The following is a 461,373-nucleotide window of genomic DNA, read 5'->3' on the forward strand; positions in this document are numbered from 1 at the left end:
GTAATTTATTTGCGGTAGCTTCATTAAGTAAGTTTTCTTCTTCCCAGTACTTAATTATTTCTTCCAAAAACTCACCTTTTTCTTGGTCTATTTTCTTCATCTTTTACTAAGATAAATTAAATTATTTCAACAAATCTGGAATGCGTTTGTTATTTCCTACAATCCAAACAATATCTCCATTTTCAAATATCAAATTAGAATCTGGATTTAAAATACGGTGACCATCGCGTTCAATGCCCACTACTAGGCCTTGTGTTTGTTCTCTAATGCCAGAATTTCTAATGGTTTGTCCAAAAACAGGAGATTTACTGTTGATGATAACTTTTTGCAATGACATATCCTGCATAGGAATAGAAACTAAAGTTTCGTCTATAATTCCATCAAATAAAGGTTTGATATTCGCTAATTGATCATCCGTTCCAATAACTAATAATTTATCGTATGGATATAAACGTTCATCTCGACTTGGCGTTGAAATATTGATTTTGCCTCTTTCAATCATAGCAATATTTACACCGTATTGCTCTCTAATTTTCAAATCGACTAAAGTTTTTCCTACCAGTTCTGATTCTGGTGCAACCGTAATCTCGGTCAAGTGCGTATCCCAAGGTAAAATATCTGGCGTTCTATTTTCTCTAGCATTTAAGTTTAACATAAACCTTGTTTCCAATTTATTGTAAAACGATTGTAGTTTACGAGAGAAAATAATCATGACCAATATGACAAGTGCTAATGCTATTCCAGCTGCAATCCAGGTATCAAAAAATTCATACATTAAAAATCCTACAAAGAAAATCCCTAATAAAATTCTGAGCACTTCAATAACTATTAATGGTCCTCGTGTATATTTTTTATTGAGCCATAAATGTGAGTAAGCAGTTTTTTGTATTCTTCTGATAGATAATGCCCATAAGAATGGAGTCATTAAGATAAAAGAGATAATTGCACTTATGATTGTTGCGTTTGAGCCTATATCTAACTGATTTGCTATAAATGGATTTAAAAATCGAGCTGCCAATAAGATAATAGAAATAATAATTACAGCGTGGATAATGGTATTAAATATGTACGATCGGAGTAAGATTTTCCAGTCGCTTAAAGTTGTTATACCTTCTGTACTAGAACTGTATCTTTCAATTCCATTTAACCATCTTTGTGGCAATCTGTTAGTTAAAAAGTTGTAAAGAGGCTCTGATAGTTTAATTAAATAGGGTGTTGTAAATGTGGTAAGTGCTGCTGCGGCTACTGCGATAGGATATAGAAATTCGCTTGTTACTTTTAGACTTACGCCTAACGTGGCAATGATAAATGAGAATTCCCCAATTTGTGCTAAACTCATACCAGCTTGTACCGAAGTTTTAAGTGGTTGACCAGCTAACAAAGCACCAAGAACAGTAAATAGAATTTTTCCGAAAATAATTACTAACGTAATTAAAAAGATAGGCATTGCATATTCAATCAATATGCTTGGGTTGATTAACATACCTACGGAAACAAAAAATACAGCGGCAAATAAATCTTTAACAGATTTTGTTAAGTGTTCTATTCGTTCTGCTTGAGTAGTTTCTGCCAATATAGACCCCATGATAAATGCGCCCAATGCAGGAGAAAAACCAGCTTTATCTGCTAATAAAACCATAACTAAACATAAAGCTAATGATACCACCAACATTGTCTCATCATTCATTAGTTTTTTGGTGGCCTTTAAAAATGTAGGCACTAAAAATATTCCACCTAAAAACCACAACACCAGGAAGAAACTTAGTTTTAGGATTGATTTGATCATTTCTGGGCCAGCAGATTGCTGACTCACTGCCATTGTAGAAAACAGGACTAGTAATAAAATGGCTACCAAATCTTCTACGATCAATACACCAAATACCAAACCGGCAAACTTTTTATGTTTAATGCCGAGTTCTTCAAAAGCTTTAATGGTAATCATAGTAGAGGAGATAGAAATAATCCCACCAAGAAAAATACTATCCATGTTATTCCAACCCATAGCTATACCAATGAGGTAACCAGCTAGGATGATGAAAAGTACTTTTACAATAGCAGTAATTGATGCAGAACCGCCAACTTTTACTAATTTTTTGAAACTGAATTCAAGTCCAAGACTAAATAAAAGGAAGATTACACCAATTTCACCCCAAATGGTGATGCTTTTATAATCGCTAACAGTTGGAATAATGTTAATATGTGGACCAACCAATAAACCGGCTAAAATATAGCCCAATACTAATGGTTGTTTAATTTTTTTAAATAGGAGTGTAGTTACTCCAGCTGCAGCAAGGATAAGACCTAAATCGGCAATTAATACAGGTAAGTGAATCATAAAGTATATTTTTTTGATGAATAATTTTAATGCTGGTTTTAGCAAAAAGAATTACCAAAAAGTATGCTTCGGAAATAGGCAATTAAAAATAAATTGATAGCTATAATTGACCTTACCTTTAAACTTTTTTATTGATTTAATAGGTGAAAATGTAAGTGTTAAATAGCTGTAGAGAAAACTAATTGCACCTGCTAAAGTTGGATGTTGTATAGTTTGATGAATCCGATTTAAATGTTCGGAAAATGGTTCTTTACTTAAAGAGCTTTTCGCTCGTTTAGATAATACATTTGCCTTATCCAAAATAAGAATAGATTTCTTACTCGACTTTTGAACAACTGCACAAGTTCTATTATCTAGGGCATGAGTCGTAGATAGATAAAAAAAAGACAATAGTAAAAAAGTAATAAAACCCCTCATTGCTTTAAATATAGCAAAAATAATCGGTTTTTGAATGCTTTAAGGCACTATTATAAATTTGGGTTTTGCTGAAAGAATGCTAAAGTATCTTCTTTATCTTGATGTAATTGTTGAGTTAAAGCTTCCAAACCTGTAAATTTTACATCGTGACGTAAGAATTTTAGGAAATTCATTTTAATGGTTTGACCGTAAATTTCACGATTGAAATCGAAAATATTTACTTCAATATTACGTGTCATGCCGTTAATAGTTGGGCGTTGACCAATGTACGCCATGCCTTTGTACGTTACGCAATTATTACCTTTCTCCTCTAGCATTTCAACGGTTACCGCATAAATCCCATCACTTGGGATAAGTTTATAGGTTTCTTCTACAAAAATGTTTGCCGTAGGAAATCCGATTGTTCTGCCAATTTTATCCCCTTTAATTACAGGGCCGCTAATAGAAAAGTGATAGCCTAAATAGGTTTCAGCTAAAGCCACATCCCCATCTAAAAGAGCTTTACGAATTTTGGTTGAACTTACCGCAACATCATTAATATCCTGCTCAGGTATTTCTTCAATTTTGTAATTATACAATGCAGCACATTCTTCCAACTCTTTCATGCCACCTTTTCTGTCTTTGCCAAAACGATGATCGTAACCTACAATAATTTGTTTTGTGCCAATGGTGTCCACTAAAATGTTTTTAATGTATTCGGCTGCGCTTAGATTAGAAAAATCTCGTGTAAATGGAGTGATAATTAAATGATCAACACCTAAATTTGCTAAAATCTCCGCTTTTTCTTTAATCGTATTGATTAATTTTAAATCTTGGTTTTCAGGATCAATAATCATCCGCGGGTGCGGGAAAAAAGTTAAGATTACACTTTCACCACCAGAAGATTTTGCTAATTCGCACAAGCGTTTTATAATTTTCTGATGTCCGTAATGAACACCATCAAAAGTGCCAATAGTAACAATGGCATTGTCTAATTTTTTAAATTCAGAAAGTTGGTGGTATATTTTCAAAACGTATCTTTTAATGTAAAGCTTGGCGTTTAACAACACCTCCCTTAAGGTCTGCAATTTGTTGTTGTACTACAAAAGCATCTGGATCTATTTGCCTAATTTCAGATTGTAATTTGCTCATTTCTAGCTTAGTTACAACTGTATATATGATATCAATGTCTTTCTTTTCTAAATAGCCACCTTCACCTTTATATACTGTAACACCTCTTTTCATATTATTGATAATGAAATGTTTGATGTCATCATTTTTTTCTGAAATAATGGTTACACCCGTATACGCTTCTAATCCGTTTACAATAAAATCAACTGTGTTTGAAGCAGATAAATACGTCAAGATAGCATATAAAGCTGTTTCGATATTTAAAAAATAGGCAGCAAATGCAAAAATAATAATGTTCAGGATAAGGATAATATTTCCAACCGTTAACATACTATTTCTACTAATATATAAGGCCAATACTTCAGTTCCGTCAATTACGCAACCACCCCTCATGGCCAATCCAATTCCGCCACCTAAAAAGAAGCCACCAAAAAATGCAATTAATAATTTATCGTGAGTAATCGGATTAAAAGGCAAAACAATTAAAGCGATGGAAAGTAGCGCAATGGCAATTGTAGTTTTTATTGCAAAACCTTTTCCTATTTGTTTGTATCCCATTATAATGAACGGAATATTTATGATGATAATCAAATAAGATAAATTCCACCCGGTTAGTGCTCTTACTAATAGAGAAATACCAGTTACACCTCCATCTATAAAATGACTTGGCAATAAAAAACTTTTAAGTCCGAAGCAAGCAGATATTACACCGCAAATAATTAAAGCTCCTTCTTTTAAAAATCGAGTATTCTTATTTTTGATGTTTTCCATAAACGCTTAATTGGATTCTGTTTCCTGTTTATTTTCTTCTCTCTTATTACGAAGATACTGAACCAAATCTGCTACTTCAAATGCATTTTTTAATAAGAAGTTTCCGCTGCGGGTACGAGTAAGTTTGGATAAATACGCTCCATTATTTAGTTGTTTGCCAAAATCTGAAACTAACGAACGAATGTAAGTTCCTTTGCTACATACAATTCTGAAATCGATTTCTGGTAAATCAATTCTAGTAATTTCAAATGCATTTACAGTAACGTGGCGTTTGCGCAGTTCGACTTCTTCTCCTAAACGAGCTTTCACGTATAAGCGTTCGCCATTTACTTTAACAGCAGAATGTGCTGGTGGATATTGTTCAATATCACCTTTAAAGGGTTCTGTAGCAGCGTAAATTTCTTCTTCAGTTAGGTGTTGAATAGCAAAAGTTGCATCAACTTCAGTTTCCATATCGAAAGAAGGTGTGCTCGCTCCCAAAATCATGGTGCCCGTATATTCTTTTTCTTCTGCCTGAAAAGTATCGATTTGCTTGGTTAATTTTCCCGTACAGATAATTAATAAACCTGTAGCTAAAGGATCTAATGTGCCGGCATGTCCAACTTTTAATTTTAAAGGTTTTAGCGAATTTCTAATCTTGCCAACCACATCAAAAGAAGTCCATTTGTAGGGTTTGTTTAATAGAAGAAGCTCGCCTTGGGCAAAGTCAAAATCAGGAAATTGTAGGTTTTTGTTCTCCAAAAGAAATTATTTTGATGCAAAGCTACGGTTTAAATGATAGAGAGTTGGTGTCCAGATAAAATCAAAACGATAATAACTAGTCCAACAATAATTCTATACCATCCAAATAGTTTAAAACCATTTTTGTTCAAATAACCAATAAAGCTTTTAATTGCCAATAGGGCGATGATAAAAGCAACAACATTACCAAAAGCTAAAATTTGTATTTGCTCATGCGAAATAGAATGCCCTTCTTTATAAAAGTCTAGTAATTTTTTGCCTGTAGCAGCAAACATGGTTGGTACAGCTAAAAAGAAAGAAAATTCTGCAGCTACTTTTCTGCTTAATTTCTGGCTCATCCCGCCAACTATGCTTGCTCCAGATCTAGAAACGCCAGGTATCATTGCTAAGCATTGAAAAAAGCCAATTTTTAGAGCAGTTAAATAATTGATTTCTGCTTCTTCATTGATGGTCGGATTACTAAACCATTTATCAACGAATAATAAAATAACCCCACCAACTACTAAAGAAATTCCAACGGTAAGCGGACTTTCTAACATTTGATCGATTTTATCACTCAATAAAACACCAAAAATAGCAGCTGGAATAAATGCGATAACTAATTTAATGTAAAAGTTAATGCTCTTAAAAAACCGTTTGAAATATAACACCACCACAGATAAAATGGCACCTAGTTGAATACAAATCGTAAATAACTTCACAAAAGGATCAGAAGCGATGCCCATTATAGAGGAGCCAATAATCATATGCCCTGTTGATGAAACTGGCAAAAATTCAGTTAATCCTTCAATAATTGCAAGGATTAGGGCTTGTATAAAATTCATTAACCCTTATTTTTTTAAAACAGCATAAATACCAAATGCAAAGCCAAACAATACCACCATTGGTGCTATTAAAGTTCTTCTCACATCATAAATATCACCTGTGGTACCCATCATTAAAATAAAGCCAACTACCACAATAGCAACGCTAATTAATAATAACTGATAGTTCTTTTTTGTAAAAACCAATTCTGTTTTTTATCCTGTTTTACAGGTGCTGATTGTTTTTCTGCCATTATCTATATAGATCGTAAATTTTTAAACGTAAATACCTGCTTACTGCAAATAATGTACTCATTGAGGTAATAAAAATACCAATAGCAATCATACCAATTAATACGAAACCAAATTCGGTATAGTTTCTTAAAATCAATATTTCAGGTATTTCCTTTTGTGCATAATATAAAAGCCCAAGCAAAATAATAATTGCGATAAAAGAAGCAATTAAACCGTGTAATGCTGCAACTAATATGAAAGGCTTTCTAATGAAGTTTTTGGTAGCGCCAACTAACTGCATGCTCTTTATTAAAAAGCGTTGCGAGAAAATTGCCAAACGAATAGTGTTGTTGATCAATGCAACTGCAATTACTAATAAGATAATTGCAAAACCCAACACAATTAAACTAATGGTGCTAATGTTTTTGTTCACCATATCAATTAAAGAACTCTGATAAATTACCTCTTTAACAATTGGGTTTTTTTCTATGTTTTTTTTAAGTGCATCAATGCTTTGGTTATTTGCATAATCTGCTTTTAAATAAACATCAATGGTAGAAAGTAATGGATTGTATCCTAAAAAGTTTACAAAATCTTCGCCTAAGTCTTTGGTCAAGTTATGTTGTGCAACTTCTTTATTTACATATTGAGTTTGCTTAACTGCTGTGTTTGCATTCAACTCTTTTTGAAAAGCTAAAATGTCAGTTTCTTTAGCGCCTTCATCAACAATAATGTTTAAAACAATATTCTCTTTTACATAATTGGATAAGTTTTTAGCATGAACCAAGATTAAACCCAACATACCTAACATTAGTAAAACCAATGCAATGCTAAAAATGGTGGAAATATAAATGGTTTTTGTCTTCTTAGAAGCTTCGCTTACTTCAAATTCTTCCATGTATTTATGTTTTTGTTTTTGCGAAAATAAAGAAAGATAAGCAGAAATGTAAATAAATGCCTTTTTGTTTTTGCATTGATGCTTAATTTAAGGAAAGTAAATTAGTAAATTTTGCATTAATCAATAGAGACTTAACATTATTTAACTTTCTCATCCTCATCAATGCTGATGTTTATCAATCTAACATATGGTTTGCTCCCAGTTTGCTCCTACATTCCTCCTAGAAAACCGCGTTTTAGCAGAACAATACCAGAACAAACCTAGGAGAACTCTAGGAGAATTCTAATTCTTCACAGACAAGTCCAGACATTTTCGGACATTTCAGGACATCCTCCCGTCCTTGATTTGTATGGATTTTTCTCAAAAAGATTTAGAATTAAGTGGCTATAATAACACAGAATCATTTTCAATTTTAGGAACAGTAATAAGCTCAAATCCTAAAATTACAGAAACTAATTACCTAAGCAGATAAGGATTTAACCAACAAATTGCAGTACGAACACCGTCTTTTAAAAAGAGATGGCGTTTTTTATGCGCTACACTTAAAAAAGAGGCTTAATTTGCTTATTTTCGCAAACTATTTAAGAAAGAGGAAATTAATGGATTATCAATTTGCAGCAATAGAGCAGAAGTGGCAAAAATTTTGGGCAGAAAATCAAACATTTAAAGCCGATACCAATTCTAGTAAACCAAAATATTATGTGTTAGATATGTTTCCCTATCCATCTGGAGCGGGTTTACATGTTGGGCATCCACTGGGCTATATTGCATCTGATATTTTTTCGAGATATAAAAGATTAAAAGGATTTAATGTTTTGCATCCAATGGGATATGATTCTTTTGGATTACCAGCAGAACAATATGCTATTCAAACTGGTCAGCACCCAGCAATTACAACCGAAGCAAATATTGCAACATATCGTCGCCAGTTAGATCAAATTGGTTTTTCATTCGATTGGAGTAGAGAAGTTCGTACAAGCGACCCATCTTATTACAAATGGACGCAATGGATTTTCATGCAATTATTTAATTCGTGGTACAACTTAGAGACTGACAAAGCAGAAGATATTACTACCTTAATTGAAAAATTTAATGCAGGTGGCAGTGCCTATGTAAAAGCGGTTTGCGATGAAGATGTAAAAGATTTTATGCCTAGCGATTGGGCGGCATTTACAGATGAAGAAAAACAAGTTGAATTATTAAAATATCGTTTAACATATTTAAAGGAAAGTACGGTGAATTGGTGCCCAGCATTGGGAACTGTTTTGGCTAATGATGAAGTGAAAGATGGTTTTTCTGAACGTGGAGGATTTCCTGTTGAACAGAAAAAAATGATGCAATGGAGCATGCGAATCTCGGCTTACGCAGAGCGATTATTGCAAGGTTTAAATACTATCGATTGGCCTGAACCAGTTAAGGAAATGCAACGCAACTGGATTGGTAAAAGTGTAGGAGCGAGTGTGAAATTCTCAATAAGCCTCACCCCAACCCTCTCCGAAGGAGAGGGAGCTAATAATTACGGTTATGAAACTGCAGATCCATTGTTGTGGGAAGTGTTAAAAACTAATGCAAGAGCAAATAGGGGAAATCAAACTGATGCTGAAGATGCACTTTGGCAAAAATTAAGAAATAATCAAACTGGACATAAAATAAGAAGACAGCATCCGATTGGAGCATATATTGCTGATTTTATTTGTTTAATTAAAAGGTTAATCATTGAGGTAGATGGTGGATATCACTTGGAAGCTCAAGAAAATGATAAAGTTAGAACAGATGCTTTAAATCAATTGGGTTTTGAAGTAATTCGTTTCTCAAATGAGGAGGTTTTAAGTAATGTTAATCTCGTTGCCAATAAAATAAAAACAGAACTTGATAATCGAGAGGATAAAGTTGCTACTAAAAGTAACGATTTAAACTCCCTCTCCTTTGGAGAGGGTCGGGGTGAGGCTTATATAGAAGTATTCACCACCCGTGTTGATACCATCTTTGGTGTCTCATTCATCGTTTTAGCACCAGAACATGAATTAGTGCAAGCCTTAACAACTGAAGCACAAAAAGCAGATATCGATAATTACATTGCTCAAACCAAAAAGAAATCTGAATTAGACCGTATGGCGGATACGAAAACAGTTTCTGGAGCATTTACAGGAAGTTATGTGATTAATCCTGTAAATGGTGAAGAAGTGCCAATTTGGATTGCTGATTACGTTTTGGCGGGTTACGGAACTGGTGCGGTAATGGGTGTGCCAAGTGGCGATCAACGTGATTGGCTATTTGCAAAACATTTCAATTTGCCGATTATCCAAATTTTAGATGCTCAAAAAGATATTGAAGTAGAAGCTGATCCAACTAAGGAAGGAAAATATATCAACTCTGATTTCATAAATAATTTAGGCTATAAGGAAGCGGTTTCATACTTAAATCATTGGATAGAAAGAGAAGGCGTTGGAAAAGCGAAAGTAAATTACCGCATGCGTGATGCAATTTTTGGTCGTCAGCGTTATTGGGGAGAACCAATTCCGGTTTACTTTAAAGATGGATTACCTTATTTAATTAAGGAAGAAGAATTGCCATTGTTATTGCCAGAAATTGATAAATATTTACCAACTGAAAGCGGCGAACCACCATTAGGAAGAGCAACAGACTGGAGTTATGAAGATCGGTATGAATATGAACTTTCTACCATGCCAGGTTGGGCGGGAAGTAGTTGGTATTGGTATCGTTATATGGATGCGCAAAATGGAAATAAATTTGCTTCAAAAGAGGCCATTGCCTATTGGAAAGACGTAGATTTATACATTGGTGGTTCTGAACACGCAACTGGTCACTTATTATATAGCCGTTTCTGGAACAAGTTTTTGAAAGATTTAGGTTATGTAAATGAAGAAGAGCCTTTCAAAAAGTTGATTAACCAAGGGATGATACAAGGTAGATCAAGTATTGTCTATAGACTGAGTATTTTAGGTAATTTAGGAAATATTAAAGATTCCTATTTTATATCACACACACTTTATCAACAATATAAGAAAAGTCAAGATAAGGATCTATTAAAAGGTTGGATGATTGATGTTGAATTGGGAGATGAAGTATCCATCTCAGAAATTCATGTTGACGTTAATATTGTTCATAATGATATATTAAACCAGGACGAATTCAGACAATGGAGACCAGAATTTATTGATGCGAAATTTATATATGAAGATGGAACTAACTCTAAACATACAAAAGGGACATATCTTTGTGGTGTAGAGATAGAAAAGATGTCTAAACGCTATTATAATGTAGTAAACCCAGAAATTTTAGCTCAACAATACGGTGCTGATACATTACGTATGTACGAAATGTTCTTAGGTCCTTTAGAGCAAAGTAAACCTTGGAATACTAACGGAATTGAAGGTGTATTTAAATTCTTACGTAAGTTTTGGCGTTTATTCCACAATGAAGAATGGGTCTTTCATGTAAATGATTCGATCCCTACAAAAGCGGAATTAAAAGCATTGCATAAAATCATTAAAAAAGTACAAGATGATGTAGAGCGTTTTTCGTTCAATACATCAGTTTCTAGCTTCATGATTGCAGTAAATGAATTAACAGACTTGAAATGTAAAAATCGTCAGGTTTTAGAAGATTTAGTGGTTGTACTTTCACCGTATGCTCCACACATTTGCGAAGAATTATGGTCATTGTTAGGCAATACAGATTTATCAAACACACCATATCCAACCTTTAATCCAGCTTATTTAGAGGAAGCAGAATTCGCTTATCCAGTTTCTATTAATGGTAAAATGAGAATGAATTTAAATTTGAGTTTAAGTTTAGAGCAAGATCAAGCTACAGAAATTGTTTTGGCAAATGAGCAGGTGCAAGGATATTTAGAAGGCAAAACGCCTAAGAAAATCATCTTTGTAAAAGGAAAAATTGTGAATATTGTAGTTTAATACACTGCATTAGACATTAGATAGCCACAGATTAGCAGATTTAAATCTGTCCATCTGTGGCTTTTGTTTTAAGCATTAATGTTCAACGAGCCCATGTAAAATCAAAATAATCTGCGAATTTGCGGCTATCTTTTATCTCCCAGAAATTATTTTTCACATTCCTTGTGATATTTCTGACCTTGCTGCGATTAATAGGGAAAGACGATTTAATTAATGCAACACAATCAACAAGAATTCTTAAAAATTATTGAAACCAATAAGCGTCTCATATTTAAAATATGTAACTCTTATTGCCAAAATGCGGATGATCGCGAAGACTTGGCACAAGAAATCATATTTCAGCTATGGAAATCGTGGGGAAATTTCAATAACGAATACAAGTTGTCTACTTGGATGTATCGCATTGCATTAAACGTTGCCATTTCATTTTATAGAAAAGAGCAAAAAACAACAAACACAGTTTTAATGGGTGAAGAGCATTTAATTGAAATTGTTGATGAGAACCTAGAAGAAGGATTGGAAGCAAACTTAAATGCATTGCAAAAGTTCATCAACCAATTAAAGCCTTTAGATAAAGCATTGATGTTATTGTATCTCGAAGAAAAATCTCATAAAGAAATGGCGGAAATTATAGGTATTACTTCCACCAATGTGGCCACAAAAATTGGAAGAATTAAAGAACAACTTAAACAGAAATTTTCTACTAACAATTAATCACATGGAAAATATAGAAATCATCAATCTTTGGAAACAATACGATGAAAAATTAGAAAAATCGCTTTCTCTTAATCAAAAAATTATAGCAGAATTACAACAACAAAAAGCTAAAAATGCCCTTAGGCCAGCTAGAAATTATAAGCTTTTAGTCGTTTTTATAGGAATTATTTATTCAGCTTTGGTGGGTTATTTTCTATATCATTTAATTCCTTTTGCTTCTATTTTTATCAATTTATCGGTAGGTATTCATTTATTAATTATGGTGATTGCTGTCATTATGTACATTAGGCAATTGGTACTAATAAGTGAAATAGATAGAAGTGAAAATATTTTACAAATGCAGCAAAAAATGGCAAAATTGCAGAGTTCAACGTTAAGAGTAATAGGCATTTGTTTTTTGCAATTTCCAGTATTTGCAACTTGGAATATTCGATTAGAATTAATTGAGAAAAATCCCATAGCATTTTGGCTTATTCAAATGCCAGTAGTATTGCTGTTAACTTATATAGGCATTTGGTTTTACAAAAACATCAATATCAAAAATATGGATAAAAGATGGTTTAGAATGATATTTTATGGTGTGGAATGGAGTTCAATTATCAAATCGGGAAAATTTTTAAAAGAAATAGAGAACTTCGAAAAAGTTTAACTGGTTTCAGACAGCATTTCTAGTAAACAGTTCACCGTCAAAAAATCAGCATTCACCGTCAAATCGTTCCTGATGGTCTAAAATCTCTCTATAAACATGTAACAAAAGCTACTTTTGTTAGACTAAGAAACAAACAAATTAATAATACAATGAAAAGAATTCTACTTTTAAGTATAGGTTTAATCTTCATGTTCAATGCTAAAGCTCAATTTCCTGGAATGGGAGGTGGACAAAAAGTAACTGTAACAGGTCGTATTACCGCAATTATTTTAGAACTCAGTAACCAATAAACCAGTAGATTATGCTACAGTTTCCTTACTAAAAGTGAAAGATGGTAAGGCTGTAAATGGTGGTGTAACAGATGAAAAAGGTAAAATCATTTTACAAAACGTTGCACCAGATGAATATAAATTATCTATCGGTTTTATGGGTTATAAAACGAAAAGTGTAACCATAAAAACTACACCAGAGAAACCAGATTATAATGTTGGCTCTATCATTTTAAGTGCTACTGCAAATACCTTAAGCGAAGTAAACATTGTTGGACAAAAAGCAGTAGTAGAGAATAAAATTGATCGTTTGGTGTACAATGCGGAGGCTGATGCTACAAATGCAGGTGGAGATGCAACTGATGTAATGCGCAAAGTGCCGATGCTTTCGGTTGACATTAATGGTAATGTTCAATTACGTGGAAGTTCTGTTCGTGTTTTAATCAATGGAAAACCTTCAGGTACTATGGCAAATAGCGTAGCGGATGCGTTGAAAATGTTGCCAGCAGATCAAATTAAAAGTGTGGAAGTGATTACCAATCCATCTGCTAAATATGATGCAGAAGGTTCTGGAGGTATCATTAACATTATTACCAAAAAAAGTAATGCAGAAGGTGTAAGTGGAAGTGTAAACGCAACGACTGGAACTCGTCAAAATGCTGGTGCTTTCAATTTAACTGCTAAAACAGGACGATTCAGTGTAAATACAGCTTTAGGAACTCAATTGGCTTATCCACAAGAATCGAGAGTGGTGTTTTATAATGAAATTACTAAGAACAATGTAACTACGGGTGTTCTACAAGATGGTACTTCAGATTGGACTAGAGAAGCCTATAATGGAAGTCTTGGTTTAGATTATGATTTTAACGCTTATAATAACATCAGTACAAATGCCAAATACACTCGTTTTTACAATGGTGGCCCTGGTAAATCAGGTATTTTTATCAATAATGTGCAAACTGGGAAAGTTATAAGTAGTACAGACATGAGCAATGGTAACTTAGATTGGAATATGGATTATAAGTTAACAACCAAAAAACAAGGGGAAGAATTTTCTATATCTGGTCAGTTAACTACAGGAAAGAATACAAATGAATTTGTTAACGATCAAAGAACTGTTGCAGATTTACCTGTTAAATATGATGCAAGTAATAATGTTGGCGAAAATAGGGAGTATACCGCACAAACAGATTATGTTTATCCTTTTAGTAAAACAGTAACTTTTGAAGCTGGGGGAAAGGCCATCTTTAGAAATATCCAGAGTAAATATGATGCAGGTTTAAACCAAGATTTTGATTATGATCAAAATGTCGGTGCAGTTTATAGTACAATTGCTTTTAATTTAACTAAGAAAATACAGTTTAAGGGCGGGCTTAGAGCAGAATATACAGCTATCAATTTCTCTAATAATAAAAATGATTACTTTAACCTATTTCCAAGCGCAATTTTATCTCAAACTATTAAAGGTAAAACAACTTTAAAATTAGCCTATAATCGTAGGATGCAACGTCCAAGTTTAGCCTATCTAAATCCTTTTTTAAATAAGAGCAACATTTCGTTTGACTTTCAAGGAAATCCTGATTTAGCGCCAGAGTTAAGTGATAACATGGAGTTTGGTTATTCTACATATATTAAAGGTTCAATTATTAATGCATCTATTTTCTATCGTAATACAAAAAATATTATTGAAGCTATTAATAAAAACGATCCATCATCAGGTAAAATTTTATCTACATTCGAAAACGTAGGGACAACACAAAGCTTTGGTTTTAACTTATTTACTTCTTACAATCCTCTTCCAAAATGGACATTGATGAGTAACATTGCGTTAAATACGTATGAAGTTAAAAGTAGACCAGACATCAAAGGAATGAATGAAGGAACATTTTTGAACTACAATTTCTTTATGCGTTCTGCAAATACATTTAAAGGTGGCTGGAGCTTAGAATTTTTTGGAGTGGTTAACTCACCTCGTTATACCTACCAGAGTAAAACAGAACCTATGTTCTTTTATGGTAGTGCTGTTAAAAAAGACATCTTCAAAAAACAAGGGACAATTGGTTTAAATGTGTTGAATCCATTTAAACGTGATTTACATATCGAAACAGTAACACGAGGTGATGATAATTATCAAACTCAAAATATTTATTATCCATTACGTTCATTTGGTTTGAACTTTAGCTATAAATTTGGTAAGTTGAAATTTACCGAGAAAAAGAAAATCAAAAATGATGATATCAAACAAGACCAAAATCAACAAGGTGGTCAAATGGGTGGTGTGCAACAATAAAACGTAATACTACTGCATAACAAAAAAGCCTCTGCTATTTTAGCAGAGGCTTTTTTGTTTAATCATGTTTATATTTTTTTCTGACTGGTTTTTTGCAAATTTACATTAACAATAAAACAATTCAATTTACTTCTTCTTCACCCTTTTCAAAATCATTAAACTTAATGGATTAATAGGATATCCACTAATATTATTTTGCAGCATAACCACTACCTGATCGTATAAAACAGGAACAACGGAAGAATATTCCATTACCATATTATCCATTTTATAATACAATTCATATCGTTTTTTAGAATCGCTTTCAAAATAACTTTGCTCAAATAACTTGTCAAATTCATCGTTAAAATAACCAGTATAATTTGGGCCAAATGGAACTTTGTTTTTAGAGTAAAATACAGATAGATAGTTTTCGCCATCTGCATAATCGGCAATCCATGAGCCTCTAAAAAAGTTTACCTCATTCTTGGCCATCATATCACGTAAACTAGCATTAGGACTAACATCTACTTTTACCTTAATCCCAATGTTATTCAATTCACCCTGAATAAATTCAATTAAATCTTTATAAGTGGTAGAAGTGCTTAACGTAACTTCAGGCATTCCTTTCCCATTGGGATATCCTGCTTCTTCCAATAATTTTGCAGATAATGCTGGATTGTAATCGTAACCTTTTACTCTGGTGCTGTCAAAACCTGGCATCCCTTTGGGTATAAAACCTGATGTTGCAGGAGTTCCGACACTATTTCTTAAATATTTAATTAATTTCTGTCTATCAATTGCATAGTTAATTGCTTGCCTCACTTTTTGAAAACGTAAAGGAGAATTTTTAACAATTGTTTTAGATGTATCCACTAAAATTCCTACATATTCTGTACATAAATAAGGGCCTTTAAATAATTGAAATTTCCCCTTGTATTTACTGGTCATTTTACCACTTTTAGTCAAAATATCATCTCGGTAACTTCCATCAACACTATTAAAAAAATCAAGGTCTTTTTTAATAAAATTCATAAAAGCACTTTGCTTATCGGTAATAAAAGTGACTTTAACAGCATCTAAATATGGAAGTTGAACATCTCCATCTTTTTCCCAATAGTGCTCGTTTTTAAGTAAAACTAAAATTTCATCTTCTTTCCAATACTTAAATTTAAATGGGCCTGTGCCTACCGGGTGACTTCTAAAATCCTTACCGTAATGCTCTACAACTTCTTTAGGTACAACAGAGCAATATTGAGCAGTTAATAAATTCATAAAAGCAGGGAAGGGTTTCAATAATTGAATTTGAAAAGTGGTATCGTTTAGTGCTTTAAAACTGTTAGCATCTTTCACTTTATCACTAAAAATCCATCCTCCAGATGAGGCAACTTTAGGATCTATTAAACGGTAAAAACTATAGGAAAAATCTGAAGCAACAACTTTTCTTCCCTTTCCATTTTTAAATAAAGGATCATCCTGAAAATAAACATCATTGCGTAGGTTAAACGTATAGGTCAATCCATCTGCCGACATTGTCCAACTTTTAGCAATACAAGGGATGGTATTTAAATCTTTATCTACTTGCACCAATCCATTAAATATTTGATTAATCATCCAAATGGCATTTTGGTTACGAGCAAAAGCTGGATCTAAAGAAGTTACATTTTGATCTAAATTAATATTGAAAACTTTTTTGCCATCGTTGTCGGTTTTTCCCTTACAAGAAACAATCGCCAGTAGGCAAAAAATCCAAAATATATTGTTTATAATTCTACGCATCAGTTTAGGAATACTATTTTTGTACAAATTAATAAATAATTCAGATGTCTTTTTTAAATGAGCTTATAAATAGTGAAAATGATGAAATTTTACGTGAAGAATTGCAAGATCGTATCGATATTGTAACACATAAAATTAAATTCATGGATAAAGTGCCTGTAGTTTGTTTAGATACATTCAACATGCAGAGCTTAGTTTTAGCTGATGAAATTAATGCTGCTGGAGGAATACTTGAAACTGAAATTCTGGGTGCTGTTTATATTATTTATTATCAACAAGGAAAAACTTTAAATGATTTAATGCGTGAAGTGCCTGCATTGTTAGACCCAAATTGGTCAGCAGTAAAAAATGGCAGAATTATTTTATTAAATGACGATCCAAATAAATTACGCACCCCTGCAAATGTTGTAATGTTAATAGAAGACTTCGCAGAAATGCTACATCCAGGATTTTTTATATTTGGTTACGAAGGTGACAAATGGATTAGGTTTGGTGTTTAGCTTATAAAATGATCTTGATGATTTTATTCGGATTTGGATCAACTCATTATAGCCCATTATTCTACGGTGTTGCAATTGGAATTGGAGTTCTTTGACTGATTTATGATTATTATAAGAATCAGAAGAGAAATAACTAATACTTAATAAATTTATCCATTTGCTGATTAGTAAATTTCAGTGTATCTACTTTAAAGAAATTTCCATTTTCATCTAGTTCTGTTTTAATATCGGGGATGTGTAAGCGCAATGGCATTACATTTAAATGCAAATACGCACAAACGCCATTAAAATGTTCAACACCACGAATGTTTCCATATTTGCCCGATGAAATTCCTACTAAACACGCTTTTTTATCGTAAAAACTTTCAGGAAAAGCACACGCATCTATAAAAGTTTTTAACACGCCAGGATAACTTCCATGATATTCTGGAATGATGAATAAAAACTTAGTGGTTTTTGTAATTAATTCGTGAATTTTTTCAAATGCCGCACTTCTTTTGCCGTATAAGTCTTGACCTATAAAATTTTCCGGTAAATCTTTTAAATCCAAGAGTTCTGTTTCTAAGCCCTTTTCTGCTAGTTGTTTCTGATAGTATTTAGCTACTTTTAAGGTATTACTCGCAGGTCTATTTGTGCCAGATATAATGGTAATCATACTAAAATTGTTAATAAGATGTTTAAAACACTTAGGGCTTTAATACTAATATTATGATTTAGTTTGTATCTTAGCTAATTGTTAAAAAGTGCTTTTTTTATACAAAAATAGCATTTTTTCTTAGCTAATTAGTGTAAAATAAAGCCATACTTCATTTTGGTGATTTTTTAAAAAAATAGATGAGTAAAATTATTGCTTTAGCAAACCAAAAAGGCGGTGTAGGTAAAACTACTTCGTCAATAAATTTAGCAGCCAGCTTAGCGGTTTTAGAGTATAAAACGCTTTTAGTTGATGCAGATCCTCAGGCAAACTCTACTTCTGGTATTGGTTTCGACCCAAGGAATATTAAAAATAGTATTTACGAGTGCATTATTAACGATGTTGATCCGCTAGATGCAATTGTAAAAACCGAAACTCCAAATCTAGACTTATTGCCTGCACACATTGATTTAGTAGGTGCAGAAATAGAAATGATTAATTTAACCAGCCGCGAATATAAAATGAAGGCTGTTCTAGAAAAAGTAAAAGATCAGTACGATTTTATCATTATCGATTGTTCTCCATCTTTGGGTTTAATTACCATCAATTCCTTAACAGCAGCAGATTCAGTTATTATTCCCGTTCAATGTGAATATTTCGCATTAGAAGGTTTAGGGAAATTATTAAATACCATAAAAATTGTACAAAATCGTTTAAATCCTGAATTAGAAATAGAAGGGATTTTATTGACAATGTATGACGTGAGATTACGTTTATCTAATCAAGTGGTAGAGGAAGTAAAAACTCATTTCCAAGATTTGGTTTTCGAAACTATTATTCAGCGTAATACACGTTTAAGTGAAGCACCAAGTTATGGCGTTTCGGTAATTATGCATGATGCAAATTGCAAAGGAGCTATCAATTATTTAAACTTAGCTAGAGAGATTGTTCGCAAAAACGGTTTAGTAACCGAAGAACAAGATGTAAATACGGCAACCATATAAATTATATAGATGACATCTTTTCAGCGAAAAACAGGTTTAGGAAAAGGATTAAGTGCGCTTTTAGATGATACTGATTCGGTTCATCCTCCAAAAAATGGCAACGACACATTAGATCAAACTGCACAAATTGGTAGTATTAGTCAGGTTAACATTAATGATGTAGAAACTAATCCATATCAGCCACGTACCGAGTTTGATCAGGTTGCACTAAACGAATTATCAGACTCAATTAAGGTACAAGGTTTAATACAACCAATAACTGTTAGAAAAAACGGAAATAAATATCAATTAATTTCTGGTGAACGAAGATTAAGAGCGTCAAAATTAGCTGGCTTAACTCAAATCCCAGCATATATTCGCAGTGCTGATGATCAACAAATGCTAGAAATGGCATTGATTGAGAATATTCAACGTGAAAACTTAAATGCTATCGAAGTAGCGCTAAGTTTCCAAATGATGATTGATGAATGTAATCTAAAACCTGAGCAATTAGGCGAAAGAGTTGGTAAAAATCGAACTACAGTTAGTAATTATCTTCGTTTATTAAAATTACCACCAGTTATTCAGGCATCAATTCGCGATGGCAAAATTTCTATGGGACATGCTCGTGCTTTAATAAGTGTAGAAGAAGAAGCAAAACAATTGTTCATTCACCAAGAGATTTTAGATAAAGGTTTATCAGTTCGTAAGGTAGAAGAATTGGTTCGTAGCATCCACCATGTGCAAATAAAACCTAAAACTAATCCAGTTGGTGTTTCATTCGAATATCAAAAATTGCAAAATGATTTGGCTTCTAAATTCGCTACAAAGGTGAAATTAAAAGTAAAAGAGAATGGTAAAGGTGCAATAGAAATTCCATTCGTTTCTAATGATGATTTGAGTAGAATTTTAGAACTTTTAGATTGGTAATGCGAGCATTTTTGCTTTCGGTAATGTTGATATTAACTTTTGCTACTGCAAAGGCACAAAATCCTGCTGTAAAAACTCCAGTAGATACTACTAAAAACAGAATTGACACGATTAAACCTGCTCCATACGTAAATCAAGGAAAAATTGCTGGTAGAAAAGCATTTCACAGGTCGTTAATTTTTCCAGGTTTAGGTCAGGTTTATAATTATGGACTTGTGGTAAATGATGTTAAAAGTGGTTTAACAAAAGGAAATAAATTTGGACAAAAGCTGTATATAATTGGTAAAATAGGGGCTATTTATGCTGGTGGTACTTTATTAGTCATGTCGTATATTGACAATAATAAAAATTACAAGTTGTTTTTAGATGAATTACAATATAGAAAACTACATAACAATACTCCAAATCCAGAAAATGGTTTAGCGCAATACACCAATACTGATGCTTTAGTTGTCGCTAAAAATATTTATAAACGTAATCGTGAAGTGGTGTTAATATCCTTGGTTGGTTTATACGGCTTAAATGCATTAGATGCTTACATTACAGCACGTTTAAAATATTTTAATGTAGATGATAATTTATCTTTTAAAATCTCACCATCATTAATCAATTCAACTACAATGTATAGCTATAATCCTACTGTGCCTGGATTAAAACTCACTATTAAATTATGAAACTAATAACGATATGAATAAATTCGTGATAGCTTCATTATCTTTAAAAAAACAAATCATACACTAATGAAAATAGCATTATTAGGCTACGGTAAAATGGGTCAAATTATAGAGCGTTTTGCTTTAGAAAGAGGACATGAAGTTGTGCTTAAAATTAGCATAGATAACCTGAAAGATTTTACAGTTGATAATTTGGAAAAAGCCGATATAGCAATAGATTTTAGTGCTCCAGATGCTGCAGTTGATAATATTTACAAATGTTTTGAAGCCGGAGTGCCCGTAGTTGTAGGTACAACGGGTTGGTATGGTAAACTACAAGAAATTAAAAATGATTGTTTAAGCAGTAACAATACGTTGCTTTATGGCTCTAACTTTAGTGTTGGTGTAAATCTTTTCTTTCATTTAAATAAAGTGCTAGCAAAGCTGATGAATAATTATCCGGCTTACGAAGTACAAGTAGAAGAAATACATCATACACAAAAGCTAGATGCACCAAGTGGTACAGCAATGACGATTGCAGAAGGGATTATTGAAGAGATTGATCGTAAATCGGAATGGTTGAATGAAGTGGTGGGTACGCAAATACCAGATGTGATTAAAAATGAACAATTATTGATCGAGTCGCACAGAATAGAAAATGTACCGGGTACACATACGGTGGTTTATAGTTCTGAAGTTGATGAAATAGAAATTAAGCATACAGCGCACAGTAGAGCAGGTTTTGCTTTAGGCGCAGTAATAGCAGCAGAGTGGTTACAAAATAAACAAGGCTTTTACAACATCGCCGATGTTTTTAATTTTAATTCCTAATATATGAGTTGGAAATTCTGGCAAAGAAATAAAAGTGCCGAACCAAAAAAGAAAAAAAGTAAAAGTAGAGAATGGACTGACGCGATCATCTTTGCGGTAGTTGCAGCAACTATTATTAGAGTATTTTTCATCGAGGCTTATACCATTCCTTCGGGTTCAATGGAAAAATCGTTATTAATTGGCGATTTCTTATTTGTAAGCAAAGTAAATTATGGCGCTCGTATTCCAATGACACCAGTTGCCTTTCCTTTTGCACATCACACCATGCCATTGACAGGTACAAAAGCATATTGGGATGGCGTACAGTGGAAATACAGAAGATTACCTGGCCTTCAAAATATTAAGCGCAATGATGTAGTTGTTTTCAATTTCCCTGAAGGAGATACAGTGGCTTTAGAGGCTCAAGATGATAATTATTATCAAATGATCATGCGAAGCGACAGGCGAACGGTAAATTCAAATTATACTATCGTAAATAGACCAGTAGATAAACGTGAAAACTTTATTAAACGTTGCATTGCTATAGCGGGAGATACCGTTAGTATGGATAACGGATTGGCTAGCGTAAATGGAAAAAAAGTGCCATTAGAACCAACAGGATGGTTTTATTATACGGTAGAATTTAAAACTTCGGATATCAACGTAAGACTGTTTCAAGATATGGGCTTTAAGACTGCAGAAACAAATGTGCCTACTATTTATCAGTTTGAAGGAACGCCAGCTATGGTTACAGAACTTAAAAAATCTGACTATGTAAAATCAATTACAGAGAACGTAGCTATGAAAGGAGAATTTGATAGAGCAATTTTTCCACATGATAAAAACAGGTCTTGGAATTTAGATAATTTTGGGCCAATCATTGTTCCAAAAAAAGGCTGGACAGTAAAAATGGATAGCGTTACCATGCCATTATACGAAAGAAGTATTCGTATTTATGAAGGTAATAAATTGGAAAAAGTTGGAAACGACTGGATATTGAACGGAAAGAAAGCGACAGAATATACGTTTAAAATGGATTATTATTGGATGATGGGAGATAATCGCCATCAATCAGCAAATTCTCGTTATTGGGGTTTTGTTCCTGAAGATCACATAGTTGGTAAAGCATTATTCATTTGGATGAGCTTTGATAGTGAAGGTTCATGGTTTAGTAAAATACGCTGGAACAGAATTTTTAAAGGTATTCACTAGTTTCTGAAATATAAGAAATCTGATAGATTTAGAATCGAAAACCCCATAAGTTTAAAAGCTTATGGGGTTTTAATTTATATAGTTTAATTAATTTATAATCCATCAATTCCAAGTTTAGCAGCCAATTCATTTAAATCATTTACCACTACATCAATAATTGGAATGCCACTTACTTTTCTCTCTAATTCTGCTTCAGCTTCTGGTTCACCTGGAATAATTACTTTTTTATCTGAACGTATAGTTTTTGCAATTTTAAAACGTTCAATCCAATTGTCTAAATGATTTTTAAAATCATCTGCAGGGCGAAAACCATCTACACGCATAGCGCCTAAAAAATGACCAATTCCTTCGCCAACAGGATTTGCATCAGGTTCTAAAAATGCTACAAAAGGAGGTACCCAGGGTCCATAATTTGCGCCAGAAAGCACAGCTGATAAAATATCTACTGTGGCACTTAATCCATAACCTTTGTGGCTGCCATGATCTTTATCACTACCTAAAGGCAACAATGAACCACCATTTTTCAATTCATTTGAATTAATTGAAGAATTTCCATCTTTATCTTGCACCCATCCTTCTGGAATTTCTTTATTCGCTCTTTGAGCGATTTCTAATTTTCCATTTGCTGCCGCTGCGGTTGCCATATCAACAATGACTGGCGGATATTTCCCCGCTGGAAAAGCATAACACATTGGATTTGTACCCAATAAACGTTCATTCGCATAAGTAGGTGCAACCAATGGACTTGCATTAGTCATGCTAATTCCAATCATGTCTTTTTCTACAGCTAATAAAGCATGATATCCTGCAATGCCAAAATGATTAGAATTTTTAACAGCTACCCAGCCGCTTCCGTATTTTTCTGCTTTTTCAATGGCTACCTTCATAGCAAATGGCGCAACAACTAAGCCTAATCCACCATCTCCATCTACAGTTGCAGTAGTCGGTGTTTCATAAACTACTTTAATATTTGGTGTAGCATTAATTCTTTTCTTCTCCCACAAACGAACATAGCCACTTAAACGAGCTACGCCATGAGAATCAATCCCTCTTAAATCCGACCTAATTAAAACATCGGTCGCTAACGCCGCATGCTCATCAGAGCAACCCATCTTCTTAAAAACGGAGTATGTAAAAGTTCTAAGTTTGGTTTCTGTAAAAGTTATAAAGTTCATTCTTTTAAATTTGTCTTAAAGAAATGACAGCTTATGAAGGCAATAGCAATGTAAAATCCCCACCCAAAGGTTGAAAGTTTTCTATTAATGAGGATAAAAAATCATCTCCATAATTTACATACATTGGTGCTATATTCAATATTCTTTCTTGTAAAGTACCTGTTGGAAAAAGCCTATTTTTTACGTTTTCAATCTGTTTTAAAGAAACTTCATGTTTTCTTTTTTCAGCTCTGAAAAGTTTCTTTTCTAAATTTTCTAATAAATGAATAGTCTTGGTTTTTGCAGAGTCTGCTGAACTTTCCAAAGTCTTATCAATTTTAGAAGAATGATGCTTAATCTGATCAAATGCTGTTTGTATTGCTTTCATTTCATCAGCTAAGGTTAAATTAGAAGTGCTGTTATTTTTTACCCATGTTTTTTGCAATTCTTCAACTGAAAGAAAAGCATCTTCTAATTTAAAGCCTAATTTGTGTAAGTTTTCAGCACTACGTTTATCGATTAGCAAAGCCGAATTACGCAACAGTAATACGGGAAAATCTGTCTTATAGAAATCGAAATTAGCTTTTAATTGCATCCAATAAGAAACTTCAGCGCCACCACCAATATAAGCGATGTTTGGCAAAATTACTTCTTGGTATAAGGGGCGCATAATTACATTCGGACTAAACCTTTCTGGATGACTTTCAATTTCTTTTATTAATTCATCCTTTGTAAAATGGATTTCTGTATGATTAACAGTGTACTTATTATCTTTTTCAATAATCCTTTCACGAAGATTATCTATTAAATAAAAGAAGTTAATTTCTCTTCCATTAACTTGTGTTTTATATCCTTTTTTTGCTAAATCTTCACTAGTTTTTTCAGTTAAATGTGCACTATTTTGTTCAGTAATATCTTGCTTAATGATCAAACTGAATTGCTTTTTCAGTTTAGCGTCATCAGCGTTAATTATCACTAAACCATAATCTTGAAATAGACTATTAACTAAAACCCGAGTTGCATCTGCCAGATTATCATTGGTTAAGTATGCATTTTCAACTAATTTAGCCAATTTTTTTCCGTTTTTGCTAATGCCCAAATAGGCCTTGTAAGCTCTTACAGCAGCCGCAACAGTTTTCGTGCTTAATCTTCCGGTTGCACCATTTGTTTGTTGTATCCAACTGATGTTTTTTTCATCAACGCTGACATGATTGATTTCTTCAAAATCATGATCCTCGGTTGCCATCCAATAAATTGGAACAAAATTCTTTTCAGGATAAGCGATTTTTAACTCAAGTGCCAGATTTATTGTCGTTACAATTTTGTAGATGAAGTATAATGGTCCGGTAAATAAATTAAGTTGATGACCGGTGGTAACTGTGAATGTATTTTCATCCGCCAATAAATTAATATTGTGATTTACAGATTTATTCGTTTTTACGTTTAAATATTGCTGATTTAAAACCTCAACTAATTCGGCTCTATTTCCTTTGAAGTTTCTGGCGTCGACAGCTTTTTTTAAACCATCCATTTCTGGACGAAAGCTATAAAAAGGTTTCAAGAATTCATCATCATTTACATAATCTAAAACTAATTTAGAGAATGAATGAGTATCTTGATAAGAGATATATTTTGCCTTCATGTGTTGCGAAATTAAACTAATTTACGAAACATTTTTAGGCTAGCGCTTTATTTTACAATTTGTCCATACAGGTCAAAATCTTCTGCACGATCAATTATTACGTTTACAAAACTTCCGTTAGCTGCATAACCAGAATTTGCATCGATTAAAACCTCATTATCAACCTCTGGGCTATCAAATTCAGTACGTCCAATAAAGAAATCGCCTTCTTTTCTATCGATTAAAACTTTGTATGTTTTGCCAACTTTTTCTTGATTAATATCGAAAGAAATACCTTGTTGCAATTCCATTATCGCATCTACACGAGCTTGTTTTACTTCTTCAGGTACATCATCAACTAATTGGTGAGCATGAGTTTTTTCTTCATGAGAATAAGTGAAGCAACCTAAACGATCGAAACGAGTTTCCTCAACCCAATTATACATTTCTTCGAAATCTTGCTCAGTTTCACCAGGATAACCACAAATTAAAGTAGTTCTCATTGCGATATTTGGAACTTTTGCTCTGATTTCATTTACAATATCGATAGTTTTTTGCTTGGTAATTCCACGGCGCATTGATTTTAGCATATTATCTGTAATGTGCTGTAAAGGCATATCCAAATACTTGCATATATTTTCGCGTTCGTTCATCGCATCTAAAATCTCCATTGGAAAACCAGAAGGGTAGGCATATTGCAATCTAATCCATTCTATGCCTTTTACATCAGATAAACGAAGTAATAACTCATCTAAATTGCGTTTTCCGTAAATGTCTAAACCGTAATATGTTAAATCTTGAGCGATTAAAATAAGTTCTTTTGTTCCATTAGCAGCTAAAATTTTAGCCTCGTTAACTAACTCGTTCATATCTCTAGAAACGTGTTTGCCACGCATCAGCGGGATAGCACAAAAAGAACATGGACGATTACAGCCTTCAGCAATTTTGAAATAAGCGAAGTGAGAAGGCGTAGTTAATAAACGTTCACCAATTAACTCGTGTTTATAGTTTGCACCTAAACTGTGTAGTATATTTTGTAAATCATTGGTGCCAAAATAAGCATCAACGTTCGTAATTTCAGATTCTAATTCTGGTTTATAACGCTCAGATAAACAGCCAGTAACAATTACTTTTCCTACTTTTCCTTCTTCTTTTAATTGACTGTATTGTAAAATAGTATCAATAGATTCTTGTTTAGCATTGTCTATAAATCCGCATGTATTAATTACGATAATATCATCTTTGCTTAAACTATTTGATTCGTGTTCAACAGCTAGGTTATTGCCACGTAATTGTCCCATTAATACTTCTGAATCATAAGTATTTTTTGAACAACCTAAAGTAATCACATTGATTTTAGGTTTGGCAATAGTTTTTACAAGCTTGTTTTTAGTAATCATATTAATTAAATAACGAGTTCACGAAATCTTTTTTATCGAACAATTGTAAATCGTCCATTTTTTCGCCAACACCAATATATTTTACAGGAATTTTAAATTGATCGGAAATTCCAATCACTACGCCACCTTTTGCAGTACCATCTAATTTGGTAATTGCTAATGCATTTACATCGGTAGCTTCAGTAAATTGCTTGCATTGTTCAAATGCATTTTGACCTGTTGAACCGTCTAAAACTAGCAAAATTTCGTGCGGTGCATTTGGAATTACCTTTTGCATCACGCTTTTAATTTTACCTAATTCATTCATTAACCCAACTTTGTTATGTAAACGGCCAGCTGTATCAATTATCACTACATCTTCTTTATTGGCAACAGCCGATTGTAATGTGTCAAAGGCAACAGAAGCAGGATCTGAACCCATTGCTTGCGCTACAACCCTAACACCAACACGTTCACCCCATAATTTAATTTGCTCAACTGCAGCAGCTCTAAATGTGTCGGCAGCACCCAAAACTACTTTCAGATTTTCGTTTTTCAATTTATGAGCAAGTTTGCCAATAGTGGTAGTTTTTCCCACACCATTTACACCAACGACCATGATTACATATGGTTTATGATCACCATATTCGAAATTACGGAAATCATTACTGTTGTTTTCAGCTAATAGAAGTTGAATTTCATCACGTAATAAGTGATTTAATTCAGAAGTAGATAGATATTTATCTTTAGCAACGCGAGCCTGAATGCGATCAATAATTTTTAAGGTAGTGCTTACCCCAACGTCAGAAGTTACTAAAACTTCTTCAAGGTTATCCAATACATCATCATCAACTGTAGATTTACCAGCAACAGCCTTAGTGATTTTACTTAAAAAACCTTCTTTAGTTTTTTCTAGACCTTTTTCTAAAGCTTCTTGTGCTTCAGGAGCAGTTTCTTTTTTTTTGAAAAAATCGAATAAACCCATAGAATGATATTAAAATAAAAAAGCCCTTCCGTTTAATACGGAACGGCCTTTAGTGCTATTCGTGAATAGAATTACTTGCTGATACCAGCAAGAGCATCTTTAACGTGATCGTTATGTACAATGATTTCTTTGAAAGAATAAGCACCAGTTTTAGGTGATTTGTTCATTGTGATAACTTTCGAATATTCTTTTCCTGTACCCGTTTTTAGGGTTGCAACTACTTTCTTAGCCATGTCTTTTAAATTTAATTATTGAGTGAGTGGATGTTTAATTAAAAGAATGTAAAATTCAATTCTTCAAACAAGTATCCTTCAATTATTTTATCTCTTTATGTACGGTTACTTTTTTCAATACTGGATTGAATTTTTTCAATTCTAAACGTTCAGTAGTGTTTTTACGGTTTTTTGTAGAAATGTATCTAGACATACCTGGCATACCGCTAGTTTTATGTTCTGTACATTCTAAAATAACTTGTACTCTGTTACCTTTTTTTGCCATTTTATTATTTATTTATGTCGATAAAATCGACAATGTTTTTTACAAATATCCTTTTTTCATGAAGCGATTAAGTGCCTCAGAAATACCAATTTTATTGATAGTTTTAATAGCTGATGTTGATACTTTTAATGTAATCCAAGTATCTTCTTCAGGAATATAAAATTTCTGAAGTTGTAGGTTAGGATAAAATTTACGTTTCGTTTTAACGTTCGAGTGAGAAACATTAAATCCCGACATCGCCATTTTTCCGGTTAAATCACAAACTCTTGACATGACTTTTTTATTATGTTGATTATTTCGCTACTTAATTTTTTTAAGAGTGTGCAAATATCTGAATTATTTTTGTAACCATCAATAGTCGACTTGAAAATAATTGATTTTGTTTATTCATTTTTTTAAACTTTGCTAATAATACTATATTTGAACACCTAAATGCTAAACCAAATTACCATGCAGATCACCTCTTTTGAGCAATATCAAGAAACCTATAAAGAAAGTATACAAGAACCAGAAAAATTTTGGGCTGGAATAGCCGATAATTTTTTATGGAAAAAAAAATGGGATAATGTACTGTCATGGAACTTTTCAGAACCAAATATTAAATGGTTTGAAGGGGCAAAATTAAACATTACAGATAATTGTTTAGATCGGCATTTAATTGAAAACGGCGATAAACCAGCTATCATCTGGGAACCGAATGATCCGGAAAGAGATAGCATTACGCTTAGTTATAGAGTATTGCACGATAGAGTTTGTCGCTTTGCAAATGTGTTGAAAAGAAACGGGGCAAAAAAAGGAGACAGAATTTGTATCTATATGCCTATGGTACCAGAGTTGGCAATCGCTGTGCTAGCCTGTGCTCGTATTGGTGCAATACACTCGGTAGTTTTTGGCGGTTTTTCTGCTAAATCCATCGCAGATAGGATAAATGATGCTGCTTGTAAGATAGTAATCACAGCAGATGGTGCTTATCGTGGCAGCAAACAAATCCAATTAAAAGAAGTAATAGATGATGCCTTAATTGGTTGTCCGACTATAGAAAAAGTAATTGTGTTAACACATACACGTACCCCAGTTTCTATGTTAAAGGGCAGAGATTGTTGGTGGGAAGATGAAGTGAAATTAGTTGATGCTAATTGTATTGCTGAAGAAATGGATGCCGAAGATGTGCTGTTTATTTTATACACATCGGGTTCAACAGGTAAGCCAAAAGGTGTTGTGCATACGTGCGGTGGTTACATGGTTTATGCAGGATATACATTTTCTAATGTATTTAATTACCAGCCAGATGAAGTATTTTTTTGCACTGCTGACATAGGCTGGATTACTGGTCACTCTTATATTGTCTACGGACCTCTCTCACAAGGTGCAACGACTTTAATGTTTGAAGGAATTCCAACCTATCCAACTCCATCTAGATTTTGGGAAATTGTACAAAAACATAAGGTAAATATTTTATATACCGCACCAACAGCTATTCGATCTTTAATGAGTTTTGGTACAGATCCATTAAAAGGAATTGATTTAAGTAGTTTACGTGTTTTAGGATCTGTAGGAGAACCTATTAATGAAGAAGCTTGGCATTGGTTTGACGAAGAAATTGGATATAAAAAAGCCCCGATTGTAGATACATGGTGGCAAACAGAAACTGGTGGAATCATGATATCGCCAATTGCATTTGTAACTCCTACAAAACCTAGCTTTGCTACATTGCCTTTACCTGGTATACAACCTATTTTAGTAGATGAGAATGGAAAAGAAATCGAGGGTAATGGTGTAAATGGAAACTTGTGTATTAAGTTCCCTTGGCCAGGTATGTTGCGTACTACATATGGTGATCATGAGCGTTGTAAATTAACTTATTTTTCTACATATGAGAACTTATATTTTACTGGAGACGGTTGCTTGCGAGATGAAGATGGCTATTACCGAATTACAGGTAGGGTAGATGATGTAATTAACGTTTCTGGTCATAGAATTGGTACAGCCGAAGTAGAAAATGCGATAAATATGCATGCAGGGGTAATAGAAAGTGCTGTAGTTGGTTATCCTCATGACGTGAAAGGTCAAGGGATATACGCGTTTATTATTTATCCAGGGTTGAGTAAAGATGAGGATTTAACTCGGAAAGATATTTTGCAAACGGTTACTCGTGTAATTGGTGCGATTGCTAAGCCAGATAAAATTTTATTTGTATCAGGTTTGCCGAAAACTAGATCTGGCAAAATTATGCGCCGTATTTTGCGTAAAGTTGCCGAGGGCGATACATCAAATTTGGGCGATATTTCAACTTTGTTAGATCCAACTGTAGTGCAAGAAATTATAGACAACTCGAAAAAACTATAAAACTTAAATCCTAAATTCTTAAAACAATTGCTTCTCTAGTCTGTTATTTTTGCAATCAACCGATTTGTAAACATAGGCATAAAGACATGGACAAGTTAGAATTAAAAGGAAAGTGGAATGAAATCAAAGGTAAAGTTAAACAAGCATATGGCGATTTAACTGAAGATGATTTGACACACGAAGAAGGAAAAGATGACGAGTTATTAGGTAAGCTTCAACAAAAAACAGGAAAAGGTAGAGATGAATTAGTAAAATGGATTAATTCACTTTAATATTTTTTTAAATTCATAAAATAAACGACTAACCTTTATTGGCTAGTCGTTTTTTATTTCCCCTTTACTTCAAAAAAGTTCTCTGAATAAATCACGTCTTTATTTGTTATTCCTTGAACAACAATTTTAAATTTTCCGGTTATGTCACTGGTATAAAAGCTTAGTTCGGTTTCTTTTCCAGCATTTAGGATTGTCGCATAATTCCAATAAATTGTAGAAAAAAAAGCTGGCTCAACTGGGTCTTTATAATCACTTAAATAAAACTCTTTTTGAAGATGAATACCTTTAATGAGGGTAAATATATTTTGATCTACAACTGTACAACCTTGATATAAAGTAGGAAAACCATTTACATTATACATTGCGCCAGTAATAGGTGGATGATTACCAGGAGTTCCATTAGGGTGATTGCGACAATTTAAGTTGTTGTATGAACAAACATAATCTCCACAAGCATTAGCACCAGTGCCATTAAAACTATTATCGGTTTTGTTATTAATAACAACTTCTTTTAAACGAATAGCTTTTTCATCGTTTTTTAATATAAGTTCTGCATTATTTTGTAAAGTTGATGGTAGTATTGGTTGATCAATAGTTGTTGATTTAGCCAGTCTTTGATTCATCATTGCAAATTCATCATGAATTACTATTTTAGTAGCAAACGGTAGTTTATTATTTCCATTAACAAAAAGATGCATTTTCTTTTCAGCTGGAGTAATTAAGTCTGCAAGATTTAGGTTAAATAGACCTTTGTTAGTTGTTTTAATTAAATTTATTTGATTGCTTACCATAGAGCCAATCACCAACGAATCTTTTATTTCTTTTTTTGACTTCGTCACCTGACCGCTCATTTTTAAACTATCTACTAGGTTTGCAGTGTCGGTATAATTGATAGTTTGTAAACCTTGCCAAGTATATCTTCTCCAAGACTTTACTAATAAAATTTGCTCTAGATAATTTAGGTCTTTATAACTGTTTCCTTTACTATTAATTGGAAGTTGACTTAATTCGTTATTTATGTACGTATAACTTTCAATATCACTCATTTTTTTGATTTCCAATCTGTTGCTTTGCACACAAGCAATAGAAACCAATGCATTTTTATCAACGTTAAGATTGAGCTTTAAATTTACTTTTTCTCGTTGTTTATATGTTTTTTGATCTGTTGTTATAGATAATTTTTCTGAATCATTGTAATGTGCAAAGAACATCCGCTCTGCTAAGGGCCTACTTAAACTATCTACTATGGTAATTGTTGCTAAACCTTTTGGAACGTCAGTTAATGGTATTTTTATAATGATATTTTCACGATCCATATCAAATGGAGTAGTTAAAAAACTGGTTCTAAAATTATGAACTAGAATGGTAAATTTTTTAAAGCCCTTACTTTTTAAACTTAATCGTACAGTATCTTTAGCGATAGCGTTTTGCATGCTTAAAGTCAAGCCTTCTTCAACCGATTTTGGTAAATAATACAGTGTGTCAATTAAACTCGAATGAATAAGTTTAACGGTATAATTTGCTCCATTTTCTGGTGTTAAGGAGAACTTTCCTATGCCATAACTACTGGTTTCAATGGTATCGATAATTTTTTGATTTTTATATAGAAATGCTTTTAAGGCTAATGGCATTTGCTGTTGATCTTTAACTTCCCAACCAATATTCGAGGTTAAACCGGCAACTAAATTTCCACCTTCTGGATAAAATTTAACTACGGCTTTATTTTTAATTTGCGGCAATGCTAGATTGATAAAGCTGCTATCTTTTTCAGATTTTAATTTCACATAAATATTAGGATCTGCTAAATTAGCTTGTGGTGATAAGGTAATCAAAGATTGTCCGGATGCATCTGTAAATGTGTTTTTCCTAATATTGCCATATGTATAGCTCACTTTAAGAGGTTTTGTTAAAAAGCGATCGTCTTTTGTAGTGGCAGCAATTAAAACCTTATACGATTTGCTGTCTGCATTGGCTGCTTCAACTAGTTTGATGTTCGCTTTAAAGGCGGGATCGATGCTAGATTTTATAGTAATATTTTGAACGAATATTGCCTCTGGTATTCCATTTATTAGTTTGTCTGTGTATGCTAAAAATCGATAATTTCCAGTTGGGATGGAATCAGGTAATGTTAAACTGCCAAAAGACAATCCATTTTCTATTAAAAATTTATCTTCAAATAACAAGGTGCTGTCGATATCTCTAATTAAAGCAACAGCTAAAACCTTATGTTTAATTGCTGATGTTTTTGCTTCTTTGATTAAATAACCAGTGAAGTAAGAGGTCTCATTATTTGAGTATACATTTTTATCAAAATGTACGAAAAGGTTACTTGTTGGTTTTGCTAAAGCATACCAAGCCATTTTTTGTTCTAATGAATTTTGCGCAAATGTTGTTTGCAAACCTAAGCAAAGAAGGAGGGACAGAATAAGGAAGCGCATTTGCTAAAGTTAACTTTTAACGTTTAAATTTTCAACAGTAAATGAGGGCACAAAAAAATCGATTTCCATTTCTGAAAACCGATTTTTTGAGATTTTGAAGGCTATTAATACCCGAATAATTGTTCTAAAGTTAATGTAGTTACAGCTCCAAATTTCTGCATATCTTCCATTTTTACTTTTTTGTCTGAAGCAACAATTAAATATGTATATGGCTTGTTAGCTACTTTTTGAGTATGGAAATCTTTAATACTTGCAAAAGTAATAGGTTTCAATTCTTTGTATAAATCTATTCTAGAATCGTAATCGTAACCTAATTTTTTATCTGCAAAATAAGAATAGAAGATACCGTCTTTTGTGATGCGAGCAGTTTCTAGACCATTTAACACATTTGCTTTTGCACCATCAAATGATTTATCACTCTGTGGTAAAACATTTAACAACTCGTTCATTCCATTTACCGCATCAGTCATTTTATCTGCTTGACTACCTACATAAGCAATCATGCTATATTGTTTATCTGCTTTATCTGGAGAAACATATTGAGCAAAAGTTGAATACGCTAATGCTTTAGATTCTCTGATGGTTTGGAAAACAATAGAACCCATTCCTCCACCAAAATAACTATTAAATACTTCAATGTTTGCAGCATCAGTTTTATTGTACAAACCAGTATTTCTTAACCAGCGAATTTCAGATTGTACCATGTCATAATTTGCAAAATAAACTTGATTTGCATTTTGAGTAGCATAAGTATAAACTTTAGCTGGCGCTGCAGGAGTGAACTCTTTAGGCATTAAATGAACCTTTTTAACATCTGCTGTAAAAGCGGCTAAATCTTTAGGTCCATAGTAGGTAATTACATGTTCGTAATTAGTTAAGTTATGAATAAGAGAAATTAAATCTTCAGCTTTAATATTATTAACTTCAGCATTTGTCAATACATTATTAAATGGATTTACGTTACCATATTGTGCATATGAAGTCAATGCATTCATAATTTGGCCTTTATTTAACTTATTGTTTTCACGACTTTTCAAAATTGTGCTTTTCAGGTTTGATAACGCTTTTTCATCAGGTTTTACATTTGCTAATATGTGTTCAACCAAGCTTACTGCTTTATCAAAATTTTCTTGCAAACCGCTAATGTTTATTGTTGTAACTTCTGTACCAACACTCACATTGTAAGTACAAGCAATGTTGTAAAATGCTTTGCTCAATTCTTCAGAAGTATACTTATCAGTACCTAAAAAGGTTAAGTAAGTAGAAGCATACGGCAACAATTTATAATTATTAGCACCAATATTAATTCTATAACTCATTCTAAAAATAGCGTTGTCGTTGTTTTTTGTAGTTAAAACTTCTGCTAAACCAACTTTACCAAAAACGATGTCTTTTTTATAATCCAAAAATTTCGGTGCAATTGGTTTTACAGGAGCTTCTAATATGCTTTTTACAAATGGTGATGTTAAATTTCCATTAGCATTAATAGGAGTAATTGCTGGTTTTTCAACTTTAATTACATTTTTGTCTTCACCTTTATGTTTAAATCCAATTACATAATTATCTTTAAAGAAAGTGTTAGCAAAAGCAACTAATTGCGCTTTGGTAATTTTGGCAGTTGCTTCTATTTCACCAAGACTTTTATTCCATTCGGTACCTCTGTTTAAAATAAATTCATTCGATAAATTTTCTGCTCTATTATTGTTGCTATCAAAAGCTTGTAAAAAACCCAATTTTTGGTTTGCAACGATAGATTTTAGTAAATCATCATCAAACTTACCTTGTTTTAAAAGTTCAACTTGCTCTAATAATAATTTAGAAGCTTGTTCTAAAGTTTGTCCTTGTCTTGGCGTTGCTGATAAATTGAATACGCCATAATCTTTCATTTGCTGATAGCTTGCGCTAGATCTCAATGTTTTTTGTTGTTTATTCAAGTTAATGTCAATTAAACCAGCTTTACCATTAAATAAAACACTTTTAGCTAAATTTAAAAGTAAACTTTGTTGAGAATTCTGAGGGAAACCACGATAATAAATCTCTACCGCTTCTGCACTTGGCCCATAAACATCAACTTGTTGTATTTTTGTTAATGGTTTTTCTGGAGCAGGATTATACAATGCAATAGGTTTAGAAACCATATAGCTAAAGGTTTTATCAATCTTTTTTATCATTTCATCTGGATTAAAATCTCCAGTAAAAATGGCTGCCATATTGTTTGGCACGTAATATTTGTTGTAGTAATTTCTTATCTCAATTAACGATGGATTTTTTAAATGCTCAATTGTACCAATTGTAGTTTGTTGACCATAATTATGAGTTGGGAATACTAATTCCATCATAGCCTCATCTAGTTTATTACCATCATTATCTAATCCACGGTTTTTCTCTTCATACACAGCTTCTAATTCAGTATGGAAAATACGGAAGATAGGTTTGCGGAAACGCTCACCTTGTAAAGCCAAAAATTTATCAACAGAATTAGAAGGGAAGTCTTCATTGTAAACAGTTTCTTCATACCAAGTATGCGCATTTGAAGAACTACCACCAATACCAGCTATCATTTTATCATACTCATTAGCAATAGAAAAATTAGAAGCTTCGCCAGAAGTTTTATCTATTTCTTTGTAAATTTCTTTACGTTGAGCTGGATCTGTTGTTTTGTTGTATTTCTCATACAACGCATCAATTTTATCCAAATATGGTTTTTCTTTTGCCCAGTCGGCAGTTCCGAATTTATCAGTTCCCTTAAACAAAAGATGCTCTAAATAGTGGGCAAGACCAGTTGCATTTTTAGGATCGGTATTACTACCTGCTCTAACACTCATTCTAAATTGAATGTTTGGTTCTTTTGTATTAGGAGATAAAATTACCGTTAAACCATTTTTTAACGTATAAAAACGAGTTTTAGATGGGTCGTTAGTTACAAATTTGTAGGTGTAACCTCCCGATGTGGCTGTTTTCCATTGGTAAGTGGATTGTGCCATTAAGTTTTGACCTGTTATAAATAAACAGACAAGTAAGAGTAGTTTTATTTTCATAATGAATAAGTTATAATCAAATATAAGTGGATAAGGCATACTTTCCATAAAAATAAACGAAAATTAATAATATCCATAAGCCGAGATAAGCTTCCAATAATTTCTTGTATTTTTACAGTATGAATAATGACGCCAAAAAACCTACTATTTTAGTTGTTAACGATGATGGAATAACTGCGCCAGGCATTAAAAGCTTAATTGAAGTAATGCAAGAAATCGGACATGTTGTAGTTGTCGCACCTGATGGACCTCAATCCGGAATGGGTCATGCCATCACTATTGGTAAACCTTTACGTTTCGATAAGGTAGATTTATACCCTGGAGTTGAAATGTACAAATGTTCAGGTACACCTGTAGACTGTGTTAAACTAGCTGTAAATAAAGTTTTTAAAGGTAAAAAGCCAGATTTATGTGTTTCTGGAATTAACCACGGATTGAACAACTCGATCAACATAATTTACTCAGGAACGATGTCTGCTGCTGTAGAAGGTGCGATAGAAAAAATACCTTCTATTGGATTTTCATTAGATGATTTTGCTCAAGAAGCGGATTTCAGTCATTGTAAAAAATTCATCAAAACCATTGCCTTAAAGGTGCTAACTAACGGATTGCCAGAAGCTACTTTACTCAATGTAAATTTCCCGAAAGGAGCTGATTTAAAAGGAATTAAAATATGCAGACAAGCAAATGCTAAATGGGCAGAAGATTTTGAAGAGAGAACAGATCCTTATAAACGCCCTTATTATTGGTTGACTGGCGTATTCGAAAACTACGATAGAGGAGAAGATACTGATGTTTGGGCTTTAGATCATGGTTTTGTGTCGGTTGTTCCTGTACAATTTGATTTAACTGCTCATCATGCTATTCCAATTTTAAATGGTTGGGGGTTTTCTGATAGCAACAACTCAACATCTACTGTAAATAAAACCGCTGGTCCAGATGGGAAAAGCTTAGGTTAACATGAACAAAAGAATTAGCGCTATAAAAAATACAGTTTGGAATGGCATTGCAATTGGATTTATTACTCCAATTGTGCCAGGAGTTTTAGTTTGGTATTTAATGCGACACATTACAGCTTTACGCCATGCTGATTTATTGCTAATAGGCTGTGTAGCGATTAATGCTTTTTTAATGAACTATTTTTTTAAATTGAATAAAGAAAACATTGGAAGAGGTATTTTGAGCATTACTTTTTTATGGGCTTTTGCCTTCTTTTTCTATAAAGTTTAACACTAGATATTCAAATGAAATACTACCTCGTAGCTGGAGAAGCATCTGGAGATTTGCATGGTGCTAACTTAATGAAAGCGTTAAAAACTGAAGATCAAAATGCAAATTTTAGATATTTTGGTGGCGATAAAATGCAAGCTCAAGGAGGTAAACTGGTAAAACATTATAGAGAAATGGCTTTTATGGGTTTTACAGAGGTTATTCTTAATTTGAGAATAGTTTTCAAAAACCTAAAAGCATGCAAGCAAGATATATTAACTTATCAACCAGATGCTTTGATTTTAATAGATTTCCCAGGATTTAACCTTAAAATAGCAGAATTTGCTAAGCAACAGGGTATTAAAGTTTGTTTTTACATTTCTCCTAAAGTTTGGGCTTGGAACCAAAAACGAGTATTAAAAATCAAAAAAGTAGTAGATCAACTATTTTGCATTTTACCGTTTGAAGTAGATTTTTACAAACAATGGGGAATGGAAGTTAATTATGTTGGCAATCCCTTATTAGATGAAATAGCTAATTTTTCACCAGACTTAGCGTTTAGAAAAAATCAGAATTTAAGCAACCAAAAAATTATTGCCTTACTGCCTGGAAGTAGAAAGCAAGAAATTGAGCGTTTGCTGCCAGATATGTTAAGTATAACAGCTAGTTTCCCTAATTATCAATTTGTGGTGGCAGCCGCCCCAACATTTACATCAGATTATTATCAGCAATTTATTGGCGATAAAAATGTAAAACTTGTTTTTTCGCAAACCTATAATTTGCTTTATCATGCAGAAGCTGCCTTGGTAGCATCAGGAACTGCTACATTAGAAACAGCACTTTTTAAAGTTCCACAAGTTGTCTTGTATAGGGGAGGTGCTATTTCTGTTGGAATTGCCCGTTTGGTTATAAAAATTAGATTTATTTCATTGGTAAATTTAATTATGGATAGAAAAGTAGTTACAGAACTGATACAGAACGATTGTACAACAGAAAAAATTACTACAGAACTAGGCTCAATTTTAACTGGTGAAGAAAGAGAAGTAATGCTAAATGATTACGAAAAACTTGCAAAAAGAATGGGAACTGCAGGAGCATCTGAACGAACTGCAAAGCTAATTTTTGATTTTTTACGATAAAAATTTTCTTTTTGCGAGAATTAATTTTTGATCAACTAAATATTTAGGATTTTTAAATAAACGCTTGTATAGTTTAATTAGAATGGATATTATTGCGTCCAAAAAATATATACATGAAAAAAATCTTATTAATGCTCACCATTATTAGTTTAAGTGTTGTAGCTAAAGCTCAATTTGAAGGGTCTAAACAAATTTTCGAAAGTCCAAATTTAAAATCAGAAATTTCAGAGCACAAATTAGTTGCAATTTTACCATTTGACACAAAAATATCTTATAAAAAACAACCTAAAAATTTTAGCGTAGAAGGAAACAAAGAACAAGAAAAGACAATGTCTAAATCTATTCAATCTAGCATGTACACTTTCCTGCTAAGAAAAGGGAAGAATTATTCTGTCGAGTTTCAAGATGTAGATAAAACGAATATTTTGTTAAAAAAAGCTGGTATGGCCGATAAGTTAGATGAGTTTACTAAAGATGAAGTTGCAAAAGCTTTAGGAGTTGATGCAGTTTTAGGGGGTCGTTTTGAAACTGAACAAACTAAATCAGAAGCTGGAGCCATTGCATCTGCTGTATTGTTTGGGGGTTTTGGTGGTAAAACAGGAACAGGGACTTTGACACTTACACTAAATAATGGAGTTAGTGGTAATTTGTTATGGCGCTTTTTTAAAACCATGGATGATGGTATTACTACTTCTACAGATGATTTAGTAGAACGTATGATGCGTAAAGTTTCTAGAAATTTCCCTTATACAAAATAAGTTCGCTTAAAACTATATTCTATAAGAGAATTATAATAAGATTGAAAATATTTAATTAGTAGTTTTACTAATTACTTAAGAAGGTAAATCAAATTATGAAAGCACTCTCTATAAAAGATATTGCGTTAAAGGCCAATGTATCCATAACAACGGTTTCTTTTATTATTAATGGAAAGGCTAAAGAGAAATCTATTAGTGATGCTGTTATAAAAAAAGTTCAACAAATTATTATCGATAGTGGCTATAAACCAAATCAAATTGCCCGTAGTTTAAGAACGGGTAATTCTAATATTATAGGTTTAATTATTGAAGATATTTCGAATTCCTTTTTTTCTAGAATTGCCAGATTAATTGAAGATAAAGCCTACAAAAAAGGGTATAAAATTATTTATTCAAGTACAGAAAACAATGTAGAAAAGGCACAGGAGCTAATTAATTTATTCAAATCAAGAAAGGTAGATGCTTATATTATCTCTCCAATTAAAGGTATCGAAGAAGATATTCAGCTATTATTAAATGAGCATAAACCGGTCATCTTATTCGATAGAAATTTGCCAGAATTGAATACCAATTATGTAGGGGCAAATCACTTTGTAGCATCTTACCAAGGAGTAGAAAGTTTTATTAAGCAAGGAAAAAAGAGTATTGCACTCGTTACAATTGATATTGACGTACAGCAAATTATTGAGCGTTATGAAGGCTATAAGAAAGCACTAATTGATTATGCAATCCCCGTTGATGAAGAATTAGTGCTTAAAATCCCTTTCAACCAACCTGAAGTAGATACGATTAAACAGATTAAGCAACTTTTTAAAGCAAAAAAGATTGATGCGGTATTATTTGCAACAAATTATCTGGCTATAAGCGGATTAAAAGTGCTTAAGCAAATCAATAAGAAGATAGATGATCAATTTGCAGTAATTGGTTATGATGATCATGAAGCTTTCGAATTGCATACTCCAAGTGTATCTACTATTCAACAACCGTTGGAGGAAATTGCTGAAACCATTATTAAGTTGATTCTGAATCAACTCTCATCTAAAACTAAACTTCCCGATCAACAAATTATTATTCCAGCAAAATTAATTTTAAGAAAATAATTGCTAAAAATAGTGATGAGACGGCCTCTTTTTTAATGTAACATAAAAGATACAATTAGCATTATTTTTTTACACGACTTATAATTAATATTGATTTACTAAAACGTTTTACTTAAGGTTCGAAAAGTACTAAATTGTGCAACGGCTTTAAGTGAACGGTTTAAAATGTAAGTTGTTCACTTTTTTGACAACTTCTGTTTTGATCAATTAGTAAAACGTTTTAGTTGTTTTCCATTTGCATATTTAAGAGAAACTAACCCAAATATAATATATGACCTAAAAAAAGATGAATGGATTTTAATGTCTAAAAATTAGTGTACTTACACTACCAAAACTAACCAAAGAAAAAACTTATTTAATTTAAATCTTTATGAAAAAACGGCTACTATTATTAGTCATAGCACTAATTAGCTTTATGAACGTAATGGCCCAAACTAGGGTCTTAACCGGTACAGTTGTCGATCAGGACGAAAAAACACCTCTTGTTGGCGCATCAGTTAAAGTACAGGGTACATCAAACGGAACTTCTGTAGATGCAAAAGGAAACTTCTCCTTAACTGTATCTGGTTCGGTAACCTTAGAGGTAAATTACCTGGGCTATCAACCAAAAACAATTCAAGTGAATGCAGATACCAAAACAGTTACCATTACTTTGGTATCGGAATCTGGTAATTTAAATGAGGTAGTAGTTACCGCATTAGGTATTACTAGACAAGCAAAAACATTAACCTATTCAACGCAAACCATTAAAAGCGATGAATTAAACACAGTAAAAACGCCAAACGTAATCAACAGTCTTAATGGTAAAGTGGCTGGTGTTCAGATTAACAGAACCTCTGGTGGTGTTGGTGGTGCTGCTCGTATCACTATTCGTGGGGATAAATCTACACGTAATTCTCAGCCTTTATATGTAATTGATGGTATGCCAATTACCAATCCAACTGAAGGTGCGAAAGTAGATATCTATAGTTCAATGCCTGATAATGGAGATATCTTGAGTACAGTGAATTCAGAAGATATTGAAAGTATCAACTTTTTAAAAGGTGCAGCGGCTACCGCTTTATATGGTAGTGCAGGTAGTAATGGTGTTATTTTGATCACTACTAAAAAAGGAAAACAAGGTGTAGGGAAAATTGATTTCTCTAGTAGTGTTACTTTTGATAATGTTTTTGGAACTCCAGAATTACAAAATAGTTATTTACAAACGTCTGCGCCAACTGCAAGTGATGCAGGGAGTAAAGAAAGTTGGGGTGCAAAAGGTACTTCAAAAAATCATGTTGATGATTTCTTTAATCAAGGTTCTACATGGATCAACAGTTTAAACTTTTCATCGGGTAACGAAAAATCAACTAATTTCTTTTCTTATTCAAACACTACTAATAAAGGAATTATTCCAACTAGTAAGTTTGATCAAAACAACTTGAATTATAGAAATTCAAGCAAGTTTTTTGATGACAGATTAACTTTAGATGCGAGTGTAATGGCCTCTATCCAAAAAGTAGAAAACAGGGTTAATCCTGGGATGTATTTTAGTCCATTGCTTGGTTTGTATTTGTTTCCAAGAGGATTGGATTTTGATAGTTATAAAAATAACTTTGAATATTTTTCTCCTTCACGTTATTTAAATGCACAAAACTGGTGGAACATCAACTTAGATAAAAATTATACCGGTGGTGATGACCAACAAAATCCATATTGGGTATTAAACAGAAACAAGGTTAAAACCAAGAACAAGAACATTTATACATCAGCTTCATTAAATTATAAATTAACAGATTGGTTAAATGTTCAAGCTCGTGGTAACTATAACTACTACAATTCTGAAGCACAAAGAGATGTTTATGCAACTACTCAAGCTACTATTAGCGGTGCAAACGGTAAAATTTATCACAATGGATTTGAATCAAAAACCTATTACGGTGATTTAATCTTTATGGGTAAAAATAATTTAAGCGATGATTTTAAATTAGAATATACCGCAGGTGCATCGGTTACAGATATCAAGAAAATCAATACAACAATTGAGAATGGAAATTTATCATATCCGAATTTATTTACTCTTTCTAATCTGCTCTTTAATGGAACTAATGATAATGGTCGCCATTATAGAATTGATAACCACCATATCCAAACACAGTCTATTTTTGCAAGTGCACAATTAGGTTATAAAGACAAATTGTTCTTAGACTTAACAGACAGAGAGGAATGGTCTTCAACTCTAGCATTTACACCAAAACAATCGTATAACTATTATTCAGTTGGTGCCAATGCTGTACTTTCAGAATTGTTTAAAATGCCAGAAGCTATCAACTTTGCAAAAATTAGAGGTTCTTATGCAACAGTAGGTAATGGTATTGAGGATAATAGAACAAACCCACAACCAAATATCGATGCAGGTTCTTTCGTAAGTCCAGATGGGTCACCAGTTCAGGATCCAAGATATTATTTAAGACCAGAAATGAACAATACCATAGAGTTGGGTACAGAATGGAGATTTTTCAAAAGTCGCTTAACTTTAGATTTCACATGGTATAAATCTAATATCAAAGGACAGTTCTTAAAAGATGTAACCTTGCCTCCAGGGGTGGCTGCAGGTACAAAAGGAGATATTTCTGGCGGTAATATTCAGAACTCCGGTATTGAGGCAATTATTGGGTACAAATTAATGAACGAAGGCGCTTTCAAATGGAATACAACTGTTAATTTTAGTACCAACAAAAATAAAATTATTGAATTATTCCCTGCTGCACTCGGTGTAGATCCGAATAGCTTACTAACGCTTGTGGGTGGTGGAAATAATTACTTAAAACAAGGTGGATCTTTCGGTGATATTTATGGTACAACTTTCCAACGCGATGCACAAGGACGTATTTTAGTTGATGCACAAGGTGTACCAAGCCGTAATGAAACCAAATCATACTTAGGTAATCCAAATCCTAGAGCAATTGTAGGTTGGACTAATAATTTTACTTATAAAAACCTAACATTAAGCGTATTAGTTGATGGTAAATTTGGTGGTAAAGTATTGAGTTTATCTGAACCATTTTACGACTCATATGGTGTAAGTCAACGTAGTGCCGATGCTAGAGATGCAGGTGGTGTAACTATTCCAAATGCAGCAACTGTAGGTGGTGCAGCTTGGACAGGTAAAACTAAAGCTCAAGATTATTATTCTAAAATTGGTGGTAGAAATGAAATTGATGAAGCTTATATGTACAATGCAACTGCAATTCGCTTAAGAGAGTTATCGTTATCATATCGTGTTCCTGTAAAGGTTAAAGGAATAAGCAATCTTACTTTAAGCGCAATTGGAACCAACCTATTCTTTATTAAAAAGGATGCGCCATTTGATCCAGAACAAGTTTCAGGAGTATATGCTGGTGGTGTTGGTGTTGATGTATTTGGATTGCCAACTTATAGAAGCTTTGGCTTTAGTTTAAAATGTGGTTTTTAAAGATTGAATGATCATGAAAAATAAGATAAAAATTTTAAGCCTTACAATGGCGGCAATGGCAGTATTTGCTAGTTGCAAAAAAAACTTTGAAGAATTTAACACAGGTTTATCAGGGCTTACAGATGCACAGTTAAATGCCGATTATACAAAAGTAATAGGACCAATGAAAGAAGTGCAACGTAACTTGATTAATCAGACCAATTGGATTTATCAGTTGCAGCAGAACTTAAATGGTGATGTTTATAGTGGGTATTTTATGAGCCCAACCACATATGGTGGAGATAACAATACCAATTATTTTATGAAAGATGGTTGGAATGATAGAATCATGATCAACCAGTTGGATGATGTAATGCAGAAAGTAAAGAGTTTTGAAGATGGAACAAAAGCATATGCTTCAACAACTTTTAATTACAGTTCAGCCATGTTAAGTATCTTGACAGTGATAGAAGGACAAAAAGTTTCTGATATACACGGACCAGTAATCTATAGTAAGTTTGGAAAGCCAAATGCCGATTTATCAGTAGATTATGATAGTCAGCAAGCAGCGTATAACAACTTCTTTACTACTTTAGATAATGCTATTGCAAAATTGAAGTTAGCCGCAAATGCTGGTGATGTTACCGCAATGAAAGCAGCTGATATGGTATATGGTGGTGATGTGAACAAATGGATAAAATTAGCAAACACGTTAAGATTAAGAATGGCTATTCGAATTAGGTATGCAGATGCGGCTACGGCTAAAACACAAGGAGAAAAAGCATTAAATGCAGCAAATGGCGGCTTAATCGAAACCAATGAAGATAATGCTTTCATTAATTATGGTGCTGGTCATCCTATTAATGATATTATCAATTCTTGGGGTGATTGTAGAGCAGGTGCGCCTCTAGGAGCAATTTTAGGTGGATATAATGATCCTCGCTTACCTAAATACATGACACCAGCAGCTGATGCAGCAGTAAGTGGTCAGTATATTGGTATTCGTAATGGAATTACATTAGTAGATAATGATAGGTATAGAAGTTATTCGAAACCTGCTGCACTTTCTGCTAATGGCGATTATTTTAGTGGCACCAATGGAAAAGCTAGATTGGCTTGTGCTGCTGAAACTTGGTTCTTAAAAGCAGAGGCAGCTTTATTAGGTTGGGCTAATGCAGGAAACATCCAAGTTGATTACGAAAATGGTGTGAAAGTTTCTTTTGATGAATGGGGTGTAAGTGGTTCTGCTGTGGCTTATTTAGCAGATAATACAAGTACTGCTAAACCTTACATAGATCCAAAAGCTATAGTGCCTGGTCAAAATGATGTTTTAGCTGGAAGCCCTTACTTAAGTAATGTTACAATTAAATGGGATGGTGCTGCTTCTGATGAGAAAAAATTAGAGCGCATCATTACTCAAAAATGGATTGCAATCTATCCTGATGGACAAGAAGCTTGGTCTGAATTTAGAAGAACCGGATATCCTAAACTTTTCCCTGTAATTAATAATGCAAGTGGAGGCACAATCTCTACAACTGGATTTATCCGCAGATTGCCATTCTGCACTAAATTTATCAATAGTAATCCAGGTGGTTATCAAAGAGCAATCGCTACCCTTGGAGGCCCTGATAATGGAGGTACCAAACTTTGGTGGGATAAAAAACCATAATATCAATTATATCGACTGGATCATAATCGATCCAGTCGATATTTTAAGAGTTGAAAGCTCTAAACCAACAAATACCTTTCTTTTGTTTGTTTCTAATTTTTAATAAACGTTATCAACGATACAACACTTGATAGGATTACCTATCTACCTATAAGCTCATAAATCCTATGCTATTCAAATCAATTACAATTAGTCAATTGTACCAATACACAAGAACGATATTGACTATTGGATTACTTGCTTCTCAGACCCAATTTTCAAGCGCTCAACAAAATACCAATACTAATTTAACCAAATACGTAGATCCAATTATAGGTTCTGCAAAACACGGGCATGTTTTTGTAGGTGCTAATGTTCCTTATGGTGCAGTTCAATTAGGTCCGAACAATATTTTTGAAGGATGGGATTGGTGCAGTGGTTACAATTATGGAAGCAATACTATTACTGGTTTTGCACATACACACCTTAGTGGAACTGGAATTGGAGATCTTGGTGATATTTCTATTATGCCTACCACAGGAAAATTGATTTTAGATAAAGGACAAAAAGATAATTTGGCTAATGGTTATGTTTCAACCTTTTCTCATGATCGAGAAGTTGCCAAAGCAGGTTATTATAGTGTTTGGCTAAATAAATATGAGATCAAAGCAGAACTTACGGCAACAGAAAGAGTGGGTTTTCATCAATACACCTTTAAAAAGAATGCAGAGAGCCCACATTTAATGCTTGATCTAGTGGAAGGGATTGGTTGGGATGCAGCTGTGGTTTCACAAATAAAGTTAGTAGATCCACAAACAATTGTTGGGTATAGAAATTCGAAAGGATGGTCTACCGACCAAAGGTTATTTTTTGTAATTAAATTATCGCAACCCGTTAAAAATATTGCCATTTACGATGGTTCTTTGCTAAAAAATGAAAACGATGCTACAGGAAAACAATTAAAAGCTGTTATTAATTTTCAGGCCATTCAAAAGGATGTTCTGCAAATTAAGGTAGCCATATCTCCTGTAAGTGTTGAAAATGCCGTACTCAACCTCAAAACAGAATTACCAGGTTGGAATTTTACCGAAACAGTGAGAAAGGCAGATCTAAAATGGGAAAAGGAATTACAAAAAGTTAGAATAGAGGCTTCTGCCAATTCAAAAAAAATATTTTACACCGCACTTTATCACACTATGGTTGCCCCATCATTATTTAATGATGTAAATGGAGATTATCGAGGTACAGATAAAAAAGTATATAAAAAGGCAACTTTTAACAACTTAACCACCTTTTCTCTTTGGGATACCTATCGTGCTGCACAACCTTTATATACTATCCTACATCAAGATAAAGTGAATGACATAGTCAATTCTATGTTGACCATTTATAAACAGCAAGGTAAATTGCCAGTTTGGCACTTAATGGGTAGCGAAACCAATACGATGATCGGTTATCATGCAGTTCCAGTTATTGTTGATGCTTATTTAAAAGGTTATAAAGGTTTTGACGTAAAATTAGCCTATGAAGCCATTAAACAATCGGCTATGCAAAAAACGGAGGGTATCGATTACATTCAACAATTAAAATTTATTCCCGCAGATAAGGTAAACGAATCTGTAGCCAAAGCTTTAGAATATGCTGTAGACGATTATTGTATCGCCCGAATGGCGAAAGCCCTAGGTAAAACTGCCGATTACAAATATTTTACCAAAAGAGCTAAACTTTACGAGCTCTATTTCGATCCGAAAACCCAATTTATGCGTGGAAAATTAGCAGATGGTAATTGGCGTACACCTTTTAGTCCATTTGCATCTAAACATCGTGAGGATGACTATACCGAAGGTAATGCATGGCAATACGTTTGGTTGGTTCCACAAGATGTTGAAGGATTAGTTAAGTTATTTGGTAGTGAAAAATCTTTTGTCACTAAATTGGATTCATTGTTTACTATTCCATTTCAATTTGGGGAGGAAAGTTCGCCTGATATTTCTGGATTAATTGGGAATTATGCACAAGGTAATGAACCAGGTCACCATATTCCATATTTGTATCCTTACGTAGGTCAGCCTTGGAAAACAGCGGATCTTATTAGAAAAATTGATAAAGAATTTTTCACTTCAATGCCAGATGGGTTATGTGGAAACGAAGATGTAGGACAAATGTCCGCATGGTATATTTTTTCTGCTTTAGGTTTTTATCCAGTTAACCCTGCAAATGGTGCTTATGTTTTTGGCTCGCCATTATTAAACGCAGCAACAATTTCATTACCAGCAAATAAAAAGTTTGTCATCAAAGTCATCAACAACAGTGCTGAAAATAAATATATCCAAAAAATAGTGCTTAATGGTAAACCTTACACTAAATCCTATGTATTGCACCAGAGTATTGTAAAAGGCGGTAACCTACAAATTTTTATGGGTAATCGACCTTCGAAAATTTTTGGTGTAGCGGTTAAGGACAGACCAGTTTCTAATATGAATTAATTACCTACAGCATTAGATTATGAAGATGATAAAAAGTGCTTATTTGTTTTTAGCCTATACCTTACTTTCCTTTTTTTTAGCCTTACCTGCATCAGCACAACAAAAATATGAGCTGAATTCTGGTTGGTTTTGTGCTAATATCAATGAGGTTAAAGTAGGAGGTGCACAATTGTCTAAATCGGATTTTCCAGTAGACCAATGGATGAAAGCTACGGTACCTGGTACAGTATTGACAACTTTATTGGATAATAAAAAAGTTCCAGATCCATTTTATGGAATGAATAATAAACTGATCAAAGATATCTACCATACTGGAAATGACTATTACACCTATTGGTTTGTAAAATCATTTACTCAAGTAGCCAAAGGAGACGAACAGGTTTGGTTACAGTTTAGAGGTGTAAACTATAAAACAGAGATTTTTTTAAACGGTAAAAAGGTAAATGCACAAATACATGAAGGCATGCACTTACGCCAGCAATATAACATTACATCTTTATTGGCAGCCAATGGAAACAACCGTTTAGCGGTATTGGTGTATCCGCCAGATTTTCCTGGAGACCCTAACGGTGGGCAAGGTGGTGATGGAACCATTGCCAAAGGCTTAACTACACAATATACTGCAGGTTGGGATTGGATACAACCCATTAGAGATCGCAATACTGGGATATGGGACAAGGTAACCATAGAAAAAACAAAAGTGGTGAACTTGCAAAATCCTCATATTGTAACCTTAGTTCCTGGTAAACGTTCGGTAGAAGGTCAGCAACAACCCGCAATGATTAAAGCGTCTGCTGAGTTGATAAATACAAGTCCCAAATCAGTTGCTGGTACATTGGTATTGACGATGGCTGGTAAAACAAGTCAGGCCAAGGTTGTGCTACCTGCAAATAAAACTACAGAAGTCCTATTGCCACAACTTTCTTTATCGAATCCAAAATTGTGGTGGCCAAATGGGTATGGTGAACAAAATCTATATCCAGTTAAAATACAGTTTATAATTTCTAATACAGTTTCAGATGAGGAAAATTTAAACATAGGAGTAAGGCAAATCGAAACAACTTTCAATGCCCATACGCAAAGTATGGAAACGACCATTAACGGACAGAAAATCTTTATCAAAGGTGGCAATTGGATTATTTCTGATGCTATATTAAGGTTTTCACCGCAGAGGTACGATGCAGAGATCCGTTTCCATAAAGAAATGAACCTGAACCTGATCAGGATATGGGGCGGGGCTATCACTGAACGACCAGAATTTTACGAAGCTTGCGATAAATACGGCCTATTGGTTTTTCAGGATTTTTGGTTTAGTGGCGATGCTAATGGCAGATGGTATGATCCACTTAAAAAAGAAGATCAATGGTCAAGAAGAAAATATCCAGACAATCATCAATTGGTTTTAACAGCCGCTGCTGATCAAATTAAAATGATTAGAAATCATGCTTCACTGGCTTTTTGGTGTGGAGGAAATGAAATTACACCACCTGATGATATCCTTATTCCACTACGTGATGAAGTTTTGCCAAAATTAGATGGCACTCGCACTTTTATCGACTTTTCTAATAGTGATGCGATGTCTGTAAATACATTTGGCGGTAATGGAGATGGACCATACAATATCCAAAACCCACGAACATTTTGGACAAATAGAACTTTTCCCTTCAATTCTGAAATTGGCTCTGTAGGTACGGGTGATTACGAATCCTTAAAAAGATTTATTCCAGAAGCCAACCTCATTGCACCACAATATCCTAATAAAGTAGATTCAGTTTGGGAATATCATAAATATATTGGCTATGACCAATACATCAAACCTTATGGAGAAGCCAAAAACGTACAAGACTTTGCACAAAAGGCACAATTGGTGAATTACAATCAATATAGAGCTTTAATGGAAGGTTTTTCTGCACACATGTGGGATTGGTACACTGGATCGATTATCTGGAAAACTCAAAACCCTTGGACAGCACTACGAGGTCAGATGTATGATTATTATTTGGATGTAAATGCAGCTTTATATGGATTAAGGTTGGGGAGTGAACCTTTACATATCATGTTAAATCCTGCTGATAGTATGATTACTGTTGTCAATAATCATTTCGTGCCAAAACGTAATTTAATGGTAAAAGCCACGGCCTATGATATGACAGGGAAGGCCTATTTTCTAGATCAGATTTTTTATGAAATCAACCCAGCCACAGTTAAAAAATGTTTTTCTATAAAAAGTGCAATAGAGAAATTGAAGCAAAAAGATGGACTGTTTATCCAGTTGTCTTTGCTAAACGAAAAAGAGCAGGTATTAAGTGAGAACTTTTATTGGCTAGAAGATGAGGATGGCACTTATAAAGGTTTACAAAAAATGAATAAAACTTCAGTTTCAATTCAATCTAAAGTAATAGCCAAGAATAAAGTAGAAGTTAAATTGACCGCTCCTTCCAATCAGCCTGTAGCTTTCTTTACTAGAATAGCATTAATAGATAAACAAACAGGTAAAAGAATATTGCCTGCTTTTTATTCGGATAATTACGTAAGTATTCTACCTGGAACCTCTAAAATGGTTAGTGTAGATTGTAACAATGTTGATTTAAAGGATTGTGCAATAGAAGTTTACGGATGGAATGTTGACAAAATAAATAAGGTCATATTTTAATATAAGTGTGATAAAGATTAGAATATTTGCTACATATTGTTGAAAATCAATGTGTTGTTAAATAATAGAGTGAAGAGATTAACCAAGAAAATCCTTGAGTTTAAATATGAGTTAACAAATAGGACTCATTAATTGATTAAAGTAATGAGAAACCTGTTTAGGTTAATAATTAATACTTTTGATAAGGATACTAGAATAGAATAAAAAATAAACATGAGCAAACCTGTTGTATTAGGGGTAGATATTGGTGGTTCGCACATTACGGCCGCATTAGTAAATTTAGAAAATGGCACCTTAATTAAAGGTTCTATTAAACGTAACGCAGTAGATTCAAAAAAAGATAAAGAAGAAATTCTAAACGATTGGTGCAAAGTAATCAATAAAGCATTTGAAGGATCGGCACCTAACGAGCGACAAATAGGCATTGCTATGCCAGGTCCTTTTGATTACAAAAATGGAATTTCCTTAATTAAAGACCAAGATAAGTTTAAGTCATTATATCTCATAAATATCAAAGAAGAATTGGCCAAGCGTTTACACATTGAGCCATCTAATATCAAATTTATAAATGATGCAGCTGCCTTTATGCAAGGCGAAGTTTTTAACGGAGCTGCTAAAGGGTATACAAATGCACTTGGCTTAACTTTAGGAACAGGATTAGGATCTGCAGTTTCTATAAATGGTGTTGCAAAAGATGCAGCACTATGGGATTCGAAGTTTTTGGGTGGCATAGCAGAAGATTATCTTTCTACCAGATGGTTTGTAAATAAATACTTCAGCTTAACAGGTAAAAAATTGGCCGGTGTTAAAGAATTAGCAGCTATTGCCAATAATGATCCATACGCTAAACAAGTATTTAACGAATTTGGTCGAGCACTTGGACATTTTTTAGCTGATATCATCAAAGAGAAAAATACTGAAGTTGTGGTGCTAGGCGGTAATATTTCGCAAGCCTTTAATTTATTCTCACCTCATTTAATCAGTAATTTAAAAGCATTTCACTTAGATACAGAAATTAAACTGACAGGATTAAATGAACATGCGGCTTTAATTGGAGCTGCCAGCTGTTGGGATTTAGTAGCTAAATAACGATGAATTAAAATCAACCTATCTAAAAATCTAATTATGAAAAGAAGAAGATTTATACAAAATACAGGATTATTAGGTGCAGGTGTACTTGCATCTAAATTCTCCTTTGCCGTTGCTCCCGAAGATTTTCCAGTAGTAAGAGTTGCAGCTTCAAAACGTCATTTTACAAGTGTTGCAGTTGATAAAGCCATTAAAACTTTCCAAGCTAATGTAGCCGATAAAGAATTGGGTTGGTTGTTCGAGAACTGTTTTCCAAATACATTGGATACCACAGTTACCCATACTATTAAAAATGGTAGGCCAGATACGTATGTAATTACTGGGGATATTGATGCCATGTGGATGCGAGATAGTTCAGCGCAAGTATGGCCATACCTGCAATTTGTGAATGAAGAACAAAAAATAAAAGATCTTATTGCAGGTGTAATAAATCGCCAAACGCAATACATTTTAAAAGATCCGTACGCTAATGCTTTTTACAATGACGAAAATAAAGTAGGCGAATGGAAAAGCGATAAGACTGCCATGAAACCTGGTATTCATGAACGCAAATGGGAAATTGACTCACTATGTTATCCCATTCGTTTAGCTTATAATTATTGGAAAAAAACGGGTGATAAAGCTCCTTTTGATGCAGACTGGAAAAAAGCAATAGAAACCACGTTAAAGACGTTTATCGAACAGCAACGTAAAGAAAACAAAGGACCATATCGCTTTCAACGTGAAAGTTTATACCCAACCGACACGCTTTCTATGAGTGGCTATGGATTTCCTGTAAAACCAGTGGGTTTAATCTGCTCTTCTTTCCGCCCAAGTGACGATGCAACCGTTTATCCATTTTTAATTCCATCTAACTTTTTTGCGGTAAGTAGTTTAAAACATGCTGCAGAAATGGTTACTGCATTACACAACGATAAAGTTTTGGCAGATAAATTATCAGCTTTAGCAAATGAAGTTGATGCAGCGCTAAAGAAATATGCAGTTAAAGATCATCCCGAGTTCGGTAAAATGTTCGCCTTTGAAGTTGATGGTTTTGGAAGTGCATATTTAATGGACGATAGCAATGTACCAAGTTTATTATCTATGCCATATTTGGGTGCTATAAACGTGGAGGATCCAATTTATAAAAACACTAGAAAATTCATTTTATCTAGCAATAACCCTTACTTTTTTAAAGGTACAGCTGCGGAAGGCGTTGGTGGACCGCATATTGGTCCGGATATGATTTGGCCAATGGCGATAACCATGCGAGGCTTAACTTCTGTTAACGACGCTGAAATTAAAAATTGTATCGCCATGCTGAAACGTACACATGCAGGTAAAGGGTTTATGCATGAAAGTTTCCATAAAGATGATCCTAAGAACTTTACACGCAGTTGGTTTGCTTGGGCAAATACACTTTTCGGTGAGTTTTTATGGAAAGTATACAATGAAAAACCTCATTTATTGAAATAGAAAACCAAAAATACTAAGTCCTATACATAATGAACAAATTCTTTTCGCTAATTGTACTTGTTTGTACCATTAGTTTGGCAAAAGCTCAACAAACCGAAACATTTAAAGAAAAAGGCTACACCCTAATCTTTAAAAACAATTATGCAAATTTTGATCCTGCATTAAAAAAGCGAATGGTAGAAACTTTCTTCGAAGTTTATCCAGAACTCGCTAAAGATTTCAATACTAAAACCGATAAAGAAGTGGTGTTTTATATAGATACTGCTTATAAAGATGTTGCCGCAACTGGCGGAGGTAGAATTGTATACAATCCAGAGTGGTTTGTGAAACATCCAGGTGATATTGATGTAGTTACGCATGAAGTAATGCATATTGTGCAAAATTATGGCGATAATGATGGTCCGGGTTGGTTAACCGAAGGAATTGCAGATTACGTTCGTTTTAAATATGGTGTAGATAATCCAGGTGCAAAGTGGACATTAACACCTTTTAAGCCAGAACATAGTTATAAAAATGCATATAGAATTACTGCCAGATTTTTAAATTGGTTAGAGCTAAATGGAAATAAAGGAATTGTACTGAAACTTGATTCCGCAATGCGAAACAATACCTATAAAGATACGCTGTGGAAAGAGCTAACAGGGAAGACTATAGATGAACTTTGGGCAGCTTATGCGGCAAATCCAGGTGCGTAACTCATTAACGTTTAGCAATACTACAATTAACCATACAATTGAACCCTCCATCTTTAGATAGAAGATAACGATGAAAAAACTATTAACTACTGCCTTAATTTTTACCGCTTTAGGTTTATCTGCACAAACCGTTAGCAAAATAACAGATCCTGTAGAATGGATAAACCCTTTAATGGGAACACAATCTAAACCAGATCTTTCAAATGGTAACACCTATCCTGCTATTGCTGTGCCTTGGGGAATGAATTTTTGGACACCACAAACTGGTAAAATGGGCAATGGCTGGGCATATCAATACGACCAAGATAAAATTCGTGGATTTAAACAAACCCATCAACCATCTCCTTGGATGAACGATTATGGTCAGTTTGCACTAATGCCAGTTACTGGAAATTTAAAATTTACAGAAGACGATAGAGCAAGTTGGTTTACACATAAGGCAGAAATTGCAAAGCCTTATTATTACAGCGTTTATTTGGCCGATGCGAATGTAACCACAGAAATTACACCAACAGAAAGAGCAGCACAGTTCCGTTTTACGTTTCCTAAAACAGACAGCGCTTTTGTTGTAGTAGATGCGTTGAATAAAGGTTCTTATATTAAAATCATCCCACAAGAGCGAAAAATTATTGGTTATACCACTAAATATGCTCGTGGTCCATTGCCAAGTAACTTTAAAAATTACTTCGTTATTTATTTTGATAAAGCATTTACGATTGCCAAAACGTGGTCGGGTAATAAATTAAATAATGAAGATTTAGAATTACAAAGCGATCATACGGGTGCAGTAATTGGTTTTAAAACGGCCAAAGGCGAAAAGGTAAATGCAAGAGTTGCTTCATCTTTTATCAGTTTTGAACAAGCAGAAATTAGTTTAAAAAGAGAATTGGCTAACGATAGTTTCGATATAACAAAAGCAAAAGCAAAGGCAATTTGGAATAAAACCTTAAGCCGAATTTCTGTAGAAGGTGGAACGGTTGATCAAACTCGTACTTTTTATTCGTCATTTTATAGAACACTGTTCTTCCCTAATAAATTATATGAAATTGATGCGAACAACAAAATTGTACACTGGAGTCCGTATAATGGAAAAACACTACCAGGTTATATGTTTGCTGGAACAGGATTTTGGGATACGTTTAGGGCATTATATCCATTCTTAAACTTAGTTTATCCTGCTATCAATAAAGAAATGCAGCAAGGATTAATAAACGATTACAAAGAGGGTGGGTGGTTGCCAGAATGGAGCAGTCCAGGTTATGCTAACATTATGATTGGTAATAACTCTGCTTCTGTAGTAGCAGATGCCTACATTAAAGGCATGCGTGGTTATGATATTCAAACCTTATGGGAAGCGCTAAAACATGGCGCTAATAATGAAGGACCAATGGAAGCAGTTGGTCGTTCGGGTGTTAAATATTACAACGAATTAGGTTATGTACCTTTTGATGTTAAAGTAGATGAAAATGCTGCAAAAACATTAGAATATGCATACGATGATTTTGCCATTTATCAATTAGGTAAAGCATTGGGTAAACCAGCGAGTGAAATAGACATTTACGCAAAACGAAGCATGAATTATAAGAACTTATTTGATCCAGCTTCTGGTTTAATGCGTGGTAAAAATGCTGATGGAACCTTCCAATCGCCATTTAGCCCGTTTAAATGGGGTGGAGCATTTACCGAAGGAAATAGCTGGCATTATACCTGGTCGGTTTTCCAAGATGTGGCAGGTTTAGCAAAGCTGATGGGTGGAAATTCAAAGTTTGTAGAAAAGCTTGATTCTGTTTTCTCTATGCCCCCAGTATTTGACGAAAGTGCTTACGGTGGTGTAATTCATGAAATTCGCGAAATGCAAATTGCGAATATGGGTCAATATGCGCATGGGAACCAACCGATACAACACATGATTTATTTGTACAACTATGGTGGTGCACCTTGGAAAGCTCAATATTGGGTTCGTGAAGCCATGAATAGATTATATAAAGCTACACCAGATGGGTATTGTGGTGATGAAGATAACGGGCAAACTTCTGCTTGGTATGTGTTCTCGGCAATGGGATTTTACCCTGTTACACCTGCAGTAGATCAATATGTTATTGGTGCGCCGTTGTTTAAAAAAGTAACGTTAACCTTAGAAAATGGTAAAAAGGTAATCATCAATGCCCCAGCAAATAGCGATGGCAATAGATATATCCAAACATTAAAAGTAAATGGCGCTAATTACAATCAAAATTGGTTAAGCCATTCAGCTTTGCAAAAAGGAGCAGTATTAGATTTTGGTATGTCAGCAACACCAAATAAAACAAGAGGAACGAGTGAAAGTGCTTTCCCATACTCGTTTTCTACCGCAAAGAAATAGCATAGAAAGAATTTTTAGCCACAGATTAGCAGATTTTGGATGTTTAATCCTATCTTATGTTAATCTGCTAATCTGCGGCTAAGATTTTAAACGTATTATCATCCTGAGCTTTTCGAAGGATCTTTGCAACTGATGCATAAAGAATTTCTGCTAATCTGTGACTAAATAACTAATCTATGAACTAATTAAGTTCGTTTTTAGTGCAAATTCATACAAAGCCACAGTAGAATCTGACAACTCTAATTTGCGCATGATATTTTTTCGATGCGTGTGTACGGTAAATTCTGAAAGGTATAATCGCTCTGCAATATCTTTTGTGCGAAGATTTTGACAAACCAAGCGAATAATTTCTACTTCTCTTTTGGTTAGTTTATATTTCTTTAAAAAATCATCAAAATAAGAAAACTGAGTATCTGGAGTTTCTTTTTCATCAAAACTTGGAAAAACCTCTTTTCCATCCAATACTTTTAACATAATATCAGCTAAGTTTTGCAGGTCATCAGATTTTACCATATAAGCACTTGCGCCTCTATGTTTGCAATCTTTTACCAATTCAAATGAGTGGTAATTGGTAAGGACGATGATTTTAGCTTTATTTTTTTTGTCTTTTAATTCAGTTAAAGCTTTAAGTCCATCAAGGCCAGGCATATTTAAATCTAACAGAATTAGATCAGCATTGGCTAACAAAGAAGAATTTAAAAGTTCTACCCCATTATTTACCATAGCAATAATTTCAAATCGCTCATCGCTGCTCAAATGAGCCTTTATTCCCTGTAAAACTACAGGGTGGTCATCTGCTAATATCAATTGGATTCTCATAAGTTTACAGCTTTTGGTATAGGTAATTCAATTAACGCAAAGGTGCCTGCATTTGGCTCTCCTTTTATTTCTAATTTTCCTGATAAATAAGCAATATTAGTTTGTAATAACTTCATTCCAACACCATTTGCATCCGTATTTTCAGTCGTAATTCCCTTTCCATTATCTTCAATGTAAATCGTTATTGCATGGTCTAGCTCAATGAGCTGCACAAATAAATGAGTGGCTTGCGCATGTTTAATGGCATTGTTTAAGATCTCTTGAATAATACGATAAGCGCTGAGTGTAAAGTTTTGCGGCCAGTGTTTGGTATCGTCTAATCCTTCAATCACATGTTCTACACTTAAACTATTAGCTGCTTTAATGTTGGCAAGGAGGTCTAAAATGGCTGCTTTAAACCCATACTTTTCGAGCGCAATTGGCATTAGCGCATGACTAATATTTCGCACAGTTTCAGAAATATCATCCATCAAGGTTTTAGTAATTGTGAGTTTATGTTCAGCCTCACTCCCAGCTACAAATACATGATCTTGCAACGTATTAATGTTCAGTTTTGCAATAGACAACATGGCGCCAACCTCATCATGTAATCGACCTGCAATTCTTTTCTTTTCTTCTTCTTGCGCATCAGTAAGCGTATTCATGATATCAATTCGATGCTGTTTTTTTAAATCGCTTACTGCTGCATTATGCAAAAGGATAGCTTGCTTTTTACGCTGAGATAAGATATAAGCAATGCCGCCAAACAATAAAACAGCAATGGTAGCACCGATGATAATTAATAAATTCCGCTGTTTTTGTTCTTTAAGCTCAAGTTCTTGTACTTGTTTTTGTTTTTTAGTCAGCTCTAATTCTTTCTCTTTTTCATTTACTTTGTACTTGGTTTCGAGTTCATTTGTAATTTTAGATAAACTCATGTGATACAACGTATCTTTCAACTGCATTTCTTGCTCCAAGTTTTTAATCAATGTGTCTTGACCAAGGCTAGCATATTGAGCGAAATTTTTAAAAGCATTTGCATAAATAAACCGTGTAGCAGGCGGCATGGAATATTTTTTTATCAACCCCTCTGCTTTTTTAAAGTAGAACGATGCAGAATCGCTTTTCCCTTCTCGAGCATATAAACTAGCAAGCCCTGTCAAAATCTCAACATCCATATTCGGATTAGCTTGTTTATCCATTTTTAGGTTAAAAGCTTTGAAGTAATTTGCTTTAGCCAATTTGTGGTTTTCTTTAGCATCAAAATACCGACTTTCTGCCAGCTGGTATTGTTTACGAGAGTGTAAACTATTTTGATCCATACCAAACTTTTTATGGTCGGCATAATAACTATCGAAATTGCTGTAATTCTTTAATAAGAACGATAGGTTAATCATTTTATTAATGCTATTTCCTTTTTGTTGAGTAGTAGCATTGGGTAAATTAAATGTTTTTTCCGCATAGATAAATGCATTCTTGTAATCGCCATTTTTCTCATAGTTTCTTGATAAAATCTCAAAAAACAAAGCGGTACGGTCAGTCATTGCGTTATCTAAATCTGGAATGAGATCTTTTAGAATAGTAAAAGCTTCATCATCTTTGTGCATATTTAAAAGCACATTCGCATAGGAAAAACGGGTGTCTTTTAAGAGCGCTGGATTATTGCTTTCTTTCGCCAATTTTAAAACGATTTCGTAATTAGATTTTACCTTTTCGTTATTTCCTGCTTTTAAATCTAAATTAATTCTGTTTCTTAAATTGAGTACTCGAGGAATAATAAATTGAGGTTTATCTTTTGTAAAGGCCTCCAATTTATCATTGTATACAATTGATTTTTCATTATCACCAATACGCGTATACACTCGTGTTAAATCGGATAATACATTTACCACAGCCCGTTCGGGTAATTGCCCTAAAAAAGCTTCGGCTTGCTTAATGTACTTTATTGCATTTTCTTGATTGCCTAAACCTAACTCTGCAAGTGCTGTAACAGAAAGTAAACTAACGGTAAGCTCATCTCGCTTTGCTTCTTGTGTATAACGTAGTGATTCTTCTAGTAAATTTTTTAAATCATCAGAGTAAATCATTTTGGGATTTCTGCAGTAACGAACCAACTGATTTACTTTGTCAATTGATGCTGGCATCAACTTTATCTCTGAAATATCTTTTAATGGGGGAGGGCTACCAGGGGTTTGTGCAGACAAAATGGTGCTCATGAGAATGAACATCAACAAAATTGAGAATTTGAGAAGTCGTGAATTTTGAGTGCATAATTTAACACCTAAAATAGTAATAAATAACAAAAATGATACATGTTGAAACAAGAATAAAAATAATTCATGTACATAGTTCTAAATCCTGAGATTTCAGTAAATAAATTTGCGAGCACTAAACTTTTAATTACTTTTGCCATCCACACTGTGGGATTAGCTCTCCCGATACCTATCGGGATGGCTAGGTAAACATAAGGGGGATTAGCTCATTTGGCTAGAGCGCTTCGCTGGCAGTGAAGAGGTGATCGGTTCGAATCCGATATTCTCCACCAATACACCTAACGTATCTGATAATCAACGTTTTAGTAAGTTATCAGATACTTACTCAGCCAAAAGTCAGCCACAATTCTTATCTTTGGATTACATGGCAACTCCAGAAATACCTTATACCATTCCCAAACTGGTCAAGGGAAAACGGGTCACAACCGTTCCAAAGGGCAGCACATGGGCAAAGGAAGAGGCCAAGCAGAACTGGTATGTGGAATTCTTTTTCCATAATGCCCAAACAGATAAAATGGAAAGGTTCAGGCCTACCAAAAATCTAAATAGGCTCAAGGACCCAAAGGAGAAACTTAGACAGTTCACCCGATTATGCGAAGCTTATAAAATTGCCTTGGAAGGCGGATGGAGCCCAATCGATGAAAAAGCGAACGATAGATTAAAAAGGAAGGTATCATCACTAACCCTTGAAGCTGCCAAAGGCCTTTTTGAAGAATACCACATCGCTAAGGGCACGAGAAAGAAATCCCGCCAATCCTACCTTTCCAAAATCAATCAGTTCATTGTCTACTACGGCCAGGATAGGAAAGTGAGTGAAATCTCCGATTATGAAATTACGGAGTTTCTAAACTATATGGAAAAGAAATTCCAGTGGACCGGTGTCACATATAACAGTTCCAGGATTATTCTCAATAATTATTTCAGATACCTGAAGGTCAATAAATATATCACTGAAAATCCAGTAACTGATATTGAGACAAGGACAAAAATAGCGACAGAATCCCATCAGATATTTTCCGACAAAGACTTCAAGGTCATCATGAAGTGGCTAAATGAAACTGATAAATATTGTCTATTCTTCGTGAAGATGATCTATTACACCTGTATCAGACCAAAGGAACTCCGCTATCTTCAGCTAAAACATATTAACCTTGAGCATGGCGTCATAACTGTCCCAGCAACTATTGCAAAAAACAAAAAGTCTTTGCCAATTAGCATTGATGCAAGCCTTCGCAAGGAGTTAAAGGAGCTCAAACTTGCCCTGTATCCAGACAGCAGCTATCTGTTGGGATCAACCCGAACCATTATAGGTGATAAAAGGATTGGTGAGAATACGCCATACAATAGGTTCCAGAAGTGCCTGAAAGCTTTAAAGCTGGATAAGAAAAATTACACGCTATATTCCTTCAAGCATTTTTCTAACGTGAAAAAATTCAAGGCGGGATGGACATTAGCAGAAATCTGTTCTGCAAACAGGCACGGAAGCCTGGTAGAAACGGAAACCTATTTGAAGGATCTTTTAAAATTTGTCAAAAATGAAAAGACGATCCCGAAGATATAGGCCAAATCTATTTTTTTCGCTTTCTTGGAATGCCTAACAATATTTCTGCAAGAAATTTTTCAGTTAGGTTTTTTTCTTTCTCAAGGGCATCTTTTGGAAAGTGAAGTGAATGGATCTCGTTGATTTTTTTGCTGATGTATTCCACTCGGTTAAATCCTTCGTCCAGGCGATCCAATTTTTGCGAGAGGGTCGAGACAACTTCTATCAGGCATACAATAGTTTGCTCTAAGCTTTCCTTTTCCCCATGAATAGCCCTGTACGCTCCATCGGACGGCTCTGCTTGGTAAGCATCAGGTAACTGGTCATGGCTTTGGGGTTTCATATAATCCTGTATTTAACAAAGATTGAAATTGGAGACTTATGAATAGGTACATGACCTGGGTTATAACCCTAAATAAAAATCACAGGCCCTTTGCATTGTATTAGAACAGGAAATCCTATAGAGAAGGAATTTTTGAGTGCTATTCCAGACTTTCTTGAGCTATAGGTATGCGTGAAGTTAACAACCGCGTAGAAAGCTTTGCCTCAGTTTTAGGGGTTATAACTTGGGTTATATGCCATAATGGTAATTTTTACTTCCAAATTTTGCTGACATAATTATTGTAGTTATGACAACATTAGATATCAATATCAAAGTGGGATTGAAACTTGACAAATCCAGAAGCGAATTAATGAACCTTTCAGGCACCAAGGTCAAGGACAGCTACCAGAATTTTACAACAGCCCATAGAATTCAAGCTGATAGAATATCAGCCTAGTTACCATTTACAAAAAGCAAGCAGCATCAAGATTAATTAAATAACAAAGGACGTAATCCGGCAAACGCACGTTTGCAGCAAGATGTACAAATGCATGCGCATTTGAAATCTTGCCGTCCTTACAGCCGGGGAATTACTCGGAACTCGTAATTCTAAAAGTATCAGTTATGGCAAAGAAAAGGCTCCATGAGGAATACCTCTTAAAGCACAACCTGATCATCAGGGTGAATGAAAGTACCTACCAGAAACTGGGCAAACTGCTCAGCGAAAGCGAGTGCCAAACCCTTGCCGATGTGGCAAGAAAAATACTAGCGAACCAAAAGATCAACTGCGTCTACAAGGATGCCAGCATGGATGAACCTATGGAACAACTGGCTTTGATAAGAAAAGAGCTAAAGGCGATGGGGGTAAACATCAACCAGCAGACCAGGTACTTCAACGCCTGTAAAACTGACTCTGAAAAACGCTTCCACGCCGAGCGGACAATCAACCAACTCGAAAAGCTCGAGCCATTGGCTAATAAGCTATTTACTCTCATCTCAAAGCTTGCAGAAAAATGGTTGCAAAAATAGCGTTCGGAAAAAGCATCCGGGGGATATTGACCTACAATGAAAACAAGGTCAGCCAGGGACAGGCCAGCCTGATCCTGGCCAGCGGCTTTGCCGCTGACATCAACCGTCTCAGCCTCTATCAAAAAATCAACCGGTTTACCAAACTCACCAGCCTGAACACCAGGGCCAAGACCAATGCGATGCACATCAGCCTAAATTTCGATCCATCGGACAAACTTGACCAGCATAGATTACAGCAGATCGCCCAAAGCTATATGGAGCAGATCGGCTTTTCAGAGCAGCCCTATATCGTCTACCAGCATACCGATGCAGCGCATCCGCATATCCATATCGCAACGACCATCATCAAAAAGGACAGCAAGAGAAAATACACCCAATATTTTGGCAGGGACGTTTCTGAGCCCGCAAGGAAAAACATTGAAAAGCAGTACGCGCTGGTAAAGGCAGAAGGCAGGAAGCAGGACCAGAGCTGGGGCATAACTCCAGCGGTATATGGAAGCAAACCGACCAAGCAGGCGATTAATTCTGTTTTAAAAGCAGTGGTTGATAACTATAGCTTCACTTCCCTTGCAGAGTTCAATGCGATACTTGGACAGTTCAACATCAGAGCGGATCGTGGAGGAGAGGATACCAAGATGTTCCAGAAAAACGGATTACAATATTGTCTACTTGATGAAAACAAGGAACCGATTGGTGTACCGATCAAGGCGAGCAGTTTTTATAGCCAGCCAACACTGGCAAATCTTGAAAAAAAATTTCTAAAGGGAATAGAGGAAAGAAAGCCTTTAAAGGAAAACCTGAAAGATAGGATCGACCAGCAGCTTTCCAAATATAACTCCATTACAAGGGCAACTTTCCAAAGGGAAGTGGCAAGGGCGCAGGTCGCGGTGGTATTCAGGCAGAACCAGACCGGGTTCATTTACGGGGTAACCTATATCGACCATAAGCAGAAAACGGTATTCAATGGCAGCGACCTTGGAAACGATTATAAGGCTAAGGCGATCACTGCCAGGTTCAGCCACGAGGATGAAATCAAGACATATATCAAGCGGACAAAAGATCAGCCTGCGCAAGAGAAAAAGGAAATCAAAAAATCTAAAGAACAAAGACCCAAGCTATGAATACAGGTGAAGATATACAGGGACTGCGTAAAATCATGGATTTTACCAGGCTGATCAGTTTATTTATGCTCTCCATCCATTTTTACCTTTGCTGTTACCAGGCCTTTGCCGCCTGGAACTTTACCGCAGGGATTACCGACCGGATCATAGAAAATATTTCCCGTACAGGACTATTTACTGGGTTATGGCGGGCAAAGCTGGCAAGTTTGCTGATGCTTGTGGTTTCGCTAATCGGGGTAAAAGGTAAAAAGGAAGAGAAGATCGAGGTAAGGAGCATTGTAGCCTACCTGCTCACGGGAATGCTGCTCTATTTCATAGCCGCTTTGGTGTTTTACCTTAATGCCGGTTCACAGTTGATTGCCATTTGTTATATCGGTCTGACCTCTGTCGGTTATCTGCTTATTCTGACGGGGGGAGGTCAATTGAGCAGGCTGATCAGGGATAAGCTAAACAAGGATATCTTCAATGAGGAGAACGAGACATTTCCCCAGGAAGAGCGGCTGCTGGAAAATGAATATTCGATTAACTTGCCAGCGAAGTACAGGCTTCGAAAACAGGTTAGGGAAAGTTTCATCAATGTCATCAATCCCTTTCGCGGGCTCTTGATCGCGGGGACCCCGGGCGCTGGGAAGTCCTATTTTGTGATCCGGCACATCATCAACCAGCACATCAAAAAAGGCTTTTCGATGTTTTTGTATGATTTTAAGTTCGACGATTTGAGCAGGCTGGCCTATAACAAACTGTTGAAATATGCAAAGAATTATGCGATTAGTCCCAAGTTCTATGTGATCAATTTTGATGAACTGGACCGGAGCCACCGCTGTAATCCCCTGCACCCGGAGGCGATGGAAGATATCACTGATGCGACCGAGGCCTCGCGTACGATCATGATGGGACTGAACCGTGACTGGATCAAAAAGCAGGGGGACTTCTTTGTGGAATCCCCGATCAATTTCCTGACCGCCTGCATCTGGTATCTGAGAAGATATGAGAATGGCAGGTACTGCACGCTTCCCCACGTGATCGAGCTGATGCAATCGGATTATGAGCCTTTGTTTGCGGTACTGGAAACCCAGGAAGAGATCAAGGTTTTGATGAACCCATTTATCTCTGCCTACAGGCAGGAAGCGATGGCGCAGCTGGAGGGGCAGATCGCCTCGGCGAAGATTGGTTTGGCGAGGCTTGCCTCGCCCCAGCTGTATTATGTGCTGAGCGGTAATGATTTTACCTTGGATGTGAACAATCCCAACGAGCCCAAGATCATTTGCGTTGGGAACAATCCGCAGAAGCTGCAGGTATATGGTGCTGTGCTTTCGCTTTATATTTCCACGATGATCAAACTGGTGAACAGGAAGGGGCAGCTCAAGAGCAGCCTTGTCTTTGATGAGTTTCCCACGATCTATTTCAATAACATGGATAGCTTGATTGCTACGGCCAGGAGCAACAAGGTGTCTACTGCTTTGGCTGTTCAGGATTTCAGCCAGCTGAAAAAGGATTATGGGGCGGAGCAGGCGGAGGTGATTACTGGCATTGTGGGTAACGTAATTTCTGGACAGGTAACCGGTTCCACGGCAAAGACCTTGTCGGAGAATTTTGGCAAGATTTCCCAGCAGAAGGATTCTATGAGCATCAATTCCTCGGATACCTCTATTACCAAGGCTACCCAGCTAGATTATGCCATTCCTGCCAGTAAGATCGCAACGCTTTCCTCTGGGGAATTCGTTGGTGTGGTTGCCGATAATCCCGAGCAGAAAATTAAGTTAAAGATGTTCCAATGCGAGATACAGAATGACCACAAGGCAATTGCCACGGAGGAAAAAGCTTATAGGGATATCCCGATTGTCAGAAATGTAAGTTCGGAGGATGTGGAAGAAAATTATAAGCGGATCAAGCAAGAGGTTTATGATTTGCTAAAGGCGGAGTGCGCTAAATTAGGATTGGATTCAAACAAGGATGCCTCAAATGCAAAGGCTAAGAAAGATGATGGGAAAGGCGAGCAGATGGCGATTTCTTTTTAGAAACTTATTTCGACTTTTCCTTTTGGACATTGATCTTAGCTACAATCCTGTTTTCTGTTTCCTGCTGGATAACGTTGATGATTAAGTTCGGTTCAACATTTAAAATATACGCTAGCTTCAAAATTTCCGCAACTGTAAACTTTTCGGGGCTTGCCAATTTTACAGCATACCTCTCACCATTGATACCAAGTGATTTCACGATTTTAGTGGGATAAAGCTCTGCGATATCATACATCCTTTTCACTTTGCCAGTTTCAAAGAGTGTACCTATAAAAGAAAGATTTTTATCGGGATCACCATTACGATGCTTCCAAGTTGCCATAAGATATATTTATGGTTAAATGTCGTTAAATGCATATGGTTAATATTTAATAAATAACCTTAGGTAATTGATAAATTACTAATCGTATTGTTTTTTAATTTCTTTTTTATATTTTTGCTTCTGATGTAAATAAGTTCCTTTTATAAGGAGCAAATAGAATCGCTCGTACGAAAACCGCTAATTTGACCACGAGACGATGAGTGTAATGCCCTATCCTAAGAAATTTGATATCTTCGGGATCTTAATTCCTATGGGAAGGGCTTCACTTTAGTCTCTTGTGGTCAGTCAAGCCCTTGGGCTTGAAGGTTCTTAGCGGTACCTCGTGCAGAAGCTGTGGAGTTCCTTCCCGTTGGAACCATGGGCGCTCTCCCTGGCTAGATTAATACTTGATACAGGGATTATGTTTTCTTAGCCAAATAATGTTCATAATTTTTACATTTATTTTGGGATGCGAATCTTGGCTGGAAACGTAATCTGCGTTTTTCACCATTTGGTGAAATAAAAAAATTAAATTTCGCTAATTCACCACTTGGTATAATATTTATACTTTTAGTCAAAATTCTGCGTAATTTTAAGGTGGTGAATTAAATGAAGGCGAACTTGCTCGGAGGGCATAACCGATGCTTAGTTCACACCGTATAGGTAGATAATAGAGAAAATGGCAGGGTATTTTAGTTTTACTGACTCGCAGCTTACAGCGCTCCTTTTACAGGGGGATGAGCGTGCGTATGCCGAAATCTTTGAACGTTATAACAAACTGCTCATCAAGCATGCATACCATTTGTTGCAGTCGGGCGAGGAAGCTGGAGACTTGGTGCAGGATGTGTTTTTGGCGCTTTGGCAGAAACATAGGGAACTGGTTATTACTTCTTCCATTTCATCGTATTTATATCGCGCTGTTCGCAATCGGGTTTTTGACCTGCTTTCCCATCAGAAGGTGGTTTCGCGTTATACCGAGGCGATCGGAAGATTTATGGAAGAGGGCAATAGTATCTCTGATGCAAACCTGAGGGAGAAGGAATTAGCGGAAATTATCGAAAGGGAAATAGCGGCTCTTCCCAAAAAAATGCGTGAGGTTTTCCTGTTGAGCCGAAGAGAGGAACTCAGTTATAAAGAAATCGGTGAAAAGCTGAACATTTCTGACCAGACTGCAAAACTGCAGGTTCATAACGCTATTAAGATCCTAAAAGTTAAAATTAATTCACATCTTCATATGCTTTGGATGCTCTAGTCCCCCTTTTAAAACTATTTTAATTTTTTTTCAAATAAATCTATAACGTTTAGATAGTCATGCCGTCTTGTCTATGTGAAGGGATAAAAAACCTTCGGTTTGCATATGACGCAAGAACAATTATCCGAGTTACTCGAGAAATATAAACAGGGCAAGTTGACTCCAGAGCAGGTCGCTCTTTTGGAAACATGGTATGTCCAGGAATCTGCTACCGAAAAGCCCAAACTGACTGAAAAGGAGGTCGAGGTGATCTCTGAACGCGTTCGTTTGGGTTTACCCATAACCGTCGGCAAGCCTAGGCGCCTGCGAATGTGGCCATATATATCAGCTGCGGCATCTATCGCGGTGATTGTAGTTGGTGCTTATTTTTATCAGCAAAGCAATAAGGAAGTTTCCAATCCCAATGTGGTTGCAGTTGATGTTGCTCCAGGCATCCAGACCGCAACTCTAACGCTAGCTAATGGCAGTAAGATCAGGTTGGCTAATGCGGCCAACGGTGAGCTTGCTAAAGAAGCCGGGGTGTCGATCATCAAAACAGCCAACGGGCAGTTGATCTATGAGATCAAGAATTCTTCAAACCAAACAAACAAAATAAATACGCTATCTACTGCAAATGGGGAAACCTATCGAGTGCGTTTGCCTGACGGAACGGCGGCGTGGTTGAATGCCGCCTCTTCCATTTCCTATCCTGCTAGTTTTGCTTCGCTGAAAACAAGGAACGTGACTACGACCGGCGAGGTCTATTTTGAAGTGGCAAAAGATAGACAGCATCCTTTTATCGTTGAGAGTAAAGGGCAAACGGTAGAGGTCTTGGGAACGCACTTCAATGTCAATAGCTATGCGGAAGAGGGTGCAATCAAGACAACTTTATTGGAAGGTAGCGTAAGGCTTAAGGGAGACAAAGGACAAGTTGGAATGCTTAAACCAGGAGAGCAGGCAACGCTGGCAAGTGATGGTCAGCTTAAGGTGGCAGAGGGAGATGTACAACTGGCAGTAGCATGGAAGAACAACAAGTTTATGTTTGAAAGCCAGCAGATCACGGACATCATGCGGATGATTGAGCGGTGGTATGATGTGAAGGTGGTCTATGAGGGAGCTGTTCCGGACGATCGTTTTAGCGGTAAGGTTTCAAGGTACAGCAATGTATCTCAAGTGTTGAGACTTCTTGAACAATCGGGAGGGGTACATTTCCGGATTGCTGATAGAGGAGTAGAGAAAGTTATCTACGTGACTAAGTAAGAAGAAATAAATATAAATCAAACAAAAGTTAAACCATCTAAAATTCTCTGTATGAAAAAATCTTTACGATCCTAAAGCTTCGGCTTCAAAGTTTGTTCGCTGGTGGCGAGGAGACTTTAAATAACCAACCAGATCCCCGAGGAGGGACCCGATTGGTTGTTTGTACACTTATTCAATGTTAAACCGCAGCTGCCTATGATTTCGAAGGCAAGGGCCGCTGCAAGAACCAAACTAAACAAATGTATAAAAATACTAGGAAACTGGGTATGCCAGAAAGGCTATACCATAAAATTTTGCTGATTATGCGACTAACCACCGTGATATTGATAGCATCCCTTATGCATGTCAGCGCTGCTGGCCTTGCGCAGAAGATCAATCTTTCCAAATCTAATGCATCTTTAAGGACAATCATCAGAGAGCTCAGCGAGCAATCGGGATATGATTTTGTCTATAATGATAAAATGCTGAGTGCTGCTAAACCTATTTCAATCAATGTGAAGAATGTTGAGTTTGAGGAGGTGTTGAAGGAAATTTTTGCGAAGCAGGAACTGACTTACTCTCTTGATAGCAAAACAGTAATTCTTAAAGAAAAAGAGAAGCCAATACCAAACTTGATAGCAACCGGTTTGACTGGCTTCAATAAAAGGGATTCATTGTTGTTCATTGGAAAGGTCCTGAACGAAAAAGGATTGCCCTTGCCTGGAGCGACAATATTCCTTAAGGGTGGGACAAAAGGATCGATCTCGAGGGAAGATGGGTATTTTGAACGATATGGGACTGCGAAAGGCACCCTTGTGATAAGGTATATCGGCTACCTTAATAAAGAGATCAGTCTAGGGGGAGTTGACCCTAAGGAGCTTTTGATTATTAAGATGACTCCCGGACTGGAACAGCTGGGCGAAGTGAACATTGTAAGCACCGGTTACCAGACTATACCAAAGGAACGTTCAACGGGCTCTTTTGAGGTGGTAACCAAGGAGATGTTGCAACACAGCACAAGTCCTGACCTGATCAAAAGATTGGAGGGGATTACGAACAGCTTGGATTTTAGAAATCCACTCCAGCCTACAAATTCTGCGGCTCTTGATCGCCCTTCTCCTTTTCAGAGCCTGACCATCAGAGGAAAAAATACATTGGAAGCGGCAAACAATAACCTCGTGGCTACTGGTCAGGTATTGGTCGTGATCGATGGAATTGCCAGCCCATATGGCATTGATAAGATCAATCCGGATGATGTAGATGATATTACCATATTAAAGGACGCAGCTGCATCATCGATCTGGGGATCCAGGGCCGCTAATGGTGTTATCGTTGTAAGGACAAAGAAAGGGGCTTACAATAAGCCACTGAATATTTCCTATAACAGCAATGTAAGCATCACTGAGAAATTTGATCTGTTCTATAAAAACAAAATGAGCATTTCAGATTTTATTGATGCGCAAATTTTACAGTTCAATACGGCGGGAACCAACCTTCCCGCACCAGCCTTGACCCAGGGAAGAGCGGCAGTATCTCCTGTGGCGGAAATACTTGATCAACAGAAAAAAGGACAAATAACCGCGGACCAGGCTAAATCTCAACTGGATGCGTTGCGCAATAATGATGTTAGGTACGATTACGAAGATTACTTGCTGCGCCCCGCTGTTACCCAAAGCTATTCATTGGGCTTAACAGGAGGGTCTCAAATAGTGAACTATCGTTTATCCGGCGCCTATAATACATCACAGAACAATACGGTCAATTCTGGTTCCGACCGTATTGCTTTGAATTATAATACTTCCATAAGGATACTGAAAAATCTGGAAGCCAGTGCTGGCCTGAGTTATTATTTGCAACGGACGAACGATCAATCTCAAAAAAACAGGATTTCTGGCGGTCCAGGATCTGGTATTTATCCGTATACCAGATTGGCCGATGATGATGGAAATCCATTGGTGATTCCCTTTGGTTACCGTCCAGGATTTATCAACCTGATCTCCTCGACCTACGGGGATAAGATCTTAAATATGCGGTATAAGCCTCTCGAGGACATGAATGAAGGATATAGCAAGACTAGATCTCAGGCTGTGAATTTGGATCTGATGCTAAACTATAAAATTAACAACGTGTTTGCTGCCAAGGTTCAATATAATTATACCAATGGTAATGATGAAGTGAACAATTTATATGGTCAGAACTCCTTCTATATGCGGGATTTGATAAACCAGTTTACAACTCCTGGGAGCTTTGTAAGGAACATTCCCTTAGGTGGAATTTACCTGCCAATAGTGAAAAAATCCGAAAACCAAACATTGCGCGGACTGTTAACGGTCAATAAGACCTGGGATGAAAAACACGAGTTGAATGCAGTTGCGGGAATGGATGTTTCACAAAACTATTACATCAGTAGAAGCGATCAATATTTTGGATATGATGAAAGAACGCTGATGACCAATAACAAAGTGAATCTGGTCGCAACAAATATACCTAAGCTATGGGGAGCAGCTCCTTTCTTTTTTACAAGTGATCGAATACCCGTTTATCTTGCTGGTGGAATATCGGATTTCCGTGTAAGGACTTATAGTTTGCTTTCTAACGCCGCTTATACCTACGATAAACGATATACACTTTCTGGAAGTATACGTAAGGATGTTTCCAGTGAATTTGGTTCAGGAACAAATAAAGGGGGAACGCCCTATTACCACATTGGTTCGGCCTGGAATATTGCAAACGAAACATTCTACAAATTTTCATGGTTGCCGAGGTTGCAACTGCGCGCCACATTCGGTTATAATGGGAACGTGAATGCAAGAGTGAGCGCATTACCCACCATAAACGCTTCTACGAGTACAAACTCAAATAACGGTCTTTTCTATGCTGACATCAACGAAGCTTTGGGGCTTACCAATGCCAAACTCCGACCAGAGAAATCGAGGACTTGGAATTTCGGCTTGGATTTCGGGCTCAGAAATAATAGGTTATCTGGAAGTATCGAATTTTATGATTCGAAGACGACAGATATGTTGACAAATGCGCCCGTAGATCCGACAACAGGATTCGATGCTCCAGTATACAACACAGCCAACATTCGCCGCTGGGGTACTGAGCTGGCATTGAATTCTAAAAACCTACAACTGGGATCATTTAGCTGGACCAGTAATTTTTTGCTGGCTTACAATAGGGTCCGGATCACTAAACTTTATACGGGGAGTTCAAATACGGTGGGATCTCTTGTTAGTCTGAACAGTTTTGCCGAAGGACAGGATTTGTCAAGGCTCTTTGCTTATAGGTGGGCAGGCCTTGATCCCGCAACTGGCGATCCAAGAGGTTTCCTTGATGGAAATCCAGTTGCGATCTCAGGTACGACTTAGGGAAGCGCAAATCTTATAGCAATTAACTCTTCTCTAGGATCTAATGCTCGGTATTTTGGATCATCTGTCCCGGTTTATTTTGGCTCTTTCAGGAATACATTTAGCATTGGCAGGCTTTCGGTTACAGCAAATCTACTTTACAAACTGGGTTATTACTTTAGACGACCATTTTCTGACGTTGTAAGTTATTTTGATCTGTTCAACAACACCTTACAAGGTAGTGAGTATAACCTGCGCTGGCAAAAAAGTGGTGATGAAGTGCGCACAAATGTTCCCTCAGTATTTTATACCACAAGTAATTCAGACCGTGACCAATTCTATGCCAATTCTGAAATCAACGTTTTGAAGGCTGATCATATCCGTTTGCAGGAGGTGAATGTGTCTTATGGGTTTAATACGAAGAAGTGGTTTATTAAAAATCCTAGGATCTATGCGAATGTGTCCAACTTGGGCGTCATCTGGCGTGCAAACAAGCTGGGTCTTGATCCGGATATCAACGATTATCCGAACCCAAGGACCTATTCGTTTGGACTAAGTGCTAACTTTTAAACAAAAATCATGAAACTTAAAGATAATATTTTCAATTGCAGGACACCCAAATCAACTTACTGGGGACTCATCCTGCTACTTGTGCTGGCCACCTCTTCCTGCGAGAAGTTCGTTGACATCAAAAAGAACAGTCGACAGGCTATTATTGAAACGGCAGCAGACTGCCAGTTGTTGCTCGATAATTATTCCTACATGAATATGAACTACCCGAGCGACGGGGAAACGTCTGCCGATGACTATTTTCTGTACAATGCAGGATATGTTTCTGGCTCATTGACACAGGCCGAAAAGGACTTTCATATCTGGGCTTCTTCGGCCATCCGCCCCGGCGCTGCTCAATGGCAGCCATCATATAAGACAGTGTTTTCCGCAAATTTGGTTCTGGAAACCTTGGCAAAGATCAAACTGGGAACTACAGATCAGGTGACGTTGAATACCTTACGGGGATCGGCGTTGTTCTACCGCGCATTTGCGTTCTGGCAAATTGCACAATTGTATGCAAAGCCATACATAGCATCTACGGCAAGCCAGGATCTTGGTATCCCCATTCGCCTTAGTTCTGATATCAACGACGAATCGGAGCGCGGAACAGTGGCCCAGACCTATGCACGCATTACCCAGGATCTACAGGAGGCAATTACATTGTTGCCAAATACTTCCTCTGTGGCGTCGCGCCCTAATAAGGTGGCAGCATACGCCATGCTTGCCCGGACCTATCTATCGATGGAAGATTATCCGAATGCCTTGATCAATGCTAATGCAGCTTTACAGATTAACAATCAGCTGATCGATTTTAATACACTGGATAAGAACGCCGAAACCCCATTCAGTCCACGCTATAATAAGGAGGTGATTTTTCAGGCAGTGATGGCTGCTTCGACTACGCCATCAACGAATATTTTAAACCCAGCCAATGATTTTACCGGTGCGAAGATCAATCAGGCACTTGTGGATTCTTATACTGCCAATGACCTAAGAAAAAAAATCTTCCTAAAACCCAATACGACCGACGTACAGATTCCAAACCAGGCTCCAGCTACGGGAACGACGAATGTAAACGTACCTGACGGCACCTACCGATTTACTGGTAATTATGAACCAGCGGCGAGCGCGTTGCTTTTCGTCGGACTGGCGGTCGATGAGCTGTATCTGATCCGTGCAGAATGTTATGCAAGGGTTAATAACATTGCTGGTGCAATAACCGACCTGAATACCCTGCTCAGAACAAGGTGGATGACGGGTACCTACGTGGATATGATCGCTTCAAGTGCGGATGACGCTCTGGTTAAGGTTCTTACAGAACGTAGAAAGGAATTGCTGATGCGCAACTTGAGGTGGAGTGACCTGAGGAGATTGAACAAGGACCCGAAATTCCAGGTGACCTTGACTAGGCAGATAAAGGAATATGCACCGGTGATCACTGGCTACTATTCCGGTAATCCATCAACTTATACCGTTACTAATGGATATACGGTTAAAGCAAGTTATACATTGCCTCCAAATGACCTAAGGTATACGTTATTGATACCTCAGCAGGTGATCAACAATAGTTCTGTTCCGCAGAACCCTCGTTAATAGGTCATCTGTTACACATGTGTTAAACAAGCGGTTGGCATTGGCCAGCCGCTTTCTGCAATTCTTAAATTTTTTCATTAATGAATATAAAATATTATATCATCGGCATTTTCATGTTGTGTGCGTTCAGCTCCTATGCCCAAACCGACACCGGTTCGATTGCCTACCAAAAGCCTCTTTTTGATTTTGATTATATCAAGCCTGTCTTTAAGCTTTCAGACGAGCAGGCCTTAAATAAAAGCCGTTTTCTCAGGTTTTCAGCATTATCTGGATATCGTCAAGGTGTGCAGCCTGTGCAAGGTTTCGCCAATTTTAGCAACGTCCAGGATAAGAAATCCGGTACGAGCCGGATATATATGCACAACCTATCCATCCAGGACATGCTTACACATGGCCAATACCAATCAAATAGGGTGGTGTTGGAAGTAAAGGACCCTTCGAGGTATGGCTATCTGCCAAAATACGGACCAAAAGAGGAATGGATGCGTAAAAATGCCTATTGTTTCGAGCTGTTATTACCGATTGGAACTATCAATGATGCAAGCCTTTTAGACAAAGAGCTTGCCCGCATTTTTAATGTTGAATTTGGAAGGAAAAGAATATTGGTGAATACGTTGGTCCTGGTCAGGACCTCAGATAAGGATAAGATCAAAAGTACGGGCAAAGGTGAAAGAAGTTATACCGAAGAGGGAAACTTCACCAACATCAATCCCATTAACGGAATAAGTTCACTGTTGTACAGGGCCGGACTTCCACCGATGGTCGATGAAACGAGCTACAAAGGGGAAGTAGACATAGAACTTAACATCTCAGATTGGAAAGACCTTGAATCGGTAAGGAAGGCTCTGCAAAGGTATGACCTGGATTTGAGGGAAGAAAAACGCATGTTTGAAATGTTCGTGATCCGCGAACTTGATTATAAATAAAAAAGAAAATGAACAGATTAATACTTGTGCTAACAGCGGCTATTTGCATAACGGCTGTAAGCTTACATGCACAGACAAATAGGGTTATTTTGGGAAATGGAGTACCTAACGTCAAGAATTTAAATGTAGGCGACCAAGTTCCCGATTTTCAGGTTGGTAGAATCTTCAATAGCCCAGCAAAGACGGCAAGGATTGCTGATTTTAAGAAACAGTTGCTGATCGTGGATTTCTGGTCCACTTGGTGCAAGGGCTGTGTGGAGGCACTTCCCGAAATGGATGCATTGCAGAAAAAATTTGGGAACAGGATTAAGGTGCTACCTGTTACCTATCAATCAGAGGATATCGTAACCAAATTCTGGAGGAGCAACCATTATACAAAATCGCTATCACTTTCTTCGGTAGTGGATGACAAGTTGTTTTCACAATACTTTACACATAGATCCATCCCTCATGAGGTATGGATCTATAAGGGAAAGGTAATTGCCATTACCCAGCCTGAATATGTAGATGCCAATAACATTGAGAAAGTATTAAACGGTGAACCGATCAATTGGCCAGTAAAGGATGATTTCTACGTCTTTGATCCGACCAGGGAACGATTGTTCCATCCCGATGCAGACCAGATAGATACAAGTACCACGTTTTTAAAATATGCAGCGATCAGTGGTTACAAGGAAGGGGTGAATAATGAACTAAATGGGATTGTGCGCGATCCTCTGAAAAAGACCATCAGGGCTTATGGCCTGAATAATTCTATTTACAATACCTATCTGCTGAACTGGAACAAGGTGGCCAATCTTGGTTCATTGGTAAAACCAGACATTGCTATCGGCCCCAACCAGGTTATTTGGGAAGTGACCGAAAGGTCCAGATATGAATTCAGCTCAGGTTTGGGCTACCGCGAAGACTGGCTGAGGAAGAACGGGATCTGTTTTGAATCGGTGAATACGGATACCGGACAGAATGACATAGGGGTTGCAAAGAGCATCATTTCCGATCTGGATGCCCTATTAGGTCTGAAGGTACGCTGGGAAAAACGTAAAGAGAAGGTTTTAATCCTGGTGCTTACTGGTGGCATGGATAGATTGAGGAGCCGGAAGGCCATAGGTTTCAATGATAAAACAAGGGAATGGATGGAAAAAAAGTATATACAGAAAGGCCATTTGCACCAGTTTCGGGATTTTCGGATTCCTATAGCGGAGGCAATGAACAAGGAAGAAATCAATCCATATGTCTTTGACGAAACTGGATATAAAGGCATGGTGGACATGGACCTTAACATCCCATCCTGGACAGATATTGCAGCCGTCCGAAAGGCAATTGCCCCTTATGGGCTAGAACTGAGAGAGGAAGAGCGGGAAGTGGACAAGTTTGTGTTCACCGAGGTAGACGGAGGATTATTGGTCGATGGGGAAGGTCAGGCAGCTGCCAGGGCCAAGAGAACTGTCCAAATAGGTATGAAAAATCCATCGCCGGAAGAGAATGCTGCCTTTCTGAAAGCCAATAAGAAAAAGCCAGGAGTGGTCTCACTGCCTTCCGGGTTGCAGTATAAGATACTAAAAAAGGGTACAGGCGCAAAGCCCGGAATTGATGACCGGGTTAGGGTGCATTTCACCGGAACATTGGTCAATGGAAAGATCTTTGAGAGTTCGCTGGAAATCGGCAGGCCCCTGACCACTGCGATCGGTGCGGTGATCAGAGGCTGGCAGGAGGCACTGCCATTGATGCCCGTTGGCTCCAAATGGATTTTGTACGTTCCTTCCGAACTGGCATACGGAAGCCATACCAATCAGGGCACGATCCCGCCGAACAGTGTATTAATTTTTGAGATCGAACTGCTTCAAATCGTAAAATAGGATGACAAAAAATAAGATAGAAAGGTGGCTTGATAAGATCGGGCTGGCCGTCGCATTTGTATTGCTTAGTTTACCGGTTGCGGCACAGTCGCCCAAGGCGCCGGCCAACTGGCAAAATCTGGACCTAAGGAAGGACAGTGTCTTTGGGATAGGTATGGAGAAGGCCAATGCGGAGCTGCTGAAAGGCAAAATACCAGTTCCGGTTACGGTTGCGGTGATCGATGGAGGAGTGGATACCGGTCATGAGGACCTGAAATCGGTGCTCTGGGTAAATATTGGCGAAAAGCCGGGTAACAAAAAGGATGACGACAAAAATGGATATGTGGATGACGTGAATGGCTGGAACTTTTTGGGATCTTCCAGGGGCAGTTTCATACATGACAACCTGGAGATGGTTCGCCTGCTGCGTGCTGCGATTGTCAAAGACCCAAACTCTGCCGAAACAAAGAAGTGGAAGGGCCAGATCGAGGCAAGGCTAAAACCATTGGACAGGGCGCTAGGGGAGATGGAGATCCAGCGGAATGCATTAAAGGACATTACCCTTACAATTGGCAAGCAATATCCAAGGGCTGAAGATTTTCGAAACTACAGGTACAGAACTGCCGCCGAGGCCCAGGTACTGGTCATGATGGTCAGGGGATTAAAAGATAATCCCAGCTTTATGCAGGAGTTCGAGGACAGGTACCAGCGGTACCGGGTCCAGAGGGATTTCATGTACAATATGGATTACGATCCCAGGGCTGGGAACAAAGAATTTCAGCACCCGTTTTATGGTAACGGGGATGTGAAGGGGCTGGAGCCCAGCCATGGTACCCATATCGCAGGTATCATCGCTGCGGACAGGAACAATGGGACAGGGATGAACGGAATTGCCGACAAGGCAAGGATCATGTCCATTACCGCCGTTCCGGACGGCGATGCGCTGGACAGGGATATGGCTGCTGCCATCCGCTATGCGGTGGATAATGGTGCCAGGGTGATTAACATCAGTTCGGGAAAGGAAGGGGAATCCCCGCAGAAACAATTGGTGGACGATGCTGTGAAATATGCAATGGAAAAGGATGTGCTGATCGTGACCGCTGCGGGCAATAGGGGGGAGGACTTGAAAGTCGAATCGGGGTATCCAAGCCGTAACTACCTGGATGGTGGCAAAGCGGCCAGCTGGATCAATGTTGGGGCATCGGGGCCAAGGGACGATGGGACGCTTCTGCCGTGGTTTTCCAACTATGGGGCAAAGGCGGTTGATGTTTTCGCCCCTGGGGTGGACATCTGGTCTACCTGGCCGGGCAATGCCTACCGCTATGAGAGCGGGACGAGCATGGCGGCTCCGGTGGTCTCGGGCCTTGCAGCGCTGATCTGGTCGTACTATCCGAAGCTTTCCGCTTTGCAGGTAAAAGAAATTATCATGAAATCAGTGGTGAAGCGGGATGTCCTGAAAGACAAATGTATTTCGGGCGGGGTGGTCAATGCCTATGCTGCATTGCAGCTGGCGGCCAGCTATTAAGTGTGCTGTTGAGCCTATTTGTGATAGACAGTATGGGAAGGTATAGGACAGTTGGGCAGCCGAAGAGGCGTATTTTAGTCGGTAATAACTCACACACAATGGACAAGAAGAAACAAATATTAACGGTGCTGCTCCTGCTTTTAGCAGTGCTCAGCGCATCGGCGCAGCTTGCGGTGATGCCCATGGAGACCAACGGCAGACATATCTTTATCGAGCTGACCAGTGGTTCTGGTGCACCGATGCGCTTTGTCTTCGATACGGGAGCGACCAATGCCTCGATCGATTCGGCCGTCGCGGTGAAGGCCGGTCTGGATATGTCCAGTTCGCAGGTGGTCTCCTCGGCTGGACACAACAGTACCCAGAACTACAGGATGCTGATCGGACAGGACTTTAAGGTTGTGGGCCTGGAGCTGAAGGGGATCAATCCGTTAGTTGATAACTTTTCGGCAATGAGTGCTAGCACGGGCATGAAGCTAGACGGGATCATCGGCTACGAGATCCTGGACAGGTACGTGACGGCGCTGGATTTTGGAAAGAAGAAAATGTCGTTCTATGGTTCTATTAAGGACGTTGATACGACAGGCTATACGGGTATTCCCTTTGAATTCAACAAGGGGGTACTGATCCCGCGTTTCCCGGTGACGATCAAATTGCTTTCCGGGGAGCGTTTTACCGGTAGGGTCATGTTCGATAGTGGCGGCTTTTTTAGCCTGCTGGTCAGTACGCCCTTCAATAAATTCCATGGCTTGAGCGAAAAGATCCCTGATAAGACGATCAAGCATAGCCGCGGGGTGAGTGCGGTCACCAATGAGGAGCGTGGGGTGATTGCCGGGATGAGCTTTAATGGGTTTGAGCTGGGGAAAATGGCCATCGATTTGACCATCAACGACAAGGCAGAGGCCAAGGATGGCTATCTGGGGATGATCGGAACGGAGATCATTGACAGGTTTGACCTGATCTTTGATTATGCGAACAAAAAAATATATATGAAGCCGAATGCGGCGTATGCTTCCAGTTTTGATATCGGTACGGTTGTAGGGCAGAAAGACCTGACCTTGGAAAGCAAAACCTTTCTGGAATCAAACAAAATGAAACCGGGCATAAAGGTGACACCATCAGGCCTGCAATACAAGGTGATAAGGACAGGTGAGGGGCCAATGCCCCTGGCTTCGGACAAGGTGAAGATCCATTACAGCATGGCCAGGACAGATGGTACTGCGATCTGGAAGCCTTTTGACATCGACCATCCATGGATCCATCACATCGACAAGGCCTTGCCCGGCATACAGGAGGCGCTGCTGATGATGCCTGTGGGCAGCAAATGGACGATCTATATGCCTGCCGAACTGGCCTTTGGTCCTGATGGCCATGAGGAGATCGCCAAAGGGACCGCTGTGGTCGCCCTGGTGGAGCTGGTAGCTATTGTTAAGGAGTGAGGATATGCCGATTGATATTTAAAGAGATTAAAGATGATTGAAAAGTTAAGGTTAAAATTATTGATTGCTTGGGCTGCACTACTTTTGGTTACACTGCCTGTAACTGCCCAGGAATTGACTACTTATGATAGCAACAGGCACCTTGCGACAAGTGAGGATTGGCTGGTTAGTCCGGTAAGCATAAAGGCACAGGCGCTGAAAAGTAGCAATGGCAAGGATCTGGTTTTGTACAATGGCCTACTCAAACGGACATTTAGGCTCAGGCCAAATATGGCCTGCGTGGATTTTATCAACCTTTCTACGGGAAAACAGCTGCTGCGCGCAGTCAGGGAAGAAGGCAGGATCGTGATCGATGGTAAAAGCTACAATATCGGTGGCCTGTACGGCCAGAAAGAGAAAGCTTATCTGCTTCCGCAGTGGCTGGACGGCCTTACCGCTGGTGCAACCGATTTTAAATATGTGTCCTATTCGGTTTCACCGATCAGGCCATTTATCAACTGGGACAGCAGCAGGTTCTGGTCTTCCCGGAAAACTGGGGGTACTGGCATTATGGTGTCCTTTCTTTATAAGCCAGGGGCTAGTGCCTTGGCGGGCCTTGAGGTTAGCGTAAACTATGAGCTTTTTGACGGGATGCCGCTAATGGTGAAATCGATTACTGTCGTAAATAAAGGCAATAGATCCTTTAAAATCGAGCGCGTGGTAAACGAGGTGCTAGGTATGGTGGAGGAAGAAAATTCCCGTGAGGGCGGACTGGACAAGCTCCGCAAACCTACTGGAATTTACTTTGAAACCAATTATGCCTTCAATAATGCGATGAACTATCCACAGAGCGACCAGACCACGCACTGGAAGGCCGATACGAGCTATTCTTCGCAGGTAAACGGGCGCAGGCAGACCCCGGTGCTGCTGGAGGCCTATCCGGAAAAGGCGCCGGGCATCTTGCTGGAGCCAGGTGAGGTTTTTTCCTCGGTGCGCACGCACGAGATGCTGACCGACAGCGAGGACCGGGAGCGAAGGGGCATGGCCATCCGCAGGCTCTATGGGGCGGTAGCGCCCTGGACGAGCGCCAATCCGATCTTCATGCACCTGGTGAGCCGGAGCGATGAACAGGTCTATACGGCCATCGACCAGTGCGCGGCGACGGGCTATGAGGCGGTAATCCTGAGTTTTGGTAGCCATTTGAACATGGAGAACATGGCCGAGGCAAACCTTTCGCGTTGGAAGGGTATTGCCGATTATGCGCATAAGAAAAATATCAGGATAGGGGGCTATTCGCTTTTCAGTTCGCGCAGCATCGGTCCACAGGACGATGTGATCGATCCGGTCTCTGGAAAGCCCAACGTGCACGCACAGTTTGAACACGCGCCCTGCTTTGGCAGTAACTGGGGGCTTGCGTACCGGGATAAGATCAAGTCGTTCTATGAAAAGACCGGCTTTGATATCTGGGAGAACGATGGCCCGTATCCGGGTGATGTTTGCGCGTCGACCACCCACCCTGGCCACAAGGGATTGGAGGATTCCCAGTGGCGGCAGATCGAGATACAAAAAGAACTTTATCGGTGGCTGAATGAGCGCGGGGTGTACATCAACAGTCCGGACTGGTATTTTCTGGACGGTACGCACAAGATCGCCATGGGATACAATGAATCAAACTTCAAGCTGTCACGCGAGCAGCAGAAAATCATCAACCGGCAGAACATCTATGACTGCTTTTGGGAGATGAACCCCTCGATGAGCTGGGGAATGGTACCGCTGACAGAATATGGCGGCGGGGAGCTGATGCTGTTTTGGAGCCATTGAAGGACCATTTGGTGGATTATGAGCAGCTGATGATGCAGTATTATGGCGCTGGGATACAGGCGTGTTATCGCGGCCCGAGGTTGTATGATACAGAAGAAACCAAAAATCTGGTGATCCGTGTAGTCTCTTGGTACAAGAAATACAGGGGTATACTGAATTCTGATATGGTGCATTTAAGGAGAGCCGATGGCAGGGACTGGGACGGGCTATTACATGTCAATCCTTCCTTAAAGGAGAAAGGGCTGATGATGCTGTATAATCCTACTAGTGAAATTATTACGCGAACGATCAAGGTGCCGCTATATTATACCGGACTTTCGGCTGTTGCTAAAGTTCGGGAAAAAGATGGGAAGGCCAAAAGCTTTAAGCTGAACAGGGATTATACGATTGATTTAACATTTACGATCCCTGCTGAAGGGTATACCTGGTTTGTAATAGAATGAGAAAAGGGATGATCATTGCACTGTTGATGTGCTTGTTGAATACCGTAGCTGCGACGGCTAAGGATTTTGTGCTGCGCTCTCCAGACGGAAAGATTAATGTGGCTATCTCTTGCGGGAAAAATCTAAGCTATGCTGTAAGCTATGGGGGAAAGGCCTATGTGTTGCCCTCCTTTGTGAGCATGACCTTGGCTGACGGCAGGGTTTTGGGGGAGAATTTGAAACTGGTGAAAAGCTCGGTTTCTGGGGTTGATAGGATGATCAATCCGCCGTACGGAATCGCTGCTAACTTGAAGGATAATTATAATGAACTGGTACTTGAATTCTCGGGCAACTACCGGGTAGCCTTTAGGGCCTATAACGAGTGTTTTGCCTACAGATTTATTACTGGTTTTACTGGAGAGATCAAGGTGACTGCTGAGAAGGCGGAGTTCAGGCTCGCTAGTGAGGACGAGGCCTATTTCCATACGGTGATGTCCGAAGCGGAATATAGAGTGCAAAAGGTTTCGCAGGTGCTTGCGCCAAACTATTCGAGTATGCCGCTGCTGGTCAGGTCAGCTGCTGGAATGAATATCTTGATCCATGAATCCGATGTATCGGGTTATCCGTGCATGAGCCTGAAAGTTGCTGGCAGGGACAATCTACTGCTTGGTGAGCATGCTGCTTATCCAAAAAAGGTAGTGCCGGGCGGGCATATGAACTTTAATCTGAAGGTTACTGAGACCGAGAATTATATCGCTAAAACAAGTGGAACCAGGTCATTCCCTTGGCGACTGGTGGTGTTTGCACCAAAGGACGCTGATATCCTTTCCAACCAATCGGTGTATTTGTTAGGGAAGGAATCGGTGATTGGGGATGCTTCTTGGATCCGACCAGGCAAGGTGGCCTGGGACTGGTGGAATGCGCTGAACCTTTCGGGGGTAGATTTCAAGACCGGATTTAATACAGAGACCTATAAGTACTTCATTGATTTTGCGGCTAAGAACAATATAGAATACGTGAACCTGGATGAGGGATGGAGCGATCAGTTCGATCTGATGAAGATCACTGACAAGTTGGATATGCCAGAGGTGATCCGCTATGCAAAGGAAAAAAAAGTGGGATTGATCTTGTGGTGTGTTTGGTATACGCTGGATCGCCAGATGATTGCTGCCATGGACCAGTTTGAAAAATGGGGCATCTCTGGGATCAAGGTGGATTTTATGGACCGCGATGACCAGGTGGTGGTAGAATTTCAGGAGCGCTTGCTTCGTGAGGCGGCTAAGCGAAAGATGCTTGTTAACTACCACGGCGCCTATCATCCCAATGGGATGGAGCGCACCTATCCTAATTACATCAATACCGAAGGGGTCAAGGGACTGGAATGGAACAAGTTTGATACTGCTGGCGTTGGCCCGGATCACGATGTGACCATTCCCTTTATCCGCATGTTTGCAGGTGCCATGGACTATACCCCGGGGGCGATGTCCAACTTCAACAAAACCGATTGGAAACAGATTTTTGATCGACCGATGAGCCAAGGCACACGCTGCCACCAATTGGCAATGTATACGGTGTATTATGCGCCTCTACAGATGCTAGCCGATGCACCGACGGCCTATGAAAAGGAGCCCGAGTTTTTGAAGTATCTCTCCGGTATACCTACTGTGTGGGACAAAACGGTAGCGCTAGATAGCAAGGTAGGTGAATACGTTTGCATTGCAAGGCGAAAGGGAACTGACTGGTTTATGGGGGCGATGACTGGTTGGAAGGAAAAGAGTTTGAAAGTGAAACTGGATTTTCTGAATCCAGCAAAAAGATATAAGGTGGAGATTTTTATGGACGGACCTAATGCCGCGAAAGTCGGAAACGATTATAAGCGTGTGTTGAAGGAGGTGAAATCTACTGATGAGATGGAGATCGTGATGGCTTCTGGCGGGGGATGGTCTGCCAGGTTTACGGTGATTGATTAAGCGTAGAAATTGATAAGAAATTTTAGATGAAAAAAACGGTTTGGTTACTGATGGTCTTCTTTTACACAAGTGCCGGAATGCTAATGGCGCAGCAGGCAGCCATTGCCCCTGCGCTACTTTCCGGACCGTGGAAAGCTTCGTGGATCAGTTGTCCGGGTGCCATGCAGCGGGAGTATGGGGTTTACCATTTTAGAAAATCGTTTTCGCTTTCCTCGATGCCTAGTTCCTTTGTGGTTAATGTGACCGCAGACAACCGTTACCGGCTTTTTGTCAATGGCAAGGCGGTGGTCTCGGGATCTGCCCATGGGGATCTGTTCAGCTGGTTTTTTGAGACCGTTGATATTGCTCCTTTTTTACAGTCTGGTGATAACGTGATTGCGGCAACAGTCTGGAATATGGGGGAACATATGCCTGCGGCGCAGGTTTCCAGCCAGACAGGTTTATTGCTGCAGGGCAATGGAAAGGTTGAAGAGGTGGTGAACACGGATTCAACTTGGAAGGTCACGCAGGATAATTCCTATTCAGCGGTTTCCCTTGACAATAGGGAGCGGCTTAAAGCCTATATGGTCGTTGGCCCGGGTGACAGGATAGATGGAAAGCATTACCCGTGGGGATGGGAACAAACTGGTTTTGATGATTCGCGCTGGAAAAATGCTAGGGAGCTTTCGGTGCCATATCCAATGGGCTATGGCACGGGGAACGCCTGGACACTGGTGCCAAGGAACATTCCATTGTTTTCTGAAAAGCGGGTTGATTTTTCAAGGATGTTTGCCAGTGACGGTTCTGATATCGAAAGCACGACCTTCCTTAGGGACAAATTGGCGATACATATCCAGCCCAATCAAAAAATTAAGGTGCTTTTTGATAACAAGGTGAACTGTGTGGCCTACCCAGAGCTCTTAATGAGTGGCGGCAAGGGAGCTTCGGTCAAAATTTCCTATGCCGAGGCGCTGGTGGATAGTCTGGGTGTGAAGGGAAACAGGAATGAGCTTTCGGGAAAGCACCTGATTGGGAATTACGATATTTTTTTACCTGACGGTGGGAGTAGGCGCCTGTTCCGCCCCTTGTGGCTCAGGGCATACCGCTTTGTGGAATTGGAGATTACAACTGCTGATGAACCTTTGGTATTAGAGGATTTTTACGGAATGGCTACCGGCTATCCGCTGGAACTGAATGCCTCCTTCTCTTGCAGTGATTCTTCATTGTCAGAGATATGGAAAGTGGGCTGGCGGACGGCACAGCTCTGTGCGGGGGACATGTACTATGATACCCCTTACTATGAGCAGCTGCAATATGTGGGAGACAGTCGGATTCAGGCATTGATCTCGCTGTATTGTTCGGGCGATGACAGATTGATGCGCAAGGCGCTGCTTGATTTTTACAGGTCGCGTACCCCGATCGGTCTGACCCAGAGCCGCTATCCGACCAACAGGCTACAGATCATTCCGACATTTTCTCTTTTTTGGGTGTCGATGGTACACGATTACTGGATGCATAGGCGGGATGATGAATTTGTCCGCCAGTTCCTGCCGGCCATCAATGAGGTTTTAATGTGGTACAAGGACCGCATAGATAAGAAGACGGGTATGCTGGGGCCGATGCAATGGTGGAACTTTATCGATTGGGACAATTTCAATGGCTGGGGAATAGCCCCTGGTGCCGAAGATGGCAATTCAGCAATTATCTCCTTGCAGGCTGCCTATACTTTTTCGCAAGGCTCTGAGCTTTTTTCAGCTTTTGGAAAAGCTGGAGAGGCAAAAGAATTTATTGGTATTTCTAATGGTTTGAAGAAGGCGACCTATGGGTTATGCTTTGATTCATCTCGAGGTCTGTTTGCAGATCTGCCAGGCAAAACTTCATATAGCCAACATGCTTCTATTTGGGGAGTGCTGAGCGGGACGGTTTCTGGCAGTGAAGCAAAGTGGGTGATGGAGCGGGTGCTTTCGGACAAATCCATCGGTCAGGCGACATTTTTTTATAGGTTCTACCTGTCCCAGGCTCTGAAAAAGGCGGGGATGGCAGATCTGTATTATGCGCAGCTGCAACCTTGGAGGAACATGCTTGCGCTGGGGCTGACTACGTTTTCGGAAAAACCGGAGCCGACACGTTCGGACTGCCACGCCTGGAGCGCAAGTCCCAACTATGATTTCCTTTCTACCATTTGTGGAATTATGCCAAGTTCTCCAGGTTTCAGGAGCGTTCGGATTGCTCCTGCATTGGGTGAACTGGATTGGGTGAAGGGCAGTATGCCCCATCCGGATGGAAAGGTTTCGATGGAGTTGAAGAAAGGTGTTGATGGTAAGGGTTTATCCGGTTTTGTGGAACTTCCCAAGGAACTTAAAGGTGAATTTTGGTGGAAGGGAAAGTCGATTCGGTTGACTGGAGGGAGACAGGAGATCAGGTTATGAAAATGATAAGATTATATATAGGGCTATCAATGTTTTTGGCAATGGTGAGTTTTAAGGGTTACGGCGTGGGCATTCTGCCCCAGCCTTTGTCGGTTAGTTATGGCAAGGGAAGTTTTTCTTTAGGGCAGCAGGTTGTGCTGTTATCTCCTGGCAGGCTTGCTAATGAGCGCAGGGCGCTGGAAGAAATGCTTTTGGGGGAATTTGGGCTAGTGCTGGGCAAACCTGCTGTCCGAAACGGGATTATCGTGCTGAGCTTTGAGCGCAGGCTACAGGCGGAACTTGGACTGGAGGGTTATCAGATCGTAGTGGCAGGGGATTCGGTAGTGATCAGTAGCGCCGGAAGTGCAGGGATATTCTACGGGATACAGAGCCTTCGCCAGCTGATCAAAAAAAATAGTGATGGAGGTTTGACTGTTCCACAGGTAACCATTAAGGATCGCCCAAGGTTTGCTAAGCGGATTTTTATGCTGGACGAGGGAAGGCATTTTAAGGGAATGCAAGTGGTCAAGTCGGTACTGGATGAGATGGCGGTGCTAAAGATGAACACTTTTCACTGGCATCTCACCGAGGACCAGGGATGGCGGATCCAGATCAAGAAATACCCGCTATTGACCTCGGTCGGTGGCTTTAGGGATTCTACCGAGAGCAGCGGCTGGGGAGCAAAGGTGAAGACTTTTAAACGTGAGCGCCATGGCGGATTTTATAAGCAGGAGGAGATTCGGGAGATAGTTGCCTATGCGGCTGCGCGGCACATCGAGATCATCCCCGAGATTGATATGCCGGGGCATAGCACTGCGGCGATTGCAGCCTATCCTTGGCTTTCTGCCTCGGGGCAGCAAATCCCGGTGGCTGCAAACTGGGGAGTATTGCCCAACGCCTACAACGTGGCAGATCCAAAGGTAATGGGATTTTTAAAGGATGTGCTTTCAGAGGTAATGGATCTTTTTCCCTCGAAGATTATCCATATCGGTGGGGATGAGGTGGACTATAGCTCTTGGAAAAATTCTGCTATGGTAACGGGTTTTATGAGTGATAAAAAACTTTCCTCGCCAGCTGAATTGCAGATGTGGTTTACTGGTGAAATCGCTGGGTTTCTTTCCGCTCGTGGAAGGACACAGATGGGCTGGAATGATATCATGGGAAAAAAGCTGCTGGATCATTTCAATACGGATTCTGCGGATTATAAGGTAGGGTTGAAACTAGCGCCAGAGGCGATTGTACATTTCTGGCTTGGGGATAAGACGATGATGGTTGATGCCATTCGAGGCGGGCATCAGGTGGTCAATGCCTTTCATAAGAATACCTATTTCAATTACGGTTATGACCAGATCAGTCTGGCCCAGGCCTATGGCTTTGAGCCGGTACCTGCTGGACTGTCATCAGCTGAATCGTCCCTTGTTCTGGGTGTAAGCTGCCAGCTGTGGTCGGAATATGTGTCAGATGTGGAGACGATGAATTATCAGCTTTTTCCAAGGCTTGCTGCAAATGCCGAAGTGGGATGGACAGCGGCTGGGAACAAAGATTATAGCTCCTTTACTTCAAGATTGAATTATTTCCTTTCTCGCTGGAAGGACAAGGGGATTATATATAGTCCCGTTGATAACATGAATGAACAGAAGAAATAAAACTAAAACATAAAATCAGAACCATGAAAAAATTAATCTTAATGGCCATCATCTTGATGGTGGGAATGGCGCAAGTGAAGGCGCAGATCGAAAGTCCGGTAAAGTGGAGCTATCTAGCCAAAAAAGGAGCGGGTGGAATGGCTACGCTATACATCAAGGCAACCATTGAATCGCCCTGGCATATCTATTCGGTGAACCAGAAGCCTGGGGGACCGGAAAAGACAGCTTTCACTTTTACAAAGTCTACCGGGTTTGCCTTGGTGGGCAAGGTGAGCGAGCCAAAACCGGTCACCAAGTTCGAGGAGGTGTTCGGGATCAACGTGAGTTATTTTGAGAACTCTGTGATCTTTTCCCAAAAGATAAAATTGAAGGCAAAACAGACGGTGGTCAAGGGCAAAGTGAGTTTTATGGCCTGCAACGAGAAGTCGTGTCTGCCAGGGGATGAGGTGGCTTTTAGTATTCCGGTGAAATAAGAGATTTCGTGAGGGTTTTACCCAAGCGGATAATTTAGGATAAATAGTTAATCGATAAGTAAGTGCCGGGGTGGATGTCCCGGCTTACTTTGGTTTTTCGTGCGGCTATATCTATAAAGTTTTAAAACTATAACATATGATCGTGATGACTTTGAAAAGGTTTCAATTAGTAATGCTATTGTGCGTGACACTGCTGGTCTCGTGCCTGCAAAGAGACAAGAAAGTGGTAGTCACCAAAAAAGATACGACCTACCTCGCTATGGATACAAAGCCATATATGATTCTTGGTCAGATCCCCGATAGTCTTGAAAGCGCTGAACAAGTGGCGCATGTCAAAAAATTGTATGGGGTTTTGGTAAAGTATACCACTGTCGAGCACGAGGAGATACAATTTAAGCTTGATAAAAAGTCCTTCGTAAATATGGGTTTATCCAAGTCCGATTATGATCGAGTGGTCAACGGGCTCAGGGAAAGCAATACCTGGATCGGGGCAAACCAGATTGGTGATGTCGATAAGATGATCGAAAAATGGAAAACTGAAATAAACATTGACCTCCAGCAAATTGAACAGGAAAGTAAAAAAGGTGAACTTAAACGATAATCGATGATGAAAAAATATACACAAAAGAATTTTAGCATGCTAGTGATCGCCTGTATCATTGGTGTGCTGTATGCTACCTATCTGATGTATGACCGTAGCGGCGGTCTGGGTGATACTGAACTGATTACCATTGGTTTTTTGATTGGGTTGGTACTGCTGATACTATGGGTGGTCAGGCGTTTTATGATGGATAGGGCCGGTAGAAGGTAATCTAGGGTTTGCCTTCGGGTTACTGATTAATGGTCTGGGTTATTATGGGCTTTTGGGCTAGAATGGGCGATTTTGTTTTTTTTTGAGAAAACCCCATTTAATTCACCACCATGGAAAGCTGCCTGTAATAATTTAGTGACCTAAATATTTACATCATGAACATCAATTTTGAAACGGCCTCTTTCAAGGATTTTGAAAATCCTGAGGGCCTTGATGCCTACCAAAGGTCGGCATTGTTTAACGAGTACCTGGATTTCCTTGAGCGGAAGGGACATCTGAACTACCGCTTGGAAGGACTGACGGGCTGCGGCCCGATGGTGGATCTGGACATACCCGGTTTTGGCGGAAAGCGGAGCTATGTCGGTCTGGTATCCAACGATTACCTTGGCTTTACCCAGCATCCTCTGGTGAAAAAAGCGGCCATTTATGGAGTTAATTATTATGGCACCGGGGCAGGTGCCTCGCCCGCGATTGGCGGGCACTTCAGTTTCCATCAGGAACTGGAAAACAAGATCACTGCTTTTTTCAGAAGAGATTCGGCGATGATCTATACCACCGGCTATACGGCCAACAGTTCCTCGCTGCTTTCCATGCTCCAGGACAATGATCTTGCGATTCTGGATATGGCGGTCCATGCGAGCGTCTATGAAGGGGTACGCGGCAAGAACTTCAAGACATTCCCGCATAACAATCTGGAACAGCTGGAAAGGATTTTAAAACTTTCCAAGGATCAATATAAGACCAGAATCGTGATCGTTGATGGCGTTTATTCGCAGGACGGCGATTTGGCACCATTGGATGAGTTGGTAGATCTGGTACATAAATATGAAGGCTACGTGATGGTCGATGATGCACACGGTACTGGGGTGATCGGAAAGACCGGCCGCGGGGTGATCGAGCTGTATGACCTGTTTGACAAGGTGGATATCATCACAGGGACTTTCTCTAAGACCTTTGCCCATGTGGGCGGATACATTATTGCCTCGCCCGAGATGATCAGGTTCCTGAAGTTCCAGAGTAGGCAGCATTTGTTTTCTGCGACTAGTTCGCCTGCTGCAATGTCGATCATCAAGGCGATCGAGCTGGTGGATGAGCAGCCCGAGTGGATGGATCTATTGTGGGAGAACGTGAATTATTTTACCTCTGGACTTCGCGGTTTGGGACTTGATATCGGTACGACCAGATCTGCGATCGTTCCGGTGAAGATACGTGATGCGGCAAAAACGGGAGAGGCCAGTACGATGCTGCTGAAGGCGGGCGTTTATGCAAATCCGATCATTTATCCTGCGGTTTCCAAAAAGGATACGCGCATTCGCATGAGCCTGATGGCAACCCACACCAGGGAACAACTGGACGTGGTGCTGAATGCCTTTGAGCACATTAAACAAAAACTGCAGATCGGGTCATTGACCGAGGTGTAGTAAAAGAGCTAATCAACAATCCCTATGAACAGGCAGACAGGCCCCTATAAGTCACGCGATCCGGAGATCACCAAGCAGCTGCTGGTTGATACCGTGGGTGAGATCTTGACCGAGCAGGGATTTCAGGGGCTTGGGGTGAACAAGGTGGGCTACCGTGCAGGGGTGAACAAGAAACTGATCTACTGGTATTTTGACAGCTATAACAATCTGCTGAAGAAATATATCTGGGGACGGGATTTCTGGAAGCCGGTATTTGATAAGTTCCGCTTGAGGAAACAGCCAAAGGCCGAAGAGATGGGCGGCTATATCAGTGATATCTTTCAGGAGCAGTTCAAGTGCTTTTTTGGAAACCAGGAACTGCAGAACATGATCCTCTGGCAGATATCTGAGGCCAATCCCTTGCTTCGGGAGATTTCCGAGGAAAGGGAGAAACAGGCTGAGCCGATTGCTAACTTGACCGACCCACATTTTGAAGGTTCGGATATCAATTTCAGGGCGGTGCTGGCGCTTGTACTCGGCGGGATCTATTATGTGGTCTGCCACGCCAAGAACAACCGGAGCAAGGTCTGCGGAATTGATATCAATAACGAGCGGGATAGGGTTGCCTTTGAAAAGGCTATACGGCAGGTGATCGAGGCGGTCTGGGAAAAGGCTGGGAAACCTAAATCTTAGTTCAGGGGATACAATTAGAAATCTAAACAGAAATACATGAATTATAAGACATCAACAAAAAAATATAGAGCTATATATTTTCGAATAAAAGTAATGATAACCTTAATGGTTGTCATTACTCTAATTTTTCCAGCTTTCCTAGCTAATGCTCAAGGATATATTCCTTTCAGGCTTCAGGGAAAAGTACCCCTAGGCTACGAAGGACATACCATCTACCTCAGGCTAAATGATTATTATTCATCAAACCAGTTTAGCAAGTTAGATTCATTTAAGATTACGAAAAGCAACTTTGAGTTCGCTGGTGTACTTGGTAAGCCAGCTGAATTGGCCGATTTATTTATTACGGGCAAAAAGGGACGGATTAAATTCTTCAAGCAACTGATTGTCGATTCTGGTCTACGAGAATTCAAAATTAAGTCGATCGATACAAATTATCACTTTCGCTCAACATGGTGTATGAAGGACGCGAGTGAAGTAACTTATGAATCTCCAACGACAGCATTATTGGATTCTCAATTCAGATTAACCGCTGAGTTTTATTGTAAGTTTGCCTTTAGACAGCCAGGTGTGACTGAACCAAGTTTGGATTCAAAAAAGCAAGATGAACTTGATTTGTTAAAAATCGCGCTCATTAAAAATAACCCAAATAATTATTTCAGCCTAATCTTTCTTCGCCAACAGCTTAATTCATCAGTTATGGCGGACAATGAGTTGTTACAAATCTTCAGTTCATTTTCGGAGGCATTACAAGCGGGCAAGTTGGGAAAAGAGATTAAAAGTTTGTTGGAGGTTCGAATTAAAGCTGAAAATGCCACTTTAATTGGAAAAACTGTTCCAGAGTTTACTATACATACGCCGTCAGGTAAAACATTTAGAAATTCGTCACTAAAAGGTGAACCATATCTAATGGTATTCTCCGCAACTTGGTGCGGGCCGTGTCAGAAAGAATTACCATTTCTAAAGGAAATATACACGAAATACAACCCTAAGGGCTTAAAAGTTATATATTTTAATCTTGATGACAACCTTAGTTTATGGAAATCTCATATTAAAAAAAATAACCTGACTTGGATAAATGTTTCAGAAGGCACGAAATTCCGAGATAGCAAGATTGCAAACCAATTTCATGTCTATTCTATTCCTACCTGTTTTTTAATAGATAAATCTGGAAAAATCGTCTATAATGCTGATCAAATGGACAGAACTTTAGTTAATTTGGAAAAATACATTATTGCAGTCCTGTAAGGTTACTAAAATCTGTGGATAGTTTTTATTTATTTCGAGACAATTTTTCAAGGATGGTTCATCAACTTTTTTCACCTTCTATTCAATACGGATGTAATAGTTAAAAAATGGAAGAAATTAAAATTGCGACAGCTCAATTTGAGCACAGGAGCGCAGATAAAGCATATAATTTGTCAATCATCAAATCGTTGGCAAAAACAGCGTCAGATCAGGGTGCGAACGTCATTGCATTCCACGAATGCAGTGCAACCGGATATACTTTTGCAAGGAAACTTTCCAAACTGGAAATGCTGGAACTGGCAGAATTCATCCCTGGGGGAGAAACCGTTAAACAGTTGCAGCTGATGGCAAAGGAACTGGATATTGTTCTACTGGTTGGCTTGTTTGAAAAAGACGAAAACGACAATCTTTATAAAGCCTATGTATGTGTCGATCAAAATGGGCTGGTTGCCAAGCACAGAAAACTCCATCCATTTATCAATCCCCACTTGACCCCAGGAAATTCCTATACTGTTTTTGATCTCCTTGGCTGGAAATGTGGGATATTGATCTGCTACGACAACAATATAATTGAAAATGTCAGGGCAACCGCACTTTTGGGGGCTGATATCTTGTTTATGCCACACGTGACCATGTGCACGCCTTCTCCAAGGCCTGGTGCAGGTTTTGTTGATGCAGGGCTTTGGGCTGACAAGAAGACCAATGCCGTTTTACTCCGCGGGGAGTTCGATGGTCTGAAGGGCCGGGAGTGGCTCATGAAATGGCTGCCGGCAAGGGCCTATAACAATGGGATCTTCGTTGTGTTTTCCAATCCAATTGGAATGGATGATGATCAGTTGAAAAATGGGTGTTCAATGATATTGGATCCATTTGGAGAGATCTTGGCCGAATGTAGGAGCCTAGGTGATGAAATCGCAATGGCGGTACTTCAGCCGGAAAAGCTGACCCAGTCGGGAGGATATCGTTACCGGAAGGCAAGGCGTCCAGCTTTTATGGCAAGATCATCGGTGCCATTCATCAAAGCGAGCAGCACGTTGCATGGCTAAGTCCAACGGAAGGCAAATAAAAGCCGGTCCCATTAACTAATTGAATAGATATTAACTGCTTACCGCTATTGAAGTTGGCCTAGGACTTATTCGGCCAGCTATACCTATTTGGTAAGCACTAATTAATCCCTTATGATTGATGCAAAAACTGCGGATAAAGACCTTGTGGTTGATATCCTTTTAAATACATTCGCTGAAAACAAGAGCGTGAATTATATTGCCCCTACTACCTTTGGGGACAGGCGTAAGCGGGCGCTGATGGAGTATGCCTTTGATTTGTGCATGCTCTTTGGCAAGGTGCGGCTTTCTGATGACCGCAGGGGCTGTGCACTTTTGGTTTATCCCGACTGGAAAAGAACTTCCTGGAGAAGCTTTTGGCTGGATCTGAAACTTGCTTTTGGGCTGGGTTTGTTTTATGCCATTCGTGCAATGCGCAGGGAATCCAAGGTTGCTGCCCGTCAGTTTTCAGGTAAGAACGTAGCCTACCTCTGGTTCATTGGCGTGGAGCAAGGGTTCCAGAACCAGGGCGTTGGAAGTAAACTGCTGAGCGAGGTGATCTTGATGTGCGGGCGGGAAAGGCGGATGGTTTGCCTGGAGACTTCCACGCTGGAGAATTTGCCGTGGTACGGGAACTTTGGGTTCAGGTTGTATGCCAAGCTGGATCTGGGCTATGAGCTGTTTTTCCTGAGGCGAGAACTGGACTAGGGTCATGCTTGTCTTTGGTACGCAGATGCACGTGGTAACGTTCGTCTTTTTGGTGCTGGAAGTATTTTTGCTTTTTTACCAGATCGGACACTACTGGGTGTATCGACAGGATAGAACGAGGTTCTATTACCTGATCCTGCTTGCGCTCTTGATTTTTTACAATCTCTGTGGTGGGCTTTTTCCCGACCCGAAGATTGGGGTTTCAATTGCCGTTCAGAATATGCTGGCCTATGGGAGCGGGTTTTTGATGGCTTCTTATTTCCCTTATTTCTTTTACCGCGGGTTCCATTTGTATAAACTGAGGTTTCACGCCCTCTATGGGGTGCCACTATTTCTGCTGATGCCCTATGTGGTATTTTTTGTGGTGTTTTATTGGGTGAGCAGGAATCTGGAACTTGCGATCCGCTACGGGATGATCATCCCTTTTGTGTATTCCATCGTAATTGCCATGGCCATGTTGAATGCGATCCGTGTTGGTTTTGACAGGGATCGAAATGACGGGCGGCAGATATCCCGGATGGAGATGGTCGGGGTCTACTGCGCGGTTCTGCCCTGGGTCTCGATGACCGCTTTTTCCTATTTCCACGTCAGCCAGTGGGTGGAGGTGTTCTGCACCAACCTCGGGTTTGTGCTGATCACGGTCATTTTTATTGTCCGATCGATCCGTAGGACAAGGATACGTTTGCAGCAGTTGCGAGAGCAGGCGCTTGTGCCTTCCCAAGAGGTGTTCGAGGAAAATCTGTTGAAGTATGGATTTACCGCAAGGGAAATGGAGATCATTCGGCTGATCAGGCAGGGAAAAAGCTATCAGGATATGGCCGATATGCTTTTTATTGCCCAGACGACGGTTGCCCGTCATGTGCAGAATATCCACGGTAAGGCGGAGGTGAAAAGCAGGTTGGGATTGATGCGGAAGCTGGAGGTGAGGGATATCTAAAGGGGGCTGAGAGTGCGTCTAGCTGTCTTTCGGGGAAAAGATGGGTTTCCAGAAAGTACGAGCTTAATCTTAATGGATATAAGGCACGCTGGGCTGAATGGCGCATGTTTTTTTCAAGTCCTTTCCAGGTTCACCGCTAAAGTGATTGGCAAAGTTAATTTCACTGCATGGCAAAGTCTGCCGTTAGCTTCAACTTCCTTCCCCTGGTATAAATTGGACGAGCTTACAGATCCGGTATCGTCCTGGGGGGTAGTGAAAGGTCCCCAGGCGAAGGTTGATGGGCAGCTGTTTTGCCTGTCCTGGTGGAATGATATAGCCGATGTCGTTAAACGACATGCTGTCAAGGTTGTTGAGCGGTTTCCATTTTTTTGCGTTGAAGGATTCTATCCAAAAGCGGTCGCCGAGTTTGATCGAATCGGTGCTGCGGTTTGTTAGGGTCAGCATTGCCTTGCCGCTGGAGAAAATCCTGATCGGGTTGGGTTCAATGGTCATGGACACCTTGTCGCCTGAAGTAGCGGAAGGGTGGTCATTTGCCTTTTTATCGGCTTTTTGCGGACCTGGATTTGGGCTGCAGGCGGCAATGGTCAACAGCAAACAGAAGAGCTTTGGTAGGAGGTATTTTCTTGTCATGTTATTTTGAAATCAAGGTTAAGGAAAGGGGAGTGGGGCCTGTTGGTTTTATTGTTTCGTAGTATCAGCGCAGGTGAACCTGAAACCAATGCCCCTGATGCTCTCAATGGAAATGGTGGGGTCGGCTGAAAGGTGCTTGCGCAGCCGGGTGATGAACACGTCCATGCTGCGCCCGCTGAAAAAATCATCCTGTTGCCAAAGGTGGTCCAGGATGGTCTTGCGCCTGATCACCGTGCCCCGGTTCAGGTAAAGGTAGTGGAGCAGGGCCGCCTCCTTTTCAGTGAGCGTATACGCATTTGAGGGAGAGCAGAGCTGCAGGTTGTCCGGGTCAAAGGTAAAAAGGCCGATGGCTAGCTGCTGCTTTGGTATGCTAGTGGCTGGGGCAGGGAAGCTTCGCCTGAGGATGTTGTAGATGCGCTGGATCAGCTCGTCGGCATCAAAGGGCTTGGTCATGTAGTCATCTGCCCCCAGTTTCAGTCCCCTGAGCACGTCCTGTTTTGCCCCACGCGCGGTGAGGAAAAGGAAGGGAAGCTCGGGATGGCTTTGAACGAGCTTTTCGGCCAGTGTAAACCCGTCCTCTTGGGGCATCATCAGGTCGATGACCGCAATTTCATAGCTCGCCTTGGCCAGTTCAACCCTTGCCTCTAGGCCATTGAAGGCCTGCACGGCAACAAACCCGTTCATCTGTAGGTACTGGCCGAGCAGGCCGCCCAGGTCCCTATCATCTTCTACGATCAGCACGCGGATACTCATAGCGGCAGGGTTAGGGTGAAGGTGCAACCATCTGGATCGTTAGTGGCCAGCTCGAGCGAGGCGTTGATCTGCCAGGCGGCTGCCTTGGCCATGAACAGTCCCAGGCCCAGTCCCTTTACGCTGTGGCGGTCATGTTCGGGCACCCTGTAGAACTTCTCAAAGATCAGCTTGTGGTATTTGCGCGCTATCCCCGGGCCTTGGTCGGTGACCTGGATCTGATAGTGCGTGCCGAGGGCAAGTGATCTGATCAGGATCGGGCTGCCCTTTGGGCTGTACTTGGCCGCGTTATCGACCAGGATGTTCATGATGCGCATCAGCGCCAGGGGATTGGACTGCACGGAATTATTGGTCGGACCAATTTCAAGCTGCACGTGGTGATCGGGAACGGCAATGTCGCGGGCATATTCCAGAAGAAACCCGGGCATATCGACGCTTTCCAGTTGCAGCACCGGATCGCTGCTGGTGCTTTCCAGCACATGGTCTACCAGGCGCTGGATCTTGAGGTACTGGCGGTCCATGGAACCGATCAGTTCTTCCATGAGCATGGGCTGGGCATTGATGTCTATCTTTTTCATGCTCTTGAGGATCACGCTGACCGAGCTGAGCGGGGTCTTGAGCTCATGGGTGACGTTGTTGGCGAAATCGGTCTTCATCGCTGCCAGTTTCTTCTGGCTGATCAGCGAATGGAAGATAAGATAGAACAGGATAATGATCGCAGCGATCAGGACAGTTGCAAGGATCAGTATGGCTGCCATTTCCCTGTAGATGCCAAGCTGCCAATCTGAGACCCAGAAGTAGTTGGACTGCCTGACCACGATCCGCAGGTCAATCTCCCGGCCGGGTACCTTCTCATCTGAAATGGTCCTGTTGGTGACCCAGGTATTTCGGTTGAGCAGTAGCTTTTCACTGGACACGGCCGGTGGCCCGATAACGGTAAAGGGAGCCTCGGTTGCCCGAAGCAGGGTGTCGGCGCGCCCCAGGACCTCCACGGTCAGCTCATCATATACCGATTGGTACTGGAGGCCAACGGTGTGGAACCTTTCCTCCGATAGCTGCCTTAACCAGTTGCGGTAGGTCTCCGCCTGTTTTGCGTTGAGCGAGGTCAGTTCTTTAAAGATGCCTTCTTTGGTCAGTTCCCCTTTCATGTAGCTGGTGACTGCGTTTTTGAGGTTTTCCTGCATCTGGTCCTCAAGGGCAGCCATGGCTGGCAATTGGGCAAGTGTATCGATCTTTTGCTTCAGGGTTCGGTTAAATCCGCTTTTGTGCAGCTGATAGGTGTTGCGTATCAGGTAGACCTGGATGAAGATCAATGCGGCAAGGGTGATGATACTTGCAGCAGCCAGCAGCTGGATTCGACGGTTTTGATGCATTACAGGTAAAGGTAAGCATCTGCCGCGGGTTATCGGCAGTATGCGGGGGCGTTAACCGTTCGTTAACCCTTTGTTAGCCGTAATTGCGCTTTGGGGACGGCATCTTTGTGGCAGATATAAGCCATCAATGATATGAGACCACTTTTAAGACCGATTTTAATTTTTATCCTTTTCCTTACTGCCAACGTTGCGCAGGCGCGTGCCTTGCCCAGGTCAGCTTATGCCAAACAGTTAGCGCCGGCGCGGGATATCCGGGTTTCGGGGAAGGTCACCGACAACGGAGGCCATGGGCTGGAGAATGCCAATGTCACCATCTCCAGTGCCCTGGACACCACCGTGCGGAAAAGGACGCTTTCCGGTCCTGGGGGAAACTATGTGTTCGTTGGGGTGCCAGCTGGTAGGTATATCGTCACGGCCACACACCTGGGCCACGTGAAGGGAAGTTCAGACACCCTGGTTTTGGTAGAGGGTGGAACGTTGGTAGTCCCGCCAATTGCACTGAGCTCCCTGGCCAGCCAACTGGCGCAGGTCACTATCATTTCCAAAAAGCCGCTGTTTGAAAGGCGGGCCGACATGACCATCGTGAACGTTGGCAGTAGTGCGCTGGCTGCGGGGGGCTCGGCCAGTGATATTCTGGCCATTGCCCCGGGGGTATCTTTGGATGACAACCAGATTTCGCTCAAGGGCAAACAGGGCGTGGGGGTGATGATAGATGGAAAGCTGCAGAAGCTCTCGGGCGCGCAGCTGGCCAGCCTGCTGCAGGGGATGCCGGCCAGCTCGATCGACAGGATCGAGTTGATAGCTAATCCCTCGGCCCGCTATGACGCCCAGGGCAAGGGAGGGATCATCAATATTAGGACCAAGAAGGGGGCCAACCTTGGCTTCAACGGAACGTTAAGCTCAAGTGTGGTGCTGGGAAGGCGCCTTCGCCCGGGGGCTGGGGCGGTGCTGAACTATAAGTTTGCCAAGCTGAATGTTTTCGGCTCCTACGCCTATCAGCACAACAGGTACACCAGCACATATTTGAGCGATAAGGTCATTTCTGAGCGGACCCCGGTGCTGACCTATCACCAGGACCAGTCTTCCAATGGTCTGTCCGATGGGCATAACGCGAGCCTTGGGGCCGACTATACCATCAGCGATAAGCTCATGATTGGGTTCCTTGCCACCCGGAACCAAAAGAAGGGCAATAGCGGTTCGATGCAGCATATCTTTTTTGGGAGCAAGGCGAGTTCCTTGGGTGATTCTTCGCTCTTCTCCGGGAATATGGCAAGCTCTGATCTGCTGACCAGCGGGTTCAGCGTCAATTCAAGGCATGTACTTTCTGCTGGCGGGCAGCTGCTGCTTTTGGATGCGGACCATACGCGTTACCGCTCAACGGGCCTTGCTTCCTTTGAAAACTCCTATCGTAATGCAAGCGGAGTGGCCTCGGGCAGGGCTGAGCATATCGACAATGATGCCAGCGAAAAGATCGACCTTACGGTGCTCAAGGCGGACTATAGCCCCCCTCTTACAGGAGGCGGGAAACTTGAGGCCGGACTAAAAGCCGCCTTTACGCGCTCCTATGCCTCGGTAGCGTTCCGCTCGGACAGGTCTGGGGCGCTAGTGGTGGATAATGCCAGGAGCAATGCCTTTGCCTATCGTGAGATCATCGGTGCGGGGTATTTGAACTATAGCGCAAAGTTTGGTAAAGGGACCGAGTTCCAGGCGGGGCTTAGGGCCGAACAGACCCATTACACGGGCAGCTCGCCAACCACCGGCCAGGCTGCGGGCCGGAACTACCTTAACCTGTTTCCCAGCCTTTCGGTTCAACAGGCCCTGGGTGAGAACTCGGTTGGCTTTTCCTACAGCAGGCGTATCGGCCGGCCGGACTATGAGGACCTGAACCCGTTCACCGATTACACTTCGCCCTATTTTTATTCCCAGGGCAATCCCCTGCTGAGACCGGAAACCACCCATGGCCTTGAGCTCAGTTATGGATACCACCAGAAGTTGGACCTTTCCCTTGGCTTTAGCCGTACCAATGATTACTACAATTACTTTACCGCCCTTGCGGGGAGCTCCGGGGCTACAAGGCAAACGGTCGACAACTTCGATCATTACGATTCATGGAACCTGTCGGCAAGCTATTCGGGGGATCTTTTGGAATGGTGGACGCTGACCACAAATGGCGACCTTTCCTATGATAGGTACCGCACGCCATACCTTGGCGTGGACATCGATGTCAAGCAGGTCTCCTACAGCTTTCAGGCACTCAGCAGCTTTCGCATCGGCAAGGCACTGACCGCCGAACTGATCGGGCTATACCGCTCTAATCGGGTGCAGCTGGCCAGGACGATCGACGGAAAGTACCGCGTGGATGCAGCACTAAAGTATGCCTTTGCCGGAAACAGGGCAACATTTAAGACCGGGGTGACCGATATTTTCTATACCTTTATCAACAAGGGTACCAATGCGTTCCAGGGGCTATATGGCACCTACTATAACCGCAACGAGAACCGAAGGTTCAACCTGTCGCTTTCCTACCGGTTTGGCGGGGGAGCAACGGCGCTGAAGAAAAGCCGCGTTAACCAGGAAGAGCTCGACCGCATCAAGCAGTAGCCTTAGGTGATATGTTCCCGGGCGGAGGTAGGATTTACAAAATAGTGTTAAAAACCTTAAATATTCAAAGATATGAAATCGATCAAATTACTAACGGCCTGCCTTGTGCTCATCCTTTTGGGGTCTTGCCAGCTGGGGGCAGAAAGAAAACTGCCGAGCAGGAAAAATCATTCCTTCCCATGCAGGTGGGCAATCTGTGGCAAATCAATGCCCAGAACTTTACCCAGATCCAGGACACGCTGAGCATCGGCGGCAACCTTTACTTTAAGTTCCATTCGCTTATCGGCGGGGATGCGGTAGATACCAAGTACCTTCGGATCGATGGGGCCGGCCAGCTGCTGGAGGCCTATCCGAACGATCCAGGTAATACCTATCTGCATGCATGCTTCAACGGTAAGCTGGGTGAGGAGTTCTTTACCCTTAAAGATGGTTCGGAGAACGACTATAAGGTGAGGATCATTGAGAAAACCCCGGAAAAGATGACCTTTGAGTTCGAGATGGTCTACCATCCCAAGCTCAAGGGCGACAAACATACCGTCAGCTATGTCAAGGGAATTGGCCTTCAGGGCAAGTGGAACAAAGTCGTGATCGGTGGAAGAACGGTAAAAGGAGAATAGTTCTTGTGCCCAGCTGCAGACGTTATCCAAAGCCAGTTAAGTGTCAATGGTCATCAGACAACACAAGAAAAATTTAGTAATAGTTAATAATTAGTTAAGACACGCTGAGGCTAGATAGCTCAGCGTGTTTTTTTGTTGGATTAGCAAGCACGATAATTTGCCTTGCATATCAGATTTTTTAAGCTATTTGAAGCATAGGCAACTCCGCTTTTTTTACTTAAAGTGGCCTGAAATATGCCTTTTGCCACAAATTACCATTAAACGTGCAACGAAATACCAGTTTTTGTGTACGATTTTTTTCTCCCTGTAGCCCAAATTTGCATCAGTAACCAAATCTGATGCGTATGGAAAAACCGCTACCAAACCTGCCCGTGATAGTTGTGGCCAGTTAACCGGCCAGGCAGGAGTGACCAAATCATTACCTATGTTAAAAACGTTTACTGGAAAGCTGTCCGAAAAGATTCGGGTACTTTCTAATCTAACGAAAAAGGGCCTGCGTTCGCAGTTGCCCAAGGCTTTGCCATGGCTATCGCAAGCAAGGGGCAAAAGCCATTTGTTTTCCGTTTATCACCAGCCCGCACTGGCGGATCCTGTTCCCATTAACTTATTTTCTTCTCGGCATCTTGGGTGGAGGATTTTAAGCGAAATGAATCTGGGATCAAACTTACATATGGGCGGATATGGAAAAGAAATTTAAGCAGTTGATCGACCAGCTAGGGACAGACCTGCAAGTGGGCGAGGAAAAGAAGCTTCCGATTTTAGAGCAGCTAAAAGCTCAGCTTTTGCTGATCAATGAATGCCTTTCTTGTGTAAGGGAACTTGTCGTTAAAGACGGCTTTGCAAGCCAAGGCGAGGAAATTGAATTTTTTAAGTCCGTCAAGCCCCAGGTCTATGGACTATTGATCTATACCACTGAACGCTACAACTATGAAAGTTCAAGGCCAGTTGTTACCAGCGGAAAGAAAGATTTCCAGAAAGAGCAGCTTAAGTATATTTCCAGGTTCTTTCGCCGCCATGAATTTTTCTATCAGTACTATAGGCTGGGGATGGAGGAAATGGACCCGGTTTATTTTATCCGGGGAAAAAGGCAAGAGGGTTTTGCGGCCAGCGATGTGCCGGAGCTGAACAGCACCTTTGCCACAACTGGGGATTACCTATTTTCCAAGTTCATTGGCCTAGAGATGATGCAGCAGGCCATCCTTTTGGAAATGAATGGTTCCAGTGCTACGGTAGCTGCCGAGGTGGAAAGCCGCAAAGGCAGGAAGCTGAAATGGACTGGCGATAGTACCAACCTGATAGAACTTTTGTATGGGCTTTTTGAGACCAAGCAGTTCAATGATGGCGAAGTTGACATCTCAGATCTGGTGGATGTGTTCGAGCAGGTCTTCAATACCAATCTTTCCAATTACTTCCGAAGGTTTACCACGATCAAAAGGCGTAAATCAGTTTCTAAGACCAGGTTCCTGGATGAGATGCGCGAGGCGGTGAACAAGCGGATCGATGATGCAGATGCCTATGTGCCGGCCTGGGCCAAATCTTAAGGGTTACTTTTTTGGCCAAATGCTGGAAGCATAGTTTTCGTTCTTTGAATTATCTATAGGTTTTCTAGGGGTGTTATCGCCAGGTACAAATATCGCTTCAGGCTGCAATGCCATATTGATCAGATCTTTAGAGATGGCCACGCCGATGGCTAACCTCATTTTGATCAATATCATTGCAACATCTAGAATCTGGTTCAGCCAAATAGTAGCCTCCTCTATGGTGATTACGAATGAAGGCGGGTCAAAGTGCATCAAGTGGTTTCTTAACTCCCTCAGGTTATCAAAACTTGGCATCTCAGCTTCTATGTTCAGTTGCTGACCCGTGATCTGGTATACCCATTTGAATTTATCCTTGGTCCTTCGGGCATGCCGTTCTCCAAGTTTGTCCTTGGAGAACTTCCAGCCAGGTAATGGATCGAATTCGGCTTTGATGTATAATTGCGTGAATGCGATTTCCACCAATGAAATCACGTTGCTAATTAAATCTCTTAAATCAAATACCCAGTCATCATCAAGCGCATTTGAGGAATTTTGGATCAGACGATTCCTGTCCTTGATGATCCTGCGTATCAATTGAGGCTGATAGGAGGTGTACAGTCTCCCTTCTCGTTGCAATGCTGGCTTCAGTGGATAGTCCTTGCCATAATAGTTTTGCAAATCCCCACTTTCTACCGAAAAAATCCCATCATCGCCCGTGATGTGAAAATTCAGCTTTATTTCCATAGATCCATCCATCCAATCGCAGTGCTGTTCCATAAGATTTAATTTTTCCGGTTCAAATCCGCCAAGCTCCCTAGTGGATTTTGAGAAAATATGGTAGTTGAGCGGGGCACTCGATTGACCATTAAGTGGCCCATCATGATAGGTCAATGTCAGTTCCTGTCTTTGAGCCAGCCACTTTTTGATCGAAAGGTTCTTGCGAAGGTATTGGTTGGATAGCAATAGGGAAGCATAAGATATCATGCCCTTCCTTGGTTTTCCCCGCTTGCTATAAAAGCGTGGTTTGGGTCAATATTGCTATGTGTAAGGTGAAAGCCTAGGTTCATGGTTTAAAGGTACTGATAGTATTTGTAAGGTTATAACCTAGGTTATTGTCCATTCTGGAAACCGATTAACTGGAATTTTGGTGATGCCAAGGCAATTCAGCATTTGGTGAAAAAGAAAAGATATGTTACAACAGTTTACTTGGGGACAGTTTCTGCTGGCCTCGTTCGTGCTCAGTTTTTTATGGTATGTCTTTGTGGTACTGGGCTTTTACCGCAGGGAATTCTTTGGCCTGCTTTCTGGAAGTGGTGGTTCCCAAGAACCCTTGCCTCACCGGTGGGAAAAGGGCGTAGCCGTTTTAGATCATGAGGTGGGAAATGATGCTGACCTGGAAGAAGGCCTGATGGGCAAGCCTGCCCTGCCCCAGGGAATGGCGCTGGTCAAAACAAGCGAAGTTGCCTTTGCAAGTTCCGATACCAACACTGATCAAATAGGTATGGTAGCTGATGTGATCCAGGACCTGAAGGAAATCTTCAAGGTCCTGGAACAGCAGGCAGGCGATAAGAAGGATTTTTTCAGGCTACTGGAAAAGGTGAAGCAGGATTATGGGCGCATCGGCGGCCATCCCTCCATTGGGAGCATCAACCGGTTTATTTCCGATCATGTGCCCTTTCACCTTTCGGCGGAGGAGCTGGAAAACCTGTGGTATTAACGTGGAGTAAATTAAGGATTATGAGAAAGTTAGAAAGAATTAGATTAATGTTTTTGGGCGTGCTGACGCTGGTGATGGTGTCTGTTGTTTGCCTTGCCCAAGACGGGAACGCGGGGATACAGGAAGCGACCAACAAGGTGAAGGGCTATTTTGATACGGGCTGCGATCTGATGTATGCCATCGGCGCTGTTGTGGGCATTATCGGTGCGGTGAAGGTCTTCAATAAGTGGAATGCAGGTGAGCCCGATACCAACAAGGTGGCTGCGGCATGGTTTGGTTCCTGCATCTTTTTGGTAGTGGTGGCAACGGTGCTGAAGTCATTTTTTGGGATATAGGAGGAATAGGTATGGCTTCGGTATATAAAATCAATAAAGGGGTTTCCAAGCCCATTGTCTTTAAGGGACTAAAGGCGCAGTACATCGCCTACCTGGCCTTGGGGTTGGTGTTCCTGCTGGTGCTCTTTGCAGCATTATATATTTTGGGACTATCGCTTTTTGTGGTCTTGCCATTGATATTATCGCTTGGATCTGCGGTGTTCTTTACAGTGTTCAGGTTATCCCACCGGTTTGGCGAGCACGGGCTGATGAAATATTTTGCTAGGCGCGGCATCCCGACCTATGTGCGGTTTAATTCTAGACGTGTGTTTACCAGTTTGAAGGGAGGCAGGAATGAAAGAGGCTAGGGATCTGCTTCCAATCTATAAGGTAGAGCATAACTGTATCCTGTCAAGGCAGGGAGATATCACCGTTGGCTTCAAGGTCTCGCTGCCCGAGATATTCACTTTATCGGATCGCGATTATGAAAGCTACCACCAGGGGTGGGTGAAGGCGATCAAGCTATTGCCCCAGCACTGCGTGTTCCACAAGCAGGACTGGTTTTCGGCTGGGAACTATAAGGCGGATTTCGCTTCGGCCGGAGATAGTTTTCTGTCCAGGTCTTCGGAGAGGTTCTTTAACGAACGTGAATGCCTGGATCATAGCTGCTATGTCTTTTTGACCAAAAAGGCTGCAGGCAGGAAACTGTCGTCCTCGATGTACAGTAACATTCGCCGCCAGTCGGTCGTTCCAGCGCAAACCGTTTCACCGGTCTTATATCGTGATTTTATGGACAGCGTAGGTCAGTTTGCTAGGGTGCTTTCAGATAGCGGCTTTGTTGTTCTTTCTAGGTTAACTGATGATGAGCTGGCGGGAACGGCCAATGTGCCAGGGGTTTTGGAGCGTTACTGTTTTCTTTTGGAAGAGGGAAAGCCGTCGGTGATCCGGGACATCCACCTGAAAGAGCAGATTAGGATCGGGGATAAGCACCTGGAACTATATACGCTCTCTGATACCGAAGACCTTCCCTCGCTTGTTGGTAGCCGTATCAACTATGACAGGTATTCTACCGACCGGACCAAGTTCTCGGTTGGGTTTGCCTCGCCCCTTGGCCAGCTATTGCCCTGTAACCACATCTTTAATCAGTATGTGTTCTTGGGGGATTCTTCGGCCACCTTAAAGAGGTTAGAGGCAAAGAAACTCCGCCTGCAATCCCTTTCGGGTTATTCTAGAGAGAATGCGATCTCTAGGGATTCGGTAAACGATTTTCTGAACGAGGCGATTGCCTCGGGCAGGCTTCCGGTCAAGGCGCACTTCAATGTGCTGGCCTGGAGCGATGATGGTTCGGGGCAGGCGGATCTTCGTAACCTGGTTTCTTCAGCGATGGCCCAGCTTGATGCGGTTGCAAAACAGGAGACCGACGGGCAGGCGCAGATCTGGTTTGCGGGGCTTCCGGGCAACGAGGCGGATTTTCCGATGAACGACACCTTTGATACCTTCTTGGAACAGGCGACCTGCTTTTTTAACCTGGAGAGTAATTACCGTTCTTCTGTTTCTCCCTTCGGGATCCGTTTGGGGGACAGGCTGACAGGGCGTCCGGTCCACGTGGATATTTCCGATGAGCCGATCTCTTTGGGTTATGCGACCAATCGAAATAAGTTCATCCTAGGGCCTTCGGGATCTGGCAAGTCGTTTTTCACCAATCACATGGTCAGGAGTTATTATGAACAGGGGGCGCACGTGGTTTTGGTGGATGTCGGGCACAGTTATAAGGGGCTCTGCGATCTGGTAGGTGGCTATTATTTTACCTACTCGGAATCTGATCCCATCCGTTTTAATCCCTTCTTTTTGGGCGAAGGGGACGTGCTGGATACCGAAAAGAAGGAGAGTATCAAAACTCTCTTGCTTGCGCTTTGGAAAAAGGATGATGAGCATTTTAGGCGCTCGGAATATGTGGCCTTAAGTAATGCACTGACGCTATACTTTGAGCACCTTGATGCTAGGGCAGATATCTTTCCCTGCTTTAATACCTTTTATGAGTTCTTGCAGAGTGAATATGTGGAGGTGTTAGCGGCATCGAAGGTAAAGGAAAAGGATTTTGACGTGGATAATTTCCTTTATGTGCTCAATCCCTATTACCGTGGCGGCGAGTTCGATTTTTTGTTGAACGCAACCGAGAACCTGGATTTGTTGCAGACCCCATTTATCGTGATCGAGCTGGATAACATCAAGGACCATCCGATCCTGTTCCCGGTAACCACTTTGATCTTGATGGAAATGTTCATTTCCAAGATGAGAAAGCTCAAGGGCGTTCGCAAGGTGCTGCTGATCGAGGAGTGCTGGAAGGCGATTGCCAAGGACGGGATGGCAGAATATATCAAGTATCTCTTTAAGACCGTGCGCAAGCATTTTGGAGAGGCAATCGTAGTCACGCAGGAAGTCGAGGATATCATCTCCTCGCCCATTGTCAAGCAGGCGATCATCAATAACTCAGACTGTAAAATTCTGCTCGACCAATCCAAGTACCAGAACAAGTTTGATCAGATCCAGGAGCTACTTGGACTGACCGATAAGGAAAGGGCGCAGGTGCTTTCGATGAACAAGGCAAACGATCCAAGGCGAAAATACAAGGAGGTTTTTATCTCCATCGGCGGCCAGCTTTCCAAGGTCTATAGGACCGAGGTTTCGCTGGAAGAATATTTGGCCTATACCACAGAGGAGCGAGAAAAGGTGCAGGTGCAGGAATATTCCCTGCGGTACGGCAGCATGCAAAAAGGGATTGCGGTACTGGCGAATGAATTGCGCCAGCAATCATGAAGACAGCTCAAAACGTAAAAAGAAACTGAGTAAATGCGGACTAGAATATAAAAGTTATGAAAAAATTAATCATTCTAATGGGTTTGGCCCTAGCGATGATGCTGGGCTGCACTAGAGATAAGGTAAAAGAATTTATCCCGGGGGTTTATGTGAACTCCGCTGGCGGGGAGTTTTCAGTGGCGAGTGATACCCTGGTCATCGAAATGGTAGAGGGGAACAATTATGTGATCCACCGAAGGACGGGCTTCAACCTGGTTTCCGATGGAAAGATTGGTAGGCGTGAATATGAGACCGAGCAGTGGAAGGCAATTTATAGTGCAGAGAACCAGAGCCTGACCGAGGTGCGCAAGGGAAAACTGATCTCGTTTTTCCCTGACAAGAATTATCTATCGGTTGGTGCAAGGGTATATCAAAAATTGAATTAACAAAAATATTGACATGAAAATTTTTAAGAAGATGAAGAAGTTTATGGTCATCCTGCCCATGAGCGCCATGACCATATTCGTATCGCTGCCCACTGGGGCAAATGCCCAGGTAGCGGTACTGGAGGTGATCAAGGCCGGGGTAAAAAAGGTCATCAAGGCGATGGACCTCAAGGTGCAGCGGTTGCAGAACGAAACGATCTGGCTGCAGAATGCGCAGAAAGTGCTGGAGAACCAGTTAAGTAAGTTAAAGTTGACGGAGATCTCAGATTGGACGGCAAAGCAAAAAGAGCTTTACAGTAAATATTATGAGGAACTCTGGAAGGTGAAGTCTGCCATTACCTATTACAAAAGGTTAAAGGAATTGACCACTCGCCAGCTGGATATCGTGGAGGAATACCGATGGGCATGGAATTTATTTGGAAAGAGCGGACATTTCTCCGTGGATGAGCTTTCAGCGATGGAAAAGGTGTATTCGGGGATCTTGCAGGAGAGTGTGAAGAATGTCGATCAGATCCTTGTGGTGGTGAATTCCTTTAAGACCCAGATGAGTGATGCGGCTAGGTTGGAACTGATCTCAGAGGCGGCAAAGGAAATGGAGCGCAACTGGGCGGATTTGAAAAGGTTCAACCGCGAGAATAGTCTATTGTCCATTCAGCGTGCTAAGTCCTTGGATGAGGCCGCAAAATTAAAGGCGCTATATGGGATCGAGAATTAAGTTGTTTTTGTGCCTAGTGGTGTGTTTGGTTATGGTTTTCTCGGTTGCCTCGGCGCAGACCTACGGCGAGCTGTTCCGCCAGAAAAAGACGCAGGAAAAATACCTGATCAAGCAATTGGCCTATCTGAAGCTCTACGCGGGCTACGTAAAAAAGGGATATGATATCGTGGGCTCGGGACTGAATACGATCAAGGGAATTACCTCGGGCGAGTTTGGTCTGCATGAGGCGTTTTTTGGTTCGCTGAAACTGGTCAGTCCTATTGTCAAAAAAGACTATCGGGTGCTGGAGATGGTTTCGATGCAGCTTCGGATTTCCAGGGCGTTTGCTGCGATGGCTAAGACTGACATTGGTAGCGAAAACCTGACCTATGTGCATTCGGTGCGAGAAAACTTGATATCTGAATGCAACAAGGACCTGGATGAGCTCGTGCTGGTAGTTACCTCTTCCAAAGTAGAAATGGATGATGAGCAGCGGCTTTCCAGGCTTTCAAAAGTATATGGCTCAATGCTGGAAAAACTGGAATTCGTGATGGGTTTTCTGGCGGAGATCAAACAGCTGGAACAGGCGATGGAAAGTGAAAAGTCTGGGGTTAATGAATTATGGAGGTTGTATGAAAAATATTAAAAAACTGTTTTTCGGCTTTGCGTTTCTGCTGTGTTTTGAGGTGAGCTACGCCCAGTCCCAGGAAGCAAAGCAATTGCTGTTGAACGTAGAAAAGCTTTCTCAGCTGAAAAACATATTGGCGGATATGAAAAAGGGATATACCGTTGTGTCAAATGGCTACCGTTCGGTGAAGAACATTGCCCAGGGAAATTTTTCACTCCACGAGGTGTTTTTGGACGGGCTGATGCTGGTCTCGCCCGAAGTGAAAAAATATGCCCGTGTGGCAGATATCATTTCCTATCAAAAGGATATCCTCTCTGAGTACAAGCGGGCCTTGAAGGGCTTTCGGGCGGCGGATGTGTTCTCGCCGAATGAGCTTTCCTATCTGGGCTCGGTCTATGAGAATTTGTTTTCCCAGAGCCTGCAGAATCTGGAGGACCTCGCGATGGTGGTCACCTCTTCTAAACTTCGCATGAGCGATGATGAAAGGCTGAGGGCAATCGACCGGATATTTCTAGATACTAAGGACAAGCTGATGTTCCTTCGGGAATTCAACTTGCAGGGGCGGATGCTGATGCTTCAAAAGCAGAAGGAAAAGCGGGAGATCGAGCAGCTGAAATCCTATTACAGGCAAAATTAAGATGTGATGAAAAAGACGATTTTTTATGGGGCGCTACTTGCGCTACTGGCTACAGCCTTGCCCTTGTTTTCCTTTGGTCAGGCGGTTTCCGAGCGCCTGCAGGGGATGCAGCCGGTACTGGACAGGGTGTATGCGGAGATGTTGCCGCTTTGCGCTAAGCTGATTGATGTGGGTCGAGGCCTTGCGGGATTTGGGGCGCTCTGGTATATCGCCTCTCGCGTCTGGCAACAGATTGCTAGGGCCGAGGCGATTGATTTTTATCCGCTGCTGCGGCCATTTGCACTGGGGCTTGCAATCGTGCTGTATCCGATGGTGATCGGGATCATGAACGGGGTACTCTCGCCAACGGTCTCGGCGACCAGCGGGATGGTGAAGGACAGTAACAGGGCGATCGAAAGGCTGCTGGCCCAGAAGGAAACCGCGCTGAAAAAGACCAAAAAATGGCAGATGTATGTCGGGGAATCAGGGTCCGGTGACAGGGAGAAATGGTATCGCTATACCCATCCCAAGGATCCCAACGGGGAGGATGAGAGTTTTCTGGAGGGGATTGGCAATGACATGAGCTTTTACATGGAAAAGCAGGGCTATAATTTTCGTAACTCCATTAAGCAGTGGATGAGCGAGGTGCTGGAGGTGCTCTATGCTGCCGCTGCCTTGTGCATCAACGTGATCAGGACCTTTATGCTGATCGTGATGGCCATCCTTGGACCGCTGGTATTTGGTTTTGCGGTGTTCGACGGGTTCCAGCAGACCCTCACGGTCTGGATTGCCAGGTACGTGAACATCTTTCTCTGGCTGCCTATTGCCAACATCTTCGGGAGCATCCTGGGTAAGATCCAGGAAAACATGATCAAGTTGGATATCTCCCAGATCGATTCCCAAGGCGAGACCGTGTTCTCCTCGACGGATGTGGCCTACCTGATTTTTCTGGTGATCGGCATCGTGGGCTATTTCTGCGTGCCCAGCGTAGCCAACTATGTGGTCCATGCCGGAGAGGGAAACGTGATGGTGCAGAAGATCAATTCATATGTGGCCGTTTCTAGGTCAGCCGGAATGAGCGCGGCAGGTGCGGGCGCTGGGATGGCGGCGGACATGTTGGGCAACCAGGCCCGCGAACTTCGCCAGGGCTATGCAGCGGAATCTACGGGCGATTATTTCAAGGATAGCGGCAGCTCCCATCAAAGGGACAGGCTCTCGGGCAATTAACTTACTAAATACTATAAAGATGTTTACACAATTTAAAAACATAGATACCGCCTTTAGGCACATCAAGACCTTTTCGCTGTTTCTGATCGTGGCCTGCATTCTGGTATCGGGGTTTGCGATCTACAAGAGCTTTGAGATGGTACGGTCGGCCAATGCCAAGATCTATATTCTGGCAAACGGTAAGGCAATTGAGGCCTTTTCGGCAGAGCGAAAGGATAACATCGGCGTTGAGATCCGTGACCACGTGAAAATGTTCCACCACTGGTTTTTTACCCTAGACCCTGATGAAAAGGTGATCCAGCGCAATATGGGGCTGGCCTTGAATTTGGCGGACCAGAGCGCAAAGAAATCCTATGATAACCTCAGAGAGCAGGGGTATTTCACTAACCTCATTTCGGCCAATATTTCCCAGGAGATTTCGGTGGATTCGGTGGAGCTTAACCTGGACGTTTATCCCTATTATTTCAAGTGCCACGCGACCCAGCAACTGATTCGCTCAACCTCTACGGTGGTTCGAAGACTGGTCACCCAAGGTTATTTGCGCAACGTGTCGCGCTCGGACAATAACCCGCACGGGTTTTTGATCCAGCGGTGGGAAACCCTGGAAAATGCGGACGTGGTAAAGCCTTAGTTATGGGATGGTTCAAATGGAAAAAAGAGCTCAGCCCGCAGGGGGATGCGGTGGCGAAAAGGGCGGCTGAAAGGATTTTGGCCTTTCAGCAAAAGCTGGCAGACAGGTTAAATGCAGTCTGTGAAAAGTGGAACAGAAAGACCCTGCTGATGGTGCTTTTAGCACTTGGTGTTGCCTTTGGCGCTTACTGCCTCTGGCTGGTGACGGGGCTATTCAGATAATATTAATTATAAAATAATAGAGATGGAAACAAAAAAAAGAACAAGGGACAAAAGGAAGATCCTTTTGGTATTGCCGCTACTGGTATTGCCTTTTATGGCGCTGGGCTTTTATGCAATGGGCGGCGGAAAAGGAGAGACTTCAGGTGGAGTTGCTGTACACAAGGGGATCAATACGGCACTGCCCGATGCGAGTTTTAAGACCGAGGATCCAGTGGACAAAATGGGCTTTTATGCCAAGGCGGGAAAGGATACTTCTGCGCAGTTGGGGAGTTCTGGGATTTCTTCAAGGCTCGGGTTTGCTGTGGAAGAAGACCCAAAGACAGCGGAAATTAATGCGAAGCTTGCGGCGCTGAACAAGGAGATTAATTCACCGGTAGTTGCAGGGGGTGAGGCGAAAGCCAAAGTAGTTTCCTCAGCTAGTGGCGGTTCGATCAAAAGTGATGTGGACCGTTTGGAGCAGATGATGAAAACGATGCAGGAAGGAAAAGGCAAGGATGCCGAAATGGAACAAATGGACCAGGTGCTGGAAAAGATCCTGGATATCCAGAATCCTGTCCGCGCCCAGCAAAAGGTGTTGGGAAAGATCTATTCGGGACAGGATCTGGAAAAATTTTCTGCAATTACTGCGGTAATTGATGGCAACCAAAAGGTGGTACAGGGATCTTCGGTGAAACTCAGGCTGACCGATTCGGTGACCCTATCCGGAGTGGTCATTCCAAAGGGACATTTGCTTTTTGGATTGTGCAAGGTTACTAACCAAAGGCTGCTTTTGGACATCAAGAATATACGTTTTGGGAACCAGATCATTCCGGTTGACCTTTCTGTTTACTCACTGGACGGGATGCCGGGGATTGATGCGCCTGATGCGGTCTATCGCGATGCGGCAGGAATAGGCGTGGCTGACGGTATTTCAGGAGTTTCGGTATACGGCATGGAAGGGGTCGGCGGGGAACTGGCGGGTGCTGGAATTGATGCGGCCAAATCGCTTTTGTCCAAAAGGGCAAGAGTAGTAAAGGTGAAACTCAAGGGCGATCTTCCAGTACTGCTCAGGATAAACAGGCAGCTCTAGGATGGAAAGTCTTCGAGAGCAATTGGCTGGCATTGGGTTTTTAGATGAAAACCTGAGGGAAAAAGTGAATGCTTTTTTTGCCGAGGGAAATCCACTGGTGCTGGAACGATTGGTAGGAGCGGTTAAGGTGAGGTTTGATCTTGATATCAGATTGACCGAAAGTGGGGAGATCCAGCTTTTGGGCTATGAGCTTTGGAAGCCGAGGGTGGTGGAGATTCCCGAGCATTTCAACAATGGAACCCCGACACAGCTGATTGAAGAGCAGCTGAAAGCGATTGATTTTCCGGCGGTATTGCCGCAGGATTTCATGTCGCGAAGGGAGGAGAATGAGGCGTTTGACCAGATTGGTGATGTTTTCCAGGAATTCAACCACCTGGAGTTTTTTCTCCTTGGGCAGGATGATGATCTGGAGTTCAACAAGGTCAACAAGATGCAGAACATGCTGCTGGTAAAATATGGGGCTGGCAATGGTATGGAAGACTACCTGCTGAAGATCGATAAGGGGTATTGGAAGGAAAAATTCTACCAGACGTTTCCCTTTCCACCTTCACTGCACGTGGGTGCGGTAATTAACAGAATTAATGACACGGGCAGGCTTCAGCACTTAAGTGAGCTGACAAAAGTCTATCCCGAAAACAAATTGATTATGAACTTGAATAATTTAGAGAACCTCCGTGAGGAGATGGCAAACTTGGGCTTTAAAAAAGAGCTCATCGAGCAGATGGAAGAAAAGATGAAGGCGAACGTGGCTGATTTTAAGTTGTATGATTCGGTCGAGGCGACCCGCGGCAGGGTGGATATGACCCTGTTCTTTAAGCAGTCCGGCCAGTCTGATTATTATTACCTCAATAAGTTTGAGGTGTGCCACGAAAAGGGCCAGAAAATCCCCGAAGGGCAAAAGATCATGGTCTTGACCCATACTGAGGGAACGGATAAGAAAATGACCAAGGTTTTTGTGCATGTATCTGAGGCGATCGCCTTTTTCAATGGACAAAAGGAACAGCTCAAGGAGCAGAAAGGGATCAGCCATCTGGTGGTTGGTAAGGATGCCAATTCTGCGGTGAAGCTGGCCACGATGGAAGATGGCAAGGTGAACTATGTGCAGAAGGAATTCGGCCAGACCTACCGCACTTCCCCAATCAACCAGACGATCTATGTAGAGAAGGGAAAGGGCTTTTCGGCCGAGCAGGCGGTTAACCTGATCCAGGGACGCGCTGTTTACCGTGATGACATGGTTTCCCAGGCAGGTCAGCAATATAAGGCCTGGATCAAATTGGATTTTGATGTCCCAAAGGACAGGTTTGGGAATTTTTTGATCAACCAGTATACAGATCCGGCCTATGGGTTTGACCTTTCTAAGGTGCTGGACAAGTTTGAGATCAAGGAACTTTCGGATCCGGCCAAACGTGAGCTTTTGGAAGGTAGTATCCGTAATGGCAACAGGGCGGTGGTTATCCTTGAAAAAAATGGTGCGCCTGTGAAACTGGAACTTGAAGCTGTTCCACGTTACAGCCAGATCAATCTTTATACCAAGGAAGGCAGGCCTGAAAAACGCGAGCAGTTCTTAAAGCAGCCTGACATGAAGCAGGAGTATGCGCAGAGCAGGGAAAAGTCACAGGCCAAGAATAAAAAGCAAGGCCAGGGGCAGGGAATAGGAATCTAACTCCCCCTTTTTTTAGGCTTGGTGTTAAGTTTAGGTTTAGTTTGAGGGTCGCCTAATGGGCGGCCCTTTTGTTTAATAGCGACTTTCCATGGTATTTAGTTTTACTGGTAAAGGGGTAAACAGGTTTGAAAGGCGATTGGTTTTGTTTTCTTAAAAGTGGGGGGTGAAAAAAGTTAAGAAAAGCTAATTGTTTGGGCTACTGTGGGGTGATAGATTTAGGGATGAAAGAAACGATATTGACTAGAGCGGCGCAGGAGCTGCTTGGGCGGCAGGCGGATATCGCAGCTGGTAGGACAGGGCTTGGTTGCCTTTTTTTGATCGGGAAACGGATTTGGATTTTGCGAAGGTATGTGAAGATCTGTAGTGAAAAGGGTCTGCTGCCAGAACTTGGGGTGTTTTCGATGCTGGTGGAATATGAACTGCTAAAGATCAGGTTAAGGGAGCCACTGGCGAACGGGAATAAGGATCTGTTCAGGTTGGATAAGAAGTTTAATTGATGCCGAGGGTGATAAACTCATTGGAACCGAATGGGTAAATATAAACATCCAAGTGCTCTTCAAAGTCCACGGCGTCCAAGATGCTATCACGAAGGTGAGATACTGCCGCTTCGAAGTCAATGTCTGGCCGTACATATACGATCAGGTTTTTGCCTTGGTCAATTTCACCAGATAGCAGCATATCATTGTAATATTCCAAGAACTCATTTTTGAAACGTTCTAATCGAGCATCAGTCATATGTCTGTTTTGGCTTTTGGTTCATTATTGTTATATATGAATTGTTTTTAGGTGTCATCCGAATTAATTTTACTGGGTACGTATTCCAAAACACCAATGGTTCCCCAAAGCAGGCTATGTATTTTTTTAAGCGTGATTTCGTGTCTCTTGAAGTCTAAATAAAGTCCGAGCAATTGAGTGGTTGTGATGAGGGCGATTCCCATTTTTTTGCAATAGGTCAACATCTGCGGAGGAAATGCTTTTTCCTTCCGATCAGCTAACGGAATGTCTTTAAATGCGTTTACAATCAAAAAGCCTTTAGGCTGTATACCGTGGTCATGGTGATAGGTCGTTACCCATTTCATTAATTGAGCAGCATTTGTTTCGCCCGAACTAGATTTCAAGCCCTTTATCTCAATAACGCCGATATCTTGCCTGTGTTGTATGATTAGATCATCTCTTCGTTCCTCAGCAAAAAGGATTTCAAATCCAAATTCTGTAAATATGTGTTTAACTCTTTCCTCTAGCCGGGTGCCTGTCTCAAAAAGCAACTCTTTGAGGTCTGTATAACCGCTGAGAAAAGCCTGTTGTTCAGTAATCAAGTGTTGTATTTTATCTCGGTCTTCGAAGAGCTTGTTAAGTTTCTTTAACTGTTCGGATTCATTTGAAAGATAAATCCGCGAGCACCAGTCAGGCACGTGGATATCTGGCGTTGCTTTGTATCGGATTTTTAATTCTTGATCGATCTTTTGAAATGCCTTAAGTGCTTGAAGATTTCTGTTTTGGAATTCGTTGTAGTCCTCCGCATTCAGTCGCAATTTAGGCATGAGAAGTATGTTACCTTTCGATTTTGAAATGATTATAGAAATCGGATGCTTGGTGTTGTTTATTCTCGCCGCGGGAGCACCTTTGTATTTTGCGTAACTGAACTGATAGCTGCAATCGAATGCCTGAAAAAAATCAGTAAAAATTGGATCAGCAAACACGATATTGCTGCCGTTCATGGGTTCCAGCGCGAAGTCCTTACTGTCAAGCCCTATAGTGTCAAAAAGATCTATTTCCATTTCATAGGGCGTTGAGCTGTCACCTTCTGCGAAAAACGTGCATACTGGGCTACTCGGCAGTTGAACATAAATATTCCCGCCGGTGTTAAAATACTCAAGCAACTCTTTTTTACGGGCTGAAATCTTAGTGAGTATATCTTGGTAAGTCGTTTCCTGGATCCAACCAGGATGGTTTATAGTCTCGCCAACGGTTTTTTGTTGGATCTCGGTCGCTATATGATTCAGATCTATAATCAAAATGTCGCAGTCAAGAAGGTAGTCGAATGAGAAATAGCTCATGCGATCAATGTAATCAACGTCAAAATTTTCTCCTATTTCTGCGACCTTTAAATGCATAGATATATTAATTATGATGCAATATATTAATAGTAAATGAATTAGGATTTGTGAGAAAGTTAAAATGGCAAATCGGGTACGCAAACTTCTACTTCATCAGCATCTTTGAACTTGTCTTCAATTGACTGGATGAATTTGATGGAAGCAGCTACATTGGAGAAAATCAGTATGCTTTCCTGGTAGTTTAATATTGGGTTGTCATGTGCAAAGCTCTTGTTATTTCTAATATCGTTGAATGCATCAATAACCGCGAAAGAGTATCGCAGGATTTTTTCAGACATCGCCGAGTCAATCATTTTTTCGGCAATAATAAATTTTACATATTTTCCGAAAATTGCATTCAAACTTTCGTCTTTGCTAACGTTCACCCCGTGATTGGTACAAAGTTCCCTTATGAAACGGGTCACGAAGGTGTGAAGCCTATCTAAGGCGGCTTCCGGTTCGTTTTTTTCAATGCTTTCACGAATATTCTTTGCCAGTAAATGGAAATCTCGATCATCGGTTGTCGCCTTAATTGCGTCAATATTCTCTACAATTCCACCTGCTTTTAATCTTTCACAAAGATTCAAAAAATCTTGGTTTATCGAATGGTCTGTTGTGCCATATTGCTCTTTTTCAAGTGCTACTTTTACATGGAATAACTCATTAAAGACTTTACCAACTATGTAATTGCTTTCCAGCCTAATAAACGTACGCAGACGATTTGCTTTTGATGTACCCCCTTCTCGATATTTTTCTTGATCGATGTCGATTCCAACAGTGTCTCCGAAAAAATCACGGAATGTACGGTCAGAAAAATTGAGGACATAACCTCCCCCCATATCAAGAAATTTTTCTGAAAGCCTTTTTTCTAAATAGTTTAAGTCAGCCATGCAAATTTTTTTAAACAAACTTAGTTAAATGCTTACAATATTTAAAAACTAAAAATGTTAGTAATATGTTAATAATTAACTAAAATTATTAGTATAAATTTGTGACTACTAAAATTATTGGTTTATGAAAGAGATTACGCTGTACAGAAAGGGTGAGGCGCAGACCCTTATTCCACTTTTTACCGAAAAAGTCCATGCTGGCTTTGAAAGTCCAGCCGCTGATTATGAGGAGGCAAAAATTGATCTCAATGATTACGTTTCCAAATATCCTGAAGCAACGTTTTTTGCGAAAGTGGAAGGGGACTGCATGATCGGTTCTGGTATTTTTCCAGATGATATGCTCGTGGTGGATAGGTCCTTGGACGAACAGAACGGGGATGTCGTCGTCGGGGAACTCAACGGTGAATTTGTACTTCGTTCTTACTTTAAGGATGGCAACCGAGTTTTTTTAATGCCGGATAACAAGTATTACAAGCCGATTGAACTGAATGAAACCACTACCTTTTCGATTTGGGGGGTAGTGCCGCATACGATTTATAACCAAAGAAGGAGGAACAGTGCTCGCATTAATCGATTCGAACAATTTTTACGTCAGTGCTGAAAGGGTGTTCCAACCAGAGCTGAAAGGCTGGGCGGGCTGTGTGCTATCAAATAACGACGGTTGCGCGATTTCTAGGTCCAATGAGGCGAAAAAGGAACTCGGCATCCAGATGGGTACGCCCTATTTTTTGATGCGCGAGCAGCATGCTGCAGGAAAATTATGGTGGCGCTCTTCGAACTATACCCTTTATCAGGATATGATGCGCAGGATTACTAAGATCGTTCGCAGGTCCTTTCCCGACCAGGAAATCTATTCAATCGATGAATGTTTCTGCGATCTGACTGGGCATAAATATGTGGACCTGGAGTCTGAAGCGGTGGCGCTTCGGGCAAGGATACTAAAGTGGACTGGTGTTCCGGTCTGCGTTGGAATTGCGCCAACCCGCACTTTAGCTAAAATTGCCAACAAGCTGGCGAAAAAACAGGGGAGGTCCACTGGGGTTTTCCTGATGGACACGCCCGAAAAGATCCAACAGGGTTTGCGTGATACAGAAGTCGATGAGGTGTGGGGAATTGGTCCGCAATATGCGATCAAGCTGATGAAGGCTGGGGTTTATACGGCTTATGACTTCATTAATTTGCCCGAGGATTATGTGCTCAAGCTGATGACTATCCAGGGTAGGCGCACCTATCGAGAGCTCCGCGGGGAGCGCTGTATCCCGATGGAATATGTGCGTGCGGATAAGGAAGGGATTTCTACTGCCCGTTCGTTTGGCGGGTTTGAAACCGAGCTTTTGCCATTGGAGGAAGCGCTTGCAACCTATGTTGCCAATGCTGCGGTTAAGCTCCGCTCGCAAGGTTCGGTCTGCTCAAAACTTTTCGTGTTTGCCCATACCTCTAGGTTTGCGGTGGTGAGCGACCGGTATAGTGCGGGACTTGAGGTAAAACTCGACGTGGCAACCGATGATACGGGGGTTTTGATCTCCAAGGCGCTTTATGCCCTGCGGAAGTTTTTTGTTCGGGGTTACCGCTACCAGAAGGTTGGGGTAGAACTAAAGGGGTTAAAGCCTGCCTCGCAGGTTCAGGCCTCAATGTTCGATCAGGTAGATACTGAGAAAAGTTTGAAGATGAAAAGGGCGCTTGCCGTTATTGACGGGATGAACAGGGAATATGGCAGGGATACGGTGCGCTATGCGGTGATGGGCTATGAAAAAAAGTGGTTCATGCGCCAGGAATTCCTTTCCCGGAAGTTTACAACCAGGCTATCGGACGTGATCGTGGTAAAGGCAAAATAAAAAGGGATGAAACAAGCCCGGAAAATAAATGTTAGATTTAACTATAGACAATTGAGTATGGAACAGACAGATGTATCGCCGATGGACCTTTTGGCCCAAAGGCTACGGGCAAAATTCCCCGAGATTATTAGTGGCTCAGTTGTGGCCGGAAACCAGTATTTTGAGATCAATATCGCTGAGGGTACAGAGACCGCGCCATTTATGAAAGACTTTGACGGATTTGTAAAAGAATATCTTGTCGCTTACGGTGACAAGGAGACAGAATATGATTTCAAGATCAACAGAGGGAGGGAATTGATCAATATCCTTTCCTATAATTCTGATCGGGGTTATCTGGTGGAGGTAACGATGAACGGTAAATCGCAATCGCTTTTTGTGGTGGACGTGCAGGGGGCAACGGGAGACTACACGGTTTTCAATGATGACTTTGAAACGGTGGGCTATATGAATATGCGTGATACGAGCGAGCCGCGAACCGAGCCTGATTATGGTGATGACCGTCCCTTTCCAAACTTTAACGACAGTTCACTTTGGGAAGCTTCCAATATAGAGCTGGGTTATGTGCTGAAGGAAATCGTGGAGCAGATCGCTGAGCAACTTGGTGGAGATGAGACCGTCTAAGAAGGTTTAAACAATTATTAAAGATAAGGTTCTACGAACCCTTTTGAATAAATAGTAACAAATGGATCGTAATTAAATGTGGTTTGAATTCTTTACGCCTACTAATCTTTTAGTGATCCAAATTTAGAAAAAAACGAAATTCTTTCTAAATTGCTGATTATGCGCACTCAAAACAATTTATTGGGTATTCGTATCAGCAATGATTACGGTATCCTTGAAAACATCTTTGTAAGCTTAGATAGTGAATTTGAAATTACCGTTTCACTGTCGGTTATTCGAATCAAAAAAAATTTAGGGTATTTAAAGGACTTTTTTGGAGAAAACGTCACATCTGTCTCAGGGATAGTTGGACCAAATGGCGTTGGCAAAACAACCCTCCTCAATTATATCAAAAGTCTTTTTATTCAGGAAAAATCAGAATTAAGATATCGAGAAAATGATATTGTTTTCTTTAAACAAGGAAATAAAATTCTTATATACTTAAATTCAAACAGAAAGTCTGATTTTACGATTGATAATGAAACAGGTCATGAAATAGAAATTTTAACATATCACGAATACCCGAAGGTATTCAATACGATTAAAAATAAGACCACTGTTTTTTATGCCAATGGCTTAGATTTAGATCAAAGAGATACAGAAACCACAAATTATTATAATATATCAACTTCATACCTGCTGAATCACCCTGGTAAGATTAATTATCGGCAAAAAAGCTCGAACCTAAAACGGATGAGTTCCCAAAAGCGATTTCGCTATACAGAATTAAGAAGGCAAGCTGAATTTCTACAACGGTTAAATGATTTCGATCATGACATTCCATTCAAAAGACAATTATATATTGAGGTAGAAATAAATGAAGTTTTCAAAAAAGATTATGATAAGCTGCTAAAAATCACATTAACCAAACTTGAACAAACAGATGACCTGAATTATGAATTCATTGAAAGATTTTGTCAACCTCGTCCATGATTTAAAGTATGTTTCTAACGACTGGAAAGAAAAATGTGATGATAGAAAACTCCCAGAGGTCAAAATTGGGGAAAATATTTTATTTCAGCTGTCCATTATCGTAATTAATGCTGGATTTGAAAACCTTTCTTCTAATGAACTTATGGTTTCGATAGAAAGATTTAATCATCTGTTTCGAGCCATATTGAATAGTAGCCGTTTGGAATTAAGAAGTTTAGAAGAAATTTTTGACTTTTGGGAAAGCCAACTTACCCAAGTTCAATTTTTAGAAGGTACTTCGCAAAGTATGCCGGATGATGCTATCAGAAAACTAGGACAGTTTAAAAAAGTCTGGAAAATAGCAGTTAAGCTTTTATCAAATCTTGATCAACGAGGTCGTATTTCGGTCATTTCTTTTGAGGGAAACAGGGCAATGTCTCTTATTGACGATTTTTTTTCGTCAGAAATAAGCGAATTTGTCAACTTTAAATGGCCGAAAATGAGTGCAGGTGAAGAGGCAATGCTTTCATTTTACTCTCGTTTAAATAGCGTAATGAACAACGTTAAAACAGATGACTTATTGTTATTAATTGATGAAGGAGACCTATATTTTCATCCTGAATGGCAACGTAAATACTTATTTTACCTCTTAAGTTTCCTCAAAAAAAGTTCCCAGCAAATACAAGTAGTCTACACAACGCACTCGCCTTTTTTAATAAGTGATTTGCCTAAAGAAAACATTGTATTGTTAGGGCAAAAGGCAGATAGTGAAAAGTTCCAAACTTTTGGCGCAAATCTCTATACCCTTTTCTCCAAAGCTTTCTTTTTGGGAGAACATACCACAAGTGAATTTGCGAGGTTAAAAATAAAAACGGAAATTCTTGATAAGCTAAAATCAGATAAACAAAATTCAGAAAATAGAAATCTTAACGTGCTAGTGGATAAAATTGGCGAGCCAGTACTCAAAACATTAATACTTAATAGAATAAAAAGCGGAAGTAATGGTTAGAATTGAATCTGGCATTGATGGATTGCTTTTAACTCAGATTGCAGACAAACACTGGGACATCATTAATCCGAGACACCAACAACACGTATATTTTTTACTGGAAGAATCTTTAATTGGAAGGATTGAAAACAAGCGGAATGACCATTTAGCAAATGGTAATATTCGAGCTGAATTTTACGATATGTTGTTGGCGGATAACTATGCAAACCTAAAAAAACTAATTCTTTGCTCTGCAGCTGAAATCAGGGAAATTATCGCTGAGATAACACTCTTTTTGGCAGACAGAGGTCTACTTGATCAACCGGGCTGGACTACTTTTAGTACGGAGATTTTCACCGTTTTTGGCTACGAAAACTGGCGTTCAAATGGTAAAGGGCAACGGCTTTATGAGTTGTTGAATCTAGAAATCTGCCCTTATTGTAATCTTGAAACAATTCAAGTTGACTATGATAATGACATCGTTGTTGCCTCATTTGATCATTACTATTTGAAGGCAAAGTATCCATATCTATCTATGACTTTTTCAAACTTGATACCTGTTTGTCAAAAATGCAATCAAACCTACAAACTGGATTTAAGTTTCTGCCTAGGCACTCACATACATCCCTATCAAGATGATTATGATTCATATTGCTATATGGAATGTGACATTATAAATGATGTTGGTGACTTTGAAGTTAATCTTTTTTTGTATAACGACGATGACCAGCGTGTTAAGCGGTTTAATCATGAATTAAGTTTCACCGTACGATATAACCACAGTGCGGTGTTAAAAAGCGTAAAAAGCCTAGTAACCTTAATACAAAAGCATTATGGAATTGATAGTCGATTGAGTATGGTGAATGATTATAATCTTTCAATGCAAGAAATTACAAGAAACATTTGTGAGGATATAAACGTTCCGTATACCAAAACAGAAATTTTAAATCACCAATATGGAAAGGTGCGAAGAGATATTGCAATTCAATCAGGCTTGATACAAAGGGATAATATTTAGAATAAATGTGTGCACGCTATACCCTTACCGCTGAAGAAAAGGAACTGATCTCACAGGGCAACTATACCCTGAACGGGCCCTATGTGCCCGATCCAAACATTGCCATAACCGATATTGGCTACGTGGTGACTATGGAGGAACCGGATGTGGTGCAGCGTATGTTCTGGGGGATCGTTCCAGCGAATGCCACCAGCAAGGTGCCTGAGTTTTCTTCCTTTAACATCGTGAGCGAGGAGGTCTGGGAGAAGCCGGTTTATGCGAAGCTTTTGCACGAAAAGAAGTTCTGTATCGTTTTTGCGGACGGGTTCATGGAGGCAGAAGAGGTGACCGAGGAGGATAGGCGTCCCTGGCGCTTTTTGACCGAGCGCAAGATCTTTGCCTTTTTGGGGCTTTGGTCAGAGTGGATTGATCCCGAAACGGGAGAGGCGCACCGGACCTATGGGATATTTACCTGTAAGGCCAATAAGATCGTTGGGGAGATCCATGCCGCTCAGCGGATGCCCGTGATCCTGTCCAAAAAATCAGAGAATATTGTGCTGAGCAAGAAAAGTTCGATCGAGGACGTGCTCGCGCTCTGCGTTCCCTATCCAGATCAACTAATGAACCGTTACCGCCAGGACCGGCAGGCCCTTGCGGTATCGACAAAGAAGAAATGGAACAAATCGATGGAGCTATTGAAGGAGGTGCGGGATGAGCCGCGCACGGGAAACCTGTTCGGGGATGCGATGCCGCCGGTTGACCTGACCAAGCGGACCTTCAGGAACACCAAGAAAAAACAGCCCAGGAAACCTGGTGAAGGGCCACCACCTATCGACCTTTTTAATTCGCTGTAAATTTGTGATTCTTGGGATTTTCCTAATGAAAATCATAATTTAGCTTTCAACTAAAATTTATTGGACTATGGAGGCATTTGATATCCAGGTTACCCTTGAGGACAAACCTGCGAGCTTGCACGTGGAAGCTTTGGAGCAGCTGGCTGATGACAAGCAGCAATATAAGATCTATCAGGATGGAGAGTTCCTTGGAACGGTATGGCCAGACTGCCTGGACCACGGGGTATGCTGGTTTTCGAGCGATCAGATTGCCGAGGACACGCTGCTGAAAATTGGTGATGCGATTGAACGTTTTGAGTGCTAGGATATGGAGTTTGGAAGGGTTGCCACGACAGATGTCAAATTTGTAGACCATAGCTTGCCGCCCGATGGCAGGATTACGGTCAAGACCTTGCCCGGTAGGCCCGCGGAGGGCGGATGCAAGTTCCACCTGGGCTGCGCCAAGTGGGGAAGAAAGGAATGGAAGAGAACCCTTTATCCAAAGGGAACAAGAGAAAGTGACTTCTTGCAGGAATATGCCAGGCACTTTGACCATATCGAGCTCAATGCCTGTTTCTATTCGCTTCCCTCGCCACATGAGATGAAGCGTTGGAAGGAGCAGGTGGATGCCTCGGGCAACACCGATTTTACCTTTGTTCCAAAAATGTCGAGGTCGATCAGCCATATCAAAAGGCTAGTTGACTGCAAGGGAATGGTGGATCGTTTCATGGAGGCAGTCAGGGAATTTGGCCCGTCCCTTGGTCCTGTCTTTTTGGGGGTTAGCGATAATTTCGGGCCAAAACAATATGGGGTGCTGAAAGATTTTCTGGAAAATGACCTTCCAAAAGACCACAGGTTCTTCCTGGAGGTGAGGCATCCAGGATGGTTCGGTGATGAGATTGATCGGGGGCTACTATTTGACCTATTGGCCAAACATCAGGTGGGAACTGTGATGTCCGATGCTAGTGGGCGCAGGGACTGCCTGCATATGGAACTTCCAACGCCAGAACTGTTTGTCCGCTTTGTGGGCAATGGGGGAATGAACAGGGATTCTGATCGCCAGAGGGTTGATGAATGGATCAACCGGATCTCTAGGCTTGTCGAGCAGGGCCTTGAAAAGGTTTACTTTTTTGTGCACCAGCATGATGAGGACAATACCCCACTACTTGCAAAATATACGATCGAGCAGTTCAACCAAAGGCTGGGAGCAGGTCTGCGGGAGGTGCAGCTTAGGTCTGAAGACTAAATTTCTGCAAGCGGGTCCCAAAACAGTTTGTTAAATTCTTTTACCTGGTCGTTTTCGATCATTACCCCTTCGTTTTCCAAAAGCTGCTGCATCTGGGACGGGCTATCATAGTGATGCTTTCCGGTAAGCAGGCCGCTTCGGTTGACTACGCGGTAAATGGGCAGCTCCATACCGGGAGAGTGTGCATGGATCAGCGCCGTGCCGACCATCCTTGATGACCTTGCAGCGCCCAGTGCTTTGGCAATGGCGCCATAGGTGGTGACCCTGCCGCTGGGAATAAGTGCGACGATCTGGTAGACCATCTCGTAGAAGTTTGGTGCTATAGGGTTTGTTTCGGATGCCATGAGCTCACAAAGGTAAGCGGATTGCCCTAGTGAGAAAAATTAAGGTCCTCTTTTATTTTTGCCCAGTAACCTACATAGGATGATACCGGATTCAATTGCGCAGGATGGCTGGCAAGTGAATGGGTATGGGAATGTTTGACACGTTCCGGGCTGAGGTTTTTGATCAGCTGCCTACTTTCTTCTGATCGATATAAGGATCGTTGAACAGGTGGTTTGGCTTGAGATAGATGATGTTCTTCTGGAAGTCGAGCACCACATTGAACCTTTTGAGTACCTCATTGCCCAAGATATGTCGCTGCATGCCTTTGATGGGCTTATTGGCAGTGGTCTGCTGCACAGGTACGTTTTTTAGGTGATACTTTCCGATGCTGAGCGTTTCAAGGTTTGTAGTGCTGACCGGGATCTCATTTCCCTGGGCTCCCCGCATGATCACTGTTTTGATCACCTGCATCTTTTCGGTCGGAAATTTTCCCCGCATCAATAGGTCATGGTCGAGCATAGCGGTACGCTGATAGCCCGTATCAAACAGAAATAGGTCCCTTATTGCTGTCCCGTTTTGTTTGATCTGCCCGGAAACAAATACCAGATCTTCGATAAAGACCATTTTTAATTTTGTAAACCCATTGCGCTTTTTGACCGGATAGGGCAGTGCATCGTGCACAATCATGAGCTGCTGATCGTAATTCAGTTCCACGACCTTGCCGGTGAAAAGGTCCCAGCCAAAGCGGCCATCGGTACCGTGTCCGGTCAGCTGGGCATCGTAGACTTTTGTCTGATAGACAGTTTTTCCTATCCTGAGCGGGTATGGGGTATCATAAAGTTTGGCTGGCGTTTTTAACTTGTTTTTGAGCACAGCATTGATCAGTACCAGCTCGGTTGTGCCCGAATCGAAGTTAAGGGCCAGTGTATCCACGCCATTGAAGATACCCTTCACCGCTATCGTGTTCTGGTTGTTGATACTCATGGGTATGCTATCGCTAGAAGGCTTTGGACGTTGTGCAAAGCTTTGTCCAGCTAAGAGTACTAGGATAGCGAAAAGTGTTATTTTCATAAAAGATGGTTTAATGCTTTATTTTTAAAAGAAAATTATTGGATAGTAATGCCCTATCAATTTTATGATTGGTGGGCTTTCTGCGGTCCAGGAAGTCTTTGTTTATAACGAGCAGCTCAAAGGATTTTTTTCTTCAGTTCGCGGTAATGCGTCCTGCCCACAGGGAGCAGCTCGCCATTTTTAAGCCTTGCCATTGGGCTGGCTCCGCCTTTTAATATCAAGGTGTCGAGTTCGGAGGTGGCCACCAGGAATGATTTATGTATCCTTTCAAAGCAATCGCCCAAAAGATAGGAAAGTCGTTCCAGGGTCTTATCGTAAAGCAGGGTTTCGCCATTTTTAAGATGGATCTCAGCATAGATATCCGAACCCTTGAAATACCTTACCTCAGCTGACTTTACCAGCCTCAGCACCCCCTTTTGCCTTACAGCTAAAACAGTTATCCCGTGCGCCGGGCGGCCATCTGCCCGGTCAAGTGCGAGTGAGAGCCTGTCCCGGTCGAAGGGCTTGGGTACGAAATCCACCACACCATATTCGAATGCCTCCACAGCCTTTTCCGTATGGGCAGAGATGATTATGGTGTGAAAGGCCTGGGCCGTGAAATGCTCGAGCATGGAAAAGCCATTCTGGCCGTTCAAATTGAGATCGAGCAATAGCAGATCGATCTCATTTTTTTCCAGATAGGAACGGGCCTCCTCAATCCCCTCTAAAATTACGATGGATTGGACTTTGGAAGCCCATATCTCTTTTACCATTCTCTGTATCCTTGATGCAATCAGGACCTCATCTTCTATGATCAATATTCTCATTTCAAAATAATTATAGTGGTCAACCATCCTTGGGGAACGGCCTTGGAACTTAGCTCCCAAGCCTCTCCGTAGCTTTCCCTTAGCCTTGCTTCAATATATGCCGTTCCAGTTCCATTTTCCATGTTTTTGCCTTTTTCGCGGTTGATCGCCTGGGTAGTGAGTGTGTATGTTTTTTTAAACTGCGTCTGGCTAAATGATAAATGGAATGATATGCTGCCGTCGGCAGATGGCCTGCTATGGGTAATGCCATTTTCTATGGCAGTATGGAGCACTGCCGGGGGGATGTATTCGTTTTCGTCTATGTTGGTGGTAGATAGCCGGTAATCGGTTTCTTTGCGGAACCCCATCACCTGTAGGTGATAGCGGCAGAGCTCGATCTCTTCTAGGATAGATACCAGTTGGTACTCGGCCATCCGGGAAAATAGCTCAAACTCGCCAGCCAGTGCAACGATCATTCTTAATCCTGCCGGAGGCGATTGTTCGATCAATTCGCTCAGCGCCGTTAGCGTATTGAGCAGAAAGTGTGGCTGTATGCTTTTTTTTAGCAGTTCGGTCTTTAGCCTTTCAGAGAGGAGCAGTGCCTGGTGATAGGCCTGTTCTGTCCTTCGGGACCTCTCGCTCAGTAGGTAAAGCATGGCCAGCAGCAGCAGCCCAAATCCAAGGTACAAACTGTAGTCATAATATAGAAACCATGATGCGGTAGCGCCAAGTAACAGTGCAATCAGTACCAGTAATGCCCCAGAATGTTTACGTTTTACGGCTAGCAAACAGACCACGAAGCTTGCACTTACCATGACCACGCCCATCAGCTGGGATGTCAGATCATATCGGCCATGGTAGGCGATAAAGACAATGGTAAGTAAAAGACCGATCAGTAGATTGAATGAAATGGTAGGGAAGCTATTGAACTGCCGGTTGAGGAAATACGGGATCAGCATGCTGATGCCCAGGCCAAGGATTCCTATCATCTCCAGACGTACAACCTGAAAGGGGTAGGGATAGCCCCAAAGTGTGGGCAGGTATTCCATCACCAGCAGGCATAGGAACAGTATGCACAACAGGGAAAAAACCAGGTACAGCCTTTCGGCATGATGCTGGAAGAACATGAACAGATAGTACATGGCCCCGATCAGGAAAAACCCGGCCAGTACGAACATGAACGTTCCGATCTTTAAAGGGGCAGTGAGCAGCTGCTGATAAGTGCCGGAACGAACATTGAAGAATGCATATTTTCTTTGGTAATGGAAATTAGAAATCCGTAGTGCCAGCAGATGTGTTCCTGCATGGGCAAGGGAATCAGGCAAGGGCAGGACTGTTCTGTGCTGTCCGGGGCTTTCTTTTTCCCTGGTATCTCCAACCTTTCCGCTAGAGCCGATGTAGTTACCGTCCCAATAGGCATCGAAAGAGCCCAGTGCTATGACCTGGACGGCATAGGGCGAAAGGTCTTTTTTTCGGTTGGGCAGGTCAAGATGAAAGCGGATCGTAAAAATACCCTTATGTGTTGTGCCATTCCCAGCTACCCAAGAACGGTCATCCAATGATTTTTTAAGCCAACTTGTTTCATTACCAATTTTAAGCCTTACAGCTGTGGGCCTTACGGTAGCTTGCCCGCATGAGGACAGAAACAATAGCAACAAAAAGTGTATGTAATATTGTTCTTTACTATGCATATTCCAAAGGTAAGGCAAATATTGTTCTTTAGAGTGCCGTTCACAAGTCCCTGGTGCAGTTGACAGGATAAAGGATGAAAATCTATGGGATGAGCTTTATCATTGCCTTATTGATTGAAGCAATCACCTTTTAAAATATATTTAAATGAAAAAACACCTAATCCAAACGGTCCTGTTCATGGCACTGGTGGTGGTCAGTAGCCAGACATTCTGCCAGCAGACCATCAAAAAAAGGATAGATTCTGTGATGGACATCGCATTCAGGCGTGGGATTTTCAACGGGAACGTTTTGGTTGCAAAGGCCGGAAAGGTCATTTACCAAGCTGGTTTTGGCTTCGCAGAGGCTGGCAAGAAGGGTAAACTAAAACCAGAAACCCTATTTGATATCGGGTCGGTCAGCAAGGAGTTCAATGGCGTCAGTATCATGCTGCTCAAGGAAAAGAAGTTGCTGGACCTGGACGATCCGATTGCTAAGTTCCTTCCCGATCTGGGAGATTGGGCAAAAAGGGTGAAGGTTCGACACCTGATCAGCTACACCAGTGGAATTCCCATCTTTGATCCCTTGGCGATGGAACCTGATTCAGTGGTCTGGAGAAACCTGACCGGACTGAAAAGCCTTCAGTTCGAGCCTGGTTCATCTTATCTCTATAACCATTACAACGTATACCTGCAGATGCGCATTATTGAGAAGGCCAGTGGCCTCTCTTATGCTGATTTTATCCGTGACCATATTTTTATCCCACTGGGGATGAAGGATGCGGTTGTCGATTATCCCCCAGATGGCGAGCGGATCGCAAAAGCCTTCGACGGGCAGTTCAGGCCGACACCGTATGGCCAGGGCATGAGCGGTTGGGTAAGGCTCTCGGCAGGGGATCTTTACCGTTTCGCAGATGCCCTTGACCACTTTAGGCTCATCTCCGGAAGAGTCCTACAGGGAACTGGCCTGGAACTTTCCCGCAGGAGAAAGCAGCCTGGGCTCAACTGGATTTGAAGGGCAGTCCCTTTTATGGCACCAGCACCAAGGTTCAAATAGCAATTATGAAGCGCTGCTTTATGACAGTTTAAAAGATAGTATACTAGTGGTATTGTTGACCAATCATCAGCAGATGAAGGTGCATGGCTTAAGGGCCGCAATCTTTGGGGCCATCAAAAACCAAGCTGTTAGCGTACCCAAAAAATCCGTATACTTGGAAGTGAGGGAAAAGATGCTTGCCGATATCAATAAGGGACTGGCCTATTACAACCAACTGAAAGCTATGGCTCAGGATACCTATGATTATTCATTTGAACTTGGCGATCTGCTGAGTTCAGGGAAGTTCCTCCAGCGGAGAAAACATTTTGACGATGCCATCCGCCTGTTCGAGATTGCGGTAAAACTAGAGGGGAGACCGTCAGATATTTCCTATGGGTATGAGCTGATGGCAGACACCTATTTTAAAAAAGGCGATAGGGCCAGTGCGCTGAAGTTTTACGCAAAGGCCTTAGAAACCGATGAAGCCAACAAGAATGCTCGCGGGATGCTGGACACTTTAAAAGGGACATCCGGTTAATGGCAATTTCTCTGCGCTTAATATAACAAGCGCAACATCCAACGAATTTATGTGGCAAATATCACAGTTTTGACATTCTATCAGCTGGAGAGGCGGCCTGGCAAGCATAATCGACCCAACCTTCCATTTAGGAGGCAAAATCCGTTTAAATTAAATTAAATCATACATCACTAAATTTCTCTCCGTAAAACGACATTGCCCACTACTTTAATATTCAATCACAACAACTATTCAGCATAACAGTTTAATGACAATGATAATGAACAAATCAACTATTGGTACAGCAAAGAAAGGTTTTCTGGCGCTACTACTATGTACACTATTTCTTTTTGCCTGTAAGAAAAACAGGTCTGAGCAGAAAATGCTGGAGATCAAGAATGAGACAGGGGTTGCACTGATATTGGTAAATGCCCAGAACGGCGAGCGATCTCCTATCGGTTTGGCTGAAGTCAGGCAGATTGCTACAGACCTGGAAATCGGTATATTCTCTATAGAGGCGCCAGTTGGTGAGCTACGCAGCTTTGAGTTTGAGCGGACCGGAGACAGAAAGTATACGATTATCAGCTACCTAGATGTTCTGGAATACAGGATCTCTGGAAGTGTGACTAGGACGGCCCGGGTCTCTTTTACAGACCAGAAGGGAGCACAGGTTGACCTACCCACTGTGGATTTGCCATATAACATTTCCTATAAAAAATACACGCAAAACAAATGGTCACTTTCAGCAGACAACCTGGAACAGAATGGGGCGATCTTTATCAAGGTGCTGGTGAAGGGACGGATAAGGACCGAGCTTTCCGCTCCACAAGGTGTGGCTGCAAGCGGGACTATCGATGGCACCTCTCCCTATAAATGATAACTCCAAGTTAGCGCAGATAATGAATAGCCGGCTTGAGATCTAATCTTTCTACAGCGGTTAATTCAAGTACTCCATGTGCGAGTAGCTGATGATCCTGGTTGCCTCCCATTTATCATTTAGGTGCCAAAGCGTAACCAATTTTGCCTCGCTGCTGAGAACTTCTTTTTGGCCTTTTTCGGTCGCATAGAAACGGTCGATGCCAGTCTGCAAGAAATGTTGTTTCATGTTCGTAAAATTTATGGCGTTTTTTTTAGCATTCAACCGAGTACTGGCTTAAGATGATAAGTGTTTTTTGATTTTTTGATTTTGCTTTGTTGCGGGCAGTTAAATATATTATTAGATTCATAGACACACAGCAAACCTATAAGTCACCTCTAATATTGAAAAATAGTTATTTCTTTTGCTTATAATGCCTTCATGAACGGCGATATGGAGTTCAATTTTTAGGTATGCTAAAACATTGGTAAAAAGTAAGTAATGGTAATCCGTTGGAAATGGGCTACCTTTGCGGCTAATCTGAAAAGCGTTAACATACATTGGAAATATCCGTAATTTTTAGGAAGAAACGATTAAATGCCATCCTTTTTGGAACAGACACCAATCCTTATGCAAGGCTGTTGCTGCATCTTTTTTTCTGGGCATGTATTTTCCAGTGGTTTGTCATGCAGGCTAACTGGGTGGTGGGCAATACCGATAAAGCGGCCTGTTACCTGGTTGCCTTTCAAAAAAACGTGACCATCATTGCCTGTTTTTATGGGATATCCTATCTGCTTGGCGCTAAACTGACCAATTTACGGACGGGTCTGGGTATCCTGGTGGTGCTGGTGATTACCTTTGTCTTGTACGGGCTTACCTCCTATAGCTTGTACCATTACATCGAGGCGCATTATCAAACACCCAGTTTCTTTCTGCGTTTCGTGAAAAACATCTCCACTGATGGCCTGTGGACCTTTGCCCGTAATCACAACGTGATCTACTATTATATCGAACAGTTGGGTTTTGCGCTGTTCATTCCCTTAAGCATCAAGGTTTTTCGAATTACCTATCAGGCTAATTTCGCTAAGTTAAAAGTCGAAAAAGACAACCTACTATTAGAAGTAGACTTTTTAAGGTCCCAGATCAACCCCCATTTTTTGTTCAATACCCTAAATAGCGTATATGGACTGATTGAGGACAAGGACCGCCTGGCGGCGGACATGGTCCACTCCCTCGCTGATATGATGCGTTATTCGCTCTACCAGGCGAGCGGAAAAGAGGTAGAGGTTTCCCAGGAACTTGATTTTATCACCAGTTACCTGGCTATCCAAAAAATACGCCACAGTAAGAGATTGACCATTACCACTGATTTCAGTAAAGCTATATACGGTGTTAAGGTTCCGCCATTGCTGCTGATTGATTTTGTGGAAAATGCATTCAAACATGGGGCCGACCAGCTTAGCACGGCAGCTTGGATTAATATCACGGCGAGGATGACCGGCCAACAGGAATTTTGTTTCCAGATCAGCAACCTGAAACCTGAAACCCATTCCAAAACAACACAAAAAGGGATTGGGATGGCCAATGCACAGCGAAGGCTGGATATCCTTTATCCCGGTAGACATCAGTTCAGCGTCACAGAAACAGCCGACACCTATAACCTAACCCTAAAAATCTGGTGAAATGAGTAGTATATCCTGTATCATTATAGATGATGAGCCTTTGGGGCAAGAATTGATAGAGAAGTATATCTTACGCATGCCGTCCTTGGAACTATTGGCCAAGTGCGATAATGCCATCGATGCGGTAGAAAAAATATCCACCTTAAAGCCAGCGCTTATTTTTTTGGATGTGAACATGCCGGAAATGAGCGGGCTGGAATTGGTCAGAACATTTGGGGTAAATCCGCCCATGGTGATACTCACCACTGCCCATGCCAACTATGCGGTAGATGGGTATGATCTCAACATTTTAGATTTCCTGCTCAAACCGATTACCTTTGAGAGGTTTGTAAAAGCGGTTAACAAGGCGAAGGAAAAGCTAGGTTCCCAACTCCCCAAACAGCAGGCCGATGTAACAGCGGCTGTCAAGCAGCAAGGGCACATTGTTTTTAAGGTGAACAAAAAGTTTATCAATGTAAGCACTGGGGAGATCGATTATATAGAAGGGATGAAGGACTATCTGAGGATCCATACCCAGACCAGAAGTATTGTGACCCATATGACCCTTAAACGAGTAGAAGAACTTTTGCCCCCGGATGAATTTTTAAGGGTAAACAGGTCTTTTATCGTCAGAAAATCAGCCGTGAGTAGCATTAGTGGCAATATGGTGGTCATGAATGACAATGCAGAAGTTCCAATAGGGACAAATTACAGGGATATCATCAAAAAATTGACAGAAGAGGGTAGGCTATAAGGGCATTGGTCTAAATACGTGCTGTAAACGTCGAATTTAATCTTTGCCTCGACTGGAGTTTGGTTTCTTTGCAGGAATATATTTTACAACCATGTTATTTCGCCCCATGAAAACCCTTTTCAAAACTGCCTTTTTTATCTTCTTCTGTTGCTGGGTGAACCTGGCCATGGCCCAAAAGGTAGACCTCACTTCCCTTGATGCTTTTTGGAAGATTACCGATCGGCTGAAACAGGGCGATAGCGTATCCCGCGGAGAATGGAAGAGCTTCCTAGCGCTGGAGGGCAATAAGGTCTACATCGAAAACCAGGCTTTCAGCGAACAGTTTTTAGAGAGTTACCGCAAAACACTGCAATTCGTATATAATCCCAAAAACACGATCCGGTTGAAGAAAATGATGGACGATAAGCTCAACAACTGGTTAGCTTATAAGATCAACCAATACAAGGACCATGAGCAGGTCTTAAAGACATACGCAGCGCAGCTCCACGATCCTGCGTATCTGGACAGCATCTATAGGCAATGTTGGCAGTGGCTGCCCAAGCCTCTGCAGGTGAAAGTTCCCCAGACTAAGATTTTCATCATCGGCATCGACAATGATGCCCTGGTGGATAGAAATGGAATTGTGTTTACCCTATGGAATGCCTACAATCAGGACAAATTGAAATATGGGATAGTGGGGGCGCATGAACTGCACCATATGCTGCGCAAACAGCGGAGCTTGAGGGCTTCAATACCAGCTGATGAGGGGATTTTGTATGCGCTTCAGGCGGTGCTAAATGAGGGAAGTGCAGATATGATCGACAAAAAGTATTCATTTGACCCATCCAAGGAAATCGTCTATGAATATCGGTTTGAGGAATTTTTGCTCTCCAGGTCCGATAGTATCGTGAAGCAGCTGGATACGGCCATGCAACTGATGGCCCAGAGCAAAGGGAGCACGTTCAGGACGGTAAAACAGTACCGTAGTCTGATGAACTATTCCAGTGGCCACAATCCAGGCTATTATATGGCCGATATCATCGTGCGCAACGGCTACCGTAAACAATTGATCGCCAATATCCAAAATCCCTTTTATTTTATCTATCTGTATAATAGGGCGGCAAAACGGGACAAAAAACATCCAACGCTTTTTTCTAAGGAAGCGATTGGTTTTTGCAAGCAGCTAGAGCGGCGGTACTGGAAAGCAGAAGGGGACAAACCTTCTTCTTAGGGGGCAAAAACCAGGGTGGTAAATTACCCGTCACCCTACATCCATTAAGTTTACCTCGATAAGCGGCCTTGCCCATTACAGGCTAACATTCAATCACAACAACTACTCAGCATAACCGTTAAATGACAATGAACAATTCAACTATAGGCACCGTAATGAAAGCCGTTTTTGCGCTATTACTGGGTTCACTATTTCTTTTTGCCTGCAAGAAAAGCAAGTCCGAGCTGAAAATGGAGATCCACAATACGACAGGGGTGGCACTGGTGCTGGTCAATAACCAGAACGGCCAGCGAACTGCAATCGGTACTGGAGAAACCAGGCAGATTACCACGGCCAGTGAAATCGGAAATCTCTCAATTGAGGCGCCGGCAAGTGATCTGCGCACTTTTGAGTTTGAGCGGACCGGAGACCGCCAGTATACGGCTATCGCCTATCTAGAGGTTTTGGAATACAGGATATCTGGAAACGGCACCAAGACCGCCAAGGTTTCTTTCACCGATGACAAGGGCGCTAAAGTCGACCTGCCTACAGTTGTGCTGCCCCATATTATTTCCTATAAAAAATATGCGTTGAACAAGTGGTCGCTTTCAGCTGACAACCTGGAAGGCCAGGGGTCAATCTCCATACAGGTACTGGTGAAGGGAAAGGTCAAGTCCGAGCTTTCCGGTCCCCAAGCCGTGGCTGCAAGTGGAACCATTGATGGTGCAACCCAATAAATGACAAACCTTTAGTTCACGGCCCCAATGATGTGTGTTTTCAGCCTAGGCCAATTACTCATTCCAGTATTCTTCTGAAATGACCTATTCCTGCGCATTCTGGTTCAAATTCGCTAGAGCCGATAGGTCAGTTCACGTTTAGTTTCTGCCAGGGCGGGGAAACTACGTACGCTGGCTACATAAGGCAGCGAGGCGATCCTTTTTCTCAAAAAATCGGTATAGCAGTGGATATCTTCCATGACCAGCTTGACCATAAAGTCATATTCTCCGCTGATGTGATGGCATTCGGCCACTTCTGGCATCTGCATGATCTGGGTTTGAAAATCGTTCAGCGTCATATCGCTATGGTTGTTGAGCGTCACCATCGAAAAAGCGGTAAAGAGGTTCTTGATCTTAGCGATGTCGATGACTGCAATCGTGCTTTTGATGTAGCCCAGTTCCCGCAGGCGGTTCACACGTTTGACCAGGGGGTTGTGTGTCTTGTGGGTATGTTTTGACAGCTCCCTGTAGCTCATCAGCCCATCGGTCTGCAGCAGGTCTAGGATCTTAAGATCGGTCGGGTCAAGTTTGTAGGAATCCATAAGTACCAAATTAGTTTAGTTGTTTCTGGTGACTTAGGATAAATAGTTGCCCAAATATAGCAATCGATTTTTTTATTGAAAATTTTTAGCTTGGCTTTGAGGATTGATATGGGGTTTTGAATTCTTCTATGGATGTTTCTCTACCGATCAATGTTCAGGATTTTAAAATAATATTCTGTCCAAGTAGTGAATTCAATAGACTTATGGATATAATCATCACTTTGTTAGCTGAAACTGATGGATTTGTCCAAAGTTAGATAATGATTGGTAAACAATTGTCCACTGCTGAAATTTGAGGCTTATTCAGCAATTTGATGTCAGTTCAGCACAAACATAACTTCGGGGCAGGTCCCTGTATCCTGCCGGGGGCGGTGCTGGAAAAGGCGGCCTCGGCGGTACTGGACTGGAATGGGATGGGGCTTTCTATACTGGAAGTCTCCCATCGTTCGGCCGAGTTCGAGGAGGTTACTATTCGGGTGGAAGCCTTGGTGCGCGAACTGCTCGGTGTGCCGGGGGATTATGCGGTTCTGTTTTTGCAGGGAGGTGCCAGTTCGCAGTTCTCGATGGTGCCGCAAAACTTCATGCCTGCCAGCGGTAATAGGACACCTGTATATCTAGATAGCGGTTATTTTGCACTGAAGGCGATGGCTGAGGCGAGTATTTACGGTAAGATTAATATTGCTGCCTCCTCGATGGACAGGAAATACACCTATATCCCAAAGAACTACAAGGTGAATAGCGATGCTGCTTATTTTCATATGACCTCGAACAATACCATTGAGGGGACGCAGGTATTTGATATCCCAAAGACCGGAGTGCCGCTGATCTGTGACATGTCCTCTGATATTTTCTCGCGAAGGATCAATGTCTGCGATTTTGACCTGATCTATGCAGGTGCGCAGAAGAACCTTGGGCCTGCTGGAATGACCCTGGTGATCGCTAAAAAGGCGCTCATCAACTTGGTTGATAAGCTGCTGCCCTCGATGGCTGACTATCGGGTGCACGAGCGGAATGGCAGCTTATATAATACCCCGCCTGTATTTTCAATCTATGTGGCCATGCTGAACTTGCAATGGCTGAAAGAGCAGGGAGGAATCCAGGCGATCGAAAAACTGAGCATCGAAAAGGCAGATATGTTGTATGAGGCCATCGACAAGAGCTCGATCTTTTATGGTCTTGCCGAGAAAGGTGATCGCTCTAGGATGAACGTGACATTCAAGTGTTATGACCCTTTACTTGAAGAAAAGTTTTTGAACTATGCCTCAGAGCGGGGTATCGTGGGGATAAAGGGGTTTTGGAGCGTTGGCGGATTTAGGGCATCGATGTACAACGGTCTTCCACTTTTTAGCGTGGCGCACCTGGTGAAGGTGATGTCCCATTTTGAAAAGCTACAGGAGCTGAAGGCAATCAATGCAAGTCAGAAATCAATGGTATAAACAGCAGCTTCATGGCAAGTATCATATCGTATAATTGGCAAGAGGTGAGCAGGTGGATGCCGGCTCAGCTTAAAGAAATTAAAGATTTTCCATAGGGTGGGATTATGGCAGAGGGGAGGCCGGTGCGTCGGCCTTTCGTTTTGCCAAGGGGATATGGATCAAATAGGCTTTATATAATCATCATATAGTGCGAACCAATAAATTTTAGTTAGTTAAATAATACGGGCCAGGTGGATGCCTGTCCCGTATTTATCTTGGTCTTTTCTAAAGGTTGGATTCGATGAGCAGCTTAAAATCCAGTAACCTGTCCAGTAGCGGTTGGTTGATCTTATTGATGGGTCCCAGTTTAAGCGGATAAAAGTGGCTGTCCAAAAAAAGCTGGACATCGTTGATCTGCGTAGATGGGTTTAACAGCAGGGGAGCTGTGGGCAGTTCCACCGTTTTGAACCACTGTTCTAATTCTTCAATATTCATATCGCAAAGTTAAAATAGGGCGAGGCGATTCAGGCAGGCGTGGATAAATTTATTTATCCAGTTTTTGTTTAGAAGTTGATGTGCCCAGGTTTTTTAAATCCGTTATCTTATATTTTCGAGAGCGTTAATTTAGATAAGCGGGAAGGGCCTTTGGTTTTTCCCGCTTTCTTGTTTTACGGTTATTTCGGCCTGCGTGAGATCGTCCTTGATATATACATAATCACCAATCACCCTAAATCCCTTTTCAAAGCAGTAGCGGTATGGCTCATCGGTGTCATCGATGCTGGTAAAGAACTTGAAGTTAAATCCCTTCTCCATGATTTTTTCCTTATTGACGAAGATTTCAGTATCCCTTTCAATCTCACCATAGGAGCGCAGGATCTCATAGTTGCGTTTGATGATCCTTAAGATCTCGGGCATTGCTTCATTGGCCTGTAAGAGCTCCTGCTGTTTTTTCCTTCTATTGAATTCATTTCGGCAGTTGTCGTTACAAAAACGCTTATCGGTTCGCCCGAAAAGTTCACGGCCGCAATTCTCACATGTTTTGTCTTCCGCTAGGCTACCTGATCTTGTTGCATTTTATTGAATTTTGAATCCATTGATTACCTGTAATATAAACGGAGAGATCGGGTAATTTGTTTTTGCTCCGAGTAAGAGGGTTAGCACCCTGGAATTTTGTGGCGGATCAAAACCACAAGATTATGGAAAGCAATATTCTAGCATCGGAGCAATTCTCCACTGGCAAACGGCACTTCTTCCTGGATTTCAAGCTGGCTGCCAACAACACCAATTTCATCCAGATCACCAGGAGCGATGAACAGGCCGACGGCTCTTTTAGGCGAAACCACGTTAACGTTTTTCAGGAAGATTTTCCAAGGCTCATCAGGGGATTTCCTCGCTGCTCCATCATGCCGCGCATTTGGGAATGGATAAACTGGATTTTAAACAGCAGTGCAGCTTGCCCTTGGATAAATCGGCAAAGGGGATCAAGGCCTGGGAACCGGACATGAGGCCACGGGAGAAGATGCTTGCCCGCGGGCCGGGTGCGCTCGAGGATCGTGAATTACTAGCCCTGCTCATCGGTTCGGGGACAGTAAGGGAAACTGCGGTAGGACTTTCCGCGCGTATCCTTTCCAGCATTGGCAATGACCTGGAGCAGCTGGCAAAGATTGATTACAGGGCTTTGGGCAGGTTTTCGGGGATGGGAATGGCCAAGTGCAGCTCGATCCTGGCGGCAATGGAATTGGCCCGAAGGATCGTTGAGCTACAGCTCAAATCTGCCGCTAGTTTCTTTGGGCTTTTGGATGCGATGGGAAGATGATTTTCTATGTCACCGAAAAACCGTTTGGCCTTTTGGGACGCAAATTTCTGAACCATCCTTTTTCCGTCAAGGCCATGCCCTAGCGGGTTTGCTGAAAAAATCTTCCCTGCTGGCTTCGCCAGCGAGGTTTTTTTTCGCAAAGCCTTGTCTAGCAAAAACGATGGTGTCAAGGTGAGGGGGCTTAACAAAAAAGCCAGGAGGCTGGAGCCGACTGATAAAAACTAAAGCCATGAAAAAAACAACATTTCCATTAAGCAGGGTTGCAGAAATCAAGATTAGCTACTCCCCAAAATTTAAGGCCTGTGAGCGTGCAAAGGTCTGCACCTCGCAGGAAGTTTATCAGATCCTTTTACAGAATTGGGATTTTGGACTTTTGCAGCTACAGGAGCAGTTTAAAATCATATTGCTTAATCGCAATAATGCGGTCTTGGGGATTTGCGAGATTTCTAGGGGCGGTATGTCCGATTGTCTGGTTGATGCCAAGCTGATTTTTTCCGTTGCGCTGAAAGCTGGTGCGAGTGCCATCGTTTTGGCGCACAACCATCCCAGCGGAAACCTAGTCGCCTCGGCTGCGGATTTGCAAATGACCAAAAAAATCTGTGAGGGGGGAATGCTGCTAGATGTTACCGTTTTTGACCATTTGATTATTTCGGGGCATGGCTATCTGTCCTTGGCTGATGAACAGTTAATGTAAAGCTTATGAAAAGGGAAACACTTGTAGTAATCGTGAAACTGGTATTGGATACCAGTTTACCATCGACCGAGGAAACGGCATTGGAGCTGCGAAAAAAACTAAAGATGAAAATGATGGATTCCGAGCAAGTCAAGGTCTTGCAAGCAGAATTGATCGGATGCGTTGCGCCTGATTTGCCTCAAGGTTCAGCAGGTAGCGAACTGGTCAATTAGCTTTAATTGCGAAGGAGAAAGGGTTTAAACACCCTTTTTTGTGCTGGTCAAGTGCCGGTTAAGTGTCTGTTAAGTATGGAGAAATGGCTTTTTTTGGTCCGTCGCACGTGCGGGTTAAGTGCTTGAAAAGCTTTAAAAAAACAAGTACTAGGTTCGATTATTTTTTCCGATCTCAATGTCCGTCGGAAATACACAGTGCAAAAACTAAAAGCCGAATTCCAATAAACCTGATTTAACTGAATCCTAATCCATCCGATCTTTTTGAGTAGCAAATTTCTGAACAATTGATTTTCCGAAAAGACCGAGCCCCAAGGGGTTTGCTGAAAAAATCTTCCCTGCCCAGCTGCGCTGGACGAGGTTTTTTTTCGCAAAGTCTTGTCTTGAAAATCAATTGTATCAAGGTGAGGGGCTTAACAAAAAGCCAGGAGGCGCTAGCCGACTGACCTAAATTTTTAAGCCATGATAATAGTAAAAGACAGAAGCCCACCACAAAAAAAAAGTTCACAAAAATTGAACGCCCGAATTAAAAACCCAACGCCCATAGGGCAATAATCAAATTTCATTACCCCAAATTTTTAAAAACAGAAATCATGAACACAATTAAATTAAATGGAAAAGCAAATGGCAACGAAGCAAATGCAGCAGCGACAGCAGTACAAACGCCACAGGCTAAAAGTGGAGCTTTGCAAAATAGCACGGCTTTTGAAGATAAAAAAGACGATGCAAAAAAAATAGATGTTGCCCCGACTGCTAACGGGCTAAGCTCGGCACAGCCACAGATCGAGGCACCGAAAGCCGATGCGCCAAAGGACGAGCAAAAACCAATAGCAGCAGAAAAACCTGCCTTGAACTTGGAAGGCACTTTGAAACTGGTTGAAGAGTTGCACAAAAGAAAGGTTCACCGCGACAACCTTTTGAATACCATAAAGACACTTGATGATTTTAAGGTAATGGTCCAAGAGGATGATTCAGAGGATATCGAGTCTACACATTTTCAAGGCTGTAAACTCACCATTGAGGATGATGATAGAAATTCGTTCACCACTAAAAACCCATTTATCATCAAGGCGGTTGCCGAGTTCGTCAACAAACTTTGCACTACCAAGTTAGCGGAAATCGAAGCCAATTTGATTATCCCTGCCTAAACTATTTTACCCCTTGCGCACCTGTCGCAAGGGGTAATCTATTCACTAAAATCTATTGTTATGAAAAAGTATCACACCCTTTATTTGATGGTTAGGGTAATGGCAGAGACCGAACTAACCACCGTTTCAGAGGCAGTCCACGAGGTGGAAACCCATTCAAGGTTTATTTTGCCCGACACGCCAAAAGTCAAAATCTTGGAAACCGAAATCTTATTAACCCGAGTTAGGAACATAAACAATATCAATCATGGCACACAATCTTAATTATAACCAAGCCACGCAGAAACACAGTTTTTTTAGTGTGAAGGAAAAAGCTTGGCATAACCTTGGGCAAATTATTTCGGATTACCCGACAAGTGCCGAAGCTATCAAACATGCGCAGCTAGATTACTTGGTAGAGAAACGCCCTTTATTTACCTATGATTCTGAAAACCAAAACAGACAGACCGATTTAATCATTCCAGAGGTTGAGGTAAATGATTTTTACGCTACAGTAAGAACGGATACCGACCAAGTTTTGGGCGTAGTTGGCAAAGATTACCACGTGGTGCAAAATATTGATGCCTTCACGTTTTTTGATTCGATTGTTGGCGGAAAAGATGGGATTCTTTATGAAACCGCTGGCGCACTGGGTAAGGGCGAAAAGATTTTTATTACCGCCAAGTTGCCCGATTATATCCGTGTTGGAAGAAATGATTTGATAGAGCAGTATCTATTTTTGACCACCTCGCACGATGGATACGGAAGTATTACGGCAGCATTTACCCCTGTTCGCATCGTTTGCCAAAATACGCTGAATGCGGCAATGCGCAGTAAATCAAATTGCATCAAGATCCGCCACACCTCGAGCGCAACCGACAGGCTAAAACAGGCGCACGAACTACTGGATATTACCAATCTCTTAGCATTAGAAATGGAAGAATTATTTAACAGCTGGGCAAAAATCCGCATTACAGATTCCGAAGTTAAAAAATTGGTGCAAATGGCTATGGCTCCAAATAAGGAAACCTTGCAAAGCCTACAAAGTAACAGGTATGAGCAGCTGTCCAGCATTTATACTAATTCGATAAGTGCGGTTTTAGACTATGCAGGTTCGCACGAATCCCAGCAGGATTATACCACAAAAGGCACTTTGTATGGGGCATATAATGCGGTTAATGGCTATTTTCAGAACGTGCGGAATTATAAGGATGAGGAAAGCAAATTTAAATCCATTATGTACGGCACGGCCTTACAGCGAAACCAAACGGCATTTGATTTATGTAAAAGCTTCGCCAAAAGTGGGTTAAAGGCTTTTAATTAGAGTTTAACAAGGGATTCAGAAACGTCTATAGTAATATGGGCGTTTTTTTTTTGCGCCTTAAGTGCTGGATAAGTGATTAATTATCAAATCGAAATAATTTATAAATTAGTTATTTGGAAAGTTATTTTAATATTTGGAATATTTTTACATATTATTGGAAATATATTTCATAATATGGAAATTATTACTTATTATTGCGGTATAAACGAAAGGTAAATAAATGGAATATTTCAATATTATACAAGCTCTCTGTAGGTCAGCGTTATCTAATCCCTCTAGTGCATTAATCCATCAGGTTGATAGGTTAAAGGCTGCGCTTGAAAAAGATGGCAAAACCAAGGAAGCTAAATCTTTGTCGTCGCTTTTGGAAACGGCTAATTCTGCCTTTGATATGTCGCCTAGTCGTATTGAAAAGTCTTTTATCAAATGGAAGGGAGATAAGATTACGTCGAAGACTCAAATTCCTGTTGATAAAGAAACATCTACCCCTTTGGCAGAGATTTTCTTTGTGGAGGAGTTACCGGTGGAACTGCCTATTTTTAGTGACAATGTCAGGTCAGCAATTGAATCTGTTGTCGTGGAGTGGAAGGAGTATGATAAGCTTCAAGAGTTGTCGGCACATCCAAGTAATACATGCTTGATATATGGTGCCCCTGGAACGGGGAAAACGCATCTGGCAAAATGGCTAGCAAAGCAAATTGGCTTGCCCGTTGTATTAGTACGGCTTGATGGGTTAATGTCGTCGTTTTTAGGAACAACCTCTAGGAATATCGGAAATTTATTTTCCTTTGCTGAAAAACATCAATGTGTATTGTTGTTGGATGAATTTGATGCCATCGCCAAGCTTAGGAACGACCCACAAGAGGTTGGCGAGATTAAGCGAGTAGTTAATACATTGCTTCAAAACTTGGATAGCCGAAAAACTATTGGATTTACGATTGGCGTAACTAACCATGAGACGTTATTGGATCCCGCAATTTGGAGAAGATTTGAGGTCCAGTTGGAAATACCAAAGCCATCTTTTGAACTGATGCCCGATATAATTAAGACGTTTTTTATTCCCTTGGAACTTGAAGATGTCGAATTTAAGTTTCTTGCTTGGTGTATTGAAAATGCATCTGGAGCTGATGCCCAAATGTTGGCAAAATGGTATAAAAGAGCTTATTTCCTTAATAAGGATGAAAGCTTAGTTTCCTCGATTAGAAAGTTTTCATTGTTGAATTCTGGTAGAATAGATCAAAGAAAAAGGAATTTATTGTTGCATAGTGATGATGAGCTAAAGTCAGCATTGCTAAACGACGAGAGATATAGTTTTAAGCAAAAAGATGTTGCTTCTCTTTTTGGGATAACACAATCTAAACTAAGCAAGCAAATGTCAAAATTAAAATAACCAAATAAAATACCATTATGGCCAATAGTCCTATACAAATTGTTCTCAATAGCACCGACTTCATTGATATTTGGGAGCGTAACCCTGGAGGTTCGCAAAAAGATTTTTTCGCTGAAAATGATACTGCCTTCTCAAAGCATCAAGAAAAACTCAATGAAAAACTCAATGCGATTAAGTCGATGCAAATCGATAATGAATTTACCGACGTTTCTTTTGCTAAGGTAATTTTGAGGCAATCAGGATTGGCAAAGTCCCATAGGCCCTCCTCCGCGCTGTTCAATAAAAAGGTGGCGCCTATTGTTGGTGCTGCCGATTTAGGTGAATTATTCGTGGAATTGACGCCTTCTGGTATTGATAAAATAACAAAAAAAATCCGTGAAGCAGAAGCGGAAACACGTTGGAAAACCAACAAAGATGGCAAAGTTGTCCCTAATCCAACCCAACTTAGAAGTGAGGTTGGGGTGATTGCGGATATTATGCCATATACGGCTTCCGATAAACGAAGTTTTTCTGCCTCGGAAGCAATAGAATGGCTGAGTAACCCGGAAACTGGTGGCGCTTACATCGTCGAGCTGTTTGATAATCCACCGCCTCGTCAGGATTGGGATAGCTTAGATAAGCAAAAACTTGGACTTTTCCAGAGCTTTGTGAACGGGTTGTCAAATTTTGGCAATGGCCTGACGGCTTCAAAAATTGGTGATAATGAAAGACACGGAATACTGTTAGGCGTGAGATTGGAAAATAGTGAGAATCCGCCTATCGTTCAATTGTCAATAATCCAAAGTTCTGCCTCTAAAGGAAACTCAAACAAGGAAACTAATCTAAATTTATCATCACACAACACTCTACTGAAGTTTCTCGACAATCATCCGCTAGTTAGAAAAATCATTCTTCCGCCAATTATTCGAAAAAGTGAAGATGTTTCCACGGCAGCCTATAAAGTCAATGACAAATATGATATCCCAGTTTTAGAGGACAATTACTCCCTGCCAAAGCTTGGTATTGTTGATGGAGGGGTGTCTGATATCTTAGGTGACTGGATTGAAGATAGATGGGGCTTGATTAGTCCAAGTGATAAAGATGAGAACCATGGGACTTTTATTGCTGGTATTGCACTGTTCGGAAAGACCTTGAACGGTTCGCAGATTTGCGGTGAGAGGGATGGTTGTAAAATAATCGACCTGGATCTCTTGCCAAAGGGCGAGTTTTTTGCCAATTATTACACCAAACCTTTAGAATTTTTCAAAGAATTAGAGCAAGCAGTTGCTGAACTCAAAGCAAGGACAGGTGTAAGGATTTTCAATTTTAGTTTAAATATTGAGGAACACGCTACTACTGAAGGTTATAGTCCTGCTGCTAAAATGCTAGATAAAATTGCTGAAGAGAATGATGTGCTTTTCGTTATTTCTGCAGGAAATACCAAACCCCTGCACACAAGGAAGGAATGGCCTGTTGATGCCGCAGACGCGCTTTCTATTCTTGCTTCATCGAGAAATGATACCATCAAAAGACCAGCTGAAAGTTGCAGAAATATAAGCGTGGCGGCCTTGAATCCGCCAAACTTAAAAGATATCATTCCATATGCTCCCAGTAATTATAGCTGCCGTGGGCCAGGATTAAGGGTTGGTCTGAAACCAGATCTGGCTCATGTCGGAGGTTGCGGAACAAAGCCTGCGGGCGGATCCCATGGCTTGCTGTCCTTAAATGAAAATGGAGAAATTGTTGATGGTTGTGGAACAAGTTACTCTTCTCCACAAGTCGCAAAAACTTTGGCCAGTCTGGATCATATTATCGAAGGTACTGTTTCAAGGGAGACTTTGATTGGGTTGGCCATACACCACGCTTCTGTGCCAAAAATTTTGACTGATAAAAAATTAAAGGACGTGGCGAAACATTTGGTAGGTTTTGGAATGCCAGATAATTCAGACGCAATTTTAGGAGGTAATGAAAATGCTATAACACTTGTTTTTGCCAACAGGGTTTATCCTGCGTCAAAAGATGAGTTTTAATTTTCAATGGCCGCCATCTTTAGTAAATGAAGGTAAATGCCGAGGTTATGCAAAATTAACCTTAGTTAGTACGCCACCTTTCGACTATCGTTTTGGTTCTGAATTTGTAAGGATAAATGTTGAAGGTCATTTGCGTCAAGAGCAAGCAGATGGCGGTTTTGTTGGCAGGTTAAACGCAATTTATACTCCGGAAAATAAGGACGGAAATCTCTATGAAAAAGATCAGATAGAGCATGCCTTTAAATGGAGCCCTGTCAAGGTTCACGAAAAACATTTTTCAGGTGTAGGTCCAAGTACAAATTGGAGATTAGATGTCGAACACTTAGCCAGAGACGGGGAAGCTTTACCTGCTTTAGGAGTTCCCTTTACGGCTTTACTAACTATCTCTGATTTAAAGACGGGCGCTCCTGTTTTCAACGAGATGAGGCAAGCGCTCCAAGCTTTCGGCGTACAAGTAGTTGACATTAAAACTGCTGCAAGAGTTATACCGAGAGTTTAGTATGAGCTACAAAAGATGTATCATTAGTGTATAATAGAATGGAAGGTCTCGAAAGACTAAATTATTTCGGTGAACTTGTCAGAATAAAATTAGTTGCAGGATATACCGATCAGCAAGCAAATCTGGCGAATGCGCCATTCACGATAAAGGGTGAATGGGTTGTAGATGAAAGTTTATATAGATTTCTGGAGTTTAACCGAATTGCCGCGCAATTTCTCGCTTCAGAGAACGGAATTTTCCTTGTGGATAAGCTTTTGGTGCAATATATTTTGATAGATAAGCTCGTTTCAGACGGTTTTAATGGATCAACACTTAAGGAAGTAAACGAATCGCTTAAGGAGATCCCAATAATATATAAGCCATTATTAAATTGGAACGATAGTGGAATTGTAATAGCATATCTACATCAGATGGGCTTAGCAAAGTGGGGCGATTTTGTTTCTGGAGCGACTATCCAATGGAACAATTTCAACGCATTGGATAGAGCAATGTCGCAAATCGAGTTAGCATCTGAAGATATATTTATCTTCATTAAAAAATTGCAATCGACAGACGCGTTTGCAGGAGGAGTTCACAAGGTATCGACGACCCTTTCTAAAAAACTGCTAACCGAGCCAAAACTTGCCGCTGAGTTTGAATCTAGTCTTGAAATAATAATAGCGGATAAGGAACTGCGAAAATTTCTTACCGCTGTTATCGTTGGGCTTTCTGGCAAGAATGGAGCGCAGTTCACACAGCTCTTAGATGCTGTAAAAGATAAATTTGAGGGTGAAATCCTCTTTCAGTTATTCTGGGGATTTATTAGGTGCTGTCCTGATGACCTTCGTTCGGAGTTTGAAAAATTGATGAAATCGAAATTCGATTTAGGAAAACTTAGTAAGCCACAATACCTTCAACTCTGCGGCCAGTTTAAGTCAGTCAGTCCAGAGATTGCTCTTTTAGTTGTACAACCGCTCCAGGACGGTGATTTCGTTGGTATTTACGAATATCTTTATGATTTGACGCCAACGGAAAATAAGCAAACTTGGTATAAAGAAGCAGCATTATCATTATACACATCGAACAACCCTGAACATAGGGGGCAGTTGGACTTTTTATTATATAACCTATCGGAGCATAATCTTGAAATAATATATGATTTGTTAACGGTAAGATTTGAAAATTTAGGTGTAAGCCTCTTTTTAGGCGAGCATTTAGATCATATAATTAGTCTAAACCAAGACTTATTTCAGCTTAACCTTACTAAGTGGTTCAATTCGCCGTATGCAAATGTTCATAAAGCAATGCTAAAAGTGTGTTCTGGTAGGCATGCCGATGGGGTCTCCAAACTTTCTAGTAAATATTTTAAAACGTTATCAACTGAGGAAAAGGTATTTATTTGCTATAAAATCGCTGGGTTTGTTTATTCTATGGAGAACTTGCAAAGCCTTTTGTTTTCTGTACTAGATGCTTCCGAGGAAGATGATGAAACTCTTTTGGTAAATCTTGAGCATATTTTCAAAGATTATCTTGTGTACAATTATAGATCTACATTGGATATTATTAAAGTTAAGCTGGATAGCAATGATTGTCTTATGCACCATAAAGAGTTTTTAGCCCCGATTGTGGAAACTTTTGAACAATACTTCACTCAGTTGAACAAAGTTCGCATGTTCAATGAACTTCGTGCAGATTCAAAATTGGAGGAGCTTTTGAGATTTTATAAGCATCAGCTTTTTTCCGAATCAATGAAAGAAAGTAATAAGAAAGGTTTTCTGTCAATGATTAAATCAGTGAACCTGCATGCGAAAAAATGGGCGATCAGACGTGAGGGAGAAAAGATACATAAGGTTGATCAATTAGGCTTAATAGAACATTCTTTTGAATTTCCTTCTGGGGAAAAGCTAGATCCCACTTATCAAGAGTCGCTAAGGCGCAATTACCAAAGAATTCAAAAGCATGAGATTAATTTTAGCTGAATATATTAATTCCTTAAAGGAAGATGGAGAACTCGATAAAGTCCTACAAGATATATTGAGGGCTAATGGTGTCGAAATTTTTTCTAGGCCAGAACGGGGAAGGCAATTTGGGGTGGATATTTATGCAGTTGGTAAAGACTTTACGGACGGAAATAAACGCAAGGTATTTTTGATTACAGTAAAACAAGGAGATCTTGACCGGAGAAATTGGGATGCTGAAGTAAATAGTGTTCGGCAGTCCCTAGATGAAATTAGGGAGGTTTTCGTGAAAAACAACCTTGCACCTCAGCACAAACGGTTGCCAATTAAAATAGTCGTTGCATATAATGGGCTGATTAAGCAGAGTTTACAACAAAATTGGGTAGGCTATACAAATCAGCACCCTGAATTTGATTTTGCATTATGGGAAAGTGACTTTTTTGTGGGACAGTTTCAGGATAAGCTTCTCAATGAAAGTGGTTTCTCCAATAACTTAAGGTCTTCAATCCGAAAAACCATTATCCATTTAGAGAATCGTGATTACAAACTCGGTGATTTTGTTAACGTTCTTGATTTACTATGTAACAACTTTAGAATTGCGACCAGTAAAAAGGCGAAGATAAAAGTGCTTAAGGAAATGCGATTGGTGGTAACAATGGTACTTAAGTACTGTGAAGAATCCGATAATCTTCTCCATTCGGTTAATTGTTCTGAAAAATATATTCTTATGTTGTGGTCATTGTTTGTTGGAGGAACTCCAGAGTCAATTTACGCTAAGGAGGTGGTGGAAGGTTTTCACCTCCATTTAGAAACTTTAGGCAAATACAATAACAAATTTTCATTCTTATGTGAAATAAAAGATGGGCTTGGCAGGTCAGTAAGCGATTCACTCTCCTATAACACTGTAGTTTATGAACAATTGGGTATCTGGTGCGAAACAGGATTGTTCCTTTTGCAGATGTATGAGTTTTTGGTGAATGGAGACAATGAAAAGGCAAAACTTGCTGCTGATATATATTTAGAAAAAGCTAAGATAATTGCATCAGAAGCGATTGGATTGGTCAACTCCAATTCAATTTTCTACACACCAAGATTTGATGATCAATTAATTGAAATACATCTTTTGCTGATGCTACTTTATAAACTAGGATTAAAACAGCAAGCTATTCACATTCTTCAGGGACTTCACAAAAATATCGCTGAGGCATTTGCATTTACTAAGATTTATCCTGCATTCAGAGATTTAAGAACTGTTTCAGAGTTGGAGGCAAATACTGATGTTCGTTTTAAGCACGACTATAATTCCTCATATCTCTATACTTTGCTTATCGAATGGTCAATTGTACTTAATTCATCTCGGTTGTATAAGTCTTTTAAAAGTGTAAAAGATACTTTATTAAAAGACATATCACTATTGCTTTGGTTTCCAGACCTAGAAACAGAGGCTAAAATTTATACTGAAAACGCCAATGATGATTCAGGTTATGCACTTTCGGGAATTGATTTACCTGAATCGATGGAGGAGTATAAATTGCTTTTGGAAGAAGAGTATAAAAATAACTGTTTTGAAAAGGATTTCACGTTTATCAAAGAAAGTTATTGGGCGGTGGGCCTAATTGCTTCCAGACATTTCCGTACACATATATTTCCCCATTATTGGAGAACATTTTTGAAAGATGATATCCAAAATAATTAGCATCCAAAATAACGTGTTTGTAAATAATTGATATAAAGTTTTTTAGTGGTATGGTTCGATCCCCTATGGTATCAATTCTCCCTGTCTTTAAATAAGCTTGAAAAAGCTTACCGCAATACTAAAGACTTCTGTATTATTTCATTCTTGCCTGAATTGGTTCACATCAAGCTAGTTGCGAATATTGCACTAGATAGCTAAAAGGAGGGTTTATTTTGGAAAGAGCTAAGTATATTTAAAGAGTTTGTCAAATTATAGGCATCATAAATCCGGAGTGAAAAAGTCAGCCAAAAAAATGGGTTTAGTTTAAAAAATATCGTCATAACCTCTGAAAAGAGCGTGTAGATTGTGGAATTCTACACTAAAAAAAGTTAACTTATTTAAAATCAGTTTCTTGTATGAAATTCGAACTGACCACTCAGCCAAAAATCAGTCAAGCCAACTTTAAAGGATGGTTGGGGAAATTGGGCATATTTCTTTGTGATAAATTTTTTATTCTCCACAATGAAAACAGCTATTTAAATCTTATAGGAGGTTTTTTAAAGAGGTTTTGTCATTTTATTTCCGCTATTTATTATTCGTAAAAAACACACGAAAAATAGCGCCAAAACTCAGCCATAAATTTTTCCAGAATTATTGAAAAATTTGCAGTGGAGAATAGGAAATTATCTATTCAAAATTTTGAAGTTTTTTTTGAAAATTCTGGATAATTTTGTAAATTAGATAACAGGAAAATTTATAAAAAATCGGTTTAAAAGCCTATTAATGCGGATTTTTAATGATTCGATACATTGAAAACTCTGCCAAAACTCAGCCAAATTACCCAAATGACAGATAAAAAACCCCTTTTAGAGCATCAAAAACAGCGTTTAGAGCTCGCAATTGATGAAATATCCACTCCGATATTCTCCACTTAAACACATAATAGTTTGATCATCAAATTGTTATGTGTTTTTTTTGTTTAATATTGTGGCTGAGTCATGGCTTTTGCTAACTGAAATGGCCTTTTATTCTATCTGTGACTGCTAAAATCATAATGTTGTGGAGAATATTGCATTGAAAACTGTTGAAGATTAAAAGATGTGATCAGTCCTTACCAGGTTTTGGCGAGATAAACTAGGACATTAGGCAGCCATACTTAAAATGCCCGCATCTCCAGGTCATTTAAATTTCTGAACATTATTTATTTCGCGACATTGATGCCAACCACTTCTGATAGATGGGATACCAAACCCTATCTCCGTTAGAACCATTGCACAGCACGACAATCCCGCTTTTGATTTGCATATCCATAAAGACGGCCGCACTCCAACCGACGTTTTCGCCTGTGTGCCCAATGGTGCGAATGCCATCGTAATTCATAAAGCGGTACCCCAGCCCACTTTCCCCCTCGATAGAGGATGGCATTACAGGCTGCTCCATTAGCTGTATGGTTTCTGGTCTCAATACCTTATTAAGTTGACTGGAATTTTTTGTGATGGACAGTTCGGCAAAATGCGCCAGGTCCATTATGGTCGTCTGGAGTCCGGCCGCTGCCTGCTCGGTGAATATCCTGTTCTTTATCGGAGCTCCAACGGTGTCATAGGCGGTTGCGGAATTTGCCATCATATGCTCGGTCCATTCATAATTGGTATGGTTCATGCCTAACGGCTGGAACACATACCTGCGCATGTATGCTGCAAATGTTTTTTCGGTTCTTTCCTCCAGGAGCAGTTGAGCAAGGGTATATCCTCCTCCCGAATATTGCCATTTTGTGCCCGGCTCGTTGACCAACCTAACACTTTCGCCATTTCGCTTTGTCTTGCCCTCCAATGATTCCTGCAGCGAGAGTAGTTTGGTGCCTTGCTCGGCCCCTCCGTATCCGTGCACCGAAAGGCCGGCAGTATGGCTCAAAATCCGCCTCAATGTAACCTTTTCGATATTAAAAGGTGAAGAGGGAATTTTCCACCTGTTCAGGTAGCGGTTCACCGGCGAATCAAGGTCTACCAATTCCTTTTCGCTCAACTGCATAAATCCCCATGCCGACACCATCTTTGATACAGAGCCAACGTTGAAGATAGTTTCTTTTGTTATTGGTCTCTTACTGGCCAGATCTGCATATCCTATACATTGTATGAATGCTATCTTTCCATCACGGATTACTGCCACGGCTACCCCTGGAACACTTTCTTTCCTTGTGAGATCTGCGCCCAGCTTTCCGATTTCGAGATAGAGCGGGTCTCGTGCCCCCGATAACGTTCCAAGGGCCTTGGCCTGTCTTGCATCTTTTGCAGATGAACAGGAGAACAAGAAGGTAGCACAGGCAGCCAATGAGACCGCCACTATAAGCGTATGTTTAAGCATATGTCATTCTGGTAACTGATTTTCCGTCGTTGTGGTTAGGTGGATCTCAACCAGCCTCGAAGATATGTAAAAAATTTTTCACTAAGTCCGTCCATATATTTTTAGCTCAGCCTTTGGTATGTCCATTAACTCGGATTCCAGCCTGGCTTGTTGTGCTCAAAAAACTGATTTTATATTTCCCGACATCTTGTGGTAAAGCGTATCCCGGACCTGGAGCCGACCGGGAATTTGTTACAGGCCGGCATTTTGGTCAATATGGATGATCGATATACTGAGAATATCGATATTGGCCTCCTCGAGTATCCTACATATGGACGGGATCTGCTCGATGTTCTCATACTTGATGTTGACCCAACCATTTTCCATTGAGACAGAGACAGCAAAGAAATCAAGCAGACCTGCTGACCTGTCATTGTTACTTGTATTTATTGTTATTATCACTGTTATTTTATTTTGACCCTAATTGCCACACAAACTAATGGGCTAACCTGGGTTGGTTGTTTTACCATTTACCTGATCAAAGGTATTTGGCACCAATCAAAAAAACTTGTAGAAAAGCGAACGTGGGAAAGGCGATTTGGCATAGGGAATTTTCCCTCCAAACCCTTGTTGCAGTTAATGCTGCCTAAAATGTATATTTACAACAGATAGATTAGAAATGGGAAAGTTTAACTACAGTGAGTATCGGGTACCAAGGAGCATGTCCCTGTTTGTGAAAAAGGTTTGGACGCTTGATAACCTAGACAGTTCCTCGGTGGTCATGGACAGATTTGCGCTACCCAACGGCTGCTTCAACATTGCAGTTATTAGGGGCAACGGCCTTAAGATCACCCACCGGGAAACAATAATCCACTTGAGCCCGGGAACTTATTTCTGCGGTCAGATGACCGAATCACTGGGCATTGAGATCCATCCCAAGAGCAGGGCCACGATGTTGCAGCTCTTTCCTTGGACTCCCGCCTACTTTACCGACCAGGGCATGCATAATTATACCGACCATTTTTACCGTACCGATGATGTTCTGCCAGGTTTGCCTGAAGGTATCGATCTATCCAGCGGTGAACTCTGCAGATCTATGGCAGATAGGTGGGGGTCACTTGCAAAGGATGTAAGGCCTGCAATGGACCTGCAGCGCAGCACATCGTTGATTATGGAGGCCTCTGGAGATATCAGTATCAGGGTTGTGGCGACAATGTTAGGGTGTTCTTCAAGATACATCCAGAAGCTTTTCAAAAAAGGACTGGGGCTTACACCGAAAAAATTTGCCGATATCATTAGATTAAGAAGTATCGTGGACAAAATCGCAGCTGGTGGGAATGGTAAATCCGATTTTACGGGAATTGCGATCTCCAATCGGTTTTACGACCAGGCACATTTTACCAATGCTTTTCAGGCTATGTTCAAGACTACGCCGAAGCGATTTGACAGGAAGGCCTATTTTTTGTCATACATTAAATAATAAATAGGTTGTTTTGCCAGAGAAGAGACCATGTTTACCTGTAATATAGCCCTTATTTAAAACTCAGCCAAAACTAAGACAATAAAAGGCTAGGTAGCGAGTGAAATGTATGGATTTATCTCATCATTTATATCGTGTATAATGCAAAATTATCCACAAATATTTGAGTTTTTTTTGGAATATTCAGCCAAATTTTGTATTTTAGGTAATAAGAAATTTTATAATAATTCAGTTTAAATGCCTTTCAATGTGTATTTTTAATGATTTTGAATGTTGAAAACTCTGCCAAAACTCAGCCAAATTACCCAAAATGACGAATAAAAAACCGCTTTTAGAGTATCAAAAACAGCGTTTGGAGATCGCAATTGATGAGATATCCACTCCGATATTCTCCACCTAATACTATAAAGCCCTTAAATTAATTTTTAAGGGCTTTTTGGTTCTTTGTTGATCATAGTTATAGGAGTCTTTCATATTGCAGCACTCTTCAGGTACCAATTAAGCAATGCGGAAACTTTATCTTATTCTAATTAAATTTAGATCTCCAAAATCAAAACTGAAATCAATGGATGGAGAAATGCCTTTCATAGTGAAGGATTGTGCCTTCCCATTGTCTTTTAAAGAAAAAGTGGCAAATGCATCACAATTCATATCTTGGTACTCCCATTTAATGGCAAAGGTATTTGGACTATATAAGTGCATTGGGCCATTTAACTTTGGCGAACGTAAACTTTTAATCCATAACTGTTTATCCTTCATGAAAATCTCCATCTTTCCAAACCATTTATCTTCATACATTCCTATATAATCTTCATTTTTAACTTTGGTATGCTGCATAGAATCTACTTTTTCCCAAATTTTCTTCGTTACTTCATCAACATTACTCACATTTTTTGCAAGATTTCTTGCTCTGTTATCAATCCATTTGGCATCATCTAATCCAAAATAGCTATCTGTAATTGCTCTGGAAACCGCGAAAGCAAGACTACCGCCGCCACTTTCTGTATTCGTTAACACCACAATACCCAAATTCAAATCTGGAACCAATGTCACTTGAGATAGCATACCTGGCAAACCGCCTGTGTGCATTGCTACCAAATTTCCCTTTACATCATTTAGCAGCCAACCTAAACCATATCCGTTAAAATGGGTATGGTATCTTTCAGATACATAGTTTGGCAAAACCGTTTGTATCGTCCACATCTTAGCACTGTTAGCTGTAGAGAATAAAGAGGACTTTAGATCATTTCCATATTTTCCTTTGTTAAGTTGCATGATCATCCACTTAGACATATCATTCACGTTAGAATATATGCCGCCAGCCGGACTAATCATTCCTATATGAAAACGACGAATTGTTTTTAAGGTACCTGTTGCTGTAGAGTGGGGTGTTGCGAAGTTTTGCATTTCACCAATAAGAGAGTCTCCAATAAACGAATTACTCATTTGTAAGGGTTGGAAGATGCGTTTTTGAATAAAATCTTCAAAGCTCATTTTACTTACCCTTTTAATAACTTCACCGGCTACAATATAGAGTAAGTTGTCGTAATTATAGGTTGTTCTAAATGCTGAAACTGGTTTAAAATTCTGAAAAATAGTAGTAAGGTCTTTTGCTGTGAAATCTGCACCATCTGGGATAAACGTGAGGTCGCCAGCACCAAGTGCAAGGCCACTTCTGTGAGTCAACAAATCGACAATATTAAAATTATCAGTTACATACTCATTGTACATTTTAAATTCCGGAAGGTAATCCTTTACCTTATCGTCCCATTTTATTTTCCCCTCATCAACTAATATGGAAAGCGCAGCTGTTGTAAAGGCCTTACTGTTGGAAGCGATCTGAAAATTTGTAAATGCTGTAGTTAATTGTTTTGTATCAATCGAATTAACTCCATAGCCTTTTAAATGGATTACCTTCCCATCTTTTACCACTGCTATTGCTGCTCCGGCTACTTTTAGTTTGGTGATTGCCTCTTGCATCAGCGAATCAATGTTAGCCGAAGATAGTTGCGCAAAACTTTGCACACAAGTAAAAAGAATAGAGGATGTGATTACTATTTTAACTAGTATTTTTTTCATGATAATTAGCTTTAAATTAAATGTTGTTCGTTTATTACCAGTTTATCTTAAGCAATAAGTAGATACAAAGTAATCGAGAAAAAAATCATCAAAATTGTAAAATTGTTACCAACTATTTAAAAAGCCAAACATTTTTATTCGCCGTATTCACATTTTTAAAGAATAGATTGGGATTGATTTCTGTAAGGGATTTGAAATCTTTAATAAGATGAGATTGATCAAAAAAAAGATTCTCATACGACAGTTCGGTTAGGCTTTTTAAATCTTGATAATTGTTAATTACGTTTCTGAACCGGAATATTTTCCTGTATTCAACCAGAGACTTGCCTAAGTTCTTCTGAACTAAATTGTTTAGATGCTTTCTTGAAATATGATGTTTTTTAGCAATGTCTTCGATCTTGATGTTAGACTCAGTGTCTGACAAAATACTTTTCATAAATGTTAGGTCTTTTACCATCAATTTTGATAACCAATAATTTTCAAGGGCAGCTATTTGCAATGGTCTTTTGTCAATGTGAAAGGTTTTACGCATTTCATCTTTAAAATCTGAAAATTGCGGAATAAATTCAGTCATTTTTTTTTGAGAGAACATTGTTTCCAGATTATCTACAAAATAATTAATACCGAGCGGTTTAAAGTAAATGGTAACCTCTTGGAAGGGCCCTGTATAATGTACTTCTATTGGATTGCTGTAACGATAGGCGAAACTCGCATATATATTGTTATCATAAGAGGGCTCAATAGAAATTTTAGTAAGGTCTAGTTTTACTTTAGAATTAAGATTTACGGTGACAATGCAATAATTGTTCGGGAAGGTTGTGTAAGCTTTAAGAGCTCCAGTTCCCTGATCGGTTAAAAAGTAGTAACCTTCAATATATTGTTTTAAGATGTCGTTTTCGGGCGTGTAAAAATGTAATTCCAAGGTGTTTATTTAAATAAAATCTACTTATAATAATAGACACGCAAAAAATCGTATAGTGACACAATGTATTGATTTTAATTTCCACAGTTTTTATGTAGAAAAAATGTCGAGGCAGAAGTGCAAAGCTACTTGTTTTCACTTATTCCAATTTTTGTTCTATCAGGCATTTTTTCTTGCCAAGAAAAAAGATAGGATTTCGGCAACTCAGCTGGCCTAGTATCTTTCAACCCCAGGTATGGGATGCAGAATGTGTAATGCCTTTTCCACAAGTTCTTCTGCCGTGAATGGCTTTTCCAGAAAATCATCCAATCAGCTTTTCATCCTTAAGGACATTATACTGTGTAGAGAGCAAGATAATGCCAATGTGGCAATGATCTTCCGAATTTTTTAACCTGCGGCAAAGTGCCGACCCATCGCTGTTCTTTAATGGGATGCTCATCACTAATAGGTCAGGAGCAAATCTTCCGATTTCTTTGTCGAGCTCCTCGATCTTGTAGACAACCATGGTAATTACCTCTTCAAAATCCAATAGTTCCTTAATAGCGTCTGCATTACTAGGATCATTGTCCATTATCAGTATTCTTTTCATGGCTTTAGCTTTAGGTCGATTGCTAAGCTAGTCAATTATAAATGAAATGATTGGAATTAGAAATGTAGCTGCATCATTATTCCTTTAAGGGTTTTTTGGGAATGATAAAAAAGAACCCAGTGCCTTTTCCAACTTCGCTTTCTGCCCATATTTGTCCACTATGTCTAACCACAAAGTCATGACAAAGGCTAAGACCTAATCCTGTTCCCTTTTCACCTTGCGTACCATAGGTTGTAAATTTACTTTGTCCAAAAAGTAAGGCGATCTTCTCTGACGGGATGCCAATGCCCGTATCCAGTATAGAAAATTTGGTGCCCTTTTCATTTGCCGTCACAGAAAGTGATACATGGCCAGAGAGTGGGGTAAACTTTACTGCATTAGACATTAGGTTACGAATGATGGTTTCCAGCATAGCAATATCCGCTTCAAGGGATACATCTTTTGGAATGTCAATGCTAATCTCGATGTCTTTTTTGGCGGCCATTGGCATAATGGTTTCCATACTCTTTTTCACTACGCCCTCAAGGTTTTTAATCAGAACTGGATTAAAAGTTACCGCACTAAACTGTGATTTAGCCCATTCCAATAAATCCTCCAATAAATTGGTGGCATTGGCAAGTTCTTGCCTAATGGAAAGAAGATAAGTTTTAATCTCGTCGTGACTTGTAGCATCAAAGTCGTCAATTGTTAAATCGATCAATTGCAAGCTACCTGCTATAGGATTACGCAGGTCATGTCCAATAATGGAAAGCAGTTTATTCTTTTGCTGGTTTGATTCTGTGAGCTCAGAATTCAGTGCCTTAAGTGTGTTCTCTTGAAATTTTCTTGCGGTGACATCCCGCATGCTACCTTCGGTAGACACTACATTTCCATTTTCAATGACTAGTCTAGCATTTACCGAAGCATAGCGCAATTCATGATTATTGGTTTTAAGCCGAACTTCAAAATCAATCACAGATCCGTTAGCACGGAGGCTTTCAACTATCCGATCCCTGTCGTGTGGATAAAAGTAGAATTCTGATACAGGTTTTCCAATTATATTTTCTCGACTATATCCCGAATATTTTTCAATTGAGGGACTAATCTCTATGACCGTCCCATTCTGATCGGTTTGGTAGAATACATCCTGTACATTTTCAAAGATGGTCCGATATTTTTTTTCGCTTAGGATCAGGTCGTTTTCAATTTCCTTGCGTTTGGTAATGTCCTCAATTTGCGAAACGTAATATAAGGGCTGTCCTTCACTGCCATACAGCATTGTAGCGGCAATAACTACCCAAATCGTATTCCCGTTTTTATGCAAGTAACGCTTTTCGAATTTGGTGCGTTCAAGGCTACCAGAGCTCAGGTCGTTCAGCATGGCTAGCGACCGCTCCCTGTCATCTGGATGCGTAAGGTTGTGAATGGATAAATTTTTCATTTCCTTTTCAGAATATCCCAACATCTGGCAAAGGCTCTTGTTCACCCTTTTCAGCTTTCCATCCGGGCTAATCAGTGCCATGCCAATCAGTGAGTGCTCAAAGGCAAGTTTAAACTGCGCCTCACTCTTATCAAGTTCCTCCCTTAGTAGGGTGCTCTTGGTAATGTCAAAAGCGATCGAACCAACCATATTTCCTTCTCCCTTAACATCGGTGAATGGGAATTTGTAGATTTTATAAACCTTTGGATGTCCATGTTGATCTCTCGAGGTTTGTTGAAAATCCATACCTTCCCCTTTTTCCAAAACATGCTGGTCTCGAACATTTGCCACTGCGGCAATATCGTTTCCAAATATCTCTACACTATTCTTGCCTATAACCTCATCAGTGAGGTGTAGCGTATCATAAAAGCATTTGTTGGCATATTTAAGTTTTTGGTCGGCTCCGGAAATCCAGCATAGCCCAGGAAAATGGTCCATAAAAAGCTGGAACCTATTTTCATTCAATATAGTCTCGTTATTTTTAGATACATCCTCACTGGTCATCATCATACCTGCAACCTTGCCATCTTCGCCTCTGAAATGCCTAACTTCCCATTTTAGGTATATAACAGATCCATCCGCACGTTCAAATCTTTCATTAGGGTTGCTTTGGTCCTTGCCCTGCAAACAATCAGCATGGATCGCTTTCCAATTTTGCCCAATCTCAGGGAAAATTTCATAGTGAGATTTTCCAAGCAATTGAATTTTCTCTAAGTGATAAAAACTAATCCAGGTTTTTGAAACAGCGAGGTAACGCATATTCATGTCAACAACTGCCATGGGTATTGGAGAAACGGAAATTATGTTCGCTGTAATTATTGAAAGTTCTTGCATACGGCATCGATATATTTGGCTCCGCAATATACTGAATTCAAAGTCGGGAGATAAAATGCCCCAAATTTCATTTATCCATTAAGTTAACAATACTAGATCGCGTTTTGTTTCCATCGATAATAACAGCATCTGTACGATAAAAAGGCTTCGCGAAGCCCATTGAGCATTTATCAGCCCAGAGCACCCCATCTCTTGTATGTTTTTAACGGTCCGAATAGTCGAAATAATGGTGATAATTGCAATGCGAAAAAAAAGTTCTGAATTTTTATTTTTAACAAAATAAAATTCTAATATATTATTTATGGTGAAATATTATTTTATATTCTCAACTATTTGTGTATCTTTGATCATAATTTAAATAATAGTACAATGCAACAAGGAACAGTAAAATTTTTCAATGAGACAAAAGGTTTTGGATTTATCGTGCCAGCAAATGGAGATAACGAAATTTTTGTTCATTCTTCTGGCTTAATAGATAACATTCGTGAGAATGATTCTGTAAGCTATGACATCGAGCAAGGTAAAAAAGGCTTGAACGCAATTAATGTTAAGATCAGCTAATTAGATTTCCTTCATAAAATTGGATAGGCACCTGCTTTGCGCAGGTGTTTTTTTTTGCTTTTTTTACAAGACTGTACTCAAATATGTAACAAGAAATAAGCGATGTTAAAACAATTTCATACATCCACTGTTTATCAGCTTATGCAAAAAATAAGTTACTTTTTTCAAACCGACTATTGCTCCACTAATGTTTAAGGAGAAAAACCCTTTTAAATGTATTTTCTTCCTTAAAACCTATTTACTAATTTAGCATTTGTAATACGATACGAAGACTAACCTATGAAAGAAACAGCTGAATTGAGCGCCGAACAACTAAACTATATTCTATCGTTATCCAAAACAGCTACTGCAATACATGTGGGCGAAGATGCTACCATCAAGTTTGCAAACAAAACAATGCTCAACATCTGGGGAAAGGATGAACAAGTAATTGGCAAGTCACTAGTACAAGCATTGCCCGAGCTTGAGGGGCAACCCTTTATTGAAATGTTTGCTCGTGTTTGGCGAGAGGGAATCACCATTTCAGGAAGCGATACGGCTGCAGAGCTTAATATCAACGGAGAAACCAAAACATTTTATTTTGATTTTGAATATAGGGCTGTAAAAGATAGCAACAACACTGTGATAGCCATTTTGCATACAGCAACCGATGTAACAGAACGTTACTTGAATAGGCAAGAACTGAAAGACGCCGCACAGAATAGGGAACTGCTAGTTCGAGAACAGTCATTAAATGAAGAATTAGCCGCCTCTAATGAGGAATTGAATGCAATTAATGAGGAGCTTTCTAAAAGTAGGGAAGAGCTCTCAGTTATGAATAGAGAGCTAGAGTTGAGGGTAGAAGAAAGAGTTAAAGCCTTTGCAGAAAGCGAAGAACGCTTCCGCAACATGGCCGAAAATACAGATATATTGATAGCTGTAGGAAATGAATTGGGTAAAAAGTTCTATTTTAACAAAGCGTGGACTAAATTAACAGGACGAAAATTAGAGCAATTAATTAACTCAGGTTGGGAAGATCTGATTGATGTAAGAGACAGGGAGGAGTATAAATTGGTTCAATTAGGAGCCTTTAATAAGCGGATGTCTTATACCGATGAATTTAGGCTCAAAGGCGTAGATGGTAAGGTACACTGGATGTTAAAAAAGGGTACTCCCAGATTTCTGTCCGACGGAACATTTGCAGGTTACATCAGTTCCTGTTTCGATATTACCCAAAGAAAAAGTGATGAGCAGCTATTGCAGGACCTAAATGAGGAACTGGCCACTTCTAACGAAGAACTTGCAGCAGTAAATGAAGAATTGGCTGCAACTAATGAAGAGCTTGAAAAGTCGCTCGAAGAACTTGTGATCAGTGAAGGACGTTTTCGAACCCTGATTAGGCAAGCTCCGGTTGCCATTTGTGTCATCCGTGCAGCGGATCTAATGATCACCGAAGTAAACGATGCGTACCTCGAACTTGTGGGGAAAGAACGAGTAGAACTTGAGAACCATACCATTTGGGATGCGGTTGCAGAAGCTGCGGAAGGTTATACGCCAGTACTGCAAAATGTAATCGATACAGGAATTCCATTCCATGCCAGAGAGCATGAGGTAACGCTGATCCGTAAGGGGGTTCCAGAACGAGTATTTATAGATTTTGTTTACGAGCCAGTGCGGGGCCTATCAAATGAGGTTACGTCTGTAATGGTGGTAGGAAATGACGTGACAGACAAGGTAATAGCCAGACATAGTATCGAAGATTCGGAAGAGAGAAATAGACTTGCTGTAGATGCAGCTGAATTAGGCACATATGATTATAGGTACGACACCGACACACTCACTACAGGGGGGCGCTTTAACCTAATCTTTGGTTTAGAGCATCAAGCAAGTCGAGATGAGATTCTACAAATGTATCACCCAGAGGATGTGCAATTAAGTGCTAACGCCCATGAAGCAGCAAAAAATGATGGCAAACTTTTTTATGAAACGAGGTTTACTAAATCTGATGGCTCCCTACATTGGGCAAGGTTTCATGGAAAGGTTTATTACAATAGCAATAGGCAACCGAAAAGAATATTAGGAACTGTAGTAGATGTTACAGAGTATAAAAGACTTCAACAGCAAAAAGATGATTTTATTTCGATTGCAAGTCATGAGCTAAAAACACCTATCACCAGTTTAAAAGCCTCCTTGCAATTGCTGCAACGGATGAAAGATAAGCCGTCTCCGATTTTGCCAAAACTCATTGAGCAGTCGTCGCGGAGCATGAACAAGATATCGGAATTAGTGGAGGACCTACTGAATGTAAGCCGAATGAAGGAGGGGCTCGTGCAGCTCAATAAAAAGTCCTTTACCATTGCAGAGATGCTCGACGATTGTTGTACACATGTACGACAATTAGGAACCTATGAATTGAGTGTAGAAGGGGATAGAGACCTTCAAATCACTGCAGATGAACATCGGATTGAACAGGTAGTGGTTAACTTCGTGAACAATGCCATCAAGTATGCACCAAACGAAAAGAAAATATTTTTAATTGTGGAGGACCTGGGAGATGCAGCGAAGGTTTCGGTGAGGGATACTGGTCCTGGCATTGCAAAGGATAAAGTACCGCATCTTTTCGAACGCTATTTTAGGGCTGATCCATCGGGTGCGCAAGTATCAGGTTTGGGGCTAGGTTTATATATCAGTGCAGATATAATTGAACGACACAAAGGAGAAATTGGCGTAGATACTGAAGAAGGGAAGGGGAGTACTTTCTGGTTTACAATCCCTAAAGGTTAATGCATACAATTTGTTCTAATGGGAAGCTAAGCATCGTACTTCGCTTCGACGGCATTCCCCACTCAAACGTATAACTTATTTTTAAGGTTATACGTTTTTTTGTTTCTTGACATGATGATATAGCCGTATAACAGCAACTCAGGCTAATATTACAGTTGTTTTTAAATCTTCAACTCACTGAAAACATTTCACCTGTAAATGTGTTCGGTATCTTATATGGAGAAAAATTTACACAAATACCTATTAGATTTTAATAGCGCAAGGCTGCCTGAAATGACGCAGTTGAAATATACAAGAATGGCAGAAAATGCCTTCCGGTTTTTTCGGGGAACCTGCCACCTTTTTTACGAGCGATTGAGTAAGCTGAAAGGATTGCCCTTCTCTCCCTTAGTATGGATTTGTGGCGATCTGCATATCGAGAATTTTGGTAGCTACCGAGGAGAAAATGGACTAATCTATTTTGATTTGAATGATTTTGACGAAGGCGTGCTTGCACCTGCGCTTTTTGAAGTGGTCCGCTTACTAACCAGCATCTTTGTTGCTTTTGAGGTGTATGGGATTGCTGAAGATCAAGCAGCAAATCTTGTTTCCATATTTCTTGCTAGCTACAGCTCGGTCCTTGCAAAAGGTAAAGCCGTTGCCATTGATCCAAGAACCGCGAAGGGTATTGTTTCTAACTTTCTTAAGCATTCAGAGAGCAGGAGCTATAAGCAATTGCTTGGCAAGCGCACTATAGCTAAAGGTAAAAAGATCTTACTATCACTGGAACATGAAAAGCATGCTAAGGTGGAGAAAAAACTAAAGTCTGCCCTAATTGAACATATCTCGCACTGGCTCGAAACCAGTCCAGCAAGCCCATATAATTATAAGGTAAAGGACGTGGTATTCCGCATAGCAGGTACAGGTAGTCTTGGGGTAAAGCGATATCTTTTCTTGTTAAGGAGCAAAAATGTGAAGGGGAAATATCTTTTGCTTGATATGAAGCAATCATTTGATCCTTCCCTTTCTCCCTATGTTGAAACAAAGCCAAGATGGGAAAATCAAGCAGAGCGGATTGTTTCCATACAGCGACGAATGCAATATGTATCTTCGGCATTGCTTGATGTGACCGAATTTAAAGGTGAGAGCTATGTGTTGGGAGAAATGCAACCGATGGAAGATACTTTTGACTTTTCGCTGGTTGCTGGCAATTATCGTTCGCTGATTCAAGTGATCGATGATATGGGTTCACTTACAGCCTCTAGCCAATTACGAAGTGGTGGGATGGAAGGATCTGTAACGATAGATGCGCTAAGGAAATTTGGTGTAGATGTTGCCAGTTGGAAAGAGCAAATCGTGTACATGGCAAAAGAACTTGCCAAACAAAATAATAAAGATTACAACGACTTCATGGCAGGATATGAAGGGGGAGCTTATAAGAAAGAAAGTATTAAACCTAAAGCAGAGCGGAAAAGAGAGAAAGTTCAGCTTTGATAAGATTGCTTATTTCGCATTACTTGCTGAACTGGGATTTACCAAACATTATTTATCGCACTACACAATACTCCTCTTTTCCCGTAATCGGTAAACCACAATTGACCAACCCCTGTTCCCCAAGAACCATCATCAGGATCCAATAGGAGGTCTTGCCAACTCAAGTCCCTTTCAATTTCTGATTTGAAAGTTTTGGTAAAAATTCGGTCGTAATACGTCAAAAATTCCTTATTATTCCTCAACATCATAATTTTATTTTTGATGGTTACGCCAATCGGATAGTGAACCATATTTGATAAGCGTACTTTATCATTTTTAGTTAAAGTAGCAATAAATAATTTCATTGCTTTTAATTCAAAATCTGCTGGACTATCTTGTGCTTTTAACAAAATGGGAGCCCATATAAACAAAATCAGTGGTAATAATTTCTTCATGTTCATAACTTTAAATAGAGTAAGCTTAATACACGTTTCTTAGAAAAAATCATCTTTAACTGCAATCGATATTAATTTGATGGCGGATCTTCTATAGCCCTATCACTTTAAATTTCTTTGACTAATTGTTTGCCAACACCCTATCAATCATATAATTCATTAAGGAAAGAGCCGAATCAATAATTGGAGCAGCCATTTCATCCTGATACATCACCTCTAAACTTCCTTCACCAAAATACAAACCATTATTACATAGAAAAGATAAGCGGATATTTCCCTGTGTGGGAAATTCTTTTCGGGGTTTATACCAAGGACCAATTTTACGAGCAACTGCTTCACCTTTATTCAACAAATCTGTGGTGAACTTTAAGGATTCTTCATTTGGAGAATCATAGAAAATGGTTTTACCGCTATGGTTTAGGTAACGACAAGACCCATCTTGATAGGCTGCCACCACATCTAAGCCTGTTTCCAAACCCACCTCTACCACCACACCCAATACTTCCATCTGCACAGGGTCAACACCGTCGGCAAAGAGTTCTTTCCAAAAAAGTAAACGATACCGAGAGTCAACATTGGGGTCATTGGCCATCTGAAGCATTTCAGCTTCATCAGGTATGCCCTTATTTAACAAGTTTAAGGGATGAATTGACAATTCATCTGTAGAAATAAGACTTAAATCATCTGCAAATAGCAAATGATATATTTTATTCTGACTTTCTTCCAAGTAAGGGCCTTGGCTGCCGTTTATTTGAGACATAACAAGTAGAGCGGTTTTTAATGAGTAGGTTTTACATTTGGTGATTGCAATTTCAAGAACTCTGTTTTCACAGTGCCCAATCCATTAGCAGCATCTTTAATCAGTTGATCAGCCTTTTTGCCATAAAAACGCTTACTAAAACCGAAAAGAGAAATGCCATGCTGTTTCGTTGTTGCTTGACTATAGGTATGATAACGATATACATTCCATTCTGCAATTCTTGCAGCACCTTCGCCCGCACTTAAGGTAAATTCAAGCACAATTTCTCCAGACTTTGGCAAATTGGTTACTTTAAAATTTACAATAGGATCATTTTCTTTTCTAATTTGTAGTTCTTTCACCTTTGCTGCAACGGCATCCTGAATTTTCACATCGCCAAGCATTAATTGCACCATCACCATTTCATTGTATTTTTCTGGCAGTTCGCCCTTTACAATATATTCCTGCTGAAAGTACTGAGCAGTTGGGTGTGCACTGTAAGACAGATTGTATTTTTTTTGCATAAATTCAATAGGTCCAGGAACCATCAAGTAATCTTTTGTTCCAAAAAAAACAGGAGTTAGGCTTGCCGTAGTCGTGCCAAATGCAATTTTTTCGCTCGTAGTTGCTGGAAGGAAATAATTCATCGCAGCAAGCGCACCGATGTAAAGAAATTTTAAATTCATTTTTTTGTTGTTAAAGCCTAAGGCTGTGAAATTATTTTGTGTGATCGTCATTTCGAGCGAAGCCGAAGACTACGTAGTGCTCGGCGAAGCTAAATCTTTGGACTTTGTAATTAATATAAGTAGAGTCAAAGATTTCTCCATTTCGCTATGCTCCAGTCGAAATGACGACTTCATTATTAAAAAAGAACACTTCCAAATTTAAAGACACTAGCAATGCTGGTCAATCATCTTTTAAGATGATTTTGATAAGAGAATGTCGCCAAACCAATTTTAGCTTCAACTCAAAAGATGACTTTTTTTCAACAGCCTTACATTCAAATTAGGGTTCAGTTCTCCTACATTCCTCCTAGTCTGTTCCTGCATTTCTCCTACAAAATGCCCTTTGAGCAGAACAAACCTAGGGTAAACCTCGAACAACACTAGAACAAAACTACTTTTAGACTGACATTCTCGGACATGTACTGACATTTTCGGACATGTTAAATCATCAGTTCATTTCAAGTAAATCCTCACTAATTAGTTTTTGGCCTTATTAGCTATGCGGTGCAAAATGTGGTACTTTCTTCGCTATAACGATGAGTTTTTTAGGTTTGATCACCAAAAAACTAACCTAAAAGACGATTTTATGCCATAAAACCACGGCCTAACTTTGCTCTTTAAGTTGTGATGCGTTCATCTGCTCTCCAAAAAATTTAAACATCTACCTATATGAAAAAACAATTATCCAAAAAATTGCCAGGCTTATTGCTCTGTGTTTTTATGTTGTTGCTTAACCTAAAAGTTAACGCACAAGTGCCAACCATAAGTGATTTTAATCCTAAAAAAGGACCAATTGGAACACAGGTTCATATTGTAGGTACAAATTTTAGTTTAGATCCCACTAAAAATGTGGTGTTTTTTGGTGCAGTACTGGCAAAAAATATTCAGGTAATTTCAAGTACACTATTAGTAGCAGACGTAGCTGTTGGAACTGATAATGGTAATATAACTATCATCAACCTTGAAACTAACTTAACGTGCAGTATCAATAACTCTTTTGATATTACATACACAAGTTCTGGACCTTTGGCGTTCGCAGCTACACCAGTTGTTATATATAATTCTTCTCCAGCTTACGATATCATTTCCAAAGATTTTGACAATGATGGGAAAGTTGACTTTTTGATTTCTACTGGTTCTGAATTGGTTTTGATGAAGAATACCTCAGTCCCAGGGCAACTAAATTTTAATATAAATCCAATTAAACCAGTTGCTTCTGACAATAAGTATATCAATACACCTAAAGTTGCGGATTTTAATGGTGATGAACTCCTTGACATAGTTACAGTTACTGCGGCTCTAAAAAAAATCACTTTATATACAAATACTTCAAATACCAATACTACTGGAATTTCTTTTTCTGCTGCTGATATTCCTATTGGAATTTCAGGGACTGCGCTTGAAGTTGTAGACATTGATAAGGATGGTAAAAGCGATTTAATTGTTGCAGAGTTTGCAACTAAAGATTTTACGGTATTACTGAACACGTCATCTTCCTCAGCAATTACATTCGGTAAGGAGAATAATTACCTAAATTCAAATAATATTTATGCTTTAAATGTTGCAGATACAGAAAATCGAGGTGTTTTTGATATTGCAATAGCAGATAATTACGGAAAAGTAACTATTTATCGTAATACTTCAACCAAAGGGAACATACAATTAACCTCAAAATTATTTCCAATTCCTGAAACTACAAGCGTTTCTCTGGCTTTAGAATTTAAAGACTTGACAGGAGATGGGTTACCAGAAATGATAGTTTTATATAGTGATAATTTCGTTGTAAAAGTCAATCAAGGTGGTGGCTCATTTGCTTCTAGCTTAAACTATCCCATCACTAATAATAACGGTAATACATCTTTATATGTTTCAATGAATGTTGCAGATGTAAATGGCGATGGAAAATCTGATCTAATTTTAAATAACCCGAGTTCTGGAAATGCAGAAATTTACATTAACAATTTTTCTGCCACCAATAATTTTCTACCCCCGGTCTCAATTGCAACTGCAATAGCTCAATCAAAAGTATTTTTGTCCGATGCAGATGGTGATGGCAAACCAGATATTGTATATGGTAGTGGTTCCTATCCAGGCAGGGCTTCCATACTTTTAAATACTCAAGTTATTCCAACAGAGTTAATTACTTTACCTCCAACTAATGTTTCCAGTGCAGCGGTAACACTAAATGGTTCAGTTAAAGCCCTTACTGCAAATGTAAATGTAAATTTTGAGGTTGGGGTATCACCTGATCTATCTTCTTACCTTACATTTGCTGCCACTACGAATGGTTCTGTTACAGCAGGTACAGGTGTTAAAGATGTTAGTTATACGTTAAACAATCCTGGTGCTCCTGGTATTTATTATTACCGTGTGGTAGCTACAAATTCTAATGGAGAAATTTCAAGAGGCGCTATATTAAGTTTTGAGATTAAAACAGATGTGGAATCTATTACTACAATTTCTTCTAATCCGAATAATGGCAGCACAGGTTCGGTAATATATAGAGTCGAGTTTTCTGGTATAGTTAATGGTGTCGATGTTGCTAATTTTAACTTAGCCCAAACTGGGGGAATTACTGGAGCGACCATCAGCAATATCATTCAAAATCCAGTAAATGGTGCCTTATGGCAGGTTACCGTGTCATTGGGAAAGGTTACTGATAATGGAACGGTTCAGCTTTCATTAGCCAATTCTGGTAATTTATCACCTTTAATAAGCAACGCCTTGCCATTTGCAGGAGAGGAGGTTAGCATTACTCCAGATGTAATAGCCACTACCTTACCTGCTACGAATATTACGCCAACAAGTGCCACCTTAAATGGTGCTGTTAAAACCAATACAGGCGATGTTATAGTGAAATATGAATTGAGTACTTTAGCTGATATGAGCAGTAAATTCGCTGCTGATGCGACTGTTAATCCTACAGTATCGGCAGGTTCAGGTTTAACCCAAACCTCATTTGCATTTGATAACGTTACCGTACCAGGTACCTACTATTACAGAGTCGTAGCAATCAATGGCAACAATTCTACCTACGGGGAAATTATGAATGTCCAAGTAGCGTATGCTGTAAACAGCATTAAAGCAGCCTCGCCCAATCCAAACGATGGCAAAACTGGTTTGTTGCTTTATGAAGTAGAATTTAATGGAGTAGTAGATAACCTAAGTGCAGCAAACTTTAGCTTAGCCACTACAGGAACGGTGAATGCTGCAATCTCTACGGTAGTTAAAAGTGGTAATAAAGCAAAACCTAATTCATGGTTCGTTACCCTAACCATTGCACCTGGAGGTAACGGAACCGTTCAACTTTCCTTAGCCAATACCACTAATCTATCAACTCCATTTAGCAGTACCCTGCCTTTTGCTGGTGAAATCTATACCATTGAACCTGCTGTAGTAGCGACTACGCTACCAGCTACCAATGTTGTTGTCAATAGCGCTACATTGAATGGTACGGTTAAAACCACTACAAACGACGTTACCGTGAGCTATGAACTGAGTACTTCAGCTAATTTTAGCACTAAGTCTAGTGTTGTTCCCACACTTAATCCCACTGTTAAAGCTGGAACAGGGCTAACGCCAACCTCGTTTACCTTAACTACGAATGGTCCTGGAACCTATTATTACAGGGTGGTAGCAACTGATAATAGTACAAAAGAAGTTACCTATGGAGAGATTCTGAGTGTAGATATGCCTTTGAGCATTGTGGATATAAAGGTGGTAGGTAACAACCCACTGTCTTCTCCAAATCCGATAGTCTACCGTGTTAAGTTTTCAGCTCCAGTAGATGTTTTCAATAACGCAAACTTTACAGTTTCTACTACAGGAGGGGTGTCTGGGGTTACAGTAATCGGTGGGGTGCCTAATCCAAGTGATCCTACTGTATGGGATGTAACCTTGTATGTTCCTAAAGGAGGAGATGGCTCCTTAACTTTAAATATGGTGGATGACGCGGTATTGGCTTATCCAGTAGCTAATTTACCATTTGCTGGTGAAACTTTAGTGATAGACGGTGATCCAGTAGCGCCACAGGGTTTAACTGCCAATCCGGGCGACGCACTAGTGCAATTAAATTGGGCTGCCAATGCAGAAACTGATGTGGCGAGTTATGAGGTCTATGGAGGTACTGCCGCAAATCCAACTACGTTGTTAAAGAGCGTTCCAAAAGGTACGTTAACTTACACTGATGCAAACCTAAATAATGGTACCACCTATTATTACCGCATTACGGCAAAAGATGCTACTGGTCACGAAAGTGATTATTCTAATGAAGTAAGTGCGACGCCACAATTAGGTCTGGCACTAAAATTAAACCAGACCATTAACTTTGCAGGTTTAGCCGATAAGGTATATGGTGATGCAGATTTTGACCTAACGGCTACTGCAAGTTCAGGATTGCAGGTTACCTATACCAGCAGTGATAACAACATTGCCACTGTAACAGGGAATACGGTACATATCCTACATGCAGGTACTGTGACTATTTACGCAGACCAAGCAGGGGATAATCAATACAATAAAGCAGGGCAGATGGCACATGTATTAACTATTGCGCAAAAACAAATCGATGTTGTTGCTGATGCAAAAACAAAAGTAGCCAACACGCCAGATCCGATGTTGACTTATACCTTTACGCCGGACTTGGTCAATGGAGATACCTTCAACGGAAACCTTTCACGTGTAGCTGGGGAAGCTGTCGGTTCTTATGACATCACCCTTAATACACTAAGCCTAAGTAATGATTATAAGATCAACTTTAAAGATGCGCAGTTAACCATTACAGCCGCACCAGTGAACACCATTGCAGCACCACAGGGCTTAACTGCCAATGCTGGCGATGCCCAGGTGAAACTGGACTGGAACGCAAATACCGAAAGTGACCTTGCGAGTTATGAGATCTATGGTGGTACTGCGATAAACCCGACTACTTTAATTAAAATCGTTTCAGCAAATACGTTAACCTATACAGACGCAAACCTGACCAATGGTACTCCATATTATTACCGCATCACAGCCAAAAATGCCAGTGGCAAGGAGAGCGCATATTCTAATGAGGTTTCAGGTACGCCGATGAAGGTGTTAAGTACACAGAACATCACGTTCAACGCTCTGGTAGCAAAAACCTATGGTGATGCTGATTTTGACCTGACTGCTACAGCAAGTTCAGGTCTGCAGGTTACCTATACCAGCAGCGATAACAACATTGCGACCATACTAAATGGAAAGGTACATATCCTAAATTCGGGTACGGTCACCATCTATGCAGATCAGGCTGGAAATGGTCAATATTTGGCAGCACCACAGGCGAGCCAGGTGCTAACCATTAATAAATTGGCTATAAGTGTGAGCGCTAACCCAATGACCAAGGTTATTGGAGATGCAGATCCGGTACTAACCTATACGCTAACTGCAGGGCAACTGATCGGTACGGATGCTTTCTCGGGAAGTCTCGATCGTGCACCTGGAGAGGGTTTAGGGACCTATGCGATAGGTTTGGGCAGTTTAACGGCCGGCAATAACTATACGCTGAGCTTTGTACCGTCTACCTTTACTATTATGCTAAAATCGGCAGCAAACTTTAAGCTGGATGCCAACAACATCCTGACACCGAATGGAGATGGGATAAACGATAAACTAGTGATCAAGGGACTGGAGCAGTATCCACCTGCCAAGCTGACCATTGTGGACAGGGAGGGACGTGTGGTGTACCAGAGCGAACACTACCAGAATGATTTTGATGGAACGTACAAAGGTGCTCCACTGGCCACCGATACCTATTATTACGTGGTAGACTTCGGGAACGGACTGGGCAAGATCAAGGACTTTATCACTGTCGTGAACTAAATATTGCGAAACAGTTAGAGAAGGGAGGCCAATTGGCTTCCCTTTTTGTTTTAGCACTTATCCGAATTCGCTATATGGATGAGTTTCGCTGATAAGAACAGCATTTATTCGTTTGATTAGCGCTATGCTAAGGAATAAAACTCCCCTAAAAGATGATTTTATGCCAGAAAACCACCCTGTAATTTTGTCCATTAAACTATCCCGCTCAGTTTTGGGATTAGCTTCCACCTACAATTATCAATGATGAAAAAATATCTAGTTAACTATTTGCCCGGGATCATCCTTTGCATCCTTCTTTTATGTGTAAATTTTAAGGCCAATGCACAGGCGCCAACCATCACTAATTTAAATCCATTAAGTGGGGCTGTGGGTACAGATGTTACCATAACAGGCAACAATTTTAGTGCAGACCCTACAAAGAATGTGGTTTATTTTGGCCCTGTAAAAGCCGCGGTAACAAATACTTCGACGACAAGTTTAACTGTTACAGTTCCAGTTGGTGCTAATCATCAATATTTAACGGTAACTAATTTAGAAACTGGTGAAATAGGTACTGCTAAACTCCCTTTCGCAGTAACTTTTCCTGAAGTAGGAAATACTGATTTTAAATTGCTCAATACTTCTCAAATTGGTATTCAATCTTACTCAATTTCTGCTGGTGATTTAAATGGAGACGGCTATTCGGATATGATTGTCTCTGAAGGTGGAAATGCGAATGCACAACTTGCGGTGTTGTTAAATAATGGTACTGGAAACTTTTCAGCCAACAAAGTTTTGCTACCCATAGGTGCAACATCCGGCCTTTCTTACACAACTGTTTCTGATTTTAATGGTGATGGTAAATTGGATATTGCCCTACTTACAAAGAATAAGGTTTTAATATGGTTAAATAAGACAGTCACACAAAACACCTTGTTATTTGATAATTTTATAAAAATAGACGTTGTTGCTGACGATGTTTCTGCCATAAAAGCCACTGATGTTGACAATGATGGTAAACCGGATATCATTTTTATAGGTGGTGAAGAAAGTACTGTACATATTTTAAGAAATATATCAACCCAAAGTGCCCTAGCTTTTCAAGTGAATGCTGACTTACAGATATTGCCAGCCGGAACACTCAGTGCACCTATCTCTATGGTATATGGTGATTTTGATGAGGATGGTCTAGTAGATATAGCCGTTGCTTTAAGCTATAAAAATCAAATAGCCATTATGCATAATAATTCTACACCAGCTAATATCAATTTCGCCCAAGCAGTTTTAGTAGATGTGCTAAATGTGTATAACCTACGTGCAGCAGATATAAATAAAGACGGAAAACTAGATTTAGTTGCAAGTAATGGCAATGGTTTTTTAAGAGTTTTTAAAAATCAAAATTCAGTGGTAGGTACACCATCTTTTGAGGAAGATATAGTAGCAAATCAGAAACTCGCAAATCAACAAATAAATGTAACTGATTTTCAAATTGATGATGTGAACGGTGATGGGTTGTTGGATATTGTAACCACAAATAATACACATACAAATTTCCTTATAAATACGACCTTAAATAACCAGATAGATTTTGCACCTATACAACCAGTAAATGGAAGTACAGGCTTAACATTTGCTTTAGGTGATGTTACTGGTGATGGCAAAGCCGATATCGTTGGAGCAGAACCGGGTTTTAGTTCATTATATGTTTTTAAAAATGTAGTCGGCCCCCCCTAATATTACCGCTGTTAGTCCTTTAGTTGGTGCTTCAGGTGCGCAAGTGAGCATAAAAGGTTTTGGCTTTAATGCAGTAGGCAATCAAAATATTGTATTTTTTGGCTCGGCCATGGCTAAAGTAATACAGGTGGTTTCACCTAGAGAATTGATAGTAGCTGTACCTGTTGGTGCAAATAATGGCGCTATTTCTGTAACTAATTTGGGTACAAACTTAAGCGCCACCTATACCAATGGCTTTGATGTAACTTATACTGGTGGGGCAATTAACTTTGATGCACCAGTTTCTTTTGCTACAGGTACAAATGGGAATAGTTCACCATATGCCATAATTGCAAAAGATTTAAATGGTGATGGATTAATTGATTTTGCAGTGAGCAATGACAATGAATCTTCAATTTCCATCTATCAGAGTACTTCAGTAGTAGGAACGCCAAATTTTGTGAAAACAGAAGTGTTAACTGGCGGAGGTAATGCGGCCAAAATTCGCTTTGCAGATTTCGATGGTGATGGGAAAGACGATTTAATTTCTTGGAGCAGTACGGCTAGTACCGTTCAAGTTTTCCATAATGTTAGCTCTCCAAAATCTCCAACGAAAGCCATTGCTTTTGCTGCTCCTATTAATACTGCAATGCAGATTACAGATTTTGTTGTAGTTGATGTAGATGGAGATGGTAAGCTAGATGTAATGTTTTTGGAATCGGCTAATAACCTTGTTCGAGCATGGAAAAATACCTCACAAGTAGGTAACATCAGTTTCGGTTTGCCAGGCATTACAGCAGTAGATCCCACATCTGGTGCAATGGCTATAGGTGATTTAGATAATGATGGAAAAGTTGATATTGCAGTCACCAGTGGTACGTTTAAAAGAATAACGATATTAAAAAATACATCTGTTCCAGGTACTTTTTCTTTCACTCCAAATAACACAAATGCAACAGATATGGTTAACCCCACTAGTATTGCTATTGCAGACATGAATAAGGATGGATTGGCAGATATTGTATTAACCGATAATACGACTTCAGGTTTAGTATTTAAGCAAAACCTTTATAATTTAAGTTTTGCGACTGATGTAGCGTTTGCTACAGGTTCAGGAGCTCCAACTGCTGTAGAACAGATTTCAATAGGGGATGCAGATGGTGATGGTTTTCCTGACATTCTTTTAGGTTATCCAAATCTAAATCAGTTGGCTTTATTTCGCAATGCTTTTGCAAAGGGTACAGCACCGGTTTTTGAACCAGAGGTAATATTTAATACAGGTGTAGGACCACGTCATACAACATTTGCGGATGTAGATGGGGATGGAAAATTAGATCTAGTCAATACAAATTATTGGGCAAGTAGCTTCTCCATCCAACTGAATAAACAAAACCTTCCAGCAGAGGTGCTAACCTTAGCAGCGTCAAATATTGTTGCAGATGGAGCCGTATTAAATGGTCAACTAAAAGCAAATACAGCTGCATTCACACCAACATTTGTTGTGGGACAGGATCCAAATTTAACAGATGGTATTTCTTTGGGCACAGATGATAATGTGAATGTGCCTGCAGGAAGTGCTTTTGTGACGCAAAAATTAACGCTTACAGGGAAAGCACCTGGTCAATATTATTTTAGATTGTCTGGTGTTAATCCTGCTAACCCTAGCGAAAATGTTTTAGGGGATATTTTACCATTTGAAATTAAAGCGACTGTAGTTTCTTTTAAAGCTACATCTGGCAATCCCGTAAGTGCTGCTAATTTAGTGCTAAATTATGAGATTGAATTTTCAAGTAAGGTTGATGGTTTAACAGTAGCTAATTTTGGTTTAAAAACTACAGGTTCAGTAATATCACCTGCTATCAATCAGGTTGTTAAAAATCCAGACCCAACTAAACCCAATAGTTGGTTGATTGAAGTATATCCAGGTGTAGGAGGTGAAGGAACTTTAGGTTTAGAATTAGTAAACGATGCGGGAATTTCTGCACCTATTGCGGGTTTACCCATTTCCGGAGAAGTATATACGATAGTTGTGCCACCTTCAACGCCTCAAGGTTTAACTGCAGTACCAGGCGATGCAATGGTGACATTAAACTGGTCGGCAAACCCAGAAAGTGATGTAGCCAGCTACGAAATTTATGGTGGTACAACGCCAGCTCCAACAACCTTATTAAAAAGTGTCTCAGTAGGTACGTCAACTTATATCGACGCCAACCTGACTAAAGGCATTACCTATTACTATAGAATCACAGCAAAAAATACCTCTGGAATAGAAAGTACGTATTCAAATGAAAGTTCGGCTACGCCTAAGGAAGATCAAACCATTACCTTCGCTGCTTTAGCTGATAAAGTGTATGGAGCAATTGATTTTCCTTTAACAGCTACCTCAAGTTCTAACCGATCAATTATTTATAGCAGTAGCGATGATAACATTGCTACAATTATTGGTGGAAATACATTACAGATTAAGCGTGCAGGAACGGTTACCATTTATGCCGATGTGCCAAGTGATAATACCTATAATGCAGCACCACAGGTAGCCCGTGTGTTAAATGTGCTTCCTGCACCAATTACCGTAAAAGCAACTGCTGCAACCAAAGTCATCGGTGCAGATGATCCAGTGCTAACTTATGAAATGGTATTGGGCCAAATCTACAATAATGATGTGAATGTATTATCAGGTACGCCAATACGTGAGGTTGGGGAGGCAAAGGGTGTATATAAAATTCATCAAGGTAACGTAACAGCCACTGCTAATTATAGTTTAACCTTTTTAGAAAGTGACTTCACTATTACTGATGTACCAGTAAATAACATCTCAGCACCACAGGGCTTAACTGCTACCGAAGGAGATACTCAGGTCAAATTAGCTTGGAATGCCAATCCAGAAAGTGACCTATCAAGTTATGAGATCTATGGGGGTACATCACCAAACCCAACTACCCTAATACAAAGTATTTCAGGAGGTATCTTAACTTATACGCACCTTAATTTAACTAATGGAATTAAGTATTATTACCGCATCACGACCAAAAACACTAGTGGTACTGAAAGCGCATACTCTGCAGAAGTTTCAGCTACACCTATTCAGGGTCAGGTAGCTAAGATTGACCAAACCATTACTTTTCCAGCTTTAACCACTAAAGTATATGACGATGTTGATTTTGCTCCAGGAGCTACTGCGAGTTCAGGATACAAAGTATCTTACAGTACTAGTGATAACAATGTGGCTACGATTGTAAATGGTAATATCCATATTCTTCACGCGGGGACGGTTACTATTTATGCTGATCAGGCTGGAGATGCGACCTATAATGCAGCAGGTCAAGTCTATCGCGTGTTAACTATTCTTCCAGCACCTATCAGCGTAAAAGCCAAGGCAGCTAGCAAGATAGAAGGTGCAAAAGATCCAGTATTGGATTATTATGTAGCTGTGGGTAAATTACACGATAATAATGATTTGTCAGGCACACCAGAACGTGATTTGGGAGAGGTGCCAGGTATAGTTTATAAAATCCATCAGGGTACGGTAAAAGCCACTGCTGATTATAGCCTAACCTTTTTAGAGAGTGATTTTACTATAACGCCAGCGCCTATAAACAATATTTCAGCTCCACAGAGCTTAACTGCTAATACGGGTGATGCACAGGTTCAACTGAGCTGGTCGGCAAACCCAGAAAGTGACCTTGCGAGCTATGAGATCTATGGAGGTACCTCTGCGAACCCGACAACGCTGATCAAGAGTGTTCAGCCAGGTACAACAACCTATATGGACATGAACCTGACCAATGGTACTACTTATTATTACCGCATCACTGCAACAAATGCTTCTGGTACTGAAAGTGCATTTTCTAATGAAGTTTCAGCAACACCACAGGCAAGTCCGATACTTAAATTAAACCAGACCATTACTTTTGCAGCTTTAGCCGATAAGCTATACGGCGATGCCGACTTTGACCTAACGGCGACAGCAAGTTCAGGACTATCGGTTACCTATTCAAGTAGCGATAACAACATTGCCACTGTAACAGGGAATACGGTTCATATCCTTCATGCAGGTACAGTGACTATTTACGCAGACCAAGCAGGGGATAATATATACAATAAAGCAGGGCAGGTATCCCATGTGTTAAGTATTCTGCCTAGACCAATCACTGTAAAGGTCAATGCAGCTAGCAAGGTAGAGGGTGCACTCGACCCGATTCTAACCTATCAGGTTCTCGACCAGTTGTACAATAACGATGTGAACGTGGTATCTGGTTCACCTCAACGTGAGGGAGGAGAAGGCCCTGGTACATATCCAATCCACCAGGGTCAGGTAACAGCTACTGCCGATTATAGCATAAGCTTTATAGAGGATAATTTCACCATTACAGCGGCACCGGCTGGAGGTACGGAACAAACCATTACTTTTGGAGCCCTGCCAAATAAGATCTATGGCGATGCAGACTTTGATCTAACGGCTACGGCAAGTTCAAACTTAGCAGTAACTTATAGCAGCAGCGATAATAATATTGCAACGATCATCAACGGCAAAGTTCATGTTCTACATGCTGGTACGGTGACCATCTATGCAGATCAGACAGGAGATAATTCATACAATGCAGCACCACAATCTAGTCAGACATTGACTATTGATAAATTAACTATAAATGTGACAGCTAATTCACAAGCCAAAGTTTATGGTGCTGCAGATCCGAATTTAACTTATACCTATACCCCATCCTTAATCGGTACAGATGTATTTACCGGTTCGCTAAGTAGGATAGCTGGAGAAGTACCTGGTAGTTATGGAATAAAACAGGGCACACTTGCTTTAAGCAACGATTATAACATAGTTTATAAAGGGGCAGGATTAATAATTGATTTAATTCCTTTAACCATTACTGTTGATGCAAAAACTAAAGTGTATGGTACTGCAGATCCTGCGCTAACTTATAAACTTAGTTCAGGTGCTCTTTTAGCGGGAGATGCAATGAGTGGATCATTAAGTAGGGTAGCAGGAGAAAATGTAGGAAGCTACTGGATTATTCAGGGAGATTTAAATGCAGGCACAAAGTATAAGATTACTTTAGTAAGTGAAAAACTATACATAAGCCAAGCACCGATTACAGTTGCTGCCAATGCGATGAGTAAAAATATAGGAGATGTAGATCCAGTATTGAGTTACAAAATAATTTCTGGTGCTTTAGTTGGTACAGATATACTTTCTGGGAGTTTAGATCGTGTTGCTGGTGAGAGCATCGGTAGCTATGTCATTGGACAAGGTAGCTTATTAGCTAGTAATAACTATATAATGACCTTTATTCCTTCAACCTTTAGTATTACTCTAAAGTCGGCATTAGATTTTAGTGTACATGCTAATAATATCTTAACCCCAAATGGAGATGGCATAAATGATAAGTTAGTTATAAATGGGATTGAGAAATACCCAACTGTAAAACTTACAATTGTTGATAGGGAAGGGCGTACCATTTATAGGAATGACCATTACCAGAACGATTTTGATGGAACTTACAAAGGTTCACCGCTGGCCACCGATACCTATTATTACGTGGTAGACTTCGGAAAAGAATTTGGTAAAATCAAAGGCTTTTTCACCATCATCAATTAAAGTAAATTAATAGAATAAAAAAGGGAGGTTAGTTAGGCCTCCCTTTTTATTATCTCATTAGTAAAGGATTATAAACTCTAAGAAGATGTAATTAAAAATGTAACGCTATTTTAATTACATCATACATTAGAAGAAAATTAATCTTGATAGGTTAGATGATACAAAAAGCTAAGATTATGGCCTATTAAAGCGATTTAAAAACCTACGGAAAGAAATTCGATTGTAAGGGATAATAAACAGTGCTTGAGTTCCCATACCAGGTGAGCTTTTAATCTCAAAGCTTCCATTCCATTTCTGAGCACGACTTTTAAGATTTGACAAGCCATTTCGTTTTGAAGAAATTTTTGAGTCATCAAAGCCAATGCCGTTATCAGTAATTTTAAGATACAGCAAGCCTTTGGTATAACTTAAGTCAATGTCAACAGTATCTGCATGGGCATGTTTAAGGATGTTGTTTAAAATTTCCTTGAACATTAGAAATAAATCCCGTTGGGTCTCATGATAAATCTGATCATCAGGAAAACCCTTTTTGATGCGAATGTTAACCTTTATAGAATCATCTTCGAAAAGCATGCCCGTGTAACGGCGAATACGAACGGTTAAGCTGTCCATATCTTCAGGAGATGTTTTCATGTTCCAAACGATTTCGTCCAAAGCCTGAGTGGAAGCTAGTATTTCCTGTTGAATGTTTCGAAGGTGTACATTTCTTTGTTTTTCATCCACATCGTCTTGATTGGATATATGTGTTATGAACTGTATATTGGTCAATCTAGAGCCGATATCATCATGTAGATCGCGGCTTAATTCATCTCTGAGCTTCTGCATTTGTAACATATTACGAGCCCGTTGATTAACAATCCAGACATATAAAATAATAAGCAAAAGAAGAGCAATAACAAAAGCAGAAAGTTTAAGATTTTTTTCTTTTTGTAAATTTACTTGATTTATTTCTCTGTCCTTTTTAAGGATTGCAATTTCTTGGATATTTCGCTCTCTGCGAAACTGTTCCTCCATATTTTTTAGCTGCACTAGCAAACTGCTGTTGTGCACTTTGTCACTTGCCTCTAGATAGATATTCTTATAATATAAGGCCTGTTTATATTGTGATCTGTGAGAGTAGTAATCTGAAAGATATCGGTAAATATCAATTTCCATAGATTTGTCTCCATCTCGTAAAGCAGCATGTAGTGCTCTGAGCAATATCCTTTCGTCATTAAGTGAGGGGCTCTTATTGACAGATGCAATTTTAGCCTTTGTACTCCGTATTAGCGAACTATCTGTAGCAAGTTCAGCAAGCTCTAAGCTACGTTCATAAGAAGATTTGGCTTGTATAAAATTATTTTTTCTAGAATAATAATTGCCAATCATCACTTGGAGTTCTGCTTCGTCTTGAGGTAGATTTAATGTATGAAGTATCTTTAATGCTTGTCTATAATATTCAAGTGCTAGCTTATCATTCATTAAACCTTCATAGGCATTACCCATTCCTATAGCAGCACCAGCAATGCCACGTGTGTCTTTTAATTGAGTTTTAAGCTCCATTGCTTTTTTTGCATAAGGCAATGCTTGCGCATACATCTTCATAGCATAAAAATCTGAAGCGATATTTTGATAGCAGAAAGATATACCTCTTTTATTGCCAGCTTTAATGAAAAGACGTAAAGAATTTAGATGAGCATCTAGCGCTTTCTTGAATTCAAGCAATTTTATGTAAGTATTACCAATACTCATGTGCTGAGCCGCTATGGCAGAGAGATCACCTTCTGCTGTAAAATACTTTAATCCCAAATTCATATATGGGATTGCAGCCCGATAATTACCTTGTTGTTTAAGCAATAACCCAGCAGTGTAGTTATAATAGCCTTTTGCATTATTAGCATAGCCATTTTTAGTCCTTTCCGATAAAGTTTTTAAAAGCGCTAAGTACATATTGGCACTATCTACTTTGCCTGTGCTAGACTGTAGTGCCGCCATATGAGAATATGCATAAGCTAATAAATCAGCCCGATCCAACTGCTTATTGAGTAAAATTGATTGATAAAGTAAATCTTTTGAACGCTTGATGTCTGTTCTACTATATTCTGTGCTAAGCTTATTAAGTGCATTTACATGGGCAGCATCTTTTTTGTTGCGAAAAATTACCATTTTCAGGCTATCTATCTGCTCATATTGTGCATAACAGGAAAACAACCCACTAAAGCAAACGAGGATAACGATTAGGTTAAAGCGAAGATTCATCTTGAAATAGTTTCTATCCTTGTATTATCTAAAAATGCAGCACATAAAGATACAGTTACCGTTTAAAATATCAAGATTGATAATAGGTTCTTTATAATCTATCTAGCAATATTCAATATATTATCGATAAGCTTTAGCTTTATTTATTTACATGATGATCTTAAATAAGCTGCTTGTAAGAATATCGATACTAACAGATACAAAAAATAATACGCAATGAAACAATAAGCTGTGCCAAACTTAATAGAGTTGTAGGTGCAAATGATCATTATCAATTGGATAAACAATAAAAAAGGTAGCTTTCCTATTGAAAAAGCTACCTTTTTTATTGATTTAAATTAATGTTTTATTGCTATGGGATAATAGTTAGAGTCCCTTTAAGCTTTTCGTGTCCATCTCCTGGCTCAATCAAAAAGATGTAAGCATCCGTTGCTAATGCCTTCCCCTTGAATTTTCCATCCCAGCTGTTATCGTAGTTTCTTTTTTCAAATACAATTCTACCAGAAGAATCTAATACTAGAACATGGTTATTAGGATATAATTTAATATTTTTTATAATCCAATAATCATTTATCCCATCTGCATTTGGAGAGAGGATGTTAGTTATATCACTTAATGTTATTGGTATACGATTAGCATTTGATATAGTCATCTTACTGTTAACATATGTGATGTCATAATTATCTGCGATTGCCCCACTAACAGTTAAAGGATAAACCCCAGCTGGTGAATTAATCGTGGCGCTTGTTGTAATTGTAGGCTTAGCAGTCAATGCTTTTTCATCTTCTCCATACATAAATCCAAAATAGCTCACTGTAAATATTGGATTTGGTGCGCCAACTACTTTAACTTGAATATCAGCAGTAATAACTAATGGAGCTTTTTTGATGGTTAAAGTTTGCATGCTATTTGGAGCTGGGCTATATTTAGTATCTCCTGGCTGACTTGCAGTAATGGTTGCTGTTCCTGCCCCTTTTATATGAATTTTTCCATTTACAATTGTTGCAACCAAAGGATTACTGCTTTGGTAGGTGATTGGAATGGTACTATTTGAGCTAGTAGCATTTGGTGCAAAATCTGCTTCACCATAATTAGCAGTAGCTGTTGAAGGAAAATTTATGGTTTGCGGTGTGAGCACACTTGGGTTTGCTGTAACTTTTAAAGTACCAGGTGAGTAAGTGATTTGGTAATTATTTGATGTTGCCCCACTAACTGTAATAGGATAATCACCCGGTGTAGAACCAGTAGTGGCAGTTGTTATTAACGTAGCTTGTGTAATCAAAGCGGTTTGGTCTTCACCGTTTACGAAACCTGCATAGCTAGCAGTAAGTGCAGGATTTGCACTGCCTTCTAGTTTTGTTTTTGGATCAGCAGTAATGGTAAGTGGTGCCTTATTAACAGTGAGCACCTGAACCACATCTTGAGCACTGATATAGGTGGCGTCACCAGCTTGGCTGGCTGTAATGTTTGCTGTACCAGCACCTGTAATATGAAGTTTTCCTCCCACTATAGTGGCTACACTTGTATTGCTGCTGAGATAAGTAACTGGGATCTTACTATTTGAACTTGTTGCTGTAAGCGGTATATCGGCAGTGCCATAGGTAACGGCTGCAAGTGGAGTAAAATTAATGGTTTGCGGGGTTGTAGCCTGAGAGGTGATTGTTAAAGTTCCGGATATGTAATTGATAAAATAGTTTCCAGCAGTTGCAGCTGAACCTATAATTTTATACGTTCCTGGAGGCGATGCTGATGTAGCAGTGGTTGTAAAAACCGGTTGTGTTGTAAGCACTGTTTTATCTTGCCCCAATACGAAGCCTGTAATAGTACCTGTAAGTGTAGGAATTGGTGACCCTGCAGTAATAGATTTTGAATCAGCTTTGATATTTAGCGTTGCCTTTTGTACCTCTAATGTGCCTGTAACAGGACTGTTTCCATATCTGTTTACTGGATCTTTGAAAATGGCATTGCCTGGCTGATTTACTGTAATTACTGCGGTTCCAATACCAACAATATGAATTTTGTTGTTTATTATGGTTGCTATTTTCGGGTCAGAACTGGTATATGTTATTGGTATAGTTGGATTATCACTCCATGCATTCGGATCAAAATCCGGATCTCCGTATGTAGCAGCACTTTCTAGGTCAAAACTAATGTGCTGGGCTAACTTTTGATCGTCATACATATTCATCACGCCATTCACATAAACAATTTGATAGTTTGCTGCAGCAGCCCCACTAGCAACAAGTGGATAAGGGTTCCAGTTATTTGTCTGGTTTATTGGGCTTACGATAGGCGAATTTGCCGTAGCCTTAGTGGTTACAATAGGCAACTTGGTAAGTATTGTTTCGTTTTCTCCATTAACAAAGCCTTTGTAAGTTACCTTAAAAGTTGTAGGTACAGGGTCACCAACTTTCTTATAAACAACATCTGGTCTAATGGTAAGCATGGCTTTGTTAACTGTAAGGTTAAGCACGTATTCTTGGCCTGCAACACTTGCTTTAATAACTGTTTTCCCTGCGCCTACAATGTGAATCTTGCCTGCAACTATTGTAGCTACGCTTAAGTCACTGCTGTTATAAGGGATCGGCGGATTTGCAGATGCCGTACCTGCAGGATTAAAATCAGGTGCACCATACGTTGTAGTTAATTCCTTAGGATAACCGTTATTTAATGCTGGTACACTGCTTTCAAAAGCACCAATATCTATTGTGCCAGTTAACGTACGGGTTTTAGCATTTAGGTGTTTTACGTATTCTTCCAATACAGGATAGTTTGTAGCCGCAGTAGAAAGAGTTGTTCCGCCATCTATAGCATTTGAAGTAGATAAAAGCGAAAAGTCTTTATTTGCATAGTCTTTAAAACCAGGATCATTTACCCCCATATTGCCATAAATGTCATTGATATGTGTTACCCTACCAGCATTTGGTTTTTTTCCGCCACCTGATGTATTGTATTCATAGAGGTCAACTACATGAGGACTTAGCCAGTTGTTACGCATATTTACCTCCCCAGATAAGTTTGTAGAAAGGATATTAAGTTGGGAAGGAATAGTGCCTGCAGGAGAGCCAGGAACAGCTTGCCCATAGATGATATTGTTGCGCATATCTACTTTTGTAGTAATGGTAACGGTATCTCCACCGGCAATATCTCCACCATCTGCCATCAAAAACAGGGATACATCATAAGCTGCTTTGGAAGGCTTTGAAGGATCAATATTGTATGTTTTATTGCGTTCTATTACTACTGTATTGTTGTAAAAATGAAGCGTGCCAGGGCGATAGTATTTATATTCACCCTGATCACCGCCATAACGGATAAAGCGGGTTGCACCATCAACATCGCTAAAAATAACATTTCCATACATAAATGTTTCCTTGTAGCTGGGTAGCAGATCAAGTACGCCAATCCCACCTTGCGGCTCAGCAATTTGTACAGCATGACCAGCAGAGGCAACGATATAATTGTATCTGAATATGTTTCCTGATGAACGGTCTTTCAGTGAAGCGCCAAGTGCACCATCAATTAGCTTATCAAAAAAATTGTATTGATAAACTACGTTCTCAGCTTCTACATACAAACCGTGATCGTGAAAATCACCCACAACGCCGATTTTTGTAAATGTATTTTTCTCTATCAGGATATTTTTGGAATGAGCATGATACAAAAACTTGGAATTAATAAAAAGACCTATTCCACAATTATTGATGTTACAATTTCGGATTACTAGATCCTGCACTCTTTCTGCATAGATTCCTGCTGAAAATACGTCATACGGTATCTTGGTTTGAGGCGCACTTGCTGTTGTGAAAGTTTTTGTAGGATGGGCATTTCGAATTTCCAGATTATCGATTATAATATCATGTGGAATAGGACCATAAGAGCCAGCCCCGGTTCCAGGGCCAATAAAAATAAGTCCAAAAACATCAGTATTTGGAAAAGCCAGTTTTTGTGGGTTAGAGATGGCATTTTCTCCATCAATTATCGGTTTTTCTCCATTTGGTCCAGGAATACCTACGATAGTGATTGGATTCCCAGGTTCTCCGCTTGTGGAGATAAGAAATTTTTCTCGGTATGGGTTTGGATCATAATGAATATTCACTATGTCGCCTGCTCCAAGTGTATTCCAAGGAACGTCAGAAAGTTTTTTCATTGCCTGAGTAGGACCAACATGGTAATTTTTTTGAGCGAATGAGGTCAGATTACTAAAGGTAATCAGCAAGAAAAATAGCCGTATATAACCTATTCGGGTGATGAGTATAGATAAATTTTTATGCATATGGTTTGTGAATATTTTGTTGAGTTTATTTTTACAGGGCTTAGTGAAATAAGAATTATTCCAAAAACCAAAGTTAAGCCAGCTTAACAAGCAATAAAATCATCTTTTAAGGGGGTGTACTGAATACTATCTACAACCTTCTTTACAAGTCGTCCCTAAAAAGCAACTTAAAATAGCAAGGCTTTTAGTACAACCCTATTTTTTGGTCATTAACGATGAAAATGACGGACCGTAAATCACTAGTCCTTTAGGACTAGTGATATGATTAATACATTGATTTTGATTTATTTTTGAGGGTAGTATTGTTTGTATTAAACCTAATTTCATGAAAAATCAAACCATCTTATCCCTTCTTATTTGCTGTCTTTTTTTAATGTCTTGTTTTCATAAATCACCAGAAACTGCGGCTGCGGATGATGTTGCCCAAATCTTAATATGTGAAACAGGAACCCAAAGCTATTTAGTTAGTAAAGAGGAGATTTTTCAAGCTAGTTCTAAATCATCGGGACCAAGAGGAACTTACATATCTGGCTATAAACAATATCGTTATTCCGTACGGTCAGCAAATTCAGGCAAACTTCTCACACGTTTGGTTAGTGAACCAGATGCGGACTTTAATTTATTGGGTTTTGATGGAAAGTTGTTGTGGTGCTACAGCGCAGACCCTAAGATAGGTTTGCATGCAAGGAATCCCGTCTCGTTAAAAATCGTCATCAATAACAGCCGTATTATTGCACTCAATCCTGCAATCGTGCAAATGCCTGTAGTCCCATTATATCAAGCTTATCGTTTTTATCAATTTGATTGTGAGCAACAAAGTATTGTTTTATTAAATAATACTGGTTTTGTGTTTCGTTTAAATACCAAAACACTGTCGGCTTTAAAAGAGAAAGCAATGCCTGCAAACTTAAATCCAATTCTTTATTCACTATCATCCGTTGTTTATCTGGATGCTGAAAGACAAGTTTCCTTAACTTCAGATGTAAGAAACTATTTTCGGAAAGGTAATAGCAGTGGGTATTCTTTTTTGATGGGAAAGCTATTGGTAGAGAATGATAGGCAAAAAATTGCAGCTTTCAAACACCGTATACTTAGGGAGATAGGTGCAACTAAATGGGATGCGCTATCCTTGCAGTCAAGTTTGTCTGCAGTTAGCTTGGGGATAAATTCAAATACAGTGTATGTAATGGAAGCCACAGATCTCCAAGATACAGCTAGTATTCATTTGTCCGCACATCACGTAGTAGGAAATAGTTATGAAAAGAAATGGGGAAGTACGATTGGGGGAATTTATTACAACTATGCAGCTGCATTAAGAGCTAACCCCAAAGCGATGGTATTTTCTTCTGGAAATCCAGATTACGATTATGAATGGTTTGGAGTAACAAATGGAGTATTGGTAGGGGTAAGAATGCTGTATATGTTCGGACTAGATACTAACTCAGGAAAATTACTATGGAAAGTTAAAGTATAGGAACTACCCAGAGAGCCATTCCTATTCGTATTTCATCGCTATATAAATTTCGTGTTTGTATTTGGGTGTCACTATTTTTATTTCTTTTCCGCTCCTGTTTTGAAGCGTAATTTTTATGCCCTTTTTATAGATGGTTTCATTTTCTCTTTTGTAAACTATTTGGTCATCATCTTCACAATTTTCATATTCCTTTTTCACAATCATGCTACCAGTTGATAAATTAAAATCAACATGAACAAAATATTCACAGGGTTTTCCATCCATGCTAGAATAGCCGATTAAATAGAATTCTCCATCCTGATAGCGATATTTATCTGTATGCCCCCATTTCCAACTACTTCCTCCGCTTTGGGTGATGTTTAAAATGCCATTCTTAATCTCCAATTTTTCCAAAGGGTCGCCCATCGTTCCGCCATCCTGACTGCCATAAAGAGCCTGCTCAGATTTTTTCCACATCACCCATTTTCCGTTCTGCATCTTGTAAATTCTTAGTTCTCTTGGTATACTTTCATAGGTGTCATCTTCTTTCTTTGTATTGTAAGCTACAACAAGTTCTTTCTTGCCATCATTATCCAGGTCTCCTAAATTAGTTGTAAGAATAAAATAATTTTCAGGTTTAGGAATGCGCTGAGCGAAAATGGTGAGACTATTTAAACAAATGATGGCTAGTAATAGGGTTGTCTTTTTCATAATGTAGTAGTTTAAGCTTATAATTTTTTTGAGTACACTATCTTGCCAGACCCTAAATCGGCAACCATGAGATGCGCCATCTTTATGCCAATAAACTGGTTTCCATAAATTCCATACCATTCAAAATCTCTTGATTGAATACCCGCTCTGTATTTTTTTTGGAAAGGTGTCTTTGTTTTTTTTGCAACTAGATTGAAAAACACATCTGGAAAAGCTAATGTCCATCTCTTGTTATATTGCCCAGAATTAATAGCTATCTGGCTAATCAAAGCAGCACCACTATTACCAAAACTACTACTATACAATAGATAAACCTTGGTAGAATCACCACCAAGATTCTCGCCAGTAATGGTGCGGCGACTCCTATTCATCTTTTCATTGAAACTGGTGTTAAAATCTACTCTGGTTGGTTTTTTATAATTTGCAAGTGGTTTTTGCTCCCAATTTTTTTCGGCAATAGCAAGCTTAGTAGGATCTTGTTCTAGAAGAAATCGGCCAAACAGGTAGGGCACTTTAGCGGTTTTACCATCTTTAGTGATGTATTGTTCACTATTGCCTGTAAGTTTAAGAAGTTGTTTTGGGTTTAAAAAAACTGAATTCCCTGTGGGTTTCAGTTTTTTAGTAAAAGGTTTTGCTTTTTCTGTAGAAAAAGACTTTAGTGTTAGAACGTTTAATTTAAAGGTATTGCCACTTTTATTGATAATAGTTAATTGGGTATCTAGTGGGTTATAATGGTAATATTGGTATGTTTCTGCAACATCGGGTAGCGAAGAGTTAAGGCTTAAAATAGGATTAGTAAGGGCCATATCTTTTTGAGTTTGCAGAAGTGTTAAATCTGGAAGCCTTCTAGTGTGCAATCGATGTAAATTATCATAACACCAAATTTTACTTCCTTGAAAACCAATAATTTGGAAATCATCTGGTCCATTACCCGTTACCATTCTGTTTACTAAAAGGCCATTATCAAGTTGATAAACAGAATACCTAAAAATTGCCGATGCAGTAGAAAGTTTTAATTTATTTGTTCGATGCAATATGGTTTTATAAGTAAGCTCATGAACAATCAGCAATGCATTTTTACCTTCACCAGCTATCAGAACTGATTTGATTTCTGCAGCTTTCTCGATTTCTGGAGCATTTAATGAACAGGAGGAGAAAAGCAAGAATAGATAAAAACAACAGATAGATTTAATAGTTTGGTACATACAAATGGGCTTATTGAAGTTTGTTTTTTCCAGTAAGCAGGTAAATGCAAAAAAGAAGTGCACACGTAACACCTACACATATAGGTGATAAAAATAAAACTGCAGAGCCAGTACGCCCTTTGTGTTTTAGGTACATACTAAAAAAAAGTAAAAAAAGAATAATGAGCATACCTCCAACCCACTTTAAAGTGTCCATCGTCGATAGTTTTTGGCTCTCTTTCAGTCCAAGTACTCCAATCAAAAGATAAAGGTATACCAAAGTAACCAATGCGTTTATCACCCACATTAGTTTATATAAAAATAACATTTTCATTTATTATGTAAGTTTTGCTTTAGATAGTAACTAAAAGAATGTTAAACATGCTGCTAAATTAGTGTAGCGGTGGTAGGTATAAAATGCTCTTTTAAGGGGATATTTAATCTATTTAGGAATTAAAGGGTGATAAAACTGCACATTTGATGTTTTCGATAACCTTTTTAGCGTATTTTTTTAGACGCATTGGGCATATTATACATCATAAATCATCCTAAAAGATGATTTATTGCCGCTCTTAATCCCCTTACCTTTGTAAGCACCAGAATTTACAGTATGAATGCTTTTTCATACTTATGCGCCTTAACTACTTGATTTTAATTGATATAACTTATAATGTTCCCCATCTACAGGTCCCGGTTTAGTGTCTTAGCATTATTTCTCTTTCTAGTCTTGCCGGGTTTTTGTTTTGGTCAAAATCGTACGATTGATAGTTTGAAAAAAATAATACAGTCATCCGGGAACGCAAAAGATCTATGTGCTGCTCATAATTTATTAGCCACAGAACTCACTCGTTATGATATCAATCAAGCAAAAGATCATTTGCATACAGCAATCATCCTAGCAAAATCGATCAACTGGGATTTACATGTTGCCTATAGTTATACGGAGTTTGTAAATATCTTTAAAAATACAGCGGTAACAGATAGTGCTGAATATTACTTAGAAAAACTTAGACAACTCTCACTTCAGCATGGCTCAAACTCTTCAGATGATATAAAAATAAGGTCTAATTATAATGCCGTGAAAGGGCTTATGCTTAAAAACGAAGGTAATTACAAGGCCGCAATACCTTTTCTTCTTCAGGCATTAAAAGAAAGTGAAATAGTGAAAAACCCACTATCTGTAGCAGGCCAATCTCTAAATATTGGTAATACTTACCTTAAATTAGGAGCTTATGAAACAGCGCTTAATTATCATCTAAAAGCATTAGATGGGTTTTTAAAAGTCAACAATAAAAAAGGTCAATCTTTTTCTTATCAAGCTATTGGCGGAGATTTTATTGCATTACAACTGTATGATAAAGCATTGGGTTATATCACAAAATCAAGCAAGATTAAAATGCTTTTAAATGATAAACGTGGTTTATGTTCTTCAAATATAACCTTAGGTCAAATCTATCGCGGATTGAAAGATGCTGAAAAGTCGTTGAAATATTTTCGAATGGCACTTCACATTGCTAGAGAAATGCAACTCTTCTCAGAAGAATACGAAGTGCTTATGGAATTGGGTAATACCTATTTAGAAATGAATCAGTCCCTAATGGCATTGAATCAATTTAAGCTCGTACGTAAATTAGCCATTAAATCTGGTGATGAAATTAAAATTAAAGCGATAGAGACAAAGCTTAAATTTCTTCAGCCTACGTTGGTTTCAGATACAGGTTTGGAGAAAAAACTGTTTGAAAACATCCATCAGTATGCTAAAGATGGCAATAAAGCGCAAGAGCTTGAAAGTTATAAATACTTAGTGAAATTTTACGAGGAGAAGAATGACTTTAAAAAAGCCTTATTTTATAATGAGCAATACCATGATAAAAAAGACAGTTTGGTAAGTTATAAACTTGCCATGCAACTAAAGAAAAAGGAAGAAGATTTCAATTTGGAAAGACGTGAAAAAGAAATCATTTTGCTAAAAAGAGACAAAATTATAAGCTTAGCTGCTTTAGAAAAGCAAAGAGTTATTAAGTATTCGTTGGTTTTTTTTAGTGTCATTATAGGATTTGTGTTACTGCTGATCATTTATCGAAGAAACACCATTCACAAAGCCAATGCCGTTTTAGCATTGGAAACTATGCGGATGTCTATCGCAAGAGACCTCCATGATGATATCGGTTCTCGACTGACCAATATCCAACTCATGACAGAACTTATTCGTAATCCTAACATAGTTAAAAATTCACAGAAAGATTATATCTTAGCTATCCGGGAAGAAGTAATGGCATCGACAGAAGCGTTGGATGAAATTGTTTGGAACATGAACAGTAAATCTGCTATCGATTCTAACTTGATTGTAAGAATGAGAAGATACGCAGGAGAGCTCTTTGATATGGGTACAATAGATTATCAAATGAATATGGCTGATGAGCTCGTTGACAAACAATTCTCTCACGAAAAACAACGAGACATTTTTCTTATGTTCAGAGAAATATTAAATAATATCCGCAAACATGCGGAAGCCCAAAAGGTGCTCGTAGAACTTAAAACTGGTAGCAATAACATTTGCCTTAACATTACAGATGATGGCAAAGGGTTCGATTTATCTAAAACTGAACATAAAAGAAACGGTCTTAAAAATATTAAAAGTAGAACCGAAAAATGGAACGGGAAGCTCATCCTTTCTTCAAGCCCAGGGCTAGGAACACAATTTACAGTAACTATACCTAAAGATCATACTCCTTGTAAAGGAATACTATTATACATCCAAAATTTAATGTCTAAAATAAAATGGAACAGAAATTAGTCATCTTCGAAGATAATGAAGCCCTTAGGAATTCATTGGTTTATCTGCTTAATTCTCATACCGATTATGTGGTTGTTGCAGATTTTAACAATGTAAATGATGTGAAAAGGCAGATAAACCTATACAACCCTGATCTAGTTATTATGGATATTGATATGCCAGGAAAGGATGGCATATCAGGGGTGGAAGACATAAAGGAGACAAGGCCACAAACAACCATTATTATGTACACACAGTTTGAGGATGATGAAAGGCTGTTTAAAAGTATATGTGCAGGGGCAGATGGTTATATCTTGAAGAAGACCTCACCTGAAAAACTCTTTGATGCAATTGCAGAAGTACTTAACGGAGGGGCTCCAATGTCTCCTATGATTGCAAAAAAAGTAATCAGTTCTTTTAAAACCTCACGTCAAAAGGATACCATTCAAATAAAATATGATCTCACAAAAAGGGAAGCGGAAATTTTGCAATTACTCACCAAAGGCTACAGTGTTAAATTGATTGCGCATGAAATGAATATTGCTTATGATACTGCTCGATCTCATTTAAGGAACACGTATAGAAAATTACAAGTAAATTGTGGTAAGGAAGCAATTGCTATTTTACTAGCTTCAAAGATCATTTAAAGCATAGGGTAGCAAGTTAGCTTGTTATACGAGTATAAGCCTATTCATTTAAATTGGATAAGTTTTTTTGCAGGTTTTAAATGGATGAATAGTTAACGCATCGCTATATGATCCTTAAAAATTGTTAATGTATGTTTGTATGGCAGCTTTAAAGGTTTCTGGATCTGGAAAAGCAGCTAAGTCTAAAGTAGTGGATGGTAAATCTCCAAATTTTTCAGCTAAATAGTTGTGCATCCATTTAAACTCTTCTGATCCTTTGATTGTCTTTCGTCCATTGAAAAGTTTTTCAATAGCGGCAATTAAATGTGGAGCACATTTCCAACTATCCCCTTCCTTTTGTATCACCCCAAGGGCTACTAATTTAGCGAGTGAGGGTACCACTTCTTCATATGCTGGAATAGAGTGATCCATATAATCCCAATAAGAAATAATATTTCCAAGAGTAACTCCTTTGGTATCAAACTCCATGTTGCGTACGCATTGAAAAGTCATAATGTCATGATGTGAAAAATTCATTACTCTTATTTTTTAAGCATAGGAAGTGATGATTTCTTCGCTAGCGTCTACGCACTCACTTTTATCATAAAAGCTATTTATAATTCTATTAATTATTAATGCTGTATGCTTTTATGTATTCAAATGTATAGCGTATTTGGTAGTAATCCAAAAGAATAGGGGTTACAAAATCGTATTGATTAGATGTTTACACATATATAACAAGATCAAAAATCTTGTTTGCACCCTGTTATCACCTTGTTTGCACCCTGTGAACTCCTTGCTTAAATCGCATGTGTAAACAAGTAAATAGGGAAAAAGAAGATCAAATTATTTTTAAGAAAATTTGGTTGAGGGTTTTTACGCTCTGCTTAAAAAGGTAGCGAAGGTTAAAAGATTTCTCCGTTCGCTATGCTACGCTCGAAATGACGGTTTGTGGTCCTATCGTCCTTTCGAGCGTAGCCGAGAACTGGGTTTGCTCAGCGAAGCTAAATCTTTTGGCTTAAAAAGTATGGTTCAAAGATTTCTCCGTTTCGCTATGCTACAGTCGAAATGACGGTTTGTGGTCCTATCGTCCTTTCGAGCGTAGCCGAGAAATCTTTGGACTTAAAAAGCATAGTTCAAAGATTTCTCTCCCGAAAATACGGGACTGCGCTTCAGTCGAAATGACGGTTATTATATTGGAATGACGACTTGTTATTCACTCATTGTAGGAGGAATGTGCAGAAACCTGGGGATTATAATCGATAGTGATCTCCTTTTACCCCCTTAAAAGACGATATATAAACCTTCATTGTAACCGTACTTTTGTACTGTCATATAAGCTACAAGAGATATAAATCTATTGATATCAAGGTTTTAAGTAAAATCTTGATAGGGCTTTCATCAATTTTAAAAAAACATATCATGAAAAATTATTTTAAAACATTAGTTTTTGCAACGGCATTGGCATTCACTTTTTCATCTTGCAAAAAAAAGGATGTTCAACCTACCGCTCCATTAAAATCAGAAATTGCGGTAAAAATTAAATCAGGGAACTTGGTCTCACAAATTGTAGGAGCTGCAGGAACAAAAGAAGTTGCAAGTATAAATTGGACGACTTATAACTTTCCTTTAAAAGGAGTTTCTTTTATAGGAGCTAAAGATGACAGTACGATCCCTGCTATTGCACTATTAACGAAAGAATTCCAATTTGAAAGCAATTTAAAAACTAACTTGTTAGCTACGTTTCCAATTGAAGTAGGTAATTATTCAAAAACAGGATATATGCTGGATATTAAAGGAAGAACAGGGAATTACTTAGAAATTTCTGGTGTTTGTAATGTAAATGACTTTGTCTATCCTATCAAATTTATTTGCAAGGAAGAGATTGTTACATTAGCTGCTTGCGAAGATAAAACCTTGAAATCAGGAGAAAAATATTCAGGCGATATTGTAATTGATTTTGATAAATTAGGTACAAACATTACGCCATTAGATTTAATAAATGTTACGTACAGCGCAAATAATTCTATATTAATTGATGAAAACAATAATCCAGCTTTATACGCAAAATTGAAAGCTAATCTTTCTGCTATTGCGCATTTTAGTTACAATTGAGATCATCGTGTACATTATAGCGTTAAGTAAAATTATATTTCAATTAAAGCACACCCACTGGTGTGCTTTTTTTATTTAACTATTCTTTTATCCTATTTCTAATTTATTTGGAGTGTATTTGGAGTTAACAGGCATATTACTCGAATAAGCCTCATTAATGCCTCATTAAATGGTGTGACTATACATCAAATCACATGACCCAACGTACGAAGTTGAGTATAAACTTAGTATAGATCGAGTACAGTATCGAGCCCATAGGTGTATAGATGAGCAAACCCTAGAGTGGATAAACTTGCTGGGCCTTGAGCGTTTCAGGTTTGATTGCTCTATGTGTTTAGCAAAAACACATCCTATAATTAGTAAAAAAACAAGCTTTTTAATGCCAGTATATTTCATCAAATAGCAGTAAAATTTCATTGCATTACTGTATGTTTTAACATCTATTTTTATGCAAAAATGAATGATAAATTACTCGTAATTAATAGCTTATCAATTTTATTTTAGAGCGAATTGGAGTAAAAATAAAATTGACTTTAATCGAGCGAAATTTATCTTGTATAGCTAAAAAGAAGCTTTTCTAACGCTTTCTAATCCTTTTAAACTCAAAATCTTCAGTACTTCCACCCCAAAAGATGATTGTATGCCCCTATAGGAGTTGCTAATTTTATAGCAGTTTAAATTAACAATAATCTTCCTTAGAACTAATCAAATATGTTTAAAATTTATTCAACAAATTCTTATGAATGCTTTCGCCAAAAATCTAATGGGCTAATTCATAAAAGAGCTGTACTAAAAGCTAATACAGTGGCTAAAAATATCTTAAGCCAGTCATTAATACACTAAAATATTTATATCTATGAAAACATATCTTAAGTTAGCGTTATTGTCCTTCGTTTGTGTTGTCTTTACAAAAACAACCTTCGGACAAGGAAATGTAGGTATCGGCACAAAAACACCTCACCCTAGTGCATTATTAGATTTAACGTCTAATACATCTGGCTTACTCATTCCTAGAATGAGCAGTACCGAACGTACTGCAATTACTAATCCAGCAAATGGGTTAATGGTTTACGATACAGACATGAACTGTGTTTATTTCTATGAAGGTGTGAAACAGAAATGGAATTCGGTTTGTCAGATTTCTGGAGGTGGTATATTAGCCGGCACAACACCTCCTTCAGGTACAGTTCCAGCAAATCCTTCAAATGGAAGCTGGTATATTGATACCGTCACAAAAATATTATATGGTCCCTACGTGGAAGGTACTGGATGGCCTATGCCAGGTATACCCTTAGCTTCTGGTGCACAAGGCCCTAAAGGAGATACAGGTGCCACAGGTGCTGTAGGTCCACAAGGTCCAATCGGGTTAACAGGAGCCACAGGTCCACAGGGTCCAATAGGGTTAACAGGTCCTACGGGTCCCGCTGGAACAAATGGAATGAATGGTGCTGTTGGTCCTGCTGGTCCACAAGGTCCAATTGGACTAACAGGAGCAACTGGTCCTGCTGGAGCAAAAGGTGCCGACGGGATACAAGGCCCTGCTGGTCCAGTTGGTGCTACTGGGAAAGGTATTCAAACTACAACTGATAACAACGATGGAACAATCACCTATATTTATTCAGATGGGACAACATTTACTACACCAAACCTAAAAGGTCCAAAGGGTGATGCAGGAGCCGTTGGTCCACAGGGTCCAATCGGGTTGACTGGTGCTGTCGGTCCAACTGGTCCACAAGGTCCAGCTGGTACAAATGGAGCTGATGGGCTAACTGGTGCAGTTGGCCCTGCTGGTCCGATAGGTTTAACAGGTCCTGCTGGTCCAACTGGTGCTACAGGTTTAACTGGTGCAGTTGGTCCGCAAGGTCCAATCGGCTTAACTGGTCCTGCTGGTGCAACAGGCGCAGTAGGTCCCCAAGGCCCGATAGGATTAACTGGTGCAGTAGGTCCGCAAGGTCCAATTGGCTTGACCGGTCCTGCAGGTCCTACAGGTGCAACTGGTGCAGTTGGCCCTGCCGGTCCCGCTGGTCCAATAGGATTAACAGGCGCAACCGGTCCTGCTGGAGCAAATGGTACAAATGGAATTGATGGTGCTGTTGGTCCCGCTGGTCCCCAAGGTCCGATAGGATTAACAGGTCCTGCTGGAGCAACAGGCGCAGTAGGTCCACAAGGTCCAATCGGCTTAACTGGTCCAGCTGGTGCAACAGGCGCAGTAGGTCCCCAAGGTCCGATAGGATTAACAGGTCCTGCTGGAGCAACAGGCGCAGTAGGTCCACAAGGTCCAATCGGCTTAACTGGTCCAGCTGGTGCAACAGGCGCAGTAGGTCCACAAGGCCCGATAGGTTTAACAGGTCCTGCTGGTCCTGCCGGTACAAATGGTACAAATGGAATTGATGGAGCTGTTGGTCCCGCTGGTCCGCAAGGTCCTATAGGATTAACTGGTCCGCAAGGTCCAATTGGCTTGACCGGTCCTGCAGGTCCTACAGGTGCAACTGGTGCAGTTGGCCCTGCCGGTCCCGCTGGTCCAATAGGATTAACAGGCGCAACCGGTCCTGCTGGAGCAAATGGTACAAATGGAATTGATGGTGCTGTTGGTCCCGCTGGTCCCCAAGGTCCGATAGGATTAACAGGAGCTCAAGGCCCGGCAGGTCCAATAGGCCCTCAAGGTCCTGCGGGTGCAGATGGTTCGCTTACGGGTCTAGCTGGAGGAGATTTAACAGGGACTTATCCTAATCCAATAGTAGCTAAAATTCAAGGGGTAGCTGTAAGTACCACAACGCCTACAACAAACCAAGTATTAACTTATAATGGAACAAATTGGGTACCTGCTACTCCTGCAGCAGCTGGTGGTTCAACAAATATATATAATAGTGATGGTACTTTAACAGGTGCGAGAACGGTAGCAATGGGGGGTAATAATTTAAGCTTCTCAGGAACGGGAAATGTAGGTATTGGAACTACTCCAACTAAAAAACTAGATGTTGATGGCGATGTGATGTTTAGGAAAGCGCAATATGTGAATACACGAACAGATAGCTCTCCATCTTTATCCATACTACCAGATGACTATCATATTTTATGTACCAACGTTGGTACAGTAAATATTACAATGCCTGATCCTACCCTTTTTAAGGGAAGAATTTTAATCATAAGTATGGCATTTAACTCTACAGGGCAATATGTATTAGTTGGCGGAGTAAATCCTATCAAAAATAATCCTCAGAGTATTTCAGCTAAAACTTCTGCAATGCTGATATGTGATGGGTTAAACTGGTATAACATTTCTGGCTTTTAAAATTATGAATAAGAATTATAAAATATTTGGATTGACTGTTGCTTGTGTCTTTGGCTTAAATCAAATTACAAAGGCGCAGGTTAGGGCAAATTTTAACCTTGGAAATGACGAAGCGATATCGAGCTCTGCATTTTTTGATGCCTCAAGTTCTGGCTTTTGGAATACGAGTGAAAATGAAGGAAAAGGATTAGTATTTCCTAGAACAGATCTTACGCTACTTAAGTCGCTTGTTATAACAGGCCCTAATATTCCTAGCAATTACCCAACTTTTCTAGATGGTATGCTAGTTTATAATACCGCTACTGGTACTGCTGCTTTGGGGGGTGGGGCTGTAACACCAGGCTTCTATTATTATAGCAATCAATCTCAAGATATTAATGGTGGTATTTGGACTCCGTTAAAAGGAGCAGGAGGTGCTAATGGTGGTAAATTTATTGTTAGTACCCAAGATAATCTTGATGGCACTTTCACTTTCAATTATAGTGATGGAACAACTTTCACAACAGGAAATTTAAAAGGTAATAAAGGAGATAAAGGTGACAAAGGGGATAGCGGGTATACTTATCAGGCTATCCCAGGCACAACAGGTGCACCAGGACTTCCGGGTTCTGGCACACCAGGTGCACCTGGAGCAGGCGTTACGATTGTAACGAATGACAGTGGTACCTGGGTTTTCAATCCCGGTACACAAACATGGACAAACATCAACGGAGCAAAAGGTGCAGACGGAGCGATAGGCCCAAAAGGTGATGCTGGTGATAAAGGTGACAAGGGAGATAAAGGTGATACTGGATTTTCAATTCAAGGTTTACCAGGAACTACTGGTCAGCCAGGTATCCCGGGTTCTGGAACAGCAGGTGCTCCTGGAGCAGGCGTTACGATCGTAACAAATGACAGCGGTACCTGGGTTTTCAATCCCGGTACACAAACATGGACAAACATCAACGGAGCAAAAGGTGCAGACGGAGCGATAGGCCCAAAAGGTGATGCTGGTGATAAAGGTGACAAGGGAGATAAAGGTGATACTGGATTTTCAATTCAAGGTTTACCAGGAACTACTGGTCAGCCAGGTATCCCGGGTTCTGGAACAGCAGGTGCTCCTGGAGCAGGCGTTACGATCGTAACAAATGACAGCGGTACCTGGGTTTTTAATCCTACTACACAAACATGGACAAATATAAACGGTGCAAAAGGTGATCCGGGTGTTCAAGGCCCTGCTGGTGCTGATGGCGCAGCAGGGGCAAAAGGTGACAAAGGTGACAGCGGTTATACCTATCAAGCTATTCCTGGAACTACTGGTCAGCCAGGTATCCCGGGTTCTGGAACAGCAGGCGCTCCGGGCGCAGGCGTTACCATTGTAACGAATGACAGTGGCACCTGGGTATTCAATCCCGGTACACAAACATGGACAAATATAAATGGTGCAAAAGGTGCAGATGGAGCGGCAGGCCCAAAAGGGGATGCTGGTGATAAAGGTGACAAGGGAGATAAAGGTGATACTGGATTTTCAATTCAAGGCTTACCAGGAACTACTGGTCAACCTGGCACTCCGGGTTCTGGCACACCAGGAGCACCAGGAGCAGGCGTTACGATTGTAACAAATGACAGCGGTACCTGGGTTTTCAATCCCGGTACACAGACGTGGACAAATATAAACGGTGCAAAAGGTGATCCTGGAGTTCAGGGTCCAGCAGGTCCAACTGGTCCTGCGGGAGCTGACGGAGCCAAAGGTGCTGATGGTGCAGCTGGACCAGCAGGCCCAGTCGGTGCTCAAGGTCCTGCGGGTCCAGCCGGTGCTGATGGTTTAAAAGGCGATAAGGGGGATAGTGGGTATACGTATCAAGCTATTCCAGGAACTACTGGTCAACCTGGCACTCCGGGTTCTGGCACACCAGGTGCACCTGGAGCAGGCGTTACGATTGTAACGAATGACAGTGGTACCCTGGGTTTTAATCCTGGTACACAAACATGGACAAATATAAACGGTGCAAAAGGTGATCCTGGAGTTCAGGGTCCAGCAGGTCCAACTGGTCCTGCGGGTGCAGCCGGTGCTGATGGTGCAAAAGGCGACAAAGGGGATAGTGGGTATACGTATCAATCTATCCCTGGAACCACGGGTCAACCAGGAGTTCCTGGTTCTGGCACACCAGGAGCACCAGGAGCAGGAGTTACGATTGTAACGAATGACAGCGGTACCTGGGTGTTCAATCCTGGTACACAGACATGGACAAATATAAACGGTGCAAAAGGTGATCCTGGAGTTCAGGGTCCGGCGGGTCCAACTGGTCCTGCAGGAGCTGACGGAGCCAAAGGTGCTGATGGTGCTCAAGGTCCTGCGGGTGCAGCCGGTGCTGATGGTGCAAAAGGCGACAAAGGGGATAGTGGGTATACTTATCAGGCCATTCCTGGAACTACCGGTCAGCCAGGTATCCCAGGTTCAGGAACAGCAGGCGCTCCTGGTGCAGGCGTTACGATCGTAACGAATGACAGTGGTACCTGGGTGTTCAATCCCGGTACACAAACATGGACAAATATAAACGGAGCCAAAGGTGCAGATGGAGCGGCAGGCCCAAAAGGGGATGCTGGTGATAAAGGTGACAAGGGAGATAAAGGTGATACTGGATTTTCAATTCAAGGCTTACCAGGAACTACTGGTCAACCTGGCACTCCGGGTTCTGGCACACCAGGAGCACCAGGAGCAGGCGTTACGATTGTAACAAATGACAGCGGTACCTGGGTGTTCAATCCCGGTACACAGACGTGGACAAATATAAACGGTGCAAAAGGTGATCCTGGAGTTCAGGGTCCAGCAGGTCCAACTGGTCCTGCGGGTGCAGCCGGTGCTGACGGTTTAAAAGGTGACAAAGGGGATAGTGGGTATACGTATCAAGCTATCCCTGGAACCACGGGTCAACCAGGAGTTCCTGGTTCTGGCACACCAGGAGCACCAGGAGCAGGCGTTACGATTGTAACGAATGACAGCGGTACCCTGGATTTTCAATCCCGGTACACAGACGTGGACAAATATAAACGGTGCAAAAGGTGATCCTGGAGTTCAGGGTCCAGCAGGTCCAACTGGTCCTGTGGGAGCTGACGGAGCCAAAGGTGCTGATGGTGCTCAAGGTCCTGCGGGTGCAGCCGGTGCTGACGGTTTAAAAGGTGACAAAGGGGATAGTGGGTATACGTATCAAGCTATCCCTGGAACCACGGGTCAACCAGGAGTTCCTGGTTCTGGCACACCAGGAGCACCAGGAGCAGGCGTTACGATTGTAACGAATGACAGCGGTACCTGGGTGTTCAATCCCGGTACACAGACGTGGACAAATATAAACGGTGCAAAAGGTGATCCTGGAGTTCAGGGTCCAGCAGGTCCAACTGGTCCTGTGGGAGCGGACGGAGCCAAAGGTGCTGATGGTGCTCAAGGCCCAGCCGGTGCTGACGGTTTAAAAGGAGATAAGGGAGATTTCGGGGTATACCTATCAAGCCCTACCCGGCACAACAGGTGCACCAGGACTTCCAGGTTCAGGCACACTAGGCGCTCCTGGAGCAGGCGTTACGATTGTAACGAATGACAGTGGTACCTGGGTATTCAATCCTACTGACAACACTTGGACAAAAATAAATGGTGCAGATGGGAAAGGAATCTCTTCTACAACCGATTTGGGCAATGGTCTGATTAGGTTTACTTATACTGATGGAACCAGTTTCGTAACCTCAGATTTGAGAGGTGCAAAAGGGGATAAGGGAGATACGGGCCCAGCAGGTGCTGATGGTGCAAAAGGTGCAGACGGAACTCCAGGTCCAGTGGGTCCTACAGGTTTAACTGGCCCTGCCGGTCCAGTAGGTGCGACAGGTCCAGCGGGAGTTCAAGGTCCAATAGGCCCAGCAGGTGCTGATGGTGCAAAAGGTGCAGACGGAGCTCCAGGTCCAGTGGGTCCTACAGGTTTAACTGGCCCTGCTGGTCCAGTAGGTGCCACAGGTCCAGCGGGAGTTCAAGGGCCAATAGGCCCAGCAGGTGCTGATGGTGCAAAAGGTGCAGACGGAGCTCCAGGTCCAGTGGGTCCTATAGGTTTAACTGGCCCTGCTGGTCCAGTAGGTGCGACAGGTCCAGCGGGAGTTCAAGGTCCAATAGGCCCAGCAGGTGCTGATGGTGCAAAAGGTGCAGACGGAGCTCCAGGTCCAGTGGGTCCTACAGGTTTAACTGGCCCTGCCGGTCCAGTAGGTGCAACAGGTCCAGCGGGAGTTCAAGGGCCAATAGGCCCAGCAGGTGCTGATGGTGCAAAAGGTGCAGACGGTGCAGCAGGAGCAAAGGGTGCAGATGGAAAAGGAATACAAGCTACTACAAATAGTGGGAATGGAACATTAACCTTTACCTATACTGATGGTACGACCTTTGTCACACCAGATCTAAGAGGAGCAAAAGGCGATAAAGGTGATACTGGATTTTCAATACAGGGTTTACCAGGAACTACCGGTCAACCAGGTATTCCAGGCTCTGGAACACCTGGAGCACCCGGGGCAGGCATTACCATTGTAACCAACGATAGTGGAACTTGGGTTTTTAATCCAACTACGCAAACGTGGACAAACATTAAAGGTGCCGATGGTAAAGATGGCTTAACCAATGGTGTTGCAGGGGGAGATTTATCGGGTAATTATCCTAATCCAACCGTTATTCAAATTCAGAATATACCAGTTGATAACACGAAGCCTTTAATTGATGAAGTTTTAACGTATGATGGTGGAAAATGGGTGCCAAAGGCAGTTACAGCTGCTGCACAGCAAAACATATACACTACCGATGGAGCTTTACAATCAGCTAGAACAGTAGACATGAATAGTAATAATTTATTATTTGCTGGGAAAGGAAACATTGGTATTGGCGTTCAACCTACACAAAAGTTTGATGTAGATGGTAGTGTCCAGTTTCGTAAAGCGCAGTTTGTAAACATCAGAACAGATAATGGTGCTGCCGTTACAGTAGGTCCAGATGATTATTACATTTTATTATCAAATACAAATGCAACAATTAACATCACGCTTCCTGATGCTAAAACAAACAAAGGTAGAATGCTAATTTTTATGGTACCAAATGCAACAACAACAGGGCAGTTCGTATTAGTAGGTGGTGTTTCACCAGTTATTGGTCAACCGGGTTATGTAACCGCTCAAACGGCTACTGGAATTATCAGTGATGGTAACAATTGGTACAATACAACAGGATATTAATTTATAAGCGTATGAAGTATTTAAATCACAAAATCTGTTTACTAACTGCAGTTGCATTGTTAACAGGTACATTGAAATCAAATGCACAGGTTAGAACAAACTTAAATTTGAGTAACGATGGTGCTCCAGCTAGCACGGCATTTTTGGATGCTTCCAGTTCGGTTGTATGGAATAGTACAGCCAATAATCTTGGGAAAGGACTAGTTTTTCCGAGAACAGATCTCACTAAGTTATCCAATTTAGCGATGACTGGGTTCTCCTTACCTTCCAACTTCCCCAATTATATGGATGGAATGATGGTGTATAATGTGGGAAGCGGGGTAACTCCGATTGGCAATGTACTCGTTTCACCTGGGTTTTATTATTACAAAAATTCAAGTAATACACTTTTAGGTGGAACTTGGATGCCTGTTTCGGGAGGTAGTTCAAGTATTAGTGCCAATTGGTCGCTTTCAGGAAATACCGGGATCAATCCTTCCTTAAATTTTTTGGGGACAACTGACCTCAATCCATTGACTTTTAAGGTGAATAATATTATAGCAGCGAGTTTTGCTCCCAATGGATCATTGCCTTCTAGTTTAAATATTGAAGCACCTCTTTTTATGAATGGTGAAAGTATATTATGGAATGGGGGCATTGCTGGGCAATTTAACTTAATGGTAGGTAATACGAAAGCTAAAACACCTTCTGGTCAAAATAATACGCTGATTGGAGGAAATACTGGACTAAATTTAGGTGCCGCAAGTTTCAACACTTTTGTTGGGGCAGCTGCTGGTAGTGAAAATACAACAGGAAATGGAAATACGTTTATTGGAGATGGTGCTGGATTACTTAACCAAACGGGAAGCTCAAATATTGCCATTGGTAAAAATGCGGGGCCGATTGGCGTTATAAATAATACAGTTGCTTTAGGTTATGGCGCTACGGTTAAGGCAAGTAATTCTATGGCATTGGGGGGTATAAATGCCTACCGTTTAAATGTGGGTATTAACACAGAAATTCCACGATCATCACTAGATGTAGCTACAGATGATGCCATCGTTCTTCCAGTTGGTCCTACTACTAAGCAACCTGGTAGTGTTGGTTCGCCATTAAATGCAGTTCCAGGCATGATTCGTTTCAATTCGGAAAGTAATTTTTTAGAATACCGTAACAACAGTAAATGGGTAAGTGTGGGTTTTGGTCCGGGTTGGAATTTAACCGGCAATTCAGGTACAAATCCATCAGCGAATTACATTGGCACTGCAGATAACCAACCCACATCTTTTAGAGCAAATGCAATAGAAGCTTTCAGAATAGAACCTAACGGTGCTAATCCAGGGAATGTCAATTTGAAAGCGCCTTTGTTTGTAAATGGACAACGCATGTTATGGGACGGAGGAGCGCCAAGCAAAAATAATATTGTTGTAGGGAATACGATACCTTCTGGATTGGTAGGAGCTGATAACATTTTTATGGGCAAGAATGCAGGGGCTAATACAACCGATGGACAGGCTAACATTTTTATTGGTGAAGGCGCAGGGATTGCAAATACAATAGGAGCTAGGAATACGGCAATTGGGAATCAGGCGGGTCCCTCTGTTGGTAATTTAGCAAATACAGTGGCTTTGGGCTACAAGGCCAAAGTTGATATCAATAATGCTGTAGTGATTGGTAGTGTTACAGACCCAGTAAGGGTAGGTATTAATATCTCAAGTCCTAGAGCAGTATTAGATATTTCTGATAATGGCGCCATGATTGTGCCAAGAGGCACTAAAAATCAACGTCCTCAAGCACCTATAGCTGGTATGGTGAGATTCAATAGTGAGTTGGCCATGATGGAGTATTACAACGGAACGGTTTGGATAAGTTTGAATAACGAAAGAAGTATTCTTAAGACAACTTATACTTCACCCCCAATTGTAATTGTTCCCGGCACACGTCAGGATGTGGTTATAAAGGTGCCTGGAGCTAAAGTCGGTGGGGTGGTAAATGTTAGTTGTTCTAAAGGCTTTTCACCCAATGTTTTCTGCCATGGAAGTTCGATTTTAGCTGATGATAATGTAACGGTTTCTTTCTGGTATTTCGCAAATTCTGGCCCGGTACAAAATGTGGTCCTTGGTGCTGGAGATTTCGATATATATGTTTCTGTTATTCAATAATTAAGATATGAAGCGCATAAAATATATCCTATCCGTATTAAGCTGCATCGCAGTGTGCCTGCTCAGCGCTCCTGTTTCAGCACAGGTAAGGAGTAACCTATATTATTTTAATAATGGTGCACCCAATAGCACCGCCTTTTTAGATGCGTCTAGCTCTCCGGCATGGAACAACTCCAGCAACTATGGAAAAGGATTAATTTTTCCACGAGTAGATTTAACTTCGCTCAGCTCCTTAGCCATAACTGGATTGGTTCAAATGGATAATTTTCCTTCCTTGATGGATGGAATGATTGTCTATAATACCACATTTGGCAATTCGCTGATTGGAAATACGGCCGTATCACCTGGATTTTATTACTATAAAAATAGCAGTAACAATTTGCAAAGCGGGACATGGACTCCATTATCTGTCGGTCCAGGTAAACCAAGTATTACAGATTGGGATTTAAAAGGAAATACAAGTATAGGTAAAGGTAGATTTATTGGTACACAGGATTTAATACCTTTAATTTTTAAAGTAAAGGGAATAGAAGCCGCCCGAATTATGGTGAATGGCAATCAACCTGGAATTTTGAATTTAAATGCACCACTACAGCTTAGGGCAGAGCCTATCCTCTCTTTTGGTCGCGATGTACTCTGGAATAATTTGTTGGTTGGTAATATCGTATCCTCATTGACCGGTACAAATAATACATTGCTCGGAGCAAGCTCAGGCAAAAATTTAAATGCAGGGAGTGGTAATACCTTAATCGGTGCATTAGCGGGTTCAGAACTTACTGATGGTTATGAGAACACCTTTATAGGCGACAATGCAGGTACGTATACCACAAAGGGCTCTTTTAATACATCCATTGGCCGTTATGCTGGCCCTGTGGGTGATTTAAAATATGCAACTGCCTTAGGTAATAATGCACTCGCAAAACAAAATAATGCTTTAATATTGGGTGGTACCAATGCAAATAAATTAGCGATAGGGATCAATACGGAGAACTCCTAGAGCTACGCTAGACGTAGCCACTGATGATGCCATTGTATTGCCAATTGGGGATACAAAAACACGACCTGCATCACCAGTAGAAGGTATGCTTCGCTTTAATAAGGAACTTGACTTTGCAGAATATTTTAATAATTATAAGTCTTGGGTAAATCTTTCTAAAAATACAGGATGGACATTAGATGGGAATTATGGAACGGTGCCCACTTTTAATTATGTAGGTACCACAGATAATCAGCCCATGCGCTTCGGTGCAAATAACCAAGAAGCTTTTAGAATTACGCCAATTAATCAAACAAATCCAGCTTTTGTCAATATTAAAGCTCCTTTATGGATCAATGGACAACGGATGCTATGGCAGGAAGATGCTGGCAAAGGACCTAATATCATGTTTGGTGCTTGGGATAAAATTCCAACCCCATATTTAATTACAGGTGCGAATAACACTCTTTTTGGCGTAAGTGCTGGTAGTAATATCACGAGTGGTAATAATAACATTTTTTTAGGATATAGTGCTGGTTCAGCAGCATCTACTGGCAATGATAATATAGGTATCGGAGGTCTCTCAGGTCCAGACTATTCAGGAATTTCAAAAAGCATGGCGTTTTACGTTAAAAATAGACCAAGAAAAAGTAATTCATTGATATTTGGTGATGAGATCACCGGGTATTTATTTGATGCTGTGGGAGTTAATACAAGTTCGCCATCTGCTATTTTTGACGTAAACAGTACAGATGCCATGATTGTTCCCTCTGGAACAACTACTCAACGTCCTGCTGTTGCCGAATCGAGCATGCTCAGGTTTAATGAAACTACAAAATTATTAGAATATTTTGATGGTTTAAAATGGGTAGATTTAAATCCACCGACTTTTTCTGTCACACAGTTGCAGTATACTGCTGATAATGGAATTATTGAGGAAAATGGATATAAAATTTATAACATCCCTTTTCCAACAGCTAAAGTTGGGGGAGTCGTGCCGGCAGATGCCCCACCTATAATGGTACCGGGGGGATCTAACCCCGCAAGTGCTTTCAATATATACCTTATTATTACCGAAGCTCGTGTATTGATTGATGGCATGGTAAGGGTAGTGGTTTGGAACCCTGCGTTTCCCCTTCCAGGACCAAAACATATATACGTTACCACGTTGGGGAACGCACAGTATGAGTTTCCACCAACGTATAAAATTAACATAACCCTTATTCAATAGTATAAATTAAACGCGTATCATGATACATTATAAAAAAACTTTTATTTACCTATCGGGATTGGTTATATACCTGATGGATATGCCATGTCATGCACAAATGGTTAATAATGGTAGTATAGTTAGTTTAAGTACTAACTCTATCACCGTACTCAATAACACCGATTTCATCCACCAAAAAGGAGAACTGTACTTAAACGGTTGGCTTGGGCTTTCGGGGAATTGGAGTAATCAAGATGAGGCATCAAAAGTGCTTAATCCATCAAGTAAAGGAACGGTTGAGTTTTTAGGTAATCATCAGAAAATAGCAGGTGCAAATACCACTGCCTTTTACAATTTGTCATTAACAGGAACGGGCATAAAAACTTTAGGTGTAAACCAAGAGGTAAATGGAGAACTAGATCTTACGGATAGAGAATTGGCTTTGGAAAGCTACGACTTAGCCGTTAATAATGGGAGTGTAGATGCGGTAAAGCGATCATCGGGTTTTGTTAGTTCTGGAAACACGCCCGGGGCATTGGTTCGAAAAATGAATGGAAATGCCGATTACTTGTTTCCTACAGGATCTTCTAAAAATGGCCTGTTATATCGACCGGTTATACTCAAAGGACAAGGGCCAAATCAAACCCTAAGTGTAGCCATGTTGGCTAAAGACCCTGAAATCGATGGGCTTTCTGCAGCATCCATGAGTAAGAAAAATGGTCTTTTTGATGTTAATCATAAGTTTTACCATAAAATTGAGCAGTTAAATGGGCTTGATGCCATGAATATCGACCTGCTTTTCGATCCTCTTACTGATGGTAATTTTAAAGAAATGGCATTTTGGAATGGCACGACTTGGCTTCCTTCTCGAGCCAATGTTTTAACTGGGTTATATGGGGATAAGCTGAGTAAAAAAACCTCAAAAAAGTTAATGGACATGAAAGGACTTAAGTATTTCGCCTTAGCTAACCAAAATTCTGATGATTTATTCATACCGAATACTTTTTCACCTAATGGCGATGGTAAAAATGACACCTGGGAAATTCCAGGTTTGGAAATGTACGCAGATAACGAAGTGCGAATTACCAATCGTTGGGGTGATGAAGTTTATTCAAGAAAACCATATACAAATGCCAATGCCTGGAATGGTGGAGGCCTGAACGAAGGAACGTATTATTATTTCATCAGTGTAAATGTAGCTGGCAGTGTAAAAACCTACTCCGGGTACCTCACTTTATTACATTAAAAATATTATGAAAAAACTCATTTTTATACTCGGTTTAGTGCTGAGTACTGGGGCTCTTTTTGCCCAACAAGATGCACTCTATAGCCAATATATGTTTAATGGATTGGTTTTAAATCCTGCTTATGCTGGTAATAAGGGCATACTGAATGTAAACTTGGTAAATAGAAACCAGTGGGCAAGACAAAAAATTGCTGGTGCGCCTAGAACCCAAGCTTTCACCGCAGATGGTATTTTTAACGATGGCAAAGTTGGACTTGGACTTCATGTCATTAACGATGAATTGGGTGCTCAGAAACAATTTTCAACCATGTTATCGTATGCGTATAAAATATCACTATCTGAGGAGACTAAACTTTCCTTTGGTGTAAGTGCAGGCGTTTCTAATTTTTCGCTAGATGGAACCATGTTAACGTATAATCAAGAAAATGATCAGGCTATTCCCGCTACTCTTATCTCTAACCTAACTCCTGATTTTAGCGGTGGCATTTATTTGAGTAATGATAAGTATTATTTAGGCCTCTCTACCACACACTTATTAACGTTAAAGCACGAAGATCATTTCGCCGATTACATGAATGGCAACAGGCATTTCTTTGCTACTGCTGGATACATTTGGCAAATGAGTTCAACGCTCAAAGTTTATCCTTCAACCTTATTAAGGACGGATTTAAAGGGCCCAATGGATCTTGATTTTAATGCTTCACTTATTATTAATGATAAAATTGGATTAGGCGGTAGTTATCGAACTTCAGCAGGGCGTGAATATAAGTCGAATTCTGCAGTCGCCATGATGCAGCTCTACTTGTTCGACAGTAAAATGAGGCTAGGCTATTCTTATGATTTTGATCTCGCTGATTACGGTGTGCCAAGAAATTCACATGAAATTTCAATAGGATATTTAATTCCTGGAAAAACCATATGGAAATCTCATGCCTCACCAAGATATTATTAACCTAGCAGTTTAATTAGGAAACTAGCAGGATTTTTAAGCCCATACGAGGATGAAAAATGATCGCTTCATTATAAATGAAAAACAAAATTATACGAATGAAAAAATATGTATTATATGTTTTGCCAGTACTGATGTTGGCAAATTTGTCGCAGTCTAATGCGCAATCAAAAAATCCAGATACCCTATTTAAGTATGAGCAATATGCAAAGGCATTACCCTTATATAAAAAAATTGTACAAAAGGATTCAACAAAAAAAGACGCAGTGCTTAAAATAGGCAGGATATACAATTATGCGAAAGAATTTGCCATAGCAGAAAATTGGTATGCGAAGGCAGGTGAGCAAAAATTATTGGAAGACCCTATTAGGATGCTTGAGTATGCGGAACTGTTGCGTATTAGTGGGAAGTATACCCAAGCTGCAGCGGCTTACCGCAGTTATTACCAAAAGACCCCTGGTGATTTGAAAGCTTTAACGCTTGCCACACATGCTGAAACTACAGCACAACTTAGAAAAGCAGCATTGATTAACAATAAATCATGGGTAAATCTACTAGATAAACCAAATACTAGCTATGCTGAGTTTTCTCCATGGTTGCTAAAAGATCAGCTTTTGTTTTTAACCGATAGGTTTAAAACCGATAGCCTTAGTAAAGGGAAAGTTGTAAAGAACACAATTTACCATAGAACAGGGAAGGGGTTTTCTTTCGCTTCTGCCGAAACAATTAGCAATAGCCAAACTAAACTAATTGATTCTGTTTTTAAACGCACTCCTCAAAAAATAAGCAGTGCAGATAGCTCATTTCTATCTATTTTAAAACAGGAATTAAATGTTGGCCCATTATGTTTTAATAAAACAGGTGACACTGTATTCTTTAGCAGAGTACATGACTTAACAAAAGAAAAATCGAAGAGCAAAGCAAAAATTCAATGGCAATATTCGTATAACGAACTTTGTTTTATGGTGAAAAAAGGTACAGCGTGGTCTGAGATAAAGGTGTTTCCATACAATGATTACCATAAATATTCGACCATGCACCCAGCGCTTTCAGCAGATGGGAAGCGACTTTATTTTTCTTCTGATCGCCCAGGTAGTTTAGGTGGTTTTGATATCTTCTACTCAGAAAGGCTAAAAGACAATACCTGGTCTTTTCCAGTTAATGCAGGATGCACGGTGAACACCGAAGGCAATGAGTTGTTTAGTTCTATTGATGATTACAATACGTTATTCTTTTCTTCGGATGGACATTTGGGATTAGGAGGACTAGATTTATTTTCAACCTCTTTAAAGGTGGGGAATTGCGCAATTACCAAACCCTTCCATTTACCTGAACCGATCAACTCTTCTGCAGATGATTTCGGCGTGTTTGTTATTCAACCTTCTGAAAAAGATCAGAAATATGGTTATTTGAGCAGCAATAGAATTGGAGGTAAAGGTTTAGATGATTTGTATAGTTTTTACCTGAACCTGGTAACTTCTTGCCCGGTAGATATTTTGGTTTTAGATAGAGCAACTAAAAAACCATTGGCAAATGTAAAGGTTTCGTTAGGAGCAACTGTTAAAGATTCAGTGCAAACGAAATATACAGATGCATCAGGAAAATTAGCCGTCAGCTTAAAAGACTGCTTAGCAGAAGCCATAACTTTCAGCAAAGCTTTATATGTTCCTTTAGCTGATAGCATAGGGTTAAATAAAGGAAAAACCAGTTATACCTTTTTGATGGATCTGGCAAAAGGCTATGCAGTAGAAGGTAAGGTAACCGATGCCCTAACAGGTACGCCATTAGATTCGGTAAGTATACAGATAAAAGACAATAAAACGTTAGTTAAAAACCCTCAAACAACAGCAGATGGGAAGTATGCTTCTGCTTTGGAGAAAAATAAACGCTATTTAATCTTAGCGAAGAAAAAAGGTTATTTTACCAAAAGAAGTGTAGTGGTGAGCACCCTAGATAAACCAGAGGGTACTATTTTCAATGTTGATTTTGAGCTTGAAAAAGTGGTCATCAATAAGGAAATTAAAATTGAGAACATTTATTACGATTTTGCGAAAGCAACGCTAAGAAAGGAATCGTTACCAGAGCTTGATAAGATTCGTGATATGTTATTGGATAACCCAGAATTAATGGTAGAGCTGAGTGCGCATACCGATTCTCGTGGAAAAGATGCTGCAAATATGTTATTGTCTCAAAGACGTGCTGAAAGTGTAGTGAAATACTTAGTGAGCAAAGGAATTCCAGCTAGACAGCTAATTTCTAGGGGATACGGTGAAACGAAATTAATCAATCAATGTGCAAATGGCGTAAACTGTACGGAGGCAGAACACCAGCTTAACCGTAGAACAGAATTTAAAATTATTGGTTATGTCAAATCATTGCCAGTACAAAAAGCAGCGCCTAAAAAGGTCATCAAGCCAGTGATGATTAAAAAATAAGGGGTAAATACGTAAGAAAGGGGATGTGTATTGCACATCCCCTTTTTTGCATATAAGGTAATAAATAAAAAACAGATTAGTCTTTAGGGGTGATGTTGAAGTAAGCTGCACGTGTTTTTAAAGTGTGTTGAGGGTTAAATTAAGATTAACTAGTCCTAAAAGACGATTTTTGGGAAATGATTTTCCAGCTATCCTTGTACAGATTTTGTGCAGTCTGGATTTGGCTATTCATGACTAGAAAAATAGCAAGACTATACACTTCATTAAGGAAACAATTGAACATAACTAAGCACAGTACCTGTGCTTAAAAAAAGGATATACAGTAAAAGTCTTTAACATAAATTAATCAACCTATGAAACCAGAAAATATTGAATTGGTACAAAAGAGCTGGTTTTTAATCACTCAGATGGATAAGAAAGTTTTAGGTAGATTATTTTATAATAGGCTTTTTAAAATTGCACCGGATGTAAAACCAATGTTTAATAAAAGATCAATGCCAGCTCAATATGAAAAATTACTCGATATGCTTTCTTATATTATTAAGCACCTCGATCAATTAGATACCATAGCAGAAAATATTGCTGGACTGGCTCAACGTCATGTTGCCTATGGTGTACAACCAGCGCATTATCAAGCTGTTGGTACAGCATTATTATGGTCAATGAGACAGGGCTTCGGTAAATATTGGGAAGAGGAATTTACAGTAGCTTGGAATGAAATTTATTCGTTTATAGCTGCTAAGATGATTGCAGCTGGAGTAGAGTAAGTTTACGCATTTTGCTTATAAACACATAAGAACATACAGCTGCATAAAAGCAGCCGTATGTTTATTAAACGATACTAGCCAATAACGACGTTTTTGGCATAAACCGCTTTTTCACATCCGAAAGTTTGCTGAAGATAATCATCCATTTCATCTGCTTTAGTTACGAGACCCGCTAAGTCATTCAGCATGGTTTCGTAAAGTTTCTCATTGTGAATGCCTCCCAATGGAAAACGATAAGAAATATAGATCATATTATCTGAAAGGCCCAGCTGATATTGCTTAAGCGGATTGCTGAGCAGATAGGAAAGTATGGCTTCTGTATTCTGCCTAGGCATTTTATTCAAGGGGCTAGTGGCATAAATATAATTGCCACTGATAAATATACGCAGTTCAGCACTTCCCGAATGACCCACCCAAAATTCATGTCCAGCCCGCATCAATACCGGATTAATGCCGGCTTTAGCCATCGCATCCTCGCAAAAACGACCCACAAAAGAAAGTTCATACTCATCAAACCAACTTTCTTCTAATCCTGCTCCGCAAGATGGACAATAGTGAGAACGGTTAACGATAACGGTATCACAGCTAGTGCATTTAATGGCATACGATTGATGATTAGCGATCTTCAACACACCAATTAATTCTTCTAGCCGTGCAACTGGAATGGCAAAACCCATGTTATCTGCTTCTGTAAATTTAGAAGCAACAATTCCAATTAGATTTCCCTGTTCGTCTAAAACTGGGCCTCCACTGTTACCAGGGTTAATTGCCGCATCAATTTGGATGAAGTTTTGATTAGAAAGCACTTGGTTCACCGAAGAGATAATGCCTTGAGTAATACAATAGGGCATGCCGTAAGGATAACCAGCGACAGAAACTTTTTGAGTGTTGAAAAGAGGTTCTGTATTAAACATCAGATCAGTAGCGACAATTGGTGTACTTACTCTTAACAGAGCTAAGTCTGCACCTGGGTCGGCAAGAATTACCTCCGCCATCATGCGTTCCTGTTTATTGTTTTCAACGCTTACCACATGGCAGCCATTCACTACATGAAAATTGGTTACAAAAATTTGTTGCTCATTTAAAAAAAAGCAAGTTCCCGATCCCTTAGCGGTATTCACCTTAAAGACTAGAGATTCGATTATAGAAAAATTCATAGGTATAGATTATTTAAATAAACTGCTAAAAGAAGACAATACTTTGTTAAGGGATGAAGTATCTGCAAAAAGTGAGGCGAGTTGATTTTGCACGGCCTCACCACCATTTAATACTGCGGGTGGAGTAGTAGCAAGTTTTGCTAATAGATCGGCCTCCATAAAATTTTTAAGGCTGGTAAACAAAATTTCTGCACATTCTTTCCAAGGTTTTTCTGCAGATGAGATCAGCGCCTGACAAATAAAACCTTCTACTTCTGCTGGTAAATTAAACTCATACAAAATGCCGGTATAGTTCTGTATAATGGTTAATGAGCACGCCTCGAATTCTCCATTGGTAAATTCTTTTTTAGATAACTCATAAGGTCGATCGAAATTGTTTTGCAGATTTTCCAGCCTAGCTGCATATTTGCTGGGTACAAATACTTCCCCTTCAAAAATCTCCAAGCTAAATTGTTCATACGTTAGTTTTTGAAGTTCCTGTAGAAACTTTTTGCCAGACTTGATGCGTTCATTAAAATCAACATAGCCATTATTTAAACGATTGATTTCATCATTGATGCCATTCCCAAACTTCCCTTGTAGGTTGAGTATATATGCTAACTTTTGTAAACAAATGATGATGGTATCCCATGCATACGGGTTTTTGCGGTTATGCTCATATTCATTCGCATTTTCAATTGCAGTTTGAACTAGGGTAGTAAAAATAGTCCAGCCAGATTTGATGATGCTTTCAGGGTGTGGGTTAATGAGGGGCTCTCTTAAGCGTTGAGCAGCAAAATGAGTAGTAAATTCGTCATCCCAATAATCTGCTCCTAAGCAAACACTGCGGAAGAGTTCGTACACAATAATTGGCTGACAGGCTTCGAAAGGAAGTTCGGCAACAAAGGAAAGCTCATCCTCTTTTTTTTCAATCTGCGCAAGCACCAGCTCTGAAAAATTGATTTCGCCTATCTTTCTCATCAGGGCCACCCTGTTTTCTACAGGAAGTGCTAAGAAAGGGGCGTTGATGCTTAACTTTCCAGCGGCTATACGCACTTGAATGATGGCTGAACCATGCGGAATGTCAAATGCTGTTTGTTCAGCGTTTCCATATTTGCTGCACAGCTTGGGATTACAATAGGCTATACAGGCTCGAATAGCGTCTGCATAATTTTGGTTTTGAAAAAGCTCTTGTGCTTTTGCCCAAGCTACCTCTAGCTCATATAAGCCAGGCATAGCCACGGGGCTTACAATTCGGCGGTAAAATGCCGGAGAATGGTTGATCATAATTAAATTTTAAAGTATTTAGCTAAATTTTTTAAGGCACTACAATGCATGTAATGCCAGTTTAAAAATATTTCTTATAGCGGGATTTAAAAATCGTCTTTTGAGGGGGGATAGGTAAGATTTCACATGCTAAGTGCATGTGCTAGTTTTGTGTAAGCATATGAAAAGGGCGTCGTGCTCAGCTCGATCCGATAGCTATTGGTTGGGCATTGTATGCATAAGCAGTTTTTTCATCGAATCACAATTGGTTACACTGAGCACTTTGCAGTTCCAATTGCAAGGGAAAGGACGAGCAAGAATAATCGTGGTACTCCACTTTAATCAATAGTTGTTGGATGGACTTGTCATGCACAAAAACTTCAAATTCTTCATTCTTTACGATTTATCAGTAAACTACCTACCTAAATCTAATCCTTTAGGATTAGATTTTATCCCTCTGTTTTATAAGGATAAACCGTTAGCTAGAAAATTGCGTTGGGTTTATGCTCCGCTCACAACTTATTGGCGCATATTAAGCTTTAGCTCCTGGCTCAGTAGGGAATAGTAGGTATCCGCAAAAACCCCCTAAAAGACGATTTTTTGAGGCGCTGTGTTGATTTAATTTTGTTGAATTATAATCTGTCCCTAATACGCAAAGCTTCTCTTTATTGAGTTTGAGGTTTTTTTTAATCGAAGGACCAGGTTATAAGCTTACATAAAATTATTCATCATGAAAAAGTGTTTACGCCATTACTTCGTCAAACTAGCAAGCTGCTTAGCAGTATGTCTGGTTTCGTTAAGTGTTCAAGCGCAAGTTCCTACTATCACGGGCTTTAATCCGCAAAGTGGCCCAGTGGGTACAGATGTTACCATTACTGGTTCAAATTTCGATGCCAATCCGGCATTGGATGTGGTACTGTTTGGTTCGGCTGTGGGAAAAGTTAAATCCGTTGCTGCTGATGGCAGTAGTTTAGTTGTTACGGTACCAGTAGGCGCAGACCTTACCGGTATAACCGTAACCAATTTAAGTTCTAAATTATCTGGTGCTAGCCAAAAAGGTTTTGATATTACTTTTAGCAGTAATGGACAAATCGATTTTGGAAATACAGTTCAGACACCTGTTGGCTCTTTACAGACCATAAAAATTGTTTGTGATGACTTAAATGAAGACGGAAAGATGGATCTTATTATGCTTGATACGCATAATGCCAATGCTCCGGTAGCCATATTTTATCTGAACACAAGTGTTGGCAATAATGTCACTTTTGATAATTCTTTTAACATTATGCTACCGCTATCTACTAATTCGATTAGCACTGCAGATTTAGATGGTGATGGCAAGAAAGATTTAGTCATGTCTGAGGGACAATTTCAGTTTCATTATGCAATTAATCAAACCAGCCCTCAAAGTCAGAGCTTAAGTTTTGGGAATCTTTTTCTAGGTGTATTTCCAAATGCACAAGGTAATATCGTTAATACCAGTTTACTGACAAAAGATTTAAATGCTGATGGGAAAAATGATTTGATATTTATTACAGATAACTCTGTACACATTACGCCCAATACAAGTGCTAATGGTACTGTGAATTTTGGATCTAATAATGAGATCAGCATTGGTTTTAATATAAAGAAGGTTCAGGCACAGGATTTAGATGACGACGGTAAACCAGAGCTTGTCATTTCCTTCGATGATGGTGCTGGAAATACGGGGTTGATGATCTATAAGAATATGACAGCTTCACCTGGTGATGTCCCATCATTTAGTTTTTACACGGATATGGTTGCAGGAGTTAATTTTGCTATTGGGGATATCAATCAAGATGGAAAACCAGATTTACTTTTACCTAACCAATCTGGTAAAGTAAGCCGTATTTCAGTCCTTTTAAATAATGGTAATTTAACTTTCCGCCCACCTTTTCATATCACAACTTCGGGCGGGGTTGCTACTGATGTTTTTTTAAGTGATGTGGATGGAAATGGGTTGATCGATTTGGTAACAGAAAATAAAACCAATAATTACGCACTCGTTTTGCAAAATATGGGTGCTATAAATGGCCACCTAGATTTCAAACCATTTAACGTTGGGACAAACTTGGCGCAAATTGCTTTAAAAGTTGCGGATATAGATGGAGACGGTAAACCTGATTTAGTTGTCGCTGATAATAACTTTAAACAGCTTTCTATTTATTTGAATACGACCCCAACAATATACCCCCCCACGATCATTTCGATGAATCCATCTAGTGGCAAGGTTGGTGATGATATAGTGATCACTGGTGAGAACTTCAGTACTGACAAGTTACAGAATGCGGTTTATTTTGGAGCTACACAGGCTGTTGTTAAAGCGGCTACTTCTACGAGTTTAACCGTAACGGTTCCCGCTGGTGCAAACAATGAACTTTTAACAGTGACCAATGTGGGAAATGGCCTTACGGCATATTCCTTAAAACCTTTCGGCTTGACATTTGCAAACGGGGCAGGTGCTTCTTTTGGTATACCTAAAAAGTATAATAATGTTGGGCTTAACCCAAGCTCAATAGCTTTAGGTGACGTGAATGGTGATGGTTTCCCTGATTTGGTCACTACCGATCTTTCGACTAACGAATTGTCCTTGTCAATTAATGATGGGGCAGGGGATTTTTCTATCCGACTTCCTATATTGTTTTCAGCCGCTTTTACAGATGCTACCTATGTAAAGTTAGGGGATTTGGATGGTGATGGAAAGTTGGATATTGCAGTTTCGGATACACAATACAATTTGATTTATGTTTTTCATAATAATGGTGATAAGAACAAGAATTACTTTGATGCACCGACATCTTATGCTGCCAGCAGTCCAGGGAAATTAGTTATAGCTGATATGGATAGAGATGGGAAATCAGACATCGTGGTTGTAAATAAGGCATCTAATTCATTTTCTGTTTTTCGTAATATATCTGATGTTGGACTTATCAATTTTAACCCCAAGCAGGAATTTAACGTTTCCGTAAGCGGATATAATGGTAATGCAATAGCTGTTGGAGATTTGGATGAAGATGGCATTACTGATGTGGTGTTAGGCATGTATAATGGCCAAAAAGCATATATTTTTCATAATAGTTCTATACCAGGCACATTTAAATTTACGGAATCTTCTATTTTAAATCAGAATTTTTCGACAACTAATGACATTACCATTGGGGATATGAACGGTGATTTGAAATCAGATATTGTTTTGTCGGGTGGGCAACAGGTTGTTATTTATTTAAATACCAATACGAGCTCGGGTACAGCCTCCTTTATTGAGAAATCTATAATTCGTAATAATAACAATGTTCTACACCCTATAATTGGACTCCAAGTTAAATTGTCAGATTTGAATGGGGATGGTTTGCTTGATATTTTGGCCTCGAATGGAAATACCTCAAAAACCAGCTCAGTTGCCTATAATACGACTATAAATGGGCAATTGGATTTTGCAGATCCTGTTAATTATTTTTTACCACCATCGGGTATTTCTAATAGTTTAGCGGTTGGTGATTTAGATAACGATGGAAGACCAGATTTTGTACTGACGGATTATGGTAATAATCCCGGACAGATCGCAGTGTTCAAAAACAAAGTCTATAGTGCTCCCCCTACGATCATTTCGATGAATCCATCTAGTGGCAAGGTTGGTGATGATATAGTGATCACTGGTGAGAACTTCAGTACTGACAAGTTACAGAATGCGGTTTATTTTGGAGCTACACAGGCTGTTGTTAAAGCGGCTACTTCTACGAGTTTAACCGTAACGGTTCCCGCTGGTGCAAACAATGAACTTTTAACAGTGACCAATGTGGGAAATGGCCTTACGGCATATTCCTTAAAACCTTTCGGCTTGACATTTGCAAACGGGGCAGGTGCTTCTTTTGGTATACCTAAAAAGTATAATAATGTTGGGCTTAACCCAAGCTCAATAGCTTTAGGTGACGTGAATGGTGATGGTTTCCCTGATTTGGTCACTACCGATCTTTCGACTAACGAATTGTCCTTGTCAATTAATGATGGGGCAGGGGATTTTTCTATCCGACTTCCTATATTGTTTTCAGCCGCTTTTACAGATGCTACCTATGTAAAGTTAGGGGATTTGGATGGTGATGGAAAGTTGGATATTGCAGTTTCGGATACACAATACAATTTGATTTATGTTTTTCATAATAATGGTGATAAGAACAAGAATTACTTTGATGCACCGACATCTTATGCTGCCAGCAGTCCAGGGAAATTAGTTATAGCTGATATGGATAGAGATGGGAAATCAGACATCGTGGTTGTAAATAAGGCATCTAATTCATTTTCTGTTTTTCGTAATATATCTGATGTTGGACTTATCAATTTTAACCCCAAGCAGGAATTTAACGTTTCCGTAAGCGGATATAATGGTAATGCAATAGCTGTTGGAGATTTGGATGAAGATGGCATTACTGATGTGGTGTTAGGCATGTATAATGGCCAAAAAGCATATATTTTTCATAATAGTTCTATACCAGGCACATTTAAATTTACGGAATCTTCTATTTTAAATCAGAATTTTTCGACAACTAATGACATTACCATTGGGGATATGAACGGTGATTTGAAATCAGATATTGTTTTGTCGGGTGGGCAACAGGTTGTTATTTATTTAAATACCAATACGAGCTCGGGTACAGCCTCCTTTATTGAGAAATCTATAATTCGTAATAATAACAATGTTCTACACCCTATAATTGGACTCCAAGTTAAATTGTCAGATTTGAATGGGGATGGTTTGCTTGATATTTTGGCCTCGAATGGAAATACCTCAAAAACCAGCTCAGTTGCCTATAATACGACTATAAATGGGCAATTGGATTTTGCAGATCCTGTTAATTATTTTTTACCACCATCGGGTATTTCTAATAGTTTAGCGGTTGGTGATTTAGATAACGATGGAAGACCAGATTTTGTACTGACGGATTATGGTAATAATCCCGGACAGATCGCAGTGTTCAAAAATATTTTTCCTATTCCTACTATTACCTCATTCAGCCCTCATTTTGGTCCTGTAGGCACACAAGTTACCATAAAAGGTAAGGGGTTTAATTTAACCCCAGACCAGAACATTGTGTTCTTTGGTGGGGTAATGGCAAAAGTAGAGAAGGTAATTTCTTCAAACGAGTTAATCGTTTCTGTACCACTGGGTACAGATAATGGGTTTTTATCCTTAACTAATTTAGGTTCTAATTTAACGGCAGGTTCAACAGATGCATTTGATGTGACCTTTACTGCTGCACCTCAAGTAAGCTTCGGTGTACCTACAAATATTCTTATGGGAAATGGCACAGGAAAGCCTGTGGCTGTAGCATCCAAAGACCTTAATGGCGATGGACTAATAGATTTGGTAGTTGCCAACTTAAGCAATGCGGTCTCGGTATTTATTAACAAGTCAACAACAGGCAATGCTTCGTTCGATGCGCCTATAGTACTAACAACCGGCCAAACCCCAGAAAGTGTTAAAATTGCAGATATAGACAATGATGGTTTGCAAGATATTGTGGTAACCACTTCAGGGGTAAACAAAATAAATGTGTTTCATAATACGACTAGTAAAATTACCAAGGTTCCGGTAATGTCATTTGCAGCGTCACAAAATTTTGATACCGGTACAAGTCCAAAACAGTTAGAAATAGCAGATTTCGATGGGGATGGAAAATTTGACTTGATTGTTGCCAATACAGGTGGGGCAGGTTCAGTTTCCATTTTAAAGAATACCTCAGTTCCTGGAACAATCAGTTTTGATGCGCATGCAGATACTTTTGTTGATCCAAATCCATTAGGGCTAGCCATTGGTGATCTCAATGGCGACGGTAAATTGGATGTAGCCACTACTAGTAACTCAGTAAACCGCGTAACCTTATTAAAAAACACTTCGGATGCGACTGGAATTTCTTTTGCTGGAAAAACATATGCACCAACTGCTAATATAGGAACAAACGCCTTAGTAATTACCGATGTAAATGGTGATGGCAAAAAGGATTTGGCCTATACTGATAATACCAATATAGCTGGTTTTTCTGTACAATTGGGTAATGGAGATATGAGTTTTCAGCCAGAAGCAAAAACCAGCTCAGGCAATACGCCTGGTATGCATGGGTTGTCTGCCGGTGATGTAGATGGTGATGGAATTGTAGATATTGCTTTGATTGGAAATGATGCAGTTGATGCATTGCGTATACAAGCTATACTTAAAAACATAACCGATGGTTTTTTTGCAACGGTTTATAACACCCCTACAGAGAAATCTAACTTTACTGCACTGGAAGATGTAGACAATGATGGTAAGTTGGATTATATTACCGCTTTAAGTAGCACTGATGCGATCAGCATCCGTTTAAACACTACAGTTACACCAATTGATATAGAAACTTTGCCAGCAACCAATATAATTGCAGATGGTGCAAGACTTAATGGAAAGGTAAGGGCAAATGTGAGTGATGTTACGGTTACTTTCGAGTACTCCAACCAAGCCGACATGAGTACTTATTTAACCTTTAATGCAAGTGCGAATGCCACAGTTCAGGTTGGTGCTGGCTTTAAAGATAGCTATTTTGATGCGAACAATATGTACCCGGGCATTTTATATTACCGTGTTGTGGGTACAAATACAGCTAATAAAGTAGCTAAAGGAGCTATATTAAGTGTAGATATTCCTGCAGTGGTACTAAGCATTACTGCAACCTCGCCCAACCCAGTTTTACCTCCTCTAGGTACGGTAGACTATAAGGTTACTTTTTCAGGTGAGATAGATGGACTTACTGCATCAAATTTCAGCCTTACCAGTACAGGCTCTGTTTCTGGGGCAGCGGTAATTGATGTCAAAAAAGATCAATCTGATCCTAAATCGTGGTTGGTGGTGGTAAACCTCGGCGTTGGTGGAGACGGTACACTTACTATGAACTTGGCCAATACAGTCGGCCTTACATCATTCAATGGTGCTAATGGTCCTGTAACAATTAATACAGTATTACCTTTAGCAGGTGATACCTATACGATAGATGCTGGAGCACCATCGGCTCCAACAGGCCTAGTAGCCAATGCAGGTGATGCACAAATTAAATTAAACTGGGTAGCTAATCCAGAAAGTGATCTGGCTACTTATGAAATTTATGGCGGTACCTCTGCCAACCCGACTACTTTGATTACAAGTGTTCAGAAAGGTACGCTTACCTACACAGATGTGAACTTGACCAATGGTACTACCTACTATTACCGCATTACCGCAAAGGATGCCTCTGGCAACGAAAGTCCTTATTCGAACGAGGTAAGTGCAACCCCTCAGGCAGGGCAGGCTCAGACGGTTTCTATACCACAGGGTCTGAGTGCCAATCCGGGTGATGCCGTGGTTAAGCTGGATTGGTTGGCCAACACTGAGGCTACTCTTGCAGGCTATGAGGTGTATGGCGGTACGTCGGCAAACCCGACTACACTGCTTACTACTGTTCCTGTTGGTTCCACAACTTATACGGATGCGAACCTTAGCAATGGTACAACCTACTACTACCGCATTGTAGCCAAGCTTACAGACGGTAGTACAAGTGGCTATTCTAATGAGGTAAGCGCAACGCCTCAGGCAGGACAGGCCCAGACGGTTTCTATACCACAGGGTCTGAGTGCCAATCCGGGTGATGCCGTGGTTAAGCTGGATTGGTTGGCCAACACTGAGGCTAATCTTGCAGGCTATGAGGTCTATGGCGGCACGTCGGCAAATCCGACTACGCTACTTACTAATGTTCAAGCTGGTACCCAGACCTATACGGATGCCAACCTTAGCAATGGTACAACCTACTACTACCGCATTGTGGCCAAACTTACAGATGGTAGCACAAGTGGCTATTCTAATGAGGTGAGCGCAACGCCTCAGGCAGGACAGGCCCAGACGGTTTCTATACCACAGGGTCTGAGTGCCAATCCGGGTGATGCCGTGGTTAAGCTGGATTGGTTGGCCAACACTGAGGCTACTCTTGCAGGCTATGAGGTGTATGGCGGTACGTCGGCAAACCCGACTACACTGCTTACTACTGTTCCTGTTGGTTCCACAACTTATACGGATGCAAACCTTAGCAATGGTACTACCTACTACTACCGCATTGTGGCCAAGCTTGCAGATGGTAGTACAAGTGGCTATTCTAATGAGGTGAGCGCAATACCAAAAGCTGGTCAGGTAATGAAGATAGACCAGACGATCAATTTCACGCCATTAACGGATAAGATGTATGGGGATGCTGACTTCGATATTGCCAACCTAGGCACCAGTACCTCTGGTCTGCAAGTGGTATATTCGTCAAGCGATAACAGTATTGCTACGGTTAACGGAAGTGTTGTACATATCCTGAAAGCAGGAACGGTAAGTATCCATGCAGACCAATCGGGCAATGGAACCTATAATGCAGCGGGCAGGGTAAGCAGAGAACTGTTGATTCTACCATATCCGATCACCATCCAAGCAGATTTAAAAACAAAGGTTGAGAATACACCTGATCCAGTACTTACCTATACCATAACGCCACCGCTGTTGAATGGTGATGTGGTAAGTGGTTCATTGGTACGTACCCCAGGCGAGACTGCAGGTATATATGCAATCACCCAGGGAAGCCTTTCGGTGAGTGACAACTATAAACTGACCTTTATCAATAACCAATTAGTGATTACAGCTGCACCACTGAACATGCAGACAATCACCTTTAACGCGCTACCAGCTAAGACCTACGGTGATGCCGATTTCGATGCAGGAGCGGTATCTAGTGCAGGTTTAGCCATTAGCTATTCGAGCAGTGACAATAGCATTGCCACTATCGTAAATGGTAAGGTACATATCCTAAAAGCTGGTACAGTAACCATCTATGCAGATCAGGCTGGAAATGGTCAATATCCTGCAGCCGCTCAGGCGAGCCAAATACTAACCATTAATAAGGTTGACCTGCAAGTAAGCGCTAATGCAAAGACGAAAGTTTACGGTACTAACGACCCTACATTTACCTATATATTAACTTCGGGTACCTTGTTAGCAGGCGATGCACTTAGTGGAACCTTGAATAGGGCACCTGGAGAAAACGTTGGTGCTTATGCCATCGGTTTGGGGAGTTTGACAGCAGGAGCAAACTATAGCCTTACGGTAGCACCAGCTAATTTAACGATTACACCAGCTGCAATAACCGTAAGTGCCAATCCTGTTACCAAGAACATTGGTGATGCAGATCCATTGTTGACATATACTTATACCCCATCATTGATCGGAACAGATGTATTCACAGGAAGCCTTGATCGTTCACCGGGAGAGGGAGTGGGTGTATATGCCATCGGACAGGGAAGCTTAACTGCTGGTAATAACTATACGCTGAATTTTGTGCCTTCAAGCCTCACCATTAAGCTGAAATCGGCATCAGCCTTTAAATTGGATGCCAACAATATCCTCACACCGAACGGAGATGGCAAGAACGATAAGTTAGTGATCAAGGGTCTGGACCAGTATCCACCAGCCAAGGTGACGATTGTTGACAGGGAAGGACGAGTGGTGTATCAAAGCAATCATTACCAAGATGGTTTTGATGGAACTTATAATGGTAAGCCACTATCGGACAATACCTACTACTATATCGTCGACTTCGGCAAGGAGTTCGGGAGGATCAAGGGCTTTATCACCATTATCAACTAGGCATTTATCACAAAATAAACATTAATCAAAAACTAACCACTGCCCACGAGGGCAGTGGTAAATAATCACCATAAAAAGATGAAGAAACATACTTACAGAAAATCTCTGCAATTGATGTGCGGTACATTATTGCTTACAGCAATGAGTACGGCCCAAGTACGTGCACAACTGAACCCCATGGGTGCCTCGTTCTACCAGAACCAGTACTTGTCGAACCCGGCCATGGCTGGGATAGACGGTGGCATCAAGCTAAATTTGCATTACCGTAACCAGTGGAGCGCTGTTCCAGGTGCACCGGTGAATTATGCATTAACTGGCGAATTTTCCCTCCCAGATAAAAAGAGTTCGGTAGGTGTAAATGCCTATAACGACAAGGCGGGGCTTTTGTCAAGGACACGTGTAGTGGGTACCTTTGCCTACCATCTTCCACTGAATGGAGTATCGGAGTCATTGAGCTTTGGTCTGTCTGTAGGGTTTATGAACGACCGAATTGATGATTCGGCACTGAACGGCGACATCTCAGATCCGGGTATCAGCAATTTTAACAACAAACCTACATACATAGACGGCGATTTTGGGATTGCCTATACGAGCAAGCAATGGAATGCACAGGCCTCGATCCCGAACCTGAACTCCTTTTTAAACAGGAGCAAAAGGGAGAGTGCAGATATAGGTACCTATTATGCGGCAGTAAGCTATAAGCTATTTGAGGATGAGGAGGACTACGGTTACAACGTGGAGCCGAAACTTGCCTACCGCGGCATCCGTTCGCATTCCGACATCTTTGATGTGGGGGCGCAGCTCACTTTGGGCGGAAAGGAAAACAAGGCAAGGGGGATGGTGGTGTACCATAGTTCAAAAAGCGTAAGTGCAGGCATTGGGATGTTGCTCAAGTCAAGATATGAGGTCAATGCGATCTACAATTCGCCTACTGCGGCACTGACCAGCTATACCAACGGCACCTTTGAGGTGGGGCTGGGACTAAGATTTTAACAGGTGGTTCTTTAATTAGTAGAGACCCGGTTCAGTAATGGCCGGGTTTTCTTATTGTAAGGGATTTAAATGAATTGTCATGGTGGGGCTAGGGAAAACTAAACCTTTTTTCTTTTCTGAAGAAAAAAGGTTTATCTTCATTTTATGAAAAGAATCATTTTTACGCTAGTAAGTTTAAGTTTTTTTATTGCTGTTCAAGCACAAAAAACTTTACCCGAAATTAAAGCGGGCACCATAATGAGTGCAAGTGCTTTTGTACAAGGCCAAGAATTTCCTTTAATTATAACAGTTAAAAGCTTAACAGCTCCAGTTACATTAGCTTGGTCTGTAGATGGGTATGGTGATGGTGCTTTTGAAATGAATGAAAAGGCAATGCAAAGCGGAACAGCCTTGTTTATGGGCCAACCAGGAATGGGGGTTACTAAATTGGGAGATAGTGAAACGTATTGCTTAATTTCAAAAGCTGCATTTAAATCTTTAACGGACACTAAAACTTTTACCTATAACGGAATAAAATTTAAAGCTAAAACATCAGATACTACTCCAATGAAATATGGTGGGAAAGAAGCGGATGTTATTCAAGTAATAAGCGAAGATTCTAAAATGCAACTTTGGATTTTAAATAACCCAAATTTGCCGTTTATTGTACAAACGGCGGGTTTACCTATTGACATATTAATAAACGATATTAAATAGAAGAATAAATTTTAGTAGTTTTTTAAATAAAAATAAAGCCCTGTTGGGCTTTTTTAATTTGTAACCTGTATTTTTACGGCAATATGGAAACTCAGAAGAAAGATATATTCGATACCGTTGCTCAACGTTTACAAATTGAAGGTTTTAATGTCGTAAATCGTGATGAAACACGACCTTGGGGAGGTTTTTTTGTGATTGATGAGGCACAAGCACAGCAATTTGCTGATACTTATTTTGATGGTTTGGATGTAAATAGCTTAAAAATAGGTGGTAAATTAAGTCCTAAAGTTTTAATTGTTGCACCAGGTACACGCCTTTCATGGCAATATCATCACCGCAGAGCGGAAATTTGGCAAGTAGTAAGTGGTACCGTTGGTATCAAAACAAGCGAAACAGATGTAGAAGGGGAATTAAAAAAATACCATCCGAAAGATCAAATTAAATTACAACAAGGTGAACGTCACCGTTTAATTGGATTAGAGGATTGGGGAGTGGTAGCAGAAATTTGGCAACACACCGATGCTGCAAATCCATCAGATGAGAGTGATATTGTTCGTGTACAAGACGATTTTGGAAGATAGTTTTTAGTACAACTAAAACTAAACACTACTAATCTTCGTTTATACTAACACACACAATACTACATGATTATTCTATTTTTCTTTTTAGCTCACTGGTTTTTATCCCTTTTCAGTCAAACTTTTTTTCTACACCGTTACTCATCGCATAAGATGTTTAAAATGGAGTTATTTTGGGAACGATTTTTCTATCTCATTTTATTAATTTCTCAAGGTTCTTCATTTTTAAACCCAAGAGCATATGCTATTTTACACCGAATGCATCATGCTTACAGCGATACTGAAAAGGACCCTCATTCACCACATTTTTTTAAAGATGTATTTGGGATGATGATTGCTACAAAAAATATGTACATGAATTATCTTCAACATAAAATAGAACCAGAACCAGCTTTTAGAGGAAATTATCCGGAATGGCCATTGGTTGATAGAATTGGAAATTCTTGGGTGTGGAGAATTGCTTGTGGCTTATTTTACATTGGTTTTTACATCGCTTTTGCTGAATATTGGTGGATGTTTATTTTACTTCCTATTCACTTTTTAATGGGACCACTACACGGTGCTATTGTAAATTGGTGTGGACATAAATATGGATATTCAAATCATGATAATGAGGATCATAGCAAAAATTCATTGCCTTGGGATTTCTTACTAATGGGAGAGTTGTTTCAGAATAATCATCATAAAAAACCCAACAGTCCAAACTTTGCAACCAGATGGTGGGAGTTTGACCCAACTTACCCGATGATGAAAGTTTTACATTGGATGAGAATTATAAGAATTAGAAAAATCTAAGTATATTCATACTATGCTATAGTAAAGGTTGGTACACGTACTAACCTTTTTTGTTTATAAAAAACCTGTGTTACTCTTTTTTCGTTTATTGTATATATGATTACAACCTTAAAGATTATTTTTTCAGCACTTTTAGTTTGGGTTACCTATATCGTAGTCAGTACAAGTTTAGACAGTTCGTTATTTAAAGAGTGGGATTTTTTAGGCTCAATCCCTTGGATGAGAGCAACACTGTGGGATTTCTACGCAAATATTTTCATTATCACTTTGTGGATGTTTTATAAAGAAAAATTGGTTCTTCTTAAAATCGTTTGGGTAATTTTATTCGTATGTTTAGGTAGCATTGCCACTTGTTCTTATGTTTTGATTAAATTATTCAACCTTAAGCCAGGCGAAGGTGTTAAAGAATTGGTTGGAAATAGGTAGCAAGTTTGTCATTGCGAGGAACGAAGCAATCTTAAGGCGAAAGTAAGAGATATATAAGAGGAGATTACTTCGTATCTCGCAATGACGGAAATTAAAATTTATGGATTACAAACATCTACTTTTTATTGCACTCATCTCTCTTATTGCTTGTTGCACCATTATGTTTTTGGTTTGGCTATGGGCAAAAAAAATCAAAAATGCTGGTATTGTAGATGTATTTTGGTCACTCAACTTTCCTGTAATAACCATCATTACTTTTTTCCTGTCGGAAGGATTTGAAACACGTAAATTTTTAATCTGCGGAATGTTTTTAATCGCAGAGCTAAGATTAGGACTTCATTTATGGCAGCGTGTTATTGGTCATTTAGATGAAGAGGAAGGACGTTATGAGCAGTTAAGGAAAGAATGGGGAGAAAAGGCAGATAGGAATTTTTTCTTTTTCTTCCAGTTTCAAGCTATATCGAATGTGATATTAGCTATTCCATTTTTTATTATTTCTGCAAATCCTTCACCAAAAATATCAATTTTAGAATATATCGCATTAGGTATTTGGGCAATCGCTTTCTTTGGTGAAATGATTGCTGATAATCAATTAGCAGGTTTTAAAAAAGACCCCAAAAACAAAGGAAAAGTTTGCGATACAGGGTTGTGGTATTACAGTCGCCACCCAAATTATTTCTTTGAATGGTTAACGTGGATGGCTTATTTCATCTTCGCATTGGCAACTCCTTGGGGAATTCTGGCTATCATCAGCCCTGCTATCATTTTATATTTATTATTAAAAGTTACTGGTGTGCCAAATAATGAAGAACAAAACCTGCGCAGTAAACCTGTAGCTTATAAAAAATACCAAGAAACAACCAGCGCTTTTTTTCCATGGAAGAAAAAAAATAGGTAAGATGGGAGATTTAAAAAGGAATATGAGCAAAGTTCCCTTACATTTTATTTCTAACACCCATCTTACATTTACCCTCTTACATCTTACATCAAATGTGGTACGATAAACTTATAGAAAACGATAAACTTCCAGATCCTATTTTACGTGCTGGAATTAGAAAATTATTAAAACAACGCTTAGCAGACGAAACTGTAGGCGATGAAGAATTGCAACAACGTAAATTCATTAATTTAGTTAATGAATTAAAATCATCTCCAATTGCAGTAAATACCGCTGATGCAAATGAGCAACATTATGAATTGCCTACAGAATTTTTTCAATACTGTTTAGGTAAAAACCTAAAATATAGTAGTGGATACTGGAACCCAGGTGTAAAAGATATTGATACATCTGAAGATGATATGTTGGCCTTAACGTGTAAAAGAGCAGATTTGCAAAATGGACAGCATGTATTAGAATTAGGTTGTGGCTGGGGTTCATTGTCGCTGTATATGTCGGCAAAATTCCCTGAAAGCAAATTTACAGTTGTATCAAACTCTGCAACACAGAAAATATTTATAGATGATACTGCAAAACAAAGAGGAATTCAGAACCTAACTGTTTTAACTGCGGATATGAATACGTTTACTATAGCCGATAGTTTTGATAGGATAGTTTCTGTAGAAATGTTTGAGCACATGCGTAATTATAAATTACTACTGGCAAAGGTTTCATCATTCTTAAAACCTGAAGGTAAATTGTTCGTACATATTTTTACCCATAAAACTTTAGCTTATAAATATGAAGTAATTGACGAAAGTGATTGGATGAGTAAGTACTTTTTTACTGGAGGAATTATGCCATCGAACCATTTGTTTTTTTACTTTAATGATGATCTGAAAATAACTAACCATTGGGTAGTTAATGGAACTAATTATGGTAAAACTTCTGAAGCTTGGCTAAGCAATATGGATAAACATAAAAAGGAGATTATGCCAATTTTAGAAAACACGTATGGTAAACGCCAAGCTGTTAAATGGTGGGTATATTGGCGTTTGTTTTACATGGCATGTGCCGAATTATTTAACTTTAATAAAGGAAACGAATGGATGGTTTGTCATTACCTGTTCGAGAAAAAGTGACATTTGTTATTCGAGCTTGCGAGAATCTTATACAGATTCTTACTTCATCAGAATGACAAAACTTACATATAATATATGCAGAAACTAGCAATAATAGGTACTGGGATAGCTGGAATGGGTTGTGGACATTTCCTTCATAAAAAATATGATATCACTCTTTTTGAAGAGCTCAATTATATTGGTGGTCACACAAATACTGTCACAGTAAAGGAAGATGAAAAAAAAGTTTTCATTGATACTGGATTTATGGTTTTCAATTATCAGACTTATCCGAATTTGTGTCAGTTGTTTAAGGAGATTGATGCACCAGTAAAAAAAACAGATATGTCTTTTAGTGTGCAATATTTACCTAATGCACTTGAATATTCAGGTTCGAGTATAAAGCATCTCTTTGCGCAAAAACGAAATATTTTCAATCCTTCTTTTTTAAAAATGTTGATGCAGATTAATCGATTCAATAAAGAAAGTATAGCGATTTTAGATAATCCAAAATATGCTAATTATTCTCTTGGTCAATATGTAAAGGAATTTGGTTATGGGAAAGATATGGTTTGGAAATACTTAATTCCAATGAGTTCTGCAGTTTGGTCTACACCGATGGAACAAATTTTAGATTTCCCTGCTGTTTCGCTCATTCGGTTTTTTAAAAATCATGGGTTTTTAGGTTTAGATACACAACATCAATGGTTTACATTACATAATGGAAGTCAAGCTTACCGAGAAAAACTGATTGAACCATTTAGAAATAAAATAAGAATTAACTGTAAAATTACTAGTGTTGAGCGTTTAGAAAGCGGAAAGGTTTTAGTGACTACTTCAAAAGGTGAAGAATTCGAATTTGATAAAGTAATAATGGCAAGTCATGCTAACCAAACTTATCAGATAGTAAACCGAAAAACTGAAGATGAAGAACGGCTTTTATCTAAATTCAACTATCAACCTAATATTGCAATTTTACATACGGATAAAACACAAATGCCTAAGAAAAAATTAGCTTGGAGCAGTTGGAATTATAGAGTAGAGAAGCAAGGAGATAAATTGGTGCCAAGTACCATATATTGGATGAATAAATTGCAAGGGGTGTCTGAAAATGTTGATTATTTTGTTTCTATCAATCCATCAGCAACTCTCGATAAAAGCAAAATAATTAAAGAGATTGCCTATGAGCATCCGTTATTTGATGTGCCAGCAATGCAAGCGCAAGAAGAACTTTATAAACTAAATGAAACAGGTCCAATTTATTATTGTGGCAGTTATTTTAAATACGGTTTTCATGAAGATGCCTATAAAAGTGCAGTAGATTTGTGTAAATTATTATAGAGATTTGTCATCCTGAGCATAGCGAAGGATTACTTTTTAGTACATGTAACTAATTCTTCGTTGCACCGAGAATGACAAAATTGTTTAAAATGAACTTTAATTCAGTTATATATAAAGCTAAAGTAATGCATCATAGGTTGGCGCCTAAGAAGCACAGTTTTTGGTATAAGGTGTTTATGTTTTATATCGATTTAGATGAATTAGAAAATCTAACTAAAAAACTCCGATGGTTCAGTTATAATCGATTTAATTTATTCAATTTTCGTGATAAAGACCATTTACAACTTCCCAAGCACAATCCAGATCAAAGTAAAACTGTAAAAGAACAAATTGCCAGCTATCTAAAATCTCAAAATGTGGATATTGGAAATGGTAAAATTATGTTGTTGACTAACTTATCAGTACTTGGCTATAATTTCAATCCTGTTTCCTTTTATTTCTGTTTTGATGAGCATAACCATCCGCTTTGTGCAATAGCAGAAATTAGCAATACTTACCACGAATTGAAAATGTTCTTTTTTAGCAAAGATGAATTGGATGGAAATACATTCAAACAAAGGGTACAAAAACACTTCTATGTGTCTCCATTTATAGATATAGATGATTTTTTCGATTTTAATCTTGTTATTCCGACAGAAAAATTGGATATTAAGATTGATGATCATGATAAGCAAGGAAATAAATTTTTCATTAGCACCTTAAAAGGAGAAAGAAAACAGCTAACGAATGCAAATATGTTGCGCTATTTCTTTTCTATTCCTATGATACCTTTAAGAATAATGGGCTTAATTCATTGGCAGGCATTTAAGTTGTGGATAAAAAAAATAAAATATCATCCAAAAGCAGCAAACCAAGATTTACAAAAAGACGTATATAAACCCTATAGAACAAACTAAAATTTAAGTATGCCATCTCTCTCTCTAACAAAATCAAAATCAGGTTTTTACGAAAACGCAGTTGTAAACGCACTTCGTAAAATGACTAAAGGTTATTTAAACTTGGTTTTACCTAGTGGAGAAAATTTACAAATTGGAAAGCCTAATTCCAATGAAAAAGCGAATTTGGAAATTAAAGATGTTGGATTTTTTAAATGTGTGGTGCTGTATGGAGATATTGGATTTGGCGAAGCGTATGTAGATGGCCTTTGGGAAACAGATAATATCACGAATGTGATTAAATGGGTTCTTCTAAATTTAGAAAATGCACCATTGGTTTCTGGAAGTAAAGTAAAGTCTCTGGGATTTAATTTATTTAAGTGGCTGAATAGAATTTATCATAACAATCGTTCGAACAGCATTACTGGTTCACAAAAAAATATTGCTGAACACTACGATTTAAATAATGATTTCTTTGCGACTTTTCTAGACCCATCAATGACTTATTCTGCCGCTTATTTTAAAACACCATCATTAACATTGGCCCAAGCGCAAGATGAAAAGTACCGTCGGCTTTGTGAGCAGTTAAAGTTAAAGCCCACTGACCATGTGTTGGAAATTGGAAGTGGTTGGGGAGCAAATGCTATTTTTATGGCCAAAAATTATGGCTGTAAAGTAACCACGGTTACCATTTCAAAAGAACAACAAAAGTTAGGAAAAGAGCGAGTTGAAGCAGCTGGCCTATCTGATAAAATAGAAATCATTATTAAGGATTATAGAAAAATTGAAGGACAATTCGACAAAATTGTTTCGGTGGAAATGTTAGAAGCTGTTGGGCATAATTATTTAGAGACTTATTTTGCAAAATGTGCAGAAGTTTTAAAACCTAATGGGATTTTCGCTTTCCAAGTAATTACAAGTCCAGATAGTAGGTATGAAAGTTTACGCCGTGGTGTAGATTGGATTCAGAAACACATTTTCCCAGGTTCTTTGTTGCCATCAGTTGCAGTAATTAATAAAGCAATCAACAATACCAGCGATTTAACATTAGTCGACTTGAAAGATTTGGGTTTAGATTACGCTCGAACCTTAAAACTATGGTTTATCGAATTTAATCACAAACTAAACGAAGTAAAAGCTTTAGGTTTCGATGAACGTTTTATCCGCAAATGGAATTATTATTTGAATTACTGTGAAGCTGCATTTGAAATGAGAAATATCAATGTAATGCAAATGGTTTACACGAGACCTAATAATACAGAGAGGTAAATTAAGCAAAAAGGTTCGTATTGTTACGAACCTTTTTTGTTATAAAGCATTGTCATACTTAGCTTAAAAGGCCACATGAAAGTGTTTCGACAGGCTCAACTTGAAAATTACTAATCTCTCCTTCTGTTTCCACTACCACTAAACCTTCTGTTACCACCACCAGCGTTTGCACTTGCTGTGCTACCCGTATGATTTGGTTTTCTAGCTCCACCACCATGAGGTTTCTTTTTCGCCCCACTTAAGTTTGGCTCACGCTCACGAGGTTCACGTTGGTTCCCTTTTTTCTTCCCGCCACTTTTTGCAGCAGCGGCTGAGTTCATTAAACTCTGCCAACTCATTGCATAGGGATGGTCTTCATTTACAGGAACTTTTATCCCAATCAATTTCTCAATATCATCTAAAAATTCTTTCTCTTCGCCATCGCAAAACGAATAAGCAATACCACTTAGGCCAGCTCTTCCAGTTCTGCCAATTCTGTGCACATAAGTTTCAGGGATGTTCGGCAATTCGTAGTTAATTACGTGTGCCAATTCATCCACATCAATACCACGAGCAGCAATATCAGTCGCTACTAAAACACGAGTTGTACGAGCTTTAAAGTTTGTTAAAGCTCTCTGACGAGCATTTTGAGATTTATTACCGTGGATAGCTTCAGCTTTCACATTAATTTTCAATAAATCCTTAACCACTTTATCTGCACCGTGTTTTGTACGTGTAAATACCAATACGGTTTCAATCGCTTTATCTTTTAACAGGTGAGCTAATAAACTCCTCTTGTCGTTTTTTTCAACAAAATAAACCGCTTGAGTAATTTTTTCTGCTGTAGATGAAACTGGAGTAACTTCAACTTTAACAGGATTTGTTAATATGGTGCTAGACAATTTCTGGATTTCAGTTGGCATAGTAGCCGAGAAAAACAAAGTCTGTCTTTTTGCAGGTAATTTTGCGATAACTTTTTTCACATCGTGAATAAAACCCATATCTAACATACGGTCGGCCTCATCCAATACGAAAATCTCAATATCGCGTAAGTTCACAAAGCCTTGGTTCATTAAATCTAATAAACGACCAGGAGTTGCTACCAAAATATCTACACCTCTATGCAAAGCATCAGTTTGGGCTTTTTGTCCAACACCACCAAAAATCACCAAATGTTTTAAAGATAGATTACGACCATATGCCTTAAAGCTTTCTTCAATTTGGATGGCTAATTCTCTTGTTGGTGTTAAAATTAAGGCTCTAATTGGTTTAGGCCCCTTAACATTTGAGTGTGGTTTATCTAACAGTTGCAACATCGGTATAGCGAATGCTGCGGTTTTACCAGTACCAGTTTGAGCGCATCCCAATAAATCGCGTTTTTGTAAAATAGAGGGTATAGATTGCTCCTGTATAGGTGTAGGTTTTGTATAACCTTCGGTTTCAAGCGCCTTTAAAATAGGGGCTATGAGGTTTAATTCTGAAAATAACAAAGTATAATTTTTAAATGTAAAATGTCGAAGAAGCTAGAACAATCATTGCTGGAAGGACTAACTTGCGAGTTGCTTTAAATGATAAAGAAATTCTGCTTCGCTGCAAAGGTAAGTAAAATAAATGGATGTAAGATGTAAAAGGGAAAATGGGCTGCTTAAATAACCTTTTCACTTTCTCTCCTTAAACCGTGTAAAAAATAGTAATGCCAAAACACAAAGTGCAAAACCTACCACGCCATTTAAACGTAAACCATAATCGTTACCAGGATCTTTTCCATAAATAGTTAGCATGGCAAAAATTGCAATTCCAATTGTTTGACCAAGTTTTACAAAGAGATATTTAACCGCGAAGAACATTCCTTCGTGATTTTCACCAGTTTCTAAAGTATCTTTTTGAGCAATGTCTGCTAAAATTGCGTTTGGTAAAATACCCAATGCGGCTAAAGGAAAAGATGCACAAATCACCAAAATATACATCTGATTAGTTGGTGTAAAAGGTAATTTTCCTAAATAGAAAATAGTGACAAAAATTAAACTTAAAACCCCAAAGGCTAATAATACTAAGGGTTTTTTGCCGAATTTCTTAGAACCATAATTGATGAATGGATAGAAAACCAATGATAAAACTACCATTAATCCCATAAATTTACCGCCGTCGGAATCGGGTAAGCCAAGTAATACGGTTACAAAGAATAACAATCCGCTGCTCATTAAACTCAATGCTGTATAATAAGTAAAATCTGAAATGAGATAATATTTGAAATTGCTATTTCTAAATGTATTCTTAATTGCTGGCAATAACGGAATATGGGTTGGTTTACTCTGCACATATTCTTTTTCATTGATAAAAATAATGGGTAAAGCCATTACTATACCCGAGAAAATGCTTAATCCCCAAATGGTGTATTGCAATGCTTCAAATCGTTGGGTTACATGAAATAGAACTTGAATTAAATCAGCGAAATTATTACAAAGTGCTCCTAAAATCATCCCTAAAACAAAACCAACTTGTTGAAAGGTGGACAGCTTTACTTTTTCTTCAGGAGTATGTGTTAATTCTGCTAACAAAGCATTATAAGGAATAATATAAGTAGTCACAGAAATGAAAAATCCGGCTAAGATGATGGTTAACCACCATGCATTGCTTATACTTTCTCCTTTTACTAGCGGAGTAAAAACCAATCCACAACAGATTACTGCAGGTGTAATGGCCCATCTCATAATAGGAAAACGCCTACCTTTTGGGTTATTACTGCTATCGCTTATTGATGCAATAAAAGGGTCGTAAGCAGCATCGAATAATCGTCCAGATGCTGCAATTAATGATAGAATATTAAAAGCACCAAAAACTAACAATTGTGGCACCAAAGGGGATAACCCAGAATTAGTTGGTGGTAAATAAAAATACGGCAGCATTACAATAATCAGGTTGGTCATAATGCTCCAACCCATCATGCCCGATGCATAAATTAGCTGTTTTTTAAAAGGTAGGGCTTGTATTGACATTTATTCTGATTAAAGCTGTGCGCTTTCTTTTTTGTTATTAAAGTATTTGATAATGAAGTAAATAATAATGAATCCAATAAAAATATACAAGCCATTTAATGCTGCATTTGGATCATCGCTATAAATACTGAAGGCCACAAATAAATATGCAGCAATAAATAAGAGCGGCAAAATTGGCCCCAATGGAACAGTATAAATATCTTTTTTTGCTAAATGAGCAGTTTTTTTACGTAAAATGAAGATCGAAGCAGCGGAAGTTGCAAATCCTATGCAATCTAAAAATATCGAGTAATTCAAAATCTTATCGAAAGTTTGAGCGTAAAACAAAGTAAAAATTGCAATAATGGTGAAAACAGTTAAGCTTACAATCATTACACCATGTTTTTTTGTTGTTTTAGTAAATATTTTAGGTAAAGCTCTTTCCTCGCCCATGGCATACATTGCTCTTGGATTACTTAATAAATTCACGTTTACGTAGCCTAAAACAGAAAGGTATATCAAAATAGATAGTAAAGAAAATCCGATAGGACCGAAAATTTTACCAGCAAGTATGGCAGCAATGCTTTCGGCAGTTTTTAATTGTTCAAAACCAATTACTTTTACATAGGCGTAATTTATAGCCATATACAGCGTGATGATAATAGCTAAACCAATAATAATTGAGCGGGGTACAATCTTTTTTGCTTCTTTTACTTCGCCACCAAAATTGATGGTTTGTTGATAGCCCCCAAAGCTAAACGAAACCGCAATTAAACATAAACCGAGTGCTTTTCCATAATCGCTCCAAACTGGCGAACCACCTGTTACACTTTTAAAAATAGGAGTGATGCTAGTGGTTTGTTCGCCAAAAAATACAGCGCCTATTAAGGTGAGCACCATTAAAATTTTAATAATAGTTAACACATTTTGTGTTTTCGAACTTGCTTTTAATCCCAATAAATTAACTGCGTAAAAAATGATTATACTTATGGTAGCAATTAAGATTCGATATTCTCCAGTTTGCATTTGTGGATCTAGTATAATTTTACTCAAATATTCTGCACCAATTAATGCAATGCCAGCAACTGACGCAGCATTAGAAACTACAATGATACAGTTGATAGCGAATGCAATAGATGGATGATAGCAAACAGAGAAAATCTTATAATATCCACCTGTAACAGGATAACGAGAGCCAATTTCGGCATACGTTAATGCGCCACAAACAGCTATAATCCCTCCAATAATCCACGCTAAAAAGAACAATTCTGGAATTTGGGCTTTTGCAGCCACGTTAACAGGGGTTTTAAAAATTCCCATTCCAATTACTAAGCTGACCACAATCATGGAAAGATCGAAAAGAGAGAGCTGTTTTTTTATTTGCATGAAGTTTAAATTGATTTTGGAAGATAGGAATTTTAGTTTGCAGATTAAAATTAGCTAATTGTTCATTTGTGGAAACTTTGTAATTGATTTCCATGGAGATTAAATTAAATTTGTAATGCTGAGTTGTTCCCCGTTATTTCTACGGAAGAATGATGGAGAAATCTGTTAAAGAATGTTTCAACCTACAAATTCTTCGCTGTGCTCTGAGTAACAAAATTAACACGACTATTATGGCAGAACCGATTTATAATGACGATAGCATACGTTCCCTTGATTGGAAAGAACACATCCGTTTACGCCCAGGTATGTACATTGGTAAACTTGGTGATGGTTCTGCACAAGACGATGGGATTTACGTTCTACTGAAAGAAATTGTGGATAATTCTATCGATGAATTTGTGATGGGATCTGGCAAAACTATCGAAATTACACTCTCAGAGCATAAAGTTAATATCCGTGATTATGGTCGTGGCATCCCTTTGGGTAAAGTTATTGATTGTGTTTCCAAAATAAATACTGGCGGTAAATACGATAGCAATGCCTTTCAGAAATCGGTTGGTTTAAATGGGGTAGGTACGAAAGCTGTAAATGCATTATCCACTAATTTTGTGGTACAAAGTTATCGAGATGGAAAAACTAAAAAAGTAGAATTTAGCAAAGGCGAAATTGTTTCAGATCAGCCAATAATTGAAACTACACAAAGAAACGGTACCGCAATTACGTTTTATCCAGACGATACTATTTTTAGAAATTACCATTACATTCCAGATTTTGTAGAAAGCATGATATGGAATTATGTGTTTTTAAATACAGGTTTAACCATCAATTTTAATAATCAGAAATATTTCTCAGACCGAGGATTATATGATTTATTAAATAAAGTAGCTGACGTTGAAAATATTCGTTATCCGATAATCCATTTAAAAGGAAACGATATAGAAATTGCAATGACACATGGTCAGCAATATGGTGAAGATTACCATTCGTTTGTAAACGGTCAGCATACAACACAAGGAGGAACACACCAAGCTGCATTTAGAGAGGCGGTGGTAAAAACTATTCGTGAATTTTACAAAAAGGAATTTGATGCAAGTGATGTAAGAGCTTCAATTATCGCTGCGGTTTCTGTTAGGGTACAAGAACCTGTTTTCGAATCACAAACTAAAACTAAGTTAGGTTCGCAAAATATGGGTCCAGAAGGGCCATCAGTTCGTACATTCATTAACGATTTTGTAAAAAAAGAACTGGATGATTATTTGCATAAACATGCTGATGTTGCAGAAGCTCTGCTGAAAAGAATTATCCAATCGGAAAGGGAGCGAAAAGATATTGCTGGGATTAAAAAACTGGCAAATGATAGAGCAAAAAAAGCGTCCTTACATAATAAAAAACTAAGAGATTGCAAGGTTCATTTTAATACTCCTCACGATAAGAGATACGAAACTACCTTATTTATTACAGAGGGAGATTCAGCGTCTGGATCGATCACAAAATCTCGTGATGTAGATTGTCAAGCAGTTTTTAGTCTAAAAGGAAAACCTTTAAATTGCTATGAACTTACTAAAAAAGTAGTGTATGAGAACGAAGAATTTAATTTATTGCAACACGCTTTAAATATAGAAGATGGCTTAGAGGGATTGCATTATAACAACATTGTGATTGCTACAGATGCCGATGTAGATGGAATGCACATTCGTTTGTTAATGATGACTTTCTTTTTGCAGTTTTTTCCAGATTTAGTAAGGGCTGGGCATGTTTATATTTTACAAACGCCATTGTTTAGAGTTCGTAATAAAAAAGAAACTATTTATTGTTATAGTGAAGATGAACGTCGTGATGCGATCGAAAAATTAGGTGGAAAACCAGAAATTACTCGATTTAAAGGTTTGGGTGAAATATCACCTGACGAGTTTGGTTTATTTATAGGGAAAGACATTAGACTTGACCCTGTGATTTTGAAAGATCAGACTATAAAAAGCCTGCTAGAGTATTATATGGGTAAAAATACACCAGAAAGACAGCAACATATCATTAAAAATTTAAGAATAGAAAAAGACGAAATCAAGGAAGAAGAAAGAGAAAGAAACGATGCGAATACGAATACGAATACTGAAGAGCAAGAAACTTTAGAGGTAGCTTAATTTTTTTTAAAATTAACTAATAAGCAATACTAATTTTAGTGTATGTTTGTGCACTCCTCTACTTGTTATTAAAAAATTGCCCTAACTCAATTTTGGGCATAAGTAATTTTAATTGACGAGTATTATGCCTTTTTCTTCTACCCAAAACCCTTCAACACGTTACAGTCTTGTCGTTTTTTTAATATTAACCTTATTTTTGTGTGCTATTTTTTTCTATGTTAGAAATAATAGAACCACTGTTTTATTAAAAGATATTCATCAACTTTCTGAGCTAAAAGAAGATTATAGTCAGATAGATTCGTGTATAAGTGTATTGTACACTGCAGATAATAATTCCCGATTATTTGCTGCTACAGGTCAGAAATACTATATCCAAAAATTTACAAGTGATATAAACTTTGTTTCAAACACTTTAGATAAAATTAATGCTAAGGTGAATGAGAATGAAAAAAATGGATCCAAAAGCATTAAAACATTAGTTGACCAAAAAAGAAGTAGAACAGAACTCTACTTAAAATTAAGATTATTAACCGATAGCTTAATTAATATTTCTTCAACAATAGATACATCTACTCGAGTTATAGCTGACACACATACTAATTTTAGCTTTAAAAAGATTAAGAAAATAGTTAAGGTTGATACCATTGGCACTCCCATTAAAACTCAGCCGAAACAAAAGTTTTTTGAAAGATTAGCTGCTGTTTTTTCCAAAAAGAAGGCTAGAGTAGAAGATACTGCTTATAAATTAGTTAGAACTGAAACGAAGATTGATACTTCATCGCAAAAGAGAACCTCTAATTTAACTCAATTACAGAAAGTAAATAATTTGTATACGGCTAATAATATGCTCAAAAAAAATGAGATAGCTATTTTACAAATCAATAATAGGTTAATTGTAGAGTTGGTTTCTTTGTTGCAAAACTATAAAAAACGCGAAATGGTTTTTGTATCACAAAATAGAAAAGAAATAAATGAAGATATTCATGATACGTTTAAAAGCCTCGACAAAATTTTTATTTTGAGCGTTTTAATACTCTTAATCTTAGTTTCTGCTATTCTATACAATATTTGGAAAATTTATAAAAATGAAAATGCGCTAATTAAGTATAGTCAAAAGACTTCTCAGTATGCCATATCTAAAAGCAGGTTTCTAGCGAATATGAGTCATGAAATACGTACACCTTTAAACTCGATTATAGGTTTTTCGGAACAATTAAGTCATAGTAAATTAAGTGAGCAACAAACAGAACAATTAACTGCAATAGAAAATTCTTCTAGAATTCTGTTAGATGTTGTTAACGATATACTCGATTTTTCCAAGTACGAAACTGGTAAGGTTAGCTTTGATGCAATTTCTTTTATCCCGCTCGATGCGATTACAGAAGTATTTACCAGTATGAGCATTTTGGCGAGTAAGAAAGGAATAGAGTTAAAAAAGGATATTTCTTTTAAAAATAACATTTGCTTTACTGGAGACTCACTTCGTTTAAAGCAAGTTGTAATGAATTTATTAAGCAATGCAATTAAGTTTACCGATAAAGGGTCAGTAATACTAAAGGCTGATTTTAGTTTAAATGCTAAAAAACAAGCGGTATTAAAAGTTCACATTATAGATACAGGAATTGGGATTACTCCTGAGAATTTGGAAATGATATTTGATGAGTTTGCGCAAGTATATTATTCATCTACTAAGCTTAAACAGAAGGGGACTGGCTTAGGATTAGCTATTTGCAAAAAAATAGTGGAGTTTCAAAACGGAAAGATAGGAGTGAGTAGTAGATTAGGTATGGGTTCTATATTTAGCTTTGAAATTCCCTATGAATTGTGCAATAAAAATGTAGAATCAGCTAAAGCTTCAACTTTTAACACTATTGCTAATTTAGAAGGGAAAAGAATTTTATTAGCTGATGATAACAAAATGAATGTGTTATTGATACAAACAGTTATCAAAAAATATAAAATAGTAACTGATGTTGCGTATGATGGTAAGGAGGCTTTTGAATTATTTAAACAGCATACCTATGATCTTATTTTAACCGATATTCAAATGCCCGAAATGGGTGGGGTCGAGCTAACCCGTAAAATTAGACTGCATGCTGACCCTATAAAAACCAATATTCCTATTTTAGGAGTTACCGCAAATGTTTTAAAGGAGGATCGTGAAAAGTATATTGAATCAGGAATTAATGATTTAGTACTTAAACCTTTTTCAGAAAAAGAATTGATGGATAAAATTGTAATTTATGTTTCTGGACAATCTACCGTATCTTCTGGATGTTGAGGTGGCAAAACCTCTACTTTTTTCTCTACTACAATTGTTTTTAAATGAACTGCATATTTTGAAGGAGTAATACCATCGGTATATTTTTCAGCATATGCTTGAGTAAATTCTGCACCAAAATATAAAATGATGGAAGTGTAATAAATCCAAACTAAGATAACTATGATTGAACTTGCAGCTCCAAAAGCAGAACCTGGATTTCCCTTTTCGATATAAATGCCTATTGCATATTTACCTAAACTAAACATTAAAGCAGTAAATAATGCACCAATTAATGCTGGTTTCCATTTCAAATTTACATCGGGTAATACTTTAAAAATGATAGCAAAAATTGCTGTTACCACCGCTAAGGTTAAAATATTTGTTACAATGAGCATAAAAAAACCTGACAGTTGTTCAATGCCTATTTTAGAAGCGTACACTTCTAATTTATTACCAATGCCAACTACAATACTATTTATCACAAGAGAAACTAGAAGTAAAAACCCTAAAGATGCTATAAGTGAAAATGATAATAAGCGATTAGTAATTAACTTTTTCCATCCTTTTTTAGGAACAGCTTTTACTTTCCAAATTTGATTAATACTATCTTGAATTTCAATAAAAATTGCTGTCGAACCTATAACTAATGTAGTAATTCCAATAATCAAGCCCATTGTACTTTTGCCTGAAAGATTTGCATTTTCAACAAAACCTCTTAATTGGTTTGCTGCATCTGTACCAATCATCTTACTAATTTCTGCAAATAGCTTTGTATTTGGATCCATGTTATCTCCAAGAAAAATACTCGTTGCCGAAATAATAATGATGATTAAAGGAGTAAGTGAAAATATGGTATAATAGGCTAGAGATGCACTTAATTTCATTACACGATCTTCTATAAAACCTTTTCCAGCAGCTATGAACAAGTGATACGTAACTACTAGTAAGTTTTTTGCCTTCTTTATTAAATTGATCATACTATTAAAACGGGTATCCGATGCCAATGTTTAAAATAAAATTTTCTTTTCGCCACGTTTTGCTTCCAAAATCTACCTGATCTAACACCCAACGTTGTCCACTAGGTAAATAAGGTTTTCTGATTGGAAATGCCCCATCTAATCTAATTACAAATATTTGTGCATCAATTCTTAAACCTGCGCCTGTACCAACTGCTAATTCACTCAACGCATTTTTTAGTTTAAATCCTGAACCCAATCTTTCACTTCCTGGAATTGTCGGATCTCCCTTATCTTCCTTCCTTAACCATATATTACCGGCATCTACAAATACAGCACCGTATAATACACTTACAATTTTAAATCGAAGCTCTGTATTTAACATCATTTTTATATCCCCACCTTGGTCTGAAAATGTTTTGTCATCAGATACTTTATAGGTTCCTGGCCCTAATGTTCTAGCTCTAAATGCTCTAATGTCATTACTTCCACCAGCAAAAAACTGACGCACAAAAGGCAAAGAAGTACTATTACCGTACGCATATCCATAACCAAGATTTAACCTGCTTGCCCAAGTTACATTTCTAGTAATTTTAAAATAATCTCTTAAATCAGTTTCTAATCTTACAAATTGAGTTAACGAAGTATTAAATAATTCTCTTTTTCCAAGCTCATCTTTTTTGACAAATAAGCCCCATAAATTTCCAGAAGTTTCAATACCAGCGTTAAAGTAAGTCGTATTTCTTCTCGATTGTTCCATTTGGGTAGAATAGGTGAAATTGTAATTGCTTCCTATAATAAATTGTGGTTGCAGTGAACTTCTTAAAATTGGATTTGCATCAAATAAGCTATCTCTTATATCCGTATTAGGGAAACTTGGTTGTACATAGTTGACAGAAATTGGATTTAGGTTATGCTCTTTTCTGATATTTTCTTTCCAATTGTATCCAAATTCTGTTTTAAATGCATTTAATGAATATTGCGATCCTCTGCTTAGCAATTGATAAGAAAGTGATGCAATGGTTTTTGGAATAAATGCATTAGTAGTTTTTGGTTTGTAAAAAGGAACTATAAATTGAGGGAATGTTAATTTACCTTCTGCAGTAAATGAATAAGAATTTAGGCCTTTAGCAATTCCGCTCACTTGTGTTTCAAAACCACCACTTACACTTATGTCTAATTGTTCAGCACCTCTAAATAAATTACGAGTAGTTTGTGTCAGTTTAACTTCTGAGCCGACAAAATTATTTGATTTACTTGTTCCGGTGACTGAAAAAGTTAGTGAATTTTTCTTCAACGGAGTTAAATAGATATTTAAATTCAACTGATTATTTCTGAAACTATCTATTGGCAAAAATTCTGCTCTAACGTCTTGAAACGCCCCAATATTTACCATTCTATTTAATGATTGATTATGATCTTTTCTATTATAATTTTCTCCTTTTTGAAGAAAACTAATCTGTCAAATAGTTTAGGTTTGAAGGTATTTCTATTGTCGTAAATATTAAAATCATTATACTGTACAGGGTTTAAACTCCTTAACAAACTATCTCTACGCAAATTATAATTAGGAAAAATATTGATATTGTGAATTGTATAAGGTTTTAGTGCGGCATCTGGAGACGTATTTTTAATATTTACATTAACATCAACTAAATTTTTGCCAATGGTACTGTCCACTTGTAAAATCAAGTAATCTGGATTAAAATAGAAATAACCACTTTCTTTTAAATCGTTATCAATTCTAATACGCTCATTTTTATAAGTATCCAAATCGTAAAAATCACCAACTTTTAATAGTGTTTTATCTTTATTTAAATTAATGATATGTGTTAAATTTCCAGTGTCTTTTGGAAAAGTTATGCTATTGATTTTATACCTAATTCCTGTGTTCACGGTATAAATGGCTTTCCCCTTTTTACCTTTTATAACAGTATCGCCAGTCACATCAGATTGCAAATATCCTTGGCTAATTAAATAGCTTTTTAAAACATCGTTATTGTATTTAATCTTTACGTCATTCAACAAAACTGGAGGTTCACCAATCTTGTTTTTCAACCAATTTCCAATCCCTTTAGGCTTTACTGTATCAGGAGCTAAATTGTGAATCAACAACTTATATTTAATGCCTAATATCGATTTATTTGGTCGTGGTCTGGTTTTGCCTTCCAAGGTTTTTTTAACCTCTTTTTGATTATTAATTCTCGCAGAAGAATCTGGATTGATATTAATATCTGCGCCAGTGTACAAAAATTGTCCAGGTTTTAATCTGCTGGTTGTACTACAGCTCGCTACAACCAAACAAGCCAATAAAAATAATATCGATTTAATTAGTTGCTTCATTTTTTGGTTTCTGTTCTATTTGGTTTCTTATTTTTTTCTTGCGGGATTGGAAAATCTCTCTAAACTTATTGTAGTCTACAACTAACGTAAATCCTAAGCCAGTTTCTATAATCTGACCTTCAACTATTCCTTCGTTTTGGTTACGACGATAAAATCTTAATCTGTACCTTCCATCAGCAGAAAGTGCATAATCTATATTTACATTGCCTGCAATATTTGATGAACTTTGTCCAGGTGTTTTAGGTCCTTCTAATCCAAAAGAACTTCCTACTGTTACAGTTAGCCTATCACTCAATAATTTTTTAGATAGACCAATTTCTAAATCTGTTTTTTGCTGTAAGGCTCCAGTAGAATAATCTTCAGAAGAATTTACCCCGAAATTCAGATCTACACCTTGAATTAAATCCGAAGCTAAATTGTTCAATTGTTCAGTTAATAACTTACTTACACTAGAACGGGCCAAAGTAGAAGCGCCACCACCGCCACCAACTAAGCTTTGAAAAGGATTATTGGCAATAAATCTGTTCAATGCTAACAATGCAAAAACTTGTTTATTCAACTCGTTTTCATCTCTATTTACGTTTTGCAATTTAGTATAAACAGTTCCTTCTAGTGCTCCGCGTTCGTTTTCTGGCAAATCAATTTTAAAAGAAATGGTTGGTTTTAGCAACTCATCTTTCATGTATAAATACACTTGGAAAGGTAATTTCGTCTTTGCCCTAATATTATCTGGCTCATTAATTAAATCAATTGGAGCAGCATTAACCTCATATAATGCGGTTAAATTAACAGTTGCTGCAGTGGGTTCACCAGTCCAAATAATGGTACTTCCTTTAACAATCTTAAATGGTCTTTTTCCTAATGGAGCAACAGTTAAACTATACGAACCATCTATAACTTCGTAGCGTCCAGTTAAACTAATTTTTCCACTCGGATCAATTGTAGCATTTAAATTGGCATTTCCTTTTACACTTAAATTATCTCCATTTTGAGGATCTACAACTACATTCAACTCCGCTTCTGGATCTATCGTTATGTCTGCAACAAGATTTAATCCTTTCAGTGGAGATTTACTCACACTGTCAGCTTTTAAATCTTTTTTGCCATTAAATGGAGGCGCATCTTTATCAATAAATTGTACAATTCCTTCCTGTTCAATTACCGAAGGATCATTTATTGGTAAGGCGTAAAAGAATTTTGTACCCTTGTTAACTTTAATATTCATGTTAACATCTGGTTGATTTAAATCTCCTCTTACTTTTATGGTACTGGTTAAAAATACCGTACCATAAATCATGTCGTTATCAGCCGCGGTAGAATTTATTGCTCTAAAATTGTTTGTTCTAATGTCTAAACCAAATTTTACATTCTTAAAATCGGTAGTATAAATATTTCCATCGATAATGGCTTTTTTCCCTAACGAATCAATTAAAGTGAAATCATCAAACCTAACTCCTTCATTGGTAAAAGTAATTTGCTGATCAGGCATTGTAAAGTAAGAATTGATATAGGCAACATTAAATCCTGCATTGTTAAATTTAAGTGCGCCCAATATTTTAGGTGATGTTAATTCTCCTTTTACAGAAAACTGTCCAGTTAAAGTCCCTTTTCCATTTCTAACCTGACCTAAACTAACGCTTTCTATTTCTTTAAGATCTATTTTATCAATAGTTACAGCTAAATCTAATGCGCTTTCTGGAGCTGTATAATAGAATCCATTTGCTCTTAATTCATGAACACCTTTTAATCTTGCATCTACTTCAAAAGCATTTGCCGTATTGTTGTTCACTAATAAACTCAAATCTCCAAGTTCATCTTTTTGATAGCGCAATTTTGTAACCGTTAAATCAGCTTCAAACTTAGGATTTGAAACTAAATCTTTTACATCAACTCTTCCATTTAATGTGCCGCCTACTAAAGTTGTATCAGTTTCTGCAAATTTGGTTAGCGTTTCTATTTGGAAGTTTTTAAACTGTACTTGTACTGGTGAGTTTGGTGTATTACTAATACTATTAATGCTGAGTAGTTGCGAACCTTGACTTAAATTAAACTGATTAGCTAAAATACCCGATTTACCAAATTGTATGTAATTAGCTGGATCGACGGTCCATTTCTCATAATCTAATAGCAGCTTATTCGGATCAAGGTTAAATCTAAAATCTTTATTAAATGATTTAAAAATCCCAGCAATTACATACTTATCTTTTCGTTGTCTATCTCTAAGAAATATATTTAGATTCAACTGATTATTTGCCGCATCACCAGAAATTTCACTATTAAATAAAACAATAGAAGGACTTTGAATACTTTTAATTGTGAAATTGTAATTTAATTTTTGATTGTTATTATTTACCACAACCCGTGTGCTATCTAATGCATAGTCTCCATAAACTACTTTCGGAAAAGAAGCATTCATTAATAAACTGTCTTTTTGTGTGTCCAATAACCCATTAATTCTTGAGGGTAAAAAAGTAGTCAGCTCTGGTACAAAATCTTTTAAAAATTTAGGATTGTAAATATTAATAGCAAATCTAATTCGTTGATCTGGAATGGAAGTAACTTCTCCAAATTGATAATATTTATTTATTTGATTGATGAATGCATTCCCAATTTTGCTCAACTGGTATTTACCGTCAATTTTTGCACTTAGTAATTCAGAATTTAAAGAAAGCCTATTTTCGGTTGCTGTGGAAAGTGCATGAATTTCAACCGTGTCTACATTAAATTTTCTACCTTCTTTTACCAGTTGCAAACCAGTTGCAAAAACATCACCATTCAAATAGTCTACATCGAGAGTACTGATGTTTGCTTTGATATTTCCTGCAACTTTAAACTCAGTTTTGCTGAAATTCAGTTTTTGCAAATCAATTTGTTTTAAATCTACATTTCCTTTTAAACTTGGATATTTTCCTGCTAAGTTAATTTGTGCGTTTAAATTAAAGTTGGCATTGCTATCAGCCATAGTTCCTTTGATGTTTACCAGCTGATTAGCATACGTTCCGTTTAAACTTAAATTACGATACGTGTATTTGTTATAACTAGCACTTAAAACTTTCGCATTAAACCTTGCATTGATTTTTTTAGGATCAATACCTGTTCCAACCACATTAGCTTTAGCGGTAATCCTACCCAATGTTGCTTGTTGTTTTAGTAATCTTCCTACATTAAAATTGTTTAAACTGATATTTGCCTGATAGCTTTCTTTACCTTTTGCACCCTTCATGTGTGCAACAACCACAGCACCACCCATATCTGTCTGTATGTTTAGATTGGTGTTGAAATTACTCATTGAACCTTTAAAATTTCCTTTTGCATTAACCACATTCGGTAATTCAATAGCAGGAGGGAGTGATTTTTTTGGAACGATAACTAAAATATCACCTTTGGTTATGTGCAATTTCTTAATCGTTAAATCGAGATAAGCTTTATTAAGGTCTGGTAATCCTTGCGCTTTACCGCTAATGTCAATTTGTGTATTTTTTAAACCACTAATTTGCAATTGAGGAATAGTTAAATTGTTTAAATATCCATATACATTCGCATTGATTTTAATTTTTTCATTACGATAATTTGCAGGAATAGTATTACTAAAAAAGGCAGCGTCTTTTAAACCAATGGTAGTATTTTTAAAGTTTAAACTCAATTTTACCTTTTCAGGATGTTTGGTTAAATCATCTATCGAAGTGAAATTCAATTCTGTCGTATTTTCAATAGTAGTATTAGGGGTTTTTAAAATGAAGTTGGCCAATTTAATATGCTTGTCATTATAAATGGCATCACCTTTTAAATCGTTTAAAATAAAACCACTTTTATCTTTTAACGAACCATTATTTACTTTAACAGTTATTCCTCCATTGCTGAAATTTAAATCATCTGCTCCTAAATTTAAATTGGTAACGTTAAGGTGATTAAAATCTAAACCTTTTGTTGGCTTCGCAACTAAATTATCAAATTGTACTTCGTTATCATTAAAATCAACTTTCTTTAAAAATAAAGCCAAAGGAGTTGTTTCTACAAGAACCGTATCCTTTACTTTTTTTAGGTTATTACTTGGCGCAGGTTTAAATGCGAATAAGATTTTCGATTTATTTAACCTCGCTTCATCAGCATTGTACTTACCATTTGTTAAATCTACTTTTAAATTAACTAAGCCTAAATCATTAAGGTTTGCAATAGCTTTTGTAGTTGATAATTGATCATTGTAATTGATGTTTACATTACTAAATGAAAAATTCTGAATAGTAATAGTTGGTAATTTTCCAGTAGTTTTTTGCGTGCTATCTACACTATTTGTAATGTGTTGTATTAATTGCGTTAAAGGTTTCTGTTGAAGATAATTTAAAGATGAATTTTTTAAACTTAATTCTTTAATAACATAATTCTGTTTAGCTAAATCAAAATCTTTAATCCTTGATTTAAATTCGCCAAGATGTAATTTCATATCGTTTCCCGCAACATCATCACGATACGTAATGCCAATATCTGTAAATAAAACCTTATCAATTCTAAATTTTAAAGGAGCTGATGTGGTATCTTTTTTAGGATCTTTTTTCTCTTCGGTCATAAAAGCATCTACCAAAAAAGAAAAATTAAAACTCGTATCAGGATTTACGCGTTTTATATTGGCACGTATATTTTTTAGTTCAATGTTGTTAACCTCAACTGTATTTTTGAGTAACTTAAAAAGACTAATATCAACCTGTAATTTTTCCGCGTACAGTAGCGTATCCCCTTTACGATCTTCAATGTAAAATTTATTCAATACTACATCTTTAGGTAAGGCGATTTTGATGCTTTCTAATCTAATCTCTGTTTTTGTTTTGTTTTTGAGGTAGGTAATGGCTCTATTTTTAACAAAATTTTGTACAGCTGGTATATTTAAGGAAACCGCAACAAGTATAACTAGCATGATTATGCTAGCAATTAACCATAAAATAATTTTTAAACCTTTGCGTAAATAATTGTTCAAGCGAGATGAGTTGAGATGATATAACTATTTAAACTATAACCATGCCATAACATGTAATTTTTAAACAAAATTGGGTTAAAAAAGTTCTTTAGTATTTAAAGAAAAAATAGCTTAGGTTTATACCCCGCAAAATAGTTGTGGAACTATTTATATGAATACACAAAATTTTACAATCAGCTATGAGACTTTTGATAGTATAGATGAACTTTCAGCAGCAGATCAAATGTTATGCAATAAAGCAAAAGAAGCATTGGCTTCTTCGCACTCACCATATTCTAAATTTAAAGTCGGAACAGCTGTTTTATTAGCTGATGACCAAATAGTTTTAGGTAGTAATCAAGAAAATGTAGCTTACCCATCAGGATTGTGTGCAGAAAGAGTTGCATTGTTTACAATCGGATCAAATTATCCCAATGCCATTATAAAATCGATGGCAATTACTGCACAAACAGCTAATTTTAAAATAGAAAATCCAGTTACCTCTTGCGGAGCTTGTTTACAAGTAATGGCAGAATATGAACAAAGACAAAAATCATCTATGGATGTATTGTTTTATTGCATTGATGGGAAAATAATAAAAGTAAAAGGAGTAAAGAGTCTATTACCTTTTGGTTTTGTAGAGGATAGGTTGGGCGAGTAATTTTAAAAAATTTCGGCATTTCGAAGAATGAATAATCTATAAAGTGATTTAAAAAACAGATTCTTCGCTGCAGCTTACATTCTTAGTTCTGCAATTAGTATTCTTGCTCCTGCAATTAAACTTTCTCCTTGCGTAGAAAGATTTCTTACTTCATCAACTAAATTTTTTCAGTATACAGAAAGACTTTTCCTTGTGCAACTAGTATTCTTGCTTGTGCAAAAGGACTTCTTGCTTGTGCAACTAGTATTCTTGCTTGTGCAAAAAGACTTCTTGCTTGTGCAACTAGTATTCTTGCTTGTGCAAAAAGACTTCTTGCTTGTGCAACTAGTGTTCTTGCTTGTGCAACTAGTGTTCTTACTTGTGCAAAAGTACTTCTTGCTTGTGCAACCAGTGTTCTTACTTATGCAGAAAGACTTTTCACTTGTGCAACTAGTATTCTTGCTTGTGCAAAAAGACTTTTCGCCTGTGCAATAGCTCTTGCATCTGCAAACAATCAATATTATCTATGCTTCTATAATTAATTTGAGTAGTGAAATCATCTTCTAACTAATCTCCGAACAAAAAAACAACCTCTCAACACCCTGTTCAAAACTTCTCTCTAAAATTCTACTAACAAGCATTATATTTACGCATCCCAAATACTTTTATAGCGAATGAGTGAAGAATTAGAAAACAACTTAAACGAAGAAAATAAACATACAATTACCCCAATCAACGGGCTTTATGAAAATTGGTTTCTCGATTATGCTTCTTATGTAATTCTAGATAGGGCGGTACCGCATATACACGATGGTTTAAAACCAGTACAGCGCCGTATTATGCATTCCCTTAAAGAAATGGACGATGGGCGATTTAACAAAGCCGCCAACGTAATTGGGAATACCATGAAATACCACCCACATGGTGATGCATCAATTGGCGATGCAATGGTTCAAATTGGTCAGAAAGATTTATTAATAGATTGTCAGGGAAACTGGGGAGACCCTATTACAGGCGATAGTGCTGCAGCACCACGTTACATTGAAGCACGTTTATCAAAATTTGCGAATGATGTTGTTTTTAATGCAGATACAACCATTTGGCAATTAAGTTACGATGGCAGAAATAGCGAACCCGTTACGTTGCCAGTTAAATTTCCATTATTATTAGCACAAGGAGCCGAAGGTATTGCTGTGGGTTTGGCCACGAAAGTAATGCCACATAATTTTGTGGAATTATTAGATGCTTCGATAGAAATTTTAAAAGGAAATAGAAGTAATATTTTGCCAGATTTCTTTACTGGTGGCATGGCCGATTTTTCTAACTACAACGAAGGAATGCGTGGTGGTAGAATTAGAGTTCGAGCAAAAATTACAGAAAAAGATAAAAAGACTTTGGTAATTACCGAAGTTCCATACAGCACTACCACCGGCTCCGTTATTGATAGTATTTTAGCAGCTAACGATAAGGGTAAAATCAAGATTAAAAAGATTGAAGACAATACTGCCGCAAATGTGGAAATTGTTATTCAATTAGCACCAGGTATTTCACCAGACGTTACAATTGATGCTTTGTATGCATTTACGGCTTGCGAAGTCTCTATTTCGCCAAATACGTGTATTATTAAGGATGATAAACCTCATTTCTTAACAGTTAACGATATTTTAGAGCAAAACACAAAGCACACTAAATTCTTATTAAAACGTGAGTTAGAAATCCGTTTACACGAATTGCAAGAACGAATTTTCTTTAGTTCATTGTTAAAGATTTTCATTCAAGAGGGGATGTATAAAAACCCTGAATATGAAAATGCAAGTGATTTCGAAGCTGTTGTAACCGTATTAAATATTTTATTCGAACCTTTTAAAGCCTCATTATATCGAGAAATTTTACCAGAAGATTTTAAAAAGCTAATCGATAAGCCGATGAGTAGCATCACTCGTTTTGATGTGAAAAAAGCTGATGAGCAAATGAAAGCTTTAGAAGATGAAATTAAAATTGTAAAAGGCCATTTACGTCATTTAACAGATTATGCTATTGCATGGTATCAGAAACTGAAAGACAAATACGGCAAAGGCAGAGAACGTAAAACGGAAATTCGCTTGTTTGATCGAGTTGAGGCAAGTAAAGTTGCACTTGCAAATGTAAAACTCTATGTAAATAAAGAAGATGGTTTTGTAGGTACAGGTTTAAAGAAAGATGAGTTTGTTGCAGATTGTTCCGATATAGATGAAATTATAGTTTTCCGTGAAGATGGAAAATGTATTGTGACAAAAGTGGCTGATAAAACTTTTGTTGGTAAGGGAATTATTCATGCGCAAGTATTTAAAAAAGGTGATGATAGAACGGTTTATAATCTTATTTATAGAGATGGCACCAGCGGAACTAATTACATTAAACGTTTCTCAGTTTTGGGCGTTACTCGCGATAAAGAATACGATTTAACCAAAGGAACAAAAGGTTCGAAGATTTTATATTTTACCGCCAATCCGAATGGCGAAGCAGAAGTTATTACGGTACAGCTTAAGCCACACTCTAAACTTAAAAAGCTACAATTTGATATAGATTTTGCAGAAACTGCCATAAAAGGAAGAGCGTCTCAAGGAAATATAGTTTCTAAATATCCTATTAAAAAGGTTTTGTTTAAGAGTAAAGGTGTTTCTACCTTATCAGGATTAAAAATTTGGTATGATGAATTATTGAAACGCTTAAATGTTGATGGAAGAGGTAAATATCTAGGCGAATTTGATGGAGATGATAAAATTTTGCAAGTTAATGCGGCAGGTTGGTATGAATTAACATCATTCGATTTAAGTAATCACTTTGATCCTGGAATTGTGTTGATGCAAAAATTTGATCCTGAGAAAATTTATGGATTGGTGCATTACGATGCTAAAGCGAAAAACTATTATGTAAAACGCTTTACGTTCGAGTTGCAACCTGCAGGTAAAGAGGTCAGCATTATCAGTGAAGAACCTGGCTCCAAACTAATTTTCATCACTGGAAAACCAGATGCGCAAGTTCAAGTTGATGTAGAGAAAGGAAAGTCTAAAACTCCAGAAACGTTAGTATTAGACTTGTCAGGATTAATTGATGTGAAAGGATTAAAAGCAAATGGCAATCGACTTTCGCAACACGAAGTAAAGAAAGTGAGCTTAGTTAATGCAGAATCTGAAATAGGAACAGAGCTTGTTGAAACACCAAAAGTAAATTCCAATCCATCTTCTGAAGAAGAAAATCTAACAGAGGATAATGTAACTGAAATAGCTGAAGAAGCTGTTGTTGAAGACGATGTTACAGAAAATAGAACTTCAACTACTGATTTAGATAATATTGAAGTTGCGGAAGTTGAACTTGAAAAAGAAATTGAAACACCTCTTATAAAAACTCCAACCGTTAAAGCTGAACCAAAAGTTGAAAAAGCAAAAGAAGAAGTACAGTCAGAAGAACCTAAACCTGAAGAACCAAAACCTGCTAAAAAAGTAGATTTCGAAATTACCAACCCTGACGATATAAAGATTGACGATAAAGGTCAACTTGGGTTTTTTTAAAAGAATAGAATAAATAAAAAAGGCTTCGAGAATTCTCGAAGCCTTTTTGTTGGAGTATCAATTATTGATACTGAATATAGCTAGGTAATGGTTTTAATTTCATTAGCTCTTCAGGAGTCATCATGCGATTAGGTGCTTTTTTAATATCATTTTTGTAAAACAATTTAAATCCTGTAAACTGTACAGGTTCGCCATAAATAAAGTGACGATACGTTCCTAATTTTAAATCTGGTTCACCCCAACCATCCATGTGCATTACAATTTGCACTTCTGGTCTTAATTTAATGTTTTGACTATTAGTCACCATCTTTTTAGTAAAACGGTGTAATACAAAAACTTTAGGAGTTAAATTGTGTTTTTTAACAATATCAGCTAAATACCCAGTTACATAATTAATATCAGCTGCGTCATAAGTTCCGATTTTTTTTCCAGGTAATGAACCATCTTTCATAGAAAATTCTGGATCGATACCTAAATGCACATTAGGCATTTCTAAATATTTTTCTATATGAGGTAACTCTGCTTTTATAGTACTTAAAGCAACTTGCAAATCTAAAAACACAATGGTATTAGGATGCATTTTAGCAATCTTTAAAACCGAATCGATTTGCTTATTTCCCATTCTATTAATGTATTTTCCATCCTTACCTGGCGTACCACTAGCAACTGCAGCTATATAATGTAAGCCAACTTGTACAGGTGTAGAAGGATCTACTTTTTGCCATTTTTTTACCTCTGCATTTAAACGAGACCACATTTCTTTTGGAGCATATTCTCCTAAGGCACCCATTTTTTTCGAGTGTAAATTTCCATAATAAACCACAATACGTTTAAAAGGTAAAATTGCTCCATCAAGTGGATAAGGCTGGTTTTTTACCGGCCATTTTCCGGTGGTATCGCCATTGGCTAATTTTTTAATTAAAGCATTATACTTTGCCGTATCAACTGGTGCACGTAGATTTTCTTCTTCAACTTTGGTTGAATCTGTACTTGCAGTTTTACCCTTGCCATTTTTAGCATCAGATGTGCAGTAAGAGAATGTACTAATTGTAGCTATTCCGATTAAGAATATCCCCGCAATCTTGGTTAATTTCATAAGTAGTATTTAATTTTAGTTTTTTCTAGTTCATCAAAAATACACCAATTCGGTTTGGACGTATGTTATAATTATCAACAGATTAACATTCTGTCAAAAAAAAGATAGTTTTTATTAAGATTTAATGGATTACTTTTTAAAAGTATTAAACTTACCAAAAACACCCAAAGGTAGTTTAATACCAGATGTCGCTTGTAAGTAGAGCTCACCAGTTTCTAAATTTTTTACCTGTGGAAAAGAAGTTTTGATGAGGTTTTCTACAATTACCGATGAAAAGCCCAATGAATAGGTGTTTAAAATGAGAAAATGTTCTTCTTCATCTAATAATTGAACAACATCTTGCATCATTTCTTGAATATGATCTTCTAATTTCCATTTCTCGCCATTTGGCCCATGACCAAAAGCAGGTGGATCTAAAATAATTCCGTTGTATTTTTTTCCGCGTTTTAATTCTCTCTTTACAAATTTCAATGCATCTTCAACCACCCAACGTACATCTTTTAAATTAGATAATTCTTGATTTTCGTTTGCCCAATTCACTACTTGTTTTATCGAATCAACGTGTGTGGTATCTGCACCTGCAGCTTTAGCTACTAAAGAAGCTGCTCCTGTGTAAGCAAATAAGTTAAGAACTTTTGGTACAGGGTTTTTAAATTTTTTAATGGATGAAGAAATATAATCCCAATTTACTGCTTGCTCTGGAAAAACACCAACGTGTTTAAAAGAAGTAAGACCTAATCTAAGATTAATACTTATATCGTCGTTTTTGTAATTTACATTCCACCGATCTGGAACATTTTTATCAGCTTTAATCCATTCTCCAGTGGTTGCAGAACGACCTTTAAAATTAATATGTGTTTTTTTCTTCCACTCTTGTGGAGATAATATTTTTTTCCAAACTGCCTGTGGTTCCGGACGTGAAAGTACAAGATTGCCAAAACGTTCTAATTTTTCGAAATCTCCGCAATCTACTAATTCGTAATCTTTCCAGTGTGTTGGAGTTAAAAGGCTAATCATAAATGGTATACTAAATTAAAGTTTGCCTTTAGCGGCTTTCATGAAACGGCTAGCAAATACAAAATCATTAAGTTCGTCGATATCAGTTTTAGAAATTTCTTTGTTAGAACCTTCCCAGAATTTTTTTCCTTCGTGTAAAAAAATAATATAATCACCAATTCCCATTACAGAGTTCATATCGTGAGTAACTACAATGGTTGTCGTTTTGTACTCTTCGGTAATTTCCTTAATTAATTCATCAATTACAATCGAAGTTTTAGGATCTAAACCAGAGTTAGGTTCATCACAAAAAAGATATTTTGGGTTCATGGCAATAGCCCTAGCAATACCAACACGTTTTTTCATCCCCCCAGAAAGCTCTGCAGGAAATAGTTTGTTTTTATCGGGAAGATTAACTCTTTCTAAACAAAAGTTGACACGATCTAATTTTTCACTTCGTGGCTGATCCGTAAACATATTTAAAGGGAACATGATATTTTCTTCAACGGTCATTGAATCAAATAATGCTGAACCTTGAAATAACATACCGATCTCTTTTCTAATTTCTATACGTTCTTCAAAATTAAGCTGGGTAAACTCTCTACCGTCGTATAATACAGTTCCTTGATCAGGTTGGTGTAAGCCAATCATACATTTTAATAAGGTTGTTTTTCCAGAGCCAGAACCACCAATTATTAAATTGGTAACGCCTTCTTCAAATTTCCCTGAAATCCCTTTTAAAACTTCATTATCACCAAACGATTTATGGATGTCTTTAATCTCGATCATAATAATAATTGGGTTACAATGTAATCACAAGCTAAAATGCTAATACAACTTACTACAACTGCTCTTGTACTTGCTTGTGCAACTTCTAATGCGCCACCTTTTACGTAAAAACCTTCATAAGCTGGTACAGATGTAATGATAAAACCAAAAACAAATGCTTTTACTAAAGCAACCGTAATAGTATATGGATTAAAATCTGTTGTAATACCTTGTATATATTCTGCCGCAGAAACCGCTCCAGAAAGTGTTCCACCTAAATAACCACCAGTAATACTTAATACCATTGAGATTACTACCAAAACAGGAACCATAGTGATACCTGCAATAATTTTTGGTAGAATTAAATAACCTGGTGCATTGATACCCATAATTTCTAGTGCATCAATTTGTTCCGTTACTCTCATGGTACCAATTTCTGATGAAATAGCAGAACCAATTTTACCAGCTAATACAATAGCACTTATGGTAGGACTTAACTCTAATATACTCGAGTCGCGATTAACAGAACCGATAATAGTTTTCGGAATAAAATCACTCACCAACTGGAAAGCAATTTGCAAGGTCATTACGGCGCCTATAAAAGTAGAAATAATACTAATTAAGCCTAACGAGCCAACTCCAATAAATTCCATTTGTTGAAAAATGGATTTTAAATATATTTTTGTTTTTTCGGGTCTTCTGAACGCTGCTTTTAATAGCAGGATATACTTGCCAAAATTGGTAAAGTTCATTTAATAAAGATTAGCTGTAGTGTAAATACAATATTATACAAAGAAACAATAAAAAATGTTCAGGCTTTGTGTATTTATTAAAAAATATTATTGTTTCCCAATATTAATACCCTTTTTTGTGTCACATAAACATCTTATTAAGTATGAATGCAATAATAACTGGTGCTACCAAAGGAATTGGAAAAGCAATTGCGTTAAAATTAGCGCAAGAAGGATATAACCTCGCCATTTGTGCTAGAACTGAAACTGATTTGCTAGCTTTCAAAAATGAATTAGCACATTATAATGTTAAAATTATTGCCATCAAGGCAGATGTGAGCAATAAAGAAGAAGTCTATAATTTTTGCACGGAAGTAAAAAACGTATATTCTAAAATTGATGTTTTAGTTAATAACGCAGGAATTTTTATGCCCGGAAATTTATTAGAGGAGGAAGATAAAAACTTCGAATATCAAAGCAAAATCAACCTAAATACACCATATTATCTATCCAAGTATTTTGGCAAAATAATGAGAGATCAGCAATCTGGTCATATTTTTAATATTTGTTCCATTGCAAGTACAGAGATAATTGATAACGCTGGTAGTTATAGTGTAACAAAAGCAGCGATATTAAGTCTTAATAATGTATTGCGGAAAGAGTTATCAGCATACAACGTAAAAGTAACGGCAATTTTGCCAGGTTCTACATTCACTGCTTCATGGGAAGGTACTTCCTTAAACCCAGATAAATTTGTACAACCAGAAGATATTGCTAATTCTTTATACTCCATTTTAAATTTAAGTAGTGGTGTAAACGTTGATGAGATAATCTTAAAGCCTTTAAATTTTAACACATAAATAGAAGGAGATAACGTTATGGAAAAGAGATTATTTAGAAACGAACACAACAAAACCGTTGCAGGTGTTGCATCTGGTTTAGCGGATTATATGCAAGTAGACATTACAATTATCAGAGTGTTATTTGTATTAGCAACCATATTTTTAGCAGGTACAGGTTTACTAGTTTATATTGTAATGTGGATCGTTGTACCAGTAAATAATGATCCTGCTGCTCGTTACGCAAAGTTTAATGAGTATTTTAATAAAAGCAAGCAAGATCCTTCTATATTCAATTCGCCAAACGCGTTTAATAATCCATCAAATTCTAGCGACCAAACCAAATGGAATACACCAAATGCTGGTCCAGATTTTAAAGACCCAAACCTTGTGAACCAATTTCCAAAAGGAAACGATACTGGTCGTACAATTGGAGGTTTAATCTTATTAATTTTAGGTTTTTATTTCCTATTAAGGCAATTTGATATTATCCCTCATTGGTTTAATATTTTTAAAATCTACAAATTATGGCCTTTAGCAATTGTAGCGTTAGGCATAAGTTTAATCTTTAGAAATCAAAGAAAAAACGAGTGGGATACCTTTAAAAAAACCACAGAAGATGCTCAGAATACAACTTCACAGAAGCCGGTTGAAGATGCAACTATAGTAGAAGAAGATAAAGATTCGGCAACGCCAAATCCTCAATCGTAATCAACCAAACCAATATGCATGATAAATAATTAATTTTAGGTTGGATAGTTTTCATGCGAACTATACACCAAGCATAAATAAATTTAAATAAGATGAAATTAGATAAAGTAATATGGGGGGTGCTACTTTTGTTTATAGGTGGCGTACTATTATTAGATAACTTTAACGTTATTGAGTTTTATTGGCGTAATGTATGGGATTTTTGGCCAGTATTTCTAATTATTTTGGGTGTGAATATCCTTTTTAATAGAAACAATTCTCAAACTGGAAATATCATTTCATTAAGTATTTTGGTAATTACACTATCGGTTTTATTTGTGAAAGGACAACAAAGACCTGAACGTGGTTTTTGGTGGAACGATCGTGGGAACCATGTTAATATCGATATGGATGATGATGATGACGACAATTCTAATTATACAAAATTGAATTTTTCTGAACCATTTACGGCTGAGGATACACTTAAAAAAACGATTTTAAATATTTCTGGAGGAGGTACTTCGTTCAACCTTAAAGGAGAAACGGATAGTTTATTCTCGGCAGATGTTAAAAAAAGAAATGGAAATTTCGCATTAGACAAAACAACTTCTGATAGCGTAAATACCTTAACGTTTAAAATGCAGAATAAAAACAACCGCAGAGGCTGGTCGATTGGAAGTGGAAGTAATAACGTTGATGTACGCTTAAATACTAGCCCTATTTGGGAAATGCATTTTGGAATGGGAGCTGGTCAAATAGATTTTGATTTAACAAATTATAAAGTAAGAACGTTCAATTTTGATGGAGGTGCAGCAGAGCTAGACGTTAAATTAGGCGATTTATTACCGATTACTGATGTGAATGTTAAAACTGGCGTAGCTGATGTAAAAATTAAAATCCCTACAGGATCTGGATGCCGTATTAAAACCAAAACAGGTTTGTCTTCAAAAGATTTTACAGGCTTTACAAAAGTGAGCGAAGGCGTTTACGAAACACCGAATTACCAATCATCAACCAAAAAGATATTTATTAATTTTGATGGGGGTTTAAGTAGCTTTGAAGTAGATAGATATTAATAATAAGTTTTTTTAAATGGGTAAAAAATGAAAATCGAATCATTTTTTACCCATTATTTTTGTAAGATGCCATATAACTTATACCTTAATACACAGAACTTAATATAAATGGAGTATACAGTAGTTATCAATGGTAAACCAGAAGGCCCATACAGTTTAGAGGAATTAAAAAATCTAAATATAAAGCCTGGTACTTTTATCAGAACTCCAGGTATGGATGACTATAAAGAAGCTCATGAACTGCCAGAGCTACGCGAATGGTTGGGCTTTCGTCATCAACAAACTGCACCACAATATTTTGCTTCTTTTGATCAAAGATTACTCGCTGCTGCAATTGATTATTTCTTTTTAATGATTGCCTACGTAATTGTAGTGCTAATTTTATTTATTTTTATCGATCAAAAAACATCTCGTATTACAACTGCTTTAGTTTTTTTAGCGCTCATTCCATTAGCTAAATTTATATATGGCAGTTTTGCAGAAGCATCTATCAAACAGGCTACAATTGGCAAACGCTTATTAGATATCAAAGTTACCGACATGCTGGGAAATCGTGTTCCTTTAAGTGTTTCTTTTGGTAGGAATTTGGCAAAAGCTATTTCAGTTGTACCCTTATTTTTAGGCTACTTGTATAGTTTTCTCAATAAAAAACAACAATGCTTGCATGATGTAATTGCAAATACACTTGTTATTAAGCAGCGACTTATTTAGGTTAATAGCTAGTAGTTGCGATGCAAATTTTACAACATTTCAACTCTTCAATATTACAACGTTTCAACTTTTAAAGTATCTTTGTTGCCGATGCAAGAAGTAGCTAAACCATATCAGTTAGAAGGCGGTTATTGTAACAGTTTAACCACTTATTCGAGATTTTTAACTCGAGAAGTTACAATAGGAAATATTCCAATGGGAGGTTTAAATCCTATTCGCATTCAATCCATGACCACTACTGATACAATGGATACAATAGCAACTGTAGAGCAAACTATCAGAATGGTGCATTCGGGTTGTGAGTATGTGCGCATCACCGCTCCAAGTATTAAGGAAGCTGAAAATTTAGCGAATATTAAAAAAGAACTACGCTTACGTGGATATGATGTTCCTTTAATTGCAGATATACATTTCACCCCAAACGCTGCAGAATCCGCTGCTCGCATTGTAGAAAAAGTTCGCGTAAATCCAGGTAATTATGCAGATAAAAAGAAATTCGAAAATTTAGAATATACTACAGATGCATATCAAGCAGAGCTAGAACGCATTTATAAAAAATTTACACCATTAGTTAAAATCTGCAAGGAATATGGCACCGCTATGCGTATTGGAACTAATCACGGTTCTCTTTCAGATAGAATCATGAGCCATTATGGTGATACACCAAGAGGAATGGTTGAGTCTGCGATGGAGTTTATTCGAATGTGTGAAGACCAGAATTTTTACAATTTGTGTATTTCGATGAAGGCCAGTAATACACAAATAATGGTGCAAGCTTATCGTTTACTGGTAGAAACAATGGTGAAAGAAGGGATGAATTATCCTTTGCACTTAGGTGTTACTGAGGCCGGTGATGGAGAAGACGGACGTATTAAATCGGCGGTAGGTATAGGTACTTTATTAGCTGACGGATTAGGAGATACCATACGTGTTTCTTTAACTGAAGATCCAGAATTTGAGGCGCCAGTAGCTAGAGCATTAGCGGATCGATACGAAAAGCCATTAAGGAATAATACTAAAGCTTTCACTTCCACCCTTGATGCTAAAAATTTACCGTATAGCCCTTATCAATACTCTAGAGGAATTACAAAACAAATTCAGCAAATAGGTGGTAATAATCCTCCTGTTGTGATGATTGATGTGAGTAACCAAAATCTAAAAGACCCTTATTTTTTAAGCTCGATTGGCTATAATTATAGTGCTGGGTTAGATAAATACAATCTTACAGACCAAGCTTGTGATTTAGTTTATTTAGGCGATAAATTACCTTCATTTTCATTTCCTGGAAATTTAAAACAGGTATATAATTATGATACTTGGTTAAGATTAAAAGATAAACACAACTGTTACCCGGTGTTTAATTTTGATAGTTTTTCGGATAGAGATATTAAAGATGATACATTAAATTTTTTAAAAATTAATGCCAATCATTTCAGTGCATTTGTGCTAATTCTGCCTAATTTAGTTAACTTACCTCTCGTACTCATATTGGAAGGCAATCAAGGAGTTCAATCAATAAGACCATTTTTTATTGAATTAGCTAAAAATAATGCTCAAATTCCAGTCATTATAAAAAATACCTATACAAATATTGATTCTGATCAACTAATGTTATATGCAGCTAGCGATATGGGTGCTTTATTAACAGATGGTTTTGGTGATGGAGTATGGATTAAGGCGACAGAAAACATTGCCTTATCGTTAATAAACTCTACTAGTTTTGGTATTTTACAAGCTACGCGTACACGTATTTCAAAAACAGAATATATTTCTTGTCCAAGCTGCGGACGTACATTATTCGATTTACAAGAAACAACACAATACATTCGTTCAAAAACAGATCATCTAAAAGGAATTAAGATTGCCATTATGGGCTGCATCGTAAATGGTCCGGGTGAAATGGCAGATGCAGATTATGGTTATGTGGGCACTGGTCCCGGAAAAATTACACTATACCGTGGTAAGGAAGTGGTAAAGAAAAATGTAAATACTCCATCAGCTTTAGATGAACTCATCGAAATTATTAGAGAAGATGGGAATTGGGTGGAGACAGTTGAAGGTTAAATTATATTCCCCAAGCTGTTAATACTACAGTTCTATTGCCTCCATAATTACGATGTTCACATAAGTAAATCCCTTGCCAAGTTCCTAAAGCAAGTTGTCCATTTTTAATTGGGATTAAAACATCATTACCTAGCAAAGCTGATTTTAGGTGTGCCGGCATATCATCAGAACCTTCGTAATCATGTTTGTAATCTGGGTCATTTTCTGGGACAGTTTTATTAAACCACATTTCAAAATCTTTTCTTACGGTTGGATCAGCATTCTCGTTAATGGTTAATGATGCTGAAGTATGTTGAATGAAAACTTGAATCATTCCAACTTTCAAATCTTCGATTTCCGGAATAGCAGTTAAAATTTCATCAGTAATTAAATGAAAACCTCGGTTTCTGGCTTTTAAACTAATCGTTTTTTGAAGCATATCCATAAGCAATCAATTTTTTTGAATAAAAAACTAATACTTAAAATCTTCTCTTCCAGGACTGAAAATATCTAATAAGGTACAATCAGTAACTGCTCTTCCACCATGTGGTATATTACCAGGAATAACAACAAATTTGCCCGTATCTAAAATCTGAGTTTCTTCACCAACCGTCATCTCGAACTGGCCTTTTAACACAAAAGCACATTGATGGTGTGGATGACTATGAATAGGAGAATCGCTCCCTGCTTTAATGTCAATAAAATTGATGGTGTTATTATCAGTGTGGATGAGTTTTGAAAAAAAGCCAGGGCTCATTTCTTTAACTTCAATATCGGCAAATTGACGGAAAATTTCTTCGTTCATGATGATTCTACTAGACTATAAAGATACTATTTGTCACAACCCATTCAAAAACAATATACTCTTTTCGCAAACTTGCAATAATTGTGGCGGTAAAGTCTCTTTATAATAGGGGTGCGAAGCGCCGTAAACATGGTTTGCACTTTCAATTTTAAGTAACTTACTACTTGGGTTGGCATTAGCTAGTTGCTGTGCAGTTTCAAAAGGAACGTTTACATCATCATCGCCTTGTATAATTAACCAAGGAATATTAATCTGCTTTGCACTACGTATAATATTTAATTTTTCTTTATTCTCTTCAAAATCAGAGAATAAGGTAAGATTCAGAGGCATTTTCTCTTTGGTGCGAGCATTCATTACATATATTTTACCTTCTTTTTTCCATTCTTCTTCACGTTCTTTTCCCCACAAACTACTAAAGTCTGCAATTGCACTCCATGTAATTAAACCCTTAATATGTGGGTTATTGGCAGCCTGTAAAATACTTAATCCACCACCTCTGCTATGGCCAATTAAAAATACTTCGCTCACATCTAGATTTTTTAAAGCATAATCTAAAACAATATCAACATCTAACATTTCTTTAGAAATTGTATTGGCAGCAAAGGTATTCATGTCACTTACGTCATTTGGTTTTTCTGATGTAACTCCACTATGTGATAAATTGAATTTCAAATAGCGGTACCCATTTTGCGCAAAATAACGGGCTACTAAATTATGAGTACCCCAATCTTTAAAACCTTTAAATCCGTGAACAAAAATTACAAGTGGTGCTTTTGTATTCTTATCGTCATAAGTTATATCTCCAACAATAATTTTTTGATCTGAACCAGTTAACGAAAATTCTTCTTTATGTATCATAATCCATCTTAAACTTAGTATTTTAAACTTTAATAACAATTTTGAAAAGGCATGGTTTGTTAATTCCGAGTTAATTTAAAACCTTTCTAAATTAACCTAAATTACAGCATAATGACAGTTTTGCAGGTTTGGGTTTAGTACTTTTGTTCGCACTAAATTAATAGGCTGTACCCATTTTGGAATATTTAAAGATTATTGCATTTACACACAAACAGATTGACCTAAAGGCTTTAGGGAAATTAGTTATATGTGAGCATACATTGGACGATAGGTTGAGGAATATCCAATCAGAGTTAAACATAAAAGAAATATTTTATGTTGGTACATGCAACCGCGTTGAGTTTGTATTTACTTCAGTAGCAGAGCTTGATAAAGCATTTATTAGTCGTTTTTTACATGTATTGGATATGGGTTTGCCAGAAGAATACATGGAGCAATTCATAGCAAATGTTTCGATATACGAAAAAGTAGATGCATTTAATCACCTACTACGTACCTCTTGTTCTTTAGAAAGTTTAGTAGTTGGCGAGAAAGAAATTCTTGCTCAAATTCGTAAAGCTTACGAGGCATGTCGCATTGCTGGATTTACTGGCGATTACATGCGGATGGTAATGAACCGTGTTGTTAAAACTGCTAAAGAAGTTTATACCCACACTAATATTTCAAAAAATCCGGTTTCTGTTGTATCATTAGCATATCGAAAATTGCGAGAATTGACGATGTGCACAAATCCGCGTTTATTAATTATAGGCGCTGGCGAAACCAATAAAAATATTGCCCAATACCTTAAAAAACACAAATATTCTAACTTTTCTATCTTCAACAGAACCATAGAAAAAGCAGAATGCTTAGCAAAAGATTTAAACGGAACAGCTTATCTACTTTCGGCATTAGCCGATTACGAAAAGGGATTTGATGTAATTATTACTTGTACTGGCGCAACTGAGCCGATTATTACTGAAGAAGTTTACATTAAATTATTAAACGGAGACACTGGTAAAAAGATAATAGTAGACTTAGCAGTTCCTAATGATGTGGCGCCAGAAGTGGTAAAAAACTTTCCAATACATTATATCGAAGTAGAATCATTAAAAGAAACTGCCCGCAAAAATATTCAAGAACGTTACGATGAATTAGTTAATGCAGAACATATCATCGACGAAAATATTAAAGAATTTGAATCTGTTTTACGCCAACGCAAAATAGAAATTGCGATGAGTGATGTGCCTAAAAAAATCAAAGAGATAAAACATACGGCTATCAATGGTGTTTTTGCTGATGAAATAAATACTTTAGATGATAATTCGAGAGCAGTTTTAGAACGGGTAATGGATTACATGGAGAAAAAATGCATTACCATACCAATGGTGATGGCAAAAGAAATCTTAGTAAAAAATAGCTAATATTCCCGTCTTCCTGATTTAATTCGGGATCTCTCTTGCAGAAAAATTAACTAAATTTGCGGAAAAACTAAGCATAAGGTGAAGAAAATAATTATTGGTACACGCGGAAGCGATTTGGCATTATGGCAAGCTAACAACACAAAAGATAGATTAGCAAGTATTGGTATAGATGCAGAATTGAAAATTATTAAAACGCAGGGCGATAAAATATTGAATCTTAGACTTGATAAATTAGAAGGAAAAGGATTTTTTACCAAAGAATTAGAAGAAGAATTATTGAACGGAACAATTGATATTGCTGTTCATTCTCACAAAGATTTACCAACTACTAATCCAGAAGGGTTGATTATTGCCGCAGTTACTGAACGTGAAGATCCATCAGAGTTATTATTGATTTTAAAAGACTGTGTAGATGTAAGTCAGAAATTATCCTTAAAAAAAGGAGCAATGGTTGGCACATCTTCTAATAGACGTAAAGCGCAATTATTAGCCTTGCGTTCAGATTTAAATATCGAAGATTTACGTGGGAACGTACCAACGCGTATTCAAAAATTACGAGATGAAGATTACGATGCTATTTTACTAGCAAAAGCTGGTGTAAATAGATTAAATATAGATTTAAGCGAGTTTCACGTAGAAGTTGTAGATACAACTGAATTAGTTCCAGCACCTGCGCAAGGTGCATTAGCAATCCAAATTCGTGAAAACGATTCAGAGCTTTTTACTGCTTTACAAAAAATACATGATACGGCAACTGCAGAAGAAATTGCTGTTGAACGTAAAGTGTTGAACCTTTTTGAAGGCGGCTGCCATATGCCACTAGGATGTTATTGCAAAAAAGAAGACGGCGAATTTGAAGTTTGGACATCAAAAGCAGAAACGGATGAAGATTTCCCAGATCGTTTGTTTTTTAGAACTTCAACTACAGAAGGTTTAGCTGAAAAAATTGTAGCAAAATTTGATAAATCAAGAAAACTTCCTGCTAAGGTTTTCATTTCAAGAGAAATTGGTGAGCACAGTTATTTTAGAAAAGCTTTAGAAAAACACAGTATAGAAATTGATGGACGTTCATTAATCCGTACATTCCCAATTGTAAATATTTTAGATCCATTTTATTTAAAGAACATCGATTGGATATTTTTTAGTAGTAGAAATGGAGTAGAATATTTCTTCAAATTAAATCCAGTTTTAGCAAAAAAAGTAAAATTTGGAGTAGTTGGTCGCGGTAGCGAAGACACATTGAGAAAGTTTGGACATTTAGCTGATTTTGTTGGCGAGAGCGGAGATATTACTGAAGTTGCAGAGGAATTTGCAAAACTGGCTGATGGACAGACTGTATTATTCCCAAGAGCACAAGATTCATTATTGAGTATTCAAAAATCTTTAAGCGCAACTACAAAAGTTGTCGATTTACCAATTTATGAAACAGTAGTAAGTGATGATATTGATGGCACAACCGCTGAAGTATTGATTTTCACAAGTCCAAGCAATGTTGATGCTTATTTTACGGATAACTTATTAGATCCAGAACAGAAAGTAATTGCTATAGGTAATTCTACAGGCAAAAAATTTGATGAAATGGGGGTGAAATATACATTGCCTTATTCGCCAGATGAAATTGGTTTGGCAGAAGCTGTTTTTGGAATTGACATATAACTAGTTAATTCAAGTAAATACTTGAAAAATATACTCGATATTATGATGCACAGACCACGTAGGTTAAGAAAAAATCCAGTTGTACGAGAAATGATTGCTGAAACGCGATTAGCAAAGGATATGTTTATCTATCCTTATTTTGTAGTTCCTGGAACTGGAGTGACCAAAGCGATTGATGCAATGCCAGGTGTAAACCATTTTTCTGTGGATACATTGTTGAAAGATGTTGAAAAAGGAATAAAACTCGGCGTAAATAAAATAATGTTGTTTGGTGTGGGCGATGAAAAAAGTGATGACGCAAAATCAGCTTACGATCCACATTCATTAGTGCCAGTTGCAGTTAAAGAATTAAAGAAAAACTTTGGAGAAGATTTATATGTAGTTACCGATGTTTGCGTTTGTTCTTATACCACTCATGGTCACTGCGGAATTATGAAAGATGATTATATCCAAAATGATTTATCAGTAGAATTAATTGCGAAAATGGCTTTAAATCATGCAGAAGCAGGTGCTGATATGCTAGCGCCCTCAGATATGATGGATGGTCGTGTGGCTGCCATAAGACATAAATTAGATGGAAGTGGTTTTGTGAATACCGCAATTATGAGCCATGCCACCAAATTTGCTTCGGCTTATTATGGACCGTTCAGAGAAGCGGCAGATTGTGCGCCAAATAAAGGCGATAGAAAAGCGTATCAAATGGATTTTAGGAATGGAACGGAAGCGGTTAGAGAAGCATTGTTGGATGAAAGTGAAGGTGCAGATGTGTTGATGGTTAAACCTGCTTTGGCTTACTTAGATGTCATTAGCAAATTAAAACAGAACTCTGATTTGCCAATTGCTTGTTATAATGTTTCGGGAGAATACTCGATGATTAAAGCAGCAGCGCAAAGAGGCTGGATAGACGAGCAAAAAGTAGTAATGGAAACTATGCATGCCTTTGCCAGAGCCGGAGCAAGTATTATAACCACGTACCACATTAGAGATATAGTAGAAAATAATTGGATGTAAGAGTTCTAAGGTATACGTAATAAGTTGTAAAGTAATGCAAACTTAAAACGTAGAACTTACCACTTAAAGCTTAAAAAATGTTAGAATCATTAAAGAAAATATTTTCAGGAAATGAAGAAGAAATGCCGATAAATACAGGAAGTAAACCTGATATTAGTCGCGAGAAATCGGCAGAGTTGTATGCGAAATCGAAAACCTATTTTCCAGGTGGAGTTAACTCGCCAGTTAGAGCATTTAAATCTGTTTATGGAACACCATTATTTATTCAGAAAGGTGATGGTTGTTATATATGGGACGCAGATGGTAATCAGTTTATAGATTTTTGCGCAAGCTGGGGCCCTTTAATTTTAGGTCATAACAATGCTAAAATCAGAGAAAAGGTAATTGAAGTAATGCAGAATGGAATGAGCTTTGGCGCACCAACTGCATTAGAAAATGAATTAGCAGAGCTGATTATCAAGAATAATAAATATGTAGAAAAAATTCGTTTTACGAGCTCTGGAACTGAAGCAGTTATGTCGGCAATTCGTTTAGCTCGTGGCTATACAGGAAAAGATAAAATCATCAAATTTGAAGGTTGTTATCACGGCCACAGCGATTCACTTTTAGTAAAAGCAGGTTCTGGTTTAGTTACATTTGGAGAAACCTCATCGGCAGGTGTGCCTAAATCTTTTGCTGCTGAAACTATTGTTATTTCTTTAAATGATAAAAATGCAATTTCTGAAGCTTTTGAACAGTTTAAAGATCAAGTTGCTGCGGTAATTATAGAAGGAATTCCTGCCAATAATGGTTTGTTGATGCAAGATCAAGAGTATATTGAGTTTTTGCGACAAGCTTGTACAGAAAACAATGCTCTATTAATTTTTGACGAAGTAATTACTGGGTTTAGAGTTGGTATTGAAGGTGCAGCAGCACATTATGGCATTAAGCCAGATATTGTGACTTACGGAAAGATTATTGGTGGAGGTTTGCCAGTAGGAATGTATGGTGCTTCTGCAGAAATTATGAGTCGTATTTCGCCCGATGGCGGAGTTTACCAAGCTGGAACATTATCTGGTAATCCGGTAGCAATGGCTGCGGGAATTGCTACACTAACTGAATTATTACGCTCAGGTTTTTACAAAGATTTAAATGCAAAAACGCAAGAATTTACCGATAGCATTCAGCGTTTTGCAACTGCCAGAAATTATAAATTTAAAGTGTTTACAGTAGGTTCCATCTTTTGGTTTGCCTTTACAGATAAAGATATAAAAACAGCAGAAGATATTGATCCAACAAGCATGGAGAAATTTAAAGTAATGCACCGTGAATTGTTAAACAGAGGCATTTATTTAGGTCCATCTGGTTACGAAGTTGGTTTCGTTTCTGCAGCACATACAAAAATAGAACTAGAGAAAGCAAAAAGAGCTATTTTTGATGCATTGGATTTAGTTTTTAGAAAAGTATAATGAAAAAATCGATCCTCATATTTTATTTTTTACTACTCTACGCATTGTTAGAAATGTTTTGGTGGGGTTCGGTTGTAATTGATTTACAACCGCAAAAAATGGGGATGATAATGGGAGAAGGTTCAATTTTCATCTTCTTACTTTGCGTTGGCGCTTATTTTATTCATGCTTCTATTAAAAAGGAAGACAGATTAAAGGAACAGCAACAGAATTTTCTAATGTCAGTTACTCACGAACTGAAATCACCTTTGGCGGCTATAAAACTAAGTTTACAAACCATTGTAAAAAGAGATTTGGAAAAAGCTATGCAAACTTCTTTATTAAATAATTCGCTTAAGGATATTGAGCGCTTGGATGATTTAGTAGAGAATATGTTATTGGCTACGAAGATCGAAAGTCGTACGTATTCTTTCCCTAAAGAAGAGTTTGATTTCTCAGAAATGGTTACTAAAATAACAGACCGATTGCAAGTTCATTCGTGTGGTAACCAGCAGTTAATCAATACTAAAATAAAAAAGGGCATCAAATTGCTTGGCGATAAATTTGCTTTATCATCCGTAGTAACTAATCTGGTTGAGAATGCAGTTAAATATTCTGGTCCATGTGCCGAAATAGCAGTAGAGCTATGTCAAAATGACGGTAAGCCCTTTTTAACGGTTTCTGATAAAGGTCCAGGTATCCCAGATGGAGAAAAGATGCTTATTTTTGATAAATTTTACCGCGTTGGCGATGAAAATGTGCGCAAATCTAAAGGTACTGGACTTGGCTTGTTTATTGTTAAAGAGGTATTACAAAACCACGACGCTGATATTAGCGTAAAAGATAACGTACCGCAAGGTGCAATTTTTGAAGTAACATTTAATTGATATGCCACAAAAATTAAGAATACTGTTGGTAGAAGACGAAGATCATTTGTTAGATGCCATTAAATTAAATCTCGAATTAGAGGGTTATAAAGTTCATGCTGTTAAAGACGGTAAAACTGCGTTAAAAATCTTCAAAGAAGAACGTTTCAACTTGATTATTTTAGACGTAATGTTGCCAGAAATGGATGGTTTCCAGGTGTGTGAAACTATTCGTTTAGAAAATACTGAAGTTCCTATTTTGTTTTTAACCGCTAAAAATACGAGTGAAGACCGTGTAATGGGTCTTAAAAAGGGAGCTGATGATTATTTAGTAAAACCTTTCAACTTAGAAGAATTAATTCTACGCGTTGGAATTTTAGTAAAACGTAGCTTAAAAGCTGATGATTTAAAAGAGTTAAACTCTTATAAAATCGGTGATAAAACAATCTATTTTAACTCTTTTGAATTAAAACAAGATGATGGCGTTGTTGTGCCTTTAACTAAAAAGGAAACAATGTTGTTGAAGTTGTTAATTGAGCGTAAAAACGAAGCTGTTTCTCGCGAGCAAATTTTAGAAACTGTTTGGAATTACGATGTATATCCTTCAACAAGAACAATTGATAACTTTATATTAACGTTCCGTAAGTATTTTGAACCAGATCAGAAAAACCCAGTATATTTTCACTCGATAAGAGGAGTGGGTTATAAATTTACAGATAGTACGCATTAATGTATAATACTTGGAGTAGATATGCTTTAATGGCAACTTTTGCCCTTTCAGCATTGGTAAGTTTATATTACAATCAATACCAGTTAGCTGCAATAGCTGGTTTTCTTTTTGCTTTTATTTTATGGAGTCATTTTTAAGCATAGCTCGGTGTTATTGGCATCGAAACATTTTAAAGATGCAAACTATGATAAAGCAGAACAAGTATTAGCAGAAGTTAAAAATCCTGATCGTTTAGCTAAAAATCGTCGAGGATATTATGAATTTATGAAAGCTAATATTGCTTTGCAAAGAGAAGATTTTGAAACAGCAGAGTTTCACTTCCAAATTGCAAGTCGTTTCCCATTAGGCGGTAAAAATGATAAAGCGTTTGTAATGATACATTTGGCTAATCTCGCTTTGCGGAAAAAAGATAGTGAGAGAGCAAAAGCATACATAGAGAAGGCGAAAGAGTTGGCTACAACATCAAGAGCTAAAGAAATTATAAAAATTATAGAGAAAGAAGCCAACGGTTTGGCCTAATAAAACATGAAGAATAACTTATTTTTAGACGCTGCAAATTCAAAAGCTACAGAACGCCCACCAGTTTGGATGATGCGCCAAGCTGGTCGTTTTATGCCACAATATTGGGAGATTAAAAACAAATATTCATTTTTAGAAATGTGTAAAAACCCAGAAATTGCTGCTGATGTTACTATGTTGCCAGTTGATTTATTGGGTATTGATGCAGCCATTTTATTCTGCGATATTTTGGTAACTGGAGAGGCAATGGGAGGCGATTTAAGTTTTACTCAAGGTATTGGTCCAAAATTCGCAAATCCTCTTCGTACTGCTGCTGATATTGATAAATTAGAAACTGATGTAGTAGACAGATTGGAATATGTTGCCGATGCGATTAAAGTTATTCAACAACGTTTGGATGGTAGTATTCCTCTAATTGGGTTTGCTGGTGCTCCATTTACTGTAATGAGTTATTTGGTTGAAGGTGGTTCATCAAAAGATTTTAAATTAACTAAGTTGTTGATGCACAATCACCCAGAATTAACACATCGTTTATTGGCTAAAATTGCAAAAGTAACTACCGATTATTTGAACTTACAAATTGCTGCTGGCGTAAATGCTGTTCAGCTATTTGATAGCTGGGCTTTGGCTTTATCTTGGAACGATTATAAAGAGTTTTCTCATCAATATAACCAACAAATTATTGCTGGTCTAAATAGAACAAATGTCCCTGTGATTTCTTTTTGTAAAGGGAGTTCAGTTTTTGCGCCCATTATGGCTGAAGCAAAACCTGATGTGATTTCTGTTGATTGGAATGCAGATCTATTGAATATTAAAAACGCTTTACCTGCGGGAATTGCTGTGCAAGGAAATTTAGATCCACATATTTTATATGCAGATCAACCAGTTATTAAAAAACATATTCATCAATTGTTTGAAAGAATGCGTGGTACAGAAGGTTTTATCTTTAACTTAGGTCATGGTATTATGCCAGATATTCCTTTTGATAATGTAAAATATGCCATTGAAGTAGTAAAGGAATTTCGATATTAAACAAAACTCTTTTTTTGAGTATGGAAGAATATTACGAATATTTTAAAGCAGTTCATATCATTTTCGTCGTAAGTTGGATGGCTGGATTGTTTTATGGCGTTCGATTGTTTATTTACCATACCGAAGCTAATGATAGACCAGAATTAGAAAAAAATATTCTTCAAAAAGAATTCACAAAAATTGAAGGTCGCCTGTGGAACATCATAACCATTCCAGCAATGTGTTTAACGATTTTGGCTGGTGGTTTAATGTATTACACTCACTTCGACTTTTTAGTTACTCAAAACTGGATGTGGGTAAAAATTGCCTTTGTAATTTTACTCATCCTTTATCATTTCATTTGTCAGAATATAATGAAGCAATTGAGAAAGGGAATATTTAAATATTCTTCTAATCAGTTGCGTTTATGGAATGAAGTAGCGACTATTTTATTGGTCGCGATTGTATTTACAGTAATCTTAAAAAGTGCAGTTAACTGGATTTATGGGCTACTTGGTTTAATTGCGTTTGCAGTAATTATTATGATGGCTGTGAAGATTTATAAGCGTTATAGAGAAAAAAAAGGCGAGTAATTTAGCGAGAAAGATTGCCACGTCGTTCCTTCTCGCAATGACGATATCGGCTAAAATTGCGAGAGTTTAAATTTAGATATGAAGAAACAATTATTAGCAATCTTAATTACATTATTTGCTTCTTCAGCAATGGCTCAATTTAATAATGAAGCAATTTTTAATCGTATTCGTCCTGCAGATAGTTTAGATAAAGAGCTCCATTTCAATTTTTACAATTTCAATTACGTTCGTAATTACGAATATTCTAATAAATTTCACGACGGTTACACTTTATACGGTACACAAATAGAACCTCAATTGGTGTACTATGCGAATCCGAATTTGGCAATTACTGCTGGCGCTTATTTGCGTAAAGATTTTGGTAATGAAGGAATTTATGATGCAAAACCTCTATTTAGCTTAAAATACCATAAAAGAAATCTGACTTTAGTATTTGGAAGTTTAGAAGGAAACATTCAGCACAATTACATTGAACCTATTTACGATTTTGAACGAAAAATAACTACACCAATTGAATATGGAACTCAATTATTAATTGACAGAGAGAAATTCAAATTAGATAGCTGGATTTCATGGCAAAAAATGATTTACAAAGGTTCTCCAGAAAAAGAAGAAATTGTTGGAGGGCTAAGTACAGAATCAACTTTGATGCAAAGAGATGGTTGGAAACTGAGTATTCCTGCTCAATTTTTAGCGTACCATCAAGGTGGTCAAATTGATGTGTTAAAAAATATTCCAATAAGTACTTTGTTTAATGGTGCTGCTGGATTTAAACTGCATAAAGCAGTCGGCGATAAAGTAAAAGAAGTTTTTACTGATAATTACATCGCTGTTTATAAAGATTTTTCGCCAACAAAAGTTAGAGCATACCAAGGCGGTTTTGGCTTGTGGTTAAATGCTGGTATAGACACCAAATGGGGAAGTTTAGTTGCTTCGTATTGGAAAGGAAATAAGTTTCTTACTATTAAAGGAATGCCGTTGTATCAGTCGGTTTCTGAAAACTTATACGATGTTGGTTTTAAACAAAGTAGCAGAAGTATTTTAGCAGTTAGATACGCTTATCAGAAACAGTTAATTCCTAATTTGTATTTAGATGTTCGCTTTGAGCCACATTTTGATTTAGGAACTCCAGACGCTGATTTCCAGTTTAATCATTCTTTATTTTTAACCTATAAGGAAGATTTTAGAATTTTTAAAAGGAAATAGGCAAGAAGTCTGAAAGTTGGTTTGCTATAGATAATTGGATATGTTTTGCTACTTGCAGTTAACAGTTTCTTCTATGCAGTTAACAGGTTCCTTTATGCAGTTGATGGTTTACTCTATACAGTTAATAGTTTCCTTCATGCAGTTGATAGTTTCCTTCATGCAGTTGATCGTTTACTCTATGCAGTTGATGGTTTACTCCATGCAGTTGGCAGTTTCCTTCATGCAGTTAATAGTTTCCTTCATGCAGTTAATAGTTTCCTTCATGCAGTTAATAGTTTCCTTCATGCAGTGAGTAGTTTCCTAATTGCAGGTGATTTTAGTTTCTTAAACCAGATAGTAGTGGAAATACTTTTTGGTGTAAAGTGCTTTGATGGTTGAATGTGACACTGCCAAAAAGATTGTAACGAATAGCGGGACTACAGAATCTATAAAACACTACCATTCATTTTCAAAACAATAATAAACATTAAGAAGCGAAGGAGCATTAAGTCTTAGTTTATCTTAATGGCTTTAAATCGTATTTTTAAGCCGTGAAATTTACAAATAAAAAAATATTTGCAACCCCTTGCAACCTTTTACCTCTAGGGCTCATCTACCCTATACAAACAACAAATGAAGGTGACTAAAACATATACGATTGATGACTTACTGGAAGGCTGCAAAGCTGGCGACAGGAAAATGCAAGAAATGCTGTACAAGCAAACTGCATCGAAAATGTTAGCCGTTTGCATGCGCTACGCCAAAGACCGTATGGAAGCTGAAGATGTTTTACAGATGGGCTATGTTAAAATTTTCCAGAAAGTTAAAGATTATCGAGGCGATGGATCTTTTGAAGGTTGGATTAGAAGAATAATGGTAAATACCGCAATAGAAAGTTATAGAAAAAACTTGCGAGCATTAAATGTTGTGCCTATTGAAGATGCGTATGAGCAACCATCAACAGGTTTTGATTTTAGCAGTTTAGGTATGCAAGATTTAATGAAAGTGATACAAAAATTAGCAGACGGTTATCGAATGGTATTTAACATGTACATTATAGAAGGATATTCGCACAAAGAAATTGCAGAAACATTAGGTATCTCGGAAGGTGCTAGTAAATCTCAATTAAGTAGAGCGAGAGCAATATTGCAACAAGAAATTATTAAAATGGAGGGCTTTGGTTATGCAACACATACCGGATAAAGAATTCGATAATTTAATTAGGAATAAATTTGAGGATGCAGAAATTGAACCATCTGCAAATTTATGGGCTACTATTGAACAACAGTTGGAACCAAAACGTAAACGCGTTATTCCGATCTATTGGATGGCAGCCGCAAGTGTAGCTATTGCAATTACTGCATTATTGGTTTTTCAAAAAACAGAAAAAATTCAATTGCATGGTGATGATACTGTTGCAACTGTTGTAGAACCGACCAAACAAGATGCGGTAATACCAACTACTGAAGTGCCAGTTATACCTGTTTCTGTAAAAGAAAGCAATTCAACATCTTCAGCAGTAAAAACTCAAAAAGTGCAGTTATTAGATCGCACACCATCAGAAAATAATTCGGAAATTATTTTAGCAAGCGTGCAACCGAAAACAATAACTGATCGTCTACCTATTAAAGCTGCTGATGCCAAGCCATTAGATGTAATAGAAAGAGAAGTTCCTATAGAAAATAATGAGGTAGTAATTGCTAAAGTTGAACCTCAGAAAGAGGAAGGCCAAGTAATTACAGAAACAGAAAATACTACCGAACGTAGAGGAATTAGAAATGTTGGCGATTTAGTAAACTACGTAGTAGATAAAGTTGATAAGAGAGAAAAGAAATTGGTAAGGTTTAATACAGATGATGATGATAATTCATCGCTAATTGGAATAAACATTGGCTTTTTAAAATTGAATAGTAAAAAACATAAATAGAACACACATAAACCAAACAAACATACACAAATGAAATCTTTAATTTTAACAGCAGTTTTGGTAAGCGGACTTACCTTTCTGGCAGGCTCAGGTGCTAGTGCACAACAAGATAGCGTAAAACGCAAAAAGTTTGATATCAACTATGGATTAGGTATTAATATAGGTGGTAAAAAAGATAGTACAGGCAAAATTGATCAAAATAAGGGTCGTTTTGTTGGAGGAATTACTTTTACTCGTTTAGATATCGGTTTCTCTAAATTAATTGATAACGGAAGTTTTTCATTGTCGCCAGCAAATCAGTTTTTAGACTACAAAGCTTGGAAAACTAGCCACCTTTCATTTGATGTTTTACAAATGGGATATAGATTTAACTCAAACTTTAAAATTTATGTAGCTGGTGGTTTCGATTGGACTTTAATTCGTTTGAAAGACAACATTACGATGCAAAAAAATACAGCTGATTTAACCTATATTAATGAACCTATTATTTTTAGTAAAAACCGTTTTTCTAGCAGTTATTTACATATTCCTTTAAATTTTGAATTAAGAACTAAGGAAAACAATAAAGGTAGACGTTGGTATTTAATTGCAGGTCCTGAAGTAGGTTTCTTGTTAAATGGAAAAGTAAAACAGATTAGCGATGAACGTGGAAAAGAGAAATTTAAAGATGATTACAACTTTGCTCCATTCCGTTATGGAGGTACAATAAGAGTGGGTACTAATGGATTAGCTTTATTTGCTAAATACTATGCAAGCGATATGTTTGATAGTACTCCGCAAAAAGGTTTGAAAAACATGGCATTCGGTTTAACATTTGGATTAAACTAGTCCAAATAGATAAATTACTAAAGCAAACACACACAACACACAAATACAACCTGATCCTGCAGACGAAAGTTTGCAGGATTTTTTGTTTCTAATCAGATATAGAATCAACTTTCGGACTCCATAACTTCTAGACTTTCTCTATCTTTACGCTGTGAATGAGCAGATAATCACCGTTAATAATCTAACAAAACAATACCAGCAAACTCAAGCATCGGGTATTACAGACATTAATTTTTCTATAAAAAGAGGAGATATTGTTGCCATTATAGGCGAAAGCGGTAGCGGGAAATCAACTTTGTTAAAGTGTATTTATGGTTTGCTTAAACCGGATGCTGGCGAGGTTTTGATGAACGATAAAAGGGTGAAGGGACCAGATGAACAGCTTATTCCTGGTAATGCTGAAATGAAAATGGTTACTCAAGATTTTTCACTCAACATTTACGCTAAAGTGTATGATAATATAGCTTCTATGCTTTCTAATACCGATATAAAAGCGAAAGAAACTAAAACTTTAGAAATGATGGAGCATTTGCACATCACTAAACTAAAAGATAAAAAAATAATTGAGCTTAGTGGGGGAGAACAGCAACGTGTTGCAATAGCCAAAGCATTAATTAGCAATACTAAGGTTTTGTTATTGGATGAGCCTTTTAGTCAGGTTGATTCATTATTGAAAAATCAATTACGAGCAGATATTAAACGGTTAGCAAAAGAAACTGGACTGACCATTATTTTGGTTTCTCATGATCCAACAGATGGATTATTTCTCGCTGATCAGTTGTTGATTTTAAAACAAGGACAGCTTTTACAAAACGATAAACCTGAAACAATTTATCAAAATCCTTCGGATTTATATACTGCTCAAATTTTAGGAAATGCAGTTATTTTATCTAATGATGATGCATCACAATTAGGGATTAAAACTACAAAACAGCATGTCGTTTTTTATCCAGAATGGGTAGAACTAAAAAGTACTTGGCAAAGCCGACGTTTTGAGGTAAGGGAAGTGTATTACAAAGGTTTTTACGATGAGCTTTTACTAGAACGAAATGGCGTAAAAATTAGAGCCTTACAATTGAATAGTGGAGAGCACAAAAAAAACGACCACGTTCAAGCGAACATTGGTCGTTTTTTAGAGTTTTAATCAATTTTTTATTGAGCAGATTCGATAAGCACAATTTTAACTCGTGTTCTAGTTGTTGGTTTTATCGGTGCAGTATCTTGATTGTCGGAACTTTGAATATCTATTTCAATTGATCCTTGTCTGATCACATAACTATAAGCATCTACATTGTATACAAAAGGTAATTGTTCGTAGGTGTTATTATCACCTCTAGAAATATAAGTTAAAATACCATCGTCTTCAAAAGTTCTAGGGTCAATTCTACTCTCGTTAATAACAGCGTAATAGGTTAATCCATCACTACTTAATTGCCATTGATTAGGCTCGATGTATTTAATAATTGTCAAATTGTTCGCACTTTGAACAATAGTGTCTTTTTTGCAAGACGCCAGACCTAGTGAGGCGATGCAGATTAGGAGTAAAGTTAGCTTTTTCATGTTGTGTGTGTGTTTTGCAATTTATAATGCAAAACTTTTGCCAAATTTTACACACGGTAAAAGCTCAAGCGTTTTTTAACTATTGATCAAATCTGCTTTAAAACTTACACCAGATATTCAAACAAAGTTTGATCCTGATTTAGCTCAATGATGTCGAATTTAAAGGTTTTCATGCGACTTACTAATCCTTCATAATCCTCTCTATCTTTAAGTTCGATACCTACCAAAGCTGGGCCATTTTCGCGTTCTGTTTTTTTTATGAATTCAAAACGGGTAATATCATCATGAGGGCCTAAAACTTCATTTACAAAAAGTTTTAAAGCCCCTGGTCTTTGCGGAAAACGAACAATGAAATAGTGCTTTAATCCTTCAAAAAGTAAAGATTTCTCTTTAATTTCTTGCATCCTTTCGATGTCATTATTCCCACCACTTACAATGCAAACTACTTTTTTACCTTTAATTTGATCTGCACATAAATCTAAAGAAGCTACTGCTAATGCACCGGCAGGTTCGGCTACAATTGCATCTTCGTTGTATAACTTTAAAATGCTTGTGCATACTTTTCCTTCTGGAATAAGCATAATTTCATCTAAAACTTCTTTACAAATAGGATAAGTTAATAAGCCAACAGCTTTTACAGCGGCACCATCAATAAAACGATTAATTTGATCTAATTTTATAGGTCTGCCAGCTTTAAAAGCGGCATCCATGGAAGGAGCACCTTCTGGTTCAACACCAATTAATATGATATTTGGATTAGTTTCTTTTAAATATGTTCCAGTTCCAGACGCTAAACCACCACCACCAATTGGCATAATTACCACTTCTGTATCTGGCAAATCTTCTAAAATTTCTACACCAACTGTTCCTTGCCCTTCTATCACATGATAATGATCAAAAGGAGGAACGAAAGTCATTTTATTTTCTTCAGTAAATCGTAAAGCTTCAGCTAAGCAATCATCAAAAGTATCTCCAACTAAAACAATATCTATCCACCCATTGCCAAATAAAGTAGTTTGACTTACTTTTTGTTTTGGTGTAATTTCGGGCATGAAAATGGTGCCCTTAATTTTTAATTTTTTACAAGAATAAGCAACACCTTGCGCATGATTACCCGCACTTGCACAAACTACCCCATTTTGAATTTGGTCAGCAGGAATTTGACTCATCATGTTATATGCACCACGCAATTTATACGAACGGACTACTTGTTTATCTTCTCGTTTTAAATAAATTTCTGCTTGGTATTTTTCCGATAACCGTTGATTAAATTCTAAAGGTGTGTGTAAGACAGTGCCCTTCAGTCTTTCAGCTGCTGCTAAAAAATCCAATGTATATGTTGTTGTCATTATTCTATTCTTATCGTCTTGCGACGTAATCTATTAAACTAAATGTAAAGCTACTAGCTGATTTAAATCGTGGTCGTCAATGCCTTGCTTACTGTCTGCCAAAACCAAAAACTGTTTGTAAACGATATCTAAATTGTCTTTATCCAAAGTATGACCTAATCTATCTAAGTGATGTTTTAAGGCATGGCGACCACTTCTTGCTGTTAATACAATTGCAGCTGATGGGAAACCAACATCTTCTGGTTTAATGATCTCATAATTTTCTCGGTTTTTTAAGAAACCATCTTGGTGGATACCAGAACTGTGAGAAAAGGCATTACCACCAACAATAGCTTTGTTGGGTTGAACAGGCATGTGCATTTGCTCGCTTACATGTCTGCTAATGTTATAAAAACCTTGTGTATTGATATTGGTATGAAGATTTAAACTTTTGTGTGTTTTTAAAATCATCACCACTTCTTCCATTGAAGTATTACCGGCACGTTCGCCAATGCCATTAACAGTACATTCAACTTGACGAGCACCATTTTGCAAACCAGCAATTGAATTTGCTGTTGCTAAACCTAAATCATTATGGCAATGCACAGAAATGATAGCTTTGTCTATATTCTTTACGTGTTCTTTTAAATACAAAATCTTAGATCCGTATTGATCTGGCAAGCAATAACCATTCGTGTCTGGAATATTTACAACTGTTGCTCCAGCGGCAATAACTGCTTCAATCATTTTTGCTAAAAACTCAATATCTGCTCTGCCCGCATCTTCAGCATAAAATTCTACATCCTCCACATATTTTTTAGCATATCTCACCGCTTCAACCCCACGCTCTAAAATATCTTCACGAGTACTGTTGAATTTCGTTTTGATGTGCATATCGCTCGCTCCAATTCCTGTATGAATTCTTGGTCTTTTAGCAAAACGTAAAGCATCTGCAGCAATATCGATATCATTTTTATTTGCACGTGTTAATGCACAAATAATTGGATCCTTTACAGCTTTTGATAACTCAATTACACTTGTAAAATCACCAGGACTTGATACCGGAAATCCAGCTTCAATTACATCAACCCCTAAAAATTCGAGAGATTTTGCGATTTCTATTTTCTGATTCGTATCTAATTGGCAGCCTGGAACCTGCTCTCCATCACGCAAGGTGGTGTCAAAAATGTAAACTTTATTAGGATCGTGTATCATCGCTTTATGAATTTGTGGTAACGGTTTGTGATAAAAATTTCAAGACTAATTTGCCCATTTCTTGGGTGCCTAATACCTTGTATCTGTTGGTAGTGCTATCTGCAATATCGTTGGTTCTAAAACCTTCTTTAAGTACTCTATCTACTGCATTCACTAAAGTTTTAGCCTCTTCTTTTAGTCCAAAACTAATTTCTAGCATTAGCGCAGCTGATAGGATAGAAGCCAATGGATTTGCCAAATCTTTGCCTGTGATATCGTGAGCTGAACCGTGGATTGGCTCAAAGAATCCTGTTCCATCACCTACAGAAGCTGAGGCTAACATGCCCATAGAACCTGCAATTTGCGACGCTTCGTCTGTTAAAATATCCCCAAATAAATTGGCGGTTAACACTACATCAAATTGTTTCGGATCTTTAATTAATTGCATGGCGGCATTGTCAATAAACATGTGGCTTGTTTCCACATCAGGGTATTGTTTTGCAATTTCTTGAACGGTTTCACGCCATAAACGAGAGCTTTCCAATACATTTGCCTTATCTACTGAACATAATTTTCCACGACGTTGACGGGCTGCTGCATATGCTTTATGTGCAATGCGTTCAACTTCATATTTGTGGTAAATCATTAAATCAGAAGCTGTAGTTCTATCTTCAGATCGAGTTTTTTCTCCAAAGTAAACGTCGCCTGTTAATTCTCTGAAAAACAAAATATCTGTTCCTTTTAATATGGTAGGTTTAATGCTTGAGGCATGTAAAAGCTCATCAAATAATAGAATAGGGCGAAGGTTAGCATATAAACCTAGCTCTTTTCTAATTTTAAGCAAACCTTGTTCTGGTCTTACTTTTAATGAAGGATCATTATCGTATTTCGCATGACCAACAGCACCGAAAAGAATGGCATCACTTTGTTTAGCTTTTGCTAAGGTTTCATCTGGTAGTGGATTTCCAGTTGCTTCAATAGCAGCATGACCCATTAAGGCTTCATCAAAAGTGAAATCATGATCGTAAGTCGTTGCGATATGTTCTAATGCTGCTTTTCCCCATTGGGTAACTTCTGGTCCAATTCCATCTCCAGGAATAACTAATATATGCTTCTTCATTATGCTAATTCTTTTTTTGTGTGGTACGCTTTTATATTTTCTATTACTTCGCCATTATTTAACAGCAATTTATGAGTAAGACAGGCTGGTAATTGTGTTTCAAAATGCCCAACATAAATTAAAGTCATTCCGTTGGTACACAGCTCATCTATTAAATGATTAAAATGTTCTGTTTGTTGTTGATCTAAACCTTGGCAAGGCTCATCTAGTATTAATAATTCTGGGTTTTTGATGATTGTTCTCGCTAATAAAACCAGTCTTTGTTTGCCAAGAGGAAGTACTTTTAATAATTCATTTTTATATTCATTGAGCTCGAAATAGTCAATTAACTCTTCTACTTGAGCCTGTTTTTCTGCGCCAATCGTTTTAAATAAACCAGAGCTATCGAAGAAACCAGAGGCGATACTTTGAAAAACTGTTGCTGTTGCATCAAAATACCAATGCAATTCTGGCGATATTAAACCAATGTGCGCTTTAATTTCCCAAATGCTTTCTCCACTTCCTCTTTTATTGCCGAATAGATGGATATTGTTTGCATAGGCTTGAGGATGATCGCCATTTACTAAGCTTAATAATGTTGATTTCCCTGAACCATTATGGCCTTGTAACAACCATTTTTCTCCAGCCTTAACTTCCCAGTTAATGTTTTTTAACACTTTTTTCTCACCATAACTAATATTTACATCAGTCATACTGATTAAAATTTCGGCAGTAGAAATTGGCGCTTTGCTTAAAAAAATTGGTATGGTTTTTACAATCTTTTTAGGTAAAACAGAAATGGATTCCAATGTTTTGGAGATAGTTAAATGTCCATCTTTTATTTCTGCAAAGCGATTAATACATGTTGGTAATTCATTAGGATCAGTTATCATAATTAATTGCACACCTTGAGAAGAAATCTCGTTCAATAATGCGCTTAGGTTTTTACGCGAAGGCGCATCTAATCCTGTGTATGGTTGGTCTAAGATTAACAACTGCGGTTTTAACCATATCGCTTTAACCAATTGTAATTTTTTGTGCTCTCCACTTGATAACTGAATTAACTGAACGTCTTTCAATTCAGCAAAGCCTAGAGCGCTTAAAATATTTTCTAGCTGATTAAATTCAAGCTGATTTTCCTTACCGTAGTTTAGTAATTCGGCATAAACCGTATGTGTACGATGTGCCTGTTGACTATTGTAGCGTTGCTGATAATAAAAATTAGATTCGCCTTCTAAATCTTTAAATTGATACCAGCTTGCAACATACAATGCTTTTGCAGGTAATTTATGAGTAGAATCAAATTCAATTTGGATATCTCCATAGCCATTGATTAAGCCAGCAATTAGTTTAACTAATGAAGTTTTTCCACTACCGCTTTTACCACTTAATAACCAGTTTTCTCCACGATTTATTGTCCAATTCAAATCCGCTAACACCAATTTGTGTTGGTATTTTAAGGTTAAATTATCAATATGGACGACTGGTTGTATCATTATTTTGTTTGTTCGAATTCTTCTATTAATTGTTTTTGGTTTAAGATAAAATCGATATCATCGTAACCATTAATTAAACACGATTTTTTATAAGCATTGATTTCAAAAGTTTCTTGCTGACCAGTACTTAGTATTGTAATAGTTTGTTTTTCTAAATCAATTTCAACTTGATTTTCATGGTTTTTTGTCACTTCAATAAATAGTTGATGCAAAAAGTCATCGCTCACTTGAACTGGTAAAAGGCCATTGTTTAAGGCATTTCCTTTAAAAATATCTGCAAAAAAGCTACTTACCACAGCGTCAAAACCTGCATCTTGTATTGCCCAAGCCGCATGCTCACGACTACTGCCACAACCAAAGTTTTTGCCAGCTACTAATATTTTTCCAGTATGGGTTTTGTCATTTAATACGAAATCTGGTTTAGGATTGCGATTTTCATCATATCGCCAATCGCAAAATAAATTTTCACCAAAACCTTCTCGTGTAGTTGCTTTCAAAAACCTCGCAGGTATAATCTGGTCGGTATCAATGTTTTCTATATTTAAAGGCACTATAGCCGATGTTAATTTTTCGAATTTTTTCATTCTTAATATTAATTACTGTCTTCTAGGCTTATTTCTTCCAAGCTTTAATTCTCAATCTTCTATAATCTGCAACCCATTCTCCGTTCTTAAAATAATTGGGTTTTAGTAGTTGTACAGCTAAATTTTTGACTTCTTCGGACTGTATTGTTGTCAGTTTTTTAAATGCATGTTGAGCAAATTGACTAATCCAATCGTACATTCCATTTTCGCCATTTAATTTTGTAGGTCTATCAAATAACCAAGCTTGTTCAACTTCAAAACCTTGTTTTTCTAATAAGGTAGTGTAAGTGCTTACTGATGGAAAAAACCAAAAATTGGTTACAATTTGTTCTGCTAAACCCAATTGTCTGGCTGCTGATTCAATAGCATCTGTTATACTTTTAACATTTCCCTTACCGCCAAACTCTGCAGCTAATCTGCCGCCAGTTTTTAAACTTTTATATAATCCTTCGATTAATGCATCTTGGTTTTCTATCCAATGGAAAGTTGCATTACTAAAGATGCCATCAAAAGTGTTTTCATAAGGCAACTTGGTCGCATCAACTACGTCGAAATCTAAATTAGAATGAGCGGCTTTTGCACTATTAATCATCTCCAAAGAAGCATCAACTCCAGTTACAGTAGCACCACTTTCAGCGATTTGAGCACCTAATTGACCAGTCCCGCAACCTACATCTAAAATATGTTCACCAGTTTTTGGAGCAAGCCATTGCACAACATCTGCTCCATAATCAGAAACAAAATGATGTTGTTTATCGTATAATTTGCTATCCCAATATATTTCTGGCATCTCTTTTTAATTTTTATACGTGTTCTTCTAATAATTCTCTTACATCTGTAATTCGGCCTGTAACTGCTGCAGCTGCGGCTGTAAGTGGACTAGCCAATAATGTTCTTGCATTTTGTCCTTGTCTACCTTCAAAATTTCTATTCGATGTAGAAACACAGTATTTTCCTGCCGGAATTTTATCTTCATTCATTCCTAAACAGGCACTACAACCAGGTTCTCTTAATTGAAAACCAGCAGCTTCAAATATTTTATCTAAACCTTCGGCAATTGCCTGTTGCTCAATTTGTTTAGAGCCAGGAACAATCCATACGGTAACGCCATCAGCCTTGTGTTTTCCTTCCACAAAATGCGCAACTTCCCGTAAGTCTTCCATTCTAGAATTGGTACATGAGCCTATAAAAACGTAATCGATTGATTTTCCCAATAGGGGAGAATTATCGGAAATGCCCATGTAATCTAATGCTTTTTGATACGATAATTGTTCAGGAATAGCTTGTTTATCAGTTGCAGGTACATTTTGAGTAATGCCCATTCCCATTCCTGGGTTTGTGCCATAAGTAATCATTGGCTCAATGTCAGCAGCATTAAACGTTAAAACTTCATCAAAATGAGCATCAGCATCACTGTATAAAGTTTTCCATTTTGCTACTGCATTATCCCATTCTGCTCCTTTCGGACTAAATTCTCTGCCTTTTAAATACGCAAAAGTAGTTTCATCAGGAGCAATTAATCCACCACGAGCACCCATTTCGATACTCATGTTACAGATGGTCATTCTGGCTTCCATACTTAAAGAAGTAATTGCCGAACCTGCATATTCAATAAAATAGCCTGTTCCGCCAGCCGCAGAAATTTGCGAAATAATATAAAGAATAATATCTTTTGCACTTACCCCAATACCAATTTCACCATTCACCTCAATTTTCATGGTTTTAGGTTTTTGCTGCAATAAACATTGCGTTGCCATTACTTGCTCAACCTGAGAAGTACCAATGCCAAAGGCGATGCTGCCAAAAGCACCATGTGTAGATGTATGACTATCCCCACAAACTATCGTTGCGCCTGGTTGGGTAATTCCTAATTCTGGTCCAATTACGTGAACAATACCTTGAAAAGGATGTCCTAAGCCATATAATTCAACGCCAAATTCTGCACAATTTTTCGTTAACATATCTACCTGATAACGAGAAAGCTCTTCTTTAATCGGCAAATGCTGATTTAAAGTCGGTACATTATGATCGGCAGTAGCAATAGTTTGTTTTGGTCTAAAAACAGGTAATCCGCGTTTGCGCAAACCATCAAAAGCTTGAGGGCTAGTTACCTCATGAATGAAATGTGTATCAATGTATAAAATATCAGGAAATCCTGCTTCACTTTTTACAACGTGAGCATCCCAAATTTTTTCTACTAATGTTTTTGACATCTTGTTATATTTAATTGTTGTCAATCTTAGCTTGTCGAGGGCTTTAATGGATAAAAAGAATTCTTCGACAGGCTCAGGATGACATTCTTTTTATTCTATGCTGTTTTAATTGATTTCATTGCGGTCATCGCTTTGCGCAACGTAGCACCAATTTGCTCTACTTCATGAGAACGAATAGCTTCATTTACTGCAATTAGTGTTCTATTATCAACTGCACCATCTTTGCCATCGTTAAAGTTTTTACCAACTAAATCAGTATCCACTTTTTTCATAAAGTCAGCTAATAACGGTTTACAAGCTTGATCAAATAAATAACAACCGTATTCTGCAGTATCAGAAATTACACGGTTCATTTCGAACAATTTTTTACGAGCAATTGTATTTGCAATTAGTGGCGTTTCATGTAAAGATTCGTAATACGCAGATTCTGGTTTAATACCTGCCTGAACCATAGTTTCGAAAGCCAACTCAACGCCTGCTCTCACAAATGCAACCATCAAAGTATAGTTATCAAAATATTCTTGCTCACCAATTTTCACATCCCCTGCAGGAGTTTTTTCAAAAGCAGTTTCACCAGTTTCAGCTCTCCAAGCCAATAAATTTTTATCGCCATTTGCCCAATCTTCCATCATAATACGACTAAATTCGCCGCTCATAATATCATCTTGGTGTTTTTGAAACAACGGACGCATAATATCTTTCAATTCTTCCGAAATTTCAAATGCTTTAATTTTTGCAGGATTACTCAATCTATCCATCATGGCAGTTATACCACCTTGTTTCAAAGCTTCAGTAATTACTTCAACACCATATTGAACTAGTTTAGAAGCATAACCGGCATCAATTCCTTTTTCTACCATTTTATCAAAAGATAAAATAGAACCAGTTTGCAACAAACCACATAAAATAGTTTGCTCGCCCATTAAATCAGATTTTACCTCGGCCACAAAAGATGATTTTAACACACCAGCTTTATGTCCACCAGTACCTACGCAATATGCTTTTGCTTGCGCTAAACCTTTACCTTGTGGATCGTTTTCTGGGTGCACAGCAATTAAAGTTGGTACACCAAAACCTCTCACATATTCTGCTCTAACTTCACTTCCAGGACATTTTGGGGCAACCATAATAACAGTTAAATCTTTACGAATTTGTGTACCTTCTTCTACAATGTTAAACCCATGCGAGTAAGATAGTGTAGCGCCTTCTTTCATTAATGGCATTACAGCATTCACCACCGCTGTATGTTGTTTGTCTGGAGTAAGGTTAATTACCACATCTGCTGTCGGAATTAATTCTTCGTACGTACCAACAGTAAAATTGTTGTCAGTAGCATTTTTCCAAGAATTTCTTTTGCCTTCGATAGCTTCCTTACGCAACGCATAAGCAATATTTAAACCGCTATCTCTTAAATTTAAACCTTGGTTTAAACCTTGCGCACCACAACCTACAATTACCAGTTTTTTACCTTTTAAAGCATTTACACCGTCTAAAAATTCAGAACTGTCCATAAAATCACAAACACCCAATTGGTTTAGTTTTTCTCTAAGTGGTAATGTGTTAAAATAATTTGCCATTGTTTTTTGTTTATTTCTTTATTAGTTTATGTTTTAATTTTAGCTTGAAAAGCAGGTTTAGCACTTTTCGTTTTCTTCAGTCCCGCTTTTCATTTCAAGTCCTCACTACGCTGTGGGCTTTCATTTCAATCGGGTTTAATTAACTATTTTCTGTTTTTCATTGGTCAGACAATTTCTCTTCCTTATCAATATCTTCATTAAATGAAATTTTATTATAAAAAGGATCGTTTACTGTTACGCACCAACTGCCATAAAAAGTTTCTTCCAACCCGGGCCGATTGTATTTATATTTCTTTGCAATTAATTGTTTATGAAACTCTTTTACACCCTCGCAACGAATAAAAACATTTCCACCTGGTGATGCATCGCCATGATGCTCACTTAAATGCAAAATAATATCGCCCAAGGAAACTTGCATATAAACAGGAGTATTTTCTTCAAATCTGTGCTCCCAATCTATTTTAAAACCTAACCAATTCACATAAAATTCAATCGTTTTATCGTAATCAAATATTCTTAAAACTGGTACAACATTTATAAGTTTCATATCTATTAATTTTTAAATATTACATCGTAAATATTTTTGCCCCTTTTTCTAGAAACTCATTTTCTACTAATTCTTCACCTGGTTCAATGGCTTCAAATTCTTTCAGTTTTTCATGGAAACCTGCGCTATCTTTAATAATTGCAACTCTTGCGCTACGTACAAATTCAATTAATTCGTAAGGCTCTAAAGCAGCAATTAATGCATCTGTCTCTTCTTTATGACCGGTCACAGCAAAAACAGTATAATCTTTACGAATAACTACCGCACTTGCACCGTATTGTCTTAACAAGCGCTCAACAGTTACTTTCTCAGCAATTTCATCAGTCGATACTTTGTAAAGTGCCAATTCTTGCCAAATAATTTCATCGTTCGTATTAAAATACACTTTTAGTACTTCAATTTGCTTTTCAATCTGACGGGCAAGCTTCCTAACTACTTCGTAACCTTCGTGGATTACAATATTAAAGCGGTGAATGCCTTCAATTTCAGATGGAGAAGTATTTAAACTCTCAATATTTATTTTTCGTTTAGAAAAAATAATAGCGATCCTGTTTAATAAACCAATACGATTTTCTGCATAAACAGTTATGGTATATTCTTCTTTCCCGTCAACTAAAGGGGCGCTTTTATTTTCGAAATGATCTATTGTACTCATTTTTTCCTCTATTAATTGCTCAATTACTTTAACCTAATTTCACTTACACTACAACCTTGCGGCACCATTGGAAAAACATTGTTTTCTCTCCCAACCATTACTTCTAGCAGATAAGAACCTTCATGATTTATCATCGTTTCTAAAGCTTTTCTCAGATTTGCACGTTCATCAACTTTATCCGCCTCGATGTAGTAAGCTTTTGCTAATGCTACAAAATCAGGACTGGTAATGTTAACTGAAGAATAGCGTTTATCGTTAAATAATTCTTGCCATTGGCGAACCATTCCTAAAAAGCGATTATTTAAAATCAGAATTTTTACAGCTGCACCGAATTGCATAATCGTACCTAATTCTTGTGGTGTCATTTGGAAACCACCATCACCAATTATGGCAATTACTGTTTTGTTTGGAGCGCCATATTTCGCGCCAATTGCTGCAGGTAAACCAAAACCCATAGTACCTAATCCACCAGATGTGATGTTGCTACGTATATTATTAAATTTAGCATAACGGCATGCGACCATTTGATGTTGACCAACATCCGTAACGATTACTGCATCACCACCACAAATTTCGTTAATATTGCGTAATACTTCGCCCATGGTCATTTCATCCCCAGTTGGATAAAGTTCTGGCGTAATTACTTGATCTATTTCTTGTTGATTGTAATCTCTAAATTTAGCTAACCAATCTTCATGTTTACTTTCGTTTACCAAATTGGTTAATAGCGGTAAAGTCTCTTTACAATCGCCCCAAACGCCCACATCCGCTTTCACATTTTTATCAATTTCGGCAGGATCAATATCTAAATGAACAATTTTTGCTTGCTTTGCATATTTATCTAAACGGCCAGTTACACGGTCGTCAAAACGCATTCCTATGGCAATAATTACATCAGCTTCGTTAGTTAAAACATTTGGCCCATAATTACCATGCATCCCCAACATACCCACGTTTAAAGGATGCGAAGTTGGAATTGCGCCTTCGCCCATAATTGTCCAAGCAGCAGGAATTCCAGCTTTATCAATAAATGCTTTAAATTCTTCTTCGGCTTTACCTAAAACAACACCTTGTCCGAATAAAATAAATGGTTTTTTAGCTGCATTAATTAATTCTGCCGCTTGTTCAATATATTGTACTCTAACTTTTGGTTTTGGTCGATAACTACGAATGTGGTTGCACTTTACATATTCAGGAAATTCTTCGATTTGTAATTGAGCATTTTTAGTAATATCAATTAAAACAGGACCAGGTCTACCACTTCTGGCAATATGAAATGCTTTTGCTAAAACTTCTTGAATTTCATTTGCATCGGTAACTTGATAATTCCATTTGGTAACTGGCGTAGTAATATTAATCACATCAGTTTCCTGAAAAGCATCAGTTCCCAATAAATGAGCAAAAACCTGCCCTGTAATACAAACTAGTGGAGTACTGTCAATTTGTGCATCAGCTAGACCAGTTACTAAATTAGTTGCTCCGGGCCCACTAGTTGCAAAAACAACACCAACCTCACCACTTGCTCTGGCAAAACCTTGAGCAGCGTGAATTCCACCTTGCTCATGACGCACCAAAATGTGTTTTAATTTATCGGCATAATCATATAATGCATCATAAATTGGCATAATTGCACCTCCTGGATAACCAAAAATGGTATGTACACCCTCTTCAATTAATCCATTTAATAGAACTTGTGAGCCAGTTCCTTTGAAAGTTTTTGTTGAGGTTTCTGCTTTAGCCTCAGCCGCTTGTAATGTTTCCTGTGCAGTTTCCATAGTCTTTATTCTAGATTCTTTAGCTTCTTAATTTCTTTTGTGTTTATAAGTCTTCGTCTGTTACACAACCACTTGCTGCATCTGAAACAGTTTTAGCATATTTATAAAGCACACCTTTAGTCACTTTTAGCGCAGGTTGTTTATAATTTTTTCTTCGTTCTGCGATGATTTCTTCACTTACTTGTAAACTGATGATATTATTTACAGCATCAATTAAAATCGGATCATCATTTTCCACTAAACCAATTAATCCGCCTTTGTAAGCTTCTGGAGTAATGTGGCCAACTACAAAACCATGTGTACCACCAGAAAAACGACCATCTGTAATTAGAGCAACCGATTTACCCAATCCAGCACCAATAATTGCTGAAGTTGGTTTTAACATTTCTGGCATTCCAGGAGCACCAACAGGACCGGCATTTTTAATGACAATCACATCGCCAGATTTTACTCGTCCGCTAGAAATACCAGCAATTAAATCATGCTCACCATCAAATACTCGGGCCGGACCTTCAAATTTTTCTCCTTCTTTTCCACTTATTTTGGCTACTGAACCTTTTTCAGCAAGATTTCCATACAAAATTTGTAAATGACCAGAAGCTTTAAGTGGTTCACTTAGTTTTTGAATGATTTTCTGGTCGTAATCCATAACTGATTTTACATCAGCCAAATTCTCTGCTACGGTTTTTCCAGTTACGGTTAAGCAATCGCCATGTAATAAACCTTCATTCAATAAATATTTCATTACTGCAGGTATACCGCCATATTGATGTAAATCTTGCATTAAGTATTTTCCACTTGGTTTAAAATCGGCAAGAACAGGTGTTACATCACTCATTTTTTGGAAATCATCTTGCGTAATTTCTACACCAACCGATTTCCCAATCGCAATAAAATGCAGCACTGCATTTGTACTTCCACCTAAGATGATGATAGAACGAATTGCATTTTCAAATGCTTTTCTCGTCATAATATCAGATGGTTTAATATCTTTTTCTAAAAGGATTTTGATGTATTTTCCAGCATCTAAACACTCTTGTTTTTTCTCTTCACTTACTGCCGGATTTGAAGAAGAATAAGGTAAGCTCATGCCCAAAGCCTCAATTGCAGCAGCCATTGTGTTTGCAGTATACATACCACCGCATGCACCCGCACCTGGGCACGTATGCTTAATAATTCCTTGATAATCTTCTTCAGAAAGATTACCACAGATTTTCTGTCCTAAAGCTTCAAATGCAGAAACAATGTTTAATTCTTCTCCTTTATAATATCCTGGTGCAATCGTTCCACCATAAACCATAATCGAAGGACGATCTAAACGAGCCATTGCCATAATTGCTCCTGGCATATTTTTATCACAACCAGGAATTGCAATTACACCATCGTAATATTGCCCACCACAAATAGTTTCGATACTATCTGCAATTACATCACGGCTAACTAATGAATAACGCATGCCATCTGTACCGTTGCTCATACCATCACTTACACCAATTGTGTTAAAAACCAAACCAACTAAATCATTTTTCCAAACACCGATTTTTACATCTTTAGCTAAATCGTTAAGGTGCATATTACAGGTGTTTCCATCATAACCCATGCTTGCAATACCAACTTGTGCTTTTGCCATATCCGCTTCGGTCAAACCGATTCCGTATAACATGGCTTGTGCTGCTGGTTGAGTAGGGTCTTGTGTAAATGTTTTACTATATTTATTGATCTCGTTCATTTCTATTTATTCAATTGGTTTCATTAGTTACTTTCGCATTAGATCGATTTTGGGCCTAAATGATCACTTCATAGTTTACTTTTTCTAATACTAAATTTTTATAGGCTCTTTGTATTGTAGCGCCAATACTATCATTCCATTTTTGTTTATAAACTACATCATCAATAGTATGGATGCCAATAATTTCGGTTGCGGTACCACAGAAAAATGCACTATCTGCTTTTTTTAATTCAGCAACGCTGATGCTTTTTTCTATAACCTCAATGTCTAACACGTTACATAATTCAATAACCGTGTTGCGTGTTATTCCTGCTAAAATGTTCCCTAAACTAGGAGTATATAATTTTCCATTTTTCTCTATGAAAATGTTTGCACCTGGAGCTTCAGCAACATTTTCATTCATATCTAATAGTAATGCTTCATCAAATCCCTTGCTTTTTGCATCAGTTGTGGCTAGGATAGAGTTTACGTAATGTCCGCTAATTTTAGCTTCAACAAAAGTTGATTTTGGGTTAGGTCTTTGAAAAGGAGAAATGCAAACTTTTAATTGTTTGTTGCCTAAATAAGCACCCCATTCCCAAGCACAAATCATAATTGATGCTTTTTGTGGAGCAATCAATGTCATATTTGGTTCGCAATATACCAAAGGACGGATATAGGCATCTTTCAGATTATTCAATTCTAATAATCGATACGTTTGTTTAATTAACTCATTTTTATCCCACAGAAATGGAATATTAACCAACTCGCATGAGCGTTGTAGCCTGTCGTAATGCTCTTTGATTTTAAATATTCGAGTAGCATTATGAGTCTTATAAGCCCTTATTCCTTCAAAAGCGGCAAAACCATAATGTAACGACTGACCGTACAAGTCTGTTTTGGTTTCTTCGGCTTTTTCAAACCGTCCGTTTACATAAATTACTGTGTTCGAATTATAGTATTGCATCTTAATTTTTTTATTTAAAAAAAGCGTCCCTTTTAATTGGGACGCTTTAGGTATATTTTGAGTATTAAATATTCATTTTATAGCGACCCTTGCTGCTTACTTAGTAGCAGAATAATAGCAATAAGAATGACATATAAAGTAGGCATATTGCCTGCTCTATTTGTTAAACGTAAATCTAAATTGCTAGGGTTGTACATTGTCATTGTTTATAAAACCAATTTAGTTTTTGGTTCATAAACAAGCAATAGCAAATGGAAAATAATTTAAAAAAAATTTTGTTTTGTTTTTTAATGAGATTCAGAATAAAATACCTATTTATTAGATTTATTCGAGTTATACATTGGGGTGAAGTAGACTAAATATGATTTCGGTATTTGGTATGTTTATTATGCTTGCATTGTAATTAGCAGATTTTCGGCGTAAAATGACGTGTCTAGTAAAAAAAATTGAAAAATACTTAGAAAAATTATCCCTTTCTAAAACATAAAAATTATACAGGCCAAAGGTATTATACCTGAATTTAAGCTTTCGTAAATTTAAAACGTTTATTGATGTAAATTGAAATTGGAATAAAGATTAATGCCCATAACATAGCTAATGATTTATCTTCTTTTTCTAAAAAGAATGTGTATGTAATATAACCTAGAGTACCAATAACGACCATCGTTACAAACAGATATATACGTTTTTTTAAATCCAATTTTTGATCAGTGTAATCAACGTTAATAATAATACTTTTACTTCTATTTAAGATGTAATCCTGTAAAACTAGCTGTGCACCCATACATAAAATGATAATCAGAAAATAAAGGAATGCAGGCAAGAGGAAATTCAATTTTAATGTAATTAGAGAAACGCCAAACGGAAATAGCCCAATAAAACATAAGAAAATCAAATTTCTAACGATTAATCCCTTATTGTAATCTTTTAATAAGCTGAACATTTGTAAGTGCTTATACCACATTGCACCAACAAAGAAAAAACTTAGAACATAGCCAAATATTGAAGGATAAACATGTTTTAATGCAACAAAGAAACTTATTTCGGTATAATGTTCACCATCTGGTAATTTAGGTACATGAATTTCAATGGCCATTAATGTAATCACGATTGCAAATACTGCATCGCTAAATAGAATCATGCGTTCTAGCTGAAATTCTTTCTTAATTTCTTGTTTGGTAATCTCTTGATTTTCGTTTTTCATAAGAGAGCAATTTATATAAAAATAAAAAAGCCCTTTGAAATTATCAAAGGGCTTTACAAATTAGCAAATTTATACTTAAGAAAGTACGGCTTCTGCTAAAACTATAATTTTATTGTCCAGAACTTCAACTACACCACCTTTAATATTAAAGGTGTTTTCACCGTTAGAGTCTTTAATAATTACTAAACCATCTTCTAAAGTAGAGATAATAGGAGCATGGCCTTTTAAAATTTGAAAAGAACCTAAAGTTCCAGGAACAGTAACTGAAGTTACATCGCCTTCGAAAACTTTTTTATCTGGAGTTAATATTTCTAAAGTCATTCTTTAAATTTTACGTTTTACGTTATATGCTTATTTATAACGTATCACTTTTACGTACAACGTACTAGTTAGATTCTGCTAATAATTTTTTTCCTTTTTCGATAGCCTCTTCAATGCTACCAACTAAGTTAAATGCAGCTTCTGGATACTCATCAACTTCACCATCCATAATCATGTTAAATCCTTTGATGGTATCTTTAATATCAACCAATACACCTTTTAAGCCTGTAAATTGCTCAGCTACGTGGAATGGTTGAGATAAGAAACGTTGAACACGACGAGCTCTTGATACAACTAATTTATCTTCCTCAGATAATTCGTCCATACCTAAAATCGCAATGATATCCTGTAATTCTTTATAACGTTGTAAAGTTTCTTTCACACGTTGCGCTGTATTGTAATGCTCATCTCCTAAAACAGCAGGAGAAAGGATACGAGAAGTAGAATCTAATGGATCTACCGCAGGATAAATACCTAACTCAGCAATTTTACGAGAAAGTACTGTTGTCGCATCTAAGTGGGCAAAGGTTGTAGCCGGTGCAGGGTCAGTTAAATCATCCGCAGGTACATATACTGCTTGTACTGAAGTAATTGAGCCACGTTTAGTTGAAGTAATACGCTCTTGCATTAAACCCATTTCAGTTGCCAATGTTGGTTGGTAACCTACTGCAGATGGCATACGACCTAACAATGCCGATACTTCAGAACCTGCTTGAGTGAAACGGAAAATGTTATCAACGAAGAAAAGGATGTCTTTTCCAGCGCCTTCACCATCACCATCACGGAAATATTCTGCAACTGTTAATCCTGATAAAGCTACACGAGCACGTGCACCAGGAGGCTCGTTCATTTGACCAAATACCAATGTTGCTTTTGATTCTTTTAATTTTTCTGTATCAACGGTTTTTAAATCCCATCCACCTTTTTCCATTGAGTGTAAGAAATCATCACCATAGTTGATTACACCAGATTCGATAAACTCGCGAAGTAAATCGTTACCCTCACGAGTACGTTCACCCACACCAGCAAATACCGATAAACCAGCATAAGCTTTAGCGATGTTGTTTACCAACTCCATGATTAGTACAGTTTTACCAACACCGGCACCACCGAATAATCCAATTTTACCACCTTTTGCATAAGGCTCTAACAAATCGATAACTTTGATACCGGTAAATAGTACTTCAGTTTCTGTAGAAAGATCTTCAAATTTAGGAGGGGCATTGTGAATTGGACGACCACCAGTTTTATCAACGGCTGTGATACCATCGATAGCATCTCCAACTACGTTAAATAAACGACCTTTAATTTGATCTCCAACAGGCATTTTTATAGGCGCACCAGTATCTATTGCATCCATACCACGTACCAAACCATCTGTCGAATCCATTGAGATGGCACGTACACGGTCTTCACCAAGGTGTTGTTGAACTTCTAAAACGATCTTTTGTCCGTTTTCTTTTGTAATCTCTAATGCAGAGAAAATTTTAGGTAAATGGGCATCGTTAGCAAAACTTACGTCAACTACCGGTCCTATAATCTGCGCTATTTTTCCAATGTTAGGCATATATTGTTTTTGGTAAAATTATAAAAATCAAAATGTTAAAGGCGCTTTTATACGCCCGCAATTCGGTTTGCAAAGTTAAGATTTTTCAATGTAAATTTTATATATAATAAAAAATTTTTCAACAGATTTTTTATCGATAATTTAGCGGCCATGAAAACCATATTAATAACAGGTAGTAACGGGCTTTTGGGGCAAAAAATTACTGAGAAGATTTTAAAAGAAGGTGGCGTAAATTTTATTGCTACGTCAAAAGGAGAAAATCGTTTCCCTGTAAAGGAAGGTTATATATATGCAGATATGGATATCTTAAATCCTGATCAAGTAAAAACGGTTATTGAAAAATACAAGCCTGATGCAATTATCCATACAGCAGCAATGACAAATGTGGATACCTGCGAAGATCAAAAAGAATTGGCATTTGATTTAAATGTAAAGTCTGTAATCAACTTAATTGCTATTTGCGAACAACTCGATATTCAATTGGTACATCTATCAACCGATTTTATATTTGATGGAGAAGACGGTCCTTATGATGAGGAAGCTGCTCCAAACCCATTAAGTTATTATGGAGAAACAAAATTATTAGCAGAGGAAGCTATTAAAAATTCAAAATGTAAGTGGGCTATTCTGCGAACCATTATTGTATATGGTATTGTGAGTGATATGAGTAGAAGCAATATTGTACTTTGGGCTAAAGGGGCATTAGAAAAAGGACAGCCACTAAATATTGTTAACGATCAATGGCGTATGCCTACATTAGCTGAGGACTTGGCTGATATTTGCTTGTTAGCAGTAAATCATAATGCACAAGGAGTATTCAATGCTTCTGGAAAAGATATGATGAGTATTTCTGAGCTAGTTGCAAGAGTAGCTGATTTCTGGCATTTAGATAAAGGTCTAATCAATGAAATCAGTGCAGATACTTTAAATCAAACTGCAAAACGACCTGTTCGCACTGGGTTTATTTTAGACAAAGCGATGACTGATTTAAACTATCAACCACATAGCTTTGAAGAAGGGCTTGGGATTTTAGATCAACAGCTCAAAGAAAGAAATTAATTAGTTTAGAAGTGTTATTTCATTAAGCATATTAATGAACAATTAAGCTAATAAACAATTGTATAGATAACCATTAAACAAAAGATATGTCACTAAAAGTTGGCGATAAAGCCCCAGATTTTAAATTATTTAGTTCAGAATTAAAAGAAGTTTCATTAAGTGATTATAAAGGGAAAAAATTGGTTTTGCACTTTTTTCCATTAGCATTTACAGGAACTTGTACTACGCAATTGTGTACTATGAGAGATAGTTTTGGTTTTTATGAAGGTATGAATGCAGCAGTTGTTGCTATATCTGTTGATTCTCCTTTTGCATTAGCTAAATTTAAAGAAGAACAATTTTATCAATTTCCTTTATTATCTGATTTTAACAAAGAAGTATCTAAAGCTTTTGGTTCATTTTACGAAGAATTTGTATTTAATTTAAAGGGTGTTTCTAAAAGAGCTGCGTTTGTAATAGATGAACAAGGTGTGATTAAGTATGCAGAGGTTTTAGATGTTGCAACAGATTTGCCTGATTTTGATGCAATTAAAAAGCTGGTAACGGATTAATTTGAATTATTCAATAAAAAAAATTGTTAAATTGAATTTCAAGCGTTACTTTTGCAATCCGTTAACCATACGGAAATATTAACTAACATTCGCATTTGTAGCTCAACTGGATAGAGCATCTCACTACGGATGAGAAGGTTTGGGGTTCGAATCCCTACAAGTGCACCAATATTAAAGAGCCTTGCTGCCAACAGGCGGTGAGGCTTTTTCACTTTTAAAGACAACCTTAATGCTGAATTTAGTTCTCTTTGGCCCTCCAGGTGCAGGCAAAGGCACCCAATCTGAAAAACTGATTAGAAAATATCAGTTAGTGCATATTTCTACAGGAGATCTTTTTAGAGCACATATTAAAAATCAAACTGCTTTAGGTAAAAAAGTAAGCAAATTAATTGCGGATGGTGAGTTAGTGCCAGATAAAATCACTATTGACATGTTAGAAGAAGAAATTGACAAAAATCCAAATGCTAAAGGATTTGTGTTTGATGGCTTTCCTAGAACAATTCCTCAGGCAGTTGAATTAGATAAGTTTTTAGAAGGAAAAGGGAGTAAGATTGACGGTGTAATTGCATTAGATGTTGATAAAGACGAGTTGGTAAAACGTGTCGCGTTACGTCAAAAAGAAACAGGTAGATTAGATGATCAAGCAGAGAAATCTCAAAAAAGAATTGATGAGTATTTCAACAAAATCATTTTAGTGTTACCATATTATGATGGGCAAAAAAAGTTAACTAAAATTAACGGTATTGGAAATATCGATGATATTTTTAATAGTTTGTGTGCCGTTATAGATAAGTATTAAAGTATAAATGAGATAAAGAATAGCGGGAAAGATTGTTCAGTTCTTCCCGCTTTTTTGTTTTTAAATAAATTGTTATGTCACAGGGATCGAATTTTGTAGATTATGTAAAAATATGTTGCCGTTCTGGTAAAGGAGGAGCAGGTTCTGCACATTTGCATCGTGATAAACTGACTTCTACTGGAGGGCCAGATGGTGGAGATGGAGGAAGAGGTGGACACATTATTTTAAGAGGAAATTCTCAATTTTGGACTTTACTTCACTTAAAATATCGCAAGCACATTATTGCTGAAGATGGATTAGGTGGAGGAAGTAGCCAGAAGACTGGGAAGACTGGGAAAGACGAAATTTTAGAAGTTCCACTTGGAACTATTGCTCGTGATGCAGAAACAGGAGATATTTTATTTGAGATTACAGAAGACGGAGAAACCAAAATTTTAACTCCAGGGGGAAGAGGCGGTTTAGGAAACTGGCATTTTAAAACTCCAACTTTACAAACCCCACGTTTTGCACAACCAGGAGAGCCAGGAAAAGAGGAGTGGATGGTACTGGAGTTAAAAGTATTAGCAGATGTAGGTTTAGTAGGTTTTCCAAATGCCGGAAAATCAACTTTGTTATCTGTTTTATCTGCTGCTAAACCTGAAATTGCTGATTATCCATTTACAACATTAGTTCCAAATTTAGGTATTGTTTCTTATCGCAATGGGAAATCTTTTGTAATGGCAGATATTCCTGGAATTATCGAAGGAGCATCTAAAGGGAAGGGATTAGGATTTAGATTTTTACGCCACATTGAACGTAATTCTGTTCTACTTTTTATGGTGCCTGCCGATACAAGCAGAAGCATTAAAGAAGAATATGAAATTCTAAAAAATGAATTGCAACAGTTTAATTCGGAGTTAATGCAAAAACCTCATTTATTAGCAATAACAAAATCAGATATGCTTGATGAAGAGCTGATAGCTGAAATGAAGGCAGATTTACCTAAAATTCCTACGCTATTTATTTCGGCAGTTGCCCAACAAGGTATAACCGAACTAAAAGATATGTTGTGGAAAGCAATTAATGAAGAATAATTAATCTATTATTCTGTCTTTTACTTTATTTGCAGGGTTTCCCTGATAAATGGAATACGCTTCCATATTTTTTGTGGCGACAGAATTAACGACAAGAACAGCGTGTGATTTAGCAACAATGCCTGGACACACAATTGATTTAGCACCTATCCAAACTCCATCTTCTAAAACAATGGATTTGGTAATTAAATCGAAACCTGTTTTTTTGTAGTCATGATTTCCAGTTAATAGCATAGCTTGCTGTGAAACACATACATTTTTACCAATAAGAACTTCAGCCAAATTTTCAATTCTACATTCTGCTAACCAAGAATAATCACCTACGGTTAATTTCCACGGATAATGAATATAGATAAAAGGTTTTATTCGAACATCTTTCCCAATGTTTGCACCGAAAACTCTTAATATAAAAACTAAAACTGAGCTAAACGGAATTAAGCCTGATCGAAAAAATAGCATGCTTGTAAAATACCAACAAGCAATTTTTAAAGAAGAAGCGCCAGGATTAAAATCCTTTTTATCAAAATCCTTTTTAAGTTGGGTTTCTTTAGTCAATTTTTGATTGGGGTTCTTGGTTAACAATGGGAGTGCTATTCTTTTTTATCCAATAATAAAGCACTATAAATACAATAACATAAACTATAATATTAAACACTTCGTGATGATAAGTAAAATTATCTCTTTGAGATTGGAAAAAGCCTAATAACACTCCAAGCGCAGCTATTCTTAATATATTTAGTATGTAAATCATAATTAATCCTAAAATAAGGAGCTTAATTTTCGATTTTAGTTTTGCTGGAAATGCAATTATAAAAGCGGTTAAAAACGACATTACACCTAGACCTAAACATGAATAATTTACTCTTAAGTGAGGTCCAGCTACAACCAATACATCCATTTCATTATGAATAGCATAAAATCCGAATAGCTTAATAATCCATACTGCAGGTACAATTAATGCTGTTTTTAATCCTTGAATGTAATCGAAATGATTTGAAATATATGCATTGTAAAATCTACTACCTTCATTCATTACGCTATTCATAAACAAATTGCCTTGGCTAAATACGAAGTAGAAAAATAAAAGTTTTACTACAAAAAAGATAGCTGTTTTATTTGCTGCTTTTTTGTTGTCGAGAGACTGATTCATGTTAGTTAATTTATAGACTAATTTACGGTTTTAGATTTTATCATTTCTTTGATTTTTACATCGACAATTAATCTAAACCAAAATCCTTGCAAAAAATGAAATAATATACCTGTTGAACCATCTAAAATACCCAGTTTAAAAATTAAGCGATAGCTAAAGTAGAGAAAGGGTCTTAAGCCTAAAGGGAGTTTCCACCACATCCTTTTTAACCAAGCATTACGTTCATCCGGACTACCCCAAAAATTAGGAGTAATTGTTTGATTACGCAAGTTGTTTAATCTTTCAATTTCTTCTTCGGCTATTAAATCACTGTATCTATTATGTTTTGCTATCCAGAAACTGATTTTATTTTCCTTCAGATTTTCTTCTAGAATATGACCATCTTTCCAAATTTCTGTTTGACCAGGAACAATAAATCGATGATCCATATTTTCATTTAAATCAGAATAACCGATATTGGTTCTAAACATTTTAAGCAAATATTTAGGATAAAACCCTCCATATTTAATCCATTTCCCTTTAAAAAAGTTTTTTCTGTTGAAATAGATGCCATTGGTATTCTTGTAATTTTCGTCTCTAAAATTTTGTAATAATTCAAAAAGTTCTGGCGTTACAATTTGGTCTGCGTCTAAACCAATAATCCACGGAGTTTGAATATCGAAATTTTTTAAGGCGAAATCCCACTGCTTAGGATGATTTTCGAAGGGATTAATTTTAACTTCAGCTTTAAAATCTTCAGCTATTTTTAAAGTTTCATCTGTACTTCCAGAATCCAAGATATAGATCGATGCATTTAAATCTGCGATAGATTTAAGCAACCTTGGTAAATGTTGTTCTTCATTAAAAGTTAAAATGATGAAACTAAAATCCGTCATTATATGCTAGCTTTAATTATCATAGATTTCCAAACGTAAGGAAATCGGCCACAGCCTACAAAATGCGTAACCTTAAATCCTTGCTCTTCTAATAATCGAGTTAATGTTTTTTTTGACCAGAATTTAATATGACCCCCATCAAATAATGGATCAACATGTTTATCCCAATTACCCATTAAAGATATAATGAGGTTTTTTAAATAACCATGATATGGAGTGCTTAAAATCAGTTCTCCACCACCGTTTTTAGTTAGAATCTTTTTACAGAATGAAGCAAATTTTCTAGGATCGTAGAGATGTTCTATTACTTCTGTAGAAATTATGGTATCGAAACTTACACTTGCTAGTTTTTCTGGAAGTTCATCTTTAGAAAGATCTTGCAATGCAAAACGGTCAGGAAACGATTCTGATGCGATTTGTATTCCTTTTTCTGAGGCATCAGTTCCGTAAGCATCAAATCCTTTTTCTAATAGAAGCTTTACTAAAGCGCCATTTCCACACCCTAAGTCAAGTATTTTTCGATTTTTTTGCGCATTTAATAAACCTAATATAGGTCCGTCCAAATATTGATGAGCATGCGAAGCATTAGCATGTTGAAATCCAAAATCTTTATATTCTGACATTAATTTACTTGCTGATAAAATGAAATATATTGATGAATTAATTTTTCAGAACTGAAATCGTTTTTTACAATTTTTGGGGCCATTTGGCGAATTTTAGCTCTCTTTTCCTGATTTATAAATGCTTTTTTTATATTCTCTTGTACGGATTCACTAGTTAAATCAGTAATCCAACCAAAATCATTTTTATCAATATAATCAGCTAAACCAACTTGATTTGAAAGTAAAACTGGTGTACCTACACTTAAACTTTCTACAACCACATTAGCAAAATTTTCATTGTATGAAGTTAAAACCATTAGATGATGATCTGTAAGTAATTCAAATTTATCGTTATTTGATATTTGACCAACCCAGTGTATTTTATCGTTAAATTTTAAACTCTCAGCTTTTATCTTCAAACTCCTTAGATATTCCTCTTCTCCTGAACCAGCTATAGTTAAGGTCCATTTAATTGTTAAACCTGCTAAAGCTTCAAAAAGTAATTCCAGCCCTTTTTTCTCTTCAATTCTAGATAGAAAAATTAATTTAAAAATAGGTTTTTCTTCTAGTAGTTGAAAAGGATCAACATCAATATTTTTTGGAAGCTCTACTAGATTTGGAATTACAGTAAGGCTTTTTGGTTGTATAAACTGTAATACATCTTGTTTTTCTTTTTCACTAGTAGCATGAATATGGCAGTAGGTTAATAATTTTTTACCCATTGCAGCATGAATAATAGATTTAAAACCTGAATTTCTATTCCCTAACGTATAATTAGTTAACATTCCTCGTGGTGATAAAATAACTGGAATATTGCACCATTTTGCTATTTGACAGCTAAAAATGGAAACTAAATTCCACCAAGCATGAATATGAATCACTAGTTTTTTATCTTTTTTATTTTTAAGAATGATACGACGTAAATTTTTTAAAAGTTCTGGTGAAAAATGGGTATGATCTTTTGTTATTCTCTTAAAATAAGTAACATTTACACCATCAACTTTTTGAACTTTATTTTTAACAACGTTTAATTCTGTTTCGCCATTAGCAGTTGTTGTTAGCACTTCAACATCGACCTCTTTTTCAGTCAAAGCCTCGCATAATTTAGCAACAGACATTGTTGGCCCGCCATAAATATGAGCAGGTTTATATGCTGCTGTTACCTGCAGTATTTTTATAAACATCTACTTCTGTTAGTGTATTCGATCTTTTTAGCATCCAAAAAATGGCGTACATCGCTATGTACCCATAAAAAATATTATTAAGCAAGAATTCGAAATTATTTCCTCGCCACAAATTTTGAAAAATAGCATTAAACATTACAATGCATCCAAGTTCGTACCCACCAAACCATTCTTCTGCTTTATTACATAGCCATTGAGTTAACCAGCCATATAAGAAAATTGAGATGAATACACCTATGAAACCTGCGCTTACATAGCCATCAACAACTGGTCGTGTTTTAGCAGACACATCGGATCCTTTATAGGCAACTCTTGCTTCATATACACGTTCCATAGAAATGGTTTCAGTAATAAATTTATTGGGCCAAATAAACCTGGGAATAATTGCTAATAATGAATTCTTAAAAATTTCTAAGCCATAATAATCTCTTTCTGCAGGAATATGCTTAACAAATTTGGTGAACATACTAATTTCACTTAAACGATTGGTTAGAAATCCCCAATTTGTTTCATCAATTAATGGAGCATCGCTTGTTAGCACGGCATTGAAAGCCGCTGTTCTTGCTTCTAATGCTGTTTTTTGCCCAGACCAGGCTTGGGATCTAATTATACTTGCAAAAGTTGGTAAAATGTATAATAGAATATAAATTGTTGGTAATGCTAAGGTTAAAATAACTTTTTTATAATATGGATATAGCAAAAAACTAATGATAATTACATTAATAATGATACTTTCTTTGTAGCCAGTTAACGTTGATGCTAAAAAATTAAAGACAAATAGCCCTCCGCCAAAAAATATATAACCTCTTTTTCTCTGTACAATACCTCTTACAAATACTAAAGCGCTACAGGTAATAGAAATATTGATTAAACCAAAAGAAAACTGTGAAATACTTGCAATTTTAGAAGCGGTTGCACCTAAAAGGTAACAACCAATACACAACCAAATTAAAAAGAAATCCAAATTTAAATTTAGTTTATGCTTAATAACTGGAAACTGTTTAATTTGAACAATCATACCTGTAACTAATGCCGCATGTGCTAATAATGACATTCGCTGACATTTTGCAATATAATAAGTTAGTTCATTTGCCTTAAAAGGTATTATGCTTACTTTATTAAAGTATTCATATCCCATATGATCCATAAAGTAAAAAACAGAAGTACAACACATAAAACCAGCAAAAATAAGCTGAATGAGTACAATTGGTCGCATTACTTGCCTTGTTAGCGGTAAATCATGAGGTATAAATTTTACTTTAGAAAATAACGTTAAGTAAAAAATGTAAAAAGAACCACTCCATGCTACAAAATAAGAAATAACAGGATCGAGTTGAGTGATTATCGCTAAAAACCAAGGGACATAAATTAAAATAAGTACTTTTTGACGAGAAAAATTTGGATTCTTATCTGTTAACATACTTTACGATTGCATTTACTTGTTCTTCAAAGCCCCAATTTTTGATATATTTTAATGAATTTTCTCCCATTTTTTTTAACTCATATTTATCTTGTGTTAAAGCTATTAATTTTTGAGTTAAATCCATTAAATCACCATGTTTAAAGATTCTTCCATTTTTAGCTTTAACTAAATCAACTGCACATCCTACTTTATTTGAAGCTAATATTGCTTTTCCCGATGCCATTGCCTCATTTATTGCCAAACCCCAAGTTTCACTATTAGATGGAAGACAAAATAGATCGCAAGCTTGGTAAATAGCTGGCATTTGCGTTTGATTTTGAAAGTTTAAAAAATGAATATTCATTGATAGCTGTCCATTGTTCATTGCTTGTTCTTTTAAACTTTTCTCTATTTTGCCATTACCTACAAATAATAAGTGCAAATTAGTTGAATCTAGTTTTTTAAAAGCCGAGAGTAATAGTTCTGGATTTTTAATAGGTTCTAATTTACCTGCAAAAAGTATTAAGATATCTTCGTCGTTAATACTAAATTGCTCTCTAAGTTTTAATGCCTCTTTATTTTTGATTTCTCCAAATCGTTTATTATCAATGGAATGTGGTGCGAAAATTAATTGCTCATCTTTTAATCCATATTTTTTAAAATAAGCTTTATTTGCTGTGCCAACATAAAATGCAGCATCAACATGTTTATAAACCCAAGTTAAAAACAAGCTACGCAATAAATTTTTAAGATCAGATTTTTGATTTAATAAAGTAGAATCTCCCCTAAAATATACAGGGATTTTATTTTTAAAATATCGAATAATTTTTAAATGACTTTTATATGCCCAACCATATATCAAAATTGCATCTGGATGAAAGTTTTTTAGTTTTGAAATTGCATTTGGATTAATAATACCATTAAAGTGATGACTTCCTTTATTCTTAGCACTATTTTCTAGAAATTCATACTCATAGCCCTCTAATAAAGGGATATCCCATTCAATTTTTTGTTTAAAACCTATATCATATTTTTTGAGAGAAGAATTACCAGCAGTATAAAATACTTTAATATTCATTCTTTTTGCAAGTAATTGAAATACAGGAGCATAGTATTGAATAGGATGGGTGCTGATAATTGCTAATTTCTTAGTCATTAGGAATTGCTAGAATATTACCAGATTTAAGTTCTTTGAAATTATCTAAAAGGATTGGTCCTTCTTGATAGATATGCATAAAGTGATAATTTAAGTCACTTAAAAGCGAAAAGATGTAATCTTTAGCTAATCCAGTCTTTTTATGGTAATTAATATCGTACTCAAATATTATTTTAGGCCTGTTCTTCTTAATGGTTTCGAGCATGCCTTGAATTACAAAACTTTCGTAACCTTCTACATCAATTTTAATAAAATCGACTTTTTCATCTCCAATAATTTCGTCTCCAACACAACAGGTAATTAAGGTGTCACCACTTTGATCAAAAAGATTAAATGTTCCTGGATTTGTACTTTTTTCATCAGCAGCAATGCTAATTTGTTCGTTTTTATTCCCAAGAGCAATATTTTTTGTTTTTATATGATGAAAATTATTTAGGCTGATGTTATAATTCAGGGTCCCAAAATTATAAGGAACAGGTTCAAATGCTGTAATCGAACCTTGATCTCCAACCAATTCAGCAAAAAAGAGTGTATGAAATCCAATATTCGCACCAATATCTAAAACACGATCTCCTTTTTTGATGTTAGATTGAAATACATTTTTAAGTGCAGGTTCATAATTACCTGTGTAAACTATTTTAGCGCCAATCCATGTTGCTGTATCGCAATTAATTTTAAAATTTCCTTGAATTGGTTTAACAATACGCCATCCCTGATTTAATTTATTTTTTTTAAATAGATAATTAAAAATACGATCTTGTCCTTTGAAAAATGGTCTTCTTAATATGATCCTAGCTATATTTTTTAACAACATTATTTACTGATCAATACTTTATTAAATAATTCAACTTGTGATTTTGTCATTGACGAAGCCGTATATGGTTCAAATGCCGTAAAATTAGTTGATATTGGGAATTGGTTTTTTACACTGATAATATAACGATGTAATTTTTCATAAGCCTCATTTTGATTGTCATTAAATGTAATTAAATGACCAGCATTACAATCCATCATGATTTTTGCAGCACTACTCATCTCATTAAAAATTCCAAGTAATTGCTTTTTGGCTAAAATATAAGGATATAATTTAGAAGCTGTATAACTACTATCGTTTGAACCAATTATTATTAGTCCATCGGAAGTAATAAGTTGTTTTATGCTTTCATAAAAACCAATTCGATTTGTATATTCTGTAACATAGTTTGAGATATTTATTGAATCGGCTATTGGACTTATAGTAGCTATACCTTTACCAGCAGGAGCATAACTTGTACCTATAAAATGAAAGTGAATGTTTTCAAATAAATGTGGCTCATTTTCAAGTCCAGTTTTGAATGCTTTAAACAAAATTTCTAATGCATCTCGCATATCATAACCACCTCTGCCTACATATACAAGATTAAGTTTTGTAGTTGATGGAGTATAATATAATTTTAATTGGTCATTATTTTTTTGAACAATTTTAAAATCCTGTTCATTCGCACCAAATGTGATCACTTTAGCTGGTAAAGTTGCTAAATTAGCGTATCTATCTTTTAAGGTATTTATATATTTTTCTGAAACACTAATTAAACCATCTACATTTTTCATGGCAATTGGTTCCAAGAATTTATGCAAACGATAAGAAAACCAATATTTTTTTGGTCGTTCTGATTTTGGTTTATCTTGATAATAATCGCTGTGCCAAGGATCTTGCATATCAATTACATAGGGAATGTTAAATTTATCTTTCCAATAAGAACCTAAAATACACACGGGAAATTCCGTTGTAGAAAAGTAAATTAAATCGAACTTTTTACTTTTTAATAGTTGATTAACCTTTTTGCGATAAAACCATAGTGAACGTAATGCTAAGCTCCCAAGTCCGATTTTGCTAGTCCATTTTTTAGAAAAAGCATTTACTTTATGTATTATGATGTTGTTGGGAATGGAATCTAGCAGCAGAGGGTCCTTTACCATATCTACATAATTTTCATCGACGGTAACAACTTCTGCTTCCCATTCAAATTCCTTAAAATAAGGCAAACTCATCCTAACACGTTGCATATCTGCCGCATTTGCAGGAGGGAAGTGAGGAGAAATGATAAGTATGCGTTTCAATTTAGCTAATGACGGATTGAATAATGGTAAGAAATTTTTCTTTTTCAACTTCCCAATTTAATTTTTCTTTTGCGTATCGAATTGATTGGGCCTGATGTTGAGTTAAGAGTTCTTTGTGTTCAATATATTTTTTTAAAATTAAAGCAAGATTAGTCGAATTTTTCTTTTCGTAAATTTCTCCCATGTTGGGATATGATGTCATAAATTGTTTTTGAGCAGTTGTATCAGATGCTATGATAGCTAAGCCAGCTTGTGCATAAGTGAAAATTTTATTACTCAAAGCAATGTCATTATTAATTGAAAATCCTGGTTCGGTAGCTAAACCAATATCAAATTTACTTGCAAACTTTGTTAGTTCTGTAGATTCGATAGGTGAGTGGAAGATAATTTTAGGAGAATGAATAAAGTTGAGATTTTGGATAATTTGATCTAATTCAATTTTAACTTGTTGAGTTAAAAAGCCAAGTATATGAAATTCGATTTTTTCATTTTCTATTATTTTTAAAGCCCCCAAAACATCTTGCAAACCTCTTGATAATCCAACGTTTTGTGAAAACCAGAATAATTTTAATGTTTCTTCATTATTTCTTTTAGTTAATACTGTCTCGTTTTTCGGAAAAACATTTAATAATGTATTGAATTTTAGGGATGGGAAAAACGCTTCATATTCTTTTGCAATCTCAGGACTGCTTGTCGTTAAATAATTAACTAAAGGAAAATATTTTTCCTCAAGGTATTTTTTTAAGCGAACATCGTCATTTAAATCGTCATCACTCATTTCATATCGATGTAAATCTTCCGCGTCAAAACCACATTTTGCATTGTTGTGCTTTGCCGCTAAAACAGCTGCAGGTAATGCTGCTAAATTATGAGCAATGTAAAGATCTCCAGATGTATGCTTTGCTTTTTTAGCTAATTGAAAAGTACATCGACCTATAGCTAATTCGGCTAAATTACCACTAAAACCAAATAATTTAACCAGTTTTCGAGAAACTTTTAAAATAATACGCGTTCGCCAATAGACTGCTTTTTCTTTTAAAGGATCGCCGCCAATTCTTATTGCCTTCCACTTTTTTTGAGGGAGTAATTTTTTATCTAAATTTGTGGCCCAACTATTCCAATATTGATATATTACATTAACATTATAACCCGCTTCAATTAATGCATTAGCTTCTTTTACCAATCTTGGGTTTAAAGAGGGTTGGCCAGATGTGATAAGAATAACAGTTTTGGACACTTAAGTTCTTTTGTAAATTAATTTTTATTAATCCTTGCTTTATAGAGCTTTAGGTATTCTGAAACAATGCTATCACTACTAAATCTACGCATTGCTGTTTTCCAAACAGTTTCTCTGTTAATAGAAGCTAGTTTGCCAATTGCGATAACGATTTCATCCGTAGTAGCACAAACAAATCCCGTAACATTATCTTCCACTACTTCTGGAACAGATCCTCTCGAAAATCCAATTACTGGTGTACCGCAAGCCATAGCTTCTGCCATTACAATACCAAAAGGCTCATTCCATTGAATAGGCATTAAAAATGCTAATGCGTTACCTAATAAAGTGTTTTTTTCTATATCATTAACTGGGCCAATATATTCAATATCTCCTGAAAGAAAAGGTTTAACTTTCTCATTAAAATACTCTTCTCCATCAGGTGGAATATTACCGGCAATAATTAATTTTTTATTTGTTTTTTGGGCGATTTCAATCGCAATATGTGTTCCTTTAATGAATTCTATTCTACCTAAAAAAACTAAAGGAGCATCTTCCTTAAAATCAAATTTTGGATTATAAGTATGTATAGGAAAACCATTATAAACTGTTTCAGCAGCTGCGAAAGGCTTAATTTGATTAGAGATGTAATCACTACATCCTGTAAAACTTAATGTCTGTTTTTTGCTTAACAAAACTGCTTTTTTAATTTGCGATAAAGTTGGCTCCCGTTGATAAGACATTATTTTAGGAATACTTGAACTTAAAAATGGCAAAAGATTTATCAATCGACCAAAACTATGAATAACATCTGGTTTGAAACTCTTTAGTTTGTTTATGGTTAGTATATTATGTAGTGTTGCAAGCCTTGTGTTTTGATTTTTGTATTTGATTAAAGGTACATCTACTTTAGAATCCTCATGGGCAATTAAAATTACTTCATGCCCTCTTTCTTTAAGCCCAACAATTAAAAAATGTATAATACGCTCAATTCCACCATAATTTAAAGGGGGTATTGGAATAAATGGATCTGCAATTATTGCTATTTTCATTTATTTAAGTGAATTTTCATACAAATTCAGATAATTTAAAGCCATCGTTTTTGATGTGTACTTTTCCTCAAAATATGCTCTACAATTCTGCCGATCAATTAGATTGATTTTAAGGACAGCTTCAATTAAATCTTCTATCTTATCACCTATAAATCCATTAATGCCATTTTTTATATACTCAGGGAAACAGAATTTATTATAACTAATTACTGGACAGCCACATGCATTTGCCTCAATCATTGTTGTATTAAATGCCTCACTATCTTTTGTTGGAATAATTAATGCAAGTGCTTGATTTAACAATTCATTTTTTTGAACATCATCTACTTCACCAATAAATCTTATGTTTTTATCATCAACATACTTGCCTACATTTTCATTAAACCATTCTTTTTCATGTGGATAATCGCCAACTTTCCCTGCAATTATTAATTTTTTATTTGATTTTCGAGAGATTTCTATGGCGTCTACTAAGCCTTTTCCTGGACCAATGCGACAAATTATAACTAGAGGACTATCGTTGGTAATAGTTGAATGATCAAAAGAATATTTGGAAATAGGTAAGCCATTATTAACGTATTGCCAATTTCCTCCAAGTGATTCATATCTTTCTTGAATCCATTTTCCACATGGACTAAATGTTAAATTTCTTGGTTTCATCCGCTGAAAATTATGAAATCCACTTTCTAAATCAGCCATGTGAAATGTGTGTAATTTTCGCGTTTTGCTATATATTATGGGTGCAAAATATAATAATCGACCATGATTGTGAACAACATCGTATTTAATGCTAATTAAGTGTTTCCAAACCGTTTTTAGGGTTTTCTTCCTATCTAAATAAGTACCAATAGGGATGTGTTTTACTTGGTTAGTGAAAGTAGATTCATCATGTCCCATAAACGTAACATCATGCCCAAGCTGAACCAATTCGTCCATTAAATATTCTACAATCCTTTCTGAACCCCCAATGGTTTTGGCAGGAAGTGGAGTAACAGGATTAAGAATTTGAAGAATTTTCATTCGCTATATCGTTATAAATAGTCATATATTTTTGAGCACAAATTTCAAGTGTTAAATTCTCTAGAATGAAATTTCTTGGCATGAACTCTTTACGGTTTAATTTGGAAATAAAGTTGTCAAGTGCTAAAGGAAAATCAATAATTCCTTTAAATTTCATCCCGCATCTTTCATCCCAATAAGGAACGGAACTTACAGGCTCGAATTTTACTTTATCAGGGTAATATGATGGGTCTTGCCAATAACCACCTCTATCCCAAGCTAATATGGGTGTATTAGTCGAAAGTATTTGTTGATAGGCAATACCTTGAGACTCATGAGTACACAAGAAAATGACCGCTTTGCAAACTCTTAATTCATTTATTAAATCCGAAGGCTGATAACTACCATATTTTATATAATGATAACTCAGGTTTTTCTCATTTAATGTTTTAGTCAATGGCTCTAATAGATCATCTTGATATTTATTATTTTCCCAACGTATCTTATCATATATTAAAAAATCCACATTTAACTCATCATTTTTAATTTTATCCGACCATTTTTCGCTATCAATTCCTACTGGCCAGGCTTGTACTTTATCATGGTAATACGGTTCACACATAACTTGCATCCATGGGCCTGGTACAAGCATTTTCTTGACATTTGGATAGAGTTTAAAAAGATCTGGACAATCTATTGGATGAGAGAATACTCCAGCACCAAAAAGGATAGGGTTTTTAAACTTTTTCTCAAAAATTAGATGAGGTTTCCCAATCACCCCGATCAATTCATTCGGATGTTTTTTAGCATATTTATAATCATTAAAACGATAAGGTATTTTTAGTTTATCTAATCCATGCATTAATTCTAAAGCAACCATCATTACACCTCCAGGTCTTTGTTTTCCTCTTATTATCTTTCTAATAATTTTTCTTGGATAACGATCGTATTTAAACCAACGATCAGCTTCTGGTTCTTCGTAAAAAATATTTATTGGATTAGTATTGCTCATCTTGCTAATAACTTACGTCTTAAACCTAATAATATTTCGGTATTCTTAAACCCCATTTTTTTATACATAGATCCTAAAACTCCTTTTTGAGGAATTTTAAAAGAAGGATTTAATTCATATATCCAATTTACAACTTCATTTGCTTCATTAATATGATTTAAAGCAATCCAATGAGCTAAAGGCCATAAGACGTTACATGCTGCATTTTTTCTGTTTTTTGTAAGCTTCCCATCTAATTCTAAACGTGATAATATCTTTTTATAGATGTTTAAATGTTGCCAATTGGTAACTTGAGCCTTTAAACCTCTATAATTTGCTTGCATTTGATCAGTATGCTTTACCCAATAGCCGGCACAACCCGCTACGTATACTGTTTTTGGTTCAAGTAATCCATATTCTAAAAGAAACATTCTATCTTCTCTAAAAGCATAATCAGGTCTGCGAGGTACTTTTTTTACAAGCTCTATTTTAAATAGCATTCCTAAGAAATGACTGCCGTAGCTATTTCCAAGTTGCACAGTTAAAAAATCATCCCATGGAGTAATTTCTGGTGATTTAATGATTTCTTTTGTATCCTCCACGTATATATCTACACCAGAATATACTAAATCTGCAGCATGTTGCTCAGCCGCTATAAATTGTTTATCAATTATTCCTTCTACAAGAAAATCATCACTGTCTAAAAAACGAATATACTTTCCGCGGGCATTAGCTATGCCATTATTTATGGCATATGTTTGTCCTTGGTTAACTTGTTTAATTTTAACGATATTATCTTGTTTTTCTAACCATTCCCACGTTCCATCCGAACTGCCATCATCTACTACGATAATCTCGACGTCACAATTGGTGTTACGACAACTATCAATTGCTCTAGGAAGACACCACAATCGATTATAAGCAGGTATGATTATACTTACATCCATTTAAACTATTCTTTCAGATTTTACAATTTTTCTAGTACCAAAAACTAATCTATATACCGGTCTAAATAATTCTTTGAACCTAATTTTTATTCTTTCTGGCCATTCAATATTCAATTTGGCATAAGCTTTTGTTTGCCAATTTAACTTGTTTTTAAGTTTTTTATCCAAACGATAAATTTCTCTTTTATAAGGGTAATGTTGTGTATAATATCCTAAAAAATGAAATATTAAAGGCTCAACCTTTGTAAATGGATACCAAATTCGATGCAATGGATTTGGTGGTGGCGGATTTAATAACCATCTTTTACCTGCGATAATATCAATTTCATAACCACCTGGGCATGCTTGTGGGTCACTCATTATAGTTGCATCATCTGCAATAGGCTCCATTTGATATAGCTGCATCGCTAATGCCATTAATACTTCATCGTTTGGTCTATTTCTTAACCTTTTAAATCCGATTTTATCGTAATCTTTTTCTAGCTCACGGGCTTTAGCATATACTTTTGAGGCTGTTTCTCCTTTTTCAAGATAGTAAATTCCGCCATTAAATTTAGGGATGTGAGGAATATTAAACTGCTCGCAAATTTCTTTAATTTCTCCAAACCATTCTCCATCTGCAATGTAGCCGCCAACAACAGATACAGGTTTACCTTTAAATCTCTCAAATACACTGTCAAGATTTCCGAAGATTAAGCAATCACTATCAATAAATAAAGTTTGACCTTCAGGTGCAAGTTTATCGAGATGTAATTTTGGAGAAAACCCTTCGCCAAGTTCTCCTTTTTTTACCGTAATAATTTTCGAATATTTCAATACATCCCTTTCAACTAAGTCAGGCAAATCTGTCACAATATAAAAAGCGATGTCTGAATTTTCATTCCATAAATAGAATGAACGTGCTAAATGAATTGCTAAATCAACATACAGCTTTTTGCCAGTAGCGATGGTTAAAATATTTCTATTCATCCTTTAATACAGAATTTGAAGATCTAATTACTCTGAAACAGTATTCGTAAATTTTGTTATTATGTAACTGTAATTTAGAAAGCTTTAGGAACATTAATGAAAGTTTTCCAATCATTTTAAATCTGCGGAATAAAGACGGGGCAGGTATAGTTAGTAAATGGGTTTTTGCTTTGTTCTCTATAGAATCTGTCATGTGCCAACTTCTTGGCGTACTTTCAAGATATCCTTCGTGAGAAATATGCGACTGGTCTACTGGATCTAGAATTACACATTTTTTATTTTCTTCTGCAAATTTTTTGGATAGGAAATTTTCGAAACCATCTTCACCCAATTTACTTCCTGTAGGCGCTTTTTCTAATTTATTAAAAGCAGAGTGAAGGTATTCTGTGTTGCACAAACAAGGATTAGCAGAAAAACCAAAAGTCGTTTCATATAAATTGTTAGCTAATTTATTTTCTTTCTGTTCTGCACTTAAAGCACCACTTTTGCTAAGCACAATTTCAACCCAATCTTCATTATTTTTTATTGAATATAGTAGTTCTTCTACATCTAATTTTTTATGAAACTTCCAATCATCTTCTAACCAAAAAAAATAAGGTGTATTAATTTGCTTTAACGCATTTAATATATTTTTTACGTAACCACTTCTATTTACCTGTTGCACAACAACTGTTGGAGAAATCTCATCTATAATTTGAGCATTAACTTTGCCATCAATTGCTAGAATAATTTTATCAAATTTATAATCGCAGTTTTCTAAAAAAGATTTAAAAGTATTAAGCAAAAGATGTTCTCTGGATTCGCAAGTAAAAATGACAAGGCTAATTGAATTGTTGTAGTTAATCATTTTGAATTTTATTGAACATATTTTAGAGATTTATTTACTGCTAAAATATTTTGATACCTATAAATTTCATGAATAGAATTGTAAGTGCCCATTGCATATAGAGAGTCATTAGGCATTATCCTATACAAATCAAATTCTTTTAATATATGATAGAAGTCAAACATTGAACTTTTAGAGAACAAATTAAACTCATTAAACTCAAATTGAATTACATTTATTTTATTTCGATTTATCATCGAAACAGAACCTTTAAGCGCTTCCAATTCATGACCCTCAATATCTATTTTTAAAAAATCTATATTATCAATTTTCATATCACAATAATCATCTATAGTTATCATTGTGCTAGATATTTCTTGATCCATATTGCCGGCAAAAGTGAAAATATGCTCAATAGCTCCTTTATAGGATGTAGACATAGCGCCATCTTCGTCATTTGAACCTGTGAATAATGTTAAAATGCCCATTTTACTTCCAACAGCATAGTTTTCACAAGTTATATTTAGGTTTAAAACATTTGCTTTTAGCCTTGAATAATTTTCAATAACGGGTTCGAAACAATAAATCTCAGCTGTTTTAAATCTATCTCTTAGCATATGAGCATATTGGCCAATATTTGCACCAACATCAAATATTACAGTGGGTTCTTTACCCAAAATCTCAATTAATAAATTATCTATTATATGTTTTTCTCCAGATGAATAGGTATTATGTCCCACACCAATTTGGACATGTGCATGTGCTAAAAGATTAACTTTTAATAGTTTTAATATTTTTATAAGAAATCTTTCAACGATTTTTTTCATGTTAATATTTATCCAAAACGCCAATAATTTATAATTCTAACTAGCTTCCAACCTAAAAAATTACCTAAAAATGTACTAACAGGACCTGCCAAATATTTTATTTTTTTTAATCCCATTTCTTCAGCTTTGCTAACTGCTTTTTGGGAAATGCTTTTGAATTTTGGATAGGTTGCTGTGGCTATTTGTTGATAATGTAAAGCAAAAATTTTGTTGAGTAATTTTAAATCGAATTTATCTTTTAAATGTTCGTATTTTAAATTGGTAGCGTTTAACATGGATTCGAAACCATTGAAAGTTAACTGGGCAGAAAGATTGTCGTTTTTTATATGTTGCCGATAATAATTTAGTGCACCAGATGCATAACAAACACCTTTTGCTTTAAAGATTACTCTGCAGAAATATTCTCCATCATCGTCCATACTTAAATTTTCGTTCCACGGCCCAATGTTGTCTAGTATATATTTTGGACACAACCAAGAATGTATTGTTATCATTCCCCCATAGTTCGATCCGATAAATTCTCCAGCATATAATTTATGTGCAAAGTCTAAGTTATCACTGCAATAACCATCAGTCCAGTTTTTTATTGGCTCTTTTAAAAGTATATTTTCTCCATCATCAAAGTAAATGGTTGAACAAATACTCAAGTATCCTTCATTCTGTTCTAATAACTTAACTTGGAGTTCAATTTTTTCTGGATTTATTAAATCATCAGCATCTAAAAATTGAATGTAGTCTCCTTTTGCAATAGCTAAACCAGTATTTCTTGCAGCACTAGCACCTTTATTTTCTTGTTTTATTACAATGATATTTTCCGACTCGTATTTTTTAGCAATGTGATAAGAATTATCAGTTGATCCATCATCAACAATAATAATTTCTTTATTTGTCCAAGTTTGATTAATTACACACTCTATCGCTTCCGCCAAATGATTTTCTGCGTTATAGGATGGAATAATTATCGAAACGAGTGGTGATTTCATTTGTTTTTATAGGCTATTTTTTTGGATAATTTAATTGAAGGTTTTTCAATTAAAACGTAAAATATATAAGCGCAAATTATCGCAATTAATAGTTGACTTGTTAATGTCAAAAGCTCTAAATTTTTAGATATTGACAGTTTTTTATAAATACCAAGCAAATAAATGAGCACTAATGGATGGATGATGTATAAGGAATATGATATTTTGCCTAAAAAATCGAATACTTTTGCGATTTTCTTTACGAAAGAAACAAAAAGTACCACGCAAATTATGAGCAGCAGTACACCAATATTAAAATTTAAAAATATGCTTATTGCGGTGAATGCAATAACTATCAAATATTCTTTTTCTTTAGTTGAATGATAATGCATAGTTGCAATGCCCATAGCAAAAATAGGAGCGTAGGTGGTAACTAAATAACCAGAATTTGCAAATGGAATGAAAGAAGTTAATGAGAATAACAACAGAAAACCTATTCTATATTTGAGATTAGTATTTAGGAAATATAAACCTCCAATTAAAATATAAAATTGAAATTCAACGCATAACGTCCAAAAAACGTGATTGTAAAAACCAAAATTTGTGAACGGCACTATATAAAAAACATGAGCTAAAAATTGCGCTGGAATAAATGGAATGCTGTGCCCTTTAAACGATGGGATGGAGGTGAATAGCCAAAATGATAACAATGTTAAAATAATTGTTGTTAAATACGCTGGATCTATTCTGATTGATCGTTTTAATAAAAAATTAAAAAAATGTTTTGGGTGATAATTATTTTTTATCAACGCAAGACAAATTACATAACCGCTTACAAAAAAAAATACATGAACACCATATTGGCCATAATTTAAAACCTTAGATAAAGTTTTATAGGCTATTAAATTAGATCCATAATGACATAATACAACAGCTAATGCAGCAAAACCTCTTAGAAACTGAATGCTTTGAATAAATCCTTTATGATTTTCCTTCATTAAATATTTTTAACCATGTGTTTTTACTATATGAATTTAATGGAACTTGATTATTGTTTAACCAAGGTTCTTTCAAATAATTAATATATAAATCTTTGTTATTATCTATTTCGATAATTTTTTCGATTAATGGTTCGAAATTTAAGTTGTTATAATTTAAATACATCTTTAGTCTTCTACCATAAGATTTTAATTTCCTACTTAGATGATGTTGAGGTTTTCTAAATTCTTGAGGTCGAAAATCAACAAAGTTTTGTTGAGAAGATTCTTCTAAAGATCTGATGATTTTATTGTTTTTAATCCCAATATATTCATTAGCGTTTAAAAAGCTTTTTACATTGAAAATTTCATTCACATTTATATCTCCACTGTAAATAGGTAAGCTATTTACTTGCATAGCATCATATAGTTTTTCAGTTTGATAACCTGGATATGCATAGTTTTCAAATGCAATGGTAAACTTATATTTAGAAAGAAATTGGCGTTTTCTTTCCCATGTATTCCCTTTATACAAACTATCAATAGCGCCCATATTATTCATTGATTTGCCAGGAGCATCGACTTTTTTATATTTGGATAATTGCCTAAAAAACTCTTCTCTATATGGAACTTTGTTTGAATATAAGAAATTACAGAAGCTAGTTTTTTCACTAACAATACGATCAATATCATTATCTGTAAAATTTTTTATAAATAACTCAGGATTTACACCATGCCATTGAATTCTTTTATAATTAGGATTATTAATTTCCTTTTCCAGAGGGATACCAAATGCGTATTTGCAAGTAGTTAAATCTGGAGTCATATTTTCACAGAAATAGCCAATCCTTGTATAATTTCCTATTGGCGGAATATTATTGCCATAGGGGCCGAAAACGATGAAGTCTGGCTGATCAGATTCTTCAAAATCAAATTCATCTGTAATTTTATTGACTTCAAAAACCTCTTTTACGAAATCGTTGAATGACAATCCATTTTGAAATTTTATTTTAATAGATTTTTTTGACATTTTTTCAAACCAATAATGTTACCATTTCTTGTATTGCTTTTTTTGGATTTAATACTTCGTCGTAAAGTTTTTTAGCCTCTTTAGTGTAATTATCTTGATTAGCATTTAAAATTTTTCTGAGCGCTGTATTTATTTGCGAATATTCCTTTATCACTTCTCCAGCTAAATACTTATCAAATAATTCAGGATAAAAAGTGCTATTTGTTACAATAGTTGGAATGCCAAGCATCATTAAATTAGAAAATTTACCAGAAGCCAGCCCAATTTCTCCAATGTTTTTGCCTAATCCATTTTGAGGCTGAGCAGCATACAATGCAAACCCAACATCAAAGCATTTTAAAAATCCGAAATACTGATCATCATTTTCGAAAATATGGTGATATAATGTAACATTAACTCCCTTTTTCTGCAGTTCATTAAGTTCAAAATGTGCTTTATGGTTATCAGAAAACTCTTCAAAGCTATGAATCACAAGCCAAACTTCTGATGGCCAATCTTCTTTTAAAGCATCAATAAATAATTGAGCACCACTCCAAGCTTCCACACTTCCAGAATGTATAGCTAATTTATAGTGATCTGGTATGGAAAGCATCTTTTTTAATGACCTTACGTCTTTAGATAAATGTGATATATCTGAAGTTGTTGCAACAGGGATAAGGTGCCATTTAGTTTCTTCAGAAACATTATTCTCTGTTTTTAAAAGAGACATTCTCACTTTATCTTGTATTAAAATATCAGTTACCTGATGGGAATATTTTAGTTCTTTTTCTTTTAATTTTTTATCCCATGACGTATTGAGCTCATCTTGGAAATAGATTTCAAATGAAAAATATACTAGCGTTTTGCACTTTAAAATTTTGTTCAGCCTACCTGCTATAATTAATCCTACATGATCTTGACCAATTAATGTTTGTACCTTTTCTTGATATAAAAATTTTGCTAAAGAAACATAATCTGCTAGTGCTGAAATTATTTTTAAAGGATTTTTTGGCCATATGATTAGTGGATTTGGAATTTTATGCTTTTTAATTTTTGATAAATCATCAGGTAATTTTACATTCCCATCCGGACATATCAAATGAATTTCAACTCCTTGGTCAAGAAATTCTCTAAATACCGCAAGTACAGTATTATTTGTGAAAAGTGTTTTTGAATTTGTGAAATAAGCTATTTTTTTACTCATAGTTATCGCACACGTATTTTGTTTACAATTACCTCTAAATTTTCATCAGTCAATCCCAAGCCACTTGGTAAATAAAACCCGTTTCTTGCTAATTTTTCAGCAACCGGATAATTTTCGCCCTCAAATAAACCCATAGATTTAAAGACAGGTTGTTCATGTATACACCAAAAAAATGGACGAGTACCAATGTTGTTTTCGGTTAGATAATTCACCATTTCTTCCTTTTCTTTCTCAGTAGGGGCAACTAAACCAAATACCCAATAAATATTTTCTGCAAAATCAGTTTTAGCTAGAGGTAATTGATATCCTTTCTCTTTCAAAAAAGAAAGCTGATGTTGGTAGTTGGCGCCCATTTTCCGTTTGATACCAATAAAACCATCAATTTGCTCTAATTGCGCTAAACCTAAGGCTGCTTGCAAATTTGTCATTCTATAGTTCCAACCCAATTCATAATGCACAAATCGTGGTCCATTTGGTTCAAAACAAAGGTTTCGTAATTTTTTACATCTTTCAGCCAAGACTTTATCATTGGTCAATAACATTCCGCCTTCGCCAGTTGTAATATGTTTATTTGGATAAAAGCTAAAAATGCTTAAATCAGCCATGCTGCCACACATTTTACCTTTGTAAGTTTGGCCATGCATTTCTGCAGCATCTTCAATTACTTTTAAATTGTTTTTTTTTGCTAAAGCTAGTATTGGATCCATATCTACAGGTAAGCCATAAATATGTACAACTAATATTGCTTTTGTTCTGGCTGTAATTTTAGCTTCAATTTGAGTTGCATCCATGTTCCATGTCAACGGATCACTATCTACCAAAACAGGTAAAGCTCCTGCAGTTACAACAGATTGTGCAGGAGAAATAATGGTAAAAGCCGGCATGATAACTTCATCACCTTGTCCAATATTTAATGCTTTTATGGCGATATCTAAAGCTGCAGAGCCATTACTTACTGCAACACCATACTCACAGCCAATATAATTACTAAAACCTTCTTCAAACTTCGAAATAAATGGGCCTTCGCTAGAAATCCATCCAGTTTCTAAGCATTCTGTTACATATTTTAGTTCATTGCCATTAAGCAATGGGGTGTTTACAGGAATTGGTTGATGCATTTTAATTCGTTTGTGTTTAAATTTTCTTTAAAATATAACATACACCCCACGTATTTGTGGATGGAACTGAACCCGTTAAAAATTCTTCGGTGCTCAATAGTTTAAATCCAGTTCCATATGCTAATAACTCTATTTCTGGTCTGCTAAAATGACGCATTGGATGTTTTTCAGCTATTGTGTTTGTACTTTTATCACTAAGATTTGTAATTGCTATCTCGTAATTAACCTCAACAATATTTTTTTCTGAATAAATTACAGGATTTGCTTTTCGTATCACCTCAATGGTATTACTTTGTAGAATTTTAGTTCTTTTTTCTGGTATTTGATGATAAACTGCTGAACTATGCCAAACATCAAAAATGAATATTCCATCTTCGTTTAAATGCTGATGAACATTTTTAAAGGTTTGAATTAAACTTTCATTATCCGTTAAATAACTAATCACGTGAAATAAAGAAGTTGCAACATCGAAAGTTTGCTTTAAATTAAATTCGGTAATATCAGCAACTTCAAAACTTACATTCTCATTTTTTTGCTGATTAGCAATTGCTACCATTTCTTTGCTACGCTCTATACCCAAAATAGTATAACCTTTATCTGCTAATAAAAATGCGTGTTTGCCAGTTCCAGCACCCAACTCTAAAATGGTTTTACTTTTAGGGCGATAAATTTCTATCAATCTACTTACGTAATTTGTTTCTTGAACATAATTTTTGTCTTGATAAAGTAAATCATAATATTGACTATACAATTTAAAATTTTCGTTCATTTTCTAGAGGCAGTTATTCGTTATTTATAATTGATATTTTCTTGACGATGCTCAAAGCGCACTTTGTCTTCATCTCCACAATATGGTCCCTGTTTAATTTCTATCATTTCGGAATTTTCCAACATTTCAAAACCATGTCCACCAGCTGCTAATAAAATTACATCACCTTCCTCTACTATTTTACTTTCCAAATAATTTCGATCATCATCAAAAAAATCTACTCTCACTTTTCCTGATTTGATGTATAAAACTTCCTGTGTCAGTGTAACTTTTCGTTCCACCAAATTATGTACATGGGGATCAATCACATATCCTTTTGGTCTATTCATATAGCCCAATTGTTGAGAAAAATCTCCTGGAGTAAAAAATGAAATACCCTCTTTTTTATAATTAGCTCGAATTATAATAGCCAATTTCTGATCCTTAAACTTAACCTCTTCTACCATGATTACCTAAAATAAATTGTTTAATATGACTTAAATTTATTCTCAAGATGAAAATTGTTTTTTTTAAAAACTGATTCAAAGGAAACTTAAATCTATTAGTTCCTTTAGAGAAGAGGTAATAATTAAGCGATTTAAAATAGAATTTATACCCCTTCGAAAGAGCTTTAGCTCTAAAATAAACTATAGAGATATCTAAATAATGTTTTGATAATGTTTTACCTCCACAATTAATTAAAATATCTTCCTTATAATTCTCGAATAAAAAGTTAAATCCTTCTGCAAGTTTTAATAAATTTTTGGTCATGGAATCTGGAGCACCATGAATAACAGCAAGCTTTTTTGGTATAGCTTTAAAAGCATAATTTTTTGCAAGTCTAAAACAAAAGTCATCATCTTGACAAATAGTATATCTTTCATCAAACTTGCCTATAGCCAAAACCGCATCTTTTCTTGCTGTTATTGCTATCATAGCTGATAAATAGCCTTTATTTAATACATCAGCATACATTTTTTCACCTTCCAATAATGTTGATGGTACTTCATCACAAAATGTATATGCAAACCCTACAGCTGGATTTTTAAGATAAGTTAGATACATTTCATGTAAATATTCAGGTAACCATTCATCGTCACTGTCAAGAAATGCTAAATAGTCATATTTTGAAGCCGCAATTCCAGTATTTATCGCAGCATTTTGTCCGGAATTCTTTTCATGAATAATTAATTTAATCCTTTTATCTAAAATCAATTTAATCCTTTCAATACTTTTATCCGTTGAGCCATCATCTACAATAATAATTTCAAAATCTTGAAAAGATTGATTTAAAATGCTTTTTATAGATCTCTGGATAAGATCTTCTCTATTGTAACATGTTATAATACATGTAAATTTTATCATATTACTTGATTCCAAATAACTTTAGGAATTATTGGTCCATTTTCGTTTGCTGTTGTATGGACATCGTAAGTACCCATATCAATAATATCGATTGATAAGATATTTTCTTGTTCAAAATAATCTGAGCTTCCGTCCCCAAACCACACTGATAAATTATAAGTTCCAGCTAATAATTTTGGCTCATGGATATCGGCAATAATTTGACCAGATGAAGATTTAATTATTTGTTTACTAGGTATTTGTAGCTTTGGATTTGTGCCAAAGAGTTTATTGTTGTAAGAATCACTTATGGTAAATCCAAGAAATGGGGTGTTGAAATTTTCGCAATTTTTATAATGGCAATGGATTCGAATGAAATTATCTATTTGCTCAATTTTAAGAAAGCTTAAGTAATTGTTATTTAAATGTATCTCTTGTAGTTTATCATCACTTGAAGAATACTGATCAATTATTTTACTTGTGACATCATATCCAGCTATATTTCCATGATGGAGTAAAATGGATCTATTACAGAGTTTGTTTATAGACTGCATGTTATGACTAACAAATAAAACAGTTCTTCCTTCGCCTTTGCTCACTTCATTCATTTTACCCAAACATTTCTTTTGGAATTCTGCATCACCCACAGCTAATACTTCATCTACGATTAAAATTTCACTTTCTAAGTGGGCTGCAACCGCAAATGCTAAACGTACATACATGCCAGAACTGTATCTTTTTACTGGCGTATCTAAGTAGCGTTGTATACTCGCAAATTCTACAATTTCATCTAATTTTCGGGCGATTTCTTTTTTACGCATGCCTAAAATCGCACCATTTAAAAAAATGTTTTCCCTTCCACTTAATTCTGGGTGAAAACCTGTTCCAACTTCTAATAGACTTGCAATTCGGCCATGCCCAGTAATTTTGCCAGTAGTAGGGGAGGTGATTTTGCTTAAGATTTTTAGCAGTGTACTTTTACCAGCACCATTTCTTCCAATAATTCCAACTGCATCTCCTTGTTCAATTTCGAAATTTATATCCCTTAAGCTCCAAACAATATCGCTTGTACTTTTAGAGGTTTGATTATTATCCTCACCAATACGCAAAAATGGATCTTCTTTTTTTCGTATTCGAGCATACCAGCGCTCTAGATCACGGCTAATTGTTCCAGTACCTATTTGGCCTAATTGATATGCTTTACTCAAGTTTTCTACTTTTATCGCTATTGACATCTTTTAATATGCTTAAACCGTGTCTACAAAATTTTTCTCTACCTTATTAAAAACAATTACCCCTATTATAAGTATAATTAAAGTTATAGTGGAAGTATATCCTAGATAGCTCCAACTAAATTCTCCTTTGCCTAAAAAACCAAATCTAAATACTTCAATAAGGGTTGTCATTGGATTATATTTTATTAACCAACTATATTTAGGGTATTTCTCAACTGCAGTAGATAATGGATAAATTACTGCAGTTGCATACATCAATAGTTGTACGCCAAAACCAACTAAAAAGGAGAGATCACGATATTTTGTAGTCAAGGCAGAAATAATCATACCAGCCCCCAATCCTAGTAGTGCCATTAACGTAATTACCAATGGGAATAATAAAATTGCCCAACTAGGTTGAAAATCTGCCCCTTTATATAAATAGTAGTACATTATAAAAAATAGAAACAAGATCATTTGCACTCCGAAACGAACTAAATTACTTACCACAATGCTGAGTGGCATAATTAATCTTGGAAAATAAACCTTACCAAAAATTGCTGCATTATCTTTAAATACCGTCGATGTTTTAGTTAAACAATCAGCAAAATAATTCCAGGCAGTAATTCCAGCCATGTAAAAGAGAGGTTTTGGCAATCCGTCTGTTGATATCCCTGCAAGATTTCCAAAAATAAAAGTGAAAATAATGGTGGTAAATAATGGCTGTATAAAAAACCAAAGCGGGCCTAGAATAGTTTGCTTATAAAAAGAAACAAAATCTCTTCTTACCAATAGGCCTAATAAATCTCTGTAAGCCCAAACTTCTTTTAATTTTAAGTCAAAAAGATGAGTTGAAGGAGCTATTTTCCAGGTTTCTTGTTGTTTATTCATTTATAAAAACATAAGATAACTTGTGCCATGAACAATTAAATTTTTAATGCTTTCGCGATATTTTTCATAACTAAAAGCTTGTAAGACGTTTTTCTGCAAAGTAATTTTTTCTTCGTGATTTAAAGGAGCTTCCAAAAGCTCATCTAAGGTCTTTTCAATTTCATTGGAATCATCAGGATTAACTAACTTACCTAATTCTCCATTTTTTAGTGCATCCACACTTCCATCTTTATTGCCAGCTACAACATATAAACCACTTGCCATTGCTTCAATAAATACAATTCCAAATCCTTCTTTTTTACTTGGCATCACAAAAATATCCGAAAGCAAGAAATGATCAGTAATTTCAGCTTCATCTATAAAACCAATTAATTTAATATGACTGGCTATTTGATGTTTGGCTATTAATTTCTCCAATCTTGATTTCTCCTCTTCATCAGATTTACCAGCTATTAAGTATACTACTTCTGGATATTTTTTAATTAATTCAGGTAAAATAGAAATGGTATTATCGTATCCTTTATATTTTTCCGATGATACAACTCTAGAAAGCGACATTAATATTTTTTGATTTGCATTAAGACCATATCTTTCTAGTAATGGTTTAGGTTTGCTAAAATTTTCTGGGAAGAAGTAGAAAGGATCAATACAGTTATTAAGTATTTCCATTTTTTCGGCTCTAATGCCATGTATGCTTTTTATCTTTTCTGCCGTAAAATGACTAACAGCAATAATTTTATCTAACCTTTTAAGTGCTTTCAGTTTAGGTTCTGGCAATTTTCTCCAAATTTCTATCCCATGAGCAAGTAAATAAACTTTAGTTTTTGGACTAAATCTTTTTATTAAATAACCAACTGATAATAAGTTAATGTGACTTAAAATAATAACATCAGACCTTATTCCCTTGATTAAAGATTTAATTACAAAATATTTTCTATGTTCATTAAAAGCATGATATTGTTGTTTTTTTAAATATCTAAAATCCCTGTCAAAGTATTTATCATACATAGAATAAACTGTAGGCTCTACAACATTTTCTTCTCCAAGATCATATAATGAACGGCAAATAGAACGGCAAACTTTTTCAATTCCGCCCGTAAAACCGAAAACCTTTAAGGTTAAAAAAAGAACTTTAGGAGGCATGGAATACTTTATAAAGTGCAAAAGCAGAAGACCAATGCAACTTATTGTTATTAAATGATGCGATTAATTTTTTGGCTTTTTTATTTTGATAAAGATCGGGTGATGAGATCTCTTTGTTTTTTACCATCCATTCTTGAAATGGGAAAGTAAATCCCATTTTTGAGCGGTTCAAAATTTGTTCAGGAAGATCCTCTTTATAAGCCTCAATCAGTAATCGCTTTTTCTGATATACTCCAAATTTTATCGAAGGATGTATTGAAGTTACCAGATTTACAAAATTTACATCTAAAAATGGAACTCTTACTTCTACACCATGGCTCATACTCATGAAGTCAGTGTCTTTTAACAATTGGTTTTGCATGTACATATTAATCTCAAACCAACTTGCTCGTTCTTCATCATTTAAATAGCGAATGGTATCATTCAAAGGAATATTTTGCAAACAATTAATAACTGTTTGCACATCTATTTCTAATAATTTAGCTATAATATCTGGAGTGTATAAACCTCTTAAACACAAATATTCACCAACTGGCGATTGAAAACTTAAATAATATAGTCTGTTTAATTTGGTGTTTTGTAAAAAGCGAGCAGATTTAATTAATTCTTTACTTATTCGACCTAAATTTTGAATTTTCCTAATACGATCAAATGAAGGATACCCACCAAATAATTCATCGGCACCTAATCCAGAAAGCACCGATTTTAAACCATTTTCTTTTGCGCACTTACAAACAAACCACGTGTTAATACCATCCGTAGTTGGCTGATCCATGTTTTTTAATACGGTATCAAAATTATACACAAAATCCCTATAGGTAATTAAGTGTTCTTGATGACCTGCCTCAACTCGTTCAGAAATGATTTGTCGATAATTACTTTCAGAAAAGTCTATTTCATTGAAATTAGCAGATATTGAAGTTAAATTTCCTTTAGCATACATATCAGCAAGTAAAGTGATGATGCTAGAATCAAGTCCGCCGCTAAATAAAACTCCTATACTTGCATCAGAAATAAGTTGAAGTTTAACCGCTTTATTTAATTCTTCTTTAATTCTGATAATGGCTTCTCCTTCATCAATTATTTGAATAGCTGTGGTAAATTGAAAATAAGACTCAATTTTAAAGGAACCATCACTTAGTTTATATTTTAAAAAACTACCTTTTGGTAAACTATATACATTTTTTAGAGTAGTAAATGGCTCAGGAATGTGCCCAAAAGCTAAATAATATATTTTCCAGTTTTCATTTGGCTGTTGGATTACACCAGAGTGTTCAAATGCTTTTACTTCCGATGCAAATATTAAATTATAACCATCTCGGCTATAATACAGGGGTTTCACGCCACTTTGGTCCCTTACTAAATAACAGCAATTCTTTATTTTATCATGTAAACAGAAAGCAAAAATTCCATTTAACTTTTCAAACGAGATTTCTCCCCAAAATTGATAAGCTTTAATAATTACCTCTGTATCTGAATCCGTTTTAAAGTTAAAACCTTCCTGAATTAGTTGTGCTCTTAGAACTTTAAAATTATAGATTTCTCCGTTATAAGCAATTACAATTTGCTCATCATCACTAAACATAGGTTGATGTCCTGCTGCACTTAAATCTAAGATAGAAAGCCGTCTATTCCCTAGGCTTACTTTTTTATCTGTATCAACTACAACCCCAAAATCATCTGGACCACCATGCGCCATACTATCGCACATTAAGGTTACTTGATGCTTTAATTGTTCAGAAGAAAAATTTGGAGCAATGATGCCAGCAATTCTGCACATGTATTAACTATTAGTAAAATTAATAAAGAAGTAAACTTAATTTATTAATAATGCGTGTTTTTTAAGTAAGTAATTGATAAAATACAATGCTAATCAAGCACAGCTTCGCCCTCTCAATCACATTAAAATTCTGTAACTGCTTGCTATTATGTTGGTTATGTTATTGGCTCAATAAAAGCCATAGAAGTATTAATTAAGATAGAATAACCTATATCCTGTAATCTTAAAACTATACTTTTTTTGCTTTTTAAAGATACTAATTCTGCTATAATTCCTTTAAATGGGCCAGCTTTAATTAAAACTTTTTCTCCTAACGAAATATCATATTCAATTACTTCAAGATCCATTGCATTAGCTAATAATAATTTTAAATCTGCAAGTTGCTTATCAGGAATCGAAGCAATTTTCCCAGAAAAATAAATAAATCGACTAACGCCATAAGTCATTAATACCTCAGCATATTCTTTAGTTGAGATATAAACAAAAAGATAGGATTTCAATAAAGGCTCTTCAACAATTTTCTTTCGATCACTCCATTGTTTCAACACCTTTTTTAAAGGTAAATAAGAGATGATGTTTTTTTTGGCTAATGCTTCTTGTGTTGTTTTCTCAGCCCTAGAACGTGTGTAAAGAGGGTACCATTTGTAACTATTGTCTATCATATTTGGCATCCATCACGTACATTATTTCTTCTTCCAAAATTCCCACCATTTTTTTGGGTCCTCTTCATAATATCCAGAACCAGCATATCCAGAATAATCAGAATAATAATAGGTGCTATTTCCACCACCTCTTGCATAGTCGGTCGTGTAGTAATTAGAATGGAGTGCATCATCGCCAAATGCATTTAAAACGATTGCTAAGTTGCTTAATCCATACTCACGAGATAACCTTTCAGGTATGGCCGCAGCTCTAAACTGGGATTTTCCAGAACGAATTACAAACAAGTTTACATCAGATTGCCTAATTAGTGGAATAGCATCTGAGACCAAACCAACAGGTGCAGTATCTACCAATACATAGTCATATTGAGGAGCTAATATTTCTAGCAATTTCTTCATAGATTCAGTATGTAGCAACTCTGATGGGTTAGGAGGTACTGGGCCAGATGGGATAAAATCTATCCCGTGGACATCATCATGAATAATAACTTCTTCTAACGTTTTTTGTCCAATTAAGTAAGAGCTCAAACCAACTTTATTATCACTACCAAAAACTTTATGAAGTTTTGATTTACGTAAATCCGCAGCAATTAAAATAACTTTTTTATCAATTAAAGCTAATGTGCCAGCTAAATTAACTGTTACAAATGATTTACCTTCTCCAGAAACCTCGGATGTAATACAAATTGTTTTGCTTTTTTTGTTACTCGCTAAAAAACTAAGATTTGTCCGAACAGAACGTACAGATTCAGCAAAAACTGATTTTGGTTTTGAGATAGAAAGCGCTTGTCTGTTGTCCTTATCAATATATTCTGGGAATTTTCTAATTACCCCAATAATAGGCGTATTCGTTAAAGCTTCAACAGTTTCTTTATCATAAATGTAAGGATTTAAGAAACGTACCAGTAAAATAAGACCAAAACCACATGCTAATCCTATCATCGCGGCAAAAGAATATATTTTATTTTTTACAGGAGAGATTGGCACATTATCTGGAAATGCCTTGTTTACAATCGCAGCACCTGCAACAATTGCGGCTGCATTTAATTCAGATTCTAATTTTTTCTCTGATAAGTAAGTTAAAACTTTATTGTTTACATCAAAATTAGATTGAAATTGTACAAAATCCTTTTCTTTACCTGGTATTTGACTTATACTTTGATTAACTAAAGCAATCTGATTGTCGAAATAACGCATCAATTTAAGATTGCGCTCTTTTAGAGATCTAATATTATTCTTAATGGCAATCTTAACGTCTGAAATCTGTTTGTCAAGTTCTTGAATTGGTTCTGAATTTGGTCTAAATTGAGTTAGTTTTTGTTCTCTTGTACTAATTAATGCATTTAACTGACCAATTAAGCCACTTAGTAAGCCACTTATGTTCCCTTCTAAATCAAAATTAATTTTTATTTTGTCTCTATTATTATTGATTTGATTTTCTAATTCATTTATTCCAATCAATTCTATATTTACTTCAGATTTTTGTGTTTCCAATGCACTAAGCTTACTGGCATTCAATTGACTGCTAGCACTTAAATCAACCATTTTGTTTTTTATTTTGTAGTTGGCTAAGTTGGAACCTGCTGTGTCTGCTTTTTTATTTAAAAAGCCTAACTGGCTTTCAATAAATTCTATTGTCTGCTCTGCTGATCTTCGTTTTTCAATGATATCATAAGCAACATATTCCTTCATAATAGAGTTCAAAATATCTGCTGCAAAAACAGGATTAGAATCTGTTTGTGTTAATAACATGATATTAGTAAAATTACCCATCTCACTAATGGAAATACCACTAGCTCTACCTATAAAATCCTCTTTTGAGTTAAATTTAAAACTATAAGAACCAGAAGGAATCTGACTTTTAATTCGGAATATCATATTGCCCATTTTTAAGGTATCTCCATAGTGATACTCCTTTTTAGGGCCATTATTTTCTGAAATTAACGTAAATGTTCTAGGATTAACAGCCTCTACTTGATATAAAAACCGACTAAAATCAACTGAATCCTGTTTAATAATTTCTATTTCAAATGGTTTTCTTGGGTATAATTCAGTAGTTCTAATCGTACCTTTTATATAATAAGATATTTTATAATCGAGATTAGATATTGCATTTAAAATAACATCATTACTTTTAATAACAACGCCTTCTGCTTGTATTCTGTCTGTATAATTATATGCCTGAGAAGGATCACCTCCCATTGTATTTATTGTAGGATTTCTTTCTTGTAATTTTAATGAGGCACTAGTCTGATACATCGGTGGTGTATACAGTATATTTATTCGGGCAATTATTAATGCAATAATTACACAACCTGCAATCCAATACCAGCGACTAAAAAAAACTTTAAATATTTTATAGAAGTCTATATCCTGTCTAACGGATTTAGTGTGTTGTAAAATTTCTGGATTGTTCATTAACGGGTAAATGTAAATATTAATACGCCTAAATTAATTACAACAAGTAATGGTTGTATGATATTATTAAAGCTCTGCAATTTTTCGCCAAGCACACTACTTTTAGTAGGTTGTAAAACAATTATATCATTGTTTTGCAAAATTAATTTCTTGCTAGCTAAGCTATTAATGTCATTTAAGTTCACGTAAATAATTTCTGGATTGCTTCTGTCCCCACGAATAATTTTTAAAGTTTTAGGGTCAGCAGTTTTAGTAATGCCGCCAGCTTCACCTAAAATATCTATTAATGTTGTATTGTCTCTTTCTAATAAAAAGTTGCCTTGCTTAATAAATTCACCTAACAATGTAACCTTAACATTCACAATTGTCACTTCTATAATTGGATCAACTAATTGCTTTTCCTCATAAATTGCTTGTAATTTGGCAGTAGCTTCTTTTCGAGTTAAACCAGCAATGGCAATTTTTCCAATAGCGGGAAGATTTACTTTTCCATCATTGTCAACAGGATAAGAAGTAACCGTTGCTAAACTTCCGCCAGAAGAAGAACCAACTGCACTTGTAGAACCAAACTCTTTGTTTTGAACATTTCTAACGGCCAAAATGTCGTTTACTTTGATTTTATAATACATATCGCCAAGTCCTTGATCATTTACTACGTAAACTTGCTTTATGGTGTCGGTCACTATATCAGTAGATGCATTAAAAAGAGTTTTTTCTTTACGAGCAGCACAAGATGATAAAAGTAAGACTGCAGTGAAGATTAGGAGTAAATTTCTTAGAAGATTGACTTTGTGCATAGTATGGTATTTCTTGTAGAATTATATCGTTTATATAAAATGATAAAACTATAAATACAGCTTAAAGATGCTGAAAAAATATGGAAATAAGAAAAATGTGGTTTTAACTTTTACTAAATAAAGTTTCTGAAATTATTTTAATTCACTTTATATATTTCTTTAAACGAAATAATATTTCGGCTTAAAACTTGCCTAAATTAAAGTATAATTCGTCCCTTTCATGAATAAATTTAAAATTATTGTCACTCTTGGTATTTTGTTTTTTATAAATAATAATAATGCCAATGCAGCTAATGGTTGCATATATGCATCTTCAGGAAACTTATATATTACCCCCACTACTTCTTATAATAGCTTGCCAACTTATGTTTATAATGGTGCGTCCGATAGAGTTACTAGCCCAAATTCGGTCTATTGTGTTCAGGCAATTTCAACAAATGGTTGCTATATTAAACAAAATTCAACATATAGTTTAGGGAATTACGTAAGTTATGGTCCACTACCTTGCTCAGTTGATGATTATATTTGGGTTTTGATTAGTGCGGTAATGAGTTGTTGTTATTATTTTCTTTATAAGAGAAATATTATAACTTTTAGTTAAATCTATTTTTTAAATATTTTATTAATGAGTAGAATTGGGTATAAATGTGGATTTAATTTCTCATTAATCCCTTTAAATTGCATTATTTATGTTTAACTTAAATGTTTTTGTATGAAACTAAATTACATTCTTAAAAAAAAGAAAGCTCATTTCAGTTAAAATAAAAGGTACTAGATTAAAGCAAATATTCCTTAAAATTATTTATTTAGAAATTCTGTCATTGAAAGTAAGTTTAATCACTGTAGTATATAACGGAGAAAAATACATAGAAGATTGTGTTAAATCTGTTATTTGTCAAACATATAAGGATATTGAATATATTGTAATTGACGGTGGGTCTACAGATTCTACTTTGTCAATACTTGAAAAATACAAACAGAATATTAATTGTTTTATTTCTGAAAAAGATAAGGGGATGTACGATGCCTTAAATAAAGGTATTAATAAAGCAACTGGAGATATAATAGGTATACTCAATGCTGATGATATGCTTGCGGCTGATGATGTGATTTTGAAAATTGTAACTTGTTTTAAAAACAATAACTCAGATGCAGTTTATGGAAATTTGAACTATATCAATCCGGAAGATGCAAATCAAATTATAAGAAAATGGGTTTCAAAGCAATTTACAAAAAGAGATATTGAATTAGGTTGGATGCCCGCACACCCAACTCTATATCTAAAAAAAGAATTATTTGATCGTTTGGGTAATTATTCTCTAAATTTTGGAACAGCTGCAGATTATGAATTAATGCTTAGATATTTATATCATTATCAAATTAATGCAGTATTTCTTGATCATTTAATTGTTAATATGAGAACAGGTGGTATGAGTAATGCTTCTTTTAAACACCGCTATCATGCGTTCATTAATGACTACAAGGCAATAAAGGCAAATAATATATCATTTCCTTTACTAACTATTGCTGCAAAAAAAATAAGTAAGATTAAGCAGTATTTACATTAAATTAATTAAATTAACTTTCTGTAAACATATAATAAGTATTTTTGGGTACATGACAAATCAATTTATTGTGGATTTTTTACAAGGGAATTTAATATACTATATCTCAATTGTTGGTTTAGCATTTCTATTATCGATAGCTGGCATTCCTTCTATAATTTTTACAGCCATAAAATATCGTTTGTTCGATAACTCAGATGGACATCGAAAAGCTCATCGTATCCATATTTCCAGATTGGGAGGAGTAGCTATTTTTTGCAGTTTTACAATAACTATACTACTATTTGCTACTACTGTAAATTATCAACAAGCTAATTTTTTAATCACTTCCTGTATTATTTTATTTGGCTTAGGACTTAAAGACGATTTATACGGCGTTGGCCCTAGCACTAAATTTCTTCTTCAATTAATTGTTGCAATAATTTTAGTTGTTTTAGGAGGATTTAAGCTAACAAGCTTATATGGTGTTTTTTATGTGTGGGAGGTAAATGTAATTTGGGGTGGATTGTTTTCCGTGATTGTAATTATTTTTGTAAATAATGCATTTAATTTAATAGACGGCGTAGATGGTCTGGCCGGAACTTTAGGGGCAATTGCTACATTGAGTTTTGGAATATTTTTCTCGATAGCTAATGCTTTGCCATATGCATTTATTGCCTTTGCAATGTTTGGAGCTGTTGCAGGTTTTTTAATATTTAATTACTCTCCAGCCAAGATCTTTATGGGTGATACGGGTGCATTAATTATAGGCCTTGTTTGTGTAATTTTAGCCATTAAATTTATAGAACTTAATAAAATCGGTTCCTTACCTAAACCATATTTTTATTCTGCACCGTCAATTGCAGTTGCAGTTCTATTGGTTCCAATTTTCGATTCACTGAGGATATTTATCATTCGCATTCTACATAAAAGTTCTCCATTTAAAGGCGATCGCAACCACATTCATCATCGGTTACAGCGTTTAGGCTTTAAATCCAATAAAATAGTAATGATTTTAGGTGGTTTTAATGTTGCGATGATTTTCTTTGCAGTTGAATTACAACGAGTTGGAAATTTCACTCTAATTACCTTATTAATATCAATTTGCATTGTTATGAATGCTGCTATAACTTATGCTATTGGTAAAAAGACCAATAAAAAGTATAAATTAATTGATGTCATTTTTAAAGATACTTTTAAGCCCTCTACTTATTAATGTTGTGATTAAAAAACGACAAAAAATAGCATTTCCTTTAAAAGAATATAGGTAGTTTTGCTACATGAAGTTAGCAATAAATGGTTTTGGCCGAATTGGTCGAACTTTTTTACGTACAGCAATAAAGCGTCAACTTAATGTTGTAGCTATTAATGATCTTGCCTCAGCTGCAACACTTGCACATCTATTTAAATATGATTCTGTTCATGGAGTTTATAATGGTGATGTTACTTATGAAGATGATTTGCTAATTATTGATGGAAAAAGAATTAAGATCTTCGCAATCGCAAATCCTAGTCAACTACCTTGGGAAACACTAGAAATAGATGTAGTAATCGAATCTACAGGTAAATTTACCAATCGTGCTAATGCTTCTTTACACCTTCAAGCAGGAGCAAAACAAGTGGTTATTTCTGCGCCAGCTACTGATTCAAGTATTCCAATGGTAGTAATTGGTGTAAATGATGACGAAATTGATCTTAAAGCAGAGATTATATCTAACGCTTCATGTACCACAAATAATGTCGCTCCAATGGTAAAAATTTTAGATGATAATTGGGGAATAGAAGATGGTTATATTACCACTATTCATTCCATGACTGGCGACCAAAACCTGCATGATGCACCGCATAATGATTTACGAAGAGCGAGAGCTGCATCATCATCAATTATACCAACAAGTACAGGTGCAGCTAAAGCAATTACACATATCTTCCCTCATTTAGATGGGAGGCTTGGAGGAGCTGGAATTCGCGTACCAGTTTTAAATGGTTCTTTAACAGATTTTACCTGCATTCTTAAACAAGAAACAACAATTGAAGAAATTAATGCGGCCTTTAAAAAAGCTTCTGAAGGTAAATTAAAATCAATTATTGAATATACAGGAGATCCAATTGTTTCTGTCGACATTATTAATAATACACATTCTTGTATATTTGATTCTCTACTTACCTCTATTGTTGGCGATTTGGTAAAGGTGGTAGGGTGGTACGATAACGAATCCGGTTATTCGAATAGGTTGGTTGATTTGGTTGAAAAAATTGCTCATGTAAATGGTTAAATTTATTCCGTTTGAACTAACTTTAGGTCTTAGAAGTAAGATTTTAAGAAATGGCTTACCTATAGAACAGTGTGTATTTGCTACAGATGAGATAGAGGGAGCTTTTCATTTAGCTTTTTATGCTGATGGGGAAATAGCGTGTATTGCATCTTTTTTTCCTAATAACTACAAGGATAAAAAAGAATTAGGTTATCAATTAAGAGGAATGGCAAGCGATACCATGTTTGCAGGAAAAGGATATGGCTTGGAATTAGTAAAATTTGCGATCGAATATATCAAAAATACAAACGCACAGTATATTTGGTGCAATGCTAGAAGTTCGGCTATCGATTTCTATAAAAAATTAGGCTTTAACCTTGTTTCGAATGAATTTGAAATAGCAGGAGTTGGACCACACTATGAAATGATTTTAAACTTATACTGATATATGAATACAATAGACGAATGTAATTTTAAAGATAAAAAAGCACTAGTAAGAGTAGATTTTAACGTGCCTTTAGATAAGGATTATACCATTACAGATGATAAAAGAATGCGTGCCGCTTTGCCAACAATTAATAAAATATTAAATGAAGGTGGCTCAGTGATTTTAATGTCGCATTTAGGTAGGCCAAAAGGTGGACCAGAAGAAAAATATTCTTTAAAACATATTTTAGGTGATTTATCGAGAATGCTCGATTTAACTGTGAAATTCGCAGACGATTGTGTTGGTGCCGATGCAGAAAATAAAGCTAAAAATCTTTTTCCAGGAGAAGTTTTGTTATTAGAAAATTTACGTTTTCATCCAGAAGAAGAAAAGGGTGATGTTGCGTTTGCAGAAAAATTATCAAAACTTGGTAATGTATATGTTAACGACGCTTTTGGAACAGCACACCGTGCTCATGCTTCAACAACTATTGTGGCTCAATTCTTTCCAAATGCTAAATATTTCGGGTATTTAATGGCTGAAGAATTGAAAAATGCAGAGAAAGTAAATCATGGTGCTGCAAAACCATTTACAGCTATTATGGGTGGCGCAAAAGTTTCAGATAAAATTCTGTTAATCGAAAGTTTATTAGACAAAGTTGACAATCTGATTATTGGCGGAGGTATGGCTTACACTTTTGCTAAAGCGCAAGGCGGAGAAATAGGTACATCACTTTTAGAAGAAGATCGTATGGCTTTGTGTCTTGAATTATTAGATAAGGCTAAAGCTAAAGGAGTAAATTTAATTTTACCAGTTGACACAGTAATTGCTGATAAATTTGATAATGATGCAGCAAAGGATCAGGTAGATACAGGAGAAATTCCCCCAAACTGGATGGGTTTAGATATTGGCCCAAAAACTATTCAGTTATTCAGTGAAACTGTTAAAAATTCTAAAACTCTACTTTGGAACGGACCAATGGGCGTCTTCGAAATGGCCAATTTTGAACAAGGTACAAAAGCTATCGCTGAAGCTGTAGTTGCGGCAACAAAAAATGGAGCTTTCTCTTTAATTGGAGGTGGAGATTCTGCTGCGGCAATCGCCAAATTTGGTTTAGAAGATGAAGTAAGCTACGTTTCTACTGGTGGTGGAGCTTTATTAGAATATATGGAAGGTAAGGAATTGCCAGGCGTAAAAGCTATTCAAAGCTAGGTAAATAGCTTATAATTAATACTTAAAAGGCGGCATTTCGAATAATAATTCGAAATGCCGCCTTTTTGATTCTCAAGAACTTCTTTCAAAATCACCAAAAAATGGAACAAAATGGAGATTTTAAATATGTTGAAAACTTTTTGTGGTAAGAAGTGGTAAATTGTGGTAGAAGTGTTTATTTTTACACTACATAAAAAGTGTTGGTGGTAAAATGATACAGCTATTAGGAGAGTTTGATTGTAAATTAGATGCGAAAGGTCGCTTAATGGTGCCTTCAAGTCTAAAAAAACAATTGCCTAGTGTAGAGCAAGAGGGCTTGGTCATTAACCGCGGATTTGAAAAGCACTTAGTTATTTATCCAAAAAAGGTTTGGGAAAGTATTGTAGCTGAGTTAAGTAAGTTAAATCAGTACGAGAAAAAAACTAGAGAGTTTATCCGCTTTTTTACCCGTGGAGCTACAGAGTTAAGCTTGGATGCTTCGGGTAGAGTTTTATTGCCAAAATCTTTATTGGAATTTGCTGGTATTAATGGAGATGTAGTTTTGGCGTGTCAGTTCGATAAAATTGAAGTGTGGTCTAAAACTGCTTATGATAATTTATTAGATAACGAGCCAGAGAATTTTGCAAATCTTGCAGAAGAAGTGATGGGTGGTAAAGATAGGAGAGATGAAGATGGAAAATAATTACCACGTACCAGTTTTACTGAAAGAGTGTATTGAAGGATTAAATATTAAGCCATCAGGAGTGTATGTTGATGTTACTTTTGGTGGTGGGGGTCATTCTAAAGAGATATTAAAAAACTTAGGTAAAGACGGTATTCTCATAGCTTTCGATCAAGATCCGGATGCGCAAAGAAATAAAATTAATGACCCGCGTTTCATTTTTGTAGATCAAAACTTCGGTTTCCTTAAAAATAATTTACGGTTATTGGGTTACAAGCATGTAGATGGTATTTTGGCTGATCTAGGTGTTTCTTCTCATCAATTTAATGAGCCTAGTAGAGGGTTTTCAACTCGTTTTGAAGCAGATTTGGATATGCGCATGGACAAACAACGTCCATTAACTGCTGCGGTAGTTTTGAATACGTATGCGGAAGATAAATTGCATAAAATCTTCGGGATTTACGGAGAGGTTAAAAACGCGAAATCCCTTGCAAAAACCATTGTAACTGCTCGTATTAATCAGCCAATAGCTACTCTGGCAGACTTTAAAAGTGTAATTGCGGCTCACATCCCAAAGGGAAAAGAAAATAAATACATGGCGCAGGTTTTTCAGGCTTTGCGAATTGAGGTGAATGCGGAAATAGAGGTTCTAGAAAGTTTTTTAGAGCAAAGTGCAGCAGTTTTAAATACAGGTGGGCGATTAGTAGTGATGTCTTATCATTCATTAGAAGATAGACCAGTGAAAAACTTTATCGCTAAAGGAAAATTTAGGGGAGAAGTTGATAAAGATTTCTTCGGAAACGAGGAAAAGCCTTTTAGGTCAATAACTCGTAAGGCGATAATAGCAGACGAAGAAGAGCTGGCAATAAATAGTCGTGCTAGAAGTGCAAAATTAAGAATTGGAGAAAAAATATGAATAACCAATTCAAAAAAAGATTAGAAGAGCAAGAAGAAGTGCAGGAACAAGAAGAGTTGGAAACTGTACAAGAACCTGCTAAAGAAGACGGACCTACAACAGCTTTTTTTAGAAAATTATTTACAGAAGGGGTTGTAAGTAAAGAATCAGCAACGGATATGCTTCCTTTTTTGATTTTTTTATGCGTTTTGGGGATGATTTATATTGCTAATAGCCACATGGCGGTAAAAAATATACGTGATATAGATAAGCTGAATAAAGAAGTTAAAGAGTTAAGCTGGGAATATAAATCGCTAAAAGCGGATTTAATGTTCAAAAGTAAACTAACTGAAGTAGCAAAAAAAGTAGATACGCTTGGAATAAAAGAACTAATAGAACCACCAAAAAAAATCATAATAAACAAGAAATGAACATTAGAGCAAACATTTTACTGCGTGTGTACTTAGCCTTTGGGTTGATTGTGCTTTTCGCCTTTGCTGTTTTGTTGAGGTTGGGAGATGTGCAGTTTATACAAGGACATAAATGGCGTGCCATGGCCGACAGTTTATCAACTAAAGAATTTGATATTGAAGCTGCTCGAGGTAACATTTATTCAAACGATGGAAGTTTGTTGGCAACATCAATCCCTGAATACGAATTGCGCATGGATATGTTGGCGGGTGGAATTCAAAATAAAGAAGTATTTGATAGTAAAGTAGATTCGTTGGCCATGAAATTATCTCAATTTTTTGGAGATAAAAGTGCAAAAGATTATTCTCGTTTTTTACGTAAAGCTAGACAAGATAGCGCTCGCTATGTGCTAATTAAACGTAAGGTTTCTTATCAGGACTTAAAAGTAATTAGAACTTTTCCATTGTATAATATTGGAAAATATACTGGTGGTTTAATGGCAATTCAGCAAAATAGACGCATTAAACCATTTAAAGATTTAGCATCAAGAACCATAGGCTACAAAAATGAAAATGTAAAAAATGGAGTTGGCTTAGAGGGAGCTTATGGTAATTACATTAACGGCGAAAGTGGTAAACAGTTAATGCAAAGAATTAGTGGTGGAGTATGGATTCCGGTGAATAATGATGCAGAAGTTGCCCCAAAAGATGGCGCTGATATTATTTCAACCATCGATATTAATATGCAAGATTTAGCACAAAATGCATTAAAAGAAGGGTTGATTAGAAGTAAAGCTCATCATGGTGCTGTAATCGTTATGGAAGTAGCTACTGGTGAGATTAGGGCTATTGCAAATTATACAAGAAAAGAAGAAGGGGTTTACGAAGAGGCATTTAATTATGCAATTGCAGGAAACCAAGATCCTGGCTCTACTTTTAAATTAGCTTCTTACATGGCTTTATTAGATGATAAAAAAGTAGATACCAATACGCTAATCGGAACCGAAAATTATAAGTTACCTGGAGGACATGTTATTAAGGATTCTCACGGAAGTATTGGGACAGTAACAGTAAAAAGAGCATTTGAACAATCGTCTAATTCAGCTGTAGCTCAATTGATTAATAATAACTATCGTGATAATCCGAAGCAGTTCACTGATCATTTGTATAAATGGCATTTGAACGAACGAACAGGATTGCAAATTCCTGGAGAGGCAAGACCTGTGGTTAAAAATCCAGCTACAAACAAAAGCTGGAACAAAAATATGACTTTGCCTCAAATGGCTTATGGTTATGAAATGATGTTAACCCCTTTAAAAATGTTAACGTTATACAACGCTATTGCTAATAACGGTAAAATGATTTCGCCAATTTTTGTAAAAGAAATTAGAAGATTAGGTAATCCAATAGAACAGTTCAAGGCAAAGGTAATGAATGAAAAAGTTTGTTCTGATGAAACCTTGAGTAAGTTAAAAGCAATGTTAGAAGGCGTAGTAACTAATGGAAGCGGAAGACAAATTGTATATAATCCATTATATAAAATTGCTGGTAAAACTGGTACAGCACAAGTTGCTGATGATAATTTAGGTTATAAAGCTAAAAAGCAATATCAAGCTTCGTTTGTTGGTTATTTTCCTGCCGAAAAACCTAAGTACTCAATGATCGTTGTAATCAATGATCCAATTGGTGAATACTATGGTGCGTTGGTTTCTGGACCGGTTTTCAGAAAAATCGCGGATCGCATTTATGCTGGTGATATAAAGATGTATAGCGGGATTAAGCAAAATCTTGTGGGTAACACTAATCCGCCAGAAGCAAAGGCTGGTCAAAGTAAAGCAACAAAAAAGGTATACAATGCATTTGGTATTAAAGCGCTTTATGCCGCAAAATCGGATTATTTCAATTCAGTAGATACAAGTAACGGAATCGCTTATCAGGAAAATGCACCAGTGAAAGGAATCATGCCAAATGTAAATGGTATGGGTTTAAAGGACGCGATGTATTTAATTGGTAATGCTGGTTTAAAAGCAAGAGTAAAAGGTAGTGGCAAAGTGAAAAGTCAATCGATACAACCTGGTAGTAATATTGGCAAGGGATTAATGGTAGAAATAGAATTACAATAAGATGCAGTTGCAAGATTTATTATATGGTGTAGCAATTAAAAGTTTGACGGGAAAGCCTAATCAAAAGGTTGCCGCTTTGGCTTTTGATTCCCGCCAGGTAACTGAAAATACTTTATTTTTTGCAGTAAAAGGAACAGTGGTTGATGGCCATGAATATATAGCACAAACTATAGCTGCTGGTGCAACTGTAATCATCTGCGAAATTTTACCTGCCGAGATAGTATCGACTGTAACCTATGTCGAGGTAGCAAATTCTTCGATTGCTTTAGGTGTAGTTGCTAGTAATTTTTACGGAAATCCATCAACTAAACTGAAGTTAATTGGTATTACAGGTACCAATGGCAAAACTACAATTGCAACGCTTTTATTTCAATTGTTTCGTGGGTTAGGTTATAGTGTTGGTTTAATTTCTACTGTTCAAAATCATATAAATGAAAATATAATTCCCGCTACGCATACAACACCAAACCCAATTGCTTTAAATTCTTTATTGCAGGATATGGTAAATGCAGATTGCGAATATTGCTTTATGGAAGTGAGTTCTCATGCGGTAGTTCAACATCGCATTGCGGGATTAACTTTTGGAGGCGGAGTATTTTCTAATATCACTCATGATCATTTAGATTTTCATCAAACATTTGATAATTATTTAAAAGCTAAAAAAGAATTTTTCGACCATTTGCCAAAATCTGCATTCGCCTTAACAAATGTTGATGATAAAAACGGGAAAGTGATGTTGCAAAACACAAAAGCAACTAAAAAGACATACGCTTTAAAACAAATGGCTGATTTTAAGGCGAAAATTATTGAAAATAAATTCAGCGGATTGCACTTAAACGTTGATGATCTAGATGTCCATTTTAGAATGGTGGGCTCATTTAATGCCTATAACTTATTAGCAGCTTATGGAACTGCAATTCTATTAGATCAAGATAAGTTAGAGGTATTGACCATTTTAAGCACTTTGGCTGGTGCCGAAGGTAGATTTGATTATATCGTTTCGAAACAAGGAATTATAGGGATAGTAGATTATGCACATACACCAGATGCCGTTCAAAATGTATTAAGTACAGTTGCAAATATTAGAAAAGGTACAGAACAAGTGATTACGGTATTGGGGTGTGGCGGTGATAGAGATAAAACTAAGCGACCAATTATGGCACAAGTTGCATGCGATTGGAGCGATAAAGTAATTCTTACATCAGATAATCCAAGAACAGAAGATCCACACATAATTATTACCGAAATGGAAAAAGGGGTTTCGCCAACTAATCAGCGAAAAACCTTAAGCATTTTAGATAGAAAAGAAGCGATTAAAACAGCTTGTCATCTAGCAAAACCGGGAGATATTATTCTAGTTGCAGGAAAGGGTCATGAAAAATACCAAGAAATTAATGGTGTGAGACATCATTTTGACGATAAAGAAGTGTTAATCGAACAACTAAACCAAATCAACTAATGTTATATTTATTATTCGAATATCTGCATAAGCACTATGATTTTCCTGGATTAAGGTTGTTCCAATATCTTACATTCAGAGCATCGTTATCTATTATTTTATCGTTGATTATCACTACAGTTTATGGTCGCAGAATTATAGATTATTTACACCGTAAACAAGTTGGTGAAACTGTTAGAAACTTAGGCTTAGAAGGCCAAATGCAAAAACAAGGCACGCCAACAATGGGTGGTATCATGATTTTGTTGGGTATTCTTATTCCGACATTGTTGTTTGCCAATATCACCAATGTGTATGTTATTTTAATGATCATTACCACAGTGTGGATGGGTGTAATCGGGTTTGTTGATGATTATATTAAAGTTTTTAGAAAAAATAAGGAAGGCTTAGCTGGTAGATTTAAAGTCGTAGGACAAGTTGGTTTAGCCATTATTGTTGGCTTAACTATGTTTTACAATTCAAATATCGTAGTACGACAAACGGTTGATGATAGTGTAGTTTCTAAAAACACTGCTCCGATGATTTTAAGACAAAAAGGAGAGAAATTTTATTATACACAAGATGTAAAATCGACGAAAACAAATGTTCCTTTTTATAAAAATAATGAGTTCGATTATGCTAAAGTACTTAAATTCTTAGGTAAAGATTATGAGAAATATGCACTAATTGTATTCTTGTTTTTTGTCATCACAATAGTTACGGCTGTGTCAAACGGAGCTAATTTAACAGATGGGATTGATGGTTTAGCAACAGGAACATCCGCCATAATTGGAATAACACTGGGTATTTTGGCCTATGTTTCTGGTAATACGGTGATTGCAGATTACTTGAATATCATGTACATTCCCAACTCTGGAGAGCTGATCATTTTTGCTGGCGCTTTTGTAGGAGCTTGTGTGGGTTTCTTATGGTATAATTCTTATCCAGCCCAAATTTTTATGGGTGATACCGGAAGTTTAACTATTGGTGGTATTATCGCGGTTTTCGCAATTATGATTCGTAAAGAATTATTAATTCCAATTTTATGTGGTGTGTTTTTAATCGAAGTATTATCGGTTACGCTACAAGTAAGTTATTTCAAATACACTAAGAAACGTTTTGGCGAAGGAAGAAGAATTTTCTTGATGTCGCCTTTGCACCATCATTATCAGAAAAAAGGATACCATGAAGCAAAAATCGTAACCCGTTTCTGGATTATCGGCATTATGCTGGCTATTATCACATTCGTAACCTTAAAACTACGCTAAATGGAAACAAAGAGAATTGTAATTCTTGGAGCAGGTGAAAGCGGAGTAGGTGCGGCAAAGTTGGCGCAAAAGCATGGTTTTGATGTTTTTGTATCTGATTTTGGTGCTATTGCTGATCGCTATAAATCAACTTTGCAAGAATTGAATATCTCTTTTGAAGAAAAACAGCATACAAACGAGTTGATACTGAATGCAACTGAGGTGATAAAAAGTCCAGGTATTCCAAGTACAGCGCCTATTGTTAAAGCATTAGTTAAAAATAACATTCCAGTAATCTCGGAAATTGAGTTTGCAAAAAGATATACTACTGCCAAAACTATATGCATTACAGGGTCAAATGGTAAATCAACTACAACAATGTTGACGTATCATATTCTTCAAAATGCAGGTGTAAATGTAGGCTTAGGTGGAAACATTGGGCAAAGTTTTGCAGTTCAAGTTTGTGATGGTGAGTACGATTGGTATGTATTAGAAATATCAAGCTTTATGCTAGATGATATGTATGCTTTTAAAGCAGACATCGCTGTTTTGTTAAACATTACTCCTGATCATTTAGACCGATACGATTATAAATTAGAAAATTATGCTGCATCAAAAATGCGCATTGTTCAAAATCAAACTGATAAAGATTTTTTCATTTACTGCGCTGATGATGAAGAAACAATCAAATCTCTAGAAAAAACTAAAATCAATGCTAAGCGATATCCTTTTTCAATTCGTAAAAAAGTAGAAGAAGGCGCCTACTTAGAAGACCAAACTATACACATCAACACACACCTTAAACAACCATTCACCATGTCAATTTCAGAGTTAGCTTTACAGGGCAAGCACAACATTTACAACTCTATGGCTTCGGGCATAGTAGCCAAAGTTTTAGAGTTACGTAATGAAACCATCCGCGAAAGCATGGGTAACTTCAAAAATATTGAGCATCGTTTGGAGTTTGTTGCAAAAATATCTGATGTGACCTACATCAATGATTCTAAGGCAACGAATGTAAATTCTACGTGGTATGCATTAGAAAGTGTGGGTTCGGATGTGGTTTTAATTATGGGTGGTGTAGATAAAGGGAATGATTATACAATGCTTAAAGATTTAGTGCGTAGTAAAGTCAGTGCCATTGTATGTATGGGCAAAGACAATAAACGTATTCACGAAGCTTTTGAAGATGATGTAGATATTATTGTAAATACTTTTTCCGCAGCAGAAGCAGTTCAAGTCGCGTATCATTTAGCTAAAAAAGGAAATACAGTATTATTATCTCCAGCATGTGCAAGTTTCGATTTATTTAAAAACTACGAAGATAGAGGTAACCAATTTAAAGCAGCAGTAAAAGAATTATAAAATGTTTAATATCAACGCACTTTTAGAAAGAACAAAAGGAGATCGATGGATTTGGTTGATAATCATAATGTTATCGCTGATTTCTATTATGGCGGTTTATAGCGCAACTGGAGCAATTGCTTATAAAAAAGGAATAACAGTCGAAAAATACTTGTTATATAAACACGTCATTTTTGTGCTTTTAGGTATTGCGATGATTTATATTTCGCACCTGTTAGATTATAAATACTATTCAGGAATTTCTAAAATTTTAATGATCGTTACTATCCCTCTTTTGTTTTACACATTAATATTTGGAAGCAGTATTAACGATGCATCTCGTTGGGTAAAAATTCCAGTAATTGGATTAACTTTCCAAACTTCCGATTTAGCAAAATTGGCTTTAATTACCTTTTTAGCACGAATGTTAACTAGAAAACAAGAGAACATAAAAGATGTTAAAAACTCATTCGTGCCAATTATGGGTTCTGTTTGTGTAGTATTTATATTAATCGCTTTAGCCAATTTATCTACTGCATTAATGTTGTTTGGCGTAAGTATTTTATTGCTGATTATAGGTCGTATTAGTATTAAACAAATTGCAATAGTTTGTGCTGGCGGATTGGTATTATTAATGTTCGTGGTTTTTTTAGGGCCAAGGAGAGATACCTATAAATCACGTATTAATGCTTTCATGCATCCAGAAAAACAAACTTCCGATAAGAATTACCAAGCAAATCATTCAAAAATTGCTTTGGCAAGTGGTGGGTTATTTGGTAAAGGGCCGGGTAATAGTACAGAGCGTAACTTCTTACCTCACCCATATTCTGATTTTATTTTTGCCATTATTATCGAAGAATATGGAACAGTTGGAGGCTTAGCCATTGTAGTGCTATACCTGGTTTTGCTTTACCGATGTGTACGAATTGTCACGCGAAGTCCCAAGGCATTTGGTGCGTTGCTGGCAGCAGGATTAAGTTTTAGCTTAACCATACAAGCATTTGCAAATATGGCGGTAGCGGTTGGATTAGGTCCTGTAACAGGTGTGCCTTTGCCATTAGTAAGTATGGGTGGTACGTCAATGATATTTACAAGTATAGCATTCGGTATTATTTTAAGTGTAAGCCGAGATGTAGAAGAACATAGTAGTAAAAAAGAAAAAGTTATTGTTGGAGAAATCCCAGCAATGGCATAAAATAATAACAATGAATAATTTCCCAAAAATTATCATATCTGGAGGTGGCACAGGTGGGCATATTTTTCCCGCCATTGCCATTGCCAATGCATTGAAAAGTATTTCGCCAAATTGTGAAATACTTTTTGTGGGCGCAGTGGGAAGAATGGAAATGGAAAAAGTTCCAGCTGCTGGATATAAAATTGTGGGATTAAATATAAGTGGAATACAAAGAGGATCAATTTTAAAGAATTTGAATTTACCTTTTAAAGTAATTTCAAGTGTGCGCAAGGCGATGAAATTAATTTCCGATTTCAAGCCAGATGCAGTTGTTGGTGTTGGAGGCTATGCTTCTGGGCCATTATTGTATGCAGCATCTTTAAAGAAAATCCCGTATTTGATACAAGAACAAAATTCGTATGCAGGTATAACTAATAAGCTATTAGGCAAGAATGCTTCTAAAATTTGTGTTGCATTTGATGGAATGGAAACATTTTTTCCAGCGGATAAACTATTGAAAACTGGAAATCCTGTTAGAACAAATATAGTTGAGATTGAAGGAAAGCATCATGCGGGTGCTGAATTATTAAAATTAGATCCTTTAAAGAAAATCATATTAATTACTGGCGGAAGTTTAGGTGCTGGAACCTTGAATAAAAGTATTGAAAAGCATTTGCCTGAAATTATCGCACAAGATGTGCAAATAGTATGGCAAACTGGTAAGTTTTATTACAAAGGCATCATCGAAAGATTGGGTTTAGACTACCATCCGAATGTTTGCATTTTAGAATTTTTAAATAAAATGGATTTAGCTTATGCTGCTGCAGATTTAATTATTTCTAGAGCTGGCGCTGGAACTATTGCTGAATTGTGTTTAATTAAAAAGCCAGTGATTTTGGTTCCATCACCAAATGTTGCAGAAGATCATCAAACAAAAAACGCGATGGCTTTAGTTAAAAATGATGCGGCAATCTTAATTAACGATCGCTCAGCTGAAGATACTTTAGTTGCTGAAGCATTGAAATTATTAGAAAATGGAACACGTTGTAAATCATTAAGTGAAAATATAGGTAAAATGGCATTAAAAGATGCCGACATAATAATTGCAGAAGAAGTATTGAAATTAGTTAATAGGTCATAAAATGGAATTGGCAACTATAAATAGAGTGTATTTTGTGGGTATCGGTGGTATCGGTATGAGTGCTCTCGCTCGTTATTTTGCTAAACGCGGTGTTGTGGTCTGTGGATACGATAAGACTAGAACTAATTTAACAATTGAGTTAGAACGTGAGGGGATTTTGATAACATATCTAGACGAAGAATCTGCAGTTTCAGTGTGCTTTCAAAAAAATCATGAAGATACATTGGTTGTTTACACTCCGGCAATTCCTAAAAACTCTAATATTTTAAACCATTTTAAAAATAATGGTTTTAGCTTGAAAAAACGTTCTGAAGTTTTAGGAATCATTAGTCAAGGTATGTTTTGCATTGCCGTAGCAGGTACACATGGTAAAACTACAACTTCATCAATGATTGCTCATCTTTTAACAGATACTGGTTTTGACTGTACTGCATTTTTAGGTGGTATAACAAGTAATTATAACAGTAATGTCCTATTTGGAAAGAATAATGTAGTCGTTGTAGAGGCTGATGAATACGATCGTTCTTTCTTGACGCTTCATCCTGATGTAGCTGTTGTAACTTCAATGGATGCAGATCATTTGGATATTTATGGAGATGAAAGCCATTTGCATGAATCATTCCACTTGTTCGCAAATCAATTAAAAACAGATGGTAAATTATTTGTTAAGGATGGTTTGCCATTAAATGGAATAACGTATAGTGCAACAGAAAACTCTGCATTAAGAGCGAGTAATATTCATGTAGAAAATGGAAATTTTGTTTTCGATTTCGAAGATGGGTACACTACAATTAAAGAGTTAAACTTGGCAATGCCAGGCAGACATAATGTAGAAAATGCAGTTGCTGCAATTGGTGTTGCGCTGAGTTTGGGTATTCATCCAAAAAGCATTAAAAAGGCTGTCGCTTCTTTTAAAGGTGTGAAACGCAGATTTGAAAAACAAGTAAACACATCAAAACATATTTACATTGATGACTATGCACATCATCCAGAAGAATTAAGAGCGTGTTTTGATGCGGTTAAACAATTACATCCTGATAAGAAATTAACAGTAATATTCCAGCCTCATTTATTTACGCGAACTCGTGATTTTGCAGATGATTTTGCAAAAGTTTTAAGCATAGCTGATGATGTGGTGTTATTAGAAATTTATCCAGCGAGAGAAATGCCTATTGAAGGTATTAATTCACAGATGTTACTAGATAAAATTACCGTTGTAAACAAGGAATTATGTGGAAAAGAATCGGTGGTGCAACATATAAAGAATAAAAATCCTGAACTACTTTTGACAGTTGGTGCGGGAGATATTGACACCTTAGTAGAACCGTTAAAAAATGCCTTAAATCATGCTTAGGAGAATTAATTGGAAAGCGATTTTTAAAGGATTTGCATGGCTTGTTTGCCTAGCAGGTGTGGTTGTGCTGATGAGTTTTATTGAAATTAAAAAACATGAAGTAAAATGTACTAATATTAAAATATTAATTCCAGGGGCAGATAATTTTATTGAGAGGGAAGAGATTGATGCGATATTAAAACAAAGTCAAGGAGACTTAATAGGACGTAATTTAGAGCAGATTAATATTCATCAAATTGAAAAAACATTAAAAGCTAACCCATACATCGCATTTGCAAAAGTTTATGCAGATATGAATGGAGTTATAAATATTGAAGTTAAACAACGTCAACCTGTGTTAAGAATTTTAAATGCTGGCGGACAAGATTATTATATTGATAGTGATGGCTTAAAAATGCCAATGTCACCAAACTTTACTGCCAATGTTCTTGTTGCTACAGGAAATATATTAGAAGGATTTGGAGGTAAGGTTGATACATTATTTACACCACTTGCATCTGATTTATACAAAGCAGCCTTATTTATAAAGAAGGATACTTTATGGGATGCACAGATTGAACAAATGTATGTGAATGAGAAAAGCGATATAGAGTTAATTCCCCGTGTAGGTAATCAACGAATTATTTTAGGCAATGCAGATTCGCTTGAAATTAAAATGAATAATTTATTGGCTTTTTATAAACAAGCAATGCCATTAGTTGGATGGAATGCCTATAAAACCATCAATTTGAAATATGTAAATCAAATTGTTTGCGAGAAGTATGATTCATTAGCTGTTAAAAAAGCTACAGTAGTTACAGTAATTGATAGCGCAGTTGTTGCTAAAAAAGAAGTGGATTTTTAATAAAGGATGCAATACAAGATGAAATTAAAAAGGCGTCAAATGATGTTGTTGCAGCAAAAAAAGTAACACCAAAAACTAATACTACAGCAGTTGTAAAACCAGTTAGCGCAAAAGAAAAACCAGCAGAAAAAGTAGTTGTTAAAGCAAGTACAACTCCTGCAAAAACAGCAACTGCAAAAGATAAACCTAAGCAAGTTGCTACAACAAAAAGAGAAAACAGATACCAAGAAAAATAAATAACAAACTCAACAAAACAATAAAGTTATGGGCAAAGAAAAATCTACCATTCAATCACCAATCGTAGTAGGATTAGACATTGGTACAACAAAGATTTGTGTTATTGTGGGCCGCAGAACACATCACGATAAAATTGAAGTTTTAGGTATTGGGAAAGCAGAATCTGCTGGAGTAACGCGTGGTGTTGTTTCCAATATTCAAAAAACGGTGCAGGGTATTGCCTCAGCAGTAGAATTGGCAAGTAGTCAATCTAATGTTGAAATCCGTGTAGTAAACGTAGGTATTGCCGGTCAGCATATTAAGAGTTTACAACATCGCGGAATTTTAACGCGTAGAGAGTTAAATAATGAAATTAGCAAAAAAGATATCGACAAATTGGTAGACGATATGTTTAAGTTAGTTATGCCCCCAGGCGAAGAAATCATTCATGTATTACCTCAAGAATTTACCATTGATAATGAGCCAGGCATCAAAGACCCAATTGGCATGGCAGGAGTTCGTTTGGAAGCGAATTTCCATATTATCTCTGGTCAAGTAACTGCTGTTAAAAATATCATGCGTTGTGTAACCAATGCAGGTTTACAAACACAAGAGCTTATTTTAGAGCCTCTTGCATCTTCAGAATCGGTGTTGAGCGATGAAGAAAAAGAAGCAGGAGTTTGTTTAGTTGATATAGGTGGTGGTACTACAGATATTGCAATTTTCCACGAAGGAATTATTCGCCACACAGCTGTAATCCCATTTGGCGGCAATAGTGTAACTGAAGATATTAGAGAAGGGTGTTCTGTAATGCGTAACCAAGCAGAGTTGTTAAAAACTCGTTTTGGATCAGCGTTAGCCGAAGAAAATAAAGAAAATGAAATTATTTGTGTGCCAGGATTGAGAGGTAGAGAGCCAAAAGAAATTTCTGTAAAAAACTTAGCATATGTCATCCAAGCCCGTATGGAAGAGATAGTTGAGCACGTTTATTATGAAATTAAATCTTCTGGATATGAGAAAAAATTGATTGGTGGTGTAGTAATTACTGGTGGCGGAGCGTTATTAAAACATCTAAACCAATTGGTAGAGTACGTAACCGGTTTAGATTGCCGTGTGGGATATCCAAACGAGCACTTATCTAAATACGAAGATATGCCGAAAACAATTTACGATGATTTGAAAAGTCCAATGTATGCAACAAGTGTTGGTTTGTTGATAAAAGGAATTCAAAAAGCAGAAGAATTGTTGGAAGAAATGAAGCAACCTGGAGTTTTTGTAGAACAGCCTACGGCAATAAAAAGAGAAAAAACGTAGTGGCGGAGGTTTGTTTGATAAACTACTTAAAAAAACTACAGAATTCATCAAGGATGATATGAATGTAAGCGACGAAGATTACATTAAACCGTAATATTTTTCCACAAATCAGGATTTTTCCACATTATTAACACTTGTGGAAAACGCCTGTTAAAAAAGTGTTAATATTACAAAAGAGATGAACAGAAAATTTCAATTTTTAAACAACTGATTCATAACGATATGAAGTTCGAAATGTTAAAAGATAAGTCATCAATCATCAAAGTTATTGGTGTTGGTGGCGGTGGAGGTAATGCGGTAAACCATATGTACCGTCAAGGAATTACTGGTGTAGACTTTATTATTTGTAATACTGATGCGCAAGCATTGGAGTTTAGCCCTATTCCTAATAAAGTACAATTAGGTTCTAGCTTAACAGAAGGGATGGGTGCAGGCTCAATCCCAGAAGTTGGTAAAAATTCGGCTATTGAAAACATAGACGACATTAAAGCAATGTTAGGTAGCACTACCAAAATGCTTTTTATCACAGCTGGTATGGGCGGTGGTACAGGAACAGGTGCTAGTCCAATTATTGCTCAAGCTGCAAAAGAACTTGATATTTTAACAGTTGCTATTATTACTACACCTTTCGCTTTTGAAGGTAAAAGACGTAAAATGCAAGCTGACGATGGTTTAGATGAATTGAAAAAGTATGTAGATTCATATTTAGTCATCTCTAATGATAGATTGCGTGAAATCTTCGGAAACTTAACACTGGGTTCAGCATTCGCACAAGCGGATGATATTTTAACAACTGCCGCTAAAGGCATTGCAGAAATTATTACAGTTCCTGGTTATATCAACGTTGATTTTAAAGATGTACGCACTGTAATGAAAGACAGTGGTGTATCGATAATGGGTAGTTATGCTGCAGAAGGTGAAAATCGTGCTTTAGCAGCAGTAGAAGGTGCCTTGGCATCACCATTGTTAAAAGATAACGAAATTGAAGGTGCTAGATATATCTTATTAAATATCAGTTCGGGTGTACGTGAAGTAACTATGGATGAGGTTACAATCATTACAGATTATATTCAAGATAAAGCAGGTCTTTCTGCTGATTTAATTTGGGGTAATTGTATTGATGAAAACTTAGGCGATAAATTATCAGTAACTATTATTGCGACTGGTTTCCAAACTACTGAGCAAAGAGCAAAAGATAAACAGAATGTTAAAAAAATCTCTTTATTAACTCCAGAAGAGGCACCATTAGTTAGACCAGTTGAGCCAGTAAATTCTTTTATCGAAGCTAAACAAGAGGTTGTAAGTGATGAACCTGTTTTGAAAGTACAAGATGAGCCAAAACAATCTGATTTGTTTGGAGACTTATTTAACTTAAATAGAACACCTAAAGTAGAGGAAGAAGAAAACTTAACTATTGTTCATCAGTTAACAGTAGAGGAAGAAGCTCCAATGGCTGAAGCTGTGCAAGAAGCAGGTTTCGAATTTGAAGTAAAGCTTTCAGAAACTGATTTCGTATTTGAAACTCCAGTTGCAGAATTTGAGATTGAAGAAGAGATTAGTATTCCAGAACCAATTGCAGAAATAGAGGAAGTTGGTGCTGATGATGATAAAAACGATGAATCAATTGAAGATCAGTTAAAAAAATCTAAAGAGAGAATTCTAAGACTTAAAGATTTGAGCATGAAATTGCGTACTACAAATGGTTTACAAGAATTAGAAAATGAGCCAGCGTATAAGCGTAAGCAAATGCAATTACAACAAGTTCAACATTCTTCAGAATCGCAAGTTTCTAGATTTACATTAAGCAATGATGAAGATGGATCGACAGAAATTAGACCAAATAATTCATTTTTACACGATAACGTTGATTAATAAACCAAATAAATAAATATACGAAGCCTTAACAATGAAAATTGCTAAGGCTTTTTTTTGTGCTATAAATCTTCCTTTAACGAGTTGTTAAATAGGTATTTTAAGCGTAAATTTGCACCACAAAAACAGATCACACTAAAAACAGATAACATTGGATATTTTCGATAAAGTAGCAAAACGCATGGGCCCAATCGGGCAACACCAAAAATGGTCTCATGGATATTTCTCTTTTCCTAAATTAGAGGGAGAGATTGCACCACACATGAATTTTAGAGGTAAAGAGCATTTGGTTTGGAGTTTAAACAACTATTTAGGCCTTGCTAATCACCCAGAAGTTAGAGAAGCGGATGCAAAAGGAGCAGCAGAATTTGGTATGGCTTACCCAATGGGTGCACGTATGATGTCTGGTAATTCTAAATATCACGAACAATTAGAGCAAGAGTTAGCAGCATTTGTTGGTAAGGAAGATGCGTTTGTATTAAACTACGGTTATCAAGGTATGGTTTCTATTATTGATGCTTTGGTAGATAGAAACGATGTTGTGGTTTACGATGGTGAATCGCATGGATGTATAGTTGACGGATTGCGTTTACACATGGGCAAACGTTTTGTGTATAAACACAATAACATTGCAGATTGTCGTAAACAATTAGAAAGAGCTAGTAAATTAGCAGAACAAACCGGTGGCGGTATTTTAGTTATTACTGAAGGAGTTTTCGGAATGTCAGGAGCTCAAGGTAAATTAAAAGAAATCATTGAACTTAAAAAAGAGTTTAACTTCCGTTTGTTAATTGATGATGCACATGGTTTCGGTACAATGGGACCAACTGGAGCAGGTACTCACGAGGCTCAAGATTGCATTGATGGTGTTGATGTTTATTTTGGAACATTTGCTAAATCTATGGCAGGAATTGGTGGTTTTGTAGCATCAACAGAAGAATTAACAAACTACTTTAGATATAATTTACGTTCTCAAACATTTGCGAAAGCATTACCAATGCCAATGGTAATTGGTTTATTGAAGCGTTTAGAGTTGTTGAAAAACAATCCAGAGTTAAGAGAAAAATTGTGGAAAGTTGCTACAACTTTACAACAAGGATTAAAAGAACGTGGTTTTGATATCGGTGTTACAGACACAGTAGTTACTCCGGTTTTCTTAAAAGGAGAGTTATTAGAAGCTACAGCTTTAACAATGGATTTACGTGAAAATTATGGTATTTTCTGTTCGATTGTAGTATATCCAGTTATACCAAAGGGAATGATAGAGTTAAGGCTTATTCCTACAGCTGTACACACAATGGAAGATGTACAACGAACATTGGATGCCTTTAGCGAAGTGTCTGAAAAACTAAAAAGTGGGTATTATAAAGAGAATAAATTCTCAGCCACAGAATAAAATATAAAAAATGCCCTCACAACACTGTAGAGGGCATTTTTATTTCATAAATAATGTAAAATACTGTAAATCAATTAAATAACTATATTTTTAGATACCTCAGTTGTTTATAACCATCTAAAATGTGGAAAAAAACAGGTATTTAAGCACTTTTTTATTGTTGCAAAAATTTTTTTATTAAAATAAACCTCTTACTTTAGTATAGAGTATTAATCAAAACCTTAAAAAAAACTAAAAAGGAGTAATTAAAAAATGAAAAAATTTAATGAAGTTAAAGCACTTGTTGCAGCTTTAGAAGCTGATGCAGACAAATTCTACAACAAAGCAAACAGCGCAGCAGGTACACGTGTGCGTAAAGGTATGCAAGATCTTAAAAACTTAGCTCAAAGCATTCGTTTAGAGATTCAAGAAACTAAAAACAAAGCTTAATTAGCATTCTTGTTTAAAAAGAAGCGCCCATAACCGAGGCGCTTTTTTTATGTGGTAACTTTTATGGGTTATACTGGTATAGCTAAGCTTTCTAATTGTGCAGCCAAGCTTTTATTAAGCGTTGTAGAAGCCTTAACAAGTGGAAGTCTTACTACATCATCACAAATGTTCAATTGTTTTAATGTAGCTTTTACTCCGGCAGGATTTCCTTCTGCAAACATCAACCGTGTTATTTCTAGTAAACTTAAATGTGCTGGTAAAGCCTTAGCAAAATCTCCTTTTAAGCATAATCTAATCATATCAGATAATAGTTGAGGCAAAGCATTTCCAATTACTGAAATTACACCAATTGCACCAATTGAAATCATGGGTAAAGCAATTGGATCATCACCAGAGATTAATAGAAAATCTTCTGGTTTATCTCTCATAATCTGATTGAATTGTTCAAAACTGCCAGATGCTTCTTTTGTTGCTATTACATTTTTAAAATCATGTGCTAAACGACACGTAGTTTCTGCACTCATATTACTTCCAGTCCGACCAGGTACATTGTATAAAATGATAGGTAATTCGCTTAATTCGCTCAAATATTTGTAATGCTGATAAATTCCTTCTTGCGTTGGCTTGCTGTAATAAGGGCTGACAGAAAGTACAGCGCTATAATTGTTGTTTTCAAAAGTTTTAATGGTTTCTCCAATAGCTAGTGTGTCATTGCCACCAATGCCAGCAACTAATGGTAAACGATTATTGTTAATTTCAGCAGTAAAATCCCACACCTTCTTCTTCTCGTCCTTGTTTAATGTAGCAGTTTCGCCTGTTGTACCTAAGGATACAAGGTAATCTATACCTCCATCAACCAGGTGATTAATCAGTTTTTTTAAACCCTGATAATCTACGGATCCGTCTGTGTTAAAAGGTGTAACTAAGGCTACACCAGTACCGTGAAATTTGTTCATTTTTTAATTAGTCAATTATTTTATTCAATCTCAAAACTATGTTTTGATGTTTATTCGAGTAATGTTAACAGTTCGTCTTCACTAATTAAAGGAACATTTAATTTTGTTGCCTTTTCTAGTTTTGAAGGTCCCATGTTATCGCCGGCGACTAGGTAATTTAATTTAGCCGAAATGCCACTAAGAATTTTACCGCCGTTCTCTTCAATAAGTGCTTTTAATTCTTCTCTGCTGTACTTTTCGAAAACGCCCGAAATTACAAAAGTTTTTCCTAATAATCTATCGCTTTGATAGACTATTGTCTTTTCTTCCACTTCAAATTGTAAACCAGCTGTTTTTAGTAGTTCGATTTGCTTTAAATGATCGGTTTTACTAAAATATTCTTGTATACTTTCAGCAATACGTATACCGATTTCATCAACTGCAGTTAATTCTTCAATTGACGCATTTGCTAAGTTATCTATGTTTTTTAAACCTTTGGCTAATTTTTTAGCGACAGTTTCGCCAACATAGCGTATCCCTAAACCAAAAAGTACTTTTTCAAAAGGCATCTTTTTAGAGTTTTCAATACCCCTTAACATGTTTTCTATTGATCTTTCACCAAAACGTTCAATCAACTTAAGTTCATCTGCTTTTTCATGTAGCGTATATAAGTCGCTAATATGAGCCACTAATCCCCTTTGGTAAAAAGTTTCGATAGTTTCATCACCTAGTCCATCAATATTCATCGCTTTGCGACCAATAAAATGCTGTATTTTACCTACTATTTGTGGTGGACAACCTTCATCATTTGGACAATAAAATGCAACTTCACCTTCTTTTCTAAGTAATGCTGTTCCGCATTCGGGGCAATGTGTAAGATAAACGATTGGTTGAGAATTTGGCTTTCTCAACTCTAAATTGACCTTAATTATTTTCGGGATAATTTCTCCACCTTTTTCTACAAAAACAGTATCGTCTTCATGTAAATCTAAGCGAATAATCTCATCTGCATTGTGCAAAGTTGCTCGTTTAACAGTTGTACCAGCCAATAAAACAGGTTTAAGGTTAGCAACAGGTGTTACTGCCCCAGTTCTTCCAACCTGATAGGTAACTTTTTCTAAAATAGTTTGTACTTCAGCAGCTTTGTATTTATAGGAAATTGCCCAACGGGGCGATTTAGCAGTAAAGCCTAATTCTTGTTGTTGCGCATAATTATTCACTTTAATTACAATACCATCAATATCATAACTTAATTTAAAACGATGATCTTCCCAATAGGCAATAAAATCTAAAACATCATCTATGTTCTTGCTCAGTTTGCTATGTTCAGAAATGTTAAATCCCCAACCTTTTACAGTTTGTAAACTTTCCCAATGTGTCTTAACTAATTGTTTGTCGCTATAAAGAGCATACAAAAAACAATCTAACGGACGTTTGCGTACTTCTTTCGAATCTTGCATTTTTACTGTCCCACTGGCAAAATTTCGTGGATTTGCATATGGTACTTCGCCTAATTCTTCACGTTCTTTATTTAACCTTTCAAATGCCGCAAGATGCATAAAAACTTCACCGCGAATTTCGAAAACTTCAGGAATATTTTCTCCTTTTACTTGATGCGGAATGGTATGAATTGTTTTAATATTTGTAGTTACATCATCACCTTGTGTACCGTCACCACGTGTAACAGCTCTTGCTAAAACACCATTTTCATAGGTTAAGCTAATGGATAATCCATCAAATTTCAGCTCGCAAACGTATTCGAAATCATCGCCTATGGCTTTTTTAACACGTTCATCAAAATCACGTAAATCTTGTTCATTATACGTATTGCCCAAAGACAACATGGGCCATTTATGTTTTACAGTAACGAAATTTTTGGTAATGTCGCCACCAACTTTTTGAGTAGGGGAATTTGGATCAGCAAACTCTGGGTATTCTTTTTCAAGTTGAGCAAGTTGCTCTAATTTTTGATCAAATTCGTAATCGGCAATGGTAGGCATTGCTAATACATAATAATTATAGGTGTGCTGATTTAACTCAGCAACCAGGGCATCCATTTGTTCTTTTACCGCAAAAATCGACATACAACAAATATAAAAAAACGGCTTAAACCACTAGCTTATTTTTTCAAAAGCTTGCCGTCTATTTCATTGAAAATGGACAGATAATTTTTTTTAATAGAAGTTTTGTAAATCGCTAACTGCTCGTTTAATAGTCCAACAGTTGTTTCATTTAAAGGATGAGGCCACAAACGCATGCAAATTCGTTGTAAAGCATAGCTGATGTTTTCTAATTTTTGATAGCTTAATAAATACCTGCTTGACCTGAAACCGTTTAAGAAACTAAAGAATTTATCGGTATCTGTACTTCCACAATTTTTTAAAAACGCGTTTAAAACTTCATCGTCAACTTTATTTAAATGATCATAAAATAAATTGATGTTTACGATATTATCTTCAACCAATAAATGATCTAAAACTAATTCTACACCAATATGTGCTAAAAATGATGGACGTACAGGACTATTTTGAAGTATAGGAATAAGTAGTTTTTTAAGTTTTGTAGTTTCAGTATTGAAAAAATCAGATGAATGAAATAATAGATCGACTTCTAAATGTCGTTTCCATCCTTTTAATAAGGAATTTAATTGATGATTTTCTGTAAAAAGCTCTTCCTTTTTTTGAGGGTAGAAATTCCAATCCTTGTGTGCATTTTTAACCAAGTCGGGCAAAACTGTTCCGATAACCATGTTTTCATCTTGGTTTTCTCTTTCAAAATAAAAATGCGAAAGGAAGTTCATATCGTAAAGATAATTGTTAAAGTATAAAGTAGCTAGTGTGGAATATCAAGATAAGGTCAGTTTCAACTTTGGGCTTTCTGCTTAAAAAACTATCTTTGCGAGCTAAAATAATAAGTAATGACAAATTTTGTTGACGAATTGCGTTGGAGAGGAATGTTGCATGATATTATGCCAAACACCGAAGATAAGCTGAACGAAGGCATGTGTGCTGGTTATATTGGCTTTGATCCGACTGCTGATTCTTTACACGTTGGACACTTAACTCAAATTATGACGTTAATCCATTTTCAAAGAGCTGGACATAAACCGGTGGCTTTGGTAGGTGGTGCAACAGGTATGGTTGGGGATCCTTCGGGTAAATCTGCTGAACGTAATTTGTTGACAACAGAGATACTAAATCACAATTTAGCACAACTAGAAACTCAATTAAGTCGTTTTTTGGATTTTGGAACTGGAGCTAATGCTGCTCAAATGGTAAATAATGCCGATTGGTTCAAAAACATGAATTTTTTAGATTTTATTCGTGATGTAGGAAAGCACATTACGGTGAACTATATGATGGCAAAAGATAGCGTTAAAAAACGTTTGGAAGGTGAAACAGGCATGTCGTTTACTGAATTTAGTTATCAATTGGTACAAGGGTATGATTTCTATTATTTATGGAAACATCATAATTGTGTAATTCAAATGGGTGGTTCAGATCAGTGGGGAAATATTGTTACGGGAACCGAATTGATTAGAAGAAAGGATCAAGGAACTGCATATGCCATTACTACACAATTAATTAAAAAAACCGATGGAACTAAATTTGGTAAAACAGAAAGTGGTGCTATTTGGTTAGATGCTGAGAAAACTTCTCCATATAAATTTTATCAATTTTGGTTAAATTCTTCTGATGACGATGTGAAAAAATGGATACGCATTTTCACGTTAAAAACTCAAGAAGAGATTGAAAAACTGGAAGAAGAACATGATGCAGCTGCGCATTTACGTGTTTTACAAAAAGCATTAGCTGAAGATATTACGGTTAGAACGCATTCGAAAGAAGCTTTAGAAACCGCCATTAAAACTTCTGAATTTTTATTTGGAAATGGAGCTTTAGAATTTCTCCAAACATTAGATTCTAAAAGTGTATTGGAGATATTTGAGGGTGTACCACAATTTACAATTTCGAAAGCAGAACTTAGAGATGGGATTGATATCGCTACACTTTTAGCAGAGAAAACAACTGTATTTCCGTCAAAAGGAGAGGTTAAAAAAACTATTCAGGGTGGTGGATTAAGTGTGAATAAAAATAAAGTTGCAGAGATTACAATAACTTATTCAACAACAGATTTAATTAACGATCAATTTATTATCATTCAAAAAGGAAAGAAGAATTATTTCTTGTTAATTGCTGAATAATTTACCAATTAACAACCTAAAATCCTATACTGAAAAGTATGGGTTTTTTTGTGCCCTATTGTACCAAAAGATTGCAACCTCTAATATCAGCATTGTCGAATCTACCTAAAACTTCGAAACTTCCATCTGAATGAAACTTTCCTAAATCTTGTGTAGCGATAAAAGAGCAGGAATTGATATTTGCCAAATCGATTATATTAATACCCCCACTTTGTTTGTTTTGAACTAAACTTAAAGGATCCGAGGTATCTCTTAATAGAATTTTCATCCAAGGTGGACAATTAAAAATTCCTTGGCCATAAGAATACGCTTGAGAAAGCAACTCCGTCATTCCGTATTCGCTATGAATGCGATTTACACCAAAGCCCGCGTATAGAACTTCATGTAATTCTTCACGAACCATTTCTTTACGTTTGCCCTTCATTCCGCCAGTTTCCATCACAATCAACTCAGGAAAATCAATTTTAAATTGTTCTACGAAATCTAATAGGGCATAGGTTACGCCAATTAAAATCGTTTTTTGACCAGTCTTTTTTAATTCTAATAAAGTGGTGAAAAGCTGATCAAGGTTGTGCAAAAAATATCCACTTTTTGGGTGTTCGCTTTGTTTTAGTAAATCATCAACCATGTAAATTAGAGATGAACCTTCTCGCTCTAAATAAGATGGGAGTAAGGCTAAAATACAAATCTCTTTTGCATCGTTGTAAAATTGTTCGAAAGCTTTGTTAAAACTTTGCTCGTAAATAGTCACATCGGTGACTAAATGTTTGCTAGTAGTTTGGCCAGTAGTTCCCGAGCTACTAAAAATAATTTCAGGGTTTAATTTTGAGCTTAAAACTTCGTGAGTTTTAAAGAAACTAATGGGTAGAAAAGGAATTTTTTTGTAATTATTTATGGAAGTTAAATCAATTTTCAGGTGATGAATGTAATCATGATATACTTCGCAATTTTTTTCTTGATGCTGAAATACAGCTAAAGCCACTTCATTAAAAAAGACTTCATTATCAATAGAAAAAATTTGTTCAGGAGTTATGTTCACTGCACAAAAATACGAAGAAATATAGATTTAGGCGGGCGTTTTCAGGCTAATTACTGCTTTTCTAAAATGATGACCGCAATAACCACTAATCCCAGCTACTAAACCACCCAATAAGGCGGTAATTAATAGGACTAAGGGCCAAAGTTTAACGCTTAACATTTCAGCAACTCGAGTAGCTAAAACATTGTGATTTGGTAAACTTTTAAATAAAGCCATTCCTAGCCAAAGCACAAAAATTGCTAAAAATGGTTGCCAAAAAGATATTTTACCGGTTTTACCAATTAGGCCACAGGTGGCGAAAGATATGATGATAATTACCCACCAAGGCAAAACTAGTTGTAGTAAAAAAGAGGCTATAATGATGACTAAAAAAACCATATTTATTTTTTTGAAATTTTGTAATGAGAAATTATTTTGCCCGATTTATCATCTGGAGATTGCATAAAGAATAAATTGTAAAGTTTGCCTTCTGCCCAAGTATCAATCATATTATCATAAAATGGACTCCCTGGATTGCCAGATTGGCCGCCTGGATAAACGCCATGACCTTTAGGTGTTTTACCTAATTCAATCACCATTCTCCACGATGGTCCATTGCTTTCACTTAGTGCATTAACAGTACTTTTTCCGCCACCAATTAACAGTTTTTTAGAACCAAAACCTGGGATTTTAGCTAAATGCGGCACATTGGTGTTTTTAACTTTACCCCAATTCCAATTTTTGCCAATTGCACCGTATTTTCTTTCTAAGCTATCACAGGTGAATTTAAATGATTCATTCACTAAATCTTTTAAAGTTTCTTTTTGACTGGTTTTTACATTATCAAACCATTTAGAGTTTGGGTCTTTTTGAATCAATTCTATGGTACGATCTCTTGATGGATAACGCATTGGGATATTTGCGATAGTAAATTCGTCATCCCAAATATCATAGTTTAAGCGTTTGTTCCATAAGTCGAAAATACTAGCAGCAACCTCTTTAGCTTCGAAAAATTTATTCCACTTTGTGGTAATATTTAATGCTTCTTTTTGAGTTGCGTTTAGTTGTGTAGAGTCAACCAATGGTAAAATATAAGGCAATAAATTTTCTGCGATTATGCTGTATGAATCACGCTGCAAATTACGCATACTATCAACATTTGCCTTCGTCATAGCGGTAAGTCTATCGTTAATTCTCTTTCCGCGTTCGTAGGGAGAAAATTCCCAATTGATGTAATATGGGTAAGTTGTATCCGTAGAAGATTGATTAGCAGAACTTACAAAGTTGCGAGGTGGATTTTTAACTGTCGGATTTTGCGATGCAGGAATCCATCCATGCCAATCGTTTCCAGGATCTGAACCATCTAAAATGAATTTACCTTGATCTTTCCATTTCAATGGGAATTTACCATTTGGCGTAATAGCAATATCGTTATCAGCACTTGCAAAAACAAAATTCTGTGCAGGAGCCGTATAATAGGTTAGGGCTTTTCTATAGTCAGCATAGTTTTTACCTCTATTTAAATAATAGAAAGTCATTAACTCATTCGATTTATCATGTGCAATCCATCTTAAGGCATTTCCAATCGGAACATTACTTGCTTTGCTATATTTAGGTTTTTGAAAATAAACTACAGGTCCTTGATGAGTATAATAAACCGTGTCAATTTCATCTGCTGAACCTCTAATTTTAATTTTTTCTAGTCGCTGGGTTGTATTTTTCCATTCGTTATTGCACCAATAATTTTTATGGCTATTATCTTTAAATTTAATTTGATAAAAATCTAAAACGTCTGCTGCAACATTGGTTACACCCCAAGCTATATTTTGATTAAATCCGATAATAATTCCTGGAGCACCAGGTAGTGAAACTCCATAAGAATTTAAACCAGGAGCATGTAATTGAATTTGATACCAAATAGAAGGTAGGGTTAAATCTAGGTGCGGATCATTTGCTAATATAGGATATCCTGAAGCTGTTTTAGCGCCAGAAACAGCCCAATTATTGCTGCCAATTCCCTCTATCTTTTGCTTTGTTTGTACATTTCCAGTCAACATTTCCGTGTATCCCTTTGGTGTCGGTGGAATTGGAAGTGGAGTAAAATCCCATTTTGTACCTACAGGAATAATAGGGTCTTCCTTAAAAGGATAATCTGGAAAAAGATCTTTAGTAATTTCTGGTCCAAACTTTTTAAGAATATTGGTCATGTAAAATTCATCAGAACCCATTGCCAGAACCGCAGACATTTGCTTAAGCAATAAAGCGCATTTGATAGGTGTCCAATCTTCTGGTTTAAAATCTAATAATTTATATTCTAATGGTAGGTTTGCGCTAGATAATGAGTGGATATAATCGTTAATTCCTGCGGTATAAGCCAAAATCATTTCTCTAGCTTTCGGATCTTCCATCATTCCTTTTAAAGAATTTTCAGCACCATATACCATGCCCATCCTACGTTGATATCTATCTACTTCAATTGCTTTTTTTCCAACAATTTCAGAAATTCTTCCTGCAGCAAATCTAGTTTGAAAATCCATTTGCCAAAGGCGATGCATAGCCGTTACATACCCTTGTGCATAATACACGTCATGATCGTTTTGAGCAAAAACATGAGGAATCATTCTATCATCAAAAAGAATGTCAATCTTATCATGTGCGCCTTTAAGAGCAATTTTCTTGTTTGCAGTAATCATATTACTTTCGGCATTCTGCCAAAAACCAGTAAAAGGATTTAAAAATTTAAGTATTGGTGGGGTATCTCCAAACTTAGTATTTAAGACATAAGCTAATAAAATAGGTATGATAATGCAGATAAGGGCTTTTGCTCTATTCATTAGGGTAATTTAAGTTTATTTGGTTGATTCTGTTTCAATTGCAGAAACTTACTTCTGCAATTTACTATAAAATTAAATTCATTTATAATCAAATTAGATTTTGCTATATAAATTTTATGCCGAATAGAATTTGTTACTAACAAAATTTGTATTAAGTTTATAGTAAATAAACAAAATATAAACTACTTAAGTATGAAGAAAATTTTTACAAAAGTCATTTTTATGCTTTTTATGTTGCTCACAACTGGAGTTGTAGCGCATGCTCAAAGCATTGTGGTTAGCGGTACTGTTACAGATAAGCTAACTAAAGAGCCTATTCCTGGCGTGAGCGTAACTATAAAAGGGAAAACTATTGGATCTTCTACAGATTTAAAAGGTCAATTCTCATTTAGTACGACTGAAAAAGTACCTTTTACCTTAAACATTTCTTACATAGGTTATACAACTGTAGAAAGAGAAGTGACAGGTAACACTTCTAACTTAACGTTCGAATTAGAAAGTGGAGTAGTTTTAGGGCAAGAAGTAGTTGTTTCTGCATCAAGAACACCAGAACGTATTTTAGAATCTCCTGTTTCTATTGAACGTATTAGTTCTGCTGCTTTAAAAGAACTTCCAGCACCTTCTTTTTATGATGCTTTAAATAATCTAAAAGGCGTAGAAATGAGTACTCAAAGTATGACTTTCAGATCAGTTAATACTCGTGGTTTTAATGCCAATGGTAACGTTCGTTTTAATCAATATATTGATGGAATGGACAATCAAGCACCAGGTTTAAACTTCTCGGTTGGTAATATCGTAGGTTTAACAGAGTTAGATGTTGATAATGTGGAGTTATTACCGGGTGCTGCATCTGCATTATATGGTGCTGGTGGTATCAATGGTACTTTATTGATGACATCAAAAAATCCTTACCAATATCAAGGAGCAAGTTTTCAATACAAAACAGGTATTAATCATGTAAATGATGATAAAACAGGGCAAGGTGTACAAGAATTTAAAGAATTAAATGTGCGTTTGGCAAAATCATGGAATAATAAATTTGGTTTTAAAACATCATTTGGGTTTTTACAAGCGAAAGATTGGGCTGCTACAGATACAAGAAACTTTGATAGAACTGCTCGTCAGTTAAAAAGCGGAGATAGAAATAGTGATCCAAATTATGATGGTGTAAACGTTTATGGAGATGAGATTAGTCAGAATATGATTAACGTATCTCAAAGCGTACAGAACCAAACTATTGCAGGTATTAATGCTGCAACAAGCGGTGCTATTCCGAATATTAAAACAATGATAGATGGTGCATTTCCAGGAATAGTTCCTAATGCTGCACAACAAGCTGCATTTTTAGGTGGTTTGCCAGCAGCATTAAGACCAGCTGTTGCAAATTATTTTCCATTTTATGTTGGTTTAAAAGCTGGATTAATTCCAAATCAATTTGTTTCGAGAACTGGTTATAATGAAACTGATTTAGTTGATTATGATACTAAATCTTTAAAGACATCAACCTCTTTACACTATAAATTTAACAATACTGTTGAAGCTATTGCACAAGCAAATTGGGGTACTGGTACATCAGTTTATACAGGTACAGATCGTTATTCATTAAGAAACTTTAAAATTGGTCAATATAAATTAGAGTTAAAAGGACAAGATTTCTTCTTAAGAGGTTACACCACTCAAGAACGTTCTGGCGATGCTTATAATGCAACGATTTTAGGTACTTTTATTAATGAGGCTTGGAAACCATCTACTACTTGGTTTCCTCAATACATTGGAAATTATGTTGGTGCTAGAGCAGGTGGACAAACTGATGCTGCTGCACAAGCTTATGCAAGATCACAAGCGGATATTGGCCGTTTAGTACCTGGTACTGCTGGTTATGAAACTGCTAAGAGCGCAATTGCATCTAAAACTATTGGTCCAGCAAATGGAGCTAAGTTCAATGATAAAACCAACTTATATCATTACGAAGGTATGTACAACTTCTCTAATGCATTTAATAATGTAGTAGAGTTAATTGTTGGAGCATCTTATCGCGATTACTTTTTGCATTCAGAAGGTACTATCTTCGATGATTTAACTCGTGACATTGTAATTGATGAATACGGAGCTTATGCGCAATTAGGTAAGAAATTTGGCGACAAATTTAAAATGACTGTTGCTGGTCGTTATGATAAAAGCAAGAACTTCGAAGGTAGACTTACTCCTCGTATAACAGGTGTATGGACAGTTGCTCCTAACAATAATATTAGAGCATCGTTCCAAACAGGTTACCGTAATCCAACTACACAAGATCAGTATATTGATTTAGCTGTAGGTGGTGGTTCAACTCGTTTAATTGGTGGTTTACCAGAGTCAATTAATAAATATAATTTAAACACAAATAAAGGTGTAACTGCTGCAAGTTATAGAGCATTTTTAGCTTCAGCAGCTGCTGGCGCTCCAAATACTACATTATTGCAGCCATATACTTTTGATGCTGGCGGTTTACGTCCTGAAAGTGTTAAATCTTTCGAGGTAGGTTACAAAGGCTTAGCTACAAGAAGCTTATTAATTGACGCTTACGCTTATTATAACATCTATGAAGACTTTATTGGCGGTGTAGAATTATATCAAAACCCAACTACAACAGCTGTTAAATTTAGCGTTCCTGTAAATATTGCTACAAAAGTTAAATCGTATGGTGGTGCTTTTGGTTTAGATTATCAAGTAGGCAAGTTTAACTTTAATGGAAATACTTCTTATAATAAATTAAGTGATATTCCTGCAGGTTTCGATAATAACTTTAACACTCCAGAATGGAGATTTAATGCTGGTGTTGGTAGTAAAGAAATCATTAAAAACTTTGGTTTCAATGTTCAATACCGTTGGCAAGATCAGTTCTATTGGAACTCAACTTTTGCAACTGGAACAGTTCCTTCATATTCAACATTTGATGCACAAGTTAACTTGAAAATACCTTCGGTTAAATCTGTTGTTAAATTAGGAGGTTCAAATGTTTTAAATAAATATTATAGCACTTCATTTGGTAACCCAGAAGTTGGCGCACTTTATTATTTATCATTTACATTTAATCCGTAGTAGATCTTATATTTTATTAAAAAGCTTTCCGAAATATATTCGGAAAGCTTTTTTGTTTACGATTATATTTTAAAAAATCTTTGCGTTTTAACTTAAAAATTAACACTTTCGTTAGAGTTATATTAACCAAATATAAAATGATCAAGAAATTATTTCTTTTAACAGTATTTCTATCAGCCCAATTCCAAGTTCTTAAAGCGCAGATGGCTAGTTTGGAGAGAATTGAACCTCTCAATTGGTGGGTTGGCTTTAAAGATCAATCATTGCAATTATTGGTAAAAGGAAATCGAATTTCAGATAAATCTGTTTCACTTAATTATCCTGGAGTGAAGCTGGTAAGTGTTCAAAAAGTTGAAAACCCTAACTATCTATTTGTGAACCTGCAAATTTCTTCAGCTACAAAATCGGGAACGTTCCCAATGACTTTTACTAAAAAGGGCGAAAAAGCAATTAAGTATACTTACGAGTTAAAATCTAGAACAAATCATACTGAGGGGGTAACTAATAAAGACCTTATTTATTTAATTATGCCAGATCGTTTTTCTAATGGTGATCCAAGCAATGATAAAATAAATGGGATGAAAGATATGACTTTGAATCGCGATTCGATGTATTCTAGACATGGAGGTGATATTCAAGGGATTATCAATAAGTTACCCTATCTACAAGAGCTAGGTATAACTACACTTTGGCTAAACCCAGTATTAGAAAATGATGAATACAGAACATCATATCATGGTTACGCTAATACAGAAAATTATCAAATAGATCGACGTTTTGGTAACAATGCTCTTTATAAAAAGTTAGTAGATGAATGCCACAAACGTGGGATGAAAATGATTAAAGATTTAGTGCATAACCATATTGGAGATCAGCATTTTTTATTTTTAGATCCGCCTGCAAAAGACTGGTTTCATCAATGGCCAAAATATACTGGTACTACTTATAAAGATCAAGTTTTATTTGATCCATATGCATCAAACGCTGATAAAAAATTAATGACTGATGGTTGGTTTGATCATCATATGCCAGATGTAAATCAACAAAATCCACTAGTAAAAAAATACATTACGCAAAGCCATATTTGGTGGATAGAATATGCTGGTTTAGATGGATTTAGATTAGATACGTATGCATACAATGATCTGAAATTTATGGCAGAATGGGCAATGGCAATTACTAGAGAATTTCCAAAATTCACATATTTCGGAGAAACTTGGGTTCATGGAACTGCTAATCAAGTTTTTTTTACTGAAGGAAGTACAGTTAATCAGCATTTTGATACCGGTTTACAAGGTGTAACCGATTTTCAAACCTATTTTGCAATTAATGAAACGTTAACTGGAAAATTCGGGTGGACAGAAGGCGTGAATAAGTTGTACACCGTTTTAGCAAGTGATTATCAATATAAAGACCCAACTAGAAATGTACTGTTTTTAGATAACCACGATACAGATCGATTTTTATCGAAAGTTGGCGAAGATTTTAATAAATATAAATCAGGTATTATTTTATTGCTTTCACTTCGTGGCATTCCTGAAATGTATTATGGTACAGAGATTTTGATGAAAAATTTTGCAAATCCAGATGGTAAGGTGCGTGATGATTTTCCGGGAGGTTGGACAGGAGATAAAACAAATAAATTTACCGCATCTGGAAGAACAGAAAAAGAGAACGAAGCATTCGATTTTGTTAAAAAACTAGCTAATTACCGTAAAAATAATTCCGTTTTACAAACTGGTAAATTGATGCAATACGTTCCAGAAGATGGCATTTATGTATATTTTAGATACAATAATGAAAAAACCATAATGGTGGTATTGAATACGAATGACCAAGCTAAAGATTTAGTAACAAGCCGTTTTTCAGAAAGAATTGGAAAGCATCAAATGGGATTAAATATCATAACTGATCAAAAAATTCAAATTGATAACATAAAACTACCTGCTAATACATCTTACATCTTTGAATTACAATAATATGTCTAACATAAAAGCGTGTATTTTTGACCTTGATGGCGTTATCGTCGATACGGCAGTATATCATTATAAAGCCTGGAGAAGATTGGCTAATCAACTTGGATTTGATTTTACAGAAGAACAAAATGAAGAACTAAAAGGCATTAGCCGAATAGAGTCCTTAAAAATTATATTAAATTGGGGTGGTGTAAGAAAAAGTGATGATGAAATGCAGGAATTAGCTACCTTAAAAAATACCTGGTACGTTGATATGATTACTAAAATGACGCCCAAAGAAATTTTGCCAGGTGCTAAGGAATTTTTAATGTTAGTAAAAGCAAGTAATTATTTAACTGCTTTGGGTTCTGCTAGTAAAAATTCGGAAACAATACTAAAACAAATTGGCTTAACACATATGTTCGATGCTTTAGTAGATGGAAATAAAGTGACCAAATCAAAACCAAACCCTGAAGTTTTTTTAGTTGGAGCGCAAGAATTAGGAGTTAAGCCAGAAGAATGTGTAGTTTTTGAAGATGCAATTGCAGGAGTTGAAGCCGCCAAAAGAGGAAATATGAAAGCAGTTGGTATTGGTAAAACTGATGTATTAAGAAATGCAGATTTAGTGATAGAAGGATTGTTTGAAATGACTATTGAGAAATTGGAGAATTTATAACTAGAATGAAGAATTATATCAAATATAACGAGTGGCAAATTATTGAAGAGGGATTTGATCCGCAGTTGAACAAAATCTCTGAAAGTATATTTAGCCTAGGTAACGGGAGAATGGGTCAACGTGCCAATTTTGAAGAGCAATATACTGGAGAAACTTTACAAGGTAATTATGTAGCTGGTGTTTATTATCCTGATAAAACTCGCGTAGGGTGGTGGAAAAATGGATATCCTGAATATTTTGCTAAAGTATTAAATGCCACTAGTTGGATTGGAATTCATATTATAGTTAACGGTGAAGTACTCGATTTAAATACCTGCACTGTTTCAAATTTTAGTCGTGTACTAGATATGAAACAGGGAACACTCACTAGAAAATTTATTGCGGAATTAAAAAAAGGGAACGTTCTCGGTGTAGAAGCAATTCGTTTTTGTAGTTTAGTTGATGATGAAGCTGGAGCAATTAAATACACCATCACTCCACATAATTTTGATGGGAAGATCACAATTGAATCTAATTTAGATGGAGATGTAAAAAATCAGGATTCAAATTATGATGAAAAATTTTGGACTGAAATAAGTGCTAAAGAGCAAGATGATTTTGCATTGCTTACCATGGAAACCAAAAAAACTGCTTTTTGGGTAAGCTCGGGTATTTACACAGAGATTCATCAAGATGATGTTGCTTTAAATATAAAACCTCAATTTTCTACTAAAGAAAAAAAGGTAACTCAGTTGTTTTCTATTAATGTTAAAAAAGATCAAGCAACTACCATTTATAAATATGCAGTTAATCTTTCCTCAGAAAATTACGATAAGGCAGAACTAGAAAATGCTGCGGTTAATGTTTTAAAAACTATTGTCGCTAAAGGATTTGATCAAATGCAGAAAGAACAGGCGAATGCTTGGGCTACTAAATGGAAGAACGGTGATGTAATAATTGAAGGTGATGTAGCAGCTCAACAAGCAATTCGTTTTAATATTTTTCAATTGCACCAAACTTATACAGGTGAAGATGCTCGGTTAAATATTGGTCCCAAAGGATTTACAGGTGAAAAATACGGCGGTTCTACCTATTGGGATACTGAAGCGTATTGTTTGCCTTTTTATTTGGCAACGGCACCACAACAAGTTTCTAAAAACTTATTGATTTATCGTTACAATCATTTAGAAAAGGCGATTGAAAATGCAGAAAAATTAGGTTTTAAAGACGGAGCTGCGTTATATCCAATGGTAACCATAAATGGCGAAGAATGTCATAATGAATGGGAAATTACTTTTGAAGAAATTCATAGAAATGGTGCCATAGCTTTCGCCATTTTTAATTATATCCGATACACTGGAGAGCAAAAATACTTAGCAGAGTACGGTTTAGAAGTATTAATTGGTATTGCTCGTTTTTGGGCACAACGCATCAATTGGAGTATTGAAAAAGAAAAGTATGTAATGCTTGGTGTAACTGGTCCAAATGAATACGAAAATAACGTTAATAACAATTGGTATACCAGCACAATTGCAACGTGGTGTTTAAAATATACAATGGAGGCAATTGCTCAAGTTAAAGCAGATAATGAAAAGAAATTGGATCAAATATTGAGCAAAACCAATTTCAATTTAGCTAAGGAAACTTCGCATTGGCAAGATATTATCACTAAAATGTTTTATCCTGAGGATGAAAAATTAGGTATTTTCTTGCAGCAAGATGGATATTTGGATAAAGAACAAGTTTTAGTAAAAGATTTACCTGCAATTGATCGACCATTAAATCAAAAGTGGAGTTGGGATAGGATTTTAAGATCATGTTTCATAAAACAAGCTGATGTTTTGCAGGGAATTTACTTTTTTGAAGAAGATTACGATTTGGAAACTATCCGTAGAAATTATGATTTTTATGAACCACGTACTGTACACGAAAGTTCATTATCGCCCTGTGTACATGCTATTATTGCTGCAAAACTTGGCGATTTAGATAGAGCATATGAGTTTTATTTGCGTACATCTCGCTTAGATCTTGATGATTACAATAACGATACGGAAGATGGTTTGCACATTACTTCTATGGCTGGAACGTGGTTGAGTGTAGTAGAAGGTTTTGGTGGAATGCGCATTAAAAACAATCAATTACATCTTCATCCGGTGTTGCCAAAAAAATGGAAATCTTATGCGTTTAAAATAGGTTTCAGAGAAGCGATAATTACCGTTAAAGTAAATCAACAAAAGGTGAGTTTAAATAATGAAAGTGAAAAAATGTTAACCTTAAACATTTTTGGCGAAGACCATGTTTTACAAGCTAACGGAGTTTTAGATCTGGACACACAACTTACCATCAATTGAAAAACGGTATCAAAATAGCAGTATTGATGGTCATTTGTGGCTTATCTGCTTACGGACAAAAAAATAATTTGCAAATGTTAGATTTAAATCAAACCACCAAAGAGAAAATCGAAAATAAAAAGTTGGTGATTTATCAAGCACTTGTCCGTTATTTCGGTAATAAAAATACCACCAACAATTATTACGGTTCAATTGAAGAAAATGGGAGCGGAAAATTTAATGATATTACTGAAAAAGCGTTATCGGAGTTAAAAAAGCTGGGTGTAAATTATGTTTGGTATACAGGTGTAATTGAACATGCTACTATGACAGATTATTCATCTGCTGGAATTAAAGTTGATGATCCGGATATTGTGAAAGGAAGGGCGGGTTCACCATACGCCATTAAAGATTACTATGATGTTGATCCAGATTTAGCGGTTAATGTTAAAAATCGAATGGCAGAATATGAGGATTTGATAAAGCGCACACATCATCAAGGACTAAAAGTTCTAATGGATTTTATTCCAAATCATGTAGCGAGAACCTATCATTCTGATGCTAAACCAGCCAATGTAATAGATTTAGGTGTAAATGATGATGTCAGCAAAGGTTTCGCTACTACAAATGATTTCTACTATATTCCAAAGCAAAAATTTAGTGTTCCTGCAGGATACAATCCAGGGGGAAATGAATATAACAGTTCGCTAAAAGATGCGAAATTTGAAGAGAATCCAGCTAAAGTAACAGGAAATAATGTATTTAATGCTGCTCCAAAACTAGACGATTGGTTTGAAACCATTAAATTAAACTATGGTGTTGATGTACAAAATAACAATACCAAACATTTTGTACCGCAACCTCCTGTTTGGAAAAAAATGCGAGACATTTTGGCTTTTTGGGCTTCAAAAGGAGTAGATGGTTTTAGATGCGACGTAGCAGAAATGGTGCCTGTAGAATTTTGGAATTGGGTAATTACAGATTTAAAAAAGAAATACCCAAACCTAACCTTTATTGGTGAGGCTTACGATAGAAATCAATATAAAGAGTTTTTAGTGAATGGGAAATTCGATTTCTTGTACGATAAGGTTGGTTTATACGATGGACTAAAACGCTTAATAACTAACGATAGTGCTGCGACTGTAAAAGACATCAGCTTTGTTTGGCAAAAAGAAAGTAATGGGTTTTCTCAGCACATGTTACGCTTTTTAGAAAACCACGATGAAACTCGAATTGCTTCTAAAGCATTTGCTGGAAATGCATGGTATGCTGTACCTGGAATGGTTGTTACTACAACATTATCGTCTGGTCCTGTGATGATTTACAATGGCCAAGAAGTCGGCGAACCTGCAAATGGTACAGAAGGTTTTGGTGGTGATGATGGTCGAACGTCAATTTTCGATTATTGGGGAGTACCACAACATCAAAAATGGATGAATGATGGAGCATTTGACGGAGGAAAACTAAATGAGGATGAAAAAAAGTTGCGTCAGTTCTATAGCAAATTGTTAAACCTAGCATCCACAAACGAGGCAATTACTAGTGGTAATTTTTATGAACTTTTAGAAGCAAATAAAACCTCAAAAGGTTTTAACAATAAAGTTTACGCATATTTAAGATATACAGCAAACAAGCGAGTTTTAGTCTTAACAAATTTCAATAGAAATGAAGTTAAATTAACTATGAATTTGCCAAAAGATGTACTAGCAGCATTTAATTTAAGTGGCAACATCACTTTTACAGATTTACTATCAGACACTAAATTTAAAACTGAAAATATAATTAATGGACTCAATATTACAATGGCTGCTACGAGCGCAGTCATTTTAGAGTTTTAACCATTCGACTAAACCAACTATAAACCATGACCGATTTTTCACGTAAACCAAAACTTTCATTTTGGAGCATTTTTAACATGAGCTTTGGCTTTTTGGGAATTCAATTCGGCTTTGCCTTACAAGGCGGCTTTATGTCTCGAATTTTTCAAACACTGGGTGCAAGTCAAGATAGTATACCTGCTTTGTGGGTCGCCGCACCATTAACGGGGTTATTAGTACAACCCATAATTGGTTATTTGAGTGATAGAACTTGGAATCCAAGATGGGGAAGAAGAAAACCATTCTTTTTAATAGGAGCGGTACTAAGTACAGTTGTTTTGTTTTTCTTGCCAAACTCTCCAGTATTATGGATGGCAGCAGGATGCTTGTGGGTTTTAGATGCATCCATCAACATTACAATGGAACCATTTAGAGCTTTAGTTGCCGATAAATTACCAAATTCACAACGCTCGTATGGTTTCGTAATGCAGACTTTAATAATTGGTGTAGGTACATGGATTGCCAGTAATTTACCTTGGTTGGTTAATAAATTGGGAGTTTCAAACGAAGCTCTACCAGGAATTGTTCCCTTATCCGTAAAAATAGCTTTTGCAATTGGCGGAGTTGTCTTTTTAGGTTCGGTTTTATACACCATTTTCACTACTTCAGAATATCCACCAGATGATTTAGAAGAATTTAAAAAAGAAAATGAGCAGAGTAAAGGCTTTTTAAACGGATTTAAAGAGATCTTTTCAAGCATTAGTAAAATGCCTAAAACAATGAAATTATTAGGCATAATTCAGTTTTTTAGTTGGTTTGCTTTTTTTGCCATGTGGAGTTTAGCTACGCCAGCATTAACTACACACGTTTTTCATGCACCAGCTCCCATAGAAAGTGCTTTTAATATGGCCGATGAAACCTCAAAAGCTTTATTTATGTCAGCAAGTAAAGCATATAACGATGCAGCCGATTTAGTAGGATCTTACATGGGTATGTACGGTTTATCTTCGATGGCTTTTGCGCTGCTACTTACTTTTTACGCTGCTAAAAAAAGCATCAACAGAAAATATATCCACATGTTTAGTTTAATTGCTGGTGGATTAGGGTTCATTTCAATGTACTTTATTCAAGACCCACAGCAGTTAATTTATTCGTTTATTCTAATAGGAATTTCATGGGGCAGCATACTTTCTATGCCTTATGCTATGTTGTCGAGTGCTATAAATCCTAAAAAAATGGGGATTTATATGGGGATTTTTAATATGTTTATTGTAATTCCGCAAATTATCGCTGCAACAGGTGGATTAAACTATTTATACCACTTAATTTTTGGTTCAGCGGTAATTAATGCAATGTTATTAGCAGGTACTTCTTTAATTATTGGAGGCTTAGCTAATTTTTTAATTACCGATAAGAAAGTAATTACGCATCAGGTGGAAGATACAGAAGTATTAAGTTAAGCGTACAACAGCAGTTTAGATTTATGGAAGAAGAAACGAATAGTGAAGAGAAACAAATTTTAGCAGAAACAATAGGATCGCAAACAGAAGAAGAAGTTATTCAGCATCTTAACAATCCAGTAACTAGTTTAAAGCCAATAGTAAAACAATATTTAACGGCGGTAAAAGGAGTTAAAAAAGAAGGGAACAAGTTTTATTTTTCTGATGGAAATGCTAGGGTAGAAGTAAGGGTTGTAAGTGATGAAATCATTAGAGTACGATTAGCTCCTCATGGTGTTTTCTTAGATGATTTTTCTTATGCAGTCCCAATAGTAGATCAAAAAGTAACCACATTTAAATTAGAAGAAAGCGAAGAGTATTACGCTATTTCTACCAATACCGTAACCTGTAAAGTTAAAAAAGAAGATTTTTTAATTTCTTTTACAGATAATACAAGTGGTACAATTATGACTCAAGATACTTCTCCAATGCATTGGGAAGAAAACGTAGAGTTTGGAGGGTATTATGTTTACGCCACAAAAGAATGTTTGCCAGAAGAAAATTTCTTCGGTTTAGGAGATAAATCAGGCAACATGAATTTACGTGGCAGAAAATTCCAAAACTGGAATACAGATGCCTATTCTTTTGGTTGGGATCAAGACCCCTTGTACCGTACAATTCCTTTCTACATTGGCATACATCAAGGTGCTGGCTATGGAATTTTCTTTGATAATACATTCCGTTCTTATTTTGATTTTGGTAAGGAAAACGGTGCTAAAACCAGTTTTTGGGCAGACGGAGGTGAATTGCAATATTATTACATCCATGGCCCACACATGATGGACGTGGTGAAACGTTATCAAACCCTAACGGGAACACATCAATTACCACCAAAATGGGCTTTAGGTTTTCATCAATGCCGTTGGAGTTATTATCCAGAGAAAAAGGTCAGAGATATTGCAGAAAGTTTTAGATCACATCAAATTCCTTGTGATGCCATTTACCTCGATATCGATTACATGGATGGTTATCGTTGCTTTACTTGGAATAAAAAATACTTTCCAGATCCTAAAAAGATGATCAAAGATTTATTGAACATTGGTATGAAAACCGTGGTGATGATAGATCCAGGAATTAAAGTAGACGATAATTATTGGGTATTTAAAGAAGGAAAAGAAAACAATTACTTCTGTCGTAGAAGCGATGATTATTTTATGGAAGGTCATGTTTGGCCTGGTAGATGCCAATTCCCAGATTTTACCAATCCAACGGTAAGAGAATGGTGGGGAGGTTTATATAAGGAGCTTGTAGATTTAGGTGTGGCTGGAGTTTGGAACGACATGAACGAGCCAGCAGTTTTTGGTGCAGGAACTTTTCCAAATGACGTAAGACATAATTACGATGGTTATCGTGGCTCTCATCGTAAAGCACATAATGTTTACGGTATGCAAATGGTGCGTTCTACGTACGATGGGTTAAAGAAATTGCAACGCAATAAACGCCCTTTCACCATTACGAGAGCTGGTTATTCTGGTATGCAACGTTACGCCTGTGTATGGACAGGAGATAACGTAGCTACATGGGAACATTTAAAATTAGGCAACATTCAGTGCCAACGGATGTCAGTTTCTGGTGTGCCATTTTGCGGAACAGATATTGGCGGTTTTAGTGGAGAGCCAGATGGGGAATTGTTTACAAGATGGATCCAATTAGGTACTTTTTCTCCATTTATGAGAGCACACTCTGCAGGTGATACTGCCGAACGCGAACCTTGGAGTTTTGGAGAACCCTTTACCAGCATCAATCGTAAATTTATTGAGTTAAGGTATCGATTAATGCCGTATATATATTCGGTTTTTTGGGAGCATCACCGTTATGGGTTCCCAATTTTAAGACCGTTGGTAATGCTAGAGCAAGATAAAATCAGCAATCATTATCGTCAGGATGAATTCACATTTGGAGATAAGATTTTAGTTTGTCCAGTATTAGAACAAGGCGCAGTTTCTAGAATTGTGTATTTACCTAAAGGACAGTGGTACAACTTCTGGACTCATGAATTGTTAAATGGAGAAAATGAATACACTATTGCTGCTCCATTAGAAGACATGCCTTTGTTTGTAAGAGCAGGATCGGTAATTCCAGAATATCCAGTCATGCAATATGTTGGTGAAAAACCGATAGACGAAGTTTGGTTAAATGTGTATTATGCAGATTACGAAGTGAATTCATTCTTATTTGAAGATCATGGAGATACATTTGCGTACGAACAAGATATTTATTTAGAGAAGAAATTCAGTGTAAAAGGTGATGGCAAAAACTTATTTATCAAGCAAGATACAGAAGGTTTGTATACACCAAACTATGAATTGTACGATTATAATGTAATCGGTTTGCCTTTTACTGTAAGTAAGATTTTTGTTGATGATAAAGAAGTAACAGATTTTAATATCGATGAACGCAGTAGGTTAAGATTTAAATCGAATAAAAACTTTATACATATTAAGATTATAGGAGCATAAAATTTTTAGAAATAGAACTATGTACAAGAAATTGATATTCATTTACAGTCATCATTTCAAACTAGTTCTATTTCTTAATTGCTGCTTAAGTCTATTCTTCGCTTATTTATTCCTCCAAAAAGGATTTGATAAAATTCCTTTATATAATTTAGCCATAGCCTTTAAAATAGTAGCTTATTTAACAACTTTGGGCATTGAAAAGTTATTGTTTGCACAACGAGCTTTCTATTACCGCAATTTGGGGTTAAGTTATCGCAAATTATTCTCCACCTTTTTCGCTATAGATTTTGTCCTTTTTCTTATTCTATTAATAGTTGCTTTTATATGCAGGAGCTTTATATAGATAGTGTAAATCATCGCTATGGTGGTAATGAGGTATTAAGTAGCGTTTATTTGAGCTGCAAAGTTGGTGAGGTTGTCGGCTTATTAGGGCGAAATGGCTCAGGGAAATCAACTTTATTAAAAATCATTTTTGGCAGTATACAACCAAAGTTTAAACACTTAAAAATTGATGGCGAATTTAAGTTAAAAGGGTACTTAACACATCAAGTTTCTTATCTCCCACAGGGATACTTTATTCCACACTATTTGAAAATTAAAGACCTGATCGATTTATATATTAATCGGTACAAAGAACAAATCCTCCAACTAGATGTTTTTAAATCGAACTTAAATGAACCTATTGGAAATTTATCTGGTGGAAACAGAAGATTGGTCGAAGCTTTATTAATTGTATACAGCGATGCTAAATATGTATTGTTAGATGAACCTTTTTCTCAGTTGGCACCTTTATTAGCAAATGATTTGAAAGAACACATTTTTAAGTTGAAATCCGAAAAGGGGTTTATTATTACAGATCATTATTACCGTCAAATTATGGAAGTTTCATCTCGCATAATTTTGCTGCACAACGGGTGTAATTATGCCATTAACAATGAAGATGATTTAAGATTGCATAACTATTTACCCAAATAATAATTCAATAAAAAAGGTTAAGCTAGTATTTAAACAAGTAAATTAGGAGGTGTAAATTTTCGAACTATGGCCAACACAAAAAAAGGTACCCCAGTTAAAAAAACAAAGGCAGCAATAATAGAAAATCCATTTACAGATTTTGCTAAAAGTGTTTGGGTTCATAGTTTACTTACCGATTTCGATATCTCTTTATTTGTATCAGGAAAGCACTTTCGTTTATACGAAAAAATGGGTGCACACCTCTGTACTGTCAATAAAATTAACGGAACCTATTTTGCAGTTTGGGCACCTAACGCACAACAAGTTGCAGTTATAGCTAATTTTAACGGTTGGAATAGAGAAAGTCATCCACTCAATAAGCGTTGGGATGCATCAGGTATTTGGGAAGGATTTATTCCGCATGTGGGCAAAGGCGAAGTATACAAGTATTATATTAAAGGTTTTGATGGTACAGATTTAGAGAAGGGAGATCCATATGCCTTACGTTGGGAACATCCCCCACAAAAAGCATCTATTGTTTGGGATACAGATTATACATGGAAGGATAAACCATGGTTAACCAAACGGCCCAAGCTCAATGCGCTCGACCAACCCATGTCGGTTTATGAATTGCATTTAGGTTCTTGGCAGCGTGACCCAAGTAATCCAGAAAGGGTATTAAGTTATGGCGAAATTGCTAAAAGCTTAGTTCCTTACATTTTGGAAATGGGTTTTACACATGTAGAACTTATGCCAATTATGGAGTATCCGTATTACCCATCTTGGGGATATCAAATTACAGGGTATTTCGCAGCAAGTTCCAGACATGGTGCTCCACAAGATTTAATGCACTTAATAGAAGAGTTACATAAAAACAATATCGCTGTCATACTCGATTGGGTTCCATCACATTTTCCAGGAGATGCAAATGGATTATTTAATTTCGATGGTACACATTTGTTTGAGCATGCCGATATGCGTAAGGGTTTTCATCCCGATTGGAAATCTTACATCTTTAATTACGATAGAAATGAAGTTCGCTCTTTCTTAATTAGCAATGCACTATTTTGGATAGATAAATACCATGCGGATGGATTACGCGTAGATGCTGTAGCATCTATGTTGTATTTTGATTTTTCGAGAACAGCCGAAGAAGCTGGAACAAATGAGTTTGGAGGAAGTGAAAATTTAGGGGCTATCCAGTTTCTAAAAGATTTAAATGAAGCAATTTATGGTCAATATAAAGGCGTACAAACCATAGCTGAAGAAAGCAGCACATTTGATGGTGTAACACGACCAGTGTATGCAGGTGGTTTAGGGTTTGGTATGAAATGGATGATGGGTTGGATGAACGATACCTTAAAATATTTTAAAAATGATCCGATCAATAGAAAGTTTCATCATCATCAGTTAACCTTCAGCATGACGTATGCTTTTACAGAAAACTTCATGTTGCCTTTTTCGCATGATGAAGTGGTGCATGGCAAATCATCTATGATTTATAAAATGCCTGGAGATGAATGGCAGAAATTTGCTAACCTACGTACACTTTATGCGTATATGTTTACACATCCTGGCACTAAATTGTTGTTTATGGGCAATGAATTTGCGCAAACCAACGAATGGAATTTCACAGAATCATTAAACTGGGATTTATTACAACATGCCCCGCATGCAGGAATGCAACAATTAGTGAAAGCATTAAATTTGTTATATAAAAAAGAGCCAGCGTTATACAAATACAATTTTTCTTACGAAGGCTTTGAATGGATTAATGCAGACGATGCAGATAACTCGGTGTTTATTTATGCGAGAAAATCTGATAAAGCAAAAGATACCTTGGTTATTGTACTTAATTTGACGCCGGTTTACCGAGAAAATTTCAGAATTGGTATTCCGATGAAAGGTAAATGGAAAGAAATTTTTAATACTGATTCCACAGAATTTTATGGTAGTGGGAAATTAAATATGGAAACTTTTCCAGCAGAAAGTATTCCTTTCAATAATCAAAAACAATCTGTTTCAATTAATATACCGCCATTGGGTGTGGTTATTTTTAAAAAAGGAGTTTAATTATAGAAAAATTTACACTATCGTCATGCTGAATTTATTTCAGCATCTTTTCAGCAACTAAGACCCTGAAATAAATTCTGGTGAGGACTTGTCTAATAAATGAAATGGTAAGAAGAAACTTCGAATTTTATAAAAACGAAAAAAACGAATGGTATTTAAACTTACCAGAATGGAATGGAGATCCTGAAGATTTACAAATGGTAGAAGGTGCCGATAAATGGTTGGATTTAGTCAGCAACAATGTATCAACTGTAAAACTCACACTTTCCGACAAACAATTTGACAGCGCCGAAGTCCTTACGCTTTTACGTATCCGTGAAGAAAACTTTGGTGGTGGTGGTATTTATTTTTTAAAATCCTATCAAGATAAAGAAGTAGGACTTAAACTTTGGCTATGCGAAGTAACCAAATTTGTTTTTAATGCTATTCCGCAGAAAATTTATTTTAGTAAATTATAATAAACGTCATACCCAATTTAATGAGGTATCGTAATGCAAGAGCAAATCTTTTTTATCTCTTTAAGATCCCACATTAAACAAACAAATTACAATACCAACACCTATCTATAAGCCCCAAATTATAAAAAAAACACCAACCATATTTTTTTATTTGTTGTAACTGCATTTAACCAATTTTAGTATATTAGCCTAGTAAAGAACGCTCAAAATTATAAGTTTCATGTTGGTAGTCAAAAAAGGTCTTTTTTAATAACGATGGAGAAGAAACCTCATAAGCTATCTAGTTGGTTTTTGTATAGACCTAAAACCTCAGGGTTTATCTTCTTCCTGTTTTTACTGAGCCTTATCGGTTTAATTGTTAGTCAACGTTACCAACTCTTTCAAGAAAATAAAGAACGAGAAATTGCTAATATCCTCGATGGCGTAGAGCAAAACATAGAGCAAACGTTAAAAAACAGTTATACCGTTGCACTCACTCTAGCACTTACGGTAGATAATAACGGTGTTCCTCAAAATTTTGATGAGGTTGCCAAACAACTCATTATCTCAAACCCAGATTTACAAGCCGTACAATTAGTGCCAAATGGCGTGGTTAAATATATATATCCCCTAAAAGGAAATGAAAAAGTACTTAATCTAGATCTTTTTAAAAGTCCACCAAGAACAATACTCGAAGCGAAAAAAGCAATTAAGAGTAGAAAAATGTATTACCAAGGGCCGGTGAAACTTACACAGGGAGGAGTTGGCGTAGTAGGTCGTTTACCCTTATTTATAAACAACAAATTTTGGGGTTTCTCAGCAGTAGTAATTAAACTTGATAAGCTATTTAAATCAGCTGGTATTGATAACAATAAGTACGAAGATTATAAATTTCAATTTTCTAAAGTAAACGATCTAACGAATAAAGAAGAGTTTTTCATTCCTTCTACCTACGATTTCACCAAACAACAATCTAAAGCGATCAACTTTCCAGATGGCGATTGGAAACTATACGTTGTTAACGTAAACCCTTACAGTAGTTGGGTACAGTTAGTAAGTGCTGTTCTGTTTGGTTTAGGTTTAACAGGCTTATCTAGTTATTTATTAACTCGATTACTCAAAAAACAAGCACAATTACAAGGGAAAGTTTCAGATCAAGCCTCGCAATTGCTAGATACAGAAAGTAAGTTTAAAAACATTTTTGATCATGCTGCTATTGGAATAGCCAGAATAGATTCAAAAACTGGTCACGTTTTAGAGGTAAACGATTACTTATGTAAGTTTTTAGGCTATAGCGAAGCAGAGTTGATGACTAAAAAGATTAAAACCATTATTTATCCAGATGACTTAGATGAAGATAGAACACTTTTTAAACAATTGTTAAGCGGAAAGATTAGGCACTCTAATACTGAAAAAAGATATTTAAAAAAAGATGGTAAAGTAAGTTGGGGCAATGTAATTATAACCCCTTTATGGAACGAAGGCGAAGAACCAAGCACTCATATTGTAATTGTAGAAGATGTTACCAAACGCAAACTAGAAGAGCAAATTTTAATTGCCTCGCAACAACGTATCGAATCGCTTATTAACACGGTTGATGGAATAGTTTGGGAAGGTAACCCCAACAATAGCACCTATACGTTTACCAGCAAGAAAGTGCAAAATATTTTAGGATATACACCTAAGCAGTTTATGAATATCCCAAACTTTTGGTTTAATCATTTGCATCCAGATGATCAAGAAAGGGTAGAAGCCTTTATTTCTAAAAGCAATAGAGAAGATAAACAACGCGACTTTGAATATAGAATGATTGCAAAAGATAAGTCCATCGTATGGATTAGAGATATTGTAACCATTATTAAAGAAGATGATCATTCTATAAAATTAAGAGGTATTATGATTGATATTACCAATCAGAAACACGCCGAAGAAGCACTAAATAAATCATTTCAATTGGTAACAGAGCAAAACAAGCGCTTACTTAATTTCTCTTACATCGTTTCGCATAATTTACGCTCACATTCTAGTAACATACAAGGCATTTCTAACTTGATAGAGAGCGCTAAAACAGAAGACGATAGAAATGAAATGATCCAGCTACTCAAAACTGTAGCAAATAACCTAAACGAAACTCTATTTAATCTCAACAACGTAATCAATATTCAAACCAGTATAGATATCATTGTAGAACCCTTAAATCTGTACGATTACATTATTAAAACACTCGCTACACAAAATGCGCAGATATTAGTAAAACAAGCTACTATTTTAAACAAGGTAGATGAAACTATAGAGATCATGTACAATAGAGCGTACTTAGAAAGTATTCTGTTAAACTTAATCTCTAATGCCTTGCGCTACAGTCATCCAGATAGGAAACCTGTAATTTCTATTACCTGTTTTGAAGAAAATGGACAAATGGTAATGCGCATGTCGGATAATGGAATTGGAATAGACTTGAAAAAATACGGTGATAAAATGTTCGGAATCTACCAAACCTTTAATGGCAATGCCGATGCTAGAGGATTTGGTTTATTTATATCAAAAAACCAAGTAGAAGCAATGGGTGGGAAAATTGAAGTAGAAAGTGATTTGAACAAAGGCACAACATTTAAAATTTATTTTAAATAAAAGATGCATTTAACTAAATGATTTCTTTAATATTGAAATCAATAATTAATCCCTAATCTAAGTAGCGCTCACTACAGATTACTATGGAGAAAACCGACAATTCAGACATTTTAAGCATTTCAAAAAATAAATTTGACGAATACCTGTTACTAAGTAATTTCTTTACAATCTCTGCAGATTTGCTATGTATAGCAGGTTTTGATGGCTATTTTAAAAGAATAAATCCTGCAGTAATTAAATTATTAGGCTATACCGAAGAAGAGCTAATGGCAAGCCCCATTAACGACTTTGTTTATATAGACGACAAAGATATAACTAACGACTCTCGTAAAACTGTATACAGCGGAACCTTATTAAGTAATTTCGAAAATCGCTACGTGACTAAAAGCGGAGAAATTGTTTGGCTTGCCTGGACATCTATGCCTTTTACAGATCAAAAATTAGTATTTGGTATTGCCAAAGATGTAACGCTTAAAAAGCGAGAAGAGGAAGAACGGAATGTATTAATTGCTAACCTAAGTAAAATTAATAAAGACCTACAAAGCTTTACCCAAATGACATCTCATGATATGAGATCTCCGGTAAATAATATAGTTGCTATCTCTCAGCTCTTAGATCATGCTAAAATTGAAGATCCAAAGACGGTAGAATTGGTGGACATTTTAAAATCTACCAGTGAACATCTGCATCATACAATTAATAACTTTGTGGATGTGATGATTAAAAACGATAAGTTAAGCGTGCAGTTAGAGGAATTAAACTTAACTAATGTGTTGCATACCGTAACTAAATCTATCAGTTCATTGCTGCTCAATGCCAATGCGCAACTCGAAAGCGATTTTTCTGCGTTTAACACTATAGAATTTAATAAATTGTATTTAGAAAGTATTTTCCTGAACCTAATTACAAATGCTATTAAATACGCCAATCCTAGCAAACCGCCTTTTATTAAAATCACTGCCGTTATAACGGATGGAGTACACCAATTATTAATTTCGGACAATGGTTTGGGTTTTGATATGGATAAAGTAAAAGATAAAATTTTTGGGATGTATCAGGTGTTTCATGAACATGAAGATAGCAAAGGCTTGGGCTTACACTTAGTTTACGAACACATTACCTCATTAGGTGGTAAAATAGAGGTAGACAGTTGTTTGAATGAAGGAACAACATTTACCATTTCTTTTAAAGAAAAAACGCTTAACACATAAAGAATAGAGCGAAGCGATTGTTGCTATGTGGTTCATAAACATCCTACTCGTCTTTTCGAGCGTAGTCGAAAACCACAATTGCTCAGCGAAGCTAAACCTTTAAAGTTCAAAGATTTCTCCATTCCGCGTTGCTCCAGCCGAAAGGACGATGGCTTAAACCCACAAACTACTCCTAAGAACGAGGATCGGCCTTGTAGCATCCCGAAGGAGAAAGCATTAAAAACTTCCCCACAAAACGTTCAAGAACTACTATCCAAAACAATGAGCCAGTTCGATCCTTCATCGAACCTGCTGCTTGTTGCCGAAAAAGTTTTAATCGCTTAATCCGAGAGATGATACACAGCCTTGATCTTTTGTTTCTTTTCTATCAAGAGAAAAGAAAGAGCCTTAGCGGCGGTGAGCTAAAAACATTAACCCTCATCAGTCTTTGGAGCAATACCTTTATCCACATCTAATGTATAAGAAGGTTCCGAAGCATCAAAAGCTTGTTTAAGTATTTCCGTATCAGGTTGTTCCTCTTCGTCTGCAATTAGATTTTCTTCATCCAAACCATTCGAATGTATATCTTTCTGACTTTGTTGATCCTCCGCTTCTGAATTTTCAGAATCATCAAGAGGAATAGTATTTTCTGGAGTTATCATAATTTTATTTTTTAGATTAAACAGTAAAAAAGCACAGTTGTTTCAACTTCTATTCAGCTTTTCGTTTTTTTAAGAAAGGAGTTGTCATGTTAACTTAAAATTTAGCACGCATTAAATTTTAAAATTACTCTACAATTTTAGTATAATATTTTATAACTTTAAATCAACGCTCTCCGATTAAGTATTTGTTGGTACAAAAATCTAACTCCCTATGATAGATAAAACAACACCAATTAATGTAATACGATTTGACGTTAACCCTAACCCTGATCTTGCACAGGGTAATAAAATTGATTGTAACATTGATTACGATTTAGATAAATCACAAATTACAGGACAAAACTATTTAGTGCTCCACTGGCAACTCGTGGCCTATGATCAGCTAAACAATGTTCTAGTAAACTACTGCTCATCAAGAGTATGTACACTCACCATTACGACTAAACAGGAAGATTTTGTTTCTTTAATTAATTACCTAAACAATTACTATTTTGAAATTGCGCTAGACTTTGAAGAGAAGTTGCCAAACATTAGTAGCTTTAATTTTGGGGACCTTAGCACGCTACTAAATGAAACAGCCAGAAAGATAATCGTAAGTTTAACCAATCTTGGTATTTACCATAAACTTCCACGAGTAGAAATTCACGTTTTTAACGCAATGCAACAAAAACGTAGTAAAAAATCAACAAAAAAGATCATCCACTAAGTTAAATCTGATCTTGTTTATTCACAAGCCGACTGCAAACTTACTAGCAATACATTTTTTATGTAGCCGTATTTATAATAACTTTATGGTTCAAACAAACAACAAACAAACATGGCACAAATAAATCCATATTTAACCTTTGATGGTAATTGCGAAGAAGCATTTAATTTTTATAAATCAGTATTTGGTGGCGAATTCCCTTATATAGGTAGATTTAACGAGATGCCGCCAATGGAAGGTCGACCTGAACCATCAGCAGAAGAAGGAGCAAAAATAATGCATGTATCTTTACCAATTAGCAAAGAAACGGTGTTAATGGGGAGCGATACTTCTGAAGCATTCGGACAAACAACCATAGTTGGCACTAACATTTCCATCTCTATTAATACCGATAGCGAGGAAGAAGCAGATAAATTATTTAATGGCTTATCTGCAGGAGGAAAAGTGACCATGCCATTGGAAAAAACCTTTTGGGGAGCTTATTTCGGTATGTTTACCGATAAGTTTGGCATCAATTGGATGGTGAACTACGATGAGCCTCAATCCTAAAAGAGATTAATAGTAAAAGGAGCAGAGCTGAGATTTTAGCTCTGCTTTTTTATTTTACTTACCGCTTAAAAATTCATTGAGCACCGCTACAAAATACTGTAAAGTTTCAAGATTTGGATTGCTGGTCATAATCTCGCCCATATAACTTCCATGCGAACCAGGTACAATCGCTAAATGGCCATTATCAAAAAGACGATACATTTCTACCGCATGTTCTGGTGTTGGCAAATCGTGGTCGCCAATTAAAACCAATACAGGCGTTTTAATTCTTTGTAAATCTTCTGCCTTCCAATCTTTAAACGTTTGCATCCGTTGCGAATCTTTAGTGAACATATTCATCAGCGCTGCGGGATTGTTATTGATCTTCAGGAACTCATCTTTGTACACTTGTGGCATATCGCTAAACTTGGCATGTGCCATTCCTTCCCAAAAGCCAGCAGGAGCACCACTCTTTTTATAAAATGCAGAAGCCACAATTAATTTATTCACACTGTTTGGATGACGCATTCCAATTTCCATTGCTGTTTGTCCGCCATTGCTAAACCCAAAAATATCGGCTTTGGCTATGTTTAAGTGTTTTAATAAAGTCGCCACATCATCAGCATCTTGCTGAAAGGTTTCTGGCGCATCGCGATCTCCCGAATGTCCATGTGCTTGTAATTCTACGCCAATAACTTGATGTGTTTTTGCTAAGAAAGGAATAATTCTGCCAAAAGTAGTATGTAAGGTAGAACCTCCACCGTGAATTAAAACCAATGGCTTCCCTGTACCATGAATTTCATAATACATTTTTAAACCGTTTACAGTTGCATATTTTCCTTTAGTTTGCGCTTGTGATACATTCATGGTAAGGATAGTAATTAGGAAGAGTAATTTAATGATTTTCATGATAGCTGGGTTTACTACAATTTGAAAAGGATATTTTGGAGGTAAATAATATATAGAATTATTAAATTTCGAATTTTACCTGCCTGGGGTAATAAAATATTTAATATAATTCGAATATAGCAGTTATTAAAATGATATAACTTTATCCCTAAAGTTCATCTAAACTATTAACTTTAAGTTTAAAAAAGTAGATTATAATGCAAAAAAAAACGGGGTTAAGTAAAGGAGATTGTAAGATTATAGCCTCAAAAATTCGAAAAGATATTTTCGAACCAGCAAGGACATATAAAATCAGCATTTTCTTATGTGGAAAAGCAATATCGGACAAAACAAGTCTGAGATTTAGAATTGCTGATATCTTAGAAAATAGATTGTGGTATTCTGGGAATTATGATTTAGTTTATCCAGAAGATATTTTTGAGGAACTATTATACAGCTCTGCATCTTCTGATTTGCTTTCATTGGAAAACTTACTTGCAGATAGTGTTGATGTAGTAGTTGTGATTCCTGAAAGTGCTGGCTCTTTTGCTGAATTAGGTGCTTTTGCAAATAATGAAAATCTACGAATTAAAATGTTATGCATCTTAGATATAAAATATAAACGGGATAAAAGTTTTATTAATCAAGGGCCAGTAAAACTTGTCAAGAGGACTAATAAAGATGGAGTGGTTTATATCGATGAAACAAAATTAGGAAAATCTACTACAGGATTGAGTGCTCTTTTCTCTTTAGAACGTGATACAGAAGTTGATAAAATCGTTTCATCTCTAAGAAAAATAAAGAGAAATAATATAAAAAAGGATAATAGAATTAGTCTATTACAGCTTGATAGGTTTTTAATACCAGCAATTTTTTTACTAGAACCAGTTTACAAAACTGAACTATCTAAAATAGTTTCATATGCTATTGAGGATGAAAATAATTCAAAAAGCTCAACAGATGCAATATTAACAGTATTAACAAAAAAACGGTTTATAGAATCTACTTCAGAAGGATTTAGACTAACCGCATTAGGTAACCAAGAATTTTTAAGTTATAGAAATGTAAGTCATAGAAATAAAAATGCAAAAAAAGTACTTGCGATCGACGACTTAAGGTTAGAAATATTAAATTTGAAAAATAGAAATAAAAAATTGAGGGCATAATTTTTTTAGACGTTAAGTAGAGTTTAACTTTACTGATACGAGTGGGTGTTGTTCCGGCACCCGAGTTTTAAACTTATGTTTATTTTCTAAAATTATAAAGTGAATGGACTCGCTACCTCGCCATCCCCTTTATAATTCTCTCAATATTTTTGAAAGTAAAAACTTCAAGCCCTCATTTTTTATTTTTATGAGCAAAACAGATACAATTAGATTAAATATGTTAGGGTTGCCAGTAATCCAAAGCATTGATGATTTTTCAAATCAAACGCACATATCGAAATTTACAATTTATCAATTATCTCAAAATTCTGATAAATATTACAAAACTTACACTATCCCTAAAAAAAGTGGAAAGTTACGAGATATAAGCCAACCAAGTAAAAAACTAAAGGGTTTACAATCATGGGTGCTTGTTAATATTTTAAATAAGTTAAAAGTATCTAATTCTTGTAAAGGATTTGAAAAAGGTTCATCAACTTATGATAATGCAAAACCACATATAGGAGCAAACTCAGTACTTACAATAGATCTAAAAGATTTTTTTCCAACGATTACTCAAAAACAGATTTTCAATATATTTAGAGCAATTGGCTACAATAACCTAATTGCAATAATTCTTTCGAAAATTTGTACATATAAGGAAACTTTGCCACAGGGAAGTCCGTGTTCTCCAAAATTGGCTAATTTAACAGCGTGGCGGTTAGATGTAAGACTTCAGGGATATGTTGGTAAAAGAGGGATTAATTATACTCGTTATGCTGATGACTTATCATTTTCTGGACTGACTCCATCGAAAGTCATTCAAATAATCCCGAAAGTAAAGGAGATTATTCAGGATGAAGGTTATATTATCAATACATCTAAGACAAGAATAGCAGGACTGTCAAGAGCTAAGATAGTTACAGGTTTAACTATATCAAATAATAGCATAGGAATTGGTAAAAATAAATACAAAACTCTTCGGGCAAAAATATTTCACTTAACAAAGGATTCTGAGCAAAAGAATAAAAAACTACTTTATGAAGTGAATGGTTGGTTAGCTTATTTGAAAAGTGTAGATGTGAGAAGATTGAACAAGGCAAGAAAATTCATTCATGATTTAAAAGTAAAATATCCCACAACTTTAATAATGGAATTGAAGTGGGACAAAAAATAAAAGAATTGATATGCAAAAATAAAGCTAATTCTATAAATAGAATTTTAGATTAATTCGATATACTAAAAATAAATGTGAATTCGATTATTGTATGTTACAATCCACCCTAAAGCAGGAATTTAGAGCATAATGTTCTGACCAAAGTACTAAAAAATCAATTGACGCAGGACTATTATTAGAGTGGTAGCTGAACATCTAATTGTAGCTAATGAAATTATTTATCTTTGGAGATAATACCCTCTCCTAAAAAAGAAAAGAGATCATCCATCCAGACTGATCTCTTTTTCTAACCAAATATAAACCTGTATGAACGGGTTATCTTTTATTTTCCTTCTAACCAGGAAGGAAACATTGTATTCTTTTTTCAATCGATACGTTGGTGATCAACGAATGATGATGCAAATATAATAATAATTTTCAATAGTGTAAAAAGTACACTAAGAAAGTTTCAGTTTTGTTACTTTTCTGTTATTAAAATGACAAAACCTACTTAGAGCTATCATTTGCTTGTTTCTATAACGCAAAAATAGTTCCAATCTTTTACTGTATGTAGCAAATGATGTTAAACTTTTGTTAAATAATTAGGCAAGTAGGGGTAAATGCTGCCTGAAACAAAAGAAGAGAACTGAGATGCGATAAACATTTTGCTATTGTTCATCAACATTGTGCTATTGTTCATGAACATTGGGTTTTTGTTGATGAACATTGAGCTATTGTTCATCAACATTTTGTTATTGTTCATGAACATTTTGCTTTTGTAGATGAACAATGAACTTTTGTTCAAGAACATTTTGCTTTTGTTGATGAACAATGAGCTTTTGTTCAAGAACATTTTGCTTTTGTTGATGAATAATGAACTTTTGTTCATCAACATTTTAGTAATGTTAATCAGCATTGTGCTAATGTTCATGAACAATTTGCTACTGTTGCTCAGCATTAGGCCTGATGCAATGATCAAATTGTTAGTGTAAAAAGCTAATGACGTAGATCTGCTTTGAAAATGAGAAAAGATATTCGCTTTTTCTTTAGGATCAAGAACAACAACCAATAAGATGTTGTCTTTAAGATATTACTATTTACTTTAATTGTTTGCTTGAAGAATTTAGGTTAAAGCTAAACGTCTTTGCTAGGAGCGCAGCGAGGTGGCAATCTCCTGTTGATAATAGGTATAGCAAGAATGAGGTTGCCGCGGTCGGTGAAAACCTCCCTCGCAAGGACGAGTGTGTATAAGATATAATGTTAAAAAAAATGTAGATCTGTGTAAGCTCTTGCAAAACTCTCCACACAAAACCATCCCCAAAAAATAAGCACAAAAAAATGGCAATACTAAAAGCATCGCCATTTTAATTAATGTAGAAGGGAATTATTTTAAACTTCCATAGTATTCTACAAACTTAGCAAGGGCAGAAGAATAACCCCACTCGTTGTCATACCATGAAACAACTTTAACAAAATTATCATTCAAAGAAATCCCAGCTCCAGCATCAAAAATAGAAGCGTTATCGTTTCCAATAAAGTCAGATGAAACCACTTCATCTTCTGTGTAGCCTAACACACCTTTTAAGTATCCTTCAGATGCAGCTTTCATTGCATCTTTAATTTGCTGATAGGTAGCAGGTTTTTCTAAACGTGCTGTTAAATCTACTACAGAAACATCGGCAACTGGAACACGGAATGACATTCCTGTTAATTTGCCTTTTAATTCTGGTAATACTTTACCTACAGCTTTTGCTGCACCAGTTGATGATGGAATGATGTTAGAGAAACCTCCACGACCACCTCTCCAATCCTTTGCGCTTGGACCATCTACTGTTTTTTGTGTTGCAGTTACAGCATGTATTGTGCTCATTAAGCCTTCTACAATACCGAAGTTATCGTTTAACACTTTAGCAATTGGCGCTAAACAGTTAGTAGTACATGATGCATTAGAAACAACAGTTTGATCTGCTGTTAATTTATCGTGGTTAACACCCATTACATACGTTGGGATATCATCGTCTTTTGCAGGAGCAGAGAAGACTACTTTTTTAGCACCAGCGGCGATATGCTTGTTTGCATCTGCACGAGTTAAGAATAAGCCTGTAAATTCAATTACGATTTCTACACCAACTTCATCCCATTTTAAGTTTGCCGGATCTCTTTCTGCAGTAATGCGGATTGTTTTTCCGTTTACCACTAAGTGTCCGTCTTTTACTTCAACAGTTCCGTCAAAACGGCCATGTGTAGTATCATATTTTAACATATAAGCCATGTAATCTGGCTCTATTAAGTCGTTGATGGCAACAATATCCAATCCTCTTTTCAATGCAGCTCTAAAAACTAGTCTGCCTATGCGGCCAAATCCATTTATTCCTACTTTAGTCATTGTATTTAATTTGTGTAATAATTAAGTAAATTATATATCGGTTCTTTAGTAATCGTAATAATTTTAATTGCATGTTTTTCTGCAACTAAACGTAATCTATCTTGAAACGTTCCGGCAACAGTACCCACAAAATGAACATGTTCGTTAGGGTGTTGTGCTGCGGTTGGTACCAGATACGTGCTGATGTATTTCTCAAAAGCTTGATCTATCAACTGCTCTATGTATTTATGGTTTCTATTTTCGATATAGAAATCTAGAAAAGAGCTCAAATAGTTTTGTACGTTAGGTTTTTTGTAAATCCGTTCTAAAATTAACGGTCTATCCAAATTGTATTTATCTAACAGTAGTTTTGTTAAGTCTGCCGGCAATTTCTCTTCTAAAAAGTGTTTTAACAATACTCTACCCAAATAGTTAGCAGAACCTTCATCGCCAAGAATATACCCTAAACCAAAGTTATTCTGTTCAGGTTGCTTGCCATCAAAATAAGCACAATTTGCACCGCTACCTAAAATGCTTACAATTCCACTTTGATTATAACATGCTGCAATAGATGCACCATATAAATCATCTTTCACTTTTATCTTCGCATTTTTAAAGAACATGCCTAAGGTTTGGGCCAAAGAGTTTTGCATGGCAACAGATGATGCGCCAGCAGCAAAAACATATAACCGTTTGATTTTTTCGGCGTGATTAATTAGCGTGATGTTTTTATTTAATAGATAAAGGATATGCTTTTGGTCGTTAAAGCAAGGATTAATGCCTGGAATAGTGCATTCGGCAACTGATTTGCCTTCATTTGCAATTTTCCAAAAAGCACTTTTAGATCCGCTATAAACTACTGCTATCATTTTATGTATTTAAATGGATAAAACGTGAGTCATTTCTAATAAATCAGCTTCTAACTTGTAACTGTGAACATGTAAGGCTTCTTCTAAACTGGTGAGTTTAATTTCGTTGCCACGAAGACCAACCATTTGCATCGTTTCGCCTTTAATCATTTCATTTACGGCAGCATACCCCAATCTACTTCCTAAAATACGATCGAAACCACTAGGACTACCACCACGTTGTAAGTGACCTAATATAGTTACTTTCGTATCGTAATGCGTGAATTTTCTTTTCACACTTTTAGCGATATCGTAAGCCCCACCGTATTTATTTCCTTCAGAAACAATTACAATACTTGATGATTTCTTAGTGCTTGCACCTGCTTTCAACTTTGAAATTAATTCTTTTAATGAAGTTTCTTTTTCTGGTAATAAAACTGCCTCTGCACCGCTTGCAATAGCTGTTCGTAATGCAATGCAACCAGAATCTCTACCCATTACTTCTATAAAGAACAATCTGTCGTGAGAATCGGCTGTATCTCTAATTTTATCAATCGCTTCTATAATTGTGTTCACGGCAGTATCGTACCCTAAGGTAAAATCTGAACCGTATAAATCATTATCGATTGTACCAGGGATGCCTATTACGTTAATGCCAAATTTTTCGCCAAAGCGTTTAGCACCTGTAAAGGTTCCATCGCCACCAATCACAATTAATCCGTCAATTTCTTTTGCTTTTAAATTTTTAAAAGCGAGTTCCATGCCTTCGTCTTCCTTAAAAGCTAAACATCTGGCAGTTTTTAATATCGTACCGCCCATGTGTAAAATGTTACTTACAGATCGGGCATCCATTGGGTTAATGTTATTGTCAATTAAACCCTGATAACCTTGTGTTACCCCGAACATATTGCATCCGTGGTATATTCCAGTACGAATAACTGCTCTAATGCAGGCATTCATTCCCGGGGCATCTCCTCCCGAGGTTAATACGGCTATATTTTTGATATTAGATTTCATTTTAATATACGAATATACTGTGTATTTTTTACACTAAGTAATTTTTTTTCATTATTATTGTGAATAAACGGAGTAAGTATATTTATTTTGTTCTAATATTATAAAATATAAAAACGGATTTGTCTTGAAAGAAGTATTACCTGTGTTTAATTCGGCGGTCTCAATTGACTGCGTTTTATTTGGTTTTGATGGCGGAGAGCTCAAAATTTTATTAATAGAGCGAAATGAAGAACCTTTTAAAGATTGGTGGGCTTTGCCTGGTAATTTGGTAGGGGAGAATGAGAGTGTAGACCAATCGGCCTCGCGTATTTTACATGAGCTTACAGGCTTGAGTGATATTTACATGGAGCAATATTATACCTTTGGCGAGGTAGATAGACACCCCCAAGGTAGAGTAATTACCGTTGCGTATTATGCCATGTTGCGTTTAGGTGGTGATAAAGCCTTAAAACCGTTAACTAGTTATGCGAAAAAAGCACAATGGATAAATGTTAAAGAATTACCAAAATTAGGTTTTGACCATCAGCACATATTTGATAAAGGCTTAGAAAAGATTAAGCGTAGAATTAAACATTTGCCAATTGCTTTTGAATTATTACCTGAAAAATTCACGTTAACACAAGTACAAAACGTTTACGAGCTTATTTTAGGTAAGAAATTGGATAAGCGTAATTTCAGGAAAAAGATATTGAGCTTTAAGGTGTTGAAGGAATTAGATGAGAAACAGAAAGGGGTTTCATTTAGGGCAGCAACATTGTATAAATTTGATAAAAGGAAGTACGCGAAATTATTTGGTAAGGAGATTTCTTTTTAAAGAAAAATTAGGTTTAAACCATACCCAATAGACGGTAGGACTTAAAAATAAGCCTATCAACTTCGTATCGAAAAAAAATACTTTATTTCGTTGCTTTTTAGGGTTCATGTGTTATATTTACACTATCAATCTGCTTGTATGGAGAAACTCTACAAATTGTTTGTATTTTTTATTGGTCTAATTGCGATGAATATATCTGTTTATGCGCAATCAGAAGCCTATACTCCATCTTCAACAACAGATTCTACTACTTCATCAAATTATACACTTATAGATTTAACAGCTACATCTACTTCTACTATTGATTGGGATGATGAATCAGCTTTAATTGTTAAGCAAAATCCTTCTTTTACTAATTATCCAAATCCTGCAACTACTCAAACTACCATTGCCTATACGCTTGCTACAAAAGCAAAAGTTACGTTACGCGTAGTAGATTTAACAGGAAAGCAATTAGCCGTTTTAATTAAGCAAGAAATAGCTGCGGGTAAACACGAGTACGATTGGGAACTGGCTAAAAACAACATTACCTCTGGCATGTATATTTTGGTTTTACAGGTTGATAATAAGATTTTTAGTAGAAAGATTATTGTACAGTAATTTCTCTTAAATAATAGATAAAAAGGAAAGCCTCAATCAATTAATCGAGGCTTTTTTATTTTTTGAAACTATGTCATACTGAAATAAATTCAGCATCTTTCTAGTCAGACCCTGAAACAAGTTCAGGGTGACGGAGTGAATTAATTATTTTTTGCTTAAGTGATAATCCACTAAATCATCTATAGGAGAGCGGATAATTTTACCTACACCCATTTCATATCTATCGGCTACTATACTTAAACTATCTCTAAAACTATAGCCTACTGAACCTACACAGTTTAACTCGTAGTTTTTATAGTTAGGGTAGTGGATCACTAAGTTTTCGAAGAAAGCAGTAAACGCATAATCTACAACTGAATTGGTGTAATCTTCGTAGTTTTCCTTGAAATCGTAAATGAACTTGCTAAAGCTTGCACAAAAACGGTTTGGTAGAGGTTTGTTGTAAATGTGATCAAAAATATCTTCGTTAGTTAAAGCATAGTTGTCATAAAAGCTCTCTCTTAGTCCTTTTGGCATGTAACCTTTCATGTAGTCTGCTAAAATACGCTTGCCAATATAGCTTCCGCTACCTTCATCGCCTAAGAAATAGCCTAAAGAATCAATATTTAAAGAAATGTCTTTTCCATCGTATAAACAACTGTTAGTTCCTGTACCTAATATAGCAGCAAAGCCTTCGTTGTCTCCCAATAAGGCACGACAAGAAGCTAATAAATCGTGACCAATGTTAATTTTTGCATTGATAAAGATCTTTTGCATGGCATCTTCCACAATCTTTCTTTTTGCATCGGTAGAGCAGCCAGCTCCATAGTAATATACTTCGGTTAATTTTTCTGGCTCAAGATGATCTGGTAAAGAACTCTTTAAAGAATTCTCAATATAATCGGTGTCTACAAAATAGGGGTTATATCCTTCGGTATTAAAATGGATTTTTCTCCCTGCTTCGTTAATCAAACACCAATTGGTTTTTGTTGATCCACCATCTGCAATAACTATCATTTTTGGTTTGGTTAAGTTGTGTAATACGTAAAAAGTGCAGCAATATATGTGGCTTTTTTTGAAATAAAAAATTAAAATATAGTTTTTATTCTGGTAATGATAAGTTTATAATCAAACGATTGATGGGGCTTAAATGAAAGTTTTTTTAAAAGTGTACTTTATACACTAATAACACGGATTTTGGACTGATTGTTTTATTGGTATCGCGTATCTTAAAAAACAAAAAGCCCTTAAAATTAATTAAGGGCTTTTTGCATTTTAAAATGAGGTTTTAGTTTTTGGTAATAGAGTACGTTCTGTTGTACTCATCTAATTTAATAGTGTAATTTCCAGCAGATGCTATTACTAAGTTATCACCACCATCTGCAATAACACCAGCAGAACCTCCGTAATTATATTCCCAACTTCCTTTGGTTGCAATGAATTTAAATTGACCAGCACTTAAGTTAGTAGTTACTGTCCATTTTCCGCTTCCGCTATAAGTCATTGCTGGAAGTAAAGCATTACCAGCAGAGTTATCCCAACCGCCAGCAGTTGCATCACCCACTAAAAATACTGTTCCATCAGTTATAGTGTATTTTAGGTTTTTAATATCTGTTCCATCCCAAATTATACGGTATGATCCTGTTGCACCAGGAACGGTCATGTTGTCTGCATCTCCTTGTGTAATGGAGCCATCTGTTTTGGTTTTTACTTTTCCAAAATCTTTGGATCCAGCAACTGAACCATCACCCCAAGCATTACCATCAATAAATTTCCAAGAGTTACCCGCACTTAGATTTACAAAGCCAATAAATTTATTAGTTGATATCAAGGTAAGACCTTGCGATGGGAAAACGTTAGGTGGATTCCAACCTGCAGCTGTTGCATCACCTACAGCTCCCATTCTACCATCTTGAACATAGTATTTAAGATTTTTTTGATCAAATGATACACGATATACACCGCTTGCGCCGTAGTTTTCAATGTTAACTTCGTTGTCAACAGCAGCATCACCTGGAGTTCCAGGTTTCATACCCCAATCAGAAGAATTTAAACTACCACCCGGCCATTGTTGTTGGTTTAAGAATTTCAAACCACCATTCCCAGCATTTAATTTTACATAAATATAAAAAGTACCTGGATTATTTTTGTCGGCAATCATTGGTAATGCATTCTCAGCTGTCCAACTAGCTGGTGTATCACCACCAACTAAGAACATTTTAACTTCTCTGGTAATGACCAAATCATTTACGTAATCAGCTGTTTTTTTGAACGAACCAGAAGTTGCTTCAACAGTCCACTGCAAAGCAACAGGGGTAGCCTGATCTGTATAACCAGCAGCAGTTAATTTATCGCTAATATCTTTATAATTCACTGCTAATGCAGAATCTAAACCACTATTGTTTGAGGTATAGGTAAATAAAGGAGTTGAAAAATTGCCCCCTTTTGCAACAAACTTAATTTGATATTTAGTTGCGTTTGCCGTTACACCAGGAAAAGATTTCTGCCATTTAAAGTTCATGAAATCTGTAGTAGAATTTGGGTTAATAACCACAGGAGTAGTTGATGAGACCGGTCCGTATAAAAGGAAGTTACTTACTCCATCGCCCATACGAGTAATGGCAATATTTAAAGCAGGAGAAGTACTTACAGTCATATCTCCATTGGTCGCTTTAACTGCCCAAATTAAATCAACTTTGATACCGTCACCAATAGATTTAGCTTTTAAAGCATCATCTAATTGTTTTTGAGTGAAGGTTAAAGTAGTACTTGCTCCATTATTATCTGAAGGTATTTCTAACAAAGGTGTAGTTAGACTACCAGTTTTCAAGGCTGCTACAAATTTGTAGGTTGGCATAGTACTCACACCAGGTTTTGCAGCACTCCAGCTAAAAACTACTTTTGCATTAGGGGTTGCCGAATTTAATACCCACATGGTATTGTTTACTGGCGCTGCAACGGTAAAAGTTCCAAGTGCTTCGCCTTTAGACATTTCATAGAATTCTGTTTTTTTACAACCAAAAGCAATTGCTACAAAAGCTAGTAAGGTGTATAATATCTTATTTTTCATGATCGAGCTTAATTAAAGATGGTATAAGTTACTTCATTCACAGGTCCTGCTGTTCCTACATTTCCACCATTTGCATCTTTAACACTACCTGTAAATTGATAGGTAAACTTGCTTAGTTTAGTTCCGGCAGTTAGCGTTATTAATTTCTCAGGAATAAATGAATAGGAATATACTGTGCTTGATTCTTTAACCGCTACCAAAGCTGTTCTGGTAGCAACAACTGCTCCAGCATCATTATAAAAAGTAAGGTTAACTTTTACATCAAACATCCGCTGTAAGTTTTGATCTGTTGCTAAATCTTGATGGAAGTAAACCGTACTCATATCTGTAAAATCTTGCTTAGCAGGGAAAATGCGGAATTGAGATGGGGTAAACACTAATGGATCAAACTTATAAGGTTTAAAATCTTGTGTTTGTTTTGTTCCATCTTTGCTTTTACCTAAAAAGCCAAAATTGATAAGTTCGGCAGGACTCTGACCAAATAGAGTTGTGCCTGTAAATTTAAATGTGAATTTATTGGTAGCAATTTTGGTCATTTTAGCTGATTCGGAAGAACTGCCCCATTGACCATTTGTTAATGCATCTTTTCCACCTCCAACACCGTCGTTAGAGAATGCCCATATGTAAACATCATTTTGACCAGCTAGGGGTGTGCCAGTAACATCAAGAGTGATGATAACTTCATCCTCAGAAGTAAAAGTAGCTGGACTAAAAGTAACCTGAGCAAATGCAAATGCTGCACTTAAGGTAAATATGATTGATAATATTAATTTTTTCATAATTTCTTTAATTTATCGATTACTTTTTAGTGAATTGATAGGTATAACTTACTATAGCTTTACCGTTAAACTTTTTCACCTTTTTAAGATAAAACTTTCCTAATTTCAATTCAGCATAAGAACCTATTGTTAAATCTGAAGTAGCAGTGCCATTTTTTAACGTAATTGTTGTAGGTGCTTTCGCATTGTCTACTACCCAAGTGCCTGTATTAAAGTCAGCGATTTTAGGAGAGTTGCCAGGGGTAATTGTAAATGCTGTTGGCGCACCAGTAGCATCACCCTGAAAGGCAATAACCAAATCTTTATAGGCATATACATTTGTAATGTCTAGCTCTTTATAGGGAAAGCCTTTGGTTACTGCATCTTCATCCTTTTGAGTAACTTTTGTTAAACCCCAAGTCCCTTGCAATTCCTTCAAAATATTCTCCTCGGCTCCAATTGGTCCAAATTCTTCTGGCTTGCATCCCCATACAGATAGGATGCATATTACCATTATGATATATTTAATGTTTTTCATTTTTATATTTTTAATTAGTTACAACCACCTTCAACATTTCTTTGGAAACTAGTATTACTTGACATTTCTCCTTGTGGAAATTGTAAGATTAAACCTGGGCAATTCCATACTGCACCACGTTTATCAATGTTTTCACCTTTTGCACCAATTCTTTTAATTTCAGAAATCCGATTTCCTTCACCAGCAAATTCAATACTGCGTTCGAAACGAACATTACTTTTAATTAAGCTTGCAGAAGATGCTAAAGGAATACTTTTCGTACCAGCATAGGCTCTATTTAAAATGTCGTTAATGTCTTGTGCGCCAGTTGTAAGGTTTGTTCCAGTTTCTGCAGCAGATTCGGCCCTGATTAATTTCATGTCAGTTAAGTATAGCACTGGTACTTCGATATGATCGGAGTTATATTTTTTAGTAGCAATCACTCCAGGATATTTTGTCGTTTCATACCATGCTTTACGCACATCGTTTGGTGTATTTACACTTGCATAAAAATCTGTAGTAAATCGTAATGTCGGTGCATTATTATCAGATCTAAACTGTCCTTTTAATTCATTTCCAGGTTCAAAACCTCCATTGGTGTAAATAATTCTGAAAATGCTTTCTTTGGATCCAGTTATAGCAAATCGTGATGCATAAGTATCTAAAGAAAATTTATTACTAGCAATTACTTGATTTGAATATACATACGCATTCGTAAAGTCGTTCATTTGAAAATAAACTTTAGCTAGCAATGCTTTAGCTGCCCATTTAGTTGCATAGCCACCATTATCGTCAGGTAATTTTACTTCTGCAACTTTTAAATCGGCAATAATTTGATCGTAAACTTGCTTAACGGTAGCACGGACACCTGCATCAATGGTTGTACTTGTTCTAATTGGTACACCTAAATGTGAGTTGTCAGTTGTAAAACCATAAGGTTGGGCAAATAATTGTACAACTTGGAAATGTGTTAGAGCTCTAATGAATTTAGCTTGACCTTCTAAATTATCTTTCATTGAGGTCGCTTTATCCAAATTCTCTAATACTGTATTTGCTCTGAAGATAGCTTGATACATATCAGTGTACATCCCATTTTTATATTCACCAAACACAGAGGTTTTACGGCCATAAATTTCTCCAAAATCACCATTCAGTAATGAGCCATTTAATTGATCGGCAAGCATCTCATTAATGGCTTGTATTTTACCACCAAACATATTTCCTCCTCCTACAATTTGATAAGCTGAATTCATTACTGATTTCAATCCTGTTTCATCAGCTATGGCTACATCTTTAGGAAGTGACTCAATAGGTGGGGTTTCCAAGAATTTTTTACATCCTGTTCCTACAGCTGTTATGACTGAAAGTATTAAGAATGATTTTAATATATTTTTATAATTGATTTTCATTTTTTTATCTATTAATATCTATCTAAAATGAAGTTGATAATCCAAAAGTCAACGACTTTTGCTGAGGAGTAGTTAAATAGGTTACGTTAGGACTCATGTTCCTGTCTTGAGGATTTTCGAAATCCCTTGCAATTTCTGGATCACCACCTGGGTATTTACTAAAGGTTAATAAATTCATACCTGTTGCAAAAAGTTTTAGACTTTGTAATCTTAATCTTTTAGTGAAACTAGCAGGTACAGTATAAGAGAGCGTTACTTCTCTTAAACGAACAAATGTTGCATCATATAAAAACATGGTCGAATTGTATTGCCATTCGCTTGATAAGCCTGCATATGTGCTTGGATTTAACGTTAACCGTGGGAAATCTGCATTGTCACCAGGTTTTCTCCATCGATTAGCAATATCTGTTCTAATATTCCAATCAGTAACTACACCTAATTGGCGTTTTGCAGAAGCATCGTAAAGATTTCCACCAATAGCGAATGTGAATAACGTATTTAATTCAAAACCTTTATAAGAGAAAGTATTAGTTAAACCACCAACGTAATCAGGTAGAATTTTTCCAACTGGAACACGATTGTCTAATGAAAATGTTTTGGTTTCAAAGCCATCTTTATCAAGCCAAATAGGTAAACCATCAGCTGGATCAACACCTTTATATCTTACTAAGAAATTCGTCCCGATCGGATAACCAACTGCGATACGCGTATCATTTGTACCGCCACCAACAGCATCTGGAGTTAAACCACCTAAACTTAATACCTCATTATAATTTTTAGAAGCATTTAATCTAGTAACCCATTTAAAGTTATCATTTTGAATATTGATGGTGTTTAAACTCAATTCATACCCTTCATTTAAAATTTTACCCACATTTAAATATCCAGAACCGAAACCTGTTGAAGGAGAAATACCACCATTAATTAATGCGCCGTTTGTTGTTTTCTTATAGTAAGAAAATTCTGCGCTAATGCGGTCTTTAAATAAACCGAAATCTAAACCTAAATCGAGATTTCTTCCTTCTTCCCATTTTAATGCTGGATTAGCAACGTTTGTTGGAAATAATACAGGCTGTCCATTATAACTTCCAGAGAACTGGAAATTCTGATAATATTGAGCAGATGGGAAACTAGAGCTACCAACTAAACCGTAACTAGCTCTTAATTTTAGATTGCTAATTACCTTACTGTCTTTTAAGAAATCTTCTTTGTTTATAAACCAAGAGGCTGACGCAGCAGGAAAATAACCATATTTGTTTTCTGGGCCGAATTTAGAAGACCCATCTCTACGAGCTAATATTTCTAAATTATACTTGTCGTCATGAGAATAGTTGATACGAGCAAAGATAGAAGCAAATGTATCTCTTTGATAACCATCATAATAAACTAAAACCCCATTAGATACTATACCTTGCATTGCTAGATAAAGATTAGCCTTGTTTTCTGAAAATGGCTCTGTAATATTTGAACCTGTAGCTGAAATGCCTCCAGGATAAGTGTTTTTGTAGTTCAACTGAGATTCTGTACCTAATAAAAACTTGAATTTGTTCTTGTTGTCTAACTGCCAAATGTATGTTGCGGTACCTGAGAAATTACGGTTAAATATTTTTGTGGGATATAACGTTGCGCTTCCATCTGTTGTACCTGCTAAAGCAGCAGGGGTATAAATATTGTCTTGAACATCTAAATTATCCATGTTAAAACTTCCTTTAATGCTTAGGTTTTTAACAGGAATTAGTTCCATTGTTATTCCGGCTAACAAGCGCTCATTTCTAGTTTTCCAATCTAACAGGCCAAGACTTCTAGCAGGATTTGCACCACCACTAAAGAAAGTTCCATCAGCATTTCTAACTGGATAAATTGGTAACGCTGTAGACATTGCATCACCTAAACCACCGCCCCAAGCTGCATTAACACGTTTGTTAATACCTTTATCATATCCCACATTAATACTGGTTGTGAAATAAGAAGTTGGTTTTATATCGAAGTTTGTTCTGAAACCATAACGTTCATAAGAGTTTCCTTTTAAAAAGCTCTCATTATCGCTATAATTAGCAGAAATGTAGCTTTTAATTTTATCAGTACCTTGACTAAATGATATAGCCTGATCGTTTGATTTACCTGTTTGAGTTAAAATTCCCCACCAATCGGTGTTGTTTTGCTGAGCTTGAGCCCAGGTTAATCCTCCAGGTAAAGTTGCTAGGCCAGTGTTTCCATCATTTGTCCAAGCTTCTTGACGTAATTGTAGCCATTCAGCGCCCGTTACAAAATCAGGTTTATTTGCATAAGTACTTAAACCATATTTAGAAGAGAAGGAAATTCTAGGTTTTCCTGTTTTACCTCTTTTAGTTGTAATTAAAATTACACCATTAGCACCACGAGAACCATAAATACCTGCAGCACCAGCATCTTTTAAAATCTCAACCGATTCAATATCGTTAGGGTTAATAGTTGCTAATGGATTTTGAATTCATTGCTCCACGATTACCTGTGATAAAAGGATCGGATGTTACTGGGATACCATCCACTACATATAATGGATCGCCACCTGCACTAATTGAACCAATACCTCTAATTCTAATTACAGACCCACTACCAGCTAAGCCACTTCCTTGAGTAACTTGTACGCCAGGAGCTTGACCTTGCAAACTTGCTTCGAAACTTGGTGTTGGTAATGAAGTAAGTTTATCTCCACTAACTTTAGAAATGGCTCCAGTTACTTCACGTTTGGTCTGTGTACCATAACCTACAACTATTACTTCATTAAGATTTTGAGATTCTGATTTAAGGTTAAAATTTAATACTGTATTACCAGTACCAACAGTAGTGGTTAATTTTAAAGCAGTAAATCCAATGTACTTCGCCGTTAAGGTATAAGTACCACTTGCTAAACCAGTAATTCTAAAGTTTCCTTCACTATCGGTAACAGTTAATTTTTGGGTGCCATCAACTTGAACTGATGCTCCAGGAATTGGAAGTTTAGTATCATCGATAATCTTACCAGAAATGCTTCCGGTTTGCGCAAATGCAGTTAGAGAGCAGAGCGCAAAAAACATCAATATACTAAGCTTAATGGGGTAAAATAATTTCATAGAAAAAGCCCGTTTTAAAGTTTAAATATTTGGTTATAAAATGTGTTGTAACACGTTAACGTAAATTTAACGTTGGATATGAAAAATCAAAATTTTATATCATATTTTTTTTAAACACCATATTTTAAGGAAGTAAAACGTTAGAAAAAGCGAATAATTAGCTAATTTTTATTTTTTAAAAAGATAATTTTAATTTTTCAAATTATTGGTATTCAACTATTTATATTTTAATTTTTTAAAATAAAGTGTAATCTATACACTATGCTCTATTTTTTAGGTTTTTCGGGAACGTTTTCGGGAACGTTCCCGAAAAAATCAATACAAAATGAAAACTTGCTTGAACACCAAAGGCAAAATTCTGCGTGTTTTGGCAAAAACCAGATTTTTTTTGATAAAAAATGAGTGATTTTTTAGGCTAAAAATTAACGTAAAATTCGAGCGGTTTTTAGTCGTTTGAGGTAGACTTTCTTTGTATTAATTTCGACTTTAAAATCACCTCACTATCGGGGTTTATATCACCTGGATTTTCTAGCATTTTAAAGAGTAATTCGGCAGCTGTTTTGCCTAAATCGGAGGCTGGTTGAGTTACTGTACTTAACGCAGGATTTAGTAATGGTGCAATCTCTAAACTAGAGAAACCAATTACTTTTAAATCTTTTGGGATAGAAAGATTAATGTCATAACAAGCATAATAAGTGGCAAAAGCCAAACGCTCAACGGAAGTAAAAACACCATCGGGCTTTAATTCTGTAAATGCTTGCTTTAAATGATCTATGTTTTCTTTATAATTATTAGTGCAATCAATGATTAATTCATCTTTAAATGGGATTTTGAATTTCTTTAATGCATCAATATACCCTTGCATACGGGTTTTTCCAATGGATAAGGTTTTATTTACTGCCAAATAAGCAATCCGTTTACAACCTTGTTGAATTAAATGTTTGGTGGCAGAAAAACTACTTTCGTAATCGTTCGTAATTACACGAGGAGTGATAATATCTTCGTAAACACGATCGAAAAACACTAATGGAAGTCGTTTTTTAGAAAGTTCGTTTAAATAATTATGATCATTTGCTTCCCCAGAAACAGACATTATAATTCCATCGGCTCTGCCATTATGTAAATGCTTGATAAAAGAAACTTCTTTTTCAAACTGGTCATTTGTAGCATACACTAAAATATGGTAACCTTTTGCACTTGCCACTCTTTCGATACCTTGAATGGCTAATGAGAAATAATTATTGGCTAACTCTGGTACGATAACAGCAATAGTTTTACTTTTTTGTTCCCTTAAATTACTAGCATAATGGTTTGGCTGATAATTTAATTCTTTTGCCATTGCCAAAATACGTTCTTTTGTAGCAGCGTTGATATCGCTATTATCTCTAAATGCTCTAGAAACGGTAGAAGTAGAAAGATGAAGGGCTTTAGCTAATTTTTTGATATTGACGTTATCCATTTCTACTGATAGCAATTATTTCTTGTTAATTTATTTGGCTGTAAATATAAATGATAAAAAAAGTAATTATTTCTATTTATTTGTTAAATGATTTGAAAATTGCCTCATTTTTTTAAAAACAAAGCTATAAATACACCAATTAAATAAAAACAATGAAATGGATTTATTTCTTCCTCATTCTTGCAAACAGTTTTCTAAGAGCTAACGCACAAGTTAAAGTTAAGTTCGAAATGCAAAATATTCCACCAAGTAAGGATTCGGTAGCTGAATATTTTCTTGCTGGTAATTTTAATAATTGGAAACCTAATGATGCTGCATTTCAGTTTTCAAAAGTTAACGGTGATTATTTACTAGAAAAGCAATTGCCAGTTGATATATACGAATACAAAATTACACGTGGAAGTTGGGATAAGGTAGAGGCTGGAAGTAAAGGAAATGCTTTAGCAAATCGGAGTTTGAATTTGAAAAGGGATACAATAGTTAAAATTACCGTGGCTAATTGGGCAGATCAATTTAAAAAAGAACCGCTTAAACATACAGAATCAGTTAATGTTCATATTCTTGATACTGCTTTTTTAATCCCCCAATTAGCTGCAAAAAGGCGGATTTGGATTTATTTACCACCATCTTATATTTCTTCAACCAAAAAATATCCTGTATTATATATGCATGATGGACAAAATCTTTTTGATCAGTTAACCAGCGGCTATGGAGAATGGGGTGTGGATGAATTATTGGATAGTTTAATCGCTAAAGGACAAAAAGAATACATTGTTATAGGGATAGATCATGGTGGTAGCGAGAGATTAAAGGAATATAATCCGTATGATAGTGAATATGGTAAGGGAAAAGGCAAAGCTTACGTTGATTTTTTAGTTGAAACTTTAAAGCCATATGTAGATAAAAAATATAGAACAAAAAAAGATAGTGAAAACACCGCAATTGCCGGTAGTTCTATGGGTGGTTTAATTTCTATGTACGCCATTGCAACTTATCCAAAAGTTTTTGGCAAAGCTGGAGTTTTTTCACCTGCATTTTGGCTAGGTAAAACGATAGAAGCTGATATTAAAAATAAGCTAAAGAATTTAAATGAAAGCAAAGTTTATTTGGTAGCCGGAGATTTAGAAGGCAAAGCAATGGTTAGTGATATGAAAAATGTGTTTCAGATTTTAAATCCTACTGGTACAAATAAAAATATTAAAATGGTCGAAAAAGCTGATGGTAAGCATAGCGAATGGTTTTGGCATAGGGAATTTGTTGATTTTTATAAATTCATTAGTAATTAAGTAGTGTAATTTTTTTAATATTGATGATTGCAAAGCATTCAAAAAACCAATATTTGTGTATGGATAAAATAGATTTTAGAAGTGATACGGTAACCAAGCCAACGGCTGGAATGCTTGAAGCAATGATGAATGCAAAAGTTGGTGATGATGTTTTTGGAGAAGATGAAACTGTAAATGCTTTAGAAGAAAAGTTGGCTAGCTTATTTAATATGGAAGCTGCCTTATTCTGTCCATCAGGTACAATGAGCAATCAAATCGCTATAAAATGTTTTACTCAACCAATGGATGAAGTAATTTGCGATCAAACCGCCCATGTATATCGTTATGAAGGTGGTGGAATTGCTTATAATTCCTTAGCATCTGTTCGATTATTGAATGGCGAAAGAGGAATTTTAACGCCAGAAATGATTGAACCAGAAATTAATGTCGAAAATATCCATTATCCAAATTCAAGTTTAGTCGTTTTAGAAAATACGGTAAACAAAGGAGGAGGTAAGTGTTATACACTTTCGCAAATTGAACCTATCCATAATTTGTGTGCAATAAAAGGAATCAAACTCCACCTTGATGGTGCAAGAATATTTAATGCACTTGTAGCCACAGGTGATAAAGCAAAAGATTACGGCAAATATTTCGATGGAATTTCAGTTTGTCTTTCTAAAGGTTTAGGTGCTCCTGTTGGTTCTGTTTTGTTATCCTCAAAAGCTACCATTAAAAAAGCCACAAGAATTAGAAAAGTTTTAGGTGGCGGCATGCGACAAGCAGGTTTTTTAGCAGCAGCAGGAATTTATGCATTAGATAATCATGTTAATCGTTTGGCGGAAGACCACAAACATGCAAAAGCTTTGGCAGATGCATTGAGCAAAACAAATTACGTAAATTCAGTCATGCCAGTAGAAACTAATATTGTTCTTTTCGATGTTTCTCCAGGTTTAAAAGCAGATAGTGTAGTAAAAGCATTGGAAGCAAAAGGCATTTTATGTAATAGTACATCTAATCAAACTATCCGATTGGTTACTCATTTGGATATTTCCTCAACAATGGTTGATAAAGCCATAGAAATCTTAACACATCTACATCTATAATAAGTATGGCTCACATTTCAAAAATTCTTATTGCCAATCGTGGTGAAATTGCACTGCGTATTATGCGTTCTGCAAAAGAAATGAACATTAAAACAGTCGCTGTTTTTTCAGAAGCTGATAGAGGAGCTTTGCATGTCCGCTATGCAGATGAAGCAATTTGTATTGGTCCAGCGCCATCAAATCAGTCTTATTTAAAAAGTGATAAAATTATTGAGGCTTGTAAATTAACAGGTGCTCAAGCCATTCATCCAGGTTATGGTTTTTTATCAGAAAATGCTGCTTTTGCCAAAGAAGTTGCAGCAGCAGGACTAATTTTAATCGGACCAACACCAGAGGCGATGGAGATTATGGGAAATAAATTATCTGCTAAAGCTGCAGCTTTAACCTATAATATTCCGATGGTGCCAGGAACTGAAGAGGCAATTACCGATATAAATGAAGCAAAAGAAAGAGCGGTTGAAGTTGGTTTCCCTATTTTAATTAAAGCAGCTGCAGGCGGTGGTGGTAAAGGAATGCGTATTGTAGAAAAAGTTGCTGATTTTGAAGAACAAATGCATTTAGCAGTAAGTGAAGCAACATCAGCTTTTGGCGATGGTTCAGTATTCATAGAACGTTACGTGACTTCACCAAGGCACATTGAAATTCAGGTTTTAGGCGATACACACGGAAATATTGTTCATTTATTTGAACGCGAATGTTCAATCCAACGTCGTCATCAAAAAGTAGTTGAAGAAGCACCTTCCTCTGTTTTAACTGAAGAAATTAGACAAGCAATGGGTAAATGTGCGGTTGATGTGGCTCGTTCGGTTAATTATGTTGGAGCAGGTACGGTAGAATTTATTTTAGATGAAAATCTAGATTTTTTCTTCTTAGAAATGAATACGCGTTTGCAAGTAGAACATCCTGTTACGGAAATGATTACAGGTTTAGATTTAGTTAAAGAACAGATAAAAATTGCTAGGGGTGAAGTGTTAAGCTTTAAGCAAGAAGAATTAAAAATTAGTGGGCATGCTATGGAATTAAGGGTTTATGCAGAAGATCCTTTAAATAATTTCTTGCCAGATATTGGTACGCTACAAACGTATCGCACTCCAAAAGGAAACGGAGTAAGAGTTGACGATGGTTTTGAAGAAGGAATGGAAATCCCTATTTATTACGATCCGATGATTGCAAAACTCATCACCTATGGCTCAACTAGAGAGGAGGCAATTGAGCGAATGATTAGAGCAATTGATGAATATGACATAACAGGCATACAAACTACCTTAAGCTTTGGTAAATTTGTAATGCAGCATGAAGCATTTACATCGGGCAAGTTTGATACACATTTCGTAAGTAAGTATTTTAACGCCGATAGTTTAAAAAAAGATAATGAGGAAGAAGCATTATTAGCTGCACTTACTGCGGTTTTATTACTTAAAAAGGAAGATAAGATTAGCCTTGCACAAAACAATGAAGTAGCTAATAATTGGCGAAAAAACAGAAAGAAATACAGTTAAATGTTTACAGGAATAATAGAAACGCTAGGCGAAGTTGAAAATATTGTAAAAGAAGGAACTAATATTCATTTTACAGTGAAATCTGCTATTTGTGCCGAGCTAAAAATAGATCAAAGTGTGGCACATAACGGCGTTTGCTTAACTGTTGTAGCATTAAATGAGAATTCACACACAGTTACCGCCATAGAAGAAACCTTAAATAAAACGAGTTTAGGAAATTTGAAAATTGGCAGTAAAGTTAATTTAGAGCGTTGCATGCAAATGAATGGGCGTTTAGATGGTCATATTGTGCAAGGCCATGTAGACCAAACGGCTACTTGTATTTTAGTAAATGAGTTAGATGGGAGTTGGGAATTTCGCTTTAAATACAATTCAAATTTAGGCAACGTCACTGTAGAAAAGGGTTCAATTTGTGTAAATGGAATTAGTTTAACAGTTGTAAATTCACAGGCCAATGAATTTTCGGTATTTATTATTCCTTATACTTTTGAGCACACCAATTTACACGAAGTAAAAGTAGGAGATACAGTTAATTTAGAATTTGATATTATTGGTAAATATGTTGCTCGGTTAATGGGGAATAAATAAGGGAAAAAATATAAAATAAGTTATCATTAACGACTCTTACTTTATAATGTTAATTTTTTCGAAAAGCAAAAACAGTTTCAAATAAAAATCAGCCCTGCAGCTTCATTCGGAATGCTTCTTGCTCGCTTTTATCAGGTTTAATTTACAGGGTAATGCAACAATAAAAAAATGTACAATAAAGAAGAAGCATCAAAAATCCGGCAACAATTTTGGATAACTTTCGGTAAGTACATGAAACCCATTTCATCAGCTGAAGGATTACCAATAAACTGGATTAACTATAAAACTGGTGTAAAGCATATTTTTTTTAGAATGAATGCCGAAAAAAACAGGCAATAATTTCAATAGATATTACGCACCCCGATAAAGAAATTAGAAAACTATACTTTGAACAATTTTTAGCTTTTAAAACATTATTTAAAGATGCTTTAGCGGAAGACTGGATTTGGGAAGATGAAATCTTAAATGATTTTGGGGCACCTTTATCCAGAATTTCAACCACTTTAAACGAAGTAAGTATTTTCAATCAAAATGATTGGCAAGCATTAATCTCCTTCTTAAAACCAAGAATAATTGCCCTAGACCAATTTTGGTCAGATGTAAAACCAATATTCGAATCTATTTCGTAAGCGATTTCAAATCAGCTAATCTACTTGTTACATAGTCTATTTGTCCTTTTTCTACTTTCGTATCAGGTTTACTCGCCAAATAAAGGTTATAATAAATCGAAGCGTTTTTCAACTGTTTTAATTTTAAATCGTACAATAAACCCAGTCTATAATAAGTGTTTCCATTTTCGTTAAAAGTTAAACTCCTTTTATAAGATGCTACGGCTGCGGTTAACTTGCCATTGCTTTCTTGTAAAGCAGCCAATAAACTGTAATATGTGCTCGTATTTGGAGAAATTCCTTCTTCAATGGTTCTCTTCGCATAAGTTGCGGCCATTTCTAAGTTTTTTAATTCTCGATAACTCAAAGTCATCATGTAGAGCGTCATTTCTGTCTGTTTATCAACCTTTTCAAGCATTTGATAATAACTAATACACTTTTCGTAGTTCTTTAAAAAATAATAGGCCTTACCAACATCCTTAACCACATTCGCATCGGCACCATCTTTCAGCAATTTCTCACCAACATAAATTACTTCCTTGTATTTTTTTAATTCGTTTGCAAATGGTAATTGTGCTTGCAGTAAAAATAAGTTGCTGGTATCTGCCGCAATAGCAACTTTTAGAACTTGATATCCTAATGCCCATTTTTGTAAATCTCTGTACCCTTGAGCTAAATCAGTTGCCACATCCGCATCTGCTGGATTTAGAGAATTAGCTTTTTTTAAATAGGTAATTTTTAACTGTAAGCTGTCTTTTATTAAGCCTGCTAACTGCTTAAAAGCATTAAAATTTGTGGTGTCTATTTTAACAATACTTTCTAAATAACCTTTTGCTTTTAAATCGTTTCCTCTTCTTGTATTAATGTTAGCTAGATTAAAAAGGACAGGTAGCGTATTCGGTTGAATTTCGTTAATCTTTAAATAGCTTTTTTCGGCTTCTGGTAACTTTCCCGCCATCATATTACAATAGGCCATTTGGCTTAATGCTTTTACATCTTTAGTATCTGAAGGATAAATGCTCTGAAGATATAGAGCTGCATCTGCATAGCGTTGAGTTTGATAAAACTCAAGTAATTTTTCTTTGTCTAAAATTGCAGATTGTGCAAATGAAAATTGAAAAGCAAATGCAAAAGAGAGCGTATAAATGAACATTTTCATAGTGACCTATTTTTGAACTAATTTATTAGTTATAATTTAGATTTGCAATACCTCCTTAAGATATTTCAAACTTTTTAATGAAAAATGCGTTCTATAATGGATAATATAAATTTTAACGTTAATAAATTACCATATGGATACTCTGAAAAAGTTTGAATTAATGGAAAAGATTGTAAGAGAATTAGAAGACTTACAACATTCGCAACAAGCAATTATTCAAAAAATTGGAAAAATTGAAGTTGACAATATAGAACTAAGTGATAAAAAATTGGATAAAGATTTGCCCGATATGCACCAACGTGTAGCAGACAATCTCGATTCAATTGTGGATATACTTGCTTACTTTGCAGATAAAACCCAAAACTTTGGAAACAAAAATAATGTAGATGCTTTAAAAGAACAGCAAGCCATTAATGAGGCTACTGGTCAATAAGTAATTGTAAAAGGGTTCAGAAATTTATGAATCCTTTTATTTTGTTGTAGGAATAGTGATACAAAATTTAGAACCCTTTCCTTCTTCCGTTTCTACAGTAATATTACCGCCATTTCGGTTCATAAAATCCTTGCATACCATCAATCCTAATCCTGTTCCTTTCTCGTTAGAAGTACCACGAGTGGTAATGTTTTCATCTTTAAAAAGTTTGTCGAGAATATTTTTTGATATACCAATGCCATTATCTCTAATACAAACCAACATCATTCCATTTTTCTGATAGGCAGCTGTAATGAGAATTTCACAGTCTTCATAGCAAAATTTAATGGCATTATTAATAATGTTCCTCATTACAATTTGTACCATTAAAACATCGGCATACACCATTTCTCCAGGAAAAACATCATGAATAATTTTTATTTTTTTTAGTGTAGCACCAGGTAAATGGTAGTTTATTTCATTAATAATGAGATTACGGAGATTAAAGAATTCCTGTTTAATACCAAATCCTTTTAGTTGACTTCTAGACCAGTGAAGTATATTTTCTAACAGATCAGTAGTGTAAATGATATCCTTACTGAGTGTAGGAGAGATGCTTTTAAATTCTTCATTGGTAATCTGATCATTATCAATCATCTTTAAAACTTCAGATAGATTGACCAAGGGGCCTCTCAAATCGTGTGCAATAATCGAAAATATTCTATCCTTTAATTGATTTAACTTTTCAAGCTCTTTAGCTTGCTCTTTAGTACGAATGGTATCATTTTTAATGCTTGTTAAATCTTGCAGCTTGATTATAGCAAAATCATTGTTGAGTTTATTGTCGTTTAAAAAGAGTATTTCTGTTTCTAAATAGAGCTTCTCATCGTTAATAGTAAGATTTAATTCTATTTTACCTTGCTCATGATCTTTAATTCGTTTAAAAAACTCAGGTTGATTCGGAAACACTTCTTCGATTGGAAGACCTATTAATTTTTTTCCATTCGTATTAATATATTTTTTTATGGATTCATTATAATCAATCACTCTATTTTGTTGATCTAATAACAAAAACCCATCTCGCATCAATTCCAGTACTTTTTCCCTCGCGATAGGAATAATATCGAAAAGTTTAAACCTGTAAATGCCTATTAGAATTAAAAATGAAGTAAAAATAAAAGCAAACGGAGTGATATCTAAATAGCCAAGAGGTCGCACACCTAACACATGAGCAATGTTTGCAAGCCAAGGTAAAAGTGCAGCTATAATAATACTGTAATTTTGTTTTTTATAAATAGGGTCTGATATCCTGAACTTCACAAAAATAAGGTAGCATCCACAAGCTAATAACAAATAGAAATAGATAGTAAAAATTTTATAAAACAACCCAAAAGTGATATTTGCCATTGGGAATGGTCCTTCTGTTGCTAGTTGAATGTTCGCATAATATAAGTGATGCAAATCATTTGTCCATACTAATACTATTGCAGCGATAGGCATGATGAGCAAAAGAATTAGGTTTAAGGGCTTTTTATACCAGCATTCTTTACCACAAAAATGAAGACAAAAAAGAAACCAGTTTAAGGGTAAACTGGCAATCCCAATATATTCTATGTTAATCAGAAACTTAATTTGCCATAAGGAAGTACTTGCCAATTCTAAGCCATATGCGATAGACCATATCGCATTAGAAACCATCATATAGCTAAACCATTTTACGGCATTACCACCTCTATTAAAAATATAAATAGCCAGAATTAGAAGTACAGCGCCGCATATTAATAAAAAGATGGCATAGGCATTGTAGGTAAATTCCATTGAAAGTGGTCAAAAAATATCCAATAAAGATACCATTTATATTGAATTTCATTATTGGTTTAAATCAAAGAATAAGTTCTAATTAAAATTATAGTACATTTATACAAACAATTATTATTCACATGAAAAAGCTCAGTTTATCTTTATTGCTTCTTTGCAGCAGTTTTTTTGCATTTAGTCAAGTACTACCTTCTTTCCAATTTGGTTTAAAGGGAGGAATGAATCTATCAAAATTTAATACATCTAATACTTTTAGTAGCGATAACCAAGCAGGTTATTATGCTGGAGTTTGGGCTCGTATTGGAGCTGCAGGTTTGCATTTACAACCAGAACTTTATTTGTCTGGTAAAAATGCAACTTTAGAAAATTCTGCAGGTGTTGAGAATAAAGTAAAATTTACCAGTTTGGATGTGCCAATTTTGGTGGGAACTAAACTAGGCGCTGCTGGAGTAGGGTTGCGCTTAAATACTGGTCCAGTTGTTTCATTTGTATTGAACGAAGATCAAAGCCTTTCTCAAGCTGCATCTGCTGCTTTTAATGGTAGTTTTAAAGATCAAGCTTTTGCATGGCAATTTGGTGCTGGTTTAGATCTTGGTAAATTAGGCGTAGATTTAAGATATGAATTAGGTCTTTCTAAGCTTAACGCAGAAGGTTATTCTTCAACAAAATTGAATTTATTTACACTTGGTTTAGCATACAAATTGTTTTAGTTAAATCATCTTTTATATTTAATAAAAAATGGATGGGCTTTTTAAGTTTATCCATTTTTTTTGGCGTTAAAATTGATAAGTGTTTTTTAATCAAAACCCTAACCTTTAACACCATGAATATCAAAGAACTGTTACTAAACGGCCAGAGCTTTTTGGCACTATTAAAAGAGTTTGCAATTGAGGCAAAAGACATTATTATTCAGGACGAAAATTTAATTCTTGGCGACCAGAATTTAGCACAACGCGAAATAGTTAAAGAAACAATTTGTATTGAAGGAAAAAATAAAGACGGAATTTTTAATTTTTTTGGAACCCTACACTGCAATCTTCTGAATAAATTAGCTGTATTCGAAATGCAAGGTTTTGAACAAGTAGGAATGCGGACTAATTAATCAATGCTTTTCCTTAATAACTTCTTTTAACTCATAAAGGAAAGCTCCTTTAATTGGGTGTATTGGTCTACTACCTGCATCACTAAGTACTTTTACGAAACAGGCACCAAAATAAAAAATAAAGGAAGAATAAAATACAAAAAGCATAATTAAAACAATAGATCCAGATGCACCATAGATATTACCTATGTTGCTCAATGGGAGCATGATTCTTAAAATGAATTTACCTAGTGTAAATAAGATGCCTGTTAATAAACCACCTCTTATAGCGGTTTTCCAACTTGGTCTTCCATTGGTTAAAAACCTAAATAAAACGGTAAACCAAACCGTTACAATAATTATAAAAAGCAATTGATTTAATATGGAGAGAAATATTTTTCCGAAAGTTGGAGCTGCGGTATTAATGTAATTTCCAATTATTGCTTGTATACTATCGGTTAATAGACCTACGAAGAATAAAATTCCAGCCAACAAAATAATAATCATAGAGCGAGCTCTAAGCTTCAGATTAAATATAATTCCTAATTTCTCGTTTAATCCAATGCTCCATATCTGGTCCATAGAGCTTTTAATTACGCTAAATAACGTGGTCGCTACAAAAATGAAAAATACAAAACTGAGAATTGTTGCCCACCAATTATGATCAACGCCACGAATGTTTCTTAAGGTTTGACGGATTTGAGCAGTACTACTATCATCTAAAATATTGGCTATACGCTCAAATAACCTAGTCACTAAAATTTTTCTATCAATAAAAAAACCAAATAACCTAATTAAAATAAGGAGTATTGGTGGTAGTGCGAAATTTGCGAAAAAAGCAGTTGCTCCAGCTAAACGCAAAGGATCATTTTTCTGAAATAACTTAAATGCTATTCTTAAATGTTTGAAAAATAATTGTGATCTCTTTAGTGTGATTGCGAACATCTTAGCTTTTACCCGGATTTCAAAATTAAGAAATTTATCTAAATAATTACGCTTAAGCGATTAAATAGAAAGTTTGTCAGTTGCAAATTGATGAATGCTCTTAAACAATGAAGAAAAAAATTAAATTTACTGCTCCTTAATCTTATTAAATCCCTAATTCATGAAAAATCTATTTTTCTCTTTATTATTATGCATCGTATCATTTTATGTAAATGCTCAAGAAATAAAATATACCTCAGGAAATAACAGTTGGAATGCTGATTCGCTAGGCAATCAACGAGTCATAGTTAATTTTATTGGTACAGGAAAAATAGCAAAGGTGATGATTAATTGGCGCAGAAGCGATCCAAATCCAGAGCTAAAATCAATCGTTGTTCAGGACGCAAAAACAGGGAAGAAAGTTAAAAGCATTTTACCCATTTTAATAAATAAAGAGAATGGATTGATTTGCTTCGAACCAGAAAGTGGAGCTGGTACGTATTACATTTATTACCAGCCTTACAAAAATGAAGGAAGATCAAATTACCCAAAAGGAGTTTATTTAAAACAAGAAAAACCTGATGGTGAAATTTCAATAAAAGATGCAAATGCGACTTCTATAAATACAAAAGTACTTCAAATCGAATCTATTAATGCTTTTAATAGTGTTTATCCAATGGAAGTTATCGCAACAGCGGAAGAAATGAAAGCATTGAGAGTAAAGAATGCTGAGCCAGCTTATCTTGTTTTTCCTGAGAGCAGAAATTATCCAATCATCATGAGAAATGATATTCCGCAACGATGGATTAATAAAGGAGTGCAGAAGACATTTACGGATAGAGCTTTTAGAGGGGAAAATTTTTCTTTTCAATTAGGAATTCTTGCTTTAAAAGATTTACAAAATGTGAAATTGAAGTTCAGCGATTTAAAAGATAAAACAGGGCATAAAATTTCGTCAGCTTTGCTTTCATGTTTAAATACAGATGGAATTGCATATGATGGAGTTCCATTTAAAAAAGAGGTGGATTTACAAGCTAATCAAGTTCAGGCTTTATGGTGTTTGCTTACTATTCCAACAAATGCGTACAGCACAACGTATAGCGGAACAGTAACTGTTTCTTCAGCTAATGCTCCCTCGCAAGTGGTGAAGATAAATTTAATGGTAGTTCCTAGAACCGTAAAAACAAATGGTGGAATTGATGAACCATGGAAACAAACGCGTTTAACTTGGCTAAATTCTACATTAGCTCAAAAAAATACTGTGATTGCACCTTATACTTCATTACAGGTTCAAGGAAATACGATTAATCTTTTGGGTAGAAAAGTAGAGTTAGATAAAAATGGTTTCCCGAAGCAAATTCAGACTTTTTTTAGTCCAGAAATGACGGATTATACAACGACTCCAAATAACTTGTTAGCAGAAAACATTCACTTCCATTTTGTGCGCAAAGCGGATGGAAAAAATACAGTGCTTAAAGATGGTGGAATAGAATTTACCAAAAAAGAAGCGGGAACTGTGCAATGGAAAAGCAAAAATGCAAATGATAGTTTACAAATGGATGTTGCCGGGAGCTTGGAATTTGATGGATTTTTGGCATATACTGTAAAAGTAACTGCCTTAAAAGATGTTGATTTAAAGGATGTTACGATGCATATCCCTTTTAATAAGACTGTGGCAACTTACATGATGGGGTTTGGGCAAAAAGGAGGTTTGCGTCCCGAAAAATTTGATTGGAAATGGGATGTTGCCAATAAAAATCAAGATGGTGCTTGGTTAGGAAATGTTAACGCAGGTTTGCAATATGCATTACGTGATGAAAAATACGTTAGACCATTAAATACTAACTTCTATTTACAAAAACCATTATTGCTGCCAACTTCTTGGGGCAATGAAAATAAAGGAGGTGTAACTATAGGTATAAAAGGAAGTTCGATGTTAGCTAATAATTATACTGGCGAGCGTCAACTAAAAAAAGGTGATGTATTGTATTATAACTTTACATTGTTAATTACTCCATTTCACACTATAAACACCGATTTTCAATGGGAAAATCGCTTCTATCATAAATATAATTCAATTGATAGCATTAAAGCAACGGGTGCAACAGTTATAAATATTCATCACGCAACACCAATCAATCCTTGGATTAATTATCCATTTATTGAGCATGAAAAAATGAAAAATTATATAGATGAAGCGCATAGTAAAGGACTGAAAGTAAAGATTTACAATACAGTTCGCGAATTATCTAACCGAGCTTACGAGACATTTCCAATGAGAAGCTTAGGACATGAGATTTATTCGCCAGGTAAAGGAGGCGGATTTTCTTGGTTGCAAGAACATGTTAAAGATGATTATATCGCAGCATGGTTTGTGCCAGAAATTAAAGACGCAGCAATTGTAAACAGCGGCATGAGTCGCTGGCATAATTACTATGTAGAAGGCATGAATTGGTTAACCAAAAATGTAGGTGTTGATGGTATTTATTTGGATGATGTTGCATTTGATAGAATAACCATGAAACGCATTAAACGTGTGTTAACTCAAGATGGACATCCTGGAATTATAGATTTGCACTCGGCAAATCAGTACAATAAAAGCGACGGATTTAACAATAGTGCTAACTTATACATGGAGCATTTTCCCTATTTAAATCGCCTTTGGTTTGGAGAATATTTCGATTACGAAAAGAACAAACCTGATTTCTTTTTAACAGAAGTGAGTGGAATTCCATTTGGTTTAATGGGAGAAATGTTACAAGATGGAGGAAATCAATGGCGTGGAATGATTTATGGAATGACTAATCGTTTACCATGGTCTGGGAATAATGATCCTCGTCCAATTTGGAAAGTTTGGGACGATTTTGGAATGAAAGGTACAAAAATGATTGGCTATTGGTCAGAAAATTGCCCGGTTAAAACGAACAATGCTGAAGTATTGGCAACAGTTTATAAAAAACAAGGAGCTGCTTTAGTGGCTATTGCAAGTTGGGCAGATAATGATGTAAAAATTACCTTAAATGTTGACTGGAAGACATTAAGAATTGATCCAGCAAAAGCTGTGATTACTATTCCAGAAGTGAAAGATTTTCAGAATCAAAGTTCTTTAACCCCACAAAGTGAAATTTTAATACCAAAAGGAAAAGGGTTATTGATAGTGATTAAGGAGAAATAAAACTTTTTCAGGTAGATAATGGTTATATCTAAAAACCATTTAACTATGAATAATTTCTTCAGAACAATAATAGCCGGTTATGGCGCAAAAAAATTGGGTGGTGGGTGTTTATCCACCATTGTAATATTTGTAATTATTTATTACGCTTTAGGACATTGTTAAAGAAGCTGCTTAATTTTTTAAGCAGCTTTTTAATATTCTATTTTCTATCGTCTTTCCAGATTAATTTCTCTTTGGTTCGCTTTTCAAAAAAGTCTGTACATTTTCCATCACCTTTACCTGTAAAACCTCCATCAGGGCTACAAATTAAATTACAATTTTTATCGTAAAGTAAACTTGGAAGATCACAACACTTTTGTGGAATAAAATAAACGGTTTGTCCATTGTATTCATATTGCCAAACACTTGCTGGTGGATTTGAGACATTTTCAGTTTTTAATTCCTTGATTTTTTCCAAGATACAAACTGGAACATCCTTAAAGTCATCTTTTCTGCAAGTTTGGGTTTGTAATAGCACAAATCCAATCAACAGTAATTTAATTTTTAAAGCCATAATGTATAAACAGTAAAATGGTTATAAATTTCCCCTTAATTCTTGTTCACGTTCTAATGATTCGAATAAAGCTTTAAAGTTTCCTGCTCCAAATGATTGTGCTCCTTTACGCTGAATAATTTCAAAAAATAGGGTAGGGCGATCTTCAACAGGTTTAGTGAAAATTTGCAATAAATAACCTTCTTCGTCACAATCAACCAAAATACCCAAGCTTTTTAATAACGCAATTTCTTCATCTATTTCTCCAACACGAGTTGGCATCATTTCGTAATAGGCCTCTGGTGGTGCACTTAAAAATTCTACACCACGAGACTTTAAATCGGTAACTGTTTTAACAATATCTTTTGTTGCAACTGCAATATGCTGAACACCTTCGCCTTCATAAAATTCTAAATACTCTTCAATTTGAGATTTTTTCTTGCCTTCTGCCGGCTCGTTAATTGGGAATTTAGAGAAACCATTTCCGTTACTCATCACTTTACTCATCAATGCAGAATATTCGGTGTTAATTTGTTTATCATCAAAAGAGAGAATATTCACAAAACCCATTACATCTTCATACCATTTTACAGTTTCGTTCATGCGATTCCAACCCACATTTCCTACACAATGGTCAATATATAAAAGCCCAGCATCTGCTGGATTATATTCACTTTGCAATGCTCTATAACCAGGCATAAAAATGCCATTGTAGTTTTTACGCTCTATAAACATGTGCACAGTTTCACCATAGGTGTAAATCCCACTCATTTTTACTTCACCATGGTCATCGGTTAAGGTTTGTGGTTGTAAATAGGGTTTAGCGCCACGTTTGGTGGTTTCTTCAAATGCGCTATACGCATCATCAACCCAAAGTGCTAATATTTTCACACCATCACCATGTGTTTTTACATGCTCTGCTATTGGACTATCGGATTTTAGAGCAGTAGTCAAAATCAATCTGATTTTGCCTTGTTGTAGAACATAGGAAGCTCTATCTCTAACGCCAGTTTCTGGTCCTGCATAGGCCAAAGATTGAAAACCGAATGCTGTTTTGTAATAGTGAGCTGCCTGTTTGGCATTGCCCACGTAAAATTCTATATAATCCGTTCCGTTAATAGGAAGGAAATCTTGTGCTTTTGCTATTTTTTCTGCAAATGTTTGTGTTGACATGATATTGATTTTTAATGTCCGAAAGTCCGTAAGACCGAAAGTCGGAGCTTTTATTGTTTTATAAGTTAGAAAATTAAATCTTTCGGACTTTCTCGACTAATAACTTTCCAACTCTTTTACTCTACATTAATTTGCCAGCTGGTATGGTAACTCTCATCTTCAATATCAACTGCATCTTGAGTTAACATTAAAGGTCTAAAAGGATCTATCATTACAGCTAGTTCTTCTGTTTTTTCTTTACCAATTGATTTTTCTACAGTTCCAGGATGTGGGCCATGAGGAATTCCCCCTGGGTGTAAAGTAATTTGGCCTTTTACTACACTTTTGCGACTCATAAAATCTCCATCTACATAATATAGAACCTCATCACTATCTACATTGCTGTGGTTATACGGTGCAGGAATTGATAATGGATGATAATCATATTTACGAGGAACAAATGAACAGATCACAAAATTATGTCCTTCAAATGTTTGATGAACTGGAGGTGGTTGATGTAAACGTCCCGTTATCGGTTCAAAATCATGAATAGAAAATGCCCATGGATAATGAAAACCATCCCATCCTACAAAATCAAATGGGTGTGTTCCGTAAGTATAAGGATAAATAATTCCCTGTTTTTTAATCAAGACTTTAAAATCTCCAAGCTCATCAATTGTTTCTAAATCTTGTGGACGCTTAATATCTCTTTCACAATAAGGAGAATGTTCTTCCAACTGGCCAAATGAATTACGGTAACGTTTTGGCGTGCGAATTGGGCTAAAACTTTCTACAATGAAAAGTCTATTTTTCTCATCATTAAATTCTAATTGATAAATCGTACCACGAGGAACAACTAAATAATCACCATATGCAAACTTGATTTTACCAAAACCAGTTTTCAATGTTCCAGAGCCTTCGTGAATAAATATCACTTCATCTGCCTGACTATTCTTGTAAAAATAATCGGTCATTGATTTTCTAGGTGCTGCTAACGAAATATGTAAATCGCTATTCACTAAAACAGGTTTACGACTTTTCAAATAGTCATCTTCTGGTTTTATATTGAAGCCAATTAAACTCGTATGTCTTAAATGTTTTTCACGAGCAATTTTTGGCTCCACAGAATAAGGCTCACCCAAAGATTTTACAATTGTTGGTGGGTGACAATGATAAACCAGCGAGTATAAACTTGAAAAACCTTCAGTTGAAACTAATTCCTCAGCGTATAAATTGCCATCTGGTTTGCGGAAAACAGTATGTCGCTTCGGCGGAATAGTTCCTAATGTATGGTAAATTGGCATAGCGTTAGGTAATTTGGTTAGAAATGTAAATATATAACGATTAAAACGTAAGAAACGTTTTAAAATTGACGCTCAGAAAAACGACTTAAAAAGAATATTGCGCAAAAATGATTTTTGAAAGCATAGCATATCTAAAAGCTGCAAGAACTTCGTTTGCATTATGGTTTTGATATGTTGATTTGCTAATCATTTCGTTGAGTAAAATTATGATTTTTAAAGTTAATTTCAAATTAATTCATACTTTTAAATATGGCAAATGACAATCAAAATTTGGAGAAATTAACTGCTGCAAAGGCTGCCATCAACTATGTGAAGAATAATGATGTGGTGGGTTTGGGCACGGGTTCTACTGCTACATTAGCTATTAAAGAATTAGCAAAGCGTATAAAAGATGGGTTTAAAATCACGGGAGTTCCTAGCTCGGAAGCTACAAAAGAACTAGCTATTTCATTAGGTATTCCTTTGTTAGCGTTAGGAAAAGTTAGTTCAATTGATGTTAGTATTGATGGTGCAGATGAGTTTACGAAAGAATTTAATCTCATTAAAGGCGGTGGAGGAGCCTTATTTAGAGAGAAAATAGTTGCTTCACTAAGCAAGAAGAGGATTATAATTACCGATGGAAGCAAATTGGTGGAAAGGCTAGGCGCATTCAAAGTGCCAATAGAAGTTAATCCAAATGCTGAAAAATATGTAATGATTAAACTTAAAAAGCTAAAAGGTACGCCTGTAAAACGCATTGAAAATGGTAAAGCATTTATAACTGACAACCAGAACTACATTTTTGATACAGACTTTGGATTAATTGATGATCCTGAAAAATTAGCCAGTGAGCTAAATCAAGTAGATGGAATTTTGGCACACGGTATTTTTGTGAACTTGACGGATAGCATACTTATGGCCAAAGGAGAAGAAATCATCAGCTATCATAAATCGATATAGGATAGAAAATATCGCATAAAAATTTTGAAACCTAGCACTAATTCTTAGCTTTACCGCCATATTCTAAACCAGATATCTTATGAACCCGACTTGATTAAAATATTTATTTTAATCATCAAAGGCTCCATCTAACCTTTAAAACAAAATATAAAAGATGAAATTAGTATCCTACAAAACCGAAGATAGAGAGCACTTGGGTGTTTTTGTAAATGGGCATATTTATAATCTAAATTCCTGTAATAAGTTAATTCCTGACGATATGAATGCTTTTTTACAAGGTGGCGAGCCTTTAATGGAAAGAGCGAAACAAATTAATCAGGACATTATTAATGGAGATTTGAAACCTAAAGAAGAAGTCTTCTATCAAATACTAGCGCCAGTTCCACATCCAACTTCTTGCAGAGATGGATATGCTTTTCGTCAACATGTGGCGGCAGCAAGGCGTAATCGTAAGGTAGATATGATTGCAGAGTTTGATCAGTATCCAATTTTCTATTTCACGAACCACAATGCAATTCAAGGTCCTGGAGAAATAGAATGTATGCCAGATCATTTTCAGAAACTGGATTTTGAATTAGAGGTAGCCATTGTCATTGGTAAAAAAGGTCGTAATGTAAAAGCAGCAGAAGCTGATGAATACATTGCTGGGTATATGATTATGAATGATATGAGTGCCCGAACTTTACAAATGGAGGAAATGCTGCTAAACTTGGGTCCAGCTAAAGGCAAAGATTTCTCGACAGTAATTGGCCCTTGGTTGGTAACACCAGATGAATTGGAACAATATAAAGTGCCTGCAAAACCAAATCATGTTGGTAATGCTTACGATTTAAAAATGACGTGTAGGGTAAATGGGGTAGAAGTATCTGCAGGAAATATGGCAGATATGGATTGGACTTTTGCAGAAATTATTGAACGTTGTGCTTATGGTGTAGATATTTTGCCAGGTGATGTGATTGGATCTGGAACTGTTGGAACTGGCTGTTTCTTAGAGTTAAATGGTACAGGTTTATTAAATGATCCAAACTATAAAGTACAATGGTTGCAAGCTGGTGATGATGTTGAAATGGAAATTACGGGTTTAGGTAGCTTAACCAATATCATTACTAAAACTGATACAGATTTCTCAATTTTAGGATTGAAAAAATCTTAATAATGATTTCCGTCTGAGCTTGTCGAAGACTAATAGACCAAAAAAGAATTCCTTCGACAAGCTCAGGATGACATTCTTTTTTGGTCTTTTTATTTCAACATTCCAATTCTTATAAATGCTAACACTAAAAACATCAGATCTTTCACCTATGCAATTGCAAAACTATTTGCAATATGCCATTGCTCCGCGACCAATTTGCTTTGCGTCTACAATAGATTCTGAAGGGAATATTAATCTAAGTCCGTTTAGTTTTTTTAATATGTTTAGCACAAACCCACCCATGTGTATTTTTTCTCCAGCACGTAGGGTTCGAGATAATACCACTAAACATAGTTTGCAAAACGTATTAGAAGTTAAAGAATGTGTCATTAACATTGTCGATTATGCAATGGTACAGCAAACTAGTTTAGCTAGCACAGAATATGCTAAAGGGGTGAATGAATTTGAAAAGGCTGGTTTTACTATGCTTGAATCTGAATTAGTAAAGCCACCTAGAGTTGCTGAAGCGCCTGTTCAATTAGAGTGTATTGTTAAAGAAGTTATTCCATTGGGAGACCAACATGGTGCTGGAAATTTAGTGCTTGCCGAAATAAAATTAATACACCTAAAAGAAGAGATTTTAGATGAGGAGGGGAAAATTGATCAGACTAAAATAGATTTGGTGGCTCGTTTAGGTGGTGATTGGTATTGTAGAGTTACCCCTGAAAGTTTATTTAAAGTAGCAAAACCTTTAACAACTTTAGGAATAGGGGTTGATGCTTTACCAATTTCGGTTAAAAATTCAACAGTTTTAACTGGTAATGATCTAGGGATGTTAGGCAATATTGAACATTTACCAAGTGATGAAGAAATAGATGCTATGCGATGGAATAGCAATGTAAAAGATATTTTAGATGCCACTATTGGAGATGAAGCAAATAAAAAACGTGAATTGCATGAGTTAGCACATCAGATGCTAGGCTTAGGGAATGTTCTTGATGCGTTGAAAGTAGTTTTGTTATAATCTCTATTTCTTCAAGTTCTGATAAGAAATCTCACACATTTCTCTTAGAACATCCACATTAATATCTTTTAAATTTTTAATGTAAATGCAACCTTTACCAGTTTTATGTTTACCTAAACGAGAAAGGATATCTGCTCTTTCATCTTGGTTGCAACCTAAAATATATAAACTAATGTTTGCTTTTCGTGGTGAAAAACCCATCATAAACCAATCTCCAGTTCTTCCTGTTGAATAACTATATGTGTAATCTCCTACGCCAATAATTGCCGTTCCCCACATTTTTGCTGTAGCTTTGGTTACATCTTCCATTAGTTGGCAAATCGTTTGACAATCTTTTCGAAGAGTTTCATCGGTGATTTGCTGTAAATAATCAGACACAGCTTGTTCCGTAACCTTGGTTTTAAGTTCAGCCATTTTCAGTTAATTGAGAACATGAAAATACAGAAAGTTTCACCATTTGACAAATGCAGAAGGAGAGCGAAATTGTGAGCAGAATTATTCTACAACTGTAACAGCTTTTAAAAACCGTGTTTTGTAATAACCTTCTAAATCGGTTACTGTAACACCATGTGCTTTACCAGAAGAAGCATGAATAAATTTGATTTTTCCATCAGCATCAATAGAGTAAATAATGCCAACATGACCTGGTGTTCTTAATCTTGCGTTGGTACCAGTAAACACTAAAACGTCACCAACTTTAGCTTCATTTAGCGCAACTTGTTTTCCTTGTTTTGCAAAATCTCTAGAGGATCGAGCTCCAGTAAATCCGAAATTCTTGAAAACATAACTTACAAAACCAGAACAATCAAATCCTCTTTCAGGACTGCTTGATGCATATTTGTAACGAACACCCAATAGTGATTTTGCAAAATCCATGATTTGAGTAGCCTTGTTTGCAGCAGCATCTGGAATTTTACCTAAGATGTCTGTAACCGCTTCTTGATATTGTTTAGGAAGCGACTTTGTTTCTTGAGCTTTACCAGTTAAGGCAAAGAACAAAATAAATGAAAGAATAATTAAAAATTTCTTCATATCAGGTTGCCAAAGATAAGAAAAAAAAGCAAATGAGGTAAAGTGTTGAAAACTTGATGATTGTAGGAATTGTTAATTGCTAAAAAAGCCTACTTCTCATAAGGATAAGTAGGCTTTTGATAAAAATTTTTAAAATTAAATAGAAGAAAAAATTGTTTGAGCTTTTTGTCCAATGATTGGCATTGGTGTTTTTATACCTTTAATAGCGCCCAATAAGCCAATAATCCAAACTACAAGAATCACAAGATAAAATGCATAGAGCAAGTAGATTAAAGCTAAAATTCCAGTAGATACAATTAAGATTCCTATTACTAAGCTAAATCCCCATCCTAGTATCATAACTGCGATTGCAAATAATAAAGTTTGTCTTAAATGAAAAGAACTTAATTCCGTTTTTTTGTCTTTGTGCATAGCGAAATAAGCAATTAACCATCCAAGAAGTGAAAAATAGCTAATGATTGCAGCAGTTTTTCCGCTGTCTGTTGTTGTAGTAATGTTGTTTTCCATAAGGTTTGAATTTTTATTTCTATTATTCAAACCTATTGCCAAACAAAAAAGTGCTATGGGGTAGTTACTGCAACAGGCAATACTTTTCCATTGAAAAACTTATGCCCAGTACGAGCAAAATCAGCCACATATTTTCCCATTTCAAAAGCCATTACAGGACTTTCATAACCTGGAAATGCTGCTTCTAGCATTTCAGTTTGCGCTGAACCTAAGGCTAAGCAATTTACTTTTATCCCTTGATCGGCCAATTCGAAGGCTAAGCATTCACTTAACGTATGCAAAGCCGCTTTGCTTGCCGAATAAGCAGCCAGGCCAGGGAATTTAACACTTCCTTGAAAACCACCCATACTACCAATGTTCACAATATGACTTCCACTTTGCATAAACGGCAATGTATGGCGCATCATTTTAAAATGGCTCATCACATTATGCTCTAGCATTTCTGCTACATCTGCTTCTGTAGTCTCTGTAAACGGTTTATTGATTAAACTGCCAGCATTATTTATTAAAATGTCAACCGTACCTAAGCGCTCTTGAATGAAAGGAACTAAGGCAGCATAACTATCATTTACTAAATCAAATGCAACAGGTAATAAAGTGCAATCTGGGTTAATGCCCTTTGCAATTTCATGCAATTTTCTCAGCTTGTCAGCCGAACGAGCTATGCAGATAACTTTATTTTTACTATCTAAAGCAAATTCTAATGCGGTTTCGAAACCTATACCACTACTTGCACCTGTTATTATTACATTCATTATAAAAGTTATAAGTTATACATTATAAACCTTACGTTACCTAAACGTATCATTTGTAACGTACAACAATTAATCTTCTTCGGTTATTAATTGTGTTACTGGGTTGGCTATTACATGTAAACCATCGTTAATTAGTTTTGCATGATCTGGTTCTGTTGCGGCTTTCATTTCTAAGTGAATACGCAATTCTTTTTCAAATGCGGGATCTAATTGTTTGTGGTATACAATTTCTAAAATTTCTAGGGCGCAAAGCCAATCAGTGCGATGAGCAGTTTTCAACGCTTTAAAAATAGAAGCAAGTTCTTCGTATCCACTTTGGTTTTCTCTTATTGAACGAACTTTTTGATATAAAGTATGCAATTGCTGTGTTGCCTCATCGTAAGTTACTTTATGAGTTTGTTCTTTACTTACAAAAATAATTTCTTCAAAAGCATCTTTATCAGCTGCGCCATTAAATACCGAAATTATTTTCTCGCCTATCGCCATATCGTAAGTTCCCCATTCTGGTTTAAATAAAATATTCCCATTGTCTTCTTTAACTGTGCAGTTTTCGAAAACGATTAAGATGACTTTACTTTCTCTAACTACAATTTCTTTAACTAAACCACTTACGTTAATACCGCTTTCAAAAGTAAGTTCAGCTTGTTTTCCTTCAAATATTCCAGCTAATTCCAATTCTATTAAATTGTGTTCTTCTAAAGGTTTTGCTGCCCCTTTTAACTTGCCAACTGGCGAAGAAAACCCAGCTGCATGGTAATCTTTTCCATGTCCTAGAAGTTGCTTTCCATTAAATGCTAATGCAGATGGGCCTGTGGTTTTAACAAAAGTCAATTCATCAGCTTTGCTTAAACCAATATCTGTAAATGTGCCAGTAAGTTGCAAACCAGAACTGTAAACTGCCGTTGCAGGATTTTTACATTCTATTGCTTTTAAAATACTTTCGGCACCACCGCGTCTAAATGCCATAGTATCAGCAAACGCTTCTAAAACATCTATTAAGTTTTGAAAAGTTGGTGTTACAAATAGCTGTGGTTGTTGTTGCGTAATATCGTATTGATAATTAATCGTATCTAAATTGTACCAAATCTTTTTAATATCCGGATTCATACATGTTGCACTTTCGCCAATAGATGAAAGTAAGCCTGCACCATAAATCTTAGGATTTTCTAATGTTCCTATTAATCCATATTCAACGGTCCACCAGTGTAAACGACCTAATAAAGCCATTTCTGATGGTTCACCCATATTATCTGCAATATGACGCAGCGTTTTTTCCGCAAGAGCGATTTCTTCTTCATCAGCGTTTACTGCTTCTTTTAAAATGGAAAGTTTGCGGATAGCTTCATACAACTCGAAATCTTTGCTCGAAAACATTGCTTTTGCACCAATAGAACCAAAATAACTTAAATAATTATTGTAATCTGTGTCGGCAATAATTGGTGCATGTCCTGCGCTTTCATGTATAATATCAGGTGCTGGTGTGTATTCTATATGGTTAATTTGACGAATGTCTGCTGCAATAACTAATACTCTATAAGCCTGATATTCCATGAAAGCTGCTGGTGGAATAAATCCATCTACAGTAACAGCTCCCCAGCCAATTTTGCCTAGGTTGTCGTTCATGGTTTGTAAATCCGGGATGTACTCTATACTTAAGCCAGCTCGTTGCAAACCTTTGATGTATGGATAATATGCCACATGTTTTAAATAGCTATAATTTTGGCGCATCACGTATCTCCACACCGCTTGGTCTATTGGTGTGTATTTTTCGTAATGTTGCTCTACTATAAACTGCCTTAAATGTTTAGGGAGTTGGGCTACTTGCTGATTATTAAAATCACTCATTGTGGTATAGGTATTGATTATGGCTAAATTAGCTTGTTTGCATTAGGAATGCAAGAAAAGAATGTCCTTTTACGCTAAAATGATGAGTGTCATTTTTTATTTGGCTTGTCTTTTAGCTCGCTGCCGCTAGGCTCGTTCTTTATCTTGCCTTGCTGTTCTGAAAGTTTATTCCTTTTTTACTCTGAAAGAGAAATACTTTTGTGAAAAATAGCTAAATACAGCTAATACGATAGTGATCAGCGTTTTTGCAATGGTTGGGTAAAACTGAAAACCTTCTACTAAGATTTTCATGAGGGCATAGTTGAGTAGAATGTTTGTTGCAACTACAGTTGCGTACCTAAAAAGTTGGATACGCCCTTTTAGATTTGATTGTGTAAATACGAGGTATTTATTTAGCGTAAAACCAACAATAAATGTAGATACTGACTCGATAGCTAAGGCTGCGATGTGTGCGGTTACTAGGTACGGGCCAATGGTTACATCTTGCTGGTGTAGTATGTAATTGTAAATTAAAAAGTAGCCTATAATGCCTGTTGCTGCGGTTATGCCGCCAGCTGCCATGTATCTAAATGTGTGTAAGGTAAACCATTTTTTAAATGGTGGGTAAAAGAAATCGATGACCATTAATGCTCTTTTTCTCATATTATTTTGCAGTTAATTGGTCTTTAATCATTCTATTATTGTATTGTTGTATAAATGCCTTCAGGTATTTTTCCATGGTATTTTGAACTTCTGGTGCTTTATTAACAAGGTTATTTTTTGTTAATCGATCTGTTTTTAAATTAAATAAAGCGTTAGATTTTAATCCGTCGTTAATTAAAAGATAATCTCCTTGGTAAAAACTGAAACTGCCATCGTTGTTATTCACTACAAAGTTGTTATTTTTTGTGCTAAATGCATCGAACCCAAAGGCAAAATAGGGCTTATTGTAGTTTAGATAGTTTAAAACGGTTGGCATGATGTCTGCTTGTTGCATCAATTTATCTGTTTTTCCCTTTAAATCTCCGCCTGGGTAATAAAATAAAATTGGGATAGAGAAATAACCTGGTGTGGTTTGATATTGGGGCAAGTAGGATACGGTGGCATGATCTGCACACAACACAAATAAGGTATTTTTATACCAAGGCATTTTTGAGGCTGTAGCAAAAAACTTTTTTAGCGCCATATCGGTATAACCGATTGGTTCCTGTACAGGTAGCGGTCCTTTTGGGAATTTACCACTATATTTTTCGGGCACTTTAAAAGGATGATGTGATGAAACCGAGAAAAAAGCAGAGAAAAAAGGCTGCTTGAAGGTGTTGATAGTTTTGGCCATGTATTGCATAAAAGGTTCGTCCCAAATGCCCCAAATACCATCAAAATCTGCATCGTTGTTGTATTCGGTTTTACCATAATATTTTTTAATTCCAGCAAGGTTAGTATAGGCCGAAAAACCCATTGAACCGTTTGGTGCGCCGTGAAAGAAAGCAGTTTCGTATCCTTCATCGCCTAGTAATTTTGCAATACTTGTGGTTTTATTGCCAGAATAAGATGAAAGCACAAAGGGTTCACGAATAGAAGGAATGCCAGAAATGATGGATGGCAGTGCATCTATAGATTTTCGCCCATTCGCGTACGTATGTGAGGAAGTAAAACTGTTAGCTACTAAACTATCGATAAAAGGAGTATAGCCTTTGTATGTTCCATTTAATAAATCTTTGTTTAAGGCACCGATGTGTTCTTTTCCTAAGCTTTCGATGATGAGAAATACAACATTAAGTTTTTTAAACGAGCCTTTGTTTTCTGGTTGATGGATGGGATTATAAAGGCTATCAAGCTGTTGCTGATTGTAGTAGTTTACGGGTTTTAGGTTGGCTGCCTTTAAGGTTTTCATAATGGTAAAAGGCGTATTTAATACCAAACTCATATCGCTAGGAGATTTTACAAAATCGCCAGCATTGCTCATAGTTATTGGTCGGGTACTGTGACGCCAGCCACCACGCATACCAATCACACTTAAACCTGCTATTAGCACTAAAGCCAAAGTGTGTGTTAGGTAAATATACCAAGTAAATTTAGGTGCTTTTTGTATGCGAACAACCTGGTATAACTTTATAAATAGATAAATGAAAATGATAAAGAGAATAAGTAAATACCAATAATCTGCTAAGAAATCTACAACTAGTTTTAACTTGTTCTGTTCATTACTAAATTGTGAAAATACACTTGCTGTGGTGTGTTTTAAGGTATACTTATAGTAAGCAAAGTCTATAAAGTTAGCTAAGAAACCAATGGTATTTGTGATGATAAATAACCATTTACAAAAAAGTTGGTAGCCATTCCTATACCTAAAAGGAAATGGAATTGCTTGTAATACAATGTATAAGGAGTTGATGTAGAGTAGAGCAGCAATATCGAACTTTATGCCACCAGCAAAAATGTATAGTAAATCAGCAAAAGGAATATGATTAAAAAGTGAACGATTAGTGATATAAAAACCTAATCTACAGAGCGTATATAATAGTAATAACACTATAAAACGATAGACTAACGCTATATAAATAGATTGTTCTCTTTTATTTAGGGGTTTCATTTTTTGCTAAAAGTTTGGCAATTTACATATTTGCTAGTAATTAATTTATCATCAAAGAAATGGTTTTGCTATCAAGGAATTAAGATTAGTTTTCCTTAACTTTTAATGTTGAAATAATATGAATGTAAGTTGCCAGTTACGAAATATGTATATAATTCTATTTGTTGTAACTTCGTTATTCAAATTGTATGCAAATGAAGAGTTTATATTTAGGCTTGTTTTTAAGTTTTTGTGTAATTGGAGCTAAGGCTCAATCTGATACTTCTGCTTATCGTAGTGTTGCTGTTGCGGTGCAAAAAAAGTATGCTCCAGATAAACGTTCTGTTTATTTTAACCTGCAGATGCGAGGTGATTCGGTTCGATTAGAAAGTACATCGGAAGCAGCTTTGCTTGAATTTGAAAAGATGAAACCTACACTACAAAATGTAAAGTTTACGTCGGCTTTATTGCCTGCTAAATCATTAAATGACTTAGTTTACGGTGTGGCTAATATTTCTGTGGGAAATAATAGGAGCAATCCGCAACATGGAGCAGAGCTGATGACACAAATGTTGTTAGGAACACCTGTTGAGATATTTAAAAAGCAAGGCGGATTTTATTTGGTTAAAACACCTGACGGTTATTTAGCCTGGACAGATGGTGGTGCACTCGCTGTAATGAATGAACAAAGTTTTAAGGATTGGCAAAAGGCTGATAAAATTATTTTTACTGCTGATTATGGTCATGCGTTTAGTAAAGCGGATGTAAATTCTACTCGTGTCTCTGATCTAGTAAATGGGAATATCTTACAAGTTTTAGGGGAGGACAATGGTTTCTATAAAGTGAGTTTCCCTGATAAGCGAATTGCATTTATACCAAAAGCACAAGCTGGAGTTTATAAACAATGGTTAAAAAGACCTAACCCAACTGCTACTGCTGTTTTAACGACCGCACAAACTTTATTAGGTGTACCTTATTTGTGGGGTGGCACTTCTATTAAAGGGGTAGATTGTAGTGGATTTACTAAGACAGCCTATTTTTTAAATGGAATTATTATTCCTAGAGATGCTTCTCAACAGGCTTTGGTTGGGGATGCGATTGATGTTTTAGAAAACGATACGGTTAGTGTGACTAAATGTTTGGCGAATTTAAAGCCTGGCGATTTGTTGTTTTTTTCTGCTGCTAAGCGTAGAGGAATAAACGGTGGAAGAGTTACGCATACTGCAATTTACATGGGTAATGGAGAGTTTATTCAAAGTGCAGGCATGGTTAAAATTAATAGTTTAGTGCCTACCGCGGCTAATTATGATCAAGGCCAATCAACCACATTAGTTGGTGCTCGAAGGATTTTAACTGCCATTGGTAAACCTGAAATTACTAGAGTAGATCACCACGACTGGTATGGAAAAAACTAAAACTATGCTGACAATTTATCATAATAGTAGCTGCAGTAAAAGTCGTGAGGCATTAAAAGTACTAACACAAGGCGATGAAGAATTTCAAGTAATTAATTATTTGGAAGAAGTACCAAGCGTAGCTGAGTTGAAAATGCTGCTCCATAAATTAGGTTGTAGACCACATGATATAATTCGGAAAACCGAAAAGGTTTATCTGGAAAAATTTAAAGGAAAAGAGTTGACCGATGAAGAGTGGATTGTAGCTATGCATGAAAACCCAATTTTAATACAACGACCAATTGTTGTAAATGGAGATAGGGCAGTTATTGCAAGAACTGATGATGCACTCGATGATATTTTATAAAAAAAAGCCGCTAGTTTTGCTAGCGGCTTTTTTATTCCTATATTTTACTGAGCTAGCAAAGTTCTCCAGCTTACTTTACCTTCAATAATGGTATGTAATTCTTTAATTTCAATGCGTTGCTGCTCCATAGTATCTCTATGACGAATAGTAACCGTATTATCTTCTAACGTTTGATGATCTACAGTTACACAAAAAGGCGTACCAATAGCATCCATACGACGGTAGCGTTTTCCAATTGCATCTTTCTCTTCATACACACAGTTGAAATCGAATTTCAAATGATCCATAATTTCACGAGCTTTTTCTGGTAAACCATCTTTTTTGGTTAATGGGAAAATAGCCACTTTAATTGGTGCCAAAGCAGGATGTAAACGCAGCAACGTTCTGCTGTCTTGTCTTTCTGGGGTACTTAAATCTTCTTCTTCAAAAGCGTTGATCATCGTTAATAAAAACATACGATCTAAACCGATAGAAGTTTCGATAACGTAAGGAACGTAATTGCCATAAGGTTTTCCATTTTCATCTAAATCGTTATCAAAATATTGCATTTTCTTGCCAGAATATTCTTGATGTTGAGTTAAATCGAAATCTGTTCTACTGTGAATTCCTTCTACTTCTTTAAATCCAAATGGGAATTCGAATTCAATATCCGTCGCTGCATTTGCATAATGTGCTAATTTAACGTGATCATGGAAACGGTATTTTTCTGGAGCTGTCCCTAATGCTTTATGCCATTTTAAACGAGCTTCTTTCCAATAAGCAAACCATTTTTTATCTTCACCTGGACGAACAAAGAATTGCATTTCCATTTGTTCAAACTCACGCATGCGCATGATAAATTGACGGGCAATTACTTCGTTTCTAAAAGCTTTACCAATTTGTGCAATCCCGAAAGGAATTTTCATTCTCCCAGATTTTTGTACGTTTAAGAAGTTCACAAAGATACCTTGTGCGGTTTCTGGACGAAGGTAAACTTCATCGCTTCCTTCTGCCATTGCGCCAAACTGAGTGCTAAACATCAAGTTAAATTGACGAACATCAGTCCAGTTTTTGGTGCCACTAACCGGACAAGCAATTTCGTGCTCTTCTATTAGTACTTTTAAACGAGGCAAATCCTCAGCCATTAAAGCAGCATCCATATCAGCTTGCAATTTTGCAGCCTTTTCGGTTTTGCCATCTTTTTCGTAACGAGCAATTTTATCTTCTAATAACTGATCAGCACGATAACGTTTTTTTGAATCCTTATTGTCAATCATCGGATCGTTAAAACCATCCACGTGACCACTTGCTTTCCATACTTTAGGATGCATAAATATTGCAGAATCAATTCCTACTATGTTTTCATGCATTTGCACCATAGCTTTCCACCAATAAGTTTTGATGTTGTTTTTTAATTCGGCACCTAATTGCCCATAGTCATAAACGGCACTTAAACCGTCATATATTTCGCTGCTTTGAAATACAAAACCGTATTCTTTAGCGTGTGATATTACATTTTTAAATTGTTCGTCGTTTGTTTTAGCCATAGTGATGCAAATATAATAAAAAGGCTTAAAGGTATAGGTGATGAAAATGAGGTTTTTGTAAATAGAAAAAGCCACATGAAGTTTAGTGGCTTTATTGAATAGAACACTATTTGCCTTAAGGTTCGCTTCGTATTAACGCCATAATTAATCCGCGTCTAGTCCGCATTTTTATACGATAACGCGGACTAGATGCGGACTAGATGCGGACTTGCTATGAAGATGACCAAACCATAACCAGTATAATATCATCATTAGAAGTACTGTGCTGAATAATAAAATTGGGTAATTGAAAGGATGGTTTTGTAATCAATAGCTGAATTAACAGTTGATAATGTAACATTTCAAATCAAAGTGTTTCTGCCTTCTAATTTTAATTTAATTTTGGAATATGAAAAAAATCAATCTACTTGTTGTTGCTGTTTTTATCATATGCTTATCATGCATATCGCCATCAAAACATCATTATATTTATTTTCGCTCTGCGGATGATTTTACTAATTTCCTAAACCGTAAAACAACTGGATTTCCTTTAATTAGTGCACACCGTGGAGGACCAATGTCGGGCTTTCCAGAAAATGCCATTGAAACTTTCGAAAATGCAACAACTTACCAGCCTGTAATTATTGAGTTTGACGTGGCTTTGAGTAAAGATTCTGCGTTGGTAATTATGCATGATGATAAACTAGATAGAACAAGTACTGGAACAGGGCTGATTGGAAGTTATACTTATGCAGAATTGCAGAAATTTAGCTTAAAAGACGATGATGGAAAAGTGACTTCTTTTAAAATTCCAACTTTGGATGAAGTGTTAACTTGGGGCAAAAATAAGGTTATCTTTACCATCGATATTAAACGCGGTGTTCCTTATGCTAAAATTATAGCTGCGGTGCGAAGAACAAAATCAGAAGCCAACTCAATTGTAATTACTTATAATGCTAACCAAGCTGCAGAAGTGCATCAACTGGCGCCTGATTTAATGATATCAGCCTCCGCCAGAAGCATTGCAGATATAGAGCGTTTAAATGAAATGGGGGTGCCAAACAATAGAATTGTTGCCTTTGTAGGTACAGCAGCACCAGATAAAGCCGTATATGAATATTTACATCGTAAAGGGATTACCTGTATTTTAGGTACAATGGGCAACTTAGATAAAAGCGCTATTGCTAATCCTAATCAAAAAGTATACGAACAATTATTAGGAAATGGAGCTGATATTTTATCGACAGATGAATTGGTATTGGCAGGTTCACAATTTGATAATTATAGAAACGACAAAAAGCTTAAGTTTGCAAACTTAAACTTAAAGTAAATGAGTATTAAAGTAAAAGATCTATCTAAGCACTACGGTTCACAAAAAGCAGTTGATAACATCAGTTTTGAAGCGAAACCTGGTAAGATTTTAGGTTTTTTAGGACCAAATGGCGCTGGCAAATCTACCACGATGAAAATGTTGACTGGCTATTTGGCAGCTACAGCTGGCAGTATAGAAATTTGCGATAAAGATATTTTGACAGATGCGCTAGCTATCAAAAAACAAATTGGTTATTTACCAGAAAATACCCCTTTATATACTGAAATGTATATCCGTGAATTTTTAAGTTTTGTAGGGCAAACCTATCAATTAGAAAATTTGGAACATAGGGTAGAAGAGGTGATTAAGCAAGTTGGATTAACGCCCGAACAGCATAAGAAAATCAGTATGCTTTCTAAGGGTTATAAGCAACGTGTCGGTTTAGCACAAGCAATTATTCATAACCCGAAAGTGTTAATATTAGATGAACCAACCTCTGGTTTAGATCCAAATCAATTAGCAGATATTAGAACATTAATTAAAAACTTGGGTAAGGATAAAACAGTTATTTTATCTACCCATATTATGCAAGAAGTTGAGGCGATTTGCGATGAGGTAATTATCATCAATAAGGGGAAAATTGTGGCAAATTCAACAATTGATGAACTTAAAAGACAGAATGAAACTAATTCATTGGAAGAGGTTTTTAGAAGATTAACAAATTGATCGTCATAGCATTAGATAATAAAACTATATATCATCAAAATGAGCTAACAATTTTTTTCAAGAGGCAGAGTTATTGTGTTTTAAATTATAAATACATAAACTATGAAAAAATTAGTATTATCAATTGCACTTGTTGCAGGTTTAAACTTTGTAGCATCAGCACAAACAGAAGGCGCTGTTAAAAAATTAAGTATTGGTGCCGAATTCGGTATTTCAACTAATAGGGGAATTAAAGACATTGTAATTGCAGGTGGATCCATACAATTTGAACAACCAGTGGCAAAGTCTTTGAACTTAATTTTTTCTACAGGTTATCTTTCACAAATGATTACTGGTGACTTGAGAGATGCTTTTAAAGCATTTGGTCTCCCTACAAGTTTGGGTATGATTCCAATAAAAGCAGGAGCAAAATATTATTTCAATAATAATTTTTATGGTGCAGGTGATGCAGGTGTTGCAATTAGCGTTGATGGTGGAGGTACAGCTTTTATTTTCGGTCCAAGCTTAGGTGCTTCTTTTTCTATTGCTGATAAATCAAGCTTAGATTTTGGTTTACGCTATGGAACTTGGACTACAAGTAGATCTTTATCATTTTTAGGCATACGTGCAGCATATGCATTTGGCTTGTAAGAAAAATTGTCACATAATACTGCCATAGAAGACCTGAAAGAACAAAATAAGACTGATTCTTTAGAGGAAGTGTTCAGAAAATTAACCAATTGAAATTCATCTCATTAGCTAATTATTCGTATAAGTTGTCAAAAATCTGACAATTCTTTGTAACTACTGGCTTAGTTATTGTATCTAATTGAGAAATTAATACAAACATAAATTACAAAAAAACACAATGAAAAAATTAGTATTATCATTAGCCCTTGTTGCAGGTTTAGGCTTTGCAGCATCAGCACAAACAGAAGGTGCTGTAAGAAAATTAAGTATTGGTGCAGAAGCTGGCTTGCCTGTTGGAGACAATTCAAAAGACAATATGCTTGCAGGTGGATCATTACAATTTGAGCAGCCAGTAGCTAAGTCTTTAAACCTAACCGTATCTGGTGGTTACTTATCACATTTTTTAACAGGAGATACTAAAGATATAGCTAAAGCTGCAGGTTTTCCAACTAGCGAAGGAATTGTTCCTCTAAAAGCAGGTGTTAAATATTATTTTGGTGGTAACTTTTATGCTGCTGGTGAAGTAGGCGCTGCAATTAGTACAGAAAATGGTGGAGGTACTGCTTTAGCTTTAGCCCCAACTTTAGGAGCTTCTTTCTCAGTATCAGATAAATCTAGCTTAGACTTCGGTTTACGTTACGAAAACTGGTCAAAAGATGGCAATTCATTTGGTTTTATGGGCTTACGTGCAGCATTTGCATTCGGTTTGTAAGTATCAATCTAATAAAAAAAGCCCCAGTAATTTTTTGCTGGGGCTTTTTTATTGGTACTAATTTTATAGTTTTACAATCAGATAAACAAACAAGAAAACATGAAAAAACTAGTATTATCCTTAACCTTAATTGCTGGCTTAAGCACGGCAGTTTTGGCTCAAACTCCAGTTAAATTCGGTGTGAAAGCTGGTGTAACTTTCTCAAACATGACTTTGTCTACAATGGGAGTATCGGCAAGCTTCGATTCGAAAACATCATTTTATGTAGGTGGAACGGCAGATATTCCTGTTTCAACTATATTCTCGGTTCAACCCGGCTTAACTTTAATTAACAAAGGAACAAAAGTAAATGGAGGAGATTTTGATTTTGATGGGGGTTCGGTAACTGCAAACGAAAGTGGTACGATAAACTCTATGTACATCGAAGTTCCAGTAAATTTATTAGCAAATTTTACAGCAGGTAGTGGTAAAGTTTTTTTTGGCGCAGGTCCATATTATGCATTTGCAGTTGATGCGTATGCTAAATCTGGTGGCGTAAAACAAGATATTGAAATTGGCTCTGGAGAAGATAACTTTAAACGTAGTGATTTCGGAATAAACTTTTTAGGCGGTTACCAACTTAATCGTGTAAATATCCATGCTGGTTATGGTTTAGGTTTAAGCAGTGTAATTCCTGATCAACAGGATCTTGATGTGAAGTTTAAAAACAAAGTCTTTTCTGTTGGCCTAGGCTTTACTTTCTAAACGATATTTTTAATGCGAAAGGCTTCCCAATAGTTAGGGAAGCCTTTTTTGTTTTAGCAGATATTGCATAACTTCGACCTCATTAATTTCTTTGGATGTACGCAGTTTTTAAACGAGAATTATTCAGCTTTTTAAATTCACTAATGGCCTATATCACCATTGGTATTTTTTTGTTGGCATGTGCCTTACTTTTATGGTATTTTCCAGATACATCTATATTAGATTATGGTTATGCCGAATTAAATGGCTTTTTTAGTTTAGTTCCGTTTTTATTTATGTTTTTAATTCCTGCTATTACCATGCGGTCTTTTGCAGAAGAACGTAAAGAAGGAACGTATGTACTTTTAGCCACTAGACCATTAAGTGATTTACAAATTATCTTGGCGAAATATTTAGCTTGTATTGTTTTATTGCTTTTCGCTCTACTACCAACATTGGTTTATTATTATAGCATTTATCAATTAGGTTTCCCTAAAGGTAATGTAGATTCTGGAGCCGTAATAGGTTCTTATTTAGGGCTGTTTTTACTTGGAAATGCTTTTACAGCAATTGGTATTTTCACTTCATCTATTACAAAAAATCAAGTAATTGCATTTGCTATTGCTGTTTTCTTATGTTTCTTTGCTTTCAGCGGATTTGATTCGCTGAGTAAATTGTTCGAATTAAATTATTTGGAAACCGTACTCGTCAATTTAGGAATTAACGAACATTACCAATCGATTAGTAGAGGAGTTTTGGATACACGAGATTTAATCTATTTCATCAGTTTTGTATTGATATTTTTGGGGTTAACCAAGATGGTTGTAGGAGGTAGGAAATGGTAAAGCATCAAAACAAATCTATCAAGGTTATACTTTTTGTGATGCTATTGGTACTTCTAAATGTACTAGCGCAATACTTTTATACACGTTTTGATTTCACAAAAGAGAAACGCTATACCCTAACACAAAAGACGAAAGAGAATTTACAAAAAACCACTAGAGATATTATCATTACGGTTTTTTTAGATGGGGAAATACCTGCTGCATTTAAGAGATTACGCAATGCAACAAAAGATGTATTAAACGATTATAAAGCGTATTCGAAAGCTAACGTGAAAATTGTTTTTGAAGATCCTTTAGCAAATATTCCTGCTAATGAACAAGATACCATCATTAATAAGTATTTGCAAATTGGTATAAAACCTTTAGCGGTTAACATTAAAAGTGATGCAGGAATTACGCAGAAAATAATCTTCCCAATGGCACTTATAGAAAGCGATGGAGTCCAAATGCCAGTTAATTTATTGCAAAAAACGGGTGGGGCAGCAACAGATTACGAGGAAAATATTACCAGTTCTATTCAAAATCTAGAATACACATTTACATCAGCCATTAAAAGATTAATCACCAAAAGTAATCCACGTATTGGTTTCACAGAAGGACATGGCGAACCATCAAACTTGTATTTGTACGATGCCATTACCTCTTTATCTCAACAATATTATGTAGGTAGAGTAGATTTAAAACTCATTACCAAAGAAGGTTTAGATAATTTGAAGGTGTTAATTGTTGCTAAACCACAACAAGCATTAACAGAAGTAGAGAAGTATAAAATTAACTATTTTGTAATGCAGGGCGGAAGAGTAGTTTGGGCAATTGATCAAGTGGGTGCGGAATTAGATAGTTTGCAAAAACGACCGCAAATTATGGCGGTGAATAAGCAATTGAATTTAGATGACATGCTTTTTGAATATGGCGCTAGAATTAATTATAATTTAATTACAGATATTAATTGTGCCTTAATTCCTTATGCAACTGGTGCTGCAGGGCAACAGGCTCAAATAGATACAGCACCTTGGTTATATTTTCCAATTTTAATGCCTGATACAACCAGTAATGTGGTAAAAAATATAGATGGTATTCGAACTGAATTTGCAAGTACAGTAGATACCATTGGTGTTCAAAATGTGAACAAGAAAATTATTCTTCAAACCTCGCCTAATAATAAAATTTACGATGCACCTAAACTACTTTCGTTACAATTATTAGCACAACAACCAACACCAGAAGAATATACCAGTACATCAAAAAGTGCTGGAGTATTATTAGAAGGTAGTTTTAAATCTGTGTTTTTAAATCGACCAGTGCCAGAAGGAATTACAGAGAAATACGATGTGCCTGCAACAAGTAAGCCTACCAAAATGATTGTAATAGGTGATGGAGATATTTTTAATAATCAGGTAAGTAAATCAGAAAATACGCCTTTCCCTTTAGGTTTTGATCGATATTCGCAACAGAATTATGGAAATAAGGCGTTGTTGTTAAATATTGCCGATTATTTTACAGATGATGATAATTTGATTGCCCTTCGCAATAAAGAAATTAAGGTGAGATTGTTGGATAAAGCTCGTTTACGTGCAGAAAAAACAAAATGGCAATTAATTAATGCAGTTGCTCCGTTACTATTGTTAATATGTTTCGCAATTTTTCAACATTATTACCGTAAACATAAGTATGCAAAGTAATTTTTATATTTTTGAGAACAGATAAAATCAACTATGAGATTTATAGTATCAACTTCAACATTATTAAAACATTTACAAACAGTTAATGGCGCATCTAGCAGCAGTACTGTTTTGCCAATATTAGAAAATTTCTTATTCGAAATTAAAGATGGAAATCTAACTATTTCTGCTACAGATTTACAAACGAGCATGACCACATCGTTAACTGTAGAATCGAAAGAAGAAGGTAAAGTTGCCGTTCCATCTAGAATATTATTAGACACCTTAAAAACATTACCTGATCAGCCAATTTCTTTCAATATTGATGATACTACATTCTCTATTGAGATTAGTGCAGGCGATGGAAAATATAAACTAAGTGGCGAAAACGGAGATGATTTTCCAAAAATTCCAGTAGTAGAAAACGCTTCATCGGTAAATTTACCTGCATCAGTTTTAATTGAAGCAATTACTAAAACCATATTTGCAGTAAGTAACGATGAGTTGCGCCCAGCAATGACAGGTGTATATTGTCAACTTTCTCCTCAGCACATTACATTTGTAGCAACAGATGCACATAAATTAGTGCGTTACCGCAGAACTGATAGCAAAGCTGATAAAGCATCATCGTTTATTTTGCCTAAAAAAGCATTAACTTTATTAAAAGCTGCTTTACCAAGTACAGATGTTAATGTTTCTGTAGATTATAATGCGACAAGTGCTTTCTTTAAATTTGAAAATATCAATCTAGTTTGTCGTTTAATTGATGAACGTTATCCAGATTACGAAGCGGTAATTCCTGCTAATAATCCGAATAAATTAGTAATTGATAGAGCGTTATTCCTAAACACATTACGTAGAGTTGTGATTTTTGCGAATAAAACTACACATCAGGTGAGATTAAAAATTAATGGAAGTGAATTAAATATCTCTTCAGAAGATTTAGATTTTGCAAATGAAGCTCACGAACGTTTAAGCTGTCAATACGAAGGCGAAGATTTAGAAATTGGTTTTAATGCCCGTTTTTTAATCGAAATGCTAAGTAATTTAAGTGGTGAAGAAGTTACTTTAGAATTATCTACACCAAATAGAGCAGGTTTATTAATTCCACAAACTAACGACGAAAACGAAGACGTTTTAATGTTAGTGATGCCGGTAATGCTAAATAATAGTTACTAATCAGTATATAGTTTTTGTTTTTAGTGATTAATTAAACTTTAAACTTATAATTTCATAACAATGGCTTGGTTTTTGACCGAGCCATTGTTGTTTAATACCAGAGTTAGACTAAATTTATGAAAATACCGCTACTCGCTGTTAATAGACTTCATTTCTATTTAAGTTTAATGTGTTTTACTACATTATGTTGTCTTTTTTCTTGTAAAAAGGACATGGTAATTTCTAATGAAGTTGTTGAAGGAGAAGCGAAAATTAAATTAGTTAATGCATCTCACACTGCATCTGCAATAGATTTTTATTTAGACAATGTTAAGGTTAATCCTCAAGCTATAGGATTTGGAGAGGGTAGTGATTATTTAAAAATTCCTTCAGGTACTAAAAACGCGTCTTTTTCAAATACAAGCGAAAATGCGTCTGCAGAAGTCATCTTTGTCCCAACGTTATCGTATACGTCATTCTATGTAGAAGACAAATCCAATAAAGGAGAAGTTTTAACTTTTGAAGATAATTTAGGAACTACACCTTCTGGAAAAGCGAATGTGCGCTTTATAAATTTAAGTCCTTATTTTACGAATGCAGTAAATGTAAACTTAACAGGAAATGTTTTATTAATTAATTCATTGCCATTTAAAGAAGCTTCAAGTTACTTTTCTATAGACCCAACTATTGATTTAAGAGTTTCTATTTTAGGTGCTGGCGGATTTAAAGTGATCTCAGGAACAGAATTTGAAGCTGGAAAAATATATACCATTTGGTTCAGTGGAACCTCAAATGCTAATCTAACCATAAATAAAATTACCTATAATTAACATCTTAATTTGAAATTAAGCATGGTTATCAAAACCATATGCTTATTTTTGAAAAAAACAGAAAAATTGGAATTCTTAGACTTACTTATACAATTACTTACTAATACAAAAGAAACTTTAGAAGTAATTATGCAGGAATATAAAACCTGGACTTACCTTATCTTATTCATTATTATTTTTGCAGAAACTGGATTTGTGGTTACACCATTTTTACCTGGAGATTCCATGTTGTTTGCAGTTGGCGCTTTAGTTGCCGGTAATGGAACAGGTTTAAATATTTGGTTCATGTTAGTTATTTTAATCATTGCCGCTGTTTTAGGGAATTCTTTAAATTATCAATTAGGTAAATATTTTGGGATTAAAGTGTTTAAAGAAAACAATAAAATTCTTAAACTGAAATACTATCATCAGTCTCACGAATACTTTGAAAAACATGGCGCAAGAGCTATTGTTTTTAGTAGGTTTTTGCCTATTGTAAGAACAATTGCACCTTTTGTGGCAGGAGCTGCTAGAATGTCTTTTAGTAAGTTTACCTATTATAATATTGTAGGTGGTATAGCTTGGATAACTAGTTTGCTATTTGCAGGCTATTTATTGGGGAAAATCCCTTTCGTAGAGAAAAATTTTGAAATTTTAGTATTAGTTATTGCAATTGGCACTTTTGTTCCAGTTGTTTATGGTGCTTTAAAATCTTTGTTCAGCAAGAAAGAAGTTAAAGAATTGGTGGATGAAGTTGATGTAACTGCATCAAAAGAGGATTAATTTTCTCTTCCAATAATTTTGCCTTCTTTATATTTCTTTTCTTCTAGCTCGGTAGCTTTTCTTTCTTCTGGACTTATTTCTATTTTAATTAGATTTTTAAGTTCGGGTTGACCTGCATCTACCCATGCAGAGAACCAAAAAGAGCCAATCATTAAAATGGCAGAACGCATTTGTTTTTCTACCATACCATTCATTTTATTTTGATAAGCTTTTGAATAGGCAGGCGAATATTGTTTTATAACTACATTACTCCGCTCTGAGAAACTATATTTCTGATCGGATGGGAATGTTTTATTCAGCTCTGCTTCAAAAAGTAAAACGCTATCTAATAAACTATGCGAATGCTTCACAATTCCCCAAGCAGTTTTTAAAGGATCTTCAATGTAATAAGCTTTGCCAACAACAAAATTATATCCACCAGCAAATAATTCTGGAAGTCTGCTTTCCCAAAAAGCATGAATTCCAACTTGGTTGGTTAATTGGCCGTTGTGATTATTACTGGTGTGTAAAGGAACATGAGCATCCCCAATATAATGACCTAATTCAGCAGAATATTTTAAAATCTTTAGCGAATCATGAGTTTTAAAAGCTTTAATTAAACTGTAATAGGTTCGTTGAATTTGCCAAGGAACCATTCCATTTTCATTCAGTTTCTTTTGCCCATATTTGGCTAAGGCATCGTTAAACTTCTCAGGAATACTATCTATATTTTGCTCGTAGTTTTCTACATCTAAATAATGTCTAGGAGCTTCCAGTGTATCAATATATCTACGCTTATCTGGATCTACAGCATGCTCGGTAATATATTTATAACCAGTTTTGTAAAAACTAATCATTTCAGCTGGTAATGTAAATACCGCCAGTTGATTAATTCTTCGGTGGGCAAAGAAGCCCCAAGAAGTGCAAAATAGAAATGGGATGATTAACAATAGCAAAATCGTTAATCTTTTCATAAAATGAAGATAAGGAAATCTTTTAATTAAGCTAGTACTTTTTCAAAACATACACTATTCTCTACACCTTCATATTGGCCATAGTTTGGTATAATTTGATAACCACTTTTTAGATAAAGTGCAATGGCTTCGGGTTGTTTATTACCTGTTTCGAGCACACATTTTTTATGATGAAGTTCTTTCGCCCAAATCTCTAATTGATTTAAAATTGTTGAAGCTATTCCTAGTCCACGTTTAGTAGGAGATACAAACATTCTCTTCACTTCCATTGTATCTGTTGCATATGCTTTAATTGCTCCGCAACCTATAGCAATTCCATTTTCATATGCCACAATTGCATATTTAATAGCGTCTATTTTATTAAACTGAGCATAAAATGAATGATCTTCTCCATCTCTAACTTTTAAATCAGCATCAAGTTCAGCTACCAATTTCTGGAAGTCTTTATTTTCAGAGTTTGTTCTTGTGCAATTAATCATCTGTACTTAATTTCTCAACTTTTAAGGTTATTGTGACTCTTTAGTTAAATAAATATAAGTCGATTTGAATTATCTTTGTAGAAAAAAATAAATGGAAGTTTCTTGTCCTATTTCTGCAGAAAGAGTTAATGAAAGTGTAATTAGAATAGTCGCGTTATTAGTGGCGATCATTGCAATTGTATGTATTGCTTTTGATAATTACTATGCAATGATTTTTTTAATGGTAGATTTTGCAATTAGAGCTTTTACCAGTGGAAAATGGAGCATGTTAAAAGCTGTTGCGTTACAAGTTTTTAAAGTATTCTCCTTCCCTACGAAAATGACTGATTTGTCCCCAAAGAAATTTGCTGCAACATTGGGGTTTGTGTTTTGCATACTTATTAGTGCAGTTTATGTATTACAATTTAATCTTGCTGCTCTAGTTTTAACAAGTATTTTATTGGTTTTTGCGCTGCTAGAAAGTGTGTTTGCAATTTGTGTAGGTTGTTATGTATACACTTTTTGGCAAATGATGTTTGGTGCTAAATAGAATTTAGCTACAGGTTTAATTATTGCTCATCTATGCTTTTACCTTTCATCGCTTGACCAACTGCCATATCCATTAATCGCTCTGCAAAAGGACGAGTAAACTCATTCAATTCGTCGGCTTTCTTTAAAATACGATCTTTTTCGCCGCTATCCAGCGCATCTTTAAGTTCGGCAATAAGTACAATAGTTAAGGTTAATTCTTGCTCGTTTAAGATATTGCCATTCTTTTTAATAAATCGCTCTGCAGTATACACTAATTGTTCACCTTCACTTTTAGCTTCAATAAGCATACGTTGTTCTACATCGCTTTTGGCATTTTCAATGCTATCAATTAACATCTTTTCTACCGTATCATCGCTTAAACCATAACTAGGAATAATATCTATTTCTTGCTTCACGCCTGAGCGTAACTCTATTGCCTGAACAGTTAAAATTCCATCTGCATTTAATAAAAAGTTAATGTCAACTTTTGGTAAACCAGCTGGCATAGCTGGAATTCCTTTTAAATCGAACTCGGCTAGTTTGCGATTTTCTTTTACTAAATCTCGCTCACCTTGATAAACAGAAATTTTCATATTTACTTGTCCATCAATTGATGTAGTGTATTGGCGACCAGCTTTTGTCGGCACTTTGCTGTTGCGAGCAATGATTACATCCATCAATCCACCCATGGTTTCGATACCTAATGAAAGCGGAGTTACATCTAATAATAAAATATCTGAACGATTACCAGCTAAAATATCTGCTTGAATGGCAGCACCTAAAGCAACTACTTCATCAGGGTTAATTTGATCGTGTGGCTGACGATTAAAGAAATCACTTACCGCTTGTTTTACATACGGCGTACGCGTTGAACCACCTACTAAAACAACTTCATCAATTTCTGCGATAGTTAAATTTGCGTCAGTTAATGCTTGTTTACAGCAGGTTAACGTTTCAGCAACTTTATCTGCAATCAATTTTTCGAATGTTTGTTTATCCAACGTGCACCAAATTTCGCCTAATTGTTCGTTGTATAAATTTTGCGTAGATAATGCTTTTTTAGCAGCTTCGGCTTGTAAACGTAAGGTTTGCATTAGGATATTATCTTGAGCAACGGTTGCAAAATCTAAGTTGTTTTTCTCAATCCAATAGTTTAAAATGGCTCTGTCAAAATCATCTCCCCCTAAGAAGGTATTGCCATTGGTTGCTAAAACCTCAAATATTCCGTTCTGTATTTGAAGGATAGAAACATCGAAAGTCCCGCCGCCTAAATCGTATACTGCAATTGTTTTTTGTTGTGTAGGATCAAGACCTAAACCATAGGCTAAACTTGCAGCAGTAGGTTCATTCACAATACGTAACACATCTAATCCAGCTAGTTTACCAGCATCGCGAGTGGCTTGACGTTGACTATCGTTAAAATATGCTGGTACAGTAATTACAGCTCTGTTAACTGGTGTTTTTAAAGCGTGTTCTGCTCTTGCTTTTAATTCTTTTAATATCTCTGCTGAAAGTTCAATCGGCGTGTAAAATTTATTTCCAGCTTTAATTTTCACTAAAGCATCTGTATCATCATCAATGATTTTATAGCTAAAAATGTCTTTGTGATTGGCTACATCTTTGTAAGAACGACCTAATAATCGTTTTACAGAAAAGATAGTGTTAGCAGGATCTGAAGTTAAAAAAGCTTTGGCTTCATTACCAACTTCGGCATCACCATGTTCATTAAAATGTACAATAGAAGGTACTAAGAGCCCTTTTCCAGTATCATTAATTACCTGTGGGTTTTTCTCTGGATTGATAAAAGCAACCAAACTATTTGTAGTGCCTAAATCTATACCGACTATAATTTCTTCTTGTTGTAATGAACCTGTCGCCAGATTGATGGATATTTTTGCCATAACGTCGCAAATTTACAATAATGTTGTAAGGTTAAAGTCCAAAAGATGTAAAAAGTAGGAACTTTCGAATATCCTAGCTTCGGAGTATTTTATTAATTTTGAAACATGCTAGGACTTAAATTATTGACTGACCCGCGTTGGGCGAATATTGCAGAATCTAATTTGGAAGAAATTTTAACCGACCATGCGTGGTGCGAACAAAAAGCAGCTACTAATGCCATAAATTTAATTGCAGATAATTGCGAACACATTGATTTAGTATCAGAATTAACAGTTATTGCTTTAGAAGAAATGCAACATTTTCAGCAAGTGGTGGACATCATTAAAAAAAGAGGATATACACTAGGTCGTGGTAGAAAAGACGATTATGTTGGACAGTTGATGAAGTTTTGTAAAAAAGATGGTTCCAGAAACAATAGTTTTATAGAAAGATTATTGTTTGCTGCAATGATAGAAGCAAGAAGTTGTGAACGTTTCCGAGTATTATCTCAAAATATTCAGGATAAAGAATTAGCTCAGTTTTACCATGATTTAATGGTTTCGGAAGCTGGACATTATACCACTTTTTTAAACTTTGCTCGTAAGTACAGTATAGATGTTGATGTAGATAAACGATGGAAAGAATGGTTGGCTTTCGAAGGAGAATTAATTATGAGTTTTGGTACTAAAGAAGCGATACATGGGTAGGGTAGGTCGGGAAGTTATTAGTCCGAAAGTCAATAAATAGAAAGACTGGATGCTATTTTAAATCCGTTAGTTCTTTAAATGCTCAGCTATTAAACAACTTAATCTTTCCGACCTCGGACTTTCTGACTAGCTCAGACTTATGTATATTCCATAACCAAATTACAATATTTTGGTAGCTTTTAATCCCTCTTTTTTGATTGTTAAGCTTTAAAAATTTATCAAAAGCAACACCCATATAATTCGACATTTGTCCATTGTATTTTGCCCAGAATTCATTTTCTGCTTTAAAGTTTGCTAAAACTTCTGGAGCTATTTTATCACGCATTTTAAGATAATCTTCAGGTGACTTTATCCTAATTTCGAATAAAATATAACGCAACATATTATAATTTACAGAATATTTAAAGTTAATATCGCTGCTATTTGTACCCACCAAATATGCTACTAAATTGGCTTCATCTTCTCGGGCAACACCCATTTGGTGCGAAATTTCATGACAAGCCACAAAAGGCAATACCCAAGCTGGTAGTTTCATATTTACATTAGCCTCGCCACTTAATGGGTTGTAATAACCTTCAATTCCTATTTTACTAACCATCCAATTGTTTAATACTGGTTTTACAGACGGCGCATTATAGGTGAAAAATGGATTTTTCTTTTCCATATTATGATACTCTACTACTGCTTTTTCACGAAGCTGGTTAATATCATAACTGAGTTTAGGAGATAATTGAGATTGAAGTGTATTTAATTTATCAATAAAGTAATCACCTAAAAGCACTAATTCTTTTACTGTATATTTTTGATCACTAATAGCCAATTGCTGGGTAATACTTGGTCGCGAATAATTTAAACCCCAAAGTAGTTTAAAAGCGATGTATAAAATCAAGATTAGATTAAACAGTTTTAAGGGAATGATTAATCGATGGGCTTTAGTTAGTGATTTTCTTCTTTTAACGAATAGAAAGAGTTGTATCAGAGCTATAATAATCAATATTCCGTATAGAATATCACCTAAAGCAAAAGGAAAAATAGAAGAAATCCATCTTAAAGTAGAGGAAATAATAGGATATAAACCTTTTGAATAAACTGTAAGGACTACTTGAGGGAATAATCCAAAAAGAAATATGAATAAGGCGATACCGAAGATTAAGGCAGATTTTAGTAGAAGTTTACGAGGAATGACAGCTTGCATAAACTAGCGAGTAAAACTCAATCTCTTACCAATTTCACTAGTTACAAATTTACCATTTTGATATGCCAAATTGCCCGATACAAAAGTGTGTGTAATACTCGCTTGAAAAGTTTCACCATCAAATGGTGACCAACCACATTTATAAAAAATGTTTAATGGAGTTACTTTAAATGGATCGTTTAAGTTTACCAATACTAAATCTGCCCAATACCCTTCACGAATGAAACCACGTTTTTCAATGTCAAAGCAAATAGCCAAGTTATGAGCAGTTTTTTCAGCGATTTTTTCTAGAGAGATTTTACCTTGCAAATGCATTTCTAACAAAGCAGGTAAAGCATGTTGCACTAAAGGTCCACCAGAAGGTGCTTGTGAATAAGGCTGTTGTTTTTCTGCTAATGTATGTGGTGCGTGATCAGTTGCAATGACATCAATGTTGTCATTTAAAACACCTTGCAAAATTCCAGCTTGATCTGCTGCGGTTTTTACAGCAGGATTCCATTTAATAAAATTTCCTTTTGTTGCATAATCTTGGTCATTAAACCAAAGGTGATGCACACAAGCTTCGGCAGTTATTTTTTTATCTTTTAAAGGAATTGAATTATCAAATAAAGCAATTTCTTTTGCCGTAGAAATATGTAAAATGTGTAATCGCGTTTGATAACGTTTGGCCAATTCTACTGCTAATGACGAAGATTTATAACAAGCTTCTGCACTACGAATTAAAGGATGCATTTCTATTGTTAAATCTTCACCATATTTCGCTTTAAAAATGGCTAAATTTTCACGAATAGTGGCTTCATCTTCACAATGTGTGGCGACTAATATGGGAGCTTTACTGAAAATGTTTTCTAATGTTTGTTCATTGTCTACCAACATATTTCCAGTTGAAGAACCCATGAAAACCTTAATCCCGCACACATTTTTAGCATCTGTTTTTAAAACCTCTTCAATATTATCATTGCTGGCACCCATGTAAAATGAATAGTTAGCTAATGATGTTTGTGCAGCGATAGCATATTTATTAGCTAATAATTCTTGTGTTAACGTGTTTGGAACAGTGTTCGGCATTTCCATAAAAGAAGTAATACCACCTGCAACAGCTGCCATACTTTCTGTAAAAATATCCGCTTTGTGTGTTAATCCAGGTTCGCGAAAATGAACTTGGTCGTCAATCATTCCCGGTAAAAGGTGAAGTCCATCAGCGTTAATTTCTTGTGCTTCTGGAGCTGATAACGATTGACCAATTTTCTCGATTAATCCATTTTTTATTAAAACATCAGCTATAAATTGCTGTCCTTCGTTAACTAAAGTTGCGCCTTTTATCAGATATGTACTCATGCTGGTAAAGTTAGGAATTATGAAGTTTATGTACTAGTTTTTGTGGAATAAACCTGATAGTAGCGAGCACGAAGTGAAACGAGTAAAGCGAATAGCAGGACTTTCGTAAACGATTAGTACTAAAATTGCTTTTCTTAAGCTTTCATCTTAAAAACCTATCTTTGTACGCTATGGCAAAATCGTTTGAAGAATTTAATTTAAATAGGCAAATATTAAACGCAGTTGCCGATGCGGGGTACACTGTTGCCACTCCAATACAGGAAAAAGCAATTGCACCAGTTTTATCTGGTCAAGATATTTGCGGCATAGCCGAAACTGGAACTGGTAAAACTGCAGCCTACGTTTTGCCAATGCTAATGAAATTAAAGTATGCACAAGGCGATGCAGCAAGGGCATTAATTTTAGCGCCAACTCGGGAATTAGCTATGCAAATTGCAGAGGAAGTGAAGCGATTTAGCACCTATACCGATTTAAGATCGGTGGTGATTTTTGGCGGAATTGGTCCTAAAGCACAAAAAGAGCAGTTAAAAGCAGGAGTTGATATTATTATCGCAACGCCTGGCAGGTTTTTAGATATTTACCTTTCGGGAGATATTAACACCAAATATTTACAGTTTTTAGTATTAGACGAAGCTGATAAAATGATGGATATGGGATTTATTGGTTCCATTCACAGAATTTTAGAAGTAGTGCCCCGTAAGCGTCAAAACTTGCTTTTTTCGGCTACAATGAGCGATTTAGTACAGAAAATTGCAGGGGATTTCTTGAAACATCCAACCATAATTGAAGCATCTGAACAAGCAACACCAGCAAGTACGGTTACACAGGTTTTGTATGAAGTGCCGAACTTTAAAACGAAAATCAACTTATTACAGCATTTGCTGAAAGATGTTGAAGTTTTTAACAGACTAATTATTTTTTGCAAAACCAAAGCGGTAGCTGATAACATTTTCAGTTTTGTGGTGCGTCGTTTTGGAGAAGAATCAGTTAGAGTTATTCACGCAAATAAAGGACAAAATACACGTATCAATTCTATAAATAGTTTTAAAGAAGGAAATATTAGGGTTTTAGTAGCAACAGATGTGGCATCAAGAGGAATTGATGTAACGGATGTAAGTCATGTGATAAACTTTGATGTACCCATTATTATTGAAGATTATGTACACAGAATTGGTCGTACTGGTAGGGCTTTTGCCACAGGAGATGCAATTACTTTTTGTACAGAAGCAGAGAAATATTACATCCGTAAAATTGAAAAATTAACACGTCAGTTTATTCCAGTTGAACCAATTCCTGAAGGAGTTTTTGTGGAAGAAAACGCCTTACGATGAAAAACAACAAATTGCAAAAGAAATAGATTTGCAAAAACGTAAAGAAGATCCAGATTTTAAAGGTGCTTTCCACGAAAAGAAAAACGCTAAACAAATCGAAGATCGAGAAAGAGAAAAAGCCAGAAATAAAGCACACAAAACAAAAGTGTTTAAGAATAAAAAACGTTTTGATAAGAAGAAATCATAATGAAACTACGATTAACGCCATTAAATATTGTAACTGCATTAAGTTTCGCACTATTAGTTATTAGTTTTTTTCAAACGAAAACTACTGGACAACATTTTGATATGACGGCTTTTTACAAATTTCTTTTAGGTTGTTTAGTCGTAGTAAGTTTTGTGAGTGATTTGATTTTTAGATTTACATTTAAGGATTTGAAACGAATTTGGATTGTAGAATTAGTGTTCATTGTACTAACTGCTGTCCTTATTTTAATATTACAAAAGTAAAACGATATGCGTTTAAATATGCTTTGTAAAATCAGCATATTTGCAACCGTAAAAAATTTAACATGAAGAAAGCAGAGATAAAAATAACAGTAGAATTAGACGATAATAATTTGCCAGATCAAATTTTATATCAAAGTACAGATGGAGCGAATAAAGATCAAGTACCTGTAAAATCTATGATGTTATCTTTTTGGGATCATAATTATAAAAACTCAATGCGCATTGATTTATGGACAAAAGATATGCCTGTAGATGAAATGAAGCGTTTTTTCTACGAGACTTTGCAAACCATGGGTGATAGCTTTTTAAAAGCAACTGGTGAAGAAAATATCATAGAAGATTTACGTGATTATTGTGCGCATTTTGCGGAGAAAATGGGTATTGATACTAGGAAATAATTTTTAATAGACTCAAGAGATGTTAATTGTAAAAAAATTCAATGCTTATTTAGGCTTACTTTTAGCAGCATTAGCTGCAGGGGTTTCTCCAATAATTAAAGTGCCATTAAAAGGAAACTGGAATCTATATCAAACAGATCAACGTTTGTTTCTAATTACTTTTGCCATTCTTGCATTAACCTCATTGTGTTTGTTTGTAAGACAATTAAAAGCATTTAGATTACTAACAATTGTGCTATTTATTTGGAGTTTATTAATGGCAGCTGCGGTTTATTTTAAATCAAACAATTATTTTGGTTCTAAGTTTTTTGATAAAGTTTTAGCAAAAACTATTCACTATCAATGGGGGTGGATTGTTTTATTAGTTGCTGTTTTATTATTGCTAACTAGTGTAAAAAGAGAAAGGTTAACCACCAACAGTTAACGTTTTGTGTGATTTTTTGCGTTTGTAGTGTGTTTGCTTTAATGTTTTATCGCCTGTAATGATGCTGATATTACCATCTACTTCAAAAATGGCAAGTTTAACATCTTTGTAATGCTCAACTCCATGTTCTCGCATGGCTTCTTTTTAATTCGTCATCGCTAATTCCTAAATGACTTAACTTATTAAATTCAAGTTTACCATCATGAATTAATATCTCAGGATGTTGAGAAATGAATTCTCTTACACTTTTATTGTTAAACATCAATTTCTTTAGTCCATAATTTAAAATAAAAAGCACAGCAGCTGCAGCTAATCCACCAAGCAAACTTGTATTACTTCCCACCATTGCATTTTGCACCGCATTGCTGATTAATAAAATAAGTACCACATCAATGGTATTTAATTGCGAAAACTCTTTTTTACCAGTTAATCGGATAGCTATTAACATAAAAGTATAGACAGCTAAACTTCGCAATGCGATATCTAAATAAGGATTCATATTAAAATTTTAACTCTGTTTGACCTTTTTGTGCAACTTCTCGTTCATGTTGTAAGAGCCATTTTTTTCGCCACAAACCACCAGCATAACCAACTAATTTGCCATCACTTCCAATCACTCTGTGGCAAGGAACAACAATTGCGATATTGTTTTTCCCATTTGCTGCTGCTATTGCTCGAATAGCTAAAGGCTGTTGCGCAGAAAATTTAGCATAAGAAATAGTTTCTGCATAAGGTATTTTAGATAAATTATGCCAAACCTCTTGCTGAAAATCAGTTCCTGTTTGATTTATGGGAAATGTGAATTCTTGTAATTGGCCATCAAAATAAGCTCGTAATTGTTTTGCTGCAGTTTTACTGATTTCGTTTTCTTCCAATCCATCGATTTCTCTTTCGCTAAACGTAATTACATTTACAGCAACATCATCCGCTAGGATAGTTATATCTCCAATCGGACTTTTTACAACACTACAATATTTTTGATCCACAACACAATATTACAACAATACAACAATTTAACACTGCAACAATTTAGCAATAAAACTATCTTTGTCGCTATGCAAATCGCAAATCAAGTTAAACAACTCATCCGCAAGGAAATGTTATTGGAATGGCGTTCTAAATATGCGCTCAATGGCATTTTGTTGTATGTAGTTTCAACTGTATTTGTTTGTTTTCTATCCTTTGTAAGTGTTCCAGAAAAATTAACGTGGAATGCGCTATTTTGGATTATTATGCTTTTTGCTTCTATAAATGCTGTAGCTAAAAGTTTTTTGCAAGAAAGTAAAGGCAGACATTTATACATTTATACATTGGTTAGCCCTGTAGCATTAATTATAGCTAAAACAGTGTACAATAGTTTATTAATGATTGGATTAACGCTAATCGCTTTGCTGTTTTATACTTTAGTTTTTTCTTTTCCAGCAGGTGCTGACATGGGAATGTACTTGGTAGCAACAGTTTTAGGAAGCTTAAGTTTTGCAACCATATTTACCATGGTTTCGGCAATTGCTTCTAAAGCAGGTAACGGCGGGATGTTGATGGCAATTTTAAGTTTCCCGATTATTATTCCGGTGTTAATTGTGTTAATCAAATTAGCGAAAAATGCTATTGATGGCTTAGATAGAAGTGTAAGTTTAGATGATATAGGCTTATTAGCCGTGATAAATGTATTGGTAATGGCTGTGTCTTTATTGTTATTTCCTTACCTTTGGCGGGATTAAAAACCAAATCAAAATAAAAAATGCAAAAATCTTGGTGGAAAATTTTAGGTGCTGTTTTAGTGATTTATTCAACAATCGCTGGGTTATTATTAGGCGTTCCGCATTTAGATATTTTAAATGAAACCATCAGAAATTTGTATTTCCACGTGCCTATGTGGTTAGCAATGATTGTATTATTTTCTATTTCAGTTTTTTATAGCATTAAATTTTTATGGAAAGGAAATGAATTAGATGATTTAAAAGCTGTGGAAAGCGTTAATGTTGGTATAATATTTAGTGTTTTAGGGTTAGTTACAGGAGCAATTTGGGCAAAATATACTTGGGGTCAATTTTGGAGTTTTGATGTAAAGCAAAATTTTACTGCAATTGCCATTTTACTCTATTTTGCTTATTTGGTATTAAGAAATTCAATTGATGAGGAGCAGAAAAGAGCTAAAATATCGGCCATATATAATATTTTTGCTTTTCCAATGATGGTTGTATTAATTATGGTTTTACCTCGATTACAATCCTCACTACATCCCGGAAATGGCGGTAATCCTGGGTTTAATAGTTATGATTTAGATAGCAGGATGAGGGCAGTTCTTTATCCAGCATTTATCGGTTGGTCGATTATTGGCTACTGGATTTATACCATTCGTTTTAGAATTCGTTCTATAGAACATCAAACAAATTAATGCCATGAAGAAAATTATTTTCACTTTATTAATGTTAGTAAGTACCCTTAATTTGTTCGCTCAGAACAATACAGTAGAAATGGCTGATGCCTTACGTAGCAATGGAAAAATATACGTTGTTGTTGCTGTAATCGTAATAATTTTGCTTGGTTTATTGATCTATCTCTTCTCTTTAGACAAAAGATTAAAAATGTTAGAAAAAAAATCTTCTAGCAAAAACTAATTTTAAACGTCCTATTCCTAACCTTTTACCTTTTTTGCAATGGTGTTTATGATACACTAAGCAAATTTACACTTGCATTAGTGGTTTATTTTAATGCAATTTTGCACCGTACAAGAAGAAAATTCAAATTTATAAAACACAAAAAATGGCTAATACAGCAAACGAAACAAGTTTTTTTACAGATGTTTGTAAGAACTTTGATAGTGCCGCACAATTTACCTCACACCCAGAAGGTTTATTGGCTCAAATAAAAGCATGTAACAGTGTATATCGTTTTCAATTCCCAATTCGCAGAGGTAATGGCTTTGAAGTAATTGATGCTTGGCGTG

The 461,373-nt window shown here is 36.8% G+C and carries 386 protein-coding genes, 2 tRNA genes and 3 pseudogenes (2 of these 391 cut by a window edge); 235 read left to right on the forward strand and 156 right to left on the reverse strand.

The window, feature by feature from the left end:
* The 8 genes from ACHMWN_RS08210 to ACHMWN_RS08245 all read right to left on the reverse strand — a co-directional run.
* Positions 1-100, reverse strand: partial view of a DUF2157 domain-containing protein gene (locus tag ACHMWN_RS08210; RefSeq protein ID WP_397299526.1) — the start only. The gene continues 956 nt to the left of window position 1, outside the view; the window shows 100 of its 1,056 coding nt (coding positions 1-100); its start codon is at positions 98-100; its stop codon lies off the left edge, out of view.
* Positions 101-121: 21 nt separating this feature from the next.
* Complete coding sequence (locus ACHMWN_RS08215) at positions 122-2,335, reverse strand: cation:proton antiporter (protein WP_397299529.1); 2,214 nt, start codon at positions 2,333-2,335, stop codon at positions 122-124.
* A gap of 467 nt (positions 2,336-2,802) precedes the next feature.
* The gene (locus ACHMWN_RS08220; RefSeq protein WP_397299532.1) at positions 2,803-3,762 is read right to left on the reverse strand and encodes a bifunctional riboflavin kinase/FAD synthetase; all 960 of its coding nucleotides are present in this window, start codon (positions 3,760-3,762) and stop codon (positions 2,803-2,805) included.
* Between the two features lie 10 nt (positions 3,763-3,772).
* Positions 3,773-4,633, reverse strand: a complete 861-nt coding sequence (locus ACHMWN_RS08225) for a YitT family protein (protein ID WP_397299535.1) — start codon at positions 4,631-4,633, stop codon at positions 3,773-3,775.
* A 6-nt stretch (positions 4,634-4,639) separates the two neighbouring features.
* Positions 4,640-5,374 (reverse strand): tRNA pseudouridine(55) synthase TruB, encoded by a 735-nt coding sequence (gene truB, locus ACHMWN_RS08230; protein ID WP_397299537.1) that lies wholly within the window; start codon positions 5,372-5,374, stop codon positions 4,640-4,642.
* 29 nt (positions 5,375-5,403) lie between these two features.
* Entirely contained in the window at positions 5,404-6,198 is a 795-nt protein-coding gene (locus tag ACHMWN_RS08235; RefSeq protein WP_397299540.1) for an undecaprenyl-diphosphate phosphatase, read from the reverse strand.
* 6 nt (positions 6,199-6,204) lie between these two features.
* The gene (locus ACHMWN_RS08240; RefSeq protein ID WP_397299542.1) at positions 6,205-6,384 is read right to left on the reverse strand and encodes a DUF3098 domain-containing protein; all 180 of its coding nucleotides are present in this window, start codon (positions 6,382-6,384) and stop codon (positions 6,205-6,207) included.
* Between the two features lie 46 nt (positions 6,385-6,430).
* Positions 6,431-7,309 carry a cell division protein FtsX gene (locus ACHMWN_RS08245; protein WP_397299545.1) on the reverse strand — a complete coding sequence of 293 codons (879 nt, stop codon included), beginning with the start codon at positions 7,307-7,309 and terminating at the stop codon, positions 6,431-6,433.
* A 599-nt stretch (positions 7,310-7,908) separates the two neighbouring features.
* Here ACHMWN_RS08245 and ACHMWN_RS08250 point away from each other — a divergent pair.
* From ACHMWN_RS08250 to ACHMWN_RS08270, 5 genes are all read left to right on the forward strand, one after another.
* Positions 7,909-11,247, forward strand: a complete 3,339-nt coding sequence (locus tag ACHMWN_RS08250) for a leucine--tRNA ligase (RefSeq protein ID WP_397299547.1) — start codon at positions 7,909-7,911, stop codon at positions 11,245-11,247.
* 213 nt (positions 11,248-11,460) lie between these two features.
* Entirely contained in the window at positions 11,461-11,961 is a 501-nt protein-coding gene (locus ACHMWN_RS08255; protein ID WP_397299550.1) for an RNA polymerase sigma factor, read from the forward strand.
* A 4-nt stretch (positions 11,962-11,965) separates the two neighbouring features.
* Positions 11,966-12,613: a hypothetical protein gene (locus ACHMWN_RS08260; RefSeq protein WP_397299552.1), complete on the forward strand. Its 648-nt coding sequence runs from the start codon at positions 11,966-11,968 to the stop codon at positions 12,611-12,613.
* Between the two features lie 149 nt (positions 12,614-12,762).
* Positions 12,763-12,903: a hypothetical protein gene (locus ACHMWN_RS08265; RefSeq protein WP_397299555.1), complete on the forward strand. Its 141-nt coding sequence runs from the start codon at positions 12,763-12,765 to the stop codon at positions 12,901-12,903.
* A gap of 34 nt (positions 12,904-12,937) precedes the next feature.
* Entirely contained in the window at positions 12,938-15,172 is a 2,235-nt protein-coding gene (locus tag ACHMWN_RS08270; RefSeq protein WP_397299558.1) for a TonB-dependent receptor domain-containing protein, read from the forward strand.
* 126 nt (positions 15,173-15,298) lie between these two features.
* Here the strand turns inward: ACHMWN_RS08270 and ACHMWN_RS08275 are convergent, their stop codons facing one another.
* A complete protein-coding gene (locus ACHMWN_RS08275; RefSeq protein ID WP_397299560.1) occupies positions 15,299-16,930 on the reverse strand; it encodes an ABC transporter substrate-binding protein in 1,632 nt (543 codons plus the stop codon).
* Between the two features lie 44 nt (positions 16,931-16,974).
* Here ACHMWN_RS08275 and ACHMWN_RS08280 point away from each other — a divergent pair, with 44 nt between their 5' ends.
* A complete protein-coding gene (locus ACHMWN_RS08280) occupies positions 16,975-17,430 on the forward strand; it encodes a hypothetical protein (RefSeq protein WP_397299563.1) in 456 nt (151 codons plus the stop codon).
* 133 nt (positions 17,431-17,563) lie between these two features.
* On the opposite strand, the gene ACHMWN_RS08285 is transcribed toward ACHMWN_RS08280, so the two are convergent.
* On the reverse strand, positions 17,564-18,085 hold the full coding sequence (locus tag ACHMWN_RS08285) for an NADPH-dependent FMN reductase (RefSeq protein ID WP_397299565.1): 522 nt from the start codon (positions 18,083-18,085) through the stop codon (positions 17,564-17,566).
* Between the two features lie 179 nt (positions 18,086-18,264).
* On the opposite strand from ACHMWN_RS08285, the gene ACHMWN_RS08290 reads away from it, so the two are divergent.
* The 5 genes from ACHMWN_RS08290 to lepB all read left to right on the forward strand — a co-directional run bounded on the left by ACHMWN_RS08290 (position 18,265) and on the right by lepB (position 22,652).
* Positions 18,265-19,068 carry a ParA family protein gene (locus tag ACHMWN_RS08290; protein WP_372816877.1) on the forward strand — a complete coding sequence of 268 codons (804 nt, stop codon included), beginning with the start codon at positions 18,265-18,267 and terminating at the stop codon, positions 19,066-19,068.
* A gap of 9 nt (positions 19,069-19,077) precedes the next feature.
* Positions 19,078-19,977: a ParB/RepB/Spo0J family partition protein gene (locus ACHMWN_RS08295; RefSeq protein WP_397299568.1), complete on the forward strand. Its 900-nt coding sequence runs from the start codon at positions 19,078-19,080 to the stop codon at positions 19,975-19,977.
* Positions 19,977-20,651 carry a DUF5683 domain-containing protein gene (locus tag ACHMWN_RS08300; protein WP_397299570.1) on the forward strand — a complete coding sequence of 225 codons (675 nt, stop codon included), beginning with the start codon at positions 19,977-19,979 and terminating at the stop codon, positions 20,649-20,651. Before ACHMWN_RS08295 ends, ACHMWN_RS08300 begins: the two co-directional genes overlap by 1 nt.
* Positions 20,652-20,717: 66 nt before the next feature.
* On the forward strand, positions 20,718-21,461 hold the full coding sequence (gene dapB / locus ACHMWN_RS08305; RefSeq protein WP_397299573.1) for a 4-hydroxy-tetrahydrodipicolinate reductase: 744 nt from the start codon (positions 20,718-20,720) through the stop codon (positions 21,459-21,461).
* Between the two features lie 3 nt (positions 21,462-21,464).
* Positions 21,465-22,652 carry a signal peptidase I gene (gene lepB, locus ACHMWN_RS08310; RefSeq protein WP_397299576.1) on the forward strand — a complete coding sequence of 396 codons (1,188 nt, stop codon included), beginning with the start codon at positions 21,465-21,467 and terminating at the stop codon, positions 22,650-22,652.
* A 92-nt stretch (positions 22,653-22,744) separates the two neighbouring features.
* Here lepB and ACHMWN_RS08315 read toward each other — a convergent pair whose 3' ends face one another.
* The 7 genes from ACHMWN_RS08315 to rpmB all read right to left on the reverse strand — a co-directional run bounded on the left by ACHMWN_RS08315 (position 22,745) and on the right by rpmB (position 28,562).
* On the reverse strand, positions 22,745-23,827 hold the full coding sequence (locus tag ACHMWN_RS08315) for an Ldh family oxidoreductase (protein WP_397299578.1): 1,083 nt from the start codon (positions 23,825-23,827) through the stop codon (positions 22,745-22,747).
* 31 nt (positions 23,828-23,858) lie between these two features.
* Positions 23,859-25,448, reverse strand: coding sequence for a bacillithiol biosynthesis cysteine-adding enzyme BshC (gene bshC, locus ACHMWN_RS08320; protein WP_397299581.1), 1,590 nt, complete (start codon positions 25,446-25,448; stop codon positions 23,859-23,861).
* A gap of 47 nt (positions 25,449-25,495) precedes the next feature.
* On the reverse strand, positions 25,496-26,827 hold the full coding sequence (gene rimO, locus ACHMWN_RS08325; RefSeq protein ID WP_397299584.1) for a 30S ribosomal protein S12 methylthiotransferase RimO: 1,332 nt from the start codon (positions 26,825-26,827) through the stop codon (positions 25,496-25,498).
* A gap of 1 nt (position 26,828) precedes the next feature.
* Positions 26,829-27,791, reverse strand: a complete 963-nt coding sequence (gene ftsY / locus ACHMWN_RS08330) for a signal recognition particle-docking protein FtsY (RefSeq protein WP_397299587.1) — start codon at positions 27,789-27,791, stop codon at positions 26,829-26,831.
* A 71-nt stretch (positions 27,792-27,862) separates the two neighbouring features.
* Positions 27,863-28,024 (reverse strand): DUF4295 domain-containing protein, encoded by a 162-nt coding sequence (locus ACHMWN_RS08335; RefSeq protein WP_173273917.1) that lies wholly within the window; start codon positions 28,022-28,024, stop codon positions 27,863-27,865.
* Between the two features lie 82 nt (positions 28,025-28,106).
* Complete coding sequence (gene rpmG, locus ACHMWN_RS08340; RefSeq protein WP_008242799.1) at positions 28,107-28,289, reverse strand: 50S ribosomal protein L33; 183 nt, start codon at positions 28,287-28,289, stop codon at positions 28,107-28,109.
* Between the two features lie 39 nt (positions 28,290-28,328).
* Positions 28,329-28,562 carry a 50S ribosomal protein L28 gene (rpmB, locus tag ACHMWN_RS08345; RefSeq protein WP_173273919.1) on the reverse strand — a complete coding sequence of 78 codons (234 nt, stop codon included), beginning with the start codon at positions 28,560-28,562 and terminating at the stop codon, positions 28,329-28,331.
* 177 nt (positions 28,563-28,739) lie between these two features.
* Between rpmB and acs the strand changes: the two genes are divergently transcribed.
* Positions 28,740-30,635, forward strand: a complete 1,896-nt coding sequence (acs, locus tag ACHMWN_RS08350; RefSeq protein WP_397299593.1) for an acetate--CoA ligase — start codon at positions 28,740-28,742, stop codon at positions 30,633-30,635.
* An 86-nt stretch (positions 30,636-30,721) separates the two neighbouring features.
* The gene (locus ACHMWN_RS08355; protein WP_219489440.1) at positions 30,722-30,907 is read left to right on the forward strand and encodes a CsbD family protein; all 186 of its coding nucleotides are present in this window, start codon (positions 30,722-30,724) and stop codon (positions 30,905-30,907) included.
* Between the two features lie 53 nt (positions 30,908-30,960).
* Here ACHMWN_RS08355 and ACHMWN_RS08360 read toward each other — a convergent pair whose 3' ends face one another.
* The gene (locus tag ACHMWN_RS08360) at positions 30,961-33,345 is read right to left on the reverse strand and encodes a hypothetical protein (protein WP_397299596.1); all 2,385 of its coding nucleotides are present in this window, start codon (positions 33,343-33,345) and stop codon (positions 30,961-30,963) included.
* 104 nt (positions 33,346-33,449) lie between these two features.
* Positions 33,450-36,329, reverse strand: a complete 2,880-nt coding sequence (locus tag ACHMWN_RS08365; protein ID WP_397299599.1) for an insulinase family protein — start codon at positions 36,327-36,329, stop codon at positions 33,450-33,452.
* Positions 36,330-36,502: 173 nt separating this feature from the next.
* On the opposite strand from ACHMWN_RS08365, the gene surE reads away from it, so the two are divergent.
* The 13 genes from surE (at position 36,503) to ACHMWN_RS08430 (ending at position 56,410) form a co-directional block, all read left to right on the forward strand.
* A complete protein-coding gene (gene surE / locus ACHMWN_RS08370; protein ID WP_397299602.1) occupies positions 36,503-37,342 on the forward strand; it encodes a 5'/3'-nucleotidase SurE in 840 nt (279 codons plus the stop codon).
* 1 nt (position 37,343) lies between these two features.
* The gene (locus tag ACHMWN_RS08375; RefSeq protein WP_397299604.1) at positions 37,344-37,613 is read left to right on the forward strand and encodes a stationary phase survival protein SurE; all 270 of its coding nucleotides are present in this window, start codon (positions 37,344-37,346) and stop codon (positions 37,611-37,613) included.
* A gap of 14 nt (positions 37,614-37,627) precedes the next feature.
* Complete coding sequence (gene lpxB, locus ACHMWN_RS08380; RefSeq protein WP_397299607.1) at positions 37,628-38,731, forward strand: lipid-A-disaccharide synthase; 1,104 nt, start codon at positions 37,628-37,630, stop codon at positions 38,729-38,731.
* Positions 38,732-38,844: 113 nt separating this feature from the next.
* Positions 38,845-39,489, forward strand: coding sequence for a hypothetical protein (locus ACHMWN_RS08385; protein ID WP_397299610.1), 645 nt, complete (start codon positions 38,845-38,847; stop codon positions 39,487-39,489).
* A gap of 95 nt (positions 39,490-39,584) precedes the next feature.
* Complete coding sequence (locus tag ACHMWN_RS08390; protein ID WP_397299611.1) at positions 39,585-40,589, forward strand: LacI family DNA-binding transcriptional regulator; 1,005 nt, start codon at positions 39,585-39,587, stop codon at positions 40,587-40,589.
* Between the two features lie 370 nt (positions 40,590-40,959).
* Positions 40,960-44,043: a SusC/RagA family TonB-linked outer membrane protein gene (locus ACHMWN_RS08395; protein ID WP_397299613.1), complete on the forward strand. Its 3,084-nt coding sequence runs from the start codon at positions 40,960-40,962 to the stop codon at positions 44,041-44,043.
* A 13-nt stretch (positions 44,044-44,056) separates the two neighbouring features.
* Positions 44,057-45,691, forward strand: coding sequence for a SusD/RagB family nutrient-binding outer membrane lipoprotein (locus ACHMWN_RS08400; RefSeq protein WP_397299616.1), 1,635 nt, complete (start codon positions 44,057-44,059; stop codon positions 45,689-45,691).
* A 167-nt stretch (positions 45,692-45,858) separates the two neighbouring features.
* Positions 45,859-48,156, forward strand: a complete 2,298-nt coding sequence (locus ACHMWN_RS08405; protein ID WP_397299619.1) for a GH92 family glycosyl hydrolase — start codon at positions 45,859-45,861, stop codon at positions 48,154-48,156.
* Between the two features lie 19 nt (positions 48,157-48,175).
* Positions 48,176-50,809, forward strand: a complete 2,634-nt coding sequence (locus ACHMWN_RS08410; RefSeq protein ID WP_397299622.1) for a glycosyl hydrolase 2 galactose-binding domain-containing protein — start codon at positions 48,176-48,178, stop codon at positions 50,807-50,809.
* Between the two features lie 213 nt (positions 50,810-51,022).
* Positions 51,023-51,898 carry an ROK family protein gene (locus tag ACHMWN_RS08415; protein WP_397299625.1) on the forward strand — a complete coding sequence of 292 codons (876 nt, stop codon included), beginning with the start codon at positions 51,023-51,025 and terminating at the stop codon, positions 51,896-51,898.
* A gap of 36 nt (positions 51,899-51,934) precedes the next feature.
* Positions 51,935-53,353: a glycoside hydrolase family 125 protein gene (locus ACHMWN_RS08420; RefSeq protein WP_397299627.1), complete on the forward strand. Its 1,419-nt coding sequence runs from the start codon at positions 51,935-51,937 to the stop codon at positions 53,351-53,353.
* A 29-nt stretch (positions 53,354-53,382) separates the two neighbouring features.
* Entirely contained in the window at positions 53,383-54,048 is a 666-nt protein-coding gene (locus ACHMWN_RS08425; protein ID WP_397299630.1) for a basic secretory protein-like protein, read from the forward strand.
* Between the two features lie 70 nt (positions 54,049-54,118).
* The gene (locus ACHMWN_RS08430) at positions 54,119-56,410 is read left to right on the forward strand and encodes a GH92 family glycosyl hydrolase (RefSeq protein ID WP_397299633.1); all 2,292 of its coding nucleotides are present in this window, start codon (positions 54,119-54,121) and stop codon (positions 56,408-56,410) included.
* Positions 56,411-56,584: 174 nt separating this feature from the next.
* On the opposite strand, the gene ACHMWN_RS08435 is transcribed toward ACHMWN_RS08430, so the two are convergent.
* Together ACHMWN_RS08435 and ACHMWN_RS08440 are read right to left on the reverse strand one after the other, a co-directional pair.
* On the reverse strand, positions 56,585-57,229 hold the full coding sequence (locus ACHMWN_RS08435; RefSeq protein ID WP_397299635.1) for a response regulator: 645 nt from the start codon (positions 57,227-57,229) through the stop codon (positions 56,585-56,587).
* Positions 57,226-59,424, reverse strand: coding sequence for a sensor histidine kinase (locus ACHMWN_RS08440; RefSeq protein ID WP_397299638.1), 2,199 nt, complete (start codon positions 59,422-59,424; stop codon positions 57,226-57,228). The genes ACHMWN_RS08435 and ACHMWN_RS08440 overlap by 4 nt, the downstream gene beginning before the upstream one ends.
* A gap of 252 nt (positions 59,425-59,676) precedes the next feature.
* On the opposite strand from ACHMWN_RS08440, the gene ACHMWN_RS08445 reads away from it, so the two are divergent.
* Together ACHMWN_RS08445 and ACHMWN_RS08450 are read left to right on the forward strand one after the other, a co-directional pair.
* A tRNA-Ala gene (locus ACHMWN_RS08445) sits at positions 59,677-59,753 on the forward strand.
* 92 nt (positions 59,754-59,845) lie between these two features.
* A complete protein-coding gene (locus tag ACHMWN_RS08450; RefSeq protein WP_397299641.1) occupies positions 59,846-61,042 on the forward strand; it encodes a tyrosine-type recombinase/integrase in 1,197 nt (398 codons plus the stop codon).
* A 7-nt stretch (positions 61,043-61,049) separates the two neighbouring features.
* Here ACHMWN_RS08450 and ACHMWN_RS08455 read toward each other — a convergent pair whose 3' ends face one another.
* On the reverse strand, positions 61,050-61,364 hold the full coding sequence (locus ACHMWN_RS08455) for a hypothetical protein (RefSeq protein ID WP_397299644.1): 315 nt from the start codon (positions 61,362-61,364) through the stop codon (positions 61,050-61,052).
* 603 nt (positions 61,365-61,967) lie between these two features.
* Here ACHMWN_RS08455 and ACHMWN_RS08460 point away from each other — a divergent pair.
* Genes ACHMWN_RS08460 through mobC form a run of 3 tightly spaced genes read left to right on the forward strand, consistent with a single transcriptional unit; the run spans position 61,968 to position 65,511 of the window.
* Positions 61,968-62,372 carry a mobilization protein gene (locus ACHMWN_RS08460; protein ID WP_397299647.1) on the forward strand — a complete coding sequence of 135 codons (405 nt, stop codon included), beginning with the start codon at positions 61,968-61,970 and terminating at the stop codon, positions 62,370-62,372.
* Positions 62,357-63,493 carry a relaxase/mobilization nuclease domain-containing protein gene (locus ACHMWN_RS08465; protein WP_397299650.1) on the forward strand — a complete coding sequence of 379 codons (1,137 nt, stop codon included), beginning with the start codon at positions 62,357-62,359 and terminating at the stop codon, positions 63,491-63,493. The genes ACHMWN_RS08460 and ACHMWN_RS08465 overlap by 16 nt, the downstream gene beginning before the upstream one ends.
* The gene (mobC, locus tag ACHMWN_RS08470) at positions 63,490-65,511 is read left to right on the forward strand and encodes a conjugal transfer protein MobC (protein WP_397299653.1); all 2,022 of its coding nucleotides are present in this window, start codon (positions 63,490-63,492) and stop codon (positions 65,509-65,511) included. Before ACHMWN_RS08465 ends, mobC begins: the two co-directional genes overlap by 4 nt.
* Positions 65,512-65,515: 4 nt before the next feature.
* On the opposite strand, the gene ACHMWN_RS08475 is transcribed toward mobC, so the two are convergent.
* On the reverse strand, positions 65,516-65,833 hold the full coding sequence (locus ACHMWN_RS08475; protein WP_397299655.1) for a hypothetical protein: 318 nt from the start codon (positions 65,831-65,833) through the stop codon (positions 65,516-65,518).
* Between the two features lie 658 nt (positions 65,834-66,491).
* Here ACHMWN_RS08475 and ACHMWN_RS08480 point away from each other — a divergent pair.
* The 22 genes from ACHMWN_RS08480 to ACHMWN_RS08585 all read left to right on the forward strand — a co-directional run bounded on the left by ACHMWN_RS08480 (position 66,492) and on the right by ACHMWN_RS08585 (position 95,034).
* Positions 66,492-67,064, forward strand: a complete 573-nt coding sequence (locus ACHMWN_RS08480; RefSeq protein ID WP_397299658.1) for an RNA polymerase sigma factor — start codon at positions 66,492-66,494, stop codon at positions 67,062-67,064.
* Positions 67,065-67,169: 105 nt separating this feature from the next.
* A complete protein-coding gene (locus ACHMWN_RS08485; protein ID WP_397299661.1) occupies positions 67,170-68,303 on the forward strand; it encodes a FecR family protein in 1,134 nt (377 codons plus the stop codon).
* Positions 68,304-68,542: 239 nt separating this feature from the next.
* Positions 68,543-71,653, forward strand: coding sequence for a SusC/RagA family TonB-linked outer membrane protein (locus ACHMWN_RS08490; protein ID WP_397299664.1), 3,111 nt, complete (start codon positions 68,543-68,545; stop codon positions 71,651-71,653).
* Positions 71,654-72,211: 558 nt separating this feature from the next.
* Positions 72,212-73,777, forward strand: a complete 1,566-nt coding sequence (locus tag ACHMWN_RS08495) for a RagB/SusD family nutrient uptake outer membrane protein (RefSeq protein WP_397299666.1) — start codon at positions 72,212-72,214, stop codon at positions 73,775-73,777.
* Positions 73,778-73,857: 80 nt separating this feature from the next.
* The gene (locus ACHMWN_RS08500) at positions 73,858-74,703 is read left to right on the forward strand and encodes a hypothetical protein (protein ID WP_397299669.1); all 846 of its coding nucleotides are present in this window, start codon (positions 73,858-73,860) and stop codon (positions 74,701-74,703) included.
* 8 nt (positions 74,704-74,711) lie between these two features.
* Positions 74,712-76,559, forward strand: a complete 1,848-nt coding sequence (locus tag ACHMWN_RS08505; protein ID WP_397299672.1) for an FKBP-type peptidyl-prolyl cis-trans isomerase — start codon at positions 74,712-74,714, stop codon at positions 76,557-76,559.
* A gap of 1 nt (position 76,560) precedes the next feature.
* A complete protein-coding gene (locus tag ACHMWN_RS08510) occupies positions 76,561-78,063 on the forward strand; it encodes a S8 family serine peptidase (protein WP_397299674.1) in 1,503 nt (500 codons plus the stop codon).
* A gap of 98 nt (positions 78,064-78,161) precedes the next feature.
* Positions 78,162-79,499 carry an aspartyl protease family protein gene (locus ACHMWN_RS08515; protein WP_397299677.1) on the forward strand — a complete coding sequence of 446 codons (1,338 nt, stop codon included), beginning with the start codon at positions 78,162-78,164 and terminating at the stop codon, positions 79,497-79,499.
* A gap of 33 nt (positions 79,500-79,532) precedes the next feature.
* The gene (locus ACHMWN_RS08520) at positions 79,533-81,299 is read left to right on the forward strand and encodes an alpha-galactosidase (RefSeq protein ID WP_397299679.1); all 1,767 of its coding nucleotides are present in this window, start codon (positions 79,533-79,535) and stop codon (positions 81,297-81,299) included.
* A 29-nt stretch (positions 81,300-81,328) separates the two neighbouring features.
* The gene (locus tag ACHMWN_RS08525; RefSeq protein WP_397299681.1) at positions 81,329-81,742 is read left to right on the forward strand and encodes a hypothetical protein; all 414 of its coding nucleotides are present in this window, start codon (positions 81,329-81,331) and stop codon (positions 81,740-81,742) included.
* 8 nt (positions 81,743-81,750) lie between these two features.
* Positions 81,751-83,691 (forward strand): glycoside hydrolase family 97 protein, encoded by a 1,941-nt coding sequence (locus tag ACHMWN_RS08530; RefSeq protein WP_397299684.1) that lies wholly within the window; start codon positions 81,751-81,753, stop codon positions 83,689-83,691.
* Positions 83,692-83,717: 26 nt separating this feature from the next.
* On the forward strand, positions 83,718-86,099 hold the full coding sequence (locus ACHMWN_RS08535; protein ID WP_397299687.1) for an alpha-L-rhamnosidase N-terminal domain-containing protein: 2,382 nt from the start codon (positions 83,718-83,720) through the stop codon (positions 86,097-86,099).
* 29 nt (positions 86,100-86,128) lie between these two features.
* Positions 86,129-87,724 (forward strand): beta-N-acetylhexosaminidase, encoded by a 1,596-nt coding sequence (locus tag ACHMWN_RS08540; RefSeq protein WP_397299689.1) that lies wholly within the window; start codon positions 86,129-86,131, stop codon positions 87,722-87,724.
* 23 nt (positions 87,725-87,747) lie between these two features.
* Positions 87,748-88,197, forward strand: a complete 450-nt coding sequence (locus ACHMWN_RS08545; protein WP_397299692.1) for a protein-disulfide reductase DsbD domain-containing protein — start codon at positions 87,748-87,750, stop codon at positions 88,195-88,197.
* A 136-nt stretch (positions 88,198-88,333) separates the two neighbouring features.
* Positions 88,334-88,798 (forward strand): hypothetical protein, encoded by a 465-nt coding sequence (locus tag ACHMWN_RS08550; RefSeq protein ID WP_397299695.1) that lies wholly within the window; start codon positions 88,334-88,336, stop codon positions 88,796-88,798.
* 6 nt (positions 88,799-88,804) lie between these two features.
* On the forward strand, positions 88,805-89,008 hold the full coding sequence (locus ACHMWN_RS08555) for a hypothetical protein (protein ID WP_397299698.1): 204 nt from the start codon (positions 88,805-88,807) through the stop codon (positions 89,006-89,008).
* A gap of 155 nt (positions 89,009-89,163) precedes the next feature.
* The gene (locus tag ACHMWN_RS08560; RefSeq protein WP_397299701.1) at positions 89,164-90,429 is read left to right on the forward strand and encodes an aminotransferase class I/II-fold pyridoxal phosphate-dependent enzyme; all 1,266 of its coding nucleotides are present in this window, start codon (positions 89,164-89,166) and stop codon (positions 90,427-90,429) included.
* 24 nt (positions 90,430-90,453) lie between these two features.
* Positions 90,454-91,101, forward strand: coding sequence for a TetR/AcrR family transcriptional regulator (locus ACHMWN_RS08565; RefSeq protein WP_397299704.1), 648 nt, complete (start codon positions 90,454-90,456; stop codon positions 91,099-91,101).
* A 36-nt stretch (positions 91,102-91,137) separates the two neighbouring features.
* Positions 91,138-92,346 (forward strand): thioredoxin-like domain-containing protein, encoded by a 1,209-nt coding sequence (locus tag ACHMWN_RS08570; protein WP_397299707.1) that lies wholly within the window; start codon positions 91,138-91,140, stop codon positions 92,344-92,346.
* Positions 92,347-92,453: 107 nt separating this feature from the next.
* Positions 92,454-93,392 carry a nitrilase family protein gene (locus tag ACHMWN_RS08575; protein ID WP_397299710.1) on the forward strand — a complete coding sequence of 313 codons (939 nt, stop codon included), beginning with the start codon at positions 92,454-92,456 and terminating at the stop codon, positions 93,390-93,392.
* 132 nt (positions 93,393-93,524) lie between these two features.
* Positions 93,525-94,097, forward strand: coding sequence for a GNAT family N-acetyltransferase (locus tag ACHMWN_RS08580; RefSeq protein ID WP_397299713.1), 573 nt, complete (start codon positions 93,525-93,527; stop codon positions 94,095-94,097).
* Between the two features lie 4 nt (positions 94,098-94,101).
* The gene (locus tag ACHMWN_RS08585; protein WP_397299715.1) at positions 94,102-95,034 is read left to right on the forward strand and encodes a response regulator transcription factor; all 933 of its coding nucleotides are present in this window, start codon (positions 94,102-94,104) and stop codon (positions 95,032-95,034) included.
* Between the two features lie 189 nt (positions 95,035-95,223).
* Here the strand turns inward: ACHMWN_RS08585 and ACHMWN_RS08590 are convergent, their stop codons facing one another.
* The 3 genes from ACHMWN_RS08590 to ACHMWN_RS08600 are packed head-to-tail and all read right to left on the reverse strand — an operon-like array spanning position 95,224 to position 97,787.
* Positions 95,224-95,664: an immunoglobulin-like domain-containing protein gene (locus ACHMWN_RS08590; protein WP_397299718.1), complete on the reverse strand. Its 441-nt coding sequence runs from the start codon at positions 95,662-95,664 to the stop codon at positions 95,224-95,226.
* Between the two features lie 48 nt (positions 95,665-95,712).
* A complete protein-coding gene (locus tag ACHMWN_RS08595; RefSeq protein WP_397299721.1) occupies positions 95,713-96,417 on the reverse strand; it encodes a response regulator transcription factor in 705 nt (234 codons plus the stop codon).
* Positions 96,414-97,787, reverse strand: coding sequence for a sensor histidine kinase (locus ACHMWN_RS08600; RefSeq protein ID WP_397299724.1), 1,374 nt, complete (start codon positions 97,785-97,787; stop codon positions 96,414-96,416). Before ACHMWN_RS08600 ends, ACHMWN_RS08595 begins: the two co-directional genes overlap by 4 nt.
* A 132-nt stretch (positions 97,788-97,919) precedes the next feature.
* On the opposite strand from ACHMWN_RS08600, the gene ACHMWN_RS08605 reads away from it, so the two are divergent.
* The 4 genes from ACHMWN_RS08605 to ACHMWN_RS08620 all read left to right on the forward strand — a co-directional run bounded on the left by ACHMWN_RS08605 (position 97,920) and on the right by ACHMWN_RS08620 (position 102,546).
* A complete protein-coding gene (locus ACHMWN_RS08605; RefSeq protein ID WP_397299726.1) occupies positions 97,920-100,388 on the forward strand; it encodes a TonB-dependent receptor domain-containing protein in 2,469 nt (822 codons plus the stop codon).
* A gap of 44 nt (positions 100,389-100,432) precedes the next feature.
* On the forward strand, positions 100,433-101,005 hold the full coding sequence (locus ACHMWN_RS08610; RefSeq protein WP_397299729.1) for a hypothetical protein: 573 nt from the start codon (positions 100,433-100,435) through the stop codon (positions 101,003-101,005).
* Positions 101,006-101,429: 424 nt separating this feature from the next.
* Positions 101,430-101,702 (forward strand): hypothetical protein, encoded by a 273-nt coding sequence (locus ACHMWN_RS08615; RefSeq protein WP_397299731.1) that lies wholly within the window; start codon positions 101,430-101,432, stop codon positions 101,700-101,702.
* The gene (locus tag ACHMWN_RS08620) at positions 101,686-102,546 is read left to right on the forward strand and encodes an RteC domain-containing protein (protein ID WP_397299733.1); all 861 of its coding nucleotides are present in this window, start codon (positions 101,686-101,688) and stop codon (positions 102,544-102,546) included. The genes ACHMWN_RS08615 and ACHMWN_RS08620 overlap by 17 nt, the downstream gene beginning before the upstream one ends.
* Positions 102,547-102,549: 3 nt before the next feature.
* Here the strand turns inward: ACHMWN_RS08620 and ACHMWN_RS08625 are convergent, their stop codons facing one another.
* Positions 102,550-103,509, reverse strand: coding sequence for a hypothetical protein (locus tag ACHMWN_RS08625; protein WP_397299736.1), 960 nt, complete (start codon positions 103,507-103,509; stop codon positions 102,550-102,552).
* A gap of 205 nt (positions 103,510-103,714) precedes the next feature.
* Between ACHMWN_RS08625 and ACHMWN_RS08630 the strand changes: the two genes are divergently transcribed.
* From ACHMWN_RS08630 to ACHMWN_RS08690, 13 genes are read left to right on the forward strand one after another with little or no spacing between them, the layout of a single operon-like run.
* On the forward strand, positions 103,715-104,242 hold the full coding sequence (locus tag ACHMWN_RS08630; RefSeq protein ID WP_397299739.1) for a hypothetical protein: 528 nt from the start codon (positions 103,715-103,717) through the stop codon (positions 104,240-104,242).
* A 47-nt stretch (positions 104,243-104,289) separates the two neighbouring features.
* Entirely contained in the window at positions 104,290-104,577 is a 288-nt protein-coding gene (locus ACHMWN_RS08635) for a DUF4134 domain-containing protein (protein ID WP_397303558.1), read from the forward strand.
* Positions 104,511-104,924 carry a DUF4133 domain-containing protein gene (locus tag ACHMWN_RS08640; protein WP_397299742.1) on the forward strand — a complete coding sequence of 138 codons (414 nt, stop codon included), beginning with the start codon at positions 104,511-104,513 and terminating at the stop codon, positions 104,922-104,924. Before ACHMWN_RS08635 ends, ACHMWN_RS08640 begins: the two co-directional genes overlap by 67 nt.
* Positions 104,911-107,373, forward strand: coding sequence for a TraG family conjugative transposon ATPase (locus ACHMWN_RS08645; RefSeq protein WP_397299745.1), 2,463 nt, complete (start codon positions 104,911-104,913; stop codon positions 107,371-107,373). Before ACHMWN_RS08640 ends, ACHMWN_RS08645 begins: the two co-directional genes overlap by 14 nt.
* Positions 107,374-107,429: 56 nt before the next feature.
* Entirely contained in the window at positions 107,430-107,798 is a 369-nt protein-coding gene (locus ACHMWN_RS08650) for a hypothetical protein (RefSeq protein ID WP_397299747.1), read from the forward strand.
* Positions 107,799-107,811: 13 nt separating this feature from the next.
* Entirely contained in the window at positions 107,812-108,513 is a 702-nt protein-coding gene (locus ACHMWN_RS08655) for a conjugal transfer protein TraI (protein WP_397299750.1), read from the forward strand.
* The gene (locus ACHMWN_RS08660) at positions 108,497-109,138 is read left to right on the forward strand and encodes a hypothetical protein (protein WP_397299753.1); all 642 of its coding nucleotides are present in this window, start codon (positions 108,497-108,499) and stop codon (positions 109,136-109,138) included. The genes ACHMWN_RS08655 and ACHMWN_RS08660 overlap by 17 nt, the downstream gene beginning before the upstream one ends.
* Positions 109,125-109,757, forward strand: coding sequence for a TerB family tellurite resistance protein (locus tag ACHMWN_RS08665; protein ID WP_397299756.1), 633 nt, complete (start codon positions 109,125-109,127; stop codon positions 109,755-109,757). Before ACHMWN_RS08660 ends, ACHMWN_RS08665 begins: the two co-directional genes overlap by 14 nt.
* A gap of 6 nt (positions 109,758-109,763) precedes the next feature.
* Positions 109,764-110,963 carry a conjugative transposon protein TraJ gene (gene traJ / locus ACHMWN_RS08670; protein WP_397299757.1) on the forward strand — a complete coding sequence of 400 codons (1,200 nt, stop codon included), beginning with the start codon at positions 109,764-109,766 and terminating at the stop codon, positions 110,961-110,963.
* Positions 110,964-110,982: 19 nt separating this feature from the next.
* Complete coding sequence (gene traK, locus ACHMWN_RS08675; RefSeq protein ID WP_397299758.1) at positions 110,983-111,594, forward strand: conjugative transposon protein TraK; 612 nt, start codon at positions 110,983-110,985, stop codon at positions 111,592-111,594.
* A 2-nt stretch (positions 111,595-111,596) separates the two neighbouring features.
* Entirely contained in the window at positions 111,597-111,815 is a 219-nt protein-coding gene (locus tag ACHMWN_RS08680; protein WP_397299761.1) for a hypothetical protein, read from the forward strand.
* A gap of 22 nt (positions 111,816-111,837) precedes the next feature.
* Positions 111,838-112,884, forward strand: coding sequence for a conjugative transposon protein TraM (gene traM, locus ACHMWN_RS08685; protein WP_397299763.1), 1,047 nt, complete (start codon positions 111,838-111,840; stop codon positions 112,882-112,884).
* Between the two features lies 1 nt (position 112,885).
* On the forward strand, positions 112,886-114,547 hold the full coding sequence (locus tag ACHMWN_RS08690; RefSeq protein WP_397299765.1) for a hypothetical protein: 1,662 nt from the start codon (positions 112,886-112,888) through the stop codon (positions 114,545-114,547).
* Positions 114,548-115,036: 489 nt separating this feature from the next.
* On the opposite strand, the gene ACHMWN_RS08695 is transcribed toward ACHMWN_RS08690, so the two are convergent.
* From ACHMWN_RS08695 to ACHMWN_RS08705, 3 genes are read right to left on the reverse strand one after another with little or no spacing between them, the layout of a single operon-like run.
* Positions 115,037-115,282 (reverse strand): hypothetical protein, encoded by a 246-nt coding sequence (locus tag ACHMWN_RS08695; RefSeq protein ID WP_397299767.1) that lies wholly within the window; start codon positions 115,280-115,282, stop codon positions 115,037-115,039.
* Positions 115,283-115,329: 47 nt separating this feature from the next.
* Positions 115,330-116,661 carry a hypothetical protein gene (locus ACHMWN_RS08700; protein WP_397299770.1) on the reverse strand — a complete coding sequence of 444 codons (1,332 nt, stop codon included), beginning with the start codon at positions 116,659-116,661 and terminating at the stop codon, positions 115,330-115,332.
* Between the two features lie 59 nt (positions 116,662-116,720).
* On the reverse strand, positions 116,721-117,533 hold the full coding sequence (locus ACHMWN_RS08705; protein ID WP_397299772.1) for an abortive infection family protein: 813 nt from the start codon (positions 117,531-117,533) through the stop codon (positions 116,721-116,723).
* A gap of 124 nt (positions 117,534-117,657) precedes the next feature.
* Between ACHMWN_RS08705 and ACHMWN_RS08710 the strand changes: the two genes are divergently transcribed.
* The 9 genes from ACHMWN_RS08710 (at position 117,658) to ACHMWN_RS08750 (ending at position 125,004) form a co-directional block, all read left to right on the forward strand.
* Positions 117,658-118,134, forward strand: coding sequence for a LexA family protein (locus ACHMWN_RS08710; protein ID WP_397299774.1), 477 nt, complete (start codon positions 117,658-117,660; stop codon positions 118,132-118,134).
* A complete protein-coding gene (locus ACHMWN_RS08715) occupies positions 118,091-119,368 on the forward strand; it encodes a Y-family DNA polymerase (RefSeq protein WP_397299777.1) in 1,278 nt (425 codons plus the stop codon). The genes ACHMWN_RS08710 and ACHMWN_RS08715 overlap by 44 nt, the downstream gene beginning before the upstream one ends.
* A gap of 57 nt (positions 119,369-119,425) precedes the next feature.
* On the forward strand, positions 119,426-119,989 hold the full coding sequence (locus ACHMWN_RS08720; RefSeq protein ID WP_397299779.1) for a hypothetical protein: 564 nt from the start codon (positions 119,426-119,428) through the stop codon (positions 119,987-119,989).
* Between the two features lie 159 nt (positions 119,990-120,148).
* Positions 120,149-120,961 carry an AAA family ATPase gene (locus ACHMWN_RS08725; protein ID WP_397299781.1) on the forward strand — a complete coding sequence of 271 codons (813 nt, stop codon included), beginning with the start codon at positions 120,149-120,151 and terminating at the stop codon, positions 120,959-120,961.
* The gene (locus ACHMWN_RS08730) at positions 120,924-121,949 is read left to right on the forward strand and encodes an AAA family ATPase (protein WP_397299783.1); all 1,026 of its coding nucleotides are present in this window, start codon (positions 120,924-120,926) and stop codon (positions 121,947-121,949) included. Before ACHMWN_RS08725 ends, ACHMWN_RS08730 begins: the two co-directional genes overlap by 38 nt.
* A complete protein-coding gene (locus tag ACHMWN_RS08735; protein ID WP_397299786.1) occupies positions 121,942-122,946 on the forward strand; it encodes a hypothetical protein in 1,005 nt (334 codons plus the stop codon). The genes ACHMWN_RS08730 and ACHMWN_RS08735 overlap by 8 nt, the downstream gene beginning before the upstream one ends.
* Positions 122,947-122,951: 5 nt before the next feature.
* Positions 122,952-123,779 (forward strand): SOS response-associated peptidase, encoded by an 828-nt coding sequence (locus ACHMWN_RS08740; protein WP_397299789.1) that lies wholly within the window; start codon positions 122,952-122,954, stop codon positions 123,777-123,779.
* A 67-nt stretch (positions 123,780-123,846) separates the two neighbouring features.
* Positions 123,847-124,083 carry a hypothetical protein gene (locus ACHMWN_RS08745; RefSeq protein WP_397299791.1) on the forward strand — a complete coding sequence of 79 codons (237 nt, stop codon included), beginning with the start codon at positions 123,847-123,849 and terminating at the stop codon, positions 124,081-124,083.
* Positions 124,084-124,086: 3 nt separating this feature from the next.
* Complete coding sequence (locus ACHMWN_RS08750) at positions 124,087-125,004, forward strand: DUF72 domain-containing protein (protein ID WP_397299793.1); 918 nt, start codon at positions 124,087-124,089, stop codon at positions 125,002-125,004.
* On the opposite strand, the gene ACHMWN_RS08755 is transcribed toward ACHMWN_RS08750, so the two are convergent.
* The 4 genes from ACHMWN_RS08755 to ACHMWN_RS08770 form a co-directional block, all read right to left on the reverse strand.
* Positions 125,001-125,348 carry an MGMT family protein gene (locus tag ACHMWN_RS08755; RefSeq protein WP_397299796.1) on the reverse strand — a complete coding sequence of 116 codons (348 nt, stop codon included), beginning with the start codon at positions 125,346-125,348 and terminating at the stop codon, positions 125,001-125,003. The two genes, ACHMWN_RS08750 and ACHMWN_RS08755, sit on opposite strands and share 4 nt — an antisense overlap.
* 163 nt (positions 125,349-125,511) lie before the next feature.
* Positions 125,512-126,399 carry an aspartyl protease family protein gene (locus tag ACHMWN_RS08760; RefSeq protein ID WP_397299798.1) on the reverse strand — a complete coding sequence of 296 codons (888 nt, stop codon included), beginning with the start codon at positions 126,397-126,399 and terminating at the stop codon, positions 125,512-125,514.
* A gap of 116 nt (positions 126,400-126,515) precedes the next feature.
* Positions 126,516-127,205: a LytR/AlgR family response regulator transcription factor gene (locus ACHMWN_RS08765; RefSeq protein ID WP_397299801.1), complete on the reverse strand. Its 690-nt coding sequence runs from the start codon at positions 127,203-127,205 to the stop codon at positions 126,516-126,518.
* Complete coding sequence (locus tag ACHMWN_RS08770) at positions 127,202-128,875, reverse strand: histidine kinase (protein ID WP_397299804.1); 1,674 nt, start codon at positions 128,873-128,875, stop codon at positions 127,202-127,204. The genes ACHMWN_RS08765 and ACHMWN_RS08770 overlap by 4 nt, the downstream gene beginning before the upstream one ends.
* Positions 128,876-129,020: 145 nt before the next feature.
* Here ACHMWN_RS08770 and ACHMWN_RS08775 point away from each other — a divergent pair, with 145 nt between their 5' ends.
* The 7 genes from ACHMWN_RS08775 to ACHMWN_RS08805 all read left to right on the forward strand — a co-directional run bounded on the left by ACHMWN_RS08775 (position 129,021) and on the right by ACHMWN_RS08805 (position 135,601).
* On the forward strand, positions 129,021-129,866 hold the full coding sequence (locus ACHMWN_RS08775; protein WP_397299807.1) for a serine hydrolase domain-containing protein: 846 nt from the start codon (positions 129,021-129,023) through the stop codon (positions 129,864-129,866).
* Positions 129,867-129,963: 97 nt separating this feature from the next.
* Complete coding sequence (locus tag ACHMWN_RS08780) at positions 129,964-130,425, forward strand: tetratricopeptide repeat protein (RefSeq protein ID WP_397299809.1); 462 nt, start codon at positions 129,964-129,966, stop codon at positions 130,423-130,425.
* A gap of 259 nt (positions 130,426-130,684) precedes the next feature.
* Positions 130,685-131,281 (forward strand): hypothetical protein, encoded by a 597-nt coding sequence (locus ACHMWN_RS08785; protein WP_397299811.1) that lies wholly within the window; start codon positions 130,685-130,687, stop codon positions 131,279-131,281.
* Between the two features lie 539 nt (positions 131,282-131,820).
* The gene (locus ACHMWN_RS08790) at positions 131,821-132,942 is read left to right on the forward strand and encodes a sensor histidine kinase (RefSeq protein ID WP_397299814.1); all 1,122 of its coding nucleotides are present in this window, start codon (positions 131,821-131,823) and stop codon (positions 132,940-132,942) included.
* Position 132,943: 1 nt separating this feature from the next.
* Positions 132,944-133,675 (forward strand): LytR/AlgR family response regulator transcription factor, encoded by a 732-nt coding sequence (locus ACHMWN_RS08795; protein WP_397299815.1) that lies wholly within the window; start codon positions 132,944-132,946, stop codon positions 133,673-133,675.
* Positions 133,676-133,781: 106 nt separating this feature from the next.
* Positions 133,782-134,885 (forward strand): DUF5700 domain-containing putative Zn-dependent protease, encoded by a 1,104-nt coding sequence (locus tag ACHMWN_RS08800; protein WP_397299818.1) that lies wholly within the window; start codon positions 133,782-133,784, stop codon positions 134,883-134,885.
* Between the two features lie 128 nt (positions 134,886-135,013).
* Positions 135,014-135,601, forward strand: a complete 588-nt coding sequence (locus tag ACHMWN_RS08805) for a hypothetical protein (protein WP_397299821.1) — start codon at positions 135,014-135,016, stop codon at positions 135,599-135,601.
* A 113-nt stretch (positions 135,602-135,714) separates the two neighbouring features.
* On the opposite strand, the gene ACHMWN_RS08810 is transcribed toward ACHMWN_RS08805, so the two are convergent.
* Entirely contained in the window at positions 135,715-136,182 is a 468-nt protein-coding gene (locus ACHMWN_RS08810) for an Lrp/AsnC family transcriptional regulator (RefSeq protein WP_397299824.1), read from the reverse strand.
* A gap of 314 nt (positions 136,183-136,496) precedes the next feature.
* Here ACHMWN_RS08810 and serC point away from each other — a divergent pair, with 314 nt between their 5' ends.
* Positions 136,497-137,618, forward strand: coding sequence for a 3-phosphoserine/phosphohydroxythreonine transaminase (gene serC, locus ACHMWN_RS08815; RefSeq protein WP_397299827.1), 1,122 nt, complete (start codon positions 136,497-136,499; stop codon positions 137,616-137,618).
* A gap of 264 nt (positions 137,619-137,882) precedes the next feature.
* Here the strand turns inward: serC and ACHMWN_RS08820 are convergent, their stop codons facing one another.
* Positions 137,883-138,092: a DUF6965 family protein gene (locus ACHMWN_RS08820; protein ID WP_397299829.1), complete on the reverse strand. Its 210-nt coding sequence runs from the start codon at positions 138,090-138,092 to the stop codon at positions 137,883-137,885.
* A 129-nt stretch (positions 138,093-138,221) separates the two neighbouring features.
* Positions 138,222-138,512 carry a hypothetical protein gene (locus ACHMWN_RS08825; RefSeq protein ID WP_397299831.1) on the reverse strand — a complete coding sequence of 97 codons (291 nt, stop codon included), beginning with the start codon at positions 138,510-138,512 and terminating at the stop codon, positions 138,222-138,224.
* A 281-nt stretch (positions 138,513-138,793) separates the two neighbouring features.
* Here ACHMWN_RS08825 and ACHMWN_RS08830 point away from each other — a divergent pair, with 281 nt between their 5' ends.
* The 11 genes from ACHMWN_RS08830 to ACHMWN_RS08880 all read left to right on the forward strand — a co-directional run bounded on the left by ACHMWN_RS08830 (position 138,794) and on the right by ACHMWN_RS08880 (position 150,298).
* Positions 138,794-139,102, forward strand: coding sequence for a DUF3276 family protein (locus ACHMWN_RS08830; RefSeq protein WP_397299834.1), 309 nt, complete (start codon positions 138,794-138,796; stop codon positions 139,100-139,102).
* Entirely contained in the window at positions 139,018-139,413 is a 396-nt protein-coding gene (locus ACHMWN_RS08835; RefSeq protein WP_397299837.1) for a UPF0758 domain-containing protein, read from the forward strand. The genes ACHMWN_RS08830 and ACHMWN_RS08835 overlap by 85 nt, the downstream gene beginning before the upstream one ends.
* Before the next feature lie 229 nt (positions 139,414-139,642).
* Entirely contained in the window at positions 139,643-140,107 is a 465-nt protein-coding gene (locus ACHMWN_RS08840) for a JAB domain-containing protein (RefSeq protein WP_397299839.1), read from the forward strand.
* Between the two features lie 5 nt (positions 140,108-140,112).
* Complete coding sequence (locus ACHMWN_RS08845; protein ID WP_397299841.1) at positions 140,113-140,319, forward strand: hypothetical protein; 207 nt, start codon at positions 140,113-140,115, stop codon at positions 140,317-140,319.
* 590 nt (positions 140,320-140,909) lie between these two features.
* Positions 140,910-141,464, forward strand: coding sequence for a hypothetical protein (locus tag ACHMWN_RS08850; protein WP_397299843.1), 555 nt, complete (start codon positions 140,910-140,912; stop codon positions 141,462-141,464).
* A 247-nt stretch (positions 141,465-141,711) separates the two neighbouring features.
* Positions 141,712-142,767: a DUF932 domain-containing protein gene (locus ACHMWN_RS08855; protein ID WP_397299845.1), complete on the forward strand. Its 1,056-nt coding sequence runs from the start codon at positions 141,712-141,714 to the stop codon at positions 142,765-142,767.
* A 220-nt stretch (positions 142,768-142,987) separates the two neighbouring features.
* Entirely contained in the window at positions 142,988-144,157 is a 1,170-nt protein-coding gene (locus ACHMWN_RS08860; RefSeq protein WP_397299847.1) for an AAA family ATPase, read from the forward strand.
* A gap of 17 nt (positions 144,158-144,174) precedes the next feature.
* A complete protein-coding gene (locus tag ACHMWN_RS08865) occupies positions 144,175-146,166 on the forward strand; it encodes a S8 family peptidase (RefSeq protein WP_397299849.1) in 1,992 nt (663 codons plus the stop codon).
* Complete coding sequence (locus tag ACHMWN_RS08870; RefSeq protein ID WP_397299852.1) at positions 146,156-146,665, forward strand: hypothetical protein; 510 nt, start codon at positions 146,156-146,158, stop codon at positions 146,663-146,665. Before ACHMWN_RS08865 ends, ACHMWN_RS08870 begins: the two co-directional genes overlap by 11 nt.
* A gap of 38 nt (positions 146,666-146,703) precedes the next feature.
* Positions 146,704-148,623, forward strand: coding sequence for a hypothetical protein (locus ACHMWN_RS08875; protein ID WP_397299854.1), 1,920 nt, complete (start codon positions 146,704-146,706; stop codon positions 148,621-148,623).
* Positions 148,604-150,298 (forward strand): hypothetical protein, encoded by a 1,695-nt coding sequence (locus tag ACHMWN_RS08880; RefSeq protein WP_397299856.1) that lies wholly within the window; start codon positions 148,604-148,606, stop codon positions 150,296-150,298. The genes ACHMWN_RS08875 and ACHMWN_RS08880 overlap by 20 nt, the downstream gene beginning before the upstream one ends.
* A gap of 1,176 nt (positions 150,299-151,474) precedes the next feature.
* On the opposite strand, the gene ACHMWN_RS08885 is transcribed toward ACHMWN_RS08880, so the two are convergent.
* Entirely contained in the window at positions 151,475-152,638 is a 1,164-nt protein-coding gene (locus tag ACHMWN_RS08885) for a serine hydrolase domain-containing protein (protein WP_397299859.1), read from the reverse strand.
* A 658-nt stretch (positions 152,639-153,296) separates the two neighbouring features.
* Between ACHMWN_RS08885 and ACHMWN_RS08890 the strand changes: the two genes are divergently transcribed.
* Positions 153,297-154,097, forward strand: coding sequence for a helix-turn-helix domain-containing protein (locus tag ACHMWN_RS08890; protein WP_397299862.1), 801 nt, complete (start codon positions 153,297-153,299; stop codon positions 154,095-154,097).
* Between the two features lie 516 nt (positions 154,098-154,613).
* On the opposite strand, the gene ACHMWN_RS08895 is transcribed toward ACHMWN_RS08890, so the two are convergent.
* The 4 genes from ACHMWN_RS08895 to ACHMWN_RS08910 form a co-directional block, all read right to left on the reverse strand.
* A complete protein-coding gene (locus ACHMWN_RS08895; RefSeq protein ID WP_397299865.1) occupies positions 154,614-156,176 on the reverse strand; it encodes a serine hydrolase in 1,563 nt (520 codons plus the stop codon).
* A 112-nt stretch (positions 156,177-156,288) separates the two neighbouring features.
* On the reverse strand, positions 156,289-157,098 hold the full coding sequence (locus ACHMWN_RS08900) for a helix-turn-helix domain-containing protein (protein ID WP_397299867.1): 810 nt from the start codon (positions 157,096-157,098) through the stop codon (positions 156,289-156,291).
* 301 nt (positions 157,099-157,399) lie between these two features.
* Positions 157,400-157,669: a response regulator gene (locus ACHMWN_RS08905; protein ID WP_397299869.1), complete on the reverse strand. Its 270-nt coding sequence runs from the start codon at positions 157,667-157,669 to the stop codon at positions 157,400-157,402.
* A gap of 94 nt (positions 157,670-157,763) precedes the next feature.
* Positions 157,764-159,980, reverse strand: coding sequence for a PAS domain S-box protein (locus ACHMWN_RS08910; protein ID WP_397299871.1), 2,217 nt, complete (start codon positions 159,978-159,980; stop codon positions 157,764-157,766).
* Positions 159,981-160,349: 369 nt separating this feature from the next.
* On the opposite strand from ACHMWN_RS08910, the gene ACHMWN_RS08915 reads away from it, so the two are divergent.
* The 3 genes from ACHMWN_RS08915 to ACHMWN_RS08925 all read left to right on the forward strand — a co-directional run bounded on the left by ACHMWN_RS08915 (position 160,350) and on the right by ACHMWN_RS08925 (position 164,777).
* Positions 160,350-160,541, forward strand: coding sequence for a cold-shock protein (locus tag ACHMWN_RS08915; RefSeq protein WP_397299874.1), 192 nt, complete (start codon positions 160,350-160,352; stop codon positions 160,539-160,541).
* A 279-nt stretch (positions 160,542-160,820) separates the two neighbouring features.
* A complete protein-coding gene (locus ACHMWN_RS08920) occupies positions 160,821-163,304 on the forward strand; it encodes a PAS domain S-box protein (RefSeq protein WP_397299877.1) in 2,484 nt (827 codons plus the stop codon).
* 216 nt (positions 163,305-163,520) lie between these two features.
* Entirely contained in the window at positions 163,521-164,777 is a 1,257-nt protein-coding gene (locus tag ACHMWN_RS08925) for a DUF2252 domain-containing protein (protein WP_397299878.1), read from the forward strand.
* A 38-nt stretch (positions 164,778-164,815) separates the two neighbouring features.
* Here ACHMWN_RS08925 and ACHMWN_RS08930 read toward each other — a convergent pair whose 3' ends face one another.
* From ACHMWN_RS08930 to ACHMWN_RS08940, 3 genes are all read right to left on the reverse strand, one after another.
* Positions 164,816-165,211, reverse strand: a complete 396-nt coding sequence (locus ACHMWN_RS08930) for a hypothetical protein (RefSeq protein ID WP_397299881.1) — start codon at positions 165,209-165,211, stop codon at positions 164,816-164,818.
* A 121-nt stretch (positions 165,212-165,332) separates the two neighbouring features.
* Entirely contained in the window at positions 165,333-165,971 is a 639-nt protein-coding gene (locus ACHMWN_RS08935) for a hypothetical protein (RefSeq protein WP_397299884.1), read from the reverse strand.
* 17 nt (positions 165,972-165,988) lie between these two features.
* On the reverse strand, positions 165,989-166,636 hold the full coding sequence (locus ACHMWN_RS08940; protein WP_397299887.1) for a hypothetical protein: 648 nt from the start codon (positions 166,634-166,636) through the stop codon (positions 165,989-165,991).
* 708 nt (positions 166,637-167,344) lie between these two features.
* Here ACHMWN_RS08940 and ACHMWN_RS08945 point away from each other — a divergent pair.
* From ACHMWN_RS08945 to ACHMWN_RS08955, 3 genes are all read left to right on the forward strand, one after another.
* Positions 167,345-172,519 carry an FG-GAP-like repeat-containing protein gene (locus ACHMWN_RS08945; protein WP_397299890.1) on the forward strand — a complete coding sequence of 1,725 codons (5,175 nt, stop codon included), beginning with the start codon at positions 167,345-167,347 and terminating at the stop codon, positions 172,517-172,519.
* A gap of 243 nt (positions 172,520-172,762) precedes the next feature.
* The gene (locus tag ACHMWN_RS08950) at positions 172,763-174,232 is read left to right on the forward strand and encodes an FG-GAP-like repeat-containing protein (RefSeq protein ID WP_397299892.1); all 1,470 of its coding nucleotides are present in this window, start codon (positions 172,763-172,765) and stop codon (positions 174,230-174,232) included.
* A gap of 43 nt (positions 174,233-174,275) precedes the next feature.
* Positions 174,276-179,822: an MBG domain-containing protein gene (locus ACHMWN_RS08955; protein ID WP_397299893.1), complete on the forward strand. Its 5,547-nt coding sequence runs from the start codon at positions 174,276-174,278 to the stop codon at positions 179,820-179,822.
* A 174-nt stretch (positions 179,823-179,996) separates the two neighbouring features.
* Here the strand turns inward: ACHMWN_RS08955 and ACHMWN_RS08960 are convergent, their stop codons facing one another.
* Complete coding sequence (locus ACHMWN_RS08960) at positions 179,997-182,060, reverse strand: ATP-binding protein (RefSeq protein ID WP_397299895.1); 2,064 nt, start codon at positions 182,058-182,060, stop codon at positions 179,997-179,999.
* A gap of 352 nt (positions 182,061-182,412) precedes the next feature.
* Positions 182,413-186,336, reverse strand: a complete 3,924-nt coding sequence (locus ACHMWN_RS08965; RefSeq protein ID WP_397299897.1) for an MBG domain-containing protein — start codon at positions 186,334-186,336, stop codon at positions 182,413-182,415.
* Between the two features lie 325 nt (positions 186,337-186,661).
* Here ACHMWN_RS08965 and ACHMWN_RS08970 point away from each other — a divergent pair, with 325 nt between their 5' ends.
* Positions 186,662-187,810 carry a hypothetical protein gene (locus ACHMWN_RS08970; protein WP_397299900.1) on the forward strand — a complete coding sequence of 383 codons (1,149 nt, stop codon included), beginning with the start codon at positions 186,662-186,664 and terminating at the stop codon, positions 187,808-187,810.
* Positions 187,811-187,831: 21 nt separating this feature from the next.
* On the opposite strand, the gene ACHMWN_RS08975 is transcribed toward ACHMWN_RS08970, so the two are convergent.
* Both ACHMWN_RS08975 and ACHMWN_RS08980 read right to left on the reverse strand, forming a co-directional pair.
* Positions 187,832-188,500, reverse strand: a complete 669-nt coding sequence (locus tag ACHMWN_RS08975; protein ID WP_397299903.1) for a hypothetical protein — start codon at positions 188,498-188,500, stop codon at positions 187,832-187,834.
* Positions 188,501-188,517: 17 nt separating this feature from the next.
* Positions 188,518-189,705 (reverse strand): hypothetical protein, encoded by a 1,188-nt coding sequence (locus tag ACHMWN_RS08980; protein ID WP_397299906.1) that lies wholly within the window; start codon positions 189,703-189,705, stop codon positions 188,518-188,520.
* A gap of 748 nt (positions 189,706-190,453) precedes the next feature.
* Between ACHMWN_RS08980 and ACHMWN_RS08985 the strand changes: the two genes are divergently transcribed.
* A complete protein-coding gene (locus ACHMWN_RS08985; protein WP_397299907.1) occupies positions 190,454-192,481 on the forward strand; it encodes an ATP-binding protein in 2,028 nt (675 codons plus the stop codon).
* Positions 192,466-193,107: a response regulator gene (locus tag ACHMWN_RS08990; protein ID WP_397299909.1), complete on the forward strand. Its 642-nt coding sequence runs from the start codon at positions 192,466-192,468 to the stop codon at positions 193,105-193,107. Before ACHMWN_RS08985 ends, ACHMWN_RS08990 begins: the two co-directional genes overlap by 16 nt.
* A 114-nt stretch (positions 193,108-193,221) precedes the next feature.
* Here ACHMWN_RS08990 and ACHMWN_RS08995 read toward each other — a convergent pair whose 3' ends face one another.
* The gene (locus ACHMWN_RS08995; RefSeq protein WP_397299912.1) at positions 193,222-193,623 is read right to left on the reverse strand and encodes a hypothetical protein; all 402 of its coding nucleotides are present in this window, start codon (positions 193,621-193,623) and stop codon (positions 193,222-193,224) included.
* A gap of 885 nt (positions 193,624-194,508) precedes the next feature.
* Here ACHMWN_RS08995 and ACHMWN_RS09000 point away from each other — a divergent pair.
* The 12 genes from ACHMWN_RS09000 to ACHMWN_RS09055 all read left to right on the forward strand — a co-directional run bounded on the left by ACHMWN_RS09000 (position 194,509) and on the right by ACHMWN_RS09055 (position 213,446).
* Positions 194,509-195,201, forward strand: a complete 693-nt coding sequence (locus tag ACHMWN_RS09000; protein WP_397299915.1) for a hypothetical protein — start codon at positions 194,509-194,511, stop codon at positions 195,199-195,201.
* An 856-nt stretch (positions 195,202-196,057) separates the two neighbouring features.
* Positions 196,058-198,493: a hypothetical protein gene (locus ACHMWN_RS09005; protein WP_397299917.1), complete on the forward strand. Its 2,436-nt coding sequence runs from the start codon at positions 196,058-196,060 to the stop codon at positions 198,491-198,493.
* 4 nt (positions 198,494-198,497) lie between these two features.
* Entirely contained in the window at positions 198,498-201,539 is a 3,042-nt protein-coding gene (locus ACHMWN_RS09010) for a beta strand repeat-containing protein (RefSeq protein WP_397299918.1), read from the forward strand.
* On the forward strand, positions 201,469-202,065 hold the full coding sequence (locus ACHMWN_RS09015; protein WP_397299920.1) for a hypothetical protein: 597 nt from the start codon (positions 201,469-201,471) through the stop codon (positions 202,063-202,065). Before ACHMWN_RS09010 ends, ACHMWN_RS09015 begins: the two co-directional genes overlap by 71 nt.
* A gap of 88 nt (positions 202,066-202,153) precedes the next feature.
* Positions 202,154-203,722 carry a hypothetical protein gene (locus tag ACHMWN_RS09020; protein WP_397299921.1) on the forward strand — a complete coding sequence of 523 codons (1,569 nt, stop codon included), beginning with the start codon at positions 202,154-202,156 and terminating at the stop codon, positions 203,720-203,722.
* An 11-nt stretch (positions 203,723-203,733) separates the two neighbouring features.
* Entirely contained in the window at positions 203,734-205,863 is a 2,130-nt protein-coding gene (locus ACHMWN_RS09025; RefSeq protein ID WP_397299922.1) for a hypothetical protein, read from the forward strand.
* Positions 205,864-205,870: 7 nt separating this feature from the next.
* A complete protein-coding gene (locus ACHMWN_RS09030) occupies positions 205,871-206,860 on the forward strand; it encodes a hypothetical protein (RefSeq protein ID WP_397299924.1) in 990 nt (329 codons plus the stop codon).
* A gap of 37 nt (positions 206,861-206,897) precedes the next feature.
* On the forward strand, positions 206,898-208,070 hold the full coding sequence (locus ACHMWN_RS09035) for a hypothetical protein (RefSeq protein WP_397299926.1): 1,173 nt from the start codon (positions 206,898-206,900) through the stop codon (positions 208,068-208,070).
* 19 nt (positions 208,071-208,089) lie between these two features.
* Positions 208,090-209,295 carry a gliding motility-associated C-terminal domain-containing protein gene (locus ACHMWN_RS09040; RefSeq protein WP_397299928.1) on the forward strand — a complete coding sequence of 402 codons (1,206 nt, stop codon included), beginning with the start codon at positions 208,090-208,092 and terminating at the stop codon, positions 209,293-209,295.
* Positions 209,296-209,302: 7 nt separating this feature from the next.
* Positions 209,303-210,247, forward strand: a complete 945-nt coding sequence (locus tag ACHMWN_RS09045) for a type IX secretion system membrane protein PorP/SprF (RefSeq protein ID WP_397299930.1) — start codon at positions 209,303-209,305, stop codon at positions 210,245-210,247.
* Between the two features lie 95 nt (positions 210,248-210,342).
* Positions 210,343-212,679, forward strand: a complete 2,337-nt coding sequence (locus ACHMWN_RS09050) for an OmpA family protein (RefSeq protein ID WP_397299932.1) — start codon at positions 210,343-210,345, stop codon at positions 212,677-212,679.
* Between the two features lie 353 nt (positions 212,680-213,032).
* Complete coding sequence (locus tag ACHMWN_RS09055; protein WP_397299934.1) at positions 213,033-213,446, forward strand: globin domain-containing protein; 414 nt, start codon at positions 213,033-213,035, stop codon at positions 213,444-213,446.
* Positions 213,447-213,520: 74 nt separating this feature from the next.
* On the opposite strand, the gene ACHMWN_RS09060 is transcribed toward ACHMWN_RS09055, so the two are convergent.
* Both ACHMWN_RS09060 and ACHMWN_RS09065 read right to left on the reverse strand, forming a co-directional pair.
* Entirely contained in the window at positions 213,521-214,603 is a 1,083-nt protein-coding gene (locus ACHMWN_RS09060; protein ID WP_397299937.1) for a trypsin-like peptidase domain-containing protein, read from the reverse strand.
* 9 nt (positions 214,604-214,612) lie between these two features.
* Positions 214,613-215,869: a hypothetical protein gene (locus ACHMWN_RS09065; protein WP_397299940.1), complete on the reverse strand. Its 1,257-nt coding sequence runs from the start codon at positions 215,867-215,869 to the stop codon at positions 214,613-214,615.
* Positions 215,870-216,578: 709 nt separating this feature from the next.
* Here ACHMWN_RS09065 and ACHMWN_RS09070 point away from each other — a divergent pair.
* From ACHMWN_RS09070 to ACHMWN_RS09120, 11 genes are all read left to right on the forward strand, one after another.
* Positions 216,579-225,542: an FG-GAP-like repeat-containing protein gene (locus ACHMWN_RS09070; protein ID WP_397299942.1), complete on the forward strand. Its 8,964-nt coding sequence runs from the start codon at positions 216,579-216,581 to the stop codon at positions 225,540-225,542.
* A 78-nt stretch (positions 225,543-225,620) separates the two neighbouring features.
* Positions 225,621-226,535 (forward strand): PorP/SprF family type IX secretion system membrane protein, encoded by a 915-nt coding sequence (locus tag ACHMWN_RS09075; RefSeq protein ID WP_397299945.1) that lies wholly within the window; start codon positions 225,621-225,623, stop codon positions 226,533-226,535.
* Positions 226,536-226,679: 144 nt separating this feature from the next.
* Positions 226,680-227,231, forward strand: a complete 552-nt coding sequence (locus ACHMWN_RS09080; protein WP_397299947.1) for a hypothetical protein — start codon at positions 226,680-226,682, stop codon at positions 227,229-227,231.
* A gap of 83 nt (positions 227,232-227,314) precedes the next feature.
* Positions 227,315-227,812, forward strand: a complete 498-nt coding sequence (locus ACHMWN_RS09085) for a phosphoheptose isomerase (RefSeq protein WP_397299950.1) — start codon at positions 227,315-227,317, stop codon at positions 227,810-227,812.
* Positions 227,813-227,875: 63 nt separating this feature from the next.
* A complete protein-coding gene (locus ACHMWN_RS09090; RefSeq protein ID WP_397299953.1) occupies positions 227,876-228,604 on the forward strand; it encodes an acyl-CoA desaturase in 729 nt (242 codons plus the stop codon).
* 96 nt (positions 228,605-228,700) lie between these two features.
* The gene (locus ACHMWN_RS09095; RefSeq protein ID WP_397299955.1) at positions 228,701-229,030 is read left to right on the forward strand and encodes a DUF1475 family protein; all 330 of its coding nucleotides are present in this window, start codon (positions 228,701-228,703) and stop codon (positions 229,028-229,030) included.
* Positions 229,031-229,130: 100 nt separating this feature from the next.
* Positions 229,131-229,928, forward strand: coding sequence for a DUF1295 domain-containing protein (locus ACHMWN_RS09100; protein ID WP_397299957.1), 798 nt, complete (start codon positions 229,131-229,133; stop codon positions 229,926-229,928).
* 92 nt (positions 229,929-230,020) lie between these two features.
* Entirely contained in the window at positions 230,021-231,049 is a 1,029-nt protein-coding gene (locus ACHMWN_RS09105; protein WP_397299960.1) for an SAM-dependent methyltransferase, read from the forward strand.
* Between the two features lie 75 nt (positions 231,050-231,124).
* A complete protein-coding gene (locus ACHMWN_RS09110; RefSeq protein WP_397299963.1) occupies positions 231,125-232,369 on the forward strand; it encodes an NAD(P)/FAD-dependent oxidoreductase in 1,245 nt (414 codons plus the stop codon).
* 89 nt (positions 232,370-232,458) lie between these two features.
* Positions 232,459-233,265 carry a DUF1365 domain-containing protein gene (locus tag ACHMWN_RS09115; RefSeq protein WP_397299966.1) on the forward strand — a complete coding sequence of 269 codons (807 nt, stop codon included), beginning with the start codon at positions 232,459-232,461 and terminating at the stop codon, positions 233,263-233,265.
* A gap of 9 nt (positions 233,266-233,274) precedes the next feature.
* A complete protein-coding gene (locus tag ACHMWN_RS09120) occupies positions 233,275-234,513 on the forward strand; it encodes a class I SAM-dependent methyltransferase (RefSeq protein WP_397299967.1) in 1,239 nt (412 codons plus the stop codon).
* A gap of 110 nt (positions 234,514-234,623) precedes the next feature.
* Here the strand turns inward: ACHMWN_RS09120 and ACHMWN_RS09125 are convergent, their stop codons facing one another.
* From ACHMWN_RS09125 to ACHMWN_RS09135, 3 genes are all read right to left on the reverse strand, one after another.
* Positions 234,624-235,982, reverse strand: a complete 1,359-nt coding sequence (locus ACHMWN_RS09125; RefSeq protein ID WP_397299969.1) for a DEAD/DEAH box helicase — start codon at positions 235,980-235,982, stop codon at positions 234,624-234,626.
* A gap of 168 nt (positions 235,983-236,150) precedes the next feature.
* Positions 236,151-237,488 carry an MFS transporter gene (locus tag ACHMWN_RS09130; RefSeq protein ID WP_397299972.1) on the reverse strand — a complete coding sequence of 446 codons (1,338 nt, stop codon included), beginning with the start codon at positions 237,486-237,488 and terminating at the stop codon, positions 236,151-236,153.
* A 9-nt stretch (positions 237,489-237,497) separates the two neighbouring features.
* Complete coding sequence (locus ACHMWN_RS09135) at positions 237,498-238,853, reverse strand: APC family permease (protein ID WP_397299975.1); 1,356 nt, start codon at positions 238,851-238,853, stop codon at positions 237,498-237,500.
* Between the two features lie 230 nt (positions 238,854-239,083).
* On the opposite strand from ACHMWN_RS09135, the gene ACHMWN_RS09140 reads away from it, so the two are divergent.
* Together ACHMWN_RS09140 and ACHMWN_RS09145 are read left to right on the forward strand one after the other, a co-directional pair.
* On the forward strand, positions 239,084-240,994 hold the full coding sequence (locus ACHMWN_RS09140; RefSeq protein ID WP_397299978.1) for a DNA topoisomerase IV subunit B: 1,911 nt from the start codon (positions 239,084-239,086) through the stop codon (positions 240,992-240,994).
* A 196-nt stretch (positions 240,995-241,190) separates the two neighbouring features.
* Positions 241,191-243,275 carry an ATP-binding protein gene (locus ACHMWN_RS09145; RefSeq protein ID WP_397299979.1) on the forward strand — a complete coding sequence of 695 codons (2,085 nt, stop codon included), beginning with the start codon at positions 241,191-241,193 and terminating at the stop codon, positions 243,273-243,275.
* Here the strand turns inward: ACHMWN_RS09145 and ACHMWN_RS09150 are convergent.
* From ACHMWN_RS09150 to ACHMWN_RS09165, 4 genes are read right to left on the reverse strand one after another with little or no spacing between them, the layout of a single operon-like run.
* Positions 243,236-244,234, reverse strand: coding sequence for a YihY/virulence factor BrkB family protein (locus ACHMWN_RS09150; RefSeq protein WP_397299981.1), 999 nt, complete (start codon positions 244,232-244,234; stop codon positions 243,236-243,238). The two genes, ACHMWN_RS09145 and ACHMWN_RS09150, sit on opposite strands and share 40 nt — an antisense overlap.
* Positions 244,235-244,238: 4 nt before the next feature.
* Positions 244,239-245,609 (reverse strand): BamA/TamA family outer membrane protein, encoded by a 1,371-nt coding sequence (locus tag ACHMWN_RS09155; RefSeq protein ID WP_397299984.1) that lies wholly within the window; start codon positions 245,607-245,609, stop codon positions 244,239-244,241.
* 5 nt (positions 245,610-245,614) lie between these two features.
* Positions 245,615-246,556, reverse strand: a complete 942-nt coding sequence (locus tag ACHMWN_RS09160; RefSeq protein ID WP_397299985.1) for a hypothetical protein — start codon at positions 246,554-246,556, stop codon at positions 245,615-245,617.
* Positions 246,540-251,465 (reverse strand): translocation/assembly module TamB domain-containing protein, encoded by a 4,926-nt coding sequence (locus tag ACHMWN_RS09165; RefSeq protein WP_397299988.1) that lies wholly within the window; start codon positions 251,463-251,465, stop codon positions 246,540-246,542. Before ACHMWN_RS09165 ends, ACHMWN_RS09160 begins: the two co-directional genes overlap by 17 nt.
* Before the next feature lie 211 nt (positions 251,466-251,676).
* Between ACHMWN_RS09165 and ACHMWN_RS09170 the strand changes: the two genes are divergently transcribed.
* A complete protein-coding gene (locus tag ACHMWN_RS09170; RefSeq protein WP_397299991.1) occupies positions 251,677-252,165 on the forward strand; it encodes a cytidine deaminase in 489 nt (162 codons plus the stop codon).
* 653 nt (positions 252,166-252,818) lie between these two features.
* Positions 252,819-255,695: a DNA gyrase/topoisomerase IV subunit A gene (locus ACHMWN_RS09175; protein WP_397299994.1), complete on the forward strand. Its 2,877-nt coding sequence runs from the start codon at positions 252,819-252,821 to the stop codon at positions 255,693-255,695.
* A 61-nt stretch (positions 255,696-255,756) separates the two neighbouring features.
* On the opposite strand, the gene ACHMWN_RS09180 is transcribed toward ACHMWN_RS09175, so the two are convergent.
* The 4 genes from ACHMWN_RS09180 to ACHMWN_RS09195 form a co-directional block, all read right to left on the reverse strand.
* Positions 255,757-256,791, reverse strand: coding sequence for a hypothetical protein (locus ACHMWN_RS09180; RefSeq protein ID WP_397299996.1), 1,035 nt, complete (start codon positions 256,789-256,791; stop codon positions 255,757-255,759).
* Positions 256,792-256,920: 129 nt separating this feature from the next.
* Positions 256,921-257,808 (reverse strand): class I SAM-dependent methyltransferase, encoded by an 888-nt coding sequence (locus ACHMWN_RS09185; RefSeq protein WP_397299998.1) that lies wholly within the window; start codon positions 257,806-257,808, stop codon positions 256,921-256,923.
* 15 nt (positions 257,809-257,823) lie between these two features.
* On the reverse strand, positions 257,824-258,576 hold the full coding sequence (locus tag ACHMWN_RS09190; RefSeq protein WP_397300000.1) for an ABC transporter ATP-binding protein: 753 nt from the start codon (positions 258,574-258,576) through the stop codon (positions 257,824-257,826).
* Positions 258,573-259,307: an MlaE family ABC transporter permease gene (locus tag ACHMWN_RS09195; protein WP_397300003.1), complete on the reverse strand. Its 735-nt coding sequence runs from the start codon at positions 259,305-259,307 to the stop codon at positions 258,573-258,575. Before ACHMWN_RS09195 ends, ACHMWN_RS09190 begins: the two co-directional genes overlap by 4 nt.
* A gap of 143 nt (positions 259,308-259,450) precedes the next feature.
* Here ACHMWN_RS09195 and ACHMWN_RS09200 point away from each other — a divergent pair, with 143 nt between their 5' ends.
* The 5 genes from ACHMWN_RS09200 (at position 259,451) to ispG (ending at position 264,666) form a co-directional block, all read left to right on the forward strand.
* Complete coding sequence (locus tag ACHMWN_RS09200; RefSeq protein ID WP_397300005.1) at positions 259,451-260,146, forward strand: SDR family oxidoreductase; 696 nt, start codon at positions 259,451-259,453, stop codon at positions 260,144-260,146.
* Between the two features lie 18 nt (positions 260,147-260,164).
* Positions 260,165-260,836 (forward strand): PspC domain-containing protein, encoded by a 672-nt coding sequence (locus tag ACHMWN_RS09205; RefSeq protein WP_397300008.1) that lies wholly within the window; start codon positions 260,165-260,167, stop codon positions 260,834-260,836.
* A gap of 92 nt (positions 260,837-260,928) precedes the next feature.
* Positions 260,929-261,891 carry a LiaF transmembrane domain-containing protein gene (locus ACHMWN_RS09210; RefSeq protein ID WP_397300011.1) on the forward strand — a complete coding sequence of 321 codons (963 nt, stop codon included), beginning with the start codon at positions 260,929-260,931 and terminating at the stop codon, positions 261,889-261,891.
* 108 nt (positions 261,892-261,999) lie between these two features.
* A complete protein-coding gene (locus tag ACHMWN_RS09215) occupies positions 262,000-262,602 on the forward strand; it encodes an RDD family protein (protein ID WP_397300014.1) in 603 nt (200 codons plus the stop codon).
* Between the two features lie 90 nt (positions 262,603-262,692).
* Positions 262,693-264,666: a (E)-4-hydroxy-3-methylbut-2-enyl-diphosphate synthase gene (gene ispG, locus ACHMWN_RS09220; protein WP_397300017.1), complete on the forward strand. Its 1,974-nt coding sequence runs from the start codon at positions 262,693-262,695 to the stop codon at positions 264,664-264,666.
* Between the two features lies 1 nt (position 264,667).
* Here the strand turns inward: ispG and ACHMWN_RS09225 are convergent, their stop codons facing one another.
* Genes ACHMWN_RS09225 through ACHMWN_RS09235 form a run of 3 tightly spaced genes read right to left on the reverse strand, consistent with a single transcriptional unit; the run spans position 264,668 to position 266,308 of the window.
* The gene (locus tag ACHMWN_RS09225; RefSeq protein ID WP_397300020.1) at positions 264,668-265,090 is read right to left on the reverse strand and encodes a secondary thiamine-phosphate synthase enzyme YjbQ; all 423 of its coding nucleotides are present in this window, start codon (positions 265,088-265,090) and stop codon (positions 264,668-264,670) included.
* 27 nt (positions 265,091-265,117) lie between these two features.
* Positions 265,118-265,450 (reverse strand): cupin domain-containing protein, encoded by a 333-nt coding sequence (locus ACHMWN_RS09230; RefSeq protein WP_397300023.1) that lies wholly within the window; start codon positions 265,448-265,450, stop codon positions 265,118-265,120.
* Between the two features lie 33 nt (positions 265,451-265,483).
* The gene (locus ACHMWN_RS09235) at positions 265,484-266,308 is read right to left on the reverse strand and encodes an alpha/beta hydrolase family protein (RefSeq protein WP_397300026.1); all 825 of its coding nucleotides are present in this window, start codon (positions 266,306-266,308) and stop codon (positions 265,484-265,486) included.
* A 176-nt stretch (positions 266,309-266,484) separates the two neighbouring features.
* Between ACHMWN_RS09235 and hemA the strand changes: the two genes are divergently transcribed.
* The 16 genes from hemA to ACHMWN_RS09315 all read left to right on the forward strand — a co-directional run bounded on the left by hemA (position 266,485) and on the right by ACHMWN_RS09315 (position 280,608).
* A complete protein-coding gene (gene hemA / locus ACHMWN_RS09240) occupies positions 266,485-267,711 on the forward strand; it encodes a glutamyl-tRNA reductase (protein WP_397300029.1) in 1,227 nt (408 codons plus the stop codon).
* A gap of 78 nt (positions 267,712-267,789) precedes the next feature.
* Entirely contained in the window at positions 267,790-269,367 is a 1,578-nt protein-coding gene (hemC, locus tag ACHMWN_RS09245; RefSeq protein ID WP_397300032.1) for a hydroxymethylbilane synthase, read from the forward strand.
* Between the two features lie 42 nt (positions 269,368-269,409).
* The gene (gene hemB, locus ACHMWN_RS09250) at positions 269,410-270,378 is read left to right on the forward strand and encodes a porphobilinogen synthase (protein WP_397303560.1); all 969 of its coding nucleotides are present in this window, start codon (positions 269,410-269,412) and stop codon (positions 270,376-270,378) included.
* A gap of 77 nt (positions 270,379-270,455) precedes the next feature.
* Positions 270,456-271,826: a glutamate-1-semialdehyde 2,1-aminomutase gene (hemL, locus tag ACHMWN_RS09255; protein ID WP_397300035.1), complete on the forward strand. Its 1,371-nt coding sequence runs from the start codon at positions 270,456-270,458 to the stop codon at positions 271,824-271,826.
* A complete protein-coding gene (locus ACHMWN_RS09260; RefSeq protein WP_372820377.1) occupies positions 271,826-272,692 on the forward strand; it encodes a sensor histidine kinase in 867 nt (288 codons plus the stop codon). The genes hemL and ACHMWN_RS09260 overlap by 1 nt, the downstream gene beginning before the upstream one ends.
* A gap of 1 nt (position 272,693) precedes the next feature.
* Positions 272,694-273,401: a response regulator transcription factor gene (locus ACHMWN_RS09265; RefSeq protein ID WP_397300039.1), complete on the forward strand. Its 708-nt coding sequence runs from the start codon at positions 272,694-272,696 to the stop codon at positions 273,399-273,401.
* Positions 273,401-273,538, forward strand: a complete 138-nt coding sequence (locus ACHMWN_RS09270) for a hypothetical protein (protein ID WP_397300042.1) — start codon at positions 273,401-273,403, stop codon at positions 273,536-273,538. Before ACHMWN_RS09265 ends, ACHMWN_RS09270 begins: the two co-directional genes overlap by 1 nt.
* Positions 273,539-273,554: 16 nt before the next feature.
* Entirely contained in the window at positions 273,555-273,920 is a 366-nt protein-coding gene (locus tag ACHMWN_RS09275; protein ID WP_397300045.1) for a hypothetical protein, read from the forward strand.
* A gap of 6 nt (positions 273,921-273,926) precedes the next feature.
* Positions 273,927-274,952: a uroporphyrinogen decarboxylase gene (gene hemE, locus ACHMWN_RS09280; RefSeq protein WP_397300047.1), complete on the forward strand. Its 1,026-nt coding sequence runs from the start codon at positions 273,927-273,929 to the stop codon at positions 274,950-274,952.
* A gap of 20 nt (positions 274,953-274,972) precedes the next feature.
* Positions 274,973-275,524 (forward strand): CopD family protein, encoded by a 552-nt coding sequence (locus tag ACHMWN_RS09285; protein ID WP_397300050.1) that lies wholly within the window; start codon positions 274,973-274,975, stop codon positions 275,522-275,524.
* A 78-nt stretch (positions 275,525-275,602) separates the two neighbouring features.
* Positions 275,603-276,730, forward strand: coding sequence for a hypothetical protein (locus ACHMWN_RS09290; RefSeq protein WP_397300053.1), 1,128 nt, complete (start codon positions 275,603-275,605; stop codon positions 276,728-276,730).
* 45 nt (positions 276,731-276,775) lie between these two features.
* The gene (locus ACHMWN_RS09295) at positions 276,776-277,108 is read left to right on the forward strand and encodes a hypothetical protein (RefSeq protein ID WP_397300056.1); all 333 of its coding nucleotides are present in this window, start codon (positions 276,776-276,778) and stop codon (positions 277,106-277,108) included.
* 234 nt (positions 277,109-277,342) lie between these two features.
* The gene (locus tag ACHMWN_RS09300; protein WP_397300059.1) at positions 277,343-277,912 is read left to right on the forward strand and encodes an RNA polymerase sigma factor; all 570 of its coding nucleotides are present in this window, start codon (positions 277,343-277,345) and stop codon (positions 277,910-277,912) included.
* Positions 277,893-278,636 carry a hypothetical protein gene (locus ACHMWN_RS09305; protein ID WP_397300061.1) on the forward strand — a complete coding sequence of 248 codons (744 nt, stop codon included), beginning with the start codon at positions 277,893-277,895 and terminating at the stop codon, positions 278,634-278,636. Before ACHMWN_RS09300 ends, ACHMWN_RS09305 begins: the two co-directional genes overlap by 20 nt.
* Positions 278,637-278,666: 30 nt before the next feature.
* Positions 278,667-279,464 carry an outer membrane beta-barrel protein gene (locus tag ACHMWN_RS09310; protein ID WP_397300064.1) on the forward strand — a complete coding sequence of 266 codons (798 nt, stop codon included), beginning with the start codon at positions 278,667-278,669 and terminating at the stop codon, positions 279,462-279,464.
* 151 nt (positions 279,465-279,615) lie between these two features.
* Complete coding sequence (locus ACHMWN_RS09315; protein WP_397300067.1) at positions 279,616-280,608, forward strand: ABC transporter ATP-binding protein; 993 nt, start codon at positions 279,616-279,618, stop codon at positions 280,606-280,608.
* A gap of 8 nt (positions 280,609-280,616) precedes the next feature.
* Here ACHMWN_RS09315 and ACHMWN_RS09320 read toward each other — a convergent pair whose 3' ends face one another.
* The 17 genes from ACHMWN_RS09320 to atpD all read right to left on the reverse strand — a co-directional run bounded on the left by ACHMWN_RS09320 (position 280,617) and on the right by atpD (position 299,259).
* Positions 280,617-281,024 carry a hypothetical protein gene (locus ACHMWN_RS09320; protein ID WP_397300070.1) on the reverse strand — a complete coding sequence of 136 codons (408 nt, stop codon included), beginning with the start codon at positions 281,022-281,024 and terminating at the stop codon, positions 280,617-280,619.
* Between the two features lie 104 nt (positions 281,025-281,128).
* Complete coding sequence (gene ilvA, locus ACHMWN_RS09325) at positions 281,129-282,373, reverse strand: threonine ammonia-lyase IlvA (RefSeq protein WP_397300073.1); 1,245 nt, start codon at positions 282,371-282,373, stop codon at positions 281,129-281,131.
* 33 nt (positions 282,374-282,406) lie between these two features.
* Positions 282,407-283,567 carry a 2-isopropylmalate synthase gene (locus ACHMWN_RS09330; protein WP_397300076.1) on the reverse strand — a complete coding sequence of 387 codons (1,161 nt, stop codon included), beginning with the start codon at positions 283,565-283,567 and terminating at the stop codon, positions 282,407-282,409.
* A 4-nt stretch (positions 283,568-283,571) separates the two neighbouring features.
* Positions 283,572-284,666, reverse strand: a complete 1,095-nt coding sequence (gene leuB, locus ACHMWN_RS09335) for a 3-isopropylmalate dehydrogenase (RefSeq protein WP_397300078.1) — start codon at positions 284,664-284,666, stop codon at positions 283,572-283,574.
* Positions 284,666-286,141, reverse strand: a complete 1,476-nt coding sequence (locus ACHMWN_RS09340) for an ATP-binding cassette domain-containing protein (protein WP_397300081.1) — start codon at positions 286,139-286,141, stop codon at positions 284,666-284,668. The genes leuB and ACHMWN_RS09340 overlap by 1 nt, the downstream gene beginning before the upstream one ends.
* Positions 286,141-286,725, reverse strand: coding sequence for a 3-isopropylmalate dehydratase small subunit (gene leuD / locus ACHMWN_RS09345; RefSeq protein ID WP_397300083.1), 585 nt, complete (start codon positions 286,723-286,725; stop codon positions 286,141-286,143). Before leuD ends, ACHMWN_RS09340 begins: the two co-directional genes overlap by 1 nt.
* 28 nt (positions 286,726-286,753) lie before the next feature.
* A complete protein-coding gene (locus tag ACHMWN_RS09350) occupies positions 286,754-287,515 on the reverse strand; it encodes a class I SAM-dependent methyltransferase (protein WP_397300084.1) in 762 nt (253 codons plus the stop codon).
* Between the two features lie 13 nt (positions 287,516-287,528).
* Complete coding sequence (leuC, locus tag ACHMWN_RS09355) at positions 287,529-288,938, reverse strand: 3-isopropylmalate dehydratase large subunit (RefSeq protein ID WP_397300086.1); 1,410 nt, start codon at positions 288,936-288,938, stop codon at positions 287,529-287,531.
* A gap of 95 nt (positions 288,939-289,033) precedes the next feature.
* Positions 289,034-290,515, reverse strand: a complete 1,482-nt coding sequence (ilvC, locus tag ACHMWN_RS09360; RefSeq protein ID WP_397300089.1) for a ketol-acid reductoisomerase — start codon at positions 290,513-290,515, stop codon at positions 289,034-289,036.
* Positions 290,516-290,672: 157 nt separating this feature from the next.
* Positions 290,673-291,062, reverse strand: a complete 390-nt coding sequence (locus ACHMWN_RS09365) for a glyoxalase superfamily protein (protein ID WP_397300092.1) — start codon at positions 291,060-291,062, stop codon at positions 290,673-290,675.
* Positions 291,063-291,081: 19 nt separating this feature from the next.
* A complete protein-coding gene (gene ilvN / locus ACHMWN_RS09370) occupies positions 291,082-291,717 on the reverse strand; it encodes an acetolactate synthase small subunit (RefSeq protein WP_397300095.1) in 636 nt (211 codons plus the stop codon).
* Positions 291,718-291,740: 23 nt separating this feature from the next.
* Positions 291,741-293,492 (reverse strand): biosynthetic-type acetolactate synthase large subunit, encoded by a 1,752-nt coding sequence (gene ilvB, locus ACHMWN_RS09375; protein WP_397300098.1) that lies wholly within the window; start codon positions 293,490-293,492, stop codon positions 291,741-291,743.
* Between the two features lie 43 nt (positions 293,493-293,535).
* Positions 293,536-295,221, reverse strand: coding sequence for a dihydroxy-acid dehydratase (gene ilvD / locus ACHMWN_RS09380; RefSeq protein WP_397300101.1), 1,686 nt, complete (start codon positions 295,219-295,221; stop codon positions 293,536-293,538).
* A 55-nt stretch (positions 295,222-295,276) separates the two neighbouring features.
* Positions 295,277-296,167: a branched-chain amino acid transaminase gene (locus tag ACHMWN_RS09385; RefSeq protein WP_397300104.1), complete on the reverse strand. Its 891-nt coding sequence runs from the start codon at positions 296,165-296,167 to the stop codon at positions 295,277-295,279.
* 520 nt (positions 296,168-296,687) lie between these two features.
* Positions 296,688-297,371: a TMEM175 family protein gene (locus ACHMWN_RS09390; protein WP_397300106.1), complete on the reverse strand. Its 684-nt coding sequence runs from the start codon at positions 297,369-297,371 to the stop codon at positions 296,688-296,690.
* Positions 297,372-297,446: 75 nt separating this feature from the next.
* Positions 297,447-297,692 carry an ATP synthase F1 subunit epsilon gene (gene atpC / locus ACHMWN_RS09395; RefSeq protein ID WP_397300109.1) on the reverse strand — a complete coding sequence of 82 codons (246 nt, stop codon included), beginning with the start codon at positions 297,690-297,692 and terminating at the stop codon, positions 297,447-297,449.
* 64 nt (positions 297,693-297,756) lie between these two features.
* The gene (gene atpD, locus ACHMWN_RS09400) at positions 297,757-299,259 is read right to left on the reverse strand and encodes a F0F1 ATP synthase subunit beta (protein ID WP_397300112.1); all 1,503 of its coding nucleotides are present in this window, start codon (positions 299,257-299,259) and stop codon (positions 297,757-297,759) included.
* Positions 299,260-299,409: 150 nt separating this feature from the next.
* On the opposite strand from atpD, the gene ACHMWN_RS09405 reads away from it, so the two are divergent.
* The 5 genes from ACHMWN_RS09405 (at position 299,410) to obgE (ending at position 302,741) form a co-directional block, all read left to right on the forward strand.
* Positions 299,410-300,318 carry an SDR family oxidoreductase gene (locus ACHMWN_RS09405; RefSeq protein WP_397300115.1) on the forward strand — a complete coding sequence of 303 codons (909 nt, stop codon included), beginning with the start codon at positions 299,410-299,412 and terminating at the stop codon, positions 300,316-300,318.
* Positions 300,319-300,404: 86 nt separating this feature from the next.
* Positions 300,405-300,869 carry a redoxin domain-containing protein gene (locus ACHMWN_RS09410; RefSeq protein WP_397300116.1) on the forward strand — a complete coding sequence of 155 codons (465 nt, stop codon included), beginning with the start codon at positions 300,405-300,407 and terminating at the stop codon, positions 300,867-300,869.
* 91 nt (positions 300,870-300,960) lie between these two features.
* Positions 300,961-301,037: transfer RNA gene (locus ACHMWN_RS09415), tRNA-Arg, on the forward strand.
* Positions 301,038-301,098: 61 nt separating this feature from the next.
* On the forward strand, positions 301,099-301,668 hold the full coding sequence (locus ACHMWN_RS09420) for an adenylate kinase (RefSeq protein ID WP_397300119.1): 570 nt from the start codon (positions 301,099-301,101) through the stop codon (positions 301,666-301,668).
* A gap of 74 nt (positions 301,669-301,742) precedes the next feature.
* Positions 301,743-302,741 (forward strand): GTPase ObgE, encoded by a 999-nt coding sequence (obgE, locus tag ACHMWN_RS09425; RefSeq protein ID WP_397300122.1) that lies wholly within the window; start codon positions 301,743-301,745, stop codon positions 302,739-302,741.
* Here the strand turns inward: obgE and ACHMWN_RS09430 are convergent, their stop codons facing one another.
* From ACHMWN_RS09430 to ACHMWN_RS09585, 32 genes are all read right to left on the reverse strand, one after another.
* The gene (locus ACHMWN_RS09430) at positions 302,742-303,296 is read right to left on the reverse strand and encodes a WcaF family extracellular polysaccharide biosynthesis acetyltransferase (protein WP_397300124.1); all 555 of its coding nucleotides are present in this window, start codon (positions 303,294-303,296) and stop codon (positions 302,742-302,744) included.
* Entirely contained in the window at positions 303,289-303,891 is a 603-nt protein-coding gene (gene xrtY / locus ACHMWN_RS09435) for an exosortase Y (RefSeq protein ID WP_397300127.1), read from the reverse strand. Before xrtY ends, ACHMWN_RS09430 begins: the two co-directional genes overlap by 8 nt.
* 17 nt (positions 303,892-303,908) lie before the next feature.
* On the reverse strand, positions 303,909-304,766 hold the full coding sequence (locus ACHMWN_RS09440; protein WP_397300130.1) for a glycosyltransferase family 2 protein: 858 nt from the start codon (positions 304,764-304,766) through the stop codon (positions 303,909-303,911).
* Positions 304,766-305,389 (reverse strand): class I SAM-dependent methyltransferase, encoded by a 624-nt coding sequence (locus tag ACHMWN_RS09445; protein ID WP_397300133.1) that lies wholly within the window; start codon positions 305,387-305,389, stop codon positions 304,766-304,768. The genes ACHMWN_RS09440 and ACHMWN_RS09445 overlap by 1 nt, the downstream gene beginning before the upstream one ends.
* Positions 305,389-306,552, reverse strand: coding sequence for an XrtY-associated glycosyltransferase XYAG1 (locus ACHMWN_RS09450; protein ID WP_397300135.1), 1,164 nt, complete (start codon positions 306,550-306,552; stop codon positions 305,389-305,391). Before ACHMWN_RS09450 ends, ACHMWN_RS09445 begins: the two co-directional genes overlap by 1 nt.
* Positions 306,515-307,972: an exosortase Y-associated Wzy-like protein gene (locus tag ACHMWN_RS09455; protein ID WP_397300137.1), complete on the reverse strand. Its 1,458-nt coding sequence runs from the start codon at positions 307,970-307,972 to the stop codon at positions 306,515-306,517. The genes ACHMWN_RS09450 and ACHMWN_RS09455 overlap by 38 nt, the downstream gene beginning before the upstream one ends.
* A complete protein-coding gene (locus ACHMWN_RS09460) occupies positions 307,959-309,110 on the reverse strand; it encodes a glycosyltransferase family 4 protein (protein WP_397300138.1) in 1,152 nt (383 codons plus the stop codon). Before ACHMWN_RS09460 ends, ACHMWN_RS09455 begins: the two co-directional genes overlap by 14 nt.
* A complete protein-coding gene (locus ACHMWN_RS09465; RefSeq protein WP_397300140.1) occupies positions 309,103-309,924 on the reverse strand; it encodes an FkbM family methyltransferase in 822 nt (273 codons plus the stop codon). Before ACHMWN_RS09465 ends, ACHMWN_RS09460 begins: the two co-directional genes overlap by 8 nt.
* Entirely contained in the window at positions 309,924-311,258 is a 1,335-nt protein-coding gene (locus tag ACHMWN_RS09470; protein ID WP_397300142.1) for a hypothetical protein, read from the reverse strand. The genes ACHMWN_RS09465 and ACHMWN_RS09470 overlap by 1 nt, the downstream gene beginning before the upstream one ends.
* Positions 311,212-312,447: a hypothetical protein gene (locus tag ACHMWN_RS09475; RefSeq protein WP_397300144.1), complete on the reverse strand. Its 1,236-nt coding sequence runs from the start codon at positions 312,445-312,447 to the stop codon at positions 311,212-311,214. Before ACHMWN_RS09475 ends, ACHMWN_RS09470 begins: the two co-directional genes overlap by 47 nt.
* Positions 312,448-312,464: 17 nt before the next feature.
* Positions 312,465-313,478, reverse strand: coding sequence for a glycosyltransferase family 4 protein (locus tag ACHMWN_RS09480; RefSeq protein WP_397300147.1), 1,014 nt, complete (start codon positions 313,476-313,478; stop codon positions 312,465-312,467).
* Positions 313,479-314,498, reverse strand: coding sequence for a glycosyltransferase (locus tag ACHMWN_RS09485; protein ID WP_397300149.1), 1,020 nt, complete (start codon positions 314,496-314,498; stop codon positions 313,479-313,481). It abuts the gene before it with no gap.
* Positions 314,476-315,489: a hypothetical protein gene (locus ACHMWN_RS09490; protein WP_397300150.1), complete on the reverse strand. Its 1,014-nt coding sequence runs from the start codon at positions 315,487-315,489 to the stop codon at positions 314,476-314,478. Before ACHMWN_RS09490 ends, ACHMWN_RS09485 begins: the two co-directional genes overlap by 23 nt.
* Positions 315,486-316,415 carry a glycosyltransferase family 2 protein gene (locus tag ACHMWN_RS09495; RefSeq protein WP_397300153.1) on the reverse strand — a complete coding sequence of 310 codons (930 nt, stop codon included), beginning with the start codon at positions 316,413-316,415 and terminating at the stop codon, positions 315,486-315,488. The genes ACHMWN_RS09490 and ACHMWN_RS09495 overlap by 4 nt, the downstream gene beginning before the upstream one ends.
* Positions 316,416-317,384, reverse strand: a complete 969-nt coding sequence (locus tag ACHMWN_RS09500; protein WP_397300156.1) for a hypothetical protein — start codon at positions 317,382-317,384, stop codon at positions 316,416-316,418. It abuts the gene before it with no gap.
* On the reverse strand, positions 317,377-318,231 hold the full coding sequence (locus ACHMWN_RS09505; protein WP_397300158.1) for a glycosyltransferase: 855 nt from the start codon (positions 318,229-318,231) through the stop codon (positions 317,377-317,379). The genes ACHMWN_RS09500 and ACHMWN_RS09505 overlap by 8 nt, the downstream gene beginning before the upstream one ends.
* A gap of 8 nt (positions 318,232-318,239) precedes the next feature.
* Positions 318,240-319,037, reverse strand: coding sequence for an FkbM family methyltransferase (locus ACHMWN_RS09510; protein ID WP_397300160.1), 798 nt, complete (start codon positions 319,035-319,037; stop codon positions 318,240-318,242).
* 8 nt (positions 319,038-319,045) lie between these two features.
* Positions 319,046-320,020 (reverse strand): glycosyltransferase family 2 protein, encoded by a 975-nt coding sequence (locus ACHMWN_RS09515; RefSeq protein ID WP_397300163.1) that lies wholly within the window; start codon positions 320,018-320,020, stop codon positions 319,046-319,048.
* Entirely contained in the window at positions 320,017-320,997 is a 981-nt protein-coding gene (locus ACHMWN_RS09520; RefSeq protein WP_397300165.1) for an acyltransferase family protein, read from the reverse strand. The genes ACHMWN_RS09515 and ACHMWN_RS09520 overlap by 4 nt, the downstream gene beginning before the upstream one ends.
* Complete coding sequence (locus tag ACHMWN_RS09525) at positions 320,981-322,006, reverse strand: glycosyltransferase family 10 domain-containing protein (RefSeq protein WP_397300168.1); 1,026 nt, start codon at positions 322,004-322,006, stop codon at positions 320,981-320,983. Before ACHMWN_RS09525 ends, ACHMWN_RS09520 begins: the two co-directional genes overlap by 17 nt.
* 4 nt (positions 322,007-322,010) lie before the next feature.
* Positions 322,011-323,189, reverse strand: a complete 1,179-nt coding sequence (locus ACHMWN_RS09530) for a glycosyltransferase (protein ID WP_397300171.1) — start codon at positions 323,187-323,189, stop codon at positions 322,011-322,013.
* Positions 323,190-323,191: 2 nt separating this feature from the next.
* Positions 323,192-324,307 carry a DegT/DnrJ/EryC1/StrS family aminotransferase gene (locus ACHMWN_RS09535; protein ID WP_397300172.1) on the reverse strand — a complete coding sequence of 372 codons (1,116 nt, stop codon included), beginning with the start codon at positions 324,305-324,307 and terminating at the stop codon, positions 323,192-323,194.
* A 16-nt stretch (positions 324,308-324,323) separates the two neighbouring features.
* Positions 324,324-325,076 (reverse strand): class I SAM-dependent DNA methyltransferase, encoded by a 753-nt coding sequence (locus ACHMWN_RS09540; protein ID WP_397300175.1) that lies wholly within the window; start codon positions 325,074-325,076, stop codon positions 324,324-324,326.
* Between the two features lie 20 nt (positions 325,077-325,096).
* Positions 325,097-325,522: a hypothetical protein gene (locus tag ACHMWN_RS09545; protein WP_397300177.1), complete on the reverse strand. Its 426-nt coding sequence runs from the start codon at positions 325,520-325,522 to the stop codon at positions 325,097-325,099.
* Entirely contained in the window at positions 325,506-326,420 is a 915-nt protein-coding gene (locus tag ACHMWN_RS09550; RefSeq protein ID WP_397300179.1) for a glycosyltransferase family 2 protein, read from the reverse strand. Before ACHMWN_RS09550 ends, ACHMWN_RS09545 begins: the two co-directional genes overlap by 17 nt.
* Complete coding sequence (locus ACHMWN_RS09555; protein WP_397300181.1) at positions 326,417-327,634, reverse strand: ABC transporter ATP-binding protein; 1,218 nt, start codon at positions 327,632-327,634, stop codon at positions 326,417-326,419. The genes ACHMWN_RS09550 and ACHMWN_RS09555 overlap by 4 nt, the downstream gene beginning before the upstream one ends.
* A gap of 12 nt (positions 327,635-327,646) precedes the next feature.
* Positions 327,647-328,504, reverse strand: a complete 858-nt coding sequence (locus ACHMWN_RS09560; RefSeq protein ID WP_397300182.1) for an ABC transporter permease — start codon at positions 328,502-328,504, stop codon at positions 327,647-327,649.
* Positions 328,505-329,647 carry a glycosyltransferase family 4 protein gene (locus ACHMWN_RS09565; protein WP_397300185.1) on the reverse strand — a complete coding sequence of 381 codons (1,143 nt, stop codon included), beginning with the start codon at positions 329,645-329,647 and terminating at the stop codon, positions 328,505-328,507.
* Entirely contained in the window at positions 329,637-331,427 is a 1,791-nt protein-coding gene (gene asnB / locus ACHMWN_RS09570) for an asparagine synthase (glutamine-hydrolyzing) (RefSeq protein WP_397300188.1), read from the reverse strand. The genes ACHMWN_RS09565 and asnB overlap by 11 nt, the downstream gene beginning before the upstream one ends.
* Positions 331,428-331,582: 155 nt before the next feature.
* Positions 331,583-332,089 carry a UpxY family transcription antiterminator gene (locus tag ACHMWN_RS09575; RefSeq protein WP_397300191.1) on the reverse strand — a complete coding sequence of 169 codons (507 nt, stop codon included), beginning with the start codon at positions 332,087-332,089 and terminating at the stop codon, positions 331,583-331,585.
* Positions 332,090-332,110: 21 nt separating this feature from the next.
* Positions 332,111-334,507: a GumC family protein gene (locus tag ACHMWN_RS09580; RefSeq protein WP_397300194.1), complete on the reverse strand. Its 2,397-nt coding sequence runs from the start codon at positions 334,505-334,507 to the stop codon at positions 332,111-332,113.
* Positions 334,507-335,304, reverse strand: a complete 798-nt coding sequence (locus ACHMWN_RS09585; RefSeq protein ID WP_397300197.1) for a polysaccharide biosynthesis/export family protein — start codon at positions 335,302-335,304, stop codon at positions 334,507-334,509. The genes ACHMWN_RS09580 and ACHMWN_RS09585 overlap by 1 nt, the downstream gene beginning before the upstream one ends.
* A 220-nt stretch (positions 335,305-335,524) precedes the next feature.
* On the opposite strand from ACHMWN_RS09585, the gene ACHMWN_RS09590 reads away from it, so the two are divergent.
* From ACHMWN_RS09590 to ACHMWN_RS09690, 21 genes and pseudogenes are all read left to right on the forward strand, one after another.
* Complete coding sequence (locus ACHMWN_RS09590; RefSeq protein ID WP_397300200.1) at positions 335,525-335,905, forward strand: hypothetical protein; 381 nt, start codon at positions 335,525-335,527, stop codon at positions 335,903-335,905.
* A gap of 220 nt (positions 335,906-336,125) precedes the next feature.
* A complete protein-coding gene (locus ACHMWN_RS09595; RefSeq protein ID WP_397300203.1) occupies positions 336,126-336,872 on the forward strand; it encodes a glycosyltransferase family 2 protein in 747 nt (248 codons plus the stop codon).
* A 49-nt stretch (positions 336,873-336,921) separates the two neighbouring features.
* Entirely contained in the window at positions 336,922-338,064 is a 1,143-nt protein-coding gene (locus tag ACHMWN_RS09600; protein ID WP_397300205.1) for an MraY family glycosyltransferase, read from the forward strand.
* A 64-nt stretch (positions 338,065-338,128) separates the two neighbouring features.
* Positions 338,129-339,124: a type I glyceraldehyde-3-phosphate dehydrogenase gene (gap, locus tag ACHMWN_RS09605; protein WP_397300207.1), complete on the forward strand. Its 996-nt coding sequence runs from the start codon at positions 338,129-338,131 to the stop codon at positions 339,122-339,124.
* Positions 339,117-339,548, forward strand: coding sequence for a GNAT family N-acetyltransferase (locus tag ACHMWN_RS09610; protein ID WP_397300209.1), 432 nt, complete (start codon positions 339,117-339,119; stop codon positions 339,546-339,548). The genes gap (ACHMWN_RS09605) and ACHMWN_RS09610 overlap by 8 nt, the downstream gene beginning before the upstream one ends.
* Before the next feature lie 3 nt (positions 339,549-339,551).
* Positions 339,552-340,742: a phosphoglycerate kinase gene (locus tag ACHMWN_RS09615; protein ID WP_397300212.1), complete on the forward strand. Its 1,191-nt coding sequence runs from the start codon at positions 339,552-339,554 to the stop codon at positions 340,740-340,742.
* Positions 340,743-340,953: 211 nt separating this feature from the next.
* A complete protein-coding gene (gene mraZ, locus ACHMWN_RS09620) occupies positions 340,954-341,424 on the forward strand; it encodes a division/cell wall cluster transcriptional repressor MraZ (RefSeq protein WP_397300214.1) in 471 nt (156 codons plus the stop codon).
* Positions 341,414-342,319 carry a 16S rRNA (cytosine(1402)-N(4))-methyltransferase RsmH gene (gene rsmH, locus ACHMWN_RS09625; RefSeq protein WP_397303563.1) on the forward strand — a complete coding sequence of 302 codons (906 nt, stop codon included), beginning with the start codon at positions 341,414-341,416 and terminating at the stop codon, positions 342,317-342,319. Before mraZ ends, rsmH begins: the two co-directional genes overlap by 11 nt.
* Positions 342,316-342,729, forward strand: coding sequence for an FtsL-like putative cell division protein (locus ACHMWN_RS09630; RefSeq protein ID WP_397300215.1), 414 nt, complete (start codon positions 342,316-342,318; stop codon positions 342,727-342,729). The genes rsmH and ACHMWN_RS09630 overlap by 4 nt, the downstream gene beginning before the upstream one ends.
* Entirely contained in the window at positions 342,726-344,831 is a 2,106-nt protein-coding gene (locus ACHMWN_RS09635; RefSeq protein ID WP_397300218.1) for a penicillin-binding protein, read from the forward strand. The genes ACHMWN_RS09630 and ACHMWN_RS09635 overlap by 4 nt, the downstream gene beginning before the upstream one ends.
* A gap of 1 nt (position 344,832) precedes the next feature.
* Positions 344,833-346,290, forward strand: a complete 1,458-nt coding sequence (locus ACHMWN_RS09640; protein WP_397300220.1) for a UDP-N-acetylmuramoyl-L-alanyl-D-glutamate--2,6-diaminopimelate ligase — start codon at positions 344,833-344,835, stop codon at positions 346,288-346,290.
* Positions 346,290-347,537 (forward strand): phospho-N-acetylmuramoyl-pentapeptide-transferase, encoded by a 1,248-nt coding sequence (gene mraY / locus ACHMWN_RS09645; RefSeq protein WP_397300222.1) that lies wholly within the window; start codon positions 346,290-346,292, stop codon positions 347,535-347,537. The genes ACHMWN_RS09640 and mraY overlap by 1 nt, the downstream gene beginning before the upstream one ends.
* Positions 347,538-348,881: a UDP-N-acetylmuramoyl-L-alanine--D-glutamate ligase gene (gene murD, locus ACHMWN_RS09650; RefSeq protein ID WP_397300225.1), complete on the forward strand. Its 1,344-nt coding sequence runs from the start codon at positions 347,538-347,540 to the stop codon at positions 348,879-348,881.
* A 1-nt stretch (position 348,882) separates the two neighbouring features.
* Positions 348,883-350,055: an FtsW/RodA/SpoVE family cell cycle protein gene (locus tag ACHMWN_RS09655; protein WP_397300228.1), complete on the forward strand. Its 1,173-nt coding sequence runs from the start codon at positions 348,883-348,885 to the stop codon at positions 350,053-350,055.
* A 10-nt stretch (positions 350,056-350,065) separates the two neighbouring features.
* The gene (gene murG, locus ACHMWN_RS09660) at positions 350,066-351,175 is read left to right on the forward strand and encodes an undecaprenyldiphospho-muramoylpentapeptide beta-N-acetylglucosaminyltransferase (RefSeq protein WP_397300231.1); all 1,110 of its coding nucleotides are present in this window, start codon (positions 350,066-350,068) and stop codon (positions 351,173-351,175) included.
* 1 nt (position 351,176) lies between these two features.
* Positions 351,177-352,529: a UDP-N-acetylmuramate--L-alanine ligase gene (gene murC / locus ACHMWN_RS09665; protein WP_397300233.1), complete on the forward strand. Its 1,353-nt coding sequence runs from the start codon at positions 351,177-351,179 to the stop codon at positions 352,527-352,529.
* On the forward strand, positions 352,522-353,373 hold the full coding sequence (locus ACHMWN_RS09670; RefSeq protein WP_397300235.1) for a cell division protein FtsQ/DivIB: 852 nt from the start codon (positions 352,522-352,524) through the stop codon (positions 353,371-353,373). The genes murC and ACHMWN_RS09670 overlap by 8 nt, the downstream gene beginning before the upstream one ends.
* 264 nt (positions 353,374-353,637) lie before the next feature.
* Positions 353,638-354,997 (forward strand): annotated as a pseudogene (ftsA, locus tag ACHMWN_RS09675) (cell division protein FtsA).
* 128 nt (positions 354,998-355,125) lie between these two features.
* The gene (gene ftsZ, locus ACHMWN_RS09680) at positions 355,126-356,775 is read left to right on the forward strand and encodes a cell division protein FtsZ (protein ID WP_397300237.1); all 1,650 of its coding nucleotides are present in this window, start codon (positions 355,126-355,128) and stop codon (positions 356,773-356,775) included.
* Positions 356,776-356,926: 151 nt separating this feature from the next.
* Entirely contained in the window at positions 356,927-358,171 is a 1,245-nt protein-coding gene (locus ACHMWN_RS09685) for an aminotransferase class I/II-fold pyridoxal phosphate-dependent enzyme (protein WP_397300239.1), read from the forward strand.
* 252 nt (positions 358,172-358,423) lie between these two features.
* Positions 358,424-358,600: a histone H1 gene (locus tag ACHMWN_RS09690; protein ID WP_397300241.1), complete on the forward strand. Its 177-nt coding sequence runs from the start codon at positions 358,424-358,426 to the stop codon at positions 358,598-358,600.
* A gap of 68 nt (positions 358,601-358,668) precedes the next feature.
* On the opposite strand, the gene dapA is transcribed toward ACHMWN_RS09690, so the two are convergent.
* From dapA to ACHMWN_RS09705, 3 genes are read right to left on the reverse strand one after another with little or no spacing between them, the layout of a single operon-like run.
* Positions 358,669-359,556 (reverse strand): 4-hydroxy-tetrahydrodipicolinate synthase, encoded by an 888-nt coding sequence (gene dapA, locus ACHMWN_RS09695; RefSeq protein WP_397300243.1) that lies wholly within the window; start codon positions 359,554-359,556, stop codon positions 358,669-358,671.
* A 50-nt stretch (positions 359,557-359,606) separates the two neighbouring features.
* Positions 359,607-361,619: an NAD-dependent DNA ligase LigA gene (gene ligA, locus ACHMWN_RS09700; RefSeq protein WP_397300246.1), complete on the reverse strand. Its 2,013-nt coding sequence runs from the start codon at positions 361,617-361,619 to the stop codon at positions 359,607-359,609.
* 35 nt (positions 361,620-361,654) lie between these two features.
* Complete coding sequence (locus ACHMWN_RS09705; protein WP_397300249.1) at positions 361,655-362,335, reverse strand: hypothetical protein; 681 nt, start codon at positions 362,333-362,335, stop codon at positions 361,655-361,657.
* A gap of 117 nt (positions 362,336-362,452) precedes the next feature.
* Here ACHMWN_RS09705 and tyrS point away from each other — a divergent pair, with 117 nt between their 5' ends.
* Positions 362,453-363,739, forward strand: a complete 1,287-nt coding sequence (gene tyrS / locus ACHMWN_RS09710; RefSeq protein ID WP_397300251.1) for a tyrosine--tRNA ligase — start codon at positions 362,453-362,455, stop codon at positions 363,737-363,739.
* A 55-nt stretch (positions 363,740-363,794) separates the two neighbouring features.
* On the opposite strand, the gene ACHMWN_RS09715 is transcribed toward tyrS, so the two are convergent.
* The 3 genes from ACHMWN_RS09715 to ACHMWN_RS09725 are packed head-to-tail and all read right to left on the reverse strand — an operon-like array spanning position 363,795 to position 367,591.
* A complete protein-coding gene (locus ACHMWN_RS09715) occupies positions 363,795-364,778 on the reverse strand; it encodes an acyl transferase (RefSeq protein WP_397300254.1) in 984 nt (327 codons plus the stop codon).
* 27 nt (positions 364,779-364,805) lie between these two features.
* Complete coding sequence (locus ACHMWN_RS09720; RefSeq protein ID WP_397300256.1) at positions 364,806-365,156, reverse strand: hypothetical protein; 351 nt, start codon at positions 365,154-365,156, stop codon at positions 364,806-364,808.
* A 2-nt stretch (positions 365,157-365,158) separates the two neighbouring features.
* Positions 365,159-367,591, reverse strand: coding sequence for a penicillin acylase family protein (locus tag ACHMWN_RS09725; protein ID WP_397300259.1), 2,433 nt, complete (start codon positions 367,589-367,591; stop codon positions 365,159-365,161).
* 192 nt (positions 367,592-367,783) lie between these two features.
* On the opposite strand from ACHMWN_RS09725, the gene ACHMWN_RS09730 reads away from it, so the two are divergent.
* The 12 genes from ACHMWN_RS09730 to ACHMWN_RS09785 all read left to right on the forward strand — a co-directional run bounded on the left by ACHMWN_RS09730 (position 367,784) and on the right by ACHMWN_RS09785 (position 388,693).
* Positions 367,784-370,672 (forward strand): TonB-dependent receptor, encoded by a 2,889-nt coding sequence (locus tag ACHMWN_RS09730; RefSeq protein ID WP_397300262.1) that lies wholly within the window; start codon positions 367,784-367,786, stop codon positions 370,670-370,672.
* A gap of 137 nt (positions 370,673-370,809) precedes the next feature.
* The gene (locus ACHMWN_RS09735; RefSeq protein WP_397300265.1) at positions 370,810-372,651 is read left to right on the forward strand and encodes a glycoside hydrolase family 13 protein; all 1,842 of its coding nucleotides are present in this window, start codon (positions 370,810-370,812) and stop codon (positions 372,649-372,651) included.
* A gap of 1 nt (position 372,652) precedes the next feature.
* Positions 372,653-373,303 (forward strand): beta-phosphoglucomutase, encoded by a 651-nt coding sequence (gene pgmB / locus ACHMWN_RS09740; RefSeq protein ID WP_397300267.1) that lies wholly within the window; start codon positions 372,653-372,655, stop codon positions 373,301-373,303.
* A 5-nt stretch (positions 373,304-373,308) separates the two neighbouring features.
* Positions 373,309-375,633 (forward strand): glycoside hydrolase family 65 protein, encoded by a 2,325-nt coding sequence (locus ACHMWN_RS09745; protein WP_397300269.1) that lies wholly within the window; start codon positions 373,309-373,311, stop codon positions 375,631-375,633.
* On the forward strand, positions 375,630-377,450 hold the full coding sequence (locus ACHMWN_RS09750; protein ID WP_397300272.1) for an alpha-amylase family glycosyl hydrolase: 1,821 nt from the start codon (positions 375,630-375,632) through the stop codon (positions 377,448-377,450). The genes ACHMWN_RS09745 and ACHMWN_RS09750 overlap by 4 nt, the downstream gene beginning before the upstream one ends.
* 26 nt (positions 377,451-377,476) lie before the next feature.
* The gene (locus ACHMWN_RS09755) at positions 377,477-378,889 is read left to right on the forward strand and encodes an MFS transporter (protein WP_397300274.1); all 1,413 of its coding nucleotides are present in this window, start codon (positions 377,477-377,479) and stop codon (positions 378,887-378,889) included.
* Between the two features lie 23 nt (positions 378,890-378,912).
* On the forward strand, positions 378,913-381,387 hold the full coding sequence (locus ACHMWN_RS09760) for a glycoside hydrolase family 31 protein (RefSeq protein ID WP_397300277.1): 2,475 nt from the start codon (positions 378,913-378,915) through the stop codon (positions 381,385-381,387).
* A gap of 324 nt (positions 381,388-381,711) precedes the next feature.
* Positions 381,712-382,362 carry an ATP-binding cassette domain-containing protein gene (locus tag ACHMWN_RS09765; protein WP_397300279.1) on the forward strand — a complete coding sequence of 217 codons (651 nt, stop codon included), beginning with the start codon at positions 381,712-381,714 and terminating at the stop codon, positions 382,360-382,362.
* A gap of 66 nt (positions 382,363-382,428) precedes the next feature.
* The gene (gene glgB, locus ACHMWN_RS09770) at positions 382,429-384,414 is read left to right on the forward strand and encodes a 1,4-alpha-glucan branching protein GlgB (RefSeq protein ID WP_397300282.1); all 1,986 of its coding nucleotides are present in this window, start codon (positions 382,429-382,431) and stop codon (positions 384,412-384,414) included.
* A 104-nt stretch (positions 384,415-384,518) separates the two neighbouring features.
* Complete coding sequence (locus ACHMWN_RS09775; protein ID WP_397300284.1) at positions 384,519-384,872, forward strand: DUF6717 family protein; 354 nt, start codon at positions 384,519-384,521, stop codon at positions 384,870-384,872.
* A 255-nt stretch (positions 384,873-385,127) separates the two neighbouring features.
* On the forward strand, positions 385,128-387,482 hold the full coding sequence (locus ACHMWN_RS09780; RefSeq protein WP_397300287.1) for a PAS domain S-box protein: 2,355 nt from the start codon (positions 385,128-385,130) through the stop codon (positions 387,480-387,482).
* An 83-nt stretch (positions 387,483-387,565) separates the two neighbouring features.
* Complete coding sequence (locus ACHMWN_RS09785; protein WP_397300290.1) at positions 387,566-388,693, forward strand: ATP-binding protein; 1,128 nt, start codon at positions 387,566-387,568, stop codon at positions 388,691-388,693.
* Between the two features lie 410 nt (positions 388,694-389,103).
* Here ACHMWN_RS09785 and ACHMWN_RS09790 read toward each other — a convergent pair whose 3' ends face one another.
* Entirely contained in the window at positions 389,104-389,334 is a 231-nt protein-coding gene (locus tag ACHMWN_RS09790; RefSeq protein ID WP_397300292.1) for a hypothetical protein, read from the reverse strand.
* 211 nt (positions 389,335-389,545) lie between these two features.
* Here ACHMWN_RS09790 and ACHMWN_RS09795 point away from each other — a divergent pair, with 211 nt between their 5' ends.
* Both ACHMWN_RS09795 and ACHMWN_RS09800 read left to right on the forward strand, forming a co-directional pair.
* Entirely contained in the window at positions 389,546-390,040 is a 495-nt protein-coding gene (locus ACHMWN_RS09795) for a hypothetical protein (RefSeq protein ID WP_397300295.1), read from the forward strand.
* Positions 390,041-390,151: 111 nt separating this feature from the next.
* Positions 390,152-390,589, forward strand: coding sequence for a VOC family protein (locus tag ACHMWN_RS09800; protein ID WP_397300297.1), 438 nt, complete (start codon positions 390,152-390,154; stop codon positions 390,587-390,589).
* Positions 390,590-390,643: 54 nt separating this feature from the next.
* Here ACHMWN_RS09800 and ACHMWN_RS09805 read toward each other — a convergent pair whose 3' ends face one another.
* Positions 390,644-391,477, reverse strand: coding sequence for an alpha/beta fold hydrolase (locus ACHMWN_RS09805; protein ID WP_397300299.1), 834 nt, complete (start codon positions 391,475-391,477; stop codon positions 390,644-390,646).
* Between the two features lie 197 nt (positions 391,478-391,674).
* Here ACHMWN_RS09805 and ACHMWN_RS09810 point away from each other — a divergent pair, with 197 nt between their 5' ends.
* Both ACHMWN_RS09810 and ACHMWN_RS09815 read left to right on the forward strand, forming a co-directional pair.
* A complete protein-coding gene (locus ACHMWN_RS09810) occupies positions 391,675-392,622 on the forward strand; it encodes a retron St85 family effector protein (RefSeq protein ID WP_397300301.1) in 948 nt (315 codons plus the stop codon).
* A 187-nt stretch (positions 392,623-392,809) separates the two neighbouring features.
* Positions 392,810-393,778: a retron St85 family RNA-directed DNA polymerase gene (locus ACHMWN_RS09815; protein WP_397300304.1), complete on the forward strand. Its 969-nt coding sequence runs from the start codon at positions 392,810-392,812 to the stop codon at positions 393,776-393,778.
* Between the two features lie 1,363 nt (positions 393,779-395,141).
* On the opposite strand, the gene gap (ACHMWN_RS09820) is transcribed toward ACHMWN_RS09815, so the two are convergent.
* Genes gap (ACHMWN_RS09820) through pfkA form a run of 3 tightly spaced genes read right to left on the reverse strand, consistent with a single transcriptional unit; the run spans position 395,142 to position 397,987 of the window.
* The gene (gap, locus tag ACHMWN_RS09820) at positions 395,142-396,143 is read right to left on the reverse strand and encodes a type I glyceraldehyde-3-phosphate dehydrogenase (protein ID WP_397300306.1); all 1,002 of its coding nucleotides are present in this window, start codon (positions 396,141-396,143) and stop codon (positions 395,142-395,144) included.
* 5 nt (positions 396,144-396,148) lie between these two features.
* Positions 396,149-396,991 (reverse strand): hypothetical protein, encoded by an 843-nt coding sequence (locus tag ACHMWN_RS09825; protein ID WP_397300309.1) that lies wholly within the window; start codon positions 396,989-396,991, stop codon positions 396,149-396,151.
* 9 nt (positions 396,992-397,000) lie between these two features.
* Positions 397,001-397,987, reverse strand: coding sequence for a 6-phosphofructokinase (pfkA, locus tag ACHMWN_RS09830; protein ID WP_397300311.1), 987 nt, complete (start codon positions 397,985-397,987; stop codon positions 397,001-397,003).
* A 124-nt stretch (positions 397,988-398,111) separates the two neighbouring features.
* On the opposite strand from pfkA, the gene ACHMWN_RS09835 reads away from it, so the two are divergent.
* Together ACHMWN_RS09835 and ACHMWN_RS09840 are read left to right on the forward strand one after the other, a co-directional pair.
* On the forward strand, positions 398,112-398,801 hold the full coding sequence (locus tag ACHMWN_RS09835; RefSeq protein ID WP_173268436.1) for an NrtR DNA-binding winged helix domain-containing protein: 690 nt from the start codon (positions 398,112-398,114) through the stop codon (positions 398,799-398,801).
* Positions 398,802-398,939: 138 nt separating this feature from the next.
* The gene (locus ACHMWN_RS09840) at positions 398,940-399,401 is read left to right on the forward strand and encodes a T9SS type A sorting domain-containing protein (protein WP_397300314.1); all 462 of its coding nucleotides are present in this window, start codon (positions 398,940-398,942) and stop codon (positions 399,399-399,401) included.
* A 144-nt stretch (positions 399,402-399,545) separates the two neighbouring features.
* On the opposite strand, the gene ACHMWN_RS09845 is transcribed toward ACHMWN_RS09840, so the two are convergent.
* The 8 genes from ACHMWN_RS09845 to ACHMWN_RS09880 form a co-directional block, all read right to left on the reverse strand.
* Positions 399,546-400,397, reverse strand: a complete 852-nt coding sequence (locus ACHMWN_RS09845; protein WP_372820286.1) for an N-acetylglucosamine kinase — start codon at positions 400,395-400,397, stop codon at positions 399,546-399,548.
* A gap of 271 nt (positions 400,398-400,668) precedes the next feature.
* Positions 400,669-402,450, reverse strand: coding sequence for a SusF/SusE family outer membrane protein (locus ACHMWN_RS09850; protein WP_397300316.1), 1,782 nt, complete (start codon positions 402,448-402,450; stop codon positions 400,669-400,671).
* An 8-nt stretch (positions 402,451-402,458) separates the two neighbouring features.
* The gene (locus tag ACHMWN_RS09855; protein ID WP_397300318.1) at positions 402,459-403,229 is read right to left on the reverse strand and encodes a hypothetical protein; all 771 of its coding nucleotides are present in this window, start codon (positions 403,227-403,229) and stop codon (positions 402,459-402,461) included.
* Between the two features lie 19 nt (positions 403,230-403,248).
* Positions 403,249-403,746 (reverse strand): DUF5004 domain-containing protein, encoded by a 498-nt coding sequence (locus ACHMWN_RS09860; protein WP_397300321.1) that lies wholly within the window; start codon positions 403,744-403,746, stop codon positions 403,249-403,251.
* Positions 403,747-403,760: 14 nt separating this feature from the next.
* Complete coding sequence (locus ACHMWN_RS09865; RefSeq protein ID WP_397300322.1) at positions 403,761-405,134, reverse strand: RagB/SusD family nutrient uptake outer membrane protein; 1,374 nt, start codon at positions 405,132-405,134, stop codon at positions 403,761-403,763.
* Between the two features lie 22 nt (positions 405,135-405,156).
* Entirely contained in the window at positions 405,157-407,604 is a 2,448-nt protein-coding gene (locus ACHMWN_RS09870) for a SusC/RagA family TonB-linked outer membrane protein (protein WP_397303566.1), read from the reverse strand.
* Complete coding sequence (locus tag ACHMWN_RS09875; protein ID WP_397300325.1) at positions 407,579-408,226, reverse strand: carboxypeptidase-like regulatory domain-containing protein; 648 nt, start codon at positions 408,224-408,226, stop codon at positions 407,579-407,581. The genes ACHMWN_RS09870 and ACHMWN_RS09875 overlap by 26 nt, the downstream gene beginning before the upstream one ends.
* A 445-nt stretch (positions 408,227-408,671) precedes the next feature.
* A complete protein-coding gene (locus tag ACHMWN_RS09880; RefSeq protein WP_397300328.1) occupies positions 408,672-409,700 on the reverse strand; it encodes a LacI family DNA-binding transcriptional regulator in 1,029 nt (342 codons plus the stop codon).
* Between the two features lie 137 nt (positions 409,701-409,837).
* On the opposite strand from ACHMWN_RS09880, the gene ACHMWN_RS09885 reads away from it, so the two are divergent.
* From ACHMWN_RS09885 to ACHMWN_RS09905, 5 genes and pseudogenes are all read left to right on the forward strand, one after another.
* Entirely contained in the window at positions 409,838-410,971 is a 1,134-nt protein-coding gene (locus ACHMWN_RS09885) for an alpha/beta hydrolase (RefSeq protein WP_397300331.1), read from the forward strand.
* Between the two features lie 59 nt (positions 410,972-411,030).
* Positions 411,031-412,056: a threonine aldolase family protein gene (locus ACHMWN_RS09890; RefSeq protein WP_397300336.1), complete on the forward strand. Its 1,026-nt coding sequence runs from the start codon at positions 411,031-411,033 to the stop codon at positions 412,054-412,056.
* A 5-nt stretch (positions 412,057-412,061) separates the two neighbouring features.
* Complete coding sequence (gene accC, locus ACHMWN_RS09895) at positions 412,062-413,555, forward strand: acetyl-CoA carboxylase biotin carboxylase subunit (protein ID WP_397300338.1); 1,494 nt, start codon at positions 412,062-412,064, stop codon at positions 413,553-413,555.
* Positions 413,556-414,143, forward strand: coding sequence for a riboflavin synthase (locus ACHMWN_RS09900; protein ID WP_397300341.1), 588 nt, complete (start codon positions 413,556-413,558; stop codon positions 414,141-414,143). It begins immediately after the preceding gene.
* Positions 414,144-414,311: 168 nt separating this feature from the next.
* A pseudogene (locus tag ACHMWN_RS09905) lies at positions 414,312-414,772 on the forward strand (DUF4268 domain-containing protein).
* Here the strand turns inward: ACHMWN_RS09905 and ACHMWN_RS09910 are convergent.
* Positions 414,762-415,910 carry a tetratricopeptide repeat protein gene (locus ACHMWN_RS09910; protein WP_397300343.1) on the reverse strand — a complete coding sequence of 383 codons (1,149 nt, stop codon included), beginning with the start codon at positions 415,908-415,910 and terminating at the stop codon, positions 414,762-414,764. The pseudogene ACHMWN_RS09905 and the gene ACHMWN_RS09910 overlap by 11 nt on opposite strands.
* A 133-nt stretch (positions 415,911-416,043) precedes the next feature.
* Between ACHMWN_RS09910 and ACHMWN_RS09915 the strand changes: the two genes are divergently transcribed.
* The gene (locus tag ACHMWN_RS09915; protein WP_372817860.1) at positions 416,044-416,343 is read left to right on the forward strand and encodes a hypothetical protein; all 300 of its coding nucleotides are present in this window, start codon (positions 416,044-416,046) and stop codon (positions 416,341-416,343) included.
* A 36-nt stretch (positions 416,344-416,379) separates the two neighbouring features.
* On the opposite strand, the gene ACHMWN_RS09920 is transcribed toward ACHMWN_RS09915, so the two are convergent.
* A complete protein-coding gene (locus ACHMWN_RS09920) occupies positions 416,380-418,140 on the reverse strand; it encodes a histidine kinase N-terminal 7TM domain-containing protein (protein ID WP_397300346.1) in 1,761 nt (586 codons plus the stop codon).
* Positions 418,141-418,262: 122 nt separating this feature from the next.
* On the opposite strand from ACHMWN_RS09920, the gene ACHMWN_RS09925 reads away from it, so the two are divergent.
* Both ACHMWN_RS09925 and ACHMWN_RS09930 read left to right on the forward strand, forming a co-directional pair.
* Entirely contained in the window at positions 418,263-418,850 is a 588-nt protein-coding gene (locus ACHMWN_RS09925) for a porin family protein (RefSeq protein WP_397300348.1), read from the forward strand.
* Between the two features lie 113 nt (positions 418,851-418,963).
* Positions 418,964-419,242, forward strand: coding sequence for a hypothetical protein (locus ACHMWN_RS09930; protein ID WP_372817866.1), 279 nt, complete (start codon positions 418,964-418,966; stop codon positions 419,240-419,242).
* Here the strand turns inward: ACHMWN_RS09930 and ACHMWN_RS09935 are convergent, their stop codons facing one another.
* Positions 419,243-420,166 carry a YihY/virulence factor BrkB family protein gene (locus tag ACHMWN_RS09935; RefSeq protein ID WP_397300351.1) on the reverse strand — a complete coding sequence of 308 codons (924 nt, stop codon included), beginning with the start codon at positions 420,164-420,166 and terminating at the stop codon, positions 419,243-419,245.
* A gap of 160 nt (positions 420,167-420,326) precedes the next feature.
* On the opposite strand from ACHMWN_RS09935, the gene ACHMWN_RS09940 reads away from it, so the two are divergent.
* The gene (locus tag ACHMWN_RS09940) at positions 420,327-423,320 is read left to right on the forward strand and encodes a glycoside hydrolase domain-containing protein (protein WP_397300354.1); all 2,994 of its coding nucleotides are present in this window, start codon (positions 420,327-420,329) and stop codon (positions 423,318-423,320) included.
* A gap of 199 nt (positions 423,321-423,519) precedes the next feature.
* Here ACHMWN_RS09940 and ACHMWN_RS09945 read toward each other — a convergent pair whose 3' ends face one another.
* The 3 genes from ACHMWN_RS09945 to ACHMWN_RS09955 all read right to left on the reverse strand — a co-directional run bounded on the left by ACHMWN_RS09945 (position 423,520) and on the right by ACHMWN_RS09955 (position 426,308).
* On the reverse strand, positions 423,520-423,873 hold the full coding sequence (locus ACHMWN_RS09945; protein ID WP_397300357.1) for a DUF6970 domain-containing protein: 354 nt from the start codon (positions 423,871-423,873) through the stop codon (positions 423,520-423,522).
* A 21-nt stretch (positions 423,874-423,894) separates the two neighbouring features.
* The gene (gene hppD / locus ACHMWN_RS09950) at positions 423,895-425,025 is read right to left on the reverse strand and encodes a 4-hydroxyphenylpyruvate dioxygenase (protein WP_397300359.1); all 1,131 of its coding nucleotides are present in this window, start codon (positions 425,023-425,025) and stop codon (positions 423,895-423,897) included.
* A 116-nt stretch (positions 425,026-425,141) separates the two neighbouring features.
* A complete protein-coding gene (locus ACHMWN_RS09955; protein WP_397300362.1) occupies positions 425,142-426,308 on the reverse strand; it encodes a homogentisate 1,2-dioxygenase in 1,167 nt (388 codons plus the stop codon).
* 249 nt (positions 426,309-426,557) lie between these two features.
* On the opposite strand from ACHMWN_RS09955, the gene rpiA reads away from it, so the two are divergent.
* The 3 genes from rpiA to ACHMWN_RS09970 all read left to right on the forward strand — a co-directional run bounded on the left by rpiA (position 426,558) and on the right by ACHMWN_RS09970 (position 429,403).
* The gene (gene rpiA / locus ACHMWN_RS09960) at positions 426,558-427,247 is read left to right on the forward strand and encodes a ribose-5-phosphate isomerase RpiA (RefSeq protein WP_397300365.1); all 690 of its coding nucleotides are present in this window, start codon (positions 426,558-426,560) and stop codon (positions 427,245-427,247) included.
* A gap of 154 nt (positions 427,248-427,401) precedes the next feature.
* A complete protein-coding gene (locus ACHMWN_RS09965) occupies positions 427,402-428,400 on the forward strand; it encodes a fumarylacetoacetate hydrolase family protein (protein ID WP_397300367.1) in 999 nt (332 codons plus the stop codon).
* 115 nt (positions 428,401-428,515) lie between these two features.
* On the forward strand, positions 428,516-429,403 hold the full coding sequence (locus ACHMWN_RS09970) for a flavin reductase family protein (protein ID WP_397300370.1): 888 nt from the start codon (positions 428,516-428,518) through the stop codon (positions 429,401-429,403).
* A 3-nt stretch (positions 429,404-429,406) separates the two neighbouring features.
* Here the strand turns inward: ACHMWN_RS09970 and ACHMWN_RS09975 are convergent, their stop codons facing one another.
* From ACHMWN_RS09975 to ACHMWN_RS10005, 7 genes are all read right to left on the reverse strand, one after another.
* Entirely contained in the window at positions 429,407-429,817 is a 411-nt protein-coding gene (locus ACHMWN_RS09975; RefSeq protein WP_397300372.1) for a DUF1801 domain-containing protein, read from the reverse strand.
* A gap of 81 nt (positions 429,818-429,898) precedes the next feature.
* Positions 429,899-430,435 (reverse strand): C40 family peptidase, encoded by a 537-nt coding sequence (locus tag ACHMWN_RS09980; protein ID WP_397300375.1) that lies wholly within the window; start codon positions 430,433-430,435, stop codon positions 429,899-429,901.
* 135 nt (positions 430,436-430,570) lie between these two features.
* Entirely contained in the window at positions 430,571-430,942 is a 372-nt protein-coding gene (locus tag ACHMWN_RS09985; RefSeq protein ID WP_397300378.1) for a DUF4870 domain-containing protein, read from the reverse strand.
* Between the two features lie 53 nt (positions 430,943-430,995).
* The gene (locus ACHMWN_RS09990; RefSeq protein WP_397300379.1) at positions 430,996-431,697 is read right to left on the reverse strand and encodes an SDR family oxidoreductase; all 702 of its coding nucleotides are present in this window, start codon (positions 431,695-431,697) and stop codon (positions 430,996-430,998) included.
* Positions 431,698-431,766: 69 nt separating this feature from the next.
* Positions 431,767-433,542, reverse strand: a complete 1,776-nt coding sequence (locus tag ACHMWN_RS09995; protein ID WP_397300382.1) for an aromatic amino acid hydroxylase — start codon at positions 433,540-433,542, stop codon at positions 431,767-431,769.
* Between the two features lie 165 nt (positions 433,543-433,707).
* On the reverse strand, positions 433,708-434,184 hold the full coding sequence (locus ACHMWN_RS10000) for a GtrA family protein (RefSeq protein ID WP_397300384.1): 477 nt from the start codon (positions 434,182-434,184) through the stop codon (positions 433,708-433,710).
* 1 nt (position 434,185) lies between these two features.
* Complete coding sequence (locus tag ACHMWN_RS10005; RefSeq protein WP_397300386.1) at positions 434,186-436,114, reverse strand: LTA synthase family protein; 1,929 nt, start codon at positions 436,112-436,114, stop codon at positions 434,186-434,188.
* Positions 436,115-436,308: 194 nt separating this feature from the next.
* Between ACHMWN_RS10005 and ACHMWN_RS10010 the strand changes: the two genes are divergently transcribed.
* Both ACHMWN_RS10010 and arsC read left to right on the forward strand, forming a co-directional pair.
* The gene (locus ACHMWN_RS10010; protein ID WP_397300388.1) at positions 436,309-437,508 is read left to right on the forward strand and encodes an NlpC/P60 family protein; all 1,200 of its coding nucleotides are present in this window, start codon (positions 436,309-436,311) and stop codon (positions 437,506-437,508) included.
* Positions 437,509-437,512: 4 nt separating this feature from the next.
* Entirely contained in the window at positions 437,513-437,854 is a 342-nt protein-coding gene (arsC, locus tag ACHMWN_RS10015; protein WP_397300391.1) for an arsenate reductase (glutaredoxin), read from the forward strand.
* A gap of 44 nt (positions 437,855-437,898) precedes the next feature.
* On the opposite strand, the gene ACHMWN_RS10020 is transcribed toward arsC, so the two are convergent.
* Entirely contained in the window at positions 437,899-439,380 is a 1,482-nt protein-coding gene (locus ACHMWN_RS10020; RefSeq protein ID WP_397300394.1) for a glycine--tRNA ligase, read from the reverse strand.
* A 388-nt stretch (positions 439,381-439,768) separates the two neighbouring features.
* Here ACHMWN_RS10020 and ACHMWN_RS10025 point away from each other — a divergent pair, with 388 nt between their 5' ends.
* The 10 genes from ACHMWN_RS10025 to ACHMWN_RS10070 all read left to right on the forward strand — a co-directional run bounded on the left by ACHMWN_RS10025 (position 439,769) and on the right by ACHMWN_RS10070 (position 448,757).
* Positions 439,769-440,689, forward strand: coding sequence for a glycerophosphodiester phosphodiesterase family protein (locus tag ACHMWN_RS10025; RefSeq protein ID WP_397300395.1), 921 nt, complete (start codon positions 439,769-439,771; stop codon positions 440,687-440,689).
* Positions 440,690-441,397 (forward strand): ATP-binding cassette domain-containing protein, encoded by a 708-nt coding sequence (locus ACHMWN_RS10030; RefSeq protein WP_397300396.1) that lies wholly within the window; start codon positions 440,690-440,692, stop codon positions 441,395-441,397. It begins immediately after the preceding gene.
* A gap of 102 nt (positions 441,398-441,499) precedes the next feature.
* Positions 441,500-442,027 carry a hypothetical protein gene (locus ACHMWN_RS10035; RefSeq protein WP_397300399.1) on the forward strand — a complete coding sequence of 176 codons (528 nt, stop codon included), beginning with the start codon at positions 441,500-441,502 and terminating at the stop codon, positions 442,025-442,027.
* A 217-nt stretch (positions 442,028-442,244) separates the two neighbouring features.
* Complete coding sequence (locus tag ACHMWN_RS10040) at positions 442,245-442,778, forward strand: hypothetical protein (RefSeq protein ID WP_397300402.1); 534 nt, start codon at positions 442,245-442,247, stop codon at positions 442,776-442,778.
* A 99-nt stretch (positions 442,779-442,877) separates the two neighbouring features.
* The gene (locus tag ACHMWN_RS10045) at positions 442,878-443,522 is read left to right on the forward strand and encodes a porin family protein (RefSeq protein ID WP_397300405.1); all 645 of its coding nucleotides are present in this window, start codon (positions 442,878-442,880) and stop codon (positions 443,520-443,522) included.
* Positions 443,523-443,617: 95 nt separating this feature from the next.
* The gene (gldF, locus tag ACHMWN_RS10050) at positions 443,618-444,346 is read left to right on the forward strand and encodes a gliding motility-associated ABC transporter permease subunit GldF (protein ID WP_397300408.1); all 729 of its coding nucleotides are present in this window, start codon (positions 443,618-443,620) and stop codon (positions 444,344-444,346) included.
* Positions 444,340-446,028, forward strand: a complete 1,689-nt coding sequence (gldG, locus tag ACHMWN_RS10055; protein ID WP_397300410.1) for a gliding motility-associated ABC transporter substrate-binding protein GldG — start codon at positions 444,340-444,342, stop codon at positions 446,026-446,028. The genes gldF and gldG overlap by 7 nt, the downstream gene beginning before the upstream one ends.
* Before the next feature lie 33 nt (positions 446,029-446,061).
* Positions 446,062-447,186, forward strand: coding sequence for a DNA polymerase III subunit beta (dnaN, locus tag ACHMWN_RS10060; RefSeq protein WP_397300413.1), 1,125 nt, complete (start codon positions 446,062-446,064; stop codon positions 447,184-447,186).
* 116 nt (positions 447,187-447,302) lie between these two features.
* Entirely contained in the window at positions 447,303-447,995 is a 693-nt protein-coding gene (locus tag ACHMWN_RS10065; protein ID WP_397300414.1) for a DUF4397 domain-containing protein, read from the forward strand.
* A gap of 48 nt (positions 447,996-448,043) precedes the next feature.
* Complete coding sequence (locus tag ACHMWN_RS10070) at positions 448,044-448,757, forward strand: VTT domain-containing protein (protein WP_397300416.1); 714 nt, start codon at positions 448,044-448,046, stop codon at positions 448,755-448,757.
* Here ACHMWN_RS10070 and ACHMWN_RS10075 read toward each other — a convergent pair.
* Positions 448,754-449,710: a zinc dependent phospholipase C family protein gene (locus ACHMWN_RS10075; RefSeq protein WP_397300419.1), complete on the reverse strand. Its 957-nt coding sequence runs from the start codon at positions 449,708-449,710 to the stop codon at positions 448,754-448,756. The two genes, ACHMWN_RS10070 and ACHMWN_RS10075, sit on opposite strands and share 4 nt — an antisense overlap.
* Positions 449,711-449,736: 26 nt before the next feature.
* Positions 449,737-450,189 carry a GNAT family N-acetyltransferase gene (locus tag ACHMWN_RS10080; protein ID WP_397300422.1) on the reverse strand — a complete coding sequence of 151 codons (453 nt, stop codon included), beginning with the start codon at positions 450,187-450,189 and terminating at the stop codon, positions 449,737-449,739.
* A gap of 91 nt (positions 450,190-450,280) precedes the next feature.
* Between ACHMWN_RS10080 and ACHMWN_RS10085 the strand changes: the two genes are divergently transcribed.
* Positions 450,281-450,718, forward strand: coding sequence for a DUF4395 domain-containing protein (locus ACHMWN_RS10085; RefSeq protein WP_397300423.1), 438 nt, complete (start codon positions 450,281-450,283; stop codon positions 450,716-450,718).
* A gap of 19 nt (positions 450,719-450,737) precedes the next feature.
* On the opposite strand, the gene hscA is transcribed toward ACHMWN_RS10085, so the two are convergent.
* Positions 450,738-452,600, reverse strand: a complete 1,863-nt coding sequence (gene hscA, locus ACHMWN_RS10090; RefSeq protein ID WP_397300426.1) for a Fe-S protein assembly chaperone HscA — start codon at positions 452,598-452,600, stop codon at positions 450,738-450,740.
* A 105-nt stretch (positions 452,601-452,705) separates the two neighbouring features.
* Here hscA and ACHMWN_RS10095 point away from each other — a divergent pair, with 105 nt between their 5' ends.
* Positions 452,706-453,287, forward strand: a complete 582-nt coding sequence (locus ACHMWN_RS10095) for a tRNA-(ms[2]io[6]A)-hydroxylase (RefSeq protein ID WP_397300428.1) — start codon at positions 452,706-452,708, stop codon at positions 453,285-453,287.
* Between the two features lie 82 nt (positions 453,288-453,369).
* Here ACHMWN_RS10095 and ACHMWN_RS10100 read toward each other — a convergent pair whose 3' ends face one another.
* A complete protein-coding gene (locus tag ACHMWN_RS10100) occupies positions 453,370-454,482 on the reverse strand; it encodes a DUF3810 domain-containing protein (protein ID WP_397300431.1) in 1,113 nt (370 codons plus the stop codon).
* A gap of 3 nt (positions 454,483-454,485) precedes the next feature.
* Complete coding sequence (locus ACHMWN_RS10105) at positions 454,486-455,820, reverse strand: dihydroorotase (RefSeq protein WP_397300434.1); 1,335 nt, start codon at positions 455,818-455,820, stop codon at positions 454,486-454,488.
* A gap of 170 nt (positions 455,821-455,990) precedes the next feature.
* On the opposite strand from ACHMWN_RS10105, the pseudogene ACHMWN_RS10110 reads away from it, so the two are divergent.
* From ACHMWN_RS10110 to ACHMWN_RS10125, 4 genes and pseudogenes are all read left to right on the forward strand, one after another.
* Positions 455,991-457,338, forward strand: a pseudogene (locus ACHMWN_RS10110) (DEAD/DEAH box helicase).
* Positions 457,338-457,601 carry a hypothetical protein gene (locus ACHMWN_RS10115; protein ID WP_397300436.1) on the forward strand — a complete coding sequence of 88 codons (264 nt, stop codon included), beginning with the start codon at positions 457,338-457,340 and terminating at the stop codon, positions 457,599-457,601. Before ACHMWN_RS10110 ends, ACHMWN_RS10115 begins: the two are co-directional and overlap by 1 nt.
* A gap of 62 nt (positions 457,602-457,663) precedes the next feature.
* The gene (gene gldC, locus ACHMWN_RS10120; protein ID WP_397300438.1) at positions 457,664-457,999 is read left to right on the forward strand and encodes a gliding motility protein GldC; all 336 of its coding nucleotides are present in this window, start codon (positions 457,664-457,666) and stop codon (positions 457,997-457,999) included.
* A gap of 19 nt (positions 458,000-458,018) precedes the next feature.
* Entirely contained in the window at positions 458,019-458,423 is a 405-nt protein-coding gene (locus ACHMWN_RS10125; protein ID WP_397300440.1) for a hypothetical protein, read from the forward strand.
* Here ACHMWN_RS10125 and ACHMWN_RS10130 read toward each other — a convergent pair.
* From ACHMWN_RS10130 to ACHMWN_RS10140, 3 genes are read right to left on the reverse strand one after another with little or no spacing between them, the layout of a single operon-like run.
* On the reverse strand, positions 458,406-458,558 hold the full coding sequence (locus ACHMWN_RS10130) for a YetF domain-containing protein (RefSeq protein ID WP_397300443.1): 153 nt from the start codon (positions 458,556-458,558) through the stop codon (positions 458,406-458,408). The genes ACHMWN_RS10125 and ACHMWN_RS10130 overlap by 18 nt on opposite strands.
* Positions 458,539-458,922, reverse strand: coding sequence for a DUF421 domain-containing protein (locus ACHMWN_RS10135; protein WP_397300446.1), 384 nt, complete (start codon positions 458,920-458,922; stop codon positions 458,539-458,541). The genes ACHMWN_RS10130 and ACHMWN_RS10135 overlap by 20 nt, the downstream gene beginning before the upstream one ends.
* Position 458,923: 1 nt before the next feature.
* Entirely contained in the window at positions 458,924-459,409 is a 486-nt protein-coding gene (locus ACHMWN_RS10140) for a methylated-DNA--[protein]-cysteine S-methyltransferase (protein ID WP_397300448.1), read from the reverse strand.
* Positions 459,410-459,478: 69 nt separating this feature from the next.
* Here ACHMWN_RS10140 and ACHMWN_RS10145 point away from each other — a divergent pair, with 69 nt between their 5' ends.
* The 4 genes from ACHMWN_RS10145 to ACHMWN_RS10160 all read left to right on the forward strand — a co-directional run.
* Positions 459,479-460,144, forward strand: a complete 666-nt coding sequence (locus ACHMWN_RS10145) for a heme exporter protein CcmB (protein ID WP_397300451.1) — start codon at positions 459,479-459,481, stop codon at positions 460,142-460,144.
* A gap of 20 nt (positions 460,145-460,164) precedes the next feature.
* Positions 460,165-460,821, forward strand: a complete 657-nt coding sequence (gene ccsA / locus ACHMWN_RS10150) for a cytochrome c biogenesis protein CcsA (protein WP_397300454.1) — start codon at positions 460,165-460,167, stop codon at positions 460,819-460,821.
* A 4-nt stretch (positions 460,822-460,825) separates the two neighbouring features.
* The gene (locus ACHMWN_RS10155; protein WP_397300457.1) at positions 460,826-461,044 is read left to right on the forward strand and encodes a CcmD family protein; all 219 of its coding nucleotides are present in this window, start codon (positions 460,826-460,828) and stop codon (positions 461,042-461,044) included.
* 145 nt (positions 461,045-461,189) lie between these two features.
* A protein-coding gene (locus ACHMWN_RS10160; protein ID WP_397300460.1) for a Glu/Leu/Phe/Val dehydrogenase crosses the window boundary here: on the forward strand, positions 461,190-461,373 show its 5' portion. The gene runs 1,238 nt beyond the window's last position; the window shows 184 of its 1,422 coding nt (coding positions 1-184); it begins with the start codon at positions 461,190-461,192; its stop codon lies off the right edge, out of view.

Source organism: Pedobacter sp. UC225_61, from assembly GCF_044452285.1.
Lineage (GTDB): Bacteria > Bacteroidota > Bacteroidia > Sphingobacteriales > Sphingobacteriaceae > Pedobacter.

Coding starts and splice junctions, on each gene's coding strand:
- ACHMWN_RS09100 (WP_397299957.1), top strand. CDS start 229,131: ATGGATTACAAACATCTACTTTTTATTGCACTCATCTCTCTTATTGCT.
- ACHMWN_RS08990 (WP_397299909.1), top strand. CDS start 192,466: ATGGAACAGAAATTAGTCATCTTCGAAGATAATGAAGCCCTTAGGAAT.
- bshC (WP_397299581.1), bottom strand. CDS start 25,448: ATGAAGGCAAAATATATCTCTTATCAAGATACTCATTCATTCTCTAAA.
- ilvC (WP_397300089.1), bottom strand. CDS start 290,515: ATGGCAAATTATTTTAACACATTACCACTTAGAGAAAAACTAAACCAA.
- ACHMWN_RS08550 (WP_397299695.1), top strand. CDS start 88,334: ATGATCGTGATGACTTTGAAAAGGTTTCAATTAGTAATGCTATTGTGC.
- ACHMWN_RS09955 (WP_397300362.1), bottom strand. CDS start 426,308: ATGCCAATTTACCATACATTAGGAACTATTCCGCCGAAGCGACATACT.
- ACHMWN_RS08235 (WP_397299540.1), bottom strand. CDS start 6,198: ATGAATTTTATACAAGCCCTAATCCTTGCAATTATTGAAGGATTAACT.
- ACHMWN_RS09815 (WP_397300304.1), top strand. CDS start 392,810: ATGAGCAAAACAGATACAATTAGATTAAATATGTTAGGGTTGCCAGTA.
- ACHMWN_RS08785 (WP_397299811.1), top strand. CDS start 130,685: ATGAACAAATCAACTATTGGTACAGCAAAGAAAGGTTTTCTGGCGCTA.
- ACHMWN_RS09795 (WP_397300295.1), top strand. CDS start 389,546: ATGATAGATAAAACAACACCAATTAATGTAATACGATTTGACGTTAAC.
- ACHMWN_RS08980 (WP_397299906.1), bottom strand. CDS start 189,705: ATGTACCAAACTATTAAATCTATCTGTTGTTTTTATCTATTCTTGCTT.
- ACHMWN_RS09930 (WP_372817866.1), top strand. CDS start 418,964: ATGAATATCAAAGAACTGTTACTAAACGGCCAGAGCTTTTTGGCACTA.
- murG (WP_397300231.1), top strand. CDS start 350,066: ATGAATAATTTCCCAAAAATTATCATATCTGGAGGTGGCACAGGTGGG.
- ACHMWN_RS08845 (WP_397299841.1), top strand. CDS start 140,113: ATGAAAAGGGAAACACTTGTAGTAATCGTGAAACTGGTATTGGATACC.
- ACHMWN_RS08530 (WP_397299684.1), top strand. CDS start 81,751: ATGATCATTGCACTGTTGATGTGCTTGTTGAATACCGTAGCTGCGACG.
- ACHMWN_RS09385 (WP_397300104.1), bottom strand. CDS start 296,167: ATGCAATACTATAATTCGAACACAGTAATTTATGTAAACGGACGGTTT.
- leuC (WP_397300086.1), bottom strand. CDS start 288,938: ATGTCAAAAACATTAGTAGAAAAAATTTGGGATGCTCACGTTGTAAAA.
- ACHMWN_RS08865 (WP_397299849.1), top strand. CDS start 144,175: ATGGCCAATAGTCCTATACAAATTGTTCTCAATAGCACCGACTTCATT.
- atpC (WP_397300109.1), bottom strand. CDS start 297,692: ATGACTTTAGAAATATTAACTCCAGATAAAAAAGTTTTCGAAGGCGAT.
- ACHMWN_RS08795 (WP_397299815.1), top strand. CDS start 132,944: ATGAGTAGTATATCCTGTATCATTATAGATGATGAGCCTTTGGGGCAA.
- ACHMWN_RS09390 (WP_397300106.1), bottom strand. CDS start 297,371: ATGAAAAACGAAAATCAAGAGATTACCAAACAAGAAATTAAGAAAGAA.
- ACHMWN_RS09875 (WP_397300325.1), bottom strand. CDS start 408,226: ATGAAATTATTTTACCCCATTAAGCTTAGTATATTGATGTTTTTTGCG.
- ACHMWN_RS09200 (WP_397300005.1), top strand. CDS start 259,451: ATGAATGCAATAATAACTGGTGCTACCAAAGGAATTGGAAAAGCAATT.
- ACHMWN_RS08760 (WP_397299798.1), bottom strand. CDS start 126,399: ATGAAAATAACACTTTTCGCTATCCTAGTACTCTTAGCTGGACAAAGC.
- ACHMWN_RS09995 (WP_397300382.1), bottom strand. CDS start 433,542: ATGAGTGATTTTAATAATCAGCAAGTAGCCCAACTCCCTAAACATTTA.
- ACHMWN_RS08930 (WP_397299881.1), bottom strand. CDS start 165,211: ATGAAGAAATTATTACCACTGATTTTGTTTATATGGGCTCCCATTTTG.
- ACHMWN_RS08280 (WP_397299563.1), top strand. CDS start 16,975: ATGTCTTTTTTAAATGAGCTTATAAATAGTGAAAATGATGAAATTTTA.
- ACHMWN_RS08940 (WP_397299887.1), bottom strand. CDS start 166,636: ATGAATTTAAAATTTCTTTACATCGGTGCGCTTGCTGCGATGAATTAT.
- ACHMWN_RS09525 (WP_397300168.1), bottom strand. CDS start 322,006: ATGTCAAAAAAATCTATTAAAATAAAATTTCAAAATGGATTGTCATTC.
- ACHMWN_RS09910 (WP_397300343.1), bottom strand. CDS start 415,910: ATGAAAATGTTCATTTATACGCTCTCTTTTGCATTTGCTTTTCAATTT.
- ilvN (WP_397300095.1), bottom strand. CDS start 291,717: ATGAGTACAATAGATCATTTCGAAAATAAAAGCGCCCCTTTAGTTGAC.
- ACHMWN_RS09615 (WP_397300212.1), top strand. CDS start 339,552: ATGAATACAATAGACGAATGTAATTTTAAAGATAAAAAAGCACTAGTA.
- ACHMWN_RS09600 (WP_397300205.1), top strand. CDS start 336,922: ATGACAAATCAATTTATTGTGGATTTTTTACAAGGGAATTTAATATAC.
- mobC (WP_397299653.1), top strand. CDS start 63,490: ATGAATACAGGTGAAGATATACAGGGACTGCGTAAAATCATGGATTTT.
- ACHMWN_RS09180 (WP_397299996.1), bottom strand. CDS start 256,791: ATGAAATTAACCAAGATTGCGGGGATATTCTTAATCGGAATAGCTACA.
- mraY (WP_397300222.1), top strand. CDS start 346,290: ATGTTATATTTATTATTCGAATATCTGCATAAGCACTATGATTTTCCT.
- ACHMWN_RS09285 (WP_397300050.1), top strand. CDS start 274,973: ATGGAAGAATATTACGAATATTTTAAAGCAGTTCATATCATTTTCGTC.
- ACHMWN_RS08850 (WP_397299843.1), top strand. CDS start 140,910: ATGAACACAATTAAATTAAATGGAAAAGCAAATGGCAACGAAGCAAAT.
- hemL (WP_397300035.1), top strand. CDS start 270,456: ATGTTAGAATCATTAAAGAAAATATTTTCAGGAAATGAAGAAGAAATG.
- ACHMWN_RS09790 (WP_397300292.1), bottom strand. CDS start 389,334: ATGATAACTCCAGAAAATACTATTCCTCTTGATGATTCTGAAAATTCA.
- ACHMWN_RS08890 (WP_397299862.1), top strand. CDS start 153,297: ATGGGAAAGTTTAACTACAGTGAGTATCGGGTACCAAGGAGCATGTCC.
- ACHMWN_RS09730 (WP_397300262.1), top strand. CDS start 367,784: ATGAAGAAAATTTTTACAAAAGTCATTTTTATGCTTTTTATGTTGCTC.
- ACHMWN_RS08915 (WP_397299874.1), top strand. CDS start 160,350: ATGCAACAAGGAACAGTAAAATTTTTCAATGAGACAAAAGGTTTTGGA.
- ACHMWN_RS09865 (WP_397300322.1), bottom strand. CDS start 405,134: ATGAAAATCAATTATAAAAATATATTAAAATCATTCTTAATACTTTCA.
- ACHMWN_RS08965 (WP_397299897.1), bottom strand. CDS start 186,336: ATGCATAAAAATTTATCTATACTCATCACCCGAATAGGTTATATACGG.
- ACHMWN_RS10025 (WP_397300395.1), top strand. CDS start 439,769: ATGAAAAAAATCAATCTACTTGTTGTTGCTGTTTTTATCATATGCTTA.
- ACHMWN_RS09135 (WP_397299975.1), bottom strand. CDS start 238,853: ATGCAAATAAAAAAACAGCTCTCTCTTTTCGATCTTTCCATGATTGTG.
- ACHMWN_RS09670 (WP_397300235.1), top strand. CDS start 352,522: ATGCTTAGGAGAATTAATTGGAAAGCGATTTTTAAAGGATTTGCATGG.
- ACHMWN_RS10010 (WP_397300388.1), top strand. CDS start 436,309: ATGAAGAGTTTATATTTAGGCTTGTTTTTAAGTTTTTGTGTAATTGGA.
- ACHMWN_RS08525 (WP_397299681.1), top strand. CDS start 81,329: ATGATGCAGTATTATGGCGCTGGGATACAGGCGTGTTATCGCGGCCCG.
- ACHMWN_RS09230 (WP_397300023.1), bottom strand. CDS start 265,450: ATGAACGAAGAAATTTTCCGTCAATTTGCCGATATTGAAGTTAAAGAA.
- ACHMWN_RS10035 (WP_397300399.1), top strand. CDS start 441,500: ATGAAAAAATTAGTATTATCAATTGCACTTGTTGCAGGTTTAAACTTT.
- ACHMWN_RS08260 (WP_397299552.1), top strand. CDS start 11,966: ATGGAAAATATAGAAATCATCAATCTTTGGAAACAATACGATGAAAAA.
- ACHMWN_RS09780 (WP_397300287.1), top strand. CDS start 385,128: ATGGAGAAGAAACCTCATAAGCTATCTAGTTGGTTTTTGTATAGACCT.
- ACHMWN_RS09975 (WP_397300372.1), bottom strand. CDS start 429,817: ATGGCTGAACTTAAAACCAAGGTTACGGAACAAGCTGTGTCTGATTAT.
- ACHMWN_RS09340 (WP_397300081.1), bottom strand. CDS start 286,141: ATGATACAACCAGTCGTCCATATTGATAATTTAACCTTAAAATACCAA.
- arsC (WP_397300391.1), top strand. CDS start 437,513: ATGCTGACAATTTATCATAATAGTAGCTGCAGTAAAAGTCGTGAGGCA.
- ACHMWN_RS08265 (WP_397299555.1), top strand. CDS start 12,763: ATGAAAAGAATTCTACTTTTAAGTATAGGTTTAATCTTCATGTTCAAT.
- ACHMWN_RS09545 (WP_397300177.1), bottom strand. CDS start 325,522: ATGGTAGAAGAGGTTAAGTTTAAGGATCAGAAATTGGCTATTATAATT.
- ACHMWN_RS08935 (WP_397299884.1), bottom strand. CDS start 165,971: ATGTCTCAAATAAACGGCAGCCAAGGCCCTTACTTGGAAGAAAGTCAG.
- ACHMWN_RS09540 (WP_397300175.1), bottom strand. CDS start 325,076: ATGAACGAAAATTTTAAATTGTATAGTCAATATTATGATTTACTTTAT.
- ACHMWN_RS09985 (WP_397300378.1), bottom strand. CDS start 430,942: ATGGAAAACAACATTACTACAACAACAGACAGCGGAAAAACTGCTGCA.
- ACHMWN_RS08835 (WP_397299837.1), top strand. CDS start 139,018: ATGGATAAACTGGATTTTAAACAGCAGTGCAGCTTGCCCTTGGATAAA.
- ACHMWN_RS08870 (WP_397299852.1), top strand. CDS start 146,156: ATGAGTTTTAATTTTCAATGGCCGCCATCTTTAGTAAATGAAGGTAAA.
- ftsZ (WP_397300237.1), top strand. CDS start 355,126: ATGAAGTTCGAAATGTTAAAAGATAAGTCATCAATCATCAAAGTTATT.
- acs (WP_397299593.1), top strand. CDS start 28,740: ATGCAGATCACCTCTTTTGAGCAATATCAAGAAACCTATAAAGAAAGT.
- asnB (WP_397300188.1), bottom strand. CDS start 331,427: ATGTGCAGAATTGCTGGCATCATTGCTCCAAATTTTTCTTCTGAACAA.
- ACHMWN_RS09925 (WP_397300348.1), top strand. CDS start 418,263: ATGAAAAAGCTCAGTTTATCTTTATTGCTTCTTTGCAGCAGTTTTTTT.
- ACHMWN_RS09155 (WP_397299984.1), bottom strand. CDS start 245,609: ATGGTAAATATTGGGGCGTTTCAAGACGTTAGAGCAGAATTTTTGCCA.
- ACHMWN_RS10105 (WP_397300434.1), bottom strand. CDS start 455,820: ATGAGTACATATCTGATAAAAGGCGCAACTTTAGTTAACGAAGGACAG.
- ACHMWN_RS09175 (WP_397299994.1), top strand. CDS start 252,819: ATGAGTGAAGAATTAGAAAACAACTTAAACGAAGAAAATAAACATACA.
- ACHMWN_RS09630 (WP_397300215.1), top strand. CDS start 342,316: ATGAATAACCAATTCAAAAAAAGATTAGAAGAGCAAGAAGAAGTGCAG.
- ACHMWN_RS09120 (WP_397299967.1), top strand. CDS start 233,275: ATGCCATCTCTCTCTCTAACAAAATCAAAATCAGGTTTTTACGAAAAC.
- ACHMWN_RS09900 (WP_397300341.1), top strand. CDS start 413,556: ATGTTTACAGGAATAATAGAAACGCTAGGCGAAGTTGAAAATATTGTA.
- ACHMWN_RS09940 (WP_397300354.1), top strand. CDS start 420,327: ATGAAAAATCTATTTTTCTCTTTATTATTATGCATCGTATCATTTTAT.
- ACHMWN_RS09065 (WP_397299940.1), bottom strand. CDS start 215,869: ATGATCAACCATTCTCCGGCATTTTACCGCCGAATTGTAAGCCCCGTG.
- ACHMWN_RS10155 (WP_397300457.1), top strand. CDS start 460,826: ATGAAGAAAATTATTTTCACTTTATTAATGTTAGTAAGTACCCTTAAT.
- pgmB (WP_397300267.1), top strand. CDS start 372,653: ATGTCTAACATAAAAGCGTGTATTTTTGACCTTGATGGCGTTATCGTC.
- ACHMWN_RS09270 (WP_397300042.1), top strand. CDS start 273,401: ATGTATAATACTTGGAGTAGATATGCTTTAATGGCAACTTTTGCCCTT.
- ACHMWN_RS08750 (WP_397299793.1), top strand. CDS start 124,087: ATGGAGTTTGGAAGGGTTGCCACGACAGATGTCAAATTTGTAGACCAT.
- gldC (WP_397300438.1), top strand. CDS start 457,664: ATGAAGAAAGCAGAGATAAAAATAACAGTAGAATTAGACGATAATAAT.
- hscA (WP_397300426.1), bottom strand. CDS start 452,600: ATGGCAAAAATATCCATCAATCTGGCGACAGGTTCATTACAACAAGAA.
- ACHMWN_RS08365 (WP_397299599.1), bottom strand. CDS start 36,329: ATGGCACAATCCACTTACCAATGGAAAACAGCCACATCGGGAGGTTAC.
- ACHMWN_RS10095 (WP_397300428.1), top strand. CDS start 452,706: ATGCTAGGACTTAAATTATTGACTGACCCGCGTTGGGCGAATATTGCA.
- ACHMWN_RS09215 (WP_397300014.1), top strand. CDS start 262,000: ATGGAGTATACAGTAGTTATCAATGGTAAACCAGAAGGCCCATACAGT.
- ACHMWN_RS10145 (WP_397300451.1), top strand. CDS start 459,479: ATGCAAATCGCAAATCAAGTTAAACAACTCATCCGCAAGGAAATGTTA.
- ACHMWN_RS09555 (WP_397300181.1), bottom strand. CDS start 327,634: ATGTCAATAGCGATAAAAGTAGAAAACTTGAGTAAAGCATATCAATTA.
- ACHMWN_RS09885 (WP_397300331.1), top strand. CDS start 409,838: ATGAAATGGATTTATTTCTTCCTCATTCTTGCAAACAGTTTTCTAAGA.
- ACHMWN_RS08710 (WP_397299774.1), top strand. CDS start 117,658: ATGAAAGAGATTACGCTGTACAGAAAGGGTGAGGCGCAGACCCTTATT.
- pfkA (WP_397300311.1), bottom strand. CDS start 397,987: ATGAAATCTAATATCAAAAATATAGCCGTATTAACCTCGGGAGGAGAT.
- gap (WP_397300306.1), bottom strand. CDS start 396,143: ATGACTAAAGTAGGAATAAATGGATTTGGCCGCATAGGCAGACTAGTT.
- ACHMWN_RS08700 (WP_397299770.1), bottom strand. CDS start 116,661: ATGCATTTAAAGGTCGCAGAAATAGGAGAAAATTTTGACGTTGATTAC.
- ACHMWN_RS08745 (WP_397299791.1), top strand. CDS start 123,847: ATGGAGGCATTTGATATCCAGGTTACCCTTGAGGACAAACCTGCGAGC.
- ACHMWN_RS08690 (WP_397299765.1), top strand. CDS start 112,886: ATGGAAAGTCTTCGAGAGCAATTGGCTGGCATTGGGTTTTTAGATGAA.
- ACHMWN_RS08385 (WP_397299610.1), top strand. CDS start 38,845: ATGAAAAAAATCTTATTAATGCTCACCATTATTAGTTTAAGTGTTGTA.
- ACHMWN_RS08860 (WP_397299847.1), top strand. CDS start 142,988: ATGGAATATTTCAATATTATACAAGCTCTCTGTAGGTCAGCGTTATCT.
- ACHMWN_RS09185 (WP_397299998.1), bottom strand. CDS start 257,808: ATGATTAGCCTTTTAACTCCAACACACTGGAAAGATTACGAATTAGTA.
- ACHMWN_RS09070 (WP_397299942.1), top strand. CDS start 216,579: ATGAAAAAGTGTTTACGCCATTACTTCGTCAAACTAGCAAGCTGCTTA.
- ACHMWN_RS09945 (WP_397300357.1), bottom strand. CDS start 423,873: ATGGCTTTAAAAATTAAATTACTGTTGATTGGATTTGTGCTATTACAA.
- ACHMWN_RS08565 (WP_397299704.1), top strand. CDS start 90,454: ATGAACAGGCAGACAGGCCCCTATAAGTCACGCGATCCGGAGATCACC.
- ACHMWN_RS09805 (WP_397300299.1), bottom strand. CDS start 391,477: ATGAAAATCATTAAATTACTCTTCCTAATTACTATCCTTACCATGAAT.
- ACHMWN_RS08435 (WP_397299635.1), bottom strand. CDS start 57,229: ATGAGAATCCAATTGATATTAGCAGATGACCACCCTGTAGTTTTACAG.
- ACHMWN_RS09075 (WP_397299945.1), top strand. CDS start 225,621: ATGAAGAAACATACTTACAGAAAATCTCTGCAATTGATGTGCGGTACA.
- ACHMWN_RS08560 (WP_397299701.1), top strand. CDS start 89,164: ATGAACATCAATTTTGAAACGGCCTCTTTCAAGGATTTTGAAAATCCT.
- ACHMWN_RS09550 (WP_397300179.1), bottom strand. CDS start 326,420: ATGATAAAATTTACATGTATTATAACATGTTACAATAGAGAAGATCTT.
- hemE (WP_397300047.1), top strand. CDS start 273,927: ATGAAGAATAACTTATTTTTAGACGCTGCAAATTCAAAAGCTACAGAA.
- ACHMWN_RS08905 (WP_397299869.1), bottom strand. CDS start 157,669: ATGGACAATGATCCTAGTAATGCAGACGCTATTAAGGAACTATTGGAT.
- ACHMWN_RS09170 (WP_397299991.1), top strand. CDS start 251,677: ATGAATACACAAAATTTTACAATCAGCTATGAGACTTTTGATAGTATA.
- ACHMWN_RS08595 (WP_397299721.1), bottom strand. CDS start 96,417: ATGAGTATCCGCGTGCTGATCGTAGAAGATGATAGGGACCTGGGCGGC.
- ACHMWN_RS09290 (WP_397300053.1), top strand. CDS start 275,603: ATGAAGAAACAATTATTAGCAATCTTAATTACATTATTTGCTTCTTCA.
- ACHMWN_RS09825 (WP_397300309.1), bottom strand. CDS start 396,991: ATGATAGCAGTAGTTTATAGCGGATCTAAAAGTGCTTTTTGGAAAATT.
- dapB (WP_397299573.1), top strand. CDS start 20,718: ATGAAAATAGCATTATTAGGCTACGGTAAAATGGGTCAAATTATAGAG.
- ACHMWN_RS09690 (WP_397300241.1), top strand. CDS start 358,424: ATGAAAAAATTTAATGAAGTTAAAGCACTTGTTGCAGCTTTAGAAGCT.
- ACHMWN_RS08945 (WP_397299890.1), top strand. CDS start 167,345: ATGAAAAAACAATTATCCAAAAAATTGCCAGGCTTATTGCTCTGTGTT.
- rsmH (WP_397303563.1), top strand. CDS start 341,414: ATGGAAAATAATTACCACGTACCAGTTTTACTGAAAGAGTGTATTGAA.
- ilvA (WP_397300073.1), bottom strand. CDS start 282,373: ATGACAACAACATATACATTGGATTTTTTAGCAGCAGCTGAAAGACTG.
- ACHMWN_RS09745 (WP_397300269.1), top strand. CDS start 373,309: ATGAAGAATTATATCAAATATAACGAGTGGCAAATTATTGAAGAGGGA.
- ACHMWN_RS09640 (WP_397300220.1), top strand. CDS start 344,833: ATGCAGTTGCAAGATTTATTATATGGTGTAGCAATTAAAAGTTTGACG.
- ACHMWN_RS10100 (WP_397300431.1), bottom strand. CDS start 454,482: ATGCAAGCTGTCATTCCTCGTAAACTTCTACTAAAATCTGCCTTAATC.
- ACHMWN_RS09920 (WP_397300346.1), bottom strand. CDS start 418,140: ATGGAATTTACCTACAATGCCTATGCCATCTTTTTATTAATATGCGGC.
- ACHMWN_RS09110 (WP_397299963.1), top strand. CDS start 231,125: ATGCAGAAACTAGCAATAATAGGTACTGGGATAGCTGGAATGGGTTGT.
- ACHMWN_RS09095 (WP_397299955.1), top strand. CDS start 228,701: ATGATTACAACCTTAAAGATTATTTTTTCAGCACTTTTAGTTTGGGTT.
- ACHMWN_RS09535 (WP_397300172.1), bottom strand. CDS start 324,307: ATGCATCAACCAATTCCTGTAAACACCCCATTGCTTAATGGCAATGAA.
- ACHMWN_RS09310 (WP_397300064.1), top strand. CDS start 278,667: ATGAAATCTTTAATTTTAACAGCAGTTTTGGTAAGCGGACTTACCTTT.
- ACHMWN_RS10030 (WP_397300396.1), top strand. CDS start 440,690: ATGAGTATTAAAGTAAAAGATCTATCTAAGCACTACGGTTCACAAAAA.
- ACHMWN_RS10000 (WP_397300384.1), bottom strand. CDS start 434,184: ATGAGAAAAAGAGCATTAATGGTCATCGATTTCTTTTACCCACCATTT.
- ACHMWN_RS09030 (WP_397299924.1), top strand. CDS start 205,871: ATGAAGCGCATAAAATATATCCTATCCGTATTAAGCTGCATCGCAGTG.
- ACHMWN_RS08735 (WP_397299786.1), top strand. CDS start 121,942: ATGGTTAGAATTGAATCTGGCATTGATGGATTGCTTTTAACTCAGATT.
- ACHMWN_RS09445 (WP_397300133.1), bottom strand. CDS start 305,389: ATGTCAGAATATAAAGATTTTGGATTTCAACATGCTAATGCTTCGCAT.
- ACHMWN_RS08920 (WP_397299877.1), top strand. CDS start 160,821: ATGAAAGAAACAGCTGAATTGAGCGCCGAACAACTAAACTATATTCTA.
- ACHMWN_RS08830 (WP_397299834.1), top strand. CDS start 138,794: ATGGAAAGCAATATTCTAGCATCGGAGCAATTCTCCACTGGCAAACGG.
- ACHMWN_RS08335 (WP_173273917.1), bottom strand. CDS start 28,024: ATGGCTAAGAAAGTAGTTGCAACCCTAAAAACGGGTACAGGAAAAGAA.
- accC (WP_397300338.1), top strand. CDS start 412,062: ATGGCTCACATTTCAAAAATTCTTATTGCCAATCGTGGTGAAATTGCA.
- ACHMWN_RS08250 (WP_397299547.1), top strand. CDS start 7,909: ATGGATTATCAATTTGCAGCAATAGAGCAGAAGTGGCAAAAATTTTGG.
- ACHMWN_RS09590 (WP_397300200.1), top strand. CDS start 335,525: ATGAATAAATTTAAAATTATTGTCACTCTTGGTATTTTGTTTTTTATA.
- ACHMWN_RS10075 (WP_397300419.1), bottom strand. CDS start 449,710: ATGAAAAGATTAACGATTTTGCTATTGTTAATCATCCCATTTCTATTT.
- ACHMWN_RS09150 (WP_397299981.1), bottom strand. CDS start 244,234: ATGATCAATTTAATAAAGAAGGCAAAAAACTTACTAGTAGTTACGTAT.
- ACHMWN_RS09115 (WP_397299966.1), top strand. CDS start 232,459: ATGAACTTTAATTCAGTTATATATAAAGCTAAAGTAATGCATCATAGG.
- dnaN (WP_397300413.1), top strand. CDS start 446,062: ATGAGATTTATAGTATCAACTTCAACATTATTAAAACATTTACAAACA.
- ACHMWN_RS09560 (WP_397300182.1), bottom strand. CDS start 328,504: ATGAATAAACAACAAGAAACCTGGAAAATAGCTCCTTCAACTCATCTT.
- ACHMWN_RS08800 (WP_397299818.1), top strand. CDS start 133,782: ATGAAAACCCTTTTCAAAACTGCCTTTTTTATCTTCTTCTGTTGCTGG.
- ACHMWN_RS08460 (WP_397299647.1), top strand. CDS start 61,968: ATGGCAAAGAAAAGGCTCCATGAGGAATACCTCTTAAAGCACAACCTG.
- ACHMWN_RS09130 (WP_397299972.1), bottom strand. CDS start 237,488: ATGTCAATACAAGCCCTACCTTTTAAAAAACAGCTAATTTATGCATCG.
- ACHMWN_RS09305 (WP_397300061.1), top strand. CDS start 277,893: ATGCAACACATACCGGATAAAGAATTCGATAATTTAATTAGGAATAAA.
- tyrS (WP_397300251.1), top strand. CDS start 362,453: ATGACAAATTTTGTTGACGAATTGCGTTGGAGAGGAATGTTGCATGAT.
- ACHMWN_RS08295 (WP_397299568.1), top strand. CDS start 19,078: ATGACATCTTTTCAGCGAAAAACAGGTTTAGGAAAAGGATTAAGTGCG.
- ACHMWN_RS08255 (WP_397299550.1), top strand. CDS start 11,461: ATGCAACACAATCAACAAGAATTCTTAAAAATTATTGAAACCAATAAG.
- ACHMWN_RS09330 (WP_397300076.1), bottom strand. CDS start 283,567: ATGATACACGATCCTAATAAAGTTTACATTTTTGACACCACCTTGCGT.
- hppD (WP_397300359.1), bottom strand. CDS start 425,025: ATGTCAACACAAACATTTGCAGAAAAAATAGCAAAAGCACAAGATTTC.
- traM (WP_397299763.1), top strand. CDS start 111,838: ATGGAAACAAAAAAAAGAACAAGGGACAAAAGGAAGATCCTTTTGGTA.
- ACHMWN_RS08995 (WP_397299912.1), bottom strand. CDS start 193,623: ATGAATTTTTCACATCATGACATTATGACTTTTCAATGCGTACGCAAC.
- ACHMWN_RS08585 (WP_397299715.1), top strand. CDS start 94,102: ATGCTTGTCTTTGGTACGCAGATGCACGTGGTAACGTTCGTCTTTTTG.
- ACHMWN_RS10135 (WP_397300446.1), bottom strand. CDS start 458,922: ATGAATCCTTATTTAGATATCGCATTGCGAAGTTTAGCTGTCTATACT.
- ACHMWN_RS09485 (WP_397300149.1), bottom strand. CDS start 314,498: ATGAAAATTCTTCAAATTCTTAATCCTGTTACTCCACTTCCTGCCAAA.
- ACHMWN_RS09265 (WP_397300039.1), top strand. CDS start 272,694: ATGCCACAAAAATTAAGAATACTGTTGGTAGAAGACGAAGATCATTTG.
- ACHMWN_RS08490 (WP_397299664.1), top strand. CDS start 68,543: ATGTATAAAAATACTAGGAAACTGGGTATGCCAGAAAGGCTATACCAT.
- ACHMWN_RS09350 (WP_397300084.1), bottom strand. CDS start 287,515: ATGCCAGAAATATATTGGGATAGCAAATTATACGATAAACAACATCAT.
- rpmB (WP_173273919.1), bottom strand. CDS start 28,562: ATGTCAAGAGTTTGTGATTTAACCGGAAAAATGGCGATGTCGGGATTT.
- surE (WP_397299602.1), top strand. CDS start 36,503: ATGAATAATGACGCCAAAAAACCTACTATTTTAGTTGTTAACGATGAT.
- ACHMWN_RS08300 (WP_397299570.1), top strand. CDS start 19,977: ATGCGAGCATTTTTGCTTTCGGTAATGTTGATATTAACTTTTGCTACT.
- ACHMWN_RS09480 (WP_397300147.1), bottom strand. CDS start 313,478: ATGAAAATAGCAATAATTGCAGATCCATTTATTCCAATACCCCCTTTA.
- dapA (WP_397300243.1), bottom strand. CDS start 359,556: ATGAACAAATTTCACGGTACTGGTGTAGCCTTAGTTACACCTTTTAAC.
- ACHMWN_RS09735 (WP_397300265.1), top strand. CDS start 370,810: ATGATCAAGAAATTATTTCTTTTAACAGTATTTCTATCAGCCCAATTC.
- ACHMWN_RS08810 (WP_397299824.1), bottom strand. CDS start 136,182: ATGGATTCCTACAAACTTGACCCGACCGATCTTAAGATCCTAGACCTG.
- glgB (WP_397300282.1), top strand. CDS start 382,429: ATGGCCAACACAAAAAAAGGTACCCCAGTTAAAAAAACAAAGGCAGCA.
- ftsY (WP_397299587.1), bottom strand. CDS start 27,791: ATGGGTTTATTCGATTTTTTCAAAAAAAAAGAAACTGCTCCTGAAGCA.
- ACHMWN_RS08615 (WP_397299731.1), top strand. CDS start 101,430: ATGTTAAAAACGTTTACTGGAAAGCTGTCCGAAAAGATTCGGGTACTT.
- ACHMWN_RS09105 (WP_397299960.1), top strand. CDS start 230,021: ATGTGGTACGATAAACTTATAGAAAACGATAAACTTCCAGATCCTATT.
- leuB (WP_397300078.1), bottom strand. CDS start 284,666: ATGAAGAAGCATATATTAGTTATTCCTGGAGATGGAATTGGACCAGAA.
- ACHMWN_RS08500 (WP_397299669.1), top strand. CDS start 73,858: ATGAATATAAAATATTATATCATCGGCATTTTCATGTTGTGTGCGTTC.
- ACHMWN_RS08510 (WP_397299674.1), top strand. CDS start 76,561: ATGACAAAAAATAAGATAGAAAGGTGGCTTGATAAGATCGGGCTGGCC.
- ACHMWN_RS08875 (WP_397299854.1), top strand. CDS start 146,704: ATGGAAGGTCTCGAAAGACTAAATTATTTCGGTGAACTTGTCAGAATA.
- ACHMWN_RS08775 (WP_397299807.1), top strand. CDS start 129,021: ATGAAAAAACACCTAATCCAAACGGTCCTGTTCATGGCACTGGTGGTG.
- ACHMWN_RS08275 (WP_397299560.1), bottom strand. CDS start 16,930: ATGCGTAGAATTATAAACAATATATTTTGGATTTTTTGCCTACTGGCG.
- ACHMWN_RS08880 (WP_397299856.1), top strand. CDS start 148,604: ATGAGATTAATTTTAGCTGAATATATTAATTCCTTAAAGGAAGATGGA.
- ACHMWN_RS08360 (WP_397299596.1), bottom strand. CDS start 33,345: ATGCGCTTCCTTATTCTGTCCCTCCTTCTTTGCTTAGGTTTGCAAACA.
- ACHMWN_RS08720 (WP_397299779.1), top strand. CDS start 119,426: ATGGAACAGACAGATGTATCGCCGATGGACCTTTTGGCCCAAAGGCTA.
- ACHMWN_RS09205 (WP_397300008.1), top strand. CDS start 260,165: ATGGAAAAGAGATTATTTAGAAACGAACACAACAAAACCGTTGCAGGT.
- ACHMWN_RS08535 (WP_397299687.1), top strand. CDS start 83,718: ATGAAAAAAACGGTTTGGTTACTGATGGTCTTCTTTTACACAAGTGCC.
- ligA (WP_397300246.1), bottom strand. CDS start 361,619: ATGTCGATTTTTGCGGTAAAAGAACAAATGGATGCCCTGGTTGCTGAG.
- ACHMWN_RS09580 (WP_397300194.1), bottom strand. CDS start 334,507: ATGAACAATCCAGAAATTTTACAACACACTAAATCCGTTAGACAGGAT.
- ACHMWN_RS09800 (WP_397300297.1), top strand. CDS start 390,152: ATGGCACAAATAAATCCATATTTAACCTTTGATGGTAATTGCGAAGAA.
- ACHMWN_RS09025 (WP_397299922.1), top strand. CDS start 203,734: ATGAAGTATTTAAATCACAAAATCTGTTTACTAACTGCAGTTGCATTG.
- leuD (WP_397300083.1), bottom strand. CDS start 286,725: ATGAAAAAATTCGAAAAATTAACATCGGCTATAGTGCCTTTAAATATA.
- ACHMWN_RS09935 (WP_397300351.1), bottom strand. CDS start 420,166: ATGTTCGCAATCACACTAAAGAGATCACAATTATTTTTCAAACATTTA.
- ACHMWN_RS08465 (WP_397299650.1), top strand. CDS start 62,357: ATGGTTGCAAAAATAGCGTTCGGAAAAAGCATCCGGGGGATATTGACC.
- ACHMWN_RS08400 (WP_397299616.1), top strand. CDS start 44,057: ATGAAAAATAAGATAAAAATTTTAAGCCTTACAATGGCGGCAATGGCA.
- ACHMWN_RS09040 (WP_397299928.1), top strand. CDS start 208,090: ATGATACATTATAAAAAAACTTTTATTTACCTATCGGGATTGGTTATA.
- serC (WP_397299827.1), top strand. CDS start 136,497: ATGTCAGTTCAGCACAAACATAACTTCGGGGCAGGTCCCTGTATCCTG.
- ACHMWN_RS10130 (WP_397300443.1), bottom strand. CDS start 458,558: ATGCGAGAACATGGAGTTGAGCATTACAAAGATGTTAAACTTGCCATT.
- ACHMWN_RS09060 (WP_397299937.1), bottom strand. CDS start 214,603: ATGAATTTTTCTATAATCGAATCTCTAGTCTTTAAGGTGAATACCGCT.
- ACHMWN_RS10085 (WP_397300423.1), top strand. CDS start 450,281: ATGGAAGTTTCTTGTCCTATTTCTGCAGAAAGAGTTAATGAAAGTGTA.
- rpmG (WP_008242799.1), bottom strand. CDS start 28,289: ATGGCAAAAAAAGGTAACAGAGTACAAGTTATTTTAGAATGTACAGAA.
- ACHMWN_RS09050 (WP_397299932.1), top strand. CDS start 210,343: ATGAAAAAATATGTATTATATGTTTTGCCAGTACTGATGTTGGCAAAT.
- ACHMWN_RS09760 (WP_397300277.1), top strand. CDS start 378,913: ATGGAAGAAGAAACGAATAGTGAAGAGAAACAAATTTTAGCAGAAACA.
- ACHMWN_RS09855 (WP_397300318.1), bottom strand. CDS start 403,229: ATGAAAAAATTAATATTATCAATCATATTTACCTTAAGTGCAGCATTT.
- ACHMWN_RS08755 (WP_397299796.1), bottom strand. CDS start 125,348: ATGGCATCCGAAACAAACCCTATAGCACCAAACTTCTACGAGATGGTC.
- ACHMWN_RS08290 (WP_372816877.1), top strand. CDS start 18,265: ATGAGTAAAATTATTGCTTTAGCAAACCAAAAAGGCGGTGTAGGTAAA.
- ACHMWN_RS09775 (WP_397300284.1), top strand. CDS start 384,519: ATGGTAAGAAGAAACTTCGAATTTTATAAAAACGAAAAAAACGAATGG.
- ACHMWN_RS09765 (WP_397300279.1), top strand. CDS start 381,712: ATGCAGGAGCTTTATATAGATAGTGTAAATCATCGCTATGGTGGTAAT.
- ACHMWN_RS09755 (WP_397300274.1), top strand. CDS start 377,477: ATGACCGATTTTTCACGTAAACCAAAACTTTCATTTTGGAGCATTTTT.
- ACHMWN_RS09190 (WP_397300000.1), bottom strand. CDS start 258,576: ATGATCGAGATTAAAGACATCCATAAATCGTTTGGTGATAATGAAGTT.
- ACHMWN_RS08245 (WP_397299545.1), bottom strand. CDS start 7,309: ATGGAAGAATTTGAAGTAAGCGAAGCTTCTAAGAAGACAAAAACCATT.
- ACHMWN_RS09915 (WP_372817860.1), top strand. CDS start 416,044: ATGGATACTCTGAAAAAGTTTGAATTAATGGAAAAGATTGTAAGAGAA.
- ACHMWN_RS08645 (WP_397299745.1), top strand. CDS start 104,911: ATGAAAGAGGCTAGGGATCTGCTTCCAATCTATAAGGTAGAGCATAAC.
- ACHMWN_RS09210 (WP_397300011.1), top strand. CDS start 260,929: ATGAAATTAGATAAAGTAATATGGGGGGTGCTACTTTTGTTTATAGGT.
- ACHMWN_RS08605 (WP_397299726.1), top strand. CDS start 97,920: ATGAGACCACTTTTAAGACCGATTTTAATTTTTATCCTTTTCCTTACT.
- ACHMWN_RS09990 (WP_397300379.1), bottom strand. CDS start 431,697: ATGAATGTAATAATAACAGGTGCAAGTAGTGGTATAGGTTTCGAAACC.
- ACHMWN_RS09195 (WP_397300003.1), bottom strand. CDS start 259,307: ATGAACTTTACCAATTTTGGCAAGTATATCCTGCTATTAAAAGCAGCG.
- ACHMWN_RS08540 (WP_397299689.1), top strand. CDS start 86,129: ATGTTTTTGGCAATGGTGAGTTTTAAGGGTTACGGCGTGGGCATTCTG.
- ACHMWN_RS08375 (WP_397299604.1), top strand. CDS start 37,344: ATGAACAAAAGAATTAGCGCTATAAAAAATACAGTTTGGAATGGCATT.
- ACHMWN_RS08410 (WP_397299622.1), top strand. CDS start 48,176: ATGAAGATGATAAAAAGTGCTTATTTGTTTTTAGCCTATACCTTACTT.
- ACHMWN_RS10125 (WP_397300440.1), top strand. CDS start 458,019: ATGTTAATTGTAAAAAAATTCAATGCTTATTTAGGCTTACTTTTAGCA.
- ACHMWN_RS08680 (WP_397299761.1), top strand. CDS start 111,597: ATGGGATGGTTCAAATGGAAAAAAGAGCTCAGCCCGCAGGGGGATGCG.
- ACHMWN_RS08695 (WP_397299767.1), bottom strand. CDS start 115,282: ATGACTGATGCTCGATTAGAACGTTTCAAAAATGAGTTCTTGGAATAT.
- ACHMWN_RS10040 (WP_397300402.1), top strand. CDS start 442,245: ATGAAAAAATTAGTATTATCATTAGCCCTTGTTGCAGGTTTAGGCTTT.
- ilvD (WP_397300101.1), bottom strand. CDS start 295,221: ATGAACGAGATCAATAAATATAGTAAAACATTTACACAAGACCCTACT.
- ACHMWN_RS08950 (WP_397299892.1), top strand. CDS start 172,763: ATGAAAAAATATCTAGTTAACTATTTGCCCGGGATCATCCTTTGCATC.
- ACHMWN_RS09000 (WP_397299915.1), top strand. CDS start 194,509: ATGAAAAATTATTTTAAAACATTAGTTTTTGCAACGGCATTGGCATTC.
- ACHMWN_RS08555 (WP_397299698.1), top strand. CDS start 88,805: ATGAAAAAATATACACAAAAGAATTTTAGCATGCTAGTGATCGCCTGT.
- ACHMWN_RS09300 (WP_397300059.1), top strand. CDS start 277,343: ATGAAGGTGACTAAAACATATACGATTGATGACTTACTGGAAGGCTGC.
- ACHMWN_RS09890 (WP_397300336.1), top strand. CDS start 411,031: ATGGATAAAATAGATTTTAGAAGTGATACGGTAACCAAGCCAACGGCT.
- ACHMWN_RS08285 (WP_397299565.1), bottom strand. CDS start 18,085: ATGATTACCATTATATCTGGCACAAATAGACCTGCGAGTAATACCTTA.
- ACHMWN_RS09410 (WP_397300116.1), top strand. CDS start 300,405: ATGTCACTAAAAGTTGGCGATAAAGCCCCAGATTTTAAATTATTTAGT.
- ACHMWN_RS09320 (WP_397300070.1), bottom strand. CDS start 281,024: ATGAAAAAGCTAACTTTACTCCTAATCTGCATCGCCTCACTAGGTCTG.
- ACHMWN_RS08505 (WP_397299672.1), top strand. CDS start 74,712: ATGAACAGATTAATACTTGTGCTAACAGCGGCTATTTGCATAACGGCT.
- ACHMWN_RS08650 (WP_397299747.1), top strand. CDS start 107,430: ATGAAAAAATTAATCATTCTAATGGGTTTGGCCCTAGCGATGATGCTG.
- obgE (WP_397300122.1), top strand. CDS start 301,743: ATGTCACAGGGATCGAATTTTGTAGATTATGTAAAAATATGTTGCCGT.
- ACHMWN_RS08315 (WP_397299578.1), bottom strand. CDS start 23,827: ATGAACTTTATAACTTTTACAGAAACCAAACTTAGAACTTTTACATAC.
- ACHMWN_RS09725 (WP_397300259.1), bottom strand. CDS start 367,591: ATGAATAGAGCAAAAGCCCTTATCTGCATTATCATACCTATTTTATTA.
- ACHMWN_RS08430 (WP_397299633.1), top strand. CDS start 54,119: ATGAAAAAACTATTAACTACTGCCTTAATTTTTACCGCTTTAGGTTTA.
- ACHMWN_RS10065 (WP_397300414.1), top strand. CDS start 447,303: ATGAAAATACCGCTACTCGCTGTTAATAGACTTCATTTCTATTTAAGT.
- ACHMWN_RS09495 (WP_397300153.1), bottom strand. CDS start 316,415: ATGGATGTAAGTATAATCATACCTGCTTATAATCGATTGTGGTGTCTT.
- ACHMWN_RS09090 (WP_397299953.1), top strand. CDS start 227,876: ATGATTATTCTATTTTTCTTTTTAGCTCACTGGTTTTTATCCCTTTTC.
- lepB (WP_397299576.1), top strand. CDS start 21,465: ATGAGTTGGAAATTCTGGCAAAGAAATAAAAGTGCCGAACCAAAAAAG.
- ACHMWN_RS09010 (WP_397299918.1), top strand. CDS start 198,498: ATGAATAAGAATTATAAAATATTTGGATTGACTGTTGCTTGTGTCTTT.
- ACHMWN_RS08640 (WP_397299742.1), top strand. CDS start 104,511: ATGGTTTGGTTCCTGCATCTTTTTGGTAGTGGTGGCAACGGTGCTGAA.
- rimO (WP_397299584.1), bottom strand. CDS start 26,827: ATGATTACTAAAAACAAGCTTGTAAAAACTATTGCCAAACCTAAAATC.
- ACHMWN_RS09500 (WP_397300156.1), bottom strand. CDS start 317,384: ATGAATAGAAATATTTTAACCATCGCTACTGGCAAAAAGCTGTATGTT.
- ACHMWN_RS08215 (WP_397299529.1), bottom strand. CDS start 2,335: ATGATTCACTTACCTGTATTAATTGCCGATTTAGGTCTTATCCTTGCT.
- ACHMWN_RS09860 (WP_397300321.1), bottom strand. CDS start 403,746: ATGAAAAACATTAAATATATCATAATGGTAATATGCATCCTATCTGTA.
- ACHMWN_RS08895 (WP_397299865.1), bottom strand. CDS start 156,176: ATGAAAAAAATACTAGTTAAAATAGTAATCACATCCTCTATTCTTTTT.
- ACHMWN_RS08885 (WP_397299859.1), bottom strand. CDS start 152,638: ATGCTTAAACATACGCTTATAGTGGCGGTCTCATTGGCTGCCTGTGCT.
- ACHMWN_RS08390 (WP_397299611.1), top strand. CDS start 39,585: ATGAAAGCACTCTCTATAAAAGATATTGCGTTAAAGGCCAATGTATCC.
- ACHMWN_RS09635 (WP_397300218.1), top strand. CDS start 342,726: ATGAACATTAGAGCAAACATTTTACTGCGTGTGTACTTAGCCTTTGGG.
- ACHMWN_RS08740 (WP_397299789.1), top strand. CDS start 122,952: ATGTGTGCACGCTATACCCTTACCGCTGAAGAAAAGGAACTGATCTCA.
- ACHMWN_RS09520 (WP_397300165.1), bottom strand. CDS start 320,997: ATGAAGGAAAATCATAAAGGATTTATTCAAAGCATTCAGTTTCTAAGA.
- ACHMWN_RS08665 (WP_397299756.1), top strand. CDS start 109,125: ATGAAAAATATTAAAAAACTGTTTTTCGGCTTTGCGTTTCTGCTGTGT.
- ACHMWN_RS09530 (WP_397300171.1), bottom strand. CDS start 323,189: ATGAGTAAAAAAATAGCTTATTTCACAAATTCAAAAACACTTTTCACA.
- ACHMWN_RS08625 (WP_397299736.1), bottom strand. CDS start 103,509: ATGATATCTTATGCTTCCCTATTGCTATCCAACCAATACCTTCGCAAG.
- ACHMWN_RS08570 (WP_397299707.1), top strand. CDS start 91,138: ATGAATTATAAGACATCAACAAAAAAATATAGAGCTATATATTTTCGA.
- ACHMWN_RS09420 (WP_397300119.1), top strand. CDS start 301,099: ATGCTGAATTTAGTTCTCTTTGGCCCTCCAGGTGCAGGCAAAGGCACC.
- ACHMWN_RS09505 (WP_397300158.1), bottom strand. CDS start 318,231: ATGATTAACTACAACAATTCAATTAGCCTTGTCATTTTTACTTGCGAA.
- ACHMWN_RS09610 (WP_397300209.1), top strand. CDS start 339,117: ATGGTTAAATTTATTCCGTTTGAACTAACTTTAGGTCTTAGAAGTAAG.
- gldG (WP_397300410.1), top strand. CDS start 444,340: ATGGTAAAGCATCAAAACAAATCTATCAAGGTTATACTTTTTGTGATG.
- ACHMWN_RS08725 (WP_397299781.1), top strand. CDS start 120,149: ATGCGCACTCAAAACAATTTATTGGGTATTCGTATCAGCAATGATTAC.
- ACHMWN_RS09080 (WP_397299947.1), top strand. CDS start 226,680: ATGAAAAGAATCATTTTTACGCTAGTAAGTTTAAGTTTTTTTATTGCT.
- ACHMWN_RS08975 (WP_397299903.1), bottom strand. CDS start 188,500: ATGAAAAAGACAACCCTATTACTAGCCATCATTTGTTTAAATAGTCTC.
- ACHMWN_RS09575 (WP_397300191.1), bottom strand. CDS start 332,089: ATGATAGACAATAGTTACAAATGGTACCCTCTTTACACACGTTCTAGG.
- traK (WP_397299758.1), top strand. CDS start 110,983: ATGTTTACACAATTTAAAAACATAGATACCGCCTTTAGGCACATCAAG.
- ACHMWN_RS09840 (WP_397300314.1), top strand. CDS start 398,940: ATGGAGAAACTCTACAAATTGTTTGTATTTTTTATTGGTCTAATTGCG.
- ACHMWN_RS08765 (WP_397299801.1), bottom strand. CDS start 127,205: ATGAGAATATTGATCATAGAAGATGAGGTCCTGATTGCATCAAGGATA.
- ACHMWN_RS09015 (WP_397299920.1), top strand. CDS start 201,469: ATGACAGCGGTACCCTGGATTTTCAATCCCGGTACACAGACGTGGACA.
- ccsA (WP_397300454.1), top strand. CDS start 460,165: ATGCAAAAATCTTGGTGGAAAATTTTAGGTGCTGTTTTAGTGATTTAT.
- ACHMWN_RS09225 (WP_397300020.1), bottom strand. CDS start 265,090: ATGGATATGCTTCAAAAAACGATTAGTTTAAAAGCCAGAAACCGAGGT.
- ACHMWN_RS09405 (WP_397300115.1), top strand. CDS start 299,410: ATGAAAACCATATTAATAACAGGTAGTAACGGGCTTTTGGGGCAAAAA.
- ACHMWN_RS08925 (WP_397299878.1), top strand. CDS start 163,521: ATGGAGAAAAATTTACACAAATACCTATTAGATTTTAATAGCGCAAGG.
- ACHMWN_RS10005 (WP_397300386.1), bottom strand. CDS start 436,114: ATGAAACCCCTAAATAAAAGAGAACAATCTATTTATATAGCGTTAGTC.
- ACHMWN_RS08355 (WP_219489440.1), top strand. CDS start 30,722: ATGGACAAGTTAGAATTAAAAGGAAAGTGGAATGAAATCAAAGGTAAA.
- ACHMWN_RS08475 (WP_397299655.1), bottom strand. CDS start 65,833: ATGGCAACTTGGAAGCATCGTAATGGTGATCCCGATAAAAATCTTTCT.
- ACHMWN_RS08660 (WP_397299753.1), top strand. CDS start 108,497: ATGGGATCGAGAATTAAGTTGTTTTTGTGCCTAGTGGTGTGTTTGGTT.
- ACHMWN_RS08395 (WP_397299613.1), top strand. CDS start 40,960: ATGAAAAAACGGCTACTATTATTAGTCATAGCACTAATTAGCTTTATG.
- ACHMWN_RS08705 (WP_397299772.1), bottom strand. CDS start 117,533: ATGGCTGACTTAAACTATTTAGAAAAAAGGCTTTCAGAAAAATTTCTT.
- ACHMWN_RS10020 (WP_397300394.1), bottom strand. CDS start 439,380: ATGGCTAAAACAAACGACGAACAATTTAAAAATGTAATATCACACGCT.
- ACHMWN_RS08415 (WP_397299625.1), top strand. CDS start 51,023: ATGAGCAAACCTGTTGTATTAGGGGTAGATATTGGTGGTTCGCACATT.
- ACHMWN_RS09085 (WP_397299950.1), top strand. CDS start 227,315: ATGGAAACTCAGAAGAAAGATATATTCGATACCGTTGCTCAACGTTTA.
- xrtY (WP_397300127.1), bottom strand. CDS start 303,891: ATGAATCAGTCTCTCGACAACAAAAAAGCAGCAAATAAAACAGCTATC.
- traJ (WP_397299757.1), top strand. CDS start 109,764: ATGAAAAAGACGATTTTTTATGGGGCGCTACTTGCGCTACTGGCTACA.
- ACHMWN_RS09140 (WP_397299978.1), top strand. CDS start 239,084: ATGGCAGAACCGATTTATAATGACGATAGCATACGTTCCCTTGATTGG.
- ACHMWN_RS09585 (WP_397300197.1), bottom strand. CDS start 335,304: ATGCACAAAGTCAATCTTCTAAGAAATTTACTCCTAATCTTCACTGCA.
- lpxB (WP_397299607.1), top strand. CDS start 37,628: ATGAAATACTACCTCGTAGCTGGAGAAGCATCTGGAGATTTGCATGGT.
- ACHMWN_RS08825 (WP_397299831.1), bottom strand. CDS start 138,512: ATGCCCGAGATCTTAAGGATCATCAAACGCAACTATGAGATCCTGCGC.
- ACHMWN_RS10080 (WP_397300422.1), bottom strand. CDS start 450,189: ATGATTAATTGCACAAGAACAAACTCTGAAAATAAAGACTTCCAGAAA.
- ACHMWN_RS08600 (WP_397299724.1), bottom strand. CDS start 97,787: ATGCATCAAAACCGTCGAATCCAGCTGCTGGCTGCTGCAAGTATCATC.
- ACHMWN_RS08630 (WP_397299739.1), top strand. CDS start 103,715: ATGTTACAACAGTTTACTTGGGGACAGTTTCTGCTGGCCTCGTTCGTG.
- ACHMWN_RS08770 (WP_397299804.1), bottom strand. CDS start 128,875: ATGCATAGTAAAGAACAATATTACATACACTTTTTGTTGCTATTGTTT.
- mraZ (WP_397300214.1), top strand. CDS start 340,954: ATGATACAGCTATTAGGAGAGTTTGATTGTAAATTAGATGCGAAAGGT.
- ACHMWN_RS08450 (WP_397299641.1), top strand. CDS start 59,846: ATGGCAACTCCAGAAATACCTTATACCATTCCCAAACTGGTCAAGGGA.
- ACHMWN_RS10115 (WP_397300436.1), top strand. CDS start 457,338: ATGAAACTACGATTAACGCCATTAAATATTGTAACTGCATTAAGTTTC.
- ACHMWN_RS08730 (WP_397299783.1), top strand. CDS start 120,924: ATGAATTCATTGAAAGATTTTGTCAACCTCGTCCATGATTTAAAGTAT.
- ilvB (WP_397300098.1), bottom strand. CDS start 293,492: ATGGAAACTGCACAGGAAACATTACAAGCGGCTGAGGCTAAAGCAGAA.
- ACHMWN_RS09455 (WP_397300137.1), bottom strand. CDS start 307,972: ATGTTAACAGATAAGAATCCAAATTTTTCTCGTCAAAAAGTACTTATT.
- ACHMWN_RS09045 (WP_397299930.1), top strand. CDS start 209,303: ATGAAAAAACTCATTTTTATACTCGGTTTAGTGCTGAGTACTGGGGCT.
- ACHMWN_RS09465 (WP_397300140.1), bottom strand. CDS start 309,924: ATGTTGTTAAAAAATATAGCTAGGATCATATTAAGAAGACCATTTTTC.
- atpD (WP_397300112.1), bottom strand. CDS start 299,259: ATGCCTAACATTGGAAAAATAGCGCAGATTATAGGACCGGTAGTTGAC.
- ACHMWN_RS09235 (WP_397300026.1), bottom strand. CDS start 266,308: ATGATACATAAAGAAGAATTTTCGTTAACTGGTTCAGATCAAAAAATT.
- ACHMWN_RS08480 (WP_397299658.1), top strand. CDS start 66,492: ATGGCAGGGTATTTTAGTTTTACTGACTCGCAGCTTACAGCGCTCCTT.
- gap (WP_397300207.1), top strand. CDS start 338,129: ATGAAGTTAGCAATAAATGGTTTTGGCCGAATTGGTCGAACTTTTTTA.
- ACHMWN_RS09365 (WP_397300092.1), bottom strand. CDS start 291,062: ATGAAACTTATAAATGTTGTACCAGTTTTAAGAATATTTGATTACGAT.
- hemB (WP_397303560.1), top strand. CDS start 269,410: ATGATGCACAGACCACGTAGGTTAAGAAAAAATCCAGTTGTACGAGAA.
- ACHMWN_RS08910 (WP_397299871.1), bottom strand. CDS start 159,980: ATGCAAGAACTTTCAATAATTACAGCGAACATAATTTCCGTTTCTCCA.
- ACHMWN_RS08440 (WP_397299638.1), bottom strand. CDS start 59,424: ATGAGCACCATTTTGTCTGCACAAACCCCTGGTAGCCCTCCCCCATTA.
- ACHMWN_RS08485 (WP_397299661.1), top strand. CDS start 67,170: ATGACGCAAGAACAATTATCCGAGTTACTCGAGAAATATAAACAGGGC.
- ACHMWN_RS08405 (WP_397299619.1), top strand. CDS start 45,859: ATGCTATTCAAATCAATTACAATTAGTCAATTGTACCAATACACAAGA.
- ACHMWN_RS08960 (WP_397299895.1), bottom strand. CDS start 182,060: ATGAATCTTCGCTTTAACCTAATCGTTATCCTCGTTTGCTTTAGTGGG.
- ACHMWN_RS08520 (WP_397299679.1), top strand. CDS start 79,533: ATGATTGAAAAGTTAAGGTTAAAATTATTGATTGCTTGGGCTGCACTA.
- ACHMWN_RS09965 (WP_397300367.1), top strand. CDS start 427,402: ATGAAATTAGTATCCTACAAAACCGAAGATAGAGAGCACTTGGGTGTT.
- ACHMWN_RS09785 (WP_397300290.1), top strand. CDS start 387,566: ATGGAGAAAACCGACAATTCAGACATTTTAAGCATTTCAAAAAATAAA.
- ACHMWN_RS09055 (WP_397299934.1), top strand. CDS start 213,033: ATGAAACCAGAAAATATTGAATTGGTACAAAAGAGCTGGTTTTTAATC.
- rpiA (WP_397300365.1), top strand. CDS start 426,558: ATGGCAAATGACAATCAAAATTTGGAGAAATTAACTGCTGCAAAGGCT.
- ACHMWN_RS08425 (WP_397299630.1), top strand. CDS start 53,383: ATGAACAAATTCTTTTCGCTAATTGTACTTGTTTGTACCATTAGTTTG.
- ACHMWN_RS09980 (WP_397300375.1), bottom strand. CDS start 430,435: ATGAAGAAATTTTTAATTATTCTTTCATTTATTTTGTTCTTTGCCTTA.
- murC (WP_397300233.1), top strand. CDS start 351,177: ATGGAATTGGCAACTATAAATAGAGTGTATTTTGTGGGTATCGGTGGT.
- ACHMWN_RS08635 (WP_397303558.1), top strand. CDS start 104,290: ATGTTTTTGGGCGTGCTGACGCTGGTGATGGTGTCTGTTGTTTGCCTT.
- ACHMWN_RS09510 (WP_397300160.1), bottom strand. CDS start 319,037: ATGAAAAAAATCGTTGAAAGATTTCTTATAAAAATATTAAAACTATTA.
- ACHMWN_RS09165 (WP_397299988.1), bottom strand. CDS start 251,465: ATGCTAGTTATACTTGTTGCGGTTTCCTTAAATATACCAGCTGTACAA.
- ACHMWN_RS08515 (WP_397299677.1), top strand. CDS start 78,162: ATGGACAAGAAGAAACAAATATTAACGGTGCTGCTCCTGCTTTTAGCA.
- ACHMWN_RS09970 (WP_397300370.1), top strand. CDS start 428,516: ATGCTAACACTAAAAACATCAGATCTTTCACCTATGCAATTGCAAAAC.
- ACHMWN_RS10045 (WP_397300405.1), top strand. CDS start 442,878: ATGAAAAAACTAGTATTATCCTTAACCTTAATTGCTGGCTTAAGCACG.
- ACHMWN_RS08580 (WP_397299713.1), top strand. CDS start 93,525: ATGATTGATGCAAAAACTGCGGATAAAGACCTTGTGGTTGATATCCTT.
- ACHMWN_RS09810 (WP_397300301.1), top strand. CDS start 391,675: ATGCAAAAAAAAACGGGGTTAAGTAAAGGAGATTGTAAGATTATAGCC.
- ACHMWN_RS08575 (WP_397299710.1), top strand. CDS start 92,454: ATGGAAGAAATTAAAATTGCGACAGCTCAATTTGAGCACAGGAGCGCA.
- ACHMWN_RS09705 (WP_397300249.1), bottom strand. CDS start 362,335: ATGAACTTCCTTTCGCATTTTTATTTTGAAAGAGAAAACCAAGATGAA.
- ACHMWN_RS08545 (WP_397299692.1), top strand. CDS start 87,748: ATGAAAAAATTAATCTTAATGGCCATCATCTTGATGGTGGGAATGGCG.
- ACHMWN_RS09720 (WP_397300256.1), bottom strand. CDS start 365,156: ATGGTTTTTTTAGTCATCATTATAGCCTCTTTTTTACTACAACTAGTT.
- ACHMWN_RS09260 (WP_372820377.1), top strand. CDS start 271,826: ATGAAAAAATCGATCCTCATATTTTATTTTTTACTACTCTACGCATTG.
- ACHMWN_RS09005 (WP_397299917.1), top strand. CDS start 196,058: ATGAAAACATATCTTAAGTTAGCGTTATTGTCCTTCGTTTGTGTTGTC.
- ACHMWN_RS08840 (WP_397299839.1), top strand. CDS start 139,643: ATGAAAAAAACAACATTTCCATTAAGCAGGGTTGCAGAAATCAAGATT.
- ACHMWN_RS08970 (WP_397299900.1), top strand. CDS start 186,662: ATGAAAAATCAAACCATCTTATCCCTTCTTATTTGCTGTCTTTTTTTA.
- ACHMWN_RS08225 (WP_397299535.1), bottom strand. CDS start 4,633: ATGGAAAACATCAAAAATAAGAATACTCGATTTTTAAAAGAAGGAGCT.
- ACHMWN_RS08455 (WP_397299644.1), bottom strand. CDS start 61,364: ATGAAACCCCAAAGCCATGACCAGTTACCTGATGCTTACCAAGCAGAG.
- ACHMWN_RS09850 (WP_397300316.1), bottom strand. CDS start 402,450: ATGAAAAATAAGATATTATACACCTTACTAGCTTTTGTAGCAATTGCT.
- ACHMWN_RS08655 (WP_397299750.1), top strand. CDS start 107,812: ATGAAAATTTTTAAGAAGATGAAGAAGTTTATGGTCATCCTGCCCATG.
- ACHMWN_RS08420 (WP_397299627.1), top strand. CDS start 51,935: ATGAAAAGAAGAAGATTTATACAAAATACAGGATTATTAGGTGCAGGT.
- ACHMWN_RS08495 (WP_397299666.1), top strand. CDS start 72,212: ATGAAACTTAAAGATAATATTTTCAATTGCAGGACACCCAAATCAACT.
- ACHMWN_RS08590 (WP_397299718.1), bottom strand. CDS start 95,664: ATGACAAGAAAATACCTCCTACCAAAGCTCTTCTGTTTGCTGTTGACC.
- ACHMWN_RS09460 (WP_397300138.1), bottom strand. CDS start 309,110: ATGACTAAGAAATTAGCAATTATCAGCACCCATCCTATTCAATACTAT.
- gldF (WP_397300408.1), top strand. CDS start 443,618: ATGTACGCAGTTTTTAAACGAGAATTATTCAGCTTTTTAAATTCACTA.
- ACHMWN_RS09655 (WP_397300228.1), top strand. CDS start 348,883: ATGTTTAATATCAACGCACTTTTAGAAAGAACAAAAGGAGATCGATGG.
- ACHMWN_RS08855 (WP_397299845.1), top strand. CDS start 141,712: ATGGCACACAATCTTAATTATAACCAAGCCACGCAGAAACACAGTTTT.
- ACHMWN_RS08820 (WP_397299829.1), bottom strand. CDS start 138,092: ATGAATATTGAAGAATTAGAACAGTGGTTCAAAACGGTGGAACTGCCC.
- ACHMWN_RS09565 (WP_397300185.1), bottom strand. CDS start 329,647: ATGCCTCCTAAAGTTCTTTTTTTAACCTTAAAGGTTTTCGGTTTTACG.
- murD (WP_397300225.1), top strand. CDS start 347,538: ATGGAAACAAAGAGAATTGTAATTCTTGGAGCAGGTGAAAGCGGAGTA.
- ACHMWN_RS09515 (WP_397300163.1), bottom strand. CDS start 320,020: ATGAAATCACCACTCGTTTCGATAATTATTCCATCCTATAACGCAGAA.
- ACHMWN_RS09490 (WP_397300150.1), bottom strand. CDS start 315,489: ATGAGCAATACTAATCCAATAAATATTTTTTACGAAGAACCAGAAGCT.
- ACHMWN_RS08805 (WP_397299821.1), top strand. CDS start 135,014: ATGAACAATTCAACTATAGGCACCGTAATGAAAGCCGTTTTTGCGCTA.
- ACHMWN_RS09845 (WP_372820286.1), bottom strand. CDS start 400,397: ATGATAGTTATTGCAGATGGTGGATCAACAAAAACCAATTGGTGTTTG.
- ACHMWN_RS09450 (WP_397300135.1), bottom strand. CDS start 306,552: ATGTTTATAAAAATACTGCAGGTAACAGCAGCATATAAACCTGCTCAT.
- ACHMWN_RS08620 (WP_397299733.1), top strand. CDS start 101,686: ATGGAAAAGAAATTTAAGCAGTTGATCGACCAGCTAGGGACAGACCTG.
- ispG (WP_397300017.1), top strand. CDS start 262,693: ATGCAAGAAGTAGCTAAACCATATCAGTTAGAAGGCGGTTATTGTAAC.
- ACHMWN_RS09160 (WP_397299985.1), bottom strand. CDS start 246,556: ATGAAGCAACTAATTAAATCGATATTATTTTTATTGGCTTGTTTGGTT.
- ACHMWN_RS09440 (WP_397300130.1), bottom strand. CDS start 304,766: ATGACGGATTTTAGTTTCATCATTTTAACTTTTAATGAAGAACAACAT.